Here is a 417,940-nt window from a genome sequence, read left to right on the forward strand (position 1 = left end):
AATTTGTCAAAGAGCTCAATCAGGGGTTACACCCTGATTATCGCGTCAACATTTGGTCGAAGTTAACTTCGACCAAAATGTTATATGTTAACTAAAAACGTCAACCATATTCAGGCATCTACAAGACTGCACCCTGCACCCTGCACCCTGCACCCTGCACCCTGCACTCTGCACCCTGCTGCGTGCAGTTCACTTCGTGGGAATCGCCTGCGGCTCGGAGCGCAGTCCCGACCCTTCGGGATAGCCTGTAGCCGGGGAATGAATTCCTCGCTCGTCTGTGCCGTCCTTTGGACTAGGATTGCGACATTAAAAAGACTGTTTGCATTAAGGTTTAAAATTATTGCAGCATTTATTTGAACCTTCAACCTTAAACCTTCAACCTTCAACCTTCAACCTTAAACCCTTTCCCTTTCGCTTGGTGGTCAGAATTTCAATATCTTGGCTCGTCAGTCAATTGATCAGATCATCTCATGGATTTAGAAGAAAAACTACAGCAGATACAACAGCGCTATCACGAGCTCAACCAGGCAATGGCGGACCCGTCCATCTTTGACCGCCCCAGCGAGTATGCGGAGCTCACCAAAGAGCATACCCAGCTAAAGGAACTGGTTGAGGACTTTAAACGGTGGAAGGAGGCCCGAAACCTGCTGGAAGGCAACATGGAGCTGATTGAGGCCAATGAGGATCCGGAGATCACCGAACTGGCCAGGGAGGAGAACAAAGAGCTGAAGACGGAGCTGGAGGAGCTGGAGGAGGAGATTAAATTCAAATTGATCCCCAAAGATCCGGACGATTCCAAAAACTGCATTGTGGAGATTCGTGCGGGGACCGGGGGTGATGAAGCTGCACTCTTTGCGGGAGATCTTTTTGATATGTATCGCCGCTATGCCGATTCACAGAACTGGAAAATGAGTGTTCTCTCGGTCACTGACAGTGAAAAGGGAGGCTTTAAAGAGGTGGTTTTTGAGCTTTCGGGAAATGAAGTATATGGAAAAATGAAGTATGAGAGCGGGGTTCATCGCGTTCAGCGCGTGCCGGAAACGGAGTCGCAGGGGCGTGTTCACACATCTGCTGCTACAGTAGCGGTACTGCCGGAGGTGAACGATGACGTGGAGATCCGGATTGACATGAAAGATGTTCGCGTGGATACGTTCCGCTCGAGCGGTGCCGGAGGGCAGCATGTAAACAAAACCGATTCCGCCATTCGTCTCACACACGAACCGAGCGGCGTTGTTGTGGAGTGTCAGCAGGAGCGATCGCAGCATCAGAACAAGGAAAAAGCCCTGGTTATGCTAAAAACGAAGCTCTACGATATGGAAATGGAGAAAATAAGATCGGAACGCGCAGCCGACCGTAAAAGCCAGGTGTCAACAGGCGACCGCAGTGCCAAAATTAGAACCTACAACTTTCCGCAGGGAAGGCTTACCGACCACCGTATCAATCTGACCCTCTATAACCTGGATGATATTATGAAGGGCAACATCGGTGACGTTATCAAAGCCCTTCGCGTAGAGGATAATCTTGAGAAATTAAATGCAGTGATGAACTGATCCGTTCATGTAACTGAAACATGAAACGGGATATCCAATAAAGAAATCCATATGAACTTTCCCAATCCCTTTTACCGCTGGCGCCCCCACCCATGGCATGGTCTTGATATCGGCGAAGACTCGCCTTCCGTAGTCAGCGCATTTATTGAAGTAACTTCATTCGACGCCATTAAATATGAAGTGGATAAACTGACCGGCTACATGCGTGTAGACCGCCCCCAGCGCAGCTCCTCCATGCCACCTTCACTCTACGGCTTTATTCCGCGCACCTACTGCGGCGACCGGATTGGCAAGCTCTCTTCCAAAACGGATGTGGGTGACGGCGATCCGCTTGATATCTGCGTTCTCAGTGAGCGGCCGATCGACCGCGCAGAGGTGATTTTGAGTGCACGCGTAATCGGGGGACTGCATATGATCGATCAGGGCGAGGCAGACGATAAAATCATTTCGGTTCTGGAGAATGACCAATACTATAAAAATGTGCAGGAGATCGACGATCTGCCGGACGTGCTGATAGAGCGGCTTCGACACTACTTTGGAACCTACAAGCTGATTCCGGGACAGGAATCGGATGTATATGTAGATCGGGTGTACGGTCGCGAAGAGGCTTTTCGTGTTATTGAAGCATCGGTAGAGGATTATAAAGACATGTTCGGAGAATAATTCCTGTTTTTTAAAAATTTAAATTAAATAAAATCAGGTTTTTAAATGAATTATTGTCTGAAATCGATGCACTATTATTAAAATTTTGCAGGTCCCCATTGACTTTTCGGACAGGAACCATTTAATTCTTTTATTAAAATTTTCTAATATTTACAGACTGTGTAGGGTGACTGGGATTTAACAGATGGCTTTTTGGTACAAAAAGCCCTGTTTGTACAAATATAAAATATACATGGTATCAAAAAATTTGCTCATTGCTGCGGTTTTGACGCTTCAATTCATGCCTGGAATATGTTTGGCCGGTGATGATCCTCTGGAACCGGCAGATCAGGAAAAAACCGGTCAGTACTACATTTATAACGCAGATACCGAAACATTCAGTGCTGTACCGCAAACAGAGGAAGGAGTTGATTCACTTCTGACACTCTCTGCAGAGCTGCACGATAAAAACTCCAGGCTCTCCTTTATCTCCGCCCGTGAAGCGCTTCTTCTCTCCGAATCCATTTCATATACCGACGGGAGGGCGCGTGCGCTGAATATGGTAGCGAATAAGTATCTTGACTTCGGTGACTATGAGCACGCCCTTCAGCACTACCTCCAGGCTATGGAGCTCGAAAACGAACTTGGAAACCGCGAACGTGCTGCCGCACTGATGAACAACATTGCACTTGTTCACCTGGAACAGAAAAATTACGAACGTGCAGCTGATTTTTTGTCCTCCAGCATCACGCTTCACGGTGAGATAGGACTGGGTGACCAGGTGTATCTTATGCTAAACAATCTGGGCGTAATTCAGCGGCGACAGGGCAATTATGATGAAGCGCTAAGTCATTTCAGGGAATCGCAGCAGCAGGCACTGGATGTGGCTTCAGACACACTGGTTCATATGGTGGCTACGCTCAATATCGGCAATACGCTAAGGAACATGGGCGAGCTGGATGAAGCGATCGGATACCTCTTAAAAGCCAATCAATATTTTGACCGCAACGAGCTCACCCTGCATCAGATTACGTCCTATTTATTTTTGGGACAGCTCTATCTCGACAGGAGGGAAACGGAAACCGCTATCGAGTATGCGGCGAAAAGCCTGGAATTGTCAACCGGGGAAAATCAGCGCGAAAGAATCAAGGATGCCCATGAACTGCTTGCCTCTATCCATGAACTGGAAGGTGACATGCAGAGAGCCTATGAGCACTTTACGCTCTATCACCAGTACAGTGATACGCTGTACAATATTCAGAAGAGCAATCTTCTGCAGGAGATGCAGACCCGGTTTGACGTTGAGCAAAAAAATCGCGATCTGGAGCTGCTAAGCAAAGAATTTGCCCTTCAGGAAGCCAGTATTGCCCAGCAGGACCAAATTCGCAAATCCCTGATAGCTGGCATTGTACTGCTCTTCGTCATTGCGTCGCTGCTGATCTACATGAACCGGCAAAAGAAACGGGGCAATAAACTGCTGAAAAAAAGAAGGGAAGAGATCGCACGGCAGAATGCAAAGCTGGCTGATTTGAACAAGGAAAAGGATGAATTTCTTAGCATCATTGCGCACGATTTAAGAAATCCGGTCACGGTAGTCAAAACCGCCGTCGAGCTTATTGAGACGGAGGAGAACCCTACGCAAAAAAATCTGGAGGAGTACACGGATCTGATTCACATTTCCACAGACAGAATGATGAACCTGCTGAATAACCTGCTGGATGTGCAATCGATGGGGCATACTAAATCAAGGTCGCTGAGAATGCAGAAGCTGGACGTGGACGATCTTCTGGAAGAGTCGCTTACTCACTACCGGCGTTCAGCATCTGCCAAGGAAATTACGATTAACCGGCATTCGGAAGGGGAGGAAGCCGTAATTATGGGGGATGAGGGCATCTTTGTGCGGATTATGGATAACCTGATCTCAAATGCCATCAAATACTCCCCGATGGGTTCTGATGTATCAATCCACAGAAAAACGTTTGAAGACAGAATCCGTATTTCAGTGATTGACCAGGGACCGGGTATCTCAGCGGAGGAACGCGAAAAGCTATTTGGTAAATTTTCAAAACTTTCCAGCAAACCGACCGGAAATGAAAAATCCACCGGATTAGGATTGTACATCGTAAAAAAACTGGTACGCTCGATGGACGGTTTTGTAGGCTGTATCAGCAAGGAGGGAGAGGGATCTGAATTTTATGTAGAATTCTCAGTTGCCGGAACAGGAGATCCGGAGAATCTGAACGTACCGGCCGGTAATCTGAATGAAAATGTGACGTAGCGTACATTTTAAGCACATCGTGTCTCCAAAAGCTTGTTTTGCCTCGCCAACCGTGGGAAAGATCTGCAATCAGATTCAGCCTTGCCGCTCTTCCCGGCTGAATCCGGTTCCCTATAAAAAACTCTTTTTATTACATTTCATGAAAGATGACAGCGTCTTTCAAACGGCAGACTGGGTGCAGTACGATGCCGGTTGCGTCTTGACAGGTTCAGCCGAATCTGCTAATGTTCTTAACGGGTACGTAATTTCTGCTTTCCGGCTTGTCCGGTGGTATGGCACCTTGTCCAAAAAATTAACCTGAAACCGGAATTCACAATGAAACAACCGGACGCCACATTAAATCTTACCTCCGACGTTAATGTAATCGGGTCGGCAGTAGATTTTACCTATAAGTGGTGTGTGAACGCAGGATTGGCAGAAGATGATGCCGTTCGGGTGACGCAGGCTCTGGATGAAATCGTCACTGATATTGTTCTTTTCGCTTATCCTGAACAGAAGGAGCCCGGTCATTTTGAAGTGCATTTCAGAAGCGACTCTTCAAGCGTTCAGATAACAGTTCACGAGTATGGCGAGCCTTTCGATCCCGACCGGCATCATTATGATTCCAATAAAGCCATTGAGGAGGGTGAATTTGAAGGTGCCGGGTTCGAACTCGTCAAATATCTGACCGATGAATTTACCTTCGAAAACCGTGGCGCAGAAGGTAAAATCTTTCACCTTATCAAATATATCATCACCGACCGGGAACCGGATCTGTTACCGGAAGAGTCACCCGATACTGAAAAAACTGAGCTCGACCACGAGGAGTTTATCGTAGCTCCGATTGATGCACACGATGCAGAGGACATTGCAAAGCTGGTGTACAGATCCTACGGGTACAGCTACCCGAATGAAGATCTCTATTTCCCGAAACGAATTGCAATGGCTGTGATCCGAAAGAAAAAGATCGGTGTAATTGCGCGAACAAATGAAGACCGGCCGGCCGGATATTTTGCGATTCTGGAAACGAGCGACTCGGACGTTGGCGAAGTGGGCGAAGCCGTGGTTGCACCCGCATTTCGCAGGAAAGGACTATTCAAAAAGATGATGGAGATGCTGATAGAGAGTGCTAAAGAGAGCAAGCTCCAGGGAATTTTTGGAAAGGCTATCGGCATACACGATATCAGTCAGAAGGTGAATCAGCAATACGGATTCAAAACAACAGGCATTCTGCTGGCAGATTTTCCGGCAGTTCATCTCTATGAACTTCTGGACCCCTATCCGCAGCCCGTTTCAGAGATTGTAGATTTTCTGATACTTAAAAAAGATCATAACCAAAAGATCTACCTGCCGAATCAATACCGCGATCTGCTGAGCGATATTTATGCTCAATTTGATGTGAAACCCGATTTTAAGGAACCCGAAAGCGATCCCGCTCGTGCACCGTTTTCTGATATTGACATGAAGGTTGATTACAATCAGAAAAACTCGCTTCTGATTCTCCGTTCTGCGGGAAGAAACGTACTGAACACGATCGAACAGAAGTTCGCCTACCTGAAAACAAGGAAAATAAATATTATTTACATCGATCTGCCGCTGGAGGATCCCGTAACGCCCACGCTTGTTGAACCCCTGCGGAAGATGGGATTTGTTTTTTCAGGTTTGATGCCGCATTTCCACAAGGGAAAAGACCACCTTCGGATGCAGCACGTACTCTGTAAACTTGATCTGTCACTGATTGTAACCTACTCGGAAATGTCGGAACGGGTTCTCAGTCAGGTAAAAAAGGAGGTTGAAAATGGAGCACAGTAACCAGGGAAAGTTTACGCGCGTGAAAATTGCCAGAGACTTTAACCTTCTGACGGTACGTGAACTGGAGAGAAGCTTCTTTAAATGCGATCACCTTGAACTCGATCTCGCTACGTGCCGCTTCGTTGACAGTGAAGCCATCGTCTACATCCACCGGCAGATTAACTCGGGTACGGTTATTCGGCTTATGAATTCGCCGCCTATACTGAAGGAGTGTCTTCGTATATTGGAAGTGGAGGAGGCATGGAGAAAAAATAAGAATCTAATTTTTAATGGCTAAGAACGCCTGAATTATGCAAACCATCAGCACAGATCACCCCATATGGGAAAGATTCTTTACCGTAAATCCGCTGGTCATTGTGGGCAGCAAAGAGGAGGATGGCCGTTATGATCTTGCCCCCAAACACATGGCCTTTCCAATGGGCTGGAAAAACTACTTCGGGTTTGTGTGTACACCCAGGCACGGTACGTATCAGAATATCAAGCGGACGGGAGAGTTCAGCGTCAGCTATCCAAAACCCTCGCAGGTGGTCATCACAAGCCTTACCGCAACCCCGCGCTGTGATGACGATACCAAACCCGGCCTTGCCGTCTTGCCGCAGGTTCCGGCAGAGACGATCGACTCGGTTTTTGTTGAAGATTCGTACTTGCAGCTCGAGTGCACGCTTGGCAAAATTATCGATGGATTCGGAGAAAACAGCCTGATCACGGGTCGTGTGGTCCGTGCATACGTGGATGAGGATTCCTTAAGGAGCGAAGGAAAGGACGATAATGATCTGATATTTAATGAACCCCTGTTGGCCTACCTCGCACCCGGAAGATATTCTGTGATAAAACAGAGTCAGTCATTTCCATTTCCGAAAGATTTTAAAAAATAGTTGTATGAACTCGAAACCAGCCGAGATTGCAGCGTGGATTCGGAGCCGGAAATCGGAATTCACGGAACTGCTCCGCAAAATGGTGGAGATGGAAACGCCCTCCACGCGTCCCGAAACCATGGAATCAATCTTCACATGGTTCACAGACCAGTTTGAAAGTATCGGTTACCGGTCGGTTCGGATTCCCGGAAAAGACACTGCCGGACAGCTTCTTTCAATCCCTTCAGAACGCAGAAAGAACACGCCGAATCAGCTGCTGATAGGTCACTGTGATACCGTCTGGCCGCTGCACACACTAAAATCCATGCCCTGCGAGCTTAAAAACGGACAGATGAGCGGTCCGGGCATCTACGATATGAAGGCAGGATTGCTTGAAATCCTTTTTGCCCTTAAAACGATCGATCATATGGGTCTGAAGCCGGAGGTTACCCCGGTTGTGTTTATCACGTCCGACGAAGAGATTGGCAGTTTTGAGTCGCGAAGCAATATCATGCGGCTCTCAAACATTGCTGACCGGTGCTTTGTGCTGGAACCGGCACTTGGAATTGACGGCAGGATTAAGACAAGCCGCAAAGGGGTCGGTAACTATTTCATTACGGTTCATGGAAAGCCCGCTCATTCCGGACTTTCACCCGAACAGGGAAGGAGCGCTATCGTTGAGATGACCTATATCATCCAGATGCTTTACGACCTGAACGACCCTGAAAAAGGAACCACTGTGAATGTAGGTACCATTCAGGGCGGGGAACGAGTGAATGTGATCGCGGCAAAAAGCACCATTGAAGTGGACGTGCGGATCGCCAAAAAAGAGGAGGCCCGGAAAATTGATGAGGCAATCCGAAATATCGTGCCCCGGAGCGATGGCGTCAGTATTACCGTAGAGGGCGGAATTGACCGGATGCCCATGGAGAAAACAAAGGGCACCGAAATACTTTGGGACCGAGCTCAGGCTTTGGGCAGCCGGATAGGTATTAAGCTGGCTGACGGCATGTCGGGCGGGGCTTCCGATGGTAATCTTACCAACATGGTAACCCCTACGCTTGACGGACTCGGCGCTGTGGGAGATGGGGCACATGCAGAACACGAGCACATACTGATCGATGAAACATTGAACCGTGCCGTGCTTTTGACTCTTTTGATTCTGGAACCGCCGCTGCAGATTGTGAACGCCCCCGAATCACGTTAGTTATCAACGAGGGTGTCGGCAGCTTCTGTATTCAGGGAATCCCGTATGCGTTCCGTTTCCAGGTTCAGCCTGAACTGCTTCTCGGCCTCCTGAATGCTGTCGCGTTCAGCTCGCAGCCTGTCACTGTACTCTTCAATACGAAGCATCTGGTTTTGCATGTTTCTCTGGTAATAATCGTGCGCAGACCGAAACTCTTCCCGCGTAACCCCGTATTTCTGGAAGATGCTGTCGCGAAGCTCCGCGGGTGTGCGATCACCAAGCTGGCTTTCATCCATATGGTTCACGATCGTGAGCTCAATCAGCACATCTCCGTACACCTCTTCCTCCAGAACATCCGGCTCCGTGCTGCACCCCTGAATGGCTGCAGCGACAAGCAACAGAAGAAAAATGATTATTGAACCGCGTATGATGGATAAGATTCGGGTCAAAACAGGTTCTGTCTATTCAGGTTTTTTGGGATTCAGCGGACGCAGGGTCACCTCGTTGATCAGGAGGTTGTTGGGTGTTTCAAGCAGATGAATCAGTGTATCTGCAACGTCGCCGGGCTGCATCATATTGGAATGGGTGTCGCCTCCGGCCGCCACTTCAAAAAACTCGGTGGCAATGGAGCCCGGAAACATGGTGGATACTTTAATCTTGTCGTACCTCAGCTCCTTGAAGAGCGCTTCGCTGAAGCCGCGCAGACCGAATTTTGTGGCGTTATAGCCCGAAATCTCAGGATTACCCAATAGTCCGGCCACAGAAGAGATATTGATAATATGGCATGTTCCGGGATGTTGCTTCATAAGGGGAACAATGAGCCTGGTGAGATAAAAAACACCGTTCAGGTTGGTGTCGATCATAGTATGCCAGTCTTCGGTCGACATCTCGTCGACCTTGCCGAAACGTCCCAGTCCTGCGTTGTTGATGAGTGCGTCGGGCAGAGTCTCCGAATCAAAAGCACTGTTCACCCATGCTTCAATGGCATCCTGATCCGTTACGTCCATCTCTACCGGGATGAATGATTCTCCGAGCCGTTGCCGGATCTCATTCAGTTTCTGTATCCGGCGCGCCAGTCCATAAACCACGGCACCCTTGTCGACCAGTTTTTTTGAAAATGCTGTTCCGATACCGCTGCTGGCGCCAGTAACAATGACTCTTTTATTTTTTAAATCCATTCGATTCTTACTTTGTTCATTTTGGTTAAGTTTAGTGAACTGTTTTCATATAAAACAGGAAGGATTACAATCATTCCTCAATCCGGCACAATGGATAAACTATACATCGACATCGGAAATTCGTTTATAAAAGTATCGGAACGAAAAGAGTACAGCTGGCACACCCATCTGCATATGCGAAATCAAAGCGCCCTGGCCGCTGCCGAGGAGCTGAACCGCATTGACGGATTAAAAGACGTTGTGGTTGCCTCCGTGAGGCAGGATGTGCTTGATGTGCTGGAAGCCAATCTCGACCGCAAGATCAGCTTAACGAAACTCCATACGGGTCAGATTCCTTCCTTCTACCTGGATTACGACTCACCCGGTACCCTGGGCATCGACCGCTTTCTTACCTGCCTGGCCGCCTGCACCATTTCTACAGGCAATGTGATTGTGATCGATACCGGTTCTGCCTGCACGATTGACATGATGACCGGTGATTTTGTGTACCGCGGCGGGGTGATCATGCCCGGGGTAGGCCTTTTTGAGGAAACCATGAAGGCGCTCCTGCCCGAACTGCCTTCAACGGACCGCCATCTGCCCGATCACTGGCCCGGCAGAACAACTGATGAGTGTATCCGTTGGGGAGTGTACGGGTCATTTTTGCACTCCATACGATCTTTTGTCGACAAATTCGCACAACGAGCGGATGGGAATCACGTCTATATTACGGGCGGAGGAGCCGCCTACGTGCTGGAGCATCTTGGCGGGGAGCTGGATCTGATTCACCGTGCGGACCTCATTTTTGAGGGCATGCAGGAGTTTGAATCAGGGTCGTTTATCCAAAAGTAGAAAAAGGGTTCAGCCTTTTTCAGAACCATATCTCAGTTTGCCGCGAATCAGTGCGATCACCATCTCCAGGGCAACGGTATTTTCACCGCCGCGAGGAATAATGATATCGGCGTAACGCTTGCTCGGCTCCACAAACTCCAGGTGCATGGGACGAACATACCGCTCGTATTGATGCAGTACGCCGTCGAAGTCACGGCCCCGTTCATTGATATCCCGCTTGAGCCTGCGCAGAAGCCGTACATCGTCATCGGTGTCCACAAAAATCTTGATATCCATCTGCTCGCGCAGATTGGGCTCCGCAAAAATGAGAATACCGTCTACCAGTATAATTCTCCTGGGTGCGGTGCGTACGGTCTTTTCCGACCGCGTATGGTCTACAAAATCGTACACGGGCAGGTCAATCTGATAGCCGCTTTTCAGGGCGTCCAGATGGCGGATCATGAGCTCGGTTTCAAGAGCGGAGGGGTGATCGAAATTTTGTTTTTTACGATCCTCAAAGCTGAGGTGGCTCAGATCGCGGTAGTAGGAGTCGTGCTGCAGCAGCAGCACATCATCTCCGATTCCATCGATGATTTTATTAACAACTGTGGTTTTTCCGGAACCGCTGCCGCCGGCAACACCAAGAATCAGTGGCCGAGTAACAGGTTCATTCATTGCTGGCCCTTGAAGTGGTTTCCTGCGTATCGCCATTCTGAAGACTTCGGTCGAATTCATCTTTGAAATCCCGAATCGCCCTGAAAATGGCCGATGCAAGGATAGCCTGTCCGTATTCGCTTGTGAGATATCGCGCCTCACTGGTATTCGAAAGAAATCCGAGCTCTACCAGTACTGCGGGAGTTGAAGCATGCCATAGCGCCTCAAGTCCGGCCTGTTTTACCCCGCGGGATCGCCGGCTGGCCCGGTATTTGAACTGATCTTCTATCATTGTGGCGATCCGTTCACTTATGGCCATGTTTCCGGAGTTGGTCAGCTCGTAGATCAGCAGCTCCTCTTCACTCAGGTTCAGCCCGCCTCCGCCGTTTTCAAATTCCACCACGCTGTTTTCCCGTTTCATCACTTCGAGGGCCGATTCGCTTCTTGCAAGCCCCAGAAAGAATGTTTCGGTTCCGTGGGCGGAGGGTGCATTGGGAGCAGCGTTTGCGTGAATGGAGACAAAAAGGTCCGCCTTGTTTCGGGTTGCCACCAGTCCGCGTTCAGGCAGGGGTACAAACGTATCATCTGTACGGGTGTAAAGCACATTTACATTCGGCATATACTCTTTGATATATTCGCCTACTTTCAGGGTTACGGCGAGCACCACATCCTTTTCATTGATTCCCATCCGTCGATTGGATGTGCCCGGGTCCTTGCCGCCATGGCCCGCATCCAGCACGATGGTCCTGAATCTATCGGATGTGCGGAGGCCTAAAAATGAGTTGTCAGTATTTTCTTCAGCAATCGATTCATCCGGAATTTGTGCATCCCGCGTTTTGTCAATGTTCCATACAATCGGCTCTACGCCGTCTGTTATTTGCCGGATCTCATCGAGGTCTGTACGTTCCAGCGCAAGCAGCAGGTGGCGACGGTTCTGGTCGGGATACACAGAGGTTTTGAAAAAGCTGTTTTCACCCAAATGAATATTTACACCCACGCCCAGATCCGTTTTGTGAACGTCCAGGGCCGGGAATGTATCGGATACGGGAGGGAGCCTCATGCCTGCCGTATCAAGCTCTCCAGAATAGAGCATCATCTGAATCATATCGGATGAGGGCTGGTTTACCCGGAAAGAGTCGACCATTTCATCCAGGTGGTAGCGAATCACATATCCTTTTCCGTCACTGCGTTCTACGGCAGAGATCCGGTCGAGTGACGACTGCGCAGTGCCTGTAAAAGGAAGTGCAAGACACAACAATCCGCACAGGATGAACATATCAAAAATGAAAGATCGGTTCATTTTTGTAATTGAGAGAGTTATGAGAGTGTAGATGATTTTACGGAATGTACACATTTTTTTTAGTATTGATAAATAATCCCCCCATAGAATGTTCCATTAAATTGCAGTTAAAGGCATTCGGTTACTGAAACATCTCAGATCAACGTATATTCGGATAATCAATTATGCTGTTTCTTTTGTACTATTCAGTACAATGCCAGCATGCTGTTATATCATATAAATGAACCGACACGATACAGACAAAGATAACGACTATTCCGATCTGCACAGACACATCAATCTGTTTTTTGGTGAAACTTTTCCTGCACTGATCAGGGAAGCAGACAGCCGCTTTCAGCACCCGCTGAGAAACTGGCTCAGAGAGACGTATAAAGAGTTGCTCCGCCTTCGAAAAGAGAAGAAAGATACGTACGAAAGGTCAGTAGAAATTCTTCACAGTAACCTGCCCGGACTGCGCCGCGCAATCAGCGAGATGGAAAGTAAACCCATGGCTGATGAGATACGAAACATGCTGATATCTGAGTTGGATGAGCTGCCGGGGTCCATCGAACAGAATCAGTCTGAAGAGAGGTTTAACGCCGCAGAAGGCGATTCACCCTACATTATCCTGCGTAAGCTGGTTAAACGAACGGCCCGTAAGTTCAGCGGTGAGAAAAAATATCAGACCCAGGTTATTCCCGTTCGGGATATTATTGCACAGGAACTTCTTGAAGATATGGGGTGGCTTCAGATCTGGATATCAGAGTCGTATCTGGATCAGTCTGAGATCCTGGAACTGTTTCTTGAAAAACCGGAAGAGAATCAGGAGGGAGAGGGCGCATCGGATCAGGATCCCGATTCGGATAACGGATCGGAGAAAGGAGACGAACATCATTCAAATGGGGAAGAAGAGGAGAGCGGAGAGGCGGTTAAGGAATCGAAAAAGAGTAAGAAACAATCCGGTGAGGCTCCCGAAGCCAACTCCTTCCGGATAGAGGTAATTGATGAATTCGAGCAGCACCTCGAGCAGGTTATCAAACGAATTGAAAGCACAGAGATTCTCCAGAATGAAAATCTGGATGAGTATCTGGAAATGATACGCAACCGTGTCATCCGGCGGTGTGAACGTGCCGGAACCGTCGAAGAGAGAAAAACGATTCGCCCATTCAAGAAAAACGATGCCCTGGACGAACCGGTGCCTGGAAAAATTAAAGAGCAGGAGTCGGCCTGGCTCACCTGTCTGAAAAGTATCCGCAATGATCTGCAAATTCAGAACGAGATCGCAGATTACGGAATAGAAGCGGTCGATGCCCGCAAAAATATGCTGAGCGAGCTGCACAATTTTTTCAGGGATTTTGGATACCTGCCTATCGAACAGACCATCAGTGCGTCGCGTGAAATGAGTGAACAACTCAAAAAAACGGGGAAGTCATCGCTTACGGCCAAGCTCACGGATGATCTGCGCGATAAACTGAAATCGGATATTCAGGACGAAGCGCTCAGTAAAATGAATGATGAGGAGGCGATGAAGAAATTCGTCACATCCATTCAGGAGGAGCTGAGTGACCTGCAGCTCGAGCAGTCCGGGTTTACAGAAACCATCCGCCTGGCTGAAAAGCGTGAGTTATCCTTGCCCGCTCCGAAGATCCGGTTCGATGAGCTGAATTGGAGATCTCTGGCATCACGTCACATACAGGAAAAGGCGCTTCGTGAAATGAATCCTGAAAAGGCCGATCTGATCGGATTTATGAAGCAAATCTCCGAAAAAATGACGGAGAACCTGCAGATCGTGGATGTGAATCTGGCGGCAGCCTATGAATCGAAAGACCATGAAGCGGAAGAAAGGCCATTGGATATTGCGCTGGGCGGCATCGAGAGGGCCATCAGCCAGTTTGAAGAGCTGATCAGGCAGATCCGTGATAAACAGAACGGATACGAAAAACTGATCAGGGAGCGGCTTGATAAAACGCTCCATGATCTTGCCGATACGATGCTGTCGCGAGAATACGACGCGTTTGAAATTCAGGACAAAGCCCTTCAGGTGAAAGAGACTGCACTGAAGTGGACTGACAAACTGGAGATCATTGCAGGCGATGCCCTCGAGAAGAGCAGGGTTCTCTGGAGGTTTTTGATGCAAAAACTGAAAAAGGGCCGTGCAGTGGCGGGCCGCTTTCTGGGCTTCACAAAAGAGGAAGGGATCAGTTCGAAGGAAAAACGCAGCCTCTCCGAGTATCTCACGAAATCAGACCAGAATCTGGAGCTTCCGTTTATCTACAGAAGACTGTTTGAACCGGGTTTTGAGATTGACAGCCGATTCAACATTACGCCCGACGGGTTTTACACCACAATGGAGGGTGCTTATGCTTCATGGAAAGAGGGGCTGGAGACCAATGTGCTGATTCTGGGTGAAAGGGGAAGCGGAAAGACGAACGCCGTGCGGTTCAGTGAGGAGAAATTGTTTGAAAAGGAGGATGTGGTGCATGTTGTATTCGATCGCACATTCTGCGATGAAAAAACATTGGTCAGCTATTTTTCAGAAGCTTTGGGATACAGCGGTCTTGAAACGGTTGAAGACCTTATTGAGAAAATCGGGAATCGGCGTAAACGGATCGTGATAGCGGTCGAAAATCTGCAGAATACCTACATCCGCAATATGCATGGATTCTCCGCAATAGAAGCATTTTGGGTGCTCATATCGTCAACCAAGAAAAACATTTTCTGGATGGTAACCATATCGCGATACACCTGGAAATTTTTTGAAAAGATGAGCAGTGCCGATCAGTATTTTTCACATATCGATGAAATTGATACCCTTACCGCAGAGCAGGTACGGAAAGCGGTCATGGTGAGGCATAAATCAACAGGCTTTCAGCTTCTGTTTGAACCGGCTCAATCGGTGAAAAACAGCAGAGCCTACAAGAAGCTGATAAACAGCAGCGGCAACGATCAGGAGTATCTTGCCGACTACTATTTTGAAAAACTGGCCAACATTGCAGAGGGCAATATGTCGGTTGCAACGATATTCTGGATGCAGTCGATCAAAGAATTTGATGATAAAAGAATGGTGATTGCACCCATTGAGGTGGCAGACGTGGACCGGCTGGAGGTTCCATCAAGAAATGTGCTTTTTACCCTGGCGGCATTTGCTCTGCACGATACGCTGAATGAGGAGCAGCTGGCCATGGCTCTGCATGAGGATCTGAATGACAGCCGCCTGATGATAGCGCGGCTTCGAAGCAAGGGAATCCTGCAGGCAACCGACCACGGCTACCGCATGAATCAGCTTGTATACCGCCAGATCATCCGCATGCTTAAAAGACGAAATATACTGCATTGACAGGTGACCCATGAATAACATGATGAATAGCCCATATCGATTCATATCCATTGTTTTGACCCTGGTTGGACTTTTTGCGGTATCTGCGGAAGTGTACGGATTCCCTTCTGAAGAACGTAACTACACTGCCGTTTCGGAGAGGATAATGGAACTCCCGGTTCAGTCCGATACTACCGGAACCAATGACCTTCAGTCCGGATCTGAATCTGCAGCTGATACCAGCGGCGGACAGAACGCTGTACCGGCCGGTAACCAGGATACTGCCAACGGTTTAACGGGCACAGATGCCCAGCAAAACATTGCACAGATACGTGAGCTTATTTCATTCGGAAAGATTTTCTACTCCTTTCTGATCCTGTTCTTTACCTATTACATAAATAAATATCTTTCACTGATATTAGATAACCTCTCAGAGAAGCTTACCAACTACCGCCTGTTTATCAAAAGATTGGTGCCGATCAGCCGGATTCTGATCTGGTCGTTTGCCATCTACATTGTGATTGCGGGAGTAATTGTGCCTCCGCTTGAAACCATCATTACCATTGCCGCATCGGTTGGTATTGCAGTCGGGTTTGCCTCACAGGATATCCTGAAAAACATCTTTGGCGGTATCATGATCATCCTGGATCGTCCATTTCAGGTGGGCGATAAAATACAGGTTGGCGAGCACTACGGTGAAGTACAAACTATAGGGCTGCGATCGAGCCGCGTGGTAACCCCCGACGATTCGGTTGTGTCTATTCCCAATGCGGAACTGATGAACAAGGCTGTATCCAATTCCAACTCGAGTGCCCTCGATTGCCAGGTGGTTGCTGAAATCTATCTGCCGGCCAGTACAGACGTGGCAAAGGCCAAACAGATTGCATTCCGTGCTGTCTATTCATCCCCCTACACCTTTATGAACAAACCGGTAGATGTGATTGTGCTGAACGAGATGAACGAAAAGTTTTTTCTGATGAAAATGCGGGTGAAAGCATATGTTCTGGATATCCGTTATGAGTTTCTCTTCATGAGCGATGTTACCGAACTGATTCTGAGCGAGCTGAACCGGCAGGGTCTCATTCCGGATGAGATTTATCAGGAAGGAAAAGGGAAAAAGGCGGCATCATAACACGAGTTGTGAATCGGGGCAAGGCATCAAATCTCAGATAACCGGTTTGTCACTCATCTTGAAATGATTTTGTTTTAAGAGCCGTTCTGTATCCTAAAGCGCAAACCCATATACCCGATCAGCATGGATAACCTTCCACAGTCCGATATCAGCAGAATCATTGAGATGGCATGGGAAGACCGCACACCGTTCGACGCCATCAAGCATCAGTTTGGCCTGAGTGAGAAAGAGGTGATCGCATTGATGAGAAAACAGATGAAAGCCTCCAGTTTCAGAATGTGGAGAAAAAGGGTGAGCGGCCGCGACACCAAGCATCGCAAGCTGCGAAAGAAGGACGTAAAACGGTTTACTTCACCATATTGATTTACCTCTGTTTAAGATAACGTCAGTTCGAGATAAGAAATTGAACTGAAAAAGTCCCCCTTTTCCCATTGGGATCACTATGTGGGAAGGGGGGAGAGTCCGCCGGCTGGCGGACGAGGGGGATGACCCTCTGAGCATTGAATTGACTCTAATAATTAAATTTTACCCTTAATTTCACTACGTAACACCCCTCCCCGCCAGACGGCGGTACTCCCCTCGAGGGGAGACTTCCATTGCCCTCCGTCAGCCGACGGAGGGACACTCTTCAACAAACTCTTATGTCGAACTCACGTTAAGATAAGGATGTGGGCAAAATGATTCCCCTCCTTTGCCCCGCAGGAATCCCTATGGGGTAAGTATGGGCAAGGGGTGGTTACAAATCTATGAGCAGATATGAAATTGAGAAATTAGCTTATAAGCTTTCTTAAACTACCTCTCGCAGACGGGCGACCTTTATTTCCGAACGCCCATTGCCATTTAATTCTTCAAAACACCTGCGAAGGAGGGTCCCGATATTTCGGGTACTTCAAGTTCCTAACTTCTGACAGGCTTTAATCTATCCGCCCTCATCGAGATCATTAAAATCCAGAATGTCCCCCGGATTCCATGCATACGGGCCTTCGCCGGTGCAGACTCCGTTTTGCAGTATGAGTGGCGGCCTTGTGGCGATATCGGCCGTTGAAAATCCGCCGGATTCTTCATTGCGCGCGGCGTCCAGCTCGTTATATCGTTCAACCAGCTCCTGCAGCCGTTCTCTGTCGGAAGTTTCGGATGAGAAAACCAGGAAACCCCAGGGGCCGCCCGCCGGCTTAACGCCAATCGGAATCACGTCGCATTGATCTGCTGATGATGCCTGAGCGGAGCCCACTTCCTGCTGAATCATGCGCGCAATCTCTTCAATGGATGTATCAGAAAGGTCATCGTCATCCTCATCCTGCCGGGCGCAGGCAGTGAAGCAGAGCGAAAGAGTAATGAGCAGCAGAGTGAAGAGTGAAGTGTCCATATCAAATCTGTTTTTTTAAAATGAGTTTGGATGATTTTGGTCAGGGTGTTCGTTCCTGAAGTTTGCGAACCGACCATGTTACAAGTCTTCGCGGCAGCCATCGGACAATGACGGATGAGATCTTATTCTGAAATCCATGAATGGCAACACGTTTACCCTTCATCATGGCTTTGTATCCGTATTCCGCCACATCCTCTGCCTCAGCCATGGGGATACGATCGACCAGTTTTGATTTTTGCATATTTGCCGTGTCCTGAAACTCTGTCTTTACAGGCCCCGGGCAGAGCGTCGTTACATGTACACCGGTATGATTAAGTTCATTGTCAATGGCCTCGCCGAATGCAAGTACATACTGCTTGCTGGCGTAATAAACGCTCATGAGCGGACCGGGCTGGAAAGCGGCCGTGGAGGCTACATTCATGATATAAGAACGTTGTTTACTGATCAGATCGGGCAGAAAAAGCCTTGTGAGATGGGTGAGTGAGCGCATATTGAGATCGATCATGGTGGCGGTTTTGTCCCAGTCTGACCGGTGAAAAAAACCGTAGTCACCGATCCCCGCATTGTTGATCAATACGGTCACATTCAGGTTGTTCGAGACGGCAAAATCGTAAACTTCCCGCGGCGATTCCGGAGTCGACAAATCGGCAGCCAGGCAGATAACATTAATTCGGAAAGCCTCTTCAAGATGGTTGGCAAGTTCACGGAGCTTCTCTTCCCTTCGCGCTGTAATGAGCAGGTTGTAACCCTCACGGGCAAACACCCTGGCCAGTTCCATGCCGATACCACTTGATGCGCCGGTAATAAGTGCGGTTTCTTTCATGAAGGTAAAGTGTTTATGATGATCCGGAAGAACCGTATTGAAAGAAAGAGTATGCAGCCATAATTCAGGTTAAATACTCTTTTAGGGAGATTCCGGATGTAGCATGAAATTATAAGAATAATGAGATGATTATATTAACCTGAGTTCGAAATAATGAAATGTACAGGAAAGTCCACACTCTCTCGTTGTGACTCCTGCGGGGCTGAGTGTTAATATGACTCAAGAAAAATAAAACGTTTACCGTTAGTCTCATTACATAAAACCCCTTCCCGCCTTAAGGCGGTACTTCCCTCGAGGGGAAACTCTCATTGCCTGCGGTCAGCCGACGGAGGGACACTCTTTAACAAACTCTGGTTAAATTATTCCTGAATACAAAACACTTTATAGTCAGCAGTGAGGTAAGTACGATTGAAAAACCTGGAAAAACTTATTGAGAGGATCCGTGACATGACCCTGAAAAAAGATGTTGTGTCACTGGATGATATCCTGGACGCTTCAGGCCGGAAATCCTTTGGGTTTTTTCTTTTACTGGCGGGGATCATTACACTTGCGCCGCTGGTAGGCGATATTCCAGGGGTACCCACATTGATGGGCGCCTTTGTTATCATCATATCATTTCAGCTGCTGATCAGGCGGGAAAATATGTGGCTGCCTGCATTCATGCGAAACCGCACTCTCAAACAAGAAAAAATCCTGCGGGCTTTGAAGAGGCTTAAGCCGGTTATGAAAGGCATTGACCGAATACTAAAGCCGCGCCTCACCTTTTTGACCAAAGGATTCATGCAGTATGTAATTGCGCTTATCTGTGTAGCAACAGCTGCCGTAATGCCTGTTATGGAGTTTATTCCTTTCAGCGCAAACATAGCGGGTGTCATACTGACGGTATTCGGCCTTGCACTGCTTGCAAGCGACGGTTTTCTGGTACTGTTTGCCTTTGCCCTGCTTGGAACGGCCGGTTGGCTGATTTTTATCAACTGACTTAGATCAGGCCGATAGCCCGCTGTGCGGCTATTAGTTTCTTACAGCCTTTTTAACGCCTGCTACATTGAGTCCAAGGGTAAGCGACAATCCATAACCAACATGCATAATCACGCCGGCAAGCAAAATTTTACCCGGCACCCAGGTGTCCATATAAAATATGCCGAACGAGTCGCCTGCAGAGAGCCCTACAAGTGGTGAGATCACCAAACCGGAAAAGATGGAGATGATTACGCCGTAGATCACGCCCTGAATCAGCCAGTTTCCGGGAATCAGGTCTTTAAGAAAGGCAACCCAGGTCAGCGCCATCAGCATTCCGCCGATGTAGTAAGCCGTATTTCCCCATAGCATGGTGTACGGGTCGGTTGCATGCACAAAATTGAAACTTTCTTTGAGTATGTGACCGATATCAATAACAGGGAGGCCAACTCCGCCCTGAACGAATGAAATCATGGTCATGATAAATGTGGCAATAAATCCGCAAATTACGGTTCTCCAGAATGTGCTTGAGCTCATAGGTCGATTCCTCCAACGGTAGTTAGGTGTTTGCAGGAAGGTATGCCGATCGCCGGTTTACTGGATCGCTTTTCATCGATGTGCTGCAGTACCTTCCGGGTACAGACCAGCTGTAATTTATAGTCAGCATCTCTTTCAAAAGTGCTGAAAGGAAGGCAAAGAACAAAATGGAGATTTACCTGCCGGATTATCGGCTGAACTCATCCAGCTGTGCCCGCAATTTTTGAAGGCTGGTTTCGGTGTCCGATTTTTTCATGCGCTCTTTCTCCACCACGGCTTCAGGAGCGTTGTTTACAAACTGTTCGTTCGAAAGCTTTTTCTCAATCCCTTTCAGAAATCCTTCCAGCCGTTCGATCTCCTTGTTGATGCGGCTGCGCTCTTTATCAAGATCGATCAGTCCTTCAAGCGGAATATAGATTTCGGACCCGCCGATAACTGCTGCCGCGGAGGCTTTCGGTTTTTCTGCGGATGGTTCAACCGTAAATGATTTAAGTGGGAGCAGCTTTTTATAGACCCAGGATGCGGCTTGAATGCCGGTGCCGAGTGATGCGTCTTTCGGCTTGATGATAAGCTCCAGTTCCGTTTTGGGTGCCAGGTTCATCTCGGCCTGGATATTTCGAACGGCCGAGATCTGCTCCTGAATGGTGGCGAAGATAGCTACAGAGTCCGAATAGTCTCCGTCCGGTTGTTCGGGCCAGGGACTGATTGTGAGTGCTTCATCAGCAGAACGCGGACTAATTCGCTGCCAGATCTCCTCGGTGATAAACGGCATAAAAGGGTGGAGCATTTTCATTAGAATCTCAAAAATGCCGAGAGCCCGTTCCAGCTTCTCTTTCGGCATGTTTTCCCCGTATTGATCGGCTTTGCACACCTCGATATACCAGTCGCAGAAGTCGTCCCATACCAGTGAGTAGATTTTCTTTAGTGCTTCATTGAGCCTGTAGTTCCCGAAATCCTCCTCCATTCCCGAGAGAGCTGCCTGAATGCGCCCCATCATCCACTTGTCTGCGATATTTTCAGGGTCGATATCGGAGGTGGGAGTGTAGCTTACGCCCTCATCCATATTCATGGTTAGAAAACGGAACGCATTCCAGATCTTGTTGGAGAAATTGCGTCCCTGCTCGCAGAGGTTTTCATCAAACAGCAGGTCGTTGCCGGCAGGCGCTGAAAAGAGCATTCCCGTACGGGTGCCGTCGGCTCCGTATTTTTGGATCAGCTCAATGGGGTCGGGAGAATTTCCAAGTGACTTGGACATTTTCCGGCGCTGCTCGTCACGCACAATACCGTGATAGTAAACATTGCTGAACGGTTTCTCATCCGCAAAGGCATAACCGGCCATAATCATACGGGCCACCCAGAAGAACATGATTTCGGGAGCGGTAACCAGATCTTTGGTCGGGTAGTAATAGTCCAGCTCGCTGTTGCGTTCGCCCGTGCGGATGAAGTCGGGATCAAATACCGTGATCGGCCAGAGCCAGGATGAGAACCAGGTGTCGAGCACATCTTCGTCCTGGCGAAGATCGGCTTCACCCAGAGATTCATCACCACACTTTTCTCTGGCTTTTTTCAGGGCCTCTTCTGAGGTTCGGGCAATTACATAGTCGTCGTCGCCATCGCCATAATACCAGGCGGGGATGCGATGACCCCACCAGAGCTGTCTCGAGATACACCAGTCGCGGATATTCTCCATCCAGTGGCGGTAGCTATTCTTGAACTTGGCCGGGTGAAACTGAACTTCGTCGTTCATTACGTTGTCGAGTGCCGGCTTGCTCAGCTTCTCCATGCGGCAGAACCACTGCAGGGAGAGTCGCGGCTCAATCACGGCGTCGGTTCGCTCGGAGTATCCCACCTTGTTGGCCATCTCTTCCACTTTCACGAGCAGTCCCATCCCGTCCAGATCCTTTACAATCTGTTTGCGGGCCTCAAAGCGGTCCATACCAATATAATGACCCGCTTCTTCGGCAACCGTGCCGTCGGGATTCAGCATATCGATGATGTCAAGATCGTGTTTCATGCCGATCTCATAATCGTTCTGGTCGTGGGCGGGCGTGATCTTCAGGCAGCCTGTTCCGAACTCAGGGTCCACGTACTCATCGGCAATCACGGGCACCTCGCGGTTCACTACTGGAATGATGGCGGTTTTACCGAGAATTTCGGTGTATCGCTTGTCGTCCGGGTTCACGCATACGGCCGTGTCGGCCAGGATGGTTTCGGGACGCGTGGTTGCAATCGTGATAAACTCATCCGAATCCTTGATCGGGTAGCGGACATGATACAGCCTGGACTGCACCTCTTTGTGAATCACCTCTTCATCACTCAGAGCGGTCTGTGCGGCGGGATCCCAGTTCACCATCCGCTGCCCGCGATAGATGTACCCGCGATCGTACAGTTCAATAAAGCAGTCGATTACCGATTCATAGAGGTCATCTTCGAGGGTGAAACGCGTTCTTTTCCAGTCGCACGAGGCTCCCAGCTTTTTCAGCTGCTGAAGGATGATTCCTCCGTGTTCATCGGTCCATGTCCAAGCATGTTCCAGAAACTCATCACGCGACAGGTCGCTTTTTTTAATGCCCTCTTTACGAAGCTTCTGTACCACTTTGGCTTCGGTGGCGATGGAGGCATGGTCGGTACCCGGCACCCAGCATGCGTTGTAGCCTTTCATCCGGGCCCGCCGTACCAGTACATCCTGGATGGTATTGTTGAGCATGTGTCCCATGTGGAGCACGCCGGTAACGTTGGGAGGGGGAATCACCACGGTGTAGGATTCGCGATCATCCGGCTCGGAATGGTAGTAGCCGTTTTCTTCCCAATAGGCGTACCATTTCTCCTCGGTAACCGATGGGTCGTAGTGTTTAGGTAATTCTTCCTGGGCTTTATTCGTCATATGTAAAGAACCACAGAGTGCACAGAGGACACTGAGGTTTGTTTAATTAATTGATTATTCTTCGAATGCCTTTAACCATGATCGGAACGTTGAAATTCATCAATAAACCGAGTTTGAAACCTCCAAGTTTGAGATATGTCAGAACCTGTGCATGATGAACAGGACTGAATCGATCAACTGATTTAAGTTCAAGGACTAATTTTCTTTCAACCAATAAATCAATTCTATATCCGCAATCAAGTTTGACTTTTTCAAATACCACAGGAATGGGTTTTTCTCTTTCAACGACAAATCCATCTTTTAACAACAGATAATTCAGACACTCCTGGTAGGCAGATTCCAATAATCCCGGGCCAAGTTCTTTATGAACCTTGATAGCAGAGCCGATTACTTTTTCAGTAAGAGCATTTAACTCGTCCATGATCCCAGCTCTGTGCTCTCAGTGCCCTCCGTGGTTTATTTCACCCGCTTCAACCGCACCCCGAAGTGCCCGTCGCAGCCGTGAATGTGGGGGAAGGTCTGGTAGGCCAGTCCGTCTTCGGTGAGTACCTCTTCCGGCAGAAACTCATCGAGGGGTTCCAGTTCAAAGTTGTCGTACTTGTCCAGAAATTTTTGTACCTGCTCCCAGTTCTCCTCAGGCTCAATCGAGCAGGTGCTGTACACCAGGCGTCCGCCGCGTTTTACGTGGTTGGCAGATTCTTCAAGAAGCTCTTCCTGCAGTTTTACTGAATTTTCCAGTTCCTCTTCCGTGCGTTTCCAACGAAGATCCGCCCGTTTGCTCAGAACACCGGTTCCGGTGCAGGGAGCGTCGAGCAGTACGCCGTCGGCAAGCTTCAGGTTCAGATCGCGCGCATCGTCCTGTCGGATCTTAATGTTTTCGGCCTGGTAGTCCATGGCACTCTGAGCGAGCATCTCCAGCCGTTTCGGGTTGATATCGACCGCAATGATGGTGCCTTCACCGTTCATCATGTCGCTCATCACAATACTTTTTGTACCCGGTGCCGCGCAGAGGTCGTAGATGGTTTCACCGGGTTCCGGTTCCAGGATGGTAGGGGCAAAACCCGCCGCGATATCCTGTACCAGGCAGATACCTTTTCTGAGCAGGTCTTTGCTGATAAAGGGGGCCACCGATTCCACCTTGAAATAGCCGGGCAGCCAGTCACTCTCCTTATATTCAATGTCGAGCTTATCCATCCGCAGTTTGAAGTTCTTGGTCTTCGTGCGAAGGTTGTTCACGCGCACATAGTAGGAGGGACGCTGATTGTTTGCCTGCATAAGCTTGAACGCCTCCCGCTCGCCGAAGCGCTTCACCCATCGTTTTACCATCCACTCGGGATGAGAGAATGTCGTGGCCACCAGTTTGGTGCGGTCTTTAAACGCAGGTTTGGGTAGCTTGTCGATATCGCGCTGGATGTTGCGCAGAATGGCATTCACCAGGTCGCCGGCTTTCGAACCCATGCTCAGCTTGGCGATCTCAACGCCTTCGTTGATGGCCGCATAGTCCGGGGTACCGCCCATAAACAGCATCTCATAGAGTGCGAGACGAAGAATATTTTTCAGTTCCGGCTTCATCTCGTCAACGGTAATGCTTGAGAATTCACCGATGATAAAGTCGAGATAGCTTCGGCGGCGCAGGATATTCTGCACATATTCCCTTACCTGTGCACGTTCCCGGGGCTCCAGTTCATTGGCTGGAGAAAAATCGAGGTTCGATGTCTCATCAAATTCAATTAGTAAATCGATGCTGACCGTGCGTGCAGTTAGTTCGGTATCCAATGGTTTTTACAGATTTTTGGGTTCTGATTTCACCGGTTTTGTGCAACCCGTCAGGGTGGTGATGGCCGGATTTTTAGATAACTCTAAAGATAGGGTATTGATACTCTTTATGCTAATAGAGCTTCGGGCGGGAATGCAGTTTTTAGCATGATCGTGTTGCTCCGTCTTGCAGGCGGCAGTCAACTACGCTATCTACTACGCTGAAGCTTTGTAGATCAGGAAAGCTGCGTTGACCAGGGGGTGCAGGGTGCAGTCTACTACGCTAAAGCTTCGCAGACCAGGGGGTGCAGGGTCCAGGGTGCAGGGTGTAGTACTAAAAAATCCTTCTGAGATCGAAAATCAACAATCTCCAATCAGAGATCACCCTACCCTCTCCCGTCTCACTTTTCACTTCTGCCTCTTGCCTTTTGCCTTCTAAAGTGTGTCGATCTGACTGTCGACTGACAACTGGCGATTAGTGACTGGCGACTGTAGAAACCGACATCCGAGCAACAGGGTCCAGGGTGCGGGGTACAGGGTTCAAGGTACAGGGTTCAAGGCTCAAGATACAGGGTGTAGTACTAAAAAATCCTTCTGAGATCGAAAATCAACTATCTCCAATCAGAGATCATCCTACCCTCTCCCGTCTCACGTTTGACGTCTGATGTTTCACTTTTACCTTCTGCCTTCTGCCTTTTCCCTTTGCGGTTCTGCACTTCGTTTCAAATCGCTTGTCATAAACATTCCAAATCCTGTTCTAACATGAATTCCACCTTTGATTTTTGAGGCAGAAGTGGGTACCTTTTCAAGCTGTCTCGTATGGGGCAAAAATGATTCATATATGAAAGTGTGAGCTGCCGGAAGTGAAGCTCTTTTCTGATGGATTTTCGGGGCAAGCTACCCCGTCTTTTTACGCGTAAAAAAGCATTCTAAAACGATAAACAATCGAATGAATAAAGGAACTGTAGCACAGATTATCGGCCCTGTGGTCGACGTGGACTTTGAACAGGGCAAACTGCCAAAAGTGATGAGCGCTCTCTACATCGAGCGGGAAGACAAATCAAGACTCTACCTGGAAGTGGCTCAGCATCTCGGTGAAAACCGCGTGAGAACCATTGCGATGGACTCGACCGACGGACTGGTGCGGGAAACCGATGTGATCGATACCGAAGGGCCGATCTCCATGCCGGTGGGCGAGGATATCCGCGGACGCCTCTTCAATGTTGTGGGTGAAGCAATTGATGGCATTGATCAGCCCAAGGGCGATCGCCGCTACCCGATTCACCGCGAAGCTCCCAAATTTGAAGACCTTGCAACATCCACCGAAATGCTGGAGACCGGCATCAAAGTGATCGATCTTCTCTGTCCCTATGCTAAAGGCGGTAAGATCGGACTTTTCGGAGGTGCCGGTGTAGGTAAAACGGTACTGATCCAGGAGCTCATCAACAACATTGCCAAGCAGCACGGTGGTCTATCCGTTTTTGCAGGAGTGGGTGAGCGTACACGTGAAGGAAATGACCTTCTTCGGGAGTTTATCGAATCCGGTGTAATCAACTATGGCGATGAATTCAAAGAGTCGATGGAAAACGGCGAATGGGATCTCTCCAAAGTGGACAAGGATGTTCTGAATGATTCTCAGGCCACCCTCGTATTCGGCCAGATGAACGAACCGCCGGGAGCCCGTGCACGCGTGGCTCTATCCGGACTGACCGTTGCCGAATATTTCCGCGATGAAGTATCCCGGGATATTCTGCTCTTCATCGACAACATTTTCCGGTTTACGCAGGCCGGATCCGAGGTATCTGCCCTTCTGGGCCGTATGCCGTCTGCCGTGGGTTACCAGCCGACGCTGGCCACAGAGATGGGCGACCTCCAGGAGCGTATTACATCCACAAAGAGCGGATCGATTACCTCCGTTCAGGCTATCTACGTACCTGCCGATGACCTGACCGACCCTGCTCCGGCAACCACCTTCTCTCACCTTGATGCGACCACCGTGTTGAGCCGTGCGCTGACGCAGATCGGTATCTATCCGGCCGTGGATCCGCTCGATTCAACATCGCGTATTCTTGATCCGAAAGTACTGGGTGAAGCACACTACAAATGTGCACAGAACGTGAAGGAGATCCTTCAGAAGTACAAGGATCTGCAGGATATCATCGCCATTCTGGGTATGGATGAACTTTCCGACGAAGATAAGCTAGTGGTATCGCGGGCACGACGCGTTCAGCGATTCCTCAGTCAGCCGTTCTTCGTGGCCGAGCAGTTTACGGGCCAGAGCGGTGAGTACGTCAAGATTGAAGATACCATCAAGGCGTTCAACATGATTCTGGACGGAGAGCTTGATCACCTGCCTGAAAATGCGTTTCACCTGGTTGGAACCATTGAGCAGGCCATCGAAAAAGGTGAAAGACTGACGGCCGAAGCGGAAGCTGAAGCGTAATCAAACCATAACCCAATTGAGGTAACACCGTGGCAAATACGTTTCAGGCACAGGTACTCACACCCGACGGATCCCTTTTTGAAGGGGAGGTAACCGGCGTAAGGGTGCCCGGCGTTCAGGGTAACTTTATGATGCTGCACAATCACGCACCGATCGTTTCTACACTGGGCGTAGGTGCGGTGGTTATCACAAAACCGGATAACAGCGAAATTGTGTATGCCGTCAGCGGCGGGTTTGTGGAGATGAACGACAACAGCATGACCCTTCTTGCGGAAAAAGCGGAAGAAGCATCCGAGATTGACAAAGAGGAAGCTGAGATGTTGCTTAAGGAAGCCAAAGGGCTTCTTTCAGATACCGTCGGCGACCGAAGCAAAGCGGAAAAAGAAGTAGCGATCGCTAAAAACAGGCTGAAGTTGGCCGATTAGAACCGCATTTGTTTTTGAACCATTTTAAAGCCTGTTCCGGGTAACCGGGGCAGGCTTTTTTTTGAGGCTAATAGGCAAAAGGATGGCCTTGAGGTCAGCCATGGAGGGAGGGGGAATGTTCAATGTTCAATGTTCAATGTTCAACCGAGCAACCGAATAACCGAACAATGAACAAGGGTATAGTTGGATAAATTGGTATCCGATAGCTGAAAGCTGATCGCTTAAAAAAGAATCCAAAGCTGCAATATACTACTCTGGTGCGCTTGGATTTTTGCGTCCGGAGACTCCATATACGATCATGCCGATGAAGGCGATTACCAGCATCAGCTGGCCAAACCAGTCGCCGTACCGTGCAAAGAAGGTTTTATGGTCGGACGTATAGATGGTGAAGGTGAAGGCAGCATCGACCCAGTACTCCGTTTCGAGCTGCACCTTGCCGTCGGGGGAGATGATTCCGGAAATGCCGTTGTTGGCCGATCGCACAATCCATCGCCGCTGCTCGATCGATCGAAGCCGTGCATAGTCGAAATGCTGCACATGTCCGTTCGAATCGCCCCACCAGCCGTCGTTGGTGATGATTGTTAGGAAGTCGGCACCGTCCTGCACAAACCGGTTCACCCAACCGGGAAAGACCGAATCGTAGCAGATCAGTGCGGGTGTGCTGTGCGAATTTACGGAGAAATTAACCGGTTCACGGCCCAGGCCGTACCCCATCAGGTTACCCCAGTCAATCCAGCCAAAACGGTCGATACGGTGGAAAAAATTCACAAAGGGAAATCGTTCAACCACAGGCACCAGTTTGCCCTTGCGATAAACGCTGTTCTCCTCTGTGGGATGCAGGTTGAATGCGGCGTTGTAGACCCGGTATGAGGTTCCGTTCCCTGTGGTTCTGTACACGGTTTGTCCGTTCGGTTCCGGAAAGTATTCCACGAACCCCGCTCCGGCAATCAGTTCCGTATCCCAGACGCGCAGGGAATCGCGGATCCGGTTAAAATGACGATTCTGCAGGGCGAGCGAGCTCATCATGGCGTTTTCGGGCCACACCACTACATCGGTATCGTCCGTCACGACGGATGCCGTCTGAGTCAGGATTTTGGTGATGAGATCATCGAGTGTATCATGTCCTCCGTAGGGTGTAACATAGGAGTCTGAATTGGGCTGTACCACGGCTACGTTCAACGGCTCACCCGATTCAGCGGGAATTGAGGCAAAGGCCAGCAGGGAGAAGAGCGGGAACAGAAGAAACGCCGTAAGAGACTGGTACAACACAGGCTTTTCAGGTCGGGTAAGATAGCGATAAAAAAGCGAGGCGGAGAGCACCACCCAGAATGAGATGCCAAGCACTCCCGTATATGAAATATACTGAATGGCGCCCGTCAGGTTGGCCCAGCCGTTGCCCAGGGTGAGCCAGGGCCAGGCCAGGTCCCAGTTGTGGTGTAGAAATTCATAACTGACCCATACAGCGGCCGCAACTACAGCAGAACCGAGGGGATTCATACGTGACCGGAAGAGGGTTCGAATGAGCAGCAGAGGCACGAGCATGATCGCCGCATTTGCAACGATCGCGGCAATGCCGCCGGATACCGTTGCCATCATCAGCCAGTAGGTTACCAGCAGGTTCCACAATACAAGTGCAGGATAGCTGTAGAGGATGGTTTCCCTTTTTGTGGCGCTCAGCTCCCCGATTCTGAACAGGAAGACGAACGCAGGTATCTGAAGAATTGCCAGATTGAAAGGCGGAAATGAAAGCGACAGCAGGATGGCGGATAAAAGCGAGAGCGCCCAGGGCCGGTTCCAGATCGGTAAACGTTTCATCCGTTCATACAGGTTTGAAATTTCATGGTGATGTTGCTTAAATCATTCACTGTAATCCTTTCCGGATACAATGACAACGAATTCGCCCTTAATGGAGTCCTTCTGCTGCCAGCGTTCCAGCAGAGGCTCCAGTTTGTCGCGGTCGAGCTCCTCAAACTTTTTGGTCAGTTCGCGCGCTACGCATACCCAACGCTCATCACCCGCAAAATCGTGCAGCTGTTTTAAAAAACGAACCAGCTTATGCGGACTCACATAGATCACCGAGGTGATTTCTGACGCAGCGATCGCTTCAATGCGTGTTTTACGGCCTTTTTTGGGAGGTAAAAACCCCTCGAACACGTAGCGGTCGCAGGGAAGTCCGCTTGCAGCCAGGGCGGTGGTGGCCGCATCAGGCCCCGGAATGGCGCTAACCGTATGACCATTCCGGTGTGCCGCGCGGGCAGCAAGGAAACCGGGATCCGAAATTCCGGGCATCCCCGCATCCGAAATTACCGCAATGTCCTGTCCGCCCGCAAGCAGGTTCATAATATGACCAACCTTCTGGTGCTCATTGTGTTGATGAAACGAAAAAGTCGGTTTATTGATTTGAAAGTGCTGTAACAGTACCCCTGATGTGCGGGTGTCCTCGCACGCTATCTGGTCCACGGAACGAAGAGTTTCCACAGCCCTGGGCGAAAAGTCGCTCAGGTTTCCAATGGGTGTCGCTACCAGGTATAATGTTGCCACAGTGGATATATTGGGTTATTCCGCACGGCAGATGACGGTTTTAAATAAGTGACAAAGATAATAACAAAATCTTGTAGTTTGTTCAGGGTTTCCCGAAACCCTGGAACTGAGAAGAAAACGGGCATTACAGGGTACATCAACAGAATATATTCCCAGAGACAAACTTTTCGGGATCACACACAAAATTATTAACCGGTTAATTACATACTTATGAACTTTCAACCATCCGGCATTAATCATATGACCATTCGAGTAAACGAGATCGAGCGGTCGGAAGAGTTTTACGGGGATATTCTCGGGTTTGAACTCGTAAGAAAAATGGGACAAAGCATGGCGGTCTACAAAATAGGGGACGAAGATACCCTGGTAATTGTGGAAGCGGAAACGAGTTACGATCCCAACTCCCGTGATTTCAGGGTAGACCATATCGGGTTTTATCTGAACTCACCGGAAGAAGTAGATGAAATGGCATCCTATCTGCGCGAGCATGAGGTGACCATCCTGAGCGGTCCCGCAAACCGTAAAAAAGGGCGATTCGTATTTGCATCCGATCCTGACGGAAATATGATTGAATTTTTCTTTGAAGGAGAGTAACCCCCTGCGGAGTGTGACGAACTGATAGAATAGTATAGTATGGCATGTTATTTGCATGCTTGAGAATCGAATACAGACAACCATTTAAACGATTGAAAAGAGCAACAGCAAAAGAATTGATGAGCACCGAACAGGAAAAAGAACAGGACCAGGACCAGAAACAGGATATGAAAGGCAGAAACAGATTCAGGCGCGCGGAGAGCCATGAGGCAGAAGTAGCCCCGGAAGAGTCCGATATGGATGCGTCAACGCAGACCGATCAGGAGACCGATGAAATTTTACTGGAACAGCAGCAGAAGATCAATGAGCTGGAAGCAGAACTACAGGAAGTGAAGGACAATCAGCTGCGTAAGGCTGCAGAGATGGAGAACTTCAGAAAACGGCTTCTGCGCGACCGGGATCAGATGTCCAGAATGGCAAAGGAGACGGCCGTTGAAGCGTTCCTGCCCGTTTACGATGACCTGCTCCGTACCATCGAAGCACTGGATAATGCCGATGCGGGCAAAGCCTACCTGGAAGGCATACGGCTGGTAGCCAATAAGTTTGAAGAAGTGCTTCACCACTTTAACGTGGAAAAAATCGATGAAACCGGCGTTCCTTTCGACGTGGACCTTCACGATGCCATGATGCGTCAAAAGCCGGAAGATGACTCCATTGAGAGCGGCACTGTATTGCAGGTGTTTGAAAACGGCTACAAAATGGGAGACAAGACACTGCGTCATGCAAAAGTAATTGTGAGCGAGTAACCACGGATTTTTTATGTCAAAAAGAGACTACTACGAAATATTAGGTGTTGACAAAAGCGCAGGTGACGGAGAGCTGAAAAAAGCATACCGCAAACTGGCGATGAAATACCATCCCGACCGAAATAAGGGAGATGCCGATGCGGAAAAGAAGTTCAAGGAAGCTTCGGAGGCGTATGATGTGCTCCGCGACCCGCAAAAACGCCAGCGGTACGATCAGTTCGGCCATGCTGGAATGAATGGAGGCGGATTCGGCGGCGCTTCCGATTTCGGAAATGCAGACTTTGAAGACATTTTCAGCCGGTTCAGCGACATCTTCGGCGGAGATATTTTTGGAGGAGACCCGTTTGGGGGCGGACGCGGACAGAGCCGCCGCCGCAGAGGAACGGGACGGCCGGGATCCGACATGAAGCTGAGGGTAGAGCTCACCCTTGAAGAGATTGCGGAGGGCGCGGAGAAAACGCTCAAAGTGAAAAAGCATGTGAAATGTGATGCCTGCAACGGAACCGGAGCGGAGACCGAAGCCGATTTTGAGACCTGCGGCACCTGCAATGGCGTGGGTGAGGTTCGGCAGGTGTCACGCACCATGTTTGGCCAGTTTGTCAATGTACAACCCTGCCCGACATGCAACGGAGAAGGAAAAATCATTAAAAATCGCTGTTCAGAGTGCGGTGGTGAAGGCCGCATGAAAAGCGATGAGAAGATCAAGGTTAACATACCGTCGGGCGTGGCCAACGGTAATTATATCACGCTCCGGCGTCAGGGGAACGCGGGGATACGCGGCGGCCAGCCGGGCGATCTGATCGTTCTGATAGAAGAAAAACCCCATGAGGATTTTGAACGCGAGGGCAATGATATTTTCTACGATCTCAGTCTGAGTATCCCGGATGCCATTTTGGGTACTGAGGTGCAGGTTCCTACACTGAAGGGAAAAGCCAAAGTTAAAATTGAACCGGGCACACAGCCCGGCAAGCTGCTTCGCATGAAAGAGCGGGGCATACGGGGGCTCAATAATTCAGGTACAGGCGATCAATACATTCGCATAAATATGTATGTGCCGAAAGATCTCACTCCCGAGGAGAGGTCGCATGTGGAAGCGCTGAGGGGCGAAAAACACTTTGATCCGGCGGATGCAAAAGAACGCGACAAGAGCTTCTTTTCCAAAATTAAAGACGTTTTCGGGTAAACCGCAGATGCCGGACAAAAACTGAATGGTGCGGGGTGTCGGTATCTGTCACCCATGTCTTGTATCTTGTTGCCTCTGGAAATCAACGTGCAATCAAATCTGATATGGGACTCATAGAAATCGGCATTATAGCAGTGGCTGCGCTTGGAGCGGGTGCGCTCATCACATTTCTGATTCTGAACTCTAAAATTACACTTCTCAGAGAGAGAAACAGCCTTCAGGAGACAGAACTGGAAGAGCGGGAGAACAGGCTTGAGGCGCAGCGTGCTGAGAAAAGCGCTCTGGAGACGGAGCTTGCGACGCTGCGAGCCGATTACCGGAATCTTCAGGAGCGGCTGTCGGAGCAGAAGGGGGAACTGGAGGAGCTTCAAAAGACCTTTAGAAATGAGTTCAGAAATCTGGCAAACGATATCCTGGAGGAGAAGTCGAAAAAATTTACCGAGCAGAATCGCGAAAAACTGGATGCCCTTCTGAAGCCGCTCGGCGAAAAAATATCGGAGTTTCAGAAACGTGTTGAAGATACCCACCGTGAGGACGTAAAAGGGCGAAGCGCACTGGATCAGCATCTGAAAACCCTGCGCGAGCTGAACCAGAAAATGAGCGACGAAGCCCGAAATCTCACCAAAGCCCTTAAAGGCGATACCAAAAAGCAGGGGAACTGGGGAGAGGTGATCCTGCAGCGGATTCTAGAGAAGTCCGGCCTTCGAAAAGGCTACGAATATCATACCCAGCAGAGCAGCACAAATGAAGACGGCAGGCGGCTTCAGCCCGATGTAATCGTACACCTGCCCGATGAGAAGAAATTGGTTGTGGACTCAAAAGTTTCTCTCACCGCCTACGAAAAATATGCATCGGCCGAGGACACCGAAGAGCAGCAGGCGGCACTTAAACAGCATATTCATTCACTCAGGGCACATGTAAAAGGGCTTGGAAACAAGAACTATGAACAGATTCACGGGTTTCAGAGCCCGGATTTTGTGCTGATGTTTATTCCCATTGAGCCTGCATTCGGACTCGCAATGCACAACGATCCGGAACTGTACAACGAAGCATTCGATAAAAATATCATCATCGTAAGTCCCACAACGCTGCTGGCCACGCTTGCCACAATCGACAATGTCTGGAAGCAGGAGTACCAGAATAAAAATGCGATGGATATCGCGGAACGGGGAGGTGCACTTTACGACAAGTTCGTTCTTTTTGTAGAGAGCATGAAGGATATCGGGAACAGGATACAGCAGACGCAAAAAAGCTATGATGAGGCGATGAACCGCCTGAGCGAGGGGTCAGGAAACCTGGTCAGACAGACGGAAATGCTCCGTGAACTGGGTGCAAAGGCATCAAAGAAACTTCCGGATGCAATGGTTGACAGAAAACCGGACCCCGAAAAAGAAGATCAGGGAGAGGCGTAGTTTAGAGGTTCGATCAGGGCAGCCAGATCGTGACCATTATGATTGGAAACGGCCGTATACCAATTGTCTTCCCATTTCCAGGAGAGTACGTGTCGTGAGTCCACTTCAGCGATGTGAAAGTCGGTTGTTTTTACACATTTTTCGACAGCTTCCCTGTTCCGAACGATATTCCTGTTTTGATCAATCTCATTCACGCTGAATGCAAACAAAAAGATGGATTCATTAATGTCCGGCTGTTGATATTCAAGCAGAGGGGCCTTCATTCCATTGTAGAAATCGGACATGAATACACCCGCAAATTTAGCGCCGGTAATTTTCGGAACGGTAATGGAGACGCCGTGGTGATCGATCAAATACTGTTCTGCGTCCTCCTCTGACGATGTTGCAAAGTGGTACGTGGGAGCTTTTCCGCTCGTGTTGGCAAAATGAACAGCGGTGTAATCTTCTACGGTAGCTGCCATGAACTCGTCCGCACTGTCCATTCTGTCGAGAAAACGGAGGGTGGTAAGCGTAATAAAGAGAATCACAGCCGCTGCAGCAAGATAACGCAGAGTTGGATAGAGGATGGTGCGTGTGAAACTATCATCTTTCACTGTCCCGGAGCTTTCACTGATGCTCTCGGATTCTGTCTCCATATCCCGCAATGAGGAATTTTGGTCCATCTCCTCAATAAGCCGGTGCACATTTTTTTTCAGGTGTTCGGGTGCCTTGAGACGACGGAGCTTCTCCGAAAGAAGCTTTTTAATCATCATAGCATCTTCATACTCTTCACGCACATCAGGATCAGACTCAATATAGGCCATAAAAGCCATTCTGAGCTCATCGGATGCTTCACCGTCGACTACCGCCGGTAAGATATCCAGTGCCTGTTTTTTTGTTAACCTGATCATGTGAAATGAAGTTGTGCTGCTGTAGATTATTTACATATGGAAAGCAATCTTAACCGATTTCTTCCTCTTCCATGGTCAAAAACGCAAACTTTTTATCCACCATTCACTCCGGAATGCATTTAAGATAGCTGTTAATCACCCGTTTAACCGTATCAACAGCAGCAGGTTAACCTTCCGAAAAGGATTTGAAGAGAGTCCAGGGGGCTTTTTTTGGGATGTTGCCACTGAAATGTATGCTCTTTTTGAGAGTGGGATGGCTGAACTCAATTTCCCGGGCATGCAGGCAGATACCGGAAGCGTTTGCCGAGCCATATCGTGAGTCTCCCGTGATCGGATAGCCGTGTCCTGCGAGCTGCACGCGTATCTGGTGCGGCCTCCCGGTCATCAGATTAACTTTCAAAAGTGATTTACCGCACGCTTCACCCAGTTTTTGGAATGAGAGGCGCGCTTCCTTTGCACCGCGGGTATCCCTTGATACGATACGCGTGATGTTCTTATTCGGATCCTTGAGCAGAAAATCATCCAGAAAACCGTTGGAGGGTGCGCTGCCCTCTACAATGGCCAGGTAGGTTTTTTTCAGTTTGCGCCTTCGAACCTGGTCGCTTAATCGGGATGCGGCTTTAGATGTTTTTGCAAGCACCATTACACCGCTAACGGGTTTGTCAAGCCGGTGGACCAGGCCCAGAAACACATTGCCGGGTTTTCCGTACTCTTTTTTCAGATAAGCTTTGCACAGCGTGAGCACATCGGGTGTTGCGGTACGGTCTTCCTGAGAAAGCACACCGGACGGCTTGTTGATGACCAGCAGGTGGTTGTCTTCAAAGAGAATTTCAATATCGGGTTGTGTACCGGTTGTTTTCATTTTGTTGAAGTAGTAAGTGTTAAGTGAAAAGGCAGAAGGCAGAAGGCAAAAGTTGGTGGTTCGTTGTTAGTTGTGTGTTGCCAGTTGTCTGTACCCTGCTGCCTGCCGCCTGTGCCCTGTGCCCTGCCGCCTGTGCCTTGTGGGATGCCGCCTGCACCTGAATATAAACCTTTTATCCGGGGATGTGGTTTTCGTATTTTATTCCCGGAGTACTGCCTATGCCAATCAGTCTGGAAGAAAAAATATCCCATCTGCCGCTCAAACCCGGTGTTTATCAGTTCAAAGACAGCCGCGGGAACTATCTCTATGTAGGCAAGGCCAAGCGTCTCCGGAACAGGGTGAGATCCTATTTTCAGAGCTCCCGGAGCCATGACGGGCGCATTCGCCTAATGGTATCCAAGATTGAGGATGTGGACGTTATTGTTACCGACTCGGAAGCTGAAGCGCTGATACTGGAAAACAACCTTATCAAAAAGCATCAGCCCCGGTACAATATCATGTACAGGGATGACAAGTCGTATCCCTACATTTGCGTTACGCCCGGTGGTCGTCCGCGCGTTTACCCGACCCGCACCATCATCCGTGACGGCAGCCGGTATTACGGTCCGTACGACCATGTAGGCCATATGAGGCGCATGCTGGAGACCATCCGCAAGGCATTCGGACTTTGTACTTGTGCCGTATCGCCCAAGATGATAGACAAGTCGCGCGGTGCCCCGAAATGGCACTCCTGTTTTGACGACTATCTGAAGAACTGCTCGGGCGACTGGGACGAGGAGGTGTACCGCACAACCATTGAAAAGGTGGAGAAGCTTCTGTCGGGAAAAACGGACGATCTGATCCGCGAGGTAAAAGAGGAGATGCAGATTGCCTCGGAAGCGATGGACTTTGAGGAAGCCGCCCGCCTGCGCGACAGCATGATCTCCCTGCAGAAGTACAATCAGAAGATGAAAATCGTTGCCAATAAGGATGTTCACCGGGATGTGTTTGCGCTTGATGTGGATGAAGAGCTGGGTGAAGCGTGCGGCGTTCTGTTCAAGATACGCGAGGGCAAACTGATCGGTAAATTTCACCGGTTTCTGAAGAATATTGAGGGGACTCCGCGCCCTGTAATGATGCAGTCGTTTGTTGAGGATTACTATACAAGCCAGTTAGCGGGAGCCATACCTGATGAGGTCTATCTTAGTGATCCCATCGAAGATGACGGTCCGCTTCTTGAATATCTGTGGGAACAGAGAGGAAAAAAAGTGCCGGTGCTTGTTCCGCAAATCGGAGAGAAAAAACAGCTGATACGGATGGCGGTGACCAATGCCGGCCTCAATCTGGGTGAAAGGAAACTGGAGAAACAGAAAGCAGAGAAGGAGAGGATACCCCAGGCGGTAAAAGACCTGAAACAGTTTTTATCTTTGTCGAGGCTGCCGAGGAGAATTGAGTGTTTTGACAACTCCAATATTCAGGGATCGGACCCTGTGGCTTCCATGGTCTGTTTTGTTGATGGCCAGCCCAGAAAGAGTGAGTACAAGCGGTTCAGGATCAGAACCGTAACCGGTGCGGACGATTATGCATCCATGAAGGAGATTGTGATGAGGCGGTACAAACGAATCAAACGGGAGAAGCAGCAGCCGCCCGATCTGATACTGATTGACGGAGGCAAAGGTCAGCTGAATGCGGCGCTTGAGGGGCTTCGGGAGATCGATTTTGAGGGACACAGCGATGTGGCAGGGCTGGCCAAGAGGCTGGAGGAGGTATTTCTTCCCGGCAGGGCCGACCCGGTAATGATTCCAAAAACATCCTCTGCACTCAAGCTGCTTCAGAGGGCGCGTGATGAGGCACACCGGTTTGCCATCACCTACCACCGCAAAAAACGGTCGGACCGCACGCTAAAGACGGAATTGACCGATATTGAGGGAGTTGGCGACAAAACGGCAAGAAAACTGCTCTCGGAGTTTGGGTCTGTAAGCAAAATCAGGGAGGCCGGGATGGAAGAGCTGACCGATCTGCTGGGTGCCGTAACCGGCGAACGGGTGTACAGGCACTATCGTGATGAAACGTGAACAACTTAGCATGAAAATGTGATAGATAGTTGGCCGGTTAGCGTGTATTGTACAGGAAACGCAGGGTTACTGCGCAAAATCTGCAAATTCGGCAGGTGCGGAACCTTGGCACCATATGTGCAGTATATATTAACAGACGCTTGAGCGAAGGCTGAATGTTCAAATTGAAAATTCTGTTTTCGTATAAGTGTGACAGACTTTAAATTAACTTCAGCCATGAAGCTTACAACATCCGACTCCATACCGGCCAGCTACGAGCAGATGCAGGACAAAGAGCTCGTTCGACTTTTCAGAAAGAAAGACGACCAGCTTGCGTTCAGGGAACTGATGAACCGTCATCAGTCCAAGATCTACTCCTACATCTTCAGCATGATTCAGAATCGTGAGGTGGCTAACGACATTTTTCAGGAGACCTTTACCAAGGTGATTACCAAAATGGATGACACCTACAATGAACAGGGTAAATGGATTGCCTGGGTGATGCGGATTGCACATAATGCAACAATTGATCATATAAGAAAACAAAAACGTTTTGTCGACGTTAGTAGCTCATACGACAAAGAGTCGAAAACGGACTTTTACGATAGATTGCCCGACGAAGACTCTCCGAGTCAGCAGGAAAAGCTTGAGCTGGATGAATCCACGAGCAGTTTGCTGAAGCATATTTCCAATTTACCGGAAGAGCAGAGAACTGTGGTAATGCTGCGCCATTACTATGAGATGCCCTTCAAGGAAATTGCTGAAATGACCGGAGTTTCCATCAATACCGCACTGGGGCGGATGAGATACGCGCTGATCAATCTTCGTAAAATGTTCGATGAGGAACGTGAGAAGGAATCAAGCAATGTATGAAGAATAACAGGGATACCAACAGTATAACGTATCTGTTCAGTGAAATGGACCCTTCGGAGGAAGTGGAGTTTGAACGAAGCCTGAACGAAAATGAAAATCTGTTAATAGAAGTAGAATCGTTCAGAAAGGTGACGGAACGTCTGAACGATCTTCCAAAAGTGGAACCGCCAAAAGAGGTTTGCGAATCGATTTACGCCATGGCGGCAAATCGACCCGCGAGCCGAAGTACGTGGCACAGGCCGATCTTCTACGCGGCGGCCGCTGTACTCTTTGCCGGATTCACCGCCACCGCATTGATCACAGATCCAGAAGAATCTTCTGCAGGTGCGGATCAGGCTGCCCAAGCATCCTCCTCCTACGGAACCGTTATGCAGGCACCTTCTGCCGATACCGGCTCACAGCTTACCAATCAAACCAGTACCGTGAAACCGATGCCGTGGGTAGACAATAACGAGGTGATCCGGTTCAGCGACCGGATTGGCCAGACGGAGTCCGCTTCGTTCGATTCCATATTCAGAAACAGCTACCAGCGGCTAACGCCCTTAACCGACTCAGACTCATTCCGCGGTATGCAGCGTCAGCTGCAGCTTACCGGTTCCCGTCCGCGATAAGAGCCTGCAGGGTACAGATTATATTAGAGCCGCAAGCATTGATAAATCAGTGATCTGTACACCTTTTCCACGGGCACATGTGAATAACTTCTTTTGTTTACCTATGTACTAGGGGTTATATTCATTTGCAATGTTCATCTAAACAGCACCTGTATACCGAATGGGTAAAATAATCTCCATTGCCAACCAAAAGGGTGGCGTGGGCAAAACGACAACGGCTATTAATCTTGCGGCAAGCCTCGCCGCCATAGAGCATCCTACACTTATACTGGATATCGATCCGCAAAGCAACTCCACAAGCGGCCTGGGTATAGAGCCGAAAACCGTCTCGAACTCGGTATATGAAGTGATGGTGGGAGGCGTGGACGTAATGAATGCCATTCGCGAAACCGAGCTTCCCTTTCTGGATTTGATTCCATCGCATATCAACCTGGTCGGGGCCGAAATAGAGATGGTTGACCGCAACCGGCGCGAGCGCATACTCGCCGACGCCATTGAGCCGTTAAAGGAGAAATACGATTTTATCATCATTGACTGTCCGCCATCGCTGGGGCTTCTTACGATCAATGCGCTAACGGCCTCCGATTCGGTATTGATACCGGTTCAATGTGAATATTTTGCGCTGGAAGGGCTTGGGCAGCTGCTCAATACGATAAAGATTGTGCGGCAGCACCTGAACCCGGATCTGGATATCGAGGGCGTACTGCTCACGATGTATGATACGCGCACACGATTGTCGAACCAGGTTGCCGAAGAGGTAAAGCGTTACTTTGACGACAGGGTGTTTTCATCCGTTATATCCAGAAATGTGCGCCTGGCCGAAGCGCCCAGTTTCGGCAAACCGGCGCTTCTGTACGATGCCACCAGTGTGGGGGCTAAAAACTATCTTTCGCTGGCACGCGAAATCATACAAAGGAATAAAAAGCTGTTTAAAAACAGCCCGGTTCTGTCGAAATAGAGGAGAGATTTATGTCAAAAAAAGTGTTGGGCCGTGGTCTTGGAGCTTTCTTTCCTGAATACAATGAGGGAAATGAGGGTGATGAGAATGCGCCCGAAACAAAAACGGCCATCCCCATCGAGCCCGCCGAACGGGTAAACGTGGTTCTCAATATACCGGTTCAGCATATTCGTCCGAATCCGCATCAGCCCCGAAGTGATTTTAAGGAGGAAGCACTTGAAGAGCTGGCTTCATCCATCCGTAAACACGGCCTGATACAGCCCATTACCGTTCGCTACCTGGGAGAAAAACGATTTGAGCTGATAAGCGGCGAGCGTCGGCTTCGTGCCAGTAAACTAGCAGGAATTGACGAAATACCCGCTTACATCCGGGAAGCAAACGATGAGCAGCTGATCTCCTTTGCACTGATCGAAAATATTCAGCGCGAGCAGCTGAACCCGCTTGAAATTTCGCTGGGTTATCAACGGCTCATTGACGAGTGCGGGTATACACAGGGCGAGGTGGCTGAGCGAGTGGGTAAGAACCGCACCACGGTTACCAATATGCTTCGCCTTCTTCAGCTGCCCGACTTTATCCAGGCCGCCCTGCGCGATGAACGCATCACAACGGGTCATGCCCGGGCTCTGATCAATCTGAAAAGCGAGGAAGATCAGAAGCGCCTCTTAAAACAGATCATTTCCAAATCACTCTCCGTTCGCCAGACAGAAAAAATGGTTCAGGCGTTTGACAAGAAGAATGAAAAAACCGCCTCAGGGAAAAGCGGGAAAAAGAGTGCGGATCCTTTCCTGAATGAGATATCCAGAAGACTTCGCTCCAAACTGAGTACCCGCGTGCAAATTAGTGCGAAAGGAAAAGGCGGCGAGATAAAAATTGAATACTACTCTGATGATGATCTGGAACGACTGATACAGATTTTCGATGAGATGGGTTAAAATCAACACGTTCATGATGATTTGCCTGTTTGCCGCATTGCCGGCAAGTGCGCAGACATCCCCGGGCGAACAGGAGTTGCTCCCGGTGCAGCAGCATTTTATGAACCGGGTGGCCGGATCCGCCTATTCTGACATGCTTGAACTGCCCGATACTACGGATACGGTGCGCGAGACCTTTCCTTCGCCAAAATCCGTGATGTTTAAATCGATGATGATTCCCGGATGGGGGCAAATCGAAAACCGGCAGGCCTGGAAAGTGCCTATTGTTTACGGTTTGTTTGCCGGAGTTGGGTATTATACCTACTATTTGAATGGGCAGTATCAGGACTACCGCGCCGCCTACTACAACAGCTTTTCGGAGAATACCGACCAGCGGTTTGGCCCGACGCCGGTGAGGCTGCAGGGTGTAAACCGGTCGCAGCTGCAATCGAACCGAAACAGCCTGCGGAACAGGCGTGATTTTATGGCCATTGTATTTTTGTTGGCCTACGGTTTAAACGCGGTGGATGCCTATGTTTTTGCCCACATGCGCAGTTTTGACGTATCCGACGATTTAACCGCCCGAACGTTGCTGAGCCCGGATCTGCTTGCGGACGGCTCGCCGGGTATTACACTTTCGATATCACTTTCAAAAAAGTAGCATACCATGCCAGCACCAGAATTTTTATCCGAAAACGAAAGACCCTCCGATCATTTTGAATCGGAAAGCAACCAGGATCTATGGAGCATATTCAAAATCATGGGGGAGTTCGTAGACGGCTATGACAAGCTGTTGCGAATAGGTCCCTGTATCTCCGTATTTGGATCGGCACGGCTGAAACCGGGCAGCAGATACTATGATATGGCCATCAAGACGGCTGAAATGATCACAGAAAACGGATTTGGCGTGATCACAGGCGGAGGGCCAGGAATTATGGAGGCGGGCAACCGCGGTGCGCACAACAAAGGAGGTAAATCCGTGGGACTCGGTATTGAATTGCCCTTTGAACAGGGTACAAATGAATTTGTCCATCCCAAGTATGAGATCAACTTCAAGTACTTTTTTGTAAGGAAAGTGATGTTTGTGAAATATGCGCAGGGGTTCATCGTTTTTCCCGGAGGATTTGGAACGCTGGATGAACTGTTTGAGACGCTGACATTGATCCAGACGAATAAAATTAAGAGAATTCCAATTGTAATGGTGGGTACCGACTATTGGTCAGGCCTGGTTGGCTGGATTAAAACCCAGCTCATAGAAAACGGCCTGATCAGCCCTGAGGACGCTGAACTCTTCTTTTTGACCGATGATCATGAAGAAGCAGTACGCCATGTTTGCGAATTTTACAGGAAACAAAAGCCGGAACCCAACTTTTCCTACTAGGAAACTTTTATATCCGAACAGAGTTTTTAATAAAGAAACAGGCTTTAGTGATTTTGTGTTTAAATTTTCATTAAGTTAAGCCCGTTTCATTGCATAGTAACCAATCAAAACAGATCACCATGAAATCTTTTAAACTTCTTGTATCGCTGTTTGCTGTAGTTACGCTTACGCTGGTAGCAGCAGATCAATCTCATGCACAGGACGACGCTCGTGCAGCAGCTATTCAACTTTATAACCAGGCTCAGGAACAAGCCGGCAGCGGTAATTTTACAAATGCCATGGGGCTGTTTCGCGATGCTCTTGATGTAGCCCGCGAAAACAATATCGATGATATTGTAACCCTTATCGAAGAAACCCTACCGAAAGTAGCCAGAAGCCGTGCATCCAGCGCTTACCGGGATTATCAGCAGCAGCGAACGCGTGATAACGCAACCACTGCGCTCGAATATTTCTCTGAAGCTCAGGAGGTGGGCCAGGAGTTTGGTGATCAGGAAGTGGTTCAGCAGGCAACGGCCGCCATTCCGCAGCTGCACTATATCCGATCCATCCACGAATTCCGTGATGAGGATTATGCAGCGGCCATGGAAGATCTGGATACCGCTATCGAACTTAACGGTAACTATGCTGTAGCATACTACCAGAAAGCGGTGGTCAGCAAAGCGATGAACCCTACCGATGTAGATGGGTTTATGCAGTGGTACGACCAGGCAATTGAGGTTGCACAGCGTGTAAACGATACGCGTACACTCAACAACTCGCGTGAGGGTGCTGCAGATGAGCTCATTTTCAGAGCGGTTACGCTGAAAGACGAGCGCCGCTACGACAGGGCTATCGAGCTGCTGAACCGGGTTGAGAATTATGAGTCGCAGTCTGCGGATGCCCATTACAGGCTGGCGGAAATCCATAACCTGAGAGGCAACTGGGATGAGGCTCTGAACGAAGCCCGAATGGCGCTTGACTATGAAAGCGGCGGTGTGACCGATAAAGCGAAAATCTATTTTGAGCTCGGTATGGCGTATAAAGGACTGGGCCAGAAAGAAAATGCATGCAGTGCGTTTGAAAATGCCCGCTACGGCGACTTTACCGATCCCGCCAATCATGAGCTTCAGTTTGAGCTGAAGTGCGAAGGCCATACGCCAACCGGCAGGTAGATTAACCGGAAGAATTGACGATTTTAAAAAGCCCTCATGTTGAGGGCTTTTTTTTTGAGATATTGTTTGCTAACCGATACCATTGGAATAAATGCTACATTTATGAGACAAACCAATGCCCTGCCAACGGTGATGGTGGGTGGGGCAGCCGCGTTATGGGGCTGCATCGGCATCTTTACGGAGTATCTGTCCGACGGGGGGTTCACTTCGCTCCAGATCGTGACGCTCCGCGCGGCAATGGCGGCCATTCTGCTGTTTTTCATTCTGTGGCTGCGCGATCCGTCGCTGCTGCGAATTCGTCTGGCCGACTATCGCTATTTCATTGGAACCGGCATACTGAGCGTTACCTTTTTCAACTGGTGCTATTTTACGGCCATCAACGTCACGTCGCTGTCGGTGGCGGTGATCCTGCTCTATACGGGACCTGCGTTCGTCATATTATTGTCTGCGCTGCTGTTCCGGGAGAAAATTACTCCCCGCAAAGCCGTATCGCTAGCTCTCACCTTTGCGGGTGTAGTGCTGGTTACGGGAGTATTTCCGGCAGGTTTTTCAGAGTTTTCATTTTACGGAATCCTGGTAGGCCTGGGGTCCGGCTTCGGCTATGCACTCTACAGCATCTTCAGCAAGTTTGCACTGGAAAAGTTCCGGCCTCTTACCATCATCTTTTACACTTTTCTGTTTGCATCACTTTTTCTGATCCCCTTCACACTGATCGTGGGTCCGGAGTGGCCGTCTCAAACATTTACCCCGGAGAGCTTTGGGGTGGTATTGGGCATGGGGATTTTCCCAACCGTACTTGCCTACCTTCTCTATACCGAAGGCCTTAACAGGATGGAGGCGGGCAGCGCCTCCATTACCGCAATGATTGAACCTGCTACGGCAGCCACCCTCGGAATTATGCTGTTCGGTGAACAGATCAGGATACTGCAGGTGATGGGTATCCTGCTGGTTCTTTTTTCCGTTTCTGCACTGTATGTAAATGTGGGCAGTAAAGAGAAGCGCACCAGGGCGTAAACTCTCGGCAGAAAGTCGTGAAATCTCACAAATTTCTTTCTCATTGCAGCGAACTTGGCTATCTTTTTGCCGATATAAAAACCTGCCAAAACATGCTTTTTCAACGTACAAAACCATTCTATGTCTGACGAACTTACCCGGCGCTGCGTAAACACACTCCGAACCCTTTCAATGGATGCTGTTCAGGCGGCCAACTCCGGTCATCCGGGTATGCCTATGGGAATGGCGGATGCAGCCTACGTGCTCTGGACCAAATTTCTGAAACACAATCCCAATAACCCCGATTGGTCAGACCGTGACCGTTTTGTTCTGTCTGCAGGCCACGGCTCCATGCTGCTCTACTCCCTGCTGCACCTTACCGGCTATGACGTTCCCATGGAGGAACTGAAAAACTTTCGTCAGCTTGGCAGTATCACACCGGGGCATCCCGAATACGGATTAACGCCCGGCGTAGAGACCACGACCGGTCCCCTCGGACAGGGATTTGCAACCGGTGTGGGAATGGCGATGGCCGAAGCGCACCTGGCAGCCACTTTCAATAAAGAGTCGCACAAACTGGTTGATCATTTTACCTATGCGATTGTGAGTGACGGCGACCTGATGGAGGGAATTTCACATGAAGCGGCTTCCCTTGCGGGACACCTGAAGCTGAACAAACTGATCTACCTCTACGACTCGAACAACATCTCGATCGACGGGTCCACGGATCTCGCATTCTCCGACAATACGAAGCAGCGTTTTGAGGCGTACGGCTGGGACGTGCAGGTTGTGGACGGGCATGATCATTCGGAGATTGCATCGGCCATCCGCCACGCACAAACCACCGAAACCCCGTCGCTCATTGAGTGCCGGACCCATATCGGATACGGCAGCCCCAATAAGCAGGATTCTGCCTCTTCGCACGGATCCCCACTGGGAGAGGAAGAGGTGCGTCTTACAAAAGAGCAGCTTGGTGAGGATCCGGATAAAACTTTTTTTGTTGCCGACGACGTGCGGGATGTGTACAGACAGGCGCTGGCCGCCGGTGAGAAGGCAGAATCGGAGTGGAATGCACTGCTGAAGGACTATGGCAAGGTGTATCCGGTTGACGGCGCAACCTACCTGGACTACATAAAACGGGAACTGCCCGAACACTGGGAAGAGGTACTGCCCGTATTTGAAGCCGACAGCAAGGGCATGGCGTCACGTAAGGCCTCCGGTGCTGTGATCAACGAAATTGCAAAACATCTGTTCAACATGGTTGGCGGCTCGGCAGACCTCACGGGAAGCAACAACACCGAGTTGTTTAACAAGGGCATTTTCAGTGCAGCCGACTACAGCGGCAGGAATGTGCACTACGGTGTACGCGAGCACGCGATGGGCGCTGCGCTCAACGGCATGGCGCTCCACGGCGGCATCATCCCGTTCGGAGGCACGTTCCTGGTTTTCAGCGACTACAACAAACCGGCGATTCGGATTGCGGGCCTCTCGGGTATCCCCTCAATTTTTGTATTTACGCACGACAGCATCGGGCTGGGAGAAGACGGCCCCACGCATCAGCCGATTGAGCATCTTGCCGCTCTCCGGGCTATGCCGAATGTGAATGTGCTGCGACCGGCCGATGCAAACGAAACCGCCTATGCCTGGAAAAGCGCAATTGAAAAAGACGACGGTCCGTCGCTCCTGGTGCTTACCCGTCAGAACCTGCCGACAGTTGACCGCAGCGTTTATGCAGACGCCTCCGGAGCAGAGCATGGTGGCTATACACTCAAAAAAGAGTCGGGCAGCACGCCTGAGCTCATCCTGATAGCCACCGGGTCGGAGGTTCAGCTGGCGCTGGAGGCCGCTGAAAAACTGGAAGAACAAGGGCGGTCGGTTCGCGTGGTGAGCATGCCGTGCTGGGAGCTCTTTGAAGATCAGCCCCCCGCTTACCGTGAAGGGGTGTTGCCTGCTGCGGTGACCAAACGGATCTCGATAGAAGCGGCTGCCACGCTCGGCTGGCACAAATGGACAGGCAGCGAGGGAATCGTAATGGGAATCGACCGGTACGGCGAATCAGCTCCTTACCAGGATGTATACGGGCACCTGGGGCTTACGGTGGAGAAAATCCTTGAGAATGCGGATAAGCTGCTTGGTTAAGATGTGGGTCAAGAGTGTCCCTCCGTCAACCGAAATGGGGACACTTTGCAACAAACTCCCACCCATCGAACATGCGGCGGTTAGCCGAGCGTTTGACGCGGTTCATTTTTGTGAACGGTGGTAAACGTAATATCGTCGAGAGGCTGCTGATTACCCATAAAGAGCTCAATGGATGACTGAATCTTCTGGGTGATCGTTTTTGCGTGGAGGGATCCGTAGATCGACAGAATACCGTCCAGTTTATTCTCACCGTACTCTTCCTGTTTGTCGTTTCGCAGCTCAACCAGTCCGTCGGTGTAGAGAAGCAGGCTGTCGCCCGGATCGAACTGGAACTTTTTCTCCACCAGCTTTTTGCGGAGCATTGTGGTGGAGGTCATTCCCAGTGCAAACCCGTCCGTATCAAGCCGGAATGTACTGTCGTGTTTTTTGCTGTAAACAAGCGGGATGTTGTGGCCTGCACGTGAAAAGATGAAGTGATCCGCATCCTTCGGAAAATAGGCGGCACATGCGGTGACAAAGGTTTTGTCGGTTTTATTGGATTTTACGTAGTCGTTCAGCTCAAGGAAAAGTTCTTTGGGGCTGGGATGCATCTTTTTGATGAGGAGATGCACCAGCGCCTGAATTCTCACCATGTAAAGGGCTGCGCTCATACCCTTGCCCGATACATCCGCAATGATCACATACATGCCCTTTTCGGTTTCAATGATATCCACATAATCGCCGCCCACTTCCTGTGCGGTGGCTGCGAACGAACAGGTTTCAAGGCGGCCTGCCTTTACCTCGGAAGGAGGGAGGAGGCTCAGCTGAATATCGCGCGCAAAATCGAGCTCTTTCTGAACATCCGATTTTTCGAGCAGCTCGATCAGCAGAATTACCATGAGTGCCAGGAAGGCAACGGGCAGCAGAAACGCCTGACCGATTCCGAAAAACGAGAGCAGAAAGTGGGATGCAAAGCTGAGCAGGGCTACCCCGAACACCAGCCGGCGTACGGGATTCAGCCGCTTGGTGAGTGCCGCAAGGAGGCTCAGAAATTTCTGAAATACGGGTATTTTTGCCGGCGGGATGTTGGGATTGGTCTCACGGAGAGCATCCGAGTAGAGCTTCTTGAGCCGCTCCGAATCGGACTGAAATTCCTGTCCCAGCTGACGGGAGGTCATACCCGATACATACTCCCGGTAGAAGGTCTTTGTATTGTAGGATGTTCGCGCTTCGTTTTTTAATGCCATCGGCTAATCTGTTGATAAGAATGTGAATTGTGATTCACTACGGATCTGAAAGATAAAAGTTGTCAGTTTTTAGCTCTGCTGCAAGTCAAACTCCTCTCCGGTTCGGTAAACCGTAGCCTTCATAACGGCAAGGAGGTCTTCCTTTTCATTCAGGACGCGAACCTCAAAAAGGCCCGTTTTATGTGTCAGGTTGATGCATTCGGATACGGCAACCAGGCGATCACCGGCCGTGCTTTTCTTTGTGAACGAGATGGAGTTATCGATCGCAAGTGATACGCGCCCATAGGTGGCTGCCGAAAAGGCCAGTGCGCTGTCGGCCAGGGAGAAGAGAATCCCGCCGTGGGTCACCCGGTATCCGTTCAGCATCTGTTCGCTTACCGGACAGGTGATTTTGCAGTACCCTTCGCGAACCTCCAGCACGGAAACGCCCATCCACCGGCTGAACGCGTCATCCTTCATCATCCGGTTTACGATCTCTTCCGGCCTGTTTGAACCGGAAGGGTTACTCGCTCTGCTCATGAAATGTATCTCCGTTAATTACAACGCGTTTAAGAAGGGGATTGGGTCTGTACCGGTCCTCAAGATACTCTTCATAAAGGCCGTCCATCCACTCCATCACCGTGGCCGGACCCATCTCGTCGGCCCATTCAAGCAGACCTTTGGGATAGTTCACCCCGTTGGTCATCGCCAGGTCCACGTCTTTGGCTGAGGCAATATTCATAAAAACCGCATCGGCCGCCTCGTTGATTAGCATGGCCAGGATGCGGTGCAGAATAAGCTCTCCTTTTGCTTCGTCCTTTTCAGGCTCGGGAGCCCCGGCGCCGTCACGGTAATCGTAGAAACCGATGCCCGATTTTTTACCCAGCCGGCCCGCCTCCACCAGCCGTTTTTGCGCAAACGACGGCTTGAAGCGGGGGTCGTAGTAAAACTCTTTGAATACCGATTCGGTCACCTTGTAGTTTACATCGTGGCCAATCAGATCCATCAGCTCAAACGGACCCATCCGGAACCCGCCGAGCTCCTTCATGGCCCAGTCGATCGTTGCAGGATCCGCAATGCCTTCCTCATAGATTCGCAGCGCTTCACCATAAAACGGTCGTGCTACGCGGTTTACGATAAACCCGGGGGTGTCTTTTGCAGCAACGGTGACTTTCTCCCAGGAATCAATCAGAGACCGCGTGGCTGCCGTGATATTTTCTTCAGTGGATATGCCCGGAATGATCTCCACCAGCTTCATAAGCGGAGCCGGATTGAAAAAGTGTACGCCCAGAAAACGGTTCGGATAGTTCAGGGCAGAGGAGATGGAGGCGATAGAGAGGGAGGAGGTGTTGGATGCCAGAACGGCATCCCTGTCAACAAATTTTTCGATATTGGAGAAGACGTTCTTTTTAACCTCCAGGTCTTCCACAATGGCCTCAATCACAAATCCGCACGGTTTTACTGACGAGAGTTCGTTTGTGAAGGTGATGCGCTCCAGGATACCGTCAACCTGTTCCCGGGTCATCCGTTCCTTTTCAATCTGGCGGTTCAGGATTTTTTCGAGTCCGCTGCGGGAGGAGTCGAGCTGATCGGGATAGGCGTCATAAAGAATCACCTCGTGGTTAAATGTGGACGCTATCTGGGCAATGCCCGTCCCCATGGTTCCCGCTCCGATAATCCCGATCACTGTATTCTTGTCCAAACCTCTAAAGTTGTTATTTGTGTTGTGGCTAACAAATCAAAAATAAGCAATCGGAAGGCAAAACCAAGCTATTGGATTATAGCTGGAAAAATGATATCATTATGATATCATTTAAACAACAAATAGCAAGTATGGCAGATGTATTAATCAGAAATATCGATAAAAAAACGCTTGAAAGGCTGAAAGAGAGAGCTGCAAGAAATAATCGATCCCTGCAAGAGGAGCTGAAAGAGTTAGTGGAATTTCATGCTAAGCCAGACATTGAAGAAACGAGAGGAAGGGTCAATGAAATTCTTATGAAGTACAAGGCATCGGGAAAAAAATTTCCCGACAGCGGGGATGAATTATCAGATGACAGGTCCAGATGAACAAACCGGTTATTGATGCTTGTGTAGCCATTAAATGGTTTTTACCTGAAGAAAAGCATGAAGAAGCAGGTATATTGCTGAGTTCTTACAACAGCCTGATAGCACCTGATCTGTTTTTCATCGAATTCGATGCCATCGTAACAAAAAAAGTCAGGCAAAGATTGGTTGAACAGAATGATGCTGATACAATGGTTCAGGAAATCCGCAAACTGCCTTTTGAGGTTATACCTTATTCAATGATATCCAGGCTTGCTTTTGACCTTTCGTCCACACTGCCAATCACACTATACGATGCATGTTACCTTTCAGTCGCCATTGAGTTCAATCAGACGGTAACCACCGCTGATATGAGGTTTTACCGGGGAATCAAACAAACCCCGTTTGCGCATTTTGTGGAAACTCTGTAGAAGGCTGATAAACGCAAGTCCGGTTTGATAGATTTATCAGAAATTTGTCTGTGCGCGGGATGAATGAGGGTTATGGTATTCTTTTCCCTTGGAGGCGGTAGCCAATGTAATTAACGGCAAAATTTAATTATTTGAGCCAAACCAAGGCTCAGCACCGAAGGGATCCATATGGAAAAAGTGGGCTCATTTTTTGGACGCAAATCGAATTCAGAAAATTTCATTAAGGCTTGTGAGCTAGTTAATCATTTATACATCCGCAATAAAATCTGAAGCTACCCCTGCCTTTGCCGATGCGGCTTCGAGCGGGCAGGCCCGGTCCCTTCCCGATCCCGAATGCATTCGGGACGGGACAGGCTCTTGTGAAGGAGGGGACACTCCTTAACGAATCCCTTTATAGAACTCTAAATAGTTAACGACCCTTGTACTCCGGTTTTCTTTTTTCCAGAAAGGCTGCGACACCTTCTTTGTAATCGTCGGTCTTTCCGGCTTCGCTCTGGAGATCAGCTTCCAGGTTGAGCTGCTGCTCCAGGGTGTGATCGAAGGAGCGGTTCACCGCGCGCTTGTAGAGGCCGAATCCTTTGGTGGGCATGGAGGCCAGTTTTTGTGCAATGTCCCGCACCTCATCGTCCAGCTCTTCACTGTCGACGGCCTTGTAGATCAGACCCCAGTCGACGGCTTTTCTGGCCGACAGTTTTTCATCCAGCAGGTACATGGCGTTCGACCGTGCCAGTCCGGCCAGGCGGGGTAGAAAGAAGGTGCCGCCGCTGTCGGGGATCAGTCCGATTTTGCTGAACGCCTGCACAAACTCCGCCTGATCGGACGCGATTACAATATCGCACGCAAATGCGATGTTGGCCCCGGCTCCCGCTGCGGTGCCCTGCACCGCGCACACCACCGGCTTTTCAAGGCTGCGGATGGCGCGGATAATGGGATTGTAGGTGGTTTGTACCGTGTCGGCCAGCTCATAGTCCGGCTCCTTTTCGGCCCGCTCCACCACCTCCGGCAGATCCTGTCCCGCACAAAACGCTTTGCCATTGGCCCTGAGCACCACGCACCGCACCTCATCCCGCCCGGCATCCTTCAGCGCCTCCTGCAGCTCCAGCGCCATCGGCTCGGTAAAACTGTTGTACTTCTCGGGACGGTTAAGGGTGATGCTTAGGATGGAATTTTTGAGGGAAGTTTCGATCATGAGTTGCTTGTGGTGGGTTGTCAGTTGTTGGTTGTTAGTTGTAGGTTGCCAGTTGCCAGTTGCCAGTTGCCAGTTGCCGGCCGTCAGTCATTGTTTTCCGCTCCCATTTCCACTGATTCAGTATATCATCGCCAAAAGTGATAGGGTTCTAAAGTGATAAAGTACTTAAGAAAAGGCACCGTAGCCAACATGAAAGTCCTTTTCACTTTTGCCTTTTGCCTTTTCACTTCAATTAAATCGCTCATCGCTAGTCGCCAGTCGTCCATCGCAAGTCGCTCAGATGCATTTAAAGTGTTCAAATGGCTGGTGGCAGTTGTTGCAGTAGTATTGCGATTTGCAGGCGGTGGAGCCGAATTCGCTTTGGAGCTCTGTATCGAAGGAGTCGCAGTAGGGGCAGGGGACCACCTTTTGGGATCCTTTCAATGACGTCAGAAAATCACTGCTTTCGTCGGTCTTTTCGGGCGGTGCGATGCCGTAATCCTTCAGCTTCTTTTTGGCGTGCTCGGTCATCCAGTCGGTGGTCCATGTTTCGGAAAAATCGGTGACCACCCGGAAATTCTCTACGCCTTTCTCCTTCAGCTTTTTGTGGATCTCCATCTCGATCGCGTTCATCGCCGGGCACCCGGAGTAGGTGGGCGTGATCTTCACAACCACCGTATCGCCGTCCATCTCCACCTTCCGCACAATCCCCATCTCCACCACGTTCAATACGGGTATCTCCGGGTCGATGACCTCTTCAAGCCAAGCCCAAATCTCGGATTTTTGGGTTGATGTGGGTTCTTTAACGGGCATGAAATGTTAGTTGTTGGTTGTTAGTGTTCAGTTGTGGGTTGCAAGATCGCAATTGGCGACTCAGAATTTTATTACTACTAATCTCATTTCACTTCCTTTTGAGTGATCAAAAGGAACAAAAATCACCGGCGAGCAGATTATTTGGCGAAAGCTTCCTCCATTTCGCTAAAGAACATCAATGGTCCATCAAAATCATCATAATTGATTCAATTTCACCGGTATGATGTTCTTTTTAACGCTGCACTCCGGAATCTTTTAATTCGCCGAATAATCTGCAGGCGGGGAATGAAGTGTGATCTACGATGGACGATGGTTGATGTTTGATTTGGAATAGATCAAATATATCGTCTATTGACCATTGACCATTGACCATTGACTTTTTATAAATCAGAAGTCGCTCATCGCTCATCGTACATCACATATCCCCTGGTTCTCTGTTCATCCGTTCGTCTGTTTCCTTACTTCCACTCCGCATCCGGGTAACTTCTTCGCAAAAACTGCATTTCGGCGAGGAGGCGGCCCAGGTGTTCGGTGTGCTGACCCGATCGTGCGCCGCTGTACATATACTGTTCGTCGCCCGGCATCGTGATCGTGGCTTCATCGAGCGTTTCGCCCACCAGTTTCAGCCACTCTTTCTTTAATGACGAGACATCCGTGAAAAGATTGTGCTGAACGGCCGCATCGGCAGCTCCGTCCATCTCAAACATCTCCCCGGTGTACATCCACAGTTCATCAAACGCATCCTGCATGCGGCGATGGCTCTCCTCGGTGCCGTCGCCCAGGCGCAGCACCCACTCGCGGCTGTGGCGAAAATGGTACTGAATTTCCTTAAAGTGCTTGTTGAGCATGCCCCGGAACTGCTCGTCATCCACGTGTTCCGTGAGCTCCCTGTAGAGCAGGTAGCTGTAGACGCTGAACAGGAACAGTCGTGCAATAGTGTATGCAAAATCGCCGCGCGGCGGCTCCATCATGGCAATATTCTTAAAGTCGATATCGTCGCGGAAATAGGCGTAATGGTCCTCATCCGCTTTTCCCTCCAGCTCGGCCGCATAGCCGTAGAGCGAGGAGGCGTGGCCGATCATATCGAGCGCCGCGTTGGCCAGGGCAAGGTCTTCTTCAAGTTCGGGCCCGTGTCCGGCCCACTCCGATAGGCGATGGCCCAGGATCAGCCGGTCGTCGGCCAGCCGAAGCAGCATCTCAACCAGGGCGTCCTTTTTGGTACTCGGTATGGTGTCGAAGGTGGACATGTGTAGTTTTGAGTTTTGAGTGTTTGGTTTTGAGTGGGCGTGGGTTACGGGTTTTGAGTTTCGTGTTGCGGAATGTCAGTTGATAGTAGTTGGTTGTGAGTTGGCAACTTTCGATAATGTTCCGTGCCCTACACTTTTTCGGTTAATCTGTTGGTCAGTTGTTCTGTTTTTCTGTTTTCCCAGTCGCAAGTCGCCAGTCGCCAGTCACAAATCGCCGGTCGCAAATCACCCGTCTCACGTTTGACGTCTGACGTCTGACGTCTCACTTCCTCTTTTTCACCGCTCTGGGGACACTATAAAACTGCGGATGGCGGTAGGGTTTGTCGTTGGCCGGGTCGAAAAAGGGTCCCGCGTCTTCCGGGGCGGAGGCTACAATCTGGTCGGACGGCACCACCCAGAAAGCAATTCCCTCGCTGCGCCGCGCATATGTGTCGCGCGCATTCTGAAGCGCCATCTCCGCGTCAGGAGCATGAACGCTGCCCGCATGTTCAAACGGTTTGCCGTCCTTAGGCTGATAAAACACCTCCCAGAGAGGCCATTCATGTTTAGTTTCTGTCTGTTCTGTCATTCAAATAAATATTTTCCGGTTAAGGCAGCCGGATGCATCCCGCCGACGTCCCTTCAGACACTTACATTCGTTAATTCTTTAATTCGTTAACACGTAAATACTTCAGTACGTTATGACGCTTTTTCCTCACGCAGTTTCTTCTTCCGTGCATGTTCCATGGCGGCTTCGCGCACCCAAGCGCCGTCTTCATATGCTTTGCGGCGCGCTTTCATACGCTCCCTGTTCATCGGTCCGTCGCCCTTCACCACGCTCCAGAACTCATCCCATGGAATGTCGCCGAAATCCCAGTGGCCCGTCTCCTCATTGTAGGTCAGGTCCGGATCGGGCAGCGTGATGCCGATCGCCTCCGCTTCCATCACGGTGCGGTCTACAAAGTGCCGGCGAAGCTCATCGTTGGTTTTGGTCTTCACGCCCCACTTAATCAGCTCTGCGCTGTTTGGGGAGTCGGTGTCGTGCGGGCCAAACATCATCAGTGTGGGCCACCACCAGCGGTTTACCGCATCCTGGGCCATTTTTTTCTGCTCGGGCGTGCCGTCGGCCATTTTGGCCAGCATCTCATATCCCTGCTTCTTGTGAAAACTCTCTTCCTTGCAGATGCGCAGGTTGGCCCGCGAATAGGGTCCATATGAGGACTTGGCCAGCATCGTCTGGTTCACAATTGCGGCGCCGTCCACCAGCCAGCCGATCACGCAGATGTCGGCATAGGTGAGGGTGGGGTAGTTGAAGATGCTGGAGTATTTGGCCTTGCCGTAGAGATAATCCTCTACCAGCTTCTGACGCCGCACACCCAGGGTTTCGGTGGCGCTGTAGAGGTAAAGACCGTGGCCGGCCTCATCCTGCACCTTGGCCAGCAGCACCATCTTGCGTTTCAGGGAGGGAGCGCGGGTGATCCAGTTGCCTTCGGGCAGCATGCCCACAATTTCGGAGTGTGCGTGCTGACTCATCATGCGGATAAGCTGCTGGCGGTACCGCTCGGGCATCCAGTCCTTGGGCTCTATTTTTTCTCCCGCGTCAATTCGTTTCTGAAAGTCGTCAAGTTGTTCCTGCGTGTCCATAAAAGCGCTTTTTTAAATCGTTGGTGGAGCTTTTTGAAGTATGCTCATAACGTAAATATAGGAATTTCAGTTCAAAGGTCTACGCCTTTTCAGGCAGGAGGCGCCGGATGCGACGGCGCCCGGCTGTAAGCTGCCCACGCGCAGACACTCAGCCAAATCGCATCCTGTGGTTTACCTTTGGCTTTTTTCTGTTATTTTATCCGCTGTCGGCAGGGCGATACCTGCTTTTCAACTCAGTCACAAAGCAAAAACGCACACAGTATGGACCGTAAAACTTTTCTTTCGCGTATGGGCTACACCGCAATCGGCGGAGCCGCACTTTTTTCAACCCCGTTCGGACTGACCGGCTGCACCCCGGGGACACAGGATGCTGAGATGTTTTTTGATATCTCCCTGGCTCAGTGGTCGCTCAACAACTCATTTTTTAACGGATCACTGGATCCGATCAATTTTGCGCGAATCGCACGTCAGCAGTTTGATATCGGCGCGGTGGAGTATGTGAACCGTTTTTATACGGATCATGTGACCGATCAGGGCTACCTGAATGAATTGAGAAACATTGCAAATGGGGAAGGCGTGGAGAGCGTTCTGATTATGTGCGATAATGAAGGCGCACTGGGTGATCCGGATCCGGCTGCACGTCAGCAGGCAGCGGAAAATCATTACAAATGGCTGGATATGGCCTCTTTTCTCGGCTGCCACTCCATCCGGGTGAATGCGGCCAGCTCCGGCAGCTACGAAGAGCAGATGCAGCGGGCTGCCGATGGACTGCGACGCCTCAGCGAGCATGCAGCAGGTATGAATCTTGGAGTGATCGTGGAAAACCACGGCGGACTCTCCAGCAATGCGGAGTGGCTGGTGGGCGTCATCGAGATGGTGGATATGGAGAACTGCGGTACGCTGCCCGATTTTGGAAATTTCCGCATTTCACAGGATGAAACCTACGACAACTACCGGGGAACCGAAGAGCTGATGCCCTACGCCAAAGGGGTGAGCGCAAAAAGCTACGCGTTTGATGACAACGGCAACGAAGCCAACCTGGACTACATGCGCCTGATGCAGATTGTGAAAGACGCAGGCTACACCGGCTATGTGGGCATTGAGTACGAAGGCGATGAACTTAGCGAAAGTGACGGAATTATGGCGACGAAGGAACTTTTGATGAGAGTTGGGAAAGAACTTGCCGATGGGTGATGGACGATGGGTGACTGGTGACTGTCGACTGGCGACTGGCGATTTGAAAACAAGTGAAAATGCAGAAGGCAAAAGTGAAAAGTACGACTGCAGTTAAGTCGTAGGAAGCAGAGGGGTAGGGCAATAAAAGGACTCCATCTGCGAAAATCAGCGAATAAATCTGCGAAACTCTGCGAGAAATTCTTCAGGGAAAACCAAAGAAAGGACGACCGGCGACCGATGACCGTTGCGCACTGCGTGCACTGACCGATGACCGGTGTAAACCAACCTCCGGGCTGATGGATCTCCTAAATCAGAGTTTGTCCACGTTTTGCAGAAAGCAGGCCCAGCACTATGATCGGTGATGTCTTGGCATAGCCATCCCTACGGGGCCACTCACTCACCGTCCTGAAAAGCACATGACGCCTCGTTCGGTCCCCGATTAACTGCATCGGGTCAGGCGTCATGACAGGGAGCAGAATGTTATTGGCAAGAGTGTTTTTTGTGGCAGCCAGGATCTGATATTGCGGCGCGGGAAAATCGTGACTCCAACTGTGATCCATATGCGCCGCACAATTTCACAGCGTGCAATTGTCATCCCGACCGTAGGCCGGAGGCCGAAGTGGAGGGATCTCCAAAATCACAATTCGCCCACGTTTTGCTAAAACCTGCCCCAGAACGATACTTGGGGATGTCTCCGCTCACTCACCGGCCCGAAACGCACGGAACGGCTCGTTCAGTCCCCGATTAACAGCATCGGGGCAGGCGTCATGACAATTCCTCGGTTATATAAATATGCGGTGCATTAGATACGGAAGCAGTGAATAGTTTTGTCCGCACCGCATATCCAAAACCAACCCGCAAACCGTCTCCCGTCTGAAGTCTGGCTTCTCAACACTCTTTACAAATCTTCTTCCTTTTGAGTGACCAAAAGGAACAAAAGTCACTCGCTGGCAGATTCTTCGGCGAAAGCTTCCTGCTTTTCGCTAAAGAACATCAATGGTCCATTTGGATCATCGCATTTGATACGATCTCACCGGTATGATGTTCTTTTTAACGCTTCACTACGGAATCTTTTGTTCGCCGGATAATCTGTAGGCGGGGTGGTACCGAGTCGTGATCATGAATTTCCCTTTATCGGTTCGTCTGTTTCTCTGTTCGTCTGTTCGTCTGTTCGTTTTTTAGTCACCCGTCTCACGTCTCACGTTTGACGTCTGACGTCTCACGACTAGCTTCTCCTATGGACCTCAGCACATCCTTCCTCATCTGCGTAAACGTGGTTCCGTAGTATTTGTCCAAAAACTTGTAGAGCGCCTTGTCGTCGCGCAGGCCGGCGTTGAGGGCGGCGGCGTAGCTGGTGATCTGCGGATCTTTTTTGATCATCTCCGCGATCATGCGGTAGCGGTGACGCCGCAGCATCCGTTTCGGGGCCACGCCGAAGTGTCTTTTGATGATGCGGTTGAGGCTTCCGCGCGAGACCCGCGCCCGGGCCGCCCAGGTCTGTACGTCCGGAATCTTTTCCAGTTCCTGCTCCAGCAGTGTGGTCATTCTGCGCGCCCGAAGCCGGCCATTTTGTTGTGTTAAGTGATTTTCTCTCATCTTTTCTCCCCTTGTTTGCTGCTCATTTCTTTTCCTGTTCCTACCTGTATGAACCGGATTTTTGAATCGCATTACGGGAGAGGAAGGGATTCTAATGTTTTTTCTTTAAGTCTTGAGTCGTGAGTCGTGAGGAGAAAAAAACAGACGAACAGACGAACAGATGAACGTCCAACCGAGAAAGTAGCATTCCGGAATATACATTCATATTGGCGTATAAGTCACTTCATCGGTTTCTCTGTTTCTCCGTTCATCTGTTCATCTGTTCATCTGTTTTGCCCGTTCTTTTTAACGCTTCACTACGGAATCTTTTGTTCGCCGAATAATCTGCATGCGGGGAATGATGTGTGATCTACGATGGACGATGGTTGATGTTTGATTTGGAATAGATCAAATATATCGTCTATTGACCATTGACCATTGACCATTGACTTTTTATAAATCAGAAGTCGCTCATCGCTCCCTTCGACTCCGCTCAGGGCAAGCATCGTACATCACATATCCCCTGGTTCTCTGTTCGTCAGTTCATCTGTTCATCCGTTCCTCCGTTTCCAATCGCCAGTCGCTCATCGCTCATCACTCATCGTCCATTGTCCATCGTCCATCTCCAGTCTCATCCTTGCCTTTTTCCTGCAGAAATCCCACATTCCGATACCGGCCGTTTTCCTAACTAACAGTTAATCCTGATCCTATGCCACAATCCGAAATCAGCTCTCCCGATTCGTCCCAAGCCAGCGATCCGGTTGCCAAAGAGACGAGCTGGCGGCCGCTCAAGGGCGGAGGGTATAATTTTCGAACGCATCAGCTGACCCGCATCAGCGACCAGAAGATGAAATTTCGTGCGTCATGGACCACCCGGATTCTAACTGTGATCATGATCGGGCTTGGACTTTACATTCCGCTCTATCACACGTTTGTACAGGATATGGTGGACTCGTCGATGGGGCCGCTTGGGGAGATGATCATGGCCTGGGGCATTGGCGTTTTGCTGGTATTTTTCGGAATCCGGTTCTGGCTCAGAACCAATGCGGGCTACACCTTTGACAAATCCACGGGACAGTTTATCAAAAACGGAAAGGACTACGAAAGTTTTCCGCTCGATGAAATTCACGCCATCCAGCTCATTTTGGAGCGGATAATGGACTCCGACCGGCCCGTCGGCAGCAGTTCCCGAACCTCGTTTACCAGCTACGAGATCAACCTGATCAAGAAAGACAGCAAGCGCATCCACCTTATTGACCACTCCAACCGCCCAAAAATCCGCGAAGACGCGGAGAAGCTGGGAGAGTTTTTGGGAGTCCCCGTTTGGGACGGGAAAGGATGAGTGATGTGAGATGGACGATGAGCGATGAGTGATTTTGACTGGCGGCTAGCGATGGGCGACCGTAGAAACCGACGAACAGACGAACGTCCAACCGAAAAAGTAGTATTCCTGAAAATAAATTTATATTGGCATATTAGTCACTTCATCGGTTTCTCTGTTTCTCTGTTCATCGGTTCATCCGTTCATCTGTTCTTCTGTTTTGCCCGTTCTTTTTATCGCTTCACTACGCAATCTTTTGTTCGCCGGATAATCTGCAGGCGGGGAATGATGTGTGATCTACAATGTACGATGGTTGATGTTTGATTTGGAATAGATCTAATATATTGACCATCTAGCATTGACCATTGACTTTTAAAAATCACAAGTCGCTCATCGGTTCATCTGTTCTTCTGTTTTCAGTCACTTCTGCCTTCTGCCCTCTGCCTTTTCACTATCCAGATCACTGCAAATGCGCAGGCGGCGAGGTGGCCTCCACGGCGGTGAATGTTTCAAGGATCTTGTAAGTGTGTTCCACTCCTTTGGGAACAACGTACGAATCGCCCGGAGTGAGTTCGGTGACATCGTCACCCAGATGAAGTTCAGCTTTGCCTTTGAGTACATAGCCTACGGTTTCATACTCAGTTTTATGAGGTTCTTTATCCGTGTTTGGTTCTTCATCTCTCCAGATTCGGAGTCCCAGATTCTCGCCTGTGGAAAGGATCTCTTTTGCTGAATCGGATTTCGGTAGTTTTCCTTCTGATATCTCTTCGCTGAAAGTATTCATTCTACGTAGTGCATTTAATTAGCTGTTATTTCTGTGTTTGATAACAAAGAGAAGGGTGAATGCATTTCATCGTGCGATCTGTGATGTGAGATGGACGATGAACGATTAGTGATTTTGACTGGCGGCTGGTCCAGAATTCTCGGGAGCGACTTGCGATTTTTTCAGTATTTCAATGCCACCAGAGACCCACTTCAACTGCCTGCCAAACACAAACACAAACAACTAACAACTAACAACTAACAACCGACAACTCAAAACTCAAAACTCAACACTCAAAACTATCGAGTAGACATTCTCCACTAAACCAAATAGATTCCCAAAACCAAAACCCTGAAACAAAACGGAAGGTGTATCCCCATGCTGGACAAAATGAAGAGCTGGATTAAAAAAATGTCGGAAGTGGAGCCGTTTGATGCGTCGCGGTTTAACGATCCGCTGGCGGAGAGGATCGACTGGGTGCCGCTGAAGCGGGGCGGGAGCAATTTTCATACCCACAAAATGGTGGAGGTGGACGCGCACCGCCTGGAGTTTCGTCCTACTGTCGGCGCACGGCTTTTTGCGGGAATTTTCCTCGCGGTGGGCATCTTCTTTCCCATCCTGTTTCTGGTTCAGGGGGACGCCGACATGGAATCCGTTGGAGCCACGGTGGGCATCATTGCATTCGGGCTGGTATTTGCCGGCGCCGGCGGGGCGATGTGGTACACCATGGGCAAACCGCGCGTGTTCGATAAATGGGCCGGCATGTACTGGAAAGGCCACAAAAAGCCGGACCTGCTCTACAAACCGATGGGCAATGAAGACGACAACAAAGACAAAAAAGACGCCGCCATGCTGCGCGACGTGCACGCCATCCAGCTCATCCGCGAATATGTGCGCAGCGACAAAAGCTCCTACTACAGCTACGAACTCAACCTGATCCTGTCCGACGGCAGCCGGGTGAATGTGATCGACCACGGGAAGAAGTCGGAGATCTTGGAAGACGCAGAGAAATTGGGGCAGTTTTTGGGGAAACCGGTTTGGAATATGTTTGGGGTTTAGGCGGGAGTTTTTTGCCATTTTGAATGGAGGTGGGGCTGGTATGACAGAAGGTGTCACTCTGAAGGTGTACTTTGAATGAAAGTGGAAAGCCAGCATTTTAAGCAATCAAAAATGAACGTTATGAAACCTCTGGAAGAATATAATTACATAGGGAGAGTCAAATCTATGACCTATGAAGACTGGAAACCGATACTGGATCTGATTCCAGCTATTGAGAAAATGAAAATCTACTCTGTTGAAGTTGAACCTGCCAGGGAAATGGATGGAGTGATCGAACTGGGTAGCTGGAGAGAAGATGACGTTGTAACAGAATTTCTTGAAGCTGTGTATACAATTCCTATCATAAATGACTTTAATTGGGGTGGATGGGATGAAGGGAGAGCGATGGCCAGTAACAGGAACTTTGACTACGACACAGTTGACATACCAACTAAGTGCATGTTGATCACTGCCATTGTCAGAAATGATAGATTTTGTGACGGAGCTCTGGTTGATACATTTGAGGATGGTACGATACTCAGGATTTTGAAATCAATAGACAGACAGATTAATTCTGGTCGGAAACTATGAATCATAATAAGCTAAGTAATAATCAGAGCGCGGTGAAGGAACATGTATACATTTTTGAATCAAAATTATCGACTTTTATGGTGTCTGATCAACCTTTAATACAATAGCCACATGTGACATATGGTATATTGCAGTCGGCATCGCCATGCTGGGCTGGGCCCACATACAGCTTGACAATGTGACACAAGAAGAGCGGAATAAGGTGTTTGAGGCATTACTGTGGTATTGCGAGCAGGACACTCTGGCGATTGTGATGATTTTTCAGTATTGGGAATCATTAATGAACAAAGAAATGAACACAGACATACGAAGATTATTGAATTACTGTGCCGAAAACGGTAGAGTTTGTCCGATGCCTCATAAGTGGAAACAGCTTTATGAGTTATTACCCAACACAAAAAGAAAATTAAATGGTGGTTTCGATCCACCTGCGCCTTTGATACTATCAGCATGGCACCATTCATCAAATTTCCAGAAAATAATGCGTCTAAAAGAACATATTGAGTGGGCAGTTGAACAAGGTTCTTTAGAAACCATTGCTCAGTATCTTTATTCTTTAGACGAAGAAGATTGGTTTTATCAAAATCATTAAGTGAAAGTGGTTGATTATTTTACGATAATCGTTTTATTCATATAACAATATCACACAGACATGAAAATCAGTACGATTCTTGACCAAATAGACATGGGCAGTATGGCACTACCCGAATTTCAGCGAGGTTACGTTTGGAATCGAAACCAGGTACGTGACCTCATGAACTCCCTTTATAAACGTTACCCGGTTGGGAGTCTTTTAGTTTGGGAAACTAAGAGAGATAAAACGGCAGCAAGAGGACAGAGTAATGTAACTGATAACGTTAAAATGTTATTAGATGGCCAGCAAAGAATGACGTCATTATATGGAATCATTCGTGGCAAGGCACCGAAATTTTTTGACGGTGATCCTAAAGTTTTTACCTATCTGTATTTTAATGTTGAAGAGGAAGTTTTCGAGTTTTACGGCCCTATGAAAATGGATGGAAATCCGAGTTGGGTTGACGTGACAGATTTAATGAAAAATGGCATAGAACCCTTTATTTCTAAATTCTCTGAAGACCCTGAAAAAAGTAGCTCTTTAGGTTTATACATAAAAAGATTGAACCAAATTCATCAAGTTCAAGAAATTAACCTGCATGTAGAAGAAATAACCGGTGAAGATAAAGACACAGACACAGTTGTAGAAATCTTCAATAAGGTAAACAGTGGCGGAACTAAGTTATCAAAAGGTGATTTGGCATTAGCCAAAGTTTGCGGCTCATGGCCGGAAGCTCGTAATGAGTTGAAAGCACGTTTAGAAAGATGGAAAAAAGCAGGATTTGATTTTAAAATGGATTGGTACTTGCGTTGCATTAATGCTGTGGTAACTGGAGAAGCCAAGTTTCAGAACTTGGACGATATAACTACAAAAGAGTTTAAAGATGGATTAGAGACAGCTGAAAAAGCAGTTGATAAGCTTTTAAATACAATATCATCTAGGCTTGGATTAGATCATGACAGGGTTCTGGGGAGCGTATATTCCTTTCCTCTAATGTGCCGCTATATTTACAACAATGGAATGAGTTTAGGCGATCACCGCCAACGAGATCAACTGTTGTACTGGTATATCAATACGATGCTTTGGGGCCGATATGCAGCATCTACCGAAAGTACGTTAGATAAGGATTTAGATTTGATTGAGGACACAGATCAACCTATTGAAAATCTTGTCCAGGAATTGCGACAGAATCGAGGAGATTTGAAATTGTACGGTAGTGATTTCAAAGGATGGAGCCGGGGCGCTCGATTTTATCCAATGTTGTATATGTTGACACGGGTGTGGCATGCGAAAGACTGGGGCTCAGGTGATGAGTTATCTCACCATCTTCTGGGTAATTTATGTGGTCTACAACTGCACCATATATTTCCAAAGGCTTATTTGTATGATTCAGATTACGAAAGGAGGGAAGTAAATGCATTGGCAAATATGACTTTCTTAACCCAAGAAACGAACTTGGAGATTTCAGACAAGCCACCTATACAATATTTCCCAGAAATCGAAGCTAAACATCCAGGTGTTTTAGCTTCTCACTGGATTCCAATGGATGAAAATTTATGGAAGAAAGAGAACTTTAAAGATTTCCTTGTGGCACGGCAGGAACTTTTAGCCGAAGCAGCAAATAAGTTCCTGAATGAATTGAAAGAAGGGCATGTGGAAGAAAATGAATTTACACACGATGTCTTTTCGGAAAAAAGGGAACCACTATATATTCGAGTGGATAGTATCGCTGATCAGGAAGAAGAACAGTTGCTTTCAGATTTACAATCCTGGATGTCTGGACAAGGACTCCCGGAAGGTGAATGGGGTTATGAAATCTTAGATGAAAATGAAGAACCCCAAGCAATCATTGATTTAGCATGGCCAGATGGCGTGCAAAAATATTTAAGTCATCCAGTTGCATTGCTTATTGATGAGGATGAAGAAACAAAGAAAATAGTCAATAAAGCAGGTTTCAGATATTTCACTTCTGCTGAGGAATTTAGAAAGTACATTTTAGAGGAGATTTTAGTTTTAAATACGATCTAAAAAAGCACAAGTAGAATAGAGCACATAAAAAATCATATAGTAGTCATCTATGAAAAACTTACGTGAACTTTGTGAAGTAAGACAATCAGTTTTCGACAAATCAAGAAGAGACGTTACACTCGATATTTCTGATCTTATCGATGATGATATTGATACAGATCAATTTTTTGCAGAAAACTTCATCACCGAGGGAATGAAGAGCCTATATACGGCTGTATTTAAACGCCTTGAAGGTAATTCTGATGATGGGATATTTAAGTTAACACAGGCAATGGGCGGAGGTAAAACTCACAGTATGATTGCTGTTGGACTGTTGGCCAAATACCCTGAGTATCGAGAGAAAGTTATGGGAGATGTTTATAAAACCTCCTTTAAGGGTTCTGCAAAAGTAATCGGATTTACAGGACGCGAAAATCCTAAATACGGTATTTGGGGATATATTGCAGAACAGCTTGGCAAGAAAGATAAATTCAAGGAGTATTATGATCCATTGGAAGCACCCGGTCAAAGTGCATGGATTAATTTACTAAAAGGTGAACCGATAGTCATTCTTCTGGATGAGCTACCGCCATATTTCCAGGCAGCTCAGGCAAAACAAATTGGTGACGGGAATCTCGCAGATGTAACTACTCAGGCACTTTCTAATTTATTAGTAGCTATTGGGAAAAAAGAGCTATCCAATGTATCTCTTGTAATTTCGGATTTGAGTGCTGCCTATACTGAAGGATCGCAGATGATTCGCCAGATTATGGACGATTTTGAATCGGAAACGAATCGACTGTCTAAAAATTTTACCCCGGTTCAGCAGAACACCGATGAGATTTATCACATTCTTAGAAAACGACTTTTCTCAAATGAATTTGATGAAAAAGAGGTAGAAGAGATCGCTGATGCCTACGCGGAAGCTATTCGGGAAGCCAAGCAAATGGATATCAGCACGGAAACACCAGAAAAGTTCAAGTCTGCTGTGATGGATTCCTTTCCTTTTCACCCTGCGATTAGAGATCTCTACGCAAGGTTTAAAGAAAACCAGGGATTCATGCAGACCCGGGGTTTGATCCGATTGATGCGAACTATTGCAGCTCGGATGTTTGATGAAAATGATGGATGGGCAGAACAGAGATATTTGATTGCACCGGACGACATCGACCTGAATAATCCGGATACGCTCACAGAAATTAACAGTATCAACTCGAAACTCAATAATGCTATATCGAAAGATATTGCCGATCACGGTAAGGCTCTTGCAGAACAATTAGACAGTAAGTTTGGACACAACCTTTCCTCAAGGACTGCGAATCTGATCTTGATGTCATCACTGGCAACAGTCCAAAATGCTGTACGAGGTTTGGCGGATTCCGAAATTATCCGAAATCTCTGTGGGCCGGATACGGATATATCCAAAATAAAAACGGAAGTGCTGGAGGAGTTAAAAACGAACTCCTGGTACCTTCACATGGATAATACCGGCAAGTTTTTGTATAAAAATGTGCAGAATGTAGTAGCCAAGTTGAATGATTACGTTAAAGGATATAATGAAGAGAGTATCCGTCAGGAGATCAAAAAACAGCTTGAAGAACTGTTTCAGCCGCAGTTAAAGGATTGCTATCAAAACGTGTATGTATTGCCCTCGATTGATGAGATTGAGGTAGTGCAACAGAAAGTTTCATTGATTGTCTATCGCCCTCATCCCGGAGGACAACTGCATCCTGACTTACAGAAGCTTTATGATGACAATCAGTATCAAAACCGGATGTTGTTTTTGACGGGTGACAGCCATTCTATGAGGTCTATTTTTGATAATGCTGCAAACTTGAAAGCAGCGGGTGCAATTCTGGAAGAGTTTAGAAGAGAAAAAATGCCCAGTGGTGATCCGCAATTTGTAGAAGCGGAGAAGCTGCTTCAAAGTTTTGATCACAGGTTCAGAAGCTCAGTCCGTGAAACTTTCGTGAAGTTATTTTATCCGACTAAGAACGGTCTAATGAATGCCAACTTCCAGATGCAGTTTCAGGGAAATAACTACAATGGCGAAGAACAGATTAAAAAGACATTAGAGGAGAAGCGTAAATTTACAACAGATATTTCTTCAGATAGTTTTGTGCGGCAAGCCGAATCGAAACTATTTATCGACCAAAAAACGCCCTGGTCAGAAATTATAAAACGCTCTGCAACTCGACCGGATTGGCCCTGGCATAAACCGGATGCTCTCGAGCAGTTGAAAGAGGAGATGATTCGAAAAGATCATTGGCGGCAGGAAGGTAATTGGGTTTTGAAAGGTCCGTTTCCTGCCCCACCTACCGGAGTGAATATCAAACAGATTGCTCGTGATGATGATACTGGTGAAGCAACGTTGAAGATTACTCCACTGCATGGAGATACTGTGTATTTTGAAATTGATTCCAAAGCCACGGAAGCTTCTTTAGAACTGGACACGAGCCAGCCTTATAAAACTAAGGAGCTAAAACTCTCATTCTTATGCGTAGATTCTACGGGTGAACATGATACCGGAGAACCGGTTGAGTGGCACAACAGTATCACTCTCAAATATCAGTTTTTTGGAGCCGGAAATGATAAAAAGCTGGAACTCAAAGCCGCTCCGGATGCCCCAATTAAATACACAACGGATGGATCAGACCCGTTGAATCATTGCGGGATTTATGACGGACCGATCACGATTCTTGATAATGTAAAATATGTGCTTGCTATCGCAGAAAAAAAAGGAATTCAGTCTGATAAACTCTCGATTCCGGTACCAACTGACCCATCTAGTGTTGAAATTGACAAAGAAAAAGAGACAACCTGGCGAAAAAGGGTTAAGAGTGATTCCACTGCAGATACCTTTAAATGGTTAAAATCCATACGAAAGCACAATGTAAAACTTTCCGAAATTCATATTTCTGTAAACGGACAGCATTGGGTTTCTCTGGATTTTGATGAACGACTTATCCTGAATCATGACAAACTTGAAAAAACTCTTGAATTCATCCAGACAAACCTTCTGGAAGAGGGGGAGGTAATCATTGATGCAGGAAAGTTGCATTTTGATTCCGGTCAACAATTTATTGACTATGTAGAAGAGGAAAAAATTGAATATAAAGCCGGTGAAATTGAGCAAAGATAACGTTGAAATCATCGATTTCGGGTTTAAACCTGAAGAATCATTCCATCATTTTTTGGTTTTGATTCCAAAGGCTAAAGAACAGGATATAATCATTTTCGAGCAATTTGATTACGATGACCAGATCACTATCAACGCACTTCAACACATGGTGACTGGAGCTGGTTCAACCGCAAAAATTTTGCTAAGTAGAAAAAAATGGGATCTCATCGAAAGTGAATTACGAGCTGAATTTAACAGAAGGCTTAAGGGTATGAATTTGAAATCAGCTAAGTGGAAAAAGGGAAAGAACTATCTGCACCGTCTTTTTGGAAAAGAGTTGATGGTATTGGCTTGGGCAATTGAAGATACAGATCCCGGAACCATTCCATTGGCCATTGAAAACTGGTTAGGGTTGCGACCTGAAGAACGATGGTGGTTATTCACGATGACGAACGCTGCCACAGGCCACGCGATTAGAGATCGCAATAAAGGCTGGCGAAAAGCTCTTCGGTTTGCCCTGACAGAAAATCCGGTGAGCAGCAGTGGTCTTGACTCCTATCTCAATGAACACCGAAAAAACCTTCCACTTTTTGGTGATGAAGATACTATAGAAAGTTTTTCCTAATGTACGTTGGGTATTAGTAGAATGTCACTCTGGCCAAAGGACATTTATTTAATCACTGCTGCCTTGAATTTAAAGTAAATAGATTTAGAGTTGATGAGCTACAGACGATCCTTTATTGAAGCACAATTTCCAGTTTCCAAGGTTTCGAAAGAGAGCTATAAAGAGCGGAAAGCCGGGGCGAGTCAAACCTTAACAGGTTTGGGTAAATGGTGGGGCCGTAAGCCACTTGTGCTGGTACGCGCAACTATTTTTGGACTACTGATGCCTGCCAGTGATGATCCTCAAAAAGACCTGGAAATCTTCCTTAAAATTATGACGATGGATGATAAAGGTCTGCGAAGAAGACGTTCAAAGAATATGTCATCCAGGCAGTTATTTAGCTATGGTAATCAGGATATTTTTAAAGAGTTGGTTGGAAAAGAGGTTCAGGATTACACAGAATTGAAAGATCTGCTGGACAGGGATGACAGGTCAAAATTAAATGATATCCTGTTTGACAGGTTAAGTTATGATGACAAGCTTAGTTTTTGTGACCGGCCAGAGCAAATAGATGGGCCCTCTGAAGAGGCTTGGAATGAGATTAACGAGCATTTGGACACTTCTGCGACCAGTTTACAGGAACTGGTTCAACAGTTAGGGGAAAAGCAGTTTGGACGAACACCCCGAGTGGGGGATGCCTTTTGTGGTGGCGGGTCCATTCCCTTTGAAGCAGCCCGTATTGGGTGTGAAGCGTATGGTAGTGATTTGAATCCAGCAGCCGCGCTCCTAACGTGGGCCTCTCTAAACATTATTGGTGGTGGTGAAGAAGTTCAAGAGCGTGTACAAAAAGCCCAGGAAGAGGCCTTTGAAAAAGCTGACCGGCGGATTACCGAATGGGGCATTGAGCATAACGAAAAAGGATGGCGAGCAGATGCTTACCTGTATTGTGTGGAGGCCAAGAGCCCTGCAACCGGTTATTGGGTACCGTTGTCTCCAAGCTGGGTGATTAGTGAAAAGTATAAGGTCTGTGCTGTATTAGTACCTGATCATGAAAACAAACGCTATAATTTTGAAGTAATAACCGGGGCTGATAAAGCAACAATGGACAAAGCCCGAGAGGGGACTGTACAAAACAGTGAAATGATCTGCCCGGAAACGGGTGATCGATTTGATATTTCCACCATCCGTGGGGATAACAAAGTGGATGGAGAACGGGTATATGGCCTTCGAATGTGGGAGAATGAGGATATCGTACCTCGCCCAGATGATGTGTTTCAGGAACGGCTTTACTGTATCCGGTATATCGAGGATATGTATGTTGTCCGAAAAAAAGGTAGCCTAATTGATGTTAAAGGGGAGGTTCTGCAAAAGTTGAACAAGGGTGATATTCTGACAAAAGAAAAGGTCGAAAATATCCGGAATCTGGAAGAACTTCTTGGGGAGGGAATTTTAAAAGAAGATACACGCCGGCATTTCGTAGCACCAAATGAAAAAGACTTAAAAAGAGATGAACGTGTTCTTTATTTACTTCGAGAGAGATTTGATGAGTGGCAGAAGAAAGGATTTATCCCATCATCACAAATACCGGACGGTGATAAAACGGAAGAACCAAAAAGAACAAGAGGCTGGACACATTGGCATCATCTGTTTAATCCGAGGCAGCTGCTAACCCACGGATTATTCTTAGAATCATTTTTAGGCGAATCAGACCATTATGAAACTGAAATGTATGCCGCTGCTTGCTTATCAGTTGGTGCAGCTGTTGATAGGTTGTCACGCTTATGTGGTTGGGATAGTCACAAGTCCAAAGGGCCTGGTACATCAAGAAACGTGTATTTCAATCAAGCCTTAAATACTCAAATTATATATGGTTGTCGTAGCATAACCGGGCTTAAGTCGTTTTATGTTTTTGAAATTCCTGAAGAAGAGAAGCATGAAAATAGTAATAGAGTTATAACTGCGGATGCTCGAATTATTGATACAAATTCCGACTTCTGGATAACAGATCCACCGTATGCAGATGCAGTAAATTATCATGAACTTGGTGATTTTTTTGTAGCGTGGTATGAGAAGTTGATCAAGAAAGCCTTCAGTTTATGGTATGCAGACTCAAGAAGTGCACTTGCAGTGAAGGGTGAAGGAGAATCCTTCAAACAGAGTATGGTGGAGTGCTATAAAAACTTTACTGAACATATGCCTGATAACGGTGCACAGGTGGTCATGTTTACCCATCAGGACAGCAGCGTGTGGGCGGATCTTGCCCTGATTCTGTGGGCCTCCGGTCTGCAGGTTACCACTGCCTGGACCATTCAAACCGAAACAGATTCGGCCGGAATTAAAAAGGGTAATTATGTGCAGGGAACGGTCATCATGGTGCTTCGAAAACGGACGGGGGATGAGATTGGCTTTTTAAGCGACATACAAGCAGATGTAGAGTATGAAGTAGTGAAACAACTCGACTATATGACTGCCCTGGATGATGAAGAAGATCCTAACTTTGGGGATGCAGATTACCAATTGGCAGCTTATGCTGCAGCACTACGTGTACTTACTCAGTACAACTCCATCGAAGATATTGACGTGGAGTATGAGCTGTCGAAAGAGCGTAAAAAAGGCCAACCCTCCGAAATTGAGAAAATCATCGAAAGTGCAGTGGGTGTGGCGATGGATCACCTTGTGCCCAACGGTTTTGATGCGGTACAGTGGCGTAAACTCACTCCGGAAGAACGTTTCTACATCAAAGGACTCGAAATTCAGGGTCACGGGGAATACCGTACCGGCGTGTACCAGGAGATGGCTCGGGGGTATGGACTGAAGAGTTATAGCGAATACCTAAAATCGGGCCGTGCCAACGAAACCCGCCTGATGACCCCCATCGAATTTGATCGCAAAGAGTTGAACCGCGACGGATTCGGAAAAACCCTCGTTCGGCATGTACTGTTTGCAATACGGGAGGCTCACAAAGAAGAGGATCCAATTGCAGGACGAAATTGGCTCAAAAATGAGCTGCCGGATTACTGGGGGCAACGCAAGCAGATCATTCACATTCTGGACTACATGCTCCTTCGATGCACAGACATTCGCCACTGGGAAAAAGACATCAAGACGGTTCGGGTATTGCGCGGTTATCTTGAAAATGATACGGTCTAAATCTTTACCTGATGATCAAAAGATATTCCTCCAGATCGCACAAAATAGATGAATCGTTCTTAAACGAAAAGCTCCGGAGTGCGGAATCATATGATCGAATTGCCGGGTATTTCAGCTCCTCAATTTTGGAAGTTGCGGGTGAGGCTATTGAACAGATTCCTGGTAAAGTACGTATCATATGCAATTCAGATCTACAACAGCAGGATGTAGCAACAGCCAGAGCTGCGGAAATGGCTATTCGTAAAGAGTGGACATCTAAAGTAGAAATGGAAAAGCTGGAGAAAGCAAACCCTCGCCTACGACGACTCTTTAAGTTGTTAAAAAGCGGTAAAATGGAAGTTCGTGTATTGCCTTCCGAAGAGTTTGGTCTGATCCACGGTAAAGCAGGGTTAATCACCCAAAAAGATGGATCTCAGCTCGCCTTTATGGGGAGTACCAATGAAACGTATTCAGCCTGGAAGCTTAATTATGAAATGCTTTGGGAAGACAGTTCAGATGAAGCCATCGACTGGGTAAAGAAAGAGTTTAACGGATTGTGGAACCATCCAAGCGCGGTACCTTTATCAGATTTTGTTATAGAAGATATTGGGAGAATCTCGAAGCGAGTTGTCATCCGAAAGGAGGAGTGGGAAGAGGATGGTGATCCTGCCGGAGCTGTCGTGGAGACACCGGTATACAGAAAAGAGTATGGGTTATGGCCCCATCAGAAATACTTTGTGAAAGTAGCTTGGGATGAATTTCAATCCGGTCGAGGTGCGCGATTTGTGTTGGCTGATCAGGTAGGATTGGGAAAAACCATTCAACTAGCACTCACAGCTCTTTTGATTGCTTTAAAAACAAAAGGACCTATTCTCGTTATTGCTCCAAAAACATTGATCTGGCAGTGGCAGGAAGAGATGAAACATCTCTTAAATATGCCATCAGCTGTTTGGGATGGAAGGCAATGGGTAGATGAAAACGGCATATCTTACCCCTCGTCAGGAAGGGAATCCGTAACAAACTGCCCCAGAAGGGTTGGTATTCTAAGTCAGGGATTAATTGTGCAAGCAGGAGAGATACCGGATTATCTACTAAATCAGCATTACGAATGTGTCATTGTTGATGAGTGCCACCGAGCCCGGCGGAAGAATTTGAAGAAAGATGGCGAAAATGAGCCGATTCAGCCTAACAATATGATGGACTTTCTTCTGAAGATCTCACCTAAAACAAACAATATGTTACTGGCAACGGCTACTCCGGTTCAACTTTACCCAATTGAGGCTTTTGATCTGTTGACAATTTTAAATAGGGGATCGGATCATGTAATAGGTGATGAACTCTCTATTTGGAAGCGGGACAAAGCTTATACGTTGGAACTCATCCAGGGCAAGCAGGATGTGCCGGAAGACGTCAATGAAATCTGGGATTGGGTAAGAAACCCCCTTCCTCCTGCAAATGAAAAAGCACAGCTATTTGGGTTGATCCGGCGTCGGTTACAAAAAAGCCCAACAGATTCTGTAGCAACAGGACCTGAATTCAATGATCTGAACCCTGCAGACAAGCGAAGGCTCCAATCCAATGTAGAGTCAATTTTTTCTGAACACAATCCGTTTATTCGGCACATCATACGACGAGAAAGAAAATTTTTAGAAGAAACTATAGATCCCAAAACCAATGAACCTTTTTTGAAGCCTGTTCGTGTTCGTCTACATGGTGAGGCAGATCATGAAGCGGTCACCTTACCCGGTTATCTACGGGATGCTTACCAGAGTGCCGAAGAGTTTTGCGACGAGCTAGGAGAACGAATGCGAGCTGCCGGTTTCATGAGAACGATGCTTCTAAGAAGAATGGGTAGTTCCATTCAGGCTGGAAAAAATACAGCTATAAAATTTCTTGGGAACCAGTTTCAAGATTTAGAAGCTGAGGAGGAAGATTATGTCAGTAGCATCAATGACACAGAAACCCAAAAGGTTGAGACTGAGGAAGATCAGTCGATCATTACCAGCGAAATGACAGATAAGGAGCGAGAAATATTAATACGTCTGATCAGTCAGCTTGATTCGCATAAAGATAAGGATCCCAAATACGCCTCGTTGAAGGAGTATCTTTTTAAAAAGAATTGGTTACAGCTTGGTTGCATCGTTTTCTCCCAATATCACGATACGATCCGTTATATGGCCGACCAACTCTCTGAAGAATTTCCGGAGATCGAAATCGCTATATATGCCGGGGGCAATAAATCAGGGATCATTAAAAAAGGTGAATTTAAGCCCGAGAAAAAGGAGACGATTAAAGCGAGAGTTCAACGAGGTGAATTAAAACTTCTATTTGGTACTGATTCAGCCAGTGAGGGGTTGAACTTACAACGACTCGGTACCCTCATTAATCTTGATTTACCCTGGAACCCAACTCGTCTTGAACAGAGGAAAGGCCGTATTCAAAGAATTGGTCAAACACGAGATGTTGTGGATGTTTACAATATGAGATATAAAGACTCAGTGGAAGATCGTGTGCATGAACTATTATCAGATCGTCTGGAAGGTATCTACGACCTATTTGGTCAACTTCCGGATGTGCTTGAGGATGTCTGGATAGAAGTGGCTATAGGTGAGAAGAAACAAGCTGAGAAAATTATTAACCAGGTCCCAAAAGAGCATCCTTTTGAAATGAGGTATCACCAGATAGAAAATATCGATTGGGAAACCTGCGAAAGAGTTCTATTTGAGGATGATAAGAAGGAGCAATTGTTAAAAGGGTGGAGCTAATAATTTGGATAATTTCTCAATGAAGAATTCTGATAGATTTATCTCTTTGTTTAAAAAACTGGAAAAGTTAGTAGCCGAACAATCCCAATTACCAAGAGATGAAAGTTTTAGCAAAATGTTAGCTGAGATTACAAGAGGAAATACTGTATTCAGGCACTATAAAGAATATATCCAACAATATGCCAAACTTAGAAATGCTATAGTACACGAAAGTGTAAGCGATGATAAGGCGATAGCTGAACCTCACGATGAGGTATTATCTAGACTGGAAGAAATTGTCAAAAAAATCGAGAATCCAGCTAAAGTCATCCCTAAATTTCAGGTTAAGATTGAATCGGTTAAACCTGGGACAATGATTTCAGATGCACTGGACCGTTTCTATAAAGGAAACTATTCGCAATTACCCGTAATCGAAGATGGAAAATTTTTTGACTTATTAACTACTGATGCGGTTGCAAGGTGGATTGCAGCTCATAAAGAGAAAGGTGGATACTTATTAGAAAATGTAGCTATCCGTGAAGTATTACCTTACAAGGAAGTACAAGATAATTTTAGTTTCATTTCAAGAAGAACAACACTTCTTGATGTCCTAGAGATTTTTAGGAAAATCGATTATAAAGAGCAACCACTTGACGCTCTTCTGATTACGAATGATGGAAAAAAAGAACAAAAATTGATGGGTATTATAACTCATTATGATGTTTCAAAAATTTACTCACTAATATAATGCATTACTTATGTCTGACATCAAGCTCTTCCAATTGAAAGACCAGGAAGTGACTGAACTCACAGGTTCTGCCGTAAAAATCGAAAAATCCCTCCAAGATCAGATTGAGAAAAATCTTGATACGTACCTGGGTGTTAGGTTTCTAGCTACCGAATATTCAACAGGCTCTAACCATGGCGGTAGGATTGATACGTTGGGTATTGATGAAAACGGCAGCCGGTCGACATCGAGTACAAGCGGTCGATGAATGAGAACGTGATAAGCCAGGGGTTGTTTTATCTGGATTGGATGATGGGTCATAAACTGAGTTTGAGCCTTTGATTTTGAAGAGTTATGAAGAGAATTGAAACATGGAAAGGTTAGGGACGTTTAATTGCCACTTACGTTAAATTTCATTCCGCCCATTCTTTAAATGTATCAATGTAGGAAACAAAAGTAGGATTTATTTTATCTCTCTCAATTTGGTATAACAGTTCACCAAGTTTCTTTTTGCCCCATTCTTTATCGTGGAATTGTTCCCTTTCAAGCAGATTATACAGGTCCGTGCAGCAATCAAATTTAATCTTTGAACTCTCTGGACAGATTTTAGTGCCTGTCAACAGTGCTTCAAAGCTGGCAGTGTCACCATTTTCCTGTCTTATAAATGCCGAAATATTCAGTATCAAATCTTCCAGTGAATCGTAATCAAAGTGATTTTGGAGATCCATTAGTATCACTTTGGCTTTCTGTTTGAAAGTGCTTGTATCTACAATCGGCGGTTCGTCAGAATAACCTACCAGTATGCCGCGAAGCAAATGTACCGGGGAAAGTCCGCCAGGATTGGATTCTTCAAACTGCTGTTTGTCATTGCCATCAACAAAGTAGGGAAGTGCAAAGTCTTTAGAATCCATAATGCGCTGCCCTACGTCAGAGTCTTTAGAAAACGGTATCCATATGATTGAATATTCTTTCATGTTGCCTGATATCCTGTATGCATCATTACACTAACTGCTCCAAATTATATGCGGGAGTAAAACACCTTATTCCGCTACTTAAGCCTGACTTTTATTTTATGCTTTAGGCTTGGTGCCAGCATCTCTGTAAGGTTCAAGATGTTTCGTATGTGGCTTGGGGCATTGTACTTTGAATCAAAGTAAATACCTTCTTCAACTTTATTCCATTGCCCATCGTAAGTCTCAAGCTTATGCCGGGGTTTTGAGTTGATAAAGTATTTATTGCTTGTCGCATCAATTGGAAGCATGCTTTGGTTCAAAAGCCCGTTTTCGAGAAACCATCGAATAACTGCTTCATCAAATTCAGTCCAGGAGTTGACCTCAAATTCATTTTCATCAATACGAACGGAAGCAGGTTTGCTTTTGAACAAGCGATCTGCATGTTTGTACAAAACCTCTATTGCTACATGTTCGCTGGTAGTATCCTTATCGCCACCTTGATTGCTCACTTTCCTTCTCGAGCTATTAATCGGATTAGTTTTGATTATTTCATTAAAGAATCCTTCAATTATGTTTCTGTAATCTTGAAACTTGTTTAACAGAATTCTTTTGAACTCCGGCAGATTTTGATCTTCAAGCAAACTGTCAACTTCACTTGTTGTTTTGTCAAGTTGCCTGCCATACTTATCCAGTACAGTTTCTCTTCTCACTTTATGTCTTTTGGAGACTGCCTTGGTAGCATCAACCCGGGAAAGTCCTCTTTTCTTAACTAAATGTATCACTTCCAATATATGCTGAAGAGCGGTTGGGATACTGCTTGGCAAAGAAGGGAATAGCTGAGAGGGGCTTACTGTGGGTGTTAATTCTTTATTTTGAAATAATTCTCTTCTCAGAATTGAGTTTGGGGTATCTCCGAAGTCTTCAATTTTGTTAAGGAGGTATTGCCGGACCTCTTCATCGATCTCGATATTATAATATTTCATGGGTTTCTCTTTTTTTACTTTTAATACTACAAATATTATAGTAAATATAGTAACTAAAGTGAAATCGAAATGTCGCTCTTTGCAAAAAAAAATCAGATTTTAAAGCTGACACTCGTCCATCGATCATTGACCATCTACCAAAAAAATCAGTCCACTGCTTCCTCGTCCTCGTCCTCGTTTTCATCAGAATCTGAATTGCCAAGGTTGCAGGAGAGTATTTCATCAACTTCTTCGCCGATGATTGATATGTAATGGATAGACTTTCCGGAATGAACGGAACCGGCTGATTCTGAATGCCATCAGTCAAACAGAATGCCATTTACTGCTAATCGTGAATAAGAACGCAAGAACTCTTGTTTTTTACTTTTTTCTGTAATCAGATACACGAATGCTCATATCATTGTAAGCTGATCGTACTCCTTCATCTGTCGCTGCGAAGTTAAATGCATCTTTATTGTCAATGCCTATTTTGTAAGCTTCTGAGAAAGCATCCTGATTCGCTCCCAGAAAGATAAACTCCCATGAGTACTTTTCCTTCTGGTGCTTGATCATTTTTTTGATTTTTGACAAATGGTATTCTTTGCTGGAGTTTTCCTGCCCGTCCGTTAGAATGGCAACAATCACCTTTTCAGGCCGGTTTGCTTCCGGCGTATTGGCCAATCTCTTGCCTGTACTGTCAATGGTAAACCCCACGGCATCCAGCAATGCGGTCGCTCCGCCGGGTATAAAATCATCATCTGTTATCGGTTCCACGTTGTTAAGAGGCTTGTTCTCATGAACGACCTCCATCTCCGTATTGAACTGAACAAACGTAAACGAAGCCTCTCCCGGCTGCTTTTTCTGTTCGGCCAGAAAGGTGTTGAAGCCTCCGATCGCGTCACTCTTAATCGTATTCATAGATCCCGATCTGTCAATAATGCAAAGTATCTCTGATAGTCCCTTTTTCATTTTTCTCCTTGTTTTGTTGGTAGTTGGTAGTTGGTAGCTAGTGGTTGGTGGTACTCTGATTTAATATCGGTATTGTGAGTGACAACGTGGTGTCACCGCATCCAAAATTATTTTGAGTATGGATTCTTGACGATCTATTGGAACTTAGTTTAGCCAACTAATAATTGGCTATTCAGTAAGCAGATGTGATGGCATCGGTATAAGAATTTAATCTTTTTGAGATGGGTTCATAAAGTGTATCGGGCCTTTGTTTACCCGAGGGTCAATTCTCCATCAGCAATCATCAAGCACCTCCTGATCATCTCCCTATCCGCAAAGCCTTCCTTGTCGGACGTCTGAATAAAATGCGGAAACCGCTCGCTGATGCCGTTGTCGTTGTCATCCAGGATGAGATGAAGGCCGTTGTTGGCATCATTTTCATCGATCCAGGCCTGAATGGCTTCGCCGCGGGTGGCGGATCGGTCTTCGTAAATGAGGCTGGGAATGACGCCGGTCACATGGTCCGGATTCATCCCGTTTTGATGAAACAGCTTTTTCAGTTCATCCAGGGAATATTCATAACGCCAGGTGGAGGTGACCACAATTTGGGCACCCAGTTTTTCGGTGAGCAGATTGATATGCGCCGCGGCCATGGGGCACCAGTCGAACCGTGACGGTTTCTTTCCGTTTTTCGCCTGTCGGCGGAGGTGGTTTTTTGTGTTGAGGACTCTTCCTATTACTTTTGAGTGATCAAAAGTAATCAAAAATCACCGGCGGGCAGATTCTCCGGCGGATCCGTCCTCCACGAGACGGGAAGAAACCAATGGTCCATCTAAATGGTGGTCGTCACTCCAGGATCTCACCGGTATGGTTTCTTTCTTGTCGTCCCGCTACGAACGTCTCTAATCGCCGTCCAATCTGCAGGCGGGAAATGAGTTGTGATCTACGATGGACGATGGTTGATGTTTGATTTAGAATAGATCAAATATATCGTCCATCTACCATTGACCATTGCCTATCGACTTTCATAAATCACAAGTCGCTCATCGTCTAGCACATATCAAGGCTTTCTCCCTGATTTACCGCTCTCACTTGGAAATAATTGCAATTTTATTAGCTTGACAATATGAACAAATCCATTTCAATAGATAAACTTTCGACTGCCGAGAAAATTGAGCTTATGGAAAAGCTATGGGCTGATCTATCCGCATCTGCCGGTTACGAACCACCGGCCTGGCATGAGGAAGAACTGGCCAGGCGAAAAAACGCAGTGAAAGAGGGGGATGCAACATATAAAAGCTGGGGTCAGGCTAAAAAGGAGATTCGAAATGCATGTTACTTTTGAGTGATCAAAAGTAACCAACCCCGAAGGGATCCCGATGGGAAAATCACCGGCGGGCAGATTCTCCGGCGGATCCGTCCTGCGCTGGACGAAAAGAAACCAATGGTCCATCTAAATGGTGGTCGTCACTCCAGGATCTCACCGGTATGGTTTCTTTCTTGTCGTCCCGCTACGAACGTCTCTAATCGCCGGCCAATCTGCAGGCGGCCTTCGACTTGAGATCGTGATTCAAAAAACACTTTCTCGGTTACTCTGTTCGTCTGTTCGTCTGTTTTGCCCGTTCATCCATTGGCCGCGTAATCAGTCTTTCTCCCGATCTTCATCGATGTCTGTCTGGCCGTTTTGGCCGCTGAGCAGCTCATCCACTTCTTTTCCGGCAATTTCTTCTTTCTCAAGAAGCAGCTCGGCCACTTTTTCCAGTACATCGCGGTTTTCCTTGAGGGTGGTGAGTGCGCGATCGAACGCTTCCTCGGTAATCTTGTTCACCTCTTCATCAATTTCGCGGGCGGTTGAGTCGCTGTATTCGCGCTGACGGCTCATGTCGCGGCCCAGAAACACTTCTTCTTCCTCGCTTCCCAATGAGATATGGCGAAAGCGTTCGCTCATGCCCCAGTCGAGCACCATTTTGCGTGAAAGCTTGGCCACCTGCTTCAGATCGTCCTGCGCACCGCTGGTCGAGGTTTCGAAGACAAGCTCCTCTGCGGCGCGTCCGCCCATCACCACCGCGAGACGGTCGAGCAAATACTCCCGTTTGTAGATATACCTCTCTTTTTCCGGAAACTGCTGCGTGGCGCCCATCGCTTTTCCGCGGGGGATGATGGTGACCTTGTGGATCGGCTCGGAATGCGGAAGAACGGCCGCCACCAGCGCATGACCCGCCTCGTGATAGGCGAGCATCTTTTTCTCCTCATCGTCTATCTGAACTCCTTCGCGCTCGAGGCCCATCATCACTTTGTCGCGTGCGCGATCGATATCGTCCATGGTCACCTTTTTGCGTTTGTCGCGTCCCGCATAGAGAGAGGCCTCGTTGAGCAGGTTTTCCAGATCCGCACCGCTGAACCCGGGCGTGCTCTGGGCTACTTTCTCCAGGTCCACATCGTCGGCCAGCGGCTTGTTTTTGGCGTGTATCTTCAGGATTTCAACACGCGATTTCTGGGTGGGCATATCCACCGTCAGCCGTCGGTCGAAGCGGCCGGGACGCAGCAGCGCCTTGTCGAGGATGTCGGGACGGTTGGTGGCGGCCATCACCACCACGCCCTCGTTGCGTTCAAAGCCGTCGAGCTCAGAAAGCAGCTGGTTGAGGGTCTGCTCGCGTTCATCGTGTCCGCCGCCAAGCCCTGCGCCGCGCCTTCGGCCTACGGAGTCGAGCTCGTCAATGAAGATGATGCTGGGGGAGTTCTCCTTCGCCTTTTTGAACATGTCGCGTATCCGCTTGGCGCCCACGCCCACGAACATCTCCATAAAATCGGATCCGCTGATGGAGTAAAACGGAACGTCGGCCTCGCCGGCCGCCGCACGGGCCAGTAGCGTTTTGCCGGTGCCGGGCGGACCCACAAGAAGCAGTCCCTTCGGCAATTTGGCGCCGATTTCCTTGAAGCGGTCGGGCTCTTTCAGGAACTCAATCACTTCTGTGAGCTCTTTCTTGGTGTTATCAAGGCCGGCCACATCGTCGAACGTGGTGTCGATGCTTTCAGGTTCCTGCAGCTTGGCCTTGCTCTTGCCGATATTAAAAAACCCCTGACCGCGTGCCCTCATGCGCTGGTAGAACATAAATCCGACATAGATGAACAGCAGGATCGGAAAACCGATCAGAAAGAGAGTCCACCAGTTAAAATCCGATTCCGGTTCGGAGGATACGGCTACATTCTGCTCCTCAAGTATCGATAAGAGGCGCTCGTCGCCGAACGAGGGGATGTAGGTGATGAAGCGCTCATGCCGCGTGGTATCCTGCTCGCTGATCTCCAGCACGCGCGGCTCCCGCAGCTCTCCGCGTATCATCTCACCCTGTACGTGCACGCTCTCCACGTTTTCACGGCTGAGCTCCTGGCGGAATTCGCTGTAGGCAATTTCGGGCGATGTGGAAAAGAGTCCGCCATTCGAGGAGGTAAGCCACGAGATCAGCAAGGCGGTAAAAATTACCCAAAGCAGCAGATTGCCCCAGGATGCATTCCGTCCGCGTCCGGGCCTCTGTTGTTTCCCCTGCTTTTTCTTTTTGCCGTTTTTGTTCGTTTGATCGGTCTTCTTCTTTTTGTCTGCCAAATCAGGTCAGTTTTTTGTGAATCGATCTTATTGGTTATAAAACAGTTTTGGGGGAGAAATAGTTTTGAGTGTTTAGATTTAGTTGTTGGTGGTTGGTGGTTGGTGGTTAGTTGTCAGTTGTTAGTTGTCGGTTGTTGGTTGTCAGTTGTGAGTATTGAGTATTGAGTATTGAGTATTGAGTATTGAGAAGGCAGAAGGCAGAAGGCAAAAGGCAAAAGTGAAAAGTCAAAATGGAGTTTTTTATTTAGAAAAGATCGCAGTTCGTTCATCGTGAATCGTTGTTCGTAAATCATTCACATGTCGAACCTTGCCCTTTGTAGCCTGTAGCCTGTAGCCTGTAGCCTGTAGCCTGTAGCCTGAACCCTGTACCTTGGATCAAGTCACTCATCGTTCATCGTCCATCGCCGGTCTTAAAGTCCGAACGGATAGGTTTCCGGTACGCCTTTTTCTTTCTTTCGCGGGGGGAGCGGGTTGATGGCGCGGGTTTCATCAAACCAGATGTATTCGTCAAACTGGTTCGACAGCGACGCCTGAAAGTAGTGGCTCTGCATTTCGGTACCCGGACGATAGATGACGCCGATGGCGCGTTCCAGCCGGCTTTTCTCCATCTCGCGTGTAAGCTCTCCGTGGCCTTCTTTGTGCAGCGGAAGCAGGAAGTTGTCGTGTTCTGCCCGGTGCATCAGGCGCTCGAGGCTCTCATTGTGTGAGGGACGCACGTCCATTACCCGCATCCGGCCGCCCCAGTTGTGGGCCGCGGCCACGGTTCCGTGATCGGTTCCAAACCCGATGTTATAGGCGTCCTCTTCGAAATGCTCTTTGGCGAGCTGACCGATATTGTGCTCTCCGCGGGCGCCCATCTCTGTGGCGCGTGCGTCACCAACGTGTGAATTGTGTGCCCACACCACCGCTTTGGCATCGTCACCGCGGTGGTCCATCAGTGAGGTGAGCGTTTTAAACATATGGGTGTCGCGCAGGTTCCAGCTCGACTGCGCCCCGAAGTACATGCTGCGGTAATATTTCTCCGCATTGGCTACGAGCCGTGCATTCTGCAGGGCATCCAGGTAGCGGGTTCCGTCCTGCTCCGCTTTTTCAATGCGGCGGGTCAGGATCCTGCGCAGCATCTCCGTGACCTCTTTTTCACATTTGCGGTACTCGTCGCTCATGGCGGCCGCGCCGTAGCTGGTCGGGTCGTTTTCGTAGGGCGACAGGCAGCCGTAGCGGTTGCGCGCAATCTCGGCGAGCGAGGGATCAAGATCTTCCAGGTAGTCAACGATCGCTTTGATGGAGGAGAACATGCTGTAGAAATCGAGTCCGTACACCCCGGTTCTGCTGTCCGGATCAGCGGTTCCCTCGTTGTACTCCTTCAGCCATTTCACAAAACGCAGCACCTCGCCGTTGTTCCACATCCAGGTGGGGAACCGGGTGAACGGTTCCTCCTCGGGAAGCGGAATGTCCAGATCCCTCACAAACCGGTCGATATGCGCGGCATCCGGCCAGTCGGCCTCCAGCGATACGATATTAAACCCTTTCTCTTCAATCAGCTTCCTGGTGATCTGTTCACGCAGCCGGTAGAACTCGGAGGTTCCGTGCGTGGCCTCTCCGATCAGCACTACCCGCGCGTCGCCGATCCGCTCCAGAAGGGGAGAGAGGTCTGCGCTTTCGGGATTGTTGAATGGTTCTGCGGCATCGTTGATGCGGTCGGTGACGCTCTTTTTCTTTTTGGGGGGAGATTCCTCTTTCGCCTCGCGGTTCACCCAGCCGCCCGTGCCGATCAGCGGCACAAACTGAACCCGTCCAAGGTCCCGCTCGCTGAATTGCCCGTTGTTGCGTGTAGTGAGAACCAACCGCTGCGTCCGTATCTGGGAACCAACCGGGATCACCATGCGGCCGCCCGGGGCCAGCTGCTCCTTCAGATCCTCCGGTATCCGGGGGCCTCCAGCCGCCACATTGATGGCGTCAAACGGAGCGTGCTCGGGCCAGCCTTCCGTACCGTCACCGTGCAGAATATAAATGTTATCGTAGCCAAGCCTTTCAAACCGTTTGCTTGCGGACTCTGCAAGCGATTTGTGCCGTTCAATGGTATACACCTCTTTTCCCAGTTCACTCATCACCGCAGCCGCATATCCGGATCCGGTACCCACATCCAGCACCTTCTCATCTTCGCGGATATCCAGAATCTCCGCCGCCAGGGCCACGATGTAGGGCTGCGAGATGGTTTGCTCTTCATCGATCGGCAACGGCGCGTCCCGGTAGGCGTACTCAACCAGATCCTTTGAGATAAACTCCTCTCTCGGGACCTCCATCATCGCATCAAGTACCCGCTGATTGGTTATCCCTCTTGCTTTCAGCTGTTTTTCCAGCATCTCCTGTTTTTGATCCAGTAAGTCAACCATCTCTTTATCCCTTTTATTCCGTATTAAGCTGCTCTTATTCTATCAACAAAAGAGGAGGGAGGTTCGTTTAATGATTCCCGTTTGTTGATTCCTCTCCGTGTTCGTAACCAGTTGGCGCCAAATAACATCGGTTCAGAAAAGCCGGATGTTTGATTCTCTTGTTTTCTTAACCGGGGGAAGAGGGATTAGCATTGATTTTACTCAAATTGCATGAGTTTCCCGGGGGGATCCTTTCGGGGAAAGGGGGACAATTCTGAGCAAACTACTGTCTCGAAATAGTGTTCATTTCACCAAATCCCGGGGCGCTGAAGAATGCGGATTCGGCCTGTGCAAGGAGGGAAGAGGCGAGACTGACGTGGTTGATGTGGACGTGATCTATGTATGTGGGATTGTCCTTGTTCTCTCTTTTGCTCCAGAAATGCTCAATCTCATCGGCCAGGTAGAGACGGTCGTCAAGTTTGCCGGATTCCAGCCCGTTGTCTTCAAGAATATCGCGCCGGCTGTCTGCAACCCGTAAACCCAGCGACAGTCCGCACTCCCGGAATGCCAGGCGGTATGCCGGGGAGGATGAATGGTCTGCCTGAACGGCATAGCTTTTCAGCCCCTTGAGTGCGTCATCAAAAAGGGTTTGAGGCGATACGGATGCCGGCAGGTCCACATCTGCTGCGAGCTGCGCAGACCGAACCGTATTCAGCAAGAGTCCGCCAAGGCCGAGAGGGTCGGATGTCTGCCAGTTTTTTCCTTCACAGAGCGCCTCCAGCTGCAGCAAATACTCGCTGAAATCAAACGCATCACCCGTCAACCGACGGCAGGTGAGAGCCGTCAGATACCCGTCAAGCCGATCGTGTGCGCCCATCGACAGCACCTGGGGGTAGGAGAGGTCCACGCTCATCTTCCAGAAGAGATGCAGGTGTTCGTTCGTACTCCTCAGAAAATGTTTCCCCGCGAGGCTTAATTCGGCGGCGTTTTCAACAAGTTTATCCCGGTCGTTCTCCAGATATTGAGCGGCATGCAGCAGGGCGCTGATCCAGCGCGTGTGGTAGTGATAATACTGGCCGTCCCGGCTCCACTCCCGTTGTGAATCACGCGGCTCGGTCTTTTTCCGTTCGGGCTGCTTCTTGCCGATTCGGAGTCCGCCCGCGGTCGGGTGCTTTCGTCCTTCCTCCTCACCCAATCCGCTGATCCAGCCGGTCCGCGAATCGGCGGGGGCAAAGCGTCCCAGGGTGTAGTGTACCTTCTCTATCAGGTGTCTCGCCAGATCTTTGTACGTATCGTCGCCGGTATGAGAGGAGAGGGCCAGAAAATTCTGTACGGCAAAGGCGTCCGTCCACAGATATCGGTTCTGCTTCTCCTCACCGCCCTTCGTCAGACCGGTTCCCTCTGCGAATTCGTCCATGAGTGTTTTTGCCGCTGCTACAGAATCGGCTTCCGGGGTTTCCATATCAGAATTTTTTATGTTGTTCCTCCATCATATCAAACAATTCTTTCCCCAATGTTGTTTCATGACGGGAATGAGCAGCTGATACCGAATCCATGGATCGGCAGAGAGTTGTACATTGACGCAACGGTTCTCTGTATGGTACCTGCAGAACGGCTCAATACGCTGAATCAGACAGAAATTAGTTTATATGGAAATCAACATTGCCGCTTGCCAGATTGAGGTAAAACCGGGACATCCGGATCAAAATTTCGAAAAAATCAGATCGCGCGTTTCGGAGGCGAAAAAGAATGGTGATGATATCGTCATTTTTCCGGAGATGGCCGTGCCGGGGTATATCATCGGTGATGAGTGGGAAAACAGCGCATTTATTAACGACTGCATGAGCTACAATAAACGCATTGCAGAGCTTTCAGAAGGCCTTGTCATTGTGTGGGGCAGCGTGGATGCAGACAAGCAGAAAGTGGGGGAGGATGGGCGGATCCGTAAGTTCAATACGGCTTTTACGGCTCAGAACGGAAAGATCATCTCACGGGTCTGTAAAACGCTTCACCCCGACTACCGAGAATTTGACGATGACCGTCACTTCTATTCATCGCGCAAATTGGCACAGGATCGTGGGATGTCGGTCCGTGACTACATACAGCCGCTGACCGTTGATATAAACGGTGAAGAGAGAAAGATCGGGGTCAGCCTCTGCGAAGATATGTGGAGCGATGACTATTCCATTCACCCGATTGAGATTCTGCTCGATAACGGCGCGGAATTCATCATCAATATTTCGTGCTCACCATGGACATGGCGGAAAAATGACAAGCGGCACCGTGTGGTGCGCCAGCGTTTGCAGGCGCAAAAAGCCCCGTTTGTCTATGTGAACAATACGGGAGTTCAGAACAACGGGAAAAACATCTTTCTCTTCGACGGCGGAACCACCATCTATAACCGTGACGGCTCCCTGCGGGATATGTGCCGCGAGTACCGTGATGACGTTATAAGAACCACGCTTTTCAGCAGCCGGACTGATGTGATCAAAAGGCCGGTACTCTCTCACGAACGGGATCAGGAAGAGCTGTTAAGCGGGCTTATCTATGGGTTGAGGAAATTTTTTGAACTGATAAGAGCCTCAAAAGCAGTAATCGGCATGAGCGGCGGAGTGGACTCATCGCTGAGCTCCTACCTGGTGAGCAAAGCACTGGGTGCGGAAAATGTGTACGGGGTGAATATGCCGTCTGAATTCAATTCGGACATCACAAAAAGCCTTGCCCGCCGGATGGCAGAAACCCTCCGTTTGAATTATGCCATTGTTCCCATTCAGGATGTTTATGAGTACTCCGTGGAGCAGCTCGAACAGACTGAATTTACCCGTCTGGATGCGTCGGGAGTGAAAAAGATGCTTGAGTTAAGCAGCGTGGATAAAGAAAATATACAGTCGCGCGATCGCGGCAGCAGGATATTGGCCGGTATTGCTTCGGCACTGGATGCGGTGTTTATCAACAACGGCAACAAGAGTGAAGTGGCAACGGGTTACACCACGCTCTATGGCGATGTGAACGGAGCCGTGGCACCGATCGCCGATCTATACAAGACACAGGTGTACGACCTCTGCACATATATAAATTCTGTGGAAAAGAAACAGATATTTCCCGACGAGCTTTTCGACATTCCCGCTTCAGCTGAACTCAGCGCTGAACAGGATATTGAGAAGGGCGAAGGCGATCCCTTTGCGTACGAGTACCACGACAAGCTGCTTCGTGCCTTCATCGAGTGGAGGCTCGATCCCGAGGATATTCTTAAGGGATACACGGATGGGAGTTTGTCGGATACTCTTGGTATGGATCGGAATTTTCTTTCAGAATACTTTGCGAGCGATTCGCTGTTTGTGGAGGATCTGGAGAGAATCTGGAGGCTGTACAAGATAAATTATTTTAAACGCATACAGGCACCGCCGATCATTGCGGTGAGCAAGCGCGCATTTGGCTTCGACCTCCGCGAGTCGCAGTTAGGCGTGTACTATACCCAGAACTACAAAGAGATGAAGAGAAAACTGCTGGGCGGTGACTGAGTGACTTGTGTAGGCTGCCCCGAAAGAGAGTACCGCCTTCAAGCAGGGAGGGGCGAACCATAGTGAAATCTACGCTTATGCCCGCAGGGTAAGGGGGAGTTTTTTGGTTCATTAGCCTTAAGGAACCATCCCCTCCCATTGGGATGCCTATGGGGAATTCCCCACCTTGGGAAGGAGGGGACTTATTTCGTCGTCAATTCATCGATTTTATATCGACTTCACGACACGTTAATTAAAAAAAGCCATTCAACCCGGTGAGGGTGAATGGCTCCGGAAAGATATAGATCGTGCTGTTGAATTATGCCAGGCTCTGTGCCTGTTCCGGCCACAATTCACGCAGCTCTTCAGGCAGAACCTTGAGGATATCCTCAATTTCCCCTTCAGAGATATGATTGTTGAGTACCCTGAAAACAGTCTGAACGGCGTGCATACTGTTTATTTCAGGTGCTTTGTCTGAAAGATACTCATCGATATGCTCAAGAAATTCTTCCTGAGACCTGTCTTTACGCGGCGTTGCAGCCGGTTTCCAACCCTCGTAGTAAAAGCCGCTCAGCAAAACCGGCAGTTGCGCACCTATGTGCGCTGCTGTTTCAACCTGCAACCGGTCGCGAAGTGCATGGAGGGTGCCCCGGAGTGCTTTAAACGCCTTTTCCCGGTCGTGAAAATTGCCTTCCACGCTTACTTCATCAATTAGTATCATTGTTTTTTGAACTGTTTTGTCAATTACTGGAAATGCTGCCATGACTGTACCTCTTTTGATTTTTTTAAGCTTTTCAATTCTGTGATTCAGTCTGAATATGAATCGTCTCCGATCGTACCTTTAAAACAGAAATGAACAGAATAAAATTTCGATAAAACCTTTGAAATCCTGCTCTGCCATTGATTTCCGGCAGATTTCAGGCCAAAGCAAAGCGCTATTCGTCCATTCCCCCTCGGCTCAATCCTGACAGGACGGGCAAAAGTAGCCTGACCTCCCCGCTGCGGCTATTTTCTCAATGGTTCCGCCGCATGCGGGACACGCTTCATTTTCCTCCCTGTGTTCCAGCAGAAAATTGTCCGGCATCGGCCGTCCCTGATCCAGGCACTCCACTCTCGTTTCGATAACCGACCGCATTGTTCTATAGATCTTCTGAAGGTCGTCTTCACTCAGATCGCTTACTTTTCTTTTGGGATGAATGCGCGACTGGAACAGAATTTCATCCGACTGCTCATTGCCGATTCCGGCCATCAAATGCTGATCCATGAGTGATGATTTGATCATGCCTCTGCGGTTCTCCATCAGCTTGCGAAAGGTTTCAAAGCTGAACCCCTCAGAAGAGATATCGGGACCCAGCTCTTTGTCTTCAATAAATGCCTCTTTGGCTTCAGTTAACTCCAGCCTGCCAAACATGCGCATACAGTTAAACGCCAGCTTATAACCGTTATCAAAATGGAAAACCGCCCGGGGATAATCGGGTTTATGGCCTTCATTTTTGAAGTAGACGGGGCTTCCCGTCATTCCGAAGTGCATCACCAGGTAGTGCGCGCCCGTAGAGTGCAAAAACAGGTATTTGCCGTAATTGGAGCAGGATGCAAATGCATGTCCGGACAGGTGTTTTTTGAACTGCTGCTCACTGTCATTGGCCAGAATCTGGTCGTTGAGTACCTCAATATCCGCAATAGTCTGATTCAGGGCGGTGGATTCGATGTAGTGCTTAAAATGTATTACTTCGGGCAGTTCCGGCATATCCATTTGGGCTGAGAAGGTTAATCATGCTGTGATTTACGGCACACTCAGAAAGTTGTCATTCTATGTACTAAATATTAAACGAAACAGGCCTGTTTTTTTGTTCCATTAATAAGCGTTCAAACAATTTAAATCATTATGCCCGTCCACAATAGTGACATTTCCGATATGTTAAGAAAAGCGGCAGATCTGCTTGAAATTGAGGGCGCTGATGAGTTTCGGGTACGATCGTATCGGCAGGCCGCACGGTCGATTGATAACCTGACGGAAAATCTGACCGATAAAGTGTCAGACGGGGAAGATCTCACCGGCATTCCGGATGTGGGTGAAAGCATTGCGGAGAAGATTGAGGAGATTGTGAAAACCGGCTCACTGAAGCAGCTCGAAGAGATCAAAAAGAGGGTGCCTGAAGAGCTTGCTGATCTGCTGAACCTGGAAGGCATTGGCCCCAAGCGCGCCAAAGAGATATATGATGAACTGGATGTTGACAGCATTACTGACCTCCGTGAGGCCGTAGAAAAACATAAGGTCCGGGAGATCGAGGGCTTCGGCAAAAAAACCGAGGAAAAAATCGGGAGAGAACTTGAGCGGCAGAGCAATCAGGAATCGCGGACACTTCTGTCGCGTGCGGAAGAAATCGCTGAACCGCTGCTTGAATATCTTAACGAGTGCAAGGAGGCAGACAGGATTGTGATTGCGGGGAGTTACCGGCGGCGTAAAGAGACTGTGGGTGATCTGGATATTCTGGCTACCGGTGAGGATGAGGAAGCCATTGCAAATCATTTTGTGAGTTACGAAGACGTGGATGAAGTGATTAAAAAGGGGGAAAAACGCACCTCTATTCGCCTGAAATCCGGTCTGCAGGTGGATATGGCCGTTCTTTCCAAAGAATCGTTCGGGGCGGCACTGATCTACTTTACCGGTTCCAAGGAGCATGGAATCCATCTGCGCGAACGGGCTCTCGCCCGCGATCTGAAAGTGAACGAGTACGGCATCTTCAGGGAAGGCGAAGACGAACCCATTGCAGGTGAAACGGAAGAAGAGATGTATGAAGCTCTCGATTTGGCCTGGGTGCCGCCCGAAATGAGGGAGAACCGCGGGGAGATTGAACTGGCGGAGAAGGATAATCTTCCCGATCTCATCACCCTTGACGACATCAAAGGGGATATCCACATGCATACAACCTATACCGACGGAGGAGCCTCCATAAGGGAGATGGCTGAGGCAGCCCGGGACCTGGGTTATCAATACATCGCGATAACCGACCATTCAAAGCGCGTAAATGTAGCCGGCGGGCTTGATGCAGACGAGCTGGCTGAGCAGCTGAAGGAAATTGACGAATTGAACGATGAAACAGACGGGATCCGGATTCTGAAGGGTGCCGAAGTGGATATTCTGGAAGACGGATCGCTGGACCTTCCGGATGATATTCTGAGCCGGCTTGACCTGCGTATCTGTTCGGTGCACTACCACATGGATATGGATAGCGATAAACAGACCGAGCGAATCCTGAAGGCAATGGACAATCCCTGGTTTGACATCCTGGCACATCCAACCGGCCGTCTGCTGCAGAAGCGTGAGGCGATGGAGCTGGACCTGGAAGCCATCATGGATAAAGCGGCGGAGAAAAAGATCCTGATGGAAATCAACGCCAATCCTGAACGGCTGGACCTCAATGACCGCAACTGTAAAATGGCCATGGAAAGGGGATTGATGATTTCCGTTGCGACCGACGCGCACAGCATAGGTGATCTGAAAAACATGAAATACGGTGTGTACCAGGCGCGGCGCGGCTGGCTTGAACCCAAAAATGTAGTGAACACCCTCGGAGTTGATGAGCTGCTGGAACACTTTGGCAAGAACGGATGAACGAATAAACAATAAACGGGTACCGGAGCTGAATTATGGGCAAGGAGAATAAGGATGTGGATCTGACACCCGATGTGAATATCGAGGGGATATCATCCGCGGATGAGGCCGATCAGAGTATTCAAAAGCTTCGGGAAGCCATCCGGTATCATAACTACCGCTACTACGTGAAAGATGATCCGGTCATCTCCGATTCCGAATACGATACGCTCATGGAGCAGCTCGAGAAGCTGGAAGAGGAGTATCCGGACCTGAAAACGGATGACTCTCCCACCCGTCAGGTGGGCGGTGAGCCGAAAGATGAACTGGGTCTTGTGGATCACCCCGAACCGATGCTGAGCCTGAAGTCGGTGAAAGAGTCAGAGGAGGTGAAAAAATTTGACGACACCTGCAGGAGTGAACTGGATAAAGATTCGCAGGTTTACACGTGCGAACCCAAGTATGACGGCCTGGCCGTTGAACTTATATATGAAGGCGGAAAACTGACAACGGGCAGCACACGCGGCGATGGTCAGACCGGGGAGGATGTAACCGGCAACATAAAAACAATCAGTGAGGTGCCCCTGCGGCTGATGGAGGAGCCGGACCGGGAAGTTCCGGATAACCTGGTGGTGCGGGGAGAGGTGTTTATTTCGAAAAAGGATTTTGCGGATATGAACAGGCGGCGAAGGGAAGAGGACAAAAAACCCTTTGCCAACCCCAGAAACGCAGCGGCGGGATCTCTTCGCCAGCTCGATCCCAATGTTACTGCAGAGCGCCCCCTTCGATTTTATGCCTACCAGATCGCAGGTGCTGAAGATCATGGGTTTGAATCGCAGCGGGAAGTGCTTCAAGCCCTGCCCGGATGGGGATTGAAAGTAAACGGCGAGTTGAACAAAACATTCGGTACTATCGATGAGGTAATTGACTATTACGGTGAGCTGGAAGAGCGGCGCGAAGACCTTGAATATGAAATAGACGGAATGGTTTGCAAGGTGGATGATATTGACGGTCAGGCTGCGCTTGGAGAGCGCTCCAGGAATCCGCGCTGGGCAATTGCCTGGAAATTTCCGCCCAAAAGGGAATCATCCGTAGTTGAAAAAATTGAGGTGCAGGTTGGAAGGACCGGCAAGCTGACGCCGGTAGCCCATCTTGAACCGGTGAACATAGGCGGGGTAGAGGTGAGCAGGGCATCTCTTCACAACCAGCACGAAATAGACGAGAAAGATATTCGGATAGGGGATAAGGTTATTGTGGAAAGGGCGGGCGATGTTATACCCCAGGTGGTAAAACCGATCAAAGAGAGCCGCGACGGATCGGAGAAAGAATTCACCATGCCGGATAGATGCCCTGTATGCGGTTCGGACGTTGTGATGAGCGGGGATAAAAAACAAACCCACTGCCCCAATATAGATTGCAAGGCACAGGTTCAGAGGCGCATAGAGCATTTCGTGTCAAAGGACGCTATGGATATTGAAGGCCTCGGCGGAAAGCGGATCAAACAACTGATGGATCAGGGGCTGATTGAAAAGACGGCAGACCTCTACAGCCTGAAAAAAGAGAAGTTGGCTGAACTGGATGATTATGCAGAGAAGTCAGCCCGGAATTTGATGGATGAGATCGAAAAGAGCAAAAGCGTGAAACTGGATGCATTTCTCTATGCTTTAGGCATTCCGCATGTTGGAAACCACATGGCACGAGTGCTTTGTGAGCACTTCGACACCCTGGATGATCTGAAAGAGGCGGATGAATCAAGGCTCAGAGAGATCGATGAGATCGGACCCGAAGTTTCAAAGGCCGTAACCACGTTCTTTGGGGAGAAGAAAAACCTGGAAACGATCGACGACATTCTGAGCGCAGGAGTGCAACCTGAAAATCCATACGGCGGAAAGCAGAAACAGGTACTGGACGGATTGAAATTTGTGTTCACGGGAGAACTTGAAAACTGGACCCGGGATGAGGTGAAAGAGATGGTGGAGCGCCTCGGGGGACGGGCTGTTTCAAGCGTAAGCGGCGAAACGGACTATGTTGTTAAAGGGCCCGGGGCCGGTTCAAAACTGGATGATGCAGGGGAAATGGATGTTCCCGTAATTGATGAGGATGAATTCAGGGACCTGATTGATAAAAAGAGAGAATCGGGTTAAAAAAGTTGGAACAGGTTTACATTAAGGTAAACATAACGTGAGTTTGATATCAGGAAATGAAACGTGATTTATTCAATCCCACGCCCAGCAGGGTAACAGGCGGAGGCACATCATTTGAAATGAATGGGTAGTGGATTCTGTTGTATAAATGAGGTTAATTACTCATCCTAAAATTTGGGAGATATCATGCAAATCAAAGACTACTACGTTCCGGTTATTCATTCATTTGATTTTATCGATAGTGAAGAGGAAACCAGAGAATCGATCAAAACGGTACTGGGTGTATTGGCTACTTCAGTTTCTGAGGAAATGGTAAGAGATTTTTCGGCCCAGCTGCCCGACTGGCTCGATTATGATGCTCTCCGGGGTGAAAACAGGAATACGATCTCCAGGATACCGGCGGATTGCAAGGAGGTATTGAAGGAGGAGTACGGATTCGACGACACGGATGCGGAAGCCCTTATGTACAAGGTTGTCGCGATCACTGTTCAGAACAGTACGGGGAACCTGGGTGATCTCATTCTGGAGCTGCCGGATGAATGGGAGGAAGTGTTCAATCAGTCGCCCAAACGCGAAAACGTTGAAGATGAACCGGTAATCTGAACGAACATCAGCAGGAGCCGGATGAACAGAGATCCGGAGTGCCCATAATTCTGAGACAAAACTGGATGGGAAATCTCGCAGACACGTAAAATTGGCGGGGTGTGATGAGCAAAAAAAGGATGACCTATGTTTGGAGGTGCACTTCCCGTTGGTATGACGGAGGACCCCTAGCACCATGAAAGAGGCATCCGGTACACGCTCATTCCGGGGCCGCATGAAGAGCATTTGACTGCAAACAGTGTATAAGAAAAGATAAAAGAGAAAGGAGTAAACAGCTATGAAAACATTTCAATTTAATAACGGTGATGAGTTGCCTGCGATCGGCCTTGGAACCTGGAAATCGGAAAAAGATGCGGTTGGCAGAGCGGTGAAAGAAGCACTTGCAGCCGGATATCGCCACATTGATTGTGCGGCTGACTATGACAATGAAGAGTATGTGGGCAAGGCGCTTTCTGAATTCTTTTCAGACGGGGAGATTGCGAGAAAGGATGTATGGGTTACATCCAAACTCTGGAATAACGCCCATAAGGAAGAAGATGTAATTCCTGCCCTGAAACAGACGCTGCAGGATCTTCAGCTGGACTATCTGGACCTGTATCTGATTCACTGGCCGGTTGCGTTCAAGCCGGATGTAAGATACCCGGAAGATGACGGCGATTTTCTTTCTCTCGACGAAGTGCCATTGATCGAAACGTGGTCTGCCATGCTGAAAGCAAAAGAGCAGGGGCTGATCCGGCATGCGGGAGTTTCAAATTTCAGCATCAAAAAGTTGAAGAACCTAGCTTCTCAGACGGATGACACTCCTGAAATGAACCAGGTTGAACTCCATCCCTACCTGCAGCAGCAGGAACTGGTGGATTATTGCCATGAAAACAACATCCACGTAACCGCGTATTCGCCGCTGGGAAGCAGTGACAGGCCGGATGCCCTGAAAAGGGATGACGAACCGAGCCTGTTAAACAATGATACTATCGAAGAGATTGCGGCGAAACATAATGCAACGCCCGCTCAGGTGCTTATAAGATGGTCGGTTGAGCGGGATACAGCGGTGATTCCGAAGTCGGAAAATCCGGGCCGAATCAGGGAGAACATCAAAAGCATCGAGCTGGATCTGGACGAAGGGGATATGAATAAGATCAGTGATCTGGACAGGCATTTCCGATATGTACACGGCAAGTTTTTTGAAATCGGGGATAACTCGTACGACAACATTTTTGATGACTGAAAACGAGTTGTCCGTTGATTGTCAGTCCGATTTAAACTGATCAAATCCGTGAGCGCCCGGGTCAAAATTCCGGCCGTTTTTGAGGAAACGGACGCCTGCATTGCCATCCGAAACACTGCCGATCACGGAGAAAGGGGTATCGGGAAACGAGTTCTGAAAACTGCGTTTCAGGTTCTCCTCCCTGTCGCTGTGAAAAGAGAAAAGAAGAGCATAATCTTCGCCCGCCGTAAGCGCAATCTCCTCAGGAGACCATGAAAAAGCATTGCACACCTCCGCAAGCACATCGCTCACGGGAAGACGGTCTGTATGAATCGTGAGTTTTGCGCCCGACTGTTTTGCAATATGGGCGGCATCGGAGCGGATTCCGTCAGACACGTCTATCATGGAGTGAACGAATCCGCTTTCGGCAAGAAAAATGGCTTCCCGCACATAAATGGTTGGACGATTGTGGGCGCTGATTAGGTGCCTGTGAAGGGGCAGGTCCGGAGAGCTCGATTGCTTAAGCAGCCGAAGCCCCGCTCCGGAGTCGCCAACCCTGCCGATTAAGCCCAATTTATCTCCGGGTTTCGCGCCTGAACGAAGGAGAATGTTCTTTTCCGGGATGGATCCGAGTACCGTAAAATTGACGATAACGGAGTTGCTTTTTACGGTATCGCCACCGATCAATTTCATACCATGAGTATCACAAAGTCCCTTTATCCCGCCAAAAAAGCCATTCAGCCAGTCAGGATCCGTATTCCCGGGAAGGCCAATGCTCAGCAGTGCATACCGGGGTTTACCACCCATTGCGGAAATATCGCTGATGTTCACAGCAAGAGACGTATAGCCAAGATCTTCAGCTGAAATCCAGTTGCGTTTGAAATGACGCCCTTCAACCAGCATGTCGGTAGTGATGAGTGTGGCAAATCCGTTCGAAGTATTTCGAATAACGGCACAATCGTCACCAATACCCATTGAATCGTGAGTGTTGCCTGACCCTGTTAAACGGGCGATGCGTTCAATCAGGCCGAATTCACCCAGTTCTTCCGGTGATTCCTCTTCATCAAACCAATTCATGTTATCCTTGCCATCTGTTCTGTGCAGGTTGAGGTTCAGGGAATGTATTCAGGGAAAAAATCATTTTTATATATAGAGACGAATCATAGAAATTTGTCAATCTTAAACCTTAGATAAAGGGGAAAAATGAACAGAGAGCAATATATTGATAATATGGCCGCGAAACTGAAAGAGTGGAATGCAGAAGTGGAAAAGCTGGAGGCCAAAGCCCAGCGGGCAGGCACGGATGCCAAAAAAGAGATCAGCAAGGAGATCCAGGAATTGCGTACCAAAAAGAATGTGGCGCAGGATAAGCTGGATGATGTAAAAGAGGCCGGCGAAGATGCGTGGAAAGAACTTCAAACGGAAGCCGAGGACGCTTTTGAGGACATTAAAAGTGCCCTGGATAATGCAGTGAACAGGTTTGAGGATATTTGATATTTGGTTAGTGGTTGGTGGTCAGTGAAATAACAGACGTCAGACGTCAAACGTCAGATGTGTGTATTAAGATGTCGGTAGTGAGGTCTGCAACCAGTGGAATGGCATTGTATCCATTAACCGGATAAGCTCTGATTGAAGAGTAGTGACCGGAGATCTCTGAATGATCTTCTTCAAAGGCTCTTTTCGCTACGCGTTCAAAAAATGAGCCCTTTCCATTTCGAATCACTTCTGCCTGCTCCTCACAGCTTTCTTGAACTGCGAAGTAGTTAGCGTAGTGGAGCCTTCTGCCCTCTGCGGCCACTTACACACCGTGTCACTTGAGCGAAACGCATCCAACGGGTGAACTGTTGTTCAATAAGAAGACAAAATATTCAATAACAAGGATTTAAAATATGAGTACCGAACAGGAAAAGATGACCGCCGCCTATATCAATGATTTTGGAGGACCGGATAAGGTGCAAACCGGCGAACTGGACAAACCGGAACCGGATGAAGGAGACGTGCTGGTGCGAGTGGGTGCTGCCGGCGTCAATCCCGTAGATGCAGCCGTCGTGCAGGGGATGCTGAAAGATGCCATTCCTTCAGACTTTCCGCTTATTCCGGGGTGGGACCTTGCCGGTACCGTGGAGGCAAGAGGTTATGCAGCCCGAAGATTTGAGGTAGGGGATAAGGTTATGGCGTATGCAAGACGGCCCGTGATACAGCAAGGAACATTTGCGGAGTATGTTGCGCTGCCCGAAGCGTACCTGGCGCGCAAACCCGAATTCCTCAGCATAAAACAGGCCGGGGGCGTGCCTCTGACCGGGCTTACGGCCTATCAATCGCTTTTTGATGCGGGACAGCTGAAAGAGGGCGAAACGATTGTGATTCTGGGCGCATCGGGAGGCGTTGGATCATTTGCAGTGCAGCTGGCCTCCTGGAAAGGAGCGCGCGTAATTGGCGTGGCGGGTTCGTCTAACCAGGAGTACATGATAGAGCTGGGGGCGGACGAAACCATCGACTACAGCGCAGGCGATGTGGGAGAAGCGGTTAACGAAATTGCTCCCGACGGAGTTGATTTTATTTATCACTGCTCTCGCGGTGATTCACTGAGTCAGTGCGCCGATACGATCAGGCAGGGCGGACGCCTGATTTCCATTACCGACAGCAACCCTGACCGCCGCGATGACGTACGCTTCGAATATGTTTTTGTGGAACCCAATGCTTCTCAGCTCGGTCACCTGGCCCGGCTTGCCGATGGCGGACATCTTGATGTCAATATCACCCAAACCTGGCCGCTGGACGAAGCGGATGAAGCTCTTAAAAGCATCTCCGAGCTGCACACAAGAGGGAAAACGGTTGTAACGGTTTGAACTGCGTAAGTGATGGACGATGGACGATGGGCGATGGACGATGGACGATGGACGATGGACGATGGACGATGAGTGACTGGCGACTGGCGATGAGTGACTGGCGATGAGTGACTGGCGATTTACAGCTGACTACCGTCTTGACAATTGCCAACACCCTGTACCTCGCACCCCCTGGTCTGCGAAGCTTTCCTGATCTGCGAAGCTTTAGCGTAGTAGTTAGCGTAGTAGACTGCACCCTAAAAACCGAACGCACCTTTCAGCTCCATCTCTTCTATGATGTGTTTATTTACTGTTTTCAATACTATTTATCATTGAAAAGGCAAAAATCGGGTTTACTATCCGAAATAGTAATCAGTAAGAACCGGGCAATTCCAAATCAAGCACCTCAAGTCGTATGTTGTCTTCAGTGCTGCTGTTTTTACCCGTCAGTTTGTTTCCGTTGAACGATACCGGGAAAAAGTGAGGCGCCACACTGCAATAAACAGTCTCTTTTGACACCTGGTTATGGAGCACGATGATTTTCTCGCTGCTGCCGGCATAAAATGAGGAGATAACGACCCATTCTTTGGTTGCGAATAGGTCGTGGTTCAATGGCAGTTGACCCGATTTATCAATGAACTCTTTCAATACAGGTTCGACATCGAGTATGGGTTCCAGCCGGTTTGTCAGGTAAGCTTTTGACAGATGGTTGTTTTTACGTTCTGTTTGATTGACATAGGAGATCGAATCGATGGCACCTGTAAGTAAGTTTCGTTTTTGCCATTCAGATTGATGAGAATTTAATAAATAAAAATAGTCTCCATTTTGGCTCCAAAGCGGTTGACGCGCCAGCGGATGATCAATGTACAGCCCATTGTCTGATTCAATTTTTTCTGTGCCTTCAAATTCAAATAGCAGCTCATCAGAATTGAATGTGCCGTCTGCTTTGTACAAACGATAGCTGTTCGCACGGGTTATATTAGCTTCAAAATGATTCAAGAGAGTATAAACACCTGAAGGTGTCACAAATATGTTCACCAAAAACATTGTGTCGGGAACGTCCGGTGAAAAAGAGGTTACATAATCGATCTCATCATCAGCAATCTGAAATTTGCTCACTCTTGTCAGATTTCTGTCGAGCACATATAAATATCCGTCTGATCCCCTGTGCAATTGATTAATTAATTCAAATTCACCCGGACCCCGGCCCCGGCCTCCGGCTGATGCAACGTCACTTCCGTCCGCCTTAAGCAGGTTAAGCGTCAGCAGCGACAGATCAACAACAATCAGCCGATCGTCACTCCACCTCAGGATGTCGCCAAGCCTGTTTACAGTTGGTGTATTTATTTCAGTGCTTCCGATCACAGCAACTTCCCGGATTTCACTGGTTAACTGGGCCAGGAATAGATCCTCTGATTTGTCATATAGAGACTGATTTTCAGTGCATGACAGAAAGATGAAAAAACCAATAACTGCAGTAAGATTTTTATACATGAACCATAACTTAAGCTTTTTCAGGAAAGGCTTGTTGCATGCAAAGATCCCTCAAATTTTTACACATTTGGTTATGTTCTGCATACCCCCATGGATCTTCAAACTGATCGTTAGGATTACTATTAAGACATGAAATACCAATATCATTACATATGATAACACATTCGTAATCGCATTGATTTGCATGTAAATCTCCCGTCGTAACCGACAATGATATACTTATCCACAAGATTATAGGTATAATGATTTTTTTTGCCATAAATATTTTCAGTTAATAGAGGGTGTTGAAGCTCCCCTTTATTTCGAGGTGTTGGTTAATAAGAAGCAGATCTTAAGGAAATCATCAGGATAGACACTCATGTCGCAAACCATTTTTATGAATGAGCGATTTCAGCTCGGCATCCTAAATCAATTGGCAAGCAGGTCCGGTCAGATTTCCCGTTCCACCAGGCGGATTCATTAACTTGACGGCCCGCTTGACCGGCTTCAAGCTGATTCCTAAGGTTTGATTTACCCCGGACTCACCCAAACACAGCACCGTATTGGAAGATCTGATCATCAAAGATATATGCAGCCTGTCTGGCGATAAAACCAGACGAAATCCGAGATACAGATCGCCTGGGAGCTGCGGTTTGGGCGAAAAAAAGTCAATAAGGTGCTCCCGAAAGAGAGAAAACCTTAAAAAATCTACACTATATGAAAGAACAATGGCTGTTACGCCATTTTTTTAGAAACATGGCAGTTCAGGCCTCCTTATAGTAAGAACCAATCCAAGCCAGATCCTTACAAAAAAATAAATCGCTCATCAATCGTCACTCCCTTCGACTCCGCTCAGGGCAAGCATCGTCGATCACATATCACTTACTTTTGAGTGATCAAAAGTAATCAAAAATCACCGGCGAGCAGATTCTCCGGCGGATCCGTCCTTCGCGGGTCGGTGAAAAACCAATGGTCCATCCCAATGGTCATCGTCACTCTGAGATCTCACCGGTATGATTTTTCACTATTCGCCCCGCTCCGGTCGTCTCTGATCGCCGGATAATCTGCAGGCGGGGAATGATGTGTGAACTACTATGGACGATGGTTGATGTTTGATTTGGAATAGATCAAATATATCGTCCATCTACCATTAACCATTGACTTTTATAAATCATAAGTTGCTCATCGTACATCACATAACCCCCGTTTCTCTATTCATCTGTTCATATGTTTTCACTGCCTTTTGCCTTCTGCCTTCTGCCTTCAACATGCAACCTTCAACCAAAAAGTCGAACGCATCCCGTAAACGATCTGTTTCTAATAGAAAGGGATAAAAACATTAACACCTACAAACTTTAACACATAGAAAAAATGGAAATCACAGAGAAAACACGTCGGGAACTGGAACGAAGAGTGGATGAACTGGAAGATTTTATTGCCAAAAAAGGAATCGGCTCAGAATACCTGCAGCGAGCCGAACGAGCACAGCGCGACCTGAATCTTGCACTTCTGTTCGGATCTGCCGCCGTCGCATTGGGCGTCGCTGCATGGACAGTATATAAGTTCAGAGACGGTGAAGGATGAATGATGGACGATGAATGATGAGTAATGGACGATTTGTTTAAGCACTGGAGTAGACGTTCCGCATTAAATATGTAGTTTTCATTTTAAACCTTTTGCAGTTCGTACGCTTCGGACAAAAATTGAGATGAGCTCGTTGCACTCTGAAAGTACATCCGACACCTCGTCCTCCCTTTTAATGAGTTTTGTTTTCTGAATAATCTTCAGACAAATAAATGTTTCTCTAAGTTCTTTGAGCACGAGCTGGATTTTGTGAATAAAATCCTTCCGGGACTCTGCTCCTCTTGCTTCCCCGTAATTCAATGCGCAGGATGTACCGCTACGTGCAATCTGACCGGAAAGTATTTGTCCGGTTCTGGAACCGGGAAGCTGAATTGATATCCGTAATACCTGCACGGAAAAATCGGTTAGTCTCTCCTCAAGCTCACTATTTGTCATTTGTTCTATCCATATTCAGTCTCTTTATTTAGTAAGAACCCAAACATCGAATTTCCTTACAAAAAAATTTACTGATGATTTGAAAATTGGGCTGATTTCAGATCTAAAAGATCAAATCGCCAGTCGCCAGTCACTCATCATTCATCGCCCATCGTCCATCACCCATCGCCCATCGATCCAGTTTGATATCTCGATGTTTATAGTTACACTTAATGTTGATGTTCATTCACTAACCGGACCCATAGACGGGTCATTCTGCAGACCAAACACATCTCAAAAATCTGACTATGGGAGCCGTTCAAAGAGTTACGTTCAACAATCGTATCAGCCGTGAATTCAGTCAAACGGTGAAAAAGCGTGTCGACGACTATTTTACCGAAAATGGCCTGTCAAAACATGCGAACGGACAGATGGTGCTTAAGACGGTGGTTCTGCTTACGCTCTATTTCGGGTCGTATGCATTGATTATCTCCGGCCAGTTTTCACTCAACGGCATGTGGCTGCTCACCTTTCTGATGGGTATCGGGATGGCTGGGATCGGATTTTCGGTATCGCATGATGCGCTGCACGGAGCCTATTCGTCCAATAACGCAGTAAACCGTGCGCTTGGATTTACCTTTGACCTGTTGGGCGCCAACGGATATATCTGGAAGATTACCCACAACATTGTTCACCATACCTACACCAATATTCACGGACATGACGAGGACCTTGAGGTTGCCGAATTCATTCGTCTGTCGCCTCATTCCGAATACAAGGCGGTGCACCGCGTTCAGCATATTCTTGCATTCATTGCCTACAGTTTCGCCACTCTGTTCTGGGTGTTCATCAAGGATTACCGGTATTTTCTGCAGCCCAATATTGGTCCGTACGAAAATAAAAACCATCCCGCGAGCGAGTGGGCCATTCTCATTTTTACCAAGCTCCTTTACTACGCCTATATGCTGGTGATTCCCATGCTCTTGCTGGAGATCACCTGGGTGCACCTGCTGATCGGTTTTGCTACCGTACATCTTACGGCCGGACTCATATTGGGTATTATTTTTCAGCTGGCGCACGTTGTGGAGGAGACCGACCACCCCGTGCCGAACGAGGAGAACATGATCGACGAGCACTGGATGATCCATGAAATGGTAACCACCAACAATTTTGCCCGTGAAAACAAGGCGCTTTGCTGGTACGTGGGCGGACTCAATTTTCAGATCGAACACCATCTGTTTCCCAAAGTGTGCAGTATTCACTACCCGGCCATCAGCCACATTGTGGAAAAAACCGCAGATGAATTTGGTATTCCCTACAATCAGCATAAAACCTTTTTCCAGGCCGTGGCTTCCCACTATCGCACCCTGAAGAAGTTTGGAGATCCGGAGTTTGTTTACGCGGAGGCGTGAGTCGGCAGAAGGAAGAAGTGAAAAGGCAAACGTCAGACGTCAAACGTGAGACTGATCTCTGATTGGAGATAGTTGATTGTCGATCTCAGAAGGATTTTTTAGTACTACACCCTGCACCCTGTTGCTCGGAGGTCGGTTTCTACAGTCGCCAGACGTTAATCGCCAGTCGTTAGTCGCCAGTCAGATCGACACACTTTAGAAGGCAGAAGGAAGAAGTGAAAAGGCAAACGTCAGACGTCAAACGTGAGACGGGAGAGGGTAGGGTGATCTCTGATTGGAGATTGTTGATTGTCGATCTCAGAAGGATTTTTTAGTACTACACCCTGCACCCTGAACCTTGAGCCTTGAACCCTGCACCCCGCACCCTGTTGCTCGGAGGTCGGTTTATACAGTCGCCAGTCGTTAATCGCCAGTCGTCAGTCGCCAGTCAGATTGACACACTTTAGAAGGCAGAAGGCAGAAGGCAGAAGGCAGAAGGCAAAAGGCAGAAGTGAAAAGTGAGACGGGAGAGGGTAGGGTGATCTCTGATTGGAGATAGTTGATTGTCGATCTCAGAAGGATTTTTTAGTACTACACTCTGCACCCTGTACCTTGAGCCTTGAACCCTGCACCCTGTACCTTGAGCCTTGAACCCTGCACCCTGCGGCTCGGAGCGCAGTTCCGACACTTCTGGGCACCCTGTAATGAATAACCCGATAGATTTCATCGCGCTACCACTACAGCAGGCATGGAAGGGTCTCTTTGGCTGAAATCCGGCGTTCTTTGTTTTTTTATAAAAGAAAAAGGAGAACGACTCCTTAACAGGCCGGTTCCGTGGAAACCGGTCAGTCAAACCCTTAACCCAAAACAACATCAAGGTGCTGAAATGAAAGTTGTGAAAAAAAGAACCCACGAACCCGGATCAATCGATCTGCTGAGAAGAGAAATGGATCAGTTTTTCGATGACCTCGTTCCTTTTTCATGGACCAGGGAAAAAGGCGGAAGGGCACTGTCAGCATGGTCGCCCAATGCCGATATGACGGAAGATGAGAAGGAATACATGATCCGTATGGATATTCCGGGAATGAAAAAAGACGACATCAACGTGAATTTTCAGGATGGCAGAATCACCATCTCCGGTGAGCGTAAAGAAGAGGAAAAAGAAGAGAAAAAAGATTTCGTTCGTCAGGAGCGCTATTACGGAAGCTTCTACAGATCGTTTACACTTCCTGAAAACGTAAAAGAAGATGAGATCGAAGCCAGGTTTAAAAACGGAGTACTGGAATTGGTCATTCCGAAAGCGGAAGTAGTGAAACCAAAATCAATCAAGGTAAATTGAGACTGAGTTAGTTGGGTAGTTGGTTACATAAAAAATAACAGAGCCTACATACAGGAGCATGCGCCGGCGGGTGGAACGGCCGGTGTTTCTACATCAGAGCCAGCGGTGCCGGTTTAGCCGGCTTGAGCATGATCACTATCGCAATGCAATCTGCGCCTGCACCGCTGCCCGTTTTGGTTGTTTTAGATTTTATATGTTGCAGAAATTTTACTGGATAGGGTATCCGGACCGGGGGAGCAGACTTACATCATGTGGAGATCCCGTCGCGGCGGCCACCAGCCCGGACAGAGCCCGATTCCTTATTTAATTAATTAATAAAAAAAATATCACCATGTTTTCAGAAAAAGTAGCCGTAGTAACAGGAGCTGCATCCGGTATCGGGCTGGAAGCGGCGAAAGCATTTGCTCACAAAGGGGCCGCAGTGGTCATGTCTGACGTGGACGAAGACAGACTGAAAGAGTCTGCAAAGGTTGTAAACATGATCAATGAAAAAACCCTTTCGATCAAGGCGGATATATCCAGTGAAAAGGAGGTGCAGCAGTTGGTGCGTTTTACGGTGGATGCATTTGGCGGCCTCGACGTTGCCTGCAACAATGCGGGCGTAGGCGGTGAGCTCAAGCCCACGGCCGACTATACCGTTGAAGAGTGGGATCGTGTAATCAACATCAATCTTCGGGGACAGTGGCTCTGCATGAAGTATCAGATTCCGGAAATGCTAAAGCGCGACAGCGGGTCAATTGTGAACGTGGCTTCCATACTGGGCAAAGTGGGATTTGCAAATGCACCGGCTTACGTGGCAGCAAAACACGGCCTGGTGGGACTTACAAAGTCTGCCGCCCTGGAGTACAGCGCGAAGGGAGTGCGCGTAAATGCCATCGCACCGGCCTTTATTGAAACACCGATGCTCGAACGTGCAGGCCTCACAACCGACCCGGAAGCCAAACAGGGGCTCGTCGACATGCACCCGATTGGCCGGTTGGGTCAGCCCGAAGAGGTGGCCCACGCTATTGTCTGGCTGGCGTCCGACGAAGCGTCTTTCGTGACCGGCCATACTCTCCTGGTAGACGGCGGATATATTGCACAGTAACACATATACATGGCCTGAAATGAAAAAAATGGACACAGGCTGAAATAGACAACCCACGATATACCCTGCCGGGCAACCGGTAATCCATTCATCAAACATATAAAACGGCAGGAGATCTTATTATGACACCAGAAAGTACTCAATACACCCTTCCTTTTACGGAAATGGGAATGGATGATCAGCCGAAAGTTGGCGGGAAAAACGCATCTCTCGGAGAAATGATACGGCACCTGAAATCGGCCGGCGTTCGCATTCCAGACGGTTTTGCTACCACATCCGACGCATACCGATATTTCGTTGAAGCAAACAAGCTGGAAGAGCCGATCCGGGAAAACCTGGATAAGTATCACAACGGTGAACTGGAGATCGACGAGGCGGGGAGAAATATTCGCCAGCTGTTTCAAAAAAGCACATTTCCGACAGCGCTGGCCGAGTCGATCCGGGAGGCTTATACCGAGCTGAATCATAAATACGCGGAGCAGTATGATGAGGATTCGGATACCTACAACGCTGATGTGGCCGTTCGCAGCAGTGCCACGGCCGAAGATCTTCCCGGAGCCAGTTTTGCCGGACAGCAGGAGACCTATCTGAACGTGCGGGGTGTGGAGGACCTGATGAAGGCTTGTAAAAGCTGTTTCGCATCCCTGTTTACCAACCGGGCCATTGTGTACCGCGACAAAAAGGATTTTGGGCATATGGACGTTGCCCTGTCGGTAGGCGTGCAGAAGATGGTACGGGCCGACAACAGCTGTTCCGGCGTACTCTTTACGGTGGATACGGAAACGGGCTTTCCCAATGCTCTACTGATCAACGGGGCGTGGGGGCTTGGAGAAAATGTTGTAAAGGGAACCGTGAATCCGGATCAGTACTATGTTTTTAAAAATCGGCTGGATAATCCGGACTACGTACCCATCATCGACAAGGTGACCGGCTCAAAGGAGATGAAGATGGTCTACTCGGGCGATGACGGCAATACAACTGAAAATGTTCCGACCTCCCTTGCCGAGCGTCAGCAGATGGTGCTCGAAGACGAGGAGATCATTCAGCTGGCCAAATGGGGCGTAGCTATTGAAAAACACTACGATAAACCGATGGATATCGAGTGGGTTAAGGAAGACAAGACGAAGCAGATCTACATTGTTCAGGCGCGGCCTGAAACCGTGCACTCGCTTAAGCTGAACGGCATGCTGAAGTCGTACAGGCTGCGAGAAAACAATCCCACGCTTCTGTTAAAAGGGCAGAGCGTCGGTAGCGTCATTACCACCGGAACGGTTAAGGTAGTGCGCGACACATCCGACCTGTCAGGTATTGAAGAGGACACCATTTTGGTGACTGAAATGACTGAACCCGACTGGGTGCCCGCTCTCAAGAACGCGGGCGGTATTGTAACCGATTTCGGCGGACGAACCTGCCATGCTGCCATTGTGAGCCGCGAACTGGGTATTCCTGCTGTGGTTGGGACCGACAAGGCAACGGATGAGCTGAAAGACGGTGACAAGATCACGCTATCGTCAGCTGAAGGAGACGTGGGCAAGATTTACAAGGGGTTGCTGGAATACAAGGTGGACGAAGTGGACCTCGGCAGCCTGCCCAAACCGGAAACGGAGGTGATGCTCAACCTGGCCACACCGGAGTCGGCGTTCAAGTGGTGGAGGCTGCCCGTGAAGGGTGTGGGCCTTGCACGGATGGAGTTTATTATATCGAATCATATCAGGATTCATCCGATGGCGCTTGTACATCCCGATCAGGTGGAAGATGAAGAAGCGTACAGAAAGATCCGGAAACTGACTACGGGTTATTCGGACATGAAGGAGTATTTTGTGGATAAACTCGCCAGCGGTATTTCAAAAATAGCCGCATCCCGCTTTCCAGATCCCGTAATTGTACGAACCAGTGATTTCAAGTCGAATGAGTACGCCGGACTGATCGGCGGAGAGGGATTTGAGCCGGATGAAGAGAATCCGATGATTGGCTGGCGGGGAGCTTCACGGTACTATCACGAGAACTACCGGGAAGGGTTTGAGCTGGAGTGCCGTGCACTGAAAAAAGTGCGCGAAGTGATCGGCCTTGATAATGTGATTGTAATGATCCCGTTCTGCCGTACCCTTACCGAGGCGGAAAAGGTGCTGGAGGTGATGGAGGAGTATGGATTGAAACGGGGCGAGAAAGGGCTGCAGATCTATATGATGTGTGAAATTCCGTCAAACTATATCCTGGCGGATCAGTTTGCGGAATTTTTTGACGGGTTTTCCATCGGGTCAAACGACCTTACGCAGCTCATCCTTGGCGTGGACCGCGATTCGGGCCTGATGTCGCATGTTTTTGACGAGAATGACCCGGCTGTTAAAACCGCAATTCGTGAGGTGGTGGAACGCGCGCATGATGCAGGAATCAAGGTTGGATTTTGTGGTCAGGCCCCAAGCAATGATCCGGAGTACGCTGCATTTCTTGTAGAATGCGGCATCGATTCCGTTTCCGTGGTGCCCGATAGCGTGATACGCGTAATCCACAAAGTGGCGGAAGCGGAAGGAAAGGGATGAATTGTGATTTGTGATTTGTGATTTGCGACTTGTGACTGGCGACTGAAAACTGAATTTCGAGCAGAAGGCGAATCCTGTAAGCTGAACACCACGCAGCATTTTACAATGTGTCAGGAAAAGGCAGAAGGCAAAAGTGAAAAAAATGATAGGTGGTAACTGGCGGAGAGACGGGGAAAAGTATACGGAAGACGTGAAATTCGATTGAATACCGTTTGAATTCTTTAGTCTCATTACTCACTACAACTATCTGCCAAATCCCGTCCTGCAATCCAAAACCCAAAACTCGAAACCCGAAACTCGAAACCCGAAACCCGAAACTCGAAACTCGAAACCCGAAACCCAAAACCCGAAACCCGAAACCCGAAACCCAAAACCCGAAACCCAAAACCCGAAACCCGAAACCCGAAACCCAAAACGGTGATCGACATGGAAGAGAAAAAGGTGACAGAAAGTCCATTATCGGAGGATACGCTGCAATATTTTAAGGAAAAGCTGCTCGCCAAAAGGGCGGAGGCAAAGGAGCAGATAGAGATCCTGAGCGACCGCAGGGATAATCTTGATGAAGCTGACGACGCAGACCGTTCATCTCTGACGCACCACCCGGGCGATGTGGGGTCGGAAGCGGAAGAGGATGAAATGAACTATCAGCTTCTGGAGCGGGAGAAAAAATATGTGAATGAGATCAACGACGCCCTTGAGCGAATTGAAAACGGTAACTACGGTATCTGTCAGGCCACCGGCAAGCCGATCTCAAAGGGCCGGCTGGATGCAGTGCCTCACACACGCTACAGCATGGAAGCCAAGGAGAAGGGATTGGTGGAAGATGAGTGATGGGTGATGTTTGACTTGTGATTAGTGATTGGCGATTGACGACTGGAAACAGTGTATCAGGGCTACAGCTTGTCAGTGCCAAGAGTTGTGCATTGATCGGTTGATCGGTTGTGCATTCCCTTCACCTTTTTCAATACTAAATACTCAAGACTCAATACTCACGACTCAATCCTGTCTTCCTCAAACATTCTATACGCGGTCTCATCCATGCCAAGATCACGGTAGGTTTTCTGGGCCGTAAGATTTTCCTTCTCCACATAAAGACGGAAACCGCAAACTGATGGATCCCCGGAGGCAAGCTTCTTCACTTTGTCATACATGGCGCGATAGACGCCCCGGCGGCGGTATTCGGGAATCACATAGACGCTTTGAATCCACCAGAAGAGCCCGTTTCGCCAGTCGCTCCACTCAAAGGTGATCATGAGTGAGCCAACAACTTGTTCCTTATAAACGGCCACCAGGTAAAATCCATAATTGGGATTGTTCATCAATCCACGCACACCGGACTCGATCTTGCGGCGGTCAAGCTTTTTGCCCTCTGTTTCCAGCGCCATGGCGATATTAAACTCTGCAATGGTTGATGCATCGGCACGCGTTCCTTTTCGGATGGTCAGGTTCAGATGGTTGGTCATGGCATTGTCAACAATTGAAGGATCAGTTTCATGCAACAAAATGAGCACACGGTCGGATGAAAGCAAGGGAGTTCGGGTATCGGGTATCAATCAGCAGGTAGGAGAGGGATTAATAGACAAACAGACAAACAGACAAACCGACCAACCGAGAAACGGATGAAACCGGTGAACAGAACAACCGACGAACCGAGAAACCGAAAAAGTGGAAACCATATACCATTTACTATTCAACACAGACCACAAGTCACCCATTGCCAATCGCCCAACATGTAGGGGCAAACAAAACATAAATAGTGGAGAATCCCCGATACTGATTCGTTTAGAATCTGGCTATCATTAGTATATACAATTAATTGGATAACCTTGCATTCAGATGTTCGGCAGATGAACATGCGGTGAATCTTTCCGAAGTGTTATCAATCTCTATCTGTTTCGCACCTGTTTGTGAAGGGAATGAACGTCACAAACCCCAAATCTTGTGCCATGAAGCAGTTAACCACGTTATCCGCAGATCAGCTTTATCAACGCGCCTCCCTGGATGAACTTGAATTTTCGACTACCCAAGAACTGGATCATGATAACTACCGGTTTGTGGGACAGGAACGAGCGCTTCGTTCGGCTGATTTCGGAATTCGAATCAAACAAAACGGATACAATATTTACGCGCTGGGTCCTGAAGAGGTTGACAAGCGGTCACTGCTGGAAAATCTCATTGAAAAAGAAGCTAAAAAACAGTCCGTGCCCGACGATTGGGTCTATGTCTGTAATTTTGAGGATGAACAGAAACCCATCGTGCTAAAACTGAAGCCGGGAGACGGTATTCGCTTCCGTGATAAGATGAACCGGTTTGCAGAGGATCTGCCCAACGTGCTCACCAGCGTTTTTGAGAGTGAAGAGTACCAGAATCGGCGTCAGGTAATCGAGGAGAAGGTAAAGGAGAAGGAGCATGAAGACTTTACCGAAATCCAGAAAAAAGCAGAGGAAAAAGGTTTGTCCATTGTCAGGACTCCGATGGGATACTCGGTTTCGCCAGTGAAAGACGGTGAGATTATGAGTATGGACGACATAAAGAAAATGAGTGAAGAGGACCGCAAAGAGCTCGAGCAGGAGGTCCACAACCTTCAGAAAGAATTGCAGAAAATCTTGCGCCAGATTCCGGAGCAACAGCGTAAGATAAAAGATGAGCGGGATGAGCTGAACCGTGAATTCACTGAATATGCCGTAAAGGGACTGATTGAAGAGGTTCAGGATGAGTTTGAGTATAACAGTGATGTCGTATCGTATCTGGAATCGGCGAAGAAAGATATTATCAACAGGGCCGAGCAGATTCTTAACCCCGCGGCTGGCAATCCGCTGATGCAGGCAATGTCCGGTAATAAGCCGGATAAAACCACATCACCCTCCGACCACCCGGTGCTCTGGCGCTACACCGTGAACGTAATGGTGAACAACGCAAAACTGGAGGGCGCGCCTGTTATTTACGAAGATCACCCGATTTACAATAACTTGCTCGGCAGGACCGAACATGTGTCCGAAATGGGCGCTCTTACCACCGATTTCACCTACCTGAAGCCGGGATCTCTTCACAAAGCGAACGGTGGGTACGTTATTGTGGATGCACTGCGGCTTCTCACACAGCCCTATGCGTGGGATGGCCTCAAAAGAGCTCTGATGAGCAGAAAGCTGAAAATAGAGGCTCCCGGGGAGATGTACGGATTATTCAGTACGGTTACCCTTGAACCGGAACCGATCGAGCTGAATGTGAAGGTGGTTTTGGTTGGCAGCCGCCTGCTGTACTATATGCTCTGTGCATATGACGATGATTTTCAAAACCTGTTCAAGGTGGAAGTGGATTTTGACGATGAGATGGATCGTAGCCCGGAAACACAGAAAATGTATGCGGTGATGATTGCAGGGATGCTCAAAAAGAACGACCTGCAGCCGATGAAGAAAGACGCCGTTGTACGGCTGATCGAGCATACATCCAGAATGGTAAGCGACAGCGAAAAACTCTCCACCAAAACCAATGATATTTTGAAGCTCCTGCAGGAGTCCGACTACTGGAGCCGCAAGGAGGGAGGTGAGGTTATTGACCTGAAAGCGGTTGAAACCGCGATTGAGCAGGTGCGCTATCGCTCGGGGCGTCTCCGCGATAAATACAGGGAGCAGATTCTGCGAAATACCATATTCATTGACACCGAAGGGGAGGCGGCCGGACAGGTGAATGGCTTGTCGGTAGTGTCGCTGGGCAACCTGGTTTTTGCACACCCCACCCGGATAACTGCGCGCGTTCGCGTGGGTAAGGGAGAAGTGGTGAATATTGAGCGTGAAGTGGAGATGAGTGGCCCCATTCATTCGAAAGGTGTACTGATACTGTCTGCTTTTCTGGGGGCACGATACGCACTCGACCGCCCGCTATCGCTGTCGGCAAGCCTGGTGTTTGAGCAGGCCTATGGAGGGGTGGACGGTGACAGTGCCTCATCCACGGAGCTCTATGCACTGCTCTCAGCCATTGGTGACATACCGATACGGCAATCGATTGCGGTTACCGGTTCAGTGAACCAGCACGGCGATATCCAGCCCATTGGAGGCGTAAACGAGAAAATAGAGGGATTCTTCGAGATTTGTAATGAACGCGGCCTTACCGGAGATCAGGGAGTGATGATACCGAAGGCCAATGTGAAAAATCTGATGCTCAAAGCGGATGTGGTGGAAGCCGTTGAAAATGATGAATTCCATATTTATGCCATTGAGAGTATTGATGAAGGTATGTCGCTGCTGAGCGGCATGGAGATGGGTGAACGGGATGAAAATGGAAACTACCCCGACGGTACCGTAAACCATAAGGTAGCCGAAAAACTGGCCCGCTTTGCCAGTGTTAAGAAGCAGTTCACCACACAGAACGATCAGGCGGAGCTACACGCGTCAACAAAGGATAGCAAGTAACCAAGCAGGTAAAAAGATGACACTGACATCCATACTGATTGCAATCGACTCGGTTCCGGGCTCCAGGCCTGTGGTTCAGGCCGCTTCTGAGCTGGCTCTTAGAACCGGGGCATCGCTCAAAGCGCTGTTTATTGAAGATGATAACTGGTATAAAGCCAGTCGAGTCAGTTTCGCATATCAGGTCAGCAGTATCACCGGAGAGCTGATGCCATTTGATGAAGCGGAGATGCTGAAACAGGGCAGAGCCCACAGTTCACTGCTGGAGAGGATGATTGTGAATCACAGCCGTGAGCTCAATATCCGGTGCCACTATCGTACCGCACGAGGACCTGTAATCCGTGAACTGATGGAAGCTGCAAGGGATCAGGACCTTATTGTTATTGGCCGTAACCGTGATCCGGATGGCAGCAGGAGGAAACTGGGCGGAACGGCCCGGTTTCTGGCGGAAAATTGCACTGTCCCGGTGCTGGTCTGGAATGGCGGGGCAACGTGGCCGGGAATCATTACAGGCATGATTGAGCCTGGCACGGAGGGTGAGAATGTGAAAAGGTGGATGCAGTTTTTAGGAAATTGCCTGAACCGGGAAACCGTTACCCTGCATCAGAATCTCACTGAATTGAGCAAAACCGAAAAAACGAAACGTTTACGTGATAAAAACCACCTGCTGGTAGCTGAACGCCATCGGGATGAGGACGGAACTCCGCACCCCGATCTTGAGCAGTTGCCGAATTCGGTGCTATTGGTTTGATGAGTGGGGATTGAGTATTGAGTAGTGAGAAGGCAGAAGGCAAAAGGCAGAAGATCAGACGAACATCTAGCCGTAGGTTTCCTGGGTAACCGTACCGGCACACCCACCACTTTCTCGGTTTCTCTGTTCGTCCGTTCGTCTGTTTTTTATCTCTTTATCGCTTCTCCAGCGGTACGTAGTCGCGCTCGGTTGGACCTACATAGATCTGGCGCGGCCGTGAGATCGGCTCGTTGTTGTCGCGCATCTCTTTCCATTGCGCTATCCAGCCCGGAAGCCGCCCGAGAGCAAACATCACCGTAAACATCTCCGTCGGGATACCGATGGCGCGGTACAGAATACCTGAATAGAAATCCACGTTTGGATAGAGCTTGCGATCAACAAAATAGCTGTCGTTCAGCGCGACCTCTTCCAGGGATGTTGCGATCTCAAGAAGCGGGTCGTCCACACCCAATTCGTTCAGTACCTCATCAGAAACTTTCTTGATGATTTTGGCGCGCGGATCAAAATTCTTATAAACACGGTGACCGAAGCCCATAAGCCGAAAATCGCTGTCTTTATCCTTGGCTTTTTCCACCATTTTCTTCACATCTCCGCCTTCCCTGCGAATGTGTTCTAGCATCTCAATCACTTTCTGGTTGGCGCCTCCGTGGAGCGGTCCCCATAGTGCACAGACGCCCGATGAAATAGCCGCATAAAGGCTTGCATGGGAAGATCCTGCTATTCGAACGGTGGATGTGGAACAGTTTTGTTCATGGTCTGCATGAAGAATCAGCAGCGTATTGAGTGCCTTCACAACCGTCGGATTGATCTCATACTCTTCAGTTGGCAGCGCAAACATCATGTGCAGGAAATTGGCACAGTAGTCCAGGCGATTCTGCGGATACATGATCGGGAATCCCTGTGACTTACGATACGACCAGGCCGCAATCGTGGCGCTCTTTGCAATAAGCCGCCTTATCGTCAGATTAACCTGTTCGGGATGAAGCTGTGTATTGTGCGCATCGGGATAAAATGTGGACAATGCGCTGATCATGGAGGCCAGAACACCCATCGGATGTGCTTTTTCCGGATATCCCTCATACAGTTTCTTCATATCCTCATGGATAAGGGTATGGCGTGTAATGCCGTGTGTGAAAGATTCAAGCTCTTCCTTGCCGGGCAGATCTCCGTAAATAAGAAGGTAAGCCACTTCCAGAAAATCGCTCTGGCTGGCAAGCTGTTCGATTGGGTAGCCCCGGTATCTGAGAATTCCTTTTTCACCGTTCAGGAACGTGATGGCGCTGCGTGTCGCTCCTGTACTTTTATAGCCGGTATCGGATGTGATGAACCCCGTTTCGCTTCTCAGATTTGTGATATCGATTGCGCGTTCCCCTTCGGAGCCCTCGATGATATCCAGTTCAAACGTTTGGTCGTCAATTTCAAGTTTTGCAATATTCGATTTGCTCATGGTATGATGTCTCGTTTATGGATTCGGAAATGTTATTTTGTAAGAATAATATTCGTTTAGCCTTTAATCTGTTTGTAAGCAGTTCCGCTGCAATAATTGCGTGTGCAGATATTCTGTCAGTTTCGGTTAGCTTTCTATTTACCCCATCTCAAGAAATAAAGCCGTTACTAAAGATACAACTCCTGATTCAGATGATCTGCAGATTGATGGTTGATGCGTGGAAAAAACCCGCATTGTTGATAAAAAATAGCCAACTGCAGATTGTGGATGTAAAGGTTATGCAGAAGAAGCAAACGGCCGGAAAGATCCGGAGACTGTACACAACCTACACAGTTTTTATGATAACTTTATCATCCTGATCCCCTGTTTTACCATGGGGGAATTTCCCAGTTGAACACGAATGAGAAAAAAAGAGAAGCGTGTAAAAGCAGTGAGCCCCACCTGGAGTATTTATTTTTTAAGTGATGGCTTTCACGGAAAATGAATCAGGAAAAGTAGTCTCCAGCAAGTGCTGTGGAATTTGCAGAAGTACTCCGTGCATTTTTTCATTTCGTCCGCGCTTGATCAGTATTTCAAGCACGACACGGAAAGCTTCTTCAGGGTCCACTCTTTTTTCAAGCCGTGAATAGCTGTTTATCATCTGTAAAAACTCCTCCCTCTCCGGCACCCGGTTGCGCTGATGTTCAAGAAACTGTTCAAAATAGTCTGCATTTCCGGGCCCCATCCGTTTCTTATAGTGATCGAGCAACGCGCGGTTGTAGAGAATTTGTGAAACGGCATTCGGATTATACCCTTCAAAAAAGATCGCTCGAATGTGCAATGGAAGGGCAGAGGAGAACCGAAATACAAGATCAAGTGGAAGTACATCTCTCATAGCATGGAGTACGCCCAGCATTGCCCTGAATCCGATATCCGTTTTGCCAGCCCACCCGAGCCTTTCCGCAATTTCATTTGACAGCATTTTTTGTCCGGCCGATCGCCGGTAGGTGGTTGTTTTCATGATCAGATAGTTTCAATGGTTGAATAAAAACAAGAGAGCCATTCTGCTGATTAAAACTAATGAACTGTACCCTCTATGGCATTCAGGGTGATCGCTCATTCCATGTAGAATATATTCTTATCAGTCTGTAATGGTTTTCACTACCGCCCGGGATGGAAGGTGAACGGAGGAACGGGGGAACTGAGGAACAGAGGAACAGAGAAACGGAGGAACAGAGAAACGGAGGAACAGAGAAACGGAGGAACAGACGAACAGAGGAACGGAAATACGAATAACGAACGACGAACTGCGAACGACGAACAACTAACAACGAACAACCAACAACCAACAACCAACAACCAACAAACCCATTTCCAGTTCGCGTTTTTGATTGAATTAACTATCTTGAAAGAGTGCTCCCATGAACCTAAAAAAATCCGTCATGAAAAAAGCAATTCTATTTTGCGCCATACAGTTAGCGCTCTCTTCCTCGATTCTTTCTGCACAGGGAACCCAGCTTTTGCGTGAACCCACCATCAGCGATACGCATATCGTTTTTGTTCATGCATACGACCTCTGGAAAGTGGATCGCGATGGCGGTGATGCCATCCGCCTTACCAGTAACATCGGCGGGGAGATGAGCCCGCATTTCTCACCCGACGGATCGATGGTTGCATTTACCGGTCAGTACGACGGAAACCAGGATGTATACATTGTTCCGATTGAAGGTGGAGAACCCGAACGGCTCACATGGCATCCCGGCGCGGATGTGGTGACGGGATGGACGCCCGACGGTGAGGTGCTCTTTCGGTCTTCGCGTGACGGACATCCAACCGAAACAAACCGCATCTGGAAAGTAGCTACCGATGGCGGCATGCCTGACGTGCTGCCGATACCCAGGGCGGCCAACGGGGATATGTCGGATGACGGACGCTACCTGGCTTACAACCCCATTACGTTCTGGGATCCGGAGTGGAGGAACTATCGTGGCGGACAGGCACAGCCGATATGGATTGTGGATTTGGAAACCTATGAGCTGGTACAGACGCCCCGCACCGATAATGAACGACATACCGACCCGGCCTGGCTGGGTGATCAGGTGTTTTACCTTTCGGAGCGTGATTTTGCAAACAACATCTGGTCGTACAATCCGGATACGGGTGAGGAGAAGCAGTGGACATTCCATACGGATTTTGACGCCAAAAATATTGACGCGGGCTTTGGCATGATTGTGTATGAGCAGGGCGGATACCTTCACCTTCTCGATCCACAGACCGGGGTAACGGAACCGCTTGAAATTCATGTTGCAGGCGATATGAGTTACGGACGCGTGCGATGGGAGGAACCGTCTGCCTGGAACATGGATAATGCCGCCATATCACCAACGGGACAGCGGGCCGTTTTTCAGTTCAGGGGCGAAATCATAACCGTGCCTAAGGAAGACGGAACCTGGCGTAATCTGACGAATTCGTCAGACAGTGCGGAAAGATATCCGGTCTGGTCGCCCAAGGGTGATCAGGTAGCATGGTTTTCCGATGCCAACGGGGAGTACCAGCTGGTTATCTCCGATCAGTTTGGACTGGAAGATCCGCGATACATTGAACTTCCCAATCCCACATTTTATTTCAGACCGGATTGGTCACCCGATGGCACGCATATCGCCTACACGGATACCGATTACAATCTATGGTATGTGAACGTGGAGTCGGGTGAAGCTACCTATGTGGATACGGACGGCTATGCGCATCCTAATCGTACACTGAATCCGGTATGGTCGCCCGACGGCAAGTGGATCGCCTATGTGAAGCTGCTGCCCAATCAGTTCAAGGCGGTGATGGTGCATAACATTGACAGCGGTGATACCTGGCAGCTGAGTGATGGCATGTCGGACTCCATCACACCGGTGTGGAGTGAAGATGGAAAGTACCTCTGGTTCCTGGCCAGTACCGATTACGGCCTCAACACGGGGTGGCTCGATATGAGTTCATACAATATGCCGATCACCCGTGCGCTTTATATGATTGTACTGGCTGAAGGGGAACCTTCCCCGCTGCTGCCCGAAAGCGATGATGAAGAAGTGGCAGATGCTGACGGAGATGATGAGGTAGAAAACGGCGGCAATTCAGACTCATCAAATGGTGAGGTGACCGTTCGAATCGATCCTGAAGGCATTGCCAGCCGCACCCTCGCCGTAAATATTCCTGAGCGTAACTATACCGGCCTCATGCCGGGTCCCGGCGGAAGCGTATTCTATACCGAGTCGGTTCCCAACGAGGGCACCCGCCTGCACAAATATGACCTGGAGAAACGCGAAGGGAGCCTTTTTATGGCCAATGTGAACAGCGCGGTAGTGTCGCACGACCGGAAAAGCATTCTCTACCGGAGCGGCAGCACCTGGGGAATAACCGATACCGGAACCGGTGAGAAGAGGCCGGGTGACGGATCTCTCTCCATCAGCGGGATTCAGGTTCAGGTGAATCCACAGGAAGAATTTCACCAGATCTTTCGCGACGGCTGGCGCTTCATGAGGGATTTCCTCTACGTTGACAACATGCACGGTGCTCCCTGGGATGAGGTGTACGAGTGGTATGCTCCATGGGTGGATCATGCAAAACACCGCTCCGACCTGAATTATGTGCTCGATATCATGAGCGGTGAAGTGGCGGTAGGGCACTCCTACGTTGCAGGCGGAGACTTCCCGGAGTTGGAAAATGTGCGTGCCGGTCTGCTTGGCGCAGATATTTCGCTGGACAACAATGCATTCCGAATTGACAAAATCTACACCGGCGAGAGCTGGAATCCGGATCTGAGGGCACCATTGTCGGGCCCTGGCATTGACGTGAACGAGGGCGATTACATCCTTGCAGTAAATGGTGAAGAGCTGAACCCAGCCGAAAACTTCTATCGCTATTTTGAAGGAACCGTGAACCGGCAAATTCAGCTGCTGGTGAATGACCGTCCGAATACGCGGAATGCACGCCTGGTAACGGTTGTACCTGTTGCAAGTGAAGGAGGACTGCGAACACGCGACTGGGTAGAATCGAATCGGCGCAAGGTGGATGAGATGTCGGACGGACAGCTTGCCTATGTCTGGGTACCCAACACTGGCACCGGAGGGTACAATTACTTCAATCGCTACTTTTTCTCCCAACAGCACAAGCGAGGTGCGGTTATTGATGAACGCAACAACGGAGGCGGATCCGCAGCCGATTATATGGTGGATATCCTCTCGCGTGAATTGCACGGATTTTTCAACAGCAAAGCAGCCGACCGTCAGCCGTTTACCACTCCGGGTGCGGGCATCTGGGGACCCAAGGTGATGATCATTAACGAACGGGCCGGTTCGGGCGGCGACCTGCTGCCGTTCATGTTCCGCAAGATGGATATTGGTCCGCTCATCGGAACCACCACCTGGGGCGGACTGGTGGGTACCTGGGATACGCCGCCGTTTGTGGATGGCGGACGTTTTGTGGCACCCCGCGGCGGGTTCTACAACCTTGCCGGTGAGTGGGATGTAGAGGGACTTGGTATCGAGCCCGACATCCACGTGATGCAGACCCCGAAGGATGTGATTGAAGGCCGCGATCCGCAGCTCGAACGCGCCGTTCAGGAAGCGCTCAGGCTGCTGGAGGACTATCCGAATCCGATTGTGCCCACACCGGAGGATCCGGTGCGGTACAGGCGTCCGGCGACGGGAGGGGAAAACTGAGGAACAGCTGTCAGCTATCAGCTTTCAGCAGTCAGTGGTTGGTGGTTTGTTGTTAGTTGTTGGTGGAAGAAACTAACGACTGTCATTCCGACCGAAGCGGAGGAATCTCCCAAACTGTGTGCTGCACTAAGTTCTGACAACGCTCACCCAAGAACCACGCACGGAGATGTCTCCATTCTCTCGCTCCGCTCTTTCAGTCGACATGACATGTTCTGGATTTAGAAGGGGGGCGGTGCGGATGAATTGTCTTTGGCCTGTGTTCTGTCAGCACCGCAAAAACGACACTTCATCGGTTCGATATTCGTCTGTTCATCCGTTCATCTGTTTCCTTCTTTTTCCTTGACTATTTCCGCGCAATTCCATTTACTACAATTGTTTAGCGATTTAAACGCATAACTCAGGGTACGGGGTTGTGCCTGCGATCCATCCAATCCTGCCGGGATGAATAAAGATACTTTAAACGGGTTGAAGTTCCGCTACGGGAATCTGTTTCTGATGTTTGTGTCTGCGACAGTTTTTCTTTCCTGTTCGTCTTCAGCGGACGATTCAGAGTCTGCCAATAGCCTGGATCTGGTAGCCGTTGAAGAACTGCGCATTGGTCAGATGGAAGGAGATGAAGAGGTTGTCTTCGGGGCCATCAATGGCATCGCTGTTGGGGCGGAGGGACGAATCTATGTATCGGACTATCAAGTGCCCACATTACGCATGTACGATTCCGGGGGCAATTTTCTTGGCAATGTTGGAAGAGAGGGCAGAGGCCCGGGGGAATACCTGAGAATTGCAGGTGTAAAAACATTTACTGACGGTGAGCTGGCCATTTGGGATGGCGGCAATCAACGTATTACCACCTATGAACCGGACGGCTCTTTTCAAGAGCATTTTCCGCTCCAGGCCCGGTTGAGTGCCGTAGATATTTTTGAAGTCGATACGGAAGGCAATTTTTATGTCAGAATTGTTCTCCGAAGCGGGCCCGGTGTTCCGAACTGGGAGTATGGATGGGTCAGGGTGAGTGCTGAAGGCGCTGTTGTGGATACGCTTCAGGTACCTCCCGACCTTAACGAATATCCACAAACGTTTGTCCTGTTCACCGCATCGGGTGATGCACATGCATTTATTGAAAGAGAAATGTTTGCATTAAGCCCGATGGGATATCTGGTGACCGGCCGCAATACCGAATACGACATCACCCTTCACAAACCGGAGGGAGAAGTCAGCATTCAGCGGGACTATGAACCGATTGCGGTCAGAGAAGAAGAAAAAACCCAGTGGCGCAAATGGATCGATTATTACAACGTAACACACCAGGTTCCGGATAATAAGCCTGTGTTTAAAAAAATTATGACCGATATGGAGGGGCGGATCTGGGTTTGGCGATATACGGAGGCCATTTATACGGAAGAGAATATCGGTCCGCACTTTGGCCCCGAAAGCAACTGGTGGGAGCCGCCCACGTTTGATGTGTTCAATCCGGACGGCTCATTCTATGCACGCGTTGAGCTCCCGATGCGTGCCAAATTTTTCGAAGCCCGTGGTAATCATGTCTGGGCCCTGGTAAAGGGCGAATTTGACGAACAATACGTGGTTCGCTACCTGCTGGAAGAACAGGGAAAGGCTATTCAATAAACAGACGAACAGACGAATGTTGATCTGAGGAAGCGGATGAAATTCCTATACTGGGTGCAGCACGAAGTTCTGTCAAACCTATCCCCGGAACAACGTGAGGGGATGTCTCCATTCACTCGCTCCGCTCGTTCAGTCGACATGACACGTTCCCGGGTGAAGAAAGGGGCGGTGCATAAAGATTGACTCATGCATGCGCTCTGTCAGCACCGCCAGTCTTAAGTTTGTCCCTTTTGAGTGATCAAAAGGGACGAAAAATCACCGGCGGGCAGATTCTCCGGCGAAAGCTTCCTTCGTTTCGCTAAAGAACATCAATGGTCCATGAAATCCATCACATTTGATTCGATCTCACCGGTATGATGTTCTTCTTAACGCTGCACTTTGGAATCTATTTGTCGCCGAATGATCTGCAGGCGGACGTAGATCATAGATTAGGGGTCAAAAAAATACTTTCTCGGTTACTCTGTTCATCTGTTCGTCCGTTTACATCACAATTCACTCATCACAGATCTCACATCAAAAGGTTCCTTCCTATTCGTCCCACTCCGGTCGTATCTGATCGCCGGATAATCTGCAGGCGGGCTTCGAAAATAGATTAAGAAGAAAACTTTCTCTGTTCCTCTGTTCCTCTGTTTCACTTCGTGTGAATCGCCTACGGCTCGGGGGCTCTGTTCGTCTGTTCTTCGGTTTTTCCGTCTTCCGTCTCACGTTTGACGTCTGACGTTTGACGTTTGACGTCTGACGTCTCTTCCGCTCAATCCATCCCGCCTACAACAGGTAGAGTAAGGCTCGTCCGGTCCAGATCGATCGTCAGTTCGGTTCCGGGATCCGGCCAGAGAGTATATTCGCGGTCGCTTGAAAAGATCATCAACCCAATCTGCTGGCCCTCGCGGATAATCTGGTCGTCGGGCTGAAGCTCAAAGGTGACGGTGTAAAATTCACCCGGAATCAGCGGCTCGCTTTCAGTCAGCGACTCATAATTTTGCGGATCGGCCCAGCCGCGCGTTATGATATTGTCGGTCAGTACGGTGCCGCGCCCATCGTTCCAGGGCAGGGAAACCACCCAGACAGATAGGTTTACCGCCGGCTTACTGCTGGCCAGCGTTACGGTCACTTCCGGCACGCCGGAGATATGCAGCGGCTCTTCAAGCTCCTCCGTGACATAGATCAATCGGTGGTCGGTCCACTCAGCCTGCGCCAGGGCGGAACCGGAGAAGGAGACATTGTCGATCAGGGTTTCCGTGCCGCTTGCGGATACCGGGGTTGTGGTGAGTCCGCCGCGCTCCGGAGCTCCGGGCGTCAGATAAAAAGTAACCGGCTCGGCTTCCGGATGAGGATAGTCGGGATATGACGTGGGATCCTGCCTCTCGTCGCGCTCGCGGGTGATCCATGCGCGGGGCAGTTCCTCCACTCCGTTCTCCACATTGTACAAATATCTTGCAAACCACATGTTCATCAGCTCATGCGGCGGCTCGCCCCCGTGTCCGCCCTGATGGTAGTAGATCATGGTTGGAACTCCTTTCTCTTTTGCGGCTTCATAGATTCGAAGGCTGTGTTCGGGCATCACATTCCAGTCATTGAAGGCGTGGGCCATCAGCATCGGGGTGTTCATATTCTCCATCTGGTTCAGGTAGTCGCGCCCGGCCCAGAACTCATTGTAGTCGCCCGTAATCCGGTCGATACCGCTGGCAATTTCCGTATCGCGGGTTGTCCGGTTGTTATAGGCACGCTTTGACTCATCCCCGCTGTGAATAAAATCATACAGCACATCCACATCCTCACCCAGGTACCCGCCGGGTGACCGAACCAGTCCGTGGGAGCGATAGTAGTGATAGTAGGACGTGTTGGGCGCCACCGGAATGATCGCCTCCAGGCCGTCTACACCGGTCGTTGCCGCAGCCAGCGGGAGGGTGCCGTTGTAGGAGGTGCCGGTCATGCCCACCTTTCCGTTTGTCCAGTAAGCTTCTACGGTTTCATCGCCATCGGGTGTGGTGTAGCCGGTTGCGCGCCCGTTCAGCCAGTCGATCACCGCTTTGGGTGCAAGCGATTCATTCTCTCCGCCCACCGTTGGAGAACCCTGCGAAAGACCTGTACCCGGCGATGATGAGTGTACCACGACAAATCCAAGCGGCACCCAGGTCTGAATATGTGAATTGGAAATGATGGGCCGTTCCCCGCGTCGCTGAACTTCCGGTCCCGGTGTACGTGCCGGCGGCTCCTCGCCCAGCTCATGGCGCACATCCCAGAAAAAATCGTAGGGTGGGGTGGCGGTTCCTGCATAATAGGGGCTTGTTTCATAGATCACAGGCAGCTTAAGATCACCCGATTCGGTCTGCTGCGGACGCGTAACGGCAACGTGCATCCGGTCGTGTTGGCCATCACCGTCCGTATCGAACTCCGTCTCCACCCACAGATCATGGCGGATCCAATTTTCCTGATTCGAAAATTCAGGAATGGGCTGCAGGAGGCCGTTTTCAACAAGGGGTACCCGGAGCCCGGTTTCCGCAACGGTTTGGCCAAAAACAGAGGGAATCTGCGCCAGGCTCAGGATTGCGATAAGAAGTGCAGGGATAACTACAGACAGCGGAATACGTTTCATAAAAATCAGGAGTCTTGAGTTGAACGGGAATTATCAACGCAGTAAATAGCAAATTATGAGGTGAATGTCATCCGGTAAAAAAAGATAGGTTTGTGGAAAAACACGTCATTGAGAATCCCATTAATGCCGATTTATTCAGTATCTGTTTGCTGAATTAGTACCAGTTCATCCTCAAACCGTTCAGCACTCTCATGCTTATCCCAATCTCTGTATAGACTGATGAGCTGCTGTAGTGTATTTCTCTTGTGCCGGTCGGATATTCCTTCATTTTTATTGAAATGGCTGTAGGCATCGAGTAAATGTGTCTCCGCCTCCGGAAATTGTTTTGTTTCAAGGAGTGCTTTGCCAAGCTGATGCTGAACGGTAGCAATGGTAAACAGCCCGCTTGGGGATACGTTTTTAAACATAGTGAGTGCCTCAGTAAAAAGAGGCACCGCATTCTCAGGCTGTCCAATACTCAGGTAAAATTCACCGTTTGTATTGTAGGATTCAGCAAGATGTATGTGACCCTCAGGGTAAACTCTTAGATGCATCTGAAGTGATTCTGATAAATATAATTCTGCTTTCTCGAGTTCACCTTTATCCCGATAGATCATTCCCAGAATAGATAGACCTTGAGCAATGGTTGTATGATCTTCATCAAACGATTCACTTACAATCCGGTATGATCTCAAAGCGACCTTTTCAGCTGACTCGTAGTCTCCTTTTTTTCTGTGAATTGTGGCCAGTACGTTTAGCGCTCGGGCTACTCTACTGTGATTCTCACCATACACCTTTTCTCTGATACGAATTGATTCAATTATCAACTCTTCAGCCTGGTCAAATTTGCCCTGCCGTTGTAGAAGACGTGCGAGATTACTTAAAAAGATAGCGACATCCGAATGATTATCTCCCAGCAGCATTCGACCCGCATTCAGGCCCTCACGATAGTAAAGCTCGGCTTCCTCCAGTTTTCCTCTTTTAGCCAAAAGATATGCCAGGTTATTCAATGTGAAGTTTACTTTTGAATGGACAGGTCCATAGTATGCTTTTCGGGCTTCCAGGTTCTCCCGGTGAATCTCTTCAGCCTCGTCTAACTGTCCCATATCAAGCAGAACCAGCGCATAGTTGTTCAGGCTGGTAAAGACATCCGGATGCTGTGATCCGTGCACGCGCTTTCGAATTTCCAGCGCCTCTCGAAGATAGGGCTCCGCTATCAGGTCTTTATCCACCGACCAATGTACGGAACCCAAAGCATTCAGGGTAAACGCGATGTCGGGATGATCGCTGGGAAGATGATTACGCTGAAGGTTCAGAGCCTTTTCCAGAAGAGGGACCGCTTTATCCGGCATTTGCATTCCTCTATATGAACTTCCAATCGTATATAGCATCTCTGCCTGCACAAGCGGTTGTTCCGACAGATCTTCCACTCGTTCGATACCCATATCAAGAAGGTCTACTGCCGTCAGCATTTCTCCCTGTGCATTTACAGGGTTGCCTGCACTAAACAGGCTTGTGAGAAAATCAGCCACCTGTTCAGCCTTCTCCCTTTCAAGCTGTGCAATATTGCGCTCCTGGGTGATATTCCACGTATAAATCAGGGATAAGGCAATAAGGGAAATCAAAAAAACGGCTGCTGCTGCCAGCCTTGTTCTGTGTCTTTTTATGAACTTACCAACACGATATCGCACAGAGCCGGATTTAGCCATCAGCGGCTGACCGCTTTCAAACCGATCCAGCTCCTCAATCAGCTGGCTTACGGAATTGTAGCGGTCTCCGGGTTCTTTTCGAAGGGTTTTTAATATCAGGTAATCCAGGTCGGTTTTCAGCACATCGATTATTGATGATGCCGTTGCAGACCGGTTCGACGCAATTTTTGATAAATCAGGGGAGTTGGAGATGCACCTGCTGGGCGCTACCGGTTCATCGTTCAGTATCCGCTGTTCCACTACGTGAATTGGCCGGTCCTTCAGGTCAATCGGATAGGTGTCTGTGAGGAGATAGTGGAGCAGCACTCCCAGCGCATACACATCGGTGGATGTCGTTACAGTATCCCCTTTTACTTGCTCGGGTGAGGCATACTGCGGCGTCCAGATTTTTCTGCCGGGAAGCGTCTCAAGCAGGTCAATATCAGGATGGGTCCGATCCAGCAGCTTGGCGATGCCAAAGTCAAGGATCTTTACATTGCCGTTCGCAGATACGAAAATATTTGGTGCTTTAAGGTCACGGTGAATCACCAGATTTTTGTGTGCGTAATCGACCGTTTGGCAGATTTGGCGGAACAGCGAGATTCGCTCATTTACAGTCAGAGAATTTGCATTGCAGTATTCATCGATGGGGCTGCCCTCAATAAACTCCATTACCAGGTAGGGGAGGCCATCGTTTGTGATCCCTCCGTCGTAAATTTGAGCAATATTGGGATGATTCAGCGAAGAGAGAATCTCACGCTCAATTTTAAAGCGATGGATGTTCTCTTCTGTATCAAGGCCTTTTTTCAGGAGTTTAACCGCCACGTCCTGGCTGAACTCTCCGTCGGCGCGCCGGGCTTTGAAAACCATGCCCATTCCGCCAACGTCAATGAGGTCCGTAACCAGATAGCGCCCGATTTTTCTGCCGATCAAGTTTTCTCCGATACGTTCTTCGGATTCGTCACTGCCAAGTTCGGAAATCAATTTTTCCCCGTCACGCCTGACACTCTGCATGAAATGCGCCTGCTGCGACTCCTCAATTAGCAACAGCATTTGCTTCACTTCATCTGCGATGTGGGGCGTTTCCTCAAATACTGTATTCAAATACGTATCCCTCTCTTTACCCGAATAGGTAAGCGCGGTATCAACAACTTCTTTAACCAGATTCCAGTGTCTCTTATTCACGGTAATCCTGCTGATTGAAAGAAAATCCCAATTCTTGTTTTAGACATGCTGATGAAGAATTGAGAAGCAAAAATGCATCACATAAACCCCCAGTTTCCTGTTTACCGAACAAATTAAATCAAAATAAAATATCCGTTAAAATCCAATTCAGCGCAGAATCTTTGCAAAGGCAGGGGTAAATTGAGTATTGAATATTGAGATATCTGAAAACTGTCGATTTTCTACCGAATTAGTATTCTTCCGTCTCCCGTTCAAAAATTCCCTCTCCTTTTCAGCTCTTTGTAGAGCCAGGCACGTGCCTTTGCCCAGTCGCGATATACGGTTCGTTCAGACAGACCCATTACATCGGCAATATCATCAAAATTCATCTCACCGAAATAGTGCATTTCCACTATATCGGCCAGTCGTTCATCAAATCCGGAGAGCCGTGTGAGTGCCTCATCAATTCGAATCAGATCATCCGCTTCATGATCTGCACTCATCATTTCGTCAATGTAGGTAGAGGGCCTCTCTTTGCCTCCTCTTTTTTTTCTGGATCGTTTTCGGGCATAGTCGATCAGTATTTGCCGCATCGCTTTTGCACAGACTGCAAAAAAATGCTGCCTGTTTTTGAGATCCAGCGTCTGCTGGCCCGAAAATTTGAGATAAAGCTCATGAACCAGATCCGTTTTGGAGTAGGTGTGAATGCCCCGCTCACCGGATATTTCCCGCCATGCCATATTGTGCAGCTCCTGGTACAGCAGGGAGAAAAGCCGGTCGTACGCCTTTTGGGAACCATTCCTGAGCTCGATCAGCAGCTGTGTTATATCCTGACTGTTGTCACTCATCACTGATATTATTGGTACATATGCGGCATTGATGAAAATGAGTATAAGAAAATTTGTCAGTTTTTTCCCGGCCTTGTCGCAATACAGGTAGAGCTCTTAATTGCCACCTGCCCGATTAGTTTCGGGTTCAGGGCTAATAATCGCCAAGGGATGCCTGGCGGCAGGCAAAGAGGCTCACGAATCGGAATAACCACCAATATCAGGAGGATAATATACCATGAACTCACATCGACACGTACTTACGGCACTGGTCGCTTTCTTAATGTTAGGCACAATTGATTTACATGCACAGGAACTTCGGGAGATGCAGCCGCTGGAGGCAGATGATTTTGAGTGCCTTCAATCGCTGGATTGTATTCAAAACAGCCAAAGCCTGAAGAGCAAAGGCTGGTCATTTATTTTTGATGAAACCGTGGATGCATTTGCCAATGAGCGTACTGCATACATGAAGGGTGAAAACATCTATTTTTTTGCCATGTATGACAAGAAGGGCAACCTGATTCGATCCACTTACAGGCGGAAGGATGTTGCATTGCCCAGATGTCTGCACAGATATCATGCTGAAACCGCAGATGAGGGGTCGCGAATAGCAGGATCTGAAATGACAATGAAGGATTTTGACCCGTCTACCATCAAATATAAAGTGATGCTGGAAAGTGGAACATCATCAAGATCAGAGGTATATGATTCCGATTTTATCAGTGATGTTCACAGGGAATATGAAGGCGTGGCGGAGCTTTGTATGATATGAATGCTTTAAGATGAAGGGAAAATGGGGGGTAGAGGTGAGTATTGAGTAGTGAGTATTGAGTAGTGAGAAGGCAGAAGGCAAAAGGCAAAAGGCAGAAAAACCGATGAACAGATGAACATCGAATGGATGAACCGAAGAAGTTATTTCATTTCAGAAAATTGGCAACTGCTTCCTTAACAAGAATCGGCCGGTCTGAAATGGCTCCCTTTCGGGCCTCCGGAATCAGCAGCAGCTCGCCATTGGGAAACGCATCGGCCCAGGCTTGCTGGGCAGGGATCATATGGGCATCCTTTTCACCCCAGATAATCAGATGAGGAGCCATGACGCGCTGAAGTCTGCCATCTGTGAAATCCCACCTGCCATAGTATCGCGGTGCCAGCTGTGCCGTATAGCGGTAGTAGTAGCGGACCGCTTCCGGTGGTGCGTCACAGGTAGTGCCCCGGTATGTCACCTCTTCGCCGCGTTCTTCAGCAATACGCCGATTCAGCGCCTCATACTCCCTGCACGTTTCCACCGGGTTTTCTGCCGTGCCATTCAGGAGGGAGCCAAGTAATTCGGACGATCGGGCCGCAAGAAGGCTATCGGGCGGCGGTGTAAGATCCAGCCGCCGCAGCTCCAGCTCCTGCATCAGGTCGGGTCCCGTGGCACCGTGGTAGACGGCGCGCCGTATCCGTTCAGAGTACTTCAACGCATAGGAGGCCGCAATCACGGATCCAAAGGAGTGCGTGAACAGGTTCATCTGCTCCAGCCCGAAATGCCGCCGCACCGCTTCGAGGTCCTCTACAAAATATTCGGGACGCAGTTTGGTGGTATCCTCAGGAAGCTGCGACAACCCGCCACCGCGCTGATCATAGAAAATCAGGGTGAACTCCTCTGCCAGCGGCCTCACATCCGGCAATACCGAGTTGATTCCCGCACCCGGTCCGCCGTGCAGCACCACAAGCGTGTCGGGGCTGCTGCCCACAATCTTGAAATGAATGGATGCGCCATTAGCTCCCTCCAGAAAGCCCTCCTGCGTCACCCCGGGCTTCATGCTACTTGAGCATGAGATAAGAAGTGTGAAACTGATAAAGAACAGAAAAACAGACTTCATGAGGGCAAGTTACATGTATGTTATACATTGCAATGAACTAATCCCGGGGCAGGAATTCAATCGATAATGGGGATATTCGCGGAGCGACATTCCGTAGATTATTTGTCCGGTCGGTATCGATCAGCAGCCAGTCAGGATCCAATTCAGCGCGGATGGGCTTCTGGTTTGAACGCAACGCAAGCCTTGATGTTTCTGACGCAATGGAAGCAGTTGTACGGGCAATGACATCGCCGCGGCTGTCGTACAGAACGAGATCAACGAGATCTTGCCGCGGCGGGACTTTTTCCCCGCCTTCCCATTTTCTAAATCCAATCAGGACATCTGTCAGATAATTTCCGGTGCTGTCTCTGTGGAAGGAAGCGTGCTCAATGGAAGGGTCGGTTATGGTTACTGAACCAATCAGTTCATCCGCTTTGTATTTCAGGGAATCGGGCAGGGCTATGGCTATTCGCTCCCTCAGCTGCAGCGTGGTAGGATAGGATAACGGCTTATCTGCAAATTCAGCAAAGAAACCGGAAAGTGTATTCTTGAATTTCTCACGGCCGGTGTAGTGACTGAGTGCATGGAGTACGACAGCTCCCTTTCCGTAGGTGATGTACTCCTGCTCAACTCCGGCGTATTCAAGCGGTGGCTCATCATCCTGTCCGGAATGGAGCCGGCTTCGTAAATAGCGCTCATGCTGCAAGCTCAAAAATTGATCCCGTTCCTCTTTTCCCGCGAAATCCTCAAGAATCTCCAGCATGAGGTATTCCGTGATGCTTTCCGTTAAAACCGTTGCACCGGGAGCTCGTCCGGGCAGAAGCCTGTTTCCAAACCAATAGTGGGTCATTTCATGTGCTGCAACATAAAAGGGGAAATCAACTGCTGACGATCCTTCCGCACTTGTTTTGGCCGAATTTATCCCAAACAGCTGTTCGGTCAGTAGAAGCGTGTTGGTTTTGAACGACATAATGTTGGCGGATGAAACCGGCAGCTCCACCACCCTCACTGTCTTGCCGGCGAACCCACCGAACAGCCCGGAGTTGAATTCGATGGATGCCTTTATCCCTGATAGAATGGATTCCAGGTTGTCGTCATGACCGGCATGATGATACAATTCAATGGTTTTGTTTTCCCACTGAACCCGGATCACATTGTACCGTGCGGAAGCAAAGAAAAAGTCAAACTTTACGGGTTCTGGTGGTTTGTAGTGATACATATTTCTGCCGGTTAATGTACGGTGTTCCACCAGGTCCCCGTTCGAAACGGCTATCTGATCCGCGGTAGTGCTAATCCGTATCTCTGCATGAACCCGGCCGCTGCCGGAGGATTGATAGTGCAGGTTTGGGGTATTGGAGTCCACAGATTGGTATAGTTCTCCCGGAAAAAAATACCCGATTCGCGGCAGGATGTCATCGTTGAGGAACGTTCCGTTTGAAAGAACACCTGAGTTTTGCTGAAACAGGGTGTTTTCGCCGTTTACAATCCGGAAGTCTAACCGGATGGAGTCACCGGGCGCGATGGGACTATCCAGCCGGTAGACATATACTTTTAACCGGGAGTCGCTCATGATCCGGGCTGCAGGAACCGACAGGGTAAAGGTGGTCTCCTCGTCAAATCCCGTTCGAAGCATAAGTGAATCCATCGGTTGTTGTGTATGGTTTACGAGAAGGTAAGAGCCGTCTGCCTCAAACCTCCACTCATCGGGAAACAGATCGATGTTCAATGTAACCGAATGGATTTGCGGCTGAGGTATGTCTGAAAGATGGGCAAATCGGTCACTTGCTCGGTCAATAATATTAGGCGTTGGGTTCGCTATCGCTCCTTTGTCCTCTTCAGCATAAATGAACGCTCCCGTAAGGCCTGTCAAAAGCAGCAAAGTGAAACCTGTGATCAGATATCCGTACGAAAATCTGGATCGGACCAGCCTGAACAGGTCCCGCATGGTAAACCATCTCTCCCGGTGGAACAGAAGAAGTCCGGCGGGGATGAGCAGCAGGGTAAAGGCCAGCCAATAGGTTCTTGTCAGCAGTTCTCCGCCTAAAACGGGGCCGTAACCGCTCAGGTCGCTGATTTGCAGAACTGGGTAGGTATTAAAACGGAGCAGCCTGGTCTGGATACCGATCTGATCAAAACCGAATGTTCCAAGCCACACAAGAAGAAGCAGAAGAAGTGCAGCGTAAAAGTTTTTGAATACTGTGTGCGCAAAAACCGATAGCAGAGCCCATACAATCAGGACAGGATATGCAATGAAAATCAGGTGAAAGAGATAAAGCGGGATATTGAATGAAAACCAGGCGTGATATGCCTGCAACCCGATTGCGGTGCCCAGGAACAGAAGCAAAAAAATGCCCTGCATCATTACCATTGCGAGGATATCAGCAACTAAAAAAAGATAGTTGCTCGCAGGCGTGGCATAGACGAGCGGCCGGAAATTGCTGTTCTCGGTATGGCCGGCAACCATACCGGTCAGGATAAACGTTACCAGTGTGACCAACGTAAGATATAGGGTGGCGGGAGCATAGAGTATGGATCGGGTTAGAGGCTGCATGGCCGGAAGACCCGAAAGGGTATGGGTGTTCAAAATGATAAGAAGTGAAAGTACAAGGGCTGCCGCTGAGAACAGAAAAAAGGGGGAACGCATCATGAAACTGATCTTCCATTTTACCAAATAAACCACCGTGCTGAGGCGTGGATGGTTTTCAAGCCACGAACGAAGAGCTGATTCCCTCAGGGAGGCGTCCGTTTTTCTATTTCTGTAACTGCGCAGAAAGTATGTCGGCACCCTGAGTGCGGGATATTGGGAGAATTCAAAATATCTGAAAAGGATAAAAGCGGAGAAAAAAGCCAGTGCGGCATATAAGATCCGATTTGCGGCCAACACAGCGTTTATGCCAGATTGAGATGGACCCTGAGATAAAACGCCTGCGTCAGATTGTGCAAATGCCGAGGCCAGATCACCAAAAGGGGAGATAATGGAGGCCGCGACCGGGTTGGCAACATAACTGTTCTCTGCTATGATTCCGGCCAGAAATAATAGAAACAGCAACAGATATCCGGCAAACACATTTCGGGTGAGCGCCACCGCAGAAAAGATGATAATTCCGGTGCAGATCAGATTCGGGATCAAAAAAATCAGATAGGCGCGCAGATATACACCGGCAGAAAAAGGAGTCGTCGGGATGGATGTTCCGGAAAGGATCCACTCACCGGTTATCAGCGCGGCACCGGGAACAAGGGCAATCAGTAGCACAATCAGAAAGGACCCTGCAAAATGTGAGGAGAGGTATCCTGCCTTGTGGAGAGGTGAGGAGTAAAGAAGAGGGAAAAAACGGGTTCTGTATTCATCATAAATAGCCGTACCGATAATGACCGGCAGCAGCAAAAGTAGTGCCTTTCCGATGAATAGAAGGTAATTTTGAATGAGCAGGGGTGAATTAACCGGGCCGTTCGAGGCCGTTTGAATGGATGACAGGTCATCAAAATAACCGGCCGTTCCAAGAAAAAGGAAGAGTGTTACCCCGTAAAAAAGAGCTGCAAGCAGATAGGTGACCGGTCTGCCGAGCCACAGCCTGAACTGATATGCCGCGACGGACCTCATCATGGCAAGAGCCCGTTTATGGCTGCAAAATAGAAATCCTCAAGGGTTGCCGTGGCAGATTCAAAATCAGGGCCGGGCCGCTGATCGGAGTGGACACGAATTTCATACGCTCCCTGGTCGGTATAACGCGATGATAACGGATAGATTGACGGGAGAGCTTCTGTATCGGACAGTAAACGGGTTTTGGAATGCTTAACCCAGATCTTCCCATTGATTATACGGAGGGCTTCGGATGGGGCGCACTGTACACGTATTTTGCCCTGATGAATGATGGCAAGGTCGTTACACAGGTCCCTCACATCCTCCACGATATGGGTTGAAAAAATGACGGTGCTTTGTAAACCCGTCTCTTTCAGCATGTTTAAAAAATGTTTCCTCTCAGACGGATCGAGGCCGGCCGTAGGCTCGTCCACAATCATCAGCTGAGGTTTATTCAGAAGCAGTTGTGCAATGCCGAATCGCTGTTTCATTCCACCGGAAAAAGAACTTACAGCCTCATCTTCCACATGTGTCAGATTTGTCAGCTCCAGCACCTGCTGTACTCTCGTCTGCCTTTCGCTGCGCCGGGTAAGACCCTTCAATACACCCAGGTAATTCAGCAGATCAGCGGCCGATCGGTTTGGATATACCCCGAACTCCTGCGGTAGGTATCCGATCACGGATCTGAATCCCGTCACGCTACGGCGGCTGTTTACGGGTTTGCCGTTAAACCGGATTTCACCGCTGTCGGGGTATTGAAGCGTGGCAAGTGTGCGCATCAAAGTTGACTTTCCGGCTCCGTTTGGCCCCAGCAGCCCAAACATTCCCTTACCGATTTTCAGGCTGATGGAGTCCATTGCCCTCACCCCATTGGGGTAGGTTTTTGAAAGGTTTTTGATCTCCAGACTCATTTCATTTGATTCCGCTAAATTTGTTTTTAGTAAACCTATCGGATGGGAGCCTGATTTGCTTGCGGAAGGTGTTTCAAAAGAAGATCTGGAACGGGTGTATAAGGCGGGAACCCGGATGAGGGGGTTACTTTGAGGAAAATTTCTCCAAATACTCCGAGGGTGTGCAGCCCGTCTCTTTTTTAAATGCCCTGTAGAAGCTGGTTTTTGAAGAGAAACCGCTCTGCAGCGATAATCCGGTTATAGAAAGGCGGTCGAGCTCTCCACGTTTCAGCCCATCCAGAAAGGCATTGATTCGAAGACGGTTGATGTATTCGGAGAACCCCGTATTCATGTGGTTATTTAGCAATGCGGAAACTTTTTTATCCGTGGTGTCTAGCGCAAGGGCAGCATCACGAAGTGTAAAGTTTGGATTCCTGTACGGGGCTTCGTTATCGTTCATCAGTTTGTTCAGATCGTGCATCAGTGCATCAGCCTCTTTTGGAGAAAGAAGCTGTTTATTGTTTAACTGAAGGTCAGGTTTAGGTCGTGTTTGATCTGTTGCGCTCTGTTGATGCAGGTAAAACCAGTCGCGCGTAATCACGTAGCTGGTTGAGAGTAAAAATGAGATCCAAACAATACTGGGCACTCCGAACAGAAAACTGTCGCGGCTGAGCAGTTCAGAGACCAGGGTTTTGTCCATTAGAACGGCATATGCGCAGACCCGTACCAGTTCGGGCATCAAAAAGATCAGGATAAGGCTCAGGCTGTAGGCTATCCATTTTCGTTGTTTGAAAAATCGTGGAAAGGCCCAGAATGCGTGTGCATAAAAGAGAATGGGAAAAAGGATAACAGAGAGGGGAGCGGGGGTGTTGGGCCGCAGGCGTGGATCAAACCAGTTTTCGGTCCAGCTGACATTTACGGCCGAAAAAATAAACGCCCAAAACAGAAGGTGAAATAACACCTCGGTCTTTCCGCTGCTTTTCCATTGAACCGGTAATATCGAATCCATCCATCAGTAGTTTGATTGCTGAATAACGGTATTATACTAAATGGAGCAAAAAATGTTATGCCGCACTTACTCGGTTCTTCTGTTCGTCGATTCCTCTGTTCCTCTGTTCCTCTGTTCATCCGTTCGTCCGTTCCCCCGGGGTCTTTCCCGTAAATCCCTCGAACCCTATCCGGGCGCTGACCTCCATCCGGCCTCGGGATGATCTTTCCGGCTTCGTACCCCCCGCGCTTCGCACGGGGCTACCGATTAGATGTTCCTCCGGAACATAGAAAAATGATAAACAGAGCAACCGACAAACAGATAAACCGAGAAACCGAAAAAGGGAATATTTGCTGTGATGCTTGGGTACGTTAACACACGAACACGTTAATACCTGACACACTATTTCCCCGGTCGTTGTTCGTTGATCTCCCGTTAACCTCCGGATGTTGCTTCTTGTTTTTTCAACGCACAGTGGCCGGAGGCGGTATGGCGCGCCCGCTTCGGGGCTACCGATCAGATGTTCCTTCGGAACAAAGAAATAAAGATAAACAGAGCTTCCGACAAACAGACAATCCGAGAAGCCGAAAAAGGGAATTTTCCCTGCGGTGCTTGAGCACGTTAACACATTAACACGCTAATACTTGTCTTTCTCACCTGAAACCTGCAGCCTGTATCCTGAAACCTGTTGCATGCCGAACCCTGAACCCTGCACCTTGAACCCTGCACCTTGCTCACTCCCGCGTTTCCAGCTTCTCCAGCCAAAGATTCATCCGTTCATCTTCACTCAGACCGTCCGTGCCGTAATAGAGGGATCTCTCCCAGGAGCCGTAAACGGGGTTGGGCAGGATGAACCACTGAACACCCCATTTTTCCCGGTTCTCTTCCACCAAACGGTCCCGCTGCTCCATGCTTGCGCTCCGTGCCGGTAAAAAATCATTCAGGTCATCACCAAAAAGCATCAGGATGCGGTGGTTTTCAGACACATGTGCGCGGCGATTCGTCTTCGCGGAGGTCCAGCCGGGACGTGCGCCGTTGGTCAGGACCGATCCGTCGGCTATGGGAAATCCGAGCTCTTCCAGATTCTGAATGGTTGCCTGTTCAACCTCTGCATCCCGGTTGGTGATATAGAAAACGGCAATACCCAGCTCGTCGGCCGTTTTCGTAAGCTCCAGCGCTCCCGCAATGGGGGTGGCACGTGCCTCGCGCACCCACTCATTCCAGGTATCCGGATTATAACTTTGCTGATCCAGAATGATGCGTGCCTGGTAATAGGAGTTATCAAGCACGGTTTCATCCACATCCAGAATGATGGCCGGCGGAAGAGCCTCATATCCGGTATCCTGCTCCATGGAAGCGGTCCAGCCGGAATCGGCCAGGGCAAGCTCCAGGAAGCGCTCCGCGGTTTGATAGGCCTGAAGGGTAAGGGCGTCATACTCTGCCGCGGTCTGTGTCCAGAGCGTTGCAAAGAGCGTTTCATTAAGTGCAGGGTGGGGCTGGGGTTGAGATTCCTGAGAGGTCATCTGCGGACCTTTGCAGGAAACGCCAGCGATTAACAAAAGGAGTACAGGAACAAGTTTATATTTCATGTCTGAATATGTTGTCATTTGAATGGATACGAAATGTGTGGTTGATGAAATAATGTAAAGTTCGCGGGATACTGAACTCCTATCTCTTCCCGGAAGGAAAACCCTGGAACAAGCAGCGGAAAGTTTTCTCAAAAACCTGCTGCATATTCACAAACACGCACACGTTCCACAGCGAAACCCTACTGGGAACCGGAGCTGCCTGCGCTGTTCACCTCGATCCAATAGCCGTCCGGATCCTGAACATAGACCTGTCTGACTCCATCCGCACGCACGGTGATGCTGCCCGCTTCACCGGCCCAGCTCGAATATTCAATTCCTCCGTTTTCGAGCCTTTCGATGAAGCCGTCGAACTGCGGAGTGGAAACGGCAAAGTGAACGGCTTTATTCAGGGTGATCGGTCCGCTCAGTACTGAGATCAGGTGGAGTTCTTTTCCCTCTCCAAGCGAAAACCACCGGATGCCCTCCGCCGCGGTAAGATTTTCTATTTCATCCAGCCCAAAGATATCACGATAGTAGTCGGCCGACTTGTCAAGATCGGTCACCGAGAGGGCTACGTGATTAAAGATAAAACCGGATCCGGATTCATTTGCACCGGTTTGCTGTGCACGGGCCGTATTGAATAGTGCAAGTGAGAACAGCAGAACAGGAAGGAGTAAAGTCAATCTTTTAGACATGGCATGATCTCTTTGTTAAAATTGAAGCCTGATGGTTGCGGCACTGAAAAGCAGTAAAAAAGAAAAATTGAATCTTTACATGTAAGGTAACCAATATGACAATCAACTAATTTATGTCGATCATTTTTTGGGAATCTTCTTTTTTGCCAAGAATGATGAATTTATCTCCCTTTTCAAGCCTTGTTTCTCCATCAGGGATTCCCAGGGGCCGATACCTTGTTTCAGCGTCTTCATCCGGCTGTTCATCGTCCGGCCGTTTGATGATTAAAACGTTGATTCCATATCGTTTTCTGAGGTTCAACTCCTGTAGGGTATGGTTCGTCATCGATTCGGGAACATCCATTTCCATTACCGTTAATCCCTCTTCAAGCTCGAGCAGGTCTTCAATCCCTTTGCGGTGCAAACTGACACCCATTTTCTCCGCCACCTGTCGTTCGGGATGAATTATTTCAGTTACGCCTATTTTGGTCAGAATCTGTTCCTGGGTAGCGGAGTTGGCTCGTGCATACACTTGCGGAACACCCGCATTTATCAGCTCCATGGAGATTAAAACAACCGGTTCAAAATCTTCCCCGATTGCAATCACCGCAATATCAGCCTGTGTGATGCCGTGAGATTTAAGCTGCTCGGAATCTGTTGAGTCAAAGCTAATGGCATTGGATGTGATATCTTTTATTTCGTTGAGGCGGTTCATGTCTTTATCAATCGCAATAACATTGGCGCCCTCTTTGGCAAGAGTTTTAACCAATGCCATTCCAAACACACCAAGCCCTATTACAGCTATTTGAGGTGTTGTTTCAGCAGGCATAGTAAACTTTATTTTGGATTAAATTTCTCTTTACGCAACCATCACAGATTCTTCCGGATATTTATAGTTCGGTTCCGGCCTCTTTTGGGCAAATGCCACGGCAACCGTAAGCATTCCAACCCTTCCTGCAAACATTGAGGATATAATAACCAATTTACCGGGATCACTTAAACTCCCGGTGATTCCTCTTGAAAGGCCAACGGTCATAAAGGCCGAGACCTGTTCAAATAAGATATCGATGAACGAAAAATCCTCGAAGATGGTGAGCAGTACAAGGCCTGCAACCATAACCCCAAAAGCAAGGTTTGCAGAGGTAATGGCACGCAAAATGACGGCATTCGGAACAGTACGGTTTGATATCTCGACCCGGTCTGTTCCAATGATATTCGCCAGCATCGACCTGTATAGTACGTAGATGGTTGTGGTTTTCAGGCCGCCCGCGGTCGAGGACGGTGATGCACCAATCGCCATGAGTATGATGATAATGAGTGTGGCTCCGGCGCCTATTGCAGCAGTATCAATGGTGTTAAAACCGGCTGTACGTGATGTAATGCTCTGAAAGGCTGAATAGAGGATTTTGTTGCCAAAGGTTTCACCGGCAAGCAAGCCATTCCATTCAATGATCAGAATCAGAACCGTCCCGGTAATAATGAGGAAAGCCGTCATTCGAAACACGATAATGCTGTGTATTGAAAACTGTTTATGCCTGTTCTTTCCTTTTCCTCGCGTTACGGATTCCCACAATGTCATAAAACCAATTCCGCCAAGGATGATCAGCACCATGGTGGTAATGTTAACGGGCAGAAAAGTGGCATTCATGGGATCAGACAAACTGTTCGTAAAGAGTGAAAAACCTGCATTGCAAAAAGCAGAAACAGTGTGGAAAAGCGAGAACCAGATACGTTCTCCTGTGTCAGGAATCGCTTCCGCCCAGCTGAAGTAGTAGGCGATAAACCCGATAAACTCAATGGAAAAGGTTAAAAGCACGATCCTCTTCATTGTTTTGGATATTGTGCTCACCTTTTCGCCCGGAATAGTCTCTTTCAGCACATTCCGATCCGAGAGATCAATTCCGCCCGAAAGGTACATAGCAAGAAACGTGGCAAATGTGATAATGCCGATTCCTCCCAGTTGAATGAGAACCAAAATGACCCCTTGACCAAAAAATGACATGTGGGTAGCCGTATCCACTACAATCAACCCGGTAACGCATACGGCACTGGTTGCCATAAAGAGTGCGTCAATCATGTTGAGGCCCAGGCCGTCAACGGTAGCGGAAGGCAGCATGAGCAGAAGTGTGCCGACAATGATAACGGATATAAAACTAAGCAGTACCAATCTTGCCGGATTGATGTTTTTTGCAAGAATTTCAGGTATCGCCTGTATCACTTTGACGGCCACCAGAAAGACCAGGTAAATCTGCACAAGAATCAGAAGAGTTTGTTCAGCTCCGGTAAGTCCGGTTTGTTCCAGCAGATACAAAAGGTATGTATTGTCTGATACCATCAGCTCAATACCGATAAATAAGGCAAGTGTACCGGCAATGCCTTCCGGCCATCGCGATTTTAAAAACTGAATTTTTTGGGGCGTGATAAGCAGCCGGGTATAAAAGTAGGTTCCAAAAGCAATCAGTAATATTTGATCTGTAATCCGTGTGATCTGGATATATTCCCGCTGATCGGTGAAGATTAGGGGAAAGATCAGCGAGGCAAATACCATAATGCTAAGCAGAATGGAAAAAGCATGCAGCCAGGGGCTGGCTGTTCGGTTGAACTCATAGAGGTCATCCTGCAGAAACCGGAATCTGAAAGAAACTTTTTCATAAATGGAACCCATATGGCGGGTCCATCTTTTCAGCTTCCACTTCCACCTGTATGGTAGGTTAGGCCACATTCAGAGTATATAGTGAAATTCATATTTCAACCTGTTCATAAACAGCCGACGTTTTTACTTATAAAAAAAGGAAATCTATTTACCTCGATCAATCTTCTGCTCATATCCGGCTTTTGTGGTCACTGATTAGCCCGTCGCGCACCTCCTTTAGTTTTTTCGATAGCCCCACTTTATAGATATGCGGATTCTCAAACCGTTTGTACTCATCGGGAAGTTTTCCCACCTGCCCCTGGCTGAATTCCCTGATTTCCTGAAGTGATTTTGGTTGTGTAAGCCGCTCTCCGTCCTTCATTACCTCGCTCAGCAGAGGTTCTTTTTGGAGACCGCTCAGATCCATTGACGCTCCTGGCTCGGAAGGGTGGTACATATGATCCGGAGCGTTTTCGCTTTGCAGCGCCACGGCTTCCGCACCGAAGAGGGTTCCATCCTCATTCAGCATCCGGTACACCTGCTTGCGGTCAGGCAGATTGATTTTTTCAACCGATTCGGACAGTTTCAGCCGGGGTTCGCCGTTTGCATAGCTCAGTTTATAAACTCCGTCGAGAGCGGCATCCGGCCGGCCGGTGACCAGGCTTGTGCCCACACCGAAAAAATCGATGGGCGCCCCCTGCTCAAGCAGGCTCTTGATCACGTGTTCATCCAGCTGATTGGAAGCTGCTATTTTAACGTAGCCGAGGCCCGCTTCATCCAGCATGGCGCGCGATTTCTTCGCCAGCCAGGCAAGGTCGCCGCTGTCCAGCCGTATCCCTTTCATTTTGTGGCCCTCTTTCTCCATCTCTTTACCCACCTTGATGGCATTTGGAACGCCGCTTTTGATGGTATCATAGGTATCCACCAGCAGAACGCAGTCGTGCGGGCGAATGGCCGCAAAATCACGAAAGGCAGAGAGTTCATCATCGTACCGCTGCACAAACGAATGCGCCATGGTTCCCGATATCGGAATGTTGTAGTCACGGCCGGAACGCACATTGCTGGTGGCGTCGAAGCCGCCGATAACTGCCGCGCGGCTGGCCGAATAGCCGCCTGTACCGGGAGCCCGCCTCAGGCCGAAATCAACAAGTGTTCTGTCGCCGGCCGACAGCTTCATCCTGGCCGCCTTGGTGGCGATCAGTGACTGGTAGTTGAGCGTGTTCAGCAGCAGGGTCTCCATCAGCTGCGCCTCAATGATGGGCGCTTCCACGCTCACGACAGGCCGGTTTGGGAACACCAGGTCACCCTCTCTTGCCGAACGGACTGTTCCCGTAAACCTGAACGTCTCCAGATAGTCCAGAAATTCATCATCCATTCCCTCGTCGCGAAGCAGTTTCAGATCTTTATCATCAAATTTCAGCTTCTGAACGGTTTCAAGCAGATCTTCAAGCCCTGAAAAGACAACAAAACCGCCTCCAAAAGGCGTTTTCCGGAAAAAATAGTCGAATATGGCTGTTTCATTTTTCATGCCGCGGTGAAAGTAGACCTGCGACATGGTAATCTGGTATTGGTCGGTGTAGGTGGCCGTAAAATCAAATATCATGAGTCAGTGTTTTATGAGGATGTGTCTTTTTTCGAGTAAAACTCCTTCATGGAGAGCACTTTTTCCAGCAGGTCGCGCTCTACGGTGAGGTCGTATTTCTCACTGAGGTGACGGATGGCATCCGCCGGTTCCGAATCCAGCATCCCGTCCCTTTCCAGAAACCCGATAAGATCTTCGGTAACCGCCCACTGGTAGATCAGCCATTTCCATTCAGACAGGTATGAGCCGCAGTAATCTACGCTGAATGAGCTACCCGCTTTTTCGTGCAGTACCGCGGTTTTCAAAAGGGAGGGTTTCAGCGTCTGAATATGCTTAACGGCTGCCTGAAGGGTGTCGCCGGAATCGTTTACATCATCAACCAAAAGCACATTCCTGCCCTCCAGGTCAATCTTGACAGGATCTGATACGCGTACCTCTTCCCTGGCTTTGGCGGCGCTTTCGTAGTGCAGAATCTGCATGGTGGTCAGGGTCTTGATGTTCAGGAAATCGCACATGATCCGGGAGGGGGGGAGTCCGCCCCTGGAAATTCCGACTACAACATCATAATCTTCGCCCGTATCCTGAATCTGACGGGCAATTCTGTACGCCATTTCATAGGTTTCAGGAAGATGGACGATTCGTGCAGTGATTTTTTTATCCATATGTCAATTATTTGGCATGGTCATTCCTTTAAAATAGAACATTGAACGACGGGATGCAGTAGGGGGATCTCTCAGTGAACAAGTGCATTACAGTAAGCCCGCTGTATCCTGCCCATCCCGGCTGTGAATTTGTGCCGGCGTTTGCATCCGTCGGTACCGGTTGTCACACTCAAATCGGTGAGTATCGCACGGCGCTAAGACTGTATGGCATCGGTAACAGCCTCGCCGCTGCCGAAAGCCCCCTTAACATCCTCCAAAATAAGGTATAGACATGACACAATTAGCCAGAATTATGGCAGTGGCGAATACGATGCCAAAACCGAGGGAGTTGCCATGGGGATGAGCTGGATTGCCTGACTGGAGGTTTCAAAGATCATCAGGGAGAGTCCGCACAAGGTGGTGATTGTGGTAAGCAGGATCGGCCGGATACGTCGAAGTCCTGCTTCGCGAATATTATATAATGCGTTCAGTTTTTTTCGCTTCCGGCGCGGTTTGTAAATAGGTGTTTGTGCAACCTTCAGTAATCAGCGGGTGCCCGGCACCGGCTCGAGTACCAGTGTATAGGTCGATTTTCGTTGCTCAGGATTTAATTTGATGCGCTCACCGCGCACCCACATCTCCGTGAGGTTATTGTAGTATGGCGATTTGAAATGGCCAGATGATCCACCGCCGGTCATGAACAAGGAGCCTTTCAGGTTTGATAAATCGTAGATGCCCTGATATCCGGAATTATATGCGGCACGAGGAAAATGCGGGGCCTCCTGCAAGCTTACTGCGTTCAAAAAGAGTGACTCAGGCCCGCCCGGCATGGCCACTTCGCGCGAAAAGAGATTATCCAGAAACGGCAATCCGGCAAAACCTAGGTGAGGTAGCTTCATGCGATGAGTCGTTCCCCATGCCCAGTCTTCAGGGTCATTGCCAAAAGCTTCTTCCAGTGCCTGGCGCGTGTCCGTCAACGCGCTGCGGACAAGCTCTGCACAGGTCTCTACTGTCTCTGTAGATTGATCATCACACCAATCGGGCCGTTCTCCGTTCAGTGCCCGGATGAGCGACAGGTAGCGGCGGTCGCGCCAAGAGGATGGCAGATTGGCCAGTTCATCTGCGATAAGCCTGCGGCTGAGCATCTCCGTCCAGGTGAGAAAGATCGTCGGTGCGGCAGTGTCGAGGCGAAACCGGTAGTCCCATGCTTGCAGCGTGTCGACAAGGGCGGCATCTGCAGCGTTCTCGGTTTCTGTATTCAGCAGGAGAGGCACAAGATCACGTGCGACTGGCGACAGAGCATCTTGCTGCATTTTCCGGAAAGTGTCTATGCTGTGCGTTTCGTGCTGGTCCAACACCTCATGAATTCGCAGGGTACGCCACGGCAAAGCCCAGGAATCGCTCAGGTAGTGCGGATAGTTGTCGCCGATGATACGCTGGTTTGCCGTGACGATGCGGCCGCTGCCGGGGTTGATGATGCGTGGATTTTGTTCAAAAGGCAGATAACTCCATTGGTTGTCGTCGATTGGCACGACGTCCACGAAGCGCGCGTGCCGCTCGGGCCGCTGCGGGATCCTGGCGGCTGTCACGTAGCCGATACTGCCTGCCGTATCAGCCAGGGAAATATTCATGGCCGGAAAGGTAAGGGCTTCGCTTGCTGTGATCCCTTCCTCAACAGTCTTTGCATGCATTATACGCAGCGGTGTTAACGGGAAACCGCCGAGCTGGTCAAAGGGAACGCCACGGAACTCCTCGACCACGTCGGTACGGGAGGTGAACGGCGTCACGCCGGGACGCTGCGGGCGAATGCGGCCGCTGGGGGTGGCTCGAATGGTATCGACCTGGTCTGCACCGAAGCGCACCCGAATGGTGTCTACCCGCTGAATGAAGCTCTCCCAGGGTGCATCCGGGCTCCGGCGGTATCGATCGGGGTCGTCAGGGTGCACTTCAAGAAGGGCAAGGTCACCGAGATCAATGGAGGCCGTTGTAGCTCCCCAGGAGATCGATCCGTTGTGGCCGACAACGATGCCCGGCAGGCCCGGCATGGTTCCGCCCGCAGCGGTGCGGTCGCCCACTTGATGATGCTGAAGCTGCCAGGTTCCGGGCAACGTCTGTGCAAGCTGGGGGTCATTGGCCATGAGCGGCAGGCCGCTCGCGGTATGTTCACCGGAAAGCGTCCAGCTATTGGAAAAAGAGCGCTCCTTAACCGGCATGGTTGCCTGCAGAATTTGAGATGCGTCCGGTTCTTCAATGATGGGACGTATGGGCTGGTCGGAGGAATCTAAAAAGTCATAGATCGCAGAATCGGCTTCGGCCCCGGAAATAGTTGCCCTTATCAGTTCTGGCCCTCCGCCGGCAACTTGGAGAAAAATTTGATAGGTGATGAGAAACGCATCTTGAGGTTGCCACGGCTCTGGATGGACGTGTAAGATCTTCATCTCCGGCGGGCGGCGGTAAAGCGGCCCCTCCAACCAGTGGTTCACGCCTGCAGCGTAGGCTTCGAGCAGCATTTTTTCATTTTCGGGAATGGCTTCCCAGGAACGTTCCGCATGGTCTGACCAGTCGAACCAGCGAGCAGACCGGTCAGCCGAAAGGGTGATGGATCCTAACCATTCCGAGAGCCGTCCCTGGCTGGTACGTCGGGTCAGGTCCATCTGCCAGAAGCGGTCCTGGGCATGCACGAAACCCTGGGCGAAGTAGAGGTCTCGCTCGGTCGTCGCCTCGATATAGGGGATGCCGTGTTCGGCACGGATAATTTCGACCGGTCCGTCAAGACCCTCGGCGGTTAGTGTGCCATTCCACTCTGGCAGTCCGCTGCTTGCCCGCCAGTAGGTGATACCGGTGTAGATTGAAATAATCAGGATTACGCTTAGAATAAAAGCGAATAACCATAGGATCAAACGTTTCAGCATAGGTTTAACGATTTTCTTTAAAGTATCTCAGGTCAGTGTATTGTGGATATTAGCTGTTCAATTCATTCTGTCCCCTCATCACTCCTTGTCAATACCGGGTTGGAGAATCAGCCTGTAGTGTTCTTCGATCTCCTCAGGGTTTAAGGTGATTCGCTCACCGCGTACCCAGTGCGGGGTCAGGTTATCATAATAGGGCGACTTGAAGTGGCCGGAGACACCGCTGTAGGCCATAAACAACGACGCATCCAGGTCGGACAGGTCGTAAATCGCCTGGAAGCTTGGCACCGTCCCAGAGTCCGTCACCGGCAGACGGGCCGTTGGGGTTGCATAGTTATTAAACATACCATCGGGCCCGCCCGGCACCGGTGTTTCCCTCGAGAACCAGTTGCGCAGGAGGGGAAAGTTGTCGAAGAGCATGTGTGGCAGCCGGAAGCGTCCGGCTTGTTCCCATCGCCATCCGTCCGGCTCGGAGCCCATGGACTCCGTAAGCGCGGTGTGGGCCTCCGTCAGCGTCTGCCGAAGGATACGGGCACAGTCCTCATTGTCGGTGGTCGTCCGATCGTCACACCAGGCTGCCTTGTCTCCAGCCAATGCAAGGGCTACCGACAAGTAGTTTGCGTGCGTCCAGCCGGAGCCGCGGAAGGTGAAGCTATCCAGCTCATCCTCGATGATTCGGTTGTTCAGTCGCTCCAACCATGCCATGAAAATCGCCGGAGCGTGGGCATCAAGGGTAAATTTATAGTCCCACGTTTCGAGCTCGCGCAGCAGCTCCGCCTCATCGTCGCCTGCCGGCTCGGCCTTCAACAGCAAGGGCACCAGGCGGCGGGCGACAGCCGAGAGTGCGTCCTGCTGCATCGCACGGAAGGTACTTATATCATGTACTTCTTGCTCATTGAGCATCTCATGGATACGCCATGCCCGGTCTGGAAGAGTCCACAAGCGGCTAAGATAGTGTGGGTAGTCATCGCCGGCGATACGTTGATTTGCGGTGACGATGCGTCCAGACGGCGGGTTGACGAGACGCGGATTCTCACTGAAGGGGAGGTAGGTGCCGGCGTTGCTATCCTCCGGACCAAATGCCAGTTTGCGAGCGTGCGTTTCGGGCCGATCCGCGATCCGTCCCATTTTCACGTATCCGATGGAGCCGGCCGTGTCGGCAATGGACAGGTTGAGCGATGGCCCCGGTATCTGCCCGATGGCCTCAATCGCCGCTGAAACAGAGGTGGCGCGCTGGAGATTCATCCAGCCTGTCAGATGTGTGCCCGGCAGGTCCACCCCCCAGAAGCGCCACTCCGTGTACAGGGTCGGATCATCGGTCAGGGTGCTGTCCCGGCGAATACCCAGACGCCCCGTTGGGGTGGTGCGGATGGTATCGATATACGACTCGCCGAAGCGCACGTCAATAGTGTCGACCCGCATGGTGAACCTCTCCCAGGGCGCTTCGGGGCCTTGGCGATATAGGGAGGGGTCGTCGGGGTGGAGTTCAACGAGGGTTACGTCGACCATGTCAGCGCCGGCAGTCGTAATTCCCCATGCTACCGCGCCGTTGTGTCCCACGAAAAAACCGGGCAATCCGGGGGCTGTGGCGCCGGCCCCACTTATGCCGGGCGCTTGATGGTGCTGCAGGTGCCAAGTTACGGGTTGCGTCGGGCTCAGGTGGGGGTCGTTAGCCATGAGCGGATGACCGCTTGACGTGTGGATGCCGGCCAGGGTCCAATTATTGGAGTGAGCCCCGCGCTTGAAGGGAGAGGTAGCCTGCACATAATATGTACTAGAATCCGACGGCAGAATGGTGGGCACAGGCTGCTCAAAGGGGGCATAGACCTCTTTGATTACCGATGGTAGGCCAGCCTGATCGATACGTGTACTTAGCAGTTCATCGCCGGGGCGGCTTATGTTCATGTGTACAAAGTACAGCAGCCGCACCGTGTCCTGCGGCCGCCACTTTTCGGGGTGGACGTGCAGGATCGTCATTTCCGGTGGTCGCCGGTAGTACGGACCCTCCAGCCAGGCATTGACGCCGTCTGCATAGGCGGTGGCCAGCGTTTGGATTTCATGGGGCAATTTGTCCCAAGCTCGCTCGGCGAGACCGACGAGGTCATCCGCGCGGTTGAGCCGATCGGAGTTGAGCGCAGCAGCCCCCAGCCACTCCGAGAGCCGCCCCTGGCTGATGCGACGGTTGAAAGCCATCTGCCAGAAGCGGTCCTGGGCATGTACAAAGCCCTGGGCGAAGTAGAGGTCGCGCTCAGTGGTTGCTTCGATGTAGGGGATGCCGTGCTCGTCGCGCACGATCTCGACGGGGCCGTCGAGGCCCTCGGCGGTTAGTGTGCCGTTCCACTCTGGCAGCCCGCTGCTTGCCCGCCAGTAGGTGATACCGGCGTAGGCTGCGACCAAAATAATCAGGGTTAAAACGGCAGCCAAACTCCAAATTAGTATACGCTTGATCATGGGTTTTAATAGTTTTTTATGTACAGATCCCGATATTCGTCTGCAGCAAATACTTTGTAGGTATCAGTATGGCACATGCTAAGACCAGCTATTAAATGTTGTTTCCGCCGGTCATTCGTATCCTGGAATCGATTTCATTTCGCCTTCTTTAACTGTTAGAGTGCCGAAATCGAACTATGCAGATAATTGCGCACTTCATTGAGCACAGATCGAATCTCATCAAAATCCGATGACTCCGTATTATTGTAGTTCCGGAAGAACTGTTTTGACAAACGGTGCTTTGTGGCCGGGCGGCCGGGCTGATTCGCAGCAGAATCTGCTGATATCCTGACAGATTTCGAGTGATCCTGAAATCTCCCGGAAATCTGTCTAAGACGTAGTTTCTCCGGAATGAATTTATCATTATGAGTCACTTTTATGAATAGACTGCTTTTCAAATACCAGGGACAGAAAATCTGGTAAATATTTTTAGAAATGGCAAGTCATGTAGTATCAAAAAGAAAGAGGGGGCTATCTGTAAAAAGGCAGGTTATAGCTCAGGATACCTTTAATCCTGACTTAACATCCTCCAAAATAAGGTAGAGGCAAGGCACAATCGCCAGAATTATGGCCGTGGCGAACACAATTCCAAAACCGAGGGAGATCGCCATCGGTATCAGCTGACGCGCCTGATTGGAGGTCTCCAGAATGATCGGCGTCAATCCGCCAAAGGTGGTCAGGGTGGTCAGAAGGATCGGGCGGAAACGGCGCAGGCCTGCTTCATGTATGGCTTTGTATGCATTCTGCATTTTTCGTTTTCGGTTCGCATAGTCCACCATGATAATGGAGTCGTTAAGCACTACCCCCGAAAGTGCAATGATCCCCATCAGGCTTACAAGCGAGAGATCGTAGCCCAGAAGAATGTGCCCGATAACGGCTCCCACAATTCCAAACGGAATGGCTCCCATTATAATGAGCGGCTGAGAATAGTTCCTGAACGCTATTGCGAGCAGGGTATAGATAATGAGCAGTGCCATGCCAAAATTTCCCCAGAGCGATTGCGTGCTCTCACGCATGTCTGCCTGGCTTCCTTCAAAAGACCAGGTAAGCCCCGGATATTCAGCGCTGAGTCGGGGCAGGATATCGGCTTCGATGGCGTCAAGTACCTGACCTACGGTGTTGGCCGGTTCAGCATCCATGCCAACCGATACCACGCGTCGACCGTCACGCCGGTTGATGCTGGTGAACGCTTCACCGCGGTTTAATTCTGCAATTTCCGGAAGAGGCACGGTGGTACCCTGAGGCGTTTCGATAAGAAACTCTTCCAGGTTATAGAGGTCTTTACGCTCCTCCCGGGGCAGCTTTACGCGCACCTCCACCTCGTTGGTGCCGCGAAGCTGACGAAGGGCCAGGGCACCGAAAAAAGCATCGCGAAGCTGCATTCCTACATCCGCAGGTGTAAGGCCCAGCATCGCTGCCTCAGGGAGTAGACGATAATCGAACTGTGTTTTGCCACGGTTGAAATTATCGGAAACATCGCGGGTAGTCTCAAATCGCTGTACCTCCTCCATGAACGCAAGGCTGGCTTCCTCGAGAGTGGAGGTATTGGCATGACTCAGGTCTACCACGATATCCTGCTGATACCCGCCGGGGCCGCGCTCCGCTTCAAAGGTCACCTGGTCAACACCCTCAATCTGATCAAGTCCCGTACGCCAGATTTCTATAAGTTCGTTGGCGGTCATATCCCGCTCGTCGGGGGGACGCATTACGATCTCGACATCAATAAAATTCTGGCCGCGGATGTTGGTTTTTATCCCCTCAGCGACTTCAAAAAGATTGTTTTCATTAAAAAGGCGGTATGTCGATTCCGTGATTCGTGCCGCGACCACTTCAGCCTGATCGATCGTGGTACCCACCGGCAGGCGGACTCCCGCTTCAATTTCATTGGCAGCCTGCTCAGGCATCAGAATCATACCCATATGGTCACTGTACCCGTATCCGCCGATCACAAACAGGAGGGTTACCGCAGATGTGAGCGTGATATACCGGTTGCGAAGACAGAAGTCAAGAAATGTGCGGTACCTGGTATTGATAAATTCACTCACTTTATTGGAGAAAAGCTGCTGAACACGGAACAGGCGGTCACCTATTTTGGTCCGTCCGTTCTTTTTTGTGTGAGCAAGATGTGCCGGAAGGATAAAGAGTGCTTCAAAAAGAGAAACGGCCAGAACAACTATGACAACCGCCGGCAGAGGCCACCAGTACTTTCCGGTTGTACCCGGCATAAAAAGAAGGGGAGTAAAGGCGATAATATTGGTAAGGATACTGAAGGTAACGGGTTTGCTCATCTCCCTGGCGCCTGCAATGGCTGCATCCAGAAAATTGTATCCTTTCTGCCTGTATTCATAGATATTCTCGCCCACCACAATCGCATCGTCTACCACAATTCCAAGTACCACCAGAAAACCGAACATGGAGATCATGTTGATGCTGATCCCAAGGCCGGGCAGAAAAAGCATGGCACCGATAAAGGAGATTGACATTCCCATCATTACCCAGAAAGCCAGCCTGTACTCCAGAAACAGGGAGAGGATCAGCAGTACGATAAAGATAGCCAGAATGCCGTTTTCGGTGAGCAGTGAGAGCCGGCGGCTGTATTCTTCCGCATCGTTGCTGTCCACCCTGTACTGAACGCCGGGCGGGAAGTTCTGCTGTGCACGGTCGAGTACCGCAATGGCGGCTTCTTCGATGGCCAGGGGCGACTGGTCACCGATTCGGGAAATACTGATATCGACGGTAGGCTGACGGTTAAACTGGCCGTGGCCGCTGCCCTCGTCAAACCCGTCTCGGATCTGGGCAATGTCACCCAGCTGAATGGTACCGCCATCCTGAGTGGTAATAATATTAATTCGAGAATACTCTTCGGCAATCTGCCGGCGCTCCTGCAGCCGCAGCAAAATTTCACCTGACTCTGTTTCAACGGCTCCGGCCGGGATATCCTGGCTTGATTGACCCACAAGCGCGGCAATTTCGCCAAGTGTAAGGTCATATTCCTGCAGCACAGTGCGGGGTATTTCGATGTGGGTCATATAATCGGGTACATTGCCGATAGCCACCTGAGTGATATTCGGATCGTTCAGGAGCTGGTCGCGCACCTGCTCAGCTGTTCTGCGAAGTTCCATAATCTCTGCATCTCCGTAGATACCGATGCTGAGCACTTCCCGCTGGTTCGATTGCAGCCGTACTTCAGGTTCTTCAATGTCGTCCGGGAATGTGGTAATCCGGTTCACCGCCTGGTCGATATCCTGAAAGGCCTGCATTCGTTCAGCACCCGGAACCAGCTCAATGGTCACCGTTCCACTGCCTTCACCGGCTTCAGAAGTAATTTCCCGGATACCGTCCACACCGCGAACGGCCTCCTCGACGGGACGCAAAATTCCCTGCTCTACTTCAGCGGGGGCAGATCCGGGATACTGCACCGAGACTTCCACCACATCGAGCAGAAATTCGGGGTACACTTCCTTCTGGACCGTATAGGCAGCCCAAAACCCTCCAGCAAGAAGGATAATCATGATCAAATTGGCTGCAACAGGGTGTTTTGCCATCCACGCAATTGCCCCTGAATGGGAAACCTCCGGGAGATCCGGATCCTGTTGGCTTGATGTGTCCTGAGTTTCTTGATCCATTACTCTGCAGTCATAATGGTTTCAGGCTGGCTGTCGGCGCTGCCCGAAAGCTGAAGCGGCGCACCCTGACGTACCGATGCAAGACTGGTGGTTACAATACGTTCGCCGTCGTTGATTCCGTCGGATATGTAGGCATAAGTGGCATCCGAAAAAACGACCTCAACCGTACGGATATCAAGCCGTCCGTCGTCCATCACCCATACGGTGTCATCCTGACGGAGATGATCGCGGTTGATGCGAACTACATTCTCCAGGGGGCGTGTCTCAATCTCTGTTTCAATATACGATCCGATGATCAGCGGAAAACTCCGGTTTTCGTCGTCATAGTAACCCAGCGGGTCGTCCACGCGGATCAATACCCGCGCCAGGCGCGTCTGCGGTGTAAGGGATGCCTGCATATTTTCCACCGTTCCGTTTCTGTACACGCCTTGCGGCCAGGAACTGCGATTTCGCAATCTGGCAGCGGGATTGTCGGAATCGCTGAACGGAATCCGACTCAGATCGCCCGGTTTTACCAGTGCTGATATGCGAAAGGCATCCGCTGCTACCAGGCGGCCCAGATCCTCACCCGCAGAAACCTGAGACCCTATGTTCACCAGTCTATCCAAGATATGGGCGTCAAACGGGGCGCGAATGGTAGTACGCTCCAGATCGAGCATCGCCTGCTCAACGGCGGCCTCGGCGGATTCAACCTCTGCGCGGACGCGTGTCAGTTGCGGCTGCCTCAGCACAAGCGCCTTGTTGGCAGCCGAAAGGGTATCGTCAAACTGCTCATATTCGCGCCGTGCAACTTCCTGCTGACCCATTTCGATCATCAGGTCAGCCTGAGCCTGGCTCAGCAGGCTACGGCTCTGCTGCAGTGCAGCTTCATAATCCGATGGGTCAATCCGGAGTAAAACCTCGCCTGCACGTACGAATCCGCCCGGTTTAAAATTTTCAGACCGGTAAATCACCTCTCCGTTAACCCTGGGCCTTAGCCATACTTCATCCCGGGCCTCTACGGTTCCCATAGCCGTAATCAAGGGGGTGTAGGTGCCCGTTTCAGCTGTAAAGGTTTGAACCAGCATCGGCGTTTCACGGGTGTTGTTCGACTGGGACGCTGTGGGTTCTGTATTGAAAATCAGGACGATGAGTGCAGCCCCTGCAATCAAAATAGTGCCGCAGATAAGGACGGTTTTTTTCAGATTCATACTCTGTAATTGTATTTGGGCGCCGGATACGGTTCATACATATTGAATTGAATGAACCCGGCATGTGGCGTGATAACTGGTTAATTAACTGAAGCAGGGGGTTGATCGTTCGATGGGAATACCGTTTAAACGCTGAAAAGGGGCTGAAGTAAGCAGCATTGATATAATTTTACATCCGTAGATTCCGGAGTGGCTACCCATCTTCAACACCTGCGTTTTTTTAGGCAATTGACTTACTCAGGCGGCGCGGGAAGGTCCAGAATTTTATTCGGGATTTTCGTGCGCCGCCGCTTTCCCCATCGGGCTTTGTGATCCCGACCGCAGCTCAGGCGAGCCTGACGAGCCGTAGCGGAGTGGAGCTCATTTTTTGAACCCGCCGAATGGCTGCAAATCCCCCAACGTTTAAAATTGGAAAATCCACGCCAAAACCCCTCGACAACAATCCGGGCGTTGATCAAAATCCGGGCTCGGGGTCAGGATGGGCGCTTCATCCTACCCCGGGTTCCACCCGGGGCTATTGATGTGTAACGCCTCCGGCGTTTGAAGCAAGAGGTCTGCTCCGAGGGAGCGGGAAGGTCCAGAATTTTGATTGGCATTTTCGTGCGCCGCCGCTTTCCCTATCAGGCCTAGTCATCCCGACCGCAGCTCGGGCGAGCTTGACGAGCCGGAGCGGAGTGGAGCTCATTTTTTGAACCCGCCGAATGGCGGGAAATCCCCCAACGATTCATTTGGATAATCCACGCCAAAAACCCCTCGACAACAATCCGGGCGTTGATCAAAATCCGGGCTCGGGGTCAGGATGGGCGCTTCATCCTACCCCGGGTTCCACCCGGGGCTATTGATGTGTAACGCCTCCGGCGTTTGAAGCAAGAGGTCTGCTCCGAGGGAGCGGGAAGGTCCAGAATTTTGATTGGGATTTTCGTGCGCCGCCGCTTTCCCCATCGGGCTTTGTCATCCCGACCGCAGCTCGGGCGAGCCTGACGAGCCGGAGCGGAGTGGAGCTCATTTTTTGAACCCGCCGAATGGCGGGAAATCCCCCAACGATTCATTTGGATAATCCATGCCAAAACCCCTCGACAACAATCCGGGCGTTGGTAACGGTTACAGTGTACAGTCTGCTACGCTATCAACTACGCTGAAGCTATGTAGATCCGGAAACTTCAGACATCGCTCATCGCTCATCGCTCGTCGCCAGTCACCAATCAAAAGTCGCCAGTCGCCAGTCGCCAATCGCCATTCGCCCATCGTCCATCACAAAACTTCTCCTCCCTCCGGACCAGAGGCAAAAATCTGTGCGTTTTGTGCACGAAGAAAACCGGATAAGAGATTTCCCTACCTGAATCACAGCATAGCTCCTACACAGATGTTTTCATTAAACGGGTAATTTGAGCCTAAGTAAATCATATTCATACCTTACGTTGTCTGTTTAAGTACAGGCAGATAACTGAACTTCAAATAAAATCTCTGAGACAGTACCCATGAAAACAAAAATTCTGACAACCATTTTATTAGCTGCTCTTTTCGTAAGCGGCTGTACGAGTACCGGTGCATTTTTATCCGCAAACCAAACCATAGTAAACCTTGAGGAGGGCAATTACAGCATCGCAGCTACAAATGTGTCGGGTGAATCTGAATCCGGATACATCCTTGGCCTTAGCTACTCTACGGGGCTGACGGCCGCAACGCTTGCCATAGCACGGGTTGAAGGTACAGGTATGCTCTACGCTGAAGCGCTTGAAAACCTCTGGCAAAATTATGAGTCGGCCGGGGGAGAGGTTGACAATCAAAAGCTTGCACTGACAAATGTGCGCTATGATACAGACATCATAAATTTGATCGTCTATACAAAAGTAAAGATCAAGGTAAGGGCTGATATTGTTGAATTTGAATGAAGCCTCAATCCATGGTTCATGACGGTGCAGTGATACCGGCAAACATGAAATACGGAAGGTTTTTTGCTTTCCTGACGTTTGTGATTGGCGTGATCTACGCTGTCGTGACTATGATCGGGCTGATCTCGCTGGAGTCGCCGCAGGACCCGATAGGGGATCCCTGGTTTACGATGATGGAGCTGCTGATCCTGCTCATAGCTCCATCCATGATGAGTGCCATGGCGGCTGTTCACGGGGTATCCGCGCAGGATAAAAAACTGTGGAGCCTCCTGGCTCTTGTTTTCATGGCAATGATGGCCGGCTTGACGTCAGCCGTGCACTTTTCGATTCTCACGGTGAGTCCGCACCTTGACCACTCACAGCCATGGGTGCAAAATCTGTTTCTTTTTGAGTGGCCTTCGGTTGTGTACGCTCTGGATATCCTGGCATGGGACTGGTTCTTTGCATTGTCCATGCTCTTTGCGGTACCGGTTTTTAACGGTGACGGGTTTGAGAAAGCCGTACGGTACCTGTTTTTAATCAGTGCGCTGTTGAGCTTTGCCGGACTGCTGGGAGTTTACACGGCCAGTATGACGATCCGGAACATTGGTGTTTTAGGATATGGCGTGGTTGCCCCTATCGGCTTTCTGTTTCTGGGCCTTTTTTACAACAGGCTGATTCAGCAGTCTGCGCTGTAGAAAAAGAGATTTTAAATATTAATCTGAGATATATGGATACGAGAGATCTTATATACTACTCTACACTGGCTCCTTCAGGACACAATACGCAGCCGTGGAAATTTTCTGTACAAGATAACATCATACGTATCTATCCCGATTTCGATCGTACTCTTTCGGTTGTGGATCCGGATAATCACGCGCTCTACATCAGTCTTGGATGTGCACTTGAGAATCTGGTGATCTCTGCCAAAGAGGATGGATCAGCATGCAGGGTCGGTGTTTTTCCGGATGATGAAAATGAGGAGTGTCTGCGTGTTACCCTTACCGATGAAAGCCCGGCCAAAGAAAAGGATCTTTATGAAGCTATTCCGGTCAGGCAATCCAACAGGAGCATGTACGATGAGCAGAAGATTCCTCCGGCCGATATGGAAAAGCTTTTACAGGCCAATGAACAAGATACAGTGGTTGTTAAAACATTTGATGCGCAGGGAAAAGATGTTGATCCGGTTATTGAACTGGTTAAAGAGGCGGGAAGGATACAGTTCAACGACGATCGGTTTGTTGAGGAACTGATATCATGGATCCGATTCAACAAAAAAGAGGTACAAAACAATAGGGATGGCCTTAGTGCAAAGGTGATGGGGTTTCCGAATGTTCCCCGCTGGCTGGGCCGCTTCATCATGAAAACCTTTGTAACGGCAGACCGTGAAGCAGAAAAGACCGAAAAACAGATCCGGAGTTCTTCGCATCTTTTTCTCTTTATCTGCAAAAAAAACGATAAAAAGCACTGGGTCGATGCCGGAAGGGGCTTTCAGAGAGTCGCTCTAACCGCTGCTTCCCTTGGGATCGCGCATGCCCACCTGAATATGCCTTGTGAAGTTGAATCGGTAAGGAAGAAACTGTCGGCCCACCTGGATTTACATCCGGATGAACAGCCCGTTCTGCTGATAAGGCTGGGGTACGCATCCCGTGCTCCCCGTTCGCCCAGAAGGCCGCCTGAGGAGGTACGAATCGATTCATGAATAGTATGTATGCTCAATGATTGAACAGTCATCCATAGAGAAACCGGCACAACGAGTGAGAAGGATCGTTTCAATAACATTAGCGGTGGCGCTTATTTCCGGGTGTCCATTACTGGCTCAGGACTCTGTATTCGTTCATGAGAACGCCTATCAGGATAAGATTTTGTTTCTGCCTGCACTCGGCTCTACTCCCGAGACGGGTTTTATGTTTGGTGCTGTTGTTGTTCCCCAGTTTAAACTTTCGGGCTCAGGCCCCGAAACCCGCTCTTCGAGCCTTTTTTTCTCAGGCATATATACAACTAAGAATCAGGTGCTTTTAAGCCTGCTGTCTGATATTATTTTGCCAGATGAAAAATGGGTTTTCACCGGCAATTACTTTACGAACTATTTTCCGAACAGTTACTGGGGCATTGGGCCGGCCACCGGGGATAACGATGAAATGAATATTCTTTTCACCCAGGTTCACATCAAACAGACTGCATTAAAAAAAGTCAGGAGAGGCCTGTTTACGGGTCCATTTATCAGATGGAGCAAGGTATTCAATCTTTCATTTCAGAGCATAGACGGAAGGGACATACCGGCACCGAATGATCCGGGTGCGGAGGGAAGTGTTTCAACCGGAGTCGGGTGGATGATTCGCAGGGACTTGAGAGATAGCAATATGACACCGACGCGTAATCACTTTGTGGAATTTTCGTCTCTGGTCAATCCGTCATTGTTTGGAAGCACCAATCCGTATACTTCCTTTCTTTTTGATGCCAGAAAGTACATTCAAATAGGCCGCAATGAGCGTTCGGTACTGGCCTTCCAGGGACTATTCAGATCTGCAGCAGGAAACCCTTCATTTCTGGATATGTCAGAACTGGGCGGGGCTGTGATCGGGAGAGGATATTATGGCGGAAGATATCGGGATTTGAATGCAGCGCAGATTCAATCCGAGCTGCGAAAGAAAGTGATGGGAAGACTCGGGGTTACCGTTTTTGGTGCTTTGGGGGAGGTTTGGCATCGTTATGAAGACATCAAATTGTCTTCAGTAAAATGGAGTGCAGGTGCCGGTATCCGATTTAATGTAAACAAGGATGACCCTACCAATATCCGTATTGACTACGGGATAGGAAGAGGAACCAGCGGACTTTATATCCAGTTAGGAGAGGCTTTTTGATTTGATAAAAACAGGCTGAAAATGGAAAAACTGAAAAAAACCGTTCGAATCATTCTGAAAGGATTCTTTTGGATCGCAATGGTGATGCTATTTTTGCTTACAGTATCAGCACTGTACAACCAAACGCTCCGAAGCTCATCATCTGTCACGCAAAGATTGACAGAACCCCAAAAAGCATATATAGCCGAGTATTTTAACCTCCAGGATAAGGTGATAAAGGAGTTCTGGCCTGATTTGGAGGAAACCAGGATTCCCGTAATTGTATATAATGAGGAGTTTGCCTTTCTGGTAGGACTGGAAACCCCTGAAGCGGGATGGATCAGGGTACCGTCGGGCTTACACCGCGGAAACGAATGGATTGAAATGGATGGCGATCATTTTCAGGGGAATACCTACTATTATCAGTCCCTTCCTGACCCTGATACCACTCCTGAAAATTTCACCGTAAAAGTCGGGTCTGTCTGGGTAAGTACGCTTCAGACACGTGAGTTTGCTGAAGTGTCGTTTTATTCCGGTTTCAAAAAGGAACTTCCGCCGCTGATCAGACAAGTCTTCCCTTACAAATTATTCTGGAATCTGGTAATGGGAGAGGCTGAAAGCTACCTTGCCGCCCTTATTCATGAAGCATTTCATGCACACCAGGGAATGTTATCCAATAAAAAATTTTCGAGAGCCGAAAGCATCACAGAACAGTCTGATCATTACCCGTGGGATAATGATGAAAATAAGGTTGGCTGGGAGAGTGAGGTTGACATTCTATTAAAAGCCTATGAATCGGATAGCGATGCGGAGATTAAGGGGTATATCAGTGAGTATATCTATCAAAGGGAAGAAAGGAGAAAGGCGGCCGATCTTTCGGACGAACAGATAGAATATGAGAAAAACAGAGAATGGCTTGAAGGCCTGGCAAAATATACCGAGCTGAAAATCGGAATGGTTGCCGATGAACTGCCCAGCTATGAACCTGTGGAAGAAATTGCCCATCTGAGTGATTTCAGAAATTATTCAAATCGTGAATCGTACCTCAGAAATCAATTACAAGAAACTGAAAGAGCGATAAACCGAAGAGGCGATAATAGATTTTACTATACAGGGATGCTTCAGGCTATCATGCTGGACCGGGTATATCCGGACTGGAAGAGGAAAATATTCAATGACGGCATTTTTCCTGAAGATCTTTTGAGAGAGGTGGTGTTGGAGTCATAGCACCCAGAATGGATCCATACTTAAACGAGACCTGAAATGAAAATTCGGTCGATTACTTTTATCATAATCATATCGTTTCTGGCGAGTGCAAATCAACACTCAGAAACTGGAGAAAGTGAGGTGTTCGGTCAAAACGGTTTTCGGCAGACAATGAATCAGCGCATACCCGTCTGGATGGAGAATTATCAGGTACCGGGAGCTGCAATTGCGCTGATACAGAACGGTAAAGTAGCCTGGTCTGAGGCCTACGGGCTGGCTGACAAAGATGATCAGATCAGGATGAAGGCTGAAACCATTTTCAGAGTTGAATCGATTTCCAAATCTGTGACCGCGCGGGGTGTCATGAAGCTTGTGGAAACGGGAAAAATCAAACTGGAAGATCCGGTTTACAAACACCTTGTAAGCTGGGAATTTCCGGAAACAGAATTTGACTTGAAAAAGGTTACAATCAGGCATCTCTTAAGCCATACTTCCGGGCTTGCCCTCGGCACCCTTGGATTGGAATATGATCCGAACGAGAAGAAGCCGTCACTGCGGGAAAGTCTCACCCGCGAAGTGAAATTTATCCGGGAACCCGGAACGTCGTTCAACTACTCAAATGTGGGTTTCAACCTTCTCGAGCTGCTCATTGAGGATGTGAGCGGCCGCAGCTTTGCAGACTTTATGAAGGATGAAGTGTTATCCCCACTGGGAATGCAGCATGCTGATTTCATATGGCGTGAAGACTTTCCGACTCGTGTTCCCGATGGCCATAAAACAGGCGGTGAGTCAGTGCCTGTCTACGTATATGCCGAAAAAGGGGCCGGAGGGCTTTTTGCAAATGTGAAAGATATAGCCGCTTTTGTGTCCTCAGGAATGGTTGACTCAATGTATTCTGACGATCCTGTTCTCTCTCAAAAAAGTTTACTGGAGCTCTACATGCCGGTCACCGAGATAGACAATGTATATTCATTTGTTTCGGATTACTACGGACTGGGCCATTTTATAGAAATCCTTCCAAACGGAAAAAAAGCTGTATTCGGTGGTGGACAAGGTAACGGATGGATGAGCCATTTTCACATCGTCCCTGAGTCGGGCGATGGTATTGTAATCCTTACAAACAGCTCTCGCAGCTGGCCTCTTATATCCAGTATTCTAAGCGACTGGGCGCAATGGGCTGGGGTTGGTTCTATAGGAATGGGGATCATTGTGAAGGCCATGAGCGGTTTTTGGTTATTAATCTTGTTGATTTTTGCGGGATCCGTTTTCCATTTAGGGCGTGTATTCCGGGATTGTTCCAGGGGCAACCGGAAGGTTAAGCGACAGCTTAAGGACTATTCTGTAAATCAGTTCGTGCAGCTCTCACTGTTCGTACTACTGTCTGCAGCTATCATCCTGAGTCTTACAAAGGAATATCTTTTCATTACGTCGGTCTTTCCCGGAGCCGCATCATGGTTTCTTGTCGCATTGATCATATTGGCGTCTGTGCTTCTGATATCGGGATTGACTCCGCCGGCAGACTGTGGGACGGAAAGTTCATAACGGATACCGGTTGAATGATGGATTTTTTTAACAGAAAGCTTTAATCCGGTATGGAAGGGCAAGCATATCCGGAAAGACCGTTACATAAATTAAATCCGAAATGAAACAGGAACGGAAACCAACAATGCGATCACATCATATGAATCAGTCGGCGAAAAATACAACTAAATCAGGGAGATCCTTGAGCCTCTATCTCATCATGGCCCTCATCCTCTTTCAGGGCGTAAGCGGCTTGTTTGGCGGTGCGGCACTGGTTGCGGACCCTTCCGGCGAATTTCTCAGTATGCCGGTATCCATGCTTGAGGGGTCACCATTTGATAATTTTCTGATTCCCGGATTCATTCTGTTCACGGTGTTGGGCATTCTTCCTGTGGTAGTGTTTTTCGGGCTTGGGAAGAGGGCTATCTGGGCCTGGCCCGGGGCATTTGTTGTCAGCACAGCACTGATCGCATGGATCGGTGTTGAAATCATGATGGTGGGATACCATAGCGACCCTCCGCTGCAGCTGATATACGGACTGATCGGTTTGGTGCTTCTGGGCCTGGTGATGCTGCCATCCGTTCGACGGGCACTTGATGTAACTCAGCACTCCTGAGAGCCTGTAAATCGATGGACGATGGACGACTTGCGACTGGCGATGTGCAGCTTTTCATAAAAGTCTCCCTGTTACCCATTCGACTCCGCCCAGGGCATGCTTTTGCCTTTTGCCTTCTGCATATAACCTGCCACTTGATTCTTTCATACTTTGATGATGCCAACTGCCAACTGCTAACTGCTCCTGGAAACTCAAGACCGGCTTCCACCAGTCCTATCGGTTCTCTTTCAATCAACACTGATATTTGCTATCCTGATCGCGTATGGTTTGGATACTCTTTCTTGCGGGACTTCTTTGTCTCATTGCCGGTGCTGAGGCGCTGGTGCGGGGCTCTTCGCGCATTGCAGCTATCCTCGGAATGCAACCCCTGGTGATTGGGCTGACCGTCGTGGCTTTTGGAACAAGTTCTCCCGAACTGGCCGTCAGCATCAAGTCGTCGCTCTCGGGAGATGCAAGCATTGCTGTGGGAAATGTGGTGGGGTCCAATATTTTCAACGTTCTCTTCATTCTGGGAATCTCAGCCATTATTGTGCCCTTAACGGTATCCCAAAAGCTGGTCCGTATTGAAATTCCGCTTATGATCGGGATATCTGTTTTAACCTGGCTCTTTGCCTTTAACGGCGTGCTTTCAGCGGCGGAAGGAGCCGTCTTGTTTGCCTGTCTTATTCTTTATATCTGGTTTCTGATCCGTCAGAGCCGCCGTGAAAAACTATCAGAACAGCCACCGGATGCCGGACAGCAGCTGACGCCGGACTTAGGAGCGTGGGTGCTGAATTCGGGCTTTGTAATTGGCGGACTGGCCCTGCTGGTATTTGGATCCAGGCTGTTTGTGGACTCTGCAACGGATATTGCACGGGCGTTCGGCGTGAGCGAGCTGGTTATCGGACTCACCATTGTAGCGGCGGGCACGTCAATGCCGGAGGTGGTTACATCGATCATAGCCGCTGTAAAAGGGGAGAGGGATATCGCGGTAGGCAATGTGGTTGGCAGCAACATCTTTAACCTGCTCGCGGTGCTGGGGATCAGCGGCGTGGTGGCCGGTGGCGGCATGAGCGTATCGGATTCCGCAATTCTGTTCGACATCCCGGTGATGATCGCGGTGGCGCTTCTTTGTCTGCCGGTATTCTTTTCGGGGAAGCAGATCAGCCGTGCAGAAGGGTGGATTCTTTTGGTGCTCTACACAGCATATACATCCTGGCTGATTTTGTCATCAGCCTGATAGCAGGTGATCCGTTGACTCGGGAATTGCAGGTGGAGTCCCTGACGATGCAGCTCCATTTAAAGCAATAGGGTATAAAATGGTTGATACTAATGAGGATTTCCAAAATTTATTTGAGCCAAAGGCCGAAAAAATCATGGCTGATCTGCCCAACTAAATGTATACTCAGCCAACCTTTTGCTAAACAATAGAACCTCATAGTTGTAGTTTTTTCCGAAATTTTATCACTTTCAACCTAGTATCGGTGATACTACGGAACCAAACCCCGTACTTTCACCTGTAATGTCATTCACCAAACCCACGGTTTTGGAAACGGAAATTGAACGATTCTTCAGAAAAACGGCAAAAAAAGACGCCAGGGTGAAAAACGCATTCCTGCTTGTTCACTCCGAAAAAGCGAACCTTCACATCAACCTTGCGGAAGGAACAACCGGAGATATTCCGTCGACGCCTCAGCAACCCAACTATATGGCAAGCGTTGGGAAACTGTTTACATCCACCATCATCGCTTTGCTGCATGAACGGGGGGAGCTCTCCTTTGAGGATAAAATCAGCCGGTACCTGGAACCGGACATAATGGACGGCCTTCATGTGTACAAGGGTGATAACTGGTCCGATCAGATTCAGATCCGGCATTTGTTAAACCAGAGTTCCGGATTGCCGGACAATTTTTTTCCGCTGTTAGACAAGCTTCTGGCAGATCCGGATTTCAGCATCACTCCGCGGGAAGCAGTGATCTGGGCCAGGCGGAATCTCAACCCATCAGCGCCACCCGGTAAGAAAGGGTTCTATACCGACACAAACTATCACCTGCTTGGGCTGATCGTTGAACATATCACCGGCCGGCCGTTTCATGAAGCCTTACGGGAAATGATCTTTGCCCCGCTTGGGATGAAACACGCAAGCATGCTTCATGTCTCCGAACCCATGGAGGAGACGGATCTGCCGATCGCTGATTTCTTCACGGATGACATCCGATTAAATGAACTGAAGGGGTTTGCCGGTATTGACTATGCAGGGGGTGGCGTGGTGGCACCGATGGATGACCTTCTCACATTCATGAAGGCGCTGTCGTCACATAAACTGGTATCGGCAGAGACCCTCGGGATTATGAAAAAGGATAAGGTCGGATTAAATCCGGGCTTTGATTACGGATATGGTATCTGGCAGGTTAAGCCCATCCCGGTGATACTGCCTGAAAAGTACAGCTGCTGGGGCGTGCTGGGAGCAACGGGCGCATTCATGTTCTACCATCCCCAACTGGATGCGTACCTTATTGGAAATTTCAATCATACGTCCTACCAAAAGAAGTGTGTCAGATTTATGTTTAAGGTGATAAGACAAATCCTGAAGCACCAGCAGTAACACGTGCTCATAACTATCCAGGTTTTCAGCACCTTTTGTCAAGATCTGTTCCAATCGTATACCGGTTAAAGCTTATCCTCATGCCGGTCCGGGAAACAAACCGCCAAAAAAAGAATACCCGTCAGCGTCTGATGGTTTAACATCGTCCGCCTCCGGGCATTTCTTCTTGATTAAATGGTCGAAGCTGTCGAACTCCTTACGCCCTGAATGATCAGGGATCAAGTTATGAGGGTACATCTCAGCTCCGCCTAAGCGGAACGCCCCTGCCGGCAGCTTCGGTATGATTCTTCTCCGGGCGCACCGGAGCATGAATGCATCATCCATCCCGATAAATAAGTAACCGGAGCACAATCTTCAGAACCTTTGTCGTAAGGTAACCAATGATCGCCGGCGGATATTTTCCCGGCAAATCCGGGTTCATACCGTGGTACGTTCCCGAATTGTGCTCTTAAGCTGTTCTCATCTACAGATTGTCAACGCTCTGGTTACATGATAGTACGGGCAGGGGAAATGGACTGTACGTTAATTCCCACCCCGGCTGTAGGATATTCTTGATGCAGATTGTGGGACTGTTGTAAGGGATTCATGAATTAAAGCTTTGGCCACCGTTTTTTTCTCAATTTGCCCCCGCCAGTGATACCAGTTTCGCAGGTATCTCTGCAACCCGATCCCAATCGGTATATACATGGTCCTGTGATGTATCCGTATCGCCGCCGCTCTTTTTGTTGATACTGCGCATGATGAAGCGCTTGAAAAAATCGTATTTCGTATAGAGAAGGGCGCCCGCCACATATTCTATTTGATCCGGTTTCAGTCCGGTTGAAAGCATAAAACTGTCCGTCTGCTCTTTCAGCTCTTTCCAGGACGCATCATCATCCGATGCGGCCGTAAGGCTTACCGACATAAAAAGTACCGGCAGTTCGTTCAGCTCGCGGTGATATTCCCTCGCATAATGCTCGATGGCAGTCTGATACTTTCCGGCATGCACGGATCCGGCAAGTATAACCGCGTCGTAGCCCTCGGGCGTCGGCGGCTTTACGGTTGCATTGAACAAACCGGCCGTATGTCCCAGCTTTTTTATCTCCTGATCGAGAAATTCGGCAATGGTGCGCGTATGGCCTTCCGTTGTGGAGTAAACAATCATGATCTTCATGGCTTTCAGATGTGGTTTATATTGGTTGGTTTTATTTCATTTTGATTCAATGGGTTCTTCCCGCTTCTTTTCAACCGGTTGTGGAGTGCTGCCGCCATGTCCTCCGGTTATCGCTTCCAGAACCTGCAATGCCGACGGGAGAACGACGAGTGAAGCGAGCAGAAGCAGCCCGATTCCGGTTACGGCCAGTTCTCCGATGGTGCGCATGCCGGGATGGCTTGAAAAGAGAAGTCCTGCAAAACCAAGCATGGTGGTAAGTGCGCTTACGGTTACATGTTCACCCGTTGAACGAACCACCTTCAATATGGATCCGCGGCCCTCTTCAAGATACCTGTGAACCAGGTGAATGCCGCTGTCGTCCCCGATTCCAAGCAGGGTGGGCATCACCACGATATTGTAAAAATTCAGCTTCCATCCCGCCAGCTCCATAACACCGAAGAGCCATAAAAAACCGGTTATGAGCGGTATCAGGGCAATGGCCATCCATAGAAAGCTCCGGAAAATGATCAGTTTTACAAGAATGATAAACGTAAGCGTAAGGGCGATCATACGGGGAGCTTCCTCAATCATCAGCCGAAGCATATCGGATGCCACGATGGACGTTGACGCCGCATGATACACCGTTCCGTCGTTCAGGGTGATCCCCGATAAATCGTCTGCAAAATCCATCGAATTGCGTCCGTCCGACAAGCCTACGCCCGGATAGATAATGACAAGGTTCCCGATTGTGCCGTCGGCGGAGGTGAACGGCTCCAGAATAAAATCCGGAATTTCCCGCAGGGGAGGCAGCTCTTCGGATGAGGCCGCCCTCTGCAGCTGACGATAGTGCTCGGTATCCGATCTGCTAAGGAACGGATCTTTGAGCATGTCCCGAATATTCTGAATGCGCCTGCGCTTTTCCTTTTGTCCGGACTCTGTAAACGGGTAACGGTCCTGCAGAACTTCTACCGATTGAATGGTGGGTGAGATGGTATCTGCTTTCATCCGTTCTCTCAGTACCCTGGAGAGCTCGATGGCGTGGTGTGGGCTCTCAGCTACAATATAGGCCGCATTTCGTGTTTTACGGTCGCTGTACACCTTATGCGCTTCTCTTGCAACGCGATTGTAGCTTTCATACTCGGGATGCAGTTTCCCGAAATCATATTCAAACCCGACACCCGGCGCAAACCACAGTGAGAGGGATGCCGCCACAACCGCCAGTGAGAGAATGCCGGTTGCGGCCAGGGTCATTGTACCGTTTTTCTTTTGGAGGCCATTTTCCGAAAGCTTTTTCAATCGGTGGGGAACACCGCCCGAATAGAGATCCGGAAGCAGGTGCGATTTTTCCAGGGTCAGAATCAGGGAGGGCAGAAGAAAGTTCATGGCTGCGATAGAGAACAGAATTCCGATACCGGAGATGGCGCCAAATTCACTGAAACCCCTGAAATCGGCCAGCATAAGGATAAAAAAACCAGCTGCAGTGGTGATGCCCACTGCGGCTATGGCGCGCCCTGTAGTCCGGAATGTAATGAGAATGGCCTCCGGAGTGGGCTTGCCGGCTTCCCTCTCTTCCGAGAAACGTGCAAAAAAGTGGATGCCGAAATCAATGCCCATCCCGAAGAGCAGGAGTATCAGTGTGGAGGTCATGATGTTCAGGGTGCCAATGGTAAGCCAGGCCACGCCAAAGGTCCAGCAGAGGCTGAGTACAAGCGGAAGAAAAATGATCACCGCGGTTGCAGGCATGCGGGCAAGGCTGATTGCAAACTGACGTGATAGTGCTCTTTGCGGAGTGCGAAGCCGCATGTTCCGGTAAAAGAAATAGAACAAAACCAGCATCATCAGCATCATGCTCCCGGCCGCAAACGACTGGCGGACATCACTGTAGATTGCATCAATTTCAACCAAATTCCGCAGCAGCCGTCCGGCCAGAAGGTAGCGGAGATCTTCATCGCCAAAGCGCGCCATCAGCGAAGAAGTTACCTTGTCAAGATCTTCATAGAGTTCACGGATATACTCAACGTCTGTCTGTGGGCCAATCGGGTAGAATCGCACAGCCATGTTTAGGGAGTCTTCGGAAACAGGGTATTCCGATCCGATCAGGTCTTCATAGGTTTTCTCAATTTCACTACCGAGAGAGTCGGCGCGATCGCTGTCGTCTTCCAGCTCAAAGTAGAATGGATTTGCCTGCAGCCTGGCGAGCTCTGTCTTTTCCTCAAGATACTCTTCGATGATTCGGAGTTCATTGTCGGTGGCCAGCCAGAGTGCGTGCGACTTCAAGAATTCTGTCTCCTTTCGAAACTCATACCGGCTGAAGTAGGGTGTATCACTGCCGCGCTCGGTAAGAGCCATGGCTTCAGGTATCAGCTGCACTGCAAATGCACGCTTTTGGTCAAAACTTGATCCCTGAAGAATCACGGCGGCTTCGTTGGTGGCGCCTACCTGTTCACGCAGCCGTTCAAGGGACTGAACGCTTGGATACTCTTCAGGAATCAGTTTCGAATAATCGGTGTCGATGCGGAGATTCAGCGCGAGGTAAAGTCCGGCCGCGGCAAGCAGAACCCCGGCTAAAACAACTGTACCGGGGTTGCGCAGACAAAATCGGATAATTGGGTTTTCATTGTGAAAAAGTTTATCAAACATCGGTAATTACGGGCTCATAATACCTTTTTACCGCATAGGCCCAGAAACTTCCCGTTCCAAAAAAGAGAAGGAGAATACTGAAAGCGGGACCGATGAACGGCACATTATTGATAATGGCAATTAAAACGAGTCCCAGTGCAAGCGACCAGTAATAGGTTAGTTCCGTTGTCTTTTTGCTGAACCACTGAATAAACTGCAGACCCAGCATCATGGCCACGGCCAGGTAGCTCAGATAAAGTGAAACGGTAAAAAGAGTACAGATCAATATGGCAAGCGGTATGGTTATCACCGGAAAGAGAAGGAGGGTGAGCAGAAGAGGCGTCAGGATTACCAGGAGGAACCCGATCCCTGTATTTTTCCAGAAACGCTCGGTGGCAAAGCGGTGCAAATCGGCGGTTACAGGCTTGAAAAGAAAGATCAGTACCACACCCGTTACCAGCATGGAGAGATAGAGCCCCGTCTGGAACAGCAGCATCGGCAGGGCGGAGGGACGCTTCACATCCAGAATCAGCTGTTCCGGGATATTGCCCATGTTCTCCCTGTACAGCTCTTCGGTGCTTACCACTTTGGTATCCCCAAGCGGTCGGTAATCCGGGCCAAATTCAACATCGTTGCTGTAGATCACCACATGATCGCGAAACACACCGTCAAGGCGAACCCGGTTGGCTGCAATTCGTGTGCGTCCGGCTACGGTAGCACCTGTGATCTGTACCTCATTGCCTGCGATAAACAATTTGCCATTGATTACACTGTTTTCTGTGAGACGCAGTTCATCACCCGCCGCAAACACGTCGCCGCGAACAGAACCATCCATAACCAGGGTCTCGGAAGCGGAGAGAAGCATGTCGCCTATAATACCGCTCAGGTTCACGGATTCTCCCGCAAGAAACGCATCATCTCCAATCAGTCCGGTTATGGCAATGCTGCTGCCTGCGGCAAAGAGGTCATTTTCTGCAACACCGGCAATTTCAATCCATTCGCCTGCAGCTATCAGCTGCTGCGAAGCCGTGTCAGATTCCGCTAACCGGAATACATCTCCTGCCTCATACCGGCTGCCCTGAGCAGTGAGCGCATCGGTGAGGAAAAAACTAAAAAGTAGTAACATGAGTGCCGCCCGCAAAAGCTTTCTGAAGCGGACGAATTGACTTTGGTATGCCATGGATTTCTCTCCCTCTTTGTTTCAGTTATCAATAACCCGGCCTGGTGCCGGTTCAGGTTTCATCATGGTCCGCCGGTACAGCATCGGTTTCGGATACAGGCTCCACATCCACGATGTAATAAAATGCTTCATCTATCAGGTCGATACTGCCGCTGACCACACGAAAAGTGTCACCTTCTGAAAATGGAATCTTGTCGCCCGGAATCAGGTCCTCCTTCGATTTGACCGGAATGGCACCTCCTTCATTCTCCCACTGCTCCATCAGGTGATAATACTCTACCGTGGATTCTGGTACATTGAGTTTGATCTTAATGCGTTTCATTAACTTTACCTCTCTGGTTTATCTGCAAGATTCCTAAGAACTAACTGCTTTATAAAACATACCATATCGGTTCGGCTTGTGCGTTGAGAAGCCTCCCCTCTGATCAATAAAGAAAACTCTGAATGTTTTGTAGGGAATAAACTCACATCACCCGGGAGGGCGTATAGTGAAAAGCCCTACAAGGGATTATGATCATTCATTACGAAGCGGGTAGCCGATCGCGGACAGGCTGTCTCACCGAGATTAGCGATTTTATTTGTGTGATACGTGTCACGTACCCCATGTATGTATTGATTTGATCACAATGAAAAAGGAGGAATGATGAAAACATTAATCGGTATGCTCTCATTGATCCTGATACTAATGGTGAATGCAGCTCCTCTACAGGCTCAGCAAACGGGTCAGCAGCAGATGCAGCGCCAGATGGAGCAGATGCACCGAATGCAGGATCAGATGAACAGAATGATGGAACGTACCCAGAATATGACCAGGGAAATGAGCCGCAGAATGGAGCAGGCTCAGAACGATGCAATGAGGAATCAGTTCAGAATGATGCACCGTTTCAGCGAACATCTGGGTGCCACACTCGGCAATATGAAAGATGCTGCCGAGCGTTGCCAAATGATGATGCAGGATCGCGAAATGATGCGTGACCGCAACATGCAGCAGGAGATGGAAAGAATGCAGCAGCATCTGTCGGATATGTCTGGACAGATGGATGAAGCTATTCAAACCATGGAAAGAATGGCCCAGAGACTGCGCGATCGCGCGTCTCAATAACCGTTTCCAAACCAAAACATCCAACCGGCAGGAATACACGATGCGTGATCAGGGACATAGCCGATCCATTATTTTTTGCATCGTGTTCCTGCTTGGTTTCATGATGTCAGAAAGCACTGAAGCACAGTCCGTTAGGTGGCAGGGAAGCAGCAGTTATTCATCCGGAACGTATTATTTCACCGAAAAGACCGGGTCATTCTATGTTTCCAACGGATTATCAGTGGAGATCGGCAGTATCACCGGTTCATTCTCGGTGCCATATGTAGTTCAAAGTACTCCATGGGTGTCTTATGCGCCGGCAGGTAACCTGCCAACAGGGGGTACCCAGAGCGGAGAGGTAAAGCGCAGCGGAAAAGGGTCGGGGTCCGGGTCCGGCGGACAGGGTGGCAGAAACCAGACTGTGATGCTGGTGGACACCACATCCTACAGCCGTACTTCGTTCAGTGATCCCTCTGTATCCCTTTCAGTCAATTTGCTGAGACGGTATTCGAGCCAGACGTTTGTGTATCTGAATACACAGCTTAAGATACCGGTGTCGGATCCTGCATCGGGTTATGGTACGGGCGCATGGGACGGCGGTGCCGGGCTGGCGATGTCGAAAGGAATAGGAGCCTCTTTTATGTTGTTTACCGATTTGATGTACTGGTGGATGGGCGATATGGAAGAACTGCCAATCAGGAACGGGCTTTCTTACGGTATCGGCTTTGGCAAACTGTTCACCGATACCGGATGGACGGCAAGCCTGGCACTGAACGGGTTCACCGGGATTATTGAAGGAGTGGATCCGCCGCTTTCACTCTCGGCCGGAGCCGGAGTCAGGCTTGGTGAGAAAGCAAGCCTGAATGTGAATGCTGGAACCGGGCTGAGCGAAAGTTCACCGGATATTACCGTCGGTTTAGGGTGGTTCGTAAACCTGTTCTGATGGGTACCGGGCGTAGCGGGTCGGTTTTGTCTGAATACACAGAAACAATAACCAATGGATTGAAAAAAGCGAGACAGAAAAATGGACACACATGTAAACTTTGAGAAATTTTGCAATGAAGCTCAGTTATGGGTGCATGAAATAGCAAGGGATATGCGGGCCCCGGAGCGAACAGATTGGGCTTTGCATGCTCTGCGGGCGGTAATGCATACCCTTCGCGACAGAACAACCGTTCAGGAGGTATTTCACCTATCTGCCCAGATGCCCACACTGATTCGGGGATTTTACTTTGAGGGATACGACCCCAGGAATAAACCGGTTAAAATGAATGCAGAAGAATTTCTGGCTTCTGTCAAAAACAGAATGGGACCAGGAGTTGAGGTTCCCGCGGGGGAAGCCGTTCGTGCCGTGATGTCTGTTCTTTACGACAAAGTATCAAGAGGTGAACTTGATGATATACGAGGGTCTATGCCCAAAGACATTCAAAAAATATGGGACCATCTGATGCCGGAAGAGTCTGAAACGGATTAAACAAACTGGAGAGGAACCGGCATGGTTCAGTTAATAATCATTCTTTAATCATAAATCAAAATAAACCAAGCGAGGTATAAATTATGTCACTGGCAAAAGTAATCGAAGTCATATCTGAAGGAAAAACAATGGAAGCTGCAGTTGAGAATGCTGTTAAACAAGCCTCCAAAACAGTTCACAACATTAAAAGCGTCTATGTTGAAAATATTAACGCTGTTGTTGAGGGAGAGAGCGTTACGAAATACCGGATTAACGCAAAAGTCACGTTTGTCCTGGAAAAGGACTGATCAATCCAATTCATCAGAACAGAGGTTAGTTAGTTAGTCATTCAGATAGAATGCAAGAGAAGGGGCCGCTTCCTGACAGGAGGCGGCTTCCGTTTTTTTGGGTTGATGCCATGCGCTTTAAATTTTATGCGCACCTATCTTGAAACAGAGCCCCCGCGCTCCTTCATGAAGGATTTCTTGGCGTGAATTTCTTCATGCTTTTTGAGTTATCCGGCTTTTGCCCTGAATCACGCTTCGCACTGCAGCAGATGAAACCGCCTGCCCGGTTATTCAGTGCATTTCAACCGTTTCAGCAGTTGATTTACCGGCTGTACTGCCAACCGGGAACGAGCTGTGTTTCAGGAACCAGTTGCAGGCTATCCGTGCTGCCCTCTCAAGCTTGCCCGACTCTTCAAAGAGATGGGATGCACCCGCAATAACTTCAAGCTTTTTCGGCCCACGCAGCCGTGACATTGCACTTCGGTTTAGCCTCAGTACTTCAAAGTCCAGTTCACCGACAATAAATAGTACGGCAGAGTCAATATTCCCGATTGAATCGGAAGCCAGGTCAACGCGGCCGCCGCGTGAAACAACTGCAGGAATCTCTCCCGGCCGCATGGCCGCAGCATTCAATGCGGATGCGGCACCGGTACTTGCACCGAAAAGCATGGGAGTGAGATTACCGGTTCTCTTGTCAGCACGTGCCCACTCGATCACTTCAACCAACCTTTTGGTGAGAAGCGGAATATTGAACCTCGCACTGAAGTTAAGCTCTTCCTCCGGGTCCAGCAGGTCAAACAGAAGTGTTGCAAGACCTTCATCCTGCAGCACGCCGGCCACATATTTGTTTCTCGGGCTTTTGTGACTGCTTCCGCTTCCATGGGAGAAAATCACCAGTGATTTGGCACCGTCGGGTATGGTAAGCACGCCGTGAAGAACGGTTTCGCTGACCGGGATCTCAATTTGTCTGGTATACATGGCAAAGGGGGTTATGGGTTTGAGGGTTTTATCTTATTGGTATAAGTAAATAAAAGAACAGCTAATCCTTGTAGGTACTGGTATCTGCTGCATGTACCTGAAAATCCCATACGTTTGTAATGTTCTTGCCTACACAGAAAATAGAAGATGTGCTACGGATCGCTCAGGATTACGGGTAAACGAATTGTAATTGATTATGAACATATTTCAGCTAAGGAAATCAACATCATACCAGCAGGAGGACAGTCATGAAACAACATACGCTTGAATGGATGATCGGTGGTGCGGCACTGGCTGCGCTGTCAGGTGGATTGGTGGCAGCGTACAAGTACAAAAACCATCACAAACAATATGAACGGGAATTCGATCCGGATAACACAGAAATGATAAGCGGTACGATAGAGGAGGTCATGTATTCGGGTACCGAGAATGCTCCGGATCAGGGAATAGAGCTCCTGGTACACACCGGCGACGAGCTGGTAACCGTGCTTGTTGGTCCGGTATGGTACCTCGACAGGCAGGAAAAGGGGTTTAAACCCGGGGATGGCGTAACGGTGAAGGGATCACGCATCACCTATAAACACGAGCCGGTACTGGTTGCTCAACACATTTTGCGAAATGGCCGCAAGCTGGTTCTGCGGGATGAAATGGGCCATCCGGTCTGGAATGCATGGCGAAGAATTAACTAATCACCAAAATAAGCTTGCTCATGTTTTTAAACAGAATGGAAGCGGGTGAAAGGCTTGCACAAGAGTTACTGGATTACCGTAAGACGAACCCCATCGTTGTTGCTATTCCCAGGGGCGGTGTAGAAACAGGGTTCAGGGTTGCAGAAATTCTTAACTGTGAACTTGCAATCGCTGTTTCGCGAAAACTTGGCTATCTGAATAACCCGGAAGCAGCATTTGGCGCCATGGCAGAAGATGGCAGCCTCTATATGAATCCCCGGGCTAGCGGGAGGCTCAGCAAGGAAGAGATCGAAAAGGTAATGGAGAAAGAGAAAAAGGAGATACACAGAAGAATCAGGAAATACCGTAAAAACCGACCGTTTCCCGACCTGAAAAACCGGACGGTAATCGTTGTAGATGACGGCATTGCTACCGGATCAACCCTGATGGCTACGCTTGAAATGTGTAAAAAGAAAGAACCGGACACACTGATTGTTGCCGCTCCCGTATGCGGCAGCGATATGAAAAGCACGCTGAAAAAGCATGCCGACGATGTGGTAATCCTGGAAGTGCCGGATGAATACTATGCGGTATCTCAGGTATACAGGGATTTCTCACCCGTCACAGATAAAGAGGTTCGGAAATGGGTGGAAGAAGCTCATGGAGGATCCATAGTCGGGGAAAGTGAGAAGCAGATGGCGTAGGCAGCGAATCGCGATTTGGTCCTCTGTACGGCTGTAAAATGAACATTATAATTGTGGAGGTATGCAAATGATTGCAGTAACGGGTGCCCAAATCTATTGGTTTATATCCATTGGTCTGATCGTCGGTTTTATCATCGGCATCTTTATCGGCGGTGAGGGCGTGTCGTTGAAGGCAAACCTGTTCTGGGGTGTAGTCAGCGCGATCATCATGGGAGAGATCGGGGTACAGCTCGGCCTGAGCGATGGAGTGTGGTTTTCATTCGTAGCAACCTGGCCGTTTCTTTTTCTGGTCAATGCGTTCCATCAGCACCATGTTGAAGACATACTGGGCGAGATTGAACATCCGGCCCATCTTACAGGTCAATTTCGTATGAATAAAAAAACAAGAGAACGTGATAAGAGCAAAGACGTTGCGAATGTAACATAATCAATAAACGAACGGAGATAACATTATGATCAAGCGAATATTGGTTGCTCTCGACCCGGATGAGGATACACCGGTGGCGACCCGGTTTTCTATCCGGCTGGCCAAGCGGTTCGATGCCAGCCTGACGGGTCTCGCGGTTGTGGATATTTCAAATATTCACAGCGCTATTGGCATCGGTGGATACGGAACGGAAATCTACGGCCGTCAGATCTGGACTGAAATGGCTGATGAAACGCGGCGTATAGCAGAAAACCTGCTCAATTCATTTAAGCAAAGAGTCGAAAAAGAGGGGGTAAGGCACAGAGACGTAAAAGAGCAGGGCGCATCCTACGATCTTATCGTTGAGGAGATGAAATACCACGATCTGCTCGTGGTAGGCCGCGACTCGCACTTTTTCTACAACCAGCCCGATCGCGACACCGATACACTGGCGAATGTGGTGAAAAAGGGTGTTTCACCGACCCTCGTGGTGATGAACGAGTACCGTTCTGTTGAAAATGTGATCATCACGTTCGACGGCAGCGCGCCTGCCGCACGATCCCTCAAAGCATTTGTGCACCTGCTTCCATATGGCAAAGACATCGAAATAGATCTGGTGTACGTGGCAGATGGTGAATCGAGCGAAGATATGGACAAAGCCATGACGATACTCAAACAGGCTGAAGACTACCTGAAAGAGCACAACTTTCGCTACATCTCCAAAGAGGTGCTTGAAAAAGGAGAACCGGGTGAACGGATTATGGAGCACCAGAAAAAGAGAAGCCCGGATCTAACCGTATTGGGTGCACACTCCGTATCGGCGGTGAAGAGAGCTGCTTTCGGCTCAACAACGCATCACCTGATCACCAACAGTGAGGTGCCCCTCTTCCTGAGCCCGTAAACCTGTACAGAACGATCACTATGACAAGCCCTTTCGTCCGGACCGGAAGGGCTTATTTTTTTGGGTGGATAAATGGCATGAGTTCAGTACTTTATACGCTGTTAATCCGGTAATGCAGGCAACTGTCCGGCAACTCCACTTTGTAGTAACCGTTAATCCATGTCCTCTATGTCATTCACATCGCGGCTGCGACTGCTTCTTATTCTTTTCATCACTCCGGCGCTTTTCATCTCCTGCGATACGAGCAGCAGCAACGATGATCTTCCGGAAAATGATTTTCTGGTTTCCGATAACCTGAAAAGAACCATCACGCAGCAGCAACTCGAAACGTTCTGGTTTTTTGCGGGTGTACCGGAAGCCGAAGAGTTTATCACATATGATGTGGATGTGCATACCGTGGTGTACAATACGCGCGACCTGGACGGAAACCCAATTCAGGCTTCCGGAGCCATACTGGTGCCACAGGGAATTGAAAATCCGGGCCTGCTCTCCGTTCAGCACGCTACAATATTTTCAAACGACGAGGCTCCCTCTGTGGATATCGGTATTTCGGTTACGGCCCGCAAAGCGATCTTCGCATCCGCAGGATATATTACATTTCTACCGGATTACCTGGGGTATGGTGTCACGGAAGAACTTCTGCATCCATATCAGGTGGAAAGCAGCCTGGCGGAAACCAGCAAGGATATGATACTGGCAGGGCTCGAATTTATTCAAAACCGAAATCTGACCAGTACTGAACAGCCGGTGAACCTGATAGGATATTCGGAAGGTGCCTATGCCAGTCTGGCCCTGGCGAGGCTGATCGAGGAATCGGCCCCCGTGGTTGATATCGGTTTGTTGTCGATGGGAGCGCCAATTTTTGATATCTCGGCCACAATGGACGATATTATTCAAAACCCGGAGGTGACCCGTGAATGCGTGCCCTGTTACGCGTATTTTCTATACACCTACCACCAGCTCTACGACTTCTCACGTCCTCTGAGCGACTACTTTCAGTCTCCCTATGATCAGGTAATCGCAGACGGACTGTTTAACGGGGAACAGACTAGCCAGGAGGTGAGCAGCAGCCTTCCCGAATCGGTTTCGGATCTTTTTACAGCCGCGTTTATTCAGCGATACAACGACGGCGAGGAGACAGAGCTGGAGCAGGCTGTAGCTGAAAACGATCTTTTCTATATACCCGGGGCCAGAGTGCTTTTGGTGCATGGTGATTCGGATACCGTTGCACCTCTGTTCAACAGCAGTGATTTTGAGCAGCGGGCACTTGATGCGGGAAAAACCAATTACACCTTTATCGTTGAGGAGGGAGCAAACCATACGGAGGGTTTTATTCCCTGGGGATTCGAAACGCTGGATGCACTTGGAGTGAGAAGCAGCGTGCTTGCAAACCGATAAAGGAGAGGGTGCAGAACCTTTTGCCTTACGTGTGGGGTGCTGAAGAAGATGTGCGGGTTAGTCGCTTTCAAAAATCATGCTGAGAATTTCTGAAGCAATGTCTTTTTTCGAGCCCGAGAACGTCTGCATCGACTCGCGTCCGATCAGGTGAATCGTATTCGTATCCGATCCAAACCCGGAACCGTCATCAGATATGGAGTTTGCGCAGATCCAGTCCAGATTTTTTTTATCAAGTTTGGCTCTGGCGCCTTCAATGAGGTTTTCGGTCTCCATCGCAAAACCGATCAGTATCTGATCCGGATTTTTATGCTCTCCAAGCCAGGCCAGGGAGTCGGGGGTTTGAACCAGATCAAGCGATTCCGTACGTCCGGTTTTCTTGGTTTTTTGGTCTGATGGGGAAGAAGGTTTAAAATCGGATACGGCCGCTGCCATAATCACAATGTCTGCGTCAGCATGTGTTTGGACCAATTCAAAAAGGTCATCAGCAGACACAAAAGATTCCGTTTGAACACGCTCGGGTATTTGTGCCGATAACGGGCCGTGAACCAGGATAACATCCCCGCCAAGTGCGCGGGCTGCATCAGCCATCGCGACACCCATTTTACCGCTGCTTGGGTTGGATATAAAACGAACCGGATCCATGAACTCCCGCGTTGGTCCTGCGGTTACCAGAATCTTTTTCCCGGTAAGGGGACCCTGAATGCGATGTTTTTTTATAATCCGGGCCGCCTCAGTCAGAATATCATCCGCTTCGGGAAGCCTGCCTTTGGCTTCAAGACCGCTTGCAAGATATCCCGTATCGGGCTCCAGAACATAAAAGCCGAGTTTGCTCGCTTTCTTCAGGTTATCAGAAACCGCAGGGCTTTCATACATTTCACCGTCCATGGTGGGACAAATCAGTACAGGACACCGCGCGGCAAGCACGGTTGATGTAAGCATGTTATCGGATTGCCCGTGAACCAGTTTTGCGAGGGTGTTCGCCGTGCAGGGGGCTATCACAAAAAGATCGGCCCATTCGCCCCACTGAATATGACGCGTCCAGCTGTCGCCCGGATCGGTATCGTTAAACACTTCAACGGCCACACTGTGTCGGCTCAGCGATGCAAACGTCTCTGTACCCATAAAGCGGGTGGCTGAGGGAGTCATCGTGACCCGCACTTCGCATCCCGCTTTTTGAAATTCACGAAGGAGGTAGGCTGCCTTGTATGCGGCAATTCCGCCGGTAACACCGAGTAGTATCCGTTTACCGGACAGCATTCAATTTAGTCCTTTTTGGGATAGCGGTAGGTAATTTTATCGTCGAGCATCTCCTGTACGGAGCGTTGGGTGGCATGCGGCAGCTGTTCAAAAGCTTTGGAAATTCTCTCCTGCTCTTCGTTGAAGGTAAACTCGTCTTCGTCTTCAAATCCTTCAAAATATTTCAGCTTATCGTCAAGCTCCATCTTCTCCTGAGCTGCAATCTGCCGGGCGCGCTTCGAAAGCACTACAATTTTCTCATATTTGTTGCTTTCCTTATCGCCCAGTGTTTCTAAATTGAGAGTTTTAATTCCCATGGTGCTTTTTATGAATTAATAAAAGTTGAAACGGTTTCTCTGACTTTGGAATAGGCTTCCTCAAGGTCATCGTTGATAATTTTTGTATCAAACTGATCTGAGTAAGCCATCTCTTTTTCAGCGCGTTTAAGCCGGGTTCGTAAACTGTATGGATCTTCCGTGCCTCGCGCTGCAAGCCTTTCTTTTAAAACGTCGATCGATGGGGGCGAAAGAAATATGGCAAGTGCGTCACTGCCGTACATCTGCTTTACATTTTTGGCTCCCAAAACATCGATGTCAAGCAAAATAAAATAGCCTTTATTCAGGTCATTTTCAACGACGGAACGGAGTGTGCCGTACATGGTTCCGTTGTAAAATTCTTCCCACTCCAGAAATTCTCCTTTCCGCACCTTTTCCCGGAATTCATCGCGGCTTAGGAAATAGTAATCTGTTCCGTCTGATTCGCCCTCCCTGGGTTCTCGCGTAGTAGCGCTGACTGAAAAATGGATCTGCTCAAAATCTTCAAGAAGCCGCTTTTTCATGGTCGACTTCCCGCCACCGCTCGGCGACACCAGTATGATAATTTTTCCCCTTTTTTTACTCAAGAATGCAGCTTTTTTTAAAAATTCAGATAGTCGTATCTGTTCTTTGCACTACACAGATCAACAATCCCGTCACTCAATGTTTTGTACTTGTTCGCGAATCTGCTCAAGTTTCTCTTTACCCAAAACAATATGATGCGCAATTTTGGAGTCGTTCGCTTTGGAGCCGATTGTGTTTAACTCCCTGTTAATCTCCTGACAGAGGAAATTGAGCCTGCGTCCCACAGCTTCGTCCGCATCCAGGGCTTCAATGAAAAACTTCAGGTGAGATTGCAGGCGGATAATCTCTTCGTTAATATCCATCTTATCGACAAGCAGCGCTACTTCCATCTCCATGCGCTCCGGATCGAAGTTATCATCGTTTACCATCTTGCGTATTCGTTCATGTAGCTTTTCACGAACTTCGGGTGCCCGTTTTTCCGAGATTTCACTGACGGTTTCAAGAATTTCTGCAATTCCGTTGATCTGTTTTTCAAGATCCGTTCGCAGTTCCGTGCCCTCTTTGCTTCGCATGGTGTTCAGATTCCCGAGCGCTTCCTCCAGGGCTGCGCGTGTACAGTCCCAGATTACTTTGAGTTCCTCTTCATCTTCCTTGCGGGTCTCAAAAAGATTGCTGAACTGCAGTATATCGCTTATTTGGACCGGCTCGTCAATGCCCGACTCATCCCTGAGCTGACGCAGAATAAGACCGTATCCCTTAACCAGCTCCGTATTCAGCCTGATGTCTGCCTGCCGGCCACCGGTCCGTTCCATATTGATATTGATGTTTACCTTGCCTCTGGAGAGCTTTCCCTGGGCAAACTCCTTGATGGCCAGTTCTTTATCTTGCATGGACTGAGGCATTCGAACGGAAATGTCAAGATATCGGCTGTTCAGCGTCTTCACCTCGGCAGTAAGTAAAAAACCGCCGGATGAAGATTCACCGCGGCCAAAACCGGTCATTGAAGTAATCATGCGATAGTGCTGGTTTTTAAAATATATGGATTTAGTAAATGTAGAAGAGAATAAGATTTAGCTGCTAAAAGACAAAAGGGAAGTTGCATGAAGCTGTTTAAACATGAAATTTCTTCAGGCTTTTGCGGGTAGCAGCCTTAAGCAGATCATTATTTCTCTTATCCGAATGGGATAACATTCCGGATTTAACAAAAAGGGTCCAAATGGCTGACGCACGTATCAAAAAAATTGAAAAGGTATCAGCAATCCGGTTCAGACACCGCGTAAAACCTTCAGTACGTTTGTAGCCAGGTCTTCCGCTTCACCTGCCGACGAAGCTTCGCTGTAAACCCTCACAATGGGTTCAGTGTTTGATTTTCTGAAGTGAACCCATCCGTCATCAAAGTTGATTTTGACACCGTCTGTTCTGTCCGGATTGTTATCGCTGTAGCGGGTGGCCACTTCCAGCAGCAGGTCGTCCGCATCCATGCCAAGATCGGAAAGCTGCACCTTCTGCTTGCTCATTTCATAATGGGGCAGGGAATTGCGGTATTCGGAAGCAGTGATATCGCGCTCTGCAAGCAGCTGCAGTATCATGGCCGTACCCACCAGTGCATCGCGTCCCGGATGCAGGTCGGGGTTGATCACACCTCCATTCCCTTCACCGCCGATTACGGCTCCTTTCTCCTGCATCACTTTCACCACGTTGATTTCACCAACGGCTGCGCGGTGGCACTGCTGCCCGTACTTTTCGGAAATATCGTCGGATGCACGGGATGAAGAAAGATTGGTTGCGGTATCTCCCGGTTTCTTGCTGAGCATTAGGTCGAATGCGGCAACCTGTGTATACTCTTCTCCAAACAGCCGGCCATTCTCATCCACAAGTGCCAGGCGGTCTGCATCGGGATCGGTTACAATACCGAGATCGCAGGGTGTGGATTTAATAAAGTCACATATTTCAGTAAGATGCTCCGGAAGCGGTTCAGGATTGTGAGGGAAGATTCCGTTGGGTTCACAGTTAAGCCGGTGAACAGTTGCCCCAAGCTTTTCAAGAAGTTGTGGCAGCGCAACGGAACCGGCACCGTTCACCGCGTCTACCGCTACTGTGAATTGCTTTTTTCTGATGAGTTCTGCATCGATATAGGGCAGTTCCAGAATGGCGTCAATATGTGTCTGGATAGCTTCAGGATCCTCGCTGACGGATCCGATCCGGTCGTAAGTACTGTATGAAAAGTCGCCGTTTTGAGCCAGCTCTATCACGTCTCTACCGCGGTCCGCATCCAGAAATTCGCTTTTTTCATTGAGCAGTTTCAGAGCATTCCACTGTGCAGGATTGTGGCTTGCGGTTAGAATGATGCCGCCGGCGGCTTCATGTTTCAGAACGCCCATCGCAACTGTGGGAGTAGGGGCAATTCCCACCTTGATCACATTGCACCCCACGCTCTGAAGCGTTGCACAGACAATATCCTCACAGATCTGTCCGGTAACGCGCGAATCACGGCCCACAACTACGGTTCCGCCTTCCAGCAGGGTTCCATAGGCCGCAGTATAGGTAACCAGGTTTTCCGGAGTGAGATGTGAACCGAAGATGCCCCGGATACCGGAGACTGAGATCATTAATGCCATGATGAAGGAAATATACGTTTAATGGATTGCGGTTTGATGATAAAAGGGGGGCGCTATTTATTTACGGGATACCCAGGGGGTCTCTTTAGCGCCGGCTTCTTGATTTTCAAAACGAGCCATCACAAACAGCAGGTCTGAAAGACGGTTCAGATAGATGATGCATTCGTCAGAAACTGGATCAACTTGTTTCAGGGCTGCAACACGGCGCTCTGCACGGCGGCAAACGGTTCTTGCCATGTGAAGGCTGGCACCGGCGCCGCTTCCTCCGGGTAGAATGAAGTTGGTCAGGCCGGGAAGCTTCTCATCAAGAGTGTCGATCCACTGCTCAAGCTGCCCGATATGAGCCGTTCCTATACGTTCAATTTTGGCTGTTTTTTCAGGAAGTGTGGCCAGATCGGCCCCCAGAATAAAAAGCTGATGCTGTATTTCATTAAGATAGTCGCGTCCGCTCTCGCTCAGCTCGTATGTGAGCACCATGCCGATGACGGAGTTGAGCTCATCGACGGTTCCGTATGCCTCAATTCGCTGACTGCTTTTGTGAACACTCTTGCCGCCGAAGAGAGATGTGTTGCCCTTGTCGCCCTTTTTTGTGTAAATCTTCATATGGATAAATTTTTTTGTAAAGGTAAGAACACTGATGGTCAGAATCAGCACGTATTCGCACCTCTCCGGGCAGTGCGAATTCTACTCGACCCGGTAGGACTCTCCAAGGGGGGTGCAGTGCGTCAGTTTATGCTCAAGAGAGGATAGGACGGAACGAAATGAGTTGTGGATATCGATTGGAACGGCAAGCGTCATTTCCACTTCTTCAAGATAGGTGGCATCTATCACGACGAGCGGGAAATCGTTTTTTAGTTTGCTTATTGCAGACTCCATCGTGTATGGATAGGTGATTTTGTATTGGAAGACAGGAATCACGCTTGCCAGGCGTGCATCGTCAATGCTCTGTTCCGCGGAACTGCCGTAGGCATCAATCAGCCCTTTTTTGCCGAGCTTTGTGCCACCGTAGTAGCGTACGCTCACAAGCAGGCAATTGATGAGGTTGCGGGAACGCAGGGTGTTGAGAATCGGGAGTCCTGCCGAACCTGACGGCTCGCCGTCATCCTGGCTGAACTCCTCCGGACTATTCGGATTTATTCTCCACGCATAGCAGTGGTGGGTGGCCGCCGGATGCTCATTTTTTAGCGAATTCAAAAAACTCTCAGCTTCCTGCAAAGACCCGCACGCAAACAGAAACCCATAAAACCTGGATCCCCTGATGCGAAAATCACTAAACCCGGACGCCGTAACAGTCTGCACGTGATGGTATTGGTTGAATATTTTGAAACAATGTAATTTAGACCTTTTCTTAATAAGGATGAAGTGGGTTTCAAAACGCTTCAACCTTGCCTTTTAAAGCAAAAGAGGCGACTTTTAACTACTGAATTCAGAAACTGAATGAAGAGTTTATTTGTTTGCTACAGCAATCATTCATTCATCAGAAATTAATCAAAATCTACAGTATGCCAACACTACTACAAGCCGCCACGTCGCAGGTAGGGCGTAAACTTCTTACGGGGGCAACGGGTGTATTTCTGGTTCTATTTGTCATCTTTCACCTTGGCGGTAACCTGGCCGTATTTGGTGAGCCGGATGCGATGAATCGCTACTCCATGGTGCTCCATAATTTTGGCCCTCTGCTCTGGTTTGCGCGGGTAGGCCTTCTTGCCGTCTTTCTTATTCATACCTGGATTGGGATCTCAATTTGGCTCAGGCGAAGAAAAGCCAGGCCAAATAAGTATGAGGTGTACAGCAGTAAAGGCGGGCCCAGCAGGCAGAGCCTGAGTTCACAAAGCATGGCGTTTACCGGGGTTGTGCTCTTTGTGTTTGTCATCTTTCACATCAATACGTTTGCACTTGGGGATACAGGAACGGTTGTGATTGACGGACAGGAGACCCATGATATCAAAACACTCGTACTGGATACATTTCAGAACCCCGTATACGCTTTTGGATATGCATTTGTGATGCTTCTGCTTGGAACCCACCTTGGACACGGCGTATGGAGTGCTTTCACTTCTCTCGGAATGACCAGCAAAAAAGCATCTGCCGTTATGTATACCGTGGGCAGCCTGATTGCTGTTCTGTTAGCCGTCGGGTTCTTGTTTATCCCGATCTATATCTATTTTGGCGGTGGCTGTGAAGCAGCACTTATCCACTGTGAATAATTCATTTTAATTGTACAAAAGAGCAATATGAATCTAGATTCCAAAGTACCTTCCGGACCCTTAGAAGAGAAGTGGAGCAATTACCTGCGCGATATTAAACTGGTTTCGCCTAACAATAAGCGAAAGCATAAAATCATTGTTGTGGGAACCGGCCTCGCAGGTGCATCGGCCGCTGCCAGCCTTGCCGAACTCGGCTACAATGTGGAAACTTTCTGTATACAGGATTCAGCCCGGCGGGCGCACAGTATCGCAGCTCAGGGTGGTATCAATGCGGCGAAGAATTATCAGAATGACGGCGACAGCGTGTGGCGCCTTTTTTACGATACCATTAAAGGCGGTGATTACAGAAGCCGTGAAGCCAATGTGTACCGGCTGGCTGAAAATTCAAACAACATTATTGATCAGGCCGTAGCTCAGGGAGTTCCTTTTGGCCGTGAATATGGGGGTCTGCTCGACAATCGCTCTTTTGGCGGTGCTCAGGTATCCCGTACATTCTATTCCCGGGGACAAACGGGCCAGCAGCTCCTTCTTGGCGCCTACCAGGCGATGATGAGAATGGTGGATGCAGGTAAAATTAAAGACAACCCCCGCCACGAAATGCTTGATCTGGTGGTTGTCGACGGCAAGGCGCGCGGAATTATAACACGAAACCTGATAGACGGAACAATCAACCGTTTTGAGGCCGATGCCGTTGTGCTCTGCACCGGCGGATACGGGAATGTGTTTTATCTCTCCACCAACGCAAAGAATTCAAATGTAACGGCCGCGTGGAGATGCCACAAGCGTGGGGCAGCATTTGCCAATCCGTGCTTTGTGCAAATTCATCCGACCTGCATCCCCGTCAGCGGCGACTATCAGTCTAAACTGACCCTCATGAGCGAAAGCCTGAGAAATGACGGACGGGTGTGGGTGCCCCGTAAAAAGGGAGATGACCGTCATCCAAATGATATACCCGAGGAAGAACGTTTCTACTACCTTGAAGAGCGTTATCCCAGCTTTGGAAACCTGGTGCCCAGAGACGTTGCATCCAGGAATGCGAAGATGGTGACCGACGACGGACTGGGTGTTGGCGATACGGGTCTTGCCGTATACCTCGATTTCAGGGATGCTATCAAGCGTGACGGCGAGGATGCCATCAGGGCACGATACGGCAACCTTTTCGATATGTACCAGAACATCACGGATGAAAATCCCTACAAACAGCCCATGAAGATCTTCCCGGCCGTACATTATACAATGGGAGGCCTTTGGGTCGATTACAACCTGATGAGCAATATTCCGGGTCTTTTTGTGGCCGGTGAAGCAAACTTTTCGGATCACGGTGCAAATCGTCTGGGCGCCAGTGCACTCATGCAAGGCCTGTCAGACGGGTACTTTATCATTCCTTATACAATTGGCAACTATATCGCCGATGCAGATCTGGAAGAGGTCTCTACCGAACATAAGTCATTTGGTGAAGCTGCGTCCGCATCACAGAAACAGCTGGATAAACTGCTCTCTGTAAAAGGCGACAAAACAGTCATTGAGTTCCACCGGGAGCTGGGCAAGATTATGTGGGACAGCGTGGGCATATCCCGCAGCAAGGAGGGCCTGGAGAATGCGATTGAGAAGATCAGGGCGCTTCGTGAAGAGTTCTGGCAAAATGTGCGCGTACCCGGTGAGGCAAATTATTACAATAAATACCTTGAATTTGCGGCACGCGTTGCCGATTTCTTCGAACTGGCGGAATTGATGGCCATTGATGCTCTCGATCGTGATGAATCGTGCGGATGCCACCTTCGTGATGAATTTCAGACGGAAGAAGGGGAAGCGCTCAGAAACGATGAGGAGTACTCTTTTGTATCTGCATGGGAGTACCTTGGCGTGAACGGCAAACTTGAGACAAAACTCCACAAAGAAGATCTGGAATTTGAATTTGTGGAACTGAAACAAAGAAGTTACAAATAACAGGAAATACCTATGAGTACGATGACCATCAACCTGAAGATTTGGCGCCAGAAAAACACCGCAGACAAGGGTGGGTTTCAGGAATACAAGCTCAATGATGTGAATGAGCACATGTCTTTTCTTGAAATGCTGGACGTTCTCAATGAGCATCTTATTAAGGAAGGCAAGGAACCGGTCGAATTTGATTATGACTGTCGTGAAGGTATCTGCGGTTCCTGCAATATGGTAATCAACGGCCGTGCACATGGACCCAAACGCCTTACAGCCGCCTGCCAGCTCCATATGAGAAATTACAACGATGGCGATACCATTGTGATCGAACCTCCACGAGCCGCTGCTTTTCCCGTTATAAAAGACCTTGTTGTAGACCGATCCGCATTCGACCGGATTATCGGGGCCGGAGGATATGTGTCTGTGCGGACCGGCTCAGCGCCCGAAGCCAACCTTATTCCGGTTGAGCAGGAAACGGCAAATACCGCGTTCGATTATGCAACATGCATCGGTTGCGGAGCCTGCGTAGCGGCATGTCCCAATTCCTCAGCTTCACTCTTTACAGCTGCGAAGCTCTCACACCTGAACCGCCTGCCCCAGGGGAAACCCGAGCGCAAGAAACGAACCATTGCAATGGTGGAGCAGATGGAAAAAGAAGGGTTTGGTGACTGTTCAAACTATGCGGAATGTGAAGCCGTGTGCCCGGTAGGAATCAGCATCGCGTCGATTGCGGAGATGCGCAAGAGCTATGTGAAAGCTGTTTTTTGATTGAGTTGTCTTTTTTTGGTTGCTCTGCACCGAAAGGTGTCCGGGTGCGGATTTTTTCCGCACCCTTTTTTTTCAAGAATTTCGCTGAAACCACTTTCGCGGCTCTGCGTATCAGATAAATCGAAATGTTGCGGGTCCAGGAACCCGCCGCGGATATTTAGACTGGAGGATTAAAATCTTGAAAACATTCTTAAAAACACTGTTCTTTACTCTCATTTTTGCACTGATGGTTCAGCAATCACAAGCGCGTCAGTGGGAGGGATCCATTGATTTTAATCTTGGCTCACCTCAGGCCGATTTCAGCGAACAGCTCGATCGTTTGGGAGTGGGTATCGGGTTAACGGCCGGATATCAGTTCAGCGATTCCCCTTTCATGCTTGGATTTGATTTTGGATTCATGAATTTCGGAGTTGACTCCCGGGACGAGCCCCTCAGTTCCACCATACCCGATCTCACCGTCCGCGTTGAAAACAGTTATAATCTGGTAAATGGTAATATAGCGCTCAGAGCCATCACACAGGAGGCATCCGTGAGGCCCTTTCTGGAGGCGCTTGTAGGGTTCAATTACTTCTATACGCAAACAACAATTCGCGAACGCGGTTTCGGGGAAGAGGATGTGCTAAGAGATACCAATTTTGATGATTTTGCACTGAATTACGGATTCGGTGGAGGGGCCATGTTCAGGGTATGGCAGAACAGTGCCATGTCATCTGAACCCGGCAGCACACCCATAAGCTCTGTTTATATCAACGTTGCCGGCCGGTACCTGTTTGGCAATGAAGCGGAATATCTGCAAAAAGGATCCATAGCTACAGAAAACGGTCAGGTTACCTATGATGTCAGCCGCTCGGAAACAGACCTTCTCTATTTTAAGCTGGGCGTTGGATTTAAATTCTGATTTATTTGCTGAAAGGAACGGTTCAATAATGAAGGGTTCATTTTGTTACTTTCCCTGTAACGATATGATAAATTGAACCCAGGCATGAATCAGAACCCTGACATAAAAAGCGCCATTGATGTGCTTCAAGCATATTGGGGGTACGACTCTTTTCGTCCCGGCCAGAAAGAAGCCATCGGGAGCGTGCTTGAAGGAAATGAAACCATGGTGCTGTTTCCCACGGGCGGCGGCAAATCGTTGTGCTACCAGGTGCCCTCGCTGATTCTGGATGGCCTCACCCTTGTCATTTCCCCTCTTATCGCGCTCATGCATGATCAGGTCGAGCAATTGGGAAAAAGAGATATCCGCGCTGCGTTCATTAATAGCACACTTCCTGCGTATGAGATAGAACAGCGGCTTGTGAATGCACGGAACGGCATGTACAGGCTGCTCTATGTTTCACCCGAACGGCTTACAACTGAAAGGTGGAAAAATGAACTGCCCAATTTAAATGTGTCACTGGTTGCTGTCGATGAAGCGCACTGCATCTCGGAGTGGGGACATGATTTCAGGCCCGCATACAGGCATATCCGTTCTGAATTGAGTGATCTGCCCGACTCGGTTCGATGGATGGCGCTTACGGCTACAGCTACGCCTGAAGTGAAGAGTGACATTCTGAAGTGCCTTGAATTTACCGAACCTGCCATCGTTTCCGCAGGGTTCAGCCGTCCAAACCTGAGATGGTGGGTTACGCAGACCGACAAAAAACAGGACGTGTTCATGAACGCCGTGAGAAAAGGTGTTCACAAAGGAAGCGGAATCGTATATACCGACACCCGGAAAGACTGCGAACAGAAGGCAGCCCGTCTCTCCTCGGCAGGTATTTCGGCTCGCGCGTATCATGGCGGTATGAAACCTGATGTGCGGGAATCGGTACAGAATGAATGGGTGAGCGGAAGGGTGCCGGTGGTGGTGGCGACCAACGCATTTGGGATGGGTATTGATAAATCAGACTGCCGTTTTGTTGTTCATTTTACCATACCGTTTTCACCCGAAGCATATTATCAGGAAGCCGGGAGGGCGGGAAGAGATGGAAAGGAAGCTTTTCCGATACTGATCTGGAAAGAGGCAGATGAAACCAGGCTCAAGTCCAGAATTTTGCGCTCCTACCCGCAATATGAAACACTGAAAAAGGTGTACGAGGGAATTTGTGATGAGCTGGGTCTGGCTACCGGAAGCGAACATACACAAGCCGAACCGGTTGACCTTTCTTCCGTCTGCAAAAGAACGGCACTTTCAAAAAGCGAGGTTAAAAGTTCTGTTGAAGTGCTTCAGCGGCTGGAGATTCTCGAAAAGATCGAATTCCATAAAGCGCGAACCGGCGTTCATTTTCTGGTAGGCAAGGACTATCTGGAAACGATGATCAGGAAAGAAGAAGGTGCCAAAGCCGAATTCGTGGATATGCTGATAAGGCTCTTCGCACCGCATGCTTTTGGTGGTTTTCACTACCAGGATACACCCCTGGTACTCGAAAAGCTGAAGATTAACGAGAACAGCCTGATGAAAGGGCTCCACGTACTGCGCGATCACGATCGTATTCTGGATATTCGTCAGATGGGTGAGCAGCCGCTGTTCAGGGTCACAGAGCCCAGGATGCAGAAACTGCAGGTAGATCACGATGCCGTTTATCACTACAGGGATGTACTGCTAAAAAAACTGGAATATATGAGCGGATATGCCAAAACGACCAGGTGCCGCGAAGTATATCTCAGAACCTACTTCGGGGAAACGAATGCCAAACCATGCGGGCATTGCGACAACTGCCAATCCGGGAACCGGAACCTTGGCGGGAAGCAGAATTCTGTAGCCGTAGAGGACATTAAGAAAGTAGAAAATCTACTTAAGGCCGGCTCCTTAACACCCGATGTGATTCAGGCCGAAACAGGCTGGAACAGGGACAAAGTAAAAGCCGTTGTATCATGGCTGGAAAGAGAACAACGTGTCAAACAGTCACAGGACGGAACTATTATCCTGAACTGACGATAAGTTATAATGAAAACAGATTTACACGAAGAACCCCGTTAATATGAAATACATTGGAGCACACGTCAGCGCTGCTGGCGGAGTACAAAACGCACCGGTACGTGCACATGAGATAGGCGCCACCGGTTTCGCCCTGTTCACCAAGAACCAGCGCCAGTGGAAAGCGAAGCCTTTGACGGATGAAAACATCACCGGCTTCAAAGAGAATTGCGAAAAGTTCGGCTACACGGCGAATATGATTATACCGCATGACAGCTATCTGATCAATCTGGGCCATCCTGAAAAGGCCGCTCTGCAGAAATCACGCGATGCTTTTTTGGATGAGATGCAGCGCTGTGAACAACTTGGGATCACACTCCTCAATTTTCACCCCGGAAGCCACCTGAACAAGATTGGTGAGGAGGATTGTCTGAAAGTTATTTCTGATTCCATCAACCTGGCTCTGGAACAAACTTCAGGTGTTAAGGCAGTGATTGAGAATACAGCCGGACAGGGAACCAACATGGGGTTCCGGTTCGAACAACTGGCGGCAATTATGGACGGTGTGAAAGACAAAAGCCGTGTGGGTGTATGTATAGATACGGCTCATGCTTTTGCGGCCGGGTACGACATTTCCACAGATGAGGGTTTTGACGAAACCTTTCAGGCATTTGATGACATTATTGGTTTTGACAAACTCCTGGCTATGCATCTCAATGACTCAAAGAAAGAGCTTGGAACAAAAGTGGACCGCCATGAGAGCCTGGGCGACGGTTACATTGGCTGGCTGCCTTTCAAAAGAATAATGCAGGACGACCGTTTCAATGGTATTCCCTTTATCCTGGAAACACCCAATATGGATAGATGGGCCGATGAAATCGCAAAGCTGAAAGAATTCGCGGAGTAGGATGTAATTCAGGGCAATGAATCTACTCTGTCGAAGCTGAATCAAGCCTTTTTCCGGTTACCCGGAAAGAGTAGGAGGGGTGCCGCCGTTGTCTGTGCGAGAGTCCGGGCGGAAGACTTGGACACGAGCCATTCCAGAAAACTTTGTCTGTATCGTGTGGTGACAATTACGGTCTGTTTATCGTTGCCGATAACGTGTAAAATGCCGTCGATAAACGATGAATCCTTGAAATACTCAATTTCAAACTCCGGATTCCTGAATGCATCCCGTAGTTTTTGTGCAAACTCCCGTTCAATACTAAGGTCACGTTCCTCTTCTTCCATAATGTGAACTACTCTGAGCACAGCCCCCAGATCCCTTGCAAGTTTTCGTGCCTGTTTCGCGGGTTTCAGATCCCGCTCACGAAAATCGGTGGCAAAGAGCAGCTGCCTGGGTTCGCGGTAGCTGCTGTGCTTCGATATGGCAAACACGGGAATAGGGCTTTCAAGCAGCAGTTTATTGGTTATGCTTCCATAAAGGGTTTTTTTAAGATCCTGATCACCCCCAAGGCCAACGCAGATCAGGCCGAATTTCCCCTCTTTCACCGATTTCAGAATCTCAATGCCCACATTTCCAACTTTTACGGTTCCTTTCATCTTGATAAATCGAAAATCGTCAACTGAGTGGAGATCGTTAATCAGCTTCTCAAGCCGGGCTGCATTTTCTCCTTTCTGATGTTCAATCGTCTCTTCCATTCGCGAAGGGAAATCGTAGGGAGGCTCAACCACATTCATAAACAGAATATCGGTTCCGGTGCAGAGAGCGATTTCGCACGCATAGCGAATGGCAGACTCAGACTTTCGTGAAAAATCGGTTGGGACCAGTATGGTTGAATAAATCGACATTGCGGAATATAGCCAAAGGAAATGATATCAATCTAAATTCTGTGTTAAGACACAGATCCTCTATCTTTAGGGCCCGGTTACAACCGGTATTCACGCACATGGCGGATACGCCCGGATAAAGGTTATGATAGGGTAACGATGCGGTAAAAATAACTATTATACGGAGTAAAAAGTAATCTGCGTATACGAATCTGCCATTGTCACGGTTCTTCCAAAACATCCGGTTCATTATATGAACGGGTTTTTTTAAAAGAGCTGCTCCATGTTCCCCGGGGATTGACTGGGCGAGGGGGGCCCTTTCTGTTCATTTGCGTAATCCGAAATGAAGTAAATCGCAATCGTATCCGTATGAAGTTAGGAGATGTTTCTTGAGCAGTTTGTTAATACTCAAGCACAGGCTGCCGCATCTCCGGGAATTGATTTTAATCAGTTCTGAAGTTTTTTGATAAATTGAATTATAAAACCGGTTAAAAAAATTGATTGTATACTATGGCGAAAAAGAAGCTCTACCTGCTTGACGGCATGGCCCTTGCATACAGGGCACATTTTGCATTTATCAACAGCAGGCTTAAAAACTCTGAAGGAATTGCAACCGGTCCTATACTCGGTTTTGCCAACACTTTGGCAAAACTGCTGGATGAAGAAAATCCCACGCATATCGCAGTTGCATGGGATACACATGCTCCCACGTTTCGTCATGAGCTGGACGAGTCGTATAAGGCAAACCGGCCGCCCCAGCCGGAAGATCTTCGTACGGGAATTCCGTTGATTAAGGAGATGATCGAAAAATTCGGGATCACGAATCTTGAACAGGACGGATACGAAGCGGATGACATCATCGGTACCATTGCCTTCAATGCACAGGCTGAACATGTGGAGGTGTTCCTGGTAACCCCCGACAAGGATTTTATGCAGCTTGTGGATGACCACATTACCATGGTGAAGCCCGACAACAAGAACGGGGGTTTTATAATTATTGATAAAGATGGCGTTGAGGATTATTTCGGTGTCGGCCCCGAAAAAGTGATTGATGTTCTGGCTATCATCGGTGATACATCCGACAATATTCCGGGTGTACCGGGAATTGGCAAAAAGGGTGCTCCCAAACTGATTAACCAGTACGGGTCGCTCGAAAAAGCGATTGAGGAAGCACCAAATATGTCGTCGAAACGGCATAGGGTGGGACTTACGGAAAACAGCGACCAGGCACTACATGCAAAGAGAATGGTGACAATCAAGACGGATGTGCCTGACGTGCAGGACTGGGAAGAACTTGATTGGAAAGGCCCCGACAAAAAAGAACTGGGCCTCTTTTTCAAGAGGATGGAGTTTCGCACTCTAACACGAAAGTATCTGGGTGAGGAGCCCGGCGGCCAGGGTCAGCTATTCGGGGCTTCAGACAATAACGGTGAAGAAACCAATGGTGGCAGTGAAAGCCCGTATGATACATTGAATGCCGATGCCGTAAGCTATCGCGCGGCGGTGAGTGCGGAAGAGATCCGTGATGTTGCAAAACAGCTGGCCAATGCCGGTGAATTATGTTTTGATACGGAAACCGACAGCCCCGATGCCATGACGGCAACACTGGCGGGTATATCTCTCAGCGCAAAAGCTGAGTCGGCCTGGTACATTCCGGTTAATGTGGACGGAGCCCTTACCCAGCAAGAGGTGGCCGAAATATTGAACCCTCTTTTTGCCAATCCTGACTCACTGAAAATTGCGCACAACTACAAGTTTGACTACATCGTACTCAAAAATGCAGGGTTTAACCCGAAAGGGCGTGTATTTGACACCATGGTAGCCGCATATCTGCTGGATGCCTCACAGCGTCTCAAAATGGACACGCTTTCGGTTAAGTATCTGGGATATGAACCGGTTCCTATTGAGAAACTGATCGGTAGCAAGGGGAAAAGCCAGAAGTCAATGGCCGATCTGCCGCATGAAGAGATCGTGGATTATGCCTGTGAGGATGCCGATGTAACGTTGCGGCTCTACGAGGTATTGAAGGAAAAACTGGAAGAAGATGAACTTACAGACATTGCCGAAAAACTGGAATTTCCTCTGATCGTAGTGCTGGCTGAAATGGAGAGGGCAGGAATCAGGGTGGACGAAGAGATGCTCAAATCTTTTTCTGAGGAGCTGACGGCAGATCTTAAAGAAGTTGAATCGACTATCTATGAAAAAACAGAAGAGGAGTTTAACATCAACTCACCTCAGCAACTGGGCAAGATTCTATTCGAGAAGCTCGGATTGCCTGCCGGCAAAAAAACCAAAACGGGACAGTTCTCAACATCCGAAAGTGTTCTGTCTGAGCTTGCAGCCGAATATGAGGTACCATCCCTGATACTGGACTATCGAAGCCTGAGCAAGCTGCGGTCCACCTATGTGGATGCACTGCCGAAACTGATTAATGAAGAAACCGGCAGGATACACACCGATTTTAACCAGACTGTGGCTGCAACGGGCAGGCTCTCTTCATCCAATCCAAACCTGCAGAATATTCCGATCCGAACCGCACGTGGTCGTGAAATCAGAAAAGCGTTTGTACCGGAAGAGGGCTTCAGAATACTGGCAGCGGATTATTCGCAGGTGGAGCTGCGCGTTATTGCTTCCATCAGCGGTGACGAGAATATGATTGCAGCGTTCAAAAACGGTGAGGATATTCATTCACGAACCGCAAAAGAAATTTTTGACCTCGATGACCTCGAAGAAGTTACACCAAATCACCGGCGCAAAGCCAAAGAAGTAAACTTTGGCATACCCTACGGGGTCAGCGCCTATGGCCTTGCATCCAGACTGGGTATCAGCAACGGGGAGGGAAAGGAGATGATCGAACAGTATTTTGAACGCTTCCCCGGCATCAGGAAGTATATTGACGAGACCGTCGAATTTGCTAAAGAGAACGGTTATGTGACAACCTTAATGGGCCGAAGACGCTATATTCCTGACATTCACTCAAGAAACTGGAATGTAAGGGGATTTGCGGAGCGAACTGCAATCAATATGCCCATACAGGGTACGGCCGCTGATATCATCAAGCTGGCTATGATCGATATTCATCGTTATCTCAAAGAGAACGACGCTGCATCCAGAATGCTGCTGCAGGTGCATGATGAGCTGGTGTTTGAAATTGCGGATGAAGAATCGGAGAGCGTCACTGCAAAAATCAAAGAGCTCATGGAAAACGCCTATGAACTTGATGTACCCCTTGAGGTAGAAATGGGCCTCGCCGACAATTGGCTCGACGCACACTGATCATATGTGCAGAACCGGCTCCGGTGAGCTGTGCAGCAATGCACCGGATAGCCGGCAATTTTACATCATTTGCCATGCCGTTTCTATGGCCTATGATTAAGTTTCTGTGCTTTTCAACTCTTTATCCGTATACATTTGCAGGCGCCTTACACACATAGGTTGCCCGCGGCCCGTACGTGTTTGCATGGGTCGGGCAATCCGTTATTCCCTCCCTCTTTTCAGCAAAAAAAGATCCGCATACTCATGCGGTGTGAAGTTTGAGTGTGTGCTGTAGATTTACAGAAGCAATCAACGCCTAACGGCGTGTGAGAACTGAGAACACACAGAAAAGTTAGAGACATTACAGCCCGCAGGTTTGACCGCCTGCGGGCTTTTTTTATTTATGCTCCTTAAACATTAGAAAAATTAAATAGTTAAACCGCATGATTATGCGGTGAATAGCAGAATGGATGAGCGTAATATACCACCAGAGCAACCAAGCTGCTTGAGCGTGTGAGAACTGAAAGCACACAATGATCAGATAGAGACGTTACAGCCTGTCGGTTTGATCGCCGGCAGGTGATTATTCACTAAATGATTAATTAAATGCATCAATATTATGTGGAACTACACTAAAACAGGGAATGACAGCTTTCCACCTTCGGAATGGGTTGAAAAGCTGGCCGATCTGCTTGGCCTGTCCCATCCGCATGATGATGAAACAAACCGTTTACGGCGGGAAGGCAGTTTAATTCCGGTAAGATTTTTACATGACGGCAAACACCCCAACAATCCCAATAACTCAGTATGAGAGTGAAACGAACACACTCAGAAAGCAGAGATGCACATACTTGAGACGTGAGAACTGAGACATACGATTAGAGATAAATTACACCCGCCGGTTTGAAAGCCGGCGGGTTTTTTTATGAAATCATTTCAGCTATCCGGAAAATGGCCCAGACAATTATTTGATATTGTTCATATAGAGGGTTTTCAATTTTGGGCCACTATTAATCCGCCCGCAAACGGTGATGGATTATGTCCGAATTATTGCATCCTGTATTCTCAAGGCCGGAAGCTCAAAGACACGGAGGGATCTTCAAACCGTTTTTGAAAGAATTTTTTTACGCAGATCAGTTAAACAAACTCACCCTTACAACGGATCACTCTTCTATTTAGACAATCCACAGCCCATGAACAACTGACCACTGACCCATCTAAAACCCAAGCACTTTAGAATTTTAAAAAACTTCCCGTTTCACAACTTCCCCTAAAATCCCGATATTCACGCCTGCCCGGAAACAGTAATTTGAGTATTGGAGATACAGTGAAAGAAAAGATTCGTATTGCATCAGGACAGGGATTCTGGGGTGACCTTCCGGATGCTCCCGTTAAGCAGGTGAAACAGGGCCCGGTCGACTACCTGGTAATGGACTATCTTGCCGAGGTTACCATGTCGATCATGCAGAAGCAGCGAATGCGCAATGAACAATACGGCTATGCACGCGATTTTGTAGATGTAGTCGGGGCTGTTATGGATGATGTTCAAAACAAGGGTGTGCGTGTGATCTCCAATGCAGGCGGCGTCAACCCAACCGCATGCAAGGACGCAATCCTGGAAATTGCACGCCGGAAAGGGGCAGCCGGTTTAAAAATTGCGGTAGTGGATGGCGATGACATACTGCCGGGCATCGATCAGCTGATCGATGGCGGGCATCTTCTGAAGAATATGGAAACAGGGGAACCCATCACTACGGTAAAGGACGATCTGCTGAGTGCTAACGTCTATTTTGGCAGCCGCCCTATCGTGGAAGCCCTGGAGCAAGGTGCAGATATTGTGATCACAGGAAGAGTCACCGACACGGGGCTCACGCTGGCTCCCATGATTCACGAATTCGGGTGGTCGTTCGATGATTACGATCTGATGGCCACGGGAACCATCGCGGGTCACATTATTGAGTGCGGCGGACAGGTTTCAGGCGGCAATTTTACCGATTGGGAAACGGTGGATGACCTGGTAAACATCGGTTTTCCGATTATTGAAGCCTATCCGGATGGATCCTTTTATGTAACCAAGCACGAGGGAACCGGGGGACTGGTCTCCGAAATGACGGTGAAGGAACAGCTTCTCTATGAAATAGGTAATCCCGCGGAGTATATCACTCCCGACTGTATAGCCGACTTTACCTCTCTGACTGTTGAACAGCAGGGCGAAAACCGTGTGAAAGTTTCGGGTATAAAGGGCAGGCCGGAAACGGATACCTACAAAATCTCCGCAAGCTACATTGACGGTTATAAACTTACATCCTCCCTGGTATACAGCTGGCCGGATGCTGTGAAAAAAGCCCGATTTGCCGGTGAATTGCTGCTGAAGCGTGCTGAGAATCTGGGCATTGATTTCAGGGACACCAATATTGAGCTCGTAGGGCTCAATGCCTGCAATGAAGATGAATCTGTTTTCGAGAATGACCTGAGCGACCTGAATGAAGTGGAGATGAGAGTTTCCGTATATGGCGACTCACGTGAAGAGCTGAATCGTTTCGGCAAAGAGGTCGCTCCACTGATCCTGACGGGGCCAAGCGGGGTTACGGGTTTTGCGGGCGGCCGGCCTAAAGCAAGTGAAGTTGTTGCATATTGGCCTGCTCTGCTGAAGAAGGATGCGGCAAAGCCAAATGTGACGCTCTACACGCTGTAAAAAATCATTTTCTTTAGGGAACAGGAGCGAAATGTTCTTTACATTTAACAGATCTGACTCATCTGAATAAGACAATCTGAACAATAGAATAAGTTATCTATGGTAATTGGGATCATCGGTGCCGGTATTTCAGGGTTAACAGCCGGGAAAATACTGGCTGAAGCGGGGCATGACGTCACCATCTTTGAAAAAAGCAGAGGGTACGGAGGAAGAATGGCGACGCGTTACGCCGGAAAGTCCAATCAACTGAAACTGGACCACGGACTTTCATGGTTTTCGCCTGAATCTGACGAATTCAAGGCATTTACCGCTGAGATGCTTGAAAAGAAACTTCTCAGGGTTTGGGGCCGCAATTTTATGTTTTACGACGGTGAAGTTCTCAGTTCCAGCAATCCGAATAATGAGTCATCGCTGAAATACACGGCCGTTGGCGGTATGAATACGATCGGCAAGCATCTGAGCCGCTGGGTGGACGTGCAGACGGAAGCCAGGGTAGGGGGACTCACATACATTGGTAATCACAGGACCAAAAAGCGTCCGTGGATGATTAATATGTCTTCTGCCCGTACTTTCGAAGCCGATGCAATCATTATTGCAACTCCGGCACCACAGGCTTACGGTATCATCAACACAACAATCGATGAAGTGGATACACTGAAAATTGTACGGGAGATAGATGACATTAATTACAGTCCCGTACTAACCCTGATGCTGGGTTTCAGTAAAATGGACGCCCCGGAATGGGAGGGCATTGTTTGCAGGAACAGCGCAATTCAATTTGTATCGAACGAATCCTCAAAAAGAGATACAGGGCATAAGTGCGCGCTGGTGGTGCACGCTTCATCCGCTTTTTCTTCTGCAAACAAGGACGAGGATGAAGAGAGGTTAACCGGCAAGCTAACAGCTGCCCTGGCCGAGATTACAGGCGGCTGGGTTACGGCGCCTGACTGGTCTCAGCTGCACTACTGGAAATACAGCACTCCAAAATCCTTTTTGGAAGCTCCCTTTATGGAAATTCAGGAAAAAGAAGCTCAGCTGGCTGTAATTGGAGATTATTTCAACGGCAGGGGAATTGATGCCGCCTACCGGTCCGGTCTTGCCCTGGGCAGGCACTGGGCAGAGAAATACAGTGAGTGAAACGCAATTGTCACGGTTTGAGGCAGATAAAAACGAATGAAGTTCCATCCGGGCAGGTTCTTTGGATAACGAGTAAATAAATCTTTTTTTTTGGACGCCTTAAGAAAACTGAACAAATACATTAAGAAGTATAAGGGAGCCATTTTCCTGGGTGCTTTGTTTCTGACCGCGGCAAATTTCTTCCTTATATGGATTCCGGTCCTGATTCGGCGTACGATGGATGAGGTGGAACAGCTTGGGACCGGGCAATACGGCGACTTCGGTTCTCTGTTCGACATCCTGTTCTCCAGTGAAGCGGGGTTTATCCTGGCCTACAATTCTCTTCTGTTAATCGGTACAGTTCTGCTGTATGGGATACTGCTTTTTGCCACCCGGCAGACGCTCATAGTAAGCTCCCGCAAAATCGAATTTGATATCCGCAATCGTGTCATTGACAAACTGATGATGCTTCCGCAGCGATATTTCGACTCCAATAAATCCGGGGAAGTTTATGTCCGTGCAACCGAGGACGTAAGCCGCGTCCGCGAGTACTTCGGACCGGTACTCATGTATACGATCAATACGTTCACGCGCGCAGGGTTTATTCTTACCATGATGATCATTGTAAATCCGGAATTGACCCTCTGGGCGCTGATACCCCTGCCGTTTCTATCCGTTTTTGCATATTGGATCAGCGGATTTATCAATAAATATCAGCTCATTATCCAGGAGCAGTATTCCACACTTGCAGAGAAGGCACAGGAAAGTTTTTCAAGTATCCGGCTTATCAAAGCGTTTAACCGGCAGGATTATGAACAGAGAAAATTTGAGGAACAGAGTGATTCTTACCGGCAGAAAAAGCTGCGGCTCGATCTGGTCGAATCGCTGTTTCATCCAACCCTCAATTTACTGATTGGGGTATCTGTAGTGATTGTCATCTGGAAAGGCGGAGTCATGGTCATTGATGATCTGATTACGGTTGGTAATATCGCGGAATTTGTGATCTATGTTGCTTACCTCACGTGGCCGGTCGCCTCGCTCGGATATACGGTGAACACGTTCCAGAAATCTCTGGCCTCATGGGAGCGAATTGATAATGTTCTCACAGAACCGGTCGACATCCGCGATAAAGACGATGCGGCCGAAGTTTCCGATGATCAGATGAAAGGATCTGTAACTTTCAAGAACGTTAGTTTTAAATACCCGGGTTCGGATGAATATGCTGTCAAAAATGTCAGTTTTGATATTGATGGCGGAAGCAATGTAGCATTTGTGGGGAGAACCGGAGCCGGTAAAACATCTCTTGTAAATCTGATTCCCAGACTTTACGATCCTGCAGAGGGAGAGATACTGGTAGATGGTGTAAACGTGAGGGAATGGAAACTTTCGGAGCTGCGGAGACGTATTGGTCATGTGCCGCAGGAGACCTTCCTCTTCTCAACCACAATTCGTGAGAATATAGCCTTTGGCGTAGATGAGGCCACAGATGAGGAAATAGAAAATGCTGCGGCCAGTGCCCAGGTGCTTGAGAATATTTTGGATTTTGAGAAAAAATTTGAGACTATGGTAGGCGAACGGGGTATAACACTCTCCGGAGGGCAGAAGCAGAGAACGGCAATAGCAAGAGCTCTGTTAAAGAATCCAAGAATTATTATTTTAGACGATTCGTTAAGTGCGGTAGACACCAAAACTGAAGATGCTATTTTAACCCATCTGAATGACCAGCTGTCCGACACTACAACCATTATGATTTCTCATCGTATTTCGGCGGTGAAAAATGCTGACACAATTTTCTATATTGAAAACGGTTCCATTATTGAAAAAGGTTCTCACGATACACTGCTGGATAAAAAAGGACATTACGCCAGGATGTATCAAAAACAACTTCTTGAACAAGAACTAGCTCAGATATAATATTATAACCAACCGGGTACCTTTTGTTTGAACGGCAAAAGCCCCAAAACATAGCGGGAGACACCATGATCATTGTACCACTCGGTGTGGCATCGGCAACACCAACAGCAACAAGACACCTATCATCTGTTGCGCTCTGGCGTGAAGGAGACATTCATCTATTCGACTGCGGTGAAAACGCCCAGATGCGAATGCTTCAGGCGGGGCTCAAACGATCCAAAATCGAAAATATCTTTATTTCTCATTTCGATGTAGACCACTATTCCGGTCTTATCGGCCTTCTTTCAACCCTTCAGCTGCAAAGACGCGACAAGCCGTTGCACATTGCAGGCCCCAAAGGCATCAAAAAATTTGTGGATTGGAACCTCAAATTTGCAAACGTAGACCTCAATTTTGACATCCGCTACACCGAAGTGGATGAGGGGTTTGAATCGGAGCGTGTTGTAGATGAGGACGAATACTATGTGGAAGCACGTCCGCTGAACCACACCAAATTCTGTATCGGGTACCGGTTTCAGGAGAAAGACAAACCGGGTAAGGTAGACGCCGAAAAAGCAGAAAAGATGGGCATCACCGAAGACGCACAGTTCAAGGCGCTCAAGGCTGGTGAAGACGTGGAGGTAGAAGACGGAACGGTCGTGAAATCCTATGAGATAGTGGGTCATCCTCGACCGGGCGACAGCTTTGCATACATTACAGATACCAAATACTGTCCGAATTCGGTGAAACTGGCCATGAATACGAATATTCTGTACCATGAGGCCACTTTTAGTGAAAGTCTGGCTGATAAAGCCGCAGAAACCGGTCACTCCACATCCATCGATGCTGCAAGGGTGGCAAATGAGGCTCAAACCAAATTGCTCGTCATCAGCCACTTCTCTGCCAGATATACCAACCCTTTTGTTCTGTTGAGAGAAGCCAGGGCGAAATTCTTCCCAGCATGGCTTGCTACTGAACTACGACCGATTTACACCGATCCTGCACAGGAGAAGGGAATTGTAAAGCAGAAGGTGTATATAAAGGAGATCGACGAAAGCAAAAGCCAGGGCAGCAGGTCGGGCGGCAGAGGCAGAGGGTCTGACGATAATAAGAAACGCTTTAGAAAACGCAGAAGCTCATCCTCAGGTTCTTCCTCCTCAAGGGGGCGATCGTCTGACCGGCCCAGAAGGCCCCGGCGTGACGATAACCAGGAACGGCGAAAACGCCGCTCAGACAGTAACAGTTCGGGCCGCGACAGCAACAAGGATTACAACAACAGCGGATCGTCGAGACCGCCAAAACACATCACACCCAGAACACCGTTTGACGATTTCGACAGATTCTAATCTCATAGCAGGGTTTGAGTAAACAGAATAATACGAAAGCCGTCGATTCAGTTTTGATTCGGCGGCTTTATTTCTTTTTTGAGCCATACAAATGGTGGGCCGTTCTTGCAATTGTGCTCACGCTTTCCGCAGCCTTTCTGGGAACGGTGCGCCCAAAGCTTACCCAGGTTGCGGTAGACGATTACATGGCCAAAGGTGACGTGGACGGCCTGATTTGGATTATCGGCCTTCTGGGGCTGGCCCTTATCGGCGAATTCATCATCCTGGTAGCCAACACCTACATTACCCGCTGGTTTGGTCAGGGAGCACTTTACAGGCTCAGAAACGCAGTATTTGAGAAAATACAGTCTCTTCACGTTCAGTTTTTCGATAAAAATCCGATCGGCCGGCTCATTACCCGGACAACAAGCGATATTGAAGCCCTCAGTTCACTGCTGAGCGACGGTATCGTGAATATGATAGGTGATCTTTTTCGCATCTTTTTTATTCTCTACTTCATGCTCGCAATGAGCTGGGAGCTGACCGTGATATCGGTCCTTGTTCTCCCCGTTTTGTTCTATTCCACGTTCTGGTTCAAGAGCAAAGTGAGGGTGGCCTTTCTGAATGTGCGAGACCAGATTGCACGCCTTAATTCGTTTGTTCAGGAGCACATAAACGGCATGGCGGTTGTCCAGCTTTTTAACCGCGAAAAGAAAGAGAAAGAGCGGTTTGAGGCGATCAATGCAGATCACAGGGAAGCTCACATAAAAACCATTTTCTACTTCTCAATTTTCTGGCCCATTGTAGAAGTGCTCGCAAGTATTGCCATGGCGCTGGTTGTGTGGTATGGCGGTGCGCGGGCGCTGATGGGTGAGGTAACATTTGGGGTACTGCTGGCATTTATTCAGTATGTGCGGCAGTTTTTTAATCCCATTCGCGGACTATCCGAAAAGTATAATACCCTGCAATCTGCACTGGCCTCCTCCGAGCGGATCTTTGATGTGCTGGATACTCCTAAGCAGGTGCAGGAGACCGCAGACCCCAGGCCATTGAAAAGCGTCAGGGGAGAGATCGAATTTCGCAACGTCTGGTTCAGGTACAATAAAGAGGATGAACTCATCCTGAAAGATGTCTCCTTTAAGGCAAAACCGGGTGAGCTGCTGGCAATCGTGGGTGCAACAGGTGCCGGAAAAACCACCATTATAAATTTATTGATGCGATATTACGACATTGAGAAAGGGGAAATTCTGCTGGATGGCACGAACATCAGGGAAATTTCTCTTAACGATCTGCGTTCTCATTTTGGATTGGTGCTTCAGGACAATGCACTCTTTTCAGGTACCATACTGGAAAATATTACACTCGGAAACAGCAAGATTTCCAGAGAACAGGTAATTAAGGCATCCCGTGAAGTGGAGAGCCATAAATTTATTGAAAAACTGCCCGGCGGTTACGACTACATGCTCAGGGAGAGAGGGGCGTCGCTCTCCATGGGGCAGCGGCAGCTCATCTGTTTTGTGCGTGCGATGGTCTACGATCCGGAAATTCTGGTGCTCGACGAGGCTACCTCCAGCGTAGATTCCGAAACGGAGGAGCTGGTATCGCGCGCATGCGAACGGATGATGGAAGGCAGGACCTCCGTTGTGATTGCACACCGCCTTTCAACGATCAGGGGAGCCGACAGGATTTTGGTCATGCATAAGGGTGAAATCAGGGAAACCGGCTCCCACGAATCGCTTATTGAACGGCAGGACGGAATTTATCGAAAGCTTTATGAATTACAATATAAAGATCAGGCACTAACAGCCTGAAATGCCTTGATTTGAATCTCAGAAAAGGTGAAGTTACAGAAATAGAATAATCAAACAGAGGTGAACATTATGGCCGATATAAAAACAACTGAAAAAGAGCTTAGAGAAGCAATCAAAAAGGAGAAAGAAGCGCTTAACGATGCGTATGATGATATGGTTAAAAAGCTGAGTAAAGAGCGCGATAAAATTACCAGGGATATCAGAAAAGAGTATAAAAGCGCCAGGAAATATGTAAAGAAAAATCCCGAAACCGGATTGGGTGTAGCGCTTGCGGGCGGCCTGATTGCAGGGGTAATACTGGCAACACTATTGAACAAATAAAATACGGCAGAACATACATGGAGCAACTTAACCTGGATAAACTTGAATCCCTTTTCGAGCGGCTGGATACGCTTAGGAGGTATCTTTGACTACGACAAAAGAAAAGTACGCGTAATAGAGCTCCAGGAACTCACTCAAGATCCTGAATTCTGGAACGACCCTGAAAAAGCGCAGCGCATTATGCGTGAGCTGGATCACGAAAAGAGCCTGGTTGAAAGCTGGGACAAGCTTGACGAACTCCGGGAAAGTATCCGGGTTTTTAAAGAGTTTCTGGACGAAGGAGAAGATGTTCAGGAAGATCTGCAGAAAGAGATCTCGATATTCAGGAATAAACTGGAGGACCTTGAGCTTCAGAATATGCTCAGCGATGTGGACGACCACCGCGACGCCATCGTTACATTTAATCCGGGGGCCGGCGGTACGGAAAGTCAGGACTGGGCTGAAATGCTCTTCCGGATGTACACGCGGTGGGCAGAAAAGAAAGGCTACAAGGTTTCGGTTGTTGAATACCAGGACGGAGACGTTGCCGGCCTGAAAAGCGCCACCATCGAAGTTAGCGGGCCAAATGCCTACGGATACCTGAAATCGGAAAGCGGAGTGCACCGCCTGGTCAGAATTTCTCCGTTCGACAGCAACTCGCGCAGGCATACATCATTCAGCTCCGTATTTGTATCTCCTATCATCGACGATACAATCGAAGTGGATATTAATGAGTCGGACGTGGAACTTCAGCGTTTTCACTCAAGCGGTGCCGGCGGGCAGAACGTGAATAAAGTAGAAACCGGCGTTCGCCTTATCTGGACCGGAAAACTAAGTGACGGAACGGAAGAGCGCGTGGTTGCCGAGTGTCAGCAGGAAAGGTCGCAGCTGCAGAACCGGGAGAAAGCAATGGTGATGCTGAAATCCAAAATCTACGAGCTGGAGAAAAATATAAAAGAACGCGAGCGCCAAAAGCTTGAAGATTCCAAGAGCAGCAACGAATGGGGATCGCAGATCAGGTCGTATGTATTTCACCCCTACAACATGGTGAAAGATCACCGGACCAATTTTGAAACCGGTGACGTTCAGGGAGTCATGGACGGCGACCTGGATGATTTCATGAAGGAATATCTGCTTGCCGGCAGCAGCAGCACAGAAGCATCCGCATGATACGCGCTGGTGTGACGGGAGGGATTGGTACCGGCAAAACCACGCTCTGCAAGGAGTGGGAAAAAATGGGTGCCAGGGTGGTTTATGCAGACGATCTTGCTAAGAAACTTATGGTTTCCGACCCTTCGGTGAAAAAAAAGCTCGTGCATGCCTTTGGCAGCGACACCTTCAGGGAAGACGGATCTCTGAATAAACCTCATCTTATAAAGGAAGCTTTTACCCATAACAGGGTGGAAGAGCTTAATAAAATTGTGCACCCCGCAGTGGCTGCAGAATTCATGTCGATCTGCGAACAAGCGGAAAAAGAGGGTGAACAGATGGTGGTTGAGGAAGCGGCGCTGCTGCTGAACCGGGGTCGCCCGGAAGGATTCGATGTTATTGTTCTGGTAACCCTGCCGCGTGAAAAACAGATTGAGAGGGTGGCTTCAAGAGATAAGACATCCGGGGAGGAGGTGATCTCCCGAATGGAAAACCAGCCGGATTTCAGCTCACTGACGCATCTCGTGGATATCGTGATTGAAAACAGAGGCACGGAGAAAGAGTTACGTGATAAAGCACGCAAATTATATAAGGATATTTTAAAGGAATACGATCGGGAGTGATTGTATATTCTTGCAGTATTGGTACGATGTCTGCTGCCGGAAGCCTCTCGGTACGAAGGTGAAGATGCGTATAAAGCATATGCAGGAGTGATATTAATCATCTGCATGGCAGCGCAAAGACTTCCGCAAATAAAGAGAAAAAAGGGATCGCGATGGAAATCAAGTCTAAAAAACTGGTAACGCTGGATGAATACATCATTCAGTCGCAGAACAAATTTCCCGGAGCTACGGGTGAACTCTCTCAGTTGTTGAGGGATATTGGCCTTGCTGCCAAAATAATTTCAAGAGAGGTGAACAAGGCGGGTATTACCAATATCCTGGGCGTTCACGGTTCAACAAATGTTCACGGTGAATCAGTTAAAAGGTTGGATATCTTTGCAGACCAGCAGCTGATCTCAGCGCTCGACCGTTCGCTGATTACCTGTATGGTGATATCTGAGGAGAACGACGGCATTGTACGGCTTAACAGTGAAGGCGGAAAGTATATCGTATACCTCGACCCGCTCGACGGCTCGTCAAATATCGATGTTAACGTATCCGTTGGAAGTATTTTTTCGATCTACATGCGGCAACCCCGATACGATCAGAACCTGGTGGAAGAAGACTCGCTGCAGCCCGGCAGCCGACAAGTGGCTGCAGGTTACGTTCTCTATGGTTCAAGTACGATACTGGCCTACACCACCGGTTTGGGTGTAAGCTGTTTTACACTCGACCCAAGCATCGGAGAGTTTGTTCTGTCGAACAGCGGATTCAAAATTCCCGAAAAGGGAACCATTTACAGTATCAATGAGGGAAGCTATAACTCATGGTCGCAGGGGCTTAAAAAATATATCAAATATTGCCAGGAAGACGATCCGGAGACCGGCAGACCCTACACCGCACGCTATATCGGTTCGATGGTTGCCGACATTCACCGGACACTGGTAAAAGGCGGTATCTTCATCTATCCGTCAAGCAGCCGCTATCCCAATGGTAAATTGAGGCTGATGTATGAGTGTAATCCCCTCAGCTTTATTATGGAACAGGCGGGCGGCACCGCCATCGACGGAAAAAACCGTATCATGGACATTCGTCCTGAAGCTATTCACCAGAGGGTGCCAATCTATATTGGGTCTCCCGAGAATGTGAAAATGGCAAGGTCGTTCCTGGAAAAATATGAAGAAGAGACTGTAGGCTGAATCTCTGTTTGTTCAGATGCCGTCGAAGCTGACGCGCATTCCCTCCATAATGTCATGCTCCCGGGTATAGCCCGCATTAACCTCGATGGTGTACATCGCAGGCCCGTCAGATAAAATATTATCCTGCGAGTAAGGCGACGTCTGACGGTGAATCCGGATAATTTCCATATCTGCATTAACAAATAGAATGTCGAGAGAAAGAGGTGTATTGGCCATCCAGAAACTGCGGGGACTCTCGTCCTCAAAAATAAACAGCATACCCGCGTCGGGCGGCAGGTCATAAACATCCATCAATCCTTCACTTCTGCTGTCATTATCGTCCGCAACGGCTACCTGAACGGTTGAAATGGTATTCCCATCGCTGTCGATAAAGTTAACGCTTGCCGTATAGTCGAGCGTTCTGCCGACCTGTTCTGATATATCAGCTGAGTCATCCCGGTCACCGCCCGATCCGCAGCCGGAGAGAAACAGGGAGATGAACAGGGTGGCTGTGAGTGCATTCCTGAATGTAATCATAGATTGTGGATGAGACATTGCAATATGTGATAGGTTTTTACGGAAGATAATCAAAGAAATGGAAGAGAAGAACCCTTTACACTGCTTTAAAAGTCTGCAGGTGAAGGGAGGGCCAAACCCTGAACGACAGTTATACGGGATTCATGATGCGGTGAAAAGTTGTTATTTTCCTCTCTTTAGGGTATCTTAATAATCTTGAAGTGAGCGCCGGGAGGCCCTCACTTTTTTTTGTACTTATACACCGGCGTCTGATGTCTGATCAGCTTACAGAACAACTTAAAGAAATTGCAAAACCCGTTGTGGAGCAAGAAGATATGTTTCTTGTTGATGTGGAGGTAAAGCCTGCATCGACAAAAGAAATATGGATTCTGGTTGACTCTGAATCAGGTGGCGTAAATGTGGATACGTGCTCCAGAATAAGTCGTGAACTTGCTTTTCTTCTTGAGGAGGAAAATCTGATCAACAGCGCGTACAGACTGAATGTATCTTCGCCCGGCCTGGCCAGACCGCTGTCTGATTCGCGGCAATATTTGAAAAACAGTGGGCGCAGGGTTAAAGTGAAGTACAAGTCGGGTGATGATTATCTCACCGTGGAGGGTGAATTGACTCATGTAGTCAACGGTACATCATTTGACGTGATTGCGGACGACGGTTCACATATAAAAATTGGTTTCTCCGACGTTGTAGAGACCAAAGTAATTCCGAAAATTTAATTCAACACAGCCGGTAGACGGGCTTAAACAGGTTAATTCTGATGCAAAACGATATTTCAAAAATGATTATTCAGTCTTTCGCAGAGATCGCGAAAGACAAGGGAATCGATAAGGATCTGCTTTTATCCATTCTTGAAGATGTTTTCAGAACAATGATCCGGAAAAAGTATGAGTCGGATGAGGCTTTTGAAGTCATCCTCAATGCCGACCGGGGTGAAATTCAAATTCTCCACATTCGCGAGGTTGTTCCCGCTGATGAGTTGACCGATCCGGTAACTGAAATTTCACTGGAAGAGGCACAGAAGCATGACCCGGACCTGGAACTGTATGACGAATTCGCACAGGAGATTTCTATTGCGGATTTCGGCCGGCGAGCCGTTACAATGGCCCGCCAGCAGCTTGCGCAGAGAATCCGTGAGATTGAAAAAGACAATATATTTGAAGATTATTCCGATCGCGTTGGTGAGATTGTTCTGGGTGATGTATATCAGGTTCGCCCCAATAAAGATATTCTTGTAAACCACAACGGAGTTGAGCTTCTTCTTCCCAAAAACGAACAGATTTACAAAGACCGTTACCGAAAAGGTGATACCATACGGGCTGTCGTAACGGAAGTTCGCCGCGTGGGCGGTAACCCGACGGTAATTATTTCCCGTACGTCGCCGCTTTTCCTGGAACGCCTGTTTGAGAATGAAATACCGGAAGTATTCGATGGTATTATCGAGCTGAAAAGGATTGCAAGGGAACCTGGCGACCGATCAAAAGTGGCGGTTGTATCATACGATGAGCGTGTGGACCCCGTTGGAGCCTGTGTGGGAATGAAAGGGATCCGAATTCATGCAGTGGTCCGGGAGCTTCAGAATGAAAATATTGATGTAATCAACTACAGCCCGGATAAAGTAGAGTTTATTAAACGTGCACTGCAGCCGGCTCAGGTACTGAAAGTGGAAATGAGCGAAGATGGCAGCCGTGCAAGCGTATTGGTTCCCGCTGATGAAGTATCCAAAGCGATCGGAAAAGGCGGAGTGAATATACGGCTCGCTTCCAAGCTCGTTGACTGCGAAATTGATGTGTTCAGAGAGGTTGAAGAAGAGGACGATATCGATCTGGCTGAATTTGAAGTCGATTTTGGACTGGAAACCATTGAGCTTCTGCGCGAAATCGGCTGTGACAGTGCCCGGGCTGTTCTTGAACTGGACGAAGATGAGATCGTACGGCGTACAGAAGGTAAAATCACAAAAGAAGAAGCCGAACGGATCATCGATATTATTGCATATGAATTTGAGGACGAGGAAGATTGATTGTAACTTTCAGCCTCCCCGATTTACCTGATTTAATTTATTACCGACGTTAACACTTATATGACGGATCAAAAACCGAAAAAACTCTTTAAGGTTGCATCAGAATTCAATGTAGCTACACAGTCTATCGTAGACACGCTTAGCGATAATGGATTCGATGTTGCAAACCGGCCCAATTCCAAGATTACATCCGAGATGTACGATGTGCTGGAAGGGGTGTACGGTGATGACAAAGAGAAAAGCATGGAGCACGAGCGTGCCCGGGAAGAATATGAGAGCCGTCGTAACCAGATTATGTCGAGCCGTAATGAAAGCGTTACGATCGACACCTTTTTAGAGCCGATTGATGAAGACCTCGAACCGGTTGATGAAGAGCCTGAAGACGTTCTGAGTCCCGAGCTGGAACCTATCGAGGAGCCCGAAGAGGAGGCTGAAAAAGCTGAGGTCGAAGAACCGGAAGAAGCCCCGGAAACCAAAAAAACCGCCGCAGAAGAGGAGGTTGCGGAAACGCCGCAAAAAGAAGAGCCGGAGGAAGCCGTATCCGAGAAAGAGACTGAGACTGAGGTTGAGGATACTGAGGATGAGGACGCTGAAGAGCATGAGGCCGGGGATGAGGCCGAAGAGCTGGATGAAGAGGAAGAAGAGGATGAAGAAGACGAAGCTGAAGACGAGGAAGATGAAGTTGAGGATGAGACTGAGGATGAAGTAGATTCCGAGGAAGACGAAGAGTCCATCATCCGCGGGCGTGCCGGTAAACTTTCCGGGACCAAGGTGCTTGGTAAGGTTGAGTTTTCGCGTGAAAACCGTAAAAAGCGCAAAACCAGGAAACGTAAAAAAGATCGCGTTGAGGCTGATGATGAGTCGGCAGGTGCCAAAAAGCCAAAAGCGAAAGCATCCGACAAATCAAAGGATAAGAAACCGTCCAAGAAAGCAGGCAAGAAGAAAGGCAAGCGTTCATCACGCGTCGATGAGGAAGACGTAGAGAAGAAAATGCGTGAAACCATGCAGAAAATGCAGAGCGGCGGAACCGTGGGCAGCAAGCGCCAGAAGCGCCGACGGCAGCGCAAAGAGGAGAGGGAAGAAGAGCTTGCAATGCAGCAGGAGATGGAAGAACTTGAAAATGAAGTTCTTGAAGTAACTGAATTTATTACGGTAAGCGATCTTGCCGACCTGCTCGACGTAAAACCAACCGATGTGATTACCACCTGTATGTCACTCGGTATGATGGTGTCTATTAATCAGCGTCTTGATGCATCCACAATTGAGCTTGTTGCCGAGGAGTACAATTACGAAGTGAATTTTGTAGACGCCGAAGAAATTATTGAAGATGAAATCGAGATGGAGGAGGACGATCCGGAAGATCTCGAACCGCGTGCTCCTATTATTACCGTAATGGGTCACGTTGATCACGGTAAGACATCACTGCTCGATTATATACGAAAAACAAAAGTGGCAGCTGGAGAGGCCGGCGGTATTACACAGCACGTGGGTGCCTACGAGGTTAAAACCGAATCCGGAAAACCGATTACGTTTCTGGATACGCCGGGTCACGAAGCGTTTACAGCCATGCGAAGCCGGGGCGCTCAGGCTACCGATATTGTTATTCTTGTTATTGCCGCCGATGATTCCGTGATGCCACAGACTATTGAGGCAATTAATCACGCCAAGGCAGCCGGTGTATCCATAGTGGTTGCCATCAACAAGATGGATAAGGAAGGAGCCAACCCGGATAAAATCAAACAGCAGCTCTCAGAGCACGGCGTTATCGTTGAAGAATACGGTGGTGAGGCTCAGTCTGCTGAGGTCTCCGCCCACACAGGGCAGGGAATTGATGAGCTCCTTGACAAGGTGCTGATTGAAGCGGAACTGATGGAGCTGCAGGCCAATCCCAATCGACTTGCGCAGGGTATTGTACTTGAATCACGCGTGGATAAAGGCAAGGGAACCGTTGCCAATGTGCTGGTTCAGAACGGAACATTGGAAGTGGGAGACCCCTTTGTGGCAGGATCTGTTTTCGGCCGTGTAAGGGCAATGGAAAACGAGCATGGCCAGAGGCTGAAAAAAGCCGGCCCATCCACGCCCGTGCAGCTTACAGGTTTCGACAACTCACCGCAGGCCGGCGATAGGCTAATCGTGCCCAAGGATGAGAAAACAGCCAAGGATATTGCCAATCAAAGACAGCAGATTCGCAGGGAGCAGTCGCTGCGCCGCGTGAAACACCTTACACTGGATGATCTCTCCAGACGTATGGCGCTCGGTGAAGTTTCTGAGCTCAACATTATCATTAAAGCCGATGTGGACGGATCAATTGAAGCTCTCTCCGGTGCTCTTCAGAAACTGAGTACGGAAGAGGTTTCGGTAAATATAATTCATACCGGATCCGGCGCCATCACCGAATCTGATGTGCTTCTGGCTTCCGCCTCCGATGCCATTATCATCGGTTTCCAGGTGCGGCCTACATCGAATGCGCGCAAGCTGGCTGAAGCTGAAAGTATTGATATCCGCCTCTTCAGCGTAATTTATGACGCCGTCGACGAAGTACACGACGCTCTTGAAGGACTGCTGAGCCCTGAAATCAAGGAAGAGATGAAAGGGATGGCAACCGTACGGGAAGTATTCAAAATCTCGAAAGTTGGTACAATTGCAGGTTGTTACGTAACGGAAGGCAAAGTCAGCCGGAACAACCCGATCCGCGTTATCAGAGACGGTGTTGTGATATACGACGGCGAAATTGACTCACTGAAACGCTTCAAGGAGGATGTGAAAGAGGTGCAGTCGGGCTACGAGTGCGGTATAAGTATTGTCAATTTCAATGACATTAAAGTGGGCGACGAGTTCGAAAGCTATGCAGTAACCGAGGAGAAAAGGAAGCTGGAAGACGCACGGTAACAGCGACAGAAAGCGCTGCGTTGTAGATAATAACAGCCGGCGCCTATGCCTGAAATTCTAATCTTTCACAAGTTTATGACCCCGCAATGAGTATCCGTACAGAGAGACTTGGTTCCGTAATACAGAAAGACCTGGGAGAAATCCTTCAGAGAAATTATCAGCCCTCCGGTTCTTTTATAACCGTTACAAGGGTGAAAATGACGGACGATCTGTCCATAGCAAAAGTATACCTGAGTATCTTTGCGCCGGGAAGGGATGAAGGGCCGATCTACCAGCAAATCGACAACAGTCAGGATGAAATCCGGTTTGAGCTTGCATCCAGGATAAAAAATCAGGTTCGAAGAATACCTGAACTTCTCTTTTATGAGGATGATACGGCAGAATATGTAAACCGGATGGAGCATCTCTTTAACAAAGCAAAAGCGTCGCGTTCAGATAGTGATACTGATGAGGATTCAGATCAGCAAAGCTCCCGGTAACGTATGGCCAGAAAGGTGATCCCTCTTTCAGAATTGCCGGTTATTGATACGCGTTCTTCTGTGTCTGTTGATTCCGCTGTATTCAGCGAGGGCGCGGCGGTTTTGATGGACAAACCTCTGGACTGGAGCAGTTTTCAGCTTGTGAAATATGTGAGAAACCGGATCCCGCCAAAAAAAGTGGGTCATGCCGGAACACTTGATCCGCTGGCTACCGGATTGCTTATTCTATGTACGGGCAGGGCAACCAAAACCATATCACAGTTTCAGGATCTGCAAAAAACCTATCGGGCCACTATACGTTTCGGATATTCAACGCCAAGTTTTGATATGGCCACGGAACCGGACGAACATGCGGAATGGAAACATATCAACGAATCTAAGATTTCCGAAGCCCTTCAGAACGAATTTACAGGAGTGATTTCACAGGTTCCACCGGTTTACTCTGCCATTAAGGTAAAGGGACAGAGACTGTATAAACTGGCACGAAAGGGCGTTGATGTACAGCCTGAACCCAGGAACGTAGAGATTCACAGTATAGATATTCTGAACATCGATCTGCCCGATATAGAGCTCCAGATTCAATGCGGCAAGGGTACCTATATCCGGTCGCTGGCACATGACCTTGGGCTTTTTCTGGGCAGCCGCGCGGTTCTTACCGCACTCAGAAGAACACGTACGGGCTCCTTCAGTGCAGATCATGCTTTTTTGCCGGAAGAATTTGATACCTTTATGCACAACCTGAAAAATTAACAGCAAACAGGCTGCCCGAAGTGTCAAAAATTGTCTATCTGAACGACGTACAAAAAGATCCCAATACCGTTCTAACAGTCGGTACGTTCGATGGTGTGCATGCGGGCCATAAAGTGCTTATCAACACCGTGCTGCAGAAAGCTGAAAAGCGCGGCGCCCGCAGCGTAATTGTAACCTTCGATCCCCATCCCCGTGATATCATTAACCCGGGAAGTGCAGGCATCAAACTGCTCAGCACACTCAAAGAGCGAAGCGAGCTGCTTTCCGATCTGGGCGTTGATGAAATGGTGGTGATTCCGTTCGACCGCGATTTCTCACTTCTCACATCCGAAGAGTTTGTTCGGGATATTATCTGGGAAAAAATAGGGGTATCGGAGTTTGTGATCGGTTACGATCATCAATTCGGACGAAACCGTGAAGGAACCATCGAGACGGTGAGACGGCTGGGAAAGGAACTCGGGTTTAATGCTCATGTGGTGTCGCGGCAGGAAGTGGGCGACAAAACGGTTAGCAGTTCCGCCATCCGAAAGGCGATTCAGGAAGAGGGGAATATGAGGCTTGCCGCCAGTTTTCTGGAGCGCAACTATATCCTGAACGGTCGTGTGGTTCACGGCGATAAGAGAGGAAAGGAAATCGGTTTTCCAACGGCCAATATCTTACCTGAACATCCGCGGAAGATTATCCCCAGGAAAGGAGTATATGCGGTGTGGGTGCGCGTTGGTGGCATTCACTATGGGGGTATGATGAATATCGGGGTGCGGCCCACCTTTGATGGTGAAAAAGAAACCCTTGAAGTGCACATTTTTGATTTCGACAGAGAAATGTACGGGATGGAGGTTCAGATTCAGTTTGTTGACCGGGTCAGGGATGAACGCTCTTTCGATGGTGTGGAAGAGCTGATCGGACAGCTGGAAAGGGATCAGAATCGGATACGGAATCTGTTAAATAAGCAACGCCCGGATATTGCAAAACAAAGGAATTAAGCGTATTTTTTGATGATATAAGAGTTTTTTAAAACGATGACAAACAACCAATGAGCATAACGAAAGAACAAAAAGAAGAAATTATTGAAAAGCACGGCGGCAAAGCCGGGAACAGCGGTTCCGTTGAAGCACAGATCGCTATTCTTACTGCGCGGATTAACGACCTTACCTCGCATCTTAATGAAAATAAAAAAGATCACTCTTCCCGCCGCGGCCTTCTCAAAATGGTGGGTAAACGAAGAAGATTACTGAACTACCTGAGTGACAACGATATTTTGAAATACCGTGAGCTTATTAAAGAGCTGGGTATTCGTAAATAAAAGCATTTCCCTGAGGCACGCATAATTTGCGTGCCTTTTTCATATCCTCAAATACCCGCTTATATATTCTTATCCGGTATTTGTTTGATCTGCTTTACTAAAAGGATAGTCGACGAAAGATAAAATGAACAGACAATAACTATGAAGGAAGATTTTAAAAGTGTAGAATTTGCGCCCGGTAAAACGATATCCGTTGAAACCGGACGACTGGCTAAACTGGCCGACGGTGCAGTAATGGTACGAATGGGCGACACGATGGTGCTTTGCACGGTTGTTAGCGCCAAAGAGGCAAAACCCGGACAGGACTTTTTTCCGCTTGTGGTTGATCTCAGGGAAAGCTTTACAGCTGCCGGTAAGTTTCCGGGCGGTTTTCTGAAACGTGAGGGACGCCCGTCGGACAATGAGACCCTTTCAAGCCGTCTTATTGACAGAAGTTTGCGCCCCCTTTTTCCGGATGGCTACTACAACGATACGCAGGTGATATGTCAGGTATTTTCATCCGACGGACAAAATGAAGCGGATGTGCTTGGTGCTTTCGGAGCTTCTGCAGCCATTCACATTTCTGACATCCCCTATGCCGGCCCGATGTCGCAGGTAAGGGTTGGACGAATTGACGGCGAGTTCATTATCAATCCCACCATCGATGAGCTTAAGGAGAGCGATATGGACATGATTGTTGCCGGTACCGCCTCCAGCGTGATCATGATTGAGGGCGAAATGAGCGAAATCAGCGAAAAAGAGATGCTCGAAGCCATCAAAACCGGACATAAGTCGATCGTGAAACTTTGTGAATTCCAGGAAGAGCTCAGAAAAGAGTTTGGCGTTGAAAAACGCGAATTCGAGCCTGCCGAACCGCATACGGAACTGGAGAACAGAGTAGCCGATCTTGTAGGCGACCGGCTCAGGGACATTGTGGGTATGGGGCTCAGTAAGTATGAGTTTAGCGGTAAACTGAAGGAGCTTAAAACAGAAATCAAGGAGTCCATTACAGCTGAAGAGCAGTACGAAGACGCAGGCGGCGAGATATCCGATATATTCGGAAATCTGGTTAAAAAGACTGTGCGGAACATGATCCTTGAGGACAAAAAGCGTATTGACGGACGAAATCCTGAAGATATCCGGGATATCTGGACGCAGGTGGGTTATCTGCCTCGTGCTCACGGTTCCGCAATCTTCTCTCGCGGGGAGACACAGGCATTGATTTCAGTGGCTCTGGGAACCAAACGGGATGCGCAAAGCGTGGATACCCTCTTTTATGAGAAAGAGCAGACATTCATGCTTCATTACAATTTTCCGCCGTACTGCGTGGGTGAAGCAGGATTTATGCGGGGACCAGGACGAAGGGAGATCGGACACGGCCATCTTGCAGAACGAGCCCTTAAGATGGTTCTTCCCGATTTTGAAGAGTTCGGATATGTGGTGCGCGTTCGTTCCGACATTACCGAATCCAACGGATCCTCCTCAATGGCATCCGTTTGCGGTGGTTCCATGGCCCTTATGGATGCGGGAGTTCCGCTTCCCAAGCCGGTTGCCGGTATCGCCATGGGAATGATCGTGGGTGAGAATAACACGGTGGTGCTATCCGACATCCAGGGAGAGGAAGATTTCATGGGCGATATGGACTTCAAAACTGCAGGTACCTCCGATGGTATCACGGCAACCCAAATGGACATGAAAGTTCAGGGAATCAGCTTCGAGATTATTGAAAAAGCCCTTGAACAGGCTCACAGCGGAAGGATGCACATCCTGGAAAAAATGGCGGAAACCATCTCCGCTTCGCGTGAATCGCTTTCTAAATATGCACCCCAGTTTCTGCGTATGACGATTGACGGCGACAGCATTGGCGCGGTGATCGGCCCGGGCGGTAAAGTAATTCAGACTCTCCAGAAAGAGACAGATACCGAAATCTGGATCGAAGAGGATGAGCAGGGTAAAGGTCAGATCACCATATCTGCCGACAGCCTGGATAAAGCTGAAAACGCCAAGAAACGTATTCAGGCCATTGCGGGTCAGCTCGACGAAGGGGCAACCTACAAGGGCACTGTGAAGGCCATTAAAGAGTACGGAGCATTTGTTGAGATTGTACCCGGCAAAGAGGGACTTCTTCACATCTCCGAGCTTGAACACGGTCACGTTAAGAAAGTTGAAGACGTTCTGAGCGTAGGCGACGAAATCGAGGTGAAACTGCTCAAGGTAGAGCACGGCGGCAAACTCCGTCTCTCCAGAAAAGCACTCCTTCCCGAGCCTGAGAAAGGCTAGTATAGGAGGCTGTTTTTCAGAAAGTTTCTTAAATTAGCGCCCTCATTAACGGGGGGCGCTTTTTTTTTAAAGACTCCTCCCACATCACCACCTTCTCACTACTCAAGACTCAAGACTATAATGATGCAAAACACGGAATCACTTGCACAGGTACAAAAAACAGTTCTTCCGAACGGTCTGAAAATCGTCACTGAACGCATTGATAGCGTAAAAAGCGTATCAGCCGGGATCTGGGTGAAAACAGGAAGCCGCAATGAGTCGAATGATCTTGCGGGCGTTACCCATTTCCTTGAACACATGCTCTTTAAGGGTACTGAACACCGTTCTGCTTATGATATTGCACAAAGCATGGAATCGGTTGGCGGCTACCTCAATGCATTTACTTCCACAGAGTACACGTGCTATTTTGCCCGCTGTCTCGACACGCAGCTCAACAGCGCGCTGGACGTGTTGAGCGATATGGTCAGGAACTCGGTATTTCCGGAAGAGGAGCTTGAAAAAGAGAAAAAAGTGGTTCTTGAGGAGATGAAGATGTATAAAGATAGTCCGGATGACTACGTTTTTGAGCTATTCAGCAGTCGCGTCTTCGACAACCATCCGATCGGACGTCCCATAATCGGGTTTGAAGAAACCGTGTCTTCCTTTACAAGGCAGGACCTGTTCAACTACATGGCTGAGCGATACCGGCCGGATAACCTGCTGGTTGCCGTTGCAGGCCATGTGGATCACGATGAGGTTATTGAACTGGTAGAGCAGAAACTTGACCTGAATCAGGCCGAACCAACGGAAACTCACGAGCAGCCTCTTACGCCATACACACCGCACAGCCAGGAAGTAACGAAAGCGATTGAGCAAACCCATATGGTAATGGGGAGAAGGGCACTCAATTACGACCACCCGGATAAATATCTTTTGCTGCTTGCTAATACGGTTTTGGGCGGTGGAATGAGCTCCCGGCTGCATCAAAATATCCGCGAAAAGTATGGCTACTGCTACGCAATCGGCACATTCAATCAGTCATATACCGATTCCGGTTTATTCGGGATTTATGTGGGAACCGACAAATCGTACGTGGATCATGTTCGTGAACTGATCGGTGTCGAATTTGAACGGCTGCAAAACGAAAAAGTGGAAGAAAAAGAGCTGAGTGAAGCAAAAGCACAGTTGAAGGGAAAGCTACTGCTTTCACAGGAGAACACCAGCAACCGCATGACCCGCCTTGCAAAAAGTGAACTCTATTTTAACCGCTTTGTGACGCTCGATGAGCTTGTTGAAAACATTGACGCCGTGACGGCGGATGAATTGACGTCATTCTCCGCAGAATTTTTCGATGCGGAAATGTACTCAGAAACGCTGCTGCTTCCTGATTCGAAATAGCGAAAACCGCGGAAGCACGAAATTAAAAACCGGTACCGGATACACACTACTCACTACCCAATGACCTACATCAATCAACTTTCCAATTACGAAAATGAAACGGTAACACTGAAAGGCTGGGTCTATAACAGCCGGAGCAGCAAGGCAATTCATTTTATAGAACTCCGTGACGGTACGGGAATTTGCCAGTGTATTGTCTCCCTCGATGAGGTGGGTGAAGAGGTCTTTGAAGAGGCGGGAACACTGAAACAGGAGAGTTCGGTCGAAATTACAGGCAACGTGGTGAAAGACGACCGGAGTATTGGGGGGTATGAGCTTCACGCAAGCGGCGTTAAAGTGATTCAGGTGGCTGATAACTACCCGATAACGCCCAAAGAACACGGAGTGGAATTTCTTATGGAGAATCGGCACCTGTGGCTCCGAAGCCGACGTCAGTGGGCGGCCATGCAGGTTCGAAATGCTATTCAGTTTGCCATTCACCGGTTTTTTCAGAAGGAAGGATTTATCCAGATGGATGCACCCATTTTTACCGGCAATGCCGCAGAAGGAACGACAAACCTGTTTGAGACCGAGTACTTTGAGGAGAAAGCGTATCTGACGCAGTCAGGTCAGCTTTACGGTGAAGCCATGGCGATGGCTCACGGCAAAATTTACACGTTCGGGCCCACATTCCGTGCCGAGAAAAGCAAAACCCGGCGGCATCTCACCGAATTCTGGATGATCGAGCCCGAGATGGCGTTTTACGACCTTAAGATGAACATGGACCTCGCAGAGAAAATGCTGAAATTTGTTATTGGTGCTATTCTGGAGGAGAAATCCGCGGAACTTGAGATCCTGGAGAGAGATACAACCAGCCTTCAAAAAGCGGTGGATGAACCGTTTAAGCGTATATCCTATACGGAAGCGGTTGAAATCCTGAAGAGTGAGAAGACAACAGGTCTGCTCGATGAGATGGAGAACAGCCGTAAAGAGGAAGTCAATGAGATCAGAAAAGAGGAGGAGGAGATACGGAAAGAGCATGGTTCCGCTAAAAAGTGGAGAAAAGCACAGATTGACCAGCGAATAAAAGAGATTCACGCGAGGATCGATCAGATTGAAGAAGATCTCAGAAACATTCCGGTCTGGAAAAAATCAGCAGCTGAATTTGAGTGGGGAAGTGATTTTGGCGGAAGCGATGAAACGGTGCTTACAATGCAGTTCGACACACCGGTTATGGTTCATCGGTACCCGGCAGAGGTGAAGGCTTTTTATATGAAGAGGGACCCTGAAGACGATCAACTTGCATTGGCTCTTGATGTGCTTGCACCCGAAGGCTATGGCGAAATTATTGGAGGAAGCCAGCGTGAGGATGATCTGGATGTTCTTCTTTCCAGACTCAAAGAGCACGACCTGCCCGAGGAAGTGTTCAGCTGGTATCTTGACCTCCGCCGATACGGCACAGTTCCCCATTCCGGTTTCGGCCTGGGATTGGAACGAACCGTCGCCTGGCTGTGCGGCCTGACGCATGTAAGAGAGACGATCCCCTTCCCGAGAATGATGGGGCGCCTGCGGCCTTAGAGATTCACTAAAGATAGGTTCACCGCAGAGGCGCGAAGGCCGCAGAGGGTGTTATGTGGGGGACTTTAACAGGAATAGGAGCCGTAAAATAAATGGGTTTTTAGGCACCAATCCTGTGATGAAACGTATTAATCTTTAGCAGTCGAATTATTCACCTGTAGAGTGTTCTTCCGTGGCTAACACTGACTCTTCAAAATATAAAGAAATCATCTGAAGCCTCTTCTATACTTTTCCTCCGCGGCCTTCGCCCCGAGGCTTCGGGGCGGTGAAAACTTTTCTATAAACTACTCATGATCTGTTTGAGGCGTTCCCAGGAGGCGTTGCGGGCGGCTTTGTTGGCTTCAGGGCCTTCAGGATCGTCGCCTGATCGCATATAGGCGTGGCCTGCGCCCTCATAGATTTCATATTCATACGTTTTCCCGTTTCGCTGCATGAGCTCTTCAACTGCGGGTATTCCGGAATTGATGCGTGCATCGTTTTCACCGTAAAAGCCGTAAACGGGTGCTTCTATTCTCTGAATCGCACTTTCTTCGGTTGGTGCCGATCCATAAAATACCATCGCTGCATCGATCTGGCTGCTGTTGGTTGCAAATCGGAATGTTTGAGACCCGCCCCAGCAAAATCCGGCAACAACAACGGTTTCGCCTGCTGCTTCCAGTCCTGATACGTAATCATATACAGCATGGAGGTCTTCAGTGATCTGATCCGGTGCCAGTTTATAGAGGGCATCCCTGGCAGCATCTGATGATGGGTAATCCGAAGTTCTCGGATACTCCTCGCTGAATCCGGAAAGAAGATCAGGTGCTATAGCAATATATCCTGCTGCTGCAGCCTGGTCGGCAAAACTCCGTACCCAGTCGGTAAGCCCCCGGTTTTCATGAATCACAATGATGACCGGGGCCGGTCCGCTCACTTCCGGATAAGCAATAAAATTGTACAGGTCCCGGTCACCGGATTGAAGGGTTACCCATTCATGATGACGGGGGGAATTTTCGAGCTGATTAAGGGCAAAATCCTGAGCTGAGAGGGATTGAGCGGTAAAGATCAGGTAGAGTGAAATGATGAGTGTTTTCATAAAGTGAGATGAATTTGGCTGTAGCGGCCATGCCATCTGAATGGCAAAGCACACTTGTTCTAAACTACGTGGTTTATCAGCGTTAGTGTTCATAAATCATTTTGCGGGTCATCCCGCCGTCAATAACCAGGTTCTCTCCGGTAATAAAGTCATTTTCCGGGTCTGTCAAAAACAGGCAGGCCCTTGCAATGTCCGAGGGTCTGCCAACTCTTCCGCTCGGATGCTGTTCATGATCGATATCCCTGAGGGTAGCGTATTCTCCGGTCTTTATCCACCCGGGACTGATACAGTTTACCCGTATACCCAAATCGGAAAGAGAGAGAGCCAGGGCGTGGGTCAGTGCCACAATTCCGCCTTTTGAAGCCGCATAGGCCTCCGAATTTTTCTCGGACATTATAGCGCGCGTCGAGGCAATATTAATGATCGATGCTCCGTGCCTGCCTTTCATAAGCGGTGCGGCCTCTCTTGAAAGCAGAAAGCAGCTTCGCAGATTTGTGTTCAGTATCCGGTCCCAGTTTTCGACCGTCAGCTCCAGGGGGGACTCAAATTCAGAAACACCTGCATTGTTGATGAGCGCGTGAATGCCACCATACAGATCAGCTGTTTCCCGAACCAGTACTTTCAGATCATCGGGAACGGATACGTCGCATTGCATAAATTTGGCAGAGTATCCTGCATCAGTCAGCCCGGATGCACAGGAAGAACCGTGAGCGGCATCAATATCAGCTAACACGGTATTCCAGCCCGCTTCTGCGTAGGCGGTTGCTATGGCTTTTCCGATTCCATTTGCAGCACCGGTTACAATTACGGTTGATTTCATTGAAAGATTATTTATTTGAAGATGCTTGTTTGGAAATCCATAATCCCTGCTTGTCAGTTCCGCATACGAGCTTTATGTAGTGTGTCCCTCCGTTAAATGAATGAAGGCAATGTGAGTCTCCCCTTGAGAGGAGTACCTTCGTGAGGCGGGAGGGGGCATGAGGTTTTGAAATGAATGCCAAAACATAATTAATTGAATTAGGTAAACGCATAGTCCCTGAATAAGCCACCACCAGGAAATTGGTACTTATTCGATTCAATTGCTTATTCAGAGAGCAGGTTTTGATGTTTTCAATTCATAGGAAAAATATGCAAAATCTTGTCCGGCTTATGAGTTTTCAAGAAGTTCTTTGAGCTCCTTTTTTGTGCGGAAGAAAAACATATTCTCATCCTTGAACTCCCTGGCACAAAGATCGTCAGGCAGAATAATGCGTTTATTATAGCTTTTTGCCAAAAAAACTCCCCCTGATGTGAAAATGCTCCTGTAATTGAAAACAACGTAATCACAGGCATTCATAAACTCAGGAACGTTCTCCTCACTTATAAACTGGGGAATCAACAGGATGTTATCGGAATTTCTGACCAGCCTCCGAAGACGCTTAAAATACTTCATCTGACCGCGCTTTACGGGCCCCGCAATGATCAGTTTTTTCTGTACCGGTAAATCATTGAAGATTCTGCAAACAGTTCCGATTCTCTTATACGGACTCAAATGGCCGATCATCAGAAAAAGCCTGTCCTGTATCTTCAGATTGGCATCATAGCGCAAATTGATTGCTTCCACTGCAGCAGCCCGCGGATAGAGAGAGCGCGGATAGACGGGATGCGGTATCATTCTGAATTTGCTTTCTTCCACCCCGTAGAAGCGGCTCAGTTCGGGTATCACCGATTTGCACTGTACGTGCAGCAACTCGGATGCACGCGCCATCCATCGCCGCGCAAGGTAGTTGAATCGGAACAACTTTCCATCGGGCGGCATTTTGTTGTGTATTGTCCATACCAGTTTGCCTCCAGACCAAACAAAAACCATAATACAGAACAGTTTATAGAGATAAACAGGCAGATTGAGAATTCCGGTACATTCCAGCCAGTGGTAATGCAGTAGTGTGTTTGACTTTTTTCTGGCGGCAACGATCAGTTTGATATGTTTCCAGCCCGACAGGCTTTGTACCCTGTATTTTTCCGACTTGAATAACTGATTGTACGTAAGGTAGAGATAATCGGATTTTTTGTAGGCAAACCGGACCTGTGGCGCAACGATTACAGATAGCGGGTCATCAACGCCACCCATAACTTCGGAATAGAGATCTTCAAGTGTGGTTTCGATTGGCATGCCGCTGTTGATCAGAAATTATATTGAATTCCAAAAGAGTGTGAGGTCCCAAACCCGGTTGAAAACGGCACCATAGCATAGTTGATTCGGACCGGTTCGAGAATCAGCCCCAACCCGAAACTGAGCGGCCGTTCGGTGGGGCCGAAGCGATAGCCGGTCTGTACGGCAAATAGACCTGCAGCTTCGCCTGTCAGAGCCACATTAAGATAGCCGTCCAGGGAGTCGCTGCCTGCAAAGTCGCTGCTTGTTTGTTCCTGAATCGGTTTGCTGTAGGATGCATGAACAGAGAGCAGAAGCGGAAATTCGTTGATGCCCGGTGAAACAAACTCCAGTACAGCAGCAGAAATACCTGCATTCCAGCTTGATGGAACGGGTGTGGATATGGTATCAAGTTCTTCCATCTCACCAAGGTTATTTACAGAAACCCCCAGGCGGACCCTTTCATCAAGCAAACCGGCTGATGCTCCGAGTGTATACGCATAACCATTTGCAATAAACTGGAACACCTCTTCGCGGATATATTGAAGGGTAAAACCTGCAGAGACCGGCCCCAGCCGGTAGGCTGCTGAGCCTGCGAGCGAAAGATAGCTGACTGAAAAGGTTCCTGAAGCGGGTCCCGGACCATCCCTGGCCTCGAAGTTGTCTGCTTTCGAGGAAAAAACACCAAAAGCAATGGCAGTGCGGGAGTTTGTTCTGAAATTGATGCCTGCAAACTGGTTTCCAACTTCTGAAATCCATAGCGTATAACTGAGGTCCACGCTTCCAGATGGTTCAAAGGCAAGCAGGGAGGGATTGGAGTACATAGCTGACGGGCCTGAAAGCATAGCTGTACCCGCTTCAGAAACAGCTAAAAGCCGGGGTGAGGGCCCGATGTTGAGAAAGTCGAGACCGCTGCCGGTATCCTGTGCCGATAATACTTCACAGGTAAAAAACAGCAGCAGGAGACAAAGTGCATTATTCTTCATACTGAATGACAATCATTTGATGAATGATACCAATGATATGATAATAAATTGAATGCTCTCGTAGTATTGGCAAAATTGGAGTCCAACTGAACGACGTCATACATCGATGTGATGAATTTTTCCGTGCAACGCATCTTAAATATCCAGCCGGATTGCAAATACATGCATTGTGGAAAACCCGCCGGGCTCACGGCGAAAGGCATAGTCGATGGCCGGTGAGTATCGATCGAAGGGAAGATGAACGGAAAACCCGAACGATGGCTGAATACGATTTTCACTGCCCGCATCCAACAGTTCCAGCCCGGACCGAAGCGTAAACCGATCATGAATCTGATACTGCGATCCCGCCCGTAAAAAAAGGGAGCGGCTTGTCTGTTCATCCCTGCGTGTTACGGGTACCTCAAAGCCGTTTTGATTGCTGATTTCATCCGTAATCCGAGTTGATGACTGGAAGCGCAGTTCTGTGTCCTGGCTCAGCAGCCAACGGTCTGTGACCTGCCATGAGAGTCCGACAACAGAGCGCACCGGAAACGGCTGATCGCGATCGAGCGCCTGGTCGGTTCCGTATAGTTCGGAACTGTCAATATTGACAGACCCCAGCAGGTCCCTGATTGCAAGGGCAGCCTGCAGACGGGAAGAAAGGTGAATCAACAGTCCCGCATCAATGCCTATACCAGTGGAAGCGGGAATTTGCTGATGATATACCGCATGGTTGTACTTAATACCGACACCGGCCCACACCTTTTTTGAAAATCGAACTGCAAAGCTGCCGGTGAGCTGATATTCGGCTGTATTCAGCATCCCGCTATGGTAGCCGTCGGTTGTACGCCCGTCAATATCCCGTACCCGTGCATTAAGAAGCGTAAAGCTCAGGCCTGCAGTAGGAGGGAGAGGCAGCCGGATTGCGGCCGAATGCAGCTGTCTGTCGAACTGCAGAGCGGCAGTCGAGATATCAATCTGAATATCCTCACCGGGCATGGCCGCCAGTGCCGGGTTGTAGTATGCATAGCTTCCCGGAAGCGTCACCGCCGTCATTGCGTTGCCCATGGCCATGCCGCGCGGAGAAAATCCCATACGCGTGAACTCACCCGCATAACCGCCTGTCTGCGCAAGAAGCAATCCCTTTTGCGTAACTAAAAGTAATGCTATGATCAGAATCTTTTTCAAGGATCAGTTCGTGCTAAAGCGTTAAGTGTTTGAGTGTTTATGTGCCGGGGTATTCAATTTCTATTATTCAGACATCAACAATTAATAATAAACCACTGACAACCAATAACTAACACAAAATTAAAAGTCGCAAACCGCCAGTCGTCCATTACCCATTCTTTAGTCCAGCAGTAAAATCTTTCCTTCATCCCGTCCGCCTGGTTTGTCAATGATGTAAAAATAGGTTCCTCCGGCAACGAGGCGTCCGTTTCTGTCAGTGCCGTCCCAGATTACCTCATAACTCCCGCTGCCTCTCGGATCTGCGGGAAGTGTGCGGATCCGGTTCATGCCAAAATCGAATACTCTTACGTTGACGGGTCCCTGCTCTTCAATCTCAAATTTTATTCTTACAGCATGGTGAATCCTGGGCGAAAAAGGGTTGGGATAGGCGTATGAGTCCACATTCGGGGCATCGGGCTGATACGCGTTGCCGCCGCTCAGCGGCATGTTCACACGGATGATGCGCCAGGAATTCCCGCCGTCCGAAGTGGATGCAGCGCCATCTGATGTTCCCACCCACATTCCGGAAGAGGTGGCATCAAGTGTAAAATAGCGTGCATCCGGCCTGATAAAGGTATTCGGGCTTCTGATTTGATTTAATCGCCTCCAGCTGCTTCCTTCATCATCCGATATGTAGAGGCCGTTATCTGCGGCCGCGAATACAGATCCGTTATGGAAACCGATGTCATTTACGCGTATGCCTTCCAGGTGGCGGGTAAAGGTTTCGCCACCGTTGGTGGTGGATACAATCCCGAATGAATCGCGATTCTGGCTATCCGTTTTCCAGTTGGTCATCCAAATCCGGCCCGTCCCGGGTTGTTCACGGATAGATACGATCCAGTTGGCAAGCAGTCCGTCTTGCCCGGCGTCGTTGGCATTCCATGAAGAGCGCTGCCACTCAATCTCATCAAAGGGTGCAGAAAGGGCATTGTCTGAGATATTGATACCTCCGGCGGTACCCACCCAAACACGGTTACTGCTGTCAATGAGAAGTCCGAAACCCAGCAAATTGGTATCGAACCGCGGATCGTACCGGTTTACGATCTGATCATCTCCGGTGCGTGAAACCCAGCCGTAACCGTCCGGACTGGAGGGATTAAGTTCATTAGATGCCGATGGAGGCAGTATGAGCCGTTCCCACGATTGTCCGTTATCTGTGCTTCGAAGCACACCGCTTGCCCAGTTGACGGAAAGCAGTGTGTTACCGGAAAAGTCCACCTCAAAGGGTGGAGACTGCTCGGGAACGGTAATACGGGTGCGGATATAGGTTTGTCCTCCGTAACTGAATTCCAGATCACAGGGAGGTCCTACGGAAATATTGTCGCACTCCCCCGGAGGCGGTTCATCAAGGGGGAATTCTAAAAACTCCCATGATTCTCCGGAATTAAAACTTTGATAGTATCCCTGTGCGGCCTGAACGGGATTACCGCCGCGCGTGGAAGTGAAACCGAGTCCTGCAAGGATACGGCTGTTATTTGTTTGAAGAGAAAAAACGCGGCCCCGCCCCGAAAAAACACTGTCCGCGTTTTGGGGGATGTAAATATCACCGCTGTTCTCAAAGTAGGCGTTCAGGCCCGGACCCAACCAAACCACCGAACCTGTAGCGCTGACCGAACTGATGGAATTTTGCGACAGGGAGTTGAACCTGTCCTGAATGGGGCCAAAAGATTGGGCGAAAGCTGTCTGCAGTGTGAAACAGATTATGATGATAGAAAAAAACGCTGCAGCAATCATTCCGTGTATTCTCCTGAAGATCATTTCAGAGTTTAGTGAAAAAAGATCAGCAGGGAAAGGTATATCTGGAAGGACCTTTTTTGTTTTGAATCGCAGAGGCGCAGAGAACGCAAAAAAAGTTTGCGACACCCAAAGGGATACCGGCGGCAGAGGAAGGGAGTTATTTCTGTTTTCCTATTAACAAACTATGGCATCTCCAACGCTTTTCCGTGCCTCAGTGGCTAAAAACTCTGCGACCTCAGTGACTCTCCCATAGGGATCCCTTCGGGGTGCGGAGAAATTTTTTTCGCCACCGAACCTCTCTTTTTGCGCGTATAGCAACAGGAATCTTTCATTCAAACTTCAAAACTTTCATCATTATGGAATATCAAATAAATCGAAGAAAGAGACCATCTGTAGCACTAGATGCTGCACGTATAATCTCAGTATTATCGATCATTTTAATTACATCCTGCTCAGAAAGCGGAACCTCTGTAGATCCGGATGAACCTCAAACATTTGAGGAAGTCATAGCTCAAGGTGGAGAGACCGGAGATTTCCCTGAATCCCGAACCACCGATACACTTTCCGTAAGCGAACCGGTAGCGGAAGACCGTCAGGTACAAGAAGCCGGAAGCACGGAAACCCAACGCTGGATCTGTACAACAAAAACCCTGAGCGTACTGGACGGTAACGGGCAATTTCCGCTTTTTAATACCAATGCGGATGTGGTCTACCCCGGCAACCTGCTGCAGGGAAAGTCTCTGTCGAATGCCACACCTGCACCTATTGTAGTGGAGCGAGCAGGCGGAACCATTTCGTACGATCTGAACAACGGTAATCTTTCTTCCACTTTTACTGTCGATAGGGTTAGCAAAAGCTCTATCCAGAATGCCATGAACAACATTATAGCGAATGCGGGTGAAGTTGTGCCAGCCAATTTCCAGCTGGATATTCAGGAAGTGCAGTCCGAAAATCAGCTGGCTTTGGAGATGGGGCTTAACGTCAGCACCTATACTACCAAGGTTAAGTCAAATATGTCATTCAGCACCGACAGGGAATACAATCGATTCCTGGTGAAGCTCACGCAGAGTTACTACACCATGAGTTTTGACCTTCCCACCAGCCTGGATCAGCTTTTCGATGAAAGCGTTACCCCGGAACAGCTGGCAACCTATGTTCAACCGGATAACCCTGCTACATTTATCTCTTCGGTCACCTATGGACGCATTTTCTATATGCTGGTAGAATCCACATCCTCCAGACAAGAGATGGCCGCTAAACTGGATGTCTCCTATGGTGCCTTTAGAAATAGTGTGGACGGCAGTGTGGATATCGATAGCTTTCAGGAGATGAACAACGTGAAGATTAAAGTAATCGCATATGGCGGAGATGCAGCGGGTACTTTTGAGCTGGCAGGCGAAGCCACCATACAGAATGTTGCAGATAAACTAGCAGAGAGCACGGATATTCGAGCCGGATTACCCCTGTCGTATGTGGTACGCAGCGTAGAACGTCCCGATAAGATTGTGGGGACAAGAATTGCTACTGAATTCGATGTGGTAGATTGCGAACTGAAAGGAGTTTTGCCCCCGGTTACATTTAAGCCGTGGGTTGATCTTTTTGATGATGGCGTCGGTGCGGCAACCAACGTACGTGATGATATTGTGATCCTGTTTAACGGTGCAGGTACCGAATACGCCTGGTTCCACGACCGCCAAATTAAAGGAGATAAATATAGTATAGCCGACGACTCAGCTCCATTGGGTGTTGTTCCTTTTGATGCTGTGGGTTCAGCACTGTTGTTTGATGACGGCAATATCTACCTGATGAATAAAGAAGGGACTAAAAACGCCCCTTTTAAATTTACACCTGGAACGGTATCGGGAGATCCGCAAAATACACCTTTTGGCAGTTATTCCGGCGTATTTGATATCAACCAGTGGGGAAGTAACAATCATCCTTTTGCGATTGATGGGATGGGTGCCGCTACAAAGCGAATTAATATACCTTCCGGTATAGATTACAGCATGTATCTTTTCAATAGTGCCGGAGATAAGTATGTGGGATATCAGGATGGAACATTCGGCCCGGTTATCGATTTTGCAGACTGGGGACCGGCAGACCAGCATGAGGAGTTCACCATTGTAGGTGCAGCTACTCGCATTAAGCTTGGGGCGACCGAGCATAATATTTTCTTCAACAAAGATGGCGACGAGTTTGTGATCTTTAATTTCCAGGGAAATGACGGAGCAAAGCAATTTTCACAACCTTACGTTATTCGTTGAATAAAACCTGAAAATGTAGTGGCATAAAGTCACAAAATAATGGGTACAACAGGAAGGTGCTTTTGGTGATGGGAACATCGCCGGAAGCACCTTTTTTTGTGTTCACCGCACCCCATAGGGATCCCATCGGGGTGTGGTAAATCATCTATTCTCCGCGTCCTCCGCGCCTATTCGGCGAAATATTCTTCGCCACTGAGCCTCTCTTTTTGCGCGTAGAGAGACAGGAATCATTTAATCAACCTTAAATAACCTGTTAATGCCATGAAAAATCCATTTTCCATAATCCAGCAAGGCAGTAGCCTGAGACTGTTGTTCGGTCTGCCGATCATACTTCTTATTTTTTTTATGAGTGCCTGTTCAGAGAACACGACTTCAGTAGACCCGGTAGATCCGATTGATCCGGATGAGCCTCCAAGCCTCGGAGAAATTATAAACGGCGCCGGTGAGTTCGAGGAAGTCGAAGAGAGCTATAGTGAATCGGAAACCGAGGAGCTGCCGCTGCAAACGTCCGGAGATCAGCAGTACTACTGCACCACGCAAACGATAAACCTTACAAAGGGCTACAGCGATTTCCCTCAATTTGACCCCAACTCACAGGTTATTTTTCCAGGTAACCTGCTGCAGGGCAATACACTCGACAATGCAACGCCCAGCAGCATTCCCGTAGACCGGGGACCCGGAACCGTGGTCATCACGCTTGTTAACGGTGCATCCTCCGCCAGCCGTCAGCTGGACGTTGTTGGCCTGGGGTCCGTTTTTGATGCGATGAATGAAATTATTGCGGATAATCCGGGGGATCTCCCGGCTCGTACCACCTACTCCATGGAGCGCATTACCTCTCGGGAACAATTGGGAGTATCGCTTCGTGCTGAGTACAGCAACCTCACAACAGATGTTCAGGGGTCATTCAGCTACAATGAGGATATCAGTTACAACCGCTACCTGGTTCGCCTAACGCAAAGCTATTATACGATTGCATTTGAGGCGCCAACCGATCCGGCAGATTTTTTCGGGGAGGATGTCACCGCCGAGCAACTCAGCAGGTATGTACAACCCGGCAATCCTGCTGCGTATATATCAAGCGTAACATATGGTCGCGTGTTTTATCTGCTGATCCAGTCCACGGACTCGTTTCAGGAAATGCGGGCTTCCATTGATGCCAGTTTTAACGGTGGGGTGTCAAGTGGATCTATTGGCGGAGATGTAAAGTATGTGAGTGAACTGAGCAGCGTACAGATAGGTGGATATGCCATAGGTGGCGACGCGGATCAGGCAGCCGCAGCACTGACCGGTGATCTTGATGCACTGAAAACATTTATTGCGGAGGGCGGAACCATTACCACAGGGCAGCCGCTCAGCTATACGGTGAATGCTGCAAATGATCCCGCCAGGCAGCTGAAAGTGAAAGTGGCAACTGAATACGATATCGTTGACTGTGCGCCTTTAAGTGATGCTCTTTTTGATGGGGTGGCATGGTACCGCGGTAGTAAGGGAGTAGTGTGGGATCCCATTCTGGGAGCACGCGGCATCACAAGATGGCAGGACCTGTTTGGAGCACAGACCGGAGACAACAGCCGGGATGCGGTTGTTCCGTTCGGCGGTCCTCAATTTGCCGGCCTTTGGAACCCGGGCAACCCTGATGGAGGATACGTACCCTCCTTTCAGTTCAATACAACCGCCTTTACCGGCAGGATGCGTGTTCCCGGAACACCCCTGCGGAATACGGATTACACCATAGCAGCGATTGTCAGCAGAACGGGCTTACCGCCGGGAGATAATACCCCAGTGTACTGGTTCTGGGGCGACAGCAGCACGGAGGGCCGGGGAATACGAATCGGTTTCGATGATAGCCAAACAGTGAGTATAACACATGGCGGAGATTCAAAAGTGACTGCCAATCTGGACACGAATATCTTTAATGATCAGCTGCTGATCTTTACGTTCAGTCAGACGGATGGTATGAGAATTTATATCAACGGACTGGAAGAAGCACACGATCCGGATTTCACAACTCCCATTGAGCAGTTTCTGGGGTCGAGCATCGGAGTGAGTGATATCAATGGATTTGGCAGCGGAGTGGGTTTTGCTGAGATCAGAATGCTGGAGCTGCAGATCTACGATTACGTACCCAGTATAGTTCAGATCAGGGCACTTGAGAAAGGCCTGCTTGAATATTACTTCGACAGAAGTTAGACCGGCTTTTTGGTCAATGGAAGAGGTGCTTTTGGTGATTGAAACATCGCCGGAAGCACCTTTTTTTTGTTCACCGCACCCCGAAGGGATCCCTTCGGGGTGCGGTGAAATTTTTTTCGAAGGAGCAGGCTATTATGAATGAAAAGTAAGTGAACAGCCTGAAAAGTCTTGATTTGGATTTATGAATAGCTGAACTTACTTGTATAAAGGTTTGCAAGAAGTCTGAGATTATAAGCAATTCCGGTTTAAGACAGACGTGGGGGGAAGGGATTATCTCTGCAACAAAAAAAAATATCGCAGTTCTGTTCTTTTTTATGGTTTTATTAAGCCTGTTTATGGCTCATCTTGCTATGGGGCAGCATGCAATAAAAAAACCTTTAAAGAATGAGCTCCGCGTAACTTCCGTTAATGATAATTATGCACCTCCCTTTCGTGACCGCTATTTCACCAACGGTTTAAGTATTACGTATAGCCGGGCCACTGAAGGCACCTTTTTGGAAAAAATTACAAAAAGTGAAGAAACCGCTAAGTCCATTATCCGGATTGGTATCTCCCATGAGATCTATACACCCGAAAATATCTCTGAGACTAACCCGCTGTCGAATGACAGACCTTACGCAGGTTACCTCTTTACAAATATAACCGTAAATACTTTCTGGGAGAGCAAAAACAGTCTGCGGTTAGCACTACATACCGGTATAATCGGCCCATTGGCAGCAGGGGGCAGTGTACAGGCATGGTGGCATAAATTGATCAATCAGGAACAGCCGCAAGGTTGGGAGAGCCAGATTGGTAACGAGCCTGTAATCAATTTTGGGCTTACATATGGGCGTTCCTGGACGCTATCACAAAAATTTGATGTGATATCAACTGCCGGCGCAGAGACAGGTACAGGTTTCAACAATCTATATGCCGGTGTAACGGTAAGAGCAGGAGAAATTCGGCCAATGGATCGCTCTGCAATCACCGCAAGCATGCCGGAGACTGGCACTATGCCTGATTTTCGGAAGAACGAATGGTATCTGCTTTTTGGCATTAAAAACACCTTCGTAATTCATAATACACTCATTGAGGGAAACCTTTTTCGCCCGTCAAAAAACGGTCATACCCAATCGGCTGAATTTTACCTGTTCGACATCATAACAGGTTTTGCTTACAGCACAAATGCAGTTACCTGGAAGGCGACAGTGCACCGGCTAAGCCCCGAATTAGCCGGCGGTGGAAATCACACCTTTGCAAGTTTAGAAATGGCTGTGAGGTTTTAATGATGATCCTGATCCATCCAAAGAAATATGTTTTGATAGCGGTCATAATTTCACTGTTGACCGGCAGCGTGGATGTAATGTCAGGTCAACATACCGCCACAGACAATGCCGATAGCCTTAATACCAACCGACTGCGAACCGTAATAGGTGCAACCTCAGCCTTTTACGCCGGTGGCTTATACTTTCTGAATAACATTTGGTACAAAGATGATCAGCCGGTTCCGTTCCATTTTTACAACGACTGGTCCGGCTGGAAGCAGGTTGATAAAGCCGGTCACATGTATAGCAGCTATTATATAAGCAAAAAGGGAATCGACGCCCTGCGATGGGCGGGAGTTTCAGAAAAAAAAGCCGTCTGGCTGGGCGGCTCGATGAGTATCGTCATGCTAACACCAATAGAAATATTTGACGGCCTGTTTGATGGCTATGGATTTTCAGTGACCGATATGATTGCCAATACGGCCGGCAGTGCGTTGGCGGTTGGTCAGGAACTGCTCTGGCAAGAGCAGCGAATCAGGATGAAGTTTTCCTATTATCCCACGCGGTATCCTGGGTATCGGCCTTCCTATTTTGGAGAATCACGGATAACACATTTCTTTACCGATTACAATGGTCACACCTACTGGCTCTCGGCCAATATCTCTTCCTTTTTGCCTGATTCAAATTTTCCAGGGTGGTTGGATATTGCATTCGGATACGGGGCAGATGGACTGCTGGGCGAGTTTGAAAACCCACAATATTCCCGGCAAGTCAGGCTGCCTGACTTTGAACGTACCCGTCAGCTCTACCTGTCGATTGATCTGAACCTGGAAGCGATTCAAACCCGGAGTAAATTCATTCGAGGTTTGCTTGGAGCGTTGAATATGATCAAAATACCCGCCCCGGCTATTGAGTTTAACAGCTCCGGGCGCATTAAGCTACATCCCGTTTACTTCTGAACAAACGATAAAGGGAGTTTCTTCAGAAAAGTACTTTTTTTTGAACCGTATTCACCGCACCCCGTAGGGATCCCTATGGGAGAGGCGCAAAGACCGCAGAGAAGGTTTGCCACGCCCCGATAGGTTCCATATGGGAGATGGCTCGGAATATGTTAAACATTCGAATTTACAAATCTTGCTATTCCCAAATATATTGTACCAATAACTTCATGAGTAGCAGGTATACCGGGCAATTGGAACAGAGACACACAAACAAACACTTCCGTGCCTCTGTGGCTACAACCTTTGCGGCCTCCCCGCCTCTGCGGTAAAGAAATTTTTCGCCAGTGTGCCCTTCTTTTTGCGCGTACAGTAACAGATATCCTTTATCAAATCAACACTAATCTGTTACGATCATGAAACATCCAGAAAAAAAATCTAACCAATTAAGCAGCTTTAAAGGCGTACTTCTGCTGCCGGTCAGCCTGATGCTGATTCTTCTGAGCTCCTGCTCGGAGAACGGCACCTCGGTGGAACCGCCGGCTAATACTGAAGATGTCGATGAATTCCTGCAGGGACTCCCTTCATGGAGTCAGTTCTCTCCACCGGGACAATCCCAGCCCCCAACCGAAACCGGTGAATCGCAGACCGAAGAAGATGTGGTCCTGGATGTGGAGGTGATTAACGATGAGGGAGAGATCGAGCTGCTGGAAGATGTGACCTACTCCTGCCAGGTGCAGCCCTTTACCCTTACCGAGAACCCTCAGCAGATCGCCATGTACTCACCCGACCGTGAGATTCTTTATGCAGGCGGACTCATCCAGGGCAAGAGCCATCGCGACGGCCTCGGCAGCCTTCTGCCGCTGCCTATTTCCGAGCGTGCACCGATAAACGTATCCATACCCGGTTTGGCCAATGATGACAATTTCCGTACGGTAGATAACCCGAGTCAGGCAGCTGTTGATCAGGCGATCGGTTCCATGATCGGCGGGGCCACGGCCAGCGGTTTGTCCACGCCCAGTTCCATCAGTTTCAAAATGGAGACCTACCACAGCGAGAAGCAGTCGGCCCTGCAGATGGGTTTGTCGGGGAATTATCTTGGGTTTGAGGCATCCGCCAGCGGAAGCATCGACCGTAAGCGATCTGAAAAAACGGTAACCGCCCAGTTCTACCAGAAGATGTATGAAGTGGTGGTGGAGGCCCCGCAGAGTCCGGGCGACTTTTTCAGTGATGAATTTACCGAAGCCAAACTTCAGCAGCAGATTGATCAGGGCCGCATCGGTCCGGATAACCTGCCTGTGTATGTGTCCAATATCGTGTACGGACGTATGATGATGTTCTCGATCACCTCCACGGCCAGCGAGGACGACATCCGCGCCACTCTGCAGGCGGGCTACAACTCGATTGGAGGCAGCGTGGAAACGAATCTCAGCGCAAAGCAGAAAGCGATCCTGCAGGAGTCAAAGATCAAGATCACCTCGATTGGCGGTGACGCTGAGGCCACCCTGGCCATGATCCGGACCGGCGATTGGTCGCAATATTTTACCAACAATGCACCGCTGTCAAGCGCCGCACCCATGAGCTATACATTCCGCAACCTGGGCGACAACAGCATTGCCAGCGTAACCGAGACTACCGAATACAATATCCGCGACTGCACAGCGCGTCAGGCTACACCCGGCACGTTCAGTTTTCTGGATGCTCAGAACCTGTCTCTGCCGGTAACAGCTCCGGCCAAGGTGTTGACAGGGGATGTGAACGGCGACGGCAACCAGGATCTCATCTATAACCATGTTAGCGCCAATTCCAATGAAACAGCGGTAGCCTTTTCCAACGGTGACGGCACCTTTACGATGAGTACGCCGGTTTCGCACAGTGAAACGCCGGCCAACGGCTGGAGCCAGTATGTGGTGAAGGTGGGCGACTTCAATAACGACGGGTCGGACGACCTGGCCTGGGGCCGCATCATCAACACCAACACCACCTACATCGGACTGTCTAACGGCGATGGTACCTTTGAGGAGATGCCCGTATTTACACGAACAGGCAACTGGGGTACCGATTACCGCTTTGAGGTTGGGAATGTTGACGGCAACGATGGTGATGACCTGGTCTGGAATGTACTGGTCAACACCAACAGAACCTATGTTACGTTTTCAAATGGCGACGGAACGTTTGGAATCGGGAATTCTCAACCGACAGCCGGAACGTTTCAGGATCATCCTCAAACCGGCTGGAGCGAAACCACATACGACTGGTCTGTGGCCGATATCAATGGGGATGGCCGCGACGACATCGTTTGGTTTTCACAGGGTATCAATTCCTCAAATGTCTGGGTAGCCGAAACGGTCAGCGATCAGCTGGGGTCTGTATTCAGCTTCAGCAGTCTTTTCAGGCCCGGTGTAAACGGATGGACGGACTACAGAACAATCGTTGGGAATATCGACGGGAAGGAAGGTGCAGACCTGGTGTGGATCAATCCAAATGGCACGGATGCAAGTCCTATTCACAAAAACCTGAGCACGGGAAGAAGCCAGCCATATGAAAAAGGTCCACTACAGTGGTTGTACCGCGATGGAGGCCCTTTTCCATGGCAAAACAGGCTTTTGGATGTGAACGGTGACGGGCGGAAAGACCTGCTGGCCACTTCACTGGAAACCGTAAATCACATGGTGGTCGGGCTTGGGAAAGAGGATGGTAATTTTGATTTCTCACGCGTCAGCCAGGATCATCCTGCAAGCGATCAATGGGCACAGTTTAAAATCCTGACCGGTGACGTAAACGGCGACTCGCGCGATGATGTGATTTTTGTTAACGCGGATGCCACCAACACGGTCTATGTGGGACTGGCCAGGAGCAGCGCACAGTAAACCATAAGCGTTCATATCTGAACTAACCGTAAAGAACAATTCGTCAAGACAGCAAGGTGCTTTTGGTGATGGGAACATCGCCGGAAGCACCTTTTATTGTTTACCGCACCCCGAAGGGATCCCTATGGGAGAGGCGCTAAGGTAAGGGCGTGAAAAAGTATTGCCACAGAGGGCACGGAAGGATTTGTTTGTCTGCGCTTAACTTGCCTATGTATTTCCGTTTACCCTGATGTGATATACTAAAAAAACTTCCTGGAAACCTCGATTTGTAAATAAAAGTGATTGACATACTCCGTGCCCTCAGTGGCAATACTTCTCCGCGTCTCTGATGTGAAAAATTTTTTCGCCGGGGTACCCATCTTTTTGCGCGTACAGTCACAGATACCAACTAACTAACCTTCAGAAACCTGTTACAATCATGAATTACCAAAGAAAAAGACCTTCCTGTTCAATCAAGCTGAGAGGCGTACTCCTGCTGCCGGTCAGCCTGATGCTGTTTCTGCTGAGCTCCTGCTCGGAAAACGGCACCTCTGTGGAACCGCCCGCTAATACCGAAGATGTTGATAATTTTCTGCAGGGGCTTCCTTCGTGGAACCAGTTCGCGCCCCCGGGGCAAACACAGCCGCCTACAGCAGTCGGCGAAGCGCAAGCCGAGGAGGACGAGATACTCGATGTGGAAGTGATCAATGAAGATGGATCCCTCGACATGCTGGAAAACGTGACCTACTCCTGCCAGGTGCAGCCGTTTACCCTTACCGACAACCCGCAACAGATCGCCATGTATTCGCCCGACCGTGAGATTCTATATGCAGGTGGTCTCATCCAGGGCAAGAGCCACCGCGATGGATTGGGCAGTCTTTTAGGTCTTCCCATATCAGAACGGGCTCCGATCAATGTGTCGATACCCGGACTGGCTAACGACGACAACTTCCGTACGGTGGACATTCCCAATCAGGCTACTGTAGACCAGGCCATTGGCTCCATGATCGGCAGCGCCACGGCCAGCGGACTGTCCACGCCCAGCTCTATAAGTTTCAAGATGGAGACCTATCACAGCGAGAAGCAGTCGGCCCTGCAGATGGGACTCTCGGGCAACTATCTCGGATTTGAGGGCTCCGCCAGCGGTAGCATTGACCGCAAGCGTTCGGAGACCACGGTGACGGCACAGTTCTATCAGAAAATGTTTGAAGTAGTGGTGGAAGCTCCGCAGAGTCCCGGTGATTTTTTCAGCGAGGAGTTTACCGAGCAGAAGCTGCAGCAGCAGATTGCACAGGGGCGAATCGGCCCTGACAACCTGCCGGTCTACGTATCCAACATCGTATATGGACGCATGATGATGTTTTCTATTACCTCCACGGCCAGTGAGGATGACATCCGAGCCACCCTGCAGGCAGGCTACAACTCGATCGGCGGCAGCGTGGAAGTGAACCTGGATGCCAGGCAGAAAACCATTCTTCAGGAGTCGAAGATCAAGATCACCTCTATTGGAGGCGATGCCGAGGCCACTCTTGCGATGATCCGTACGGGCGACTGGTCGCAGTACTTTACCAACAACGCACCACTTTCAAGCGCCGCGCCGATGAGCTACACGTTCCGCAATCTGGGCGACGGCAGTATTGCCAGCGTCACGGAGACCACTGAGTACAACATACGCACTTGTGTGGCCAAGCAAGCCACGCCCGGTACGTTTGACCTTCTTACAGCGCAGGACCTCTCTCTGCCCATATCGGTACCGGCACAGGTGTTGACAGGTGATGTGAACGGCGACGGTAGCCAGGACCTGATTTACAATCACGTAAGCGCCAATGCCAATGAAACGGTGGTGGCTTTCTCCAACGGCAACGGCACCTTTACGATGGGCACGCCGGTCTCACACAGCGCTACGCCGGCTGACGGCTGGAGCCAGTATGTGGTGAAGGTGGGCGATTTTAACAACGACGGATCAGATGACCTGGCCTGGGGCCGTGTAAATGTCACCAACACCACCTATATCGGCCTCTCGAACGGCGACGGGACCTTTGAAGAGATGCCCATGTTTACCCGCGAGGGCAGCGGTTGGGGAACACGTTATCTTTTTGATGTCGGCGATATAGACGGTAAAGATGGAGACGACCTGGTATGGAACACGATCAACACCACAAACCGCACCTATGTAAGCTTTTCCAACGGAGACGGAACCTATGGTATCAATAATTTTGGGGCTACTGATCAAAAATGGAATGACCATCCGATTGTAACCTCAGCCTGGGCTCCCTACCGTTGGCGAATAGCGGATTTCAACGGGGATGGCCGTGATGATTTGATCTGGCACAAAGAGGGGGTTACCGGATCTTCCGGCCACCGCGTTCACTTTGCCGAATCAAAGCGGGATGATGAGGGGAATATTTTTGACTTCCCCGCCGTATTTGACAGGGGAACCGCCGGATGGGCCCCTTATGAAATCCTGATTGGCGATGTTGATGGCAATGCAGGAGCTGATCTGGTCTGGACAAAATCCAATAATGAGGGTCAGCGCCCGGTCTTGCATTTGGATCTGTCAACCGGAGGCAGCCCTGTACTTGTGGAAGGCGGACCCGCTCAAGCCCCTCCGGGAACAGAAGTAGCGCAGGACTACGAAAGCCGTCTGCTGGATGTAAATGGCGACGGACGAAAGGATGTGATCTTCAACCGGATGGGCCCGGTAAACAGAAGTTACGTTGGTCTAGGAAGCAATGATGGTGATTTTGACTTCTCACGCGTCAGCCAGGATCATCCTGCAGCCGATCAGTGGGCGCAGTTCGAAATCCTTACGGGTGATGTGAACGGTGATAATCGTGAGGATATAATTTACGTCAACGCCGATGCCACCAACCGGGTGTATGTAGGTTTAGCGAGGGGCAGCGTTCAGTAAGTGAGGTACGCACGGTAACTGAACAATAATTTTATGTTTGGTCAAGACAGGGTGCTTTTGGTGGTGGGAACATCACCGGAAGCACCTTTTTTTGTTCACTGCACCCCGAAGGGATCCCTATGGGAGAGGTGCTTAGGGTGCAGAGAAGGTTTGCCACAGAGGACGCGGAGTTTATTCTGTTCTCTTATTTACAAATCAAGATATCCTACACCATTTTCCGTGCCTCTGTGTTTACCAAAACCTTTGCGTTTTCCGCGCCTTTGCGGTTAAAAATTTCTCTGATTCGAATTACCTGTTTATTTCAGCTTCGACACGGGAGCTCCAGGGGCAAAAGCGGCCAACCTGGTCGACCCAGTAGTCCAGGTTTTGCTCCACGAAGGAGGGCCGCCCGTCGCAGACTTCAACGGATATCGAGACAAGGTCCCATTGGTTTTCAACAAAGTGCCAGCTCCAGTTGCCATTATAATCCACCTGACCTCTCTCAATGGGTCCGTTGATGTGCATTGTCCTTTCAGCAAAAGGTTTTTGAAGCTCCTCTTCCACTTTGGCGATAACCTCTTCGTCTGACGTCTGTGCCACAAACGTATAGTTTATGTCCGCACTTTCATGGGTAAACCGGTAAAAGCGTGTATCGTCCTCGCTTTCGGTACCGCAAGAGATCAGCAACGAGGTAAGAAGAATGATTGCGAAACTAAATAGGCGATTTGAAAATGTCATCCTGAATGGATGTTGATTTGCAATTATGTATGTACAATGCAAACGGCTGAGAAATCTGCATATTCTATCCGGATTGAATAGTAAGGGGGTAGCCAACCAATAGTATCGGGGCGGAGAACGCAGAGTGTCTTTGGCAGCCACAGAGGGCACAGTTTTTTTTATTCCCTTATTTACATATCAAAGTACGTTAATCATTTTCAGTGTCCTCTCCCTTCGGGACGTTGGAAAACTGCTCAGCGGCCTCCGCGTCGCTGGGGTGAAAATTTTTTCGCCGGAATGTCCTTCTTTTTGCGCGTAAAGGTGTGGTATTAAAACTTCACCTTATAACGAACCAATTCTAAAATGACCATTTCAAAATCCATGGTTTGGGACTTCAGCAAACCAATGACTCAGATAAAAAAATCAACAGTTCTGATCTCATCCGCTTTCCTGTTGCTGATCACTATTTTCCCTGCCCTTGCTGCGGCACAGGAGCTGCCTGAAGACCTCTCTTTTTCGGTCGGGATAGGCTGGCGGACTGGCGCCGGAGTTTACACTGGGCGATTCTGATGACTCGGGAACTGCAATCATGGCATTCGGTGAGCTGCATTATAGGCAGATTATCGGCCAGCTCTCTTTTACCTCCATAATGGGAGAGACAATCGGAAACTTTTATACATTGGATAACGCATATGCCATTCATGGTTCGCTGGGATACAGCATCGCGGTTTCCGACCGGATTGAGGTCCCCGTTATGGCAACACTTGGCGGTATGTTTATCGGTTACACAACCGCTCCGGTTTTTGGTTCACCGGGAGGAAACTCTTTTTCTGACGGCAATGTGCAGATCGGGGCGACAATCGCGCCCAGATACGCCATAACCGATCAGTTTTCCATTTTTGCATCACTGCGGTACATGCAGGGAGTGGTAACGGCTGATGAAAGCGAGCAGATCGACCTGATGAAAGCAGCAGCAGGTGTCCGGTTTACCCTGTTTTAATAGTGCATTAAAAGAGAATGTAACCGCAGAAACGCAGGGGTTACTGAGTTTTTTGCCACAGTGGTACGGATGATGAATGGGGATACCTCGAAATGTTTAGAAGTGAACAGAAGAACCCCAGTGCTTCAGTGGCAGACCTTCTCTGCGGCCTTTGCGCCTCAGCGGTTTTAAAATTCCTTTTACCCTCAGGATATTTGTGATTGACAACCGATTGACTTAAAATTAAGTAGTATTTAATCAATTGGTTTCATGATGCTGAAAGTCGGTTTCTATCTCTCCGCGGTTGTCGCACTCTTCCTGCTTTTTGCTGTGTCCTGTGACATGAATAAGGCAGAGGATGTGGTATTGCTCAGAACCGACAGCTTCTCCGGTAATACGCTGGACCATGTCAGACGATGGGTGATCATCTCCGATGAAAAAGGGAGGCTTCTGGATTATCGTGAAACAACCGATGCCGAGGGGGTTCTGGAGTTTGAAGGAGACGCAGGGGATCGGATTATCGTTACGGAACTGAGCGTTGCCTCGTTTGATCAGGGCGGCACCACCCGGCTTCAGCACAATATCAGCACCTACATGGGGGTGCTTACCGGAAATTCTTATTTTGTAGCGGATCCCGTTAACAATGGCGGCTCACCCTACCCGGATCCGGTTGGCAAGGCCAAACTTACGCTTTTGAACTATACCGGCAGCTCAGATCCCTACTTTTCAATCGGATTCTCCGACAGCTACATGGTGTTTAATACCTGGCTCGACTACGACACATGGACCTATGAAGGGTCGACTTATGCGGGTGAGGTTGAGCTTCGCGAAGACCCGCTCGATATCTTCATCAGCACCTATGAAGGTCTCGAACCGTTCTACACCTGGGTGCGGGATGTAAATGTGGGTGATTCGATTGTGGTGGATGTGGAGTCCTTTCAACCTATGATACCCGTCACGATCAATAAACCGGTACAGAATGCCTACATTCAGGGACAGATTGAGCCGACTCTAGGGGGGAGAGGATATGAATTGTCACGATCCGATTACTGGAGGCTCTCTGACTATTACGAACCGGGAGAAATTCCGGTAATGGGCTATGTAGAGGGATTCGACACTTATGATGTTTATGCATCAAGCGGACCCGTTCTCTGCTGCGAACCCCACGAACGTGTTACCTACCACAAGCTGGGCAGCAGCGTGCCCTCTTCGATCGTTCTGCCTGACTATGCGCTAACTCTCCAAAACGACAACATGTTTAACCTCAACTATACATTGGCAGGCAGTTATTCATACAAATTCATTTTTGGCAGTGTTGAGGAGGAGAATAATACACTTTGGTGGTTCGTAAACGCACCGCAGGGTACAGACTTTGTTACTCCCCGCATTCCGGATGAAATTCTGGCTCAATACCCGTTTCTTAAACAGGATCAGCTGCCGATCCGGAGTGCAAGATTCACGGAAAGCCTGGATGGATATTCCTATGATGATTTCGTCAGGCGTTATTTTGAGCGAACGCCGGGACGAACAAATTTTGAGGAAATCCGGTATTATAAACAGTTTTAAAGGGAACTGTTGTCCCTCCGAAATCAGCGTGAATGCCTACTCATCCCGTCTTAAGGTAAACACACCGTTCTCTTCCAGTTGCGCCAGAAAAGCTCCGAACCGTTCATTCCAAAGCTCATAGCCCCGATCATTCAGGTGCAGGAGATCTTCCCGGTAATAGGAGTCATCCGGACGTCCGTTCTTCGAGAGGGGAGAAGCCAGGTCCGCATAGAAGAGTAGTCGGCTTGTGCGGCTGTGGGCCTGCACCATACGGTTGAACGCGGCAAAACGCTCTGTCTGATCCAATCGGCTGCTGCTTGCTTTAATGCTGATGAACAGAACCGGTGTTTGCGGATAGTCCCGGTTGATTTGCTCCAGCAGGCCCAGGTAGTCCTCAAATACGTGATAGATTGCTTTGCCTGAAGCAATGTCGTTTTCCCCGCAGTAGAGGATGATGAGTGACGGCGAATAGCGGCCGATGATCTGATCGTAATAGTGAAGCATATCGGAAATTTGAGACCCGCCGAAGCCGCGGTTAATTACGGAGTAGCCGGGAAACGAATCAGCCGTATTCCAGAAGCGGATGCTTGAGCTTCCTGTGAATAAAAGTGCATTCTCAGGCGATGTGTTTTTAGCATCCCATGCTTCAAATTCTGCGATTTCCTCCTCAAACCGCAGCGGGTCCGGTGGACCGGGCCGTGTTTGCTGTCCAAATAATTGATCTTGTCCAGCAAATATTAGGAACAGAGCAATCGAAAAAACTCTTAATGCAAAGATTGAATAAGTTGACATATGCCTTAGATAATATGAAGAATAGATTTACTCCATTTTTGGTTCTCGCAGAGTTGCGCTGATGAATCGCAGAGTCACGCAAAGGGTCCTCCGCGGAAATCTGCGCATTACTCTGCGTGCATCTGCGAGATACAACTCACCCTGGATTAAAAAACTGTAAGGAGTCCCGATTTCAGGGATCTTATAAGTATACAAAAGGTATCAAACAAATCAGGAGGCCATGCACGAAAATGAACTATCGTATGCCATTCGCGGTGCGGCGTTTCGGGTACATACCAACCTCGGTCCGGGATTGCTGGAAACCGTATACGAACGTATTCTGGCCCACGAAATAAGGAAGGAGGGACTTAATGTACACGTTCAGCTTGGAGTTCCTGTCGTTTATGAGGATGAATTCTTCGAAAACGGTTACAGAATGGATCTTCTGGTGGAAAATAAGGTGATTGTCGAAGTAAAGTCAGTAGAGGTGCTTCTGGATGTTCATCACAAGCAGCTTCTTAGCTATCTCAAACTTGCAGACAAACGTTTGGGACTACTTATTAATTTTAATGCTGCTTCACTTAAAGACTCAATAGTGAGGATAGTAAATGGGTTATAACAACCTTAGGAGTTCTCGCAGAGTCTCGTTTATGAACTGGAGTGTCACTCAAATAAAATCAGCGAAAATCTGCGCATTACTCTGCGAAAATCTGCGAGAACCGAAAGATGGCTAAAACAACCCCTCAGCTTCATCCAAGTCGCGGAATTGAAGCGCATAGAGATGACTGTAGAGACCGTCGCGGTTAATAAGCTCGCCGTGTGTTCCCGATTCAACTATTCTGCCTTCATCCATCACCAGGATCCTGTCCGCATTCTGAACCGTGGATAGCCGGTGGGCAATCACAAACGTAGTCCGGTTTTTCATCAACCGTTCCAATGCATCCTGAACCTGCGCCTCCGATTCGGAGTCGAGCGAGGAAGTAGCTTCATCCAGCAGCAGAATGGCCGGATCCTTCAGGATGGCGCGTGCAATGGCCAGTCGCTGGCGCTGTCCGCCGCTCAGTTTTACGCCTTTTTCACCGATCAGTGAATCATACTTCTCCGGCATCGCCATGATAAATTCGTGCGCATTGGCCGCCCTGGCTGCGTCCTTAACCTCATCGTCCGTCGCTTTCAGCCGGCCGTACCGGATATTCTCCTTCACGGATGTACCAAACAGATGGACCTCCTGGGGCACCAGGGAGATCTGCTCCCTGAGTGTTTTGACTTTATAGTTCCGGATATCTGTGCCGTCCAGTGAGATGGTACCCTGCTGTGGATCGTAGAACCGGGGGATAAGGTTGAGAAGGGTGCTTTTTCCTGCACCGCTCGGGCCAACCAGCGCAACCGTTTCACCGGCCCCAACCAGAAAAGAAATATCCTTCAGTACGGGACAGTTTTCTTCATAGCTGAAGCTCACAGCATCCAGACGGATCTCGCCTTCCGCATCCACGAGTTCTCGTGCATCGGGTGCATCCTTGATTTCAGGAACTTCACCGAGCAGCTCAAATATTCTCTCCGTTGCACCTGCAGCGGTATTCAGTGCTGCATAGAGCCGGGAAGTCTGACTCACCGACCTCGATATATTTAGCGCATAGATGATAAAAGCAACCAGGTCGCCGGCCGTGAGACGTCCCGCAAGCACCTCTTTTCCGCCATACCAGAAAATGATGACCAGCGTGCTCATAAACATTACGCCCACTCCCGACCAGAAAAGCTGGGTGAGCACTACCTTGCGACGTGCCGTACCGAACAGTTTCTCTACGGCTTCGGAATAGCGCCCTGTCTCGTACTCTTCCCGCACAAAAGCCTTTACCAGCCGGATAGCGCCCAAGGCATCCTCTGCCACGGCCGTTGACTCAGCCAGATCATCCTGAATGCTGCGTGAAAGGCTTCTGATCTTCTGGCCAAAATAGCGTGTTGCGATGGTAATGAGGGGCACCGTAAGGAAAATGACAATGCTCAGGCGCCAGTTCAGAACAACCATCAGCCCAACTGACCCGATAAGGGAAAAGGTGATGGTGAACATTTGCGGGAGGGAGTCGGTGAGGGCAGTTCGGATGGATCCCACATCGTTGGTAAGACGCGAGGTGATTTCACCCAGCCTCCGGTCTGCATAGAAGCGGAATCCGAGACGATGCAGATGCCGGTACAGCTTTTTCCTGAGGTCCGTGATCACCCGTTCGCCTACCCATTCCAGATGATAATTACCCGCGAATGAAAATAGGGCGCGCAGTATAAAAAGGCCGAACAGGCCTATGGCCAAAAGGTTCAGCAGGGAGGAGTCACCTGCCTCAAATACGGCATCGAGCAGTTCACGAAGACCCAGCGGCACCGTGAGCCAGATGGCCGATGCAACAAGGACCGCAGCTGTGGCCAGGTAAAAACGGATCCTGTACGGTTTGCTGAGCGCAAAAATATCGCTCAGCGTTTTCCGCAGGGTTTTAATATCGTGTTGCCGGTTTTTGTCCTGTTCGTTATTCATCTGTCAGAGTTAATAAGTAAGTCCGCATGATAAACATTTCGTTCCAAAGAGTGGGTTAAAAGCGAGAAGCGGCCCGTTGTGCAGAGGTATTAGCCACTGAGGCACGGAAAGCATAGATATATATGCGATAATCCGAATCGGTGAATCGGTCGCTCGTTCATCGTTGTTCGTCAATCGATAAAAACTGAACTGCGAATCACCGAACGACCGAACTGTGAGGGACGATTTATTTGGAGCTGTAAGACTTTTGCCACGGAAACAAGGAAAAAGAATTTGCCGCAAAGACGCAAAGGGCGCGGAGGGTTATTGGTGAAACCTGTTTAAAGTTAAACTCCAGTTAAGTTAGCTCTGTGACCTCTGTGGCAATCCCTTCGATTCACCGAACGACCGAACTGCGATGTACGAATTTTTTGGCTGAGCAGTAAGGCTTTTGCCACATAAGCACGGAAAATGGGATCACCGCAAAGACGCAAAGGGCGCGGAGGGTTATAGGTGAAACCTGTTTAAAATTAAACTCCTGTTAAGTTAGCTCTGTGACCTCCGTGGCAATCCCTTCGATTCATCGAACGACCGAACTGTGAGGGACGATTTTTTTGGAGTCAGCTGTTGAGGTTTTGCAGCAGAGGCCCGGAAGAGGCTAGGCATTTTAACAGGCTTTGTTCTACCTGTTCATTCGGGGAATATCCATGAGAGGGAAACAAAAAATGGATATATTATTGAAATGAGTTGAAATCCGGTGCGCGGGGAAAATTCCAACCGGTTCATGTAGGATTTATCGTATCTGCAATAAGTCAGCCATCGGATAAGGATCGGTTTGGAAACGGGTACACGGAACACGGGACTATACATAACCTAATCTCTTAACCAGTTTGTTATGAACCAAAAGCCATTTATTCTTACCATCATTGCACTTCTTTCATTAATCATCTCGTGCAGTACAGACTATGAGGAGACAACGCAAAGCGCAGCTCACATGAGCGTATCTGAGGCAAAACTCGATTCCCTGATTAACCTGATGACCCTTGACGAGAAGCTGAATCTGATCCATGCCAGTTCATCGTTTACCTCTGGCGGCATACCGCGGCTGGGCATACCGGAGCTTGTATTTTCAGATGGCCCGCACGGAGTACGTCATGAACACGGGCGGGGCTGGTACGCGCTGGAAGATGCTGACGATAAAGCCACCTACCTGCCTGTTGGTATTTGCCTGGCTTCCACATGGAACAAGGGTCTAGGGTACGACTACGGAGAAGTGCTGGGGAATGAAGCCAAGGAGAGAGGAAAGAATGTGCTGCTGGGGCCGGGTATCAATATCATCCGGAGTCCGTTGAACGGAAGAAATTTTGAATATCTAAGTGAAGATCCCTACCTCACAGGCACAATGGGAGTGGGGTATGTGAAAGGGTTACAGGATCAGGGCGTGGCCGCCTGTCCAAAGCATTATACCGCCAATAACCAGGAGACGGACCGCCACAATATCAACGCTATCATCAGCAAGCGTGCACTGCACGAAATCTATCTCCCCGCGTTTAAAGATGTAGTACAGGATGGAGGCGCATGGAGCGTTATGGGAGCTTATAACAAGGTGAACGGGCAGTATGCCACGCATCATGAATATCTCGTTAACGAAGTGCTAAAGGGTGAATGGGGGTTTGACGGCGTACTGCTGAGTGACTGGGCATCGGTGAAGGATACACGGGAAGCGCTGCTCTACGGAACGGATATTGAAATGGGTACGGAACTGCTTCGAGACCTGAATAATCCGGAGTATGATGAGTTTTATCTTGCACAGCCTGCCAGGGAATTGATAGAGAGCGGTGAAATTGAAGAACGTTATGTGGACGAAAAAGTGCGTCGGATACTGCGTCTGATGCATCGCAGCACGGCAATGAACGATCACGGCCCCGGGAAACGAAATGTAGAAGAGCACCAGCAAAAAGCTCTGGAAGTAGCGCGCGAGGGGATCGTACTGCTGAAGAATGACGGCCTGCTGCCGTTCAACGCGAACGAGATCCAAACGATCGCCGTGATAGGACACAACGCGAATCGCCTTTTTGCCGAGCGGGGTGGCAGTTCGCAGGTGAAACCACTCTATGAAGTCACACCGCTTGAAGGAATACAAACCCTGGTTGGCGATAACGCTGAGGTACTCTACGCCGAAGGATATGAACCCTATTATGACGAGAGTCTGTTCAGGGGAGCCTCCGGAGATGCGGCTTCTCAGTCGCGGGAGAATATGGAAGATGTAGAGTTGGCGAGGTCGGCAAATGAAGAGCTGATGCAGGAGGCAGTTGCGCTTGCGGAACAGGCCGATGCGGTAATTTTTGTGGGCGGATGGATACATGGCCATGAAGGTATGCCGTGGGGTGAGGGTACATACGATGCTGAAGCCCGTGATAAACTCAACCTCGAGCTAATTTTTGGCCAGGAAGAGCTGATACGGCAGATTAACCGCGTAAATGACAATACGGCCGTGGTGTTGATGGGCGGCAGCAATGTGGAAATGAGTGGCTGGCTGCCCGAAACAAGCGCATATCTGCATGCCTGGTACCCGGGAATGGAAGGAGGGACGGCCATAGCGGAGATTCTGTTCGGAGAGGTGAATCCGTCCGGTAAGCTTCCGGTAACCTTTGCCGATTCGCACGAAATGTATCCGTCACATGCTGTTGGGGAATTTCCGGGGAATGAATCGGTGGAGTACACGGAAGATATCTTTGTGGGTTACCGCTATTTCGATACGGAGGACAAACCCGTCACTTTTCCTTTTGGATTCGGTCTGTCGTACACCACGTTTGAACTTTCTGATCTGAATGTGGCTCGGGAGGACGGTACGTTACTGGTTCAGGCCACCGTAACGAACACCGGCGACCGTACAGGAGCCGAGGTAGTTCAGGTTTACGTGCATCATCGTGATCCATCTGTTGAGAGGCCAATGCGGGAATTGAAAGGGTTTGAAAAGGTGGAACTGGAGCCGGGGGTATCGGCCATCGTGACCATCGAACTGGAGGAATCGGCGTTTCAGTATTATCATCCTGAAGAGCTCGAGTGGGTTCTCGAACCGGGAGAATACGAAATCCAGGTAGGCAGCTCGTCGCGGGATATCAAACTGCGTGCAGATATAGATTTGTAAACGATTAAATTGAATTATGTGCGTTTTTGCCACAGAAGCACGGAAAATGGGATCACCGCCAAGGCGCAAAGGGCGCGGAGGGTTATTGGTGAAGCCTATTCAAAATCAAACTCCAGCTATATTAACTCTGTGACCTCCGTGGCAATCGCTGCGAAACCCCGAACGACCGAACTGCGATGAACGAATTTTTTGGGTTGAAGCTGTAAGGCTTTTGCCACAGAGGCACGGAAAATGGGATCACCGCTAAGGCGCAAAGGGCGCGGAGGGTTATTGGTGAAGCTTATTAAAAATTAAACTCCAGCTGTATTAACTCTGTGACCTCCGTGGCAATCGCTGCGAAACCCCGAACGACCGAACTGCGATGGACGAATTTTTTTGGTTGAAGCTGTAAGGCTTTTGCCACAGAGGCACGGAAAATGGGATCACCGCCAAGGTACAAAGGGCGCGGAGGGTTATTGGTGAAGCCTATTCAAAATTAAACTCCAGTTGTATTAACTCTGTGACCTCCGTGGCAGTCGCTGCGAAACCCCGAACAACCAAGTTGCAATAGAAGATTTTTTTGGCTTAGCTATGGCACTGATCATCAATATCTATGGATCAGAACCTCCTGAATGTCAGTATATATTCGTACCTTATCCTATAGATAAATGAAACGATACATAGCCCTATGCAACTTTTGGGGCGTATGGAAATCACTAATAAAAAGAGAATATTATGGCTGCTGAGCATTTAACCAAAGAGAGTTTTCTGGAAAAAATCTTTGACTACGAAAACAATCAGGAATGGAACTATCAGGGAGACAAACCCGCAATCATTGACTTTTACGCCGATTGGTGTGGTCCCTGCAAAATGGTGGCCCCCATTATCGAAGAGTTATCCGAAGAATATGAAGGCCTGGTGGATATCTATAAAATTGATACCGAAACAGAGCAGGAGCTTGCTGCCGTTTTCGGAATTCGAAGCATTCCCTCCATTTTGTTTATCCCGGTTGACGGTCAGCCGCAAATGGCTGCCGGAGCCTTGCCTAAACCCCAGTTCGTTAAGCTGATTGAAGATACCTTCAACGTGAAAGCAACCTCCTGACCGGGATTATCCTATTTGAAGGGCTCTCGTGCCTTAGGCATCCCTATGGGGCAGAGTTTCGCAGAGGTTCTGCGGGATTCTGCGATTCATCTGCGTAAATGAGCGAGAAAAAATAGAGCTACAATCTTTTTCTCTGCATCACGCTATATTTTAAGTGACTTAATTCAGCAGCACCATCCATCTTCTCTGCCTGTGCCGGTAAAAGAGATGCGCAAACAGTGCAATGGCCGGCGTGAGCCACCCGGCGCGGATTTCGATCTCGTCTGTATAGCGTATTTTGCCGGGCTCCGTCTCATGGAAGGTGATCTCATGGTTCCACACGGCTGCCAGCCGGCCGCTTTCCCGGCTCCGGATGGTGTTGGATTTCTTATCAATTTCGGTAAGCCGGATCGTATGCTCTCCCATTGGAATAAACCCGAATAACCGGAGCTTTAATCTGTAAGCTACATCAACCTGCCATTCATCCGGAAGAGACTTCCCACTCAGAGGCTTAAACGTAAGAACCGGAGATGCCACAAACTGCAGCGATGCCGGCCGGATGATCTTCTTCCAAAGCTGCTCCTCCGTACAGGAGAAATGTGTTGTGATTTGGACACGCACGTTTGTGTGATCTGAAAAGGAGTATGACGGTTATAAAGTTAAAAAGCGGGGCTCACGACATTCAATAGGCCCCGCACGTAAAAGTGGCAAGGATCAATCTTTGGCAACCAAAAGAGATAACGGCCGGTTTAACGCATAGAGAATAGCTCCCCAGATCATAATAACGACCGGAGTGATGTAGCCGGTCTGCCCGATGCCGGAAGATGCCATCATGGTCCTTTCCATCTCACCGAACGTTTCCGCCTGACCCGCCATTTCCTGAAACATACTGTTCATATTCTGGATTTGGAGAAAAACGACGGAGATCAGAACCAGGCCGCTAAATATCACCAGAATGGCAGTCAGCTTGATAACCCCGGATGCGGTGTCTCTTTTCATAACGGTTTCATTTTATGGTTTGATTGTTAGGACAACACGTTTCACTTCGAGCTTCTTAAGCGAATTGTTTTGTTGAATCCATAAATGTACCACCAACGTACTGATTGTATTTAGTATAGCAGATGGGGGTGAGACCCGCAAGGGGAATTTATTGGTGGTTAGTTGTTTGTTGTAACAGACCGGCAGAAAGTTGATCGCTGTGTGTAGCCTGTTGTGAGCTGATTCAAAATCAGTCACCTACAACCAGCAACCAGCCACTAACCACTAAAAACTCAAAACTAAGAACTCTCAAAGCCCCAATGCCTCAAGTTCCCTGATCTGGCTTTCAAACCTTTCCGGGTTGTCGCGAAAGAAGGCGAGTGCATCGCGAAGGTGTGTTTCTGCTTCGTCTTGGCGGTCGAGGTCCCAAAGGCAGCGGCCCAGGGTATAGCGGGTGGTCATCAGCTCCGGATGATCACCGGGCAGCTGGTTGCTCCGCAAGGTGTAGGCGCGCTCAGCAAAGGGCATGGCTTCGTCACATCGCTGTTGGCCCCGAAGCGCTTCAGCGAGTCCCTTAAGCGGATAGGCCTGGCGTATGTGATCGGCCGGCAGCAGTCGCTCGCTGTGATCCAGCGCCTCTCTCATAATTTCTTCGGCCTGTGCATACTCCTCCATCCGCAGATAGACATTGCCGTAGCTCTGCAAAATCCCGGCAATGTAAAAGTTCTCATTTCCGTACTCCTCCCGGAAAATGGTCAGTACATCGCGATAGGTCTCCGCACTCTCTTCCAGCCGCCCAGCTCCGCCGTAGGCGCGGGCCGTGTTTGAATGTGCAGCGATTGTATTGAGGTGGCCCGGTCCGAAGATCTCCAGGCGCATCTCATGGGCATCGATAGCGTAGGAGATGGCATCTTCGTAGCGGCCCATGTTCTGGTAGAGGCTGGAGATGTGGTTCAGCGTTGAAGCGATTTTTTCATGGATGCCAGGGTAGCGTGCGCGGCTCAGCTCCAGGGAGCGGAAAAGATACTCCTCTGCCAGTTCGTACTCACCCAGCCGCCGGTAGTTGGTACCCATATAGAATACAAAATCGTCATATGTCTGGCCCGCCTCTTCTGCGTTGTTTTCGTAGATGGGCTCCACCAGCCGCAGCACTGAATCGGCCCTGGCATAATCCTGGTTTACATCGAGGTGATAGGTGTAGTCCAGGTAGACGCTTGCAAACTCCAGGGAGCCGGGCTCCAGGTTTTCATTCGCCAGGCTCAGCGCCTGCTGCATCACGTCCATCGCCTCGTCGTACTTTCCGGCCTTGTCAAGGATGATGGAGCGGTCGGCGAGCATGTTGATGTAGGTGAAAGAAGTGGTATCCTGCTGCGACTCCTTCCAGAGGCCGACCGCGAGCGCGGATATTGAATCTGCCTTCTCAAGCGCGATCAGGTTCGCATAGACATCGGCCATGAGGATCAGCAGTTCTGCTCGCGTACGTGGATCTTCCTTGAGTTCCGTGTTGATGTACGCGCTGCTCATATCCACCATCCCGAGCGCGGTCAGCTCCTGTCCCTGGTTCTGCATCGGGTCGATCGAGAGAAGGGAACTTCCCAGCACAGATGCAATGCGTGTGGCTCTGTCAGCTTCACTTTGTGCCCGTTCAGTTTCACTTTTCAGCTCCATGGTGTAGATAAAAACGAGAATGATAATGCTGATTATCGAAAAAATACCGATAAAGGAGGCTGCGCGGTTCCTTTTGAGCCACTTGCCGGCACGGTAGAGGGGAGCTTTGGAGTAGACGGACACAGGGCGTTCGTTCAGCCAGGATCGTATCTCATCAGACATCTCCGAAGCACTCTCAAAACGCCTCTCCGGATCCTCTGTAAGCGCCATTCCGCAGATTGCTTCCAGTTCACGATCAACAGGCGAGGGCAAGCACCCTTCGGAACGGAATTTCGGATCGGGATGACAACCGGACAGCAGCTGGTGAAGAATAACGCCCAGGCTGTAGATGTCGGAGGAGGTGGAAGTGGGCCTGCCGTCACGCTGTTCGGGGGAGGCATAGGCGCGGGTCATCGCCCTTCGTTCAGAGCCGGGATCATCTGGCCCCTCCAGTATTTGAGCGATACCGAAATCGAGCAGGCGAACCTGCGGGTCCGTATCCTCACCGGTTACCATGATGTTGGCCGGCTTAAGGTCGCGGTGCACAATCAGATTTTTATGTGCATACTGAACCGCTTCGCAGACTTTCAGAAATAGTTTAAGCCGCTTCTTAACCGGCAGGCTGAGGCGGTCACACCAGGATATCAGATTTTCTCCCTGCACGTACTCCATGGCAAACCATGGGCGGCCCTCATCCGTAATGCCGCCGTCGATCAGCCTTGCAATATTGGGATGCTGCAGGCTGGCCAGAATGCTGCGCTCAGCTTCAAAGTGCTCTATGGCCCGCGGTGTACCCATACCGTATTTGGTCAGCTTCAGCGCAACGGTCTGCTCAAAGCCTCCCTGCACGCGGTGGGCCAGGTAGACGTTGCCCATGCCGCCCGTTCCGATCTTTTCAGCTACCCTGTATGGACCAACCTGAACGCCATCCATAGGCACCAGATCGGAGAGATCAACGCGTTCAATGGCAAAACCGTCGAGGAGAGAGGTTTCCTGTGAATCCGCCGAAAGGAGAGAGTAAAGTTCATCGTAGAGGAGAGGGTCTTCGGTTTTGACCGATTCCAGCCGCAATGTGCGCTGATCCGGTTCCAGATCCACGATTTCCTTAAATAGCGTCTGGACTTTTTTCCACTGTTCAGCGTTCATGGACGTTTGTTTATCAATTAAATTGCGACATTGTTTTCATAGCCACAGAGGCACTGAGTCATAAACTTTTCTCTGTCTATTCTTGTCTTGGAGAATAGAAAAAATCCTGCTCATGCCAGATTTGAATCATACTCACTCGGTGGCTTATATCTTATCGCGCAGAAACCTTCACCATCCGGCGAAATTATTTTTCACCACCCATTGCCGTTTTCAGCCAGGCGCGGGCTACACGCCAGTCGTAGCGGACCGAGTGCTCGGTGCCGCCCATCACATCCGCAATCTCTTTGTAGCTCATTCCACCAAAAAAACGGTACTGCACAATTTTGGCCTGGCGTTCATCCATCTCTTCCAGCTTCTGCAGCGCATCATCAAGGTCGATAAGTTCCGACAAATTAGCCTCATGTGGTGCCAATCCATCGGTAAAGGTAACGGCCGGTTCTTTGCCGCCTCGTTTTTCCGCGTTCTTCTTGCGGGCATAGCTGATCAGAATACGGCGCATGGCAAGGGCGGCAACCGCCAGAAAATGGTTCCGGTTGTGGTATGTGGCCTGGTCCTGATCAACAAGCTTGATATACGCTTCATGGACAAGTGCAGTGGTTTGCAGCGTGTGGCCGGCCCGCTCGCGGCGCAGCTGAAAACTGGCTTCCTGCCTGAGGTGTTCATACACCAAAGGATAAATTTTCTCAATCACACGCTTTTCATCAGCTCCGGATTGATTGAGAAGCTGGGTAATGGAAGGATCTTGCCTGTTCATTGTTTTTGAGAACGTAAATGGAAGGTCATGAGGAACTAGACGTAAACTATGGAATAATCTATCTCTTACAGGCCAATACTGCAAAAAATTGATCTTTTTTAATAGTGGCCGGTACCCGACCCGCAGGTAAATCTCTGTCTTGTAGCGAGTAATCACAAAACGAAAACGGATTTTTCTAAAAAAGGGCGCTTTGGAAAGAGATCTGATCACTTTTTATCAATCCGGATCTGCAATAAAAATTGAGTTTCGGGTAGTGTGCACATTCGATTGATATACTCTACAGGAAAGATTTTACATCCGGGAATGTGGCAAAAAGTGTTTGTGTTTATCATGGCATGAAATCAATCAACTCCCATCGCGTACGTACACGAAATGACAAGGAACCATGGGCAGACGGAGAGTATGTGCTCTACTGGATGCAGATCAACCGAAGGTTTCACTATAATTATGCCCTCGAATATGCCGTAGGATGGGCCAATAAGCTGGGAAAACCGCTATTGATTCTGGAGGCGTTTTCGTGCGACTACCCCTGGGCCACCGCTCGCTCGCACACCTTCATGATGCAGGGTATGAAGGAGCATCTTGAAATTGCAGATGAAAAGGGTTTGAACTATGTCTCCTTTGTTGAGCAAGAACCGGGACAATACGATCGGCTTCTGAAGAAACTGGCCGGACGTGCCTCCCTGCTGATTACCGATGAGTACCCCGTCTTCATCATGCGTGAGCGCAACGAGCGCTATCCGGAGGAGCTCGATATCCCCTACATTACGGTCGACAGCAACGGCATCATTCCGCTGGGCCTTACCGATAAGGATCCGTACAGCGCCTACTTTTTCCGGAAAATTATGCAGAAGCATTTTGTGGAGGCCATTACGCATCCGCCAAAAAAGGACCCCTTGGATGAGCTGGAAGATCGGAAACCAATTGATCTGCCTGATTCCGTTATTGACGGATTGCCTGATGTCCGCAAGGCTCTGAACGATATCCCGGAATTTATTTCAGGCCTGGATATTAACCATGAGGTAAAACCCATTGAGTGGCAGGGCACCCGTTCTGCAGCGCTGGGCATGCTGGGACAGTTCATCAAAAACGCGCTGTTGGAGTATGACGAAAAGCGAAACGACCCGGACGAGAAGAAAACGAGTCAGCTGAGTCCGTGGCTTCATTTCGGTAAAATTTCATCCTATGAGGCTGTTAAAGCCGTTCTGGATCATCAGCCGGATGGGTGGGACCTCGACAGCATCACCTTCAACAAGGGATCCACGGGCGGCTTTTTCAACGGCAATCCCAATATCGACGGATTTCTGGATGAGATTATCACCTGGAGAGAGGTCGGATTCCACTTCGCTCACCACCGAAGCGATTACGATCAATACGACAGCCTGCCCGACTGGGCCCTGGAAACGATGAACGAGCACAGGGATGATCCGCGTGAATGGGTGTACAGTTATGAAGAGCTCAAAAACTCCCGTACACATGACGAAATCTGGAATGCTGCACAAACACAGCTGCGGGAGGAGGGTATCATTCATAACTACCTGCGGATGCTGTGGGGCAAGAAGGTGATCGAGTGGACGCCCGATTATGAAACCGCACTTCAGTACCTGATCGACCTCAACAATACCTACGCCATCGATGGCAGGGATCCAAACAGCTACTCGGGTATTTTCTGGTGTTTCGGAAGATTCGACCGCGCCTGGCAGGAGAGGCCCATATTCGGAAAACTGAGATACATGACCAGCGACAGCACGCGCAAAAAAGTAAAGCTCAGAGAGTACCTGAACCGGTTCGGGAATCAGAAGGCACTTCTTTGAAAAGGCTTCTCAGGGCGTACCCGTTATTCATGACCGGTGGCGAATAATTGCCAGCGTGCAGCGCGAGATGCAGACCAGTTTTCCGGACTCCGTCTCAATCCGGGTTTCCCACACCTGGGTTTGCGCACCGCGGTGAACAGGTCTGGCAATACCCCTTACGGTGCCGCCACTGCGTACCGCTTTAATGTGGTTTGCATTGATTTCGAGTCCGACAGCTGTTTTATCATCCGAATCCAGGTTCAGCCATGCCCCGATCGAGCAGAGGGTTTCTGCCAGGGCAACGGAAGCCCCGCCGTGCAAAATGCCAAAGGGCTGAATGGTGTTTTCATTTACCGGCATCTCCGCGATCATCTCATCACGGCTGATTTTTGTGTATGCAAAACCCAGTGCGTCACCCATCGTTTTTTTGCTTTCCGGAAAAATCATTTCTGCTTTATCCCTGATTGCCTCTTCGATGTAAATACGATTATTCTTTTCCATGATACTGATGGCTCCGGGTTTTGGATGGTGATTGAACTTGAGGGAAAAGTAGAACTTTTTATTCAACAAATTTTTAAAAGTCCGCGCAAAGTGTAAATTAATAGGGTAACAGTGTTAACCTGAGCCTGAATGCCTTAAAAACCGCTTTTTTATAATCATGAGTGAAACCAAAATGACGCTTCCCGGTTTGCTTTTCAAGGGCCTGGATAATCACCCTGAAGGCTTGTTCTCTTCCACTAAAAGAGACGGCACCTGGCATGAAACCGATGTAAAATCATTTCGTGAAAAAGTCCGGAATTTCGCTATGGGTCTGTACGATCTGGGGGTGAGACCGGGCAATAAGGTTTCCATTCACTCTGAAAACAGCACGGAGTGGCTCGTTTGTGACCTGGCTGTTCTCTCTCTTGGAGCCGCTAACGTACCGATCTATACCACACAGCCCGGCAACCAGATCAAATATATTCTGGAAAACTCCGACAGTATTGTTCATATCGTGTCAAACGACGAAATGTTTGCGGAGACCAAACCTCTTATTAAAAGCATCAAAACGGTTAAGGCGGTAATTTCGATAAGAGAGTCATCACATAAAAAACTTAAGCGGTTTGAGGATATTCTCGAAAGGGGCAAAAAAGTGAACGAGGAAAATCCGGATTTGTTCGACTCACTTCGAAATGATGTTGAGCCGGATCAGGTCGCCACGCTTATCTACACCTCGGGGACAACCGGTATGCCCAAGGGAGTGATGCTCACTCATAATAATATCGCTTCCAATGTGCTGGCATCCCTTGAAAGACTGCCATTTGATATGAGCGAATTTCATGGACAGCGCCTGCTCTCATACCTTCCCTTGTCGCATGTTTTTGAACGGATGATTGACTACATGTACATTCGCATGGGATGCAGAATCTATTTTATAGAAAATATTGAAGAGATCCGGGATGATTTTCTCTACGTGGAACCATTCTTCCTTGCCACCGTACCGCGCCTGCTCGAAAAGATTCATACTGGGGTCAAGGTCAGGGGACAGGAGATGAGCGGCCTTCAAAAAAATATTTATTATTGGGCTATCTATCTTACCGAATCCTACGATCCTGAGCATCCACCAACCGGACTGGCTGCAGTAAAGCACCGGATTGCAGATAAGCTTGTGTACAGTAAAATCCGTGATCTGTTCGGAGGCAACCTGCGCGGGATGGTAAGCGGTGGAGCTGCGCTATCGCCGGAAGTTTTCCGCTTTGGTAATGCCATCGGGCTTATCGTGGTACAGGGCTATGGGCTGACTGAGACGTCACCCGTGATCTCTGTTCAAACGCCTAAGGACATGAGGGTGGGGAGCTCCGGCAAACCGCTCCGCGATGTGGAGGTTAAAATTGCGGATGACGGTGAGATCCTTACCCGCGGACCGAATGTGATGAAGGGATATTACAAGGATGAGGAGAAGACGAATGAGGTGATCACCTCCGACGGCTGGTTCAAAACGGGGGATATCGGCGAGCTGGATGAAGACGGAAACCTTTTCATTACAGATCGTAAAAAATCGATGTTCAAGCTTTCGACCGGCAAGTATGTGGCCCCGAATCACGTTGAGGGTGAAATTTCGGGCTCGGGTTTTATCGATCAGATTGTTGTGATCGGATATCAGCGTAAATTTTGCTCCGCCCTGATTGTGCCTTCTTATGATAATGTGAAGAAAAGACTGAAGCGTGACGGTTATGATCCGGATGAGCCGTACAGCAAGGATCCGAAAGTGCGTGAGCTTATTCAGAAAGAGGTTGACAAGCACAACCAAAACCTGTCTCCATGGGAAACCGTCAAGAAGTTTGTGCTGCTCGAAGAACCCCTGACGATCGACAGCGGCGAGCTTACTCCAACCATGAAGGTGAAACGACCGGTTGTTCTCGAAAAATACAAAGAAGAGATCGAATCGATGTATGAAGAGGAGTAGGGAAAAGGGAGTATTGAGCAATGAGTATCAATACACATTAATATCAAAACCTTGAGGATATGGCGTACTGACAGTTTCTGAATAGAATCGCGAACCATTCTCACGACTCAAGACACAAGACTATAAAAACATGACTCAGGACTCAGAAATCAAGACGAATAACAACATTCAAAACGTTCTCATTCTAGGTGCAGGGGTGATGGGCAGCCAGATTGCAGCTCACTGCGTTAATGCAGGACTGAACGTGAAACTGCTCGACCTGAAGTCGGACGACCCGCAAAAGCCGAATAAAACAGCTGAAGAGAGCATTCAGAAGCTCACCAAAATGAATCCCGCACCACTGGCTCTTGCGGAGTGGGCGGACAGAATCACTCCCGGTAATTTTGAGGATCATCTCGACTGGGCCGCCGACGCCGACTGGGTGTGCGAAGTGATTGTTGAGCGGATGGATGTAAAGAAGGATATGATGGGAAGGCTTGAAAAAGTTCGCAAGCCGGGAACCATCGTAAGCTCAAATACTTCCGGTCTGCCGATCTCCGATATCAGCGAGGATGTGTCGGATGAATTCAAATCACATTTTCTGGGTACTCACTTTTTTAACCCTCCACGCTATATGAAGCTGCTGGAGGTCATCCCCACCGCTTCCACCGATGATGCCGTTACGGAGTATATGACGCGCTTTTGTGAAAGAATCCTGGGCAAGGGGGTGGTGCGCTGCAAGGATACACCCAATTTCATTGCGAACCGGATCGGCGTATTTTCCATGGCTTCTATCATGCCGTGGTTTTTTGACGGCTCTTTTCGCGCCGAAGAGATCGATTTTCTCACCGGTACCCTAACGGGTTACTCCAAAGCGGCCACCTTTCGAACCGCTGACATGGCCGGCCTTGACGTGCTGAATCATGTAGCAGAGAATCTCTATCCGGCCGTTCCCGATGATGAGCGGCGGGAGCTGTTCAAGGTGCCGGAAGGATTCAAAAAAATGGTGGAAAAAGGCGCCCACGGAAATAAGAAGGGCCATGGGTTTTATAAAAAAGTAAAAAGTGAAAATGGCAAAGAGTATCTGGTAGTGAATCCTGAGACCCTGGAATATGAGTCACAGAAAGATGTTCAATTTGAATCGGCCAAAGAGGCAAAACAGAAATTTAAAAGCCCCGGCGAGCGCCTGAAGTATCTGGTTAAACGGGACGATAAAGCCGGTAATTTCCTCTGGAAAATACATTGTGACCTTCTCCTTTATGCAGCAAATCGGATTCCTGAAATTACAGAGTCGGTAGAGTCGATCGACCGTGCAATGCAGTGGGGATTCAACTGGGAGCTGGGGCCGTTTGAGAGGTGGGACGCGATCGGTGTGGAAGAGTCGGTTAAGAGAATGGAGGATGAAGGACGTGATGTGCCCGAATCCGTGAAAAAGATGATTCAGAGCGGCCGAAAATCCTTTTACAAGGAAGACGGCACGGTATATAACCTTGTAACCGGAAAGGCTGATCAGCTGACTCCGCCAGCCGAAGGCGCTCTTACGGCTGCTATGCTAAATAGAAACGATAAGGAGGTGTGGGGCAATAAAAGTGCGGGTCTCTACGACATGGGAGACGGAATCGCACTCTTTGAGTTTCGCACCAAACAGCAGACGCTCGGGTTTGAACTGGTGGAATCGGCTGAAAAGGCCGCTGAAATCGTCCGGGACCGGTTTGATGCGATGGTGATCGGTCATGACCATGAAAATTTTAGCTACGGTGCCAACCTGGCCGAGGCAGGCGAAGCGCTGAAAAGCGGAGATGAAGCCAAAATAAAAGAAGCCGTCGACAACTTTCAGCGCGTGGCGGTGGGACTGAGGTATCAGCCGTTTCCCGTAATCGGTGCCGTATCCGGAAGATGCTTTGGAGGCGGTGTCGAATTTATGATGCACTGCGATAAAGTGGTTGCCCATCATGAGTTCTACTGCGGTCTGGTAGAGCTGGGTGTGGGACTGATACCGGCCGGAGGAGGAACCAAAGAGCTGCTGTATCGATCGATGGATAAAGTGAATGAAGATGAGGATGCCGATCCGCTGCCGTACCTCAAAGATGCGTTCAAAACCATCGGTATGGCAAAGGTATCCGATGGTGCCCCAAAGGCCAAAGAACTCGGCTATCTTCGGGATACAGACATGATTGTAATGAACCGGGACCTTCTTCTTGCAACGGCAAAACAGCAGGCCCGCGCCATGGCAGACGCCGGGTATCGTCCGCCTGCGGAACCGAAAATCAAACTGATGGGTCAGACCGGAATGAGCGTTTTGGAAGTAACCCTTTACATCATGACCGAAGCAAAATGGGCATCCCCGTACGATAAGGTGCTTGCAGGAAAAGTGGCCCGGGTAATGACCGGCGGCGATCTGAGTGAACCGCAGGAAGTGCCCGAATCATACATTCTGAAACTGGAGCGTGAAGCGATTCTGGAATGTTTTCAGGACGAACGAACGCATAAGCGAATGGAGCATATGCTGAAGACGGGGAAACCGCTTAGGAACTAGATATGGTTATAAGGATAATGGTAGATGGTCAATGGATGATTTGATTCCAAAAAAATTGTAAGGGCAAATAAGTTTTCGGTTCATACAGGTAGTTAGTAGGAATAAATACTGGAGAACCATGAACAACTTTAGAAAATTGAAAATCTGGAAAAAATCGATTGACCTGGCAACAGATATTTATGATGTCACAAACCAATTTCCAAAAACAGAAAGATACGGAATAACATCACAGATTCGGCGCTCAGTAGTATCAATAAGTTCAAATATTGCTGAGGGGGCTGGAAGACATTCTCAAAAAGAATTTTCTCATTATTTGAATATTGCAAAAGGATCATGCTATGAACTTGAGACTCAGCTGTTAATATCAAGAAATCTCAAATTTCTCAATGCAGAGTCATTCACTGAATTAGAAGCAGAATTGGTTAAAATTGAAAAAATGATCTACACGGTGATAAAAAAAATAAATCAAAGTTGAGATTGTAGATAGTCCATTGACTATCTACCATTTACCATAATCCAAAATTGTAACCATGACTCAAGACTCAAGACTCAAGACTAAAAAAGAAGAAGTCGTAATCGTCGCAGCGAAACGAACCGCGTGCGGGAAGGCCAATAAAGGATCTCTGCGTTTTAAAAGGCCCGATTCACTGATGGGTGAAATTATAAAAGATCTTATGAATACTGTCTCCGGGGTGCAGCCTGAAATGATTGATGATGTAATCGTTGGCTGTGCTTTCCCGGAGGGCTCGCAGGGGATGAATGTGGCTCGTCAGTCGGTTTTCCTGGGCGGATTGCCGGATTCCGTTCCCGGTATGACGGTTAACCGGTTCTGCTCTTCAGGGCTGCAAACCATTGCAATGGCAGCCGAGCGGATAATGGCCGGAGGGGCGGAGATCATGATTGCAGGCGGTGTAGAGAGCATGAGCCAGGTGCCGATGGGAGGGATCTCCTTTCAGCCTAATCCGGAACTGACCAAAGAACGTCCTGAGGTGTACATAAACATGGGTCTCACTGCTGAAAACGTTGCGGACAAATACGATGTAAGCCGTGAGGACCAGGATGAATTTGCCTTACAGAGCCATCAAAAATGTATCAAAGCGTGGGAAGAGGGATATTTTGATGAACAGATAACCCCTGTGGAGGTGCTGCATAAATACGTGACCTCCGGCGGTGATGTGGAGGAGGAGTCTTTTAGATTTAAACAGGATGAAGGTCCCAGAAAAGACACCAGCCTCGAAGCGCTCGGCGGCCTGAAACCGGCGTTTAAAACCGGCGGATCGGTTACTGCCGGAAACTCCTCGCAAATGAATGATGCCGCCTCCGGCGTTCTTGTGATGAGCCGTAAAAAAGCGGACGAGCTGGGACTGAAGCCTCTGGCAAGATACCGTGGATTTGCCGTGGCCGGCGTGGCACCGGAAATTATGGGAATCGGTCCCGTGGAGGCCATTCCGAAAGTGCTGAAGCAGACCGGGCTGAGCCTGGATGATATCGACCTGATTGAGCTCAATGAAGCGTTTGCAGCACAATCTCTTGCAGTGATCAGGCAGGCAGGCCTCGATGCCGATAGAGTGAACATCAACGGAGGCGCAATTGCTATGGGGCACCCGCTCGGTTGTACCGGCGCCAAGTTAACTACCCAGATTCTTCACGATCTGCATCGTTTGGATAAGCAATACGGCATGGTAACCATGTGCATTGGCGGCGGCATGGGTGCTGCGGGGGTATTTGAAAGAATATCTGAGTAAGTTTGGGAGATTTAATAAAGGCAGGTAGTTAAAAAGTCCCATCTTGCCCCGTAGGGATGCCTATGGCAAGAGGGGACAGAGAATGGGAAGAGCGCAAAGCGCAACTTCACAAACTCAGGGGTGTGTTAGTCAGTGCTCCGAAATTATAATGGACACACCCCTATATCCCCTCTCTAGAGGGGACTTTAGACTTCCGAATCAAAACAGAAATTTTACTCACGACTCACGACTCACGACTCACGAATAAAACCATGTTCAAAGAAGACACCCTACAAGACGAAGTCATTCTCATCACCGGCGGCGGGAGCGGTCTGGGACTCTCCATGGCGCATAAATTTGCGGAGCTGGGAGCCGATATTGCAATCTGCGGCAGAACGGAGAAGAAGCTGCAAGAGGCCACGGAAGAACTGAAGGAGCATGGGACAGACGTGCGCTGGTACTCCGTGGACGTACGGGACTATGAAAAAGTGGGAGAGATGATTGAATCCATTGTAAGTGATTTCGGGAAATTGACCGGACTGGTAAATAACGCTGCCGGAAACTTTTTGAGCGCCTCCGAAGATTTGTCACCAGGCGGATTCAAGGCCATTGTGGATATCGTATTGCACGGCAGCTTTAACTGCACCCATCATTTCGGCAACTATCTGATCGATGATAAACGGGAGGGCAATATTCTCAATATCGTCACCACGTATGCGGAGGATGCGGGGTCAGCGTTCGTGCTGCCTTCGGCCTGCGGCAAGGCGGGTGTGCTTGCAATGACGCGTTCGCTTGCCTTTGAATGGGGCACCTACGGAATCCGAGTGAATGCCATTGCACCGGGACCTTTTCCGACCGAAGGGGCATGGACACGCCTCTTTCCCACCAAGAAATTTGAGAAAAAATACCTTCAGAAAATTCCTGCCGGCCGGTACGGGGAACATGAAGAGCTGGCCAATCTCGCCGCCTTCCTGATGAGCGACCTGGCTCCCTATATTACGGGAGAGTGCGTAACCATCGACGGCGGTGAGAAGCTTTCTGCGGGGCAATTCAACTTTATTGACGGATTGATGGGGCGAGGGAAGCTGAAGGCAATATTCAAAATGATGAAGAAAAAGGGGTGATGCCCTTGGGTATTGTTCATGAGTTTGCAGGGCAGCAGAGCTCCGGAAGGCTGTGGCTCAGCGGAGCTGATCCACAGGGTAGATCTGATCCACTGGGGATTACCATTTCTCCATGTGATTGCGGACTTTTTCGACAATACGGGCGGTAAGGAGCGCATCGTAGGGTGAGAAAATAGATTCCCGCTTCATCTGAATGGACTTTATAAATTGCTGCAAAGCCCATTCAGCGGTGTCTGATGGATCAAACGCTTTTTCCTGAACCGTGATGCGCTTATTTTCATTAACACGGTATGCCTTCATTTTCTGAGTGAGCACGTTGCAATCGATCAGCGTTTGCTGATCCGAGAAGAGGCGCTGATGGCGCTCTTCCTGGCTGAAGCCGGAAAACTGTATGGATGCGACAGATGCATCTTCAAAACGCATTGACAGGCTCAATCCAAGCGGAGTACCCTCCAGAATCACAGGTTTGGCTTCGATCCTGTGAACGTTTCCTCCCATCCATTTTACGATGAACGCTACCTCATCGGTCCAGTGATGATCAAACATCTCCTTGTCGATGGTGTAATTTAGCGGCCGCACCTCCTTTTTGATCTGAATAAGATCCGGCTTTTGGATCTGTTGTCGGATCCATTGGGTGGACGGCGTGATGGAGGGCCAGTGAGAAAACTGTACGGTTACTCCCGCTTCGGAGGAAATGTGATAGATCTGTTCAAGCTTTTTGATATCGACCGGAAGCCTGGAAACCAGAAAACTATTGAGACCCGATCGAATTGACTGATCCAGAAGATGCAAAGATGTTTTCGGATCGTCTTCAACCAATATAACCGTGCGAAGATTCTGATCCTCAAAAAGGGAAGATGAAAGGATGACCTCCTTAATAACAGAGAGCTTGCGAAGGTGTTTTTCCCACGCGGAGGCCCTGCTCTTTTCACCTATTACGGCAACTTTCATGACGTTCATCCGGTTTGTGAATGTAAAAGATGCTGAGCCGGACGAAACTATCCAAATAAATCCTTCAAAAGGGTTAATCCGGCATGATCAGTGCGAGAATAAAGTAGAGGAGTACCATGGACCCGACGGAGGAGAAGACAAGAATTAGAAAAATAATCCGGATGATGGTAGAATCCCACCCCAGGTACTCTGCGATACCTCCGCAAACACCTGCAACCATCTTGTCTGTATGTGATTTTCTGAGCTTAGCCGGCATGTTGATGTCCTTTAGGAATAGTTTTTGTGAACGTTCAGGTATCAATACGGCAATATTGACGGTGTGTTTCAAAAATAATGAAAAAAAATTTCAAACCGTTTCAATCCATCATGTCGCGTTTCTACCAGAACTGCAAGTACAGCTATATTTGCACAGGAACTGACGAATCGTTCTGAAAGGATGTTAAGTCAGAAAAACGGCATAAAAAAAGCGGAACCCCTTGGCAGGACTCCGCTTCCTTTCCGTATGCTGTGGCTCAGCATGTTAAAAATTCAGATCAATCTTTTGTGCACGATATCCAACGAAACTGACGGTGGCATGTGTTGCTTCAGACGAAATATTTGATATGGTAAATTCTCCATCCACATTTGTCGCGGTTCCGCGATTTACTCCGTCAATAACGATATTGGCACCTGCCAGGGGTTGTCCCGTGGTTCCGTCCACCACGGTTCCGGTAATGGTGGATCCGTTATGATTCATCCTGACGGTCATATTTCTGCCAATAATTTCAGGTTCAATAGAAGAAGAAGTTGATCCGGAGCTCGGGTTGTAACCGCTTACGGTTATTTCACTTAGAGAATTCTGATCGTTTATGGGTGTCTGTTCCGGGGTGTTTTCACTTCCCTGCAGCTTAAAAAATATGGGCAGGGAGTACTGAACGCGCACCGGCCGGCCGCGCTGCATGCCGGGCTTAAACTTGGCCTCTCTTACCACGCGCAGAGCCTCTTCATCAGCACCGCCTCCGATGCCGCGGATCACCTGAGGATCTTCCACCTCACCCTGTTCATTGATTACAAACTGTACGTACACGCGTCCTTCAATGCCCGCTCTGCGAGCCATTTGAGGGTAGCGGATGTTTCTCTGAAGTGTTTCCAATCCACCTATTAGCTCCGGCATATCTTCCACCACAACGAAGAAATCCTCCTTAGGTCCGGATTCGCCATTTTGAATGGTAAGTGAGCCGGGTGTAACCGGATTCATTCCCAGTGCTTTCAGCGTATTGTTGTATGATTCCGCATCCAGCTTGGTTTTAACCTGAATGACCCCTTTTTCACCGCGGGTTCCGAATTTTTCCACAGCCTCTTCTCCTTTCCATACATGGATAGACTCTATGTGCCTGGGTTCAAGCATTTGAAGCTGTTCGAGTTTGCTTTCATGCCGCTCGGCCTGCTCCTCCTCACTCATGTAAATAATTATTTCATGAAACCCCTTCTCTCCGGTCCGGTCCACGTTGGTCATGAGGTCGAGCTCTTCCTCGTCGAACACGCTCTGTGTCTGCATGTCGGTACAGGCCATTACGATGGCGGTCGACATGAAGATGGCGCCCAGAACAGCCATGCTTGTTCGTTTGGGAACCGGGTGATCGTTCTTGTACTGAGTAATCATTGTGATCCTCTTTTTTAGGTTGGATGATTCCTGAGCCATGTTTACGGAAAGATGCTTTTCAAGATTAGGTGATGGAATCAGCTCCAGCAGTAGGGAAGCGTACTCCTTACGGGATACGGTTTTCTCGTTCAGGACCAGACGATCGCACCTCATTTCGCGATACTCAACCAGTTCGTGCTTGAGCCTGTGCACCAGCGGATGAAACCAGAACAACGCTTCGGTAAGCATCACCAGCAAATGTGTCGCAAAGTCTTGCTCGTGAATATGCGTGAGCTCGTGCCGAATGGCCAGGTTCATCTTCCCGTGATTCTTTTTGAGTGATTCCGGAAGGAGTATTACCGGATGACGCTTGCCAAAGGTAACGGGTACAATCTGCTGATGGATAAAGCAAACCGATACCGGCCGCTGAATAGCCTTCAAAAGCCCATGATTAATACTGCTCAACCCATCTGTTTTTGAAAGGGGTGCAAGTGAGCACCGATTCCGGAGATGATTCAGGCGGAAAAAATTGATTAAAAACCGGCAAATTGTCACCAGAAGGCCGGAAGCAAGTACGAGCACTACGGCAAGATAGAGCCAGTAGGTGAGCGGCATCCCGGAATCCGATTCCGCAGGTGCGAGGCTGAATTCAATGGGGGCTGACACTGAAATAATTTTCAGCGCTGCCTGCGATGCCGACGGGGAGAGGTATGCCGACAGATACTCTACCGCAATTAATAACAGAAAACCTACCGGCAGGGAAAAAACAAGCGCCAGGCGGGTATGGTACTGATATTCAGGCTGTATCCTGTCGGTTGATTTCAGAATCAGCCAGACGGCGGACCCGATCGTTGTCCATATCAGGAGTGGCAGCCATGCGGCTTTCAGCAGATTTTCGCCTGCAAGTGCAAGGTCTAATGCGATGTTTTCCATTGGATCAGTCTTTCAGTTTGTCGATCATCTTCTTGATCTCGCTTCGTTCCTTTGCAGAGAGTTTTTCATTTTCTACAAGCGCCTGAACAAGATCTTTGGGTGAACCGTGAAATACCTTGTCGACGAGCCGGTCTACCAGGTTATAGCGAACATCTTCAGGCTGTATGGCTGCACTGTATATATAGCTGAGCCCTTCCTTTCTATATTTCAGATATTTTTTGTCAGAGAGATTTTTCATGACTGTCATAACCGTTGTATAGGCAACGTTTCTGTTCTCCAGAATCCGTTCACGGACTTCGGCTACCGAGGCTTCCCCCAGTTCCCAGACATGATTTAGCACTTCCATTTCAGTTTCACCGAGGGGTGTAAGTGATTTACGCATAGATGTTTTGGCTTGTGAATGTTGAATTTGCGCCTCATCTGCAGGTTGAGGTACAAAGGTGTGGTATGAATGACTTAGTACTAATAACTTAGTAAATAAGATAAAAAGCAAGTCTCTTTAAAAAATATTCGGAACGCCATCCAGCGTGAAATGCTTGTGAGTAGTGATCTAAACCAATGATTCTTTATCCAATGAGCAGAAACTATCTGAAGCACATCGACGGCAATATACCCAGGGCAGACCTGAACCTGAATGATCATTCTCGTGCTGTATTTGTTCTGCACGATCAGCTGAATCTGAAAGTATGGCCTGAATGGGTGAGAGAGGAAAAGCCGCTTCTGGTGTTCATGGAGAGCAACGAGAAGGGCAATGAAATACCTCATCATAAATTGAAGGCAGCGTACATTATCAGCAGTATGCGGCACTTCGCGCTTGAGTGTCATGATGAGGGGTTTCCGGTGCTATATCACTCTACGCAGGGGCATTTTGACGATGGACTTAATGAACTGCTGGAAGATTTTGAAGGAGAGCTGACCTTTATGACACCCTCTGAATGGGATACCCGGCAACGCCTGCGGAATGTTCGCGAATCTTACAGCGAAAGAGTTCAAGAAATCCCAAACGGGTTTTTTATTGCTGATGCGGATCAGTGGAAGGATAAGATTGAACCCGGGTACCGGATGGAGTACTTCTATCGCGACATGCGAAGAAAAACCGGTTATCTCATGAATGGTTCGGAGCCCGAGGGAGGGGAGTGGAATTATGATGATCAAAACCGGGAAAAGCTGCCTGATAAAGTTCAGGTTCCGGATATTGAAACCATTGAAGCGGATGATGTTACGAAAGAAGTAATAGAAATGGTTGAGCACTACTTTCCCGATCATTTCGGTAATCTCGACAGGTTTCCATATGCCGTACAAAGAGATCAGGCTCTGGCCCTGCTGGAACAATTTATAAATGAGAGGCTTGATGAGTTTGGCCCTTATGAAGACGCTCTGAAAGCGGGAAACCACACCCTGTTTCACTCACGTCTTTCACTCTATCTGAACAACGGCCTGCTGCTTCCCCGGGAAGTTTGTGAGGCGGCCATCGAGGCATATGATGCCGGAAATGCACGGCTCAATTCGGTGGAGGGATTCGTCCGGCAGATTATAGGCTGGAGAGAGTATATCAGGATATACTATGAAGCGATGATGCCCGGGGTGCGCGATGCAAATCACTTTGACTTTGAGGAAAAACTGCCCGCTATGTATTGGTCAGGGGAGACAGAGATGAAATGCATGGAGCAGTGCCTGAAGCCGGTGATTGACGAAGCCTGGTCGCACCACATTCCTCGCCTCATGGTGCTGAGCAACTTCAGCAACCTTACCGAAACGGATCCCCGTGAACTCAACCGGTGGTTTCATCTGGCCTACGCAGACGCCTATGAGTGGGTGGAACTGCCAAACGTACTCGGCATGAGCACCTTTGCAGACGGTGGTGTTCTGGCATCCAAACCGTATGTTTCAAGCGGTAATTACATCAATAAGATGAGCGATTACTGCAAAAAATGCCGGTACAGTGTCACAAAAAAGACGGGGGAAAACGCATGTCCCTTTAATTACCTCTACTGGAATTTTGTGGACAAACAGCGCGACACATTCAACGACAGCGGCCGCGTAAACTTTATGGTGAACATGTTCGACAACAAAAAGTCGGATGATGAAAAAAAAGCGATCCGGGAATCGAGCGAGAAGTTCCTGGAGGAGTTGAAGAGGTAGGTTTGGGAACTCAAAGGTGGACACTCATGAACAAACCCATCAAACCACAATCCCCACACTTCTATCAGAAATAAAGATCATAAATTGTTAACTTCGCTCTGCAGAAATGAATCAGTCAGAATGAGCGAAAAAATTAGCGACGTCACACTTCGAACGAAAGGAATTTTACCTGTCCAAAAGTTAAAACTGCTGGTCGAAGCCGGGATTGTATCCGGCGTGGAGGGGCACCCTATTGAAGAGAATCAGTTTCAGCCCAACTCTATCGATCTGAGGCTTGGAGAAACCGCCTATCGCGTTCGCAGCAGCTTCCTGCCTGAAAATGAGACGGTTCAGCAGAAGATTGATAAACTGTACCAGTACTCGTTTTCCATTACGGACGGTGCCGTGCTGGAGCCAAACTGTGTTTACATCATTCCGCTTCTCGAAACGCTGAATCTGCCCGATTCGCACTATTCCTCACAGAAAAAACTTTTTAACGGTTCCGGAACAGGTGATCTGCGGCTGATCTCTGCCGAAAATCTCACAGCAAAAGCGAACCCTAAAAGCACCACCGGCCGCCTGGATATCTTTACAAGGGTCATCACCGACTATTCACACCGCTTTGAGGAAATTGAACCCGGTTTTGAGGGAAATCTCTACCTTGAGGTGGTTCCCAAATCCTTTCCTATCCGGGTCAGAACAGGGCAGAGGCTGAACCAGCTGCGCGTACGGCACGGTCATACCGTACTTTCTGATCAGGAAATTTTGCGCGTACACAGTTCGGATCCACTGCTTTTTGATGAAAACGGGGAGCCGATGGACGTTCATTCGGTGAAAGTTAACAACGGTCTCTTTTTGAGTGTAAACCTTCATGGTGATGAAAATGATATTCTGGGTTACAAGGCGAAGAAGCATCGCGATATGATCGACCTGGACAATATCAACCACTACGAAATTTCCGATTTCTGGGAGCCAATTCTTGCCGGTAGTGATGAGCATCTGATCCTCGAGCCCGAAGCGTTCTACATATTTGCATCGCGGGAAAGATGCCGCATACCAAAGCATCTTGCGGCAGAAATGGTAGCCTACGATACAGGTTCGGGAGAGCTTCGGACCCATTATGCGGGCTTTTTTGACAGCGGATTTGGCGGAACGGCTGAAGACGGTGGTGCCCGTGCAGTACTCGAAGTGAGATCCCATGACGTACCCTTCCTGATAGAGCATGGACAGACCTTTTGCAGCATGGTGTTTGAACCCAACAGTGAAATCCCTGAATTCATGTACGGAAACGATATAAAGAGCAACTATCAGGGACAGGGGCTGAAGCTGGGCAAACACTTCAGGCAGAAATAGCAGAGGTAAGCGAATGTCAGTAAACCGGTGTATTTGTCACGACATTTCGTTTGGTGAGATCAATCAAATTGCCGCGGGCAAAAATTTGTGTACAATCGAAGAGCTGCGGGAAGAAGAGATCTGCAGTACGCAATGCAGATTATGTGAACCCTACATCCGGGCCATGCTTAAAACCGGACAGACTTCTTTTGAACCCGGTTTGATTCCCAATACAGGCCGGAAACGATGAATTTGTTTTACGCAAAACCTGAGCACATCCACCGGCCTTTACTACAGCTGGAAGGCGGTGAAGCAGATCATGCACTTAAAGTACTGCGCTACAGAAAAGGGGATGAAATTCATGTTACCGACGGGGAGGGCATCCATTACACCGCACAAATTACTGAAACCGGAAAAGGGCATCTGATTGCGGAAATCACTGAAGAACGGAGCGCAGCGGAGCATAAACCGAAGGTGATTATTTTGATCGGACTTATCCGGAAACGCGACCGGCTTGAGTATGCTGTTGAGAAGTGCGTGGAGCTGGGTGCGGATCGAATTCTGCTGTTCAGGGGCGATCACTCAGAAAAGCAGAACGTGCGTATGGATAGAATTGAAGCGACCGTACTCTCTGCAATGAAGCAATCTTTACGGTTAACGCTGCCGGACTGCCAGCTGTATCAGAACTTGTCGGATGCGCTTAAGGCATCGGGTAAGGGTAAACTGATTATGGCTGATGAGACCGCGGATGATCAGCAGCAGAAGATAACAGAATCACCTTCTAATGAGGCCTTTCGGCTTATTGTAGGGCCGGAAGGCGGGTTTTCACGACAGGAGAGAGATCTTCTGGATCAGGCGGGGGCTGCGGCTTACTCTCTGGGACTGAACAGACTGAGGACGGAAACAGCTGCTGCAGTGATGGTTGACCGATTCACCAGAACGCAACGGTAATGAGCAGTCTTAATCGAAAGAGTCCGTATTAAAACCGGCTGCAGCTTGCTGCTGAGCGTAAACCTCCAGCTGTTCTACTTCATCCCATAGCTTCATGGCCTCCTGAAGCGTCTCATTAAAAGCATCGTTTACGATCGGGTAGAAGTATTCATTACCCCAAACCTGACGGGCCAGTTCCGCTTTGAGCCTGCCGTGATTGAGGGTAACCAGATCGTCATACGTTTCGCGGGACAGTTTCAGGATTTCATCATCCTCTATAACCGGTTCTGAAACGTCATCTGAAAATTCCATACCCTGCTCTTTCATCATGGTAAGGAACATGGCCTTGTCTTTCTGGCTCCACTCGAAATTGTTTCGGAAATCCTGAAAATCGCTCTCCCAGCGGCTGCGAAATGACTCTCCCTGCTGATCGAGATAATCGCGCACAAAGTTGAAGTCAACCCTGTTTACCAGCATGAAATTGAAAAGATAGGGTGACCGGGTTGTATCCTCCTGAATGATGAAGTCGGGCACAATGCCGCCTCCGCCGAGCACTGGGCGGCCTGCGGAAGTCTGATAGTGAAGCGAATCGGGAACCTCATCCCTGAAATACTTGATATCCATCGAGGCATCGGTTGAGCGGTGATGGATCTCGTACGCATAGTCTTCATCGCTTCCGTTAAACGGTTTCTGAATCAGCCGGCCGGAAGGCGTCAGGTACCTCGATATGGTAACCCGGATATTGCTACCGTCAACCAGTCCGTACTGCTGCTGAACAAGGCCCTTGCCGAATGTTCGGCGTCCTACGATCAGACCCCGGTCGTGATCCTGAATGGCGCCGCTTACAATTTCACTTGCAGAAGCGGATCCTTCATTTACCATAACAATTACTGGAGTATCCTTGATAGATCCGTCTCTGCGAGATACAACTTCCTGATTAAAACGGGAGTGACGGCTTTGGGTTGAAACAATTTTTGTGCCGCGAGGGAAAAATTCTTCAGAAATGGCGATCGCCTGGCTGAGATATCCGCCAGGGTTGTTGCGCAGGTCGAGCATGAGCCGGTTCATTCCCTGCTGCTTGAGATCATCCAGCGAGGCGAGAAATTCATCGTGCGTGGTTGCCGCAAACCGGTTGATTTTAATATAGCCGGTTTCTTCGTCCAGCATGTAGTGCGTATCAATGGTGGTTAGCGGAATATCATCCCGTACAATCGTAAGATTAAAAGGATTGGAGCTGCTGGGCCTCTGAATTTCAACATCAACGGAGGTTCCTTTCTCACCGCGCAATTTTCTCATTACATCTTCATTGGTGTAACCGATCGCGCTGCTGTCGTTGATGGAGATGATGCGGTCGCCCGACATTATTCCAAGCTGGTCGCTTGGGCCGCCGGATATAGCGGTAATAACGGTTATAGTATCCTGAATGATATTAAACTGGATACCAATACCCTGAAATTTTCCTGCAAACTCCTCCTCAATTCGCTCGCTGTCGTCTGCCTCGATATATACAGAGTGGGGGTCGAGCGTGTTCAGCATGGATCTGATGGCTCCTTCCGTAAGGCTTTTCATATCAGCTTCAGGATAGGTGTTGGCAACATACAGGTAAGCTTCTTCAAAGCTATTGTAGGAGTCCCTTAGATTGTTGATTTCGGGAGAGGCCGTGGTGTCGATCGGTGTTCCCTCAATATCCATTTCCGGTTTGTCCAGCCCCTTTACAATTCCGACGATGCTTCTGTTGTATAGGTAGGAGAGGTTTGTATCTCCAAAGTAGTTATCAATTACTCTCCTTTGAACCTGAAGATATTTGTGCAGGTTATCCTGATGAACGTCATTTGATACAATTACCTGGTCGATACCGGCAATCCAGACGGATGAAAGGATGAAAAGCAGTGCAATTTGCGGGGCAATAAACTTTTTCACGGACATCAATTTTTTATCTGTTTGGAAGAGGTAACGCTTCTTTTAACGAAACAGTATAGCAAGACAGCGGTAGAAAAACCACAATCCTGCTATCTATAACGTGAGATTTGTAAAATCGTTTCTTGATGCCGGAAATCAATTTCTTTTTTTACAAGATATAATGACTCAGGTCTTTGTTTTTCACAAGGTCACTGAGCTGTTTTTCAACGTAGTCTTCATCAATTGTAATTTCACCGCTGCTGATATCGTCCGGCACCGCAAAAAGCAGTTCTTCAAGCAGTGTGGAAAGAATTGTATGAAGCCTTCGTGCACCGATATTTTCAACGGCCTGATTCACTTCGGCAGCAATTCTGGCAATTTCCCGGATTGACTGTTCAGTAAATTCAACCGTAACACCTTCGGATTCAAGCATTGCCTGGTACTGCTTGGTGAGGGCATTTTTGGGTTTGGTGAGAATATCGAAGAAATCATCTTCCGTGAGTGAATTAAGCTCAACACGGATAGGAAACCTGCCCTGAAGTTCCGGTATGAGGTCGGAGGGTTTGGAAACATGAAAAGCACCGGAGCCGATAAAAAGAATATGATCGGTTTTAACAATTCCGTGCTTGGTGTTCACCGTGCTGCCCTCTACGATGGGAAGCAGGTCGCGCTGTACACCCTGGCGGCTAACTTCGCCGCCACCCTTGCTGCTGGCTGACGAATCGCTGGCCACCTTGTCAATTTCGTCGATAAACACGATACCCTGGTTTTGAACACGCTCAAGTGCTTCCTGAACGGCGGCTTCGTGGTCGATCAGCTTTTCGGCCTCCTGTTCAAGCAGGATTTCCCGCGCTTCACTGATCGGTACGGTTCGTTTTGTCTTGCGCCCGCCTCGTGAAAGGTTGCCAAGCATATCCTGAAGATTCACACCCATCTCCTCCATTCCCTGAGGTCCGAATACCTGCATCATGGGTGTTTTTTTGGAATCTACCTCAATTTCAACTTTACGGTCTTCCAGGTCGCCGTTGCGCAGTTTTTCCCTAAAACGTTCTCGGGTACGTTCATTCAGTTCCTGGTCGGAAGCAGAATCCGGGTTAAAGCCCACTTCTCCGGATGAACTGTTAACGGAGGAGGAGGATTTTTTTCTGACCGGCGGTATCAGGATATCAAGGATTTTCTCTTCAACCACAGAGGCTGCCTTCTCCTTCACACGCTCCTGCATCTCCAGTTTTACCATATTTACGGCAATATCGGTGAGGTCACGGATCATGGATTCCACATCACGGCCAACATAGCCGACCTCGGTAAATTTGGAGGCTTCCACTTTGATAAACGGTGCACCCGCAAGTTTTGCCAGCCTTCGTGCAATTTCGGTTTTTCCAACACCGGTAGGGCCGATCATCAGAATATTATTCGGTATAATTTCTTCCCGGATCTCCTCATCGGCTTTCAATCTTCTCCAGCGGTTTCGCAGTGCGATTGAAACCGACCGTTTCGCTTCTTTCTGGCCAATGATGTATTTGTCGAGTTCTGCGACAATCTGTCGCGGTGTCAGGTTCTGTTGTTCAATTAATTTCATGGTACTTCTCGTTTCGTAGGTACTTACCTAATTTTCAATTTCAAGTATGGAGAGATTATGGTTGGTGTATATGCAGATGTCAGCTGCAATATGCAGTGCTTTCTCAACAATCTCGCGGGCTGACAGCTCCGGTGCGTTCTCCTTAAGTGCGCGAGCCGCCGCCAGTGCATAGGATCCGCCGCTGCCTATGGCCAGAATCTGGTCATCCGGTTCAATAACATCTCCCTGTCCGGAGATCAGCAATGGTGTGTCCTTATCCATTACTACTAAAAGAGCTTCAAGTTTCTGAAGAAACTTATCTTTTCGCCACTCCTTAGCCATCTCGACGGCAGCCCTCTGTAAATTTCCATTGTAGCTGTTCAGTTTCTCTTCGAATTTCTCGAAAAGGGTGAATGCGTCTGCTGTGGACCCGGCAAAACCCGCCAGGATGGTACCATTTTGTAATTTCCTTACTTTTTTAACGGTGGCTTTCATCACGGTTTTATCGAGTGTAGCCTGCCCATCGGCTCCAATGGCTACATCACCGTTATGAATAATTCCAAGCACAGTTGTAGCGTGCAAATTCCTGAGATTTGTCATTTTTCTGGTGTCGTTTCAAAAATATTAACGTGCAAATGCTGATACAGCGGTAGCAGTTATCAATCAATTACCCTGCCGGGCGGGACGTTTCGGTCTTTTTGGCATGTTTCTTCGACCGTCACCGTTTTTGTCATCTTTTGAGTAGTAGTCGAGCGTATCGCCGTTGTTTTCATCTGTATCAATCTCCTGAAGCTGTTTATCCTGGGCAGCAAGTATCTTGTCGATCGATCCGCCCTGCAGTACCACGTCGGTGATCTCCAGATCAGAGCCTGCCAGTGTGGCTTTAAATTCGTTCAGAGATGTATTTTCATCAGCCACGAACGTAATCTTCACTTTGTATTTCCACATCCATTTCAGTCGCTGACTAATCGGTCCGCGGGTGAGGAAGGATTGAAGGTATGGGTTCACGTAGATATCGGCCGCGCGGTAGTCGGTACTGTATTTGAATTTGCTGATCCACGACTCAATGTCGGTAATGATCGTATCCTGGCTCACCACGGAGCCTACACCACCGCACATCGGGCAGACTTTAGAAACGGAATTGACGACGCTGGGGCGGATTCGCTGCCTTGTAATCTGAACCAGTCCGAAATCGCTCATGCCGATAACGTTGGTTTTGGCACGGTCTTTCTTGAACTCTTTTTTCAGTTCATCATAAATCTTCTTGCGGTTTTTATCGTCGCGCAGGTCTATAAAGTCAACAACGATAATCCCGCCGATATCACGCAGACGCAGCTGCTTGGCAATTTCACGCGCCGCTTCCAGATTCGTTTTAAGAGAGTTGTCTTCCTGTCTTTCTTTTGCGGCGTAGGGCCCTGAGTTTACATCCACCACATACATCGCTTCAGTCTGTTCAAAAATAAGGTACCCGCCGGACGGCATGCGCACCCTCGGACTGAAAATAGAGTTTACATCATGTCCGATGTTCACATGATCGAAGACATGATCCTTTCCCTTGTAGAGCTGAACGGATGGAAGCATTTTAGGGGCAATCTGTGATACATAGCTCTTCACCGATTTATAAAGCTGATAGTCGTCGATCAGTACTCTGTCGTACTGTTTCGCAAAAAGATCGCGTATAAGGCTTTCCGTAATATCCAGATCCTTGTAGAGCAGGGTAGGGGGCTTGGCCGATTCCAGTTTATTGAGAATTCGCTCCCATTTTTTCAGAACCGTACGCATGTCGTCTTCAATAGACTCCTTGTCCTGTCCCTGGGCAACTGTACGTACAATCACGCCAAATCCGTCGGGCAGCATGGAGCCCACAATACTCTTCAGGCGTTTGCGCTCCCTTCCCCGGTTAATTTTCTTGGAAAGAGCGATGTATTCCCCCATGGGAATAAGAACCAGGAAACGGCCCGCAATTGTGATATCTGTGGAGACCCGCGGACCTTTTGAGCCAATCGGTTCCTTTACAATCTGTACCAGCAGATTTTGATTGTTTCTGAGCAATTTGCCGGCCAGGATCTGCTTTTCGTTATTGGAGAGCTTATCAAACTTTTGAAGTTCTTTATCGGCGCTTTTGGAAATCGCACCCTCACCATTCATCATCTTGATATAAGACCCCAGGTGATCACCTGCATCGGAGAAGTGAAGAAAGGCATCCTTCTCCATCCCAAGGTCGATAAACGCAGCTCTTATGCCGCTCATCACCTTGTGTACTCTCGCTAAATAAATATCACCAACTGTGCGCTGGTTGTCTTCAGATTCTATAAATAACTGGGCAAGTTCCCCGTTTTCCAAAAGTGCTACCCGGGTCTGTTTGCCCGAAGAATGGATAATAATCTGGTTCTTCATGTATGCTTAGAAATTTCATCAGCAATTCGCTAAGCCTGCATTTCACCGTCAAAAAAATCTGGACAAACCTGAAATAATGGGTGGTACTCTCCGGCGGATTGTCAGCAGAAGTGGCTGAGCGAGCTGCCTTGCTGTTATAATTCTTGTTAAAAACCGTATGAGATGTATGCACAGCCCTTTCTGCCGAAGCAACAGGGTGTTCCTGGGGGCGGGAGACCGCTCCTGCAAGGAATAAGATGTGGGAGATAATATTTTGCAAACTACTGTATAACAATGGTTTCAGTAAATATGTCTGAGTTTGGCATACAACATCAAATTGTAAATAAATATAGCAGAAAGTTATCTAATAATTAAATATTGAATCGCTTCCAGCCAATTTAGTACAGCGTTATGTGAAAAACGCGTCAGTCTCTATTCTGAATGTCTTTCCACGGATGCTCCGGCCGCATTGAGCTTCTGCTCCAGATCTTCATATCCGCGGTCGAGATGGTACACGCGGAGCACTTCCGACCGGCCTTCGGCAGCCATCGCGGCCAAAACCAGGCTGACGCTTGCACGAAGATCCGTACTCATTACCGATGCACCGGCAAGAGGGGTTTTACCCTCAATCGTCACGCTGTTCTTGTCTACCTTCAGATTTGCGCCAAGCCTGTTCAATTCAGGAACGTAGCTGAACCTGTCAAAGTATATGGTGTCGGTAACCACACTTTTTCCTGAAGCCTGGGTCATTAACGTGGCCCATTGTGCCTGAAGATCGGTGGGAAATCCGGGATAGATCTCTGTCTCTATGGATACCGGATTGATATTGGGCGCAGATACGATGCGTATTTCATTGCCGATGTATTCTGTATGGACACCAAGCTTATCAAAGAAGTCCGGAAAGGTGCCCAGGTCGCTAGGGTTGCAGCCCGTCAGAGTGAGATCAGACCCGGGATGCATGGCAGCTGCGATCATAAAGGTTCCGGTTTCGATACGATCGGGAGAGTTGAAAAATTCAACACCCTGAAGCCGCTCTACCTTGCGGATAGTGAGCTGATCGGTTCCCACGCCATCGATATCGGCACCCATTTTCCGAAGCATGGAACACAGAAGCACCACATCGGGTTCTTTGGCAGCGTTTTTAATCACAAATTTTTCAGCGCGTTTTACAGCGCCCAGAATAAGGTTTACGGTAGCTCCCACACTGCTTGGCTCGAGTGTAAACTCTCCGCCTTCCGTATATTCACCGTCCATGGATGCGACAACATATCCCTTGTCGAGGTCAATATTTATTCCCATCGCTTCAAAACCTTTCAGATGGAGATCCACCGGCCTCGGCCCCCAGGCACATCCTCCCGGCAGGGATACTTTGGCTTCTCCGGCTCTTCCCAGCAATGCGCCCAGCATATAAAAGGAGGCTCTCATTTTTCTTACCAGGTCGTAAGGCGCCTCAAGAAAGCTTAGATTTTCGGGGTCTATGGTAAGCCGGTTGTCGTCATCCGAAAAGTCAACACGCGTTCCCGTAACCCGAAGAACGTTGTTGAAGGTATAGATGTCGTTGAGTTTTGGAATGAGCCTCAGTACAGATGGGGAATCGCCCAGAAGGGCTGCGGCCATCAGCGGCAGCGCCGCATTTTTTGACCCGCTTACAGGTATGGTTCCTTTCAGCGGGGTAGGCCCCTCAATAATGAATTTATCCACGCGGTTCTATTTCTAAAAGAGGTTGATTTTTTTCTACGTTGTCGTTCGTTTTCACATCCACTTTAACAACTACGCCATGAGTGGGAGCCTTAAGCTCATTTTCCATTTTCATGGCTTCCAGGATAATCACGGAATCTCCCTGTTCAACCTCATCACCTTCACGAACCAGCAATTCCAGTATCTTTCCGGGCATGGGGGCATTGAGGGTTCCGGCTGATCCTTCAGCCTGCGTACTGAATCCCATCTCTTCAAGCAGGAGATCCTTCTCATCCAGCACGTCTGTTTCAAGAAATTTTCCGTTGAGTGAAAACGAAACCTTTCGGCCGTCTGTCTCTATGTTATCGATTCGATAGAGTTTGGTTCCGGTTCTGAACAAAATTCTGCCATTTTGGTTCTTAACCAATTCAAACGGGATGTTTTCACCGTTAACAATGGCCGATGTACGATCATCGCTTATGGTCACTTCAAACGACTGGTTACCGATGGTGCTTTTATATTGCATGGTGCTGAATACTCTTTAATCCAAGTTTAGTGGCTTTAAAGCGAAACTGATCAATATGATCCGAATCGTAAAATGCGGATGGAACCCTCTTGTAGCCGCCATGGTCATCATAAACTTCAATGTATCCGTGATTAATAAGTTTGATCAGATCATCACGAACAGCGCCGGAATTGAGTCCGGTTTCGCTTAGTATCAGTGAAAAATCTTCAGCAAAAATAAGAACCCTCAGAATGGACAGCTCAGACTTTGTCAGTTTTGTTTTTAACATATAAAAATAAGATAGAGTCTCAGATAATGAATGACAAGATGATGAACCGGCGCAGGTGCTCACGCAGTCTGTTCACAGCAGCATAAAACCCGGATCGTGGCTCTCTCTGATTAATCATTCGATTCGAATGTCGCCGTACGTGATCACATTTTCATTAAGGTCGGTAATCACCACCCTGTAGAGCCCCTGAGGATTTTCAGGAAACTCGGAAATAAGTGTGGGTTCAAGTGAAATCACATCAAGGCCCGGGGGCAGCGGATTTCGAACATCATTATCTATGGGCCGCACATTACCCGATTCATAGAATACAAACACCCGCAGGCCCGACACAGATTCCACACCGGTTACAATACGGTTGATCCGGACCAGCTCGTTTGTAAGAACAGGATTCGGATATGCCGGGTCAATTTCAATTACACCCTGAAAAAAGGGAGCTACTCTCCAGTCGTCAGAGTCGCGGCTGATCACATTTCCGGTTGCATCGGTTTGAGTTATGCCCTCCGGTATGCTGAAGGCTGCGCGTTCAAATTCACGCTGGTCGCTTGAACGGTTACAAGCCGATGCGGTAATCAGAACGGTGAAAAGCACAATGGAAAAGGAAAAAGACGGGTTGCGAAAAAAAGAAATCATCAGTTTCGGATCTGTTCGGTCTGTGCGAATGTCCTCTGTATAACTTTAAAAAAGCCTGTAAACGGATTTGTTTAGATTATACAAAGCTTAAGAAAAAGTCGTAATTTTTAAGTCATTGAAACAGGAATAATTACCATTTGGAATGATACAGGTTTACGGAATCAAAAACTGTAATAAAGTACGGGATACCTTTTCCTGGCTTAAAAATAACCAAATTGAATACGAGTTTATCGACTTTAAAAAAGAACCCCTTTCCAGGGGGGAACTTCAATCGCTTGTGCAGCAGATCGGTCTCGACGTACTGGTGAACAAACGCGGTATGAAATGGCGTCAGCTCGGCCTCAAAGATAAAAACCTGTCGGATAAGGAACTTTTTGACGTATTACTGGAAAATCAAACAATGATAAAAAGGCCTGTACTGGTGCGCGGTGAGGCGATATTGGTGGGCTATGATGAGGACTCTTTTGAAGCATTTGTTTCGTAAAACCCGGCTTGTAATCCTGCTTCTTATTTTAACGGCTGGTGAGCTTTATTCACAGACACAGTTCATTTATGAACGCAGTGAACCGCCTACCATGCAGATGATGCTGGATGCACGGGAGGTGTTTGAATACGAAGTGCGATACGGATTTCTTACCCTTGGCTGGGTTGATGTCGAACTTCTGCCCGATACAACCTGGAACGGTAAAAAAGCGTACCACATGCGCACGAGGATCCGGTCGAACCGGCGTATTCCGTTTGTGGGTACGCGTATCGTGGATTATCAGAATATCTTTCAGTTTAATGATAAATGGCCCTACAGTTTCGTTTTCTGGCGCGACGATGTTCATGATGAAGAGTATAACAGCGTGCGTGCCGTTTTTGACCGTGAAGAGGATGAAGTAAGATTCTTTGAGCATGGTGAAGCGGTCGACACGCTCAGCCTCGAAGAACCGGCCAGCGGCGGGGACATCATTTTTTACTATTCCAGATTATATGCGGGCGAACCGGGGGCCTACAGAATGCCTGTATACATTGAAGGGGAAAAAGGAACCGTAACTGCGACCAGCCGCACCGAAACCAGGCGCAGGGAATACGATGCGTTTGATGAACCTGTAGAGACCTACCTGAGTGAAGGGCATGCGGATGTGGACGGTCCTTTCGGATTTAACGGTAACTTTAAATCATGGTTTTCGGCGGATGACCTGCGGATCCCTGTTGAGGCGCACGTGAAAGTTATATTTGGAAACGTAAAGGTGAGACTTATCTCCTATGAGCGACATGCAGAGTAATGGGGTAACCGTTTGGTTCAAAAAACTGGAACACGCTATGGACCTTGACCTGCCGGGTTATGAGTCAGGCGAAGCGGCCGGAATGGATGTGCGGGCCGCCATTACCGAGCCAATCGTATTGAAACCGGGTGAACGTGCGCTGGTGCCCGCCGGTTTCCAAATGGCGCTGCCCCGCGGGTATGAAGCCCAGATTCGTCCCAGAAGCGGCCTTGCATACAAATACGGTATAACCATGCTCAACTCACCGGGTACGATCGACTCAGACTACAGGGGAGAGGTGAAAGTGCTCGCTATTAATCATGGGAACGATCCTTTCACCATAAATCATGGCGACCGAATTGCCCAGATGGTCATCTCACCGGTGATCCAGGCAACCGTTCGTAAAACAGATACCTTGCCGGGAACGGAAAGAGGCCAGGGAGGATTTGGCAGTACCGGAGTTGCTTAGCGTAGAGTTAGGAATTAGGAGTGAGGAGTGAAAAGGCAAAAGGCAGAAAGGAAAAGTGAAAAGGCAGAAGGCAGAAGTTTGCACTGGGTGATGTTGAGGGGTGAAAAATGGTAAAAGTTCTGTTGATAAATTCAACTTTATTATAAAAACACGCACGACTCACTACCAACAACCGGCAACCAACAACTGAGAACTCAAAACTCAACACTCAAAACTAAACTTGTCCATTACCCTAAAACCATACATTGATCTTGTTCGTACCAATGCCGACTACCGAAGACTTTGGCTTGCACAGATTATTGCCAACTTTGGTGACTGGTTCGGGATACTCGCCATATATGCATTGATTCAGGAGTACAGCGGATCCGAACTCCTGCTTGGGCTCATTATTGTCGTAAAAATGCTTAGCCTGGCCTCTTTTTCACCGATCGCGGGCTATTTTACAGACCGTTTCAACCGCCGGAAACTAATGATCTGGTGCAATATTGCAAGGGGAGTGATTGTGCTTGGGTTTATCCTCATTACCTCTGCCGATCTGCTTTGGCTGGCCTATGTGCTCATATCGGCACAGATGTCGTTCGCCGCCATCTTTGAACCTGCGAAGACATCCTCTATTCCAAACGTCACAACATCGGAAGAGCTGGTTGTGGCTAACATACTCTCTGCAGCCTCCTGGAGCATCATTTTTACTACCGGTATGGCCCTGGGCGGGTTCGCAACGGCCTGGCTGGGTACCGATCTGGTTTTTATGATCAACGGGTTTACGTACATGATCTCAACGTTTATTATCTATCGGGCGTCCATACCTCAGGCAAAAATGTCGAAAAGGGAACTATACCGTACCAGGAATCCTCTCACGGGCATTCGCGAAGGCTTAAATTACACGTTTAACAATAAGCACGTACTCCGGCCTACACTTGCCAAAGGTATCTTTACCATGTGTTTGGGTGCCCTTGTGTATCTGCTGATTATTGTTGCCGAAGATATTCTGATGATGGGAAGCATAGGTCTGGGTATTCTATACGCCGCGCGGGGAGTCGGTACGGGGATCGGTCCGGTAGTAGGCCGCAGGATTTTCAAAAGTGAAAACCGGTGGGTAATGGGTATGGGTATATTTATGATATGCGGCGGTCTGATGTACAGCGTGGTAAGCCTGGTAGAAAGCGTGCTTATCATGAGTCTTTTCGTAATGCTTGCACATATGGCTTCCGGGTCCAATTGGGTGATGAGTACGGTGCTTTTACAGCGAAGGGCCCCGGATACACTGCGCGGAAGGGTGTTCAGCCTTGAATGGCTTCTTTTTACACTGGCCCAGTCTCTATCCGTCACAATGGCGGCTCTTATACTGGAATTTGAACTTCTTTCAATCCGGCAGACGATGGGCCTCTTTTCAGTGATGCTGATCATTGCCGGTATTGCCTGGCTCAATGTTGTAGCACCTGCTGAAGAAAAATATACGGTTTCAGAGAAGAAAATGGCTGTTTCAGGACACCCGTAGCCGCAAAGTTATCTGAATAGGGTTCAGTAAAAGATTTGAGGGGGCCAAACGTTAACTTTTCGCAAAAGCGGGTTCTCAGACCCCGGAATTAATGTTATCTTCAGGGCTGAATTCTTGTTTCTATAAAGAGATTAACACGCAGTAATGATTTGGGAAAATAGCGGCTTTCTCTGGTTGCTCCTTTTAATTCCGATCCTCGGAGCAGGGTACTGGTGGTTTAAAACCATCCAGATAAAAAAGCGTAAGGCTCAGTTTGATGACCGGCTGATAGAGCAGCTTCGTCGCAACTACTGGAGCAGGGGTGATGTAGTTCGCCTCTTCGGTTTTTTATTCGCTGCCCTGTTTTTTATTGTAGCTCTCGCAGGCCCAAAGATCGGAACTGAGGTACGTGAAGTGCAGCGAACCGGACTCAACCTGATGGTAGCCCTGGATCTCTCCAGAAGCATGAACGTTCAGGATGTACGCCCCAGCCGGTTAGACAAGGCCAAATTTGAAATCAACAGACTGGTAAACCGCTTGAGAGGAGACCGGATCGGACTGCTGGTGTTTACCGATGAAGCATTCAACCAGGCTCCGCTTACAACAGATTATGCTGCAATGCGGCTATTCCTTGACATCGCCAATACCGATCAGATGCCCAATAGCGGTACGAATTTTACATCTGCACTCTCCAGGGCTGCTGAAGCATTTGAATCGATGGAGCGTCATCAGGGAGCGGCAAACGTACTGCTGCTGGTTGCAGATGGTGAACATCACGGTCCGCCCTACGATGAAGAATTGAAGCGGCTAACGGATAACGGTATAGTGGTGTTTACGGCGGGTATCGGAACACGCGAGGGCGATCTGATTCCGATAACGGATGAAGCCGGCAGGACGGTGTCCTATCACAGAGACAGCGAAGGAAACACCGTAACATCCACACTTGAACCACAGACGCTTCAGGAAATTTCACGTGAAGGAGGGGGAGAGTACTATGAAATTACGTCCGGCAGCGATACGATCGAGCCTTTTTTTGCACGGCTTGACGAACTGGAGCGCGGTGAATTTTCATCACAGGAGTATGCAGACTACGAGAACAGGTATCAGGTTATGCTCCTCACGGGACTTGGGTTTTTATTGATAGCTCTCTTTTTCCCGGACTCCATCAAGAGAAAAGAGACGTGGATGTCACGATTCAATCAATCTGACTCATAAAATCATATGATTAAACTATTCGTCACGGATCTCGACGGGTGTATCTCACATCCCTTTAAAACACCCGATTGGGAAGCTATAAATGCTATCAGAGACTTAAACCTGAAAAGTAAAAATCCCGGAGCTGTTCCGCATCTCACCCTCTGTACGGGACGTCCATTTCCCTATGCAGAAGCCGTTGCACAGTGGCTCGACATACGGCTCCCGTTTATATTTGAAAGCGCTGGACTTTATCACTGGGATGGGAATCGAATTGTAACTGCTCTGCCTGAAGATGAAGGCGCGCTTGATATGATCAATACCATGCGAGACTGGCTGAGACATGAAGTTTTACCGGATTATCCCGGCGTAATCATTGAATTCACGAAAATGATGGACGCAGGGGTAGTCTGCATGGATCATGGTATCATAGACGAGATTCACGGACGGGTTCTGGAGCGGGTTCAGGGGATGGATCCGGTTCCTGAGGTACATGCCACGGATATATCCGTCAATATTCTTTTGCCCGGGAATGATAAACTGCAGGGCGTGAAGCTGCTAAGCGAAGCACTGGATATCAGACTGGACGAAATGGCCTATATCGGGGATTCCAGCGGGGATGTGCCTGCCATGAAACAGGTTAAAATGGCCTTTGCGCCTAAAAATGCACGTCAAATTGCAAAAGATAATGCAGAGGTGATCGACCAGGAAGCCACCCGCGCCGTACTGGAAGCCTATCAGAAAATTATCAGGTTTAATTCTGAGTCTTGAGTATCAAGTAGCGGGAAGTTCTCAATATTCACTACTCGCTGCCAGTTACTCGTTTCCCAAGAATCGTCCGCAGCCTCGTAATTCTCTTTGTTCGCTGTTGTTCAGCACGACTGTAACCTGATGGGTAAACAGAAATCCGCTCATTGTATCAGTGCACCAGTTTTTTTCAGCAGTCACGGTCATGTTGATGCTGTTGTGCCGTGTGGTCCAGACAAATAGTTCATCGCCCGCAATCTGATGGCCGGCCTGTTCACTCCACTCCGATTCAGGCGTTATGAAAGAGAGCACATCGGATGAATCAACCCGAACAGACCAGAAGGGCTCGTTACCGGATGCCAGAAAAACAATTCCCTCTTCTGTTCTCAGTTCCTCATGCCGCTCCCGTATTCCTGACTCCATTTGTGATCTCTCAAGCACGTACATTTCGCTGAGATCTCCGGTTATCTGCCGGTTGTGGCTGTCGAGCATCGTAACCGTTTCTTCACTATAGAGATATGTCTTAAAGCGTTTATCTTCGTCATCAAAAAGTGCGAGGGTATCACCACGCAAACTCCACGCTCCCTCTGTGATCATCGGTTCGGGGTTTCGGTCACGGTACCAGTTCAGTTCTCTGAACCGGTTGTTCTCTTTCAAAAGAAGATGCACCTCAATACCGGGACAGTCCGCACAGGGGATTGTACCGGTAAACACTGCCGGAAGTGTAGATATCGGATCACTCAACTCAGCCTGCGGTTGTTCCTGTATCTGATTGCATGCTGTAAACAGGCGAAATGAGATAAAAAGTGCCAGCAGCAGCAATAGCAGGATATTAATGAGTTTGTTATTCATGAAAATGATATATGGGGGTACCGCTTTCTGATAAATATAAGCAACTGTCTGCAGCTGCGGTAGGATATAAACATACCGTGATGATTGTGCAGGCGTAAGACTCTGTTTGAGGATATACGCCTCAATGCGATCTGCGAAATAATGAGACGGGTTGTTCTAATCATATATTTTGATTATTTCAGAATTACATCCAAACCAAAAATGGGGATTTCATGCTGAACAGAAAAGAGTTTCTGAGGCAGATGGGAAGTGTTTCTGCCGGCCTTGCCATAACGCCTATGCTCTCCTTGAAAGACAGGCACGAAACGCTTGATAAGCTGGCTGATTATAACGGAACGCCTTCTGAAATAGCTGCCAACGAAGACTACTGGTACACCGTGCAACAGGCTTTCACAGCCGATCGAAGCCTGATCAATCTTAATAACGGAGGTGTGAGTCCGGCACCGGACGTTGTTCAGGATGCCATGAAACGGCACCTTGACTACTCCAATGAAGCACCCGTCTATACCATGTGGCGTATTCTTCAGCCGCAAAAAGAGGCGGTTAGACAGCGCCTCGCACGTACCTTCGGTACGGATACGGAGGAGATAGCCATAACCCGCAATGCTTCGGAAGGGCTTCAGATCTGTCAGCTTGGAATGGATCTTTTGGAAGGTGACGAGGTATTGACCACCACACAGGACTACCCGCGGATGATCACTACATTCAAACAGCGCGAACGTCGGGAGGGAATACGCCTCAAGCAATTCCCTATCCCTGTGCCTGCCGAGGACCCGGATGAAATCGTATCACTCTTTGAGCAGAATATTACACCGCGCACAAAACTCATCCTGATGAGTCATATGATCAACATAACCGGGCAGATTCTGCCCGTAAAACCGGTAGTGGAAATGGCGCGAAGAAGAGGCATTCCGGTGATTGTGGACGGGGCCCATACATTTGCGCACTTTGACTTCAACCGAAATGATCTGGGGTGTGATTACTACGCTACCAGTTTACACAAGTGGCTGTTTGCACCCCACGGAACAGGAATGCTGTATGTAAAAAAAGACAGGATCAGGGATCTTTGGCCCATGATGGCTGCTCCCGAATCATTAGACAGCGACATTCGTAAATTTGAGGAAATAGGAACCCATCCTCTTGCGAATTTTATCTCCATTGCAGAGGCCCTTACGTTTCACGAGGGGATTGGTCCGGCCCGCAAGGGTGCACGGATGAAATACCTGAGCGACTACTGGGTGGAACAGCTGATCGATGACGACCGCTTTGTACTGCACACCAGCCGAAATCCGGAGTACGCCTGCGGCATTGTGACCGCTCAGTTGAAGGGTATCGACTGCGGGGAGCTGGGGAACCATCTATGGAGAAAGTACCGCATCATCGTAACGCCCATCAAACACCCTGAATTTGAAGGTATCCGCGTTACGCCCAACGTCTACACTACGCTTAAAGAACTCGATCGGTTCGCCGATGCGATGAAAGATGTACTTGTAAACGGTATCTGATCAACATCACTCAACGGTTTAACATCTACTATTTATGAGACTTTACAGATTGATGGTCGCCGCCTGTTTCCTTTTCATGATTTCGGCATGTACCGGCACAGAGACCGAAAAGATCATAATCGATACGGATGAGGCACCCGCAGCCATCGGACCCTACAGCCAGGGGATACTGGCCGGAAATACGCTCTATGCCGCGGGTCAGCTGGGCCTGGATCCCGAAACAGGCGAAATGGCGGGTGAGGATCTCGAATCACAAACCCGCAAGGCGCTGGATAACCTCGGGGTGGTGCTTGAAGCAGCGGGGATGAGCTTTCAGGATGTTGTTTCGGTGGATGTATTTTTGAGCGACATCGAAAATTTTTCAGCTTTCAATACGATCTACAGTGAATATTTTACAGAAACCCTCCCGGCTCGCGCTGTCGTTGAAGCCGCCAGGCTGCCGAGAGATGCCCTTGTGGAGATTAAAGCAGTAGCAGTGAGGTAGGGGGAGATAGCCACGGGAATAGAAGGATTATGATACGTTATCAGAATGGATGATTTTGGTGAGAAGGCAAAAGGCAGAAGAAATGAATGTGCCTGAATAGTGTTTGTTACAAGCTCGGTAGCCGCCTGTGTCTCACGTTTGACGTCTCACGTCTGACATTACATTCCAAGTCTGCGTGGCTATTTCAAATTCTTCGTCTTGTCAATCGACTCATCCGCCATTCGGATATGGTACTTTTCCAGTTTTTCAGCGAGTTCCGAATTATCCATGCCCAGCATGCGGATGGCCAACAGGGCCGCATTTTTTGCTTTCCCGATAGCTACCGTTGCCACCGGCACGCCGTTTGGCATCTGAACGATGGAGTAGAGGGAGTCGAGTCCGCCCAGTGCCGTGGTTTTTACCGGTACACCCACAACGGGCAGCGTGGTATACGATGCGAGCATGCCCGGAAGATGCGCTGCGCCCCCCGCCCCGGCAATGATGATCTTGAGTCCCCGATCACGTGCGGTTAAACCATATTCTGCCATCACGTCGGGCGTGCGGTGAGCCGATACCACCTGTTTTTCGAAGGGCACGCCGAATTCGGTTAATGTATCGGCAGCCTCTTTCATGGTGGGCCAGTCGCTGTCGCTGCCCATTACCACGCCTACAATTGGTTTGTCAGTCATTTTAGTTCTGGTTATGGATGGAAATATAAACCCGGTTTCTTCCTTAAAAGTCAGGATGCAGACTTCGGTAACTTCAAAGTTATTTTCCTGAACACAAAATAGAAGATACAACTATTGACAGATAATGGTAAAAAAGCACCTTGGGGGAGTTTGTTTGATGCCGAAAATTTTGCAGAAACCCGGAACAGTTGAGATGCTTTTTCATAAAAGTGAAAAATGACTTTCAAACGTTTCAAACCAGGTTAAGGGACACGCTCCCGCGACCCCAACTGTACGACTCATGATCAATAAAAAATCAGCTCCAACAACTTCACCGGTTTCCGGTTCATCATCCAACTATTTAAGCAGCGCGGTATCCATCAGGGGAAGTTTCACTTCCGAAAATGATGCGACCGTTGCGGGCACCATTCAGGGCGACGTTCATATTAAAGGGACGCTTAAAATGGATAAAAACGGATATGTAAAGGGCAAGATCTTTGCCACCAATGTGGATATTGCGGGAAAGGTGGAAGGGGAGATACACTGCGAAAACCTGGCTTCACTTAGAAGCACCGCCAGCATCAAAGCCGATATCCATACCAAATCATTGCAGGTGGACGCTGACGCCATGATCGAGGGGCAAATTTTAATGAATAAAAACGGCGGGCCTGCTTTCAAAAAGTGATTGGACGCCTTGGTTGAATCACAGGCCGGTATCAAATTCCGTTGACGCTCTGATAGATATCTTCACTGCATCTCTTCATGAAATTCGATCTGAAAATTTCGGGTAAATTGTTTAATATTGAACGGATTTGTTGGGAGTGGTCAGTGGTTAGTTGTAGGTTGTCTGTTGCCGGTTGAAACCTAAAATTCGGAAACCGTTAACTGCTGATTTTTGCTGCATCCTGCATCTCACTACTCACTACTCAAAACTCAAAAAATGGAACTCGGAATCTACACTTTCGTCGAAAACACACCCCTTGGTGAGACCGGAAAGCCTCTTCATCCGGCCGAGCGCCTAGAGCACCTGCTGGAGGAGGCCGAGCTGGCCGATCAGCTGGGACTGGATGTTTTTGCAGTTGGAGAGCACCATCGCGAAGAGTATGTATCTTCGGCGCCTTCGGTGATTCTTTCGGCAATTGCCGCAAAAACGCAAAATATACGTCTTTCAAGCTCTGTAACGGTTTTGGGATCGGAGGAATCCATTCGCGTGTATCAGCAGTATGCCACGCTCGACCTGCTGTCGAAAGGCAGGGCGGAGATTATGGTGGGTCGCGGGTCGTTTATTGAATCATTTCCTCTGTTCGGGTATGACCTGCAAAACTACGAAGACCTATTTGAGGAGAAGCTTCAGCAGCTGCTGGAGATCAATGACAATGAGATTCTTCACTGGAAGGGAGCGCATACGCCGGATGTGAATGGGAGAGGGGTCTATCCGAGGGCACTGCAGAGCAAGCTGCCGATCTGGCGGGCCGTGGGCGGAACACCCAAATCGGCTTACGTGACCGGTGCACTGGGGCTTCCCATGGCGATTGCGATCATCGGCGGATACCCGGAACAGTTCAAGCCGATGGCGGAACTGCATAAACGCGGCGCCATCGAGAACGGCCACGATCCGCAGCCGGTCAGCATCAATTCGCACGGGTTCATTGCGGAGACCCGTGAGGAAGCCATTGAAACTGCATTTCCCGCATTCAAGACGCAAATGGACAAAATCGGGCGGGAGAGGGGATGGTCGCCCATGACCCGCGAACAGTTTGAGGCTTCCTGTACGCTTCGGGGTGCCAATGTTGTAGGAAGTGCTGATGATGTGATCCAGAAAATTCTGTACCAGCAAAAGATCTTCGGCCATAGCCGGTTTTTGCTTCAGATGAGCGTGGGGTCTATCCCGCATGAGAAGCTGCTTCGATCGATTGAGCTGTTCGCCAAAGAGGTGGCCCCGGCCGTCAGAGAGAAAATAGGAGCTTTAGGGGTATAGCAGGGTTCACCGCCCCGAAGTTTCGGGGCAAAGGGCGCGGAGTTGAATTGCCACGGAGGCAAGGAAAGGATTTTTTTGAGCTGTCCACCGGGAAAAGTAACATCTGCGGTAATCAGCGAGAGCCCCTGTCCATCAGCCTGAGATATTGCATGTGGTCTTGGGTAGAAGTATTCACTGTTCTGAAGTCTCAGGCTCAGTGAGTTTTACCACGACTCATTATTTCCCTCAAAGAGAAACAGGACATGGTTTAAAGGCTGCCTGATTGGATAAATTTGCATTATGCGTAAATTTGTGTCTCATATACCCGATATGATTGCCTCACGATTGTTTAATAGCAAAAAAAACCAATTTCAGGAAGAAGCTGAAGCTTGAGAAAGATATAGCCGAAAAGCAGGTGGAGTTGATAAATGACAGAATTCTGATGGGGTATAGGAATAGGATGATATATTAGTCGGCAGATCGGCATCCCGCAATGAGCAAATGGCATAAGCGTATAAGCGTAACTTTTGGTAATCTAATCACTTTATGACAGAGGATTTGGTATCTGTTTGAGTGATCTGCCCTTTCTCATTCACAGCTTCCAATTCAAAATGCAAGTTGGATTCCGGAAGATCCCAGTACCAGTTATCACCGCTTATGTAAATTTGATCATCAAGCAGCAGAGAGTCACTTGATGGTAAGTTGTAATTGAGAAGTTCATCAAAGCAAACATAATTTTCGGGCATTCGATTGTACCAAACCAGTTTCCGGTTTTCTTTCCGGGAATTGTAGGCCAACAAATTGAATGCACAGACGCCGGTTTCAATTCTGGCAGTGTCGGCTCCCATATTAACGGCCCATATTTGTGTGTTAATTTCATTCGTTAAACCCACTCGGGAAACCGTTCCCCGCAGCTGCACATCACCATCAATATCCAGACTGTGTCGAGGCGGGGGGGGAGGGTCGAGTGACATATCTAACTCGTGGCATCCTGTCGATAGAATCGTTAAGAGCAAAAACAATAAAAAGTATTTCATCGAGATGGTATTTTGAAATTTAAATTAAATTCCAAATAGCAAGGATAAATAATAGCAAGGATAAATAAATAGGTATTATGGGTAATTCCATAAATGATAGTAACTAAACTCAGTAGTGTAATTTCAATGTGCTTTATTGATGGCTAAAAATTTTAGACTGTTTAATCATCTTTAAAAAGACTCGTTATTTTAAACCACTCATGATCACCATTAATGTCTAATCGTTCTCTCTTATCTCTGCCGGATAATAAACCATCAAATCGTATGATAACTGAATTAGGTTGATAAAAAATATTTTCATTTTCTAAACTGAATTCTCTATATCCAAAAACCTGCAACTCATTGTTTTTGGTATTCGTCATGAGGTCAAAAATGTCCCATGGTTCTAACAAATAGTTTTGCCATCCTGAAAATTTATCATCCCATTTATACGGGCTATTTATGGATATTACAGGTAAAATATGCACTCTGTTCGTCACGGCTGAATCAGATATTTCTAGAATTTCAAAAACAAATTCTTCATCTCTCTTATTTGCTACAATCAGATAGGGTTTTTCGTCATTATTTAAATAACCTTGCCAGCAATAAATACTATTAGTCATATTTCTGTACTCATCAACACACCCTTTCAGCACGGTATTGTTTCTGGCTCTCTCTGGTGCTTTGTTTCCATAATCTAATAATTCACCCAACAGGCTATCAGCTCGGTAATCAATTTGGTTAATCAATGAGTCTGTGTCTATAGCAGATTCAGTTCTAGCTGCTTGCAGCATTAAAAATGATATATTTGCTAATTCACCTGTATAGGTATATTGATCCGGATTTCTACTGTAACCTATCATTTGGCCATAACCGAATTTAAAAGCTGAGTATTGTAATGTGACTCCCCCGGTGCTCATTGTATTACTTACCTGCTTATAGCTGCTTCGGACCAACATTTCTTCCCATAAACTAATAAGCTTCTGAGCTAATGTTGAGTCAATGGCTGTTTGGTAGCTCTTGGTGCGTATGGTATCTACAGATGAGAAATCTTGAGTTCTGCATGTTCTTCCGGAATTTTCAGGTAAATCATTCCCTTCAGAATCTTTGCATTGATCCTCAACCCAGCTGCCGTACCAGATGCTTTCTTCGGGCCTGATGTGAAATAGCTCATATCCAGTTGTATCAGCCCGTATTCCGGTCATATTTTCTATTCCATACTTAGCTTGCATTTGTACTCTTGCCCGTACTGATCGATCATATGCTTCACTAAATACCGTCTTTAAAGCTCTCCCGTATTCATCGAATGTACCCCACCCCCAATAACCGGGAATAAGATGAGCTTGCGCTGAAGTAGTTGATACTGAAAATATAGAAATGAGAGAAGTGATTATTACGCTCCAAATCGATATTGAGCAGAAATGTTTAGCTTTGTGTTTCATCTTGGAGTAGAGGATTATAATAGATAGATAGAATAAACAATAGTTTAAAAAGTTTTTTAAGGCAAACTTATAATAGGTATTACTAATTCTTTTAAAGGTGTTTATAGAAATAGCTTAATCCGAATAACCGTCTTGCTCCGGCAGCTTATATTCAAACTCATAAGTATGCTTCCCATCTTCAATAATGATCGCCATGCTGCCGGCCAGGCCTTCCAGTTCGCCCGTACCGGAGCCGGGCACCACCTCCAGGATCAGCCGCTGATCTCCATTGGTCATGATTCCGTAATGCTGCAGGACAAAGCTTCCCTTTTTACCGGATAAGGTTCCCTCTACCTGCTCGATCGCCACATACCCGGCCGAGCCCTTTTCAGGCGTCATCGCGCTCAGCATCTCTCCCTTGCTCACCGCATTCAGGTCGCCCTCAAACGTTTTATCAATTGACATCCGTCCCAGTTTCATGCCGTGCTTGCCGGTGGAGTAGGGTTCAAGTGGGGAGAGGTTTGGAGTGAAGGAACCGGAAATGTTCATAGCTTTTTTAGTGAAAAGTGAAAAGTGAAAAGTGAAAAGTGAAAAGTGAAAAGGCAGAAGGCAAAAGACAAAAGGCAAAAGTGAAAAGAATGTCCAGAGCAGAGCCTAGGAATGAAAAGGTAGACGTCAGACGTCAAACGTGAGACAGATGATCTCAGAATGTAGTTTGTGATATACGATCTCAAAAGTTTCTAATTTTTTGAGTTTTGAGTATTGAGTTAATAAAATCAAATCTGCCGTTGCTGACTGCTGACTGCTGACTGCTGACTGCTGACTGCTGACTTTCGATCTCAGAAAAATTTCTCATTACGTCTTTTGTAGCCTGTAGCCTGTCCTCACCAGTCAACCTTACAAGTCCCGCCTTCAAACTGCATGCTTTTATCCGTGTATTGGTGGAATTCAATTCGGACACCATTTGGATCGCGGGTCCACGCCTGCCAGGTGTGATCACCGCCCAGCTTCCTGTCTGTAGCCTCAAAGCCACTTTCACGCAGTCGGGATATGACCCTGTCTATATCCTCAGTCTCCATCGCCAGATGATTGATATTGCCCACATTTCCGGGATCCCCTTTAAAGACTTCGATAAATGACTTATTTCCCAGCTTGATGTAGAATCCATATAAATCTCCGTCTTTTTCAAATTCGAAACCTTTCTTAAGTCCGAGCGCATCACAATAAAATCTCTCAGTGAGTGCAAGGTCCCGGGTATGAATGCAAATATGTGCCAGACGATTGATCATGGGAAATGGATTGGAATTTGACTGTTGTCGGTTGGATGTGGTTGGTTGTTGGTCAATGATCAATGGTCAATGGAGAATATTTTATCAATTAGCAACTAACAACTAACAACTAACGACTATCTACCATTTACCATCTACCACCCTCCATCACCTAACCACACCTCCTAAAATAAACTCCGTCAGCTGTTTTTCCAGCTCAATCGGATTGGCCTCCTCGGTGTGATCGGTGTACCAATAGTAGATCCATCGTACGGATGAGAGCACGGCATGGGTGATAATATCGAGATCAAAAGTCCGAAATTCACCGCTTTCAATTCCTTCGCTGATAATCAACCGCACCTTCTCTTCATACTCCGAACGACGGTCAGTGAATTTTTTAAGCTTCGGTTCCTTCAGATTTCGCCACTCATTTACCAGAAGGCCTACCTGGTACGGCTTTGTGGCGGTGAGTTGGATGTTAAGGCTGATTAACGCTTTAAGTTTTCCCGTGGAGTTGTGACTGGATTCCAGGATATGATCTATTCCTGAATGAAAATCCTCTGAGATCTGGAAGAGATAAGTTTCCAGAAGGGTTTCTTTCGAATCTATAAAGTTGTAAATATTCGACACCTCGAATCCCATCCGCTCGGCCAGATCACGCATGGTTGTGGCCTGATAACCCTTCTCATGAATCATTTTCAGGGATTCATCCAGGAACTGTTTTTTTCGGGGGGAGTGGTTTTTGGGCATGGGAATGAGTTTAAAATGTATGCTGGATGTAGAGCTGATCTCGGTGTTAATGAACAGAAAGTTGCCAACCACCAAATGCCAGCTAACCACTTTCTACTATAAATTTTACTTGCCCTTGAATTCCATAGGATTTGAAATTTAATGGCCAACTTCTATCTTAGATGAACAACTGTTCACAAATCGGTTAACGTATGCCAATATATCACAAACTTGGAAAAATACCACCCAAACGGCACACACAGTTCCGCAAGCCGGAGGGAGAACTGTATCATGAACAGGTATTCGGAACCATCGGCTTTGATGGAATGTCGTCCATACTGTATCACAACTATCCGCCCACAATGGTGAAAGAGATCAATGAGCCGATAGATGTCTCCCCGAGCGTGGCGGTTCAGAACAACATAACTGCGCGCCTGCTGAAGGGATTTGACATAAAGCCCACGGATGATTTTCTGGATTCGCGGGAGGCCATCCTGACTAATTCGGATGTAACGCTGCATCTGGCAGCTCCGAAGAAGTCGCTCACCGACTATTTTTACAAAAACACCGAAGCCGATGAGCTGCTCTTTGTTCATCGCGGTGAAGGCACCCTTCGCACCATGTTTGGAAACATCGAATTTGAGTATGGGGACTATCTGCTCATCCCGAGAGGCGTGATCTATCAGATTGAGTTTAAGGATGAGGATAACCGGCTGTTCATTACCGAGTCGAATGTTCCCATCTACACACCCAAACGATATCGGAACTGGTTTGGACAGCTTCGCGAAAGCTCACCCTTCTGTGAGCGCGATTACAAGCTGCCTCAACAGCTGGAAACTCACGATGAAAAGGGAAATTTCCGGATGAAGATAAAAAAGAAGGGCATGCTGCATGAGCTTATCTATGCTTCGCATCCGTTCGACGTAGTGGGTTGGGACGGTTATAATTACCCATATGGATTTTCGATCCATAACTTTGAACCGATAACCGGCCGCGTTCATCAGCCGCCGCCTGTCCATCAGACGTTTGAGACCTCCGCGTTTGTAGTCTGCTCGTTTTGTCCGAGAATGTACGATTACCATCCAAAGGCCATTCCTGCTCCCTATAATCATTCAAATATCGATTCCGACGAAGTGCTCTATTATGTGGACGGTGACTTCATGAGCCGCTCACATGTGGGAAAAGGTCATATATCGCTGCACCCCGCGGGCATTCCGCACGGTCCGCATCCGGGCACCTATGAAGGAAGCATCGGCAAAAAGGAAACCAAAGAACTGGCCGTAATGGTAGACACATTTAAGCCGTTAATGGTAACCGAAAACGCCCTGAAGCTGGATGACGGGGAGTATTACCGGTCTTGGCTGAAGGATTAAGGTGAAAGTTTTTGTAAGAAAGAAGATACAGAAGTCCTCTCTTGCCCCGCAGGGATCCCGATGGGAAGAGGGGATATAAGGGTGTGTAAGGTTAAAGCCAGGAAAAATAGCTGTTAAACGATTTTTGTTAGAGCTCTGAACACACCCCTTGCCCAACAAACCGGCATTTTGCCGTTTGTTTTCGATTTCCCCTCTAAAGAGGGGACGTTAAACCGATACACGTAATAAATCACAACTGAACATAGCATGCCCAAACTAACCCCCTGGCTCGACATACCGTCCGATTCGGATTTTTCAATCCACAATCTGCCGTTCGGTATTTTTTCACTCCCCGAAGCCGGAAAGGGAAAGCGTGTTGGGATGGCGATTGGCAACTATGTGGTGGATGTGGCCGATGCCGCCGAGGAGGGACTTTTTGAGGAGATGCAGTTTGATTACGGAGTATTGAAATCCAATGATCTGAATGGCCTTATAGCCTTGGGTAAAGAGGTTACGGGAAGAATCCGGCTCACGGTTCAACAGGCTCTTTGTGATGAATGTTCGGTTCTGAGAAACATCGGGGGTTTGCTGGCTGCTATGGACGAAGTCACACTTCACGTACCAATAAAAGCGGGAGATTATACCGATTTCTACTCCAGCCGTGAGCATGCTTTCAATGTTGGGAAATTATTTCGCGATCCTGACAACGCCTTGCTTCCAAACTGGAAACACCTGCCTGTAGGATATCATGGAAGGGCCTCCTCGATTGTGATATCTGGTTCGGAAATTTATCGTCCAAACGGCCAGATTGTGCCTGATGGACAAAATCATCCCGTCTTTTCACCGTCGCAAAAACTTGATTTTGAGCTTGAAATGGCATTTGTGATCGGGAAGGAGACGAGACGCGGACGTCCTGTGAGTGTGGATACAGCCGAGGAACACATTTTTGGGATGGCTTTATTTAATGATTGGTCAGCCCGCGACATACAAAAATGGGAGTATCAACCCCTGGGGCCCTTTCTGGGTAAAAGTTTTTCCTCTACAATATCGCCCTGGATTGTGCCTATGGAAGCCCTGGAACCATTCAAAATGGATGGTCCGGAGCAGCATCCCGCTCCGCTGGCCTATTTAAGGGACGAAGGCAAGAACCACTACGACATCAACCTGCAGGCAGCCATTCAACCGGACGGAGGGGAGGAGAAGGTGGTGTGCAATACCAATCACAGGTACCTGTACTGGAGTATGGCACAGCAGGTGGCGCACCATACCTCAAACGGATGTAACCTGAATGTAGGAGATCTGATGGCATCAGGCACCATTTCAGGGCCGGATCCGGGATCACTGGGGTGTCTGCTTGAAATAACTGAAAACGGATCCAGGCCGGTTACGCTCGGCAATGGCGAACAGCGCAGCTGGCTTCAGGATGGCGATTCAGTGATCCTGCGCGGGTATGCCGAAAGTGAGGATGGAATCAGGGTTGGTTTCGGCGAATGTAAGGGAAAGATTATCGCTAAAGTATGAATACATTAAGTCCCCTCTCGAGAGGGGATATAGGGGTGTGTAATGGTAGAGCCAGGAAATATTGTTTTAACACGTTTCTAGTGCCGTGAACACACCCCTGGCTTAACAAACCGGCATTTTGCCGTTTGTTTTCGCTTTCCCCTCTTCCCATCGGGATCCTTGCGGGGCAAGAGGGGACTTTAAAACCAATTTTCAAAAGAAATTATGACACCAAAAACCAAAACCATCGACTTCGAATCCGTTGATAACCGTACGCGGTACAAATTTATGACGGCTGCCGTGGCACCCCGGCCAATCTGTTTTGCCAGTACCATTGACGGTGAAGGGCGCGTGAACCTTAGTCCGTTCAGCTACTTCAATATGTTTTCGTCCACGCCGCCGGTGATGATTTTTTCACCATCGCGCAGCGGCCGAAGCGCGGAACATAAAGATACCTATCATAACGTGAAAGAGGTGGCTGAAGTGGTTATCAATATTGTAAACAGCCCTATGCTGGAGCAAATGTCGCTTGCCAGTGCAGCCTGGGAAAAAGGGGTAAATGAGTTTGATAAGGCAGGATTTACGGAAGTACCCTCAGACAGGGTAAGACCTCCAAGGGTTATGGAGGCACCCATTGCGTTCGAGTGTGTGGTAGACCGCGTGATTGAGCTGGGAGCAGAGGGAGGAGCCGGAAATCTTGTGATTGCACGCGCAGTTTCGGCGCACATTAATGAAGAGTACCTGGACAAAGACGGATATCCCGACCAGGTAAAGCTAAAGCTGATTGCGCGAATGGGAGGGGATTGGTACTGTCATGCAAATTCACATTCCATGTTTCAGCTGGCGCGCCCCGGCGGCAGCAGTGTGTTGGGCGTGGACGGTCTACCGGATGAGATTCGAAGCAGCGCCGTGCTGACCGGCAGCCACCTGGGACGCCTGGGAAACCTGGATGCACTGCCGTCTGAAGTAGAGATTAAAAAAGCATCGGGTATGGAAGAGGTGAAGAAGATTTTGGAAGAATTGCATGATAACAGTGATACAAGGCGCGAGGCCATGCATCATCTGGGAAGGAAGATGATAGAGGAAGGAAAAGTGAAGGACGCACTGGCCGTGATGATGATTGGAAAGAGTGCGGAGTAAAAAAATCCCCTCTCGCCCAGCAGGGAACCCAATGGGAAGTGGGGACTTGGACGACCAAAAATTAAATAGAATGACACAATCAAACACCCTTTGGAAACCTTCGGAGCGATTCATCAATGAATCGAATCTAAAGAAGTACGAGAGGTGGCTTGAGGAACATCGGGGACTTTCATTTAACTCATACAGTGAGTTGTGGGAGTGGTCTGTGGAGGATATTGCCGGATTCTGGGGGTCGTTGTGGACCTATTTTGAGATCATTCACCATGCGCCCTACGAACGTGTTCTCTCCGCGGAGAAGATGCCCGGTGCCCGATGGTTTGAAGGGGCAACGCTGAACTACGCTGAACATATTTTCCGGATGAAAAATGATGAGCGTCCTGCAATTCACTTCCGTAGCGATACCGGCAGGGTCGATACAATAAGCTGGATGGAACTGGAGAGAAAGGTATCGGCTGTTCGCGAATGGCTGATCAGTGAGGGAGTTGGCAAAGGCGACAGGGTAGCCGCATATCTGCCCAATACTCCGGAAGCGATGATCACCTTTTATGCGGTAAGCTCACTCGGTGCAATCTGGAGCTGCTGTTCGCCTGATTTTGGTGTTCAAACGGTAATCGACCGGTTTTCGCAAATTGAACCGGCCATCTTTTTTGCAGCGAAGGGATACACGTATGGTGGAAAGCGGCACTCACGTTTGAATGAGATCAATGAAATTGCAGCGGGGATCCCTTCAATTCGCAAAACCGTGATTATTCCTGCATTTGAGGATGAAACGCCGCATCCGCATTCACCGCAGATAGAAGTGTGGGAAGATATACTTCGCACACCCCCGGAGGAACTGTCTTTTACACCTGTGGAGTTTAATGATCCCATCTGGGTACTGTACTCCAGCGGAACTACCGGAAAACCCAAGGCAATCACTCACTCACACGGCGGTGTACTGCTCGAACATCTCAAGTACCTGCATTTCCATAATGATGTAAAAGCGGGTGAAAACTTCTTCTGGTATACGACTACGGGATGGATGATGTGGAATTTCATGCAGGCCAGCCTGCTTGCGGGTGCAACTGCAGTGCTATTCGACGGATCGGCCGGTTTTCCGAATCTGAATGTTCTATGGAAATATGCGTCTGAACTTCCGATTCACCACTTTGGCACCAGCGCTCCCTATCTCTCTGCATGTATGAAAAAGGGATTGCAACCCGGTGAAGAGTTTGATCTTTCAAAACTTCGCTCAATAGGATCAACGGGTGCGCCCCTGCCTCCCGAAGTGTTCGACTGGGTCTACCATTCAGTATCGGGGGATGTATGGCTTTGCAGTATGAGCGGAGGAACCGATATGTGTACGGCTTTTGTAGGCGGCTGCCCGTATGAGCCGGTAAAACGTGGACGAATACAGCAGCGTTGTCTGGGAGCCGATCTGCACGCATACAGTGAGGAGGGTCGTAAAACGATCGGCGCATTGGGTGAAATGGTGATTCAAAAACCGATGCCGTCAATGCCTATCTATTTCTGGGGTGATGATGATTACGGACGGTACAAATCCAGTTACTTCGACACCTTCGATGGAAAATGGCGGCATGGCGATTGGATGAAGCTGTTTGAAGACGGAAGCCTGGTGATTCAGGGACGCTCGGATGCTACACTTAACCGGAAAGGGATTCGGATCGGTACCGCAGAGATCTACGCAGTACTCAATAAGATGAAGGGCATAAAGGATAGTCTCATTGTGAACCTGGAAAACAATCATGGCGCGGATGTGATGCCGCTTTTTGTGGTGCTCGATGAGAAAACGGAGTTGGATGAGATCACGGCTGAAATTAAAGAGAACCTGAAAAGCGAATGCTCACCCCGCCATGTGCCCGACTATGTAATCCGCGTTCCTGCCATACCATATACTCTTAGCGGGAAAAAGATGGAAGTGCCGGTGAAAAAGGCTCTTTTGGGTATGGAAATGGGTAAGGAGGTGAGTAAAGATGCAATGAAGAATCCCGAAGCAATGGAGGTGTTTATCCGGATGGGAAAAAAAGTCCCCTCTTGAGAGGGGACAGTATCAAACAGAAGCGCGCAGTGCGGTATGTTTGATTCAGGGGTGTGTTCTTCAAGCATATGGAATCATCCTGAACACCCCTGAAGATTCGCTGATCGCTTCAACTTCTTTCCCCTCTTGAAAGGGGATGATTAAAACTGAAAAGAGAATATCAATTAGGAACAACAAATCAATCAAACAACCATGGATACCATAGCAGAGAAAAAACAGGGAACAGCAGAAATGGAAGATTTCATGCCTATCATGGGTACGGATTATGTCGAGATATACACCAGCAATGCGAGGCAGGCTGCCTATTTCTACCAGTCTGCTTTCGGATTTCATCCCGTTGCACATTGCGGACTCGAAACCGGGACAAGGGATCGTGAGTCGTATGTAGTGCAACAGGATAAAATACGGCTGGTTTTGACGTCTCCGCTAAAAAGCGGAACGGAGATCGGAAAGCATATCGACACGCACGGAGATGGCGTCAGGGTAATTGCACTATGGGTTGATGATGCCGCTTACGCCTATAAAACAGCCATCGACAGGGGAGCAGAATCCTATATGGAACCGATGGTGGAGCGCGACGAACACGGAAAGGTTGTGCGTTCCGGAATAAAAATATATGGTGATACAGTACACATCTTCGTAGAAAGAAAGGATTACAAAGGTGTTTTTTTGCCGGGATATGAGTCGTGGGATTCCGGAATGGAAATCAAGCCGATTGGCCTGAAATACGTAGACCATATGGTGGGTAACGTGGAGCTTGGCAGAATGAATTACTGGGTGAAATTTTATGAGGATGTGCTTGGGTTCCGCCAGATGCTTTCTTTTGATGACAAGGACATCTCAACCAAGTACACTGCACTGATGAGCAAGGTGATGAGCAATGGAAACGGGCGCATCAAATTTCCTATCAATGAGCCGGCCAAAGGTGCAAAGAAATCACAGGTTGAGGAGTATCTTGACTTTTATGAGGGTCCGGGCGTTCAGCACGTTGCCGTTGCAACCGACAACATTATAGAGACCATTTCAGAGCTGCAGTCACGCGGTGTACAATTCCTTTCTATTCCGGATACATATTATGACGAATTGGAAGAGAGAGTGGGAAAAATCGATGAGCAAACCGATACACTCAGGAAACTGGGTATTCTGGTTGACCGTGATGACGAGGGATATCTGCTCCAGATATTCAGCAAACCCATACAGCCGAGACCCACGATGTTTTTTGAAATAATTCAGCGCAAAGGCGCCACGTCATTTGGCAAGGGCAATTTCAAAGCGCTGTTCGAAGCGATAGAATGTGAGCAGGAGCTCAGGGGTACACTGTAGAGGCAGCCAGGGCTTCACAGATCTGTCTGCTTTGTTTTATATCCGTTTTCAGATTTTGTACGGTTGAATCAAAATTTGTTACTTATCCATCCAGGGCCTGGAAATCATAGGGAGTGGGCGGACTGTGTAGACTAGTTCCGGAAGTGCTGCCCTTACATAATGAATTGCAGGTATTATTATGAGAGTTCATAGGTAAAAACGACGCTTACAATAAGTAGAGATCACAAAGGCTGTGTAAGCAGCCTGTTAAATTTCAGGGTATAAAACGATGCAAAAGGAACGCTGGGAAAAAGTAGAGTCCATTCTGGATACGGCATTGACGCTGGATGAAGAATCACGGACTGCTTATATAGAAAAAGCCTGCAGCAGTGACGACGAACTTCTGAAAGAGGTCTATGAACTGCTCGACGCCATTCAGAAATCGGAAGAGACGGATTATTTATCCACCAAACCGGGTAGGGAAAAGATGCTGATGGACGACCTCTCCGGTATTTCCATAGGATCGGTTGAGGATCTGATAGGAAAGCAGATAGGTGCCTTTCAGATTACCGAACAGATAGGATCCGGGGGAATGGGGGCAGTGTATAAAGCTGAACGCGCAAGAGGAGATTTTTCTCAGCAGGTCGCCATAAAGATTGTACAACAGGGCCTTAAATCGCATGACACGGTAAAACGGTTTCGGATGGAGCAGCAGATACTGGCAGCCCTCCATCACCCCCATATTGCCGCGTTATTCGATGGCGGAGTCACTGCGAACGGACTCCCGTTCCTCGTTATGGAGTACGTCGACGGAATGCCTGTCGATGAATACTGCAACCGTAACGCCCTTTCTGTCAATGACAGATTAAAACTGTTTTGCGACATTTGCTCAGCTGTTGAGTACGCACATTCCAACCTGATTATTCACCGGGATCTGAAGGCGGATAATATATTTGTTGATGCAGACGGGCGCGTGAAAATTCTTGATTTTGGAATTGCAAAGCTGCTCGACCATCAGATGAGTGATATGGAGTTATTGGAAACCCGTCCCGGTCAAAAGTTCTGGACTCCAGCATACGCAGCACCTGAGCAGGTTGAAGGTAAAAACATTACCACTTCAACGGATGTGTACGCCCTGGGTGTGCTGCTTAATAAATTGCTGACAGGCCGTTTTCCGATTGATCTCAGCGAAAAATCCATCAGTGAAATCGAAATGCTCATCCGGCAGGCTGAACCCAGGCTTCCATCTCTTCAGGTAAGGGATTCAGCTCAGAGCGAAGAGGTGGCAGTTACCATGAATATGTCGCCTGTGCAGCTTGCACATAAGCTGACTGGCGACCTGGATGCCATTATCCAAAAAGCACTTCGCAAGGAACAGGAAAGCCGTTATCGCTCTGTTGAGCAGCTCTCAGACGATGTTAGCCGGTACCTGAAAGGATTTCCGGTTCATGCACGTCCGGAAAATGCAGCGTATAAAGCCGGAAAATTTATACGCCGGAACAAAGCGCTGGTATTCGGGTCAGCGGCTGTTTTCCTGAGTATTGTAACCGCGACTATACTCAGTGTATCGTTCGCCATTGAAACGAAACAGGCGGAAGAACGGGCACTGGCCCAGGCTGCAGAGGCACAGCGTCAAACGCAGGTTGCCAACTCTGTAAATCTGTTCCTGCAGCAGATTATCGGACAAGCCGATCCCATTACCAACCCGGAGGGCAAGGATCTTACCCTTATGGAAGCTGTGGAGCTTGCCAACGGACTGGTAGAGGAATCGTTTTCAGGCCAGCCAGAAACCGAAGCGGCTGTTCGCTATACCCTTGGAACGGTAGATATGAATCTTGGCCGTCTTGAGAGATCGATCGACCAGCTGAAACAGGCCCTCACGCTTTCACTGGAGGCATTTGGTGAAGAGCATAAACAAACATACGGAGCGCGGTCCCAGCTGGGGCTTGCCTATATCCGAAACGGAAATCTGGAGGAGGCCGAAAATGTTTTGACGGCAGGGCTGGAGGCGGCTCAAAATGCACCTGAGGAAGACTGGAGGGAATCATCCATGGTGCTTAATCAGCTTGGCCTTGTATACCTTTACAGGGGGGACGGTGAGTCTGCCGAACCCTACCTTAGAGCTTCTTATAGCCAGAAAACAGGGATCGATTCTGTTGAGACAAACCACGACCTCACCACGCTGCATAATATCAGCGGAGCTTTGATGATGCAGGGCAAGCTTGAAGAGGCAACAGAACTGGCACAGGACGTAATGGAGCGCCGAATTGCCTATCATAACGGATTTCACCCTGAGGTTGCTCAAAGCCTGAATACGGTTGCCTATATGTTGATGCAGCAGGGGCGAAATGAGGAAGCTCTGCCTATTCGTCTGCAGGATCTTGAAATGCGACAGGAACTGTATGACGGGGATCACCCGGATGTGGCACGCGGCATGCACAATCTGGCCAATCTCTATCACAATCTTGGAAGGCCGGAAGAAGCTCTTCCCATTCAGGAAGAAGCCGTGGCCATGTGGAAACGGACACTGCCCGAAACGCATGCAGATGTTCAGCGTGGCACAATCGTTCTTGCACGGATTCATACAGCACTCAATAATCATGAAAATGCGATAGAACTGAGGCAGGAACAGCTGGATCTTCAGCAAGAAGCTTCAGGTAATAATGTACTTGAGCGCTATCCCCATCTGATCGAAATGATTGAAAACTACTTGCAGCTGGAGGACTACGACGGTGCGGAGGAGGTAGTGAGGGAAGCCATTGCACTCTATGACAACGAAGAGGGCAGAGCGCAGTGGCAGTATCACTCCGGGAATAACCTGTTGGGCGAAATTCTGTATAAAAAAGGATTAACGGTTCAGTCTGAGCAGCTTCTCGCAGAAAGTTCTTCAGCGATCATGGAGATGAAGGATGAACTGAATCCCGCACTTGTTCAGTCGGTATTGCGGAGAACAAACCGCATATTCGGGGAGCTGGGCAGGGATCCGTTGGTTCTCGAGTGATGCCGCAAGAACCAGTTAATCTGTACTGTTCAACTGCCTGTCCTACGGAGCTCATCAGGGTGTGCCGGCCAGCTCGTCATACCGTTTTCTTACCTGCTGAACATCTTCCCACACAGGGCGTTTCCATTGCGGGTTACGGAGCAGGGCGGCCGGGTGGTAGGTTACCGCGAGCTCTGCACCGCGAAACGGATAAAACTGCCCGCGAAGATTTTTGAGCGACTCCTCGCGCCCGAGAAGTGTGGTGCCAGATACCCTGCCAAGACAGAGGATCAGCCTGGGCTGAATAAGATCAATCTGACGCAGCAGATAGGGCAGACTGCGTTCTCTTTCCGCAGTGGACGGATTTCTGTTGCCGGGCGGCCGGTGCTTGAGAATATTGGCAATGTAAACATCCTCACGGCTGAACCGGATGGCCTTTAGTATCTTGTTCAGAAGCTGCCCCGCTGCCCCGACAAAAGGTTCACCCTGAATATCTTCCTGCTCTCCGGGAGCTTCCCCGATAATCATAAGGTCCGCCGACGGATTTCCGACTCCGAATACCAGGTTGGTGTTATCCAGATCTGTTCGAAGCTCATCGGCGGTTTCGCAAAATGAGTACAGATCTTCAAGTGTTGAACATTTGGCCAGGCGTTCTTCGATCGAAAGTGAGACAGGCTCTTCACGTTCTGAATGATCCTGTTCCTTGTCGGTTTCTGAAACCGAATCTGACACTGCATCGGATTCAGATTGAGTATGTGCCGCATCCTTCTGAGTACCGGCACCGTCTGAATCATCCGGTACTGAATCAGGTATGGAAAATGCACCGAATACCTCGTTTTCAAACTCGAGATACTGTAATAGCTCTTTTTCGGTAACTGAATCGGGTTTTTCCATAATACAAATGCAGGTTACAAATGCTACAGGTTGGAGGCAAGCTGCAATTCCGGGTTATTCCCTGCTCCGACGGTTGAAAATCCCATCTTTTTGAGGTAGCGGTTATGTTCTTTATCGCCTCTGCTGGCCCGGATAACACGGATACCCTGGTCAATAAAAAATTCTTTCCGGTCTTTGTACAGATATTCACCGGCTTTAAAGTCACGGTGACTTGGAATCACAAAATCCAGGTCCACATTCAGGATTTCACCTTGCTGATTGCCGCAAACCACTCCAACCGGCATCATTTTGTTAAAAATCATGAGGTTAAAAGAATACCCTTCGTCCGGGTTGTAAGCCGGCTGGTGAGTCATAATTTCGTCCAGATGATATTGCAAAAAATGACTCAAAACCGAATTATCGGGTTTAACCTGTATCAGGTCAAACTCGGTTTTCTTCTGATATATATTAACCAGATGGTAAATATTCACGATCACGATAAACGCGTTCATGGCGGCAACGGGCATCGAATTAATCAGCAAGCCATAAACGGTGAAAGTGATGGCGCCCACCATATTCACTATCCGCAGCTTAACAATACCGCTCATCATCAGTGATATTGCAACCAATAGTGATGCTGCGTAACCGATCAGTTCGTATATAAGGTCCGTTTCCATGGTCAGAGGTGAATACCCGGCAGGGGTTAGTCCGTTTCAATTACTGATTCAACAAAATAGGTAAAATCATTCGCTTTTTTATAGAGTGTAAAAGAGGTTTGAGAGATGAATAGGATTGCACGACAAAAACCGGAATCGGGATATGTAATAGAGATCAAATAGCTGCGAGTGAAAAAAATTCACAGGACAAATCTGAATTGCAGTAAATATTCGATCCGGAAGTTTCTACGCTCAATCTGTATTGAAAGGCTTGAAAAGCAGCGGTCACCGTATGAAATCATCCTTTTTTTTGAAAAATAGCCACCCGATCGCCCACCAGTTTGAGGGAAGCGTTCCGGTTGTCAGCCATCCACCGAAATGTTTTCTCACTGTAAAACGCTACATGCGTATCATCCCTGCGATAGTGCCAGTTTTTGAACCGGTCATGGGATGGAACAAATTTGGTCATCACTCCCAGAAAGCCATGCGGTTTCAGACATTCCCACAGCCTGTCAAATTCGCTGCCCGGATCAAACAGATGTTCAGCTGTTTCGGTTGTGGTAATGAAGTCGTACTGCTTATCGAATACCGAATTGTCGGGTGCGTAAAACGGATCATAAATATTCATTGTATGACCGGCTTCTTCAAACATAAGGCTCAGTGTAGGTCCAGGACCTGAACCGAAATCAAGTCCGTGACTTCCGGGCTTCAGCAATTTCTGAAGAGGTTTGAACAGCTGACTTAAAAATTCCCGGTAATCCGGATCATCCGGATCATTTTCATGCTGATCGTAACGGCTTTTTTCCTCATCCGGAGTGAGACGCTGCCCGGGGCGAACAAAAATGAGATCGCAGTTTGAGCAGATGAGGTATTCGTACCCATCCGCCTCAAGAAAAGGTTCTGTTTTTGAAGAGTTACACAGTATGCAGGAAATGGCGGTCCTCATGCTTTAGCTTTTTTCACAATAATAAAAAACTATGATTGGAAGGTATAAATGCTTTTATGTGGACATGGTAGAGTGAATTTGGTATCCTCTTGTTCAGCACTCAAAGAGTGAGTAACCATGCAGTAAAAGACCAAAATAAAAGCTCATGGTTATGAATATGAAAAGCAAAAAAAGCAGACAGTAAAGACATGGCCGACAAAAAATACCGGGTGTTAGTGGTAGGATGCGGAAATATGGGAACTTCCCATGCCAGGGCTTACCGGCGGCTGGATGAATTTGATGTAGCGGGTGTGGTAAGCCGGGGTCCGGAGAGCCGGGGTCGCCTTTCACAAGAGCTTGGCGGTGTAGCAGAGTTTGGAGATTTTGAAGAGGCACTTTCTGCAGTAAATCCAGATGCGGTGTGCATCAGTACGTACCCGGGTACTCATGCAGAGTACGCCATTAAATCGTTGGAAGCCGGTGCCCATGTATTTGTCGAAAAACCGATCGCTGAGACTGTAGGGGATGCTGAAGCTGTGGTTGAAGCAGCCCGGCAAACCGGTAAAAAAGTGGTTGTGGGCTACATACTTCGTCATCATCCCGGCTGGCGGCAATTTATTGACCGCGCCCGAAAGCTTGGCAAGCCGCTGGTGATGCGAATGAATCTTAACCAACAGAGCTCGGGCAGCGAGTGGGAAGTGCACAAAAATATCATGGAGGCAATGTCGCCCATCGTCGACTGCGGAGTGCATTATGTGGATGTCATGTGTCAGATGACCGGAGCAAAACCTGTATCCGTTCACGCGATCGGTGCCCGCCTCTCAGAGGAAATTGACCCGGGTATGTATAATTACGGTCAGCTCCAGGTACGGTTCGATGACGGATCGGTAGGCTGGTACGAGTCAGGCTGGGGACCGATGATCAGTGAACAGGCATATTTTATTAAAGACGTTATGGGTCCTGAGGGGAGCGTCAGTATACGGAAAAATACGTTTGACCTGCCCCGCGGGAGTTCTGCTGATATCGGTAGTCATACTGGCGTACCCGCACTTCAGCTTCATTCATCAAAACGGGATAAAAAGGGACGTCTGGTCAGTCCCGAACAAATTCTTGATACACCTGAGGAGCCGGATCACGATGAACTGTGCTATCTTGAGCAAAAATATTTTCTGAAATCAATCATGGAAGACCTGGATCTGACCGGCCATCTGAATGAAGTGGTTCATACCCTTAAAATCGTACTTGCCAGTGATGAATCCGTGAAAACGGGTAGGGCAGTTGAACTGTCCTGATTTAAATATTACAATACTCCACGGGCAGCAGGCCCTGATCAATCACTTGCCGATCATAAATAATCAACCTCTTTCCATGCATGCTTGAGAAGATCATCCATGGTCACGAAATCAAGTGCCTGTTCGTTGGTGGCCTCCAGAACAACCTGCGGTGCTTTGCCTGCATCAAAGGCCTCTTTCCATCGCATCACGCAGAGGCACCAGCGATCACCGGGGGAGAGCCCGGGGAAATTGTACTGGGGCAGAGGCGTGGAAAGATCATTGCCCATCAGTTTTGAGAATTCTAAAAATTCTTCGGTCATGACAGCGCAAACCATATGATTCCCACGATCCTCGGGACCTGAGTCGCAGCAGCCGTTTCGGTAGAACCCGGTTAGTGGGTTCTCGCTGCATACAATAATCTCTTCTCCAAATACATTTTTAGCCTGCTTATTCATCTTTAAACTCCAGTTGGTTTCCTTCCCGGTTAAGTTTTCTGTAAAAACAGGATGTCCGATGAACGCCGTTCTTATTTTTTGTGTGGCAGACACCTTCACCTTCAAGGGTTACCCTGTAAACAAGCGCGTCCTGATCGCAATCAACCAACACGTCATCAAGCCGGATTGTGTTGCCCGATGTGAGTCCCTTGATCCATAGCTCGTTCCGGCTTGTACTCCAGAAAGCAGGCTCGCCTGTTTCCAGGGTATGATCAAATGCTTCCCTGTTCACGGAAGCAATCATAAGAATTTCGCCGGTCGACGAGTCCTGAACGGCTACTGGAAGCAGCCCGTCCCGCTTTTCGAATTGCAGGTTAATGTCGGTCCCTTCTTCAACCAAAGATCTGTTTTTGACCATCTTTTTCTGTTTTAAATCATGTGATACCAATGACGCCTGCACCGGTGAACGCTCTTCCCGAATCAAATGTGGTGTAACAACGAGTTGTGGACGGGTATAAATTGTTGAATATAAGCTGAATATTATCCTGAATCTATCGAGAGTCAGAACGTTGTCTGTTCAGCAGGAGTTCAAAAAAATCATATTTTCTTCATTGCCATGATGAAGCCTTTGGGTCACCGGTACATGCGGTGAATAAAACAGTTATAAATTCTCTTTCGTCCCTTCACTCCACCTTTCTCAATATTGTTAATGTAAGAAAGTAATCAGATCAATTTTAATGGGATATGTGCTCCTGCGTTAATGCGTCTGCTTTTCTGAAAAGCCTTATCATATCTGCAGCAATCATACGGCAGGTTTTATCATATGCGGCTTGCTCTGAATCGGTATTATCTGCGTATTTCGGATCCGTGTAGGTGAGGGGGAAACGCTGCATCGCGCCGGGTATGTAGGGGCAGTTGGCATCAGCATGATCACAGGTCATCACTGCTGCAAAATTTTCTTCAGGGTTTGATTCGTCATGATACATTTTGGACCATAGCCTGACGGAGGTATCGGAATCAGATGCTGTAATCCTGAAAACAGGATTTTCAAAACTATCACTCTCGATATTGATATTGCAGCCAGCCCGCTCCAAAGCGGCAACCGTTCGTTCATTGCAGGCAGTGACTTCCGTTCCTCCTGAGTAACAGTCAGCCAAGTCAAGATTCATCCAATCCTGCACAAAAGCACACCATGCTTGAGCAAGCTGGCTTCGGCGTGAATTGTGAGTACAGATAAAGTGAAGTTTTGGGCGGTTACCGCGTTTAAGTTCTGATGCCACAAAAGAGGCAATCTCACTGAGCAGCCGTTCGTGGCGCTCCGTATCAAGCTCTGCAGGCTCTTTTTCAATACTTTCAAGGTATGTCTTTATCATAAAAAGCGGTTATAGTTTCCATTCTCCATTGACGGCATTCTTGAATCCGGTTTTAATTGAACTTACTAAATGGGAAAATATGAAACAGATATTACCATAACTTTATCAGTTGACTTGCATGCCCAATCATCTTACCATTGCAGTGCAACAGGTTCCTTATGAAACGGTTGGTTAACTTTTTCTGAGGATGAAAAGGGAATCCGGTGACACCTTCTCCAGGGGAATTGGAGAAAACGTGAAGTCCGGAACTATCCCCGTAGCTGTAATCTCTGTTTGCTTTTAGTCACCTTAAGCCACTGTCCCGAAATATCCGGGATGGGAAGGCCGCTGAAAGCTGAGTAAGTCAGAAGACCTGCCTGATTGCACTTCAGATTCAGGCTTTCGGAGGAAAGGCCGGGAATGTAGGATTACTGTACGGATTCCACTTTTTGATCCATATGGCGTGCTATATCGCCCATCTTTTACTACTGCGAAAGCTCATCGGTTAACTAAATAAATAACAAAACCATGAGCATGAAAAAGCTACTTTTAATTACATCTGTCATACTTTCTGGTGTTTCAGTCTCTGAGGCACAGATTGCAGATACCACACAAACATCTTCGGGCGACTCACTCAGAGCTGAACTTGATCAGATTGTTGTTACCGCATCCAAGCTGCCGCTCTCGCGGCGGGAGACAACAAAGCCGGTTATCATAATCGACCGCAGAGAGTTGGAGCAAAGTTCGGGAAGCGACATTTCACAGATTCTGAATCGTCAGAGCGGAATCCGTGTGAACAATTCATACGGTTCACCAGCCAACAGCCGCATACTCTACATGCAGGGTGCCGCAGCCCAAAACACTCTCATTTTGCTCGACGGAAAACCGGTTACCGATCCATCGGGTGTGGGAGGGCTGTTTGATTTGCGTCTCCTGCCTGTCAATCAGCTCGAAAGGATAGAGGTGATCAAGGGCAGTCAGTCAACGCTATATGGAACGGATGCTATTGCGGGAGTAATCAACCTGATCTCTGCTACTCCCGCTGATAAAATTTTTAGCGGAACTGCGTCACTCTCCTATGGAGCTTTCAATACAGTTAAGGGTTCTGCCGCCGTCAGCGGGGCGATTCAAAATACCTTGCGCTATCATGTATCCTATAACAGGGAATCATCCGACGGTTTTTCAGCAGCCAGATCACAGGAGGCCGGGAATGAATTCGGGGACGATGGCCACCGAATGAACTCTTTCTTCAGCAGGGTAGAAATTCTGGCCGGCGACTCATTTACAATTACTCCTTTTCTGAATTACTCTGCGAATAACGGCGACTATGACGATGGTGCGTTTCAGGATGCGGATAACAGCTACGAGCTGGAGATGATGAATCCCGGCATCAGAACCGAATACAGGAGCGCAGATCTGCGTGTAAGAGCCGATTACGGGTACACCAGAACCACGCGGCTTTTTGAATCACAATTTGGTCTGAACCGGTTTGAAGGCCGTTTTCACGATGCAGATATCTTTGCAGATTACAGATTTGGGGATCATACCGCTTTTCTGGCCGGTTTCAATGTTCAGGATTACGCCATTCCGGGCGGGGAGGAAGCAACCGACAGGGAAGCGAGGATAGCAAGCCCGTATGCTACATTCTATCTCAAGGACGTAAACGGTTTTAACGCGGAACTGGGCTACAGGCTGAATCGTCATTCTGAATACGGTACTAATTCCACATTCAGCGCGGCACCGTCCTATTTTATAACCGAAAATCTGAAACTGAACGCATCAATTGCTACGGGATTCAAAGTGCCGACACCCGATGAGCTCTTTGGTCCATTCGGTGCTAATGCTGAGCTGGATCCGCAGAGAAGTTTGTATATGACGGCGGGTATTGAAGGGTACTTCTTCAACAGCTCATTGAAAACAGGCATACAGTACTACTCACGAAGAATTGACGATCTGATCATATTCACCTTTGGCCAGGGCTATCTCAACCGCGACAGGCAGGACGACAGCGGACTGGAACTGACAGCCGACTGGCGTTTCGGCAACACCATTTCGGCAGCTGCATGGTACAATTATACAGACGGAGAGATCACGGAGCGGACGGATGGCGGTGAAGTTACACGCAGTAATCTGATAAGGCGTCCCGAACACAGTTTCGGGCTGAATACGAACGTGCGGTTCTGGAAAAAACTGACGGTTCGGGTCGAAGGGGAGTGGAACGGTGAAAGGAGTGATCTCTACTTTAATCCTGCCAACAACTTTGCCCAGGAGAACGTAACCCTGGATGCTTACACGCTTGTACATATTTATGCTGAGTACGGATTGCAGAACTACGGTGTCACAGTATTTGCTGATGTGAAAAATTTATTCAATACAGAATTTACAGAGGTGTATGGTTTTAATACCATAGGAACCGCACTGAAGGGCGGTGTGCGGGTTCGGTTTTGATGCAGGACTTACTTTGGACTCACTCCTGTCCCTTTTCTACGTGCAGAGAGGCGGACTCCTTAACAGGTTTGGAATAAGACTCTAAAATCTTTCTTTTTCTGTACGGCAAAGTTCCCCCTCTATGATTACGGAAGGGTGACAGCATTGAAGGAATCTCGATGGGAGGGGTGAGTCCGAATGAGTGAGTTTCCAAATACATCTCACTTTATCACCCAATGCCACACAAGTCCAACCCCGATCACCCCGGCTCCAAGAAGCAAAATCGTCGGGTCAATCCAGAATGCAAGAAACAGGCAGCCGAACAGTCCCAGTACGGGAATGATGCGCGGATAGAGCCGTAACTCTTCGGGAAGAAAGAGGGCGGTCAAATTGGTTATGGAATAGTAGATGAGTACCGTAAACGCACTGAACGACCATGTGAATACCACATCACCGCTGAGTACCAGCAACCCGATAATTATGCAGGTGACCCACACCGCCACAACCGGGCTCTGCGTTACGGGATTAATTCGGGAGATAAACCCCGGTACATCCCCTCTGCGGGCCATACCCAAAAGTACTCTCGACAGACCCAGAAATAGATTCAGCAGTACGCCGAGCATGGCTGTTATTGCGGTAATCGTCAGTACCGGACCTATCACCGGGAGAGAGAGGGATTGTGCAACAATCATCAGCGGAGCCGCTTCACCTTCAACAGTCTCACCAAAACCATCTGCTCCCAAAGCCTGAAGAGCCGTTAGTGTTACAGCCAGATAGATGATCACAATGAGTATCATGGCCATAATAATCGCTCTCGGGATGGTTTTAGCGGGCTCGGCAACTTCTTCTCCCAGGGTGGCAATTCGTCCGTAGCCGGTGTATGCCACAAACATCAGAGCCGACCCAAAGAGAACTGAATCCCAGCCGGAAACGCTGAAAGTATTTGTAATGGGACTGACGGGTAGTCCGTTTACAAAGAATGCGGCAACAACAAGGGCAGCCAAACCTGCCAGCGTTATGGAAACAATCCATTTATTTGCTGAATTACTCCGTTGAATTCCCCCGGAAACCAAAAGGGCCATTAGGAATAGCAGCAACAGGCCGCCCGATGCAATCATCCATTCCGAAGAGTTGATACCGGTAGCATAATACAGATACCCGATACAGCCCAGAACAGCTGTGGCGGCTGATGCGGATTTGGCCACCATGAACATCCAGCCGGCGGTGAATCCAAACCATGAATTGATAAACCTGTAACCGTATTCGTAAGTGCCGCCGCTAACAGGATGTGCTGCGGCAAGCTGGGCACTGCTCAGGCCATTGAGCGTTGCAAGCACGGCTGCAAGAACAACCGATAGAATGATCCCGTTGCCGGCTACCTGGGTTGCAATGGCTATGCTCACAAAAATACCGGTTCCGATAATGGATCCCAGGCCCATCAGTATAGCGCCGGGTGTGCGAATTGCCCGTCTTAGTTCCTCCATATCAAGCAGGTATAGTTTGTTGATTCGGATAATCTGAAAGCTGCGCTATAGATGCCCGGGAAAATGATGTTTGATATATCACTTATGATTTAGCTATAATATTTGATTACTAAAAACAATTAAATATGACGGGATGAGTGAAAAAGTTGTGGCTGTGCAGCCCTGGTATATAAAATATACGTTTGCCCTTGCCGGTATCATACTGACGATTTACGCAATGATTATGGCAAAGTCACTCTTGCTGCCGTTTCTCTTTGCACTATTCTTTTCCATACTCCTGTCGCCGGTATGCAGCAAGATCGAGGAGAAAAAAATTCCCAGAATTGTCTCATCTCTTGCAGGAATTTTAATTGCCATTCTTTTTATCGGTGCACTGGGATACTTTTTTTCAATCCAGTTTGCTTCATTTGCGGAGGATAGCTCCATGTTTGCCGAAAGGCTGGAAGAACTCCTGGAGCAGGTAGAAGCCTTTCTGCTTTCCTGGTTTGCCATTGAGCAGGAGCTGAACCTGGACCGCGTATTCGGAGTAGCCATCGAATACATACAGAATAACGCTGCCAACCTGACCCAGCAATTAACCGGCGCCGCATCTATTCTTACCGCTATTTTTCTCATACCGGTTTATATGTTCCTGATCTTACTGTTTCGGGATCTGCTGAAGAATTTTGTTATCAAAGCCATTGCCAGGGGAGACTCGGGAGCCGAGGAAAAAGTGAGGCTCATCATCTCTAAAATTAAGAGACTGGTGCAAAGTTACATCAACGGACTGGTGATGGTCATTCTAATCCTCGCCGTACTTTACTCTGTAATGCTTCTTGTAATAGGAATCGAACACGCCATTTTCTTTGGTGTTTTTGCTGCCATGCTGAATGTAATACCATTCGTAGGCCCTCTTATGGGTTCTGTATTGCCAATTCTCTATTCCATCATTACAATGGACTCGTTGATCTACCCGCTGATTATTCTGGCCGGCTTTTATGTCGTTCAGCTCACGGAAGGGAATCTGCTTACACCGGTGATCGTGGGCAGCCAGGTTAGCATGAACGCACTGGCTACGTTGATACTCATTTTTGCAGGTGCCCAAATTTGGGGTCTGGCCGGTATGATCCTCTTCATACCGCTGGGTGCGATTATGAAAATTATTTTTGATGAGGTTGAGTCACTTAAACCCTTCGGATATTTGATGGGCAGGGATACGGATGATAAAAGTGAGGAGAGGAGCCGGATTGCTCAAAGATTCAGCAAACTTACTGAGAAAGCCAAGAAGAAGAGTAAAGCAACCGATGGTGAAAATCATGAAGATGAGGAAAACATCCCGCCATCCGGCAACTGAAAGGCCAATGAAAACTGCGGCGGCAGGCAAGATGCCGTAATCTCAATCAAATTCCGTGTACAATACCAGCAGATGAAATCAAACGCATACAGATCTGACAATAATTGAAATTTTTATACCTTGAACCAACAGTATTCCTGTTGGTTCTCACTCGCTAATCCTGTTAACTAAATTATATCCGTATGAACATGCTCAAAGTAATGTTCCCGATTCTGCTGCTCGCAGCAGTTCTCACGGGTTGTGATACCGGCGAATCCGATCTTGAAACGATAGCTATTACCGGAGTGAATGTGCTCACAATGGAATCGGATCAGATTCTTTCCGATCAAACTGTAATCATTCGAAATGGCATCATCAACAGAATCGGAAATTCAGACGATGTGGAGGTTCCAAGGGGTGCACAGGTTATCAGCGGTGACTTTTATGTAATGCCGGGCCTTGCGGAGATGCATGCACACATTCCTTCATCGCGGCAGGGGAGCGAGGTCATGGAGGCCACACTTGGAATGTATCTTTCACAGGGTATTACCACCATCCGTGGTATGCTCGGCGAACCGGCTCATCTGGAAATTCGCAACAGGGCTGAAAACGGCGAGATCGACAGCCCCCGTATTTTTACTTCAGGCCCATCTTTCAGCGGAAATTCAGTTTCATCGCCGGAAGAAGCGCGCGAAATGGTTCGTGAACAAAAAGAGGCAGGATATGATCTGGTAAAACTGCATCCCGGCCTGAGCAGGGAAATATTTGATGCCATTGCGGAGGAAGCTGAGAGGGTGGATATGGAGTTCTCCGGACATATCTCTTTTGATGTGGGCCTTGAACGGGCTATCGAGGCGGGACAGACTACAATTGAACACCTTGACCGGTATATGGAGTACATTGCAGAAGTACCTGAAAGCAGAACCGATCCCAATATTATCTATTTTGGCTATGATCTTACTCCGTACGCCGATCGTTCACGGATTCCGGATGCTGCTGCACGTACCGCTGAATCGGGGGTCTGGAACGTTCCGACAAATACCCTGCTGGTTAATGTTTTTAGTCCGGAGTACACAACCGACGAGATGCTTCAGTGGCCGGGTATGGAATATATCGCTGAATCAACCCGTGAGGGCTGGGCACAGTACGTAAATAATCTTCGCTCGGGTGAAGACTATAACAGAGAACAGGCGAGGGAATACCTGGATATCCGCAATGAACTTACGCTTGAGCTTCACAGGCAGGGAGCCGGACTTCTGCTGGGTGCCGACGCACCGCAGATCTTTAATCCCCCCGGGTTTTCGGCACACCGTGAGTTGTCACTGCTGGTAGAGGCAGGCCTTACACCCTACGAAGCCCTCAAAACCGGCACTGTGCATGTTGGTGAATATCTGGGAGAAGAGACAACCACCGGCAGGGTTGCCCCGGGTTATCGTGCTGACCTTCTCATTCTCTCTGAAAATCCATTGCTTTCCATTCCGTTTCAAAACAGGATTGAAGGAGTAATGGTGGCCGGCAGGTACTACGACCGCGCGGCACTTGACGCACTGCTTGACAGAATGGACAGTGCAGTCGATAATTAATGCTCACTATTTTTAGAAGTGAATCACAAATCCGGACCAGGCTGCTGCCAGGGATGAACCGTAATTTCGTGATCGCGGAGCGGTTGAAGCTGCCAGGGTAAATTCAATATTTCTGAATTCGACTCCGGTTCCAGCGTGAACCGTAGTGCCGGAGTGCCCTCCGAACCTAAGTCCCGCCCTGAGAGGGACAACATTGAAAAATCGATACTCACTGCCTACGGACAGATGTGCATGTTTGCTGGCTATGCCTCTATCGGATAAGCCCAGGCCGGTGTCTATCATAAACCCGAATCTGCCAAGCATAAGGTGCGAACCCAGACGGATCATGGCCGGAAGTCCGGGTTTGTGAGCTTGAACCTGTTCTGATTCGAAGTCAGCGTAGAGATCATTGCCGATACTGTCGGTGAGCACGGATTCAAAATAAGCGCTCTCATCTCCGTCAAACTCGCTGTCGATAATATCCCGGTCGTAATTGAAGCCTTCCCAAAGCAATTGATCATCGTTGGAGAATGTTCTGGCACGGTCAGAATAGGAGAGGGATCCGATATCTGTTACGGCAAGTCCGACCCTGAGAGACTTCCTTCCTTTGAATATACCGAGGTCAAACGCATTTTGCGGGAGATCCATCTCAGCCGTCAGCCCCAGGTCCAATCCAAGGGATACACCTTTGGCTGCCGTGAAATCATCTGCTTGCGGATCAATGTAATCCTCCAGCTTCGGATCGATTCCGAGGTCACGGTCAATCCTGTATGCATCTATCTGATCCGCCCTTGCTCCGGCAGTTTTAACGGCATATCGGAATGCATGACGGATCTGACCGCCCGCTTGAGCCGAAGCGCCGCTTATTTGAAGAGACGACACCATTGATGCGGATGTATAGTCTGTGCTGATCAGCAGTTTCGGAGCAATACCCGCGTAAATCCGTACATTTTCCGCAAAACCGAAAAGGGTATCGTATCTAAGCAGAGTGCGGGCATATCCGGCCGACCATTCGTGCCAGGCGTAGTATTCTGCGGATAAATTGACATCTGCCGCTTCACTGAAATAATCAGAATCGAGGCCCCGAAAGATTAAATCTGCAAAACCTCTTGAAACACCCGTATTTCCTGATGTGCGAACCCTGACTGCAAAACCCACGGCCCATTCATCAGACCTGTATGCACCGCCTAAAGGTACAGCTGCGACATCAAAAGCGAGGTCTCTGCTTTCTGAAGAGGCGGTTCCAAACCATGTATCAAGCATGGCATCAGCCAATTGGGGTGAAATCGTCAGTCCGCTGGTAAGATATTCGTTGTAAACCGAAATGTTTGCCAGTGAGCCTCCTGCCTGTGCATGAACTCCTCCTGCAATGCTTACTGTAAATTTCGGCCTGACATCACGGTTCAGCATCAGGTTTGCAGGATTCACAAAGTTAGCGTGGTAGAGATCCTGATAGGCCGTTCCACCTCCGCCAAGCGAAAGAGTACGGGCAGTTTGATGAGAATGCTGCGCATGAAGCTGCAGCGGTGCTATAAAAAGAAGCAAAATCACAGGAACCACCGTAAGCGGAAGGAAGCATCGTTTGGTATACTCTTGTATCATTTTCATCACGATCTTCCTCAATTTACCTGGTTAGTGATGGTAAACCGGCTGCTTATTTGAAGCGCTACCTCATCTGTTTCTCTGATGCGCACCTCTTCACCGTTAGCAGACTCAATTTGGGCAAATATCCTTAGCTGTCGGGTCTGGTTCAGTATATCCAGCTGTTCGCGGGTAAATGTTACCGTATTGCTGCCTTCACCGACACCTGCAGATGCACCGGATAGATCAACCGGCGCAGGTTCGAAAAGAATCATACCGGTGCTTTGTGAGGGCAGTGTTGTGAGCACATTCCCGTTTTCATCAAGGAATTCGAGTTCAAGCTCGAAACCCAGTGGAATACCGTTCGAATACCGGATATCCAGTGTACCCGTCTCAATAACCGCATCATCATCAGGGCCGGGCAGATTGCTGAGATCCTGTGAGGTAGTGTCTGAAAATGTGGCGTTTTCAGCACGAAGAGAAAGGGGAACACTCAACCTGAGGTCCGGCTGGAACTGGACCGGATTACGGATAACACCTTCTTCCTGCTCTCTGTTAAGGTCTGATACGCCAATGAATCGGATAGACACCGGCAACTGGTTGAAAAAGTCAATGATTCCTGAATTGCTGTTGTCAATCCGAAACGTTTCTTCCTGTGCCGGATCACCGTCAGGGTTGAGGTCGATTCGAATCAGGTTCTCAAGGGGGATTTCGCTCCCTCCGTTCAGGAGCAGATTCGCCGGTTCCGCATCGGTTACGCTGTTCGCCCCGGTTCCGTCAAGGTAAAATCGGTTGCCATCGGCATCTTCACCCTGAAATGCGCCCGTAATGGATACCGGCAGGCCGATGTTACTGGTATAGATCAGATCCAGGGAGGCATCTGAAAATTCAATGCCGCTCAGTTTTTCCGAAATGTCACGAATGCCGTCAATATCGATAACTTCCGGTTCCGTCTCGTTCTGCAGGTCCAGGCTATCTCCGTTATCCGGATCATTATCATTTAAAAGGGCTCGCTGAATCGCAGGGACGCCAAATGCCTCTGAAATGATAAGATTTTCAATGCGGATATCTGCGTCAACCCTGTCGGTTTCGTTCAGTGTTCGAACAGAATTTGTCCCCTCAAGGGTGTTTTCTGTTTCTGCCAGCAGGTTGTATTCAAGCGTGTTGTTTTCTGCAAAAATACGGTATCCAGAAAGGTCGGTTGTTCTGCTTACAGGCACCGTATTATTGGCAGGAATGGCATCAGCGCCATCCAGAAGGATTACCAGGCTGTCAGCATCTGAAAATGCGGGTCCCTGCCGGATGCCCGGAAAACTGATCTGCAGCGTGGATATCTCAAGATCGATTGAGTTAATAATATTGTCGATCAACAGCATCCCGCTTTCAATCTCCGCATAGTGTGCGGGTGTGGTGAATAAAAACTCCTGGGTGTCGGGCTGAACGGTTCCGCCGAAGGTAAAGCTCTGTGAGGGGACACGGGCACTCACCTGTGAAGCTCTCAGGCTGCTGCCTGAAACATCTCTTACAATGAGGCTTCCCGGATCATCCTGCATGGTTTGAGCAGACCATGAGATCTCAACATCGGCATTCAGGGCTGTCAGAAATACCTCCGGATCCACACCCGGATTATCCACAAGTACAAGCTCTTCTGTTTGCTCTGAATTGTGTGTAAGGTTCAGAAATTCAACAGAGCCTGCGGGTACGGTGTCACTATAAAGTGTCAGGGTAAGTGTGTCAATGTTTAATCCCAAACTGTTCTGAATGGTTATGCGAACAGCTCCCTGCCTTATGCTTGCTGAAACAAAATAATCAGTATCAAAGCTGATATTAATGGGAAAAGGGCTTTGTCCCCCGGGTACCGGATCTCCCTGGGAGGGTGCAGCAGGCAATCCTGTAAGGTCGCTGAAATTGGCCTCCCCAACCGAACCGTTCTGATTCTGTGATGAAAAGTCAGTAATGTCGATTTCACCTACTTCGGCTGACAGGGATACGGCATCGACGGCCAGTACAGGAACAAGGTCTTCCAGCTCTGGAAAAGTAAAGGTCTCATCTTTGATCAGGGTAATAAATGCATCGCCATCCGTCGAAAACAAGTCCTGATAATTCCCGGATGTGGTATCAATCAGTGAACCCTCCCCGCCAAGGAACTGAAAACGGGTCTCGGCAATCAATGGTGCATCTACACGCGTAGACAGGGAAAAGTCTGGTTCTCCGGGTGTTTCACACTGAATGAAAAAAAGCGCGGATAAAAATAATATCAGGCCATTGCGGCGTAAACTGTTCATGTAGATTTGTACTGATTGTAGACGATAACAATTCCTGAACCTTTTATCGGCAGGAAATCTGCAGATGTTAATACCTATTGGGAAAGGATGTACTTCTACTGAAAATGTTTCATCTCTTTCTTAAAGTCTTCGTCAGATAGCAGTCCCTGCTGCCACAGACCGGTCAAATAGTCCCTCTTGTCAAGCGTACCCGGATTTTGTGATGCTGCTTTCTCTTTTTTCTCCGGTTTCTCTTCAATCCGTCTGCGTTCCGCTTCAGCTGCACGGCGTATGAGTTCTGCAAGCTGCCCGGGTTCCTCCTGCCCGATAAGTGTTGCGGTCCTCGCTTTTGTTTTAATGACCACATTGCCCGTTCCGGTGATTTTTTCATTCAGTCCCCTGAAAACCCCGGTCTCCACAATACTTGCCAGGTCAATGTTTTCCGTAACGGAAGAGTCTTTAAGTGTTATTCTGTGGTCGGTAATGATGTAGGAAATGGATTGATGGGTCGTATAGAACCGATACAGCAGGTAGATGCCGATACCAAAAACCGGTATCAGCAGTACAGCCAGCAAGTACCACCATAAAAGGGATTTATGAGAAGGTTTTAGTATGATCTTCTTTTCATTAGTACTCATAGGTAGTAATGGCTGTTTAGGTTGGATTGTATCGGGGAAACTTCGTGAAATGAATTTCCAATTTCCATTAGCTCCGGAATCTGCCGGCAGGAGACGATTTTGGCTTTGAATTCACACATGATTCACAAAATTCTCGTTCCTTTTTCCTATCTTTGAGGCTAACCAAAATTACCTGATAAACCGTTTCATACCCCTTGAAAGCCTGGAAATACATTGTCGCTGGTTGGATGACCCTGGTGATTGTTCTCGGTTTTTCGATTGAGATCCCTCAAATCGATATTCTGGAGCAGACGGCCCGGAACCTGTTTCTGCATGTGCCTATGTGGTTTACAATGATGGTGGCTTTCGCCATGGCTTTTTACTACAGCGTCAGGTATCTGAATGACGAACACATGAAATGGGACAGGAAGGCGGAAACGGCAACGGCTGTCGGCCTTGTATTTGGAATATGCGGCCTGCTCACGGGTTCACTCTGGGCACGTTTTACCTGGGGTACATGGTGGACGTTTGCAGAACCCCGGATGAATTTGTCTGCACTTGCCATGCTCATTTTTGTAGCCTATTTCATTTTAAGATCCGCTTTTACCGATGAGGAAAAAAAAGCAAAGATCTCTGCAGTTTATAATATTTTCGGAGTCACCACGATTCCGTTTCTGCTTTACATTATACCGCGGCAGCTTCCAAGCCTGCATCCTGGAGCTGAGGGAAATCCCGCGTTCAGTGAGATCACCGCACCTGAATTACGGCTGATTTTTTATCCTGCCGTAATCGGCTTTATTGGAATTGCCGTTTGGCTCATGGACATTGTGAATCGCTACAAGCAGGTCAAGGAATTATCGGAATCAGGGCTATGAAAAATATGTTTGCACAAGAAGAATCGCCGGTACGCGTTGATACTCTCACGGAAAGCTATTCCGGCCGCTGGGAAGGCACGGAGGGTGTCGAAGAATCTTCGGCATTTATCCAGTTTATGGCTTCCGACGATCTGATCTGGGTCGTGCTCGGGGTAAGTCTGATTATCTGGTTTGTGCTGCTCTTCTTTATGATAAGAGTAGACAAAAAGGTGTCAAAACTTGAGAAAACGGTTACACAATCACAACATGACGAACCTGCCGGTTCGGAAAAAGAAATTGAAGGTAAAGAATCATGAAACCTAAATTGATCTTAGGTATTCTGGCCATCGTGCTGTTTACGTCACTGCTTATGTATAATTTTGGAAACAGCATAAGTACCTATGTGAATTTTGAACAGGCTGAAAACAGAGCCACATCTCACGTGGTGGGAACATGGGACGACAGCCGTGATTATGGTTTTTCAAGAGACACCATGCAGTTCTCGTTCTACATGAAAGACGAAGACGGCAATGTACGCCGCGTAGTCTACCCGAGGCCAAAGCCGAATAATTTTGAACAGGCCACCCAGCTTGTGGTTGTGGGCGAGATGAGAAACAGCGTGTTCCACGCCAATGAAATGCTGATGAAGTGTCCCTCGAAATACAATGACGGCAGTGAACTATTGAACGCGCAGGAGAGCTGACAAAAAATGATTGCAACTGCAGGCCATCTGCTGCTCAGTGGCGCATTTCTGACATCTTTGATTGTGATGGGGCTCTACGCAGCCTCGGCTCTGAAGGATAATCTGTCCGTAGAAAGGATTGCCAACCGAATGTGGTACCTGAAGGGCGTACTGCTTCTGCTATCCTCCGCAGCGTTGGTTTATATTATCATGACCCATCAGTTTCAGTACTACTATGTCTGGAACTATACAAGTCTTGACCTGGAGACCAAATATCTATTCTCGGCATTTTATGGTGGGCAGGAGGGAAGCTTCATGCTTTGGATACTGATTTCATGCCTGGTGGGTGTGGGGCTGATTAAATGGACCCGCAAGCCCTACAAAGCTCCCGTAATGTTTGTTATGGCGCTTACACAGTTCTTTCTGCTTTCGATGATTGTTGGATGGGATCTTTCTTTCGCCAAAATAGGGGCTTCACCCTTCCGTACTATTGCCCAGGAGATGCCGAATGCCCCGTTTATTCAGGCCAATCCCGATTTTGTACCTGTTGACGGTACAGGACTCAATGATCTGCTGAAAAGCCCATGGATGATGATTCATCCGCCCATTATCTTTGTGGGATTCTCCATGATGACGGTGCCATTCGCTTTCGCAATTGCCTCGCTCTGGACGAAGACGTACCACGAATGGATCCGCCCGGCACTTCCCTGGACGCTGGCGGCAAACCTGTCACTGCTTACCGCAATCTTTCTGGGCGGATACTGGGCCTATGAAACACTCTCTTTCGGTGGTTACTGGGCGTGGGATCCTGTTGAAAATGCATCTCTGGTCCCCTGGCTCATAGGTACGGCCGGGATTCATGCCATGATTGTACAGAGAAAAAGCTCCCGTGCGCACAAAGCCTCTCTCTTCTTGTCCATTATGGCTTATGTTGCCATCGTATACCAGACCTTTTTAACCCGATCGGGTGTACTCGCCGATCAGTCTGTCCACAGTTTTGTCGATTTAGGTCTCTATGGCCAGCTTCTGATGTATATCCTGGTAATGACTTTTATGGGTTTAGGGTTCTACCTGTACAGATACAGGGATCTTCCAAGCCCGCAGAAGGAGTCCAAATTCCTAAGCAGGGAGTTTATGACGTTTACAGGCTCCATGCTGCTCCTGATCCTGGGGATAATTATCATTGTGGGAACCAGCTCACCTATTATCGGCCGGTTTTTTGTTGAAAATCCCACTCCCCCCGAAATACAGTTCTACAACGACTGGAGCATGCCCATTGCCATTATTATGGCATTTGCCACTGTGGTAGGTCAATATCTTTTCTGGCAAAAACATACATGGGAAAGTCTGGCGGGTGTAATGATCACTCCGCTGCTCCTCACATCCACCGCAACGGTAGTCTCCATTGTGCTCGGTGAGGTGAGTAACATCTACTACATGATCTATATTTTTGCGGGATGGTTTACCGTTATCGGCAATTCAACTATGCTGATAAGTCTGATTCGGAAAAATCCGAAACTGATCGGAGGTACGCTTACCCATATCGGATTTGGCGTACTGCTGCTGGGTATCATTGCGTCATCGGCTTACACGGGGCCTCTGCTTGACCAGAGAACGGCGTCCTATAATGCGCGTGTTGCCGCAGGCGAGGTGTATGATGAGGAGGGCTTTCCGGTTACCCAGCCCAGAGAGATGTTTTCACTGGATCTGAATCGTCCCACTTTGGTAAACAATGAGTATATGGTTACCTACGAAGGGTATGAGCTGTCTGATTCACCCCGCCCGGGTCAGCAGACGTACCGGCTTCGGTTCGAATCTATCGATAACGGACGCGTTTTTTACATGTATCCGGAAGTGTATCCCATGTTAACCACGTCCTCGAGAACCAATATTGAATGGTCGGTCGATCCGCATGTTCAAACCGGGTGGATGAGCGATTATTATCTCTATGTAGCGGGCAGTAAGTATGTGGAGCAAAAAAATGAAGAGCTTGAAGAACAAAACCGCAATCAGGATCCGCTTGTGTCTCTCCAGGAAGAGGCTGATGAGAGACAGACCATCGAAATAGGGCAGGGCGAATCAATTGAAGCGGGACCGTTCAGCTTCACGTTTATGAACTTTACGCCGGCCCTTGAAGAAGAACTGCCCGATAGCACTCAAATAGGCATTCGTTCACTTGTGAGAATTACGCACACTCCAAGCGGAAATGCGTTTGATGTGGAGCCGCTCTTTGCCGTATACACGGAAGATGAGGTAAGCTATACCTACTCACCCCCGCTCGAGATCGAGCGTTGGGGCATGACAGTCAGTTTTACCAGGATCTTTCCGGAGTCGGATACCATCGAACTCACTGTGGATGGTCTGGACATGGAGTTTGAGGAGGACTGGGTTCTTATTGTCGCCGAGGAGAAACCCTTTGTCTCTGTAGTGTGGCTCGGAACCTTTCTGCTGATGGGCGGATTCACCATCTCAATATTCCGCCACTGGGCCCGCGAAAAGAACACCGAAGAGAAAGAGTGAGATAACGAAGGAGAGAAGAACGGGCAATCTGCTTTAACAGTCTGTCAGGGCCAGAAGGCAGTTGTCAAACGTCAGCAATGAGACGGATAAATTGGCAACAGATCGTCTGATTACCAAAACCTCACTAATCACTACTCATTACTCAATACTCATTACTCACTAACCCACTCTGCTTTAACAGTACGTCAGGGCTACAGTATGAAGGTATTTACGTGCTAAGGTGTTGAAGCTCTGCGGAAATAACTCTTCATCGGTTCGATATTCGTCTGTTCGTCGATGGACTGTACCGGAGGGACAACGGATCGGCAGACCCATGCGCAGCTCGGGAAAAAAGCAGTGAGCAAAAAAATCCCGCTTGTCGGGCAACAAGCGGGATTGATCGTATGGTTAAGATCTTCATTCAGCCTGGCGCTGATCCACTTTCTCGCGAAACTTCTCATACAGCTGTTTATGGTTATCCATCATATCGCTTTTGCGGCCCTGGATATAGACCTGCTCAATCTGTGTGGCATACTCAATTGGGTTTCCGTCTGTTATGATGAGCGTAGCGTCCTTGCCAGTTTCCAGCGACCCAATATGATCATCGAGTCCCAGAATTTCAGCGGCTGCGGATGTTACAGCTTCGAGTGCGGCATCCGAAGGCAATCCGTATGCAATTGCGGCACCCGCTTCGTGCGGCAGGCGGTTGGCATTGGGAGCGCTTGCCCCTCCGGCGATGGAAAACCGTACACCCGCTTCATGCAGTTTGGCGGGGAGGCTGTATGCCGCATCATACGCCTGCCAGCTTCTGAAAGGTGATGAGAGAACGGATGTGAGAATGACCGGGATATTCCGGCTTTTCAGATGTTCCGATACCAGGTGCGCATCGTTACCCCCCAGAATGATTAATCTTACCTCTTCTTCGGTCGACCATGTAATTGCGTCCTGAATTTGTCGCACTTCACCTGCATTCACAACAACCGGGCGTTCCTGACTGATTACGGGAATCATCGACTCCCACCGCGAATCGAAATCAATTCTGGGTCCGTTGCCATTCACCATGGCCTGTTTTGCCTTGTGATAAGCTTTAGCATCGGCAAAGGTGCTGCGTAGCTGCCGCAGCTGATCTTGGTAGTTGGTACTTCGCGGGTTTGGCCAGTTCACAATCAGCCCTACACCCGGCTTCAGGGTCATCTCTTCCCACGACCACCCTTCAAGCATCATAGCTGCCGACTGCCCTGAAATGAGGCCGCCGCCGGGGCTTGAAACGGCTGTTAGCACACCTGCGCTTCGTGCTACCCCAATGTGGCGGCTCTCCGCATTAAACGCCCTCTCAGCGCGAACATTGGGATTTATTGGGCCTTGTTCGTTGATATCAACAGTCATACTTACAGCACCAATTTCATAAAGTCCCATCTGGCTCCATGAATCTATGAGCCCGGGGTAGATGTGCTTTCCGGTCACGTTCTCACGAACAGCCCCGGAGGGTATCGTGACATCGGTTCCTACCGCTGTAATCTTTCCTTTTTCAAAAAGGATGGTTCCGTTTTCAATTACATCACCCGCCATTGTGTGAATGGTGCCGCCGGTGAGTGCAACCGGCTGCGACTGCACTGGGGCCGGAATCTGAGAAATCGCCGGCTGAACGCTTAGGGTTAGCAGGACGATAAACGCAATAGCTGACATGGTTTTCATAGTCAATGTCTTTTGAATGTTAAAAACTGAATTGAGGATTAGTCGGGTACTGAATCGCGTTTTAGTCATTGTTATCCTCCAGGATTAGTTCTATCAGCTGTGCACGCTCATCTTCAACACGGCGCTGCAGAATTAAATCTTCCTCAAGATCGAAATATTTACGTCCGTCAATCCAGGTCTGCTCCGGTTTTGAGAAGGTGGAAAGTGGATCTCCCGACCAGATTACAAAATCGGCGTCTTTACCGGGCTCGAGGGAGCCTACCTTGTCATCAATTCCAAGTACTTTTGCTGGGCTGAGGGTCACCAGCTCAAGCGCATCGACCGGATCCATTCCCGTACGCACCATTTTCGCTGCTTCCCAGTTCATCCGTGATGCAATCTGACTATTGTCTGAATGGAGGGAAGTGAGTACGCCGGCCTCGGTCAGCAGTCGTGCATTGTAGTTGGTGTTGTCAAACGCCTCAATTTTAAAAGCACCCCAGTCGGACCATACGACCGCAGCTGCACCATGCTCTGCAAGTTCCGGTGCTACCTTATAAGCTTCAACACCGTGATGAAATGCTTTGATTCTGAAATCAAAATCTTCAGCAAGCCTCATAAGCATCAGTATTTCGTCGTGCCGATAACTGTGCGACTGAACCAGGATGTCTCCGTTCAGAATGTCCACAATGGCATCCAGACGCAGGTTTCGCCGGGGCGGAATACCCTCCTGTGTCCGATTCCATTCATTCCACCGGGCTTCATAGTCACGCGCCATCCGGAAACGGTCGGCTATGATCTGCTCGGTGCCCATGCGCGTTTCAGGATAGCGATCGCTGCCTACACGCTTAGGATTTTCCCCAAGCGCGAATTTTACCGTTCGCGGAGCTCCTTCAATCGGCAGGTCGTCTGAAAGGGCGCCCCACCTCATTTTAATGGCAATGTTTTGCCCCCCGATCGGGTTGGCGGAACCGTGCATGGCGTGGGCTGAGGTGAGTCCACCGGCTGCCTGACGATACATCCATATGTTATAGATGTCGAGTACATCCTTCATGCGAACTTCGGGTACGATTGCATTACCGACCTCATTCACTCCGTTTATACCGGAATGGATGTGGGGATCGATAAGTCCCGGTGTTACGTGCCTGCCCTCTGCATCAATAACCAGGGCATTTCTGGGAGCGCGCAGATCGGTACCGATCTCAGCAACTTTACCTTCTGTGATCAGCAGATCGCCGTTCTCCAGAACACCGTCCGGCCCCATGGTCCACAAAGTTGCATTTTGCACAAGGATATTTCGGGGCATATCAGGAAGAGACTCTCTTCCAAATTCCATAGAGGGACGCAGATCCGCAAGCTCAACGCTTCGGTTAAGCTCAGAAGGCTCCCTATCCTCACTTGCTTCAGCATCAGCGGTTCTGCTTGCTGACCATTCAATGCGGTCCTGGCCGGTTACTTCACCCCAGCCAATCATTCCGCCTGCTGAAACAGAAGCGGTAAGCCGAACCCTGCCGTTAAGGCCGGTCGCTGATCCGTCAAAATCGGCACGAAAGCGCCTTTCTACATCCTGCGCTGATACATTCATCAGCTCAATTTCTTCGTTGTTCACCGTGAGGCTTCCTCCCAGGCGTCCCGGTCTCGTTTCCCGTATCACCATCTCACCGCTCAAAGAACCGTTAATGCCCAGTGTAACCTCCCAGGTACCTCTGGGATCCATCTCTTTTTCCGGGTTAATGATAAACTGCCGGCCATCTACCCAGACATCCAGGATGCGCGTACCATCTTCAAATACGTCGCCGTCTGCTATGACCAGGTTCGCAGTCTTGCCGGATTCAATGGTGCCATGTGTACCGTCAATTCCGATTAAAGCAGCGGGATGGGTGGTAAGTGAAGCCAGCGCTGCTTCTTTACTGAAACCCAGTTTAACGGCTTTTCGAAGGTTCGGGTGAAAATCCCCGGCTTTCTCCAGCCCGTCGGTTGTAAGCGAAAAACGAATACCGGCCTCTTCCAGCCGATACGGGTTTTCAGGAGCCAGATACCAGTGACGCAGGTCTTCAAGATCTTCATTGAGAGCATCCTCAGGGGTTTCGATATCGGGTGTTTCAGGGTAGGCCAGTGGAAGAACAATCGGTACATTTGCATCCTGAAGAACATCTGTAAGCTTGTATTCGTGGCCATTTCCTTTTATCCAGGGGGTGATATCGAATTCATCCGTGAACCGCAACGCACGCAGAATCTCTTCATCATTATTTGTCTCAAAAAGTACGGGCTGAGAACCGTCAATCGTATTGCTTAGAGAGGCGAGCGATGTGTTCCACTCCGGCCGCGATAGTCCGGAAGGATTGTTTTCATAAATGCGGTGTGCCCTGTTATGCCAGTCTGCATCATAGAATGTTTGTCTGATGAGTGCAATGGCGCCTGTTGGTGATGTTGGATATGAGTATCCCAGTTCCGAACTTCTTCTCAGGCTTACGGCATGCGCCACACCCGGCCTTACCACACGCTCAGCGATCGATTTGGTGCCCAGGCTTATGGCGCTCGCCTGCCCGCGGAAAATACCAAGGGGTGGAACAATAAGTGCAGTAGTAAAACCTTCTGCGCGGAGTTCTTCGCTTCCGTCGTCTTCCGGATCATACTCCTCTTCAGCCCGCAGATTTGAACGTACCTGCGGATTCCATGAACGTGAACCCCGGTCGAGCTCTTCGCGGGGTGACTTCATGCCTACATTTGTGTATGCGTCTATGAAGCCCGGGTAGATGGTTTTACCCTCCATGTCCCAGATTCGTGCATCGGCAGGTACGCTTACATTCCGGCCGGCCGATTCAATAACGCCATCGCGAATCACAAGCGTACCGTTCTGTATTACTCTGCCGGGAGAAGTTACAATTGTAGCATTGGTGAAAGCATGAACAGCCGGCGTGTTGTCTTTTATGCCATCAACTGGTGATGTTTGCGACAGCGCCTGAACAGTGAACGAGAGGCTGAATGTTATAAAAAGAAAAGCGAATACGGGTAGGTGTAAGGATGGGTAGAAATTGCTCAAAAAGCGGAGTGTGGCTTTCTTCATAAAAAGAGTCAGGATGTGTTTAGGTTGCGGTACTGTTTTAACGGAATGACTATCTCAATCACGGCTCAGTCTGATATGAGATGTGAGTGGAGAGGTTTACCCCGGGTCTGAATCATCTTTGAAGGGGATCAATCAGGCCCCCGTCAACAAATTCAGAACGTCAACTGTTGAAAATAGTTTGTAGACAGCAGAATGGAAGCAAAAAGTTGTAAATCGCCAAAAACTTTTTTTAGCGTCAATCTTCCCAGTTGCTTGTCATGAACACCTGGTGGCATCATTATCTTTTGGGCAGGGTCTCCTCCAGAAAACGAAATGTTGTTGCCGGAAATGGTTTTTGTGCAAAAAGAAAACCTTCGCCAAACTCAAAGCCGGCGAGGTGGCCAAAGTGGCTGGCCCGTGCACGCAATGCCCTGAAGAAACCCGGATCCGAAATATAGGTCTCGGGTTCATTACCGGGATCCTTTACATCGAATTGAGTTGAAAAAGCGCGAATAGCAGCCTCTTTTTTGTCGATGGTGGAGGAGATGTCAAATACAAAGTCGGGTGAGAAGGGTTGATCCTGCATGTAGTGAAGTACGTGCGCAGGGCGATGCGGTTTCTGGGTATTTCGGGAAGAATCCCTGGTTTCAATTTTGATAAGACCGCTATAGAAAATGGCATCTTTTATAAGTGAAGCGGCATCCCCGTGGTCAGGGTGCCGGTCGGCCGGAGCAGGTATCAGACAGATGTGGGGGCGGTATGTTCTCACGGCCCGGATAATCGGCAGCTGAAGCTCGCGTGTATTGCGCAGTTCGGTATCCGGCAATCCAAGATTTACCCTTTCTGTGAGCCCCAGGATTTTTGCAGCTGCTTCGGCTTCCCGAAGCCGTATCTCGGGTGTACCGCGCGATCCCATCTCGCCCCGGGTCAGGTCGGCTACTACCACCGATTTTCCCTGCTCTGCAAGGGCAGCAAGTGTTCCCGAACAGCTAAGCTCCGTGTCGTCAGGATGAGCTCCAAATGCGAGAATATCTGTTTTCATCAGTTCTAAAGCTTTTTATTTATATGAGTTATGTGCTATCATTCGTTAGAGACAGAATCAGGAAATGTATCACAGAATGGGTGGAGTCGGATATAAAATATAGTGAAACGTTTTGAAACGTTTTTCGTACCGAATAAATTGAACAAATAACGAAACATGAATTCTAGAACAATCACCACCCCACCAAAAACCCGGTTATGAACCGACTATGGATAAGTTTTATTGAAGGATCCCGGATTGCCCTCTCCGCGTTATGGGCAAATAAGGTGAGAGCCATTCTCACAACAACCTGTATCGTGATCGGAATTGTATCGGTAACAGCTATGAATACGATTACCGACGGTGTTGACCGGTCGTTTGAAGAGAGCATGGATATGCTGGGGAGAAATGTCGTTTTTGTAGAAAAATGGCCCTGGGGTTTTGGCGGAGAGTATAAATGGTGGGAGTACCGCAACCGCCGGGAAATGGAACTCTCCTATGTTGAGAAATTGAGACAGCTGGTGCCGAATTCAACATTTGTATCGGCTTCTGCCAGCAGGGGATCATCAGCAAGGTACAGAGATCGTTCGGTTGATTCAGCATCGCTCGTAGGAGGTACATCCAGTTATTTCCACACTGCGGGGCTGAATATTGCGGAGGGCCGTGCATTTAATGAAACCGACGAACAACGCGCCGCAAGGGTTGTTGTTCTGGGAGGGAGCATCAGTGATGCCCTGTTCCCAAACGAGGACCCTCTTGGCAAACAGATTCGCATTCAGGGGCAGAGGTTCACGGTAATTGGTGTTCTTGAACGCAGAGGGAATTTTATGGGTGTGGAGGATAATGACAACCGAATGATCGTACCCATCTCAGCCTATGGAACCATTTACGATCTGCGATGGGGTATCCAGCTCGCGGTACAGTTCGAGGATGAAGAGATGATCTCGGAAGGTGAATATGAAGTGATCGGAGCCATGCGGCAGATTCGCGGACTCGACCCGATGGATGACAATGATTTCGCCATCAACCAGTCTGCACTTTTTGAACAGGAATTTCAGTCCATGAAAATGGTCATATACGGAATCGGTATTTTTCTCACCGGCCTTGCACTGTTTGTAGGAGGTATCGGGGTGATGAATATTATGTTTGTTTCAGTAAAAGAGCGAACCAAGGAGATTGGAATTCGTAAAGCCGTAGGTGCAAAATCATGGGAGATACTCCTGCAGTTTTTGATGGAGTCTATTGTAATCTGTCTTGTGGGAGGAGTGATCGGTGTCTTGCTATCGATTGGTGTCACCCAGTTATTGAACCAGATATTTATTGCTTACATGGACTGGACTACCGTACTGAACGCAATTCTGATCTGTACCATGGTGGGAATCCTGTTTGGCTATCTGCCCTCAAGCAAAGCAGCAAAATCTGACCCGATTGAATCACTGAGGTACGAATAAATGAATATTACAGAAGTAATACGACAATCTTTCGATTCCATTACATCCAATAAGCTGCGTTCTTCATTAACGCTTCTTGCGATTACCGTCGGTGTATTTGCCATTATCAGCGCAAATACGGCGGTACTGGTTCTGGATACCTATTTTAAGGATACGCTCAGCCTGATGGGTGGAGACGTTATTACGGTATCGAAATACCCGGCCATTCAAATGGGGCCCATGGACTGGGATGTGTACCGAAACAGGGAAGATATTACCATTGAGCAGATGGAGCGGCTTGACGAGCTGAGCCGGCAGGCGGAGGGAATAGGCCCGAACAGGAACTACAGAACAACCAGGGTTACATATAAAGACAAAGAGACAGAACCCAATATCGGTATACGCGGCGGAAACGAGAATTATCTGGAAAATAACGCCTATACCATCGAGCGAGGCCGGAATTTTCTTGCTGAGGATATCGATTATGCACGGTCGGTTGCGATTATCGGTGCTGATGTGGAATCCGCTCTATTTGAAATGGAAGATGCACTGGGCAAGGAAATTCGGATAGAAGGGCGGCCCTACACGATTATCGGAATAACGGAAGCCAAAGGTAATGTATTCGGCAATACCCTTGATCGCTATGTGCTCATTCCGTACTCCAATCTGGCAGGCATTTACGGTAAAAATCAAAATATAGGTATTCAGCTCAGGGCAGGGTCGGTCGAAAACATTGAAAACGTAATTGATGAAGTTACCGGCATACTCAGAGCCATCCGAAAAGTGGATCCGGCTGCAGTTAATGATTTTGAAATATCTACAAACGAATCACTGAGCAATTCGCTTGAAAGCTTCACAGGTATTCTCTACACCATCGGATTCGTTGTTGGCGGTGTGGTGTTGCTCGGTGCAGGTATCGGCGTCATGAATATAATGCTGGTTTCTGTAAGTGAACGCACCAGGGAGATAGGAGTCAGAAAAGCCGTTGGCGCTACAAAAAATGCCATCATTTCCCAGTTTTTAATGGAGTCTATAGCGCTCTGCCAGATTGGGGGCATTATCGGTATACTGCTCGGGGCGGGCCTGGGTAATGCCGCGGCACTCTGGCTCGAATCAGGAGCCGTTATTCCCTGGGGCTCTGCATTAGGAGGAGTGGTTGGAATGATGCTGGTAGGAGTGGTTTTCGGAGTATACCCGGCATACAAAGCGGCTCAGCTCGATCCCATCGAAAGTCTGAGATACGAATAAACTGCCGGAACCGCGGCAAGTGCTGCTATATACTGCAAGTCAGTCGGCATATCGTTTCAAATTACACGATGTTGAGACATTCACCGGAAAAACAAGGCTCTCGTCTTTTCAGGAGTACTTTTTCAGATCCGGAGATGGAACTGTAGGTTATTTCAGATCCTGAAGCGGATTGCACATTTAGAATCCGGCTTATCCAGCTTTAAAAACCACCCCATTTTCGCTTTGTGTTCAATAAATGAGCCCCGCATGTTCCTAGGTTTCCATATAAGGAACAGAATGAGACTTAATTCGTTTTCATACTGATCTGTATTCTTTCGTACTTACGTTAATTCGGAGGTATACTGCTCTGAAAAGTCTGTGTGATTTCTTACTTTAAGCTTTAGGATTAGTTGTTAGTATCCTATTTTACGGATAAAGGTTGTATGTGAAACCTTTTGCAGCCGATTTTTAATTGTATGTAAAAAAGATAGACCACTATGGATGAAGAAATTATCAATGACCTGAACGATGAGCTCGAGGGTGCAATCGAGGAGGGGCAATCCATGCTCCGAAATGAGGAATTGCAGGAAAGACTGGAAGAGCTTAAAACCGAGACTGAACTGCTGATCCGCAAACACCCGATTAAGAGCGTTCTGGCGGGAGCTGTAACAGGATATCTGCTGGCCCGCCTTCTAAAGTAGAACCCGATCCGGATTCGTCATGGAAAATGACAACAATAGCCAACATAATGAGGCACAAAACCTGACTGCCGGGGTGAAGCTCTACATTGAAAAACGTGTGGAGCTTTTCACGCTTACGGTAGCAGAGCAGGTTTCCCTGATTGCTGCGCAATCTATTCAGAAAATAATCGGACTGCTTCTTCTGGCAGGAGCTCTCTTTTTTCTCTGGTTCGCGCTTGGTTTCCTTGTGGGAGACTGGATCGATAATACCGGACTCGGTTTTTTGATCATGTCTGTGCCGCTGTTTGTTGCCGCTTTTATATTTGCGAAGAATAAATCCGAAAAGCTAACCGGCTCCATTCAGTCGGATATGATTCAAAAGACACTGGAAAATGTAAACAGTGAATTTGGCCGTCAGCTAACGGAAAATAAACGCTCAGAGGGAAGGCCTGAAGAAAAAAAATAATATATCAATGCAAGATGTCCGCGAAAGAAAGCAGAAGCTCGAGCAGGAAATTGAACTGCTGGAGGTGGATTTTCAGCGCCGTTTATCAAGCCTGAAAGGCGGTATGGACGAACTGAAGGAACCTACTCGGTACATTAAAGAAAGCCCGGTAAAAAGTGTTGCCATCGCAGCCGGAATCGGATTTGCAGTTGGATTGCTTAAGAAAAAGAGAAAACGTTCATACCCGGGAACGGAGCAAGGCACAAGCGAAAAAGAGAGCAGGCGATCACCAGGCATCACATCGTTCATCGTTGAGGAGCTTCAGCATCTGGCAGCCCAAAAAGCCATGATGTATCTCTCGGAAATAATAGACAGGCAACTTTCAGGCCTGAAAAAACGGCCCGAATCAGATCAGTAATCATCTTTTACAATCCCCGGCAAACGTTAAATGTTAAAATACGTTTTAATTTGTATCACGGGAATATTTTTTCTGAAACTCTGATTAACCTTTTTCGTGTAACCCCCTAAACAACAAACCTATTTCATAATGCACATGCGAATTATCCTACTGACTGCCTCTCTGCTTTTTTTTCCAACACTTTTATTCAGCCAGGTACAAACCATAACCATTGAAGATGCGATCGATATCGCGCTGGAAAATAACTATCAGCTTAAACAGGCTGAGAATAACCTGACCTTGTCGAGGGTTCAGGAACGCAGCGCCATTGCAGACTTTTTCCCAAATCTAAGCGCCAGTGCAAGCCGCGGGCGAAATATTGGACGCCAGTTTGACAACACAACGGGTGAGTTCGGTGATTTTACAATCAACAGCTTTGGTGCAGGTTTGAGCTCAGGTCTGACCATCTTTAATGGGTTCAGTAATATCAACTCACTGCGTGCCGCGCAGCATGAAACCCTGTCCCGCGAAGAGCAGCTGCAGCGGGTTCGTGAAAACATCATTTTTAATACCGCAAGCCGTTACCTGCAGTACCTGCTCAGTCAGCAGCTGCTTGAAATTGCAGAGGAAACCCTGCAAACATCCGAGCAGCAGCTTGAACAGGTGAGGGCACAGGTGGAAGTAGGAGCACGCCCCACGGTTGACCTGCTGAACCAGGAAAGCATCGTTGCCGGCAATGAGCTTCAGGTGGTAAATCGCCGCAACGACCTTAATTTCAGTCGTCTGCAGCTCGTACGTACCCTTCAAATTGATCCGCTTGGTGACTATGAATTTATTACTCCGGAAATTGACCAGTCTTCAGCCGTGGTCAGAGATTATGATTTGCAGCAGATGGTTGAGACTGCCCTGGAGAGTCGTTCCGACCTGAAAAGCGAATTGCAGGGAATAGAAGCAGCTCTTTACAACCTGAAATCGACCAGAGCGAATTACTATCCAACACTTACGCTGAGCGGCAGCTTCAGAACCAGCTACAACGACCGTAACCCTTCATCCTACAGGGACCAGTTAACCGACCAGAATATCAACCGGAACATCGGTTTAAGCCTCAATATTCCAATTTTTAATCGACTGAACACCAGAACGGCCGTACAGGCACAGGAGATTCAGTATAAGAATGCACAACTCTCGCTGGAAAATACCAGGCTGAACGTGATACAGGAAGTGAACCAGGCTTACAACGATTACGTAGCCATTGTTCAGGAGCTTGAATCATCCGAGAAAGCCTTTGTAGCTGCAGAGCGTGCCTTTGAAACCGAGCAGCAGCGATACGAGGTGGGAGCCTCAACGCTGATTGAGTTGAGCCAGGCCAATAATGCATTCGTGGAAGCGCAGTCCAACAGAATTCAGACACTTTATAACTTCTTCTTTCAGGAAAAGCTTCTGGATTACTACATCGGACGGCTAGATACAAATATCCAATTTTAACTGAAACGGATTTCGAAACATCCGATAAAAAATTAATCAAGAAATAGACGAAACGATGGCTAAAGGAAAAGGGGCAACCAAGAGACTGCTGAAAATACTTGGCATTATGATACTGGTTCTTGCTGTAGTGGGTATTGCGGGCAAATCCCTGGGGTGGTTTGATGGCGGACCGGGGGAAGTACCCGTAGAAACGGAAACAGCTGAGCTGAGAACCATCACGCAGATAGTATCCGCTTCAGGAAGAATTCAGCCGGAAATTGAAGTGATTATTCGCCCGGATGTATCGGGCGAAATCATTGAACTGAGCGTAAAAGAAGGTGATTTTGTAAGGGAGGGGGATCTTCTGGTACGAATTAAACCTGATATTTACCAGGCCAGAATTGACGAACTCAATGCCTCCCTTCTTACCCAGAGGGCAAGGATGGAACAGGCACGGTCTGCCATGCTGCAGTCAGAAGTTGAGTTTATGAAGAATAAGGAGCTGTACGATCAGGGATTGATTTCCGAGCTCGATTATCTGCGTTCTCAGAACGACTACGAGGCACAGAAATCCAATTTCAAGGCTGCTGAGTTTCAGATACAGAGTGCTGAGGCACAACTCAGGCGGGCTGAGGAGGAGCTTCAGCAAACAGTGATACGGTCGCCGCAGGACGGCACGATTACACGACTTGCCGTAGAACAGGGCGAACGCGTGCTGGGTCAGGCCCAGACTGCGGGAACCGAGATGATGCGGATCTCCAGAATGGAGCAAATGGAAGTGGAAGTGGACGTGAATGAGAATGACATTGTGAACGTCACGCTCAATGATTCCACACAAATAGAGGTAGATGCCTACCCAAACCGAATGTTTGAAGGTCTTGTTACGGAAATTGCAAACTCGGCTGAAGTAACCGGAGCGGGTTCAGCAAATCAGGTAACCAACTATAAAGTGAAAATCCGGATAACCACACCGCATAATCTGGACCAGGCTCCCGAAGATATGATGGTGATGAATGTGTCTGAAACACCCGGCCTGAATTTTGTACCCAATTTTAAACCCGGCATGTCTGCAACCGTTGACATCCAGACCAATACCGTTTACGACGTGGTATCGATCCCGATACAGGCTGTAACCGTACGGGATTTTGCTGCAGATAGTGTTGAAACCGATGCCGCAGATGGCAGTGAGGCTGATACCGATGAACAGGAAGGTATAGGATCAAGGGAAGACTTCAGACGGGTGGTCTTTGTTAATGAAGAGGGCACGGCCCGCAGAAAAGAAGTTGAAACCGGAATCAGTGATAATTCGTACATACAGGTCATGAGTGGTCTTTCAGCCGGCGATGAAGTTGTAACCGGCAGCTACAGAGTGCTCTCCAGAGACTTGAATGATGGCGACAAAATCGTCGCAACGAACAACAACAGGAATTAACATATCCCTCGAGGAGTACAAGTAAATGTCCAAAAAGATAATAGAGATCCAAGACCTTAAACGACACTACCAGATGGGGCAGGCAACTGTTAAAGCTTTGAACGGCGTTACATTCAACGTTGAGGAGAATGAGTACATAGCCATCATGGGCCCGTCCGGTTCAGGGAAATCCACCCTCATGAATATGATCGGGTGCCTGGATACGCCCACGTCCGGTGAGTACATCCTCAACGGCAATCGTGTAAGCGAACTCGATGACTCTGAACTGGCACGTGTACGTAACAGGGAAATAGGTTTTGTATTTCAGACATTTAATCTCCTTCCAAGAACCGATTGTCTAAATAACGTGGAGCTTCCGCTGATCTACTCCGGAATGAAAGGCTCCGAAAGAAAAAAAAGAGCTACTACAACACTTGAGAAAGTAGGACTTGGCGATCGGCTAGATCACAAGCCGAATGAACTCTCGGGTGGTCAGCGCCAGCGTGTTGCCATCGCGCGCGCATTGGTGAACGACCCATCCATACTGCTGGCCGATGAGCCTACCGGTAACCTGGATACAAAAACCGGCGATGAGATCATGGTTCTTTTTGAAGAGCTGCACAGAGCAGGCAATACCATCATTCTGGTTACTCACGAAAATGATATTGCCAACTACGCACGGAGAATTATCAGGCTCAGGGACGGTGTCATTGAGTCGGATGAAAAAGTTGAAAGTCCGGTGCTTGCCAGCGCATCCGTTTCTCTTCAGGAAGCGTAATACCTTGAGTCCGGGACACGGAATTGAACCCAAGTTTCCCTTTTGATGGGGAGGGAGCTGTTCTGCAGTGATCTACCTAAGGCTGAGCGTTGATTCAAGTCAGATTTTATAATTTTGGCTTCAATTGCACTATTGATCATTCCACTCCGCCTGCAGGCGATACTCCCCCAAGGGGAGTCTCCATTGCACGCCGAAAGCCGACGATGGGACACTCTTCAACGAATACCTGTGCCGGGCACACGTTAAGGCATGATTCGCGTACAATATATTTCTGTCTCACGTGAGAAACCAACCCGGCAAAAAGGTTGTTAATCCGGTATGAATAACAGACAGAATGAATATGATGCAGTCATTGTAGGCGCCGGTATGGGCGGCATGACAGCTGCTTCCCTGCTTTCGAGAGACGGTTACAGAGTGCTTGTGCTTGAAGCATCGCATGTGCCGGGTGGCTGCAGTTCATCATATTATCGAAAAGGATTTGTGTTTGAATCAGGAGCAACAACCCTGATAGGATTTGACGATCATCAGCCATTAAAAAAGCTGGAAGATGAACTGGGTATTACGATTAAAAAGGAAGCGATCGATCCCTCGATGCAGGTTCATCTGAATGGGCGGGTAATAACCCGGTGGCGCGACAGGGAAATGTGGGTAAAAGAAGCGATCAACCATTTTGGTGAGGCAGCAGAACAGAGAAGTTTCTGGAAGAAAGCCTTTTATGTTTCTGATGTGGTATGGAAAGTGTCCGGGAAAAATCATTTTTTCCCTCCGCTTAAGAAAAGGGACTGGTTCAGTCTTTTTAAAAATGACCCCAGGGATGCGCTGGTTCTGCCCTATGCAGCATCTTCAGTTCGCGAAACAGCCGTTCAGTCGGGGATCTCAAACCACCAATTTTACAGATTTCTGGATGAACAGCTGCTGATTTCCGCCCAGTCGAGAAGTGATGATACTCCTTTTTTATTCGGTGCTCCGGCTCTTACGTATACCAACTATACAAACTACTATGTGCCCGGCGGACTACTCAACATGGTGCAGCAGCTGCAGGAGTACATAGAGCAGCGGGGTGGGGCGCTGAATGTGAAGGAAAAAGTGACGGGAATATCCCGGAACAGGGAAGATACTTACACGATACATACGTCCAAAAACAAGCAGTATCGTACCGGATTGGTAATCTCAAATATTCCGGTCTGGAATATGGAAGAAGTAACATCAGGAAGCATTCGTGACTATTTTAAACAGGAAGCGGGGAAGTATACCCGCGCATGGGGTGCTTTCACCATGGGAGTGGTAGCCGAAGACGTATTTGAGGAAAATATGTCGCTGCATCATCAGCTGCATTTGTCGCAGGAGGATGCAATCGAAGGCATCGATTCCGGATCACTGTTTGTATCAATATCCCGAAAAGGAGATACGGACCGTTCTGAGGAAGGAAAGAGGGTTCTTAACATCTCCGCACATGCCGGAACGGATTTCTGGTTCGGCCTGAACGGGAATTACGACAGGCTGAAGCAGAAAACAGAGGAGAGCATACTCGGTTTGATGAGGGAAAAACTTCCCGGTTTTACTAATGCAAAAATTCATATGGCATTTTCAGCCACGCCGGTAAGCTGGAGCAATTGGGTATACCGGAAAAAAGGCAGGGTGGGCGGAATTCCACAAAGCATGTCGCGCTCGCTGCTTGACTGGACACCCAATGAGACGCCATTCGGGGGGCTCTATCTTTGCGGAGACACGGTTTACCCCGGGCAGGGAATTCCAGGCGTAACTTTAAGCGGTTTTAACGTATATTACAGGGTTAAAAGGAAACACAACAACAGAGCAAGAAATCATTGAATTATAACGATTCCAACTATTCCCCAAATACACAATTCTCCATTTTTCCCCCGGCTGTAAAGCATCTGATCATCATTAATGCGCTTGCTTTTCTGGCACTGATGAATCCGCTGTTTCAGGGATACCTGATGGAGTACGGTGCACTATGGCCAATTGGATCCGGGCTGTTTGCACCGTGGCAGCTGGTTACCTATATGTTTTTACACGGAGGGTTCGGGCATATTTTTTTCAATCTGTTTGCGCTCTGGATTTTTGGGCAGGGAATTGAAAATTATTGGGGCACCAAGAGGTTTGCTACCTACTATTTTCTGACAGGGATTGGAGCAGCCCTGCTTCATATGTGGATTGCGGGCAGCGGTGCTCCCACCATCGGGGCATCCGGTGCGGTTTACGGGATACTGCTTGCCTTCGGTATGATGTTTCCTGACAGGTATATTATGCTTCTGATACCGCCGATTCCAATCAAAGCAAAATATTTTGTTGCCATTTTCGGAGCCATTGAGCTCTTTTCAGGCCTTATGAGACCGGATAGCGGGGTTGCTCATTTCGCCCACCTTGGAGGAATGGTGGTCGGGTTTGCATTGATCAAAATCTGGGGGCTGAAAGGCGAGAGTCAGAGCCAGAATTATTACTAAGTTCAGTAATCAGAGTAGAAGAAAAAGAGAATATGTATCAAAATGATTCATTTGGAGGTGCGATTAAACGCGGCTTTTTAGGAATGCCGGTGATCATACGCACCATTATTGCGGTGAATGTAGTTGTGTTTGCATTCCAGGCGCTTCTGGGCGGTATTCAGATTGGTGGTACCTCGTTAAATAATCTGATAGTGACCTACCTGGGTTTTAACCCCAATCTGTTTACAGCCATCACACAGCCGTGGCGCTTTTTTACGTACATGTTTCTTCACGGCAGTGGCTTTCACCTGTTGTTTAACATGCTCTGGCTCTGGTGGATGGGTCGCGCGGTAGAGGAGGGACTGGGACCGAGAACTTTTTCTGTGCTCTACTTTGGAGCCGGCATCGGCGGGGCGTTTTTTCATATTGCGCTCTCATTTCTGTACGGCACAAGTATTGTAATCGGTGCTTCTGGTGCCGTATTCGGAATTATGGTTGCCTTTGCATACATGTACCCCAGAGTGCCCATAATGCTCCTGTTCCTTCCGCCAATTGAGGCGCGGTTTGTCGTGGCCGCACTGATTGCGCTTGACGTACTTTTTCTCGGTGCGGGAGATAACGTTGCCAGGCTGGTACACCTCGGAGGTGCAGGCATCGGTTACCTGCTCGTAAGATCGCATTATCGTGGCACGGACCTGTCTAAATTTGTACGGCCCATTGAACGCATCTGGAATCCACAGATGTCATCAGGAAAGGGAAAAAAGAGAAAAGCCCGAAACAGTAAGATGTACTCAGTGAGCGATGTTGAAATTGTTGAGGAGTCGAATGAATCGGAGCTGGACGCCATTCTTGAAAAGATATCCAGGGAAGGGTACGATGGCCTTACAGCGGAGGAGAAGAAGAAGTTATTTGAGCTGAGCAAGAAGAATTGAGGAGACTGAGGGCAGGATGCTGGATAGGAGTTAGTGGTTCGTACTTCTCAAAATTTCAAGCACCACATTCCAAGTTCCAAAGTTTTAAAACCAATTTCCAAACATCGGATCCAGAGAGTCTGAATGGCGAATGATAAAAAAGAATATGATTTGGAAGAAAGAACCTACCTTTTTGCAAGGGAATGCAGGTTCCTGGTAAGCCGTTTACCAAAAACTATTGAGAATGTTGAGGACAGCAGGCAACTTGTGAAGGCATCGGGTTCGGTGAGTGCAAATTACATTGAGGCAAATGAGGCCCTTAGCAAGAAGGATTTTGTATATCGCATAAAAATCTGCAGAAAGGAATCAAAAGAATCAAAACTTTGGTTAAGACTATTAAAAGACATGAATAAGAATGAAATGCAACGATTCAAACCGTTGTTGCAAGAAGCTGACGAACTAAGGAAAATTTTTTCTACGATTCTGAAGAACTCCAATCATATAGGTTAGAAGAGTTTGGAATTTGGTGCTTGTAATTTGGAATTTCCGATAAACTATTTCAACATAAATAAAATATGTCTCCAATAAACCGTAAAAACTCTAAAACCGTCTATGTCGGAGATGTTCCCATAGGAGGAGATCATCCTATTGTGGTGCAGTCGATGACCAATACGGATACAGCCGATATTGATGAAACGGTTGACCAGATTGATCACCTTCACCAGTGCGGGTCGGAGCTTGTCCGAATCACCGTAAACAATGATGCGGCGGCCAAAGCAGTGCCCTACATCAAGGAAAAACTGATAAACCGGGGCGTTACCGTACCGATTATCGGGGATTTCCACTACAACGGACACGTATTGCTGCCCAAATACCCGGAAATGGCAAGTTCTCTCTCCAAATTCAGGATCAATCCGGGCAATACGGGCACAAAAACCCGTGATAAAAATTTCTGCACCATTGTGGAACAGGCGATCAAACACGACAAGCCGGTCCGAATTGGTGTAAACTGGGGATCCCTTGATCAGCAGCTTCTTGCACAATACATGGATGAAAACAATGCAAGAAAAGAACCCAAATCATCCAAAGAAGTTATGCTCGATACCATGGTGGAGAGTGCCCGGCGCTCGAGTGCACTTGCGGAAGATGTGGGCTTGCCGTCTGACAAGATTATTGTGAGCTGCAAAATGTCGGGTGTTCAGGACCTTATCGCGGTCTATCGCAGAATATCCGCAATTCTGGATTACCCGCTGCATCTTGGTCTGACCGAGGCCGGCATGGGCATGAAGGGAACTGTAGCCAGTGCCGCTGCTCTTTCCATTCTGCTGCAGGAGGGCATCGGCGATACCATTCGTGTTTCGCTTACCCCGATGCCGGGAGCCGACCGGGCGGAAGAAGTGCGTATTTGCCAGCAGATTCTGCAGTCGCTGGGTATTCGCAGTTTTATTCCACAGGTAACCGCGTGTCCGGGGTGCGGACGCACCAAGAGCACCTACTTTCAGGAGCTGGCCGATGAGATTCAAAACTACATCGTGGAGATGATGCCCATCTGGAGGGATATCTATCCCGGCGTGGAAGAGATGGATGTGGCCGTAATGGGTTGCGTGGTGAATGGCCCCGGAGAGTCGAGGCATGCCAATATCGGGATTTCATTGCCCGGTACCTTCGAGGAGCCTAAAGCCCCTGTGTATGTGGACGGTGAACACTACACGACGCTCAAAGGAGAGGGGATCGGAGCAGAATTCCGGAAAATACTGGAGGACTACATCGTCCGGAATTACGGCAGCTGAACAGGCATCGCTGCTACGCCGGCGGTACTCAGAGGTTTCCCTTTCGGTTAGCGGGGAGATTCTGAGCTTAATTTCCTACGTCGAAAACGGTGTACGGATTTGTATGTCAGACCCGGTTCGAGTAGTACTTCTGGAATACATTTGATAGTTCCGTTGAACTCTCTCTGATGCTCAGGGACACCGGGATCAGGCTGGTATATCCCGAGTGGCTCCGTTCCGCACTATGCTCAAGCCGGTTAAAGATAAGCTCAAGCGATTTTTTCCCAAGCAGCGTATAGGGTGTATGAACCGATGTGATGGTTGGTGTATAAAGCTTACAGGTAGGCAGGTCGTCAAACCCCGCCACAGCCACATCCTGAGGAATATGAACCCCATCGCGAATTGCGCTGTGCATGAAACCGAGCGTCATGCTGTCGTTGCTGCAAAAAACGGCATCGGGTTTCTGGTCCAGCTTCTTGAAATCCTGATAGGCTTCTTTTCCCTTCTCAAAAGAGTAGTCGCCGTTAAACTGCCATATCAGATCCAATTTTTCGGCGGCATGGATATAGTCTGCGAAACCATTTTTCCGCAGCATGGCTTCGGATTGCTGAATGGGCCCCTGAATAATTCCCAGGTTCTTATATCCGCGATCCTCAAAGTGTTTGGCTACGATGTACCCGCCGCGATAATTATCGAATGTGACAGTATCCAGTACCGGGTTCGCTATGGGTGCTATGGACAGAAGCGGAAAATTGTCCGGCACGCTCTCAAGCAGCTGCAGGTAGTCTGCTTCAACGAAATCAGGCAGAAAAATCACTGCAGCATCATAGTGCTTGTTGATCAACTCTGAAATGATGTAAGGAACAGGAGATGATGTGTGGCTAACGCTGGTAAGGTTCATTCTTGCCTTTGTGCCCTCAGTCGACTGGTCGAAACCTTCAAAAAGGGATGCATAAAACTCTCCTGTATAGTGCCAGGTAATGAGCGCAATATTAATGCTGCTTCGAAGCTCAACAGGTGTATGAACATTTTTAAGGGGGTAATTCAACCGGTATGCACTTTCAAAAATCTTCCTCTCATTCTCCTTGCTGATCTTACCCGACTGAGATAGTGCCCTTGATACAGTCGATATGGATAGGCCTGTATCCTCTGCAATGTCTTTTAATGTAACCTTTGCAATCATGATTGCTTGTGATGATTGATAGAAGTCAGAAAATGAGGAAACATTTTTAAGAAAGCTATTCTTCCTCAGCGAAATGTCTTCTGTGTTACAGGTAATCTACTGAAAATTTTTTGCACAAAAATAAGAAAAAACCAAAAATGCATACTTTTCCAATAGGTTCAGTCAAGAATAATCCATGCTCTAAGCTTTGGAAATCACCGGAGCAGATTTATTTAAAAAATGGAACCTTGAACATTCCAAAGATTAAATAACAATAATTTACACCCCGATGAAGTTTAATCTGAATGGACAATTTCAACAGGAGAGTATTTATTCCATTTAAATGAAAATAATTTGCACAAAAGGGTGATAAACTTTAAAATGGAAGAAGCGGTACCATGGTGCCAGAGACCTCAATAGAGAGGATAGAATCAATTCATCTTTAAAGAGTGAGCGGTACGGGTTACTGCCAATCTAAAAGCAGAAACACAAGTGTATGTCATTGGAAGACAATCTCTCTCATGCAGCATACAATTATATAACCGTGTTTCTGGAAATGGTATTAAACAAATGAAGGTATTAACTATGACTTTAAGAAGACTGAGTATATTTCTCATTGCTTTGGCATTTCCGTTCGCGATGATGTCATGCTCTGACAGTTCAACCGGCGCAGTTGATGACGGCGGTGATGATGGCGGAGATGGGGGTGATAACGGAGGTGGCGTTACAGAAGTAATTGAGTTTCCAATTACATTTGAAAAGGATATCACCTACGCTGACTTTATCTCCGATTTTAACGGCGGTGAACTAACCGTAGTGGATAACCCGGATCCATCAGGAGACAACACCAGCGATAAAGTTGCTCAGATGGTGAAAAAAGGTGACGTAGAAGACGCTCAGCCGTGGGGCGGTTCTGTTCTTTTGCTGGAGGATAACATCGATTTCGCAGGTGGAACACAGTTCACAGTTTCGGTATGGGCTCCGAGGCCGGATACCAAAATGCTTTTCAAGATTGAAAATGAGGAAAACCCGGAACAGGCATTTGAACGGGAAATTACGATAGCGGAATCTCAGCAGTGGGTGGATGTTTCTTTCGACCTGAGCGGCGCAGATCAGTCAAACGCATATAAAAAACTTGTATTCATTTTTGACCTGGGAACGCTTGGTGACGGTACATCCGACTTTACCTGGTATTTTGACAACATCCGCCAGGAAGAAGGTGATGGAGGCGGTGGTGATCCTCCGGCCGAACCGGTTGATCCTGCTCCGACGCCTGCTGAAGATGAGGCCAATGTGATCAGTTTGTTCAGCGACGCATATACGGATGTAGCCGTTGACACCTGGAGAACCGATTGGTCTGCCGGCGATCTTGAAGACATTGACATTCAGGGTAACGCAACGAAAAAATATACCAACCTCAATTTTGTGGGTATCGAAACAACAGGCGACAATCTGGTCGATGCTTCAACCATGACTCACTTCCATATCGACGTCTGGACACCAAATATGGATGTAGTTCGGGTTAAACTGGTTGATTTTGGACCTGACGGCGCATTCGAAGGCGGTGACGATTCCGAACATGAGATCGTATTTGATACTCTACCTCAGGAACAGTGGAATACTCTTAAAATTCCAATGTCTGACTTTACAGGATTGCAAAATCAGTCAAATATTGCCCAATACGTTCTGTCAGGTACACCTGCGGGTGAAGGAATACTCTATGTAGATAACTTCTATTTCTCTGACGACGGCTCCGGCGGGGGCGGCGGTGGCGACATCGTTGAACTGCCATTGACGTTTGAACAGGATATTACATGGGCTGATGCCATCACCAATTTCGAAGGCGGAGACCTTACGGTAGTGGATAACCCGGATCAAACCGGAAATACAAGTGCTAAAGTGGCTCAAATGATAAAAGGTGCAGGTGCCACGTTTGCAGGATCCATTATCACGCTCACCGATAATATCAACTTTGCGGATGGTACAGACTTTACCGTTTCGGTTTGGGCGCCTCGTCCAAATACGACCATGCTGTTCAAGATTGAGAATGAGACAGATGCCGGACAGTTTTTTGAGCAGGAACTGACAATTGCAGAATCTCAGCAGTGGGTGGATATCACCTTCGACATGAGCGGTGCAAATCAATCCAATACCTACAAAAAGCTGATCTTCATCTTTGACAACGGTACAGCAGGTGACGGCACAGCCGACTACACCTGGTACTTTGACAATCTGGAACAATCTGCCGGCAACGGTGGCGGCGGCGGTGATGCTCTTGCACTTCCCGTTACGTTTGATGACACCAGCCTGGACTACGGTTTGACGGACTTTGGAGGCAACCAGTCAGAAATCGTTGCAGACCCAACAGACGGGACGAATAACGTAGCTCAGTCAACCAAGACAGCGTCTGCAGAATTGTGGGCGGGTACGACCGTAGGCGGTGATGCAGGATTTGGAGATCCCATTCCCTTCACCAGCGGTGCAACCACCATGAGCGTACGGGTCTGGTCTCCCGATGCGGGAATTCCGATCAGGCTTAAAGTGGAGGATTCAACAGATCCGACTATAAGTGTAGAGACTGAAGCTGTCACAACGGTAGCTTCCCAGTGGGAAACCCTGGTATTCGACTTCAGTAATGAAGCTTCCGGAACAGCTGCACTGAATCTGGCCAACAGCTATAACAAAGCATCCATATTCTTCAACTTTGGTACCACCGGTGCCGACGCCGGAGAAAAGACCTATTACTGGGATGATATGGAGTTTGGCGACGGGCAATAAAAAGATGCTTTAGAGTGTCTTTATCACAGGAGATGTCTTCTTTTTATGTAAAAGATGATGAAGACTGATCCTGAAAAAAGAGTTGAAGGGGGCTGCGTAAGTTTTACGCAGCCCCCTTTTTTATGTAAAGTTTTAAAGAAAGTTTGATTGCACCTGTTGGTTTTGACATGAAGGGTAATTGAGCTCAATGGCCAATGAACTAACCAGTAATGGACGCTGCCGCGGTATTGGAATTCATGCCTTACTTTATAGATTCCGCACAGCAATACCAAGGCATTCAGCAAGCATTTCTAGAATGAGTGTACAGCCATCCGCATTACTTGCAGGAAGGAACCATGTTCGGCATATTGCATTATAGAATTCAAAAAAACACTGTTTTTGGTTGACATGTCTTCCCAAATTTTAGATATTAATGTAAGCGCTTACTGTAAGCGTTTACATAAACACAGCAAATCATTGAAGAACAATGGTTTAATGGTACCGATTAATATAAATTTTGGAGTAATTATATGAGTTTAAATAAGCTTACAATTCTGTTTGCAGCCCTGCTTCTGCCTTTTGCGTTGATGTCATGCTCTGACAACACCACAGGAGCCGAAGAGGAAGAGGAAGAAACCACTGAGGTGGTTTATGCACTCTCATTCACTGAAGGAGACGGAGTAGCTACATTCTTTGTAGATATGACGGATATTGAAGGGTTCGATCCCGCGACTCATAAAGTATACATTACCGGTTCACTTCTGAACTGGACGGAGCCCGGAACCGAGCCCGATCGGCAGGAAATGGTTCTCATCGAAGATGCGAGCACCGAGATCCCGGTTGTAACCCCCGAGGCCACCGGAGAAGTTGCTTACAAATACTTCTCTGATTTTGTTGCACAGGGATGGGACGGAGGCGAGTGGGCCGGCGACCCCAATCGTACAGCAACCCTCACAGCCGGCGCTGAAATCCAGGATATCTGGGGTGACCAGCCCGAATAAGAAGAAACAGCTGCAGTTTCAATCATGATCACCGACCGGCAGGCAGACCTGATTTCTGTCTGCCGGATTTTTTAACCTGCAATAGTAGCTTCTTTGATTTTTCATCTGTTTTTTAAACAAAACAGAAATCCTCTCTCAAACATACAGCGTTTTGTCACATACAATCTATGATATAGCCAAGGCTGCAGGTGTAAGCATTGCTACAGTTTCCAGGGTGTTTAACAAAGCTGAATCTGTAAAACCGTCAACGCGCGAAAAAGTAATGAAGGTTGCAGACCGGTTGGGTTACCAGCCTCATGTGTATGCTCAGGGTCTTGCCAGCAAACGCAAAAATCGCATTATGATGCTCGCTCCGGTTATGTCGAACTACTTCCTAACCGAAATTTTGAGAGGAATACAGGACTGCCTTGCCTCTCACGATATTGAGCTGAATATTGTAAACATCAGCCAGGACAGCAGAGCCATTGACCAGGTTGAGAATATCATAAAAAAAAGCTGGGCTGAAGGGTATCTCCTTGTCTCGCTTCACCTGAATGAGGAGGAACTGTCATGCCTAGAGAGATATCAGGTTCCAATCAGCCTGCTGGATGATTACAGCAGTTATTTCGATTCTGTAAGCTTCGACAATGTCGAGGGAGCATTTTTGGCAACGGACTACCTGATTTCCCGTGGATATGAGCGTATAGTTATTTTGTCCGCGAATCCGAATGCCATCCCTATCCGTGAGCGTCTGGCCGGATACAAAAAGGCACTTGAAAAGAGTAAAATCCCTTTCCGGGAGTCCTATGTCGTTACAGGCGATAATATGGAGAGAGACGGGTTTAACGAACAGAGCGGCTATGAAGCCATGAGGAAAATATTAACCATGGATCCCATGCCGGATGCCGTATTCTGTACATCCGACATCAAAGCGGTGGGAGCTCAAAAAGCAATGAGGGAAACGGGGCTCAAGATTCCGCTGATCAGTTTTGATAACCTCAGCATATCCGAATATATCGGATTGTCTACCGTAAGCCAGCCCATGTATAGAATGGGTTCTGAGGCAACCGAAATGCTTATAAGCAGAATCAGAAATGGCGAATCAAAATCCCGGCACACTCAATATGAACCGGAGCTGGTTATCCGGTCTTCTTCTGAAAAGCCAACCGTAAAACACGAAGCAGTATGAGGTTTTTGTCACCGTTACTATATCTTATTTTTTTACTGGTTCCTGCGTCTGCATTTTCACAGGCGATTTCATCGGATCCTTCTTTTCCAACGGAGGATGGGCCGATAACCATCATTTTTGACGCATCACAGGCCGACAGGGATGACCTGGTTGACTTTCAGGGTGATGTGTATGCACACACCGGAGTGATTGTTTCCGAGGCAGATATCGGTTCCGGCAACTGGTCGTACGTTAAATCGAATTGGGGTGAAAACCTTCCTGAACTCCAGATGAGCAGCACGGGAGAGAACATCTGGGAACTTCAGATAGACGATATTCGCGAATTTTACTCCGTTCCGGAAAGCGTTGACAGAATCTACCAGCTTGCTTTTGTATTCAGAAGTGCGGATACGAATCTGCAGAGTGAAAATCTGTACGTGGATATAAACAATAACAGCATTGCCGTGCAATTTTCATCGCCATCCGTAAGCGGCCTCAATCCCTATTTTGCGGAGTTAAGTGAGGTTATTGAGTTTGAGATTGAGGGGACGTCGCCGTCGGGTACCCTGCAGTCGATTACACTCTTTCAGGATGGATCGGAGATTGCCTCCTCTTCGGGAAGTGATTTCTTAAGCTACTCCTACACGGTAACGGATCAGGGCAGAAAGGATTTTGTAGCCCTGGCTGTAGACTCCGAGGGCCAGGAGGCCAGGGATTCACTTTATATCGTGATCAATCCGCCCGTCACCGTGCTGTCGCGTCCTGCAGGTGTAGAAGATGGAATCACCTATCATGAGGGAGGGACATCGGCCACGCTCTCCGTGTACGCTCCGGGTAAGGATTTTGTATACCTGATCGGTGACTTCTCGGGTTGGGAGGTGCGTGAGGAGTACTTTATGAACCTGGACAGTAGCGCTCCGGAAGGGCAGAGATTCTGGATAACGCTTGATAACCTGACACCCGGTGAAACTTATCGTTATCAATACCTCGTTGACGGGGAGATACGGGTTGCGGATCTCTATTCGGAGCTTGTGATTGATCCGTTTTTCGACAGGTTTATTCCCGAAACCATCTATCCGGACCTTCCCGTGTATCCTGCCGGACTGACCGAGCATACGGTGAGTGTGCTGGAGCCGGGAAGAGATGAGTATGTATGGCAGGTAACCGATTTTGAACGGCCCCCAAAAGAAGAATTGATTATCTATGAGCTGCTTGTACGCGATTTCCTCGAGGAACAGTCGTTTCAGGTACTGGCCGATACGCTTGGCTACCTGGAGCGCCTCGGGGTAAACGCCATCGAGCTGATGCCGGTTTCTCAATTTGACGGCAACATCAGCTGGGGATACAATCCCACTTTCCACGGAGCCCTTGATAAGTCGTACGGTACCCGAAGGGCTTTCAAACAATTCGTGGATGAAGCACACAGCAGAGGCATAGCCGTGCTGCTGGATGTAGTGTACAATCACGCTCATGACAGATCTCCTCTGATCCGGATGTTCGGGCAGTCGCGGGGAAGTGATTTTGCAAACGGAAACCCGCTGCTCGGCCCCGGTCACGCCTACAACGTCTTTTTCCATCTCAATCACGATCATCCGTACATTCAGTACTGGGTGGATCGCATGAACCGCTACTGGCTCGAAACTTACAATATTGACGGTTACCGGTTCGACCTCTCCAAGGGTTTTGCCTCCAATGTGGACGACCGCAGCCTGCTCGACGGGGAGAATCCGCAGCGTATCAGCAACCTCAAGCGTATGTATGATGAAATCCGCACCTACGATCAGGATGCGTATATTATCCTAGAACATTTCGCCGCCGGTTCTGAGGAGAGACAGCTCGAACAGCATGGAATGATGCTCTGGGGCAATCACAATTTCAACTATTCGGAAGGTGTGATGGGGTACAATGAAGGCATCAAATCCAACATGTCGGGTATTTATTTTGGGAACCGCAATTTTCAGAATCCGCACCTGGTGGGTTATATGGAGAGTCATGATGAACAGTGGCTGATGCATAAGGCTGCCGAATTTGGCAATGACACCAATCAGGATCACAATGTTAAGGATCTGGATACGGCTCTTCAGCGAATGAAGCTGGCGGGTGCGTTTTTCTTTACAATACCCGGTCCCAAAATGCTTTGGCAGTTCGGTGAACTGGGATACGGCTGGGCACCGGGAGAGTGCCTGAAGCCGGGCGGAAGCGGGGATGGCGACTGCCGCGCAACGGACCCGGGGCGAACGGACCCGAAACCGATCCGATGGGAGTACTACGATGAGGAGAACAGAAACCGCCTCTACAGGTCATGGGGTGAGCTGACGCGCCTCAGAAGGTCAAGCCCGGTCTTCTCCTCAGCCGATACGGATTTCAGCTCATCGCTGAGCGGTGATACAAAATGGATTCGCCTTTCGCATTCTGACATGGACGCACTGGTAATCGGAAACTTTGGGGTTACATTCAATCAGCTTACCGTAGATTTCAGCGCGGCGGGGACCTGGAATGATTTTGTGACGGGTGAATCCATTGAGGTGGATAATACGCTTGAACAGACGTTTACACTATCACCCGGTGAATTCAGGATTTTCACGAGCAGGGAAATTGAACCTGCCGAATCCAATGTTTTTTTCAAACCCGGTGAATCACAATTTGCCACACTGCCGAACGATTTCATTATTGAACCTAATTTTCCCAACCCCTTTAACCCCGGCACAACCATACGATATGTGGTTCCGGAAGAGTCGCCCGTCAGGATTGATGTTTATGACATTCTGGGAAGACGTGTATCGACGCTGGTGAACAACGACCTGCATCCAAGGGGTCAGTTTACAATCAATTTTGACGGTTCTGACCTGAGCAGCGGAGTGTACATCACGAGAATGGTTGGCGGGGGCGGTTCATCGGTTCAGAAAATGACCCTGATTAAGTAACGGGTTCAGGCGGATCCGATTTTTATTTCAATTTGAAAGGTCCCATATTTATGGCTTGTCCGGAAGACACAGCAACGTCTTTCCCTTAACCAACCGCACCCTGCACTAACTAACCTGATCTTTCTATGAACTATCTTGATTGGCTGGTAATCGCTTTGTATGCAGCCGGATTGATAGGCCTGAGCTACTATCTGAGCAGGGGGCAAAGCACTACCGAAGATTACTATCTTGGGAGCAAAAACTTCAGGTGGTGGCAGGTGGGGCTTTCCACCATGGCAACCCAGCTTGGTGCCGTCAGTTTTATTTCGGCGCCCGCATTTGTGGGGCTCAGACAGGGAGGCGGCCTGCAGTGGCTAACCTATGAATTTGCCGTCCCCATAGCGATGATTTTTCTGATCATCTTTATCTTTCCGCCGCTTTATAAATCAGGCATTATCAGCATTTATTCCTACCTGGGAAACCGGTTCGGAAAAAGCACAACCAAAATTTTGAGTGCTGTTTTTCAGTTCAGCCGGGCCTTTGCAGCGGGTATCACGGTTTACGCAGTTGCCATTGTTCTGGAAGCCGTTTTTGGTATCCCGCTCTGGATTAATATACTGGTTACCGGCCTTGTTGCTCTCATTTATGACTACCTGGGCGGGATGAAGGCTATTGTGATTTCGGACGTGATTCAAATGGCTATCCTGTTTATCGGATTTCTTATCTGCTCCTACATTGCATTTGATCTGATAGGCGGCTGGAATGTATTTATGGATAACCTGGACAGAAGCCGGCTGGATGCGGTCTCCTTTTCAAATCTGGGCATTGGTGACGGTGAGGAGTTCGGATTCTGGCCCATGGTGGTTGGAGGGTTTTTTCTCTACACCGCTTACTACGGATGTGATCAGAGTCAGGCGCAGCGCATACTCTCGAGCAAGGATATGAAAAACGTTCGCAAAGCCCTTCTGTTCAACGGGTTTTGTCGTTTTCCAACGGTACTGCTTTATTGCGGAATGGGCCTGTTGATAGGAACCTTTGCAATGATGACACCACAGTTTTTGGGCAGTATCCCCGAAGGTCAGTCCGATTACATGGTACCCCTCTTTATTGTGGAATATCTACCGAACGGACTGATCGGGCTGCTGGTGGCGGCTATTCTGGCAGCGGCCATGTCGTCGCTCGACTCTGCCCTGAACTCTCTGAGTGCGGCAACCGTGCAGGATTTTATATTGCCTTCGCGCAAAGGCCATGTTTCTATGGATCAGCAGTTCAGGCTTTCGAAAAAGTACACGGTATTCTGGGGCGTTATTTGTGTGTTGCTTGCATTCTCTGCCGGAAATATTGCACCAACCGTAATTGAAGCCATTAATAAAATCGGATCTCTCTTTTATGGTCCCATTATCGCTACATTCGCGATTGCGATGCTAAGCAAGTCTATTGGCGAAAAAGCGATGAATACCGGAATATTTGCGGGCGTTCTGCTCAATCTGATGCTTTGGCTGTTTGCTGAATCCTACATTTTCTGGTTTTGGTGGAATGCAACCGGATTTTTTATGACCGTATTTACCGCCTGGGCAGCCGAAAAGGCATTTACTACCCAAGAAGAGAGATCCGTCTATTCGCTTGCGCCCATTGAGTTCAGGTTTAAAGAGACTGCGGTTCTGTCGGCTTACTTTGCGGCCATTCTGCTATTCAGCGTTTCACTGGCTTTCTGGCTGTAAATATCCGGGTCAAGGTTTCTGCAGATTTAATTGAATCGCTCATCGCACTGCAATATCTTATCGTGTAATATGCTGTTTTTTCAGTTGCGGGTATTCTCCCGAAAATACATCTCCTTAGGTTTATTATGAGGTTCAAAAGCCGGTACCCCCGTCTCTTTCTGCCAACACTGCTATTGTTGCCTATTGTATGGTTGTTTTCTGCCTGCAGCTCGCAGTCCGATACCCGATTTAAAGAACTGCCCTCCGACCGAACAGGTATAGATTTCGAAAATCGGGTAACCAACACCCCTGATTTCAATATTCAGAACTACCTCTATTTTTATGACGGCGGAGGTGTAGCCGCCGGTGATATTGACAATGACGGTTTGCCGGATCTCTTTTTTGTATCCAATGCCGGTGATCACAAACTATACCGTAATCTGGGAGAGTTCAGGTTTGAAGACGTAACTGAAATTTCCGGAATTTTGGGTGAAGAGGGGAGCTGGACCACCGGGGTTACCATGGCCGATGTGAATGGTGACGGATATCTGGATATTTACTTAAGCAGGGTGACGTACCTCACGAAATCAGGTGCCAATCAGCTATGGATCAACAATGGAGACGGTACTTTTACCGATCTCGCATCCGATTACGGGCTAGATTTTGAAGGTTATTCCACACAGGCCGCCTTTTTTGACTACAATGGCAATGGGCGACTGGATCTGTTTCTGCTGAACCACTCTTTTCATAATGAAAATACATATGGCAGGGCCGATCAGCTGAGGGCGCGGCCCGACCCGAAAGCGGGCGACCGCCTGTTTCGCAATGATGGCAATCGTTTTACCGACGTTACGGAACAGGCAGGCATCATCAGCAGTGCACTGGGGTATGGGCTTGGCCTTGCCGTTACGGATATCAACCTGGATGGCCATCCCGATATCTATGTTGGAAATGACTTTCATGAAGACGACTACTTCTACATTAACAATGGAGACGAAACCTTTACGGAGCTGCTCTACTCCATGGTTGGGCATACCAGTAACTCCTCCATGGGAAATGATATCGGCGATATCAACAATGACGGATTGCCGGATATTATATCGCTGGATATGATGCCGATGGATCACGAAACCTTTCTCAGGTCCGGCGGACCTGATATTATGATTGTGAAGGAGGCCAAACGGAATTTCGGATTTGGTGAGAAAAACAATCGCAATACTCTTCAGGTGAACCGAGGTTTCTCGCCCGATACGGGCCTCCCGGTTTTCAGCGAGACGGCATTTTCATCCGGAATTGCCCGTACAGACTGGAGCTGGGCGTCGCTCTTTGCCGATTTCGACAATGACGGGCTTCAGGATCTGTTTGTGACCAACGGCATGCCCGGCAGGCCGAATGACCTGGACTATGTAGCGGCCTTGCAGTCTCTGCGCTCCGAGTATTCAGGACAGGAACTCGACAGGCGGTTGTTTTCGCTTATTGAGTCGATGCCGGATGTACGTGTTCCAAACAAAATGTTTTATAATCGCGGTGATTTCACCTTTGCTGACTCTACAGAATCCTGGGGCTTTTCAAGGCCCGGTTTCTCGTCGGGTGCCGTTCATGCTGACCTGGACGGTGACGGACTTCTTGACCTTGCAGTAAGTAATATCAACGAACCTGCATCCATCTTCCAGAACAGTAACGGCACCGCAGCATCGGAAAGCAGAAACTATCTGAAAATTAAACTGAACGGTTCCGGTAATAATCGGACGGGTATTGGCAGCAAAGTATTTTTATACAGCGGCGACAAGATATTCTACAGAGAACAGTTTCCGGTTCGGGGATTTCAATCTTCCGTAGATCATACACTGCATTTTGGGCTGGGCAGCAGAAGTGATATCGATTCTCTGCTTGTTGTCTGGCCGGAGGGTTCCTACCAGGTTTTGCAGGAACCGGACCTTAACCGCACCCTGGAGCTTCAAATATCTGATGCGGAGGCCGGCTTTGACTATTCACGGATTCGTCCTGAGCGTTCCGAAACACCGATTCAGGAGGTGTCAGACGGTCCGCAAATCGACTATGTGCATCAGGAGAATCGGTTTGATGATTTTTACAGAGAACCTCTCGTTCCTTACAAACAGTCAAGGCGCGGGCCCGCAACAGCCGTGGCTGACGTAAACGGTGACGGCCTCGACGATTTTTTTGCGGGAGGATCGCGCGGCAGGTCCGCAGTACTCTACATCCAGCAATCTGACGGCAGCTTCATGGCATCGGAGCAGGAGGCATTTGCACGTGACAGCCAGACAGAAGATGTGGATGCCGTGTTTTTTGACGCCAATTCCGATGGATTTTCGGATCTTTATGTTGCAAGCGGAGGGTACGAATATCCAACGGACTCCCCGCTGCTGAGTGATAGATTGTACCTGAATGATGGAAACGGCCTTTTTACCAGAGCCGGTTCAGCAATACCGGAGCATCGAGTAAACAGCGGAGTGGTTCGCGCCGCAGACTTTAACGGAGACGGTCATCAGGATCTGTTTATCGGTGGCCATGCCGACCCGTGGAAGTACGGAATAGGCCCACGAAGCGTACTGCTTAGAAACGACGGCACCGGAAACTTTGAAGATGTTACCAGGGAGATGGCTCCCGACATACTTACCATAGGAAATGTGACCTCTGCGGCCTGGATTGATGTGCCCGGCAAGCAGCTCCCCGACCTGGTGATAGCAGGAGAGTGGATGCCGATTTACTACCTGGAGAATACCGGAGATAGGATGAACCCGGTAAGCGCGGAGAAAGGCCTTGATGGCTTGAGCGGGCTATGGCAGGTGCTGCGGTCTGATGATATAAACGGTGACGGTCTTCCCGACCTGATTGCTGGAAATTTTGGCACGAACAGCCGGCTGCAGCCCTATTTGGATGGTACCGTAACACTATATATCAATGATTTTGACGGAAACGGGCAAACCGAACCTTTGGTTGCTGTTTCGGAAAACGGAATGGAGTTCCCATTTGAGCAGCTGGATGAGCTGAAAGGACAAATTACAACCATTCCAAACGAACCGGATTCATACAGTCAATTTGCCGGTTCATCAACCCGAAACCTCTTTGGTTCGGATCTGCTTGATGAGGCTCTACAGAAAGAACTGCACGAAACCAGGTCTATGGTTTTTTTGAATACGGAAGAGGGAGTGTACCGGCGGATGCCGCTTCCCGAACCGGCCCAGTGGTTCCCGGTAATGGCAATCTATCCGGATGACGTGGATGGAGACGGACATACCGATCTGATTCTAGGCGGAAATATTCTTGATGTAAAACCCAGCTATGGAGGTGCGCAGGATGCAGGGCACGGATTGCTTTTAAAAGGAAACGGGAACGGTGAATTCTCTTCCCTGCCGCAGCACAGAAGCGGATTTTACGCTCCGGGTGAAATCAGGGGTATCGAAAGCCTTATGCTGTATCAGGCTGGAAAGTTGATTCTTGTGATCCGGAACAACGATAAACCTCTTTACTTTACGTTTCCCGGGACACCGTAACCATTATGACAATCAGATTTTAAAGAAGAATGTTTACTCAATTCAAAAAAAATTCATCTGCTCTCAGTGTGTGTGCGTCGCTGCTCGCTGCCGTCGTATTGGTTTCCTGTGGTGGAAATGCGGACGGTGATGCAGAATCAGGCGCAGAGTATAATGAGGCTGTGGCTGATTTTTATATGAGCCTGGCTGCAAGCCAGACCGATCAATCCCGCTTTGCCTTTAACAAAATGAATGATGTAGCTGTGGCATTTCCGGAAGAAGCCGCTGCCTGGGCAAACCTGGGAGTCTATGCCATGCGGCAGGGTAACCTGGAACTTGCAGCCGATCGTTTGTCGCGTGCACGAAACCTGCAGCCAGAAAATGCAGACATTCTTTTCCTTTCGAGCATGGTTGAGAGCCGGCGCGGGGCAATCGGGGAATCCATTTCCCTGCTGAGACAAGCTGCTGAAGCGGCTCCGGAGCGTCCAAGGATTCTTTTTGCACTTGCGGCGGAGCTGGAGAGGGAGGATGACGTGGCGAATGCGGAAGAGATCAGCCAGGTTTTGGGCCGTCTGTACGATCTGGCTCCCGATAACCAGGTCGTTCTGCTCGAACTGATTCGGGTTGCCGTAAAAGAGAACAGGTTTGAAGAAGCGGAATCCTATCTAAACCGGTTGTCGGATATGTCGTCGGAATGGTCAGCCGAAAACAGAGATCAGTTCATGACCGTTCGCGATGAACTGGGTAGCGGCAACGCCTCCGATCTGCTTTTGGAGCTCTCATTTCTTCGAAGCGGCCTGGGTTCGGAATCTGAATTCCAGGCTGATTTGCTTGATTTACAGCTGCCGCCAACGGATGTCGGATATCTGATTACGGAGTTCCTCCATCTGCCTGAGCCCTCCGTGGAGGTGGCGGAGCCCGACACACAGCTTACTTTCACACGCTCGGTTCCTGAACTTCCTGAGGAAAGAGCGCAATGGCTGAAAGGGGTGACCCTGCTTGAGGACGCCCCCCCGTTTCCGGTTGCCATCAGCGGTGGTGAGGTTGTTGTAGACAACGAGGTACGGCTGGACTTTCCCGGCAGCAGCAGTGAACTTTTGCCGGAAGCAGCCTTTACTGAAATTGATTTCAACTATAATTTCAGGAACGACATAGCTGTTGCAGGTTCTGACGGTTTCCGCCTCTATCTGCAAAATGATGACCAGACCTTTTCAGATATCACGGCCGGTACAGAGTTAAACTCAGATATCATCAACGATCGCTATTTCGGAATCTGGACATTCGACGCCGATATGGACGGAGACCTCGACCTGCTGCTTGCAAGATATGAGGGAGTTCCGGTTATGCTCCGAAACAACGGGGACGATACCCTCACGGCCATGGAGCCTTTCTCAGGAAGTACCGGCGTAAGACAATTCAGCTGGGCCGATATGGATGGCGACGGTGTTCCCGAGGCAGTGCTGCTGGATAGGAGAGGCAATCTGCGCGTATATAAAAATCTGAGGGGCGGTGAATTTGACGATGGGACTATGATCGGGGAAGGGCGCACAGCTATTACCGTAGCGGATCTGAACGCCGATGCACGGTTTCAAATCATTTCGGCAGGGCGCGACGGTGAAATTCGCACCGCTTCGATCGATATGAGAAGCTCACAATGGAGTGAACAGCAGCTGACGCAGGCCGGTATAGGCTCAGAAGCGCCGGGCTTCAATCATCTTTTTGCGGCTGATATTGACAACAACGGTGCTCTCGACCTGGTACACTCTTCACCCGACCGGACGCAGATATGGCTGGGCGATACGGGGCGGCAGCTTTCTCTGCTCAACCGTCCTGAGACGCTGCCCGGAGGGGTCATGTCTGTTTTTGACGTGGATGGTGACGACCGCCTGGACCTTCTTGGTGTCAGCAGTGATCTTAATCCGTTTCAGCTGATGAACAGCGGTACCAAGCAGTATTTTGCGCGATCCATACGGGCCCGGGCTTCCGGGACGGAAGGAGACAGGCGCATCAACTCCTTTGGAATCGGCGGGGAGATGGAGGTGCGTTCCGGACTGCTTTACCAGAAGCAGCTTATTGAATCTCCTATTGTCCATTTCGGATTGGGTGAATATGAAGAGGCACAAATGCTGCGTATCATCTGGCCCAATGGATCTGTACAGGCCGAGTTCGCAGAACTGGGTATGGGCGCCACCATATTTAATGAACAGATTCTCAAGGGGTCTTGTCCATGGCTGTTTACAGGCGACGGTGAAGAGATGCATTTTGTAACGGATATCCTGTGGCGCTCACCGCTTGGGTTGCGTATCAATGCGCTGGAAACGGCAGGTGTTGAGCAAACGCTAGACAGAGTCCGGATTCCATCCGAAAAGATTGAGTCTGTGGACGGATATTACGACGTAAGGATTACGGCCGAACTGTGGGAGTCTCACTTTTTCGACTATGTGAGCCTGGTTGCGGTGGATCATCCGGAGGGATCAGAAATATTTATTGATGAACGTTTCGCATTTCCGGCCCCCGATCTTTCAACAAACGTAATGGGAAGGCCGCTGCCGGTTGCGAACGTAACCGACGAGAGGGGGAATGACCTTACGGAACGGGTATCTGAACTTGATGAGACATATGCACAGCCGTTCGTTAAAACCAAATATCAGGGGCTTACGGAAGAACATTCCATTGAGATTGCACTGAACGAATCAGAGGCCGCACAGTGGCTGGTGCTTTCGGGATGGCTTCGGCCGACCGACAGCTCCATAAACCTGGCACTGAGTCAGGGCAGCATCGATTCCCCGCAGGGGCTGCATGTGGAAGTTTCGACAGGCGACGGATCATGGACAACACTCCATGAGAACTATGGCTTCCCGGCCGGTAAACTCAAAACCATACTTATAGATCTGGAGAAGGCCGGCCTGGCTGATCAAATCCGCAAGGTGAGGTTAACCACAACCACCGAGATCTACTGGGACTCTATTTTACAGGCGGATAAGATGAATCCATCGCTGATAACCGAAACAGATCTGCAGCCTGTGCAAATGGATCTCAGGTACAGGGGCTTTTCGGAGTGGTATCGTGTAAATGATACCTCGCCAAAGCTGCCTGATTACAGTTTTGTATCGAGCACCAACCAGAGATGGCGTGACCTGGAGGGTTTTCATACCCGTTTCGGGGATGTAAGTGAACTTCTGCAGAACATTGACGATCGCTATGTGATCATGAATGCAGGGGATGAACTGCTGCTCCGGTTTGAGGAGGCTGCCCCTCCCCGGGAGGGATATACCCGCAGCTATGTATTTGTGTCCGACGGCTGGGAAAAAGACGGGGATTACAACACGGAGGCATCCGCAACCGTTTTACCCCTCCCGTACCACGGGCAGCAAAATTATACCTTCACCGGTACCGAAACACTGTTCAATGATCCTGTATTCAAAAAATATCCCGAAGACTGGGTAAACTACCATACCCGGTATATCACCCCCTACAATTTTATAAATGCACTGGTTTTTGGTCCGGATGAGCAACAAAATGAATGATATTTTAAAAATCATTGATAGTATGATTGATATGACACCATTTACAGTAAACATGATACGAGTTACAGATCCATGAAAAGGGAAACGCTGACCCGGATAGCGGCCGCTGTCATATTTGCACTGCTTATATCCATTCCGTTTGGAATGCGAACCTACTCAGACTGGATGAGCAGTGATGACTACGCTGACAGGGAAGATGTGCTGCAGCGGTACGGCTTCTATCTGGAAGATATCACAGAGGCTGCAGGCGTGGATTTTTCACATCAGCGCGTGACGGTAGATGATGAACTTTCGCATATCCTTCCCCAGATCTCTTCGGTAGGAGCATCCGTTTCGGTTGCAGACTTCAATAACGACGGGTATCCGGATCTCTATTTTACAAGCAGTGAATTCGGAACACCGAATGCGCTCTACCAAAACATGGGAGACGGCACATTTACCGACGTAGGTGAAGAGATGGGTGTGGCCGCCCTGAACAGCGCGGCAGCGGGTGCATCCATGGGTTCCGTTTGGGGTGATTTTGATAACGACGGATATGAAGATTTGCTTGTTTACCGATGGGGCAGTCCTGAACTGTTCAGAAATCTGGAAGGAAGCGGCTTTGAACCGGTAACCGATGGGGCAGGCCTGAACAAAAAGATAAACTCCAATACCGCATTCTGGTTCGACTATAACCGGGACGGCTTTCTGGATCTGTTTATAGGCGGCTACTATCACGAAGATGTGAATCTGTTCGATCTTGAAGATACCCGGATGATGCCCGATAGTTATGAATATGCTACCAACGGCGGGCTAAACTATCTCTACCGGAACAACGGAGACGGTACGTTTACGGATGTATCGGAAGAGAGCGGCTTGCAGGAAACCAGAAAGTGGACACTTGCATCCACCGCGGCCGATATCAACAACAGCGGATATCCGGATATTATCCTGGCCAACGATTATGGCGTGGATGAAGTTCTTCTGAACTGCGAAGGCAGGGTTTTTGAAAACGTTGGGGAGGAAACCGGTATAGGGTTTGTGCCCAAGAGCGGAATGAGTGCGTCCCTGGGTGACTTTATGAATCGGGGAGAGTATTCCATCTACATTACCAATATATCCGAGGCCGGAGTTCTGATGCAGGGGAATAACTTATGGGTGCCGTCATCATCCACGGAAAGTGAATCGGGTGTACCCGGATACAGAAATCTTGCCGGCAATATGGGAGTCGAAATCGGTGAATGGGGATACGGCGGACAATTTGTTGATCTGAATAATGACGGCTACCTGGATCTTTATGTTGCGAACGGGTACGTGTCGGATGAACCGGGAACTGATTATTGGTACGATTACTCGAGGGTAGTTGGCGGAAATCGCAATATTATCATCGATGCAAATAACTGGCCTGCGATGAACAGCCGGTCCTTTTCGGGATACCAAACCAATAAAATTTGGCTCAATGATGGCGCGGGCCGTTTTCGTGAAGTTGCCGGTGCCGTGGGCGGGTCCCTGAGCCTGGACAGCCGGTCTGTTGCATATGCCGACCTGGACGGGAGCGGGAATCTTGATCTTATTGTTGCAAATCAGAACCAACCGGTAAAAATTTTCAAAAATCAGGGACAGCCTGACCGCAACTGGGTAGGATTCAGGCTTACGGGCACCGAAAGCAATCGCAGCGCGATCGGAGCGGAAGTATTCCTTTACTGGGACGGCCGGATAACCCGCAAGATGGTGAGCGGCGGGGAATCATTCAGCTCACAAAGCCAGCGGGCCGTTCATTTTGGGATGGGTGAAGTGGCAGAAGCAGAAAAAGCAGAAATCAGATGGCCATCCGGTAACATTGATGTGATTGAAAAACCGGAACTGAATCGTTATCACAGCATTATAGAATCTGAGGATTAAAATTTTGGCAAATTCCGATACCCATTCATTCATGAAGAAACTTTCCATTCCTCCCGGTCTTATAGGGCCTGTGTTGATCACCGCGGTTGTTGTGGCTGCCCATATCTCTTTTGGCATTCTTGACGGCTGGGAAAAATTTGCTGCAGCACTGTCAGCTGCTGTGGTTGCGGAACTTCTGCTGCACCGGATGGTAACCGGGAAATGGCGCAACCTTTCGAGCGCCTACATATCCGGCAACAGTGCGGGCATTCTGGTTCGCTCTCCCATGATATGGCCTTTTGCACTGTGCGCGGCCATCTCCATCGCCTCCAAGTATGTGTTCCGGTATAAAGGAACCCACCTGTGGAACCCCACAAATTTTGGAATTGTGGTGATGCTCTTGATTGCATCGGATAGTATGGCGGTTCTGAGTATCCAGTGGGGGAGTAATATGTGGGCCATGCTTGCAATCTGGGTTGTAGGATTGCTTGTGATATCGAAAGTGAAATTATTCCATGTTTGTGCGGTGTACATCGTCTCTTTTGTCGGCTTCGCATGGCTCAGAAGCGTGCTAACCGACAGCGTATTCATAACGGAAGTGGCTCCGTTGACGGGTCCCATGTACCAGCTGTTTGTTCTCTTCATGATTACAGACCCTAAAACAACCCTCAGTACAAAGAACGGCCGTATGGCTGTGGCCTTCCTGATTGCATTTGCTGAATTCTTTTTCCGTATGGGAGAAGCCGTATATGCACCTTTTTATGCACTGTTTATTGTGGGTCCCATAGCATTGATTTGGGAAAAGTGGAGCAAAGACCGCCAGGCCGCATTATCCACTCCCGCCGTTCCCGGAAATGCATAGATAAATCGATTTTTACTTCAGTATCCGGGGTCCATTCAGGTGCACCTGAGATAATGTGATGCTGTGCGCCATCTCAGGCTATTTTCCGCAAAAAAAAATCAGAGCCGGGTGACCAAATGCAGTATTAAGGCAACGAAAATTTAAAAAAAAGATAATGCCGGATGATTAAAAATCACCTTAGTAAGGGAAAATCCGGCAACCTGAGGTGAAATGATCACATAACTGTCAAGAGTGGCTTTTTTTGCACTGCCAGAAGTTCATAACATACTGCAAAACAATAGATTATAATTATCGATCAAGGCTTCTGAATTTATCCGGGCAGAATATCCGGAATTTGAAAAAAGCGCTTCCAAAAAAACCCATCTTACCCATTCGGTCCCGGTATGCTTCAGCTTTAGGTTTTTTTTGTCTTTAATTGCGCAATTTACCTATGCAAAACTTTGTATTATGGAAGGGCTTTTTTTATAATAATGCTTGTTCCTGCGGACGTGTACGTGTGAAGACTACTCTCTCTGACTGGAACGTTCATAACCATTAACACAAAACAACAGATATGAATGGTATAAAGCTACGGAAAAGATCCTTTTCCAAATCAGACTTGCTGAGTTCATTTCCTGCCAATGTTCTTTCAGCGTCTACTCTGAAAGCGTTTACATGCTTTCTGGTATGTGCTGTGATGGCGTTTGGTATTGGTTTAAATGAGGCACAGGCCCAGAACCGGGTTGAAGTCACGGGTACCGTGATTGATGCTACAGACGGAGAGCCACTTCCCGGTGCAACAATCATCGTGCAGGGCTCATCAGAAGCTACCGGAAGCACTATTGGTACCACATCCCTTATGGATGGAACCTACTCAATAAATGTGCCGGAGAATCTCAACGTTCTGGTCGTATCCTTTATCGGATACATCACTCAGGAGGTTGAAATTAATGGCCGCACAACAGTTGACATTGAGCTCGAACCCGATATCCGACAGCTCGCCGACGTGGTTGTAGTTGGTTACGGAACACAGGAAGAGCGTGAAATTACTTCTGCTGTTGCAAGTGTTGATGAAGAGCGTTTTAATCAGGGTAACGTGAACGATTCCGCACAGCTTCTTCAGGGTAAAGTTGCGGGACTGAACGTTACAAACAGAGGCGGTAACCCGAATGCGGGTTCTACCATTCGCCTTCGCGGGCTTTCAACCGTAGGTGCGAACACGGAGCCGCTGATTGTGATTGACGGCGTGATTGGTGCCGACCTGGCCAACGTTGATCCAAGCGACATTCAGTCTGTTGACGTATTGAAAGACGGTTCTGCTGCCGCTATTTACGGTACACGCGGTTCTTCAGGCGTTATTCTTGTAACGACCAAAAAAGGAAATTATGACACGGGCGATCCGGAAGGAAATATCCGTCTGGATTACAACGGCTATGTATCTGCTGCGATGGTTGAGAATCAGCAACCGGTTATGAGCGCAACGGAATACATCGAAGCGGGCGGTAACGACCTCGGGTCTGTAACCGACTGGCAGGATCTGGTAACGCGAACCGGTGTCTCCAACGTACACAACATTGCCGTTTCAGGCGGAACCGGAAACACGATCTACAGGGTGTCCACAAACTTCCGTGATGTGAACGGTGTTCTCGAACAATCAGGATTTCGACAAATCAATGCACGTGCCAACATTACACACAACGCACTTGATGACAGGCTTACACTGACCCTGAATGCGTCTACCACACGACGTGATATTGACAATTCATTCGAAGAAGCTCTTCGATATGCCGTACTTTATAATCCGACCGCACCGGTTCGATTTGACAACGGTGAATTCTTTCAGGCTATTCTGTTCGATAACTTTAACCCTGTTGCCATTTACGAACAGAACGTAAACGAAGGTCAGCGCAAAGCGATCAACTACAATGTGCAGGCACAGTTTGACCCAATCGAAAACCTTTCGATCAATGCAAACATTGCCCGTCAGTTTAACTCACAGTCATTTGGTGAGTTCTATCCGAGCACATCTTTCTTCCGCGGCCTCAACCGAAACGGTCTGGCCCGAAGATATTTTGAAGACAGGGATTTCACGCTTTTCGAAACCTATGCTTCTTATAATGACACGTTTATTGACAGGCTGGATGCGACCATAACCGGTGGTTATTCTTTCCAGGAAACATTCCAGGAAGGTCTGACGATCGAAATGGGTAACCTGCCTACCAACGTTCAGAGTTACTACGGTATCGATCTGTCGGGCGACAGGGTACTGGGTAATCCGGCAAATGTATTCCTGGACTCCTATGCCACTCCCGACGAAAGAATCATCGCATTCTTCGGTCGATTGAACGTTACATATGACAACGGCATCTTCTTTAATGCCTCGTTCAGAAGAGAAGGATCCACGAAGCTTGGACCTGAAAATCAGTGGGGTAGTTTCCCGGCCTTCAGTATCGGTACCGACATCAGCCGGTTCTTTGATATTGATGCCATCACTCAGATGAAGATTCGTCTCGGTTATGGTGTAACCGGTGCGCTTCCCGGACCTAACGGCCTGGCACAGGATCTTTACACATACTCTTTTGCCGGCGGTGGTACAGTGAGCAAGGCTCGTGATGCCAATCCGGATCTGAAGTGGGAAGAGAAAACCGAAATCAACCTTGGAGTTGACTTTGGTCTGTTTGAAGACAGGCTGACCGGTGCTCTCGACGTGTACACAAGGGATATCGATGACTTTATTCTAGAAATTGCGGTACCTACGGATCAGTTTCCTTCAGGAACCCAGTTCCAGAATGCAGGCCGACTCAGAACCTACGGTCTTGAGTTCCAGGTTAACTATGACGCGTATCAGTCCCAGAATGTATTCTGGAATACAGGAATTGTATTTGATACCTACTCTACTGAGCTGGAAGAGTTTATTATAGATGAGCAGATGCGAGCCAACCTCGGTTCACCCGGACAGAACGCTACGAACATGATTCGTGTTGCGGTCGGTGAGCAGATTGGACAGATCTGGGGCCCTGTGTTCTCCGGAGAAGTAAACCCGGACGGAACACCTGTTTTTGTTGACCTGAATGGTGACGGACAGCTGATTACGGATCAGGGTAACGCACTTTCCGAGAATGGTGACTTCAAGCAGCTTGGAAAAGGCTTTCCCGATTTCACACTTGGCTGGACCAACCAGGTGAACTACAAAAACTGGGAGCTGAATGCCTTCTTCAGAGGTGCGTTCGGACACAGCCTGGTGAATACCTATCGCGCTTTCTATGAGCCGATTGACCCGGGAGCCATTAACTCCTACAACAGGGTGATTACTGACAAAGCTGTGGAAGGCCTGACCGTTTCGCAGTTCAGTTCACTTTATGTTGAGAAGGCAGACTTTGTGAAGCTTGACAACGTAACCCTGGCTTACAACTTCGACGTTTCCAGCATTGAAGCATTCCGTCGTATAAGAGCCTACGTAACGCTTGAAAATGCTTTTACGATCACCAACTACACAGGAATCGATCCGGAACCTGTTCTCCAGGATCGTGGTTCCACAGATAATGGTGGCCGAATAAGTCCATTCGCTGATGTACTATCAGCCGGTATAGATCGCCGTAATAACTACTTCACGGCGAGAACCCTGACATTCGGGCTTAACATAGGATTTTAAACCAAAAAGCTGAATACAATGAAACACTTAACTAAATTATTATCTGTATTGCTGCTCGTCTTCGCAGGGGTTGCCTGTACGGATCTGGATGAAAATCTGCAGTCAGATTTTACAGACACATTCGATCCGAATAATCCCGGCTTTGGCGCCAGTGAGAACGTAAACCGACCCGTCCCTAACGACGGTCTGAACGCTGCATTCAGTACACTTCTGAATGGTACTGCGAATCACTTTACAGTATTCTCGGTATCAGAGATTCCCACTGACGAAATGGTTATCACCCAGAAAGGTGGTGACTGGTTTGACGGCGGTATCTGGCTGAATATGCATCGGCACGACTTCAGAGCAACTCACCCGGGCCTTAACGGTGCATGGGGAGTTAACTATGGCGGTGTAACGCAGACGAACGAGCTGCTTGCAAATGCCACTCTTGATGCCAATCAAACAGCCCAGCTTCGTGTGCTCCGCGCATACTACTACTGGAGACTGATGGACATGTTTGGCCGCATCAAAATTGTTACCGAGCCAGGTGTGGATTCACCCCAGGTTGACAGACCGGAAGTGTATGACTTTGTCGTATCGGAAATCAATGATGCGCTGCCCGATCTTAATGAAACGGCAGGATATGCAAGAATCAGCTCCGGTGCTGCATATGCACTCCTTTCAAGGCTCTATCTGAATGCTGACGTGTACAACCGTCCGTATCCTTATCTGCCGGGCACAGGTTCTCATGCACCGGGAACCCAGAACTTCGATGATGCCATGCAGGCTGCCATCGATGCGGCTGACGAAGTGATTGACTCAGGTATCTACGATCTGGGCCCGCAGGGTGACTTTGACTCTGTTTTCGGTCCCGCCAACGTGGAGAGCCCGGAACATATCTTCATCGTTCCTTTCGACGAAGCAACGGGTGCCGGTATGAACTTCGGTCAGATGACGTTCCACTATCCAAGCCAGCTGACATACGATTTTCAGCAGCAGCCATGGAACGGTTACTCATCACTTGAAGCGTTTTACGATTCGTATGATGACAATGACGGCCGTAAAGATGCTTTCTTTGTAGAAGGGCCGCAGTTCGACCTGAACGGAAACCCGATTCTGGACGTAGCTTTTGACGCAGCTGATCCCGACGGAGCACCCGTAAACTATACACCGGAAATCAATGAGCTTGCTCCAAACGGTTCACGACAGGCCGGTGTACGTCTCGGTAAATTCTCCCATAAGATTGGTCAGCTGCCTGAAATGGACAATGACTACACGCTTCTCCGATATGCTGAAGTTCTGATGAACAAAGCAGAAGCGATTGCACGTCTGAACAACAACTGGAATGATCCTGAGACGATCTCACTGGTAAACCTCATTCGTGAGCGAGCCGGTGCCGATCTCTATAACTCAGGTGACCTCAGTGCAGAGGAGTTTCTCGCAGAGCGAGGCCGTGAATTCTTTCAGGAAGCCCTCCGACGAACGGATCAGATCCGTTTCGACACTTGGGGAGACGCATGGTGGGAAAAACCAGCACATGCTGACGGCTTCAGAAATATCATGCCGATACCGCTCGATCAGATCAATGCTACAACGGGCGGATTCCCGCTTACGCAGCATGACGACTACTAAGTAAGATTAGTACCATTTATATCAGAGGGTTGCCATGATTCATGGCAACCCTTTTTTATTGGTAGTATATTTATGTTCAATTCCTTTAGAATCGACTGACGGTTCCGACACCCATGAAATTGTATCTGCCGCTGTTACTTTTGTTGCTGTTTTCTCTTTTTACCGGTTCATGCAGCTCTGATGAGCAAGATACCGTGACGAATTCTCTTTTTACGGAATTGAACCCTGACCGAACCGGTGTCGATTTTGAAAATCTTCTGTTCCCAACAGAAGAATTCAACATGTACATTTTCAGAAATTTTTATAACGGAGGCGGTGTGGCCGTTGGGGATGTTACCGGTAACGGGCTGCCTGACATATTTCTGACCGGAAATATGGTATCCAATCGGCTCTATGTTAACCGGGGTGATCTCAGCTTTACCGATGTTACAGATATCGCGGGCCTCAATAGTGAAGGGAGCTGGTCGACCGGTGCAAGCATGGCTGACGTTAATGGTGACGGTTTGCTCGACATTTATGTAACCCTGTCGGGTGAACCCGGGGGGGATAACCGTCATAATCGCCTATATATCAATAACGGAGACACGAGCACAGTAAAGGATGGCTCCGGCTTGTCGTTTACGGAACTATCCTCAGAATATGGCCTGACGGATGAAAATTTATCAACGCATGGTTTGTTTTTTGACTACGATCTGGACGGTGACCTGGATCTGTACCTGGTGGCGAACTCGTTTCATAATTTGGGAAGCTTTCAGGGAGTTCGCGGTGATCAGCGGCGTGTACCCGATCCGCAGGGAGCAAGTAAACTCTACAGAAACGATGGAGAGAGTTTTACGGATGTTACAGACGAGGCGGGAATATACAGCAGTATTATCGGTTTCGGGCTGAGCGCCTCTGCAGGTGACCTGAACCGGGATGGGTTCCCCGATCTGTATGTGGCCAATGATTTTTTTGAAAGGGACTATCTTTATATCAACAACGGCGACGGTACGTTTACGGAGTCGCTTCCTGACTACATCCGAAGCCTTAGTTTCAGCTCAATGGGTTCGGATATTGCAGACGTTAACAATGACGGCTGGCCGGATATTTACGTAACGGATATGCTTCCGGAGGATGAAGCCAGACTGAAATCCAAAATGACGCTTGAAGCGTGGGATGAGTACCAGAGCAATGTGGAGCGCGGATTTCACCACAAGTTTACCAGAAACACCCTTCAGATCAATAATGGTAAAGGCCGCGGCTTTTCCGAAACGGGAAGGCTGTCCGGGGTGCACGCCACCGACTGGAGCTGGGCAACTCTGATCGCAGATTTTGACAACAGCGGTTATAGCGACATTTTTGTTGCAAATGGGATCTACAAGGATCTTTTGGACCAGGATTATATAGAGCAGGTAGCCAATCCGCGGGTAATTGGTGAGATGATCCGGTCGGGAGAGGAGAATGTGATAATGAACCTGATGGATGCCATGAGCAGCACACCCGTTCCAAATAAAGTGTTCAGAAACAAAAATGGAATTGAATTCGAGGATCAGACAAGAGAGTGGGGACTGGATACTCCCGGTTTTTCAACGGGGGCTGCGTGGGCCGATCTGGACGATGACGGTGCGCTTGACCTTATCGTTAATAATGTAAACGGGGCTGCACAGATTTATCGCAACAGGGGTTCTGAACTGAAACCGAACAACGGCTGGCTGAGTATTACACTTCGTGGAGACAGCGGAAATACCCACGGAATCGGGGCGCAGGTTCAGGTATGGGCCGGTGAACGGTACTGGTTCAGAGAGCACTTCCTTCAGAGAGGATTTCAGTCGAGCGTAGAACCGGGCATATATGTAGGTTTGGGCGAATCAGAGATGATTGACTCCCTGATGGTGACATGGCCGGATGGCCGGGTGCATGCGCTGTATGACGTGCCCGTACCGGCTGCTCTAACGCTTCATCAGGACGAATCGGAACGTAGATGGGTTCCGCCGCCGCCATTCGCATCCATGACGGGTGATATCCCCCTAAACGCCCTTGAGCAGGATAGTCCGCAAAGCACTGCCCCTTTGCTGTCCGAGGTCCGTCTGGACGGTATTTCAGGGGTTGAGCATGAAGCCTTTCCATTTAATGAATTTAACCGTGAGCCACTGCTGAATGTAATGAGGTCGCAAGAAGGGCCTGCACAATGCACGGGCGACGTAAACGGGGACGGACTGGATGACCTCTACATCGGGGGCGGCAGGGATCAGGCCGGCCGGCTGATGATACAGCAGCTGTCCGGTGAATTCCTCCCACAGCAATCCGAACTCTTTGAAACGGACAGGGAAAGCCAGGACACAGACTGTGCCCTTTTTGATGCCACCGGGAATGGGGTTGCCGACCTGTATGTAGCCTCCGGGGGAAGCTCCTTTTCAACGGGGTCATCGGCTCTTCTTGACAGGCTCTACATCAACGATGGTTCCGGCAGATTTCAAAAATCACCGGATTATCTCCCGGCGGGCGGATACGCAAGCAATTCAACGGTAGCGCCATTCGATTTTAATGGGGATGGTTCGCTTGATCTTTTTGTGGGTGAGCGGCTCAGGCTGTTTAATACCGGCGTTCCTGCCAGAGGGTTTCTTCTCAAGAACGATGGAAGAGGCAGTTTCAGGGACGTTACCAGCGAGTACAATGACGAATTTGAGTCACTGGGTATGGTAACAGATGCTCTTTGGGCTGACCTGACGGGTGACGGAGAGAGTGAACTGGTAATCGCCGGTGAGTGGATGCCTGTTCGTGTTTTTCGTCACTCAGGAGGCCGTTTCGAGGAAATTACAGCTGAACTGGGAATGGAACAGTCCAGCGGATGGTGGAATGCAATAGCCGCAGAGGATGTGGACGGAGACGGCCATACAGATTTGATTGCCGCAAATCACGGACGAAATTCCGTATTCAGTGCAGAAGTGGATCGGCCTGTAAAAATGTGGGTGGGAGACATCTCAGGAAATGGCATCAATGAACAGATAATCGCTTATTATGATGACGGAGACTACTACCCAACCGCCCTTCGACCGGAGATGGTCCGTGCAGTACCTCAGCTCGCTTCCCGATTCCCTGACTATGAGCAGTATGCCGGAACGCCTGTCCGGAATCTACTTACGGACGAAGAGCTTGCGAGAGCGCAGGTACTTGAGGCCAGGGTTCTGGAGAGCGTGGTTTTCCGAAACAGGGGAGGTGACAGAATGGAAATGGAGCCACTGCCAATTCGTGCCCAGCTGTCGCCAATGTTTGCCATTGAGCTGGCGGATGTGAATGAGGACGGCATTTCCGAGATTTTTATGGGCGGGAACCTGTTCAATGTTAAGCCGCACATCGGCCCTTATGATGCATCAAGAGGGGTGGTGCTGGCCTACAGAGACGGCCGGTTGATAACCCTGAACCATGAATCAACGGGCGTGTATGTGCCGGGTGAAACACGGAACATTACTGCGGTGAATATAGGAGGGGTTCCGCATCTGATCTGGGCAAGACAGGGTGAATCCTCCGTGGTATACAGGTTTCAGGAATGAGCCATGATCAATGTCATCAGCGGTTGATTCTGTAAAAAAGCGGAGTGCCGTTATTTCTGGCGATTACCAATAGGCTATCACCGTTTGCGCGCTGCAAGGAGATGATATCGCGCCCTGATCCGGGAATACTGAGCCCCGAAATCTGAGGCGGTAAACTTTTAATTTCTCCGTTTTCCGTCATAACCAGTGCGGTTCCGTAACCTGCATCGTAGGGGCCCGCCATTGGTTTGGCCTCGATCAGATTTCCTGAAAGCACAATCTCAGGTATCTGATCTCCATCCAGATCCTTGCTTAGAATACCGTGAACTGGCGTAAATTGTGCCCGCGGCGGCAGGGAAGCCCATTCAGGACCGGACTCTCTGTTGTAGATGACAATGTTTTCCAGAATGTCGGCCTGCAGAACCCGTGCCGTTTCAAGCTGTTCTGCGTCGAAGAGGTCGGACATCGATTGCGATGCGTAACTTTCATATGTCGGATAACTGGACTGAAGAGACGGAATCTGACTGAAAAGATCGTGCTTCAGTACAAAAGGCAGATCCCTTCCCTCAACAGATCGTGAAAGGATCTGATCCGTAACGCCGTTATTCTGAAAATCTCCGACCCACATTCTGAGGGGATTTTCAGTACTTGTGCGGAAGTGGGTATTCAACCCAAGATTTCCCAGGATCAGGTCGTCGCGTCCGTCCCCGTCCAGATCATCAACGGTCAGTGACATCCAGAGTCCGCGGAGCCGGCTCAGTTCCGGATTGGAGGGGATGAGCTCAAAACCGTTTCCTGTATTTCGGAAAATCATCGGGTGCATCCATTCACCCGTTATGGCCAGGTCATCCATGCCGTCCATGTCCCAGTCGATAGCGGCCGAAGAGGTGATCATGCCAAGGGAATCGAACCCATTTCCGTATTCAGCAGTTACATCCGTAAACTGACCGTTGCCATCATTCAGCATGAGAAATCCTCTTGCCGGCTGGCCAACATTGAACAGCTTGAGGCGTTCACCCACGAAGAGGTCCATGGATTCGTCACCGTTTATGTCGATAGGGGTTACCGTTGAGTTACTGGAATAGCTGCCCGTCGGCAGAAAATTTGCGGATTTGCGGAACATGCCGTTACCGTCATTCAGATAAAGGCGATCGAGGAGGCCCGAAGAACCGGTGGAATAGGAGTTGCCGCCGGACGTAACGTAAAGGTCAGGATAGCCGTTGCCTGTTGCATCAAAAAAGGCACAGTCCGTATCCTCAGCAGATTCGTCATCCATAAAATCTGGAACAGAAACAGAGCTGAAATTACCGGTTTCATCCTGCCGGACAAGTACTCCGGGTTGATTTCGTCCACCGCCGATATAGAGGTCATCCAGGCCGTCACGGTTTACATCCGCCTTACAAAGGGCAGGTCCTTCGGATGATCGCATATGAACAAGCAGCAGCTCGCGGTTAAAATCATTGTAATCGAATCGCTGGTGCTCCCAGCCGAGTCCGATACTTCCCGAAATATCAGTGAGCAGCGGAGCTGATGCGAGCCCATTCTGTGCGGGTTTCATATCGCCCGGCAGATATGAAGGGTTACTGAAACGGTGAGGGTCTTCGGGAGCTTCAGTATCGGGTTGAACAAGGCTCAGTTCTGACGGCAGTGAGATGTCGGTTAATGTTGTAACCGTGCCATTAGGCCATGTGACCCGCAACGAGTCGATACTGTTTTGCAAGCCGGTGCCGATAAAAATGCCGGGCTCCACGCTCGACTGGTAGCCGCGCTGAAGGTAGTGCTCCCTGAACCAGTACTGATCACCTGACCATGCCTCTGCCTGAGCGCCGATTGCCAGGGTATTGGGTGCTTTGCCCTGAAGCGTCAGTTTCAGGCTGCCCCGGTCCGGATAGGTCTGCAGCGAATGGTTCTGGTACAGCTTCGCAGGGTTGTTCACGTCATTGATTACCAGGTCGAGGTCACCATCGGCGTCCAGGTCGGCCCAAACGGCTCCGCTTGAAAAACCGGGTTCACCGATGCCCCAGGCTTCTGCTTTCTCTTCAAATGTGAGGTCCCCGTTGTTGGCAAACAGCACGTTGGGAACCGGGTTGGAGGGGATCATTTCAATGAGTTCACTGAAATCGAGATCCTGGTCGGAGATAATTGAGCGGATCATATCCGGATTATTGATCTCCTGTATGTAGTCGAGGTTGGTTATATCCTGCAGCAGGCCGTTGGTTACCAGAATATCGTTAAATCCGTTCAGGTCGAAATCGGCCAGAAGAACCGCCCAGCTCCAGTCGCTTGCCTGAACATCCGAATAGCGTCCGATTTCCGAATAGGTGCCGTTTCCGTTGTTGAGCTGCAGAGTGTTGCGGGTAACCTGGTAGTGATACCCCCAGGACTCCTTGTCGGTAAAGAGCTCCCAGTTTTCGTAGGTGGTGATTTTCTTGGTGCGTTCATCCGTGAGGGGCAGCATGTCGGACACATAGATATCGGGCCAGCCGTTGTTTGTGAGATCCGCGATATCAGCTCCCATGGAGGCTGCACTGATGCTGTTCATCTGATCGGTGAGAACTTCGCGAAATGTGCCGTCTGTATTATTGAGGTAGAGGTAGTCCCGTTCAAAAAAGTCGTTGGCGATGTAGATATCGGGCCAGCCGTCCCGGTTTACATCCGAGACCGTAGCACTGAGTGAGAACCCGATTTCGCTACCGTAAATACCCGCTTCGGCCGAAACATCGGTAAATAGCCCGTCATCGTTGCGGAAAAGCTTATCACCTCCATATTCATCCCGTTCCATTCGCTGGTTATCACTCAGTTCAAAATCAGCGATCGCCGCATCGGAATTGTTAAGCAGATACATGTCAAGATCGCCGTCACCGTCATAGTCAAAAAATGATGCGTGAATAGAGTAACCCGGATCATCAAGCCCGTATTCTGCTGCGGATTCAGTAAATGTGCCGTCACCGTTGTTGATGAAGAGTTCATTTCGGCGCCGTTCAGGTTCGAATTCGCCCGAATTGGTAACATAGATGTCAAGCAATCCGTTGCCGTTGATATCGACCAGGCTCACGCCGGCAGACCATGGTTTGTTTCCGGATACACCTGCTGCCTGTGTGACATCCTCAAACTTAAAATCTCCGCGATTCAGGTAGAGCTTATTCGCCCCGCTGTTTGATATGAGATACAGGTCGGGGAGGCTGTCTCCGTTCAGGTCGCCGGCCGCTACTCCGCCGCCGTTATAGAAGTTTCGATAACGATACACGTTAAAGTCGCTGGTGGAGGTAAGCTGGTTTATAAAATCAACGCCGGACTCTTCCGGCAGGATCGATTCAAAGAGCTGAGGTTCCTGATCCTGTAGCAGTGAACAGGAGGAAAGGATAAAAATGAATGCGGCTGCAATGGCCGGTAGTCTAATGGGATGAGGTTTCATCATTAAGAAAAAAGATAATATTCATTGGTCATGGCGAGCGTTCCTGCGCCGTGAGATCGAGAAATTCAATCCGGACTTTTTGTGAGTCGATTGGATAAATTTTGATCTGTCTGTTTCCCTGCACGTCTACATAGGAAGTAACCTCATCCCCCGGAAACGTGTGGGAAATGAATGATGTATTGTACTGCTCCTCATAAAGATTTACCATGTCGACAATAAGGCTGTCGGCTGCCAGATGGCCATTCCATGGTGCCCATCCATCGTAAAGAACGTCTATCGGCAAGCGGACGATTTCACGGTCTCTGAATTCAGGATAAAACTCCATGGTTGCCGATGCCTTGAGTCCTTCGGGCTTGTATATAATTTTGGCTCCACCGGTAATAACCTGATTGCGGTTGAGCTCCAGGCTGTGTCTGAGAAACTCGTCCAGCGGCATCCCGAAATAGTAGCCCAAAAACAGGGAATCCATTTGTACATCCCGGCTCAGTTCACGCTCCACAAGCTGTTCGTATTCGGATTCTGGGGTGCATGAGACTAAACCTGCGATCAAAAGTAAACAGAGAGAAACAGGTAACGTACGCATCATAGTGACGGTTGATTCTGGGGTAAATGATTGACGTTCAGTGAAACGGAAAACCCTGCCGAAAAATTTCCTTCGATGTAGCCGTTTGAATCGGAATAAGATTCAAAAATAATCGAATAATGAGTGAAATACTAAAGTTTACACTCAGTCTGAAAGGATTTGCGGACAGGTAGAAATTGTATCCGCAGATATAGCGATGTGCCGCTGACTTTATTGGTACAAATGAGAGAAACAGTATCTGCGAAACTCAGCGAGAACCTTTCCCATGAATTAATTCGACAGACGAATGTTCAGTTGTTTGCAAAGATATTTTTAGATCCACTCGTCGGTCGAAGGGGGGATCACTGCCGGTTGGTAAATGTGACATCTTCGGTGCCAACGCCTGTGATGGTGAGCGATCGCCAGCCTCGCGGGAGGGGCGTATCGATCTGAACAATGCCGCTGTCGGTGAGCTGCAGCCCGCCGAAGCCGGACAGTACCGCCTGAAGCATCCCGCCCGCGCCGGTGGCAAAGTAGGGATTGGTGCCTCCGGCCGTCTCTGCAATCACATCAAACGGGGGCAACAGATTCGGACGGTAGCCTTTGTGAAAAAGATCATAAGCCTCAGCGGGGTCATCCAGCATGGAACTGATTACCGAATAGACGGAATGGGTCATGGCGGGACCGCGCGGATCCGCACGCTGCTGATAGTAGTCCAGGTTTTGCCTCATTTGAGCCGGCTCGGTTATCAGTCCGAGCGGATAGGTAAGCAGATTCACATCCGCCTGCTTGATCATCTCCCCATCGTAGGCAGCATGCTCGCGGGTGGTGCCGTCGGGAAACTCCAGAATGGGAATGCGGTTGGCCACATATTGCCATTGCGGATCAGGCTCAATGCCGAGGATTTCAGCAGCACGCGTGGCATAAGTCAGAACCTGTATGGCCGTACCGTTGGTAAATGCATTATTGTCCACGTTTTCAGCGTACTCGTCCGCAGCTACCACATTGATGATATCAAATTCTCCATCTTCATTCTCCTCAACGCGGCTGAGCCAGAATTCAGCCACCTCCTCCAACAGAGGGTATCCTTCCTCTTCAAGCCACTCCACATCCTGCGTAACACGGAAGTAGTTCCAGAATGAGATGCCCACAACCGCCGTGATATGATGCTGAAAAGGGCCGGTTAACGCCCAGTAAGGCGTCGCTTCATCTCCCATGTCATTCGACTCCCATGGAAACATGGCTCCCTCGTATCCGTGGCTGAATGCTTTGGCGCGCGCACCTTCAATGCGGTCGGTTCTGTAGTCCACAATAGAGCGTGCCAGTTCGGGCTGCAGCATCAGAAGCGGGGGATACATCCAGAGCTCCGTATCCCAGAAAACATGTCCGTTGTAGCCAAGCCCTGACAGCCCCATGGGCGACAGGCTCAAACGGGAGCCTTCCCGAACAAACGAGTATAGGTGGTAGAGCGCCATTCGTACATCCAGCTGGTCCTGCTCGTTGCCCTCGATAATGATATCGCTCTCCCAGAGCTCATCCCATGCCTCATTGTGTTTTCGGATGAGACGTTCGCGGCCCTCCAGCATTGCGTATACGCTTAACCGTTCCGATTCACTTTGGGGATCTGAAAAGTGCTCTGTAGAGGTTGCGGAACTGACCACTGAAAAACGATAGGTTTCACCTCTTTTAAGCTCTTTGGTATGATGAAGCAGGTGCATGTTGTGATCCCAGTCTTCGTGAACATAGGCCGGCATATGATCCTCCTCAAACAGAAAACTGTTGGAGACGGCGAGGGTGTGTTTGCCGGTTGGGCTGTCGGCCACGGAGGTAAGCAGCGGAATCTGTACGTGAGGCCGGTCGATGACCGCATAATAGTTTCTCACATCGCGCAGGTGATCCGGGGCTTCAATAACGCTTGCAGGACGAATGGTAACATCGCGAAGGGCGGTGATCTCCATTTCGATCAGACTGGTAAAGGGCAGGTGGCGCAGCGATCTTACACGATACGTGACGTCCACTTTGCCGGCATGCCGGAATTCTGTTTCGAACCACGCTTCTCGCATATTGAGGCGCTGCGTCATACCGGAAATATTGCCGCGGTTAATGCGCTGCCCGTCTACGTCCAGATTCATCGCGGCAAAATTGAAGCCGCGCAGGATATTGGAGGAGCGCCCCCGGCCGTAAAAATCATATACCCCGTTCAAAACGGTTTCGCTGACGCGGAGAGGATCAGCCGATGACACAATTCCAACCATTCCGTTTGCCACCGTGATACCGTAGTAGTTATTCGGATCAACGTTTTCTGCTTCTACAATCCATCCGGAAGATTGCCCGATAGCGGCGGTTGAAACAGCAAAGAGTATCAAAAGTGTTAAGATGGGAAGGGGTCTCTTTTTCATGGTCCTGTATGTTGAATTTATTGCAGACTAGGAGTGTAATCTACATGATTCGTGGATATGGGGAAAGTGCATCTCTGTAAAAGAAAGGAATGCCGCAGAGGCACAAAAAACGAAAATTTTCCGTGCCTCTGTGGCAATAGACAGTCTTGGGGTTTATGAAGCGGAACCCTAAGCCACCGTACCCGGGCTTGTCTCACCGGCGTCGGTATCGATAATGGATGTTGCCCCTGTCTCGAGGGTTTCTGCTTCCACTTCATCATCCCAGAAGAAAAAGAAGAAGAATATGGCAACGACCAGTGCCGCTGCAGCAGGCATGATCCAGAATGAAAAGGCTCCGTCAAGCCATCCCTGGCGCGTGGCGCCATCGAGGTTGATGTTGTCGCCCCACCATCCCAGCAGGTAGTTTCCAATAAGCATCCCCACGCCATAGGTAAGCAGGTTGAAGAAGCCCTGTGCACTGGCACGGAGACTTTTTGGAGCTTTCTTCTCTACATAGAGCTGTCCGGTTACAAAGAAGAAGTCGTAACAGACACCATGAAGGGCAATACCCACAAGGAGCAGTGCAGTTGACTCCGGGAAAAACCCAAACAGAAAGTAACGGGCCGTCCACGCCAGCATACCCACCAGAAGCATCCACTTTACTCCCAGTCGTACGAGGAAGAAGGGGATAAGTATCATGAAAAGCACCTCACTCATCTGGCCGATCGTCATAAACGACGGTGCCGCATCACCGAAAGCCATGGCCGCTATAAAATCGTTGGTCCGGGCATAGTAAAAAGCCAGTGGGATACTGATGGCAAAACTGCTGAAAGAGAAGATGGCAAAGTTTTTATTGGTAAGCAGCTTCACGGCATCGAGCCCCAATGCTTCGGCCAGGCTGAATTTTTTTCCTTTTTCAGACGGGGGTGCGGGGGGCAGGGTAAAGCTGTACAAACCATAGATCAGCGAGATGATGGCCGACATCTGAAGCGGTATGGATGTAGACTGAATACCCGCTTCCACGCCTGTAAACCACTCCAGGAAAGGGATGTTCACCCAGCCAAGGATGGTTTGTGCAACCACAAAACCGGCAGCAATCCAGCCGATTGTACCCCATACACGGATTTTGGGAAACTCTTTATCCGGATCTCCGATATTTGCAAAGGAGATGGCGTTTACCAAAGCGAGCGTGGGCATATAGAGCATGAAGTAGGCAAACATTGTCCAGATAAACAGCCCCGGTTCAGCCGTAATGGTTGCAGCGTACCACAAAAGTGCGGCTCCAAGAATATGACAAACGGCATTGACCCGTTCGGCATTAAAATACCGGTCGGCAATCAGTCCCACCAGCACCGGTGCCAGCACCGCCGCCCAGTTATGCGTGGCATATGCCTGGCCAATAATGGAATTAAGCCCCTCTTCACCCTCAAAGATTTCCAGCAGGTAAATTCCCATCGTAACAAAGAATCCGCCCCATATAAAGAACTGTAAAAACATCATCACACTGAGACGGGAAATCACATAGTTTTTCGTATCCATAAGATTGGTTTGATTAACAGAAGCAGGTTTTTTATCGAGCAGTGTGAATATTCATTTTATCACCGATAAGTGCAAGTAAAAGGGCGGGTGTCGGTTTCTGATTTTTAAACCGCGAATTGCGTAAACCGGATAAGGTGAATGCCTACTACCGTGTAAGGGAATAACCTATGGAAAATTGGAAATCCACCTTGCCGGGGTATGGGTGCGTGACTGCTATATTGGTTTGTCGGCGGATTATAAAAATGAATCCACGCAATTCGTTCTGTGACACAGATTTTACAACCAGCATTTCAGATAGCAGATAAAGGTGCTCTTAGACAATACTCCCGGAGGAAACGCTTTATGGCCACGATTCAGAAAACACTTGATGCAAATGAAGCTGTTGCACACATAGCCCACCAGTTAAATGAAGTGATTGCCATCTACCCGATTACGCCCGCATCGCCCATGGGCGAGTGGGCAGATGCATGGTCGAGTGGCGGACAAAAAAATATCTGGGGCACCATACCCGATGTCATAGAGCTGCAAAGTGAAGGCGGTGCTGCGGGTGCTGTGCATGGCGCACTGCAATCGGGCGCTCTCACCACCACGTTTACGGCATCACAGGGGCTTCTGCTGATGATGCCCAATCTTTATAAAATTGCGGGTGAATTGACTCCGGCGGTGATTCATGTGGCAGCACGGTCTGTTGCGGCACAGGCTCTCTCGATTTTTGGTGATCATAGCGATGTGATGCCGATGCGAGCAACCGGTCTGGCCCTGCTGGCGTCTAACAGCGTTCAGGAAGCCATGGATATGGCAGTGATTGCACATGCAGCCACTCTCGAATCCAGGATCCCCATGATTCATTTTTTTGATGGCTTTCGCACGTCCCATGAGATTCAGAAAATTGAGTTGGTTTCCAGAGAGGTGCTTCGTTCGATGATTGACGACCGGTTTGTAATTGAACACAGAAACCGTGCACTTACACCCGACCGCCCGTTTATCCGCGGTACGGCACAAAACCCGGACGTCTTCTTTCAGGCCCGCGAATCCGTAAATCCCTATTACCTGAAATGTCCGGATATTGTTCAGGGAGTGATGGACCGCTTTGCTGACCTTACCGGAAGGCAGTATCATCTTTTCGACTACGTTGGCGCTGAAGACGCTGAGCGCGTTATCGTGCTGATGGGTTCAGGGGCTGAAACGGTGCATGAATCAGTGGAAAACATGGTTCAGATGGGCGAAAAAGTGGGCCTGGTAAAAGTGCGGCTATACCGTCCGTTCCAGATGGAGGCTTTTTTGAATTCACTGCCTGAATCGGTACGATCCATAGCCGTTCTCGACCGGACCAAAGAGCCCGGCAGCACAGGAGAGCCTCTGTACGGTGACGTACTTTCTGCGTTCAATGAAAACAGGGCGGAAGGATACAGGACGTTCAGCAAAGAACCTGTTATCACAGGGGGCCGCTATGGTCTTTCGTCCAAGGAGTTTACACCTGCAATGGTAAAAACCATCTACGGCGAGCTTAAAAAAGAGAAGCCCAAAAATCATTTTACTATCGGTATCCATGATGATCTGACTCATACCAGCCTGGACTATAAAGGGGATTCAGATCAGGCAGACGATGAAGAACTTTTTGAAGCACTGTTTTACGGCCTTGGGGCAGACGGTACCGTCAGTGCCAATAAAAACAGTATCAAGATTATTGGAGAGAACACGGACGGATACGCACAGGGATATTTTGTGTACGACTCTAAAAAATCGGGTGCCAAAACGATTTCGCATCTCCGATTCGGGCCAAAGCCCATTCGTTCGGCCTACCTGATTGATCAGGCCGATTTTGTGGCATGCCATCAGTTTAATTTCCTGGAGAGGTTCGACGTGCTGAAGCATGCCAGGCAAGGGGCAACTTTCCTGCTGAACGCACCGGTGCCGGCGGATCAGGTCTGGAGCCATCTGCCGGAAAACGTACAAAACCAGATTATCGACAAGAAACTTCGGTTTTTCTGCATTGACGGCTATAAGGTAGCCTCCGAAAGCGGTATGGGTAACCGGATCAATACGGTGATGCAGGCTTGTTTCTTTTCCATAACAGACGTTATTGACACCGAAAAAGCAATCCTGAAGGTGAAGGAAGCGATCCGTAAAACATACGGAAAGCGCGGGGATGCGGTTCTTCAAAGCAATTTTGATGCTGTGGATAATGCCCTCTCGCATATTCACGAGGTGGATGTACCCGACAAAGCCGGGTCCGGAATTACAATGAGGCCGTCCGTTCCTTCTGAGGCTCCCGAGTTTGTGCAGAATGTAATTGCGGAAATTATTGCCGGTAACGGTGATGACCTGCCCGTAAGCGCACTGCCCGATGACGGCACGTATCCGTCGGGCACTACAAAATGGGAGAAACGAAACATAACGCAAACCATCCCGGTGCTCGATCCGGATGTCTGCATCCAGTGCAGCAAGTGCGCAATGGTCTGTCCGCACGGCGTGATCCGCATCAAAGCGTATGATGAGGCTGAGCTTGATTCGGCACCCGAAGGTTTCAAATATATGGATGCAAGAGGCCGTGAATGGCCCGACAACACCAAGGTATCCATCCAGGTCTCTCCGGAAGACTGTACGGGCTGTGAACTCTGCGTGGAGGTTTGTCCGGCCAAGAACAGGGAGAACACATCCCTGAAGGCGCTGAATATGGAATCACTTGAACCGTTGCTCGAAGAGGAGAAAGTAAACTGGGATTTCTTCCTGGATCTTCCCGAGTACGATCGCAGTGAGATCAAACAGGACACAGTGAAGGGGTCGCAGTATCTCGAGCCGCTCTTTGAGTTTTCAGGTGCCTGTTCGGGATGCGGTGAAACTCCGTATATCAAATTGGTTACACAGCTGTTCGGCGATCGTATGATCGTTGCCAACGCTACGGGATGTTCATCTATTTATGGCGGAAACCTGCCCGCAACGCCATGGACAAAGAATGCTGAAGGACTCGGTCCCGCATGGTCCAATTCGCTCTTTGAGGATAATGCGGAGTTCGGCCTCGGTTTCAGGCTCACTATCGATAAGCAGACGGAGCAGGCAAGGAGGCTTCTTTCCGATCTTAGCGGTGAACTGCCCGGTGATCTTGTCGGGGCACTGCTGAAGGCGGATCAATCAGACGAACCCGGCATTTACGAGCAGAGAGCGCGCGTAAAAGAGCTGAAGGAGCAGCTTCGGGGACTCGATCTGCAGGACGCACGCATGCTGGAGAGCATTGCCGATTACCTGGTAAAGAAAAGCGTCTGGATTATCGGCGGTGATGGATGGGCGTATGATATCGGCTACGGCGGACTCGATCATGTTCTTGCAAGCGGAAGGGATGTGAACATTCTCGTGCTGGATACCGAGGTGTACTCCAACACCGGTGGGCAACGGTCCAAGGCAACGCCTCTGGGAGCCGTTGCCAAGTTTGCGGCTGCCGGCAAGGAATCAGCCAAAAAAGACCTTGGTCTGATGGCTGTGAGCAGCGGCAAAGCGTATGTGGCCCGTATCGCAATGGGTGCCAGCGACAAGCAGACTGTAAAAGCGATTATGGAAGCGGAACAATATCCGGGTCCTTCCCTTATCATCGCCTACAGCCACTGTATAGCACATGGATATGATATGAAGAACGGGTTGACGCAGCAGAAACTGGCCGTTGATTCTGCCTACTGGCCACTTTTCAGGTTCAACCCCACTCTGATGGATGAAGGTGAAAATCCGTTTATGCTCGATTCGAGAAAACCCAAAATTAAATTGTCGGAATACGCCTACAACGAGATGAGATACCTGATGCTTCTTAAGTCGAACCCGAAACAGGCCAAGGAGCTGATGAGGGAAGCCCAGCACCATGTGGATGAGCAGTGGAGTATGTATGAAAAAATGGCATCCATGTACAGAAACGGGCAAAAAGCTGCGGATTAAACCACCGCGGTATGAATCTTAAATTAACCAAGAACCGAACCGGATCCCCGCATGATTAATCTTGAAACCGAATACCTGGGACTCAAACTGAAAAATCCGCTGGTGCCTTCTGCTTCACCGCTCTCGGAAAGCGTTGATGCGGTAAGAAAAATGGAAGATTACGGCGCATCTGCGGTAGTCATGTACTCTCTTTTTGAAGAGCAGATTACACATGAAAACAAGGCGCTTGACCACTACCTCTCAACAACAGGCGAGAGCTATGCGGAGGCGCTCAGTTATTTTCCGGAGCCGGAAGAGTATAAAAATATCCAGGCGGAGGAGTACCTGGAGCAGATCCGGCTGCTGAAAGAGGCTGTTGATATCCCCGTGATAGCCAGCCTGAACGGGGTGTCGAAGGGCGGGTGGATGTCGTATGCCTCCAAAATGCAGGAGGCCGGGGCTGATGCCATAGAGCTGAACATCTATTATGTGGCCACTGATCCCTCCCGTGACGCTTCCGAAATTGAAACAATGTACCTTGACAATATCAAACAGGTGAAAGAAGCTGTTTCGATACCGGTGTCTGTGAAGACCGGGCCTTATTTCAGTTCATTTGCCAATATGGCTATGAAAATGGAGAAGGCCGGAGCCGATGGACTGGTTCTTTTCAACCGGTTTTACCAGCCTGATATCGATCTCGAAAACCTGGAGATCCTGCCAAGCCTGCAGCTCAGCCACTCATTCGAAAAAAGGCTGCCGTTGAGGTGGATTGCCATACTGAGGCCGCTGCTGAAGTCCAGCCTGGCCGCCACTACGGGAATCCATTCTGCGGAGGATGTCATCAAAATGATACTTGCAGGCGCTGATGTAGCGATGATGGCATCCCTTCTTTTGGTCCGGGGCGTGAAAGAGCTCACTTTGATTGAAAACCGCATGAAGGAGTGGATGGAAGAACATCAATACGCTTCCCTTGATCAGATGAAAGGAAGCATGGACTCCCGCTCGGTAGCAGAGCCGGCCGCCTTTGAAAGGGCGAACTATCTTAAGATTCTTCAGAGTTATTGAGTACATTCTCTCTTTGGCGTCAGATGCTGAAGGCATACAAGAAAATCTCATTCAACCACCATATCCAAATTCTATAGATACCTATGGCAACAAATACGGAAGAAGAAATTCGGGTACCGGACGTAGAGCTCAACATTTATAAGCCAAAAAATCCGGTAGAGGTAAAAATTGTTAAAAGTGAGATTGTGACGTCATCGGCAAGTCCGAACTTTGTGCGTCATGTCGAATTCGATGTCTCCGGCACCGATCTGGAGAACAATGTGCTGCCCGGCCAGGCACTTGGAGTGCTTGCCGACGGAGAGGATGAGCGGGGCAGGCCGCACAAGGTACGCCTCTATTCCACATCATCCCCAACGGGAGGAGAAGACGGAAAAGGAAAGATCTACTCCACGACCGTAAAGCGCGTGATTGACGAACACTGGGAGCATCACGGCCTGTTTACGGGGGTATGCTCCAACTATCTCTGCAACCTGAATGTGGGGGATACGCTCATGATGACCGGTCCCAGCGGACGGCGTTTTCTGCTTCCCGAAAAGAAGGAGGACTACAACTACATTTTTCTGGCCACCGGCACCGGCATCGCGCCGTTCCGCGGCATGATCATGGACCTGATCTCTGAAGGCGTTCAAAACGACATGGTGCTTGCTTTCGGCTGCCCGTACCGTACAGATCTGCTCTACCAGAAAGAGTTTGAAGAGTTCGATGAATCCAATGAGAACTTTCACTACCTGCCGTTTGTATCACGGGAGGATCCCAGGCCGGATGGCACCAAGCCTTATGTACAGTACAGTTTGCTGGACCGCCATGACCTGATGATGCCCATACTTGAAAAAGACAACACACTTATCTACGTCTGCGGCCTGAAAGGCATGGAGACCGGAATTTTCCAGATCCTGGGTCAGCTCGGCCTGTACGATTATCTGGTGCTGAAAGATGAGCTGAAAGATACCGATCCGCTTGATTGGTCGCGCGACCAGGTGAGCAAGCTGGTGAAGCCGGGCAACCGGATGTTCCTCGAGGTTTACTAACCCGGCAGACTGCCGGGAACCGACGAACAGATGAACAGAAAAATGTTGAATAACAAAGTGTTATTCTTCCCGGCTTCACGATCAAATATCTCATTTTTCGGTTCGTCAGTGGCCATGGGGTCAAGCTACAGACGGGAGTGAAAAGGCAGAAGGCAGAAGGCAGAAGTGAAAAGCGCAAAAAAGAGCTGCCGGGCTTTTCAGCTCGTTGCTTTCTACTTTACCTGTTCGATTGTGCCTTCCGGGACTCACTTTCACGCCCAACGACTAACTTCTGCCTTCTGCCTTCTGCCTTCTCACTATCCAAAGACTCACGACTAACCCGGTTGATAATTAAGGCAGATGTTTATAGAATGAGATCTGTCAGTTGTCAGTTGTGGGTTGTTGGTTGAGGGTTCTAAGCTGCCTATTCCACACTCCCAACTAACCACTATCCACTGACAACAAACAACGAACAACTATCTACTAACAACCACTAACTCCTAACTCTTAAATCCAAATACTCTTAACCAAACACCAAAAAATGAGTAAAAAATTACGACTGGGCATGGTAGGCGGAGGCCTGGATGCTTTTATCGGGGATGTTCACAGAAAAGCGGCCGCTCTCGACGGAAAATTTGACCTGGTGTGCGGTGCCTTCAGCAGCAGTGCGGAAAAATCAGAAAAAACGGGAGATGCCCTCGGCCTGGATCCGGATCGTGTTTACGGTTCATTTTCGGAGATGATGGAGAAGGAAGCATCCCTGCCCGCAGATCTTAGGATGGAGGCCGTTTCGATCGTAACGCCCAACCACGTTCACTTTGAACCGGCACGACAGGCCCTGGAGCATGGATTTCACGTTATCATCGACAAGCCGCTTGCGTTCTCGCTGGAGGAGGCCAAAGAGCTGAAGCAGATTGTGGAGGAGACCGGCGGCGTTCTTGCGCTCACGCACACCTACACAGGCTACCCGATGATCAAGGAGGCCAAAACGTATGTGGAGAAGGGCATGCTGGGTGAGATACGGAAAATCTATGTGGAGTACCCGCAGGGCTGGCTGGCCACGCCGCTTGAGCAGGAGGGGAACAAGCAGGCCTCCTGGCGGACCGATCCGTCCAGGTCGGGTGAAGGCGGTGCCATCGGGGATATCGGCACGCACGCGGCGAATCTTGCCGAGTACGTAAGCGGACTGGAAATTACGAAACTGTGCGCCGACGTAAACATCACCGTAAAGGGAAGACTGCTCGATGATGACTCGGCCGCGCTCCTGAAATTCAATAACGGTGCAAGCGGGGTGCTCATGGCCACGCAGGTGGCTGCCGGAGAGGAGAACGACCTGAAGCTCAGGATATACGGTGAGAATGCGGGCCTGGAATGGACCCACACCGATCCCAATACGCTGTTATTCAAACCGCTGAACGGCCCCGCTCAGAAACTGCGGGCCGGAACGGGATATCTGTCCGACCTTGCGCAGAAGAACACACGCCTACCCGCCGGTCACCCGGAGGGGTACCTGGAAGCGTTTGCCAATATCTATGTTGAGTTTTACAATGCAGTGAGGGATCATCAGGCAGGCTCATTTGGTTCGGTAACGGATTACGATTTCCCGAACGTGGACGACGGCATCCGCGGCATGGCGTTTGTGGCCAACATGATCGCCTCCGAGGATTCGGACCAAAAGTGGACGGAGTTTGAAATTTAAATTGGAGACAACTGTTTCTCGCGGATATTCGCAGATGAACTCGCTGAGTTTCGCAGAGCATCTGCGGAAATCTGCGCATAACTCAGCGATAATCTGCGAGAACCAAATAATGGTAAGATCTTTAATCCTAATACGTAATTAATCATCATGAAATCAGTAAAAGGCCCCGCCATCTTTTTAGCACAGTTCGTGAATGACGAACCCCCGTTTAACGACATCGTTGCCATCTGCAAGTGGGCCAAATCGCTGGGGTATAAAGGTGTTCAGATACCCACCTGGGAGCCGCGGCTGATCGATCTGGAGAAAGTGGCGAACAGCAAAACCTACGCCGAGGAGTACAAGGGCAGGATCGAGGCCACCGGCGTGCAGATCACAGAGCTTTCCACACACCTGCAGGGACAGCTGGTGGCCGTTCATCCCGCCTACGACGTGATGTTCGACAATTTTGCCCCTGAAGAGGTTCACGGTAAACCGAAAGAGCGACAGAAATGGGCTGCGAACCAGCTGAAATTTGCAGCGAAGGCGAGCGCCAACCTGGGTTTAGACGCCCACGCATCTTTTTCCGGAGCGCTGATGTGGCATACGGTCTATCCCTGGCCGCAGCGTCCGGCCGGACTGGTGGACGATGGTTTTGCGGAACTGGCCCGCCTCTGGAAACCGATCCTGAATGAGTTTGACGAGCACGGAGTGGATGTTTGCTATGAACTGCATCCCGGCGAGGACCTGCACGACGGTGTGACCTACGAGCGGTTCCTGGAGGCGACCGGCAATCACAGAAGGGCACGCATTCTTTACGACCCCAGCCACTTTCTGCTGCAGCAGATGGATTACCTTGCGTTCATCGATATTTACAAAGACTATATTGAAGCCTTTCACGTGAAGGATGCGGAGTTCAATCCCACCGGCAGGTCCGGCGTCTACGGAGGCTACCAGGGATGGGTGGACCGTCCCGGGCGTTTCCGCTCCATCGGCGACGGACAGATCGATTTTCAGAGCATCTTCACCAAGCTGAGCCAGTACGGCATCGACTGCTGGGCGGTTCTGGAGTGGGAATGCTGTATCAAGCATCCCGAGCAGGGCGCCGAAGAGGGAGCACAGATCATTGATGATCTGATCATCCGCGTAACCGACAAAGCGTTTGACGATTTTGCAGGAGCGGGAAGTGATGAGTCGCTGAACCGGCGGATATTGGGGATTGACCGGTAGGTGATGACCGGGGACCGGAGACGGATGACCGACAACCAACAACTAACAACTAACAACCGACAACAAACAACCCACACCTGCCATGGACACTTTTCCCACAGAAGGAGTGGAGCTGACGCACCTGATGGTGGTCAGTGACCTTGAACAGTCACGAAACTTTTACAGGGATGTATTGGGCGCAGAAGTGTACAGGGAGTACGGAGGAACCTCTTGCGTTCTGCAGTTTCAGGGCACATGGCTTCTGCTGGTGACGGGCGGAGGGCCTACGGAAGACAAACCGTCCGTTACATTTGCACCTCCAGGCGATCCCGACAGGGTGAGTCACCAGTTAACCATGCGCGTGCCGGACTGCCGGAAGGCGTATGAGATTCTGCGTGGCCGCGGGGCGGAATTCCTGACACCGCCGAATGATCGCAACGGTGAAATCCGCTGCTTTTTCAGGGATCCTGACGGGCATCTGCTCGAGATCAGTGAGATCGTATAATCATCAGATGACTTGTTTAAGCCACGGAGACACGGAAAAACAGAGTTACGGACATGGAAAGCATATCACGTTGCGCCCTTCGCGCCTCTGCGGAAAAAAAGAATTCCGTACTAAACTGAATCCTGATTTTGACTGTGTGTCCAACCTGGATCAGGGGAAAAAGTACACGAATTGATAGATGTCATGGTTGGCGAATGCAATGACACTAGTTTGAGTTGGTAAATGGTATGGGGCGTCATGGGTTATGGATCTTAGAGCCGTCAAATTCCCAAACGTTAAACCAATCTTCATTTGCCTCATCACCCCGTTCAAAAAAACCCAGAATAGCTTTATTTCCCGCGGAAATAGAAAAGAAAGGTGAGTTTATTCTATAGGAGATGGGGAACCTGGATATTTTTTTCCAGGATTGTGTACCGGGCGAATACTCCCATACCTCCTGAAGAAAAGTGTCATTTTCCCGGTCAGCGGCAAGTCCGAAATATAGTTTTTCCCCTGCTGAAAAAGCTGTTACACCATCGTAAGAATCCGACGGATATGTGGTCTCCAGGGACCAATCATCACTCTCGAAATTGTATTTCCAGATCGTGTTATTATATGAATACACATAAATAGCCTCATTGCCTGCAACGGCATTATGGACTTCATTTGGGAACTGATTTAAAAAGCTCCATGAACCGGTCTTGTGATCATAAGCGTACAGCGTATTGTCAGAGATTACATATCCCGTTAAACCAATACTGAAAGAGTATAGATTTCCGGAATTAAATCCTGATGAATTACCGGAAAGATCGATGTTATCAATGCTTTCTATAACCCAGGTATTACTTATCGTATCATATATGTAAGCCTCATTGTAATCCGGAAAAATCATATAAACATGATTATTGATGCCAAACATGGTATATGATTCCGGTATGTAGCCACTGATTGGAATTTTTTGCCTGCTCGAAAAGCTGTAGTCATTTGTATCCAGCTCATAGAAATAGCCGGATCTGAATAACACGTAACCCTTGCCTTGAGTGTATGTTGATTCTGAATTCGCCCAATTTTCCAAGTATGTTCTGAATACTTTTAAAGCCCAGGGATTCCACCGCGTTCCGCTGCTGAGAAAGGAAACTCTATTGCCATAAATTGTATAGGATTCCGTATTGGCAAAGGCCCTGATATTGTATTCAACATTCTCTGCAAATGCACGGTCAGTTGTCAATGAAAATGCATCTTTTGAATTAACAGTTGATATAAGAATGGTATCAGAAACACCAATGGCAGGTTCTGAAGTGTCAAAAACGAATCCAAGCTCTTCAATGTTCTCGTCGCCAGTATTTACAATAGATCCGTTTAATCTGACCTCTGCAGAATCGATGGCTTCAGCATTCAATGTCCGGACGACCGGATAGTCCCGTTTCTCTGGTAATGCATCACTGCTGCAGGAAATCAGTGGAATGATTAGTAGTGCGATGATGCTGAATGTTAATCTGTTCATGCCTATAAATTAAAACCTGCTACCAGTTCTATGCCGGATCTTCGGAATAGGTTATTTTTTCGAAAACCATCAGCCTCAAATAAGTATTTCTTCGTTAAATAGTAGTGTGCCTTGTACCGAAGTTCTAAAAAAATCACCCTGTCGTATCTGAGATGATAAAATGTTCCAATACCTGCGAGTACCCCCAGCTGGTGATCAGATACAATTTGGCTGGTTTCAAAGATGTTAAACTCTACCGTATTATTGTTGAGCGTGGACTCATATACTGTTGATTCGTTTTTCAAATTAGCCAGATAGGAAAACCCGATGTTAAAAAACGGCCTGAAAGTTGTAGAGGGGTAGGCATACCGTACCATGACTGGTACCTCAACCGATGAGAGATTGACAGTAATTTCACTCAAATTATTGCCTGTTCCGCTTCTCGAATAATATGAATTCTCATAGTAATTGATTCCTGAGTAGATACTGTAGTCTGATTCAAACAGGGGATAATCGACAAAAACCCCAATAGAAAAGCTCCGGTCCCGGATAAAGTCAGAATCCCTGAAGCTTTGATTTAAAATATCCCTTTCGGAAATCAAGGATATACTGCTAGAATTGAACCCGGAAACAATTCCATATTTGACAAATGGAAAGGGGCGCAGTTCACAGGCATTGTATCTGGAAATCAAAAGAGAGAGAGAACTTTTTTTATATCGTACCAAATTGACAGCGTCTGATACATTCCCGCAATCTGAGGTAAGGTCCCGTAAGGTATCCCTGAAAGATGCTGAACCGTCACTTGTTCTTTCAGAATATAAAGGTGTTAACGTGCTGTCTCTTTCAAGATAAAAAATGGAATTTTCGGTGAGGGGATAGTAATACAAGGTCAGGTTACCCTGTATCAATCGTTCAAAGAATACGGCTTCTATGCCATCCGGAGTCTGTATCTGCTTCGATACATAAATTCTTCCGTCTTTAAATCCATATTCGCGTACTTCATCCGGCGTATATCGGATGATACTCTCGTCATTTCTGAGCTCGATATATTTAGCATTCTCTATTTCACCTGCATCCAGCAGATCTATTCCATAAACAGCAGTCGTATCCGTTATGATATAATTGCTTTGGCCTGACACAGCTGCCGGAATAAATAATGCAAAAGCCATCAGGATGATCCCTGTTCTCATGTCATGTGTACTTATTAAAATTTGGCAATGGAGTACGTGCTTGTGAGTGCTCGTAATTATTTGACAGGAAACGAATTATTTAGGTCTATGGCAAATTGGTAATTAATCTTGAGGCGATAAATAGTAAGATTACTATTCTTCTCAATTTAAATGAGCCATTATCATAGGAATGACAAAAATGAGGCTGTTACAGCCTTGCATTATTTGACTGGTTTTTTGCCTAAAATTCTCCCATAATGTATCACTATTTGTAATTCCCGGTTAATGTCAGTCAGCCGATGACCCGATTGAGCCACGGAAACACGGAGGGAAAATGCTGAGTGCTTTCCGGTCTGTATATGATTTTCTCACAACACCATAAACTCTTTGCGGTTAAACACTATTTGCCATATGAGGTGAAAGCTGTTTTGTAAATAGAATATTGAAAGCGAAAGTGAAAGAAATCTTTAATAATATGAGTCATCTTGGATCATCTGAACTACCTGGAATTTTGGAATTCCTCCGGCAGGCCGAAAAACTGAAAATTACGTACCGCTCCGGGTACACCTCCGACGGGCGGACTGAAAGCGTTGCGGAGCATACCTGGCGGCTCTGCCTGGTGGCGCTTGCGCTGGAGAAACACTTTCCGGATGTGGATATGGGTCGCGTGATCCGCATCTGCATTATTCACGATCTGGGCGAAGCCCTTCACGGTGATATTCCCGCTCCGGAACAGGAGGGAAGCCCGGAGAAATCGGAAAACGAGCGAAACGATTTCAGGGAACTGATCGCAAGCCTTTCGGAGTCCCATAAGGAAGAAATGCTGGCACTGTGGGATGAGTATGAAAACGCTTCTACCCCGGAAGCTAAAACCGCCAAGGCGCTCGACAAGCTCGAAACCCTGCTGCAGCACAACCAGGGACAAAATCCCGATAGTTTTGATTACGCCTTTAACCTGGATTACGGGAAAAAATACACCAAAGGCCATCCCGTAATCAAAGCGATCCGGAAGCACCTCGCCCGGGAAACGAAAGAAAAGGCAAGGGGGATGAATAATAAATAATTGTTTTCACCGCCCCGAAGCGTCGGGGCAAAGTGCGCCAAGTTGACTTGTTTAGCCACGGAAACACGGAGAATGAATATTAAATACTTTTCGAGTCCGTATCTTGGTCTCTTTGAATACATTGACACTTTAGCACCTTAACACGTGAATACTTTTACCCTCCGCGGTTAAAAAAATGTTGATCCGCCAATGAACAGACCACCCATGAAGAATCCTCAATCATTTTCTTTAGCAAATCCTGTTGTTGTTTTATTGACCCTTATCCTGGGCTTTGCCGCCTGCACCCAAGCTCCGCCCATCGATGAAGATCAATTCGTTGTGGAAGCCACCATCGCTGGTCTGCAGACCGCGATCCTGAATGAACAAACCACCTGCAGGGAGATCGTGCAGGCATACCTGGACCGAATCGAGGCGTATGATCAGTCCACCGGCCTGAATGCGATTACGGAGATCAACCCAAGGGCGCTGGCAAAGGCGGATTCTATTGATCAGGCGATTTCTGCAGGGGAGGAACAAGGCTCCCTGTTCTGCGCTCCCATCCTGGTTAAGGACAATTTCGACACGCATGATATGGTCACGACCGGCGGCTCCATCGCCCTGGCCGGCAGCATCCCGCCCGATGATGCCTTTATGGTTCGGCGCATCCGCGAGGAGGGAGCCATTGTGATTGCCAAGACCAACATGGCAGAGTGGGCATTTAGTCCGCGTCAGTCCGTATCTTCTTCCTATGACACTACCGCAAACGCATACGCCCTTGACCGCACACCGGCTGGATCCAGCGGAGGGACGGCATCGGGCGTGGCCGCAAGTTTCGGAGTGGCCGGGTTGGGGTCCGATACCGGAAATTCCATCCGCGGTCCCAGCTCACACCTATCCCTGGCGGGGATTCGCTCCACGATTGGTCTCACCTCACGGGATGGCGTGGTTCCGCTTTCGTTTGACCGCGATATCGCGGGTCCCATGACCCGAACCGTGGAGGATGCCGCCCGGATCTTTAACGTAGTGGCCGGCTATGATCCGGCAGATTTCTATACCGAAGCGGGACGTGATCGCAAGGAAGAGGACTATACCGCTTTTCTGGATACAAATGCCGTACAGGGCAAACGCCTGGGCATTCTGACCAGTCATGCAAATCCCGAGAGGGCAGACAGTGCTGTGTACGCTCTGTTTGAAGAGGCGGCAGAGGAGCTGCGCAGCATGGGAGCCGAGGTAGTGGATTTTGAAATTGAGGGAATGCGGGAGCTGATGAGTGCCGGCAACTGGTGCAACCGGTTTCGCTATGACATGCATCAGTACCTGCTCTCCCTGGGTGAGGATGCACCAATGAGCGATGTACTGGAAACGCTGGAGACGGGAGCATACGGGGCGGATGTGGAACGCATTCTGAACGTAATCGCTGAGGAGGAGCCGGAGATTATCCATCCGGCAGAGAGGGCAGAGCCGTGTCCCGATTTTGCGGATCACGCAGGTCGGCAGGCGCTTCTGGCCGCCGTGGTGGGGGCGATGGATGAGGCCGGGATTGATGCCTTTATCTTCCCAAGCTGGAGCTATCCGCCCGCACCGCTGGACAACGCCAATGAGGAGTATCGGGGCGACAACTCCCAGGGGCTCATCCCCGCAGCCGGACTCCCCGCCATCACTGTCCCCATGGGCTTTACCAACGGAAATCTTCCTGCCGGACTGCAGATCGCGGGACGCCCCTTCTCGGAAGGCCTTTTGTTCGGCCTGGCTTACGCCTATGAGCAGGGTACACACCATCGCCGTCCGCCGGAGTTGTTTCCGCCGCTGGCACCCGATCAATAAAAATGTAATTTCAGTCATCCGATGACTTCCCGTCATCGGATGACTTGAGTTCACCGCGGAGCCACGGAGGCACAGAAGGACGGAGTTATAATTTTTTCGAGTCCTTATCTATGTTACTATAGACATCTTCATACGATAAAACTTTAACACCTTAATACTTAAACACATTTACTCGTTAACACCTAAAAACTTTATCATCCTGAAATCAAACCCAAAACATGAAACAATCGCTCTGGGCATCCATACTCACTCTTTTCATCTTGTTATCGGCTTGTTCCGGTGATCCGAATCACTACGAATCTTTTCATTCTTTTGATGACACCCGAATTGCCTACACCGATGAAGGTTCCGGTGAATTTGTACTGCTGATCCATGGATTTATCGTGGATGGTAGCATCAATTTTGGCAGTTCCGAACTCAAAAGAGAGCTGCTGGAGAACGGCTACAGGGTCATTGTGCCGGATCTGAGAGGAAACGGCAGATCGGATAAGCCACAGGATGAAGAGGCGTACATGAATGATGCGGAGATCAAAGACCTGATGGCACTTATGGATCATCTGGGAGCGGAGAGTTACATGACGGTCGGGTACTCCCGGGGTGCTATCCTGCTGGCCAATTTACTCACGAAGGATGACCGTATCACCAAAGCGGTATTCGGAGGCATGGGTCTGGAATTCACGGATCCTGACTGGTACCGCAGAAGGGAATTTGGGGATGTTTTTGCCGGCAGAGCGGAGCCGAAAACACTGACTCAGGGTGCGGTGGACTATGCGAGAGCTCATAATGTTGATTTCACCATCATGGGCTATCTCCAGGATCATCAGCCCGAAACAACTATAGAGGAACTGAACAGTATTCAGACGGAAACCCTGGTAATTGCCGGGGAGGAGGACCTGGATAATGGTGACCCCGCAGAGCTTCACGAGCAGCTGCCCAACAGCCGGCTGAGTATTGTCAGCGGCGATCATATGAGCGTCTTCAACCAGCTGGATTATGCCGAGGAGATTGTCCGTTTTTTCGGAGAGAACTAGAAGAGAGCCTGTTTACCTATCCGTTATCAAATCTGTTGGCGTTAACTTCAATACGTGAATTATTTACCTGTATCCTAATGGTTTAATGTTGCTTATTTCAGAAAAAAATAGGATATAGAAAGAGTAAGCGGTAAGCATGTAAAACTAAACAAGGTAGAAGGGGGACAGGATGGGATCATTTGGATCATATGAATTACTCCTTTTGGGCATCATTATTTTGGGGCCCATCATTTTTATTCTCTTGGTACTGGCTTTGAAAAAAGTGATCAGCAAACGCAACAACAATAACGAATAGGGTAACCCTTCCAGGTATGGTAGATAAAGTCTGAAGTCACTGAATTTAGAGTGACAGTGTGACCTGAAACCTTGAATCTGGAACCTGTAACTCGAAACCCGCAACCCTAAACCCCGCTGTATGCCGTTCGCAGTCCCGAGACTTCGGGAAACCATGCACCCTGTACCAACAACGCGTCCCGCTTTCTGGAGCTGACGGATGAGGAGATAGCCGGTCATCATAATTGATTCAGAGAATATCCAGTCGGAAGAAATTGGGAAGACTTTTCAATGCGGATTTATGATGCTACGTGTCATTTTATTTGACCCTTTTATTTAACCTGATAGCTTTTTATTTGACCAAAATCCAAGTTAAGTCCCCATAAAAAGCTATTTGGAATTTTATTTAACCAGTTTATACGATTCTTCTGAATCGTATAATCATATGTTAGGTGCATTATCAATAAATAGGTACAATAATCAATTAATCAAATTATCATGGTAGAAACAGCAAACCTTAATTTTTATGAAATTATTAATTGTGGTTATTATGAGAGAGGATCAGAATTATTCAGGTATGGAAACTTTCAGTCACTTCTTACAAATCTACATACTTGGGTTCAAAACAGGCCATTTGAACTAACTAAAACATATGATTCTGATGACTACAAAAATACGATGCCCACTTATTGTTTTGACTTGATAAGCAACAATAATGGCAATTACTTACTAACAACTTGGAATGAGACTCCAACCGATCAAGGTAATGTTGCAAGCGTAAATCGAAATTCAAATGTAGGTGAATATGATGTTGATGTAGCTGAAATTGACGATGACTATGTATTAGGATACCCGACTTACTTTTGGATTCTACCTGAGCAAGAAATATTTGCAACAATCCGGTTCAACAATCCATTAAATGGACATCCAAATCTCAAAAGGTTTTTCACAAATTTTTTAAGTAAGTATTCTCAATTTGTAGTTGTGGATGAGGATGGAGATGAGGGAAATCACGAGATACTTGGTTATCGTAATATGGATGAAAGGGACCCCTCTATAGAGCAGTTAGTTCCAAAATTTCATTCTATGCCTATGCGAGAAAGTGGTAGTTTAGGCTTTCTATTAAGCAATTCAGAACGTATTTATAAAGTTCTTCGAAAAAATAAATTGTCTCATAGAAGTCGGGAACTAAAAAATAGATTATTTGAAGAGGTTGGTATCTTAGAGCGGGAAAATAATGTTGATGCTGATAATGAATATAAAGTGAAATATGAGCTTGATATATCACCTACCCAAGAAAATATTAGGTCTGTTTATGATTATTGGAGTCAAAATATAGATGGGGAGCGTGATGATAGTAACTATTGGTCTGATATTGGTTTCAAGATAAGTGGTGAATCTGGTGATTATTGGTTAAGTAGCTTACTCAAAAAAGGAAGTTTTGATCTAAATATTCAGAGACACGAAGAAGAAGTTGTCGTAGCTAGTTCCTTATTAGGAGTACTTGAAGAACAAAGTGATGATATTCTAAGCATAATCGAATAATGTTTCGGAAAATACGTATTACAATTTACATACTTTTTCTGGGTGGGTTTCTCGGTATTCTATTCTGGTTCGGAAGTGGGGTTTCTATTAATGATCAAAAAGAAATATTTAGCAAATTATTAAATATTTCTGGAATTCTTTTCGGGATAATGGGTGCTTGGATTGCAATTATATATTCAGAAAGCCTTAATAAAGTATTTTCAAAGGATTATAAAACTGAAGAAAGAAAAGAAGCCTTAAAAGAGATTGATTTTCTATTATTTCCAATGGCTCTATCAGCGACAATTGTTGTCTCTATTCTTCTATTTTTTGTTGCTTATCCAATATTTAGACAGATAAATTTCATGCTAAAACATCACTTGCTGATACGGTCATTTTCTTTTATGGGAATTGGATTTTTAACAATCCTTCAAGTCTGGTGTTTTATTTATGTCTTTGCTCCAGCAGAAAAATTAAAGCGAAAAGCAAACAAGGAAATAAGGCAATCTGAAATTGATCAAAGAATGAAATCTGGAGTTCAAAAAGCATCAAAAAAAGAGTTGTAGTTGTGTCTAATATCTTACTAAGTAATTAGTTAATGCATGCACCTAACAAAGCGTATAAACTGATACGCGGACGAGGCTTCGGTTTCCAGTATTGATTGTTTAAACTTTTTAAGCCGTTTATTAACTCATAATTTCCGCGACTGTTATGCGCAATATCATTATACACTTTTAAAATTATGTTGCCAGATTATCCAAATTTAAAAAGGGAGATACAGCGGGAATTCATTTATTTCATGAAAGAATATGTGAAGCAAAGATTTCCTTTACAAGGCATGGTTAGGAGGCAGGTAATACATGAGGGAACCGATCCTCATTATCAGAGTGAGTTTCAAGGGGAGTTCGAAGATGAAGTTACTAAGCTTAAAAAGTTTTCTGCGGATGCCCATTTTCAAAAAGATGAACTTAGAGACATGAGCCTTAGCGATGTTTTTCAAAGATTTCTTGACACAGTTGGAAAAATGGGTGAGAAAGTTGAAATAGCTTCAATTCAAGATCTTGACGATAAACTTACAGAAAAAGGTCAAATTGCTTCTGTATCCAAAGAATTTACCCCAGATGATATTTTAAAATCCTTGGATACAGTTTTAATTTCTTTCGATAAAGATGGAAAAGCACAATTACCAACTTTCATGGGAGGTGAAGAGGCCTCAAAAAAAATAGCCGAAGCTTTTAAAAAGCTTGATGAAGAACCATATTTAACGAAGTTCAGGGACCTAATCGAAAAGAAAAAGAGAGAATGGGATGCTAGAGAGAATAGTAGAAAATTGGTTGACTAATGCCTCTGAAAGGTCTTTTCAATTACCTTTTTGTTATACGTTACAAAATAAAAACCATAGAATATTACACTTAACTCGTCATCGACCAATCGAATTTGGAAAAGACGTAATCACAATTGATGAAAATGATGAGTATCACGCTTTCCAGCTTAAACAAGGAAATATAACTCAGCGTGTCTTTACGGAGCTTCTTCCTCAATTAAACCAACTTTGTTACTTAAACCTTGCACACCCTCACATTCATAAAGATGCTATTTATACTCCATATTTAGTGACAAATGGTAAAATTGATGAAGAAGTATATCGACAACTGGAAGACTTGAATTCTGGTCTAGATAAAGCTAAAAGACCTAAACTAGTTTTACTCCAATATGATGACCTATACACAGATTTTTTGGAGCTTGGTGCAAACTTATGGCCCTCTGAATTATCAGACTATAAAAAGTTAATTGAGTTTTCAATATTAGATGGGAAAGAAAATTTTTCTACTAATAAATTTATAGATCTTTTAGAACACCAACTTGAAATTAATACTGATGAAGTTGGAGAAATAAAAAACAAACCATCGACTAAGAGAAACATAACAAGTGCAGCATTACTAACTGCATTTGCTGTTTCTAATTATATAGAAGAAGAAAATCATGTTGCAATTATTGAATGCTGGACTATCTATATAGCCCAAATAGTTTCAATAGTTAATAAGTTGGAACTCAACATTGATCATTTTAAAGAAGCAATCGAAATAGCCAAAACTATTATTCATCAATCACTATCTAACCTATTAGAAGAGTTAGAGGAAAGAGAAGACTTATTCGAAGGAAATATTATTTTTGATAAACCATTCTATAACTACAGAGCTACAAAGGTAGTTGGTTTAGTTTCCTTGCTGCATTTGTGGATTATAAAAACCGACAATGACGACGAACTACTCGATAGGACTTCAGCAATTATTGAGAATCATCAAATGGTGTGTCGATTAAATACAGAAGCACATCTTCCATACTTTTTAGCAATTTATTGGGCTTTAAGAAAAATAGACTCAACCCAAAAGCCTGTTGGTTTTCTCAAAATGATGATTGAAACTATAATTAATTCAAGTAAAAACGGTGAAGGATTACCAAATCCATACTATCGAGAACAAGAGTTAATGTCGCTAGAAGTACAACACATACTACAAACTCAAGTTCATCCGAATATGAGTTTAGATATTAACCCTTTGGATGATGACTTCAAGTATAGTTCATATTATTTACTTGGATTGGTACATATCTTCGTAAGACTTAACTATAAACAACTATTAAAGTTTCTTTGGCCTCAAATAACACGATTTAATTTTAAACATTTTGAAGTAAGTAAAAGCTGGCATTTTTTCAGATGGCGTAATCCAGGCCAGGGAAATGAAAAGAGTTTTCTAGCCAAACACACCAAAAGTTGGAAAGAACTTAGAACCGAGTCCGAAGATTTTGAAGAATCATTTTTACCTAACTTCATTCTTAGTGATCCAATCTTTGGAATACTCTTCTTACTATTTTTCCCACACCGGGTCTCTGCTGATTACATTAAATTTTTAGACACAGAACTTAGGAAAAAGCTGTAAAAGTGTATAAATAGGCGTTTTGAATTGAACGCGTACAGATTTTGATTGAAATTTATTTGCAAGGATATAAGTTTGCTATTTTAACCAAATCATATTCCCCGCGACGTTAGGCTATAAATTATATACTTTTAATGCATGCTATGTTTATTCAGCAAGAAGCCGAACACTTCTATAATTCTTACTTAATTCTTAAAGAAAACAGAGAGTCTTTAATTCAGCAAAAATCCATCTCTACTAACAAAGTGGAAAAAATATCAAATTTTGGCCATTACCCTACAATGGGCGTCGAAATCGTTTGCTTATCCTTTTCAGTGGAACTTTATATAAAGTCTTTACACTATGTGGTTTCTCAGGATGTACCTAGAGGTCACAATATCCTCTCTCTTTTCAGAAAGCTGCCAAACCATATTCAGGAAGAGCTGTTCTGTAATCCGTCAGTTGAAAAATACGGCTGGGATTTTGATGAATTCGAAGAAATGATATATACAATCAGTGATAGTTTCGAGAAATGGCGCTACTCGTATGAATCAACAAGCCTAAAATATAATTCCTACTTTGCTTTAGTATTTGTGGAAGCAATAAGGAATACAATTAAATCAGTACGCCATCGTAGATGAAATGCACGACTTAAATTAACAATACATATTGTGAAAAGAACGGGGAGTTGATTGGGATTCTACAGATTATCGATCCCCTGAATGAGGAGACACACAACAGGGGAGAATTGCGGCCGAACAAGTTGGCTCGAATGCAGTTCGAGTCTTTAATTTTAACTCCATAACTCGCCGCTTATACAGTGGGCCATTAGTTACTTATAAAATCAGAAACCCTATACATGAATACCCTCTTCAGAAAGAGTACGATCATACTGATTGCCCTTTTTATCTTTGTACAATGCAGTCCCAATGACCGGAATGAGTCAACCCGGAGTTTTGAAGAGTTACCGGTACTTGACTACCAAACAACCCATCTCATCGGAGAAAGTGAACAATACATTCCGGGAATGCTCAATAAAATCTTCCGGCTTGCGGATGGCTCCTGGGTTGTTTCTGATTACGGATCGACAACCATCGAGCACTTTACACCAGGCGGTGAACATCAATCCACGGTGGCCATTGAGGGGGAAGGACCCGGAGAGGTCAGGCCCTTTTTCTTCTTTCATCAATTGTCTGATTCCCTTGTGGCAGCCAGGCAGCAGATGTCAAACAGGCTCGATTTCTATAAGCTGAATGATCAGGGTGAGCTCAGACACTCCCGTACCCAAAGCCCGGAACAGGGATCGTTTATCTGGTCCGATCTGCTTCCTAAACCACCGGATGAAATCCTTGCAATAGAACAAAAAGACTGGTTTGCGGATGATTTGAACTATGATGCAGAAAACGAATACTATCAGACCTCTGTGATGACGCTGGATTTTGACCTGAACGTCATCGAAGATTCTGTAACCACGCTAACATTACCAAACCCAAGAATTTTCCGGTCAGAACAAGGCGGAGTTTCTGTTTTCTCCGTTCCATTTCGAAGCCGGGATCGAATCCTGCCGTTATATGACGGATCCTATTGGGTAGCACGCGAGTTGGAGCAGCGATTTGAACATTACGACCCATCGCACCAATTAACCGGCTCCTTTGAACTTAATGTAGAACCAAGACCCGTTGAAAGAGCAGATAAAGAATTCCATCTCGGCAGAATACAGGGTGAGAGGTGGAGTGATATAGAGTCAAGAATTCCTGCAGACAAGCCTCTATTTTTTGATGCCTGAGCAGATGCTGACCATATTCTGCTTCAGACTGGTGAATCAGAAGAGGGCAGGGAATATGTCATCGTTGAACATTCCGGCAACCTTCTGGGCCGCTTCATGCTGCCGAATTCAAAACGGGTGCAATTTATAGATTCCGGTGATCTGGTTGTACTAAACGCTGATCCGGAAAAAGGACATGCAGTTGAACTGATCTCATTGAATATTTAGCCATAAAGCAAACCGGAATGTGCAGTTAACGAAGCATATCAACCGGATTCGTTTGTGTTTCGTTACTTACATCTATGTATTTTGAAGTACGTGAGATTTGACAAGTAGTTTAACCGCAGGTTTTTGGCTGCAAGAATAAATCATTCCATAATGATAAGATTTATCAAACCTTCCGCATATTTTACGTTCGCAGCGATCGCCGGCTTTGTCTTATTCTCTGCCTCCTGTTCAAACTCTTTCGATGCTTTGAAGGACCTAGATGAGAACTGCACCAACGTTGAAAACCCGCAGGGAGTTGAAGTTCTCTGTATCGGGACTGAAAATTCTGAACTCTCTATCGAAAACATTTCCGGTCAGACTGTCTATTATCTCGTAATCGAACAACGGACCTTAGCTCTGATTGATATAGACCCCGATTACACCACATGGCTATCCATGGAAATGGATGAAACAGTGACCATTCCCTACACCGACATCATCGGATATGATGAGACGGCAACGGAAGCCTGGATCACATGGGTGCTTGAAGAGGACGAAACCGGTGGTTCAATTACGATTGAATTATGAGTTGCAGATAACACGAAGCCACAGGATGAAATGGATTAGGGACAAGAATTCCCCTCCTTCTCAAGGAGGGGATAAAGGGGTGGTTGAATCAGATGTTTGTGCAGTTGAGTGGGTTGAACTGTGTGCAATTATGTGTAACCACCCCCGGCCCCATCCGCCAGCCGGCGGAAGGGGAGTATCCTTTCAAATTCATAAAATTCAATTAGAAACCACATCAAATCTCATGATCACCCTTCGCCCGGCCACGATTGACGACCTGGAGCTGCTCCGGTACTGGGACACGCAGCCGCACGTGATCGCCTGCGACCCAAATGGAGAGTGGGATTGGGAGGACGATCTGAAACAGCAGTCGGATTACGTGGAGCGACTTAGGGGAGTTTTGAGTGTTGAGTTTTAAGTTTTGAGTGAATTTCATATCGAACGATGAAGGTGTAATATGGGATCTGACTCACAAATCTCATTACGTCTTTTTTCAAACTCATAGTTTACGATTCAATACATTGCATCACCCCGTTAACGTGGGGCTATAACACGTATATTTGAGAGCCATGCCGCGGCCGGTTCATGATCAAAACAGACGGTCAACTTGAGCCGCCACGCTGTTCTCCTTCAGTCAGAGCTAACCATATGCTTCTTCCAATTAAACTATCAGGGATACGCGATTTCTTAAAGAGACCAGAACATACCGCATTCGCGGGTTTTCTGATCATTCTTTTATGGTTCTGTGCTGCCGTCAGTCCGGTTGCAGCACAGGATATTGAGTTGGAAACGCCTGCCCGGATCGCCCTTTTCCTTGACTGCGAGCGCTGCAATGAAACCTTTATACGGCAGGAGATGCCATATCTGGATCACGTTCGTGACCGTGAAGTCGCCGATGTACACGTCCTCGTTACCCGGGAGCGCACAGGGTCGGGAGGCGAGGCATGGTCCCTTGACATAATCGGCCTGGGGGTCTTTGAAGGGCTGGATTTCACGAATGTCTTCAACCTGCCTGCCAACACTACGGAGGACGAAGAACGGAACATTTTCCTTCGCAACCTTGAAGCCGCGCTCGTGCCGTACCTGATGCAGACTCCCCTTCGGGAGCGGCTGCGTGTAGACATCGCCCCGTCCGAATTGGAAGACGTCGGGCAGACACAGTTAACGGAAGATCCCTGGAACTACTGGACGATCCAGATCTATGCCGACGGAAGCGCCGACTTTGAGTCCCAGCAGCGCTCCTTCGACACCCGGTACGGGGTGTTCGTCGGCCGAGTGACAGAGGAGTGGAAGCTTCAGTTCCGTCCCTTCTTTAACTACAACTACGACCGGTTCGAACGAGATGAAGGTGCAATTACGAGCTCGGCACACCGCAACGGGTTTACCAGCTATGCCGTGAAGAGCATCTCGCCGCACTGGTCGGTCGGTGCCTACGGAGACGTTCTTACCTCAACGTTCTCGAATGTAGACTGGCGCTATCGATTCATGGGCGCAGTGGAATGGAGCCTCTACCCGTACCGCGAGGCGAACCGGCGGCAGCTGACGGTAGCGTACCGTCTGGGTGGTTCGCACATTGCCTACCAGGACACGACGATCTATAACGAAATTGAACAAACACTTCCCCAGCATCTATTGAATGCAGGGTACCAGGTGGTCCAGCCGTGGGGAGAGATTGAAGTAGGTGCCAACGCCTCGCAATACCTGCACAATCCGTCGCGCTACAGTCTTCAGTTTGATGCGGAGTTCGAAATTCGCGTTACGAGAGGGCTCTCCATCGAGGTTGGTGGTTTTCTCGAGCTTATCCATGATCAGATCAACCTCCCGAAGGGCGACGCGGACCTTGAAGAGGTGCTCCTGCGGCGAAGGCAGCTTGAAACCAACTATGAGGCGGGCATTCGTTTCGGGTTCCGCTACCGTTTCGGCTCACTTCTCAACAATGTCGTTAACCCGCGCTTCGATGGAGTCGGCAATCGCGACCGGTTCTGATCCGGGGACCGGTTTTGTCGTTGTGATGATAGAGCAGCGGATCAGTTGCTCATACCGGGAAATCTGTCAACGCGCCGTGGGTCTGCCATCATTGAATGATGATTCCGGCCCACTGAACAGCAGCCATTCCATCCTTTATTCTTAGCCCGTCTTTCGCCATTTTACTGGTATCAATGAACGTAAAAACAGGGTGCCATGAACTACAGAACACTGGGAAAAACGGGATATAAGGTATCGGAGATCGGTTTGGGAACCTGGCAGGTAGGGGGGAAATGGGGAAGCGGCTTCGATGATCAGAATGCGGAGAAGATCCTGAATGAAGCAATCGATGAGGGGATCAATTTTATCGATACGGCAGACGTGTACGAGAACGGCAGGAGCGAGCACGCTGTGGGGAAAGTGATTCGTTCCCGAAGTGAGAAGGTCTATATCGCCACCAAATGCGGACGGTTTATTGATCCGCACGTCAATGAGGGCTACCGGCCGGATGTGCTGCGCGGTTTTGTGGAGCAGAGTCTAAAGAACACAGGGCTGGACCGGCTGGACCTGGTACAGCTTCACTGTCCGCCGCCTGAGGTCTACTACCGTCCGGAGATCTTTGCGGAGTTTGAGAAGATGAAAGAAGAGGGAAAGATCGGTCACCTGGGTGTAAGCGTGCAGAAGGTGGAAGAAGCCCTGAAGGCGATCGAATATTCCAATGTGGGCGCTGTACAGATTATTTTCAATATGTTCAGGCATCGTCCGTCCGAACTCTTTTTCAGGGAAGCCAAACGAAGAAATGTGGGTATCATCGCACGTGTGCCGCTGGCAAGCGGTCTTCTGACCGGAAAGTTTGATAAACATACAGAATTTGAGAGCGGTGATCATCGCCACTTTAACCGGGAGGGAGAAGTTTTTGACCGGGGAGAGACCTTTTCGGGGATCGATTACGAAACCGGCCTTGAGGCCGTAGACAGGCTTCGATCCATTTTTTCTGATGAACTAAACCTGGTACATATTGCTCTCAAATGGATCCTCATGTTTGATGAGGTGAGTACGGTGATACCCGGTGTGTCCAAAATTGAACAGCTGTATTCCAACCTGAAAACGCTGGGCATGCGGGACCTGACCGATAAGGAGATGGAAGCTGTAAAAGCGGTATATGATGAATTGATTCGTCCGCAGGTTCATCACAGGTGGTAAAAGGAGTGAATGCGGAATAGAAAATATCCTCAAAGAGTGGTATTGTATATTCCTGCATCAGTAAAACATCCGTTTACCAGCCGCTATCTATGAAATTACTGGAACTCAAAATCCCGCCCGCCATCGTCTTCGGCCTCATCGCCTGGTTGATGTGGTGGATTGCAAGCATGGATAGTGGTTGTACCTCTCCAGAGAAATTTCAATTTGATCGTAAGAAAACGCTCTGAGCATCGCTTATTTTTTTAATCAATTTTTCGTAATGAGAAATTTATTAATTATTGTCTGTAGTTTTTTAGTAGCCATCTCTTGTAAAAATGGCAATGAAACCATACACCCAACAGAAAATTTTAAACAGCATCTAAACAGCAGAGAGACCACCGTAAATTTTCTAAAACAAGCAGAAGCCGGGAGTGTTTATACTGACTCAATAACACATTCAATTTCGCTGGGAGAGCTTGCTGATCCTCAAAAAGAGGATTACATGTTAGACATTGAAAATGTTGCCGTTGATAATTTTGGCAGAATTTATGCTTCCAACCCATCACTGAGTAGTATCAAAGTGTTTAGTCGTAAGGGAGATTTTCTGCTAAGTTTGGGAAGAGGCGGCAGGGGGCCCGGTGAATTCACGAATCTCTCAAAGATTGCTATTGATTCTGAAACGAATCGTTTAGCTGCATTAGATAGATATGAAATTGAAATCTTTAAAATCAGTCCTGATACGATTGAATACGAGACAACAGTTTCTACGGAAATTTCTAATTCTACCGATATATGTTTTTCAAAAAATTTTTTATTCACAAATGGTTTTAAAGTTACAGAAAGAGATTCGATAAATGCCGGCAACGTTTATAACTTATTATCTGTTTCAAGGCCAATTCATAAATTTTCAATTGAAAATTATGAATATTTGGATTCATTTGGTCAACGGTATGAAACAACTACAGGCTTTGCAATTTTTGAAGGACAACTTTCTAAAACTTTGATAAGCTGCAATGACTCGACAGTAGTAGGTATATTTGAAAACTTCCCGCTTATATCAGGTTATGATGTTGATACTAATGAGTTATTATGGGAGTCGAGTATCTTAAATTTGCCTATGGCTGAATTTGAAGAGAGCTTTAGATCTGAACCGATCATGGGTGTTTTACCGTCATATGGTGAGAAATATTTTTACCGAGATATAATTAATACTGACAATAACAATTCATTATTAATGGTAGGTAATCGTTACCCGAGTAATTTTTCGCCAGATGAAGAATTGGATTTTATGAATAATGATTTTTTCCTGCACCCAATCGTTATTGATAATATGAATGGTGAGTTAAAATTATTAGACAGAACAAGATCGTTGACCTACTTTAAAAATTCTGATGTCTATATATTTTCAAAGCCTATGGCTGATTTAAGTCACGGTCAACTACTACATGTTGTTTTCAATTAATTTGACTGATAAGTAAAATAAGTTGCAATAATAATCCTTGCTTTTCTATTAATTATTTGTTGATGTGCGGCCGAAGAAATCTGCCATCAATATCTTGATCGGCGAAGAACAGATTCTGAACAGGGGATACAGAATACCTATGATACAGACGGCCATCAAGCACTATATTGCGTATCGGGTGTCAACCGGTATGCTCATCGATCCGCAGACCACAACCGCTGCTTATTGGTTTATTGAACGTCTCGGATTTGAGTTTATGGGGTTAAGGGTGTTTCCCGGCGACTGCTGTTTTGTGTATGAGCTCAGGAAAATGGTATAAAGTGCTCCTCTATCTCGTTGGTTTGTAAGTACAATGTAATTATATTGTGGTATCTGTTCACAAACCATCGATGTTATGAAAACAAAATTGATACGTATCGGAAATTCCCAGGGGGTGCGGATTCCAAAACCCCTGATCGAGGAAAGCGGCATTACCGATGAAATCGAGATGATCCTCAGGGACAATGAGATTGTACTCCGGTCTGCAGAAACGACGCGCAAAGACTGGGATGAGGCCTTCGAAAATATGGCTGAAGAGGATGATGACGGGTTACTGGATCAAAAAGAAATTGAGGGACCATCCGAATGGGATGAAACGGAGTGGACATGGTAGAAAGAAAGCCTGTTCAGCGATTTGACGTTTATTTGATTTCTCTGGACCCGACAAAAGGATCTGAAATCCGGAAAACCCATCCATGTTTGATTATTTCTCCGGATGAAATGAACCGGCATATCCGGACGGTCATTGTCGCACCCATGACGACCACAATCAGAAATTATCCAACGCGGGTATCAACGACATTCCGGGGAAAAAAGGGCCAGATCGTACTGGATCAGGTTCGCACTATAGATAAGAGCCGTTTGATAAAGAATCTGGGCACCGTCAGCAAATCGGCCGGGGAGAAAGTGCTTGGCGTATTGCAGGAAATGTTCGCACCTTGAATTCGCTCACGGTATGGTAAGCTTTTATGACAAATTAAATACCTAACTATGTCAGATTTAGATCGCAAACTGCAAAAAAAGCTGAAAACCGAAGAAGAGAAGGCATGGCTAAAGGAGAAGCGGGGAAAGAATAAAAATAAATATGTGATCGCTGCCATCCTGTTTTTAGGTACGCTGGTTCCTCTATATCTTTTATGGTTCCTGACAGGCATTCTATTCAATTTCTATTCAGGAGTCGCCGGGCTGCAAAGTATAGATATAGCCTGGATTTCACCCCTGATTCACGGCGCCATCTGGGCAGCGGCTGTGATCAGCGTATTCAAAAAAAGATCGGTTCTCGATACCATTGTTCAGCGGATTTGAAAGATCATGGCTATTCATCTGATTTGAAAATGATTTACATTCAAGCAATCCGGTAACCCGGCTAATTAAACCGGAGGCCGGCTAACCTGTAACCACCCATGAAATCCCTCGAACTAAAAATACCGCCCGCCATCGTTTTCGGCCTCATTGCCTTGGGAATGTGGTGGATTGCGTCGCTGGACACCGGCCATTTTGTGGACCCGGAACTGGGCCGTGTACTGTTCTGGATCCTGTTTGGTATCGGAACGCTGTTTGGCATAGCGGGACTGATTTCATTCTATCGAGCGCGCACCTCAATCGATCCGCACAAACCGGAAAAGGTGTCATCACTGGTCACCTCGGGCATTTACCGCCTCTCCCGAAACCCGATGTATGTGGGATTGGCAATCATTCTGGGAGCCTGGGCCATCCGGCTGGGATCGCTGCTCTCCATGATTGGCGTGGTCCTGTTTGTACTCTATATCACTCGTTTTCAGATCATCCCTGAGGAGCGGGTGATGAATGAGAAGTTCGGGGAAGAGTTTGAGGAGTATCGGTCCAGGGTTCGGCGATGGCTTTGAGATAATAATTCAGTTCGAAATATGAGCTTGTTGAAAAGTGTCCCTCCGTCGGCTGACGGAGGGCAATGGGAGTCTCCCCTCGAGGGGAGTACCGCCCTTAGGCGGGGAGGAGCGTTGGTAGTCGAATTAGCAGCAAAGTTTAATTTTTTGGGTTAAATCATAGCTCAGCCCCTTTGGGACCCCGAAAGCTTTCGGGATCGGGGAGGAATGAATCCTGGCGGATATAATGTAAAATTTAATTCTGTGAGTCAGATCAACGTTCAGAGAGTCATCCCCCTCGCCCCGACCACCGTCGGGACTCTTCCCGCTTCTCCCATAGAGATCCCTTCGGGGAAAGGGGGACTAGGTCGGTTCAATTGCTTATCTCGAACTCACGTCAATATAGCTAATCAGACTCCCTGAACCGGCTGCCTGTCAGGTAAAATCCAAGACGGTAGGGCACCAGGTCGTCATACGACCGAAATGGGGCATGACTGGTGGATTTTAGCAGCATATTTGGGTTTCTGCCGGTGCGGGCCGCACGGAATGAGATGTTCTGAAGCTCATCATCAGGTACATTCACGGCTTCAATCCATTCAAGCGACAGCAGAACGTCATCATTTACGATGATGTCATAGGGTTCCAGGTCCACGCTCATTACACCGGGCTCTGAGGGTGCCTCTACAATCACGTTTTCCGGGAGCAGGTTTTGTCCGTTTAGCCCTTCATTCAGGCTGTAGACGTTCACCCGAAACAGCATGCTGTCGGCTCCTGCCCGGTTGACCATAAAATGTGCACTTTGAATCTGCACGGGCCTGCGGATCTCAATCCTTGCCCCAATCTGAGTGCCAAGTTGCGTACTGCCAAACCCGATATTGTCCCCTTGCCGCCGAAGCCGGTGGCCGTAGATGTCAGAATTTTCAGAGAGGGTTCCGGTTACCACGACATCCTCCATTTCATAAACGGCTGGCGTCAACCGGATTTCCGGAGTCTTCAACAACTCGATTGCTGTTAAAATGGCGGTCTCAAAACCGATTGCGGAGAAGATGACGCTGTCTGTATCGGCCGCATAAGTCAGGCTGAACCGTCCGCTGCCATCACTCACCGTTCCGGTTCCCCGTGCGGGGATCCCGATATTCACATAGGGCAGGGGCTCTCCGGATTCTGCATTCAAGGTGGTTCCCTCGAGAGATGATTGTGCGAAAATTGCTTGTGTCACTGTAGCGAAAGCAAGTACCGAAAACAATAAGAATGATTTGATCATGGTGCCTGTCCGGTTGTTGAACATTCTTTTCACACGCTGGAATTTATAAAAAGGTTTCAGTTAAATTTTCTTTGATTTCTGTTGAACATAATGTTTGATTTGCACTTATTTATCATGCACGAAAGTTAACAATCCGATTTCTATATGGAACCACAAGAAGAAGCCAATATAGACTCCCGGGATCTGCATCCTGATAAAAGCGGCAAGAAAATTTCTTCAGAAATGTTTATTGCGGTTTTTGCGATCGTTATCAGCCTCTCCACGCTCTTTGTCTATATCTATCAGTCGAATCTGATGAAGCAGCAGCAGAAGATGTCGGTCTGGCCGCATCTTACCATTGGTCCCTCAGTCAGCGAAGATGCATTCACGCTGCGGATGATGAATCAGGGGATTGGTCCGGCTATCATAGAAACCGTGCAGCTCACCCATGACGGGGATCCGCTGGATGGTATTCAGGATCTGATGACGATTGTGCCGGATTCACTGCAGTCTGCATTCAGCTATTCCAGCCTCTGGACCGGGCAGGTGATTATGGCCGGCGAGCCGGTCGACCTGTTCAGCGTGAGCAGCAGCGGCGCGGCCGGATTCCTCGCCGGTGAACTGGGTGCCGGAAGGATCTTGCTCGAGGTCTGTTATTCCTCCGTTTACGGAGATACCTGGGTGACCAATGGGTTGCAGGTGGAGGAGAGGGAGTGTGAGTGAAACAAGAAAAGAATTTTAGAATGAGTTTGCTCAAAAAAGTCCCCTCCTTTCCAAGGAGGGGATTTAGGGGTGGTTCCGAAAGGTCTTGGTTAACGATCTGAAGAAGAGTTTTTGAAAAAGATTTATTAACCACCCCCGACCCCTCCTTACAAAGGAGGGGAGTATCCTTGGTCAAATCCTGAATTCAACTCTGTAAATCACCCTTCCTGACACGACTCACAAATATAAATCCGCCGGCCCGACATCTGCTCTTTCTTGACTGTGGTTCCGCACTCGTAACAGGGCTGATCTTCCCGGCCGAAGAGGTAATGTCGGTAGTTTCGTCGTCTGCTACCGTTTGACTTGAGCCGTTTTACCAGATCGTCGGGGGTGGTGATGCCGCCGGTTTGGTAGGAGCGGTTGGTGATGAGCAGGGCGGATTCGGTGAACTGTTCCAGTTGAGCGTCATTCAGGTCCATGGGGCGCATTTTGGGGTGTATGCGTGCATCAAACAGGATCTCGGTCCGCAGATAGTTGCCCACGCCTCCCAGAAAACCCTGATCCAGAAGGAGGGACGCAAAGGATTTTCGCCGGAAGCGGTCGTCGCGGGTTTGTTCCATAACGGTCTCTTTCTCCACGTCTTTGAGCAGATCAGGCCCCAGTTTACTCAGATAAGGATGCTCTTCGAGTGATTCCGAATCCAACACGTCAATTTCGCTGGCGCTGTAGAGAAGCGCCGACTTTTGATGGGTGCGGATCTCCAGCCGCAGCTGCCGGTTGGTTTTGGGTGTCTCGCCCGCCGGTTTGATGTACCATTTGCCGTACAGCTGGTTATGGGAGTAAATATGGGCATCTTCCTCAAACGAGATCACCAGGCCTTTGCCGTACGCTTCCACATTCTCCACCTTTCGGTCGGCAAGCTCCTTTTCAAAGGGTTTCAGATGGTCGTGGTAAAAATAGAGATAAATGGGTGTCTGGCCACCGATCGCTTTGCGGATCTTATCGGCCTCGCGGTGTACTTCGGGTCCTTCGGGCATTTGAGGGGTGAGGTTGAGATTGAAGTTGAGGTGGATTCATCTGAATAACGGAAATAAGGGTTTTTCCATTCTCATCCGATTGGAGTCAATTCGAGCAAAGAGAAATTTTCATTTCAAAGCAGCAGACCGTAAGCGTTGTGCAGGATAACGCCCTTTCAGGGCTTTGGTGACGGTGTGATTTACAATACATAGCGCGTTGCACTATGCTGTTGATTGCGCTCCTTCGGAGCTCGACATACGCATTGAACATTGTTTATGGTATCCATAAAGCAATCATCAATACCTGTGTTTTCTGATTGCCGAGCAAATGGTTGTCTGCCGATTGAACAAGCCCCAACGGGGCGGCCACATCAGCACAGGGCAGCGCCCTGTGTGGCAAGACCGGAAAGTCCTAAGCTCTGAAAGAGCGATACCCTGTGAGCACCCTGCTTAGGTTAGGAATGACTATAGGGCCATTCAGGATAACGCCCTTTCAGGGTTTTGGTGACGGTGTGATTTACAATACATAGCGCGTTGCACTATGCTGTTGACTGCGCTCCCTCGGAGCTTGACATACGCATTGAACATTGTTTATGGTATCCATGAAGCAACCATCAATACCGGAATTTATTGATTGCCACGCAAACAGTTGCCGGCTGACTGATCAAGCCCCAACGGGGCGTCATCATCAGCACAGGGCAGCGCCCTGTGAAGGGTAGATTATGATATTCGAAGCTCTGAAAGAGCGCCATCCGGTGCGGGCACTGCAGTATCCCGATCAAGGGCAAAGTTGAAATAGGTTTTCGACCTTTCGGGGCTAAGATAGGTGAGCACTTCCGCAATTTGAATTAAACATCTTCTATTCATTAAAAGATGTAAGGGTGATTTTAAACAAATCCTGAAGTACCCTATAAGAGAGATACATTGGATAAGTTCGATAAAACCACCCCCGACCCCTCCTTGAAAAGGAGGGGAGAGACTACATTCAAAACTCAAAACTCAAAACTACTGACCGCCCAGCAAATCAAAACTACCCACATAATAGTCCGGATCCACTTCAAGCTGTGCGTCTTCCCAATTCTCCCACGGCATCGTGCTCCAGCTGTCTGTGGTTTCCAGCCGCAGGTTGATTCCGTCAATCGTTACATCCACCGGCATGGTGAAGCCGTTGATTGCATTACCCCATCTATACATAAGCTGCCCGTCACGGAAGGCGTATTCGAAAGTTGGAATGCGGATATCCCGAAGGTACTGATCGAAAACGGTCTGCAGGTCAACGCCTGTTTTGCCGGAAATGTACTCCTCAATCTCTTCGGAATAGACGGTTTCGTGACGGAATTTGGCATTCAGGCCGCGCAGCGTCTGCCGCCACAGTTCGTCGTCGTTCACAATCTGACGGATGGTGTGCAACAGGTTGCCGCCTTTATTGTACATGTCGCTTGAACCGCGAAAGCGCACACCGCGAATACCCATGAGCGGACGATCATTCTGAATAGTCAGCCTCAGTCCGCGTACATACTCGCCGGCGGCTTGCTCACCATGATGATAGTCCAGGTAAAGGCTTTCGGAGTAGTTGGTAAATCCTTCGTGCACCCACATATCGGCCACGTCGGCGTAGGTGATATTATTGGCGAACCATTCATGGCCGGTCTCGTGAATAATGATAAAATCAAACAGGAGTCCCCAGCCCGATCCGCTCAGGTCGCGACCCCGGTACCCGTTCTCGTAGTCATTTCCGTAGGTGACGGCGCTCTGATGCTCCATACCGAGGTAGGGCACCTCGATCAGCTTGAAGCCATCCTCGTAAAACGGGTAGGGGCCAAACCAGTACTCAAACGCCTCCATCATCGGCTTTACCTGCTCAAACTGTGCACGGGCTTTCTCTTCATTCTCCCGCAACACATAGTAATCGAGCGTCAGTGTACCGTCTTCGCCCTCGTACTCCTCACCGAAATGCACATAGTCGCCCACGCTCAGGTTCACCCCGTAGGCGTTGATCGGGTTCACAACCTTCCAGTGCCAGGTAGCCGTTCCGTTTTCATGCTGATCGGTTCCGGTATGGCGTCCGTTGGAGACCGCAACGAGGCTGTCGGGAACCGTGAGGCTGATGCGCATACTGTCGGGCTCGTCGTAGGGATGGTCTTTGTTGGGCCACCAGACGCTGGGCCCGATGCCCTGATTGGCGTTGGCCACAAATGGATTTCCGTTGCCGTCACTCTGCCAGGTGAGTCCGCCGTTCCACGGTGGATTGGCCGCCACTACGGGCTTGCCGCTGTATTCTACTCTCAGGCTGCGGATTTCGCCTTCTGTGTGGTCGTCGGGTAACTCGATAAACCATGCCAGACCTTCCCTTGAAAATGGCAGCTCCGACCCGTTCTGGGTAACCCGTGTAATGTTCATGGGCTCCTGCAGGTCGATCTGCATGATGTGATGCGGTTCAAGCACCCGGTAAAATACCGTATTGCTTCCGCTGAGCCGCTGGTCCTCAATGTGAACGGTTACATCCAGATGGTAGTCAATCAAATCCCACCAGATTCGCTCGGGCGTAACGGCTCCGTGCAGGGTATCCTGTCGTGAAAAATCCGTTCGCAGGTCAAACATCTGCGCGGAGAGGGGAAAAGCCTGGATTATGAGGGTAAAACCCAGAAATAGAAAAAAAGATTTAAAAGATACCGGCATTGTTATCTAGATATTCGTTAACACATTAGAGATCAAGTATAGCGCCTGCCGCTGAAATTTGGAAATGCGATAGATCTCAGATTGTTGATATGCAAAATGCGATCTCAGATGTTTTTGAACTTAGCGCCTCTTTGCGTTCTTTGCGGTTAAAAAATGATCTGCAGATTAAACCGTCAAGGCCGCTAAGGTCCGCAAATGAATTATCTTAATATTGGGATAACAAAGTTTGTAAACTGCTCCCTGAAGCCTGAAGCCTGCCCCTGCACGACGCAAGGGAATGTCTTGGCATAGCCATCCCTACGGGGCCACGCATTCTCCGTCGGCTTACGGATCTTTCGGTCGACATGACACGTTCCGGGGAGTGAATTTGGCGGCGCATGAAATCCGGGGCAGTTTGATGTTCATACTGCGCCGCAACTCTGAAAAAGGAATCCTTACTAAAAATCGATCACAGTTCGTCCATCGTGATTCGTCGTTCGTCAATCCTTCATATTCTGAGTCTTGCGCCTGCCGCCTGCGACCTGCTGCGTGTGGTTCACTTCGCGGGAATCACCTGCGGCTCGGAGCACAGTCCCGATACTTCGTGGCACCCCGCACCCTGAACCTGATCTCCCCCCAACGCCGTAGGCGTTAAATATCAATAGCCCCGTGCGTCAGCGCGGGGTAAAGAGGATTCCCGATTTTCCAACTCCGAGGCGGGATTGTGATCAACGTCGGGATTTGAGTCGAGGGGATTTTGGAAAACCATGCCATTGTTACCATCCGGACCATCTCTACATAGAATCGTCCCTGCCACCTCCTCGAATTGTATCTGTGTTTTAATAAGATCGAGCCTCGGAGGCCCATTACTACTGACCATTCAACCGCCGATTGAAATCGGCGGCTATGTATGTGCCACGCCTACGGCGTTTATTTTGTTATGAGTCTGTCAGATCGATCACTGTTCGTCCATCGTGATTCGTTTTTCGTCAATCCTTCAAGTTCTGAGTCTTGCGCCTTGCCGCCTGCGCCATGTACCGTGAACCCTGAACCTTAAATCTTGAACCTGATCTCTCCCCAACGCCGTAGGCGTTAAATATCAAATGCCACGTGCGTCAGCGCGGGGTAAAGAGGATTTCCGATATCCCAATCCCGAGGCGGGATTGTGACCAACGTCGGGATTTGAGTCGAGGGGTTTTTGGAAAACCATGCCATTGTTACCATCCAGATCCTCTCTGCTCAGTATCGTTCCTGCCACCTCCTCGAATTGGATCTGTGTTTTAAAAAGATCGAGCCTCGGAGGCCCATTACTACTGAACATTCAACCGCCGATTGAAATCGGCGGCTATGTATGTGCCACGCCTACGGCGTTTTTGTATTGTTATGAGTCTGTCAGATCGATCGTATTTCGCCCATTATGATTCGTCGTTCGTCAATCCTTCATAATCTGAGTCTTGCGCCTTGCTGCCTGAGACCTGCACCGTGAACCTTGAACCTTTAACCTGATCTCACTCCAACGCCGTAGGCGTTAAATATCAGTAGCCCCGTGCGTCAGCGCGGGGTAAAGAGGATTTCCGATATCCCAACCCCGAGGCGGGATTGTGATCAACGTCGGGATTTGAATCGAGGGGTTTTTGGAAAACCATGCCATTGTTACCATCCGGACCCTCTCTACATAGAATCGTTCCTGCCACCTCCTCGAATTGGATCTGTGTTTTTAATCAGATCCAGCCTCGGAGGCCCATTACTACTGACCATTCAACCGCCGATTGAAATCGGCGGCTATGTATGTGCCACGCCTACGGCGTTTATTTTGTTATGAGTCTGTCAAATTGATCACAGTTCGTCCAACGTGATTCGTTTTTCGTCATTCGTTCATATTCTGAATCTTGCGCCTTGTTGCCTGCGCCATGTACTGTAGGTGCCTAAAATAGGTTGACATAAATTATCACTTATAAACCGATTCTTTATGTCTAAAAAATATCTTCGGCAACGCCGGGAGTTTTCACCTACCTTGCGTAAACAAATTGTCGGGTTGATTGA

General features: G+C 48.6%; 333 protein-coding genes, 1 pseudogene and 1 riboswitch. Of the genes and pseudogenes, 204 read left to right on the plus strand and 130 right to left on the minus strand.

What is annotated here, in order from left to right:
* The first annotated feature begins 470 nt into the window (after positions 1–470).
* From prfA to DDZ15_RS07795, 7 genes are all read left to right on the plus strand, one after another.
* A complete protein-coding gene (gene prfA / locus DDZ15_RS07765) occupies positions 471–1,550 on the plus strand; it encodes a peptide chain release factor 1 (RefSeq protein WP_109646527.1) in 1,080 nt (359 codons plus the stop codon).
* A gap of 51 nt (positions 1,551–1,601) precedes the next feature.
* On the plus strand, positions 1,602–2,213 hold the full coding sequence (locus DDZ15_RS07770; RefSeq protein ID WP_109646528.1) for an inorganic pyrophosphatase: 612 nt from the start codon (positions 1,602–1,604) through the stop codon (positions 2,211–2,213).
* A 232-nt stretch (positions 2,214–2,445) separates the two neighbouring features.
* On the plus strand, positions 2,446–4,470 hold the full coding sequence (locus tag DDZ15_RS07775) for an ATP-binding protein (protein ID WP_158278646.1): 2,025 nt from the start codon (positions 2,446–2,448) through the stop codon (positions 4,468–4,470).
* Between the two features lie 315 nt (positions 4,471–4,785).
* On the plus strand, positions 4,786–6,261 hold the full coding sequence (locus DDZ15_RS07780; protein WP_109646530.1) for a GNAT family N-acetyltransferase: 1,476 nt from the start codon (positions 4,786–4,788) through the stop codon (positions 6,259–6,261).
* Complete coding sequence (locus DDZ15_RS07785) at positions 6,248–6,538, plus strand: hypothetical protein (RefSeq protein ID WP_109646531.1); 291 nt, start codon at positions 6,248–6,250, stop codon at positions 6,536–6,538. Before DDZ15_RS07780 ends, DDZ15_RS07785 begins: the two co-directional genes overlap by 14 nt.
* 13 nt (positions 6,539–6,551) lie before the next feature.
* A complete protein-coding gene (locus DDZ15_RS07790) occupies positions 6,552–7,136 on the plus strand; it encodes a flavin reductase family protein (protein WP_109646532.1) in 585 nt (194 codons plus the stop codon).
* Positions 7,137–7,140: 4 nt separating this feature from the next.
* A complete protein-coding gene (locus DDZ15_RS07795) occupies positions 7,141–8,322 on the plus strand; it encodes a M20 family metallopeptidase (RefSeq protein ID WP_109646533.1) in 1,182 nt (393 codons plus the stop codon).
* On the opposite strand, the gene DDZ15_RS07800 is transcribed toward DDZ15_RS07795, so the two are convergent.
* On the minus strand, positions 8,319–8,750 hold the full coding sequence (locus DDZ15_RS07800; RefSeq protein WP_109646534.1) for a DUF4296 domain-containing protein: 432 nt from the start codon (positions 8,748–8,750) through the stop codon (positions 8,319–8,321). The genes DDZ15_RS07795 and DDZ15_RS07800 overlap by 4 nt on opposite strands.
* Before the next feature lie 12 nt (positions 8,751–8,762).
* A complete protein-coding gene (locus tag DDZ15_RS07805; RefSeq protein ID WP_109646535.1) occupies positions 8,763–9,479 on the minus strand; it encodes an SDR family oxidoreductase in 717 nt (238 codons plus the stop codon).
* A gap of 90 nt (positions 9,480–9,569) precedes the next feature.
* On the opposite strand from DDZ15_RS07805, the gene DDZ15_RS07810 reads away from it, so the two are divergent.
* A complete protein-coding gene (locus DDZ15_RS07810; protein WP_146198543.1) occupies positions 9,570–10,310 on the plus strand; it encodes a type III pantothenate kinase in 741 nt (246 codons plus the stop codon).
* A 9-nt stretch (positions 10,311–10,319) separates the two neighbouring features.
* Here the strand turns inward: DDZ15_RS07810 and udk are convergent, their stop codons facing one another.
* Positions 10,320–10,964, minus strand: coding sequence for a uridine kinase (udk, locus tag DDZ15_RS07815; protein WP_109646537.1), 645 nt, complete (start codon positions 10,962–10,964; stop codon positions 10,320–10,322).
* The gene (locus DDZ15_RS16825) at positions 10,957–12,243 is read right to left on the minus strand and encodes an N-acetylmuramoyl-L-alanine amidase family protein (RefSeq protein ID WP_199222914.1); all 1,287 of its coding nucleotides are present in this window, start codon (positions 12,241–12,243) and stop codon (positions 10,957–10,959) included. Before DDZ15_RS16825 ends, udk begins: the two co-directional genes overlap by 8 nt.
* A gap of 220 nt (positions 12,244–12,463) precedes the next feature.
* Here DDZ15_RS16825 and DDZ15_RS07825 point away from each other — a divergent pair, with 220 nt between their 5' ends.
* From DDZ15_RS07825 to DDZ15_RS07835, 3 genes are all read left to right on the plus strand, one after another.
* Entirely contained in the window at positions 12,464–15,559 is a 3,096-nt protein-coding gene (locus DDZ15_RS07825; RefSeq protein ID WP_109646538.1) for a hypothetical protein, read from the plus strand.
* A 19-nt stretch (positions 15,560–15,578) separates the two neighbouring features.
* Entirely contained in the window at positions 15,579–16,670 is a 1,092-nt protein-coding gene (locus DDZ15_RS07830; protein WP_158278647.1) for a mechanosensitive ion channel family protein, read from the plus strand.
* A 123-nt stretch (positions 16,671–16,793) separates the two neighbouring features.
* The gene (locus DDZ15_RS07835) at positions 16,794–17,033 is read left to right on the plus strand and encodes a TIGR03643 family protein (protein WP_109646540.1); all 240 of its coding nucleotides are present in this window, start codon (positions 16,794–16,796) and stop codon (positions 17,031–17,033) included.
* Positions 17,034–17,589: 556 nt separating this feature from the next.
* On the opposite strand, the gene DDZ15_RS07840 is transcribed toward DDZ15_RS07835, so the two are convergent.
* Together DDZ15_RS07840 and DDZ15_RS07845 are read right to left on the minus strand one after the other, a co-directional pair.
* A complete protein-coding gene (locus DDZ15_RS07840) occupies positions 17,590–18,036 on the minus strand; it encodes a hypothetical protein (protein ID WP_109646541.1) in 447 nt (148 codons plus the stop codon).
* A 40-nt stretch (positions 18,037–18,076) separates the two neighbouring features.
* Positions 18,077–18,859 carry an SDR family NAD(P)-dependent oxidoreductase gene (locus tag DDZ15_RS07845; protein ID WP_109646542.1) on the minus strand — a complete coding sequence of 261 codons (783 nt, stop codon included), beginning with the start codon at positions 18,857–18,859 and terminating at the stop codon, positions 18,077–18,079.
* Positions 18,860–19,267: 408 nt separating this feature from the next.
* Here DDZ15_RS07845 and DDZ15_RS07850 point away from each other — a divergent pair, with 408 nt between their 5' ends.
* Complete coding sequence (locus DDZ15_RS07850; RefSeq protein WP_278336125.1) at positions 19,268–19,837, plus strand: exopolysaccharide biosynthesis protein; 570 nt, start codon at positions 19,268–19,270, stop codon at positions 19,835–19,837.
* 33 nt (positions 19,838–19,870) lie between these two features.
* On the opposite strand, the gene DDZ15_RS07855 is transcribed toward DDZ15_RS07850, so the two are convergent.
* The 4 genes from DDZ15_RS07855 to rsmB all read right to left on the minus strand — a co-directional run bounded on the left by DDZ15_RS07855 (position 19,871) and on the right by rsmB (position 25,013).
* On the minus strand, positions 19,871–20,353 hold the full coding sequence (locus DDZ15_RS07855) for a hypothetical protein (protein ID WP_109646543.1): 483 nt from the start codon (positions 20,351–20,353) through the stop codon (positions 19,871–19,873).
* A 187-nt stretch (positions 20,354–20,540) separates the two neighbouring features.
* Positions 20,541–23,237 (minus strand): valine--tRNA ligase, encoded by a 2,697-nt coding sequence (locus DDZ15_RS07860; protein ID WP_109646544.1) that lies wholly within the window; start codon positions 23,235–23,237, stop codon positions 20,541–20,543.
* A 46-nt stretch (positions 23,238–23,283) separates the two neighbouring features.
* Positions 23,284–23,658, minus strand: a complete 375-nt coding sequence (locus DDZ15_RS07865; RefSeq protein WP_109646545.1) for a GxxExxY protein — start codon at positions 23,656–23,658, stop codon at positions 23,284–23,286.
* Positions 23,659–23,693: 35 nt separating this feature from the next.
* Positions 23,694–25,013, minus strand: coding sequence for a 16S rRNA (cytosine(967)-C(5))-methyltransferase RsmB (gene rsmB / locus DDZ15_RS07870; RefSeq protein WP_109646546.1), 1,320 nt, complete (start codon positions 25,011–25,013; stop codon positions 23,694–23,696).
* 928 nt (positions 25,014–25,941) lie between these two features.
* Here rsmB and atpD point away from each other — a divergent pair.
* Positions 25,942–27,435, plus strand: a complete 1,494-nt coding sequence (gene atpD, locus DDZ15_RS07875; RefSeq protein WP_109646547.1) for a F0F1 ATP synthase subunit beta — start codon at positions 25,942–25,944, stop codon at positions 27,433–27,435.
* A gap of 29 nt (positions 27,436–27,464) precedes the next feature.
* On the plus strand, positions 27,465–27,860 hold the full coding sequence (gene atpC / locus DDZ15_RS07880; protein WP_109646548.1) for an ATP synthase F1 subunit epsilon: 396 nt from the start codon (positions 27,465–27,467) through the stop codon (positions 27,858–27,860).
* A gap of 249 nt (positions 27,861–28,109) precedes the next feature.
* On the opposite strand, the gene lnt is transcribed toward atpC, so the two are convergent.
* Together lnt and rsmI are read right to left on the minus strand one after the other, a co-directional pair.
* Positions 28,110–29,675 carry an apolipoprotein N-acyltransferase gene (gene lnt, locus DDZ15_RS07885; RefSeq protein WP_109646549.1) on the minus strand — a complete coding sequence of 522 codons (1,566 nt, stop codon included), beginning with the start codon at positions 29,673–29,675 and terminating at the stop codon, positions 28,110–28,112.
* A gap of 42 nt (positions 29,676–29,717) precedes the next feature.
* A complete protein-coding gene (gene rsmI, locus DDZ15_RS07890; protein ID WP_109646550.1) occupies positions 29,718–30,401 on the minus strand; it encodes a 16S rRNA (cytidine(1402)-2'-O)-methyltransferase in 684 nt (227 codons plus the stop codon).
* A 240-nt stretch (positions 30,402–30,641) separates the two neighbouring features.
* Here rsmI and DDZ15_RS07895 point away from each other — a divergent pair, with 240 nt between their 5' ends.
* The 4 genes from DDZ15_RS07895 (at position 30,642) to DDZ15_RS07910 (ending at position 34,336) form a co-directional block, all read left to right on the plus strand.
* Positions 30,642–30,995, plus strand: a complete 354-nt coding sequence (locus DDZ15_RS07895; RefSeq protein ID WP_242978946.1) for a VOC family protein — start codon at positions 30,642–30,644, stop codon at positions 30,993–30,995.
* A gap of 92 nt (positions 30,996–31,087) precedes the next feature.
* Positions 31,088–31,741 carry a nucleotide exchange factor GrpE gene (locus DDZ15_RS07900; RefSeq protein WP_242978948.1) on the plus strand — a complete coding sequence of 218 codons (654 nt, stop codon included), beginning with the start codon at positions 31,088–31,090 and terminating at the stop codon, positions 31,739–31,741.
* A gap of 13 nt (positions 31,742–31,754) precedes the next feature.
* The gene (dnaJ, locus tag DDZ15_RS07905; RefSeq protein ID WP_109646553.1) at positions 31,755–32,924 is read left to right on the plus strand and encodes a molecular chaperone DnaJ; all 1,170 of its coding nucleotides are present in this window, start codon (positions 31,755–31,757) and stop codon (positions 32,922–32,924) included.
* Positions 32,925–33,028: 104 nt separating this feature from the next.
* Positions 33,029–34,336 carry a DNA recombination protein RmuC gene (locus tag DDZ15_RS07910; protein WP_109646554.1) on the plus strand — a complete coding sequence of 436 codons (1,308 nt, stop codon included), beginning with the start codon at positions 33,029–33,031 and terminating at the stop codon, positions 34,334–34,336.
* Here the strand turns inward: DDZ15_RS07910 and DDZ15_RS07915 are convergent.
* A complete protein-coding gene (locus DDZ15_RS07915; protein ID WP_109646555.1) occupies positions 34,321–35,226 on the minus strand; it encodes an anti-sigma factor family protein in 906 nt (301 codons plus the stop codon). The two genes, DDZ15_RS07910 and DDZ15_RS07915, sit on opposite strands and share 16 nt — an antisense overlap.
* A 166-nt stretch (positions 35,227–35,392) precedes the next feature.
* Complete coding sequence (locus tag DDZ15_RS07920; protein WP_109646556.1) at positions 35,393–36,088, minus strand: RluA family pseudouridine synthase; 696 nt, start codon at positions 36,086–36,088, stop codon at positions 35,393–35,395.
* Positions 36,089–36,306: 218 nt separating this feature from the next.
* Between DDZ15_RS07920 and uvrC the strand changes: the two genes are divergently transcribed.
* From uvrC to tkt, 10 genes are all read left to right on the plus strand, one after another.
* Positions 36,307–38,142, plus strand: a complete 1,836-nt coding sequence (uvrC, locus tag DDZ15_RS07925) for an excinuclease ABC subunit UvrC (protein ID WP_109646846.1) — start codon at positions 36,307–36,309, stop codon at positions 38,140–38,142.
* Between the two features lie 216 nt (positions 38,143–38,358).
* Positions 38,359–38,994, plus strand: a complete 636-nt coding sequence (locus DDZ15_RS07930; RefSeq protein ID WP_109646557.1) for an RNA polymerase sigma factor — start codon at positions 38,359–38,361, stop codon at positions 38,992–38,994.
* On the plus strand, positions 38,991–39,605 hold the full coding sequence (locus tag DDZ15_RS07935) for an anti-sigma factor (RefSeq protein WP_109646558.1): 615 nt from the start codon (positions 38,991–38,993) through the stop codon (positions 39,603–39,605). Before DDZ15_RS07930 ends, DDZ15_RS07935 begins: the two co-directional genes overlap by 4 nt.
* A gap of 160 nt (positions 39,606–39,765) precedes the next feature.
* Complete coding sequence (locus DDZ15_RS07940; RefSeq protein ID WP_109646559.1) at positions 39,766–40,563, plus strand: ParA family protein; 798 nt, start codon at positions 39,766–39,768, stop codon at positions 40,561–40,563.
* An 11-nt stretch (positions 40,564–40,574) separates the two neighbouring features.
* Positions 40,575–41,495 (plus strand): ParB/RepB/Spo0J family partition protein, encoded by a 921-nt coding sequence (locus DDZ15_RS07945; protein ID WP_109646560.1) that lies wholly within the window; start codon positions 40,575–40,577, stop codon positions 41,493–41,495.
* 13 nt (positions 41,496–41,508) lie between these two features.
* Positions 41,509–42,135, plus strand: a complete 627-nt coding sequence (locus tag DDZ15_RS07950) for a DUF5683 domain-containing protein (protein ID WP_146198545.1) — start codon at positions 41,509–41,511, stop codon at positions 42,133–42,135.
* A 6-nt stretch (positions 42,136–42,141) separates the two neighbouring features.
* A complete protein-coding gene (locus DDZ15_RS07955; RefSeq protein WP_109646562.1) occupies positions 42,142–42,855 on the plus strand; it encodes an LOG family protein in 714 nt (237 codons plus the stop codon).
* Between the two features lie 119 nt (positions 42,856–42,974).
* Positions 42,975–44,006, plus strand: a complete 1,032-nt coding sequence (locus DDZ15_RS07960) for a tetratricopeptide repeat protein (protein ID WP_109646563.1) — start codon at positions 42,975–42,977, stop codon at positions 44,004–44,006.
* A gap of 102 nt (positions 44,007–44,108) precedes the next feature.
* Positions 44,109–45,020, plus strand: coding sequence for a DMT family transporter (locus DDZ15_RS07965; RefSeq protein ID WP_109646564.1), 912 nt, complete (start codon positions 44,109–44,111; stop codon positions 45,018–45,020).
* Between the two features lie 120 nt (positions 45,021–45,140).
* A complete protein-coding gene (gene tkt, locus DDZ15_RS07970; protein ID WP_109646565.1) occupies positions 45,141–47,138 on the plus strand; it encodes a transketolase in 1,998 nt (665 codons plus the stop codon).
* Between the two features lie 80 nt (positions 47,139–47,218).
* On the opposite strand, the gene DDZ15_RS07975 is transcribed toward tkt, so the two are convergent.
* From DDZ15_RS07975 to DDZ15_RS07985, 3 genes are all read right to left on the minus strand, one after another.
* Complete coding sequence (locus DDZ15_RS07975) at positions 47,219–48,364, minus strand: PP2C family protein-serine/threonine phosphatase (RefSeq protein ID WP_109646566.1); 1,146 nt, start codon at positions 48,362–48,364, stop codon at positions 47,219–47,221.
* A 69-nt stretch (positions 48,365–48,433) separates the two neighbouring features.
* Entirely contained in the window at positions 48,434–48,883 is a 450-nt protein-coding gene (locus DDZ15_RS07980) for a PaaI family thioesterase (protein WP_109646567.1), read from the minus strand.
* Positions 48,867–50,045, minus strand: a complete 1,179-nt coding sequence (locus tag DDZ15_RS07985) for a 3-hydroxyacyl-CoA dehydrogenase NAD-binding domain-containing protein (RefSeq protein WP_109646568.1) — start codon at positions 50,043–50,045, stop codon at positions 48,867–48,869. The genes DDZ15_RS07980 and DDZ15_RS07985 overlap by 17 nt, the downstream gene beginning before the upstream one ends.
* A gap of 101 nt (positions 50,046–50,146) precedes the next feature.
* On the opposite strand from DDZ15_RS07985, the gene DDZ15_RS07990 reads away from it, so the two are divergent.
* Together DDZ15_RS07990 and DDZ15_RS07995 are read left to right on the plus strand one after the other, a co-directional pair.
* The gene (locus DDZ15_RS07990) at positions 50,147–50,413 is read left to right on the plus strand and encodes a FitA-like ribbon-helix-helix domain-containing protein (protein WP_146198546.1); all 267 of its coding nucleotides are present in this window, start codon (positions 50,147–50,149) and stop codon (positions 50,411–50,413) included.
* Positions 50,410–50,820, plus strand: a complete 411-nt coding sequence (locus tag DDZ15_RS07995; RefSeq protein WP_109646570.1) for a type II toxin-antitoxin system VapC family toxin — start codon at positions 50,410–50,412, stop codon at positions 50,818–50,820. Before DDZ15_RS07990 ends, DDZ15_RS07995 begins: the two co-directional genes overlap by 4 nt.
* A gap of 409 nt (positions 50,821–51,229) precedes the next feature.
* Here the strand turns inward: DDZ15_RS07995 and DDZ15_RS08000 are convergent, their stop codons facing one another.
* The 5 genes from DDZ15_RS08000 to paaA all read right to left on the minus strand — a co-directional run bounded on the left by DDZ15_RS08000 (position 51,230) and on the right by paaA (position 55,671).
* Positions 51,230–52,009, minus strand: a complete 780-nt coding sequence (locus tag DDZ15_RS08000) for an enoyl-CoA hydratase-related protein (protein WP_109646571.1) — start codon at positions 52,007–52,009, stop codon at positions 51,230–51,232.
* Positions 52,010–52,285: 276 nt separating this feature from the next.
* On the minus strand, positions 52,286–52,801 hold the full coding sequence (paaD, locus tag DDZ15_RS08010; RefSeq protein WP_109646573.1) for a 1,2-phenylacetyl-CoA epoxidase subunit PaaD: 516 nt from the start codon (positions 52,799–52,801) through the stop codon (positions 52,286–52,288).
* Positions 52,802–53,259: 458 nt separating this feature from the next.
* Complete coding sequence (gene paaC, locus DDZ15_RS08015) at positions 53,260–54,048, minus strand: 1,2-phenylacetyl-CoA epoxidase subunit PaaC (RefSeq protein ID WP_109646574.1); 789 nt, start codon at positions 54,046–54,048, stop codon at positions 53,260–53,262.
* Positions 54,049–54,310: 262 nt separating this feature from the next.
* Positions 54,311–54,616 carry a 1,2-phenylacetyl-CoA epoxidase subunit PaaB gene (gene paaB / locus DDZ15_RS08020; RefSeq protein WP_109646575.1) on the minus strand — a complete coding sequence of 102 codons (306 nt, stop codon included), beginning with the start codon at positions 54,614–54,616 and terminating at the stop codon, positions 54,311–54,313.
* Between the two features lie 110 nt (positions 54,617–54,726).
* Positions 54,727–55,671 (minus strand): 1,2-phenylacetyl-CoA epoxidase subunit PaaA, encoded by a 945-nt coding sequence (gene paaA, locus DDZ15_RS08025; RefSeq protein WP_109646576.1) that lies wholly within the window; start codon positions 55,669–55,671, stop codon positions 54,727–54,729.
* A gap of 261 nt (positions 55,672–55,932) precedes the next feature.
* Here paaA and DDZ15_RS08030 point away from each other — a divergent pair, with 261 nt between their 5' ends.
* A complete protein-coding gene (locus DDZ15_RS08030) occupies positions 55,933–56,865 on the plus strand; it encodes a sugar phosphate isomerase/epimerase family protein (protein WP_109646577.1) in 933 nt (310 codons plus the stop codon).
* Positions 56,866–58,038: 1,173 nt separating this feature from the next.
* Here the strand turns inward: DDZ15_RS08030 and DDZ15_RS08035 are convergent.
* A complete protein-coding gene (locus DDZ15_RS08035) occupies positions 58,039–58,443 on the minus strand; it encodes a helix-turn-helix domain-containing protein (protein ID WP_158278648.1) in 405 nt (134 codons plus the stop codon).
* A 688-nt stretch (positions 58,444–59,131) separates the two neighbouring features.
* Between DDZ15_RS08035 and DDZ15_RS08045 the strand changes: the two genes are divergently transcribed.
* The gene (locus tag DDZ15_RS08045) at positions 59,132–59,764 is read left to right on the plus strand and encodes a hypothetical protein (RefSeq protein ID WP_109646580.1); all 633 of its coding nucleotides are present in this window, start codon (positions 59,132–59,134) and stop codon (positions 59,762–59,764) included.
* 439 nt (positions 59,765–60,203) lie between these two features.
* Here the strand turns inward: DDZ15_RS08045 and DDZ15_RS08050 are convergent, their stop codons facing one another.
* Complete coding sequence (locus tag DDZ15_RS08050) at positions 60,204–60,527, minus strand: cupin domain-containing protein (protein WP_109646581.1); 324 nt, start codon at positions 60,525–60,527, stop codon at positions 60,204–60,206.
* Positions 60,528–60,884: 357 nt separating this feature from the next.
* Between DDZ15_RS08050 and DDZ15_RS08055 the strand changes: the two genes are divergently transcribed.
* The 10 genes and pseudogenes from DDZ15_RS08055 to DDZ15_RS16830 all read left to right on the plus strand — a co-directional run.
* A complete protein-coding gene (locus tag DDZ15_RS08055) occupies positions 60,885–61,565 on the plus strand; it encodes a hypothetical protein (RefSeq protein ID WP_109646582.1) in 681 nt (226 codons plus the stop codon).
* A gap of 120 nt (positions 61,566–61,685) precedes the next feature.
* Complete coding sequence (locus tag DDZ15_RS08060) at positions 61,686–62,135, plus strand: DUF6508 domain-containing protein (protein WP_109646847.1); 450 nt, start codon at positions 61,686–61,688, stop codon at positions 62,133–62,135.
* 178 nt (positions 62,136–62,313) lie between these two features.
* The gene (locus DDZ15_RS08065; RefSeq protein ID WP_146198547.1) at positions 62,314–62,727 is read left to right on the plus strand and encodes a hypothetical protein; all 414 of its coding nucleotides are present in this window, start codon (positions 62,314–62,316) and stop codon (positions 62,725–62,727) included.
* A 60-nt stretch (positions 62,728–62,787) separates the two neighbouring features.
* On the plus strand, positions 62,788–64,737 hold the full coding sequence (locus DDZ15_RS08070) for a DUF262 domain-containing protein (RefSeq protein WP_109646584.1): 1,950 nt from the start codon (positions 62,788–62,790) through the stop codon (positions 64,735–64,737).
* Positions 64,738–64,786: 49 nt separating this feature from the next.
* Positions 64,787–67,858, plus strand: a complete 3,072-nt coding sequence (locus DDZ15_RS08075) for a DUF499 domain-containing protein (RefSeq protein WP_109646585.1) — start codon at positions 64,787–64,789, stop codon at positions 67,856–67,858.
* Complete coding sequence (locus DDZ15_RS08080) at positions 67,845–68,462, plus strand: DUF3780 domain-containing protein (RefSeq protein ID WP_199222915.1); 618 nt, start codon at positions 67,845–67,847, stop codon at positions 68,460–68,462. The genes DDZ15_RS08075 and DDZ15_RS08080 overlap by 14 nt, the downstream gene beginning before the upstream one ends.
* Positions 68,463–68,555: 93 nt before the next feature.
* Positions 68,556–71,591 carry an anti-phage-associated DUF1156 domain-containing protein gene (locus DDZ15_RS08085; RefSeq protein WP_109646849.1) on the plus strand — a complete coding sequence of 1,012 codons (3,036 nt, stop codon included), beginning with the start codon at positions 68,556–68,558 and terminating at the stop codon, positions 71,589–71,591.
* 11 nt (positions 71,592–71,602) lie between these two features.
* Positions 71,603–74,335, plus strand: coding sequence for a phospholipase D-like domain-containing anti-phage protein (locus DDZ15_RS08090; RefSeq protein WP_109646586.1), 2,733 nt, complete (start codon positions 71,603–71,605; stop codon positions 74,333–74,335).
* A 19-nt stretch (positions 74,336–74,354) separates the two neighbouring features.
* Complete coding sequence (locus tag DDZ15_RS08095) at positions 74,355–75,062, plus strand: CBS domain-containing protein (RefSeq protein WP_109646587.1); 708 nt, start codon at positions 74,355–74,357, stop codon at positions 75,060–75,062.
* Between the two features lie 10 nt (positions 75,063–75,072).
* A pseudogene (locus DDZ15_RS16830) lies at positions 75,073–75,397 on the plus strand (DUF91 domain-containing protein); the annotation flags it as partial.
* Positions 75,398–75,454: 57 nt separating this feature from the next.
* Here DDZ15_RS16830 and DDZ15_RS08105 read toward each other — a convergent pair.
* The 4 genes from DDZ15_RS08105 to DDZ15_RS08125 form a co-directional block, all read right to left on the minus strand.
* Positions 75,455–76,015 (minus strand): hypothetical protein, encoded by a 561-nt coding sequence (locus DDZ15_RS08105; RefSeq protein WP_109646588.1) that lies wholly within the window; start codon positions 76,013–76,015, stop codon positions 75,455–75,457.
* Positions 76,016–76,089: 74 nt separating this feature from the next.
* Positions 76,090–76,977, minus strand: a complete 888-nt coding sequence (locus tag DDZ15_RS08110) for a hypothetical protein (RefSeq protein WP_109646589.1) — start codon at positions 76,975–76,977, stop codon at positions 76,090–76,092.
* Positions 76,978–77,337: 360 nt separating this feature from the next.
* Positions 77,338–77,925, minus strand: coding sequence for a vWA domain-containing protein (locus DDZ15_RS08120; RefSeq protein ID WP_109646591.1), 588 nt, complete (start codon positions 77,923–77,925; stop codon positions 77,338–77,340).
* Positions 77,926–78,176: 251 nt separating this feature from the next.
* Positions 78,177–78,668 carry an HAD domain-containing protein gene (locus tag DDZ15_RS08125; RefSeq protein ID WP_146198548.1) on the minus strand — a complete coding sequence of 164 codons (492 nt, stop codon included), beginning with the start codon at positions 78,666–78,668 and terminating at the stop codon, positions 78,177–78,179.
* Positions 78,669–79,030: 362 nt separating this feature from the next.
* Between DDZ15_RS08125 and DDZ15_RS08130 the strand changes: the two genes are divergently transcribed.
* Complete coding sequence (locus tag DDZ15_RS08130) at positions 79,031–79,249, plus strand: addiction module protein (RefSeq protein WP_109646593.1); 219 nt, start codon at positions 79,031–79,033, stop codon at positions 79,247–79,249.
* Between the two features lie 297 nt (positions 79,250–79,546).
* On the opposite strand, the gene ftsH is transcribed toward DDZ15_RS08130, so the two are convergent.
* The 3 genes from ftsH to DDZ15_RS08145 form a co-directional block, all read right to left on the minus strand.
* Entirely contained in the window at positions 79,547–81,505 is a 1,959-nt protein-coding gene (ftsH, locus tag DDZ15_RS08135; protein WP_109646594.1) for an ATP-dependent zinc metalloprotease FtsH, read from the minus strand.
* Positions 81,506–81,915: 410 nt separating this feature from the next.
* Entirely contained in the window at positions 81,916–83,898 is a 1,983-nt protein-coding gene (locus DDZ15_RS08140) for a protein-L-isoaspartate(D-aspartate) O-methyltransferase (RefSeq protein WP_109646595.1), read from the minus strand.
* 262 nt (positions 83,899–84,160) lie between these two features.
* Positions 84,161–85,339, minus strand: coding sequence for a hypothetical protein (locus DDZ15_RS08145; protein ID WP_109646596.1), 1,179 nt, complete (start codon positions 85,337–85,339; stop codon positions 84,161–84,163).
* A gap of 187 nt (positions 85,340–85,526) precedes the next feature.
* Between DDZ15_RS08145 and nadE the strand changes: the two genes are divergently transcribed.
* The gene (gene nadE / locus DDZ15_RS08150; RefSeq protein WP_109646597.1) at positions 85,527–87,398 is read left to right on the plus strand and encodes an NAD(+) synthase; all 1,872 of its coding nucleotides are present in this window, start codon (positions 85,527–85,529) and stop codon (positions 87,396–87,398) included.
* Between the two features lie 298 nt (positions 87,399–87,696).
* On the opposite strand, the gene DDZ15_RS08155 is transcribed toward nadE, so the two are convergent.
* Together DDZ15_RS08155 and DDZ15_RS08160 are read right to left on the minus strand one after the other, a co-directional pair.
* Positions 87,697–88,140 carry a DUF2267 domain-containing protein gene (locus DDZ15_RS08155; RefSeq protein WP_109646598.1) on the minus strand — a complete coding sequence of 148 codons (444 nt, stop codon included), beginning with the start codon at positions 88,138–88,140 and terminating at the stop codon, positions 87,697–87,699.
* Positions 88,141–88,335: 195 nt separating this feature from the next.
* Positions 88,336–89,130, minus strand: coding sequence for an Fpg/Nei family DNA glycosylase (locus tag DDZ15_RS08160; protein ID WP_109646599.1), 795 nt, complete (start codon positions 89,128–89,130; stop codon positions 88,336–88,338).
* 132 nt (positions 89,131–89,262) lie between these two features.
* Between DDZ15_RS08160 and polX the strand changes: the two genes are divergently transcribed.
* From polX to DDZ15_RS08180, 4 genes are all read left to right on the plus strand, one after another.
* Positions 89,263–90,993, plus strand: a complete 1,731-nt coding sequence (gene polX / locus DDZ15_RS08165) for a DNA polymerase/3'-5' exonuclease PolX (RefSeq protein WP_109646600.1) — start codon at positions 89,263–89,265, stop codon at positions 90,991–90,993.
* A 35-nt stretch (positions 90,994–91,028) separates the two neighbouring features.
* A complete protein-coding gene (ligA, locus tag DDZ15_RS08170) occupies positions 91,029–93,116 on the plus strand; it encodes an NAD-dependent DNA ligase LigA (protein WP_109646601.1) in 2,088 nt (695 codons plus the stop codon).
* A gap of 186 nt (positions 93,117–93,302) precedes the next feature.
* Positions 93,303–93,719 carry a DUF2267 domain-containing protein gene (locus DDZ15_RS08175; RefSeq protein WP_146198549.1) on the plus strand — a complete coding sequence of 139 codons (417 nt, stop codon included), beginning with the start codon at positions 93,303–93,305 and terminating at the stop codon, positions 93,717–93,719.
* A gap of 277 nt (positions 93,720–93,996) precedes the next feature.
* On the plus strand, positions 93,997–94,944 hold the full coding sequence (locus DDZ15_RS08180; protein WP_109646603.1) for an aldo/keto reductase: 948 nt from the start codon (positions 93,997–93,999) through the stop codon (positions 94,942–94,944).
* A gap of 21 nt (positions 94,945–94,965) precedes the next feature.
* Here DDZ15_RS08180 and thiL read toward each other — a convergent pair whose 3' ends face one another.
* Positions 94,966–96,000 carry a thiamine-phosphate kinase gene (gene thiL / locus DDZ15_RS08185; protein ID WP_109646604.1) on the minus strand — a complete coding sequence of 345 codons (1,035 nt, stop codon included), beginning with the start codon at positions 95,998–96,000 and terminating at the stop codon, positions 94,966–94,968.
* A gap of 126 nt (positions 96,001–96,126) precedes the next feature.
* On the opposite strand from thiL, the gene DDZ15_RS08190 reads away from it, so the two are divergent.
* Entirely contained in the window at positions 96,127–96,417 is a 291-nt protein-coding gene (locus DDZ15_RS08190) for a sll1863 family stress response protein (protein ID WP_109646605.1), read from the plus strand.
* Between the two features lie 46 nt (positions 96,418–96,463).
* Here the strand turns inward: DDZ15_RS08190 and DDZ15_RS08195 are convergent, their stop codons facing one another.
* Positions 96,464–96,721 (minus strand): hypothetical protein, encoded by a 258-nt coding sequence (locus DDZ15_RS08195; RefSeq protein ID WP_109646606.1) that lies wholly within the window; start codon positions 96,719–96,721, stop codon positions 96,464–96,466.
* Positions 96,722–96,812: 91 nt separating this feature from the next.
* Between DDZ15_RS08195 and DDZ15_RS08200 the strand changes: the two genes are divergently transcribed.
* Entirely contained in the window at positions 96,813–97,772 is a 960-nt protein-coding gene (locus DDZ15_RS08200; RefSeq protein ID WP_109646607.1) for an NADP-dependent oxidoreductase, read from the plus strand.
* A gap of 351 nt (positions 97,773–98,123) precedes the next feature.
* Here the strand turns inward: DDZ15_RS08200 and DDZ15_RS08205 are convergent, their stop codons facing one another.
* Positions 98,124–99,245: an NHL repeat-containing protein gene (locus DDZ15_RS08205; RefSeq protein ID WP_109646608.1), complete on the minus strand. Its 1,122-nt coding sequence runs from the start codon at positions 99,243–99,245 to the stop codon at positions 98,124–98,126.
* A 10-nt stretch (positions 99,246–99,255) separates the two neighbouring features.
* Positions 99,256–99,504 (minus strand): hypothetical protein, encoded by a 249-nt coding sequence (locus DDZ15_RS16615; protein WP_146198550.1) that lies wholly within the window; start codon positions 99,502–99,504, stop codon positions 99,256–99,258.
* Positions 99,505–100,595: 1,091 nt separating this feature from the next.
* On the opposite strand from DDZ15_RS16615, the gene DDZ15_RS08210 reads away from it, so the two are divergent.
* Positions 100,596–100,808, plus strand: a complete 213-nt coding sequence (locus tag DDZ15_RS08210) for a hypothetical protein (protein WP_109646609.1) — start codon at positions 100,596–100,598, stop codon at positions 100,806–100,808.
* 78 nt (positions 100,809–100,886) lie between these two features.
* Here the strand turns inward: DDZ15_RS08210 and DDZ15_RS08215 are convergent, their stop codons facing one another.
* The gene (locus DDZ15_RS08215; RefSeq protein ID WP_109646610.1) at positions 100,887–101,243 is read right to left on the minus strand and encodes a four helix bundle protein; all 357 of its coding nucleotides are present in this window, start codon (positions 101,241–101,243) and stop codon (positions 100,887–100,889) included.
* A 287-nt stretch (positions 101,244–101,530) separates the two neighbouring features.
* Here DDZ15_RS08215 and DDZ15_RS08220 point away from each other — a divergent pair, with 287 nt between their 5' ends.
* The 5 genes from DDZ15_RS08220 to DDZ15_RS08245 all read left to right on the plus strand — a co-directional run bounded on the left by DDZ15_RS08220 (position 101,531) and on the right by DDZ15_RS08245 (position 108,410).
* Positions 101,531–102,634, plus strand: coding sequence for a fatty acid desaturase family protein (locus tag DDZ15_RS08220; protein WP_109646611.1), 1,104 nt, complete (start codon positions 101,531–101,533; stop codon positions 102,632–102,634).
* Positions 102,635–103,499: 865 nt separating this feature from the next.
* Positions 103,500–103,952 carry an Hsp20/alpha crystallin family protein gene (locus DDZ15_RS08225; RefSeq protein WP_158278649.1) on the plus strand — a complete coding sequence of 151 codons (453 nt, stop codon included), beginning with the start codon at positions 103,500–103,502 and terminating at the stop codon, positions 103,950–103,952.
* 331 nt (positions 103,953–104,283) lie between these two features.
* The gene (locus DDZ15_RS08230; RefSeq protein ID WP_109646613.1) at positions 104,284–105,039 is read left to right on the plus strand and encodes an SDR family oxidoreductase; all 756 of its coding nucleotides are present in this window, start codon (positions 104,284–104,286) and stop codon (positions 105,037–105,039) included.
* A gap of 122 nt (positions 105,040–105,161) precedes the next feature.
* Complete coding sequence (ppsA, locus tag DDZ15_RS08235; protein ID WP_109646614.1) at positions 105,162–107,579, plus strand: phosphoenolpyruvate synthase; 2,418 nt, start codon at positions 105,162–105,164, stop codon at positions 107,577–107,579.
* 426 nt (positions 107,580–108,005) lie between these two features.
* Positions 108,006–108,410 carry a TraR/DksA family transcriptional regulator gene (locus DDZ15_RS08245; protein WP_109646616.1) on the plus strand — a complete coding sequence of 135 codons (405 nt, stop codon included), beginning with the start codon at positions 108,006–108,008 and terminating at the stop codon, positions 108,408–108,410.
* A gap of 158 nt (positions 108,411–108,568) precedes the next feature.
* Here the strand turns inward: DDZ15_RS08245 and DDZ15_RS08250 are convergent, their stop codons facing one another.
* On the minus strand, positions 108,569–109,042 hold the full coding sequence (locus DDZ15_RS08250; RefSeq protein WP_109646850.1) for a GNAT family N-acetyltransferase: 474 nt from the start codon (positions 109,040–109,042) through the stop codon (positions 108,569–108,571).
* Positions 109,043–109,525: 483 nt separating this feature from the next.
* Between DDZ15_RS08250 and DDZ15_RS08255 the strand changes: the two genes are divergently transcribed.
* Both DDZ15_RS08255 and DDZ15_RS08260 read left to right on the plus strand, forming a co-directional pair.
* Entirely contained in the window at positions 109,526–111,988 is a 2,463-nt protein-coding gene (locus DDZ15_RS08255; RefSeq protein ID WP_158278650.1) for a Lon protease family protein, read from the plus strand.
* A gap of 16 nt (positions 111,989–112,004) precedes the next feature.
* Positions 112,005–112,736 (plus strand): universal stress protein, encoded by a 732-nt coding sequence (locus DDZ15_RS08260; RefSeq protein ID WP_109646618.1) that lies wholly within the window; start codon positions 112,005–112,007, stop codon positions 112,734–112,736.
* Between the two features lie 154 nt (positions 112,737–112,890).
* On the opposite strand, the gene DDZ15_RS08265 is transcribed toward DDZ15_RS08260, so the two are convergent.
* Positions 112,891–114,183: a citrate synthase gene (locus tag DDZ15_RS08265; protein ID WP_109646619.1), complete on the minus strand. Its 1,293-nt coding sequence runs from the start codon at positions 114,181–114,183 to the stop codon at positions 112,891–112,893.
* 457 nt (positions 114,184–114,640) lie between these two features.
* The gene (locus tag DDZ15_RS08275) at positions 114,641–115,183 is read right to left on the minus strand and encodes a DUF2267 domain-containing protein (RefSeq protein WP_109646621.1); all 543 of its coding nucleotides are present in this window, start codon (positions 115,181–115,183) and stop codon (positions 114,641–114,643) included.
* A gap of 421 nt (positions 115,184–115,604) precedes the next feature.
* On the opposite strand from DDZ15_RS08275, the gene DDZ15_RS08285 reads away from it, so the two are divergent.
* Positions 115,605–118,871: a S41 family peptidase gene (locus DDZ15_RS08285; protein WP_109646623.1), complete on the plus strand. Its 3,267-nt coding sequence runs from the start codon at positions 115,605–115,607 to the stop codon at positions 118,869–118,871.
* Between the two features lie 441 nt (positions 118,872–119,312).
* On the plus strand, positions 119,313–120,494 hold the full coding sequence (locus DDZ15_RS08290) for a 6-bladed beta-propeller (protein WP_109646624.1): 1,182 nt from the start codon (positions 119,313–119,315) through the stop codon (positions 120,492–120,494).
* Positions 120,495–121,245: 751 nt separating this feature from the next.
* On the opposite strand, the gene DDZ15_RS08295 is transcribed toward DDZ15_RS08290, so the two are convergent.
* From DDZ15_RS08295 to DDZ15_RS08305, 3 genes are all read right to left on the minus strand, one after another.
* Positions 121,246–123,090, minus strand: a complete 1,845-nt coding sequence (locus DDZ15_RS08295) for a Xaa-Pro dipeptidyl-peptidase (RefSeq protein WP_109646625.1) — start codon at positions 123,088–123,090, stop codon at positions 121,246–121,248.
* 131 nt (positions 123,091–123,221) lie between these two features.
* Entirely contained in the window at positions 123,222–125,942 is a 2,721-nt protein-coding gene (locus tag DDZ15_RS08300) for a serine/threonine-protein kinase (protein WP_109646626.1), read from the minus strand.
* A 251-nt stretch (positions 125,943–126,193) separates the two neighbouring features.
* Positions 126,194–126,769, minus strand: a complete 576-nt coding sequence (locus tag DDZ15_RS08305) for an ECF-type sigma factor (protein ID WP_109646627.1) — start codon at positions 126,767–126,769, stop codon at positions 126,194–126,196.
* A gap of 217 nt (positions 126,770–126,986) precedes the next feature.
* On the opposite strand from DDZ15_RS08305, the gene DDZ15_RS08310 reads away from it, so the two are divergent.
* On the plus strand, positions 126,987–127,520 hold the full coding sequence (locus DDZ15_RS08310) for a hypothetical protein (RefSeq protein WP_109646628.1): 534 nt from the start codon (positions 126,987–126,989) through the stop codon (positions 127,518–127,520).
* 145 nt (positions 127,521–127,665) lie between these two features.
* Here DDZ15_RS08310 and DDZ15_RS08315 read toward each other — a convergent pair whose 3' ends face one another.
* From DDZ15_RS08315 to DDZ15_RS08385, 14 genes are all read right to left on the minus strand, one after another.
* Positions 127,666–128,613 carry an alpha/beta fold hydrolase gene (locus DDZ15_RS08315; RefSeq protein ID WP_109646629.1) on the minus strand — a complete coding sequence of 316 codons (948 nt, stop codon included), beginning with the start codon at positions 128,611–128,613 and terminating at the stop codon, positions 127,666–127,668.
* Between the two features lie 37 nt (positions 128,614–128,650).
* Positions 128,651–132,196: an ABC transporter permease/M1 family aminopeptidase gene (locus tag DDZ15_RS08320; RefSeq protein WP_109646630.1), complete on the minus strand. Its 3,546-nt coding sequence runs from the start codon at positions 132,194–132,196 to the stop codon at positions 128,651–128,653.
* Positions 132,193–133,083, minus strand: coding sequence for an ABC transporter ATP-binding protein (locus DDZ15_RS08325; RefSeq protein WP_109646631.1), 891 nt, complete (start codon positions 133,081–133,083; stop codon positions 132,193–132,195). Before DDZ15_RS08325 ends, DDZ15_RS08320 begins: the two co-directional genes overlap by 4 nt.
* A 124-nt stretch (positions 133,084–133,207) precedes the next feature.
* Positions 133,208–134,071 carry a helix-turn-helix domain-containing protein gene (locus DDZ15_RS08330; RefSeq protein WP_109646632.1) on the minus strand — a complete coding sequence of 288 codons (864 nt, stop codon included), beginning with the start codon at positions 134,069–134,071 and terminating at the stop codon, positions 133,208–133,210.
* A gap of 713 nt (positions 134,072–134,784) precedes the next feature.
* Positions 134,785–135,639, minus strand: a complete 855-nt coding sequence (locus DDZ15_RS08335) for a 5'-nucleotidase, lipoprotein e(P4) family (RefSeq protein ID WP_158278651.1) — start codon at positions 135,637–135,639, stop codon at positions 134,785–134,787.
* A gap of 179 nt (positions 135,640–135,818) precedes the next feature.
* Complete coding sequence (locus DDZ15_RS08340; RefSeq protein ID WP_109646634.1) at positions 135,819–136,313, minus strand: VOC family protein; 495 nt, start codon at positions 136,311–136,313, stop codon at positions 135,819–135,821.
* 106 nt (positions 136,314–136,419) lie between these two features.
* Positions 136,420–137,121: a potassium channel family protein gene (locus DDZ15_RS08345; protein ID WP_109646635.1), complete on the minus strand. Its 702-nt coding sequence runs from the start codon at positions 137,119–137,121 to the stop codon at positions 136,420–136,422.
* A 30-nt stretch (positions 137,122–137,151) separates the two neighbouring features.
* Positions 137,152–139,014, minus strand: coding sequence for a TrkH family potassium uptake protein (locus DDZ15_RS08350; RefSeq protein ID WP_109646636.1), 1,863 nt, complete (start codon positions 139,012–139,014; stop codon positions 137,152–137,154).
* A 100-nt stretch (positions 139,015–139,114) separates the two neighbouring features.
* Positions 139,115–140,524 carry a nicotinate phosphoribosyltransferase gene (locus tag DDZ15_RS08355; RefSeq protein WP_109646851.1) on the minus strand — a complete coding sequence of 470 codons (1,410 nt, stop codon included), beginning with the start codon at positions 140,522–140,524 and terminating at the stop codon, positions 139,115–139,117.
* 14 nt (positions 140,525–140,538) lie between these two features.
* A complete protein-coding gene (locus DDZ15_RS08360; protein WP_109646637.1) occupies positions 140,539–141,168 on the minus strand; it encodes a phosphoribosyltransferase in 630 nt (209 codons plus the stop codon).
* 524 nt (positions 141,169–141,692) lie between these two features.
* Positions 141,693–144,059 carry a penicillin acylase family protein gene (locus tag DDZ15_RS08365; RefSeq protein ID WP_109646638.1) on the minus strand — a complete coding sequence of 789 codons (2,367 nt, stop codon included), beginning with the start codon at positions 144,057–144,059 and terminating at the stop codon, positions 141,693–141,695.
* Positions 144,060–144,137: 78 nt separating this feature from the next.
* Positions 144,138–146,507, minus strand: coding sequence for a penicillin acylase family protein (locus DDZ15_RS08370; RefSeq protein WP_109646639.1), 2,370 nt, complete (start codon positions 146,505–146,507; stop codon positions 144,138–144,140).
* Positions 146,508–147,043: 536 nt separating this feature from the next.
* Positions 147,044–150,172: an efflux RND transporter permease subunit gene (locus DDZ15_RS08380; RefSeq protein WP_109646641.1), complete on the minus strand. Its 3,129-nt coding sequence runs from the start codon at positions 150,170–150,172 to the stop codon at positions 147,044–147,046.
* Positions 150,172–151,362: an efflux RND transporter periplasmic adaptor subunit gene (locus tag DDZ15_RS08385; RefSeq protein WP_109646642.1), complete on the minus strand. Its 1,191-nt coding sequence runs from the start codon at positions 151,360–151,362 to the stop codon at positions 150,172–150,174. Before DDZ15_RS08385 ends, DDZ15_RS08380 begins: the two co-directional genes overlap by 1 nt.
* Positions 151,363–151,742: 380 nt before the next feature.
* On the opposite strand from DDZ15_RS08385, the gene DDZ15_RS16710 reads away from it, so the two are divergent.
* From DDZ15_RS16710 to DDZ15_RS08430, 10 genes are all read left to right on the plus strand, one after another.
* Entirely contained in the window at positions 151,743–151,883 is a 141-nt protein-coding gene (locus tag DDZ15_RS16710) for a hypothetical protein (RefSeq protein ID WP_158278652.1), read from the plus strand.
* 957 nt (positions 151,884–152,840) lie between these two features.
* Entirely contained in the window at positions 152,841–153,254 is a 414-nt protein-coding gene (locus DDZ15_RS08390; protein WP_109646643.1) for a DUF6567 family protein, read from the plus strand.
* Positions 153,251–153,931 (plus strand): hypothetical protein, encoded by a 681-nt coding sequence (locus tag DDZ15_RS08395; protein WP_199222920.1) that lies wholly within the window; start codon positions 153,251–153,253, stop codon positions 153,929–153,931. The genes DDZ15_RS08390 and DDZ15_RS08395 overlap by 4 nt, the downstream gene beginning before the upstream one ends.
* Positions 153,932–153,963: 32 nt before the next feature.
* On the plus strand, positions 153,964–154,935 hold the full coding sequence (locus tag DDZ15_RS08400) for an Acg family FMN-binding oxidoreductase (RefSeq protein WP_109646644.1): 972 nt from the start codon (positions 153,964–153,966) through the stop codon (positions 154,933–154,935).
* 55 nt (positions 154,936–154,990) lie between these two features.
* Positions 154,991–156,097: a BamA/TamA family outer membrane protein gene (locus tag DDZ15_RS08405; protein ID WP_158278653.1), complete on the plus strand. Its 1,107-nt coding sequence runs from the start codon at positions 154,991–154,993 to the stop codon at positions 156,095–156,097.
* A gap of 21 nt (positions 156,098–156,118) precedes the next feature.
* A complete protein-coding gene (locus DDZ15_RS08410; RefSeq protein ID WP_109646646.1) occupies positions 156,119–157,303 on the plus strand; it encodes a hypothetical protein in 1,185 nt (394 codons plus the stop codon).
* A 150-nt stretch (positions 157,304–157,453) separates the two neighbouring features.
* Positions 157,454–158,824, plus strand: coding sequence for a serine hydrolase domain-containing protein (locus tag DDZ15_RS08415; protein ID WP_158278654.1), 1,371 nt, complete (start codon positions 157,454–157,456; stop codon positions 158,822–158,824).
* 181 nt (positions 158,825–159,005) lie between these two features.
* Positions 159,006–159,419 (plus strand): hypothetical protein, encoded by a 414-nt coding sequence (locus DDZ15_RS08420; RefSeq protein ID WP_146198551.1) that lies wholly within the window; start codon positions 159,006–159,008, stop codon positions 159,417–159,419.
* 262 nt (positions 159,420–159,681) lie between these two features.
* A complete protein-coding gene (locus DDZ15_RS08425) occupies positions 159,682–160,638 on the plus strand; it encodes a calcium/sodium antiporter (RefSeq protein WP_109646649.1) in 957 nt (318 codons plus the stop codon).
* 282 nt (positions 160,639–160,920) lie between these two features.
* On the plus strand, positions 160,921–162,003 hold the full coding sequence (locus DDZ15_RS08430; RefSeq protein ID WP_109646650.1) for a serine hydrolase domain-containing protein: 1,083 nt from the start codon (positions 160,921–160,923) through the stop codon (positions 162,001–162,003).
* A gap of 616 nt (positions 162,004–162,619) precedes the next feature.
* Here DDZ15_RS08430 and DDZ15_RS08435 read toward each other — a convergent pair.
* The 4 genes from DDZ15_RS08435 to DDZ15_RS08450 are packed head-to-tail and all read right to left on the minus strand — an operon-like array spanning position 162,620 to position 167,256.
* Complete coding sequence (locus tag DDZ15_RS08435; protein WP_109646651.1) at positions 162,620–163,156, minus strand: flavodoxin domain-containing protein; 537 nt, start codon at positions 163,154–163,156, stop codon at positions 162,620–162,622.
* 36 nt (positions 163,157–163,192) lie between these two features.
* On the minus strand, positions 163,193–165,775 hold the full coding sequence (locus DDZ15_RS08440; RefSeq protein ID WP_109646652.1) for an efflux RND transporter permease subunit: 2,583 nt from the start codon (positions 165,773–165,775) through the stop codon (positions 163,193–163,195).
* The gene (locus tag DDZ15_RS08445; RefSeq protein WP_109646653.1) at positions 165,768–166,934 is read right to left on the minus strand and encodes a bactofilin family protein; all 1,167 of its coding nucleotides are present in this window, start codon (positions 166,932–166,934) and stop codon (positions 165,768–165,770) included. Before DDZ15_RS08445 ends, DDZ15_RS08440 begins: the two co-directional genes overlap by 8 nt.
* Positions 166,935–166,986: 52 nt before the next feature.
* On the minus strand, positions 166,987–167,256 hold the full coding sequence (locus tag DDZ15_RS08450; protein WP_109646654.1) for a hypothetical protein: 270 nt from the start codon (positions 167,254–167,256) through the stop codon (positions 166,987–166,989).
* 318 nt (positions 167,257–167,574) lie between these two features.
* Between DDZ15_RS08450 and DDZ15_RS08455 the strand changes: the two genes are divergently transcribed.
* The 4 genes from DDZ15_RS08455 to DDZ15_RS08470 all read left to right on the plus strand — a co-directional run bounded on the left by DDZ15_RS08455 (position 167,575) and on the right by DDZ15_RS08470 (position 169,776).
* Entirely contained in the window at positions 167,575–168,036 is a 462-nt protein-coding gene (locus DDZ15_RS08455) for a hypothetical protein (protein ID WP_109646655.1), read from the plus strand.
* Between the two features lie 40 nt (positions 168,037–168,076).
* Positions 168,077–168,958: a hypothetical protein gene (locus DDZ15_RS08460; protein WP_109646656.1), complete on the plus strand. Its 882-nt coding sequence runs from the start codon at positions 168,077–168,079 to the stop codon at positions 168,956–168,958.
* A gap of 81 nt (positions 168,959–169,039) precedes the next feature.
* On the plus strand, positions 169,040–169,489 hold the full coding sequence (locus DDZ15_RS08465) for a DUF2267 domain-containing protein (RefSeq protein ID WP_109646657.1): 450 nt from the start codon (positions 169,040–169,042) through the stop codon (positions 169,487–169,489).
* An 83-nt stretch (positions 169,490–169,572) separates the two neighbouring features.
* Complete coding sequence (locus DDZ15_RS08470) at positions 169,573–169,776, plus strand: dodecin family protein (protein ID WP_109646658.1); 204 nt, start codon at positions 169,573–169,575, stop codon at positions 169,774–169,776.
* 270 nt (positions 169,777–170,046) lie between these two features.
* Here DDZ15_RS08470 and DDZ15_RS08475 read toward each other — a convergent pair whose 3' ends face one another.
* Complete coding sequence (locus DDZ15_RS08475) at positions 170,047–170,733, minus strand: dienelactone hydrolase family protein (RefSeq protein ID WP_109646659.1); 687 nt, start codon at positions 170,731–170,733, stop codon at positions 170,047–170,049.
* A gap of 248 nt (positions 170,734–170,981) precedes the next feature.
* Here DDZ15_RS08475 and DDZ15_RS08480 point away from each other — a divergent pair, with 248 nt between their 5' ends.
* The 5 genes from DDZ15_RS08480 (at position 170,982) to DDZ15_RS08500 (ending at position 174,810) form a co-directional block, all read left to right on the plus strand.
* Positions 170,982–171,422, plus strand: coding sequence for a MamS/MamX family magnetosome protein (locus DDZ15_RS08480; RefSeq protein ID WP_109646660.1), 441 nt, complete (start codon positions 170,982–170,984; stop codon positions 171,420–171,422).
* A gap of 20 nt (positions 171,423–171,442) precedes the next feature.
* Complete coding sequence (locus tag DDZ15_RS08485; RefSeq protein ID WP_109646661.1) at positions 171,443–172,105, plus strand: phosphoribosyltransferase; 663 nt, start codon at positions 171,443–171,445, stop codon at positions 172,103–172,105.
* Positions 172,106–172,166: 61 nt separating this feature from the next.
* Positions 172,167–172,532, plus strand: coding sequence for a hypothetical protein (locus DDZ15_RS08490; RefSeq protein ID WP_109646662.1), 366 nt, complete (start codon positions 172,167–172,169; stop codon positions 172,530–172,532).
* Positions 172,533–172,557: 25 nt separating this feature from the next.
* Complete coding sequence (locus DDZ15_RS08495) at positions 172,558–173,412, plus strand: universal stress protein (protein WP_109646663.1); 855 nt, start codon at positions 172,558–172,560, stop codon at positions 173,410–173,412.
* A 168-nt stretch (positions 173,413–173,580) separates the two neighbouring features.
* Positions 173,581–174,810, plus strand: a complete 1,230-nt coding sequence (locus DDZ15_RS08500) for a lipase family protein (protein WP_158278655.1) — start codon at positions 173,581–173,583, stop codon at positions 174,808–174,810.
* Positions 174,811–174,867: 57 nt separating this feature from the next.
* Here DDZ15_RS08500 and coaBC read toward each other — a convergent pair whose 3' ends face one another.
* The 7 genes from coaBC to DDZ15_RS08535 all read right to left on the minus strand — a co-directional run bounded on the left by coaBC (position 174,868) and on the right by DDZ15_RS08535 (position 180,802).
* Entirely contained in the window at positions 174,868–176,067 is a 1,200-nt protein-coding gene (gene coaBC, locus DDZ15_RS08505; protein ID WP_109646665.1) for a bifunctional phosphopantothenoylcysteine decarboxylase/phosphopantothenate--cysteine ligase CoaBC, read from the minus strand.
* 5 nt (positions 176,068–176,072) lie between these two features.
* Entirely contained in the window at positions 176,073–176,363 is a 291-nt protein-coding gene (locus DDZ15_RS08510) for a DNA-directed RNA polymerase subunit omega (RefSeq protein ID WP_109646666.1), read from the minus strand.
* 8 nt (positions 176,364–176,371) lie between these two features.
* Complete coding sequence (gene gmk / locus DDZ15_RS08515; protein ID WP_109646667.1) at positions 176,372–176,947, minus strand: guanylate kinase; 576 nt, start codon at positions 176,945–176,947, stop codon at positions 176,372–176,374.
* Between the two features lie 69 nt (positions 176,948–177,016).
* Complete coding sequence (locus tag DDZ15_RS08520) at positions 177,017–177,898, minus strand: YicC/YloC family endoribonuclease (RefSeq protein WP_242978952.1); 882 nt, start codon at positions 177,896–177,898, stop codon at positions 177,017–177,019.
* Positions 177,899–178,150: 252 nt separating this feature from the next.
* On the minus strand, positions 178,151–179,503 hold the full coding sequence (gene glmM / locus DDZ15_RS08525; RefSeq protein WP_109646669.1) for a phosphoglucosamine mutase: 1,353 nt from the start codon (positions 179,501–179,503) through the stop codon (positions 178,151–178,153).
* Between the two features lie 57 nt (positions 179,504–179,560).
* The gene (locus DDZ15_RS08530; protein ID WP_109646670.1) at positions 179,561–180,106 is read right to left on the minus strand and encodes a cob(I)yrinic acid a,c-diamide adenosyltransferase; all 546 of its coding nucleotides are present in this window, start codon (positions 180,104–180,106) and stop codon (positions 179,561–179,563) included.
* A gap of 81 nt (positions 180,107–180,187) precedes the next feature.
* Positions 180,188–180,802, minus strand: coding sequence for an IMPACT family protein (locus DDZ15_RS08535; RefSeq protein WP_158278656.1), 615 nt, complete (start codon positions 180,800–180,802; stop codon positions 180,188–180,190).
* A gap of 203 nt (positions 180,803–181,005) precedes the next feature.
* Here DDZ15_RS08535 and DDZ15_RS08540 point away from each other — a divergent pair, with 203 nt between their 5' ends.
* From DDZ15_RS08540 to nfo, 6 genes are all read left to right on the plus strand, one after another.
* The gene (locus DDZ15_RS08540; protein ID WP_109646672.1) at positions 181,006–181,710 is read left to right on the plus strand and encodes a succinate dehydrogenase cytochrome b subunit; all 705 of its coding nucleotides are present in this window, start codon (positions 181,006–181,008) and stop codon (positions 181,708–181,710) included.
* Between the two features lie 27 nt (positions 181,711–181,737).
* Positions 181,738–183,657, plus strand: a complete 1,920-nt coding sequence (locus DDZ15_RS08545) for a fumarate reductase/succinate dehydrogenase flavoprotein subunit (protein WP_109646673.1) — start codon at positions 181,738–181,740, stop codon at positions 183,655–183,657.
* A gap of 21 nt (positions 183,658–183,678) precedes the next feature.
* Positions 183,679–184,416, plus strand: a complete 738-nt coding sequence (locus tag DDZ15_RS08550) for a succinate dehydrogenase/fumarate reductase iron-sulfur subunit (protein ID WP_109646853.1) — start codon at positions 183,679–183,681, stop codon at positions 184,414–184,416.
* A 178-nt stretch (positions 184,417–184,594) separates the two neighbouring features.
* The gene (locus DDZ15_RS08555) at positions 184,595–185,314 is read left to right on the plus strand and encodes an outer membrane beta-barrel protein (RefSeq protein WP_109646674.1); all 720 of its coding nucleotides are present in this window, start codon (positions 184,595–184,597) and stop codon (positions 185,312–185,314) included.
* Between the two features lie 84 nt (positions 185,315–185,398).
* Entirely contained in the window at positions 185,399–187,333 is a 1,935-nt protein-coding gene (locus DDZ15_RS08560) for a RecQ family ATP-dependent DNA helicase (RefSeq protein ID WP_109646675.1), read from the plus strand.
* Between the two features lie 46 nt (positions 187,334–187,379).
* Positions 187,380–188,222: a deoxyribonuclease IV gene (gene nfo / locus DDZ15_RS08565; RefSeq protein WP_109646676.1), complete on the plus strand. Its 843-nt coding sequence runs from the start codon at positions 187,380–187,382 to the stop codon at positions 188,220–188,222.
* A gap of 41 nt (positions 188,223–188,263) precedes the next feature.
* Here nfo and DDZ15_RS08570 read toward each other — a convergent pair whose 3' ends face one another.
* Positions 188,264–189,106 (minus strand): universal stress protein, encoded by an 843-nt coding sequence (locus DDZ15_RS08570; protein WP_109646677.1) that lies wholly within the window; start codon positions 189,104–189,106, stop codon positions 188,264–188,266.
* Positions 189,107–189,595: 489 nt separating this feature from the next.
* Between DDZ15_RS08570 and polA the strand changes: the two genes are divergently transcribed.
* The 11 genes from polA (at position 189,596) to fbp (ending at position 204,430) form a co-directional block, all read left to right on the plus strand.
* The gene (gene polA / locus DDZ15_RS08575; protein ID WP_109646678.1) at positions 189,596–192,361 is read left to right on the plus strand and encodes a DNA polymerase I; all 2,766 of its coding nucleotides are present in this window, start codon (positions 189,596–189,598) and stop codon (positions 192,359–192,361) included.
* A 598-nt stretch (positions 192,362–192,959) separates the two neighbouring features.
* Positions 192,960–193,151, plus strand: a complete 192-nt coding sequence (locus DDZ15_RS08580) for a hypothetical protein (protein ID WP_109646679.1) — start codon at positions 192,960–192,962, stop codon at positions 193,149–193,151.
* 516 nt (positions 193,152–193,667) lie between these two features.
* The gene (locus tag DDZ15_RS08585; RefSeq protein ID WP_109646854.1) at positions 193,668–195,035 is read left to right on the plus strand and encodes an acyclic terpene utilization AtuA family protein; all 1,368 of its coding nucleotides are present in this window, start codon (positions 193,668–193,670) and stop codon (positions 195,033–195,035) included.
* 99 nt (positions 195,036–195,134) lie between these two features.
* Positions 195,135–196,172 (plus strand): NAD(P)/FAD-dependent oxidoreductase, encoded by a 1,038-nt coding sequence (locus DDZ15_RS08590; protein WP_109646680.1) that lies wholly within the window; start codon positions 195,135–195,137, stop codon positions 196,170–196,172.
* Between the two features lie 90 nt (positions 196,173–196,262).
* Positions 196,263–198,065, plus strand: coding sequence for an ABC transporter ATP-binding protein (locus tag DDZ15_RS08595; RefSeq protein WP_242978956.1), 1,803 nt, complete (start codon positions 196,263–196,265; stop codon positions 198,063–198,065).
* A 65-nt stretch (positions 198,066–198,130) separates the two neighbouring features.
* Positions 198,131–199,390 carry a ribonuclease Z gene (gene rnz, locus DDZ15_RS08600; RefSeq protein ID WP_109646681.1) on the plus strand — a complete coding sequence of 420 codons (1,260 nt, stop codon included), beginning with the start codon at positions 198,131–198,133 and terminating at the stop codon, positions 199,388–199,390.
* 14 nt (positions 199,391–199,404) lie between these two features.
* On the plus strand, positions 199,405–201,180 hold the full coding sequence (locus DDZ15_RS08605; RefSeq protein ID WP_109646682.1) for an ABC transporter ATP-binding protein: 1,776 nt from the start codon (positions 199,405–199,407) through the stop codon (positions 201,178–201,180).
* A 69-nt stretch (positions 201,181–201,249) separates the two neighbouring features.
* Complete coding sequence (locus DDZ15_RS08610; protein ID WP_109646683.1) at positions 201,250–201,501, plus strand: hypothetical protein; 252 nt, start codon at positions 201,250–201,252, stop codon at positions 201,499–201,501.
* 17 nt (positions 201,502–201,518) lie between these two features.
* Positions 201,519–202,650 (plus strand): peptide chain release factor 2 gene (gene prfB, locus DDZ15_RS08615; RefSeq protein WP_199222921.1). Its coding sequence is split into 2 segments (ribosomal slippage): positions 201,519–201,587 and positions 201,589–202,650, totalling 1,131 coding nucleotides; the frame shifts between segments, so codons are not numbered across the junction.
* The gene (coaE, locus tag DDZ15_RS08620; RefSeq protein WP_109646685.1) at positions 202,647–203,252 is read left to right on the plus strand and encodes a dephospho-CoA kinase; all 606 of its coding nucleotides are present in this window, start codon (positions 202,647–202,649) and stop codon (positions 203,250–203,252) included. The genes prfB and coaE overlap by 4 nt, the downstream gene beginning before the upstream one ends.
* 152 nt (positions 203,253–203,404) lie before the next feature.
* Positions 203,405–204,430, plus strand: a complete 1,026-nt coding sequence (gene fbp, locus DDZ15_RS08625; RefSeq protein WP_109646686.1) for a class 1 fructose-bisphosphatase — start codon at positions 203,405–203,407, stop codon at positions 204,428–204,430.
* 12 nt (positions 204,431–204,442) lie between these two features.
* Here the strand turns inward: fbp and DDZ15_RS08630 are convergent, their stop codons facing one another.
* A complete protein-coding gene (locus DDZ15_RS08630; RefSeq protein WP_109646687.1) occupies positions 204,443–204,964 on the minus strand; it encodes a DUF192 domain-containing protein in 522 nt (173 codons plus the stop codon).
* Between the two features lie 233 nt (positions 204,965–205,197).
* Here DDZ15_RS08630 and DDZ15_RS08635 point away from each other — a divergent pair, with 233 nt between their 5' ends.
* The 10 genes from DDZ15_RS08635 (at position 205,198) to DDZ15_RS08680 (ending at position 217,574) form a co-directional block, all read left to right on the plus strand.
* A complete protein-coding gene (locus DDZ15_RS08635; RefSeq protein WP_109646688.1) occupies positions 205,198–205,659 on the plus strand; it encodes a ribosome maturation factor RimP in 462 nt (153 codons plus the stop codon).
* 41 nt (positions 205,660–205,700) lie between these two features.
* Positions 205,701–206,960, plus strand: coding sequence for a transcription termination factor NusA (nusA, locus tag DDZ15_RS08640; RefSeq protein WP_109646689.1), 1,260 nt, complete (start codon positions 205,701–205,703; stop codon positions 206,958–206,960).
* Between the two features lie 60 nt (positions 206,961–207,020).
* Positions 207,021–209,849, plus strand: coding sequence for a translation initiation factor IF-2 (infB, locus tag DDZ15_RS08645; RefSeq protein WP_109646690.1), 2,829 nt, complete (start codon positions 207,021–207,023; stop codon positions 209,847–209,849).
* A gap of 86 nt (positions 209,850–209,935) precedes the next feature.
* On the plus strand, positions 209,936–210,328 hold the full coding sequence (gene rbfA / locus DDZ15_RS08650) for a 30S ribosome-binding factor RbfA (RefSeq protein ID WP_109646691.1): 393 nt from the start codon (positions 209,936–209,938) through the stop codon (positions 210,326–210,328).
* Positions 210,329–210,331: 3 nt separating this feature from the next.
* A complete protein-coding gene (gene truB / locus DDZ15_RS08655) occupies positions 210,332–211,078 on the plus strand; it encodes a tRNA pseudouridine(55) synthase TruB (RefSeq protein ID WP_109646692.1) in 747 nt (248 codons plus the stop codon).
* A gap of 20 nt (positions 211,079–211,098) precedes the next feature.
* On the plus strand, positions 211,099–212,061 hold the full coding sequence (locus tag DDZ15_RS08660) for a bifunctional riboflavin kinase/FAD synthetase (RefSeq protein ID WP_109646693.1): 963 nt from the start codon (positions 211,099–211,101) through the stop codon (positions 212,059–212,061).
* 50 nt (positions 212,062–212,111) lie between these two features.
* Complete coding sequence (rpsO, locus tag DDZ15_RS08665) at positions 212,112–212,381, plus strand: 30S ribosomal protein S15 (protein WP_109646694.1); 270 nt, start codon at positions 212,112–212,114, stop codon at positions 212,379–212,381.
* Positions 212,382–212,522: 141 nt separating this feature from the next.
* Complete coding sequence (pnp, locus tag DDZ15_RS08670) at positions 212,523–214,640, plus strand: polyribonucleotide nucleotidyltransferase (RefSeq protein WP_109646695.1); 2,118 nt, start codon at positions 212,523–212,525, stop codon at positions 214,638–214,640.
* Positions 214,641–214,760: 120 nt separating this feature from the next.
* Complete coding sequence (locus DDZ15_RS08675; protein WP_242978958.1) at positions 214,761–216,017, plus strand: M16 family metallopeptidase; 1,257 nt, start codon at positions 214,761–214,763, stop codon at positions 216,015–216,017.
* 60 nt (positions 216,018–216,077) lie between these two features.
* Positions 216,078–217,574, plus strand: a complete 1,497-nt coding sequence (locus DDZ15_RS08680) for an asparagine--tRNA ligase (RefSeq protein WP_109646696.1) — start codon at positions 216,078–216,080, stop codon at positions 217,572–217,574.
* Positions 217,575–217,851: 277 nt separating this feature from the next.
* On the opposite strand, the gene DDZ15_RS08685 is transcribed toward DDZ15_RS08680, so the two are convergent.
* The 6 genes from DDZ15_RS08685 to DDZ15_RS08710 all read right to left on the minus strand — a co-directional run bounded on the left by DDZ15_RS08685 (position 217,852) and on the right by DDZ15_RS08710 (position 224,730).
* On the minus strand, positions 217,852–218,649 hold the full coding sequence (locus DDZ15_RS08685) for a dienelactone hydrolase family protein (protein WP_109646857.1): 798 nt from the start codon (positions 218,647–218,649) through the stop codon (positions 217,852–217,854).
* 82 nt (positions 218,650–218,731) lie between these two features.
* Positions 218,732–219,469 (minus strand): SDR family NAD(P)-dependent oxidoreductase, encoded by a 738-nt coding sequence (locus DDZ15_RS08690; protein WP_109646697.1) that lies wholly within the window; start codon positions 219,467–219,469, stop codon positions 218,732–218,734.
* Between the two features lie 327 nt (positions 219,470–219,796).
* Positions 219,797–220,801 (minus strand): glycosyltransferase, encoded by a 1,005-nt coding sequence (locus DDZ15_RS08695; protein ID WP_109646698.1) that lies wholly within the window; start codon positions 220,799–220,801, stop codon positions 219,797–219,799.
* Between the two features lie 11 nt (positions 220,802–220,812).
* Positions 220,813–221,766: a PorV/PorQ family protein gene (locus DDZ15_RS08700; protein ID WP_109646699.1), complete on the minus strand. Its 954-nt coding sequence runs from the start codon at positions 221,764–221,766 to the stop codon at positions 220,813–220,815.
* A gap of 135 nt (positions 221,767–221,901) precedes the next feature.
* Entirely contained in the window at positions 221,902–222,933 is a 1,032-nt protein-coding gene (locus tag DDZ15_RS08705; RefSeq protein ID WP_109646700.1) for a PorV/PorQ family protein, read from the minus strand.
* Between the two features lie 159 nt (positions 222,934–223,092).
* Positions 223,093–224,730 carry a FlgD immunoglobulin-like domain containing protein gene (locus DDZ15_RS08710; RefSeq protein WP_146198553.1) on the minus strand — a complete coding sequence of 546 codons (1,638 nt, stop codon included), beginning with the start codon at positions 224,728–224,730 and terminating at the stop codon, positions 223,093–223,095.
* Positions 224,731–225,065: 335 nt separating this feature from the next.
* On the opposite strand from DDZ15_RS08710, the gene DDZ15_RS08720 reads away from it, so the two are divergent.
* The 6 genes from DDZ15_RS08720 (at position 225,066) to DDZ15_RS08745 (ending at position 237,108) form a co-directional block, all read left to right on the plus strand.
* Positions 225,066–226,973 carry a thiol-activated cytolysin family protein gene (locus tag DDZ15_RS08720; RefSeq protein WP_109646703.1) on the plus strand — a complete coding sequence of 636 codons (1,908 nt, stop codon included), beginning with the start codon at positions 225,066–225,068 and terminating at the stop codon, positions 226,971–226,973.
* A gap of 261 nt (positions 226,974–227,234) precedes the next feature.
* Positions 227,235–229,166 (plus strand): thiol-activated cytolysin family protein, encoded by a 1,932-nt coding sequence (locus DDZ15_RS08725; RefSeq protein WP_109646704.1) that lies wholly within the window; start codon positions 227,235–227,237, stop codon positions 229,164–229,166.
* 335 nt (positions 229,167–229,501) lie between these two features.
* Positions 229,502–230,431 (plus strand): lipid A deacylase LpxR family protein, encoded by a 930-nt coding sequence (locus tag DDZ15_RS08730; RefSeq protein WP_158278657.1) that lies wholly within the window; start codon positions 229,502–229,504, stop codon positions 230,429–230,431.
* The gene (locus tag DDZ15_RS08735) at positions 230,431–231,369 is read left to right on the plus strand and encodes a DUF2279 domain-containing protein (RefSeq protein ID WP_109646706.1); all 939 of its coding nucleotides are present in this window, start codon (positions 230,431–230,433) and stop codon (positions 231,367–231,369) included. The genes DDZ15_RS08730 and DDZ15_RS08735 overlap by 1 nt, the downstream gene beginning before the upstream one ends.
* A gap of 395 nt (positions 231,370–231,764) precedes the next feature.
* Complete coding sequence (locus tag DDZ15_RS08740) at positions 231,765–234,218, plus strand: thiol-activated cytolysin family protein (protein WP_109646707.1); 2,454 nt, start codon at positions 231,765–231,767, stop codon at positions 234,216–234,218.
* A gap of 418 nt (positions 234,219–234,636) precedes the next feature.
* A complete protein-coding gene (locus DDZ15_RS08745; protein WP_109646708.1) occupies positions 234,637–237,108 on the plus strand; it encodes a thiol-activated cytolysin family protein in 2,472 nt (823 codons plus the stop codon).
* Between the two features lie 288 nt (positions 237,109–237,396).
* On the opposite strand, the gene DDZ15_RS08750 is transcribed toward DDZ15_RS08745, so the two are convergent.
* Positions 237,397–237,825, minus strand: coding sequence for a BP74-related protein (locus DDZ15_RS08750; protein WP_109646709.1), 429 nt, complete (start codon positions 237,823–237,825; stop codon positions 237,397–237,399).
* Between the two features lie 342 nt (positions 237,826–238,167).
* Between DDZ15_RS08750 and DDZ15_RS16620 the strand changes: the two genes are divergently transcribed.
* The 3 genes from DDZ15_RS16620 to DDZ15_RS08760 all read left to right on the plus strand — a co-directional run bounded on the left by DDZ15_RS16620 (position 238,168) and on the right by DDZ15_RS08760 (position 240,349).
* The gene (locus DDZ15_RS16620) at positions 238,168–238,374 is read left to right on the plus strand and encodes a hypothetical protein (protein WP_146198554.1); all 207 of its coding nucleotides are present in this window, start codon (positions 238,168–238,170) and stop codon (positions 238,372–238,374) included.
* Positions 238,375–238,393: 19 nt separating this feature from the next.
* Positions 238,394–238,804 (plus strand): hypothetical protein, encoded by a 411-nt coding sequence (locus DDZ15_RS08755; protein WP_109646710.1) that lies wholly within the window; start codon positions 238,394–238,396, stop codon positions 238,802–238,804.
* Between the two features lie 249 nt (positions 238,805–239,053).
* The gene (locus tag DDZ15_RS08760) at positions 239,054–240,349 is read left to right on the plus strand and encodes a hypothetical protein (RefSeq protein WP_109646711.1); all 1,296 of its coding nucleotides are present in this window, start codon (positions 239,054–239,056) and stop codon (positions 240,347–240,349) included.
* A 36-nt stretch (positions 240,350–240,385) separates the two neighbouring features.
* Here DDZ15_RS08760 and DDZ15_RS08765 read toward each other — a convergent pair whose 3' ends face one another.
* Positions 240,386–241,120, minus strand: a complete 735-nt coding sequence (locus DDZ15_RS08765) for a GDSL-type esterase/lipase family protein (protein ID WP_109646712.1) — start codon at positions 241,118–241,120, stop codon at positions 240,386–240,388.
* 220 nt (positions 241,121–241,340) lie between these two features.
* On the opposite strand from DDZ15_RS08765, the gene DDZ15_RS08770 reads away from it, so the two are divergent.
* Positions 241,341–241,718, plus strand: a complete 378-nt coding sequence (locus DDZ15_RS08770) for a GxxExxY protein (RefSeq protein ID WP_109646713.1) — start codon at positions 241,341–241,343, stop codon at positions 241,716–241,718.
* A 111-nt stretch (positions 241,719–241,829) separates the two neighbouring features.
* Here the strand turns inward: DDZ15_RS08770 and DDZ15_RS08775 are convergent, their stop codons facing one another.
* A complete protein-coding gene (locus DDZ15_RS08775; protein ID WP_109646714.1) occupies positions 241,830–243,623 on the minus strand; it encodes an ABC transporter ATP-binding protein in 1,794 nt (597 codons plus the stop codon).
* A gap of 874 nt (positions 243,624–244,497) precedes the next feature.
* Between DDZ15_RS08775 and DDZ15_RS08780 the strand changes: the two genes are divergently transcribed.
* Both DDZ15_RS08780 and trxA read left to right on the plus strand, forming a co-directional pair.
* Entirely contained in the window at positions 244,498–246,753 is a 2,256-nt protein-coding gene (locus tag DDZ15_RS08780; RefSeq protein ID WP_109646715.1) for a glycoside hydrolase family 3 C-terminal domain-containing protein, read from the plus strand.
* Positions 246,754–247,467: 714 nt separating this feature from the next.
* Positions 247,468–247,836: a thioredoxin gene (trxA, locus tag DDZ15_RS08785; RefSeq protein WP_109646716.1), complete on the plus strand. Its 369-nt coding sequence runs from the start codon at positions 247,468–247,470 to the stop codon at positions 247,834–247,836.
* A 159-nt stretch (positions 247,837–247,995) separates the two neighbouring features.
* On the opposite strand, the gene DDZ15_RS08790 is transcribed toward trxA, so the two are convergent.
* The 4 genes from DDZ15_RS08790 to DDZ15_RS08805 form a co-directional block, all read right to left on the minus strand.
* Positions 247,996–248,436 carry a hypothetical protein gene (locus DDZ15_RS08790; RefSeq protein ID WP_109646717.1) on the minus strand — a complete coding sequence of 147 codons (441 nt, stop codon included), beginning with the start codon at positions 248,434–248,436 and terminating at the stop codon, positions 247,996–247,998.
* A gap of 93 nt (positions 248,437–248,529) precedes the next feature.
* A complete protein-coding gene (locus DDZ15_RS08795) occupies positions 248,530–248,814 on the minus strand; it encodes a hypothetical protein (RefSeq protein ID WP_109646718.1) in 285 nt (94 codons plus the stop codon).
* Positions 248,815–249,102: 288 nt separating this feature from the next.
* On the minus strand, positions 249,103–251,586 hold the full coding sequence (locus tag DDZ15_RS08800; RefSeq protein ID WP_109646719.1) for a serine/threonine-protein kinase: 2,484 nt from the start codon (positions 251,584–251,586) through the stop codon (positions 249,103–249,105).
* 184 nt (positions 251,587–251,770) lie between these two features.
* Positions 251,771–252,340 carry a sigma-70 family RNA polymerase sigma factor gene (locus DDZ15_RS08805; RefSeq protein WP_109646720.1) on the minus strand — a complete coding sequence of 190 codons (570 nt, stop codon included), beginning with the start codon at positions 252,338–252,340 and terminating at the stop codon, positions 251,771–251,773.
* A 335-nt stretch (positions 252,341–252,675) separates the two neighbouring features.
* Between DDZ15_RS08805 and DDZ15_RS08810 the strand changes: the two genes are divergently transcribed.
* Positions 252,676–254,154, plus strand: coding sequence for a hypothetical protein (locus tag DDZ15_RS08810; protein ID WP_109646721.1), 1,479 nt, complete (start codon positions 252,676–252,678; stop codon positions 254,152–254,154).
* Positions 254,155–254,181: 27 nt separating this feature from the next.
* Here DDZ15_RS08810 and DDZ15_RS08815 read toward each other — a convergent pair whose 3' ends face one another.
* On the minus strand, positions 254,182–254,634 hold the full coding sequence (locus tag DDZ15_RS08815; protein WP_242978961.1) for a hotdog fold thioesterase: 453 nt from the start codon (positions 254,632–254,634) through the stop codon (positions 254,182–254,184).
* 157 nt (positions 254,635–254,791) lie between these two features.
* Here DDZ15_RS08815 and DDZ15_RS08820 point away from each other — a divergent pair, with 157 nt between their 5' ends.
* From DDZ15_RS08820 to DDZ15_RS08840, 5 genes are all read left to right on the plus strand, one after another.
* Positions 254,792–256,579 (plus strand): AMP-dependent synthetase/ligase, encoded by a 1,788-nt coding sequence (locus DDZ15_RS08820; protein ID WP_109646722.1) that lies wholly within the window; start codon positions 254,792–254,794, stop codon positions 256,577–256,579.
* Between the two features lie 130 nt (positions 256,580–256,709).
* Positions 256,710–259,094 carry a 3-hydroxyacyl-CoA dehydrogenase/enoyl-CoA hydratase family protein gene (locus DDZ15_RS08825; RefSeq protein WP_242978963.1) on the plus strand — a complete coding sequence of 795 codons (2,385 nt, stop codon included), beginning with the start codon at positions 256,710–256,712 and terminating at the stop codon, positions 259,092–259,094.
* A 118-nt stretch (positions 259,095–259,212) separates the two neighbouring features.
* Positions 259,213–259,569 carry a four helix bundle protein gene (locus DDZ15_RS08830; protein WP_109646723.1) on the plus strand — a complete coding sequence of 119 codons (357 nt, stop codon included), beginning with the start codon at positions 259,213–259,215 and terminating at the stop codon, positions 259,567–259,569.
* 55 nt (positions 259,570–259,624) lie between these two features.
* A complete protein-coding gene (locus DDZ15_RS08835) occupies positions 259,625–260,839 on the plus strand; it encodes a thiolase family protein (protein ID WP_109646724.1) in 1,215 nt (404 codons plus the stop codon).
* A 251-nt stretch (positions 260,840–261,090) separates the two neighbouring features.
* The gene (locus DDZ15_RS08840) at positions 261,091–261,942 is read left to right on the plus strand and encodes an SDR family oxidoreductase (protein WP_109646725.1); all 852 of its coding nucleotides are present in this window, start codon (positions 261,091–261,093) and stop codon (positions 261,940–261,942) included.
* A 99-nt stretch (positions 261,943–262,041) separates the two neighbouring features.
* Here DDZ15_RS08840 and DDZ15_RS08845 read toward each other — a convergent pair whose 3' ends face one another.
* The 4 genes from DDZ15_RS08845 to DDZ15_RS08860 all read right to left on the minus strand — a co-directional run bounded on the left by DDZ15_RS08845 (position 262,042) and on the right by DDZ15_RS08860 (position 265,829).
* Positions 262,042–262,893, minus strand: coding sequence for a hypothetical protein (locus DDZ15_RS08845; RefSeq protein WP_109646726.1), 852 nt, complete (start codon positions 262,891–262,893; stop codon positions 262,042–262,044).
* A gap of 73 nt (positions 262,894–262,966) precedes the next feature.
* Positions 262,967–263,221, minus strand: a complete 255-nt coding sequence (locus DDZ15_RS08850; RefSeq protein WP_278336126.1) for a PspC domain-containing protein — start codon at positions 263,219–263,221, stop codon at positions 262,967–262,969.
* A 192-nt stretch (positions 263,222–263,413) separates the two neighbouring features.
* A complete protein-coding gene (locus DDZ15_RS08855; protein WP_109646728.1) occupies positions 263,414–265,447 on the minus strand; it encodes a TonB family protein in 2,034 nt (677 codons plus the stop codon).
* A 4-nt stretch (positions 265,448–265,451) separates the two neighbouring features.
* A complete protein-coding gene (locus DDZ15_RS08860; RefSeq protein ID WP_109646729.1) occupies positions 265,452–265,829 on the minus strand; it encodes a BlaI/MecI/CopY family transcriptional regulator in 378 nt (125 codons plus the stop codon).
* Between the two features lie 191 nt (positions 265,830–266,020).
* Between DDZ15_RS08860 and DDZ15_RS08865 the strand changes: the two genes are divergently transcribed.
* The 3 genes from DDZ15_RS08865 to DDZ15_RS08880 all read left to right on the plus strand — a co-directional run bounded on the left by DDZ15_RS08865 (position 266,021) and on the right by DDZ15_RS08880 (position 269,851).
* Positions 266,021–267,589: a cryptochrome/photolyase family protein gene (locus DDZ15_RS08865; protein WP_109646730.1), complete on the plus strand. Its 1,569-nt coding sequence runs from the start codon at positions 266,021–266,023 to the stop codon at positions 267,587–267,589.
* A 120-nt stretch (positions 267,590–267,709) separates the two neighbouring features.
* Positions 267,710–268,921: a 2'-deoxycytidine 5'-triphosphate deaminase gene (locus tag DDZ15_RS08870; RefSeq protein WP_109646731.1), complete on the plus strand. Its 1,212-nt coding sequence runs from the start codon at positions 267,710–267,712 to the stop codon at positions 268,919–268,921.
* Between the two features lie 225 nt (positions 268,922–269,146).
* Entirely contained in the window at positions 269,147–269,851 is a 705-nt protein-coding gene (locus DDZ15_RS08880) for an RsmE family RNA methyltransferase (protein WP_109646733.1), read from the plus strand.
* 9 nt (positions 269,852–269,860) lie between these two features.
* Here the strand turns inward: DDZ15_RS08880 and DDZ15_RS08885 are convergent, their stop codons facing one another.
* The 8 genes from DDZ15_RS08885 to DDZ15_RS08920 all read right to left on the minus strand — a co-directional run bounded on the left by DDZ15_RS08885 (position 269,861) and on the right by DDZ15_RS08920 (position 278,764).
* Positions 269,861–271,756 (minus strand): S41 family peptidase, encoded by a 1,896-nt coding sequence (locus DDZ15_RS08885; RefSeq protein ID WP_109646734.1) that lies wholly within the window; start codon positions 271,754–271,756, stop codon positions 269,861–269,863.
* 142 nt (positions 271,757–271,898) lie between these two features.
* The gene (hslU, locus tag DDZ15_RS08890) at positions 271,899–273,308 is read right to left on the minus strand and encodes an ATP-dependent protease ATPase subunit HslU (RefSeq protein WP_109646735.1); all 1,410 of its coding nucleotides are present in this window, start codon (positions 273,306–273,308) and stop codon (positions 271,899–271,901) included.
* 27 nt (positions 273,309–273,335) lie between these two features.
* Positions 273,336–273,887: an ATP-dependent protease subunit HslV gene (gene hslV / locus DDZ15_RS08895; protein ID WP_109646736.1), complete on the minus strand. Its 552-nt coding sequence runs from the start codon at positions 273,885–273,887 to the stop codon at positions 273,336–273,338.
* Positions 273,888–273,950: 63 nt separating this feature from the next.
* On the minus strand, positions 273,951–275,684 hold the full coding sequence (locus tag DDZ15_RS08900; protein ID WP_109646737.1) for an Rne/Rng family ribonuclease: 1,734 nt from the start codon (positions 275,682–275,684) through the stop codon (positions 273,951–273,953).
* 411 nt (positions 275,685–276,095) lie between these two features.
* Positions 276,096–277,364, minus strand: coding sequence for a UDP-N-acetylglucosamine 1-carboxyvinyltransferase (gene murA, locus DDZ15_RS08905; protein WP_109646738.1), 1,269 nt, complete (start codon positions 277,362–277,364; stop codon positions 276,096–276,098).
* Positions 277,357–277,866, minus strand: a complete 510-nt coding sequence (locus tag DDZ15_RS08910; RefSeq protein WP_109646739.1) for an acyl-CoA carboxylase biotin carboxyl carrier protein subunit — start codon at positions 277,864–277,866, stop codon at positions 277,357–277,359. Before DDZ15_RS08910 ends, murA begins: the two co-directional genes overlap by 8 nt.
* The gene (locus DDZ15_RS08915; protein ID WP_109646740.1) at positions 277,856–278,134 is read right to left on the minus strand and encodes a hypothetical protein; all 279 of its coding nucleotides are present in this window, start codon (positions 278,132–278,134) and stop codon (positions 277,856–277,858) included. Before DDZ15_RS08915 ends, DDZ15_RS08910 begins: the two co-directional genes overlap by 11 nt.
* Positions 278,135–278,248: 114 nt before the next feature.
* A complete protein-coding gene (locus tag DDZ15_RS08920; RefSeq protein WP_109646741.1) occupies positions 278,249–278,764 on the minus strand; it encodes a hypothetical protein in 516 nt (171 codons plus the stop codon).
* Between the two features lie 142 nt (positions 278,765–278,906).
* On the opposite strand from DDZ15_RS08920, the gene DDZ15_RS08925 reads away from it, so the two are divergent.
* The 6 genes from DDZ15_RS08925 to DDZ15_RS08950 all read left to right on the plus strand — a co-directional run bounded on the left by DDZ15_RS08925 (position 278,907) and on the right by DDZ15_RS08950 (position 283,925).
* Positions 278,907–279,248, plus strand: a complete 342-nt coding sequence (locus tag DDZ15_RS08925; RefSeq protein ID WP_109646742.1) for an arsenate reductase family protein — start codon at positions 278,907–278,909, stop codon at positions 279,246–279,248.
* A complete protein-coding gene (locus DDZ15_RS08930; protein ID WP_158278658.1) occupies positions 279,229–280,035 on the plus strand; it encodes a DUF3108 domain-containing protein in 807 nt (268 codons plus the stop codon). Before DDZ15_RS08925 ends, DDZ15_RS08930 begins: the two co-directional genes overlap by 20 nt.
* Positions 280,025–280,483 carry a dUTP diphosphatase gene (gene dut / locus DDZ15_RS08935; RefSeq protein ID WP_199222929.1) on the plus strand — a complete coding sequence of 153 codons (459 nt, stop codon included), beginning with the start codon at positions 280,025–280,027 and terminating at the stop codon, positions 280,481–280,483. Before DDZ15_RS08930 ends, dut begins: the two co-directional genes overlap by 11 nt.
* Positions 280,484–280,703: 220 nt before the next feature.
* Positions 280,704–281,981 (plus strand): MFS transporter, encoded by a 1,278-nt coding sequence (locus DDZ15_RS08940; protein WP_109646745.1) that lies wholly within the window; start codon positions 280,704–280,706, stop codon positions 281,979–281,981.
* Positions 281,982–282,125: 144 nt separating this feature from the next.
* Positions 282,126–283,175 carry a vWA domain-containing protein gene (locus DDZ15_RS08945; RefSeq protein ID WP_109646746.1) on the plus strand — a complete coding sequence of 350 codons (1,050 nt, stop codon included), beginning with the start codon at positions 282,126–282,128 and terminating at the stop codon, positions 283,173–283,175.
* 6 nt (positions 283,176–283,181) lie between these two features.
* Positions 283,182–283,925 (plus strand): HAD hydrolase family protein, encoded by a 744-nt coding sequence (locus tag DDZ15_RS08950; RefSeq protein WP_109646747.1) that lies wholly within the window; start codon positions 283,182–283,184, stop codon positions 283,923–283,925.
* Positions 283,926–283,970: 45 nt separating this feature from the next.
* On the opposite strand, the gene DDZ15_RS08955 is transcribed toward DDZ15_RS08950, so the two are convergent.
* Positions 283,971–284,753 carry a copper resistance protein NlpE N-terminal domain-containing protein gene (locus DDZ15_RS08955; RefSeq protein WP_109646748.1) on the minus strand — a complete coding sequence of 261 codons (783 nt, stop codon included), beginning with the start codon at positions 284,751–284,753 and terminating at the stop codon, positions 283,971–283,973.
* A gap of 212 nt (positions 284,754–284,965) precedes the next feature.
* Between DDZ15_RS08955 and DDZ15_RS08960 the strand changes: the two genes are divergently transcribed.
* The gene (locus DDZ15_RS08960) at positions 284,966–286,258 is read left to right on the plus strand and encodes an aminotransferase class V-fold PLP-dependent enzyme (RefSeq protein ID WP_109646749.1); all 1,293 of its coding nucleotides are present in this window, start codon (positions 284,966–284,968) and stop codon (positions 286,256–286,258) included.
* A gap of 34 nt (positions 286,259–286,292) precedes the next feature.
* Positions 286,293–286,742, plus strand: coding sequence for a RidA family protein (locus DDZ15_RS08965; RefSeq protein ID WP_199222922.1), 450 nt, complete (start codon positions 286,293–286,295; stop codon positions 286,740–286,742).
* A gap of 179 nt (positions 286,743–286,921) precedes the next feature.
* Here the strand turns inward: DDZ15_RS08965 and purE are convergent, their stop codons facing one another.
* Positions 286,922–287,410, minus strand: a complete 489-nt coding sequence (purE, locus tag DDZ15_RS08970) for a 5-(carboxyamino)imidazole ribonucleotide mutase (RefSeq protein ID WP_109646861.1) — start codon at positions 287,408–287,410, stop codon at positions 286,922–286,924.
* A gap of 280 nt (positions 287,411–287,690) precedes the next feature.
* On the opposite strand from purE, the gene DDZ15_RS08975 reads away from it, so the two are divergent.
* Positions 287,691–288,074 carry a polymer-forming cytoskeletal protein gene (locus tag DDZ15_RS08975; protein ID WP_109646750.1) on the plus strand — a complete coding sequence of 128 codons (384 nt, stop codon included), beginning with the start codon at positions 287,691–287,693 and terminating at the stop codon, positions 288,072–288,074.
* Between the two features lie 255 nt (positions 288,075–288,329).
* The gene (locus DDZ15_RS08980; protein ID WP_109646862.1) at positions 288,330–289,367 is read left to right on the plus strand and encodes an Atu2307/SP_0267 family LLM class monooxygenase; all 1,038 of its coding nucleotides are present in this window, start codon (positions 288,330–288,332) and stop codon (positions 289,365–289,367) included.
* Between the two features lie 518 nt (positions 289,368–289,885).
* Here DDZ15_RS08980 and DDZ15_RS08985 read toward each other — a convergent pair.
* From DDZ15_RS08985 to DDZ15_RS09005, 5 genes are all read right to left on the minus strand, one after another.
* Positions 289,886–290,383 (minus strand): hypothetical protein, encoded by a 498-nt coding sequence (locus tag DDZ15_RS08985; RefSeq protein ID WP_146198555.1) that lies wholly within the window; start codon positions 290,381–290,383, stop codon positions 289,886–289,888.
* Between the two features lie 161 nt (positions 290,384–290,544).
* A complete protein-coding gene (locus DDZ15_RS08990; protein WP_146198556.1) occupies positions 290,545–291,804 on the minus strand; it encodes a hypothetical protein in 1,260 nt (419 codons plus the stop codon).
* Positions 291,805–291,918: 114 nt separating this feature from the next.
* On the minus strand, positions 291,919–292,332 hold the full coding sequence (locus DDZ15_RS08995) for a DUF3224 domain-containing protein (RefSeq protein ID WP_109646753.1): 414 nt from the start codon (positions 292,330–292,332) through the stop codon (positions 291,919–291,921).
* A gap of 335 nt (positions 292,333–292,667) precedes the next feature.
* The gene (locus DDZ15_RS09000; RefSeq protein WP_109646754.1) at positions 292,668–293,072 is read right to left on the minus strand and encodes a VOC family protein; all 405 of its coding nucleotides are present in this window, start codon (positions 293,070–293,072) and stop codon (positions 292,668–292,670) included.
* A 147-nt stretch (positions 293,073–293,219) separates the two neighbouring features.
* Positions 293,220–293,801, minus strand: a complete 582-nt coding sequence (locus DDZ15_RS09005; protein ID WP_158278659.1) for a TetR/AcrR family transcriptional regulator — start codon at positions 293,799–293,801, stop codon at positions 293,220–293,222.
* A 191-nt stretch (positions 293,802–293,992) separates the two neighbouring features.
* Between DDZ15_RS09005 and DDZ15_RS09010 the strand changes: the two genes are divergently transcribed.
* The 6 genes from DDZ15_RS09010 to DDZ15_RS09035 all read left to right on the plus strand — a co-directional run bounded on the left by DDZ15_RS09010 (position 293,993) and on the right by DDZ15_RS09035 (position 304,113).
* Positions 293,993–295,153 carry a homogentisate 1,2-dioxygenase gene (locus DDZ15_RS09010; protein WP_109646756.1) on the plus strand — a complete coding sequence of 387 codons (1,161 nt, stop codon included), beginning with the start codon at positions 293,993–293,995 and terminating at the stop codon, positions 295,151–295,153.
* Between the two features lie 246 nt (positions 295,154–295,399).
* The gene (gene fahA, locus DDZ15_RS09015; protein WP_109646757.1) at positions 295,400–296,653 is read left to right on the plus strand and encodes a fumarylacetoacetase; all 1,254 of its coding nucleotides are present in this window, start codon (positions 295,400–295,402) and stop codon (positions 296,651–296,653) included.
* Positions 296,654–296,857: 204 nt separating this feature from the next.
* Complete coding sequence (locus DDZ15_RS09020; protein WP_109646758.1) at positions 296,858–297,772, plus strand: flavin reductase family protein; 915 nt, start codon at positions 296,858–296,860, stop codon at positions 297,770–297,772.
* A 70-nt stretch (positions 297,773–297,842) separates the two neighbouring features.
* On the plus strand, positions 297,843–299,810 hold the full coding sequence (locus tag DDZ15_RS09025) for an acetoacetate--CoA ligase (protein WP_109646759.1): 1,968 nt from the start codon (positions 297,843–297,845) through the stop codon (positions 299,808–299,810).
* 192 nt (positions 299,811–300,002) lie between these two features.
* Entirely contained in the window at positions 300,003–301,133 is a 1,131-nt protein-coding gene (hppD, locus tag DDZ15_RS09030) for a 4-hydroxyphenylpyruvate dioxygenase (RefSeq protein ID WP_109646760.1), read from the plus strand.
* A gap of 268 nt (positions 301,134–301,401) precedes the next feature.
* Positions 301,402–304,113 carry a serine/threonine-protein kinase gene (locus DDZ15_RS09035; RefSeq protein WP_109646761.1) on the plus strand — a complete coding sequence of 904 codons (2,712 nt, stop codon included), beginning with the start codon at positions 301,402–301,404 and terminating at the stop codon, positions 304,111–304,113.
* Between the two features lie 54 nt (positions 304,114–304,167).
* Here DDZ15_RS09035 and DDZ15_RS09040 read toward each other — a convergent pair whose 3' ends face one another.
* From DDZ15_RS09040 to DDZ15_RS09050, 3 genes are all read right to left on the minus strand, one after another.
* The gene (locus tag DDZ15_RS09040) at positions 304,168–304,986 is read right to left on the minus strand and encodes a uracil-DNA glycosylase (protein ID WP_109646762.1); all 819 of its coding nucleotides are present in this window, start codon (positions 304,984–304,986) and stop codon (positions 304,168–304,170) included.
* A 23-nt stretch (positions 304,987–305,009) separates the two neighbouring features.
* Positions 305,010–305,642, minus strand: coding sequence for a YgjV family protein (locus tag DDZ15_RS09045; RefSeq protein WP_109646763.1), 633 nt, complete (start codon positions 305,640–305,642; stop codon positions 305,010–305,012).
* Between the two features lie 277 nt (positions 305,643–305,919).
* Complete coding sequence (locus DDZ15_RS09050; RefSeq protein ID WP_109646764.1) at positions 305,920–306,567, minus strand: class I SAM-dependent methyltransferase; 648 nt, start codon at positions 306,565–306,567, stop codon at positions 305,920–305,922.
* Positions 306,568–306,755: 188 nt separating this feature from the next.
* Between DDZ15_RS09050 and DDZ15_RS09055 the strand changes: the two genes are divergently transcribed.
* Entirely contained in the window at positions 306,756–307,838 is a 1,083-nt protein-coding gene (locus DDZ15_RS09055; RefSeq protein ID WP_109646765.1) for a Gfo/Idh/MocA family oxidoreductase, read from the plus strand.
* Between the two features lie 53 nt (positions 307,839–307,891).
* Here the strand turns inward: DDZ15_RS09055 and DDZ15_RS09060 are convergent, their stop codons facing one another.
* From DDZ15_RS09060 to DDZ15_RS09070, 3 genes are all read right to left on the minus strand, one after another.
* Positions 307,892–308,275, minus strand: a complete 384-nt coding sequence (locus tag DDZ15_RS09060; RefSeq protein ID WP_109646766.1) for a DUF2237 family protein — start codon at positions 308,273–308,275, stop codon at positions 307,892–307,894.
* Positions 308,268–308,672, minus strand: coding sequence for a phosphoribosyl-AMP cyclohydrolase (locus DDZ15_RS09065; protein ID WP_109646767.1), 405 nt, complete (start codon positions 308,670–308,672; stop codon positions 308,268–308,270). The genes DDZ15_RS09060 and DDZ15_RS09065 overlap by 8 nt, the downstream gene beginning before the upstream one ends.
* Before the next feature lie 316 nt (positions 308,673–308,988).
* Positions 308,989–309,627 (minus strand): low molecular weight phosphatase family protein, encoded by a 639-nt coding sequence (locus DDZ15_RS09070; RefSeq protein ID WP_109646768.1) that lies wholly within the window; start codon positions 309,625–309,627, stop codon positions 308,989–308,991.
* 132 nt (positions 309,628–309,759) lie between these two features.
* Positions 309,760–310,002, plus strand: a riboswitch (cobalamin riboswitch).
* A gap of 132 nt (positions 310,003–310,134) precedes the next feature.
* Here DDZ15_RS09070 and DDZ15_RS09075 point away from each other — a divergent pair.
* The gene (locus DDZ15_RS09075) at positions 310,135–312,054 is read left to right on the plus strand and encodes a TonB-dependent receptor plug domain-containing protein (protein ID WP_109646769.1); all 1,920 of its coding nucleotides are present in this window, start codon (positions 310,135–310,137) and stop codon (positions 312,052–312,054) included.
* A gap of 200 nt (positions 312,055–312,254) precedes the next feature.
* Here DDZ15_RS09075 and DDZ15_RS09080 read toward each other — a convergent pair whose 3' ends face one another.
* Positions 312,255–313,517: an APC family permease gene (locus tag DDZ15_RS09080; RefSeq protein ID WP_109646770.1), complete on the minus strand. Its 1,263-nt coding sequence runs from the start codon at positions 313,515–313,517 to the stop codon at positions 312,255–312,257.
* Between the two features lie 133 nt (positions 313,518–313,650).
* On the opposite strand from DDZ15_RS09080, the gene DDZ15_RS09085 reads away from it, so the two are divergent.
* Positions 313,651–314,850, plus strand: a complete 1,200-nt coding sequence (locus DDZ15_RS09085; protein ID WP_109646771.1) for an AI-2E family transporter — start codon at positions 313,651–313,653, stop codon at positions 314,848–314,850.
* Positions 314,851–315,032: 182 nt separating this feature from the next.
* Positions 315,033–316,412: an amidohydrolase family protein gene (locus DDZ15_RS09090; protein ID WP_109646772.1), complete on the plus strand. Its 1,380-nt coding sequence runs from the start codon at positions 315,033–315,035 to the stop codon at positions 316,410–316,412.
* Positions 316,413–316,424: 12 nt separating this feature from the next.
* Here the strand turns inward: DDZ15_RS09090 and DDZ15_RS09095 are convergent, their stop codons facing one another.
* From DDZ15_RS09095 to DDZ15_RS09105, 3 genes are all read right to left on the minus strand, one after another.
* Positions 316,425–317,999, minus strand: coding sequence for a DUF5723 family protein (locus DDZ15_RS09095; RefSeq protein ID WP_146198558.1), 1,575 nt, complete (start codon positions 317,997–317,999; stop codon positions 316,425–316,427).
* 11 nt (positions 318,000–318,010) lie between these two features.
* Entirely contained in the window at positions 318,011–320,257 is a 2,247-nt protein-coding gene (locus tag DDZ15_RS09100; protein WP_109646774.1) for a hypothetical protein, read from the minus strand.
* A 95-nt stretch (positions 320,258–320,352) separates the two neighbouring features.
* Positions 320,353–320,874, minus strand: a complete 522-nt coding sequence (locus tag DDZ15_RS09105; protein ID WP_109646775.1) for a hypothetical protein — start codon at positions 320,872–320,874, stop codon at positions 320,353–320,355.
* 194 nt (positions 320,875–321,068) lie between these two features.
* Between DDZ15_RS09105 and ccsA (DDZ15_RS09110) the strand changes: the two genes are divergently transcribed.
* Genes ccsA (DDZ15_RS09110) through ccsA (DDZ15_RS09125) form a run of 4 tightly spaced genes read left to right on the plus strand, consistent with a single transcriptional unit; the run spans position 321,069 to position 324,909 of the window.
* Entirely contained in the window at positions 321,069–321,728 is a 660-nt protein-coding gene (gene ccsA / locus DDZ15_RS09110) for a cytochrome c biogenesis protein CcsA (protein WP_242978965.1), read from the plus strand.
* A gap of 5 nt (positions 321,729–321,733) precedes the next feature.
* Complete coding sequence (locus DDZ15_RS09115) at positions 321,734–322,024, plus strand: CcmD family protein (protein ID WP_109646863.1); 291 nt, start codon at positions 321,734–321,736, stop codon at positions 322,022–322,024.
* Positions 322,021–322,410, plus strand: a complete 390-nt coding sequence (locus DDZ15_RS09120; RefSeq protein WP_109646777.1) for a cytochrome c maturation protein CcmE domain-containing protein — start codon at positions 322,021–322,023, stop codon at positions 322,408–322,410. The genes DDZ15_RS09115 and DDZ15_RS09120 overlap by 4 nt, the downstream gene beginning before the upstream one ends.
* 6 nt (positions 322,411–322,416) lie before the next feature.
* A complete protein-coding gene (gene ccsA, locus DDZ15_RS09125) occupies positions 322,417–324,909 on the plus strand; it encodes a cytochrome c biogenesis protein CcsA (protein WP_109646778.1) in 2,493 nt (830 codons plus the stop codon).
* 396 nt (positions 324,910–325,305) lie between these two features.
* Here ccsA (DDZ15_RS09125) and DDZ15_RS09130 read toward each other — a convergent pair whose 3' ends face one another.
* The 3 genes from DDZ15_RS09130 to bshB1 all read right to left on the minus strand — a co-directional run bounded on the left by DDZ15_RS09130 (position 325,306) and on the right by bshB1 (position 330,650).
* Positions 325,306–326,583, minus strand: coding sequence for an amidohydrolase family protein (locus DDZ15_RS09130; protein ID WP_158278660.1), 1,278 nt, complete (start codon positions 326,581–326,583; stop codon positions 325,306–325,308).
* 61 nt (positions 326,584–326,644) lie between these two features.
* Positions 326,645–329,629 (minus strand): amidohydrolase family protein, encoded by a 2,985-nt coding sequence (locus DDZ15_RS09135; RefSeq protein ID WP_109646780.1) that lies wholly within the window; start codon positions 329,627–329,629, stop codon positions 326,645–326,647.
* Between the two features lie 277 nt (positions 329,630–329,906).
* Complete coding sequence (gene bshB1 / locus DDZ15_RS09140; RefSeq protein ID WP_109646781.1) at positions 329,907–330,650, minus strand: bacillithiol biosynthesis deacetylase BshB1; 744 nt, start codon at positions 330,648–330,650, stop codon at positions 329,907–329,909.
* Between the two features lie 197 nt (positions 330,651–330,847).
* On the opposite strand from bshB1, the gene DDZ15_RS09145 reads away from it, so the two are divergent.
* The 13 genes from DDZ15_RS09145 to ispG all read left to right on the plus strand — a co-directional run bounded on the left by DDZ15_RS09145 (position 330,848) and on the right by ispG (position 343,606).
* Entirely contained in the window at positions 330,848–332,080 is a 1,233-nt protein-coding gene (locus DDZ15_RS09145) for an ABC transporter permease (RefSeq protein WP_109646782.1), read from the plus strand.
* Positions 332,081–333,307: an ABC transporter permease gene (locus DDZ15_RS09150; RefSeq protein WP_109646783.1), complete on the plus strand. Its 1,227-nt coding sequence runs from the start codon at positions 332,081–332,083 to the stop codon at positions 333,305–333,307. It abuts the gene before it with no gap.
* A gap of 476 nt (positions 333,308–333,783) precedes the next feature.
* A complete protein-coding gene (locus DDZ15_RS09155) occupies positions 333,784–333,987 on the plus strand; it encodes a hypothetical protein (RefSeq protein ID WP_109646784.1) in 204 nt (67 codons plus the stop codon).
* Between the two features lie 19 nt (positions 333,988–334,006).
* Positions 334,007–334,432 (plus strand): phage holin family protein, encoded by a 426-nt coding sequence (locus tag DDZ15_RS09160; RefSeq protein WP_109646785.1) that lies wholly within the window; start codon positions 334,007–334,009, stop codon positions 334,430–334,432.
* 7 nt (positions 334,433–334,439) lie between these two features.
* Positions 334,440–334,829, plus strand: a complete 390-nt coding sequence (locus DDZ15_RS09165) for a DUF883 C-terminal domain-containing protein (protein WP_109646786.1) — start codon at positions 334,440–334,442, stop codon at positions 334,827–334,829.
* Positions 334,830–334,964: 135 nt separating this feature from the next.
* On the plus strand, positions 334,965–336,293 hold the full coding sequence (locus tag DDZ15_RS09170; protein ID WP_158278661.1) for a TolC family protein: 1,329 nt from the start codon (positions 334,965–334,967) through the stop codon (positions 336,291–336,293).
* A gap of 55 nt (positions 336,294–336,348) precedes the next feature.
* The gene (locus DDZ15_RS09175; protein ID WP_109646788.1) at positions 336,349–337,704 is read left to right on the plus strand and encodes an efflux RND transporter periplasmic adaptor subunit; all 1,356 of its coding nucleotides are present in this window, start codon (positions 336,349–336,351) and stop codon (positions 337,702–337,704) included.
* 25 nt (positions 337,705–337,729) lie between these two features.
* Positions 337,730–338,461, plus strand: a complete 732-nt coding sequence (locus DDZ15_RS09180; protein WP_109646789.1) for an ABC transporter ATP-binding protein — start codon at positions 337,730–337,732, stop codon at positions 338,459–338,461.
* A gap of 318 nt (positions 338,462–338,779) precedes the next feature.
* Positions 338,780–340,291, plus strand: a complete 1,512-nt coding sequence (locus DDZ15_RS09185; RefSeq protein WP_109646790.1) for a phytoene desaturase family protein — start codon at positions 338,780–338,782, stop codon at positions 340,289–340,291.
* Positions 340,288–340,926 (plus strand): rhomboid family intramembrane serine protease, encoded by a 639-nt coding sequence (locus tag DDZ15_RS09190; RefSeq protein ID WP_109646791.1) that lies wholly within the window; start codon positions 340,288–340,290, stop codon positions 340,924–340,926. The genes DDZ15_RS09185 and DDZ15_RS09190 overlap by 4 nt, the downstream gene beginning before the upstream one ends.
* A 32-nt stretch (positions 340,927–340,958) precedes the next feature.
* Positions 340,959–341,837 carry a rhomboid family intramembrane serine protease gene (locus DDZ15_RS09195; protein WP_109646792.1) on the plus strand — a complete coding sequence of 293 codons (879 nt, stop codon included), beginning with the start codon at positions 340,959–340,961 and terminating at the stop codon, positions 341,835–341,837.
* A 123-nt stretch (positions 341,838–341,960) separates the two neighbouring features.
* Positions 341,961–342,326: a four helix bundle protein gene (locus DDZ15_RS09200; RefSeq protein ID WP_109646793.1), complete on the plus strand. Its 366-nt coding sequence runs from the start codon at positions 341,961–341,963 to the stop codon at positions 342,324–342,326.
* A gap of 65 nt (positions 342,327–342,391) precedes the next feature.
* A complete protein-coding gene (gene ispG, locus DDZ15_RS09205) occupies positions 342,392–343,606 on the plus strand; it encodes a flavodoxin-dependent (E)-4-hydroxy-3-methylbut-2-enyl-diphosphate synthase (RefSeq protein ID WP_109646794.1) in 1,215 nt (404 codons plus the stop codon).
* 106 nt (positions 343,607–343,712) lie between these two features.
* On the opposite strand, the gene DDZ15_RS09210 is transcribed toward ispG, so the two are convergent.
* A complete protein-coding gene (locus DDZ15_RS09210; RefSeq protein ID WP_109646795.1) occupies positions 343,713–344,768 on the minus strand; it encodes a LacI family DNA-binding transcriptional regulator in 1,056 nt (351 codons plus the stop codon).
* A 564-nt stretch (positions 344,769–345,332) separates the two neighbouring features.
* On the opposite strand from DDZ15_RS09210, the gene DDZ15_RS09215 reads away from it, so the two are divergent.
* The 12 genes from DDZ15_RS09215 to DDZ15_RS09270 all read left to right on the plus strand — a co-directional run bounded on the left by DDZ15_RS09215 (position 345,333) and on the right by DDZ15_RS09270 (position 372,773).
* A complete protein-coding gene (locus DDZ15_RS09215; protein WP_109646796.1) occupies positions 345,333–347,525 on the plus strand; it encodes a hypothetical protein in 2,193 nt (730 codons plus the stop codon).
* Positions 347,526–348,034: 509 nt separating this feature from the next.
* Positions 348,035–348,505: a hypothetical protein gene (locus DDZ15_RS09220; protein WP_109646797.1), complete on the plus strand. Its 471-nt coding sequence runs from the start codon at positions 348,035–348,037 to the stop codon at positions 348,503–348,505.
* A gap of 151 nt (positions 348,506–348,656) precedes the next feature.
* Positions 348,657–349,673 (plus strand): LacI family DNA-binding transcriptional regulator, encoded by a 1,017-nt coding sequence (locus DDZ15_RS09225; protein ID WP_109646798.1) that lies wholly within the window; start codon positions 348,657–348,659, stop codon positions 349,671–349,673.
* A gap of 5 nt (positions 349,674–349,678) precedes the next feature.
* Positions 349,679–352,576, plus strand: a complete 2,898-nt coding sequence (locus tag DDZ15_RS09230; RefSeq protein ID WP_158278662.1) for an alpha-amylase family glycosyl hydrolase — start codon at positions 349,679–349,681, stop codon at positions 352,574–352,576.
* Between the two features lie 125 nt (positions 352,577–352,701).
* Positions 352,702–354,276, plus strand: coding sequence for a sodium:solute symporter family transporter (locus tag DDZ15_RS09235; RefSeq protein WP_109646800.1), 1,575 nt, complete (start codon positions 352,702–352,704; stop codon positions 354,274–354,276).
* A gap of 176 nt (positions 354,277–354,452) precedes the next feature.
* Positions 354,453–357,770 (plus strand): VCBS repeat-containing protein, encoded by a 3,318-nt coding sequence (locus tag DDZ15_RS09240; protein WP_158278663.1) that lies wholly within the window; start codon positions 354,453–354,455, stop codon positions 357,768–357,770.
* Positions 357,771–357,799: 29 nt separating this feature from the next.
* Positions 357,800–361,276: a CRTAC1 family protein gene (locus DDZ15_RS09245; protein ID WP_109646802.1), complete on the plus strand. Its 3,477-nt coding sequence runs from the start codon at positions 357,800–357,802 to the stop codon at positions 361,274–361,276.
* 72 nt (positions 361,277–361,348) lie between these two features.
* Entirely contained in the window at positions 361,349–363,157 is a 1,809-nt protein-coding gene (locus DDZ15_RS09250) for a CRTAC1 family protein (protein WP_109646803.1), read from the plus strand.
* Positions 363,158–363,188: 31 nt separating this feature from the next.
* On the plus strand, positions 363,189–363,998 hold the full coding sequence (locus tag DDZ15_RS09255; RefSeq protein WP_109646804.1) for a hypothetical protein: 810 nt from the start codon (positions 363,189–363,191) through the stop codon (positions 363,996–363,998).
* Between the two features lie 598 nt (positions 363,999–364,596).
* Positions 364,597–367,629, plus strand: coding sequence for a SusC/RagA family TonB-linked outer membrane protein (locus tag DDZ15_RS09260; protein ID WP_199222923.1), 3,033 nt, complete (start codon positions 364,597–364,599; stop codon positions 367,627–367,629).
* An 18-nt stretch (positions 367,630–367,647) separates the two neighbouring features.
* Complete coding sequence (locus tag DDZ15_RS09265; protein ID WP_109646805.1) at positions 367,648–369,243, plus strand: RagB/SusD family nutrient uptake outer membrane protein; 1,596 nt, start codon at positions 367,648–367,650, stop codon at positions 369,241–369,243.
* 194 nt (positions 369,244–369,437) lie between these two features.
* Positions 369,438–372,773, plus strand: a complete 3,336-nt coding sequence (locus tag DDZ15_RS09270; protein WP_158278664.1) for a VCBS repeat-containing protein — start codon at positions 369,438–369,440, stop codon at positions 372,771–372,773.
* A gap of 16 nt (positions 372,774–372,789) precedes the next feature.
* On the opposite strand, the gene DDZ15_RS09275 is transcribed toward DDZ15_RS09270, so the two are convergent.
* The 4 genes from DDZ15_RS09275 to DDZ15_RS09290 all read right to left on the minus strand — a co-directional run bounded on the left by DDZ15_RS09275 (position 372,790) and on the right by DDZ15_RS09290 (position 380,646).
* Positions 372,790–376,167: a VCBS repeat-containing protein gene (locus DDZ15_RS09275; protein WP_479725183.1), complete on the minus strand. Its 3,378-nt coding sequence runs from the start codon at positions 376,165–376,167 to the stop codon at positions 372,790–372,792.
* 28 nt (positions 376,168–376,195) lie between these two features.
* On the minus strand, positions 376,196–376,753 hold the full coding sequence (locus DDZ15_RS09280) for a hypothetical protein (RefSeq protein ID WP_146198559.1): 558 nt from the start codon (positions 376,751–376,753) through the stop codon (positions 376,196–376,198).
* Positions 376,754–377,091: 338 nt separating this feature from the next.
* Positions 377,092–379,128, minus strand: coding sequence for a kojibiose hydrolase (locus DDZ15_RS09285; protein WP_109646809.1), 2,037 nt, complete (start codon positions 379,126–379,128; stop codon positions 377,092–377,094).
* Between the two features lie 168 nt (positions 379,129–379,296).
* Positions 379,297–380,646 (minus strand): MFS transporter, encoded by a 1,350-nt coding sequence (locus tag DDZ15_RS09290; RefSeq protein ID WP_109646810.1) that lies wholly within the window; start codon positions 380,644–380,646, stop codon positions 379,297–379,299.
* A 342-nt stretch (positions 380,647–380,988) separates the two neighbouring features.
* Between DDZ15_RS09290 and nifJ the strand changes: the two genes are divergently transcribed.
* The 6 genes from nifJ to DDZ15_RS09320 all read left to right on the plus strand — a co-directional run bounded on the left by nifJ (position 380,989) and on the right by DDZ15_RS09320 (position 390,007).
* Positions 380,989–384,567 (plus strand): pyruvate:ferredoxin (flavodoxin) oxidoreductase, encoded by a 3,579-nt coding sequence (gene nifJ, locus DDZ15_RS09295; protein ID WP_109646811.1) that lies wholly within the window; start codon positions 380,989–380,991, stop codon positions 384,565–384,567.
* 51 nt (positions 384,568–384,618) lie between these two features.
* On the plus strand, positions 384,619–385,611 hold the full coding sequence (locus tag DDZ15_RS09300; RefSeq protein ID WP_109646812.1) for a dihydroorotate dehydrogenase-like protein: 993 nt from the start codon (positions 384,619–384,621) through the stop codon (positions 385,609–385,611).
* Between the two features lie 83 nt (positions 385,612–385,694).
* Complete coding sequence (locus DDZ15_RS09305) at positions 385,695–386,639, plus strand: ferredoxin reductase domain-containing protein (protein ID WP_109646813.1); 945 nt, start codon at positions 385,695–385,697, stop codon at positions 386,637–386,639.
* Positions 386,640–387,159: 520 nt separating this feature from the next.
* Positions 387,160–388,317 carry a Gfo/Idh/MocA family protein gene (locus DDZ15_RS09310; RefSeq protein WP_109646814.1) on the plus strand — a complete coding sequence of 386 codons (1,158 nt, stop codon included), beginning with the start codon at positions 387,160–387,162 and terminating at the stop codon, positions 388,315–388,317.
* Between the two features lie 147 nt (positions 388,318–388,464).
* On the plus strand, positions 388,465–389,523 hold the full coding sequence (locus tag DDZ15_RS09315; protein ID WP_109646815.1) for a sugar phosphate isomerase/epimerase family protein: 1,059 nt from the start codon (positions 388,465–388,467) through the stop codon (positions 389,521–389,523).
* Positions 389,524–389,605: 82 nt separating this feature from the next.
* The gene (locus tag DDZ15_RS09320) at positions 389,606–390,007 is read left to right on the plus strand and encodes a VOC family protein (RefSeq protein ID WP_109646816.1); all 402 of its coding nucleotides are present in this window, start codon (positions 389,606–389,608) and stop codon (positions 390,005–390,007) included.
* Between the two features lie 235 nt (positions 390,008–390,242).
* On the opposite strand, the gene DDZ15_RS09325 is transcribed toward DDZ15_RS09320, so the two are convergent.
* The gene (locus tag DDZ15_RS09325; protein WP_109646817.1) at positions 390,243–391,490 is read right to left on the minus strand and encodes a Kelch repeat-containing protein; all 1,248 of its coding nucleotides are present in this window, start codon (positions 391,488–391,490) and stop codon (positions 390,243–390,245) included.
* 2 nt (positions 391,491–391,492) lie between these two features.
* A complete protein-coding gene (locus DDZ15_RS09330) occupies positions 391,493–392,659 on the minus strand; it encodes a porin family protein (protein ID WP_109646818.1) in 1,167 nt (388 codons plus the stop codon).
* A gap of 454 nt (positions 392,660–393,113) precedes the next feature.
* Between DDZ15_RS09330 and DDZ15_RS09335 the strand changes: the two genes are divergently transcribed.
* From DDZ15_RS09335 to DDZ15_RS09425, 20 genes are all read left to right on the plus strand, one after another.
* Positions 393,114–393,701: an HD domain-containing protein gene (locus DDZ15_RS09335; protein WP_109646819.1), complete on the plus strand. Its 588-nt coding sequence runs from the start codon at positions 393,114–393,116 to the stop codon at positions 393,699–393,701.
* A 204-nt stretch (positions 393,702–393,905) separates the two neighbouring features.
* Positions 393,906–395,504 (plus strand): amidase, encoded by a 1,599-nt coding sequence (locus tag DDZ15_RS09340; RefSeq protein WP_109646820.1) that lies wholly within the window; start codon positions 393,906–393,908, stop codon positions 395,502–395,504.
* Between the two features lie 218 nt (positions 395,505–395,722).
* Positions 395,723–396,535 carry an alpha/beta fold hydrolase gene (locus DDZ15_RS09345; protein WP_109646821.1) on the plus strand — a complete coding sequence of 271 codons (813 nt, stop codon included), beginning with the start codon at positions 395,723–395,725 and terminating at the stop codon, positions 396,533–396,535.
* Between the two features lie 771 nt (positions 396,536–397,306).
* A complete protein-coding gene (locus tag DDZ15_RS09350) occupies positions 397,307–398,353 on the plus strand; it encodes a hypothetical protein (RefSeq protein WP_109646822.1) in 1,047 nt (348 codons plus the stop codon).
* Positions 398,353–398,898 carry a hypothetical protein gene (locus DDZ15_RS09355; RefSeq protein WP_109646823.1) on the plus strand — a complete coding sequence of 182 codons (546 nt, stop codon included), beginning with the start codon at positions 398,353–398,355 and terminating at the stop codon, positions 398,896–398,898. The genes DDZ15_RS09350 and DDZ15_RS09355 overlap by 1 nt, the downstream gene beginning before the upstream one ends.
* 233 nt (positions 398,899–399,131) lie before the next feature.
* Complete coding sequence (locus DDZ15_RS09360; RefSeq protein ID WP_146198560.1) at positions 399,132–399,674, plus strand: HMG-box domain-containing protein; 543 nt, start codon at positions 399,132–399,134, stop codon at positions 399,672–399,674.
* The gene (locus DDZ15_RS09365) at positions 399,640–401,271 is read left to right on the plus strand and encodes a hypothetical protein (protein WP_109646825.1); all 1,632 of its coding nucleotides are present in this window, start codon (positions 399,640–399,642) and stop codon (positions 401,269–401,271) included. Before DDZ15_RS09360 ends, DDZ15_RS09365 begins: the two co-directional genes overlap by 35 nt.
* A 140-nt stretch (positions 401,272–401,411) precedes the next feature.
* Positions 401,412–401,888, plus strand: coding sequence for a HEPN domain-containing protein (locus DDZ15_RS09370; RefSeq protein WP_158278665.1), 477 nt, complete (start codon positions 401,412–401,414; stop codon positions 401,886–401,888).
* Positions 401,889–402,106: 218 nt separating this feature from the next.
* Positions 402,107–403,033, plus strand: coding sequence for an NHL repeat-containing protein (locus DDZ15_RS09375; protein WP_109646827.1), 927 nt, complete (start codon positions 402,107–402,109; stop codon positions 403,031–403,033).
* Positions 403,034–403,486: 453 nt separating this feature from the next.
* Positions 403,487–403,807: a hypothetical protein gene (locus DDZ15_RS09380; RefSeq protein ID WP_158278666.1), complete on the plus strand. Its 321-nt coding sequence runs from the start codon at positions 403,487–403,489 to the stop codon at positions 403,805–403,807.
* A gap of 223 nt (positions 403,808–404,030) precedes the next feature.
* Positions 404,031–404,204: a hypothetical protein gene (locus DDZ15_RS16715; RefSeq protein ID WP_158278667.1), complete on the plus strand. Its 174-nt coding sequence runs from the start codon at positions 404,031–404,033 to the stop codon at positions 404,202–404,204.
* 230 nt (positions 404,205–404,434) lie between these two features.
* Positions 404,435–405,772: a hypothetical protein gene (locus DDZ15_RS09390; protein WP_109646830.1), complete on the plus strand. Its 1,338-nt coding sequence runs from the start codon at positions 404,435–404,437 to the stop codon at positions 405,770–405,772.
* 195 nt (positions 405,773–405,967) lie between these two features.
* On the plus strand, positions 405,968–406,954 hold the full coding sequence (locus tag DDZ15_RS09395) for an aldo/keto reductase (protein ID WP_109646831.1): 987 nt from the start codon (positions 405,968–405,970) through the stop codon (positions 406,952–406,954).
* An 89-nt stretch (positions 406,955–407,043) separates the two neighbouring features.
* A complete protein-coding gene (locus DDZ15_RS16720) occupies positions 407,044–407,181 on the plus strand; it encodes a hypothetical protein (RefSeq protein ID WP_158278668.1) in 138 nt (45 codons plus the stop codon).
* A gap of 32 nt (positions 407,182–407,213) precedes the next feature.
* Positions 407,214–408,395 (plus strand): 6-bladed beta-propeller, encoded by a 1,182-nt coding sequence (locus DDZ15_RS09400; RefSeq protein ID WP_109646832.1) that lies wholly within the window; start codon positions 407,214–407,216, stop codon positions 408,393–408,395.
* 94 nt (positions 408,396–408,489) lie between these two features.
* Entirely contained in the window at positions 408,490–408,714 is a 225-nt protein-coding gene (locus DDZ15_RS09405) for a hypothetical protein (protein ID WP_146198561.1), read from the plus strand.
* A gap of 75 nt (positions 408,715–408,789) precedes the next feature.
* A complete protein-coding gene (locus DDZ15_RS09410; protein ID WP_109646834.1) occupies positions 408,790–409,047 on the plus strand; it encodes an AbrB/MazE/SpoVT family DNA-binding domain-containing protein in 258 nt (85 codons plus the stop codon).
* Positions 409,041–409,376 carry a type II toxin-antitoxin system PemK/MazF family toxin gene (locus DDZ15_RS09415; RefSeq protein ID WP_109646835.1) on the plus strand — a complete coding sequence of 112 codons (336 nt, stop codon included), beginning with the start codon at positions 409,041–409,043 and terminating at the stop codon, positions 409,374–409,376. The genes DDZ15_RS09410 and DDZ15_RS09415 overlap by 7 nt, the downstream gene beginning before the upstream one ends.
* Before the next feature lie 48 nt (positions 409,377–409,424).
* Positions 409,425–409,739 (plus strand): hypothetical protein, encoded by a 315-nt coding sequence (locus DDZ15_RS09420; RefSeq protein ID WP_109646836.1) that lies wholly within the window; start codon positions 409,425–409,427, stop codon positions 409,737–409,739.
* A 98-nt stretch (positions 409,740–409,837) separates the two neighbouring features.
* A complete protein-coding gene (locus DDZ15_RS09425) occupies positions 409,838–410,299 on the plus strand; it encodes a methyltransferase family protein (RefSeq protein ID WP_109646837.1) in 462 nt (153 codons plus the stop codon).
* Positions 410,300–410,684: 385 nt separating this feature from the next.
* On the opposite strand, the gene DDZ15_RS09430 is transcribed toward DDZ15_RS09425, so the two are convergent.
* A complete protein-coding gene (locus DDZ15_RS09430; RefSeq protein ID WP_158278669.1) occupies positions 410,685–411,542 on the minus strand; it encodes a carboxypeptidase-like regulatory domain-containing protein in 858 nt (285 codons plus the stop codon).
* A gap of 144 nt (positions 411,543–411,686) precedes the next feature.
* Here DDZ15_RS09430 and DDZ15_RS09435 point away from each other — a divergent pair, with 144 nt between their 5' ends.
* Positions 411,687–412,244, plus strand: coding sequence for a hypothetical protein (locus DDZ15_RS09435; RefSeq protein ID WP_109646839.1), 558 nt, complete (start codon positions 411,687–411,689; stop codon positions 412,242–412,244).
* Between the two features lie 197 nt (positions 412,245–412,441).
* Here the strand turns inward: DDZ15_RS09435 and nei are convergent, their stop codons facing one another.
* From nei to DDZ15_RS09455, 4 genes are all read right to left on the minus strand, one after another.
* Positions 412,442–413,260, minus strand: coding sequence for an endonuclease VIII (gene nei / locus DDZ15_RS09440; protein ID WP_109646840.1), 819 nt, complete (start codon positions 413,258–413,260; stop codon positions 412,442–412,444).
* Between the two features lie 699 nt (positions 413,261–413,959).
* Positions 413,960–414,106, minus strand: a complete 147-nt coding sequence (locus DDZ15_RS16725) for a hypothetical protein (RefSeq protein WP_158278670.1) — start codon at positions 414,104–414,106, stop codon at positions 413,960–413,962.
* 138 nt (positions 414,107–414,244) lie between these two features.
* The gene (locus tag DDZ15_RS09445; protein ID WP_109646841.1) at positions 414,245–415,918 is read right to left on the minus strand and encodes a M1 family metallopeptidase; all 1,674 of its coding nucleotides are present in this window, start codon (positions 415,916–415,918) and stop codon (positions 414,245–414,247) included.
* Between the two features lie 1,078 nt (positions 415,919–416,996).
* Entirely contained in the window at positions 416,997–417,218 is a 222-nt protein-coding gene (locus DDZ15_RS09455) for a hypothetical protein (protein WP_109646843.1), read from the minus strand.
* Positions 417,219–417,940 lie beyond the last annotated feature (722 nt).

This window comes from Rhodohalobacter mucosus (assembly GCF_003150675.1).
In the GTDB taxonomy this organism is placed as follows: Bacteria; Bacteroidota; Rhodothermia; order Balneolales; family Balneolaceae; genus Rhodohalobacter; species Rhodohalobacter mucosus.

What these genes read in the sequence shown, in the direction of transcription:
- DDZ15_RS08335 (WP_158278651.1), bottom strand. Translation starts at nt 135,639, where the DNA reads ATGAAATATAAACTTGTTCCTGTACTCCTTTTGTTAATCGCTGGCGTT.
- DDZ15_RS08315 (WP_109646629.1), bottom strand. Translation starts at nt 128,613, where the DNA reads ATGAAGTCTGTTTTTCTGTTCTTTATCAGTTTCACACTTCTTATCTCA.
- DDZ15_RS07785 (WP_109646531.1), top strand. Translation starts at nt 6,248, where the DNA reads ATGGAGCACAGTAACCAGGGAAAGTTTACGCGCGTGAAAATTGCCAGA.
- DDZ15_RS08330 (WP_109646632.1), bottom strand. Translation starts at nt 134,071, where the DNA reads ATGGATTCGATATTACCGGTTCAATGGAAAAGCAGCGGAAAGACCGAG.
- DDZ15_RS09135 (WP_109646780.1), bottom strand. Translation starts at nt 329,629, where the DNA reads ATGAAGAAAGCCACACTCCGCTTTTTGAGCAATTTCTACCCATCCTTA.
- tkt (WP_109646565.1), top strand. Translation starts at nt 45,141, where the DNA reads ATGTCTGACGAACTTACCCGGCGCTGCGTAAACACACTCCGAACCCTT.
- coaE (WP_109646685.1), top strand. Translation starts at nt 202,647, where the DNA reads ATGATACGCGCTGGTGTGACGGGAGGGATTGGTACCGGCAAAACCACG.
- DDZ15_RS09000 (WP_109646754.1), bottom strand. Translation starts at nt 293,072, where the DNA reads ATGATCAATCGTCTGGCACATATTTGCATTCATACCCGGGACCTTGCA.
- DDZ15_RS09335 (WP_109646819.1), top strand. Translation starts at nt 393,114, where the DNA reads ATGAGTCATCTTGGATCATCTGAACTACCTGGAATTTTGGAATTCCTC.
- DDZ15_RS08445 (WP_109646653.1), bottom strand. Translation starts at nt 166,934, where the DNA reads ATGGCATACCAAAGTCAATTCGTCCGCTTCAGAAAGCTTTTGCGGGCG.
- DDZ15_RS08295 (WP_109646625.1), bottom strand. Translation starts at nt 123,090, where the DNA reads ATGAAACGTATTCCGCTGTCTGTAGTTATCCCTGCACTTCTTATCGCA.
- paaB (WP_109646575.1), bottom strand. Translation starts at nt 54,616, where the DNA reads ATGACAGAACAGACAGAAACTAAACATGAATGGCCTCTCTGGGAGGTG.
- DDZ15_RS09040 (WP_109646762.1), bottom strand. Translation starts at nt 304,986, where the DNA reads ATGGAAAAACCCGATTCAGTTACCGAAAAAGAGCTATTACAGTATCTC.
- DDZ15_RS08340 (WP_109646634.1), bottom strand. Translation starts at nt 136,313, where the DNA reads ATGTCTAAAAGATTGACTTTACTCCTTCCTGTTCTGCTGTTCTCACTT.
- DDZ15_RS08990 (WP_146198556.1), bottom strand. Translation starts at nt 291,804, where the DNA reads ATGAAACACAAAGCTAAACATTTCTGCTCAATATCGATTTGGAGCGTA.
- DDZ15_RS08360 (WP_109646637.1), bottom strand. Translation starts at nt 141,168, where the DNA reads ATGGATAAAAAAATCACTGCACGAATCGTCCATCTTCCTGAAACCTAT.
- DDZ15_RS08755 (WP_109646710.1), top strand. Translation starts at nt 238,394, where the DNA reads ATGGCATTCGGTGAGCTGCATTATAGGCAGATTATCGGCCAGCTCTCT.
- DDZ15_RS08520 (WP_242978952.1), bottom strand. Translation starts at nt 177,898, where the DNA reads ATGATTACTTCAATGACCGGTTTTGGCCGCGGTGAATCTTCATCCGGC.
- DDZ15_RS09255 (WP_109646804.1), top strand. Translation starts at nt 363,189, where the DNA reads ATGAAGAAACTTTCCATTCCTCCCGGTCTTATAGGGCCTGTGTTGATC.
- DDZ15_RS08385 (WP_109646642.1), bottom strand. Translation starts at nt 151,362, where the DNA reads ATGAATCTGAAAAAAACCGTCCTTATCTGCGGCACTATTTTGATTGCA.
- DDZ15_RS09185 (WP_109646790.1), top strand. Translation starts at nt 338,780, where the DNA reads ATGAATAACAGACAGAATGAATATGATGCAGTCATTGTAGGCGCCGGT.
- DDZ15_RS07805 (WP_109646535.1), bottom strand. Translation starts at nt 9,479, where the DNA reads ATGGATTTAAAAAATAAAAGAGTCATTGTTACTGGCGCCAGCAGCGGT.
- DDZ15_RS07770 (WP_109646528.1), top strand. Translation starts at nt 1,602, where the DNA reads ATGAACTTTCCCAATCCCTTTTACCGCTGGCGCCCCCACCCATGGCAT.
- DDZ15_RS07980 (WP_109646567.1), bottom strand. Translation starts at nt 48,883, where the DNA reads ATGAGCAGAGCGAGTAACCCTTCCGGTTCAAACAGGCCGGAAGAGATC.
- DDZ15_RS08995 (WP_109646753.1), bottom strand. Translation starts at nt 292,332, where the DNA reads ATGAACATTTCCGGTTCCTTCACTCCAAACCTCTCCCCACTTGAACCC.
- DDZ15_RS16620 (WP_146198554.1), top strand. Translation starts at nt 238,168, where the DNA reads ATGACCATTTCAAAATCCATGGTTTGGGACTTCAGCAAACCAATGACT.
- DDZ15_RS08695 (WP_109646698.1), bottom strand. Translation starts at nt 220,801, where the DNA reads ATGCCAATCGAAACCACACTTGAAGATCTCTATTCCGAAGTTATGGGT.
- DDZ15_RS09130 (WP_158278660.1), bottom strand. Translation starts at nt 326,583, where the DNA reads ATGAAAACCATGTCAGCTATTGCGTTTATCGTCCTGCTAACCCTAAGC.
- DDZ15_RS09400 (WP_109646832.1), top strand. Translation starts at nt 407,214, where the DNA reads ATGAGAAATTTATTAATTATTGTCTGTAGTTTTTTAGTAGCCATCTCT.
- DDZ15_RS08325 (WP_109646631.1), bottom strand. Translation starts at nt 133,083, where the DNA reads ATGAGTCTGGAGATCAAAAACCTTTCAAAAACCTACCCCAATGGGGTG.
- DDZ15_RS08390 (WP_109646643.1), top strand. Translation starts at nt 152,841, where the DNA reads ATGAAAACAAAAATTCTGACAACCATTTTATTAGCTGCTCTTTTCGTA.
- DDZ15_RS08925 (WP_109646742.1), top strand. Translation starts at nt 278,907, where the DNA reads ATGATACAGGTTTACGGAATCAAAAACTGTAATAAAGTACGGGATACC.
- DDZ15_RS09420 (WP_109646836.1), top strand. Translation starts at nt 409,425, where the DNA reads ATGTCAGATTTAGATCGCAAACTGCAAAAAAAGCTGAAAACCGAAGAA.
- DDZ15_RS07955 (WP_109646562.1), top strand. Translation starts at nt 42,142, where the DNA reads ATGCCAGCACCAGAATTTTTATCCGAAAACGAAAGACCCTCCGATCAT.
- DDZ15_RS09145 (WP_109646782.1), top strand. Translation starts at nt 330,848, where the DNA reads ATGAACCGACTATGGATAAGTTTTATTGAAGGATCCCGGATTGCCCTC.
- DDZ15_RS08530 (WP_109646670.1), bottom strand. Translation starts at nt 180,106, where the DNA reads ATGAAGATTTACACAAAAAAGGGCGACAAGGGCAACACATCTCTCTTC.
- purE (WP_109646861.1), bottom strand. Translation starts at nt 287,410, where the DNA reads ATGACTGACAAACCAATTGTAGGCGTGGTAATGGGCAGCGACAGCGAC.
- DDZ15_RS08430 (WP_109646650.1), top strand. Translation starts at nt 160,921, where the DNA reads ATGTCATTCACCAAACCCACGGTTTTGGAAACGGAAATTGAACGATTC.
- DDZ15_RS09250 (WP_109646803.1), top strand. Translation starts at nt 361,349, where the DNA reads ATGAAAAGGGAAACGCTGACCCGGATAGCGGCCGCTGTCATATTTGCA.
- DDZ15_RS08090 (WP_109646586.1), top strand. Translation starts at nt 71,603, where the DNA reads ATGATCAAAAGATATTCCTCCAGATCGCACAAAATAGATGAATCGTTC.
- DDZ15_RS09005 (WP_158278659.1), bottom strand. Translation starts at nt 293,801, where the DNA reads ATGCCCAAAAACCACTCCCCCCGAAAAAAACAGTTCCTGGATGAATCC.
- DDZ15_RS08085 (WP_109646849.1), top strand. Translation starts at nt 68,556, where the DNA reads ATGAGCTACAGACGATCCTTTATTGAAGCACAATTTCCAGTTTCCAAG.
- DDZ15_RS08955 (WP_109646748.1), bottom strand. Translation starts at nt 284,753, where the DNA reads ATGAATAACAAACTCATTAATATCCTGCTATTGCTGCTGCTGGCACTT.
- DDZ15_RS07930 (WP_109646557.1), top strand. Translation starts at nt 38,359, where the DNA reads ATGAAGCTTACAACATCCGACTCCATACCGGCCAGCTACGAGCAGATG.
- DDZ15_RS08545 (WP_109646673.1), top strand. Translation starts at nt 181,738, where the DNA reads ATGAATCTAGATTCCAAAGTACCTTCCGGACCCTTAGAAGAGAAGTGG.
- DDZ15_RS08155 (WP_109646598.1), bottom strand. Translation starts at nt 88,140, where the DNA reads ATGGCAGCATTTCCAGTAATTGACAAAACAGTTCAAAAAACAATGATA.
- DDZ15_RS07910 (WP_109646554.1), top strand. Translation starts at nt 33,029, where the DNA reads ATGGGACTCATAGAAATCGGCATTATAGCAGTGGCTGCGCTTGGAGCG.
- DDZ15_RS08985 (WP_146198555.1), bottom strand. Translation starts at nt 290,383, where the DNA reads ATGAAATACTTTTTATTGTTTTTGCTCTTAACGATTCTATCGACAGGA.
- DDZ15_RS08365 (WP_109646638.1), bottom strand. Translation starts at nt 144,059, where the DNA reads ATGCTGAAACGTTTGATCCTATGGTTATTCGCTTTTATTCTAAGCGTA.
- DDZ15_RS09095 (WP_146198558.1), bottom strand. Translation starts at nt 317,999, where the DNA reads ATGAAAATGATACAAGAGTATACCAAACGATGCTTCCTTCCGCTTACG.
- DDZ15_RS08075 (WP_109646585.1), top strand. Translation starts at nt 64,787, where the DNA reads ATGAAAAACTTACGTGAACTTTGTGAAGTAAGACAATCAGTTTTCGAC.
- hslV (WP_109646736.1), bottom strand. Translation starts at nt 273,887, where the DNA reads ATGACAAATCTCAGGAATTTGCACGCTACAACTGTGCTTGGAATTATT.
- DDZ15_RS08225 (WP_158278649.1), top strand. Translation starts at nt 103,500, where the DNA reads ATGAAAGTTGTGAAAAAAAGAACCCACGAACCCGGATCAATCGATCTG.
- DDZ15_RS09310 (WP_109646814.1), top strand. Translation starts at nt 387,160, where the DNA reads ATGAGTAAAAAATTACGACTGGGCATGGTAGGCGGAGGCCTGGATGCT.
- DDZ15_RS08960 (WP_109646749.1), top strand. Translation starts at nt 284,966, where the DNA reads ATGCTGAACAGAAAAGAGTTTCTGAGGCAGATGGGAAGTGTTTCTGCC.
- DDZ15_RS08130 (WP_109646593.1), top strand. Translation starts at nt 79,031, where the DNA reads ATGAACAAATCCATTTCAATAGATAAACTTTCGACTGCCGAGAAAATT.
- DDZ15_RS07835 (WP_109646540.1), top strand. Translation starts at nt 16,794, where the DNA reads ATGGATAACCTTCCACAGTCCGATATCAGCAGAATCATTGAGATGGCA.
- DDZ15_RS09425 (WP_109646837.1), top strand. Translation starts at nt 409,838, where the DNA reads ATGAAATCCCTCGAACTAAAAATACCGCCCGCCATCGTTTTCGGCCTC.
- DDZ15_RS08215 (WP_109646610.1), bottom strand. Translation starts at nt 101,243, where the DNA reads ATGACAAATAGTGAGCTTGAGGAGAGACTAACCGATTTTTCCGTGCAG.
- DDZ15_RS08945 (WP_109646746.1), top strand. Translation starts at nt 282,126, where the DNA reads ATGATTTGGGAAAATAGCGGCTTTCTCTGGTTGCTCCTTTTAATTCCG.
- DDZ15_RS09060 (WP_109646766.1), bottom strand. Translation starts at nt 308,275, where the DNA reads ATGAATAAGCAGGCTAAAAATGTATTTGGAGAAGAGATTATTGTATGC.
- DDZ15_RS08190 (WP_109646605.1), top strand. Translation starts at nt 96,127, where the DNA reads ATGAACAGAGAGCAATATATTGATAATATGGCCGCGAAACTGAAAGAG.
- DDZ15_RS08055 (WP_109646582.1), top strand. Translation starts at nt 60,885, where the DNA reads ATGCTGGACAAAATGAAGAGCTGGATTAAAAAAATGTCGGAAGTGGAG.
- DDZ15_RS08835 (WP_109646724.1), top strand. Translation starts at nt 259,625, where the DNA reads ATGACTCAAGACTCAAGACTCAAGACTAAAAAAGAAGAAGTCGTAATC.
- DDZ15_RS09020 (WP_109646758.1), top strand. Translation starts at nt 296,858, where the DNA reads ATGACACCAAAAACCAAAACCATCGACTTCGAATCCGTTGATAACCGT.
- DDZ15_RS08220 (WP_109646611.1), top strand. Translation starts at nt 101,531, where the DNA reads ATGGGAGCCGTTCAAAGAGTTACGTTCAACAATCGTATCAGCCGTGAA.
- DDZ15_RS08725 (WP_109646704.1), top strand. Translation starts at nt 227,235, where the DNA reads ATGAAAAATCCATTTTCCATAATCCAGCAAGGCAGTAGCCTGAGACTG.
- DDZ15_RS08965 (WP_199222922.1), top strand. Translation starts at nt 286,293, where the DNA reads ATGAGACTTTACAGATTGATGGTCGCCGCCTGTTTCCTTTTCATGATT.
- DDZ15_RS16715 (WP_158278667.1), top strand. Translation starts at nt 404,031, where the DNA reads ATGATCACCCTTCGCCCGGCCACGATTGACGACCTGGAGCTGCTCCGG.
- DDZ15_RS08255 (WP_158278650.1), top strand. Translation starts at nt 109,526, where the DNA reads ATGAAGCAGTTAACCACGTTATCCGCAGATCAGCTTTATCAACGCGCC.
- DDZ15_RS08460 (WP_109646656.1), top strand. Translation starts at nt 168,077, where the DNA reads ATGCGTGATCAGGGACATAGCCGATCCATTATTTTTTGCATCGTGTTC.
- DDZ15_RS08110 (WP_109646589.1), bottom strand. Translation starts at nt 76,977, where the DNA reads ATGAAATATTATAATATCGAGATCGATGAAGAGGTCCGGCAATACCTC.
- DDZ15_RS09430 (WP_158278669.1), bottom strand. Translation starts at nt 411,542, where the DNA reads ATGATCAAATCATTCTTATTGTTTTCGGTACTTGCTTTCGCTACAGTG.
- DDZ15_RS08345 (WP_109646635.1), bottom strand. Translation starts at nt 137,121, where the DNA reads ATGCCTGCTGAAACAACACCTCAAATAGCTGTAATAGGGCTTGGTGTG.
- DDZ15_RS08700 (WP_109646699.1), bottom strand. Translation starts at nt 221,766, where the DNA reads ATGAAGAATAATGCACTTTGTCTCCTGCTGCTGTTTTTTACCTGTGAA.
- DDZ15_RS08795 (WP_109646718.1), bottom strand. Translation starts at nt 248,814, where the DNA reads ATGAAAAGAGACACCGCATCCGGGGTTATCAAGCTGACTGCCATTCTG.
- hslU (WP_109646735.1), bottom strand. Translation starts at nt 273,308, where the DNA reads ATGAAATTAATTGAACAACAGAACCTGACACCGCGACAGATTGTCGCA.
- DDZ15_RS08720 (WP_109646703.1), top strand. Translation starts at nt 225,066, where the DNA reads ATGGAATATCAAATAAATCGAAGAAAGAGACCATCTGTAGCACTAGAT.
- DDZ15_RS09370 (WP_158278665.1), top strand. Translation starts at nt 401,412, where the DNA reads ATGTTTATTCAGCAAGAAGCCGAACACTTCTATAATTCTTACTTAATT.
- DDZ15_RS09065 (WP_109646767.1), bottom strand. Translation starts at nt 308,672, where the DNA reads ATGGTCAAAAACAGATCTTTGGTTGAAGAAGGGACCGACATTAACCTG.
- rpsO (WP_109646694.1), top strand. Translation starts at nt 212,112, where the DNA reads ATGAGCATAACGAAAGAACAAAAAGAAGAAATTATTGAAAAGCACGGC.
- DDZ15_RS08475 (WP_109646659.1), bottom strand. Translation starts at nt 170,733, where the DNA reads ATGTATACCAGACAAATTGAGATCCCGGTCAGCGAAACCGTTCTTCAC.
- prfA (WP_109646527.1), top strand. Translation starts at nt 471, where the DNA reads ATGGATTTAGAAGAAAAACTACAGCAGATACAACAGCGCTATCACGAG.
- paaD (WP_109646573.1), bottom strand. Translation starts at nt 52,801, where the DNA reads ATGCCCGTTAAAGAACCCACATCAACCCAAAAATCCGAGATTTGGGCT.
- DDZ15_RS09080 (WP_109646770.1), bottom strand. Translation starts at nt 313,517, where the DNA reads ATGGAGGAACTAAGACGGGCAATTCGCACACCCGGCGCTATACTGATG.
- DDZ15_RS08845 (WP_109646726.1), bottom strand. Translation starts at nt 262,893, where the DNA reads ATGAAAGTTGCCGTAATAGGTGAAAAGAGCAGGGCCTCCGCGTGGGAA.
- DDZ15_RS08030 (WP_109646577.1), top strand. Translation starts at nt 55,933, where the DNA reads ATGGACCGTAAAACTTTTCTTTCGCGTATGGGCTACACCGCAATCGGC.
- DDZ15_RS08975 (WP_109646750.1), top strand. Translation starts at nt 287,691, where the DNA reads ATGATCAATAAAAAATCAGCTCCAACAACTTCACCGGTTTCCGGTTCA.
- DDZ15_RS07855 (WP_109646543.1), bottom strand. Translation starts at nt 20,353, where the DNA reads ATGAGCTCAAGCACATTCTGGAGAACCGTAATTTGCGGATTTATTGCC.
- DDZ15_RS08740 (WP_109646707.1), top strand. Translation starts at nt 231,765, where the DNA reads ATGAAACATCCAGAAAAAAAATCTAACCAATTAAGCAGCTTTAAAGGC.
- DDZ15_RS08275 (WP_109646621.1), bottom strand. Translation starts at nt 115,183, where the DNA reads ATGAAAACAACCACCTACCGGCGATCGGCCGGACAAAAAATGCTGTCA.
- DDZ15_RS08860 (WP_109646729.1), bottom strand. Translation starts at nt 265,829, where the DNA reads ATGCGTAAATCACTTACACCCCTCGGTGAAACTGAAATGGAAGTGCTA.
- DDZ15_RS07920 (WP_109646556.1), bottom strand. Translation starts at nt 36,088, where the DNA reads ATGAAAACAACCGGTACACAACCCGATATTGAAATTCTCTTTGAAGAC.
- DDZ15_RS08120 (WP_109646591.1), bottom strand. Translation starts at nt 77,925, where the DNA reads ATGAAAAAGGGACTATCAGAGATACTTTGCATTATTGACAGATCGGGA.
- DDZ15_RS09375 (WP_109646827.1), top strand. Translation starts at nt 402,107, where the DNA reads ATGAATACCCTCTTCAGAAAGAGTACGATCATACTGATTGCCCTTTTT.
- paaA (WP_109646576.1), bottom strand. Translation starts at nt 55,671, where the DNA reads ATGGACACGCAGGAACAACTTGACGACTTTCAGAAACGAATTGACGCG.
- DDZ15_RS08750 (WP_109646709.1), bottom strand. Translation starts at nt 237,825, where the DNA reads ATGACATTTTCAAATCGCCTATTTAGTTTCGCAATCATTCTTCTTACC.
- DDZ15_RS07940 (WP_109646559.1), top strand. Translation starts at nt 39,766, where the DNA reads ATGGGTAAAATAATCTCCATTGCCAACCAAAAGGGTGGCGTGGGCAAA.
- DDZ15_RS08175 (WP_146198549.1), top strand. Translation starts at nt 93,303, where the DNA reads ATGCAAATCAAAGACTACTACGTTCCGGTTATTCATTCATTTGATTTT.
- uvrC (WP_109646846.1), top strand. Translation starts at nt 36,307, where the DNA reads ATGCCAATCAGTCTGGAAGAAAAAATATCCCATCTGCCGCTCAAACCC.
- DDZ15_RS09330 (WP_109646818.1), bottom strand. Translation starts at nt 392,659, where the DNA reads ATGAGAACAGGGATCATCCTGATGGCTTTTGCATTATTTATTCCGGCA.
- DDZ15_RS08245 (WP_109646616.1), top strand. Translation starts at nt 108,006, where the DNA reads ATGGAAGAGAAAAAGGTGACAGAAAGTCCATTATCGGAGGATACGCTG.
- DDZ15_RS09455 (WP_109646843.1), bottom strand. Translation starts at nt 417,218, where the DNA reads ATGTTCAGTAGTAATGGGCCTCCGAGGCTCGATCTTTTTAAAACACAG.
- udk (WP_109646537.1), bottom strand. Translation starts at nt 10,964, where the DNA reads ATGAATGAACCTGTTACTCGGCCACTGATTCTTGGTGTTGCCGGCGGC.
- DDZ15_RS08350 (WP_109646636.1), bottom strand. Translation starts at nt 139,014, where the DNA reads ATGTGGCCTAACCTACCATACAGGTGGAAGTGGAAGCTGAAAAGATGG.
- DDZ15_RS09315 (WP_109646815.1), top strand. Translation starts at nt 388,465, where the DNA reads ATGAAATCAGTAAAAGGCCCCGCCATCTTTTTAGCACAGTTCGTGAAT.
- DDZ15_RS08470 (WP_109646658.1), top strand. Translation starts at nt 169,573, where the DNA reads ATGTCACTGGCAAAAGTAATCGAAGTCATATCTGAAGGAAAAACAATG.
- pnp (WP_109646695.1), top strand. Translation starts at nt 212,523, where the DNA reads ATGAAGGAAGATTTTAAAAGTGTAGAATTTGCGCCCGGTAAAACGATA.
- DDZ15_RS08745 (WP_109646708.1), top strand. Translation starts at nt 234,637, where the DNA reads ATGAATTACCAAAGAAAAAGACCTTCCTGTTCAATCAAGCTGAGAGGC.
- DDZ15_RS09395 (WP_109646831.1), top strand. Translation starts at nt 405,968, where the DNA reads ATGAACTACAGAACACTGGGAAAAACGGGATATAAGGTATCGGAGATC.
- DDZ15_RS08610 (WP_109646683.1), top strand. Translation starts at nt 201,250, where the DNA reads ATGGCCGATATAAAAACAACTGAAAAAGAGCTTAGAGAAGCAATCAAA.
- DDZ15_RS08540 (WP_109646672.1), top strand. Translation starts at nt 181,006, where the DNA reads ATGCCAACACTACTACAAGCCGCCACGTCGCAGGTAGGGCGTAAACTT.
- DDZ15_RS08425 (WP_109646649.1), top strand. Translation starts at nt 159,682, where the DNA reads ATGGTTTGGATACTCTTTCTTGCGGGACTTCTTTGTCTCATTGCCGGT.
- paaC (WP_109646574.1), bottom strand. Translation starts at nt 54,048, where the DNA reads ATGTCCACCTTCGACACCATACCGAGTACCAAAAAGGACGCCCTGGTT.
- DDZ15_RS08550 (WP_109646853.1), top strand. Translation starts at nt 183,679, where the DNA reads ATGACCATCAACCTGAAGATTTGGCGCCAGAAAAACACCGCAGACAAG.
- DDZ15_RS08370 (WP_109646639.1), bottom strand. Translation starts at nt 146,507, where the DNA reads ATGATCAAGCGTATACTAATTTGGAGTTTGGCTGCCGTTTTAACCCTG.
- DDZ15_RS08805 (WP_109646720.1), bottom strand. Translation starts at nt 252,340, where the DNA reads ATGAACAGGCAAGATCCTTCCATTACCCAGCTTCTCAATCAATCCGGA.
- DDZ15_RS08500 (WP_158278655.1), top strand. Translation starts at nt 173,581, where the DNA reads ATGTCATTCACATCGCGGCTGCGACTGCTTCTTATTCTTTTCATCACT.
- DDZ15_RS09355 (WP_109646823.1), top strand. Translation starts at nt 398,353, where the DNA reads ATGTTTCGGAAAATACGTATTACAATTTACATACTTTTTCTGGGTGGG.
- thiL (WP_109646604.1), bottom strand. Translation starts at nt 96,000, where the DNA reads ATGAATTGGTTTGATGAAGAGGAATCACCGGAAGAACTGGGTGAATTC.
- DDZ15_RS08900 (WP_109646737.1), bottom strand. Translation starts at nt 275,684, where the DNA reads ATGAAGAACCAGATTATTATCCATTCTTCGGGCAAACAGACCCGGGTA.
- DDZ15_RS09360 (WP_146198560.1), top strand. Translation starts at nt 399,132, where the DNA reads ATGAAAGAATATGTGAAGCAAAGATTTCCTTTACAAGGCATGGTTAGG.
- DDZ15_RS08435 (WP_109646651.1), bottom strand. Translation starts at nt 163,156, where the DNA reads ATGAAGATCATGATTGTTTACTCCACAACGGAAGGCCATACGCGCACC.
- DDZ15_RS07830 (WP_158278647.1), top strand. Translation starts at nt 15,579, where the DNA reads ATGATGAATAGCCCATATCGATTCATATCCATTGTTTTGACCCTGGTT.
- DDZ15_RS08710 (WP_146198553.1), bottom strand. Translation starts at nt 224,730, where the DNA reads ATGATCTTCAGGAGAATACACGGAATGATTGCTGCAGCGTTTTTTTCT.
- DDZ15_RS16720 (WP_158278668.1), top strand. Translation starts at nt 407,044, where the DNA reads ATGAAATTACTGGAACTCAAAATCCCGCCCGCCATCGTCTTCGGCCTC.
- DDZ15_RS08310 (WP_109646628.1), top strand. Translation starts at nt 126,987, where the DNA reads ATGAACTCACATCGACACGTACTTACGGCACTGGTCGCTTTCTTAATG.
- DDZ15_RS09170 (WP_158278661.1), top strand. Translation starts at nt 334,965, where the DNA reads ATGCGAATTATCCTACTGACTGCCTCTCTGCTTTTTTTTCCAACACTT.
- ligA (WP_109646601.1), top strand. Translation starts at nt 91,029, where the DNA reads ATGGGCAAGGAGAATAAGGATGTGGATCTGACACCCGATGTGAATATC.
- infB (WP_109646690.1), top strand. Translation starts at nt 207,021, where the DNA reads ATGACGGATCAAAAACCGAAAAAACTCTTTAAGGTTGCATCAGAATTC.
- DDZ15_RS09415 (WP_109646835.1), top strand. Translation starts at nt 409,041, where the DNA reads ATGGTAGAAAGAAAGCCTGTTCAGCGATTTGACGTTTATTTGATTTCT.
- DDZ15_RS09180 (WP_109646789.1), top strand. Translation starts at nt 337,730, where the DNA reads ATGTCCAAAAAGATAATAGAGATCCAAGACCTTAAACGACACTACCAG.
- DDZ15_RS09245 (WP_109646802.1), top strand. Translation starts at nt 357,800, where the DNA reads ATGTTTACTCAATTCAAAAAAAATTCATCTGCTCTCAGTGTGTGTGCG.
- DDZ15_RS08465 (WP_109646657.1), top strand. Translation starts at nt 169,040, where the DNA reads ATGGACACACATGTAAACTTTGAGAAATTTTGCAATGAAGCTCAGTTA.
- DDZ15_RS08400 (WP_109646644.1), top strand. Translation starts at nt 153,964, where the DNA reads ATGGATACGAGAGATCTTATATACTACTCTACACTGGCTCCTTCAGGA.
- DDZ15_RS07945 (WP_109646560.1), top strand. Translation starts at nt 40,575, where the DNA reads ATGTCAAAAAAAGTGTTGGGCCGTGGTCTTGGAGCTTTCTTTCCTGAA.
- DDZ15_RS08920 (WP_109646741.1), bottom strand. Translation starts at nt 278,764, where the DNA reads ATGATTTCTTTTTTTCGCAACCCGTCTTTTTCCTTTTCCATTGTGCTT.
- DDZ15_RS09215 (WP_109646796.1), top strand. Translation starts at nt 345,333, where the DNA reads ATGACTTTAAGAAGACTGAGTATATTTCTCATTGCTTTGGCATTTCCG.
- fbp (WP_109646686.1), top strand. Translation starts at nt 203,405, where the DNA reads ATGGAAATCAAGTCTAAAAAACTGGTAACGCTGGATGAATACATCATT.
- DDZ15_RS08580 (WP_109646679.1), top strand. Translation starts at nt 192,960, where the DNA reads ATGTGGAACTACACTAAAACAGGGAATGACAGCTTTCCACCTTCGGAA.
- DDZ15_RS09100 (WP_109646774.1), bottom strand. Translation starts at nt 320,257, where the DNA reads ATGAACAGTTTACGCCGCAATGGCCTGATATTATTTTTATCCGCGCTT.
- DDZ15_RS08590 (WP_109646680.1), top strand. Translation starts at nt 195,135, where the DNA reads ATGGTAATTGGGATCATCGGTGCCGGTATTTCAGGGTTAACAGCCGGG.
- DDZ15_RS08690 (WP_109646697.1), bottom strand. Translation starts at nt 219,469, where the DNA reads ATGAAATCAACCGTAATTGTAACCGGTGCTGCAAATGGAATCGGAAAA.
- coaBC (WP_109646665.1), bottom strand. Translation starts at nt 176,067, where the DNA reads ATGCTGTCCGGTAAACGGATACTACTCGGTGTTACCGGCGGAATTGCC.
- DDZ15_RS09300 (WP_109646812.1), top strand. Translation starts at nt 384,619, where the DNA reads ATGATTAATCTTGAAACCGAATACCTGGGACTCAAACTGAAAAATCCG.
- DDZ15_RS08880 (WP_109646733.1), top strand. Translation starts at nt 269,147, where the DNA reads ATGAATTTGTTTTACGCAAAACCTGAGCACATCCACCGGCCTTTACTA.
- DDZ15_RS07860 (WP_109646544.1), bottom strand. Translation starts at nt 23,237, where the DNA reads ATGACGAATAAAGCCCAGGAAGAATTACCTAAACACTACGACCCATCG.
- DDZ15_RS08250 (WP_109646850.1), bottom strand. Translation starts at nt 109,042, where the DNA reads ATGACCAACCATCTGAACCTGACCATCCGAAAAGGAACGCGTGCCGAT.
- DDZ15_RS09285 (WP_109646809.1), bottom strand. Translation starts at nt 379,128, where the DNA reads ATGAAAAAGAGACCCCTTCCCATCTTAACACTTTTGATACTCTTTGCT.
- DDZ15_RS07935 (WP_109646558.1), top strand. Translation starts at nt 38,991, where the DNA reads ATGAAGAATAACAGGGATACCAACAGTATAACGTATCTGTTCAGTGAA.
- DDZ15_RS09055 (WP_109646765.1), top strand. Translation starts at nt 306,756, where the DNA reads ATGGCCGACAAAAAATACCGGGTGTTAGTGGTAGGATGCGGAAATATG.
- DDZ15_RS08395 (WP_199222920.1), top strand. Translation starts at nt 153,251, where the DNA reads ATGAAGCCTCAATCCATGGTTCATGACGGTGCAGTGATACCGGCAAAC.
- DDZ15_RS08635 (WP_109646688.1), top strand. Translation starts at nt 205,198, where the DNA reads ATGTCTGATCAGCTTACAGAACAACTTAAAGAAATTGCAAAACCCGTT.
- DDZ15_RS08910 (WP_109646739.1), bottom strand. Translation starts at nt 277,866, where the DNA reads ATGCAATATAAAAGCACCATCGGTAACCAGTCGTTTGAAGTGACCATA.
- DDZ15_RS08830 (WP_109646723.1), top strand. Translation starts at nt 259,213, where the DNA reads ATGAACAACTTTAGAAAATTGAAAATCTGGAAAAAATCGATTGACCTG.
- DDZ15_RS07965 (WP_109646564.1), top strand. Translation starts at nt 44,109, where the DNA reads ATGAGACAAACCAATGCCCTGCCAACGGTGATGGTGGGTGGGGCAGCC.
- DDZ15_RS16725 (WP_158278670.1), bottom strand. Translation starts at nt 414,106, where the DNA reads ATGAATAGAAGATGTTTAATTCAAATTGCGGAAGTGCTCACCTATCTT.
- DDZ15_RS09150 (WP_109646783.1), top strand. Translation starts at nt 332,081, where the DNA reads ATGAATATTACAGAAGTAATACGACAATCTTTCGATTCCATTACATCC.
- DDZ15_RS08495 (WP_109646663.1), top strand. Translation starts at nt 172,558, where the DNA reads ATGATCAAGCGAATATTGGTTGCTCTCGACCCGGATGAGGATACACCG.
- DDZ15_RS08840 (WP_109646725.1), top strand. Translation starts at nt 261,091, where the DNA reads ATGTTCAAAGAAGACACCCTACAAGACGAAGTCATTCTCATCACCGGC.
- ccsA (WP_109646778.1), top strand. Translation starts at nt 322,417, where the DNA reads ATGATTGCAACTGCAGGCCATCTGCTGCTCAGTGGCGCATTTCTGACA.
- fahA (WP_109646757.1), top strand. Translation starts at nt 295,400, where the DNA reads ATGCCCAAACTAACCCCCTGGCTCGACATACCGTCCGATTCGGATTTT.
- truB (WP_109646692.1), top strand. Translation starts at nt 210,332, where the DNA reads ATGGCCAGAAAGGTGATCCCTCTTTCAGAATTGCCGGTTATTGATACG.
- DDZ15_RS08915 (WP_109646740.1), bottom strand. Translation starts at nt 278,134, where the DNA reads ATGTTAAAAACAAAACTGACAAAGTCTGAGCTGTCCATTCTGAGGGTT.
- DDZ15_RS09220 (WP_109646797.1), top strand. Translation starts at nt 348,035, where the DNA reads ATGAGTTTAAATAAGCTTACAATTCTGTTTGCAGCCCTGCTTCTGCCT.
- DDZ15_RS09090 (WP_109646772.1), top strand. Translation starts at nt 315,033, where the DNA reads ATGAACATGCTCAAAGTAATGTTCCCGATTCTGCTGCTCGCAGCAGTT.
- DDZ15_RS09345 (WP_109646821.1), top strand. Translation starts at nt 395,723, where the DNA reads ATGAAACAATCGCTCTGGGCATCCATACTCACTCTTTTCATCTTGTTA.
- DDZ15_RS08800 (WP_109646719.1), bottom strand. Translation starts at nt 251,586, where the DNA reads ATGAACGCTGAACAGTGGAAAAAAGTCCAGACGCTATTTAAGGAAATC.
- DDZ15_RS08320 (WP_109646630.1), bottom strand. Translation starts at nt 132,196, where the DNA reads ATGATGAGGTCCGTCGCGGCATATCAGTTCAGGCTGTGGCTCGGCAGA.
- DDZ15_RS09290 (WP_109646810.1), bottom strand. Translation starts at nt 380,646, where the DNA reads ATGGATACGAAAAACTATGTGATTTCCCGTCTCAGTGTGATGATGTTT.
- atpD (WP_109646547.1), top strand. Translation starts at nt 25,942, where the DNA reads ATGAATAAAGGAACTGTAGCACAGATTATCGGCCCTGTGGTCGACGTG.
- DDZ15_RS08780 (WP_109646715.1), top strand. Translation starts at nt 244,498, where the DNA reads ATGAACCAAAAGCCATTTATTCTTACCATCATTGCACTTCTTTCATTA.
- DDZ15_RS09195 (WP_109646792.1), top strand. Translation starts at nt 340,959, where the DNA reads ATGTATCAAAATGATTCATTTGGAGGTGCGATTAAACGCGGCTTTTTA.
- DDZ15_RS08485 (WP_109646661.1), top strand. Translation starts at nt 171,443, where the DNA reads ATGTTTTTAAACAGAATGGAAGCGGGTGAAAGGCTTGCACAAGAGTTA.
- DDZ15_RS08140 (WP_109646595.1), bottom strand. Translation starts at nt 83,898, where the DNA reads ATGGTTGACTTACTGGATCAAAAACAGGAGATGCTGGAAAAACAGCTG.
- DDZ15_RS08000 (WP_109646571.1), bottom strand. Translation starts at nt 52,009, where the DNA reads ATGATCGAAACTTCCCTCAAAAATTCCATCCTAAGCATCACCCTTAAC.
- DDZ15_RS08980 (WP_109646862.1), top strand. Translation starts at nt 288,330, where the DNA reads ATGGAACTCGGAATCTACACTTTCGTCGAAAACACACCCCTTGGTGAG.
- DDZ15_RS09280 (WP_146198559.1), bottom strand. Translation starts at nt 376,753, where the DNA reads ATGATGCGTACGTTACCTGTTTCTCTCTGTTTACTTTTGATCGCAGGT.
- DDZ15_RS08870 (WP_109646731.1), top strand. Translation starts at nt 267,710, where the DNA reads ATGAGCGAAAAAATTAGCGACGTCACACTTCGAACGAAAGGAATTTTA.
- DDZ15_RS08450 (WP_109646654.1), bottom strand. Translation starts at nt 167,256, where the DNA reads ATGAAACGCATTAAGATCAAACTCAATGTACCAGAATCCACGGTAGAG.
- DDZ15_RS08305 (WP_109646627.1), bottom strand. Translation starts at nt 126,769, where the DNA reads ATGAGTGACAACAGTCAGGATATAACACAGCTGCTGATCGAGCTCAGG.
- DDZ15_RS08035 (WP_158278648.1), bottom strand. Translation starts at nt 58,443, where the DNA reads ATGAGAGAAAATCACTTAACACAACAAAATGGCCGGCTTCGGGCGCGC.
- DDZ15_RS07915 (WP_109646555.1), bottom strand. Translation starts at nt 35,226, where the DNA reads ATGATCAGGTTAACAAAAAAACAGGCACTGGATATCTTACCGGCGGTA.
- DDZ15_RS08455 (WP_109646655.1), top strand. Translation starts at nt 167,575, where the DNA reads ATGATGAAAACATTAATCGGTATGCTCTCATTGATCCTGATACTAATG.
- dnaJ (WP_109646553.1), top strand. Translation starts at nt 31,755, where the DNA reads ATGTCAAAAAGAGACTACTACGAAATATTAGGTGTTGACAAAAGCGCA.
- DDZ15_RS09105 (WP_109646775.1), bottom strand. Translation starts at nt 320,874, where the DNA reads ATGAGTACTAATGAAAAGAAGATCATACTAAAACCTTCTCATAAATCC.
- dut (WP_199222929.1), top strand. Translation starts at nt 280,025, where the DNA reads ATGCAGAGTAATGGGGTAACCGTTTGGTTCAAAAAACTGGAACACGCT.
- DDZ15_RS08200 (WP_109646607.1), top strand. Translation starts at nt 96,813, where the DNA reads ATGAGTACCGAACAGGAAAAGATGACCGCCGCCTATATCAATGATTTT.
- ppsA (WP_109646614.1), top strand. Translation starts at nt 105,162, where the DNA reads ATGACACCAGAAAGTACTCAATACACCCTTCCTTTTACGGAAATGGGA.
- polA (WP_109646678.1), top strand. Translation starts at nt 189,596, where the DNA reads ATGGCGAAAAAGAAGCTCTACCTGCTTGACGGCATGGCCCTTGCATAC.
- DDZ15_RS07895 (WP_242978946.1), top strand. Translation starts at nt 30,642, where the DNA reads ATGACCATTCGAGTAAACGAGATCGAGCGGTCGGAAGAGTTTTACGGG.
- DDZ15_RS07950 (WP_146198545.1), top strand. Translation starts at nt 41,509, where the DNA reads ATGATGATTTGCCTGTTTGCCGCATTGCCGGCAAGTGCGCAGACATCC.
- DDZ15_RS08210 (WP_109646609.1), top strand. Translation starts at nt 100,596, where the DNA reads ATGGAAATCACAGAGAAAACACGTCGGGAACTGGAACGAAGAGTGGAT.
- DDZ15_RS09445 (WP_109646841.1), bottom strand. Translation starts at nt 415,918, where the DNA reads ATGCCGGTATCTTTTAAATCTTTTTTTCTATTTCTGGGTTTTACCCTC.
- DDZ15_RS08810 (WP_109646721.1), top strand. Translation starts at nt 252,676, where the DNA reads ATGAAATCAATCAACTCCCATCGCGTACGTACACGAAATGACAAGGAA.
- DDZ15_RS08095 (WP_109646587.1), top strand. Translation starts at nt 74,355, where the DNA reads ATGAAGAATTCTGATAGATTTATCTCTTTGTTTAAAAAACTGGAAAAG.
- DDZ15_RS08820 (WP_109646722.1), top strand. Translation starts at nt 254,792, where the DNA reads ATGAGTGAAACCAAAATGACGCTTCCCGGTTTGCTTTTCAAGGGCCTG.
- DDZ15_RS09265 (WP_109646805.1), top strand. Translation starts at nt 367,648, where the DNA reads ATGAAACACTTAACTAAATTATTATCTGTATTGCTGCTCGTCTTCGCA.
- DDZ15_RS09325 (WP_109646817.1), bottom strand. Translation starts at nt 391,490, where the DNA reads ATGAACAGATTAACATTCAGCATCATCGCACTACTAATCATTCCACTG.
- DDZ15_RS07795 (WP_109646533.1), top strand. Translation starts at nt 7,141, where the DNA reads ATGAACTCGAAACCAGCCGAGATTGCAGCGTGGATTCGGAGCCGGAAA.
- DDZ15_RS09035 (WP_109646761.1), top strand. Translation starts at nt 301,402, where the DNA reads ATGCAAAAGGAACGCTGGGAAAAAGTAGAGTCCATTCTGGATACGGCA.
- DDZ15_RS07995 (WP_109646570.1), top strand. Translation starts at nt 50,410, where the DNA reads ATGAACAAACCGGTTATTGATGCTTGTGTAGCCATTAAATGGTTTTTA.
- DDZ15_RS09160 (WP_109646785.1), top strand. Translation starts at nt 334,007, where the DNA reads ATGGAAAATGACAACAATAGCCAACATAATGAGGCACAAAACCTGACT.
- DDZ15_RS08730 (WP_158278657.1), top strand. Translation starts at nt 229,502, where the DNA reads ATGGCTCATCTTGCTATGGGGCAGCATGCAATAAAAAAACCTTTAAAG.
- DDZ15_RS09050 (WP_109646764.1), bottom strand. Translation starts at nt 306,567, where the DNA reads ATGAGGACCGCCATTTCCTGCATACTGTGTAACTCTTCAAAAACAGAA.
- hppD (WP_109646760.1), top strand. Translation starts at nt 300,003, where the DNA reads ATGGATACCATAGCAGAGAAAAAACAGGGAACAGCAGAAATGGAAGAT.
- DDZ15_RS09210 (WP_109646795.1), bottom strand. Translation starts at nt 344,768, where the DNA reads ATGATTGCAAAGGTTACATTAAAAGACATTGCAGAGGATACAGGCCTA.
- DDZ15_RS08230 (WP_109646613.1), top strand. Translation starts at nt 104,284, where the DNA reads ATGTTTTCAGAAAAAGTAGCCGTAGTAACAGGAGCTGCATCCGGTATC.
- DDZ15_RS09115 (WP_109646863.1), top strand. Translation starts at nt 321,734, where the DNA reads ATGTTTGCACAAGAAGAATCGCCGGTACGCGTTGATACTCTCACGGAA.
- DDZ15_RS08950 (WP_109646747.1), top strand. Translation starts at nt 283,182, where the DNA reads ATGATTAAACTATTCGTCACGGATCTCGACGGGTGTATCTCACATCCC.
- nifJ (WP_109646811.1), top strand. Translation starts at nt 380,989, where the DNA reads ATGGCCACGATTCAGAAAACACTTGATGCAAATGAAGCTGTTGCACAC.
- DDZ15_RS09165 (WP_109646786.1), top strand. Translation starts at nt 334,440, where the DNA reads ATGCAAGATGTCCGCGAAAGAAAGCAGAAGCTCGAGCAGGAAATTGAA.
- DDZ15_RS08510 (WP_109646666.1), bottom strand. Translation starts at nt 176,363, where the DNA reads ATGGGAATTAAAACTCTCAATTTAGAAACACTGGGCGATAAGGAAAGC.
- DDZ15_RS08815 (WP_242978961.1), bottom strand. Translation starts at nt 254,634, where the DNA reads ATGGAAAAGAATAATCGTATTTACATCGAAGAGGCAATCAGGGATAAA.
- DDZ15_RS07780 (WP_109646530.1), top strand. Translation starts at nt 4,786, where the DNA reads ATGAAACAACCGGACGCCACATTAAATCTTACCTCCGACGTTAATGTA.
- DDZ15_RS08560 (WP_109646675.1), top strand. Translation starts at nt 185,399, where the DNA reads ATGAATCAGAACCCTGACATAAAAAGCGCCATTGATGTGCTTCAAGCA.
- DDZ15_RS08490 (WP_109646662.1), top strand. Translation starts at nt 172,167, where the DNA reads ATGCAAATGATTGCAGTAACGGGTGCCCAAATCTATTGGTTTATATCC.
- DDZ15_RS09075 (WP_109646769.1), top strand. Translation starts at nt 310,135, where the DNA reads ATGAGCATGAAAAAGCTACTTTTAATTACATCTGTCATACTTTCTGGT.
- DDZ15_RS08775 (WP_109646714.1), bottom strand. Translation starts at nt 243,623, where the DNA reads ATGAATAACGAACAGGACAAAAACCGGCAACACGATATTAAAACCCTG.
- DDZ15_RS07790 (WP_109646532.1), top strand. Translation starts at nt 6,552, where the DNA reads ATGCAAACCATCAGCACAGATCACCCCATATGGGAAAGATTCTTTACC.
- DDZ15_RS08480 (WP_109646660.1), top strand. Translation starts at nt 170,982, where the DNA reads ATGAAACAACATACGCTTGAATGGATGATCGGTGGTGCGGCACTGGCT.
- DDZ15_RS08765 (WP_109646712.1), bottom strand. Translation starts at nt 241,120, where the DNA reads ATGTCAACTTATTCAATCTTTGCATTAAGAGTTTTTTCGATTGCTCTG.
- DDZ15_RS08680 (WP_109646696.1), top strand. Translation starts at nt 216,078, where the DNA reads ATGACCTACATCAATCAACTTTCCAATTACGAAAATGAAACGGTAACA.
- ispG (WP_109646794.1), top strand. Translation starts at nt 342,392, where the DNA reads ATGTCTCCAATAAACCGTAAAAACTCTAAAACCGTCTATGTCGGAGAT.
- DDZ15_RS09120 (WP_109646777.1), top strand. Translation starts at nt 322,021, where the DNA reads ATGAAACCTAAATTGATCTTAGGTATTCTGGCCATCGTGCTGTTTACG.
- DDZ15_RS08265 (WP_109646619.1), bottom strand. Translation starts at nt 114,183, where the DNA reads ATGAGCAAATCGAATATTGCAAAACTTGAAATTGACGACCAAACGTTT.
- DDZ15_RS08060 (WP_109646847.1), top strand. Translation starts at nt 61,686, where the DNA reads ATGAAACCTCTGGAAGAATATAATTACATAGGGAGAGTCAAATCTATG.
- DDZ15_RS08160 (WP_109646599.1), bottom strand. Translation starts at nt 89,130, where the DNA reads ATGGATATGCCGGAACTGCCCGAAGTAATACATTTTAAGCACTACATC.
- glmM (WP_109646669.1), bottom strand. Translation starts at nt 179,503, where the DNA reads ATGGCATTAATGATCTCAGTCTCCGGTATCCGGGGCATCTTCGGTTCA.
- DDZ15_RS09305 (WP_109646813.1), top strand. Translation starts at nt 385,695, where the DNA reads ATGGCAACAAATACGGAAGAAGAAATTCGGGTACCGGACGTAGAGCTC.
- DDZ15_RS08825 (WP_242978963.1), top strand. Translation starts at nt 256,710, where the DNA reads ATGACTCAGGACTCAGAAATCAAGACGAATAACAACATTCAAAACGTT.
- DDZ15_RS07960 (WP_109646563.1), top strand. Translation starts at nt 42,975, where the DNA reads ATGAAATCTTTTAAACTTCTTGTATCGCTGTTTGCTGTAGTTACGCTT.
- DDZ15_RS07775 (WP_158278646.1), top strand. Translation starts at nt 2,446, where the DNA reads ATGGTATCAAAAAATTTGCTCATTGCTGCGGTTTTGACGCTTCAATTC.
- DDZ15_RS09155 (WP_109646784.1), top strand. Translation starts at nt 333,784, where the DNA reads ATGGATGAAGAAATTATCAATGACCTGAACGATGAGCTCGAGGGTGCA.
- DDZ15_RS07825 (WP_109646538.1), top strand. Translation starts at nt 12,464, where the DNA reads ATGAACCGACACGATACAGACAAAGATAACGACTATTCCGATCTGCAC.
- DDZ15_RS08885 (WP_109646734.1), bottom strand. Translation starts at nt 271,756, where the DNA reads ATGTCCGTGAAAAAGTTTATTGCCCCGCAAATTGCACTGCTTTTCATC.
- nadE (WP_109646597.1), top strand. Translation starts at nt 85,527, where the DNA reads ATGGAAATCAACATTGCCGCTTGCCAGATTGAGGTAAAACCGGGACAT.
- DDZ15_RS09320 (WP_109646816.1), top strand. Translation starts at nt 389,606, where the DNA reads ATGGACACTTTTCCCACAGAAGGAGTGGAGCTGACGCACCTGATGGTG.
- DDZ15_RS08570 (WP_109646677.1), bottom strand. Translation starts at nt 189,106, where the DNA reads ATGTCGATTTATTCAACCATACTGGTCCCAACCGATTTTTCACGAAAG.
- DDZ15_RS16615 (WP_146198550.1), bottom strand. Translation starts at nt 99,504, where the DNA reads ATGGCAAAAAAAATCATTATACCTATAATCTTGTGGATAAGTATATCA.
- DDZ15_RS09010 (WP_109646756.1), top strand. Translation starts at nt 293,993, where the DNA reads ATGCCAATATATCACAAACTTGGAAAAATACCACCCAAACGGCACACA.
- polX (WP_109646600.1), top strand. Translation starts at nt 89,263, where the DNA reads ATGCCCGTCCACAATAGTGACATTTCCGATATGTTAAGAAAAGCGGCA.
- lnt (WP_109646549.1), bottom strand. Translation starts at nt 29,675, where the DNA reads ATGAAACGTTTACCGATCTGGAACCGGCCCTGGGCGCTCTCGCTTTTA.
- DDZ15_RS09410 (WP_109646834.1), top strand. Translation starts at nt 408,790, where the DNA reads ATGAAAACAAAATTGATACGTATCGGAAATTCCCAGGGGGTGCGGATT.
- DDZ15_RS09365 (WP_109646825.1), top strand. Translation starts at nt 399,640, where the DNA reads ATGCTAGAGAGAATAGTAGAAAATTGGTTGACTAATGCCTCTGAAAGG.
- DDZ15_RS08105 (WP_109646588.1), bottom strand. Translation starts at nt 76,015, where the DNA reads ATGAAAGAATATTCAATCATATGGATACCGTTTTCTAAAGACTCTGAC.
- DDZ15_RS07990 (WP_146198546.1), top strand. Translation starts at nt 50,147, where the DNA reads ATGATATCATTTAAACAACAAATAGCAAGTATGGCAGATGTATTAATC.
- DDZ15_RS09200 (WP_109646793.1), top strand. Translation starts at nt 341,961, where the DNA reads ATGGCGAATGATAAAAAAGAATATGATTTGGAAGAAAGAACCTACCTT.
- DDZ15_RS16825 (WP_199222914.1), bottom strand. Translation starts at nt 12,243, where the DNA reads ATGAACCGATCTTTCATTTTTGATATGTTCATCCTGTGCGGATTGTTG.
- DDZ15_RS08760 (WP_109646711.1), top strand. Translation starts at nt 239,054, where the DNA reads ATGATGCTGAAAGTCGGTTTCTATCTCTCCGCGGTTGTCGCACTCTTC.
- DDZ15_RS09340 (WP_109646820.1), top strand. Translation starts at nt 393,906, where the DNA reads ATGAAGAATCCTCAATCATTTTCTTTAGCAAATCCTGTTGTTGTTTTA.
- DDZ15_RS07845 (WP_109646542.1), bottom strand. Translation starts at nt 18,859, where the DNA reads ATGAAAGAAACCGCACTTATTACCGGCGCATCAAGTGGTATCGGCATG.
- DDZ15_RS09435 (WP_109646839.1), top strand. Translation starts at nt 411,687, where the DNA reads ATGGAACCACAAGAAGAAGCCAATATAGACTCCCGGGATCTGCATCCT.
- DDZ15_RS08685 (WP_109646857.1), bottom strand. Translation starts at nt 218,649, where the DNA reads ATGAAAACACTCATCATTTCACTCTACCTGATCTTTACCGCTCAATCC.
- DDZ15_RS08440 (WP_109646652.1), bottom strand. Translation starts at nt 165,775, where the DNA reads ATGTTTGATAAACTTTTTCACAATGAAAACCCAATTATCCGATTTTGT.
- nusA (WP_109646689.1), top strand. Translation starts at nt 205,701, where the DNA reads ATGCAAAACGATATTTCAAAAATGATTATTCAGTCTTTCGCAGAGATC.
- DDZ15_RS07865 (WP_109646545.1), bottom strand. Translation starts at nt 23,658, where the DNA reads ATGGACGAGTTAAATGCTCTTACTGAAAAAGTAATCGGCTCTGCTATC.
- DDZ15_RS09235 (WP_109646800.1), top strand. Translation starts at nt 352,702, where the DNA reads ATGAACTATCTTGATTGGCTGGTAATCGCTTTGTATGCAGCCGGATTG.
- DDZ15_RS09175 (WP_109646788.1), top strand. Translation starts at nt 336,349, where the DNA reads ATGGCTAAAGGAAAAGGGGCAACCAAGAGACTGCTGAAAATACTTGGC.
- DDZ15_RS08145 (WP_109646596.1), bottom strand. Translation starts at nt 85,339, where the DNA reads ATGGAAACCCCGGAAGCCGATTCTGTAGCAGCGGCAAAAACACTCATG.
- DDZ15_RS07840 (WP_109646541.1), bottom strand. Translation starts at nt 18,036, where the DNA reads ATGGACACTTCACTCTTCACTCTGCTGCTCATTACTCTTTCGCTCTGC.
- DDZ15_RS09390 (WP_109646830.1), top strand. Translation starts at nt 404,435, where the DNA reads ATGCTTCTTCCAATTAAACTATCAGGGATACGCGATTTCTTAAAGAGA.
- nfo (WP_109646676.1), top strand. Translation starts at nt 187,380, where the DNA reads ATGAAATACATTGGAGCACACGTCAGCGCTGCTGGCGGAGTACAAAAC.
- DDZ15_RS08410 (WP_109646646.1), top strand. Translation starts at nt 156,119, where the DNA reads ATGGAAAAACTGAAAAAAACCGTTCGAATCATTCTGAAAGGATTCTTT.
- DDZ15_RS08045 (WP_109646580.1), top strand. Translation starts at nt 59,132, where the DNA reads ATGCCACAATCCGAAATCAGCTCTCCCGATTCGTCCCAAGCCAGCGAT.
- nei (WP_109646840.1), bottom strand. Translation starts at nt 413,260, where the DNA reads ATGCCCGAAGGACCCGAAGTACACCGCGAGGCCGATAAGATCCGCAAA.
- DDZ15_RS09350 (WP_109646822.1), top strand. Translation starts at nt 397,307, where the DNA reads ATGGTAGAAACAGCAAACCTTAATTTTTATGAAATTATTAATTGTGGT.
- DDZ15_RS09025 (WP_109646759.1), top strand. Translation starts at nt 297,843, where the DNA reads ATGACACAATCAAACACCCTTTGGAAACCTTCGGAGCGATTCATCAAT.
- DDZ15_RS08050 (WP_109646581.1), bottom strand. Translation starts at nt 60,527, where the DNA reads ATGAATACTTTCAGCGAAGAGATATCAGAAGGAAAACTACCGAAATCC.
- DDZ15_RS08865 (WP_109646730.1), top strand. Translation starts at nt 266,021, where the DNA reads ATGAGCAGAAACTATCTGAAGCACATCGACGGCAATATACCCAGGGCA.
- DDZ15_RS08770 (WP_109646713.1), top strand. Translation starts at nt 241,341, where the DNA reads ATGCACGAAAATGAACTATCGTATGCCATTCGCGGTGCGGCGTTTCGG.
- DDZ15_RS16710 (WP_158278652.1), top strand. Translation starts at nt 151,743, where the DNA reads ATGGCTGCAAATCCCCCAACGTTTAAAATTGGAAAATCCACGCCAAAA.
- DDZ15_RS08415 (WP_158278654.1), top strand. Translation starts at nt 157,454, where the DNA reads ATGAATCAGCGCATACCCGTCTGGATGGAGAATTATCAGGTACCGGGA.
- DDZ15_RS09045 (WP_109646763.1), bottom strand. Translation starts at nt 305,642, where the DNA reads ATGGAAACGGACCTTATATACGAACTGATCGGTTACGCAGCATCACTA.
- DDZ15_RS08675 (WP_242978958.1), top strand. Translation starts at nt 214,761, where the DNA reads ATGATGCAAAACACGGAATCACTTGCACAGGTACAAAAAACAGTTCTT.
- DDZ15_RS08180 (WP_109646603.1), top strand. Translation starts at nt 93,997, where the DNA reads ATGAAAACATTTCAATTTAATAACGGTGATGAGTTGCCTGCGATCGGC.
- DDZ15_RS09070 (WP_109646768.1), bottom strand. Translation starts at nt 309,627, where the DNA reads ATGATAAAGACATACCTTGAAAGTATTGAAAAAGAGCCTGCAGAGCTT.
- DDZ15_RS07810 (WP_146198543.1), top strand. Translation starts at nt 9,570, where the DNA reads ATGGATAAACTATACATCGACATCGGAAATTCGTTTATAAAAGTATCG.
- DDZ15_RS08260 (WP_109646618.1), top strand. Translation starts at nt 112,005, where the DNA reads ATGACACTGACATCCATACTGATTGCAATCGACTCGGTTCCGGGCTCC.
- DDZ15_RS08070 (WP_109646584.1), top strand. Translation starts at nt 62,788, where the DNA reads ATGAAAATCAGTACGATTCTTGACCAAATAGACATGGGCAGTATGGCA.
- DDZ15_RS08205 (WP_109646608.1), bottom strand. Translation starts at nt 99,245, where the DNA reads ATGTATAAAAATCTTACTGCAGTTATTGGTTTTTTCATCTTTCTGTCA.
- rnz (WP_109646681.1), top strand. Translation starts at nt 198,131, where the DNA reads ATGATCATTGTACCACTCGGTGTGGCATCGGCAACACCAACAGCAACA.
- bshB1 (WP_109646781.1), bottom strand. Translation starts at nt 330,650, where the DNA reads ATGAAAACAGATATTCTCGCATTTGGAGCTCATCCTGACGACACGGAG.
- DDZ15_RS08630 (WP_109646687.1), bottom strand. Translation starts at nt 204,964, where the DNA reads ATGTCTCATCCACAATCTATGATTACATTCAGGAATGCACTCACAGCC.
- DDZ15_RS08285 (WP_109646623.1), top strand. Translation starts at nt 115,605, where the DNA reads ATGAAAAAAGCAATTCTATTTTGCGCCATACAGTTAGCGCTCTCTTCC.
- DDZ15_RS09085 (WP_109646771.1), top strand. Translation starts at nt 313,651, where the DNA reads ATGAGTGAAAAAGTTGTGGCTGTGCAGCCCTGGTATATAAAATATACG.
- rbfA (WP_109646691.1), top strand. Translation starts at nt 209,936, where the DNA reads ATGAGTATCCGTACAGAGAGACTTGGTTCCGTAATACAGAAAGACCTG.
- DDZ15_RS08380 (WP_109646641.1), bottom strand. Translation starts at nt 150,172, where the DNA reads ATGGATCAAGAAACTCAGGACACATCAAGCCAACAGGATCCGGATCTC.
- DDZ15_RS09275 (WP_479725183.1), bottom strand. Translation starts at nt 376,167, where the DNA reads ATGAAACCTCATCCCATTAGACTACCGGCCATTGCAGCCGCATTCATT.
- DDZ15_RS08735 (WP_109646706.1), top strand. Translation starts at nt 230,431, where the DNA reads ATGATGATCCTGATCCATCCAAAGAAATATGTTTTGATAGCGGTCATA.
- DDZ15_RS08855 (WP_109646728.1), bottom strand. Translation starts at nt 265,447, where the DNA reads ATGGAAAACATCGCATTAGACCTTGCACTTGCAGGCGAAAATCTGCTG.
- DDZ15_RS07975 (WP_109646566.1), bottom strand. Translation starts at nt 48,364, where the DNA reads ATGGCATTAAAAAACGAAGCGCGAACATCCTACAATACAAAGACCTTC.
- trxA (WP_109646716.1), top strand. Translation starts at nt 247,468, where the DNA reads ATGGCTGCTGAGCATTTAACCAAAGAGAGTTTTCTGGAAAAAATCTTT.
- DDZ15_RS08290 (WP_109646624.1), top strand. Translation starts at nt 119,313, where the DNA reads ATGAATAAAGATACTTTAAACGGGTTGAAGTTCCGCTACGGGAATCTG.